Source organism: Streptomyces mirabilis (assembly GCF_018310535.1).
In the GTDB taxonomy this organism is placed as follows: Bacteria; Actinomycetota; Actinomycetes; order Streptomycetales; family Streptomycetaceae; genus Streptomyces.
In genome coordinates this window covers 1,144,110-1,605,482 of sequence record NZ_CP074102.1, presented here as the reverse complement: position 1 = coordinate 1,605,482, position 461,373 = coordinate 1,144,110, and the positions used below count along the sequence as shown (strand labels likewise).

Annotated in this window: 358 protein-coding genes and 29 pseudogenes (2 of these 387 running past the window's edge); 195 read left to right on the top strand and 192 right to left on the bottom strand. The window is 70.5% G+C overall.

Features of this window, described 5'->3' with window-relative positions; all coding sequences use genetic code 11:
- Positions 1 to 1,263, top strand: the 3' portion of a protein-coding gene (locus SMIR_RS07160) for a cytochrome P450 (protein WP_249938614.1). The gene continues 84 nt to the left of window position 1, outside the view; only the last 1,263 of its 1,347 coding nucleotides appear in the window; its start codon lies off the left edge, out of view; it ends in the stop codon at positions 1,261 to 1,263.
- Between the two features lie 10 nt (positions 1,264 to 1,273).
- Here SMIR_RS07160 and SMIR_RS07155 read toward each other — a convergent pair whose 3' ends face one another.
- The 3 genes from SMIR_RS07155 to SMIR_RS07145 all read right to left on the bottom strand — a co-directional run bounded on the left by SMIR_RS07155 (position 1,274) and on the right by SMIR_RS07145 (position 3,839).
- Entirely contained in the window at positions 1,274 to 2,536 is a 1,263-nt protein-coding gene (locus SMIR_RS07155; protein ID WP_212726774.1) for a cytochrome P450 family protein, read from the bottom strand.
- Between the two features lie 227 nt (positions 2,537 to 2,763).
- The gene (locus SMIR_RS07150) at positions 2,764 to 3,183 is read right to left on the bottom strand and encodes a DUF6114 domain-containing protein (protein WP_060896901.1); all 420 of its coding nucleotides are present in this window, start codon (positions 3,181 to 3,183) and stop codon (positions 2,764 to 2,766) included.
- Positions 3,183 to 3,839 carry a DUF6230 family protein gene (locus SMIR_RS07145; protein WP_168496716.1) on the bottom strand — a complete coding sequence of 219 codons (657 nt, stop codon included), beginning with the start codon at positions 3,837 to 3,839 and terminating at the stop codon, positions 3,183 to 3,185. The genes SMIR_RS07150 and SMIR_RS07145 overlap by 1 nt, the downstream gene beginning before the upstream one ends.
- Before the next feature lie 663 nt (positions 3,840 to 4,502).
- On the opposite strand from SMIR_RS07145, the gene SMIR_RS07140 reads away from it, so the two are divergent.
- On the top strand, positions 4,503 to 5,153 hold the full coding sequence (locus SMIR_RS07140) for a Tat pathway signal sequence domain protein (protein ID WP_168496718.1): 651 nt from the start codon (positions 4,503 to 4,505) through the stop codon (positions 5,151 to 5,153).
- An 18-nt stretch (positions 5,154 to 5,171) separates the two neighbouring features.
- Here SMIR_RS07140 and SMIR_RS07135 read toward each other — a convergent pair whose 3' ends face one another.
- Complete coding sequence (locus SMIR_RS07135; RefSeq protein WP_168496720.1) at positions 5,172 to 6,113, bottom strand: lytic polysaccharide monooxygenase auxiliary activity family 9 protein; 942 nt, start codon at positions 6,111 to 6,113, stop codon at positions 5,172 to 5,174.
- Positions 6,114 to 6,501: 388 nt separating this feature from the next.
- Here SMIR_RS07135 and SMIR_RS07130 point away from each other — a divergent pair, with 388 nt between their 5' ends.
- Together SMIR_RS07130 and SMIR_RS07125 are read left to right on the top strand one after the other, a co-directional pair.
- Positions 6,502 to 8,319, top strand: a complete 1,818-nt coding sequence (locus SMIR_RS07130) for a S8 family peptidase (RefSeq protein ID WP_212726773.1) — start codon at positions 6,502 to 6,504, stop codon at positions 8,317 to 8,319.
- Positions 8,320 to 8,396: 77 nt separating this feature from the next.
- Complete coding sequence (locus tag SMIR_RS07125; protein ID WP_212726772.1) at positions 8,397 to 9,563, top strand: damage-control phosphatase ARMT1 family protein; 1,167 nt, start codon at positions 8,397 to 8,399, stop codon at positions 9,561 to 9,563.
- Between the two features lie 3 nt (positions 9,564 to 9,566).
- Here SMIR_RS07125 and SMIR_RS07120 read toward each other — a convergent pair whose 3' ends face one another.
- Positions 9,567 to 10,832, bottom strand: coding sequence for a cytochrome P450 (locus SMIR_RS07120; protein ID WP_212726771.1), 1,266 nt, complete (start codon positions 10,830 to 10,832; stop codon positions 9,567 to 9,569).
- On the bottom strand, positions 10,829 to 11,731 hold the full coding sequence (locus SMIR_RS07115) for an alpha/beta fold hydrolase (protein WP_168496728.1): 903 nt from the start codon (positions 11,729 to 11,731) through the stop codon (positions 10,829 to 10,831). Before SMIR_RS07115 ends, SMIR_RS07120 begins: the two co-directional genes overlap by 4 nt.
- A gap of 158 nt (positions 11,732 to 11,889) precedes the next feature.
- Between SMIR_RS07115 and cyc2 the strand changes: the two genes are divergently transcribed.
- The gene (gene cyc2 / locus SMIR_RS07110) at positions 11,890 to 14,235 is read left to right on the top strand and encodes a germacradienol/geosmin synthase Cyc2 (RefSeq protein ID WP_249938393.1); all 2,346 of its coding nucleotides are present in this window, start codon (positions 11,890 to 11,892) and stop codon (positions 14,233 to 14,235) included.
- Here the strand turns inward: cyc2 and SMIR_RS07105 are convergent.
- Both SMIR_RS07105 and SMIR_RS07100 read right to left on the bottom strand, forming a co-directional pair.
- Complete coding sequence (locus SMIR_RS07105) at positions 14,195 to 15,847, bottom strand: hypothetical protein (protein ID WP_212726770.1); 1,653 nt, start codon at positions 15,845 to 15,847, stop codon at positions 14,195 to 14,197. The genes cyc2 and SMIR_RS07105 overlap by 41 nt on opposite strands.
- Before the next feature lie 38 nt (positions 15,848 to 15,885).
- Positions 15,886 to 16,650 (bottom strand): CTP synthase C-terminal region-related (seleno)protein, encoded by a 765-nt coding sequence (locus SMIR_RS07100; RefSeq protein WP_168496732.1) that lies wholly within the window; start codon positions 16,648 to 16,650, stop codon positions 15,886 to 15,888.
- A 117-nt stretch (positions 16,651 to 16,767) separates the two neighbouring features.
- Between SMIR_RS07100 and SMIR_RS07095 the strand changes: the two genes are divergently transcribed.
- Together SMIR_RS07095 and SMIR_RS07090 are read left to right on the top strand one after the other, a co-directional pair.
- On the top strand, positions 16,768 to 17,634 hold the full coding sequence (locus tag SMIR_RS07095) for a LysR family transcriptional regulator (RefSeq protein WP_212726769.1): 867 nt from the start codon (positions 16,768 to 16,770) through the stop codon (positions 17,632 to 17,634).
- A 92-nt stretch (positions 17,635 to 17,726) separates the two neighbouring features.
- Positions 17,727 to 18,365, top strand: coding sequence for a PDZ domain-containing protein (locus tag SMIR_RS07090; protein WP_168496736.1), 639 nt, complete (start codon positions 17,727 to 17,729; stop codon positions 18,363 to 18,365).
- Positions 18,366 to 18,379: 14 nt separating this feature from the next.
- Here SMIR_RS07090 and SMIR_RS07085 read toward each other — a convergent pair.
- Positions 18,380 to 19,165: pseudogene (locus tag SMIR_RS07085) on the bottom strand (metallophosphoesterase).
- A 199-nt stretch (positions 19,166 to 19,364) separates the two neighbouring features.
- Here SMIR_RS07085 and SMIR_RS07080 point away from each other — a divergent pair.
- Together SMIR_RS07080 and SMIR_RS07075 are read left to right on the top strand one after the other, a co-directional pair.
- Complete coding sequence (locus SMIR_RS07080) at positions 19,365 to 20,480, top strand: aminopeptidase P family protein (RefSeq protein ID WP_168496738.1); 1,116 nt, start codon at positions 19,365 to 19,367, stop codon at positions 20,478 to 20,480.
- A 67-nt stretch (positions 20,481 to 20,547) separates the two neighbouring features.
- Positions 20,548 to 21,477: an aminoglycoside phosphotransferase family protein gene (locus SMIR_RS07075; RefSeq protein WP_212726768.1), complete on the top strand. Its 930-nt coding sequence runs from the start codon at positions 20,548 to 20,550 to the stop codon at positions 21,475 to 21,477.
- 13 nt (positions 21,478 to 21,490) lie between these two features.
- Here the strand turns inward: SMIR_RS07075 and treZ are convergent, their stop codons facing one another.
- A complete protein-coding gene (gene treZ / locus SMIR_RS07070; protein ID WP_212726767.1) occupies positions 21,491 to 23,236 on the bottom strand; it encodes a malto-oligosyltrehalose trehalohydrolase in 1,746 nt (581 codons plus the stop codon).
- Positions 23,237 to 23,491: 255 nt separating this feature from the next.
- Between treZ and SMIR_RS07065 the strand changes: the two genes are divergently transcribed.
- From SMIR_RS07065 to SMIR_RS07055, 3 genes are all read left to right on the top strand, one after another.
- Positions 23,492 to 24,043 carry an FHA domain-containing protein gene (locus SMIR_RS07065; protein ID WP_067375856.1) on the top strand — a complete coding sequence of 184 codons (552 nt, stop codon included), beginning with the start codon at positions 23,492 to 23,494 and terminating at the stop codon, positions 24,041 to 24,043.
- A 150-nt stretch (positions 24,044 to 24,193) separates the two neighbouring features.
- Positions 24,194 to 25,561, top strand: a complete 1,368-nt coding sequence (locus SMIR_RS07060; protein WP_212726766.1) for a M14 family zinc carboxypeptidase — start codon at positions 24,194 to 24,196, stop codon at positions 25,559 to 25,561.
- On the top strand, positions 25,558 to 25,974 hold the full coding sequence (locus SMIR_RS07055; RefSeq protein WP_168496746.1) for an SSI family serine proteinase inhibitor: 417 nt from the start codon (positions 25,558 to 25,560) through the stop codon (positions 25,972 to 25,974). Before SMIR_RS07060 ends, SMIR_RS07055 begins: the two co-directional genes overlap by 4 nt.
- Positions 25,975 to 26,131: 157 nt before the next feature.
- Here the strand turns inward: SMIR_RS07055 and SMIR_RS07050 are convergent, their stop codons facing one another.
- The gene (locus SMIR_RS07050; protein ID WP_168496748.1) at positions 26,132 to 27,382 is read right to left on the bottom strand and encodes a M14 family zinc carboxypeptidase; all 1,251 of its coding nucleotides are present in this window, start codon (positions 27,380 to 27,382) and stop codon (positions 26,132 to 26,134) included.
- A 506-nt stretch (positions 27,383 to 27,888) separates the two neighbouring features.
- Between SMIR_RS07050 and SMIR_RS07045 the strand changes: the two genes are divergently transcribed.
- Positions 27,889 to 29,103 carry a cytochrome P450 gene (locus tag SMIR_RS07045; protein WP_249938392.1) on the top strand — a complete coding sequence of 405 codons (1,215 nt, stop codon included), beginning with the start codon at positions 27,889 to 27,891 and terminating at the stop codon, positions 29,101 to 29,103.
- On the opposite strand, the gene treY is transcribed toward SMIR_RS07045, so the two are convergent.
- Entirely contained in the window at positions 29,063 to 31,468 is a 2,406-nt protein-coding gene (treY, locus tag SMIR_RS07040; protein ID WP_212726765.1) for a malto-oligosyltrehalose synthase, read from the bottom strand. The genes SMIR_RS07045 and treY overlap by 41 nt on opposite strands.
- 60 nt (positions 31,469 to 31,528) lie before the next feature.
- The gene (gene glgX / locus SMIR_RS07035) at positions 31,529 to 33,637 is read right to left on the bottom strand and encodes a glycogen debranching protein GlgX (RefSeq protein ID WP_168496750.1); all 2,109 of its coding nucleotides are present in this window, start codon (positions 33,635 to 33,637) and stop codon (positions 31,529 to 31,531) included.
- A 178-nt stretch (positions 33,638 to 33,815) separates the two neighbouring features.
- Here glgX and SMIR_RS07030 point away from each other — a divergent pair, with 178 nt between their 5' ends.
- The 4 genes from SMIR_RS07030 (at position 33,816) to SMIR_RS07015 (ending at position 38,252) form a co-directional block, all read left to right on the top strand.
- Positions 33,816 to 34,631 carry a Tat pathway signal sequence domain protein gene (locus tag SMIR_RS07030; RefSeq protein ID WP_168496752.1) on the top strand — a complete coding sequence of 272 codons (816 nt, stop codon included), beginning with the start codon at positions 33,816 to 33,818 and terminating at the stop codon, positions 34,629 to 34,631.
- Positions 34,632 to 34,726: 95 nt separating this feature from the next.
- Positions 34,727 to 36,046, top strand: coding sequence for a copper amine oxidase (locus SMIR_RS07025; protein ID WP_168496754.1), 1,320 nt, complete (start codon positions 34,727 to 34,729; stop codon positions 36,044 to 36,046).
- A gap of 114 nt (positions 36,047 to 36,160) precedes the next feature.
- A complete protein-coding gene (locus SMIR_RS07020; protein ID WP_212726764.1) occupies positions 36,161 to 37,399 on the top strand; it encodes a DUF5919 domain-containing protein in 1,239 nt (412 codons plus the stop codon).
- A 130-nt stretch (positions 37,400 to 37,529) separates the two neighbouring features.
- On the top strand, positions 37,530 to 38,252 hold the full coding sequence (locus SMIR_RS07015) for a 3'-5' exonuclease (protein WP_168496758.1): 723 nt from the start codon (positions 37,530 to 37,532) through the stop codon (positions 38,250 to 38,252).
- A 90-nt stretch (positions 38,253 to 38,342) separates the two neighbouring features.
- Here the strand turns inward: SMIR_RS07015 and SMIR_RS07010 are convergent, their stop codons facing one another.
- Positions 38,343 to 39,206: a phosphotransferase gene (locus SMIR_RS07010; RefSeq protein ID WP_212726763.1), complete on the bottom strand. Its 864-nt coding sequence runs from the start codon at positions 39,204 to 39,206 to the stop codon at positions 38,343 to 38,345.
- Positions 39,207 to 39,421: 215 nt separating this feature from the next.
- On the opposite strand from SMIR_RS07010, the gene SMIR_RS07005 reads away from it, so the two are divergent.
- From SMIR_RS07005 to mgt, 4 genes are all read left to right on the top strand, one after another.
- A complete protein-coding gene (locus tag SMIR_RS07005) occupies positions 39,422 to 40,357 on the top strand; it encodes a carbohydrate ABC transporter permease (RefSeq protein WP_168496760.1) in 936 nt (311 codons plus the stop codon).
- Entirely contained in the window at positions 40,354 to 41,187 is an 834-nt protein-coding gene (locus SMIR_RS07000) for a carbohydrate ABC transporter permease (RefSeq protein WP_168496762.1), read from the top strand. The genes SMIR_RS07005 and SMIR_RS07000 overlap by 4 nt, the downstream gene beginning before the upstream one ends.
- 89 nt (positions 41,188 to 41,276) lie before the next feature.
- Complete coding sequence (locus SMIR_RS06995) at positions 41,277 to 42,536, top strand: ABC transporter substrate-binding protein (protein ID WP_248003723.1); 1,260 nt, start codon at positions 41,277 to 41,279, stop codon at positions 42,534 to 42,536.
- 137 nt (positions 42,537 to 42,673) lie between these two features.
- Positions 42,674 to 43,873 carry a macrolide-inactivating glycosyltransferase gene (mgt, locus tag SMIR_RS06990; RefSeq protein ID WP_168496764.1) on the top strand — a complete coding sequence of 400 codons (1,200 nt, stop codon included), beginning with the start codon at positions 42,674 to 42,676 and terminating at the stop codon, positions 43,871 to 43,873.
- A 146-nt stretch (positions 43,874 to 44,019) separates the two neighbouring features.
- Here mgt and SMIR_RS06985 read toward each other — a convergent pair whose 3' ends face one another.
- The gene (locus SMIR_RS06985) at positions 44,020 to 46,284 is read right to left on the bottom strand and encodes an MMPL family transporter (RefSeq protein WP_212726762.1); all 2,265 of its coding nucleotides are present in this window, start codon (positions 46,282 to 46,284) and stop codon (positions 44,020 to 44,022) included.
- A 276-nt stretch (positions 46,285 to 46,560) separates the two neighbouring features.
- Between SMIR_RS06985 and SMIR_RS06980 the strand changes: the two genes are divergently transcribed.
- Together SMIR_RS06980 and SMIR_RS06975 are read left to right on the top strand one after the other, a co-directional pair.
- Complete coding sequence (locus SMIR_RS06980; RefSeq protein ID WP_168496768.1) at positions 46,561 to 47,109, top strand: DUF1697 domain-containing protein; 549 nt, start codon at positions 46,561 to 46,563, stop codon at positions 47,107 to 47,109.
- Positions 47,102 to 47,479, top strand: a complete 378-nt coding sequence (locus SMIR_RS06975; protein ID WP_168496770.1) for a nuclear transport factor 2 family protein — start codon at positions 47,102 to 47,104, stop codon at positions 47,477 to 47,479. The genes SMIR_RS06980 and SMIR_RS06975 overlap by 8 nt, the downstream gene beginning before the upstream one ends.
- Here the strand turns inward: SMIR_RS06975 and SMIR_RS06970 are convergent.
- Positions 47,460 to 48,326 (bottom strand): transglutaminase-like domain-containing protein, encoded by an 867-nt coding sequence (locus tag SMIR_RS06970; RefSeq protein WP_212726761.1) that lies wholly within the window; start codon positions 48,324 to 48,326, stop codon positions 47,460 to 47,462. The genes SMIR_RS06975 and SMIR_RS06970 overlap by 20 nt on opposite strands.
- Positions 48,327 to 48,360: 34 nt before the next feature.
- On the bottom strand, positions 48,361 to 49,227 hold the full coding sequence (locus SMIR_RS06965) for an aldo/keto reductase (protein WP_212726760.1): 867 nt from the start codon (positions 49,225 to 49,227) through the stop codon (positions 48,361 to 48,363).
- 239 nt (positions 49,228 to 49,466) lie between these two features.
- Between SMIR_RS06965 and SMIR_RS06960 the strand changes: the two are divergent.
- The 5 genes and pseudogenes from SMIR_RS06960 to SMIR_RS06940 all read left to right on the top strand — a co-directional run bounded on the left by SMIR_RS06960 (position 49,467) and on the right by SMIR_RS06940 (position 55,049).
- Positions 49,467 to 50,728: pseudogene (locus SMIR_RS06960) on the top strand (RNA-guided endonuclease TnpB family protein).
- 44 nt (positions 50,729 to 50,772) lie between these two features.
- Positions 50,773 to 50,985: pseudogene (locus tag SMIR_RS06955) on the top strand (ketopantoate reductase C-terminal domain-containing protein); the annotation flags it as partial.
- Between the two features lie 10 nt (positions 50,986 to 50,995).
- Positions 50,996 to 51,607 carry a TIGR03086 family metal-binding protein gene (locus SMIR_RS06950; protein ID WP_168496776.1) on the top strand — a complete coding sequence of 204 codons (612 nt, stop codon included), beginning with the start codon at positions 50,996 to 50,998 and terminating at the stop codon, positions 51,605 to 51,607.
- A gap of 55 nt (positions 51,608 to 51,662) precedes the next feature.
- The gene (locus SMIR_RS06945; protein ID WP_168496778.1) at positions 51,663 to 52,292 is read left to right on the top strand and encodes a mycothiol-dependent nitroreductase Rv2466c family protein; all 630 of its coding nucleotides are present in this window, start codon (positions 51,663 to 51,665) and stop codon (positions 52,290 to 52,292) included.
- Between the two features lie 156 nt (positions 52,293 to 52,448).
- Positions 52,449 to 55,049 (top strand): fibronectin type III domain-containing protein, encoded by a 2,601-nt coding sequence (locus tag SMIR_RS06940; RefSeq protein ID WP_249938391.1) that lies wholly within the window; start codon positions 52,449 to 52,451, stop codon positions 55,047 to 55,049.
- A 4-nt stretch (positions 55,050 to 55,053) separates the two neighbouring features.
- On the opposite strand, the gene SMIR_RS06935 is transcribed toward SMIR_RS06940, so the two are convergent.
- From SMIR_RS06935 to SMIR_RS06865, 15 genes are all read right to left on the bottom strand, one after another.
- Positions 55,054 to 55,794: a sirohydrochlorin chelatase gene (locus tag SMIR_RS06935; RefSeq protein ID WP_212726759.1), complete on the bottom strand. Its 741-nt coding sequence runs from the start codon at positions 55,792 to 55,794 to the stop codon at positions 55,054 to 55,056.
- A gap of 8 nt (positions 55,795 to 55,802) precedes the next feature.
- Positions 55,803 to 56,723 carry an ABC transporter permease gene (locus SMIR_RS06930; protein WP_168496782.1) on the bottom strand — a complete coding sequence of 307 codons (921 nt, stop codon included), beginning with the start codon at positions 56,721 to 56,723 and terminating at the stop codon, positions 55,803 to 55,805.
- On the bottom strand, positions 56,710 to 57,498 hold the full coding sequence (locus SMIR_RS06925) for an ABC transporter ATP-binding protein (protein WP_168501354.1): 789 nt from the start codon (positions 57,496 to 57,498) through the stop codon (positions 56,710 to 56,712). The genes SMIR_RS06930 and SMIR_RS06925 overlap by 14 nt, the downstream gene beginning before the upstream one ends.
- Before the next feature lie 36 nt (positions 57,499 to 57,534).
- On the bottom strand, positions 57,535 to 58,650 hold the full coding sequence (locus SMIR_RS06920) for an aliphatic sulfonate ABC transporter substrate-binding protein (RefSeq protein ID WP_212726758.1): 1,116 nt from the start codon (positions 58,648 to 58,650) through the stop codon (positions 57,535 to 57,537).
- Between the two features lie 232 nt (positions 58,651 to 58,882).
- Positions 58,883 to 60,238 (bottom strand): sulfate adenylyltransferase subunit CysN, encoded by a 1,356-nt coding sequence (gene cysN, locus SMIR_RS06910; protein WP_212726757.1) that lies wholly within the window; start codon positions 60,236 to 60,238, stop codon positions 58,883 to 58,885.
- A gap of 2 nt (positions 60,239 to 60,240) precedes the next feature.
- Complete coding sequence (cysD, locus tag SMIR_RS06905) at positions 60,241 to 61,179, bottom strand: sulfate adenylyltransferase subunit CysD (RefSeq protein ID WP_168496788.1); 939 nt, start codon at positions 61,177 to 61,179, stop codon at positions 60,241 to 60,243.
- Positions 61,176 to 61,748, bottom strand: coding sequence for an adenylyl-sulfate kinase (cysC, locus tag SMIR_RS06900; protein WP_168496790.1), 573 nt, complete (start codon positions 61,746 to 61,748; stop codon positions 61,176 to 61,178). Before cysC ends, cysD begins: the two co-directional genes overlap by 4 nt.
- Positions 61,745 to 62,476, bottom strand: a complete 732-nt coding sequence (locus SMIR_RS06895; RefSeq protein WP_422664511.1) for a phosphoadenylyl-sulfate reductase — start codon at positions 62,474 to 62,476, stop codon at positions 61,745 to 61,747. Before SMIR_RS06895 ends, cysC begins: the two co-directional genes overlap by 4 nt.
- A gap of 2 nt (positions 62,477 to 62,478) precedes the next feature.
- Positions 62,479 to 62,658 (bottom strand): hypothetical protein, encoded by a 180-nt coding sequence (locus SMIR_RS06890; RefSeq protein WP_079090235.1) that lies wholly within the window; start codon positions 62,656 to 62,658, stop codon positions 62,479 to 62,481.
- 33 nt (positions 62,659 to 62,691) lie between these two features.
- Positions 62,692 to 64,386, bottom strand: coding sequence for a nitrite/sulfite reductase (locus tag SMIR_RS06885; protein ID WP_168496794.1), 1,695 nt, complete (start codon positions 64,384 to 64,386; stop codon positions 62,692 to 62,694).
- Between the two features lie 135 nt (positions 64,387 to 64,521).
- On the bottom strand, positions 64,522 to 64,605 hold the full coding sequence (locus SMIR_RS44570) for a putative leader peptide (protein ID WP_309486338.1): 84 nt from the start codon (positions 64,603 to 64,605) through the stop codon (positions 64,522 to 64,524).
- Positions 64,606 to 64,777: 172 nt separating this feature from the next.
- Positions 64,778 to 65,350 (bottom strand): GNAT family N-acetyltransferase, encoded by a 573-nt coding sequence (locus SMIR_RS06880; protein ID WP_168496796.1) that lies wholly within the window; start codon positions 65,348 to 65,350, stop codon positions 64,778 to 64,780.
- Between the two features lie 152 nt (positions 65,351 to 65,502).
- Positions 65,503 to 66,882: a hypothetical protein gene (locus SMIR_RS06875; RefSeq protein WP_168496799.1), complete on the bottom strand. Its 1,380-nt coding sequence runs from the start codon at positions 66,880 to 66,882 to the stop codon at positions 65,503 to 65,505.
- Positions 66,883 to 66,963: 81 nt separating this feature from the next.
- Entirely contained in the window at positions 66,964 to 68,370 is a 1,407-nt protein-coding gene (locus SMIR_RS06870; protein ID WP_212726756.1) for a GAF domain-containing protein, read from the bottom strand.
- Between the two features lie 372 nt (positions 68,371 to 68,742).
- On the bottom strand, positions 68,743 to 70,377 hold the full coding sequence (locus SMIR_RS06865; protein WP_168496803.1) for an acyl-CoA dehydrogenase family protein: 1,635 nt from the start codon (positions 70,375 to 70,377) through the stop codon (positions 68,743 to 68,745).
- 17 nt (positions 70,378 to 70,394) lie between these two features.
- Here SMIR_RS06865 and SMIR_RS06860 point away from each other — a divergent pair, with 17 nt between their 5' ends.
- Positions 70,395 to 71,555 carry a YihY/virulence factor BrkB family protein gene (locus SMIR_RS06860; protein WP_168496805.1) on the top strand — a complete coding sequence of 387 codons (1,161 nt, stop codon included), beginning with the start codon at positions 70,395 to 70,397 and terminating at the stop codon, positions 71,553 to 71,555.
- 122 nt (positions 71,556 to 71,677) lie between these two features.
- On the opposite strand, the gene SMIR_RS06855 is transcribed toward SMIR_RS06860, so the two are convergent.
- On the bottom strand, positions 71,678 to 72,529 hold the full coding sequence (locus SMIR_RS06855; RefSeq protein ID WP_211118839.1) for an NAD(P)H-binding protein: 852 nt from the start codon (positions 72,527 to 72,529) through the stop codon (positions 71,678 to 71,680).
- 103 nt (positions 72,530 to 72,632) lie between these two features.
- Between SMIR_RS06855 and SMIR_RS06850 the strand changes: the two genes are divergently transcribed.
- Both SMIR_RS06850 and SMIR_RS06845 read left to right on the top strand, forming a co-directional pair.
- Complete coding sequence (locus tag SMIR_RS06850; RefSeq protein WP_168496807.1) at positions 72,633 to 73,568, top strand: AraC family transcriptional regulator; 936 nt, start codon at positions 72,633 to 72,635, stop codon at positions 73,566 to 73,568.
- A gap of 10 nt (positions 73,569 to 73,578) precedes the next feature.
- On the top strand, positions 73,579 to 74,265 hold the full coding sequence (locus tag SMIR_RS06845) for a helix-turn-helix transcriptional regulator (protein WP_168496809.1): 687 nt from the start codon (positions 73,579 to 73,581) through the stop codon (positions 74,263 to 74,265).
- Here SMIR_RS06845 and SMIR_RS06840 read toward each other — a convergent pair.
- The gene (locus tag SMIR_RS06840; protein WP_168496811.1) at positions 74,248 to 74,652 is read right to left on the bottom strand and encodes a VOC family protein; all 405 of its coding nucleotides are present in this window, start codon (positions 74,650 to 74,652) and stop codon (positions 74,248 to 74,250) included. The two genes, SMIR_RS06845 and SMIR_RS06840, sit on opposite strands and share 18 nt — an antisense overlap.
- Before the next feature lie 159 nt (positions 74,653 to 74,811).
- Between SMIR_RS06840 and SMIR_RS06835 the strand changes: the two genes are divergently transcribed.
- Entirely contained in the window at positions 74,812 to 75,357 is a 546-nt protein-coding gene (locus SMIR_RS06835; RefSeq protein ID WP_248003180.1) for a ThuA domain-containing protein, read from the top strand.
- A 10-nt stretch (positions 75,358 to 75,367) separates the two neighbouring features.
- On the opposite strand, the gene SMIR_RS06830 is transcribed toward SMIR_RS06835, so the two are convergent.
- Both SMIR_RS06830 and SMIR_RS44275 read right to left on the bottom strand, forming a co-directional pair.
- Positions 75,368 to 77,032, bottom strand: a complete 1,665-nt coding sequence (locus tag SMIR_RS06830; RefSeq protein WP_283959584.1) for a sulfatase-like hydrolase/transferase — start codon at positions 77,030 to 77,032, stop codon at positions 75,368 to 75,370.
- Positions 76,927 to 77,607, bottom strand: coding sequence for a sulfatase-like hydrolase/transferase (locus SMIR_RS44275; protein ID WP_283959553.1), 681 nt, complete (start codon positions 77,605 to 77,607; stop codon positions 76,927 to 76,929). Before SMIR_RS44275 ends, SMIR_RS06830 begins: the two co-directional genes overlap by 106 nt.
- A 582-nt stretch (positions 77,608 to 78,189) precedes the next feature.
- Between SMIR_RS44275 and SMIR_RS06825 the strand changes: the two genes are divergently transcribed.
- Together SMIR_RS06825 and SMIR_RS06820 are read left to right on the top strand one after the other, a co-directional pair.
- Positions 78,190 to 78,681 carry an SRPBCC family protein gene (locus SMIR_RS06825; protein ID WP_212726755.1) on the top strand — a complete coding sequence of 164 codons (492 nt, stop codon included), beginning with the start codon at positions 78,190 to 78,192 and terminating at the stop codon, positions 78,679 to 78,681.
- A gap of 146 nt (positions 78,682 to 78,827) precedes the next feature.
- A complete protein-coding gene (locus SMIR_RS06820; protein WP_168496817.1) occupies positions 78,828 to 79,154 on the top strand; it encodes a hypothetical protein in 327 nt (108 codons plus the stop codon).
- Positions 79,155 to 79,238: 84 nt separating this feature from the next.
- On the opposite strand, the gene SMIR_RS06815 is transcribed toward SMIR_RS06820, so the two are convergent.
- The 10 genes and pseudogenes from SMIR_RS06815 to SMIR_RS44880 all read right to left on the bottom strand — a co-directional run.
- Positions 79,239 to 80,327 (bottom strand): LacI family DNA-binding transcriptional regulator, encoded by a 1,089-nt coding sequence (locus SMIR_RS06815; RefSeq protein WP_212726754.1) that lies wholly within the window; start codon positions 80,325 to 80,327, stop codon positions 79,239 to 79,241.
- A gap of 192 nt (positions 80,328 to 80,519) precedes the next feature.
- On the bottom strand, positions 80,520 to 82,130 hold the full coding sequence (locus SMIR_RS06810; RefSeq protein ID WP_168496821.1) for a glycoside hydrolase family 43 protein: 1,611 nt from the start codon (positions 82,128 to 82,130) through the stop codon (positions 80,520 to 80,522).
- Positions 82,127 to 83,053: a carbohydrate ABC transporter permease gene (locus SMIR_RS06805; protein WP_168496823.1), complete on the bottom strand. Its 927-nt coding sequence runs from the start codon at positions 83,051 to 83,053 to the stop codon at positions 82,127 to 82,129. Before SMIR_RS06805 ends, SMIR_RS06810 begins: the two co-directional genes overlap by 4 nt.
- Positions 83,053 to 83,937, bottom strand: a complete 885-nt coding sequence (locus tag SMIR_RS06800) for a carbohydrate ABC transporter permease (RefSeq protein WP_168496826.1) — start codon at positions 83,935 to 83,937, stop codon at positions 83,053 to 83,055. Before SMIR_RS06800 ends, SMIR_RS06805 begins: the two co-directional genes overlap by 1 nt.
- Before the next feature lie 11 nt (positions 83,938 to 83,948).
- Positions 83,949 to 85,280, bottom strand: a complete 1,332-nt coding sequence (locus SMIR_RS06795) for an ABC transporter substrate-binding protein (protein ID WP_168496828.1) — start codon at positions 85,278 to 85,280, stop codon at positions 83,949 to 83,951.
- A gap of 375 nt (positions 85,281 to 85,655) precedes the next feature.
- Positions 85,656 to 86,744: a LacI family DNA-binding transcriptional regulator gene (locus SMIR_RS06790; protein ID WP_168496830.1), complete on the bottom strand. Its 1,089-nt coding sequence runs from the start codon at positions 86,742 to 86,744 to the stop codon at positions 85,656 to 85,658.
- Positions 86,745 to 86,864: 120 nt separating this feature from the next.
- Positions 86,865 to 87,511: pseudogene (locus SMIR_RS43375) on the bottom strand (NAD(P)-dependent oxidoreductase).
- A 789-nt stretch (positions 87,512 to 88,300) separates the two neighbouring features.
- Positions 88,301 to 88,735, bottom strand: a pseudogene (locus SMIR_RS06780) (ROK family protein); the annotation flags it as partial.
- 73 nt (positions 88,736 to 88,808) lie between these two features.
- A pseudogene (locus SMIR_RS44885) lies at positions 88,809 to 88,880 on the bottom strand (hypothetical protein); the annotation flags it as partial.
- 104 nt (positions 88,881 to 88,984) lie between these two features.
- A pseudogene (locus tag SMIR_RS44880) lies at positions 88,985 to 89,176 on the bottom strand (MarR family transcriptional regulator); the annotation flags it as partial.
- Positions 89,177 to 89,352: 176 nt separating this feature from the next.
- On the opposite strand from SMIR_RS44880, the gene SMIR_RS06770 reads away from it, so the two are divergent.
- From SMIR_RS06770 to SMIR_RS06740, 8 genes and pseudogenes are all read left to right on the top strand, one after another.
- Positions 89,353 to 90,702: an extracellular solute-binding protein gene (locus SMIR_RS06770; RefSeq protein WP_168496837.1), complete on the top strand. Its 1,350-nt coding sequence runs from the start codon at positions 89,353 to 89,355 to the stop codon at positions 90,700 to 90,702.
- On the top strand, positions 90,699 to 91,697 hold the full coding sequence (locus SMIR_RS06765; RefSeq protein WP_168496839.1) for a carbohydrate ABC transporter permease: 999 nt from the start codon (positions 90,699 to 90,701) through the stop codon (positions 91,695 to 91,697). Before SMIR_RS06770 ends, SMIR_RS06765 begins: the two co-directional genes overlap by 4 nt.
- A complete protein-coding gene (locus SMIR_RS06760; RefSeq protein WP_168496841.1) occupies positions 91,694 to 92,557 on the top strand; it encodes a carbohydrate ABC transporter permease in 864 nt (287 codons plus the stop codon). The genes SMIR_RS06765 and SMIR_RS06760 overlap by 4 nt, the downstream gene beginning before the upstream one ends.
- A gap of 40 nt (positions 92,558 to 92,597) precedes the next feature.
- Positions 92,598 to 94,127 carry a glycosyl hydrolase family 28 protein gene (locus SMIR_RS06755; RefSeq protein ID WP_168496843.1) on the top strand — a complete coding sequence of 510 codons (1,530 nt, stop codon included), beginning with the start codon at positions 92,598 to 92,600 and terminating at the stop codon, positions 94,125 to 94,127.
- On the top strand, positions 94,124 to 97,456 hold the full coding sequence (locus SMIR_RS06750; protein WP_212726753.1) for an alginate lyase family protein: 3,333 nt from the start codon (positions 94,124 to 94,126) through the stop codon (positions 97,454 to 97,456). The genes SMIR_RS06755 and SMIR_RS06750 overlap by 4 nt, the downstream gene beginning before the upstream one ends.
- Positions 97,457 to 97,484: 28 nt before the next feature.
- Complete coding sequence (locus SMIR_RS06745; protein ID WP_168496847.1) at positions 97,485 to 98,732, top strand: alginate lyase family protein; 1,248 nt, start codon at positions 97,485 to 97,487, stop codon at positions 98,730 to 98,732.
- A 104-nt stretch (positions 98,733 to 98,836) separates the two neighbouring features.
- A pseudogene (locus SMIR_RS44875) lies at positions 98,837 to 99,068 on the top strand (carboxylesterase family protein); the annotation flags it as partial.
- 195 nt (positions 99,069 to 99,263) lie between these two features.
- Positions 99,264 to 100,343: pseudogene (locus tag SMIR_RS06740) on the top strand (carboxylesterase family protein); the annotation flags it as partial.
- A 15-nt stretch (positions 100,344 to 100,358) separates the two neighbouring features.
- Here SMIR_RS06740 and SMIR_RS06735 read toward each other — a convergent pair.
- Positions 100,359 to 101,432, bottom strand: coding sequence for a LacI family DNA-binding transcriptional regulator (locus SMIR_RS06735; protein WP_168496849.1), 1,074 nt, complete (start codon positions 101,430 to 101,432; stop codon positions 100,359 to 100,361).
- Between the two features lie 144 nt (positions 101,433 to 101,576).
- On the opposite strand from SMIR_RS06735, the gene SMIR_RS44270 reads away from it, so the two are divergent.
- Entirely contained in the window at positions 101,577 to 101,918 is a 342-nt protein-coding gene (locus SMIR_RS44270) for a family 43 glycosylhydrolase (RefSeq protein WP_282190398.1), read from the top strand.
- A gap of 67 nt (positions 101,919 to 101,985) precedes the next feature.
- Here SMIR_RS44270 and SMIR_RS06725 read toward each other — a convergent pair whose 3' ends face one another.
- The gene (locus tag SMIR_RS06725) at positions 101,986 to 103,305 is read right to left on the bottom strand and encodes an acyltransferase family protein (RefSeq protein ID WP_168496851.1); all 1,320 of its coding nucleotides are present in this window, start codon (positions 103,303 to 103,305) and stop codon (positions 101,986 to 101,988) included.
- Positions 103,306 to 103,838: 533 nt separating this feature from the next.
- On the opposite strand from SMIR_RS06725, the gene SMIR_RS06720 reads away from it, so the two are divergent.
- The 3 genes from SMIR_RS06720 (at position 103,839) to SMIR_RS06710 (ending at position 108,241) form a co-directional block, all read left to right on the top strand.
- On the top strand, positions 103,839 to 105,185 hold the full coding sequence (locus tag SMIR_RS06720) for a magnesium transporter MgtE N-terminal domain-containing protein (protein ID WP_168496853.1): 1,347 nt from the start codon (positions 103,839 to 103,841) through the stop codon (positions 105,183 to 105,185).
- Positions 105,182 to 106,513, top strand: a complete 1,332-nt coding sequence (locus SMIR_RS06715) for an NRAMP family divalent metal transporter (RefSeq protein WP_249938390.1) — start codon at positions 105,182 to 105,184, stop codon at positions 106,511 to 106,513. The genes SMIR_RS06720 and SMIR_RS06715 overlap by 4 nt, the downstream gene beginning before the upstream one ends.
- 90 nt (positions 106,514 to 106,603) lie before the next feature.
- Positions 106,604 to 108,241 (top strand): carboxylesterase/lipase family protein, encoded by a 1,638-nt coding sequence (locus tag SMIR_RS06710; protein ID WP_212726752.1) that lies wholly within the window; start codon positions 106,604 to 106,606, stop codon positions 108,239 to 108,241.
- Here SMIR_RS06710 and SMIR_RS06705 read toward each other — a convergent pair.
- From SMIR_RS06705 to mmuM, 3 genes are all read right to left on the bottom strand, one after another.
- On the bottom strand, positions 108,180 to 109,739 hold the full coding sequence (locus SMIR_RS06705; RefSeq protein ID WP_168496855.1) for an amidase: 1,560 nt from the start codon (positions 109,737 to 109,739) through the stop codon (positions 108,180 to 108,182). The two genes, SMIR_RS06710 and SMIR_RS06705, sit on opposite strands and share 62 nt — an antisense overlap.
- Positions 109,736 to 110,020 (bottom strand): hypothetical protein, encoded by a 285-nt coding sequence (locus tag SMIR_RS06700; protein ID WP_133257668.1) that lies wholly within the window; start codon positions 110,018 to 110,020, stop codon positions 109,736 to 109,738. The genes SMIR_RS06705 and SMIR_RS06700 overlap by 4 nt, the downstream gene beginning before the upstream one ends.
- Before the next feature lie 133 nt (positions 110,021 to 110,153).
- A complete protein-coding gene (gene mmuM / locus SMIR_RS06695) occupies positions 110,154 to 111,098 on the bottom strand; it encodes a homocysteine S-methyltransferase (RefSeq protein WP_212726751.1) in 945 nt (314 codons plus the stop codon).
- A gap of 539 nt (positions 111,099 to 111,637) precedes the next feature.
- Between mmuM and SMIR_RS06690 the strand changes: the two genes are divergently transcribed.
- Positions 111,638 to 112,180, top strand: coding sequence for a leucine-rich repeat domain-containing protein (locus tag SMIR_RS06690; protein WP_168496857.1), 543 nt, complete (start codon positions 111,638 to 111,640; stop codon positions 112,178 to 112,180).
- 1 nt (position 112,181) lies between these two features.
- On the opposite strand, the gene SMIR_RS06685 is transcribed toward SMIR_RS06690, so the two are convergent.
- A complete protein-coding gene (locus SMIR_RS06685; RefSeq protein ID WP_212726750.1) occupies positions 112,182 to 114,305 on the bottom strand; it encodes an autotransporter-associated beta strand repeat-containing protein in 2,124 nt (707 codons plus the stop codon).
- 186 nt (positions 114,306 to 114,491) lie between these two features.
- Between SMIR_RS06685 and SMIR_RS06680 the strand changes: the two genes are divergently transcribed.
- Entirely contained in the window at positions 114,492 to 115,901 is a 1,410-nt protein-coding gene (locus SMIR_RS06680) for an RICIN domain-containing protein (RefSeq protein WP_168496859.1), read from the top strand.
- Positions 115,902 to 115,903: 2 nt separating this feature from the next.
- On the opposite strand, the gene SMIR_RS06675 is transcribed toward SMIR_RS06680, so the two are convergent.
- Positions 115,904 to 117,580: a rhamnogalacturonan lyase B N-terminal domain-containing protein gene (locus SMIR_RS06675; RefSeq protein WP_168496860.1), complete on the bottom strand. Its 1,677-nt coding sequence runs from the start codon at positions 117,578 to 117,580 to the stop codon at positions 115,904 to 115,906.
- Between the two features lie 189 nt (positions 117,581 to 117,769).
- Here SMIR_RS06675 and SMIR_RS06670 point away from each other — a divergent pair, with 189 nt between their 5' ends.
- Together SMIR_RS06670 and SMIR_RS06665 are read left to right on the top strand one after the other, a co-directional pair.
- Entirely contained in the window at positions 117,770 to 118,816 is a 1,047-nt protein-coding gene (locus SMIR_RS06670) for a rhamnogalacturonan acetylesterase (protein ID WP_212726749.1), read from the top strand.
- 78 nt (positions 118,817 to 118,894) lie between these two features.
- A complete protein-coding gene (locus tag SMIR_RS06665; protein WP_212726748.1) occupies positions 118,895 to 120,607 on the top strand; it encodes a DUF2264 domain-containing protein in 1,713 nt (570 codons plus the stop codon).
- Here SMIR_RS06665 and SMIR_RS06660 read toward each other — a convergent pair.
- Positions 120,552 to 121,952, bottom strand: coding sequence for a hypothetical protein (locus tag SMIR_RS06660; protein ID WP_168496866.1), 1,401 nt, complete (start codon positions 121,950 to 121,952; stop codon positions 120,552 to 120,554). The genes SMIR_RS06665 and SMIR_RS06660 overlap by 56 nt on opposite strands.
- Before the next feature lie 107 nt (positions 121,953 to 122,059).
- Between SMIR_RS06660 and SMIR_RS06655 the strand changes: the two genes are divergently transcribed.
- Together SMIR_RS06655 and SMIR_RS06650 are read left to right on the top strand one after the other, a co-directional pair.
- The gene (locus tag SMIR_RS06655; RefSeq protein ID WP_168496868.1) at positions 122,060 to 122,518 is read left to right on the top strand and encodes a hypothetical protein; all 459 of its coding nucleotides are present in this window, start codon (positions 122,060 to 122,062) and stop codon (positions 122,516 to 122,518) included.
- 31 nt (positions 122,519 to 122,549) lie between these two features.
- Positions 122,550 to 123,320, top strand: a complete 771-nt coding sequence (locus tag SMIR_RS06650) for an isocitrate lyase/PEP mutase family protein (protein WP_212726747.1) — start codon at positions 122,550 to 122,552, stop codon at positions 123,318 to 123,320.
- A 9-nt stretch (positions 123,321 to 123,329) separates the two neighbouring features.
- On the opposite strand, the pseudogene SMIR_RS43365 reads toward SMIR_RS06650, so the two are convergent.
- From SMIR_RS43365 to SMIR_RS06640, 3 genes and pseudogenes are all read right to left on the bottom strand, one after another.
- Positions 123,330 to 123,539: pseudogene (locus SMIR_RS43365) on the bottom strand (IS5/IS1182 family transposase); the annotation flags it as partial.
- 149 nt (positions 123,540 to 123,688) lie between these two features.
- Positions 123,689 to 124,453, bottom strand: coding sequence for a hypothetical protein (locus tag SMIR_RS06645; protein ID WP_212726746.1), 765 nt, complete (start codon positions 124,451 to 124,453; stop codon positions 123,689 to 123,691).
- Positions 124,454 to 124,865: 412 nt separating this feature from the next.
- Positions 124,866 to 125,048, bottom strand: a complete 183-nt coding sequence (locus SMIR_RS06640; protein WP_168496874.1) for a hypothetical protein — start codon at positions 125,046 to 125,048, stop codon at positions 124,866 to 124,868.
- Here SMIR_RS06640 and SMIR_RS06635 point away from each other — a divergent pair.
- Positions 125,047 to 126,723, top strand: coding sequence for a trypsin-like serine peptidase (locus SMIR_RS06635; RefSeq protein WP_248003184.1), 1,677 nt, complete (start codon positions 125,047 to 125,049; stop codon positions 126,721 to 126,723). The genes SMIR_RS06640 and SMIR_RS06635 overlap by 2 nt on opposite strands.
- Before the next feature lie 742 nt (positions 126,724 to 127,465).
- Entirely contained in the window at positions 127,466 to 127,990 is a 525-nt protein-coding gene (locus SMIR_RS06630) for a CAP domain-containing protein (protein WP_212726745.1), read from the top strand.
- Between the two features lie 80 nt (positions 127,991 to 128,070).
- Here SMIR_RS06630 and SMIR_RS06625 read toward each other — a convergent pair whose 3' ends face one another.
- Together SMIR_RS06625 and SMIR_RS06620 are read right to left on the bottom strand one after the other, a co-directional pair.
- Positions 128,071 to 128,280, bottom strand: a complete 210-nt coding sequence (locus SMIR_RS06625) for a helix-turn-helix domain-containing protein (protein WP_211118842.1) — start codon at positions 128,278 to 128,280, stop codon at positions 128,071 to 128,073.
- Positions 128,268 to 128,384 (bottom strand): annotated as a pseudogene (locus SMIR_RS06620) (HD domain-containing protein); the annotation flags it as partial. The pseudogene SMIR_RS06620 and the gene SMIR_RS06625, both read right to left, overlap by 13 nt.
- A gap of 479 nt (positions 128,385 to 128,863) precedes the next feature.
- On the opposite strand from SMIR_RS06620, the gene SMIR_RS06615 reads away from it, so the two are divergent.
- The gene (locus SMIR_RS06615) at positions 128,864 to 129,373 is read left to right on the top strand and encodes a CAP domain-containing protein (protein ID WP_212726744.1); all 510 of its coding nucleotides are present in this window, start codon (positions 128,864 to 128,866) and stop codon (positions 129,371 to 129,373) included.
- A 21-nt stretch (positions 129,374 to 129,394) separates the two neighbouring features.
- On the opposite strand, the gene SMIR_RS06610 is transcribed toward SMIR_RS06615, so the two are convergent.
- Positions 129,395 to 130,183 carry an alpha/beta fold hydrolase gene (locus tag SMIR_RS06610; RefSeq protein ID WP_212726743.1) on the bottom strand — a complete coding sequence of 263 codons (789 nt, stop codon included), beginning with the start codon at positions 130,181 to 130,183 and terminating at the stop codon, positions 129,395 to 129,397.
- A complete protein-coding gene (locus SMIR_RS06605; RefSeq protein ID WP_168496880.1) occupies positions 130,176 to 130,769 on the bottom strand; it encodes a TetR/AcrR family transcriptional regulator in 594 nt (197 codons plus the stop codon). The genes SMIR_RS06610 and SMIR_RS06605 overlap by 8 nt, the downstream gene beginning before the upstream one ends.
- A gap of 138 nt (positions 130,770 to 130,907) precedes the next feature.
- Between SMIR_RS06605 and SMIR_RS06600 the strand changes: the two genes are divergently transcribed.
- From SMIR_RS06600 to SMIR_RS06590, 3 genes are all read left to right on the top strand, one after another.
- Entirely contained in the window at positions 130,908 to 132,002 is a 1,095-nt protein-coding gene (locus SMIR_RS06600) for an alanine racemase (protein ID WP_212726742.1), read from the top strand.
- A gap of 62 nt (positions 132,003 to 132,064) precedes the next feature.
- Positions 132,065 to 132,709, top strand: coding sequence for an ArsR/SmtB family transcription factor (locus SMIR_RS06595; RefSeq protein WP_168496882.1), 645 nt, complete (start codon positions 132,065 to 132,067; stop codon positions 132,707 to 132,709).
- On the top strand, positions 132,706 to 134,043 hold the full coding sequence (locus SMIR_RS06590; RefSeq protein WP_212726741.1) for an MFS transporter: 1,338 nt from the start codon (positions 132,706 to 132,708) through the stop codon (positions 134,041 to 134,043). The genes SMIR_RS06595 and SMIR_RS06590 overlap by 4 nt, the downstream gene beginning before the upstream one ends.
- On the opposite strand, the gene SMIR_RS06585 is transcribed toward SMIR_RS06590, so the two are convergent.
- The gene (locus SMIR_RS06585; protein WP_212726740.1) at positions 133,965 to 134,168 is read right to left on the bottom strand and encodes a DUF397 domain-containing protein; all 204 of its coding nucleotides are present in this window, start codon (positions 134,166 to 134,168) and stop codon (positions 133,965 to 133,967) included. The two genes, SMIR_RS06590 and SMIR_RS06585, sit on opposite strands and share 79 nt — an antisense overlap.
- Complete coding sequence (locus SMIR_RS06580) at positions 134,165 to 134,992, bottom strand: helix-turn-helix domain-containing protein (RefSeq protein ID WP_212726739.1); 828 nt, start codon at positions 134,990 to 134,992, stop codon at positions 134,165 to 134,167. Before SMIR_RS06580 ends, SMIR_RS06585 begins: the two co-directional genes overlap by 4 nt.
- Before the next feature lie 114 nt (positions 134,993 to 135,106).
- On the opposite strand from SMIR_RS06580, the gene SMIR_RS06575 reads away from it, so the two are divergent.
- The 3 genes from SMIR_RS06575 to SMIR_RS06565 all read left to right on the top strand — a co-directional run bounded on the left by SMIR_RS06575 (position 135,107) and on the right by SMIR_RS06565 (position 137,966).
- Positions 135,107 to 135,544 carry an ATP-binding protein gene (locus SMIR_RS06575; protein ID WP_212726738.1) on the top strand — a complete coding sequence of 146 codons (438 nt, stop codon included), beginning with the start codon at positions 135,107 to 135,109 and terminating at the stop codon, positions 135,542 to 135,544.
- A 134-nt stretch (positions 135,545 to 135,678) separates the two neighbouring features.
- Complete coding sequence (locus SMIR_RS06570; RefSeq protein ID WP_168496888.1) at positions 135,679 to 137,391, top strand: PHP domain-containing protein; 1,713 nt, start codon at positions 135,679 to 135,681, stop codon at positions 137,389 to 137,391.
- A complete protein-coding gene (locus tag SMIR_RS06565; RefSeq protein ID WP_168496890.1) occupies positions 137,388 to 137,966 on the top strand; it encodes a hypothetical protein in 579 nt (192 codons plus the stop codon). The genes SMIR_RS06570 and SMIR_RS06565 overlap by 4 nt, the downstream gene beginning before the upstream one ends.
- A 941-nt stretch (positions 137,967 to 138,907) precedes the next feature.
- On the opposite strand, the gene SMIR_RS06560 is transcribed toward SMIR_RS06565, so the two are convergent.
- From SMIR_RS06560 to SMIR_RS06535, 6 genes are all read right to left on the bottom strand, one after another.
- Positions 138,908 to 139,459 carry a MarR family winged helix-turn-helix transcriptional regulator gene (locus SMIR_RS06560; RefSeq protein WP_212726737.1) on the bottom strand — a complete coding sequence of 184 codons (552 nt, stop codon included), beginning with the start codon at positions 139,457 to 139,459 and terminating at the stop codon, positions 138,908 to 138,910.
- Positions 139,460 to 139,686: 227 nt separating this feature from the next.
- Positions 139,687 to 140,190 carry a MarR family winged helix-turn-helix transcriptional regulator gene (locus SMIR_RS06555; RefSeq protein WP_248003187.1) on the bottom strand — a complete coding sequence of 168 codons (504 nt, stop codon included), beginning with the start codon at positions 140,188 to 140,190 and terminating at the stop codon, positions 139,687 to 139,689.
- 97 nt (positions 140,191 to 140,287) lie between these two features.
- Complete coding sequence (locus SMIR_RS06550; protein WP_168496892.1) at positions 140,288 to 140,782, bottom strand: DoxX family protein; 495 nt, start codon at positions 140,780 to 140,782, stop codon at positions 140,288 to 140,290.
- A gap of 53 nt (positions 140,783 to 140,835) precedes the next feature.
- A complete protein-coding gene (locus SMIR_RS06545; protein WP_212726736.1) occupies positions 140,836 to 142,725 on the bottom strand; it encodes an amidohydrolase in 1,890 nt (629 codons plus the stop codon).
- Positions 142,726 to 142,824: 99 nt separating this feature from the next.
- Entirely contained in the window at positions 142,825 to 143,511 is a 687-nt protein-coding gene (locus SMIR_RS06540) for a YoaK family protein (RefSeq protein WP_422664408.1), read from the bottom strand.
- A 438-nt stretch (positions 143,512 to 143,949) separates the two neighbouring features.
- The gene (locus tag SMIR_RS06535) at positions 143,950 to 144,612 is read right to left on the bottom strand and encodes a hydrolase (protein WP_168496898.1); all 663 of its coding nucleotides are present in this window, start codon (positions 144,610 to 144,612) and stop codon (positions 143,950 to 143,952) included.
- 504 nt (positions 144,613 to 145,116) lie between these two features.
- Between SMIR_RS06535 and uppS the strand changes: the two are divergent.
- The 4 genes and pseudogenes from uppS to SMIR_RS06520 all read left to right on the top strand — a co-directional run bounded on the left by uppS (position 145,117) and on the right by SMIR_RS06520 (position 148,757).
- Positions 145,117 to 145,895 (top strand): annotated as a pseudogene (gene uppS, locus SMIR_RS06530) (polyprenyl diphosphate synthase).
- A 235-nt stretch (positions 145,896 to 146,130) separates the two neighbouring features.
- On the top strand, positions 146,131 to 147,075 hold the full coding sequence (locus SMIR_RS06525) for a hypothetical protein (protein ID WP_168496900.1): 945 nt from the start codon (positions 146,131 to 146,133) through the stop codon (positions 147,073 to 147,075).
- A gap of 189 nt (positions 147,076 to 147,264) precedes the next feature.
- Entirely contained in the window at positions 147,265 to 147,396 is a 132-nt protein-coding gene (locus SMIR_RS44265; RefSeq protein ID WP_283959551.1) for a hypothetical protein, read from the top strand.
- 53 nt (positions 147,397 to 147,449) lie between these two features.
- Entirely contained in the window at positions 147,450 to 148,757 is a 1,308-nt protein-coding gene (locus SMIR_RS06520; protein ID WP_168501363.1) for an MFS transporter, read from the top strand.
- Here the strand turns inward: SMIR_RS06520 and SMIR_RS06515 are convergent.
- The 10 genes from SMIR_RS06515 to SMIR_RS06470 form a co-directional block, all read right to left on the bottom strand.
- A complete protein-coding gene (locus SMIR_RS06515; protein ID WP_422664510.1) occupies positions 148,736 to 149,578 on the bottom strand; it encodes an ABC transporter permease in 843 nt (280 codons plus the stop codon). The genes SMIR_RS06520 and SMIR_RS06515 overlap by 22 nt on opposite strands.
- 20 nt (positions 149,579 to 149,598) lie before the next feature.
- A complete protein-coding gene (locus SMIR_RS06510; RefSeq protein ID WP_212728320.1) occupies positions 149,599 to 150,333 on the bottom strand; it encodes an ABC-2 family transporter protein in 735 nt (244 codons plus the stop codon).
- 71 nt (positions 150,334 to 150,404) lie between these two features.
- On the bottom strand, positions 150,405 to 151,400 hold the full coding sequence (locus tag SMIR_RS06505) for an ABC transporter ATP-binding protein (protein ID WP_168496902.1): 996 nt from the start codon (positions 151,398 to 151,400) through the stop codon (positions 150,405 to 150,407).
- Positions 151,397 to 152,566 (bottom strand): MFS transporter, encoded by a 1,170-nt coding sequence (locus SMIR_RS06500; protein ID WP_212726735.1) that lies wholly within the window; start codon positions 152,564 to 152,566, stop codon positions 151,397 to 151,399. Before SMIR_RS06500 ends, SMIR_RS06505 begins: the two co-directional genes overlap by 4 nt.
- A complete protein-coding gene (locus SMIR_RS06495) occupies positions 152,559 to 155,465 on the bottom strand; it encodes a glycoside hydrolase family 2 TIM barrel-domain containing protein (protein WP_168496906.1) in 2,907 nt (968 codons plus the stop codon). The genes SMIR_RS06500 and SMIR_RS06495 overlap by 8 nt, the downstream gene beginning before the upstream one ends.
- 42 nt (positions 155,466 to 155,507) lie before the next feature.
- Positions 155,508 to 156,389, bottom strand: coding sequence for a carbohydrate ABC transporter permease (locus SMIR_RS06490; protein ID WP_212726734.1), 882 nt, complete (start codon positions 156,387 to 156,389; stop codon positions 155,508 to 155,510).
- Positions 156,386 to 157,348: a carbohydrate ABC transporter permease gene (locus tag SMIR_RS06485; protein WP_168496908.1), complete on the bottom strand. Its 963-nt coding sequence runs from the start codon at positions 157,346 to 157,348 to the stop codon at positions 156,386 to 156,388. Before SMIR_RS06485 ends, SMIR_RS06490 begins: the two co-directional genes overlap by 4 nt.
- Positions 157,349 to 157,380: 32 nt before the next feature.
- Positions 157,381 to 158,643, bottom strand: a complete 1,263-nt coding sequence (locus SMIR_RS06480) for an ABC transporter substrate-binding protein (RefSeq protein ID WP_212726733.1) — start codon at positions 158,641 to 158,643, stop codon at positions 157,381 to 157,383.
- A gap of 190 nt (positions 158,644 to 158,833) precedes the next feature.
- Positions 158,834 to 160,081, bottom strand: a complete 1,248-nt coding sequence (locus SMIR_RS06475; RefSeq protein ID WP_212726732.1) for an ROK family transcriptional regulator — start codon at positions 160,079 to 160,081, stop codon at positions 158,834 to 158,836.
- Between the two features lie 271 nt (positions 160,082 to 160,352).
- The gene (locus SMIR_RS06470) at positions 160,353 to 161,603 is read right to left on the bottom strand and encodes an FAD-binding protein (protein WP_168496912.1); all 1,251 of its coding nucleotides are present in this window, start codon (positions 161,601 to 161,603) and stop codon (positions 160,353 to 160,355) included.
- Between the two features lie 217 nt (positions 161,604 to 161,820).
- Here SMIR_RS06470 and SMIR_RS06465 point away from each other — a divergent pair, with 217 nt between their 5' ends.
- The 13 genes from SMIR_RS06465 (at position 161,821) to SMIR_RS06405 (ending at position 185,700) form a co-directional block, all read left to right on the top strand.
- Entirely contained in the window at positions 161,821 to 162,828 is a 1,008-nt protein-coding gene (locus tag SMIR_RS06465; protein WP_212726731.1) for a hydroxyacid dehydrogenase, read from the top strand.
- A 673-nt stretch (positions 162,829 to 163,501) separates the two neighbouring features.
- Positions 163,502 to 164,848 carry a radical SAM protein gene (locus tag SMIR_RS06460; protein WP_168496916.1) on the top strand — a complete coding sequence of 449 codons (1,347 nt, stop codon included), beginning with the start codon at positions 163,502 to 163,504 and terminating at the stop codon, positions 164,846 to 164,848.
- 280 nt (positions 164,849 to 165,128) lie between these two features.
- The gene (locus SMIR_RS06455; protein WP_168496918.1) at positions 165,129 to 166,652 is read left to right on the top strand and encodes a cellulose-binding domain-containing protein; all 1,524 of its coding nucleotides are present in this window, start codon (positions 165,129 to 165,131) and stop codon (positions 166,650 to 166,652) included.
- A 412-nt stretch (positions 166,653 to 167,064) separates the two neighbouring features.
- Entirely contained in the window at positions 167,065 to 167,775 is a 711-nt protein-coding gene (locus SMIR_RS06450; RefSeq protein WP_212728319.1) for a Crp/Fnr family transcriptional regulator, read from the top strand.
- Between the two features lie 113 nt (positions 167,776 to 167,888).
- Positions 167,889 to 168,743, top strand: a complete 855-nt coding sequence (locus tag SMIR_RS06445) for a hypothetical protein (protein WP_168496919.1) — start codon at positions 167,889 to 167,891, stop codon at positions 168,741 to 168,743.
- Positions 168,744 to 168,748: 5 nt separating this feature from the next.
- Positions 168,749 to 171,271 carry an amino acid adenylation domain-containing protein gene (locus tag SMIR_RS06440; RefSeq protein WP_168496921.1) on the top strand — a complete coding sequence of 841 codons (2,523 nt, stop codon included), beginning with the start codon at positions 168,749 to 168,751 and terminating at the stop codon, positions 171,269 to 171,271.
- Entirely contained in the window at positions 171,264 to 172,361 is a 1,098-nt protein-coding gene (locus SMIR_RS06435; protein ID WP_248003188.1) for a hypothetical protein, read from the top strand. Before SMIR_RS06440 ends, SMIR_RS06435 begins: the two co-directional genes overlap by 8 nt.
- The gene (locus SMIR_RS06430; protein ID WP_168496923.1) at positions 172,358 to 172,906 is read left to right on the top strand and encodes a Pycsar system effector family protein; all 549 of its coding nucleotides are present in this window, start codon (positions 172,358 to 172,360) and stop codon (positions 172,904 to 172,906) included. Before SMIR_RS06435 ends, SMIR_RS06430 begins: the two co-directional genes overlap by 4 nt.
- Positions 172,907 to 173,004: 98 nt before the next feature.
- The gene (locus SMIR_RS06425; protein WP_249938389.1) at positions 173,005 to 175,278 is read left to right on the top strand and encodes a choice-of-anchor X domain-containing protein; all 2,274 of its coding nucleotides are present in this window, start codon (positions 173,005 to 173,007) and stop codon (positions 175,276 to 175,278) included.
- 130 nt (positions 175,279 to 175,408) lie between these two features.
- Positions 175,409 to 178,939: a tubulin-like doman-containing protein gene (locus SMIR_RS06420; protein WP_212726729.1), complete on the top strand. Its 3,531-nt coding sequence runs from the start codon at positions 175,409 to 175,411 to the stop codon at positions 178,937 to 178,939.
- Positions 178,936 to 181,530: a hypothetical protein gene (locus tag SMIR_RS06415; protein WP_212726728.1), complete on the top strand. Its 2,595-nt coding sequence runs from the start codon at positions 178,936 to 178,938 to the stop codon at positions 181,528 to 181,530. Before SMIR_RS06420 ends, SMIR_RS06415 begins: the two co-directional genes overlap by 4 nt.
- 58 nt (positions 181,531 to 181,588) lie before the next feature.
- Positions 181,589 to 183,712, top strand: coding sequence for a protein kinase family protein (locus SMIR_RS06410; RefSeq protein WP_248003190.1), 2,124 nt, complete (start codon positions 181,589 to 181,591; stop codon positions 183,710 to 183,712).
- Positions 183,709 to 185,700 (top strand): hypothetical protein, encoded by a 1,992-nt coding sequence (locus SMIR_RS06405; RefSeq protein ID WP_168496929.1) that lies wholly within the window; start codon positions 183,709 to 183,711, stop codon positions 185,698 to 185,700. The genes SMIR_RS06410 and SMIR_RS06405 overlap by 4 nt, the downstream gene beginning before the upstream one ends.
- Before the next feature lie 66 nt (positions 185,701 to 185,766).
- Here SMIR_RS06405 and SMIR_RS06400 read toward each other — a convergent pair whose 3' ends face one another.
- Complete coding sequence (locus SMIR_RS06400) at positions 185,767 to 185,949, bottom strand: hypothetical protein (RefSeq protein ID WP_168486622.1); 183 nt, start codon at positions 185,947 to 185,949, stop codon at positions 185,767 to 185,769.
- Between the two features lie 158 nt (positions 185,950 to 186,107).
- On the opposite strand from SMIR_RS06400, the gene SMIR_RS06395 reads away from it, so the two are divergent.
- From SMIR_RS06395 to SMIR_RS06370, 6 genes are all read left to right on the top strand, one after another.
- A complete protein-coding gene (locus SMIR_RS06395; protein ID WP_168496930.1) occupies positions 186,108 to 188,804 on the top strand; it encodes a SpoIIE family protein phosphatase in 2,697 nt (898 codons plus the stop codon).
- A gap of 347 nt (positions 188,805 to 189,151) precedes the next feature.
- Complete coding sequence (locus tag SMIR_RS06390) at positions 189,152 to 189,931, top strand: hypothetical protein (protein WP_249938388.1); 780 nt, start codon at positions 189,152 to 189,154, stop codon at positions 189,929 to 189,931.
- Between the two features lie 3 nt (positions 189,932 to 189,934).
- The gene (locus SMIR_RS06385) at positions 189,935 to 190,357 is read left to right on the top strand and encodes a hypothetical protein (RefSeq protein WP_168496932.1); all 423 of its coding nucleotides are present in this window, start codon (positions 189,935 to 189,937) and stop codon (positions 190,355 to 190,357) included.
- 27 nt (positions 190,358 to 190,384) lie between these two features.
- Positions 190,385 to 190,606, top strand: coding sequence for a hypothetical protein (locus SMIR_RS06380; protein ID WP_212726727.1), 222 nt, complete (start codon positions 190,385 to 190,387; stop codon positions 190,604 to 190,606).
- A gap of 319 nt (positions 190,607 to 190,925) precedes the next feature.
- A complete protein-coding gene (gene rsgA / locus SMIR_RS06375; protein WP_168496936.1) occupies positions 190,926 to 192,035 on the top strand; it encodes a ribosome small subunit-dependent GTPase A in 1,110 nt (369 codons plus the stop codon).
- 460 nt (positions 192,036 to 192,495) lie between these two features.
- A complete protein-coding gene (locus SMIR_RS06370) occupies positions 192,496 to 193,863 on the top strand; it encodes a bifunctional transcriptional activator/DNA repair enzyme AdaA (protein WP_212728318.1) in 1,368 nt (455 codons plus the stop codon).
- Positions 193,864 to 193,888: 25 nt separating this feature from the next.
- Here the strand turns inward: SMIR_RS06370 and SMIR_RS06365 are convergent, their stop codons facing one another.
- Together SMIR_RS06365 and SMIR_RS06360 are read right to left on the bottom strand one after the other, a co-directional pair.
- Complete coding sequence (locus tag SMIR_RS06365) at positions 193,889 to 194,629, bottom strand: Type 1 glutamine amidotransferase-like domain-containing protein (protein ID WP_168496938.1); 741 nt, start codon at positions 194,627 to 194,629, stop codon at positions 193,889 to 193,891.
- Between the two features lie 36 nt (positions 194,630 to 194,665).
- Complete coding sequence (locus SMIR_RS06360; RefSeq protein ID WP_101401642.1) at positions 194,666 to 195,034, bottom strand: PPOX class F420-dependent oxidoreductase; 369 nt, start codon at positions 195,032 to 195,034, stop codon at positions 194,666 to 194,668.
- A 196-nt stretch (positions 195,035 to 195,230) separates the two neighbouring features.
- Here SMIR_RS06360 and SMIR_RS06355 point away from each other — a divergent pair, with 196 nt between their 5' ends.
- Positions 195,231 to 196,484 (top strand): SGNH/GDSL hydrolase family protein, encoded by a 1,254-nt coding sequence (locus SMIR_RS06355; RefSeq protein WP_168496940.1) that lies wholly within the window; start codon positions 195,231 to 195,233, stop codon positions 196,482 to 196,484.
- Here SMIR_RS06355 and SMIR_RS06350 read toward each other — a convergent pair.
- From SMIR_RS06350 to SMIR_RS06340, 3 genes are all read right to left on the bottom strand, one after another.
- On the bottom strand, positions 196,481 to 198,793 hold the full coding sequence (locus SMIR_RS06350) for a glycosyl hydrolase family 95 catalytic domain-containing protein (RefSeq protein WP_168496942.1): 2,313 nt from the start codon (positions 198,791 to 198,793) through the stop codon (positions 196,481 to 196,483). The two genes, SMIR_RS06355 and SMIR_RS06350, sit on opposite strands and share 4 nt — an antisense overlap.
- Before the next feature lie 151 nt (positions 198,794 to 198,944).
- Positions 198,945 to 199,427, bottom strand: a complete 483-nt coding sequence (locus tag SMIR_RS06345; RefSeq protein ID WP_168496944.1) for a DUF456 domain-containing protein — start codon at positions 199,425 to 199,427, stop codon at positions 198,945 to 198,947.
- Positions 199,428 to 199,463: 36 nt separating this feature from the next.
- Positions 199,464 to 200,444 carry a TrmB family transcriptional regulator gene (locus SMIR_RS06340; RefSeq protein WP_168496946.1) on the bottom strand — a complete coding sequence of 327 codons (981 nt, stop codon included), beginning with the start codon at positions 200,442 to 200,444 and terminating at the stop codon, positions 199,464 to 199,466.
- Positions 200,445 to 200,903: 459 nt separating this feature from the next.
- On the opposite strand from SMIR_RS06340, the gene SMIR_RS06335 reads away from it, so the two are divergent.
- From SMIR_RS06335 to SMIR_RS06325, 3 genes are all read left to right on the top strand, one after another.
- Complete coding sequence (locus SMIR_RS06335; protein ID WP_212726726.1) at positions 200,904 to 202,715, top strand: PP2C family serine/threonine-protein phosphatase; 1,812 nt, start codon at positions 200,904 to 200,906, stop codon at positions 202,713 to 202,715.
- A gap of 82 nt (positions 202,716 to 202,797) precedes the next feature.
- Complete coding sequence (locus SMIR_RS06330) at positions 202,798 to 204,540, top strand: pyruvate dehydrogenase (protein WP_212726725.1); 1,743 nt, start codon at positions 202,798 to 202,800, stop codon at positions 204,538 to 204,540.
- Positions 204,541 to 205,039: 499 nt separating this feature from the next.
- The gene (locus SMIR_RS06325) at positions 205,040 to 205,492 is read left to right on the top strand and encodes an ATP-binding protein (RefSeq protein ID WP_389606710.1); all 453 of its coding nucleotides are present in this window, start codon (positions 205,040 to 205,042) and stop codon (positions 205,490 to 205,492) included.
- Between the two features lie 64 nt (positions 205,493 to 205,556).
- On the opposite strand, the gene SMIR_RS06320 is transcribed toward SMIR_RS06325, so the two are convergent.
- Both SMIR_RS06320 and SMIR_RS06315 read right to left on the bottom strand, forming a co-directional pair.
- Complete coding sequence (locus SMIR_RS06320; RefSeq protein WP_075031095.1) at positions 205,557 to 206,606, bottom strand: DUF2637 domain-containing protein; 1,050 nt, start codon at positions 206,604 to 206,606, stop codon at positions 205,557 to 205,559.
- A 317-nt stretch (positions 206,607 to 206,923) separates the two neighbouring features.
- Complete coding sequence (locus SMIR_RS06315) at positions 206,924 to 207,802, bottom strand: (2Fe-2S)-binding protein (RefSeq protein WP_168496952.1); 879 nt, start codon at positions 207,800 to 207,802, stop codon at positions 206,924 to 206,926.
- Positions 207,803 to 207,958: 156 nt separating this feature from the next.
- Here SMIR_RS06315 and SMIR_RS06310 point away from each other — a divergent pair, with 156 nt between their 5' ends.
- Together SMIR_RS06310 and SMIR_RS06305 are read left to right on the top strand one after the other, a co-directional pair.
- A complete protein-coding gene (locus SMIR_RS06310; RefSeq protein ID WP_168496954.1) occupies positions 207,959 to 208,801 on the top strand; it encodes a GntR family transcriptional regulator in 843 nt (280 codons plus the stop codon).
- Positions 208,802 to 208,939: 138 nt separating this feature from the next.
- Complete coding sequence (locus SMIR_RS06305; RefSeq protein ID WP_168496956.1) at positions 208,940 to 209,239, top strand: hypothetical protein; 300 nt, start codon at positions 208,940 to 208,942, stop codon at positions 209,237 to 209,239.
- Positions 209,240 to 209,333: 94 nt separating this feature from the next.
- Here SMIR_RS06305 and SMIR_RS06300 read toward each other — a convergent pair whose 3' ends face one another.
- On the bottom strand, positions 209,334 to 210,107 hold the full coding sequence (locus tag SMIR_RS06300) for a hypothetical protein (RefSeq protein WP_168496958.1): 774 nt from the start codon (positions 210,105 to 210,107) through the stop codon (positions 209,334 to 209,336).
- 149 nt (positions 210,108 to 210,256) lie between these two features.
- Complete coding sequence (locus SMIR_RS06295) at positions 210,257 to 211,930, bottom strand: PucR family transcriptional regulator (RefSeq protein WP_168496960.1); 1,674 nt, start codon at positions 211,928 to 211,930, stop codon at positions 210,257 to 210,259.
- Positions 211,931 to 212,272: 342 nt separating this feature from the next.
- On the opposite strand from SMIR_RS06295, the gene SMIR_RS06290 reads away from it, so the two are divergent.
- From SMIR_RS06290 to SMIR_RS06270, 5 genes are all read left to right on the top strand, one after another.
- Entirely contained in the window at positions 212,273 to 213,163 is an 891-nt protein-coding gene (locus tag SMIR_RS06290) for an FAD binding domain-containing protein (RefSeq protein ID WP_168496962.1), read from the top strand.
- Positions 213,163 to 213,747: a (2Fe-2S)-binding protein gene (locus SMIR_RS06285; protein ID WP_067375648.1), complete on the top strand. Its 585-nt coding sequence runs from the start codon at positions 213,163 to 213,165 to the stop codon at positions 213,745 to 213,747. Before SMIR_RS06290 ends, SMIR_RS06285 begins: the two co-directional genes overlap by 1 nt.
- 2 nt (positions 213,748 to 213,749) lie before the next feature.
- Positions 213,750 to 216,134: a xanthine dehydrogenase family protein molybdopterin-binding subunit gene (locus SMIR_RS06280; protein ID WP_168496964.1), complete on the top strand. Its 2,385-nt coding sequence runs from the start codon at positions 213,750 to 213,752 to the stop codon at positions 216,132 to 216,134.
- Positions 216,135 to 216,243: 109 nt separating this feature from the next.
- Positions 216,244 to 217,701 carry an NCS2 family permease gene (locus tag SMIR_RS06275; protein ID WP_168496966.1) on the top strand — a complete coding sequence of 486 codons (1,458 nt, stop codon included), beginning with the start codon at positions 216,244 to 216,246 and terminating at the stop codon, positions 217,699 to 217,701.
- Between the two features lie 55 nt (positions 217,702 to 217,756).
- Positions 217,757 to 218,908 (top strand): XdhC family protein, encoded by a 1,152-nt coding sequence (locus SMIR_RS06270; RefSeq protein ID WP_168496968.1) that lies wholly within the window; start codon positions 217,757 to 217,759, stop codon positions 218,906 to 218,908.
- A gap of 54 nt (positions 218,909 to 218,962) precedes the next feature.
- Here SMIR_RS06270 and SMIR_RS06265 read toward each other — a convergent pair whose 3' ends face one another.
- The 3 genes from SMIR_RS06265 to SMIR_RS06255 all read right to left on the bottom strand — a co-directional run bounded on the left by SMIR_RS06265 (position 218,963) and on the right by SMIR_RS06255 (position 223,751).
- On the bottom strand, positions 218,963 to 221,929 hold the full coding sequence (locus SMIR_RS06265) for a SpoIIE family protein phosphatase (protein ID WP_212726724.1): 2,967 nt from the start codon (positions 221,927 to 221,929) through the stop codon (positions 218,963 to 218,965).
- A gap of 65 nt (positions 221,930 to 221,994) precedes the next feature.
- The gene (locus SMIR_RS06260) at positions 221,995 to 222,438 is read right to left on the bottom strand and encodes an SRPBCC family protein (RefSeq protein WP_168496972.1); all 444 of its coding nucleotides are present in this window, start codon (positions 222,436 to 222,438) and stop codon (positions 221,995 to 221,997) included.
- A gap of 77 nt (positions 222,439 to 222,515) precedes the next feature.
- Entirely contained in the window at positions 222,516 to 223,751 is a 1,236-nt protein-coding gene (locus SMIR_RS06255) for an ankyrin and HEAT repeat domain-containing protein (protein ID WP_283959550.1), read from the bottom strand.
- A gap of 267 nt (positions 223,752 to 224,018) precedes the next feature.
- On the opposite strand from SMIR_RS06255, the gene SMIR_RS06250 reads away from it, so the two are divergent.
- Positions 224,019 to 225,233 (top strand): cytochrome P450 family protein, encoded by a 1,215-nt coding sequence (locus SMIR_RS06250; RefSeq protein ID WP_212726722.1) that lies wholly within the window; start codon positions 224,019 to 224,021, stop codon positions 225,231 to 225,233.
- Positions 225,234 to 225,243: 10 nt separating this feature from the next.
- Here SMIR_RS06250 and SMIR_RS06245 read toward each other — a convergent pair whose 3' ends face one another.
- Entirely contained in the window at positions 225,244 to 226,032 is a 789-nt protein-coding gene (locus SMIR_RS06245) for a polysaccharide deacetylase family protein (RefSeq protein WP_212726721.1), read from the bottom strand.
- 76 nt (positions 226,033 to 226,108) lie between these two features.
- Positions 226,109 to 227,446, bottom strand: a complete 1,338-nt coding sequence (locus tag SMIR_RS06240) for a Gfo/Idh/MocA family protein (RefSeq protein ID WP_212726720.1) — start codon at positions 227,444 to 227,446, stop codon at positions 226,109 to 226,111.
- Between the two features lie 125 nt (positions 227,447 to 227,571).
- On the opposite strand from SMIR_RS06240, the gene SMIR_RS06235 reads away from it, so the two are divergent.
- Genes SMIR_RS06235 through SMIR_RS06210 form a run of 6 tightly spaced genes read left to right on the top strand, consistent with a single transcriptional unit; the run spans position 227,572 to position 234,349 of the window.
- Entirely contained in the window at positions 227,572 to 228,858 is a 1,287-nt protein-coding gene (locus SMIR_RS06235) for an ABC transporter substrate-binding protein (RefSeq protein ID WP_212726719.1), read from the top strand.
- A complete protein-coding gene (locus SMIR_RS06230) occupies positions 228,855 to 229,793 on the top strand; it encodes a carbohydrate ABC transporter permease (RefSeq protein ID WP_168496982.1) in 939 nt (312 codons plus the stop codon). Before SMIR_RS06235 ends, SMIR_RS06230 begins: the two co-directional genes overlap by 4 nt.
- A complete protein-coding gene (locus SMIR_RS06225) occupies positions 229,790 to 230,689 on the top strand; it encodes a carbohydrate ABC transporter permease (RefSeq protein WP_168496984.1) in 900 nt (299 codons plus the stop codon). The genes SMIR_RS06230 and SMIR_RS06225 overlap by 4 nt, the downstream gene beginning before the upstream one ends.
- Positions 230,686 to 231,360 (top strand): hypothetical protein, encoded by a 675-nt coding sequence (locus SMIR_RS06220; protein WP_249938387.1) that lies wholly within the window; start codon positions 230,686 to 230,688, stop codon positions 231,358 to 231,360. The genes SMIR_RS06225 and SMIR_RS06220 overlap by 4 nt, the downstream gene beginning before the upstream one ends.
- Complete coding sequence (locus SMIR_RS44260; RefSeq protein WP_168496986.1) at positions 231,357 to 233,120, top strand: netrin-like domain-containing protein; 1,764 nt, start codon at positions 231,357 to 231,359, stop codon at positions 233,118 to 233,120. Before SMIR_RS06220 ends, SMIR_RS44260 begins: the two co-directional genes overlap by 4 nt.
- A 41-nt stretch (positions 233,121 to 233,161) precedes the next feature.
- Complete coding sequence (locus SMIR_RS06210; protein WP_212726718.1) at positions 233,162 to 234,349, top strand: MFS transporter; 1,188 nt, start codon at positions 233,162 to 233,164, stop codon at positions 234,347 to 234,349.
- Between the two features lie 3 nt (positions 234,350 to 234,352).
- Here the strand turns inward: SMIR_RS06210 and SMIR_RS06205 are convergent, their stop codons facing one another.
- From SMIR_RS06205 to SMIR_RS06160, 10 genes are all read right to left on the bottom strand, one after another.
- On the bottom strand, positions 234,353 to 236,179 hold the full coding sequence (locus SMIR_RS06205; RefSeq protein ID WP_249938386.1) for an ABC transporter ATP-binding protein: 1,827 nt from the start codon (positions 236,177 to 236,179) through the stop codon (positions 234,353 to 234,355).
- Complete coding sequence (locus SMIR_RS06200) at positions 236,176 to 237,372, bottom strand: glycosyltransferase (protein WP_212726717.1); 1,197 nt, start codon at positions 237,370 to 237,372, stop codon at positions 236,176 to 236,178. The genes SMIR_RS06205 and SMIR_RS06200 overlap by 4 nt, the downstream gene beginning before the upstream one ends.
- Complete coding sequence (locus SMIR_RS06195) at positions 237,373 to 238,179, bottom strand: alpha/beta fold hydrolase (RefSeq protein ID WP_212726716.1); 807 nt, start codon at positions 238,177 to 238,179, stop codon at positions 237,373 to 237,375. It abuts the gene before it with no gap.
- 1 nt (position 238,180) lies between these two features.
- Positions 238,181 to 238,528, bottom strand: a complete 348-nt coding sequence (locus SMIR_RS06190) for an acyl carrier protein (protein ID WP_168496994.1) — start codon at positions 238,526 to 238,528, stop codon at positions 238,181 to 238,183.
- Positions 238,518 to 243,038 (bottom strand): type I polyketide synthase, encoded by a 4,521-nt coding sequence (locus tag SMIR_RS06185; protein ID WP_212728317.1) that lies wholly within the window; start codon positions 243,036 to 243,038, stop codon positions 238,518 to 238,520. Before SMIR_RS06185 ends, SMIR_RS06190 begins: the two co-directional genes overlap by 11 nt.
- Before the next feature lie 44 nt (positions 243,039 to 243,082).
- Positions 243,083 to 249,910: a type I polyketide synthase gene (locus SMIR_RS06180; RefSeq protein ID WP_249938385.1), complete on the bottom strand. Its 6,828-nt coding sequence runs from the start codon at positions 249,908 to 249,910 to the stop codon at positions 243,083 to 243,085.
- A gap of 538 nt (positions 249,911 to 250,448) precedes the next feature.
- Complete coding sequence (locus SMIR_RS06175) at positions 250,449 to 250,925, bottom strand: AbfB domain-containing protein (protein ID WP_248003196.1); 477 nt, start codon at positions 250,923 to 250,925, stop codon at positions 250,449 to 250,451.
- Between the two features lie 11 nt (positions 250,926 to 250,936).
- The gene (locus SMIR_RS06170; protein WP_168497000.1) at positions 250,937 to 251,659 is read right to left on the bottom strand and encodes an FAD:protein FMN transferase; all 723 of its coding nucleotides are present in this window, start codon (positions 251,657 to 251,659) and stop codon (positions 250,937 to 250,939) included.
- A 4-nt stretch (positions 251,660 to 251,663) separates the two neighbouring features.
- Positions 251,664 to 252,107, bottom strand: a complete 444-nt coding sequence (locus SMIR_RS06165; RefSeq protein ID WP_168497002.1) for an FMN-binding protein — start codon at positions 252,105 to 252,107, stop codon at positions 251,664 to 251,666.
- Positions 252,108 to 252,117: 10 nt separating this feature from the next.
- Positions 252,118 to 253,536: a ferredoxin reductase family protein gene (locus tag SMIR_RS06160; protein ID WP_422664407.1), complete on the bottom strand. Its 1,419-nt coding sequence runs from the start codon at positions 253,534 to 253,536 to the stop codon at positions 252,118 to 252,120.
- A gap of 10 nt (positions 253,537 to 253,546) precedes the next feature.
- Between SMIR_RS06160 and SMIR_RS06155 the strand changes: the two genes are divergently transcribed.
- Together SMIR_RS06155 and SMIR_RS06150 are read left to right on the top strand one after the other, a co-directional pair.
- Positions 253,547 to 254,326: a response regulator transcription factor gene (locus tag SMIR_RS06155; RefSeq protein ID WP_249938383.1), complete on the top strand. Its 780-nt coding sequence runs from the start codon at positions 253,547 to 253,549 to the stop codon at positions 254,324 to 254,326.
- Positions 254,323 to 255,816 carry a sensor histidine kinase gene (locus SMIR_RS06150; RefSeq protein ID WP_168497006.1) on the top strand — a complete coding sequence of 498 codons (1,494 nt, stop codon included), beginning with the start codon at positions 254,323 to 254,325 and terminating at the stop codon, positions 255,814 to 255,816. Before SMIR_RS06155 ends, SMIR_RS06150 begins: the two co-directional genes overlap by 4 nt.
- Before the next feature lie 63 nt (positions 255,817 to 255,879).
- Here the strand turns inward: SMIR_RS06150 and SMIR_RS06145 are convergent, their stop codons facing one another.
- From SMIR_RS06145 to SMIR_RS06125, 5 genes are all read right to left on the bottom strand, one after another.
- Positions 255,880 to 256,602, bottom strand: coding sequence for an alpha/beta fold hydrolase (locus tag SMIR_RS06145; protein ID WP_168497008.1), 723 nt, complete (start codon positions 256,600 to 256,602; stop codon positions 255,880 to 255,882).
- Between the two features lie 33 nt (positions 256,603 to 256,635).
- The gene (locus SMIR_RS06140) at positions 256,636 to 257,607 is read right to left on the bottom strand and encodes an alpha/beta hydrolase (protein WP_168497010.1); all 972 of its coding nucleotides are present in this window, start codon (positions 257,605 to 257,607) and stop codon (positions 256,636 to 256,638) included.
- A gap of 156 nt (positions 257,608 to 257,763) precedes the next feature.
- On the bottom strand, positions 257,764 to 258,636 hold the full coding sequence (locus tag SMIR_RS06135) for a helix-turn-helix domain-containing protein (RefSeq protein ID WP_249938382.1): 873 nt from the start codon (positions 258,634 to 258,636) through the stop codon (positions 257,764 to 257,766).
- A 169-nt stretch (positions 258,637 to 258,805) separates the two neighbouring features.
- Positions 258,806 to 260,716, bottom strand: coding sequence for an AfsR/SARP family transcriptional regulator (locus tag SMIR_RS06130; RefSeq protein WP_212726712.1), 1,911 nt, complete (start codon positions 260,714 to 260,716; stop codon positions 258,806 to 258,808).
- 33 nt (positions 260,717 to 260,749) lie between these two features.
- On the bottom strand, positions 260,750 to 261,688 hold the full coding sequence (locus SMIR_RS06125; protein ID WP_249938381.1) for a helix-turn-helix domain-containing protein: 939 nt from the start codon (positions 261,686 to 261,688) through the stop codon (positions 260,750 to 260,752).
- 406 nt (positions 261,689 to 262,094) lie between these two features.
- On the opposite strand from SMIR_RS06125, the gene SMIR_RS06120 reads away from it, so the two are divergent.
- Positions 262,095 to 262,721: a DUF6461 domain-containing protein gene (locus tag SMIR_RS06120; RefSeq protein WP_168497014.1), complete on the top strand. Its 627-nt coding sequence runs from the start codon at positions 262,095 to 262,097 to the stop codon at positions 262,719 to 262,721.
- A 65-nt stretch (positions 262,722 to 262,786) separates the two neighbouring features.
- Here SMIR_RS06120 and SMIR_RS06115 read toward each other — a convergent pair whose 3' ends face one another.
- A complete protein-coding gene (locus SMIR_RS06115) occupies positions 262,787 to 263,155 on the bottom strand; it encodes a cupin domain-containing protein (RefSeq protein WP_101401670.1) in 369 nt (122 codons plus the stop codon).
- A 259-nt stretch (positions 263,156 to 263,414) separates the two neighbouring features.
- Between SMIR_RS06115 and SMIR_RS06110 the strand changes: the two genes are divergently transcribed.
- Positions 263,415 to 263,615 carry a hypothetical protein gene (locus SMIR_RS06110; RefSeq protein WP_168497016.1) on the top strand — a complete coding sequence of 67 codons (201 nt, stop codon included), beginning with the start codon at positions 263,415 to 263,417 and terminating at the stop codon, positions 263,613 to 263,615.
- Positions 263,616 to 263,689: 74 nt separating this feature from the next.
- Here the strand turns inward: SMIR_RS06110 and araD are convergent, their stop codons facing one another.
- The 6 genes and pseudogenes from araD to SMIR_RS06080 all read right to left on the bottom strand — a co-directional run.
- The gene (araD, locus tag SMIR_RS06105) at positions 263,690 to 264,418 is read right to left on the bottom strand and encodes an L-ribulose-5-phosphate 4-epimerase AraD (protein ID WP_168497018.1); all 729 of its coding nucleotides are present in this window, start codon (positions 264,416 to 264,418) and stop codon (positions 263,690 to 263,692) included.
- 31 nt (positions 264,419 to 264,449) lie between these two features.
- Positions 264,450 to 265,967, bottom strand: a complete 1,518-nt coding sequence (gene araA / locus SMIR_RS06100) for an L-arabinose isomerase (RefSeq protein ID WP_168497020.1) — start codon at positions 265,965 to 265,967, stop codon at positions 264,450 to 264,452.
- A gap of 45 nt (positions 265,968 to 266,012) precedes the next feature.
- Positions 266,013 to 267,737 (bottom strand): ribulokinase, encoded by a 1,725-nt coding sequence (gene araB / locus SMIR_RS06095; RefSeq protein ID WP_249938380.1) that lies wholly within the window; start codon positions 267,735 to 267,737, stop codon positions 266,013 to 266,015.
- An 89-nt stretch (positions 267,738 to 267,826) separates the two neighbouring features.
- Positions 267,827 to 270,391: a CBM35 domain-containing protein gene (locus SMIR_RS06090; RefSeq protein ID WP_249938379.1), complete on the bottom strand. Its 2,565-nt coding sequence runs from the start codon at positions 270,389 to 270,391 to the stop codon at positions 267,827 to 267,829.
- Between the two features lie 87 nt (positions 270,392 to 270,478).
- On the bottom strand, positions 270,479 to 271,333 hold the full coding sequence (locus tag SMIR_RS06085) for a carbohydrate ABC transporter permease (RefSeq protein ID WP_168497022.1): 855 nt from the start codon (positions 271,331 to 271,333) through the stop codon (positions 270,479 to 270,481).
- Positions 271,330 to 271,587, bottom strand: a pseudogene (locus SMIR_RS06080) (sugar ABC transporter permease); the annotation flags it as partial. The pseudogene SMIR_RS06080 and the gene SMIR_RS06085, both read right to left, overlap by 4 nt.
- A 165-nt stretch (positions 271,588 to 271,752) precedes the next feature.
- On the opposite strand from SMIR_RS06080, the gene SMIR_RS06075 reads away from it, so the two are divergent.
- Both SMIR_RS06075 and SMIR_RS06070 read left to right on the top strand, forming a co-directional pair.
- Positions 271,753 to 273,948, top strand: a complete 2,196-nt coding sequence (locus SMIR_RS06075) for a glycoside hydrolase family 36 protein (RefSeq protein WP_212726711.1) — start codon at positions 271,753 to 271,755, stop codon at positions 273,946 to 273,948.
- A gap of 189 nt (positions 273,949 to 274,137) precedes the next feature.
- Positions 274,138 to 274,239, top strand: coding sequence for an FHA domain-containing protein (locus SMIR_RS06070; protein ID WP_168497026.1), 102 nt, complete (start codon positions 274,138 to 274,140; stop codon positions 274,237 to 274,239).
- A gap of 163 nt (positions 274,240 to 274,402) precedes the next feature.
- On the opposite strand, the gene SMIR_RS06065 is transcribed toward SMIR_RS06070, so the two are convergent.
- Complete coding sequence (locus SMIR_RS06065; protein ID WP_212726710.1) at positions 274,403 to 275,056, bottom strand: nuclear transport factor 2 family protein; 654 nt, start codon at positions 275,054 to 275,056, stop codon at positions 274,403 to 274,405.
- Between the two features lie 237 nt (positions 275,057 to 275,293).
- Positions 275,294 to 275,464: pseudogene (locus tag SMIR_RS44870) on the bottom strand (IS1634 family transposase); the annotation flags it as partial.
- Positions 275,465 to 275,513: 49 nt separating this feature from the next.
- On the opposite strand from SMIR_RS44870, the gene SMIR_RS06060 reads away from it, so the two are divergent.
- Positions 275,514 to 276,152, top strand: coding sequence for a TetR/AcrR family transcriptional regulator (locus tag SMIR_RS06060; protein ID WP_168497030.1), 639 nt, complete (start codon positions 275,514 to 275,516; stop codon positions 276,150 to 276,152).
- Positions 276,153 to 276,735: 583 nt separating this feature from the next.
- Here the strand turns inward: SMIR_RS06060 and SMIR_RS06055 are convergent.
- Entirely contained in the window at positions 276,736 to 278,829 is a 2,094-nt protein-coding gene (locus SMIR_RS06055; RefSeq protein WP_212726709.1) for an SGNH/GDSL hydrolase family protein, read from the bottom strand.
- A gap of 436 nt (positions 278,830 to 279,265) precedes the next feature.
- On the opposite strand from SMIR_RS06055, the gene SMIR_RS43355 reads away from it, so the two are divergent.
- Complete coding sequence (locus SMIR_RS43355; protein ID WP_248003203.1) at positions 279,266 to 279,448, top strand: hypothetical protein; 183 nt, start codon at positions 279,266 to 279,268, stop codon at positions 279,446 to 279,448.
- Positions 279,445 to 279,582, top strand: coding sequence for a hypothetical protein (locus SMIR_RS43350; RefSeq protein ID WP_249938378.1), 138 nt, complete (start codon positions 279,445 to 279,447; stop codon positions 279,580 to 279,582). The genes SMIR_RS43355 and SMIR_RS43350 overlap by 4 nt, the downstream gene beginning before the upstream one ends.
- On the opposite strand, the pseudogene SMIR_RS06045 reads toward SMIR_RS43350, so the two are convergent.
- Positions 279,548 to 279,790: pseudogene (locus SMIR_RS06045) on the bottom strand (serine hydrolase); the annotation flags it as partial. The gene SMIR_RS43350 and the pseudogene SMIR_RS06045 overlap by 35 nt on opposite strands.
- 529 nt (positions 279,791 to 280,319) lie before the next feature.
- Between SMIR_RS06045 and SMIR_RS06040 the strand changes: the two are divergent.
- Positions 280,320 to 280,571, top strand: coding sequence for a hypothetical protein (locus SMIR_RS06040; RefSeq protein WP_248003205.1), 252 nt, complete (start codon positions 280,320 to 280,322; stop codon positions 280,569 to 280,571).
- Between the two features lie 17 nt (positions 280,572 to 280,588).
- Here SMIR_RS06040 and SMIR_RS06035 read toward each other — a convergent pair whose 3' ends face one another.
- The gene (locus SMIR_RS06035) at positions 280,589 to 281,797 is read right to left on the bottom strand and encodes a DDE-type integrase/transposase/recombinase (protein ID WP_212726708.1); all 1,209 of its coding nucleotides are present in this window, start codon (positions 281,795 to 281,797) and stop codon (positions 280,589 to 280,591) included.
- Between the two features lie 123 nt (positions 281,798 to 281,920).
- Here SMIR_RS06035 and SMIR_RS06030 point away from each other — a divergent pair, with 123 nt between their 5' ends.
- Both SMIR_RS06030 and SMIR_RS43345 read left to right on the top strand, forming a co-directional pair.
- Complete coding sequence (locus SMIR_RS06030; RefSeq protein WP_168497038.1) at positions 281,921 to 282,100, top strand: hypothetical protein; 180 nt, start codon at positions 281,921 to 281,923, stop codon at positions 282,098 to 282,100.
- Positions 282,063 to 282,287, top strand: a complete 225-nt coding sequence (locus SMIR_RS43345; RefSeq protein ID WP_168501374.1) for a helix-turn-helix domain-containing protein — start codon at positions 282,063 to 282,065, stop codon at positions 282,285 to 282,287. Before SMIR_RS06030 ends, SMIR_RS43345 begins: the two co-directional genes overlap by 38 nt.
- A gap of 272 nt (positions 282,288 to 282,559) precedes the next feature.
- On the opposite strand, the gene SMIR_RS43340 is transcribed toward SMIR_RS43345, so the two are convergent.
- Positions 282,560 to 282,745 carry an ethanolamine ammonia-lyase light chain EutC gene (locus tag SMIR_RS43340; protein ID WP_349636895.1) on the bottom strand — a complete coding sequence of 62 codons (186 nt, stop codon included), beginning with the start codon at positions 282,743 to 282,745 and terminating at the stop codon, positions 282,560 to 282,562.
- A gap of 198 nt (positions 282,746 to 282,943) precedes the next feature.
- On the opposite strand from SMIR_RS43340, the gene SMIR_RS06015 reads away from it, so the two are divergent.
- Entirely contained in the window at positions 282,944 to 283,681 is a 738-nt protein-coding gene (locus tag SMIR_RS06015) for an IclR family transcriptional regulator (RefSeq protein ID WP_168497042.1), read from the top strand.
- Positions 283,682 to 283,744: 63 nt separating this feature from the next.
- Here the strand turns inward: SMIR_RS06015 and SMIR_RS06010 are convergent, their stop codons facing one another.
- Entirely contained in the window at positions 283,745 to 284,950 is a 1,206-nt protein-coding gene (locus SMIR_RS06010; RefSeq protein WP_168497044.1) for a cytochrome P450, read from the bottom strand.
- 226 nt (positions 284,951 to 285,176) lie between these two features.
- On the opposite strand from SMIR_RS06010, the gene SMIR_RS06005 reads away from it, so the two are divergent.
- The 7 genes and pseudogenes from SMIR_RS06005 (at position 285,177) to SMIR_RS05975 (ending at position 292,277) form a co-directional block, all read left to right on the top strand.
- A complete protein-coding gene (locus tag SMIR_RS06005) occupies positions 285,177 to 286,133 on the top strand; it encodes a PDR/VanB family oxidoreductase (protein WP_168497046.1) in 957 nt (318 codons plus the stop codon).
- A gap of 248 nt (positions 286,134 to 286,381) precedes the next feature.
- Positions 286,382 to 287,857 (top strand): aromatic amino acid ammonia-lyase, encoded by a 1,476-nt coding sequence (locus tag SMIR_RS06000; RefSeq protein WP_212726707.1) that lies wholly within the window; start codon positions 286,382 to 286,384, stop codon positions 287,855 to 287,857.
- 279 nt (positions 287,858 to 288,136) lie between these two features.
- A complete protein-coding gene (locus SMIR_RS05995) occupies positions 288,137 to 289,402 on the top strand; it encodes an MFS transporter (protein ID WP_248003207.1) in 1,266 nt (421 codons plus the stop codon).
- Between the two features lie 246 nt (positions 289,403 to 289,648).
- Positions 289,649 to 289,795, top strand: a pseudogene (locus tag SMIR_RS43335) (IS256 family transposase); the annotation flags it as partial.
- The gene (locus SMIR_RS05985) at positions 289,729 to 290,496 is read left to right on the top strand and encodes an undecaprenyl-diphosphate phosphatase (protein ID WP_348774755.1); all 768 of its coding nucleotides are present in this window, start codon (positions 289,729 to 289,731) and stop codon (positions 290,494 to 290,496) included. The pseudogene SMIR_RS43335 and the gene SMIR_RS05985, both read left to right, overlap by 67 nt.
- A 39-nt stretch (positions 290,497 to 290,535) precedes the next feature.
- Positions 290,536 to 291,102, top strand: a complete 567-nt coding sequence (locus tag SMIR_RS05980) for a Chromate resistance protein ChrB (protein WP_168497050.1) — start codon at positions 290,536 to 290,538, stop codon at positions 291,100 to 291,102.
- Complete coding sequence (locus tag SMIR_RS05975) at positions 291,099 to 292,277, top strand: MFS transporter (RefSeq protein WP_422664406.1); 1,179 nt, start codon at positions 291,099 to 291,101, stop codon at positions 292,275 to 292,277. Before SMIR_RS05980 ends, SMIR_RS05975 begins: the two co-directional genes overlap by 4 nt.
- Before the next feature lie 7 nt (positions 292,278 to 292,284).
- On the opposite strand, the gene SMIR_RS05970 is transcribed toward SMIR_RS05975, so the two are convergent.
- Positions 292,285 to 293,667, bottom strand: a complete 1,383-nt coding sequence (locus SMIR_RS05970; protein ID WP_168497052.1) for a HAMP domain-containing sensor histidine kinase — start codon at positions 293,665 to 293,667, stop codon at positions 292,285 to 292,287.
- Positions 293,664 to 294,335: a response regulator transcription factor gene (locus tag SMIR_RS05965; RefSeq protein WP_168497054.1), complete on the bottom strand. Its 672-nt coding sequence runs from the start codon at positions 294,333 to 294,335 to the stop codon at positions 293,664 to 293,666. The genes SMIR_RS05970 and SMIR_RS05965 overlap by 4 nt, the downstream gene beginning before the upstream one ends.
- Positions 294,336 to 294,491: 156 nt before the next feature.
- On the opposite strand from SMIR_RS05965, the gene SMIR_RS05960 reads away from it, so the two are divergent.
- Genes SMIR_RS05960 through SMIR_RS05950 form a run of 3 tightly spaced genes read left to right on the top strand, consistent with a single transcriptional unit; the run spans position 294,492 to position 296,862 of the window.
- Positions 294,492 to 295,184 carry a DUF4956 domain-containing protein gene (locus SMIR_RS05960; RefSeq protein WP_168497056.1) on the top strand — a complete coding sequence of 231 codons (693 nt, stop codon included), beginning with the start codon at positions 294,492 to 294,494 and terminating at the stop codon, positions 295,182 to 295,184.
- On the top strand, positions 295,181 to 296,011 hold the full coding sequence (locus SMIR_RS05955; protein WP_168497058.1) for a polyphosphate polymerase domain-containing protein: 831 nt from the start codon (positions 295,181 to 295,183) through the stop codon (positions 296,009 to 296,011). Before SMIR_RS05960 ends, SMIR_RS05955 begins: the two co-directional genes overlap by 4 nt.
- Positions 296,008 to 296,862, top strand: a complete 855-nt coding sequence (locus SMIR_RS05950; RefSeq protein ID WP_168497060.1) for a phosphatase PAP2 family protein — start codon at positions 296,008 to 296,010, stop codon at positions 296,860 to 296,862. The genes SMIR_RS05955 and SMIR_RS05950 overlap by 4 nt, the downstream gene beginning before the upstream one ends.
- A 633-nt stretch (positions 296,863 to 297,495) precedes the next feature.
- On the opposite strand, the gene SMIR_RS05945 is transcribed toward SMIR_RS05950, so the two are convergent.
- Positions 297,496 to 298,848: a serine hydrolase domain-containing protein gene (locus tag SMIR_RS05945; RefSeq protein WP_212726705.1), complete on the bottom strand. Its 1,353-nt coding sequence runs from the start codon at positions 298,846 to 298,848 to the stop codon at positions 297,496 to 297,498.
- 159 nt (positions 298,849 to 299,007) lie between these two features.
- On the opposite strand from SMIR_RS05945, the gene SMIR_RS05940 reads away from it, so the two are divergent.
- Both SMIR_RS05940 and SMIR_RS05935 read left to right on the top strand, forming a co-directional pair.
- Positions 299,008 to 299,691: a TetR/AcrR family transcriptional regulator gene (locus SMIR_RS05940; protein WP_168497064.1), complete on the top strand. Its 684-nt coding sequence runs from the start codon at positions 299,008 to 299,010 to the stop codon at positions 299,689 to 299,691.
- A 62-nt stretch (positions 299,692 to 299,753) separates the two neighbouring features.
- A pseudogene (locus tag SMIR_RS05935) lies at positions 299,754 to 300,089 on the top strand (flavoprotein); the annotation flags it as partial.
- A gap of 458 nt (positions 300,090 to 300,547) precedes the next feature.
- Here the strand turns inward: SMIR_RS05935 and SMIR_RS05930 are convergent.
- Complete coding sequence (locus tag SMIR_RS05930) at positions 300,548 to 301,705, bottom strand: magnesium and cobalt transport protein CorA (protein WP_168497066.1); 1,158 nt, start codon at positions 301,703 to 301,705, stop codon at positions 300,548 to 300,550.
- 166 nt (positions 301,706 to 301,871) lie between these two features.
- Between SMIR_RS05930 and SMIR_RS05925 the strand changes: the two genes are divergently transcribed.
- Positions 301,872 to 303,080 (top strand): winged helix DNA-binding domain-containing protein, encoded by a 1,209-nt coding sequence (locus tag SMIR_RS05925; protein ID WP_168497069.1) that lies wholly within the window; start codon positions 301,872 to 301,874, stop codon positions 303,078 to 303,080.
- 18 nt (positions 303,081 to 303,098) lie between these two features.
- Here the strand turns inward: SMIR_RS05925 and SMIR_RS05920 are convergent, their stop codons facing one another.
- Complete coding sequence (locus SMIR_RS05920) at positions 303,099 to 303,746, bottom strand: LysE family translocator (RefSeq protein WP_054237120.1); 648 nt, start codon at positions 303,744 to 303,746, stop codon at positions 303,099 to 303,101.
- Between the two features lie 52 nt (positions 303,747 to 303,798).
- Here SMIR_RS05920 and SMIR_RS05915 point away from each other — a divergent pair, with 52 nt between their 5' ends.
- A complete protein-coding gene (locus SMIR_RS05915; RefSeq protein WP_168497073.1) occupies positions 303,799 to 304,665 on the top strand; it encodes a LysR family transcriptional regulator in 867 nt (288 codons plus the stop codon).
- Between the two features lie 104 nt (positions 304,666 to 304,769).
- A complete protein-coding gene (dmpI, locus tag SMIR_RS05910) occupies positions 304,770 to 304,952 on the top strand; it encodes a 4-oxalocrotonate tautomerase DmpI (protein WP_099919984.1) in 183 nt (60 codons plus the stop codon).
- 162 nt (positions 304,953 to 305,114) lie between these two features.
- On the opposite strand, the gene SMIR_RS05905 is transcribed toward dmpI, so the two are convergent.
- The 3 genes from SMIR_RS05905 to SMIR_RS05895 form a co-directional block, all read right to left on the bottom strand.
- On the bottom strand, positions 305,115 to 305,906 hold the full coding sequence (locus tag SMIR_RS05905) for a S1 family peptidase (RefSeq protein ID WP_168497075.1): 792 nt from the start codon (positions 305,904 to 305,906) through the stop codon (positions 305,115 to 305,117).
- A gap of 300 nt (positions 305,907 to 306,206) precedes the next feature.
- On the bottom strand, positions 306,207 to 309,029 hold the full coding sequence (locus tag SMIR_RS05900) for an AAA family ATPase (RefSeq protein WP_211118850.1): 2,823 nt from the start codon (positions 309,027 to 309,029) through the stop codon (positions 306,207 to 306,209).
- Positions 309,030 to 309,293: 264 nt separating this feature from the next.
- Positions 309,294 to 310,133 (bottom strand): helix-turn-helix transcriptional regulator, encoded by an 840-nt coding sequence (locus SMIR_RS05895; protein WP_168497076.1) that lies wholly within the window; start codon positions 310,131 to 310,133, stop codon positions 309,294 to 309,296.
- A 101-nt stretch (positions 310,134 to 310,234) separates the two neighbouring features.
- Between SMIR_RS05895 and SMIR_RS05890 the strand changes: the two genes are divergently transcribed.
- Positions 310,235 to 311,914: an AMP-binding protein gene (locus SMIR_RS05890; RefSeq protein WP_168497078.1), complete on the top strand. Its 1,680-nt coding sequence runs from the start codon at positions 310,235 to 310,237 to the stop codon at positions 311,912 to 311,914.
- Positions 311,911 to 313,518 (top strand): AMP-binding protein, encoded by a 1,608-nt coding sequence (locus SMIR_RS05885; RefSeq protein ID WP_212726704.1) that lies wholly within the window; start codon positions 311,911 to 311,913, stop codon positions 313,516 to 313,518. The genes SMIR_RS05890 and SMIR_RS05885 overlap by 4 nt, the downstream gene beginning before the upstream one ends.
- Before the next feature lie 41 nt (positions 313,519 to 313,559).
- Here the strand turns inward: SMIR_RS05885 and SMIR_RS05880 are convergent, their stop codons facing one another.
- Positions 313,560 to 314,456 carry a hypothetical protein gene (locus tag SMIR_RS05880; RefSeq protein ID WP_422664405.1) on the bottom strand — a complete coding sequence of 299 codons (897 nt, stop codon included), beginning with the start codon at positions 314,454 to 314,456 and terminating at the stop codon, positions 313,560 to 313,562.
- Between the two features lie 241 nt (positions 314,457 to 314,697).
- On the opposite strand from SMIR_RS05880, the gene gcl reads away from it, so the two are divergent.
- A complete protein-coding gene (gene gcl, locus SMIR_RS05875) occupies positions 314,698 to 316,482 on the top strand; it encodes a glyoxylate carboligase (RefSeq protein WP_212726703.1) in 1,785 nt (594 codons plus the stop codon).
- Positions 316,483 to 316,742: 260 nt separating this feature from the next.
- On the opposite strand, the gene SMIR_RS05870 is transcribed toward gcl, so the two are convergent.
- From SMIR_RS05870 to SMIR_RS05855, 4 genes are all read right to left on the bottom strand, one after another.
- Positions 316,743 to 316,979, bottom strand: coding sequence for a hypothetical protein (locus tag SMIR_RS05870; RefSeq protein WP_168497084.1), 237 nt, complete (start codon positions 316,977 to 316,979; stop codon positions 316,743 to 316,745).
- A 326-nt stretch (positions 316,980 to 317,305) separates the two neighbouring features.
- Positions 317,306 to 318,763: a catalase gene (locus tag SMIR_RS05865; protein WP_212726702.1), complete on the bottom strand. Its 1,458-nt coding sequence runs from the start codon at positions 318,761 to 318,763 to the stop codon at positions 317,306 to 317,308.
- A gap of 294 nt (positions 318,764 to 319,057) precedes the next feature.
- The gene (locus SMIR_RS05860; protein WP_168497088.1) at positions 319,058 to 319,984 is read right to left on the bottom strand and encodes a 2-hydroxy-3-oxopropionate reductase; all 927 of its coding nucleotides are present in this window, start codon (positions 319,982 to 319,984) and stop codon (positions 319,058 to 319,060) included.
- 44 nt (positions 319,985 to 320,028) lie between these two features.
- The gene (locus tag SMIR_RS05855; protein WP_212726701.1) at positions 320,029 to 320,886 is read right to left on the bottom strand and encodes a TIM barrel protein; all 858 of its coding nucleotides are present in this window, start codon (positions 320,884 to 320,886) and stop codon (positions 320,029 to 320,031) included.
- A gap of 170 nt (positions 320,887 to 321,056) precedes the next feature.
- On the opposite strand from SMIR_RS05855, the gene SMIR_RS05850 reads away from it, so the two are divergent.
- The 7 genes from SMIR_RS05850 to SMIR_RS05820 all read left to right on the top strand — a co-directional run bounded on the left by SMIR_RS05850 (position 321,057) and on the right by SMIR_RS05820 (position 326,855).
- Positions 321,057 to 321,308: a YkoF family thiamine-binding protein gene (locus tag SMIR_RS05850; protein WP_097286782.1), complete on the top strand. Its 252-nt coding sequence runs from the start codon at positions 321,057 to 321,059 to the stop codon at positions 321,306 to 321,308.
- Positions 321,305 to 321,673: a helix-turn-helix domain-containing protein gene (locus SMIR_RS05845; protein ID WP_168497092.1), complete on the top strand. Its 369-nt coding sequence runs from the start codon at positions 321,305 to 321,307 to the stop codon at positions 321,671 to 321,673. The genes SMIR_RS05850 and SMIR_RS05845 overlap by 4 nt, the downstream gene beginning before the upstream one ends.
- Before the next feature lie 133 nt (positions 321,674 to 321,806).
- Positions 321,807 to 322,322, top strand: a complete 516-nt coding sequence (uraD, locus tag SMIR_RS05840; RefSeq protein ID WP_168497094.1) for a 2-oxo-4-hydroxy-4-carboxy-5-ureidoimidazoline decarboxylase — start codon at positions 321,807 to 321,809, stop codon at positions 322,320 to 322,322.
- Positions 322,319 to 322,717: a hydroxyisourate hydrolase gene (gene uraH / locus SMIR_RS05835; protein WP_168497096.1), complete on the top strand. Its 399-nt coding sequence runs from the start codon at positions 322,319 to 322,321 to the stop codon at positions 322,715 to 322,717. Before uraD ends, uraH begins: the two co-directional genes overlap by 4 nt.
- Before the next feature lie 5 nt (positions 322,718 to 322,722).
- Positions 322,723 to 323,670, top strand: coding sequence for a factor-independent urate hydroxylase (gene pucL / locus SMIR_RS05830; protein WP_212726700.1), 948 nt, complete (start codon positions 322,723 to 322,725; stop codon positions 323,668 to 323,670).
- Between the two features lie 132 nt (positions 323,671 to 323,802).
- Entirely contained in the window at positions 323,803 to 325,191 is a 1,389-nt protein-coding gene (locus SMIR_RS05825; protein ID WP_212726699.1) for an 8-oxoguanine deaminase, read from the top strand.
- 266 nt (positions 325,192 to 325,457) lie between these two features.
- Positions 325,458 to 326,855, top strand: coding sequence for a nucleobase:cation symporter-2 family protein (locus tag SMIR_RS05820; protein WP_168497102.1), 1,398 nt, complete (start codon positions 325,458 to 325,460; stop codon positions 326,853 to 326,855).
- A gap of 64 nt (positions 326,856 to 326,919) precedes the next feature.
- Here SMIR_RS05820 and SMIR_RS05815 read toward each other — a convergent pair whose 3' ends face one another.
- Together SMIR_RS05815 and SMIR_RS05810 are read right to left on the bottom strand one after the other, a co-directional pair.
- On the bottom strand, positions 326,920 to 327,747 hold the full coding sequence (locus SMIR_RS05815; protein ID WP_248003209.1) for a chitosanase: 828 nt from the start codon (positions 327,745 to 327,747) through the stop codon (positions 326,920 to 326,922).
- A gap of 157 nt (positions 327,748 to 327,904) precedes the next feature.
- A complete protein-coding gene (locus SMIR_RS05810; RefSeq protein WP_282190331.1) occupies positions 327,905 to 329,404 on the bottom strand; it encodes an MFS transporter in 1,500 nt (499 codons plus the stop codon).
- A 112-nt stretch (positions 329,405 to 329,516) separates the two neighbouring features.
- Between SMIR_RS05810 and SMIR_RS05805 the strand changes: the two genes are divergently transcribed.
- Positions 329,517 to 329,918, top strand: coding sequence for a winged helix-turn-helix transcriptional regulator (locus SMIR_RS05805; RefSeq protein WP_168497107.1), 402 nt, complete (start codon positions 329,517 to 329,519; stop codon positions 329,916 to 329,918).
- 21 nt (positions 329,919 to 329,939) lie between these two features.
- Here SMIR_RS05805 and SMIR_RS05800 read toward each other — a convergent pair whose 3' ends face one another.
- The 4 genes from SMIR_RS05800 to SMIR_RS05785 form a co-directional block, all read right to left on the bottom strand.
- Complete coding sequence (locus SMIR_RS05800) at positions 329,940 to 330,362, bottom strand: acyl-CoA thioesterase (protein WP_212726698.1); 423 nt, start codon at positions 330,360 to 330,362, stop codon at positions 329,940 to 329,942.
- A gap of 80 nt (positions 330,363 to 330,442) precedes the next feature.
- Complete coding sequence (locus SMIR_RS05795) at positions 330,443 to 331,072, bottom strand: hypothetical protein (protein ID WP_168497111.1); 630 nt, start codon at positions 331,070 to 331,072, stop codon at positions 330,443 to 330,445.
- A gap of 72 nt (positions 331,073 to 331,144) precedes the next feature.
- On the bottom strand, positions 331,145 to 331,744 hold the full coding sequence (locus SMIR_RS05790; protein ID WP_168497113.1) for a histidine phosphatase family protein: 600 nt from the start codon (positions 331,742 to 331,744) through the stop codon (positions 331,145 to 331,147).
- A 90-nt stretch (positions 331,745 to 331,834) separates the two neighbouring features.
- On the bottom strand, positions 331,835 to 333,043 hold the full coding sequence (locus SMIR_RS05785; RefSeq protein ID WP_054237061.1) for a pyridoxal phosphate-dependent aminotransferase: 1,209 nt from the start codon (positions 333,041 to 333,043) through the stop codon (positions 331,835 to 331,837).
- A gap of 85 nt (positions 333,044 to 333,128) precedes the next feature.
- On the opposite strand from SMIR_RS05785, the gene SMIR_RS05780 reads away from it, so the two are divergent.
- A complete protein-coding gene (locus tag SMIR_RS05780) occupies positions 333,129 to 333,764 on the top strand; it encodes a winged helix-turn-helix transcriptional regulator (protein ID WP_248003210.1) in 636 nt (211 codons plus the stop codon).
- Positions 333,765 to 334,176: 412 nt separating this feature from the next.
- Here SMIR_RS05780 and SMIR_RS05775 read toward each other — a convergent pair whose 3' ends face one another.
- Genes SMIR_RS05775 through SMIR_RS05765 form a run of 3 tightly spaced genes read right to left on the bottom strand, consistent with a single transcriptional unit; the run spans position 334,177 to position 337,803 of the window.
- Positions 334,177 to 334,992, bottom strand: a complete 816-nt coding sequence (locus SMIR_RS05775; RefSeq protein ID WP_168497116.1) for a hypothetical protein — start codon at positions 334,990 to 334,992, stop codon at positions 334,177 to 334,179.
- Complete coding sequence (locus SMIR_RS05770; RefSeq protein ID WP_168497118.1) at positions 334,992 to 336,257, bottom strand: VWA domain-containing protein; 1,266 nt, start codon at positions 336,255 to 336,257, stop codon at positions 334,992 to 334,994. The genes SMIR_RS05775 and SMIR_RS05770 overlap by 1 nt, the downstream gene beginning before the upstream one ends.
- 49 nt (positions 336,258 to 336,306) lie before the next feature.
- Positions 336,307 to 337,803: an IucA/IucC family protein gene (locus tag SMIR_RS05765; RefSeq protein ID WP_249938377.1), complete on the bottom strand. Its 1,497-nt coding sequence runs from the start codon at positions 337,801 to 337,803 to the stop codon at positions 336,307 to 336,309.
- Between the two features lie 86 nt (positions 337,804 to 337,889).
- Here SMIR_RS05765 and SMIR_RS05760 point away from each other — a divergent pair, with 86 nt between their 5' ends.
- Both SMIR_RS05760 and SMIR_RS05755 read left to right on the top strand, forming a co-directional pair.
- The gene (locus tag SMIR_RS05760; protein WP_212728308.1) at positions 337,890 to 339,422 is read left to right on the top strand and encodes an IucA/IucC family protein; all 1,533 of its coding nucleotides are present in this window, start codon (positions 337,890 to 337,892) and stop codon (positions 339,420 to 339,422) included.
- A gap of 65 nt (positions 339,423 to 339,487) precedes the next feature.
- Positions 339,488 to 340,603: pseudogene (locus tag SMIR_RS05755) on the top strand (IS701 family transposase); the annotation flags it as partial.
- Between the two features lie 11 nt (positions 340,604 to 340,614).
- On the opposite strand, the gene SMIR_RS05750 reads toward SMIR_RS05755, so the two are convergent.
- Entirely contained in the window at positions 340,615 to 342,801 is a 2,187-nt protein-coding gene (locus SMIR_RS05750; protein ID WP_212726697.1) for a recombinase family protein, read from the bottom strand.
- Between the two features lie 311 nt (positions 342,802 to 343,112).
- On the opposite strand from SMIR_RS05750, the pseudogene SMIR_RS05745 reads away from it, so the two are divergent.
- The 4 genes and pseudogenes from SMIR_RS05745 to SMIR_RS45130 all read left to right on the top strand — a co-directional run.
- A pseudogene (locus SMIR_RS05745) lies at positions 343,113 to 343,283 on the top strand (IS701 family transposase); the annotation flags it as partial.
- 514 nt (positions 343,284 to 343,797) lie between these two features.
- Positions 343,798 to 345,546, top strand: a complete 1,749-nt coding sequence (locus SMIR_RS05740; protein ID WP_248003212.1) for a serine/threonine-protein kinase — start codon at positions 343,798 to 343,800, stop codon at positions 345,544 to 345,546.
- A gap of 333 nt (positions 345,547 to 345,879) precedes the next feature.
- On the top strand, positions 345,880 to 347,820 hold the full coding sequence (locus SMIR_RS05735) for an FHA domain-containing protein (RefSeq protein WP_168497120.1): 1,941 nt from the start codon (positions 345,880 to 345,882) through the stop codon (positions 347,818 to 347,820).
- A 190-nt stretch (positions 347,821 to 348,010) separates the two neighbouring features.
- Positions 348,011 to 348,121 (top strand): annotated as a pseudogene (locus SMIR_RS45130) (HipA family kinase); the annotation flags it as partial.
- 1,142 nt (positions 348,122 to 349,263) lie between these two features.
- Here SMIR_RS45130 and SMIR_RS05730 read toward each other — a convergent pair.
- The gene (locus SMIR_RS05730) at positions 349,264 to 351,723 is read right to left on the bottom strand and encodes a SpoIIE family protein phosphatase (protein ID WP_212728307.1); all 2,460 of its coding nucleotides are present in this window, start codon (positions 351,721 to 351,723) and stop codon (positions 349,264 to 349,266) included.
- 422 nt (positions 351,724 to 352,145) lie between these two features.
- Here SMIR_RS05730 and SMIR_RS05725 point away from each other — a divergent pair, with 422 nt between their 5' ends.
- Positions 352,146 to 352,781: a TetR/AcrR family transcriptional regulator gene (locus tag SMIR_RS05725; RefSeq protein WP_168497125.1), complete on the top strand. Its 636-nt coding sequence runs from the start codon at positions 352,146 to 352,148 to the stop codon at positions 352,779 to 352,781.
- A gap of 54 nt (positions 352,782 to 352,835) precedes the next feature.
- Positions 352,836 to 353,264: pseudogene (locus SMIR_RS05720) on the top strand (DUF308 domain-containing protein); the annotation flags it as partial.
- Positions 353,265 to 353,542: 278 nt separating this feature from the next.
- On the opposite strand, the gene SMIR_RS05715 reads toward SMIR_RS05720, so the two are convergent.
- The 6 genes from SMIR_RS05715 to SMIR_RS05690 all read right to left on the bottom strand — a co-directional run bounded on the left by SMIR_RS05715 (position 353,543) and on the right by SMIR_RS05690 (position 359,551).
- Positions 353,543 to 354,547 (bottom strand): diacylglycerol/lipid kinase family protein, encoded by a 1,005-nt coding sequence (locus SMIR_RS05715; RefSeq protein WP_349636894.1) that lies wholly within the window; start codon positions 354,545 to 354,547, stop codon positions 353,543 to 353,545.
- Between the two features lie 202 nt (positions 354,548 to 354,749).
- Positions 354,750 to 355,796, bottom strand: coding sequence for an NAD(P)-dependent alcohol dehydrogenase (locus SMIR_RS05710; RefSeq protein ID WP_212726696.1), 1,047 nt, complete (start codon positions 355,794 to 355,796; stop codon positions 354,750 to 354,752).
- Between the two features lie 23 nt (positions 355,797 to 355,819).
- Entirely contained in the window at positions 355,820 to 357,088 is a 1,269-nt protein-coding gene (locus SMIR_RS05705; protein WP_248003215.1) for a cytochrome P450, read from the bottom strand.
- 60 nt (positions 357,089 to 357,148) lie between these two features.
- Positions 357,149 to 358,552, bottom strand: a complete 1,404-nt coding sequence (locus tag SMIR_RS05700) for an NAD(P)/FAD-dependent oxidoreductase (RefSeq protein ID WP_168497131.1) — start codon at positions 358,550 to 358,552, stop codon at positions 357,149 to 357,151.
- Entirely contained in the window at positions 358,549 to 358,767 is a 219-nt protein-coding gene (locus SMIR_RS05695; protein ID WP_168497133.1) for a ferredoxin, read from the bottom strand. The genes SMIR_RS05700 and SMIR_RS05695 overlap by 4 nt, the downstream gene beginning before the upstream one ends.
- A gap of 454 nt (positions 358,768 to 359,221) precedes the next feature.
- Entirely contained in the window at positions 359,222 to 359,551 is a 330-nt protein-coding gene (locus SMIR_RS05690; protein ID WP_248003216.1) for a hypothetical protein, read from the bottom strand.
- 347 nt (positions 359,552 to 359,898) lie between these two features.
- Here SMIR_RS05690 and SMIR_RS05685 point away from each other — a divergent pair, with 347 nt between their 5' ends.
- A complete protein-coding gene (locus tag SMIR_RS05685; RefSeq protein ID WP_249938376.1) occupies positions 359,899 to 360,237 on the top strand; it encodes a hypothetical protein in 339 nt (112 codons plus the stop codon).
- Positions 360,238 to 360,585: 348 nt separating this feature from the next.
- Here the strand turns inward: SMIR_RS05685 and SMIR_RS05680 are convergent, their stop codons facing one another.
- The 6 genes and pseudogenes from SMIR_RS05680 to SMIR_RS05655 all read right to left on the bottom strand — a co-directional run bounded on the left by SMIR_RS05680 (position 360,586) and on the right by SMIR_RS05655 (position 368,449).
- A complete protein-coding gene (locus SMIR_RS05680; RefSeq protein ID WP_348774819.1) occupies positions 360,586 to 361,773 on the bottom strand; it encodes an FAD-dependent monooxygenase in 1,188 nt (395 codons plus the stop codon).
- A gap of 2 nt (positions 361,774 to 361,775) precedes the next feature.
- Positions 361,776 to 362,285: pseudogene (locus tag SMIR_RS05675) on the bottom strand (VOC family protein); the annotation flags it as partial.
- Positions 362,286 to 362,393: 108 nt separating this feature from the next.
- Positions 362,394 to 364,160 (bottom strand): FAD-dependent monooxygenase, encoded by a 1,767-nt coding sequence (locus tag SMIR_RS05670; RefSeq protein ID WP_168497135.1) that lies wholly within the window; start codon positions 364,158 to 364,160, stop codon positions 362,394 to 362,396.
- 885 nt (positions 364,161 to 365,045) lie between these two features.
- On the bottom strand, positions 365,046 to 365,396 hold the full coding sequence (locus SMIR_RS05665) for a DoxX family protein (RefSeq protein WP_212726695.1): 351 nt from the start codon (positions 365,394 to 365,396) through the stop codon (positions 365,046 to 365,048).
- A gap of 80 nt (positions 365,397 to 365,476) precedes the next feature.
- Positions 365,477 to 367,399 carry an acyl-CoA synthetase gene (locus SMIR_RS05660; protein WP_212726694.1) on the bottom strand — a complete coding sequence of 641 codons (1,923 nt, stop codon included), beginning with the start codon at positions 367,397 to 367,399 and terminating at the stop codon, positions 365,477 to 365,479.
- Positions 367,400 to 367,495: 96 nt separating this feature from the next.
- Positions 367,496 to 368,449 carry a fumarylacetoacetate hydrolase family protein gene (locus SMIR_RS05655; RefSeq protein WP_168497139.1) on the bottom strand — a complete coding sequence of 318 codons (954 nt, stop codon included), beginning with the start codon at positions 368,447 to 368,449 and terminating at the stop codon, positions 367,496 to 367,498.
- Positions 368,450 to 368,604: 155 nt separating this feature from the next.
- On the opposite strand from SMIR_RS05655, the gene SMIR_RS05650 reads away from it, so the two are divergent.
- On the top strand, positions 368,605 to 369,276 hold the full coding sequence (locus SMIR_RS05650) for a TetR/AcrR family transcriptional regulator (RefSeq protein ID WP_168497141.1): 672 nt from the start codon (positions 368,605 to 368,607) through the stop codon (positions 369,274 to 369,276).
- A gap of 225 nt (positions 369,277 to 369,501) precedes the next feature.
- On the opposite strand, the gene SMIR_RS05645 is transcribed toward SMIR_RS05650, so the two are convergent.
- The 4 genes from SMIR_RS05645 to SMIR_RS05630 all read right to left on the bottom strand — a co-directional run bounded on the left by SMIR_RS05645 (position 369,502) and on the right by SMIR_RS05630 (position 376,573).
- Positions 369,502 to 369,981, bottom strand: a complete 480-nt coding sequence (locus SMIR_RS05645; RefSeq protein WP_212726693.1) for a DUF6417 family protein — start codon at positions 369,979 to 369,981, stop codon at positions 369,502 to 369,504.
- A 227-nt stretch (positions 369,982 to 370,208) separates the two neighbouring features.
- On the bottom strand, positions 370,209 to 372,722 hold the full coding sequence (locus SMIR_RS05640) for a lysylphosphatidylglycerol synthase transmembrane domain-containing protein (RefSeq protein ID WP_168497143.1): 2,514 nt from the start codon (positions 372,720 to 372,722) through the stop codon (positions 370,209 to 370,211).
- A gap of 395 nt (positions 372,723 to 373,117) precedes the next feature.
- Entirely contained in the window at positions 373,118 to 373,588 is a 471-nt protein-coding gene (locus tag SMIR_RS05635) for a DUF1003 domain-containing protein (RefSeq protein WP_168497145.1), read from the bottom strand.
- A gap of 600 nt (positions 373,589 to 374,188) precedes the next feature.
- Complete coding sequence (locus SMIR_RS05630) at positions 374,189 to 376,573, bottom strand: SpoIIE family protein phosphatase (RefSeq protein ID WP_212726692.1); 2,385 nt, start codon at positions 376,571 to 376,573, stop codon at positions 374,189 to 374,191.
- Between the two features lie 574 nt (positions 376,574 to 377,147).
- Here SMIR_RS05630 and SMIR_RS05625 point away from each other — a divergent pair.
- Positions 377,148 to 377,900, top strand: coding sequence for a TetR/AcrR family transcriptional regulator (locus SMIR_RS05625; RefSeq protein WP_248003221.1), 753 nt, complete (start codon positions 377,148 to 377,150; stop codon positions 377,898 to 377,900).
- 341 nt (positions 377,901 to 378,241) lie between these two features.
- Here SMIR_RS05625 and SMIR_RS05620 read toward each other — a convergent pair.
- Both SMIR_RS05620 and SMIR_RS05615 read right to left on the bottom strand, forming a co-directional pair.
- Positions 378,242 to 380,054: pseudogene (locus tag SMIR_RS05620) on the bottom strand (glycoside hydrolase family 15 protein).
- 122 nt (positions 380,055 to 380,176) lie between these two features.
- Entirely contained in the window at positions 380,177 to 380,833 is a 657-nt protein-coding gene (locus SMIR_RS05615; RefSeq protein WP_168497150.1) for a TetR/AcrR family transcriptional regulator, read from the bottom strand.
- Between the two features lie 255 nt (positions 380,834 to 381,088).
- Between SMIR_RS05615 and SMIR_RS05610 the strand changes: the two genes are divergently transcribed.
- The 3 genes from SMIR_RS05610 to SMIR_RS05600 all read left to right on the top strand — a co-directional run bounded on the left by SMIR_RS05610 (position 381,089) and on the right by SMIR_RS05600 (position 385,930).
- The gene (locus SMIR_RS05610; protein WP_212726691.1) at positions 381,089 to 381,229 is read left to right on the top strand and encodes a hypothetical protein; all 141 of its coding nucleotides are present in this window, start codon (positions 381,089 to 381,091) and stop codon (positions 381,227 to 381,229) included.
- 300 nt (positions 381,230 to 381,529) lie between these two features.
- Complete coding sequence (locus SMIR_RS05605; protein ID WP_168497154.1) at positions 381,530 to 384,751, top strand: bifunctional cytochrome P450/NADPH--P450 reductase; 3,222 nt, start codon at positions 381,530 to 381,532, stop codon at positions 384,749 to 384,751.
- A gap of 132 nt (positions 384,752 to 384,883) precedes the next feature.
- Positions 384,884 to 385,930, top strand: coding sequence for a zinc-binding dehydrogenase (locus SMIR_RS05600; RefSeq protein WP_168497156.1), 1,047 nt, complete (start codon positions 384,884 to 384,886; stop codon positions 385,928 to 385,930).
- Between the two features lie 237 nt (positions 385,931 to 386,167).
- Here the strand turns inward: SMIR_RS05600 and SMIR_RS05595 are convergent, their stop codons facing one another.
- Positions 386,168 to 386,317 (bottom strand): hypothetical protein, encoded by a 150-nt coding sequence (locus SMIR_RS05595; RefSeq protein WP_168497158.1) that lies wholly within the window; start codon positions 386,315 to 386,317, stop codon positions 386,168 to 386,170.
- 270 nt (positions 386,318 to 386,587) lie between these two features.
- Between SMIR_RS05595 and SMIR_RS05590 the strand changes: the two genes are divergently transcribed.
- Positions 386,588 to 388,315 (top strand): acyclic terpene utilization AtuA family protein, encoded by a 1,728-nt coding sequence (locus SMIR_RS05590; protein ID WP_422664404.1) that lies wholly within the window; start codon positions 386,588 to 386,590, stop codon positions 388,313 to 388,315.
- A 137-nt stretch (positions 388,316 to 388,452) separates the two neighbouring features.
- On the opposite strand, the pseudogene SMIR_RS44865 reads toward SMIR_RS05590, so the two are convergent.
- Positions 388,453 to 388,632 (bottom strand): annotated as a pseudogene (locus SMIR_RS44865) (hypothetical protein); the annotation flags it as partial.
- A gap of 33 nt (positions 388,633 to 388,665) precedes the next feature.
- Between SMIR_RS44865 and SMIR_RS05580 the strand changes: the two are divergent.
- A complete protein-coding gene (locus tag SMIR_RS05580; protein WP_249938375.1) occupies positions 388,666 to 388,968 on the top strand; it encodes an MDR/zinc-dependent alcohol dehydrogenase-like family protein in 303 nt (100 codons plus the stop codon).
- A gap of 91 nt (positions 388,969 to 389,059) precedes the next feature.
- On the opposite strand, the gene SMIR_RS05575 is transcribed toward SMIR_RS05580, so the two are convergent.
- Positions 389,060 to 390,034 carry a helix-turn-helix domain-containing protein gene (locus SMIR_RS05575; protein ID WP_168497160.1) on the bottom strand — a complete coding sequence of 325 codons (975 nt, stop codon included), beginning with the start codon at positions 390,032 to 390,034 and terminating at the stop codon, positions 389,060 to 389,062.
- 218 nt (positions 390,035 to 390,252) lie between these two features.
- Here SMIR_RS05575 and SMIR_RS05570 point away from each other — a divergent pair, with 218 nt between their 5' ends.
- Positions 390,253 to 394,386, top strand: a complete 4,134-nt coding sequence (locus tag SMIR_RS05570) for a hypothetical protein (RefSeq protein ID WP_212726690.1) — start codon at positions 390,253 to 390,255, stop codon at positions 394,384 to 394,386.
- Between the two features lie 60 nt (positions 394,387 to 394,446).
- On the opposite strand, the pseudogene SMIR_RS05565 reads toward SMIR_RS05570, so the two are convergent.
- The 3 genes and pseudogenes from SMIR_RS05565 to SMIR_RS05555 form a co-directional block, all read right to left on the bottom strand.
- Positions 394,447 to 394,677, bottom strand: a pseudogene (locus SMIR_RS05565) (TetR/AcrR family transcriptional regulator); the annotation flags it as partial.
- 52 nt (positions 394,678 to 394,729) lie between these two features.
- The gene (gene nicT / locus SMIR_RS05560) at positions 394,730 to 395,866 is read right to left on the bottom strand and encodes a Nickel transporter NicT (RefSeq protein WP_422664403.1); all 1,137 of its coding nucleotides are present in this window, start codon (positions 395,864 to 395,866) and stop codon (positions 394,730 to 394,732) included.
- 390 nt (positions 395,867 to 396,256) lie between these two features.
- The gene (locus tag SMIR_RS05555) at positions 396,257 to 396,583 is read right to left on the bottom strand and encodes a hypothetical protein (protein ID WP_212726689.1); all 327 of its coding nucleotides are present in this window, start codon (positions 396,581 to 396,583) and stop codon (positions 396,257 to 396,259) included.
- Positions 396,584 to 397,274: 691 nt separating this feature from the next.
- Here SMIR_RS05555 and SMIR_RS05550 point away from each other — a divergent pair.
- The 4 genes and pseudogenes from SMIR_RS05550 to SMIR_RS05530 all read left to right on the top strand — a co-directional run bounded on the left by SMIR_RS05550 (position 397,275) and on the right by SMIR_RS05530 (position 401,092).
- Positions 397,275 to 397,904, top strand: a complete 630-nt coding sequence (locus tag SMIR_RS05550) for a hypothetical protein (protein ID WP_168497167.1) — start codon at positions 397,275 to 397,277, stop codon at positions 397,902 to 397,904.
- Positions 397,905 to 397,968: 64 nt separating this feature from the next.
- Positions 397,969 to 398,701: pseudogene (locus tag SMIR_RS44860) on the top strand (NAD(P)/FAD-dependent oxidoreductase); the annotation flags it as partial.
- Positions 398,702 to 398,770: 69 nt separating this feature from the next.
- Complete coding sequence (locus tag SMIR_RS05535) at positions 398,771 to 400,282, top strand: MFS transporter (protein WP_212726686.1); 1,512 nt, start codon at positions 398,771 to 398,773, stop codon at positions 400,280 to 400,282.
- 222 nt (positions 400,283 to 400,504) lie between these two features.
- Positions 400,505 to 401,092 carry a TetR-like C-terminal domain-containing protein gene (locus SMIR_RS05530; protein WP_168497175.1) on the top strand — a complete coding sequence of 196 codons (588 nt, stop codon included), beginning with the start codon at positions 400,505 to 400,507 and terminating at the stop codon, positions 401,090 to 401,092.
- A gap of 789 nt (positions 401,093 to 401,881) precedes the next feature.
- Here SMIR_RS05530 and SMIR_RS05525 read toward each other — a convergent pair.
- Complete coding sequence (locus SMIR_RS05525; RefSeq protein ID WP_168497177.1) at positions 401,882 to 402,679, bottom strand: hypothetical protein; 798 nt, start codon at positions 402,677 to 402,679, stop codon at positions 401,882 to 401,884.
- A gap of 551 nt (positions 402,680 to 403,230) precedes the next feature.
- Between SMIR_RS05525 and SMIR_RS05520 the strand changes: the two genes are divergently transcribed.
- The 8 genes from SMIR_RS05520 to SMIR_RS05485 all read left to right on the top strand — a co-directional run bounded on the left by SMIR_RS05520 (position 403,231) and on the right by SMIR_RS05485 (position 411,492).
- Entirely contained in the window at positions 403,231 to 403,860 is a 630-nt protein-coding gene (locus SMIR_RS05520; RefSeq protein WP_168497167.1) for a hypothetical protein, read from the top strand.
- Between the two features lie 116 nt (positions 403,861 to 403,976).
- Positions 403,977 to 405,305 carry a Dyp-type peroxidase gene (locus tag SMIR_RS05515; protein WP_168497179.1) on the top strand — a complete coding sequence of 443 codons (1,329 nt, stop codon included), beginning with the start codon at positions 403,977 to 403,979 and terminating at the stop codon, positions 405,303 to 405,305.
- A 36-nt stretch (positions 405,306 to 405,341) separates the two neighbouring features.
- The gene (locus tag SMIR_RS05510) at positions 405,342 to 406,514 is read left to right on the top strand and encodes a DUF4331 family protein (RefSeq protein ID WP_168497181.1); all 1,173 of its coding nucleotides are present in this window, start codon (positions 405,342 to 405,344) and stop codon (positions 406,512 to 406,514) included.
- Positions 406,511 to 407,584, top strand: coding sequence for a tetratricopeptide repeat protein (locus SMIR_RS05505; protein ID WP_168497191.1), 1,074 nt, complete (start codon positions 406,511 to 406,513; stop codon positions 407,582 to 407,584). The genes SMIR_RS05510 and SMIR_RS05505 overlap by 4 nt, the downstream gene beginning before the upstream one ends.
- 221 nt (positions 407,585 to 407,805) lie before the next feature.
- On the top strand, positions 407,806 to 408,852 hold the full coding sequence (locus tag SMIR_RS05500) for a zinc-binding dehydrogenase (protein ID WP_168497192.1): 1,047 nt from the start codon (positions 407,806 to 407,808) through the stop codon (positions 408,850 to 408,852).
- Between the two features lie 94 nt (positions 408,853 to 408,946).
- Entirely contained in the window at positions 408,947 to 409,627 is a 681-nt protein-coding gene (locus SMIR_RS05495) for a GTP cyclohydrolase II (protein ID WP_212726685.1), read from the top strand.
- Between the two features lie 634 nt (positions 409,628 to 410,261).
- Positions 410,262 to 410,687 (top strand): SsgA family sporulation/cell division regulator, encoded by a 426-nt coding sequence (locus tag SMIR_RS05490; RefSeq protein WP_168497196.1) that lies wholly within the window; start codon positions 410,262 to 410,264, stop codon positions 410,685 to 410,687.
- Positions 410,688 to 410,787: 100 nt separating this feature from the next.
- Positions 410,788 to 411,492, top strand: coding sequence for a hypothetical protein (locus SMIR_RS05485; protein WP_168497198.1), 705 nt, complete (start codon positions 410,788 to 410,790; stop codon positions 411,490 to 411,492).
- 221 nt (positions 411,493 to 411,713) lie between these two features.
- On the opposite strand, the pseudogene SMIR_RS43320 reads toward SMIR_RS05485, so the two are convergent.
- Both SMIR_RS43320 and SMIR_RS43315 read right to left on the bottom strand, forming a co-directional pair.
- Positions 411,714 to 412,133 (bottom strand): annotated as a pseudogene (locus SMIR_RS43320) (ISAs1 family transposase); the annotation flags it as partial.
- A gap of 18 nt (positions 412,134 to 412,151) precedes the next feature.
- A complete protein-coding gene (locus tag SMIR_RS43315) occupies positions 412,152 to 412,895 on the bottom strand; it encodes a transposase family protein (RefSeq protein WP_282190333.1) in 744 nt (247 codons plus the stop codon).
- Between the two features lie 100 nt (positions 412,896 to 412,995).
- Here SMIR_RS43315 and SMIR_RS05475 point away from each other — a divergent pair.
- From SMIR_RS05475 to SMIR_RS05460, 4 genes and pseudogenes are all read left to right on the top strand, one after another.
- A pseudogene (locus tag SMIR_RS05475) lies at positions 412,996 to 413,232 on the top strand (DNA-binding response regulator); the annotation flags it as partial.
- A gap of 211 nt (positions 413,233 to 413,443) precedes the next feature.
- Positions 413,444 to 414,022 carry a tyrosine-type recombinase/integrase gene (locus tag SMIR_RS05470; protein WP_248003226.1) on the top strand — a complete coding sequence of 193 codons (579 nt, stop codon included), beginning with the start codon at positions 413,444 to 413,446 and terminating at the stop codon, positions 414,020 to 414,022.
- Positions 414,023 to 414,101: 79 nt separating this feature from the next.
- Positions 414,102 to 415,016 carry a HipA family kinase gene (locus SMIR_RS05465; RefSeq protein WP_168497200.1) on the top strand — a complete coding sequence of 305 codons (915 nt, stop codon included), beginning with the start codon at positions 414,102 to 414,104 and terminating at the stop codon, positions 415,014 to 415,016.
- Positions 415,013 to 415,288 (top strand): Rdx family protein, encoded by a 276-nt coding sequence (locus tag SMIR_RS05460; protein ID WP_054237070.1) that lies wholly within the window; start codon positions 415,013 to 415,015, stop codon positions 415,286 to 415,288. The genes SMIR_RS05465 and SMIR_RS05460 overlap by 4 nt, the downstream gene beginning before the upstream one ends.
- Before the next feature lie 13 nt (positions 415,289 to 415,301).
- Here the strand turns inward: SMIR_RS05460 and aceB are convergent, their stop codons facing one another.
- A complete protein-coding gene (gene aceB, locus SMIR_RS05455) occupies positions 415,302 to 416,936 on the bottom strand; it encodes a malate synthase A (RefSeq protein ID WP_212726684.1) in 1,635 nt (544 codons plus the stop codon).
- A 187-nt stretch (positions 416,937 to 417,123) separates the two neighbouring features.
- A complete protein-coding gene (locus tag SMIR_RS05450; RefSeq protein WP_212726683.1) occupies positions 417,124 to 417,723 on the bottom strand; it encodes a nucleotidyltransferase family protein in 600 nt (199 codons plus the stop codon).
- A 210-nt stretch (positions 417,724 to 417,933) separates the two neighbouring features.
- On the opposite strand from SMIR_RS05450, the gene SMIR_RS05445 reads away from it, so the two are divergent.
- Positions 417,934 to 418,251 (top strand): DUF5955 family protein, encoded by a 318-nt coding sequence (locus SMIR_RS05445; RefSeq protein WP_168497204.1) that lies wholly within the window; start codon positions 417,934 to 417,936, stop codon positions 418,249 to 418,251.
- Positions 418,252 to 418,293: 42 nt separating this feature from the next.
- Here SMIR_RS05445 and yczR read toward each other — a convergent pair whose 3' ends face one another.
- The gene (yczR, locus tag SMIR_RS05440) at positions 418,294 to 419,769 is read right to left on the bottom strand and encodes a MocR-like transcription factor YczR (RefSeq protein WP_249938373.1); all 1,476 of its coding nucleotides are present in this window, start codon (positions 419,767 to 419,769) and stop codon (positions 418,294 to 418,296) included.
- Positions 419,770 to 419,875: 106 nt separating this feature from the next.
- On the opposite strand from yczR, the gene SMIR_RS05435 reads away from it, so the two are divergent.
- Positions 419,876 to 420,103 carry a hypothetical protein gene (locus SMIR_RS05435; RefSeq protein WP_212726682.1) on the top strand — a complete coding sequence of 76 codons (228 nt, stop codon included), beginning with the start codon at positions 419,876 to 419,878 and terminating at the stop codon, positions 420,101 to 420,103.
- A complete protein-coding gene (locus tag SMIR_RS05430) occupies positions 420,103 to 420,603 on the top strand; it encodes a universal stress protein (RefSeq protein ID WP_212726681.1) in 501 nt (166 codons plus the stop codon). Before SMIR_RS05435 ends, SMIR_RS05430 begins: the two co-directional genes overlap by 1 nt.
- Before the next feature lie 17 nt (positions 420,604 to 420,620).
- Here the strand turns inward: SMIR_RS05430 and SMIR_RS05425 are convergent, their stop codons facing one another.
- Positions 420,621 to 421,424, bottom strand: a complete 804-nt coding sequence (locus tag SMIR_RS05425; RefSeq protein WP_168497208.1) for an IclR family transcriptional regulator — start codon at positions 421,422 to 421,424, stop codon at positions 420,621 to 420,623.
- 298 nt (positions 421,425 to 421,722) lie between these two features.
- Between SMIR_RS05425 and allB the strand changes: the two genes are divergently transcribed.
- Both allB and alc read left to right on the top strand, forming a co-directional pair.
- Positions 421,723 to 423,045 (top strand): allantoinase AllB, encoded by a 1,323-nt coding sequence (gene allB, locus SMIR_RS05420; protein ID WP_212728304.1) that lies wholly within the window; start codon positions 421,723 to 421,725, stop codon positions 423,043 to 423,045.
- A gap of 56 nt (positions 423,046 to 423,101) precedes the next feature.
- The gene (gene alc / locus SMIR_RS05415) at positions 423,102 to 424,217 is read left to right on the top strand and encodes an allantoicase (RefSeq protein WP_168497210.1); all 1,116 of its coding nucleotides are present in this window, start codon (positions 423,102 to 423,104) and stop codon (positions 424,215 to 424,217) included.
- Between the two features lie 35 nt (positions 424,218 to 424,252).
- On the opposite strand, the gene SMIR_RS05410 is transcribed toward alc, so the two are convergent.
- Positions 424,253 to 425,260, bottom strand: coding sequence for a magnesium transporter CorA family protein (locus SMIR_RS05410; protein ID WP_211118852.1), 1,008 nt, complete (start codon positions 425,258 to 425,260; stop codon positions 424,253 to 424,255).
- Positions 425,261 to 425,458: 198 nt separating this feature from the next.
- Here SMIR_RS05410 and SMIR_RS05405 point away from each other — a divergent pair, with 198 nt between their 5' ends.
- Together SMIR_RS05405 and SMIR_RS05400 are read left to right on the top strand one after the other, a co-directional pair.
- Positions 425,459 to 425,851: a guanyl-specific ribonuclease gene (locus SMIR_RS05405; RefSeq protein ID WP_101401711.1), complete on the top strand. Its 393-nt coding sequence runs from the start codon at positions 425,459 to 425,461 to the stop codon at positions 425,849 to 425,851.
- 246 nt (positions 425,852 to 426,097) lie between these two features.
- Positions 426,098 to 427,327: a sensor histidine kinase gene (locus SMIR_RS05400; protein WP_211119082.1), complete on the top strand. Its 1,230-nt coding sequence runs from the start codon at positions 426,098 to 426,100 to the stop codon at positions 427,325 to 427,327.
- 100 nt (positions 427,328 to 427,427) lie between these two features.
- On the opposite strand, the gene SMIR_RS05395 is transcribed toward SMIR_RS05400, so the two are convergent.
- Positions 427,428 to 428,456: an aldo/keto reductase gene (locus tag SMIR_RS05395; protein WP_212726680.1), complete on the bottom strand. Its 1,029-nt coding sequence runs from the start codon at positions 428,454 to 428,456 to the stop codon at positions 427,428 to 427,430.
- A 114-nt stretch (positions 428,457 to 428,570) separates the two neighbouring features.
- On the opposite strand from SMIR_RS05395, the gene SMIR_RS05390 reads away from it, so the two are divergent.
- On the top strand, positions 428,571 to 429,245 hold the full coding sequence (locus SMIR_RS05390) for a response regulator transcription factor (protein WP_212726679.1): 675 nt from the start codon (positions 428,571 to 428,573) through the stop codon (positions 429,243 to 429,245).
- A gap of 40 nt (positions 429,246 to 429,285) precedes the next feature.
- The gene (locus tag SMIR_RS05385; protein ID WP_168497216.1) at positions 429,286 to 430,458 is read left to right on the top strand and encodes a cytochrome P450 family protein; all 1,173 of its coding nucleotides are present in this window, start codon (positions 429,286 to 429,288) and stop codon (positions 430,456 to 430,458) included.
- 77 nt (positions 430,459 to 430,535) lie between these two features.
- Here SMIR_RS05385 and SMIR_RS05380 read toward each other — a convergent pair whose 3' ends face one another.
- Positions 430,536 to 431,546 (bottom strand): Gfo/Idh/MocA family protein, encoded by a 1,011-nt coding sequence (locus SMIR_RS05380; RefSeq protein ID WP_168497218.1) that lies wholly within the window; start codon positions 431,544 to 431,546, stop codon positions 430,536 to 430,538.
- A 127-nt stretch (positions 431,547 to 431,673) separates the two neighbouring features.
- Between SMIR_RS05380 and SMIR_RS05375 the strand changes: the two genes are divergently transcribed.
- The 10 genes and pseudogenes from SMIR_RS05375 to SMIR_RS05330 form a co-directional block, all read left to right on the top strand.
- Positions 431,674 to 432,411: a GntR family transcriptional regulator gene (locus tag SMIR_RS05375; protein WP_060898451.1), complete on the top strand. Its 738-nt coding sequence runs from the start codon at positions 431,674 to 431,676 to the stop codon at positions 432,409 to 432,411.
- 149 nt (positions 432,412 to 432,560) lie between these two features.
- Complete coding sequence (locus tag SMIR_RS05370; protein WP_168497220.1) at positions 432,561 to 433,553, top strand: sugar ABC transporter substrate-binding protein; 993 nt, start codon at positions 432,561 to 432,563, stop codon at positions 433,551 to 433,553.
- Positions 433,554 to 433,693: 140 nt separating this feature from the next.
- Complete coding sequence (locus tag SMIR_RS05365; protein WP_168497222.1) at positions 433,694 to 434,698, top strand: sugar ABC transporter substrate-binding protein; 1,005 nt, start codon at positions 433,694 to 433,696, stop codon at positions 434,696 to 434,698.
- Complete coding sequence (locus SMIR_RS05360; protein WP_168497224.1) at positions 434,695 to 435,756, top strand: ABC transporter permease; 1,062 nt, start codon at positions 434,695 to 434,697, stop codon at positions 435,754 to 435,756. The genes SMIR_RS05365 and SMIR_RS05360 overlap by 4 nt, the downstream gene beginning before the upstream one ends.
- 17 nt (positions 435,757 to 435,773) lie before the next feature.
- Positions 435,774 to 436,598: an ATP-binding cassette domain-containing protein gene (locus tag SMIR_RS05355; RefSeq protein ID WP_099925296.1), complete on the top strand. Its 825-nt coding sequence runs from the start codon at positions 435,774 to 435,776 to the stop codon at positions 436,596 to 436,598.
- Positions 436,599 to 436,771: 173 nt separating this feature from the next.
- Positions 436,772 to 437,917 (top strand): ROK family glucokinase, encoded by a 1,146-nt coding sequence (locus tag SMIR_RS05350; RefSeq protein ID WP_075032911.1) that lies wholly within the window; start codon positions 436,772 to 436,774, stop codon positions 437,915 to 437,917.
- Positions 437,914 to 438,495, top strand: coding sequence for a sugar kinase (locus tag SMIR_RS05345; protein ID WP_168497226.1), 582 nt, complete (start codon positions 437,914 to 437,916; stop codon positions 438,493 to 438,495). Before SMIR_RS05350 ends, SMIR_RS05345 begins: the two co-directional genes overlap by 4 nt.
- A 106-nt stretch (positions 438,496 to 438,601) precedes the next feature.
- A complete protein-coding gene (locus SMIR_RS05340) occupies positions 438,602 to 441,460 on the top strand; it encodes an SCO1167/SCO6262 family helicase (protein ID WP_212728303.1) in 2,859 nt (952 codons plus the stop codon).
- A gap of 182 nt (positions 441,461 to 441,642) precedes the next feature.
- Complete coding sequence (locus SMIR_RS05335) at positions 441,643 to 443,559, top strand: SWIM zinc finger family protein (protein WP_527252130.1); 1,917 nt, start codon at positions 441,643 to 441,645, stop codon at positions 443,557 to 443,559.
- Between the two features lie 602 nt (positions 443,560 to 444,161).
- Positions 444,162 to 444,393: pseudogene (locus SMIR_RS05330) on the top strand (transposase); the annotation flags it as partial.
- A 136-nt stretch (positions 444,394 to 444,529) separates the two neighbouring features.
- Here SMIR_RS05330 and SMIR_RS05325 read toward each other — a convergent pair.
- The 11 genes from SMIR_RS05325 to SMIR_RS05275 form a co-directional block, all read right to left on the bottom strand.
- Positions 444,530 to 445,705 carry a TfuA-like protein gene (locus tag SMIR_RS05325; RefSeq protein ID WP_168497228.1) on the bottom strand — a complete coding sequence of 392 codons (1,176 nt, stop codon included), beginning with the start codon at positions 445,703 to 445,705 and terminating at the stop codon, positions 444,530 to 444,532.
- Positions 445,706 to 445,708: 3 nt separating this feature from the next.
- Positions 445,709 to 446,956 (bottom strand): YcaO-like family protein, encoded by a 1,248-nt coding sequence (locus SMIR_RS05320; protein ID WP_249938613.1) that lies wholly within the window; start codon positions 446,954 to 446,956, stop codon positions 445,709 to 445,711.
- A gap of 181 nt (positions 446,957 to 447,137) precedes the next feature.
- Complete coding sequence (locus SMIR_RS05315) at positions 447,138 to 448,331, bottom strand: cytochrome P450 (RefSeq protein ID WP_168497232.1); 1,194 nt, start codon at positions 448,329 to 448,331, stop codon at positions 447,138 to 447,140.
- A 60-nt stretch (positions 448,332 to 448,391) separates the two neighbouring features.
- On the bottom strand, positions 448,392 to 449,078 hold the full coding sequence (locus SMIR_RS05310; RefSeq protein WP_168497234.1) for a phytanoyl-CoA dioxygenase family protein: 687 nt from the start codon (positions 449,076 to 449,078) through the stop codon (positions 448,392 to 448,394).
- Entirely contained in the window at positions 449,075 to 449,758 is a 684-nt protein-coding gene (locus SMIR_RS05305) for a phytanoyl-CoA dioxygenase family protein (protein ID WP_168497236.1), read from the bottom strand. Before SMIR_RS05305 ends, SMIR_RS05310 begins: the two co-directional genes overlap by 4 nt.
- The gene (locus tag SMIR_RS05300) at positions 449,745 to 450,554 is read right to left on the bottom strand and encodes an aldo/keto reductase family protein (protein ID WP_168497238.1); all 810 of its coding nucleotides are present in this window, start codon (positions 450,552 to 450,554) and stop codon (positions 449,745 to 449,747) included. The genes SMIR_RS05305 and SMIR_RS05300 overlap by 14 nt, the downstream gene beginning before the upstream one ends.
- A 7-nt stretch (positions 450,555 to 450,561) precedes the next feature.
- Entirely contained in the window at positions 450,562 to 451,422 is an 861-nt protein-coding gene (locus SMIR_RS05295) for a radical SAM protein (RefSeq protein ID WP_168497240.1), read from the bottom strand.
- Positions 451,419 to 452,714: a radical SAM protein gene (locus SMIR_RS05290; protein WP_249938372.1), complete on the bottom strand. Its 1,296-nt coding sequence runs from the start codon at positions 452,712 to 452,714 to the stop codon at positions 451,419 to 451,421. Before SMIR_RS05290 ends, SMIR_RS05295 begins: the two co-directional genes overlap by 4 nt.
- Before the next feature lie 112 nt (positions 452,715 to 452,826).
- Entirely contained in the window at positions 452,827 to 453,177 is a 351-nt protein-coding gene (locus tag SMIR_RS05285; protein WP_075029623.1) for a hypothetical protein, read from the bottom strand.
- A gap of 247 nt (positions 453,178 to 453,424) precedes the next feature.
- On the bottom strand, positions 453,425 to 456,412 hold the full coding sequence (locus tag SMIR_RS05280; RefSeq protein WP_248003229.1) for an AfsR/SARP family transcriptional regulator: 2,988 nt from the start codon (positions 456,410 to 456,412) through the stop codon (positions 453,425 to 453,427).
- Between the two features lie 293 nt (positions 456,413 to 456,705).
- Positions 456,706 to 459,738, bottom strand: coding sequence for a glycine--tRNA ligase (locus SMIR_RS05275; protein ID WP_249938612.1), 3,033 nt, complete (start codon positions 459,736 to 459,738; stop codon positions 456,706 to 456,708).
- A gap of 983 nt (positions 459,739 to 460,721) precedes the next feature.
- Between SMIR_RS05275 and SMIR_RS05270 the strand changes: the two genes are divergently transcribed.
- On the top strand, positions 460,722 to 461,373 hold the 5' portion of the coding sequence (locus tag SMIR_RS05270) for a peptidase domain-containing ABC transporter (protein WP_168497245.1). It continues 1,544 nt past the right edge of the window; the window shows 652 of its 2,196 coding nt (coding positions 1-652); it begins with the start codon at positions 460,722 to 460,724; its stop codon lies beyond the right edge, outside the window.

Here is a 461,373-nt window from a genome sequence, read left to right as displayed (position 1 = left end):
GTCTACCGGCGGCTGCGTACGTCCGGACCGACCGCACCGGTCGAGCTCGCACCCGGCGTCAGAGCCACCCTCGTCACCTCCTACGACGCCGCCCTGCACGTCCTGCGCAGCCCGGAGACCTTCTCCAAGGACCCCCGCCGCTGGCGCGACCTCGCCGACGGGACCGTCCCGCCGGACAGCCCGGTCGTGCCGATGATGATGTACCGGCCCAACGCGCTGTTCACCGACGGCGAGCAGCACGAGAGGCTGCGCGGCGCGATCACCGACAGCCTCGCGCTCGTCGATCCGAACACCCTGCGCGGCTATGTGGAGCGCAGCGCCGACACCCTCATCGATCGCTTCGCGCCGCTCGGCACGGCGGATCTGCTCGGCGAGTACGCGCAGGTCCTGCCGCTGCTGGTCTTCAACCACCTCTTCGGCTGCCCGGCCGAGTACGGGGTCCGGCTGGTCGAGGGCATGTCCGGGATCTTCGACGGGGTGGACGCGGAGAAGGCCGACGAACTGCTGACCAGCACCCTGCTCGACCTGGTCGCGCTGAAGCGGGGCAACCCCGGTCAGGACATGACGTCCTGGCTGATGGCGCACCCCGCGGGCCTCACCGACGAGGAGATGATCCACACCCTCGTGGTACTGATGGGCGCCGGCACCGAGCCCCAGCAGAACCTGATCGCGAACAGCCTGCGGCTGCTGCTGTCCGACGACCGGTTCGCGGGCGATCTGTCCGGCGGCAGTCTCCCGGTGGAGGACGCCCTCGACGAGGTGCTGTGGACCGATCCGCCGATCGCCAACTACGCCGTGCACTATCCGCTGCACGACGTCCGGTACGAGGGAGCGGTGCTGCGCGAGGGCGATCCGCTGGTCGTCAGTCTCGCCGCGGCCAATGCGGATCCGGCGCTGACGGCCGATCAACGGGCGGGCAACCGAGCCCATTTGGCGTGGAGCGCGGGCCCGCACAACTGTCCGGCGCAGAGTCCGGCCCGGCTGATCGCGACGGCCGCGGTGGAGAAGCTCCTCGATCGTCTCCCCGATGTCGAACTGGGGTTGCCAGTAGGCGAGTTGACTTGGCGGCCCGGTCCGTTCCACCGCGCGCTGGCGGCGCTGCCCGTACGTTTCCCGCCCATCACGACGGTTCAACGGCCCGAAGGCGAGCGGCAGTCGTACGCGAGACCCCTCCCGGCTCTCGCGCCCGAGCCCCCCGCCCCGGAGCCCGACCGCCCGCGAAGCGGCTGGACCCGACTCCTGTCCTGGTGGCGCGGGGAGTGAGCGTCGGCAGCTAGCGGATCCGGGCGGGCAGGGAGCGGTGGCCGTGGGAGATGAAGGAGTCCACCGGCTTCAACTCCGATGCTGGTACGGCGAGTTGGAGGTCAGGGAAGCGGTCGAAGAGGGCGGGGAGGGCGATGCGGGCCTCCAGGCGGCCCAGTGGGGCGCCGAGGCAGCGGTGTACGCCGTGTCCGAAGGCGAGGTGCTCCTTGTCGGCCCGGGTGACATCGAAGAGGTCGGCGTCCTTGCCGTAGCGCTCGGGATCGCGTCCGGCGGCGGCATACGCGGCGAGGATCGCCTCGCCCCGGCTGATCACCGTGCCGTCCGGGCCGCCCAGTTCGGCGAGGTCGAGGTCCTCCACGGCGTAGCGCAGCGGGAGGCTCGCGACGGGCGCCTCGACCCGCAGGGTCTCCTCGATCAGGTCGTCCCAGGTGGCGCGTCCGGCGCGGAGGTGCCCGAGCTGCTCGGGGTGGGTGAGCAGGGCGTGCACGGCGTTGTCGATGAGGTTGACCGTGGTCTCGTGACCGGCGCTGACCATCAGGACCAGCGTGTCGAGCAGCTCCTGCTCGCTCAGCCGGCCGTCGCCCTCGTCGCGGGACGCGATGAGGCCGGAGGTCAGGTCGTCGCCGGGCGACTCCCGCTTCTCGGCGACCAGTTCACCCAGTACGGCATACAGCCTGGCGTAGTTGCCCGTCACCTCCTCGGGTTGCGCGGAGGTGTGGAAGATGCTGTCCACCAGGTCCCTGAGGTCCGCCCGCTTGTCCTCGGGCAGGCCGAAGAGTTCGCTGATCACCTGGATGGGGATCGGATAGCAGAACTCCTCGCGCAGATCGACGACTTCGCCGTGCTCGCCGGACTTGGCGATGCGGTCGAGGAGGTCGGAGGTGATCTGCTCGATCCGGGGTTGCAGCGCGGCCGTGCGGCGGGCCGTGAACGCCGTGGAGACGAGGGTCCGCAGTCGCCTGTGGTCGCCGCCGTACGCGGTGAACATGTTCTGCACCGCGACCCAGGTGAACAGCGGCCACTCGGGGGAGATCTCCCCGTTGATCCAGGCCGGCCAGTGCCGTCGCGGGTCCTTGGACACCCGTGGGTCCAGGAGCAGGCGTTTGAGCAGCTCGGGGCTGCTGACCGCCCAGGCCTCGACGTCACCGGGGAGGGCGACACGGGTCGCCGGTCCGCGCGCCCGGATGCGGGCGGCTTCCGCGTGGATGTCACGGCCCGTCGCGTCCACCACCAAGGGGCTCGGGTTTCCCGTCAAGGGACGTGGGGTTCCCATCGGGAGCCTCCCTGGGGCTCGGACGTCAGTACGGCGCGTCACGCTACGCGAGGGTGGCGTTCCCCGATGCGACCGTCCGGTATCCACTGCGTGCGAGGGCAAGTTCCCTGCGCGTACAAGCAAGTCGGAGGCTTGCCCGCCACCTGGAATCGTCCCGTCACAGCTCCCGCCCCGGCCGCCCATTGCCCTGAGCTCGGCCGGGGCGGGACCCCTTCCCTGCCCTCTCTCTACGCCTCGGTCGCCATCTGCTGCCGGCGGCGCCTGCGCAGCAGACGTCGCTTGCGCGGCTCCTGGTGGGGAAGCCAGCCGAAGGCCAGGCAGCTGCCGGTCGCTCCGAGAAGGAGGCCGATGAAGAAGCCGCCGAGGTTGGAGGTGAGCCAGGTGCCGAGGGAGAGGAGGATGCCGAGCAGGGAGTAGAAGAGGCGCTGCGTCGGGTTGAAGAGGATCAGCAGACCGCACAGGATCATGACCGTCGGCAGCAGATAGCCCGCCATGCCCTGCATCCCGATGTGCATGACGACCTTCAGGGACGCCTTCTCGGTGAGGAGGATCTCCGCCCCGCCCAGGGTGAGCAGCAGCCCGCCCCAGAAGGGGCGGTCCGCACGCCACCGCCGGAAGCCGGATCGCAGATCCCGGACGGCCGGCATCAGCAGCCCGAGTCGCTGAAGCTGAGCTTGAGACCGGGGAGCTTGAACACCGCCGCCGTGGTGGCGTAGTTCGTCTGCCGCAGGTTCCCGATGTGGACGGTGTCGGCCTGCTGGCTGAAGACGCCCTTGTTCCCCTGGACCCCGGCCTTGTCGAGCGTGCTCGCGTCGTTGCCGATCTCGATGTTGTTGAAGGACGCGTCGCCCGACAGCTCGGTCGAGTCGGTCGTCAGATTGGTCGCCTGTACCTTGTCCGCGCCGCTGCCCGCCCTGATGACCAGGTTCGTACCGCCCAGGTCGACGCTCTGGCACAGCTTGGTGAGCGTCGCGTTCTTGATCGCGGAGGTGACGACGAGGACCTGGCCGCCGGTGTCGCCGGCGTTCGGGCTGCCGTCGGCCATGTTGTCGAGGTTGCCGAACTGCTCGAAGCCGGTGCCGTTGAGTTCGGTGGCCGTGACCGTGAACGGCATGCCGGAGATGGCGAATTGCACCCCCAGAGCGCCCTGGGCGGTGAGGATCATCAGTCCCGCGGCGACCGCGGTGGCAGGCACCGCCATCACCGCGGCGCGGCGCAGGCGGACCCGCCCACGTCTGCCGGAACCGCTTTCGTTCTCGGGGGTCGAATCGGTGGACGCCGTGGCGTCCGAGGACGAGGCCATGTTCTGCTCCCTGGACATAGTCATGCAGGTGGGGCTTCAACGGGCACGTTGTCCTGGCGCGGACAGCGGCTGCCGCGCACGCCTCCTCACAACTCCCGGCGGTCGCAAGGGCTTTCTCGTTACGCAGCAGTAGCCGACGTGGAAGTTACCGGGGGTTACATTCTTGGGTCAAGAGACTTGTGGCAAAGGGATGTTGATTGTGTGCCAACTGTGGAGGCCCGGCCACGCTGACCTCGCACTCGGGCCCGCGACGACCTCGTGGCCGGGTCTGCGAAGGCCTCACCCTTGGGACCGCGTTGACCTTCAACTTCCTTACTGTGCCTTGACGTTGACCATTCATCAGGTCTAGAACTCTGCATTGTTTCCCTTGGATCCGTGGCGCCGGATCCGATGCGCGGCACGTACGCCACCTCCTGGACCCCCCGCTCCTCGCGGGGCGGCCGTGGCACGTCTGAACGTGCGGTGCGCTCCAACGCTGAAACCACCTCCCCCCGCGGCACCGGCACGGCACTTTCCCCCTGAGCCGTGTCCGGTCGCCCGGCTTCCGCTGCCGGTCCGTGACGTAAGGAGAAGGCGTCACGGACCGGCAGCGGTCCGCCGTGACGGCATGTCCGCGCCGGCCCCGTACCCACCCGCACGCCCGTCTGAGAAAGAGGCACCCCCATGCGCACTCGATCCCTGCTCGCCCTCCTCGGTACCGCCGCCGCGCTCTCGGTCTCCGCGATCGCCCCCGCCTCCGCGGACGACACCCCCGTGCTCACGGCCGGCGGAGCCGCCGTCGCCACCGGTGACGTCCTCACCGCCTCACTGGCGAGCGGCACCGCCGCCACGCTCTACTCCAGCGCGACCGGCACGAGCGGCGTCTCCTGTGCCGCGTCGGCCTTCACCGCCTCCGTCACCGACAACCCGACGGCCCCCGGCACGGCCACCGAGTCGCTCAGCGCCCACACCTTCGGCAGTTGCACCAGCAATGTCATCGGCGTGCTCGGCGTCACCAGCGTCACGGTCAACAACCTCCCGTACACCACCACGGTCGCCTCGGACGGCACGGTCACCGTGACCCCGGCCGCGGGCTCCACCATCCAGACCACGGTGGTGCTGCGCACCCTGCTGGGCAGCATCAACTGCGTCTACCAGGCGCCCAGCCTGAGCGGCACGGCGAGCAACACCGACAACAGCATCACCTTCACCAACCAGGCGTTCGCGAAGTCCTCGGGTTCGTCGCTCTGCTTCAGCAGCGGCTACTTCACCGCGAAGTACGCGCCCGTCTCCGACACCACCCAGTCGGGCAGCCCGGCGGTCACCGTCAACTGACCGAACCCGGACGACCGGTCACCGGCGGCGGCGCAGCGTGATCGCGACGCCCGCGGTGAGCAGGAACGCGGCCGCTCCCCCCGCCCCGGCGACGAGGGGGAGCGTGTTGCTGCCGCCGGACGAGCTGTCCGCGGCCGGCGAGAGATGGTCGGGTGCGGTCACCTCCGTCGTCGCCGTGGTGGTCTCCGGGGCGGGCGACGGCGACTGGTCGGTGGGGGTGGACGTGGTCGTGGTCGGCTCCTGGCTCTGCTGAGCCTTCCGGCCGGCCGTGGGTGTCGTACGCGCGGGGGACGAGGTCGTCGGCGCGGCGGCCCCGCCGCCCCCGCTGGGGAAGACCACGTCCGAGCACGAGTAGTACGTGTCGGTCGTGCTCGTGTTCTGCCAGATCGTGTAGAGCATCTGCCGGCCGGTCCGGTCTGCGGGCAGCGTGGCCTTGATCCGGTAGGCGCCGTTCACCAGCGCCGGATCGGTGGCCGTGGCGAACGGTTGCGTCGGCAGATCGGACCACTTGAGGGGCTTGGTCGGGTCGTACCCGGGCTTGGACAGATACAGCTTGAAGGTCCCTGTGTGCGGAATCGTCGAACTGTAGGAGAGCGTGAAGGTCGCGCCCGGCGTCATCCGCGTCGAGGGCCAGTCGGCGCGGGCCAGGTCCAGTCCCTTGTAGGCGGGCAGACCCCCGCTGCACAGCTGCCCGTCCGGGATCACCTGACGGTCCCTGCCGCCCACACCGGCGACCCGGAGGTTGTCCCAGGCGGTGAAGGGCGCGCCGTTCGCCGCGATCGCCGCCTTGCAGGCCGCAGTGCCTGCGTTGCTGCCGCCTTCCGGAGAACAGGCCACCACCCGGCTGACCGGATCCGTCGGCGCGCCGTGCGCCTGGGCCGGACCCACGGCCCACGTCAGGAGAAGCAGCGGGGCCGCCACGGCGACAGCGGCCGCGGTGGCGGTGCGGTGTGCGGTCATCCGGTGGGTCTCCTTGCGGGGTGGGAGCGACGGGTGCGGCCGTACGGCATCGCGCGCAGGCGTGGCCGCACCGTGAAGTACGGGGGCACGCGGCCGTGCGTTCAGATGCGCGAGCCAGGTGAAACCGGGCACTCCCGGCCAACTGGGAGCCCTTGAGGGGCGGTTACCAGCCAGATCGAGGGTTTCCCCCGTATCCGTATTACCTGGGCTTTGCCTATCGTTCGGGCACAGCCGCCCCACAGGCAACCCCTGACAGGTCGCTCGCGACGTACGGCCGGCCACCGCGCCGCTTCTGGATTGCACCCCCCGCCGCTTCGACGACGAAGCGATTCGACCGCTGCTCCGCCGCGCCTTTTGCCGCCCGGAGCCGGCCACGAAAGGCAAGCCCTTGCGTCCCGCCCCCTCACGAGAAGTCCGACGGAAGCTGATATCCGTCGCCGCGGTCTCCGCGGCTCTGCTGGCCGGAACGACCACCACGGTCGCCGCCGCCCAGCCGTCCACCGCGACCTCCACCGGCAAGGTGGCGGTCACCCCGGCGGCGCAGGCCACCGCACAGGCCGTCGCCGCTCCCGCCGAGCGCCTCATCGTCGGCTACAAGACCGGCGCAGCCGAGGCCACCTCCAACTCCGCCGCCTCCGCCGACGCCGAGACCAAGGGCAAGGAGGCGGGCGAGAACCTCGACTTCACCCGTCGCCTCGGCACCGGCGCGGCCCTCGTCGACCTCGGCGACAGCCTCGGCACGAAGGACGTCGCCGACGTCATCGCCCGGTACCGGTCCGACCCGCAGGTCGCGTACGCCGTACCGGACCGCCTGAACACGCCCCAGGCCGACCCGAACGACACCGAGTACAGCAAGCAGTGGGACCTGTACGAGGCCAAGGCGGGCATGAACGTCCCCGGTGCCTGGTCCACCTCCACCGGCAGCGGGGTGACGGTCGCCGTCATCGACACCGGTTACGTGGCGCACACCGACGTCGCCGCGAACATCGTCGCCGGATACGACTTCATCTCCGACACGGCGGTCTCCGTCGACGGCGACGGACGCGACAGCAACCCGGCCGACCCGGGCGACCACTACGCGGCGAACGAGTGCGGTTCCGGCATCCCGGCGAGCGACTCCTCCTGGCACGGCACGCACGTGGCGGGCACCATCGCCGCGGTCGCCAACAACAGCAAGGGCATCGCGGGCATCGCCTACGGCGCGAAGATCTCCCCGCTGCGCGTCCTCGGTAAGTGCGGCGGCTACGACTCCGACATCATCGACGCCATCACCTGGGCCTCGGGCGGCACCGTCTCCGGCGTCCCGGCCAACGCCAACGTCGCCAAGGTCATCAACATGAGCCTCGGCGGCAGCGGCGCCTGTACCTCGGCCACCCAGAGCGCCATCACCGCCGCCGTGAACCGTGGCACCACGGTCGTCGTCGCGGCGGGCAACGACAACGACAACGCCGCCAACTACTCCCCGGCGAGCTGCAACAACGTCATCACCGTCGCCGCGACCGGCCGCAGCGGCTCCCGGGCCTCCTACTCCAACTACGGCTCGATCGTCGACATCTCGGCCCCCGGCGGCGACATGAGCACCGCCACCGCCAACGGCATCTACTCCACGCTGAACTCCGGTACGAAGACCCCCTCCTCGGAGTCGTACGCGTACTACCAGGGCACGAGCATGGCCACCCCGCACATCGTGGGCCTGGTCGCGCTGATGAAGTCGGCGAACCCCTCGCTCACCCCGGCCCAGATCGAGACCGCCATCAAGAACAACGCGCGTGCCCTGCCCGGCACCTGCTCCGGCGGCTGCGGCGCGGGCCTCGCGGACGCGACGAAGACCGTGCAGGCCGTGAGCGCCGCGACCACGGGCACGACCTTCTCCAACACCACCGCCCTCTCGATCCCGGACAACGGGGCGGCCGTCGAGTCCTCGATCGCCGTCAGCGGCCGCACCGGCAACGCGCCCTCCGCCCTCCAGGTCGGCGTCGACATCACCCACACCTACCGGGGCGACCTGGTGATCGACCTGGTCGCCCCGGACGGCTCGACGTACCGCCTGAAGTCCTCCAGCACCTCGGATTCCGCGGACAACGTCAACACCACCTACACGGTCGACGCGTCCGGCGAGACCGCGAACGGCACATGGAAACTCCGCGTCCAGGACGTGGCCGCCTCGGACACCGGCAAGCTCAACAGCTGGAAACTGACCTTCTGAGCGCGGCCCACGGGGGGAGGGGCGGCCCACGCGCGGCGTGGGCCGCCCCTTTCGGCTCGGCCGGTACCGTGAGCCACATGTCTGAACCCGCCGACGCGCCCGTGATCCTCAGCAACGAGCCGGGCTCGTTCCCCTGGAGCGTGCTCGCCCAGCGGCATCCGGCCCTCGTCCGGAAGGTCCGGGACGCCTTCCCCTACGGCCCCGAGCAGCACCGCGCGCTCGACGCCCTGCTGAAGAACGCCACCGAGGGCGTCATCGAACCGCTCGGCGAGCGGGCGGCGGACCGCGGGCAGTGGGAGCGGTGGGGCGCCGAGGAGTACACCGGCCGCTCCTGGTTCGACGTGCCCTTCCTCTGGTCCGAGAGCTACTTCTACCGCCGACTCCTCGAAGCCGTCGGCTACTTCGCCCCCGGCCCCTGGAAGGGCATCGACCCCTTCCGCCCCTTCAAACTCGCGGAGCTGGACACCCCGGAGGCGGACGAGGAACTCGCCGCGCTCGACCCGCTCGCCGAGCGGCCGGTCGAGGAGCGGGAGGAGGCGCTGCTGCACGGTTCGCTGTGGGGCAACCGCGCGGACCTCGGCTTCCGCCTCGCCGCCGCGGACGGGGAATCGGACGTCGATGCCCAACTGGTCGCCAATGACGGCGAGTCGCTGCGGTCCCTGTTCGCGGGCGGCACCCTCTGCCTGGTCGCGGACAACTCCGGCCGGGAACTCATCCCCGATCTGCTCCTGATCGACCACCTGCTCCACCACCGCCGCGTCCGGCGGGTGCTCCTGCACGTGAAGCCGTACCCGTACTACGTCTCCGACGCCACGACCGCCGACGTGATCGACGCCCTGCGCCACCTCACCGGGGCGAAGGGGGCGGCGGGCGAGTCCGGCCACCGGCTGTGGGCGGCGATGACCGACGGTCGCCTCACCGTCCGGGCCCACCCCTTCTCCTGCGCCCCGCTGCCGTACGCCGACATGCCCGACGACCTGCGCCGTGAGTTCGCCGAGGCCGACGTGACCATCGTGAAGGGCGACCTGAACTACCGCCGCCTGGTCGGCGACCGGCGCTACCCCGCCACCACCCCCTTCGCGGAGCCCACCGCGTACTTCCCGGGCCCGGTCGCCGCCCTGCGCACCCTCAAGTCCGATGTGATCGTGGGCCTGGACGCCCGCACGGAGGACGCCCTCGACGCGGCCGAGGGCGGGCGCTGGCGCACGAGCGGCACACACGCCCTGATCCAGGTGCGGTCCTGAGGCTCAAGTGGCCTCCAGCGGCAGCGACTTGATGCCGTTGATGAAGTTCGAGACGAGGCGCCGGGGAGGTCCTGCTGCTCGCAGCACGGGCAGGGCCCGCAACGTCTCCTCATGGAGCACGCGCAGTTGCAGACGGGCGAAGTGCGCGCCGAGGCAGACGTGCGGGCCGTCGCCGAAGGAGACATGGGGGTTGGGGGAGCGCGACAGGTCGAGCCGCTCGGGATCGGTGAAGACGCGCTCGTCGCGGTTGGCCGAGGCGTGGAAGACGACCACCTTGTCGCCCGCGCGGATGCGCTGCCCGGCCAGCTCGGTGTCCAGGGCCGCCGTACGACGGAAGCTGAGCACCGGCGGATGCAGTCGCAGCAACTCGTCTACGGCCGGTCCGAGTTCGATGACCCCGGCGCGCAGGGCGGCGTACGCGACCGGTTGGTGAGCGAGTGTCAGGAGACCACCGGGAGCCGCGCTGCGCACGGTGTCGTTGCCCGCGACGGTGAGGAGGAAGAAGAACATCTCCAGCTCGGCTGGGGTGAGTTCGGGGTCGGCCGCGAGGGTGGTCATGACGTCGTCGCTCGGATGGCTCTTCTTGTAGAGGGCCAGTTGGTGCGCGTACGCGAACATGTCCCGCAGCATCGCAGGGGAGCGCGGATTGACCGGGCGGCCGCGCGCGTCGAGCACGGGCTCGCCCGCCTCGTCGGGGTCCTGGTAGCCGATGACGCGCTGTGTCCAGCGCAGCAGCAGGCCGCGGTCGCGCTCCGGAACGCCCAGCAGGTCGGCGAGGTTGAGCAGGGCGTACTCGTCGGTGACGGTGGCGACGAGATCGAAGACGCCGTCGCCCGCACGGGCCTCGGCCACCGCCTTTTCGAGCAGACCCCGGGCCCGGGTGCGGACGACGGACGCGAAGTGCTCGACCCGGCGAGGCGTGAAGGCGCGGCTGATCAGACGCCGCAACCTGCCGTGGTCCGGCGGATCCTGATTGAGCATCATGCGCCGGATGAAGGGCAGGTCGTCCGGGTCGGGATCGCGGATCTGGGTCGCCCCGAGACACGAGGAGTACGTCGCCGAGTCCTTCAGCACCCGGACCACGTCCGCGTGCCGGGCCACCGCCCAGAAGCCGGGCCCGGCCGGCCAGCCCAGCACCTCGGGCTCGTGCTGCCAGGCCACGGGGTGATGGTCGCGCAGGGTGCGGTAGGCGGCGTGCGGGACCCCGTCGGCGTACCGCCGGGGGTCGAAGACGTCGGGGACGGGCGGGGCACTCTCGCGTACGCTCACGCCGGCTCGCCCCCACCCTCGCCCGCGACCACGCCCGAGCCGCCGCTCGCGATCCCGCCCTCGTCGCCGCTCGCGACCTCGTCCCCTTCGTCTCCCGTGTCGTCCTCGTCCTCACCGCTGCCCCAGCCGGCGTCCTGCGAGCGCAGGAAGGCCTCCACGACGCGGATCAGGTCCAGCGGGCTCTCGTCCATCGCGTAATGGCCCGCCCAGGGCAGCTCGAACAGCTCCGCGTCCGGGTACCAGCACATCCAGGTCTCCCGCATCAGACCGGCGGACAGCGCGGGATCCAGCGCCCCGGTCACCGCCAGCGCGGGTACCGTCGCGCCCTCGACCTCCGTGTGGAAGTCCTCGCCGGCCCAGGAGTCCAGATAGGCGCGGAACGCCTTGGTGTCGCTGAGTTCCAGTGAGCGCGCCACCATCCGGTCGAGCCACGCGGCGGGCAGCCGGCCGCCGGTCGTGAAGTCGATGATGGCGCGCCGGTTCTCCGGCTTGTGCGCCGCGTCAGCGAACAGCTCCCACTGGTCCGCCGGCAGCGGCAGACCGGACGCGGGCACCGGCGAGACCCCGACGAGCCGGCGCAGCCGGTCCGGGGCGAGGGCCAGCAGGCGCTGGGCGACGGCGGCGCCCATCGAGTGGCCGACCACCGAGAACCGCTCCCAGCCGAGCCGGTCCGCGAGCTCGACCACATCGGCGGCGGCCTCGGCCGTGGTGTACGCGCCGACCGCGTCCTTCGCCTGCCCGTAGCCGCGCAGGTCGACCAGCGCGTACTGGAACGCGGCGCGGTCGAGATCCGGGACCACCGCCGCGTAGGCGGACCGGTCGGCGAACCAGCCGTGCACGGCGATCACCTTGTGGGCGCCGTCGCCGTGCACTTCATGGGGAAGTACGAAGGAGGTCATGCGACCACGGTGGCCCGGCGGGTGCGGGTCGGCAAGAGCGCGTGCCGACCCGCGCGCCGGGCCCGGGCCGTTGACCGGAAAGGGGGTAAATTCACGCGATGGTGTGATCATGTCCCACCCGGCGGATGCCCCCGGAGGGCCCTGGGTAGGGCCCGGCCATGACGCAGCCGTTCGAACTCCCGCACTTCTACATGCCGTATCCCGCGCGGCTGAACCCGCACCTCGACGAGGCGCGCGCCCACACGGTCGAATGGGCCCGCGGGATGGGCATGTTGGAGGGCTCCGGCATCTGGGAACAGTCCGACCTCGACGCGCACGACTACGGGCTGCTCTGCGCGTACACCCACCCCGACTGCGACGGCCCGGCACTCTCGCTCATCACCGACTGGTACGTGTGGGTCTTCTTCTTCGACGACCACTTCCTGGAGACCTTCAAACGCACCCAGGACCGCGACGGCGGCAAGGCCTACCTGGACCGGCTGCCCCTCTTCATGCCGCTGGACCTCTCGACCCCCGTACCGGAGCCGGAGAATCCGGTCGAGGCGGGGCTCGCCGACCTCTGGGCGCGCACGGTGCCCGCGATGTCGATGGACTGGCGGGGGCGGTTCGCGGTGTCCACGGAGCACCTGCTCAACGAGTCGATGTGGGAGCTCTCCAACATCAACGAGGGGCGGATCGCCAACCCCGTCGAGTACATCGAGATGCGCCGCAAGGTGGGCGGCGCCCCCTGGTCGGCGGGGCTCGTGGAGTACGCGACGGCCGAGGTGCCCGCCTCCGTCTCGGGGACGCGCCCGCTGCGGGTGCTGATGGAGACGTTCTCGGACGGGGTCCATCTGCGCAACGACCTGTTCTCCTACCAGCGCGAGGTCGAGGTCGAGGGCGAGCTCAGCAACGGCATCCTGGTCCTGGAGACCTTCTTCGACTGCACCACCCAGGAGGCCGCCGAGACCGTCAACGACATCCTCACCTCACGCCTGCACCAGTTCGAGCACACGGCCCTCACCGAAGTGCCCGCACTCGCCGCGGAGAAGGGACTCACCCCGGACCAGGTCGCCGCCGTCGCCGCGTACACCCAGGGGCTCCAGGACTGGCAGTCGGGCGGCCACGAGTGGCACCTGCGCTCCAGCCGCTACATGAACGAGGGGGCGGTGGAAGGCAGTCGACCGTTCGGCCTCGCCGAGCTCGGCACCTCGGCCGTCGACATCGGCGCACTGCTCTCCGCGGCCGGGGCGGAGCGGCTGCGCAGGTACACCCATGTCCCCTACCAGAAGGTCGGCCCGTCCCTGCTCCCCGACTTCTACATGCCCTTCGAGCTCGCCCTCAGCCCCCACCTGGACGGCGCCCGCGACCGCCTCACCGGCTGGATGTACGAGAAGGGCATGCTCCAGGAGGGCGTCTGGGACGAGGACAAGCTGGCGGCGTACGACCTTCCGCTGTGCGCCGCGGGCATCCACCCGGACGCGACCGAGGGAGCCCTCGACCTCGGCTCCCAGTGGCTGGCCTGGGGAACGTACGGCGACGACTACTATCCGCTGGTCTTCGGACACCGCCGCGACCTGGCGGCGGCGAGGACGACCACCGAACGCCTCTCGGCCTGCATGCCCATCGACGGCGAGCCGACCCCGGTCCCGGCCAACGGCATGGAGCACGGCCTCCTCGACCTGTGGGAGCGCACGACGGCGACGATGACGCCGGACGAGCGGCGCAAGCTGCGCGGCGACGTGGACAAGATGACGGAGAGCTGGGTGTGGGAGCTGTCGAACCAGCTCCAGCACCGCATCCCCGACCCGATCGACTACCTGGAGATGCGCCGCGCCACCTTCGGCTCCGACCTCACCCTCAACCTGTGCCGCCTGGGCCACGGCCCCAAGGTCCCGCCGGAGGTCTACCGGAGCGGTCCCGTCCGGTCGTTGGAGAACGCCGCCATCGACTACGCGATGCTCATCAACGACGTCTTCTCGTACCAGAAGGAGATCGAGTACGAGGGCGAGGTCCACAACGCCATCCTCGTCGTGCAGAACTTCTTCGGCTGCGACTACCCGACCGGCCTCGGCATCATCCACGACCTGATGACCCAGCGCATGCAGCAGTTCCAGCACGTCGCGACCTATGAACTGCCGCTCCTGTACGAGGACTTCAAGCTCTCCCAGGAGGTTCGCGGGATCATGGACGGTTATGTGGTGCAACTCGAGAACTGGCTCTCCGGAATCCTGAAATGGCACCAGGACTGCCACCGTTACGGCGCCGAGGACCTGGCCCGCCGCGCCCACGGCTTCCTGCCGGACCGGGCTCCCACGGTGCCGTTGCCCGGGACGGGGGTCGGGACCGTACCGGTACCGGAGCCGGTGCTCAGTCCGCACGACATGGCGGAGACGGAAGCCCCGCCGGACCTCACTCCCCGGATTGCAGCAGGCGCCACCCCGTCGTTCACCCTGCCGAAGGGAGTGGGAGCCGCCGCGGAGTTCAGCCTGCCGAAGGCCGAGGCGACGTCCGCTCCGCACTGACGTCGGCATCTGCGTCAGCACCGGTGTTGGCACCGGTGTTGGCACCGGTGTTGGCACCGGTGTCCGTATGGATGTCCGTTGCCCCGGCGAGGCTCCGCTCCACGTTCGCCCTGGCCGTCCCGGAGAGTCTCGCCAGAAGCTCCCCGGCGGCCACGGTGACGGCGCGGACCTCGTCGGTGAGCGCCATGTCGGAGGCCGTGGCCCGGGCGACCGCGTAGTGCTCCTCGACGATGTACGCGCCCAGGTTGGTGCGCCACCAGTGCTCCAGTGAGCCGTCGCTGTTGCTGTTGCCGTCACTGTCGCCGCCGTTGCCGTCCGGCTCGGCGAGGGTGTCCCGCAGCGAGGTCAAGGTGCGTATCGCCGCGCCGAACCGGCCCTCCTCCCGCTCCAGCCGGGCGAGCCTGAGGAGGGCCGAGACGCGGTCCCAGGCTTTGGTCTGCAACGGCACGTACAGCCGCTGGGCGCGCAGCGCCTGAAAGGTGTCGCCCAACTGCTGGAACTCGTGCACGAGTGAGCTCAGTTGGCATGCGTGGCGGCGCTCCATGGCCTTGCCGTCCCGCGCGTCGCAGTACGCCCGGAAGTCGATGTCGTCCAATCGCCGGATCAGCGCGGCGCGGGCGAGCTCGACCAGACCCTGTTCGCGGGCGAGTCCGGTCCAGGTGAACAGCGGCTCGTCGGCGGGGTCGGTGCCGAAGAGCGAGTCGTCCAGGTCGCTCGCCCACCTCCGCAGCTCGGCCGGATCAGCGCCCGGCTCGGGCATCCCGCCGAGCCCGCACCAGGTGTCGAAGTCCGTCTCACGGACCTCGTACAGCAGCGGCAGATCCTCCGCCAGACCGTGCAGGCCCACCAGGACGGCGGCGAGCCGCAGTTCGTCGGTCATCGACGCCTCGGCCTCATGTCGCAGCAGATGCCGCAGCAGCGGAAGATCGCCCGCGCGCCGGTCGAACTGGGCGGCGCGCAGCGCGAGCGCCCGGCGTGCCCGGTCCCCGACCACCTCGTCCCACCCCGAACCCTCGCGCAGCAGCGCCAGGTCGGCGCGTCCCCGCGCGAGGACCGAATCCCACAACGGGGGACGGGGGTGACGGTCCAGGAGGCCGTGTGCGCCGCCCTCCTCCGCGTTCAGAAGAAGGAAGTCGGGCTCGGTGCGCAACAGGGCCGCGTGCAGCAGACCGATGAGCTCGACGGGCGAGCGATCGGGCAGGCCGAGACCGGCCCGCAGTTCGGTCCGCTCGTCGTCGATACCGTGGTACTCCCGGATCCCCTCCTCCGTCTCGGCGACCGCGGCGCGGATCTTCTCCTCTCCGTCGGCCGGCGCGAGCCCCAGGTGGTCGTGCCAGCCGGGCAGCCCGACCAGCACCTCCAGCGCCTCGTCGACGCTGTTGCCGATGATTCCGGCGGAGCCCTCCGAGTCCGCGTACAGCACGGAACCGTCCTCGCACACGAAATACGTACCGCCCGTGTCGTCCCCCGCCACCGCCTCCAGCGGACCGCCCGAGGCGAGCCGGACGTCCTCGACGTGGTCGGCACGGGCCAGATCGAAGTTGAAGGGAAACGCGGCCAGTTCGGCCAGGTGAGACTGCTCCCGGAGCAGCCGTAGGGCGTGATCGCTCATACCGCCGAACGTAACAGCCGCCACTGACAACGGCTCCGTCACACCGGCTGACGCCGTCCGCCGACCTCGCCGACCTCGCCGGGTTCCCCGACGGCCGCGTGCGCCACGGCGGCTCGTGCCAGTGCCCGCACGATCGGGTGCGGGCGCGAGCCGTCCCCGTACTGCTCCGGCTGGAAGAGGGTGCCCAGGAAGAAGGGGTGGCCCGGGAGTTCGACGATCCGTACGTTTCCGTCCTCGTCGTGGCCGCTGAAGCGCAAGCCGTGGGCGCGCAGGGTGTCGAGGTGGCGGGTGGGGCCGTACGCGCAGAAATAGCGCTCGACCGTCCGCTCGGAGCCCATCACGGACTGGGCGAGCGAGCCCGGTTCGATGGTGACGGCGGCCTCGTGGCCCAGGAGGGAACAGGCGAGCGGTTCGATGAGGAGGTCATCGGCGTCGGGGTCCTGCTCGGCGTGCGCGACACGGGTGAGTCCGCAGACGTTGCGCGCGAACTCCAGGAGCGCGTGCTGGAATCCGCCGCATGTGCCCAGGAACGGGATGCCCTCCTCGCGCGCGGTGCGGATCGCGGTGAGGGTCCCCGCCTCGCTGCGGTAAGGGCTGCCGGGCAGCACCCACACCGCGTCGAACCCGCGTACCGCGGCCGGGTCCTCGGCGTCCTCGGACGGGACCCAGTAGGCGTCGAGGACGAGGCGGTCGCGGGTGGCCAGGGCGTCCAGGAGGAGGGGGACGCGGGTGTGGGCGAGGACGTTCGGGGAGCGGTCGCCCACGAGGGCGAGGCGAGCGGTCTGCGCCGCGTTGTTCGTCATGCCCTCATCCTCGGCGGGCACGCTCGTTCACGTCCAACGATGATTACTGCACTCTTGATAAGCAACGCTGATGAGGGGGCTGATGAGCTGCAGGATCCATACGGGATCCTGGGGCGCATGGATCCGCATCTCCTGCGCACATACGTCACCGTGGCCCGCCTCGCCTCCTTCTCGGAGGCCGCGCGGGAACTCGGCTACACCCAGTCCGCGGTGTCCCAGCACATCGCCGCGCTGGAGCAGGACCTCGGCGCGCCCCTGCTGACCCGGCGCCCCGTGGCGCCGACGGCGGCTGGCGAACGGCTCCTCGAACACGCCGGGCCGCTGCTGCTGCGCCTGGACGCGGCCCGCGCGGACGTCGTACGGATGGCGGGGGCGCCCGAGCACGGGCTGACGCTCGCGGCGACAGCGACGGCGCTCGGTCCGCGCGCGCTCGCGGCGCTGCCCGCCGCCGGGGTGACTCTGCGGGTGCTGGCCCGCGAGGAGATCCCCGCCGCCGTCGCGGAGGGCGGGGTGGACCTGGGTCTGGTGGACGGACTGACGGCGCCCAACGACCCCTTGCGGCACCCCGACGTGGCCCCGCTGAGCACGTACGGCGTCGGCGAGGAACCCGTCAGTGTGCTGCTGCCCGAGACCCATCCGCTCGCCCGGCGCGACGGGCTGCGCCTCGCCGATCTCGTCGACGCCCGCTGGCTGGACGCCCCCGGCGCGGGACTGCCCCTGGCTCACCTCCGCCGGGCGAACGGCAGCGGAGGCTTCCGCCCGGCCCTGCGTTACGAGGGCACCGACGTGCGCACCCTCACCGCCCTGGCCGCCGCCGGGCACGGCCTCACCCTGCTGCCGCGGGCCGTGGCCACCGGCGTCCCCGGGGCGGTGGCCGTCCCGCTCGTGGCGCCGCGCCTGGTGCACCGGACGGAACTGGTGCACAGCGGGTCGCCGCGCGGAGCCGCCGCGGCCATGGTGGACAGACTTCTCGAACGTGTCTGACAGTCTCACTCGTTCGTGAATCGTCGTGCGCCGGAGCGCAGGGTAGAGCAAGAGCCGGGGGCGGTCCGTAGAGCATCTGCCGGAGGCGATCCATGGAACAGGCAGCACTGCGTCCCAAGCCGATGCCCGGTCAGGAGCCGGGCGGTGACGGGCGTCCGACCGGCACCACCAAGCGTCCGCACGCCGCGCGGCGGCGTGGCAGGTGGCTGATGTCCCTGCTCCTCGGTCTCTTCGTCGGGACCGTGCTGGTCCTGTCGGGCGTCGGAATCGGGACCGTCGGCGCCACGGTGATCGGCATGAGCAGGCTGGCGGACTTCCAGAAGCGGGCGGGGGCGGCGCAGGGACCGTCCGGCCGGGCGTCCTGGCCCGGACAGGCCTCCGGTGCGCCGCGGACCGCTGGCACCAAGTCGGCGCCCAGCGGCCGGAGTCCGGTCGCTTCGACGGCACCGGAGCCCGCGCCCGGGACGGCCACGCTCGGCATCGAGGCAGTCGACGCCCCCGACGGCGGGGGCGCGCTCGTCGTCGGTGTGCACATTCCCGGCCCGGGCTACACCGCGGGCCTGGTCCGCGGTGACACCCTGATCGCCCTCGGCGGGGCACGGCTCGGCTCGGCCGCCGACCTCGCCCGGGCGGTCTCGGCCGCGGACCCCGGGACCACGGTCACGCTCGGCGTGCGCCACGCGAACGGCGACCACCAACAACTGTCCACGGTCCCGGGCATCGTGACCTGACGCCGACGAAACGGTCAGGCGGTCCTGAAGTGGCTGGTCAGCCGCCCGTCGTCGGCCAGTACATGAAACGCGAACCCAGGGGGCGCGTCCCGGTCGGCGGTCCGCTCGCCCTCCCAGGGCAGCCGCAGCGTCCAGGTCACCCCGGGACCGACGACGAGCGGCCGCCCGGCGAAGGCGGTCGCGGCGGGCGTGTGCGCATGCCCGGTGATCAGCCCGACGACCTCGGGCCTGCGCTCCAACAGCGCGGCCAGGGAATCCGGCCGGCGCAGCTGGTAGGCATCCGGGTGGGGGTACCTCCCACGCCCTTAAGGCAGTGGGGGAGGATGGTGCAACGCCACCGGCGGGTGGTGGAAGGCGAGCAACGCCGGAGCGGTGCCCTCCAGTTCGTCGAGCGTCGTCTCGATCCAGGCGTACGTCTCCTCGCCCAGCTCTCCCTCGTCGTGGCCCGGAACGCTGGAGTCGCACATCAGGAGGGCGGCGTCGTCGAAGACGTGGACGCTGTTGACCGGCCTCTCGGACGCGGGCTGCCCGAGCAGGGCCTTGCGGTAGGGCGCGCGGCTGTCGTGGTTGCCCGGGCAGGTGAGTACGGGGAAAGGGGGCTCCCCGTCGCGCAGCCCGAGCAGACGCGCCGCCTCCTCGTACTCCGCCTCCGTGCCGTGGTCCGCGATGTCGCCGGTCACCAGCAGGGCGTCCACCCGCCCCGGCAGCTCCCACAGCCGGTCCCGCACCCGCTCGGCCCGCTCCGTCGCCCGCCGGGTGCCGTCGAGATGCAGATCGCTGATGTGTGCCAGTACGAGCATGGCCTGGGGCCTCCCTTTGGCGTTGGAAGTTAATGGAACATGCGCATACAACCATTAGATCTAATGGATTGGCAATGCTCAACCGTTAGTTGAGCTCCCGGATCGACGCCATGGCCGCAACCGGCTCGCGTCCGCATCGGCAAACGGGCAGGATGCTGCCCGTAGCCCCTGGGGAAACTCCGGACAGACGGAGGCATGGATGACCGGCACGCCCGCGCCCTTCACCGCCGGTGACTACGAGGCCCGTATGCGGCGCGCGGCCGAGGCCGCCGCGGACGCGGGACTCGACGGCGTCCTGATCGCCCCCGGGCCCGATCTGGTGTGGCTGACCGGCTACCGGCCCGTGGAGACCGAACGCCTCACCCTGCTGGTGCTCAGGGCCGGGCAGGATCCCGTGCTGGTCGTGCCGACCCTGGAGGCCCCGGACGCGGCAGCGGCGGCCCCCATGCTGACCCTGCGCGACTGGACCGACGGCAAGGACCCGTACGAGGCGGCCGCGTCCCTGGTCGGGAGCGACGGCCGCTTCGGCGTCAGCGACAACGCCTGGGCCCTGCATCTGCTCGGCCTGCAGCGACGGCTGCCGGACACGCGGTACGCGGCGCTCACCGAAGCCCTGCCGATGCTGCGGGCGGTCAAGGACGCGGCGGAGGTGGCGCGGTTGGCGGAGGCCGGGGCGGCCGCGGACGCCGCGTACGAGGAGATCCGGAAGGTGCCCTTCGCGGGGCGCAGGGAGGCCGAAGTCGCCGCCGACCTCGCCGAGCTGCTGCGGCATTTCGGACACTCCCAGGTCGACTTCACCATCGTCGCCTCGGGCCCGAACGGCGCCAACCCGCACCACGAGGCGGGCGAGCGCGTCATCGAGCGCGGTGACATGGTCGTCCTCGACTTCGGCGGCCTCAAACACGGCTATGGCTCCGACACCTCCCGCACGGTCCACGTCGGCGAGCCGGACATCGAGGAGCGCCGGGTGCACGACGTCGTGCGCGCGGCCCAGGAGGCGGGCGTCGCGGCGGTCCGGCCGGGAGCCGCCTGCCAGGACGTCGACCGGGCGGCCCGCGCCGTCATCACCGAGGCGGGATACGGCGAGTACTTCATCCACCGCACCGGGCACGGCATCGGCGTCACCACCCACGAACCGCCGTACATGATCGAGGGCGAGGAACTGCCCCTCGTGCCCGGGATGTGCTTCTCCGTGGAGCCCGGCATCTATCTGCCCGGCCGCTTCGGGGTGCGCATCGAGGACATCGTGACGGTGACCGAGGAGGGCGGATGGCGCCTCAACACCACGTCCCGCGAGATGGCGATCGTCGACTGACCGGCCACCAGGAGTACTCCCCAGGGCCTCCCGGCAGCCCAAGGCCCCCGACGGCAACGGCGCGACCATGACCCAGGCACCGACACCGACCGCGGACACCGTCCGCCGACTGGCCCGTTCACTGCTCGCCGGCAGCGAGGCGGCGGGCGCGGGCCCCGACGTCCGGCCCGTCACCGAGGGCGCTGAGCACACCACCTGGTGGGTCGGCACCCGCCATGTGCTGCGGCTCGCCCCGGACCACGAGACCGCCGTGCGCCGACGCCGCGAGCTGCGACTGCGCGACCTGGTCCGCCCGCTGGTCGGGGTCGCGGTGCCGACCAGCGTCGCGCACGGCGACTGGGCGGGCGGGCTGGCCTACACCCTGGACACCCGGCTGCCCGGCCGCTCCGGCGAGGCACAGGATGTCTCCCCGGTCGGGGAGGCGGACCTCGCAGGACTGCTGACAGGGCTGCGCGAGGTGCCCGTACGGCAGGCCGAGGCGCTCGGGGTGCCACAGGCCGCGCCCCGTTCCCTGGAGGAGCTGCGCACGGCCGCGGAGCGGGCCGCCGAGCGGCTCGCCGCCGCCGACGAGTTCGACCCCGGACGCCTCGCCCAGCTCACTCGGCCCGCCGCCGGCCAACTGGCCGCGCAGACTGCGGCCGCCGTCCTCGTCCACCACGGCCTCAAGGGCGAACACCTGGTGGTGAGCGCCGACGGGCGGGTGCGCGGCGTCCTCGACTGGACCGACGCGGTCCTCGGGGACCCCGCCGAGGACATCGCCGGGCTCGCGATCGCCGTCGGCGCCCCCGCCGCCGTACGCGCCGCCACCCTCGCCGGCTACGGGGCCCGACCCTGTCTGCGCGGCCTGTGGCTGTCCCGCTGCGACACGGTGATCCGCCTCGCCGAGCGCCTGAGGAGCCGCGGCGAGGGCCCGCTCCCGCTGCTGCGGACCCAACTGGGCCGCGCCTGGGAGCCGATCCTCCTCGAACGGGTCACGGACCTGCCGGGCGACGGCTGAGCCCGCCCGGCGCTCACGCCTGCGTCAGCACCACACACGACTCGCCGGGCACGCTCAACAACCCGTCCGCGTCCGGCGCCTCGACCGGTTCCCACGCGGCCAGCACGCGCGCGTGGCGCAGCCCCAGCGGGATCGCGGCGGCCTCCTTGCCGAGGTTCACCGCCACCCGTACGTCCCCGCGCCGCAGGGCCAGCCAGCGGGCCTGGTCGTCGTAGGCGACCTTGACGGCGGCGAGATCGGGGTCCGCGAGGTCGGGCTGACGGTGGCGCAGGGCGATCAGGTCGCGGTACCAGGCCAGCACACGCGCGTGGAGTGCCTTCTCGGGCTCCGACCAGTCGAGGCAGGAGCGGTCGCGGGTCGCCGGGTCCTGCGGGTCGGGGATGTCCTCCTCGGCCCAGCCGTGCGCCGCGAACTCCCTCCGCCTGCCCCGCTGTACGGCTTGAGCGAGCTCGGGATCGGTGTGGTCGGTGAAGAACTGCCAAGGGGTGCCGGCCGCCCACTCCTCGCCCATGAACAGCATCGGGGTGAAGGGCCCGGTGAGCGTCAGCGCGGCCGCGCAGGCCAGCAGCCCGGGGGAGAGGGACGCCGACAGCCGGTCCCCCTGGGCGCGGTTGCCGATCTGGTCGTGGGTCTGGGAGTAGCCGAGCAACCGGTGCGCCGAGACGCGCGTACGCTCCAGGGGGCGGCCGTGGCGGCGGCCGCGGAAGCTCGAGTACGTACCGTCGTGGAAGAAGCCGGACGTCAGTGTCTTCGCGAGCGCCGCGAACGGGGACCGCGCGAAGTCCGCGTAGTAGGCCTGCCCCTCACCGGTCAGCGCGGTGTGCAGCGCGTGGTGGAAGTCGTCGTTCCACTGCGCGTGCAGCCCGAGACCGCCCTCCGCGCGCGCGGTGACGAGCCGCGGGTCGTTCAGATCCGACTCCGCGATCAGGAACAGCGGCCGGTCCAGATCGTCGGCGAGGGCGTCCACGGCCGTCGACAGCTCCTCCAGGAAGTGCACCGCGCGGGTGTCCCGCAACGCGTGCACCGCGTCCAGGCGCAGCCCGTCCAGCCGGAAGTCCCGCAGCCAGGCCAGGGCGCTGTCGACGAGATACGCGCGCACTTCGTCCGAACCCGGTGCGTCCAGGTTCACCGCGGAGCCCCAGGGCGTCTGATGGGTGTCCGTGAAGTACGGCCCGAACGCGGGGAGGTGGTTGCCGGACGGGCCGAGGTGGTTGTGCACGACGTCGAGGACCACACCCAGGCCGAGTTCGTGTGCCCGGTCGACAAAGCGCTTCAGCGCCTCCGGGTCGCCGTACGGCTCGTGCACGGCCCACAGGGAGACCCCCTCGTACCCCCAGCCGTGCCGCCCGGGGAACGGACACAGCGGCATCAACTCGACGTGGGTGACGCCCAGTTCCGCGAGGTGTTCGAGCCGCCCGGCCGCCGCGTCGAGCGTTCCCGCGGAGGTGTACGTCCCCACGTGCAGCTCGTAGAGGACCGCGCCCGGCAGCGGGCGCCCCGCCCACTCGGTGCGCCACGCGTACCGGGCCTGGTCGACCACCGCGCTCAGTCCGTCCGGGCCGTCCGGCTGCCGCCGCGAACGGGGATCGGGCAGCGCGGGGCCGTCGTCCACCGCGAACCCGTACCGCGTGCCGTCCTGCGCGTCCGCGTCGCCCGTCCACCATCCGGCGCGCTCCGGATCGCGCTCCAGCGCGCGCGTGGCGCCCGCGCAGTGGAGCGTCATCCGGTCGGCATCCGGTGCCCACACCTCGAACCGCACAGACGGTTCCCCCTTGTCCGCTCTCCGTTGCCCGTTGCCTGTCGTCGGCTCTCCGTGACAGAGCGCGACGTGAGTGGCACAACATGTCGTGACGTAGCACGTCCATGGTGCTTCACGCGAGATCAATTCGCTTTCGAATCCACCCTTTTGCCGCGTGTTTGCCACGTGATGGACGCGTGGAACCCACCTGTGGGCGGCGGCGGCCTTTTCCGGGTCTTCTGGACACCCCGCTCCTACTGACCGACAATCACCTCCGTGACGTCGTCTTTCGAGTTCCACACGTACCCCGCGCGGCTGTCCGACGCGGAGCGCGACCGGGCGCTGAAGGCGCTCAGTGACGGCGTCGCCCTCGGGCGCCTCTCGCACGACACGTTCGTCCGCCGGATGGAACTGGCGCTCGCCGCCCGCCGCTCCGACGAACTCGCCGTGCTCATCGCCGACCTGCCCACCGAGGGACGCTGGTCGAAGCTGGTGTTCGGCACCGTCGAAGCGGTCTCCGGCTTCACCGTACGGCTGCGCAGGGCCTGGCAGGCCGAGCGTCTCCCCAAGCTGCTGCTGCCCCACCCGGGCAACAACTACCCCCTGCGGATCGGCCGCGACCCCGCGAGCGGACTGCGGCTCAACCACGAGACGGTCTCCCGCGTCCACGCCGAACTGAGCCGCCAGGGCGGCCTGTGGGTGCTGCGCGACCTCGGCTCGACCAACGGGACGACCGTCAACGGACGGCGGGTGATCAGTGCCGCCGTCGTCAAGGAGGGCGACCAGATCAGCTTCGGACGCATGTCCTTCCGTCTTTCGTCCTCCTGAGCGACCGACCCGCGCCCGTGTGAGCCGTGGCCCCTGTTTCACTCAGTGATTTCCCCAAATTCCCTTACGTTCGACGGTGTTGACGTACCTCCACAGCCGTGACTGACTGTGCGTACACCATGCACATCAGGTGAATCGACGGCACCATATTTGTGGAGGTGTGCCCTGCCGCCACTCCTCCGCTACCCGACCGTGGACGAGCTGGGCGCCCGTGCGGCCGCGCTCGTCGCCCGCCGGCCGCGCGACGCCCGACTGCGCCGAGTGGGCACGTCACGGGCGGGCACCCCGCTGTGGCTGCTGTCCGTCGGGCACGGCGGCCGCCAGGCCCTCGTCGTCGCCGGACCCCACGCCAACGAACCCGTGGGCGGCGCCACGGCCCTGCGCCTGGCCGAGCGGGCGCTCGCCGACCCCCGGCTCTGCGAGGGCGCCGACGCCACCTGGAACCTGCTGCTCTGTCTCGACCCCGACGGCGCCCGCCGCAACGAGGCCTGGCTGTCCGGCCCGTACACCCTCGGCCACTACTTCCGGAACTTCTTCCGTCCCGGCTTCCTCGAACAGCCCGAGTGGCTGCCCGAGGGCGCGGCCGGTGCCACCCTCCCCGAGACCCGCGCCCTCCTCGACCTCCAGGACGAACTGCGGCCGGTCTTCCAGTGCTCCCTGCACGGCGTCGACGTCGGCGGCGCCTTCGTCGAACTGACCCGCGAGCTGCCCGGACTCGCCCAGCGCGTCGCCCACACCGCGGCCCGCCTCGGCATCCCGCGCGAACTCGGCCCCTACGACACCCTGTACTGGCCGCGGCTCGGCCCCGCCGTCTACCGCATCCCGCCGCCGCACCCCGGCGACCTGGCCGCCGCCATCACCGAGGCCGCCGTCGAGTCCACCTGGTTCCACCCGCACCGCTACGGCACCGTCACCGCCGTCGTCGAGGCCCCCATGTGGGGCGTGGCGGCCGTGGAGGACGCCACCCGGCCCGCCGACGCCGACGCCGTGCTGCGCTTCGTCAGCCACACGCTGCGCCACGACACACGGCTCCTGGAAGGCATCCTCGGGCGGATCCGCCCCGGCCTCGGCACCTCCCCGGACGCGGCCTGCCTCCTCGCACCCGTCGACGACTATTTACTCGTCGGGCCCGGCCTCGCCGACTCCTGGGACCCCGATGTGCACGACGCCGGGGCGCGTCCCCTGCCGCCGCTCGACACCGCCCGCCTGACCGCCCTGCGCCTCGCCGGACGCCGAGTCGCCCTGCGCACGGCCGGGCTGCTGCACCAGCTCGTGACCGGCTCCGGGCGCGACCCGAGCGGGGCGCTGCCGGAGCTCGACCGGCTGATCGATGCATGGTGCGCCGACTACCGCGAGGGCTGCGGGGCGCGCTGGATCCCGGTCGCCCGCCAGGTCGAGTACCAGGCACGCGTGGTGATCGCCGCGTTCGAACTCGCCGGGCGGTACGCGCCCGTGCGCTCGCATTCGGGTGAGGCGGGGTGGGGTTCGCAGGCCGCGCTGCCGATGCACCGGGAATGACGAGAAACATCCACGCGGTAGGCAACGCTCTCCTCGCGACCGTCGCCCTGCTCACCCTGGGCGCGATCCCGGCCCAGGCGGCGCCCCACGAGGCGCTCCCCGGCAACTGGCTCTACCTCACCCTCACCACCGGCGACGCCCACTCCAGCAGCACCCGCGGCACGCTCCTGCTCTGCGACCCGCCCCAGGGGCACGCCCACGCGGCCGAGGCCTGCGCCGAACTCGCCACCGCCGGGGGTGACATCTCCCGGATCCCGTCCAGGCCCGACACCATCTGCTCGATGATCTACGGCCCGGTCACCGCCTCCGCGCGCGGGGAGTGGGAGGGGCGGCAGGTGACGTACTCGCACACATTCTCGAACTCGTGTGTGATGAGGGCTGAGGCGGGGGCGGTGTTTGCGTTGTCGGACTGAGGTGATGTCAGATGACAGATGACGAAATCTGTCATCTGAAATCCGTCATCTGATATCTGTCGTCTGCTCTCTGATACCTGACACCTGACCTCTGCCATCCGTCAGACATCCTCTGCCGTCTGTCATCTGCTATCTGTCATCTGCCGTCTGTCAGACGTCAAGCCGCGCCGTCCCGCGCATGCCGCGCCGCCGCGACCACCGTGCGGGACTGGTGCTCGACCTGGTTCTCCAGCGGCACCCAGCGCGCGCGGAACCGTTCGGCGAAGGCGTCGCTCCAGGCGGCGACCAGGCGTTCGAGGCGTGGCGCCGCCCGGTCGTCGGCCTCCTGGAGGACCCGCAGCAGCATCGCGGCGGCCCGCAAAGGGAGTCGGCGCCCGAACGCGTCGACACTGCCGACGTAGGCCATCGTCGGGTCGGGGGGAGGCGTCCGCACCCAGTCGTGGGCCAGACCCGGCACCAACTCCAGCGCCCACTTCGCGGCGCGCAGGAGGGGCCCGTCGGGGCCGGGGAGCCTCGGCAGGACCTCCGTGAGTACGTCCTGCACCTGGAGCGCGTCGCGCAGCAGCCGGTGTGCCAGGCGTCGCATCGCCGCGTCCGGTGCGGGATGCGGCGCTGGGTCGTCCACGAGGTCGCTGGCCCACATCGGCACCTCGACGACCGCGGTCAGGCCGCCGTACCGGTGGGTGTGGTACCAGGTGCTGTGCCGGGCGTCGTCGGGCATGCTCGGGTACGCCGCGTCCGAGCCCGGCGCCGGCATCACATGCACCCCGGGTCCGGAAGCGGGCCAGCCGGCGGCGTCCGAGGCGCCCGTCTCCACGGGGATGTGCAGTTCCGCCGCGGATTTGGCGAAGGGTTCGGCGAGGCCCGGGATGTCCTTGGTCAGCTGCACCCAGCTGCCGCCGAGATCGGTGCCGTGCAGGGTCACCTGGAGGTAGGGCCGCAGCTCGTCGATGACCCGGGTGAGGGCGCGGGTCTCCGGGGGCAGCCGGTCGGGAGGCAGGACGGAGGGCGACCACTCGGGCTGTTCGGGGCCGGCCGGACGGAAGAACCCGAGGTGGTAGTCGAACAGGGTGCGCGGGGCCGGTGTCACATGGAGGCTCGCGCCGTCCGGGTCCGCACAGAGGAGGAAGTGCCAGGAGGTGTCGGCCCGCAACTCCCGCTCGTGCAGTACACGTTCGGCCAAGGACTGGAGCGTCGAACCGCCGGTCGGCTCGTTCGCGTGGGCGCCCGCCACGACGAGGACCGCGCGTTCGGCGTGACCGACGGACAGCAGATGGAGGGGTCTGCCCGCGCGCGAGACGCCGATCTGTCTGAGGGCGCACAGCCCGGGACGGTGGGCCGCCAACGTCCGAGCGGACGAGACGATTTCGGTCACACTGGGGTAGCGCAACTCCGGCAGGAGACTCACCCCCGACTTGTCCGCCCTGCGTCGCTTTCCGCAGTACTCCACGGTCTGGGGGAACTGTCAAGGAGAAGGCGGGGCGGCGCTCCGCGGCTCCAGGTGGCGTTGATCTCCGCCAGGACGGGCGGGCAGCGTCGGATGAGGCGTACGCGGCGCCGCTCGTCCCCGCCCGAGGGCCGGGGCCGACCTCAGGAGTCCCGGCGCGGCCCGCGCGTCGTCGCCCGCCCCGCACACCGTCCGTCCGATGCGAGCCCTGGAGCGTGCGCGGTCGTGAGCCGGTCCCGGGACGAAGCTCCGGCGCGCGGTGAAGCCGCCTGGGCCTGAGACGAGCCGGCGAGCCCCGGGATCACCCGTTCGGGCGTACGAGGACTGCGGTCCGGGGGCCTCGGTGGTCCGCTGGGAACAACCACGTGCCGCTCCCCGGCGCGCAGACCCGAGGTGGGAGGCCCGCGGTGTTGTGTTCTCATGGCCTTCCCGTCGAAGGCGCTTCGATCGGGCCCGTCGCTCCGGTCGTGCCCATTGCTCCGGTCGCGCCCGTCGCTCCGGTGGCGGCCACCGCTCAGGCCGCTCGGGTCGCTCAGGCCGCTCCGACCACGCCGCTCGCGACATCGACACGACCGCCCGTCGTACGACGGCTGCCCGACCCACCGAGCCTGCTCACCCCCGGCATCGAACGCGACCCGTACCCCCTGTACCGCACCCTGCGCAGGAAGTTCCCGCTCGTGTACGACCGGCCGTTCGGCGCGTGGCTGGTCAGCCGGTACGCCGATGTGCGCGCCGCCCTCGCCGACCCACGGCTCGTCGCCCCGCCGCCCGGACGCACCCTGGCCCACCTGGAGGGCGGCACGCACAGTGCGCACCGGGCGCTCGTCTCACCGGCGTTCCGCGGACACGCCCTGACCGCGCTGACCGCCGGGGTCGAGCGGACGGCGTACGTCCTCGCCCGCCGCCTCGCCGACCGCCAGGAGGCCGACCTCGTCGCCGAGTTCTGCCACTGGCTGCCCACCGCGGCGGCCGTCGCCGCGCTCGGGCTGCCGTACGAGGACACCGCGCGCGTGCACTCCTGGTGCCGCACGGGCCTCGACCACCTCGGCGGCCACCACCCCGAGCTCGACGCCTTCCTGCTCCCGTACATCGCCCGTCGGCGCGCCCACCCGGGCGGCGATCTGCTCTCCGCGCTGTGCACGGCGCGGGCGGACGGGCGCCCGCTGTCCGACGAGGCGGTGGCGGGGATCGCCGGAACGCTCCTCGGCGCGGGCGGCGAGGCGACCGCGCACGCGCTGGCGTCGTTCCTCGCCAACCTCCTCGACCACCCCGGCCAACTGGCGGTGGTCCGCGCCCGGCCCGAGCTGACGGCCGGGGCCTGGGCCGAGTCGCTGCGCCGCGATCCCCCGCTGCACATCGTGCTGCGCCGGGCCGTCGAGCCGGTCGGCGCGGTACCCGTGGGCGCCACTGTGGCGTGTCTGCTGGGCGCCGCGGGCCGTGACCCGGCCCGGTTCGCCGACCCGGACCGCTACGACGTCTTCCGGCCCGACCCCGGGCAGCTCGCGTACGGCTCCGGACGGCACTTCTGCCCCGGCGCGCTGCTCGCCCGGCTCACCGCGGAACACGGCCTGCACGCCCTGCTCGCCGCCCTCCCGGAGCTGCGCAGGTCCCCGGGCTTCCACCCCGTCGCGGACGGCCTGATCAGCCGCTCTCCCCGGAGCCTGCTGGTCCGCCTGCGCTGACCCGCTCCAGGAGGACCACCGGCAACCGCTCGAAAAGCTCCGCCACACGTGTGTGCCCCGTGAACTCCCGCTCCGGGGCGAGCACGTCCGCCCACCGCCCCTCCGGGAGCGCGAGCCGGGTGTCGCGCCAGCCGCCCGCCTCCGCCAGGCGCAGCGAAAGCCGGGTGACGGCGGAAATCACCTCCCCGGAGCGGACGAACGCCGTGCAGTGCGCGGCGCCCGGCCCCTCCGCCGGCAGCGGCACGTACGTCGCCGCGTCACCGAAGACCTCGGGGCGCCGCCCGCGCAGCCGCAGCGCCGCCGTGGTGAGCGCGGTCTTCGCCGACGTCTGCTCCAGGGGCGTGAACGGCTCGCGGTTGTCGGGGTCCACCAGCGCCAGGTACTCGCCCTCGGTGCCCTGGTAGACGTCGGGTACCCCGGGCATCGTCAGCTGGACCAGAGCGGCCCCCAGGACGTTCGCCCGGACGTGCGGGGCGAGCGAGGCCCGGAAGTCCGCCACGCGCCGCCCGGGCGGTCCGCAGGGGCCCGCCGCGACGAAGGACGCCACCGACTCCTCGTACGCGGGCTTCTGCTCGGTCCAGGAGGTGTGCAGCCCGGCCTCCCGGACGTGTTTGAGCAGTGCCCCCTGAACGCGTTCCGCGTCGGCCGGACCCAGCCCGAACACCGTCTGCCACGCGGCCCACGCGAGCTGGGGGTCGGGTACGCCCGTCGCCCCCTCGCGGGTCACCTCGGCCAGCACGTCCGCCCATCGCTCGGGGCACTGGGTGAGCACCGAGAGGGCGGCGCGGACGTCGGCGCTGCGTTTGGTGTCGTGCGTCGACAGGGCGGTGCCGGTGGCGGGCCAGTCGCGCTGCACACGCGCGCAGTAGGCGTGGAAGTCCTCCGGGGAGACGGCCGGAGCGCCCGGGTTCCCGCCCACCTCGTTGGCCGACAACAGGGGCACATAGCGGTAGAACGCGGTGTCCTCCACGGACTTCGCCCGCAGCGCCGACGAGGTCTGCGCGAACCGGGCCCGGAACTCCGCGTGCGCGGGCCCGTCACCGGCCCGCCCGAGCAGCAGGTCCCGTACGACGTCCACGGCGTGCGCCTCCTCTGGCACCGTGAAGACCGCCCGGGCCTCTTCGGCGGCCTCCTCCGTCACGACCAGGGAGGCGTCCGTGGACGGATACGGCCGGTACACCTCGACGCGCACCAGGAGCTCCCGCAGCGCGGTGCCCAGGGCCCAGGGGGCGTGATCGCGCGGTTCCGGGTCGGGAGAGGCGGCGCACAGCCCGCTCGCCACGCGCGTGAGGCGGTCGAACTCCGTCGCCAGCTCGTGCGTGATCACCTTGTAGGCCGCCCGGCGCACCGTCGCCTCCCAGCGGCCACCCCGGTCGGCCTGAGGGGCCGCGAACCGCCGGTACTGGCCGAGGAGTTCCCCCGCGCCCGCCGGGTCCGTGAAGAGGCCGTCGACGTGCCGCAGGGCGTCGTAGCCCGTGGTGCCCGCCACGGGCCAGGCGGCGGGCAGCGGCTCGCCGTCCGCGAGGATCTTCTCGACCACCGTCCAGCGCCCGCCGGTCGCCTCGTGGAGGCGGCGCAGATAGGCGTCCGGGTTCGCCAGGCCGTCCGGATGGTCGATGCGCAGTCCCTCGACCACGCCCTCGTCCAGCAGCTCCAGGAGCTTCGCGTGGGTCGCCGTGAACACCTCCGGGTCCTCGACCCGCACTCCGATGAGTTCCGAAATGCTGAAGAAGCGGCGGTAGTTGAGGTCGGTGCGGGCCAGCCGCCACCAGGCCGGGCGGTACCACTGCGCGTCGAGGAGCTCCGGCAGCGGCAGCCCCGCGGTGCCCTCGCGCAGCGGAAACACGTGGTCGTGGTAGCGCAGTACGTCGCCGTCCACCTTCAGGTGGCCGATTTCCGAGCCGAGCCGGCCCCCGAGCACCGGCAGCAGCAGCCGGCCGTCCCCGGCGTCCCAGTCGACGTCGAACCAGCGCGCGTACGGCGACTCGGGGCCCTCGCGCAGCACCTCCCACAGGGCGTGGTTGTGGCGCGGGGCCATCGCCATGTGGTTCGGCACGATGTCCACGACCAGGCCGAGCCCGTGCGCCCGTGCCGTGCGGGCGAGGGAGCGCAGCCCGTCCTCGCCGCCCAGTTCACCCCGTACACGCGCGTGGTCCACCACGTCGTAGCCGTGCGTCGAGCCGGGGACCGACTCCAGGACGGGGGACAGGTGCAGATGGGAGACGCCGAGCGAGGCCAGGTACGGCACGGCGGCCTCGGCGGCCCCGAAGGGGAACTCCGGCTGCAGTTGCAGCCGGTAGGTGGCGGTGGGTGCGGCGGGTACCACCGGGGCCGGGATCTCCCGTTCGGGACGCTCAGGTGTCATGGAAACCTACGTACCCGCCTCGCCCTCTTTCGTGTCATCGACGTACGCCCGAATGACCGGCTACGCGGGCCGTTGCAGCACGGTCAGACTCCGGTCGAGCAGGGTCAGCCGGTCACCGGCCTGGACCTTCGCACCCGTGCCCGCCGCCACCCCGTCCGGGAGGGCCGTGTCGACGACCACCTGCCACTGCCGCCCGTGGTTGACGGGAACCACGAACTCCAGGGGCTTGGGCGAGGCGTTGAACATCAACAGGAAGGAGTCGTCGGCGATGTGCTCACCGCGCGGGCCGGGTTCGGAGATCGCGTTGCCGTTGAGGAAGACCGACAGCGCCTGCGCCTGCGTGGACCCCCAGTCGCGCTGGGTCATCTCGGTGCCCGCCGGGGTGAACCAGGCGATGTCGGACAGTTCGTCGTGGGTGCCCTGGACGGGACGGCCGTGGAAGAACCGGCGCCGCCGGAAGACCGGGTGGTCGCGGCGCAGCCACACCATCGCGCGCGTGAAGTCCAGCAGCTCGCCGCCGTCCTCGGGCCACGGCACCCAGGCCAGCTCGCTGTCCTGGCAGTAGGCGTTGTTGTTGCCGTTCTGGGTGCGCGCGAACTCGTCGCCGTGGCTGAGCATCGGCACGCCCTGGGAGAGCATCAGCGTCGCGATGAAGTTGCGCCTCTGACGGGCCCGCAGCGCGAGTACGGCCTCGTCGTCGGTGTCGCCCTCGGCGCCGCAGTTCCAGGACCGGTTGTGGCTCTCGCCGTCGCGGTTGTCCTCGCCGTTGGCCTGGTTGTGCTTGTTGTTGTAGGAGACGAGGTCGTTCAGCGTGAACCCGTCGTGGCAGGTGACGAAGTTGATGGAGGCGAGCGGACGGCGACCGTCGTCCTGGTAGAGGTCGGAGGAGCCGGTCAGACGGGAGGCGAACTCCGCCAGCGTGCGCGGCTCGCCGCGCCACAGGTCCCTTACGGTGTCGCGGTACTTGCCGTTCCACTCGGTCCACAGCGGCGGGAAGTTGCCCACCTGGTAGCCGCCCTCGCCGACGTCCCAGGGCTCGGCGATCAGCTTCACCTGGGAGACCACCGGATCCTGCTGCACCAGGTCGAAGAACGACGACAGCCGGTCCACCTCGTGGAACTGGCGGGCCAGCGTGGCCGCGAGGTCGAAGCGGAAGCCGTCGACGTGCATCTCGGTGACCCAGTAGCGCAGCGAGTCCATGATCAGCTGGAGCACGTGCGGGGAGCGCATGAGGAGCGAGTTGCCGGTCCCCGTGGTGTCCATGTAGTAGCGGGGGTCGTCCGCGAGGCGGTAGTACGAGGCGTTGTCGAGGCCCCTGAAGGACAGCGTCGGGCCCAGATGGTTGCCCTCGGCGGTGTGGTTGTAGACCACGTCCAGGATGACCTCGATCCCGGCCTCGTGCAGTGCCCGGACCGCCGACTTGAACTCCAGGACCTGCTGGCCGCGGTCGCCCCAGGACGCGTAGGTGTTGTGCGGGGCGAAGAAGCCGATCGTGTTGTAGCCCCAGTAGTTGTCAAGGCCCATCTCCACCAGCCGGTGGTCGTTCACGAACTGGTGTACGGGCATCAGCTCCAGCGTCGTGACACCCAGCTCCGTCAGGTGTTCGATGATCGCCGGGTGGGCGAGCGCCGCGTAGGTGCCGCGCAGTTCCTCGGGCAGCGCCGGATGCTGCATCGTCAGGCCCTTCACATGGGCCTCGTAGATCACCGTGTGGTGGTACTCGGTGCGCGGGCGCCGGTCGTCGCCCCAGTCGAAGTACGGGTTGACCACGACCGAGGTCATGGTGTGCGGCGCCGAGTCCAGGTCGTTGCGCTTGTCGGGCGCCCCGAACGGATAGCTGTACACCTCCTCGCCCCACTTGACCGAGCCGCTGATCGCACGCGCGTACGGATCGAGCAGCAGTTTCGCGGAGTTGACGCGCTGTCCGCGCTCGGGTGCGTACCGCCCGTGCACCCGGAACCCGTACCGCTGCCCGGGCATGATCCCCGGCAGATACGCGTGCCGTACGAACGCGTCGCTCTCGCGCAGTTCCACCGCCGTCTCCGAGCCGTCGTCCTGCAGCAGACACAGCTCGATCCGGTCGGCGGCCTCCGAGAAGACCGCGAAATTGGTACCGGCGCCGTCGTACGTGGCACCGAGTGGATATGCCTCTCCAGGCCAGACCTGCATGGATATGACTCTTCCAGTAGTGCCGCGCCCCTGGGGGCAACTCGGAGTCGAGTCTCCCCGAAAGTGAGGGAACCTCATATGACTTATGTCCCTCTTACCCGCTGACCAGGCATACGTCGTATGCCGAACCAGTGGGGCTCAGATCACTCCTGGAGAAACAGAGGGAGTAGGGGGAAATGTGCGCAAGATAGTGCACCGCCATCTGGGAAAGGTGGTGGCGGGTGCGGCCATCGCGGTGGCCGGGACGGCCGTGATGGTCGGAGTCACCCTTCCGGGCTCGGCGGGGGCCGATGAGAGCTCGGGGGGCCTGCGTGGCGGCAACCAGGCCGCGCAGCAGGGGGGACAGGACCAGGGGCAGGCGGCCGTCGAGCCCGGTGTCGTCGAGGGGGCCCCGGCCGAGGGCGACAAGGGCACCGGCCGTGATCCGCTGACCGACGACGAGACCAAGCGGGTCGAACAGATCGCGCTGAACCGGCAGTTGTCGACCTCCGGCGAGAACGTCGAGGGGCAGCGCGGCCCGCAGCGCATCGGTGTCGACCTCGCCGACCCGGAGGAGAACGAACTCGACGACCCGAACGCGCCGCGCCGCGCGGACGTCACGTTCTACGACTACAAGGACGACTCGCTCGTCACCAAGACGGTCAACCTCGACAGCGGGAAGGTCGAGCGGACGGACACCCAGCACGGTGTCCAGCCGCCCATCAGTCGCGACGAGATGGTCGAAGCCGCGAAACTGCTGATCGCTGACCCGCTCGGCGCGGGCCTGCGAGCCGACTACAAGGACGCCACCGGCAAGGAACTCACCTCGCCCGACCAGCTGACGCTGAACAGCATGGTCTACCGGGCGACCTCGGGCGCCCAGCCCGCCCTTCTCGCGAAGTGCGGCGAGCACCGCTGCGTGAGACTGTTCCCGAAGGTCAAGAACGGGTCCTGGATCGATGCCCGTGAACTGGTGATCGACCTGAGCGCCCGCAAGGTCGGCAAGCTCGGCTGAGCCGCGACCGACGCGCTCCGGGCGGCTGAGCCGCCTCCGTTCACTTCCCAACGCACCTCCTTCTTCCGCACGCTTTCGCAAGGAGTCTCTTCGTCATGCGCGTGAACAGAATCAGCCGTGCCCGCAGCCGTACGGCGGTCGGCCTCTCGGTGGCCGCACTCGCCGTCGGCGCGACGACGGCCGCGGGTCCGGCCGTCGCCCAGCCCAAGGCCGCGCCCGCGGCGGCCCCCGGCTGCAGCACGGCGTACAAGATCGAGCAGAAGCTCTCCACCGGCACCACCTGGCGCATGTGCTGGCACTACGAGAGCGAGGCCGGGCTCGTCCTGGAGAACATCTCGTACCAGCCCAAGGGCGAGGCCCAGCCGATCAAGGTCCTCACCAGTGCCAAGCTCGGCCAGATCCACGTCCCCTACGACGACGGCAAGGCCGAGTACGACGACCTCACGGGCGCCGGCTTCGGCCAGGGCCTGATGAAGATGGCGCCCGGCGAGTGTCCCGGCGGCACCATCAAGACCGTGAAGATCCCCAACGCCTGGGACCCCCAGCACCCGAACGTCAACGGCCTGTGCACCACCACCCGTTCGCGCGGCCACGCCTACCGCATGGAGGCCGACACGGGCAACAAGGTCTACCAGACCCAGGGCAAGGACCTGCTGATCTACACCGTCAACAAGGTCGGCTGGTACGAGTACATCACCGAGTGGCGCTTCCAGGACGACGGCACCATCAACATGAACATCGGCGCCACCGGCAGCCTCTCGCCCGGCGACTACGACGCGGGCGACGGCCGTGGCTGGCCCATCGGCAAGGGCGCCAAGGCCTACGCCACCAGCCACAGCCACAACGTCTTCTGGCGGCTGGACTTCGGCCTCGACGGCTCCTCCAAGAACAAGGTCGAGCAGTACGACTCCGTGGTCAGCCCGCCCCGCAACGGCAACGAGGGCCCGACCAACAAGACCACCCGCACCAAGATCACCAAGGAACTCGCGGGCGACGCCAAGAACATGCGCTGGTGGCGTGTCGTCAGCGACACCGGCAAGAACAAGGACGACCACGCCCGCAGTTACGAGATCGTCCCGGGCGCCACCACCAAGTACCTCGGCCGCCCCTTCACCAAGCACGACGTGTACTTCACCGAGTACAAGCAGTGCGAGCAGTTCGCCACCAACAACCTGCTCAACTGCGGTGCCGGAGCGGGCAAGTCCGTCGACAAGTACGTCAACGGACAGACGCTCACCCACCCCATCGTGTGGGTCAACGTGGGCTTCCACCACATAGCGCGTGACGAGGACCAGCAGCCCATGCCGGTCCACTGGCAGGGGTTCTCCCTGGCCCCGCGTGATGTCACCGCTATGAATCCGCTCACTCCGCCGGAGCTCGCCAACCAGAACGGGCATGTGGAAAACGGTAGTTGAGAAACGACCTGTCCATCGGGCTGCACCGCCCGCCGCTCCCGGAGTACCCTTCCTTGATCGTTGAGTGGGGCTGACCCCACGGAAGAGCTCGGGGGAGCGGAAGGCGGTGCGCGGGTGGGCTCGGGAGGGCTGGAGTTGCCTCCTGGTGACGAGGGTCACGAGGGGAACTCCACAGATGTCCCACCCGGCGCGGTGTCCCTGGCGCGGCCGATGGAGATGGGATCCATTGGACCGGAACTGGACTGGGGCGTCGACGCCTGGCGTGAGGTGCGTACGCGCGCCCAGCGAGCCGGCCGTGCCTACATCTGGCTGAACCTGGTCGAACAGCGGCTGCGCGCGGTCGTGGCCGCTGTTCTGCGTCCCATCTATGAACCCGTCCACGGCGACGAATGGGTGGTCGCCGCCGCCGGACCCGCCGGGCAGGAGTGGGTGCAGCGCGCGGTCGCCGTACGCGAAGTCAGCCGCCGAAAGGGCTACTTGCTCGACCCTGCCGACGACAATGTGCTCAGCTTCCTCACCCTGCCGCAGCTGCGCGAGCTCATGGTGCAGCACTGGCCGTGCTTCGAGCCCTACTTCGACGAGCGCCGGGACGTCGAACTCGCGCTGGACGAACTGGAAGTCACCCGGAACGTGGTCTCCCGCAACCGGGCCCTGTCCGAGGCGGTCCTCGGGCAGGCCGAGCGCGCCGCGGCGAAGCTCCTGGAGATCCTCGGCGCCGGCAGCGACGTGCCCTCCGCGCGCCGGCTGCCCGTCGACGCCGTCGAGGACCTGGTCGGCGACCGGTACGCGGACGTGGTCGGCGTGCACTCCGACCGGGTGCGGCTGCTGCGCCAGTTCCCGGCCGAGGACCTCTTCGGCGGCGCCCGCCGCCTCGACGCCATCGGCATCGGTCTGAACCTGCTGGTGCAGAACTTCTCCGGGCGGCGGCTCGTACGCCTCGCCGAGTCGGGCTGCCGGGTGCGGCTGCTCTTCCTGAACCCGGCGTCCAGCGCCGTCAAGCGGCGCGAGCGCGAACTCGGCCTTAAGCGGGGCGAGTTGAGCCGGTCTGTGGAGATGAACATTCTGCACATGCGGCGGGTGCGGGCCCGGCTGCGCGACCCCGGCGCGTTCGAGATCCAGGTGTACGACGAGACGCCGCGCTTCACGGCGTACCTCGTCGACGGGGACGGCTCCGACGGCATCGCGATCGTGCAGTCGTATCTGCGCCGCGCCCGCGGTATGGAGGCACCGGTGCTGGTGCTGCGCGGCGGCGGCCAGGTGGTCAAACCGGACGAGATCGGCGAAGAGGGCCTTTTCCCCACATATCGCGAGGAGTTCGAGGTGGCTTGGGCGGATTCGCGGCCGGTGTCCTGAAGTGTCGCCCCGAACGGGGCCGTGACGTGGTGTCCGGCGTGGGAAGCGGAACGCGGTCCTCGGACTGTCAGTGGCTCGTGCGATCGTGGAGACCACTGGGGGAAAGCACCACGAAGAAGGGGGGCCGCCCATGGGCTGGCACCGGGAGCTGCTGATCGGCTTCGACCTGGAGACGACCGGGACCGATCCGCGCGAGGCGCGCATCGTCACGGGTGCCGTGATCGAGGTCAAGGACGGAGAGCCGATAGGGCGCCGTGAGTGGCTGGCCGATCCGGGCGTGGAGATTCCGGCGGACGCGGTGGCGGTGCACGGGATTTCGAACGAGCGGGCGGCCGCGGAGGGCAGCCCCGCCGACCAGGTCGCCGACGCGATCGCCGGCGTCCTCACCGGGTACTGGAAGAGCGGCATCCCGGTCGTGGCGTACAACGCTGCCTTCGACCTGACCCTGCTCTCCGCCGAACTGCGCAGGTACGGGCTGCCGTCGCTGCGCGAGCGGCTCGGCGGGACCGACCCCGCACCGGTCGTCGACCCGTACGCGATCGACCGCTCCGTCGACCGCTACCGCCGCGGCAAGCGCAACCTCGAAGCCGTCTGCACCGAATACGGCGTGTCGCTGGACTCCGCCCATGACGCCTCGGCCGACGCCCTCGCCGCGGCCCGGCTCGCCCGTGCGATAGCCGACCGCCACCCGAAGGTCGCGGCCCTCGGCCCAGCGGAGCTGCACCGCCGCCAGATCGAGTGGTACGCCGAGTGGGCGGCCGACTTCCAGAGCTTCCTGCGCCGCAAGGGAGAGACGGACGCGGTGGTCGACGGGACATGGCCGATGAGGGACCTGGCGGACCAGAAGGTCTGATCCGACCTGGCGGACCAGAAGGTCTGATCCGACCGGCGCCGGACCGGCCCGCGCTGCCAGGGGAGCCCGGAAAGGGGCAGCCGGCAAGGGTCAGAACGGGTACCAGCGCACGGTCTCGTCCCCGTCCCGCAGTGACGCCACCCGTCGCTCGAACTCGGCCAGGGCCTCAGGGTTGCTCGGCGCGTGCTGGGCGACCCAGGCGCAGCTGGCGGTCTCGCGGGCACCCCGGAGTACGGAGCAGCCCTCCCACGCGCGCACATCCCAGCCGTAGACCTCGGTGAAGGAGTCGTATGCCTCGGCGGGCAGTCCGTAGCGGTCGCGGGAGAGCGCCATGACCACCAGGTCGTGCTCGCGCAGATCGGCGGAGAAGGTCTCCAGGTCGACCAGGACCGGGCCGTCGGGACCCACGTGCACATTGCGGGGCAGCGCGTCGCCGTGGATCGGACCCGGTGCCAGGTGCGGGGTGAGCGCGGCCGCGGCGTCCGCGAAGCCGTCGCGCCGCGCCCGCAGGTACGCCGCGTCCACCGGGTCGATCGCCTCGCCCGCGAGCCGCAGCCAGCGTTCCACCCCGCCCAGCAGCTCGCGGGGCGGCAGGGGGAAGGAGGGGGAGGGAAGCGCGTGCACCACCCGTAGCAGTTCGGCCAAATCCCGTGGTTCGGCGGGGCGTACGGGATCGGGCAGCCGCTGCCACACCGTCACCGGGTGACCGTCCACCAGCAGAGCCTCTGCCTCGGCCGCCCGCACCGCGGGGACGCCCGCCTTGGCGAGCCAGGCCGCGATGTCCAGTTCCCGCCGGGCGCGGTCGAGGAGCTCGGCATCGCGTCCCACCTTGACCACCAGGTCACCGGCGGCCAACACCGCGTTCTCGCCCAGGGCGAGGAGCGTCGCGTCCCGCGCCTGCCCGGGCAGCACCTCCGCCGCGGCCAGTACGTCCCGCGCCCGTGCCTCGTCCATCCTTCGCCTCCGTGTCCTCGCGCACAGCCCGTGTACGCCCCTCGCGTACGACCTTCGGGTAAGGCGTCACGTTCCCGCCATCCGTCGGCCAGTGTCGCATTCGCACAGGTCGGACCGCGTGCGAGGTGTCTTGACGACCTCCATCTCCCTCAGGACCATGACGGGGGCCGCCGGGGCGGCCAGACCGCCACGAGTCGCGCGAAGGAGCCGATTCCATGACATTGGCGAGCGCGACCAGGCGGCCGGCGACGCGCACGCCCGATGCGGGCGGGAGTCGGCGCCCCGTCGACCACGGGGCCTGGTTCCTGGTGCTGCCCGCGCTGATCCCGATCCTGGTGCTCAGCGTCGGACCGCTGCTTTACGGGATCGGGCTGGCGTTCACCGACGCGCAGTCGGGCCGGACCGCGCCCACACGGTGGATCGGGGCGCTCAACTTCCAGGACCTGCTGCACGACACCCTGTTCTGGGACTCGTTCCGGATCGGACTGCTGTGGGCGGTCGGGGTGACCGTGCCGCAGTTCCTCCTCGCCCTGGGCCTCGCGCTTCTCCTCGACCAGGACCTCCGCTTCCGTCCGCTCGCGCGCGCCCTCGCGATCATTCCCTGGGCCATGCCCGAGGTCGTCGTCGGCATCATGTGGCGGCTCGTCTACAACCCCGACGCGGGCATCCTCGACGAGACCCTGCGCGACCTCGGCCTCGGCGACGGCCACGACTGGCTGAGCGGTCTCGGCACCGCCCTGCCCGCGGTGATCGTCGTCGGCGTCTGGGCGGGCATGCCGCAGACCACGGTCGCGCTGCTGGCAGGGCTGCAGAACACCCCGCGCGAGCTCCACGAGGCGGCCGCGATGGACGGCGCGGGTGCCTGGCGCCGCTTCCTGACCGTCACCTGGCCCGCCCTGAGACCGGTCGCCCTCGCCATCACCGCGCTGAACTTCATCTGGAACTTCAATTCCTTCGCCCTGGTCTATGTGCTGACCAACGGCGGACCCGGGGGCCGGACCCGGCTCCCCATGCTCTTCGCCTACGAAGAGGCCTTCCGCTACGGGCAGTTCGGCTACGCGGCGGCCATGGGGTGCGTGATGGTCGCGGTGATCTCGGTGCTGCTCGCGATCCGGCTGGCAGGCCGGCTGAAGGGAGACGAGGACGTGTGAAGACCCGCAAAGGGGCCCGCGCGGGCCAGTACCTCGCCCTGCTCGCCTATCTCGTCTTCCTGGCCTTCCCCTTCCTGTGGCTGATCTCCACCGCGTTCAAGCCGGCCCGCGAGCTGGCCAGTCTCCACCCCACCTGGATCCCCCGGAGCCCCACCCTCGCCAACTTCCGCCAGGCCTTCGACGAGCAGCCGCTGCTGCGCGCCGCGCTCAACTCCCTGCTCGCGGCCCTCGGCGCGGCCGTCGTCGCCGTACTGATCGCGACCCCCATGGCCTACGTCATGGCGCGCCACCGCACCCTGCTCGCGAAGGCCGCCACGGGATGGGTCGTGGTCAGCCAGGCGTTCCCGTTCGTGCTCGTGATCATCCCGCTGTTCCTGGTCCTGAAGAACCTGCGGCTGATCGACTCACTGACCGGGCTGATCATGGTGTACGTGGTGTGGGCGCTGCCGTTCGCGCTGTGGATGCTGGTGGGGTACGTACGGGCGGTGCCCGCCGAGCTGGAGGAGGCCGCGGCGGTCGACGGGGCGGGAAGGGTACGGACGCTCGTCTCCGTCACCGCTCCGCTGCTCGCACCCGGCATCGTGGCGACGGCGCTGTTCGCGTTCATCAGCGCGTGGAACGAGTTCTTCTTCGCGCTCGTGCTGCTCAAGACCCCGGAGAAACAGACCCTCCCGGTCGTCCTCACCCACTTCATCGGGGCGGAGGGGGTCGCGGACCTCGGCCCGCTCGCCGCGGCGGCGACCCTCGCGACCCTGCCGTCCCTGGTCGTCTTCGCGATCATCCAGAAACGGATCACGGGCGGCGTGCTCGCCGGGGCGGTGAAGAGCTGATGCGCGGGAAGCCGATGCGCGGGAAGCCGATGGACGGGAGGCTCGTGCGCGAGAAGCCGGCGCGCGCGCGAGGATGCGTCGCGCTGGTCATGGGGCTGCTGTTCCTGCTGGTCGCCGGCTGCTCCGGCGGCGGCAGCGGATCGCGGGACGGCCGGATCACCCTGCGCTTCCAGTCCCTGGCCTGGCAGCAGGAGTCCGTCGCCGCGAACAAGGCGCTGGTGAAGGAGTGGAACGCCACTCATCCGGGCGTCAAGGTCGAGTATGTCCAGGGCAGTTGGGACAGCGTCCATGACCAGCTGCTCACCTCCTTCGAGGGCGGTGAGGCGCCGGACATCATCCACGACGCCTCGGACGACCTCGCGGACTTCGCCTACGGCGGCTATCTCGCCGATCTGCGCACGCTGCTGCCAGCGCGGCTCAAGTCCGAGATCCCGCAGCACAGTTGGGATACCGCGACTTTCGGCGACGGGGTCTATGGAGTGCCCTTCCTCCAGGAGCCGCGGGTGCTGATCGCCAACGCCGGATGGCTGAAGGCGTCCGGCGTCCGCATTCCCACGCCCGAACGGCCCTGGACCTGGGACGAGTTCCGGGTGATCGCGAAGCGGCTGAGCGGCAAGGGCAGGTACGGCGTCGCCTGGCCGCTGAAGGAACCCGTCTCGGCGACGCTCAACCTTTCCCTCTCCAACGGCGGACAGCTGTTCCAACGGGGCGCCGACGGCAAGGTGACCGTCCGCTTCGACGCGGCCGACGCGGTGGTGCCGAGGACCGTGCACGACGAGGTGAACACGGACCGGAGCGCCGCCGGCGCCACGCTCGGCATGGGCGGCTCCGACACACTGCCCGGCTTCTTCGGCGGGAAGTACGCGATGGTGCCGCTCGGGTTCTCCTACCGCCAGCAGATCGCGCAGCAGGCGCCGAAGGGCTTCGACTGGCAGGTGCTGCCCGCCCCGGCCGGCGCGGACGGGCTCACCCAGGGCGTCAGCCCGCAGACCCTGTCCATCGCCGCCGACAGCCCGCACAAGAAGGAGGCCGCCGCGTTCATCGACTTCCTGCTCCGGCCGCAGAACATGGTCCGCCTCGCCCTCGGCGACTGGATGCTGCCCACCGGGACCGAGGCACTCAAGGACCCCGCCCTGCACACCGCCAAGGACGGCTGGGCGACCGGCGCCGCCCTCGCCGCCCACCTCCGCCCGGCCCCCGCCCAGTCCGTGCGCGGCTATCCCGAGTGGAAGGACAAGGTGGCGACCCCCGCGTTCCAGGAGTACTACAGCGGGGCGATCGGGCTCGCCGAGCTGAGAAGGCGGCTGGTGAAGGACGGGAACCTGGTGCTGGCCCGCTACCAGAGGTGACTGGGCGGGGCCAGGGGCGAGTGGTCAGGGCCGGTACCGAGGCGGCGGTGGCCGCCGTCGTGAACGGAACGGCGGTGGCCGCTGTCGCGAACGGAAATAGGTTGGACGAGACGTCTCGTCTCGCCTAGGGTCGTCGCATGACCATCCGCCCCGCCCACATCGCCATGTTCTCCATCGCCGCCCATGGGCACGTGAACCCGAGCATCGAGGTGATCCGCGAGCTCGTGGCGCGCGGTCACCGCGTGACGTACGCGATTCCGTCCGCCTTCGCCGTGAAGGTCGCCGAGACGGGGGCCGAGCCGAGGCTGTGGCACTCGACCCTGCCCACGGACGACGACCCGGAGGCATGGGGGACCGAGCTGATCGACAACATCGAACCGTTCCTGACCGACGCGCTGCAGGCCGAGCCGCAACTCGCGGCGGCCTACGAGGGTGACGAACCGGACCTTGTGCTGTACGACATCACCGCGTACCCGGCCCGGGCGCTCGCCCATCGCTGGGGCGTCCCGATCGTGCAGCTCTCCCCGAACCTCGTCGCCTGGGAGGGGTATGACGAAGAGGTCGGCAAGCCGCTGTTCGAGCCGCTCAAGCGGACCCCGCGCGGCAAGGCGTTCTACGACACCTTCGCGCGCTGGATCGCGGAGAACGGCATGGACCTGAGCGTCGAGGACTTCATGGGCCGCCCCGACCGGTGCCTCGTCCTCATCCCCAAGACCCTCCAACCGAACGCCGACCGCGTCGACGAGAAGCGGTACACCTTCGTCGGCGCCTGTCAGGGCGACCGTGCCGCGCAGGGGGACTGGCGGCGGCCCGCCGACGCCGAGAAGGTGCTCCTCGTGTCGCTCGGCTCCAGCTTCACCAAGCAGCCCGCCTTCTACCGCGCGTGCGTCGAGGCCTTCGGCGGGCTGCCGGGCTGGCACGTCGTGCTGCAGATCGGCCGCTTCGTCGACCCAGCGGAGCTGGGGGAGGTACCCGGCAACGTGGAGGTCCACCCGTGGGTGCCCCAGCTCGCGATCCTCCGGCAGGCCGACGCGTTCATCACGCACGCCGGTGCGGGCGGCAGCCAGGAAGGGCTCGCCACCGGCACCCCGATGGTCGCCGTACCGCAGGCCGTCGACCAGTTCGGCAACGCCGACATGCTCCAGGCGCTGGGCGTGGCCCGCCACCTGCCGATGACGGAGGCCACGGCCGAGAGCCTGCGGGAGGCCGTCCTCGCCCTGGTAGGGGATTCCGAGGTGGCGCGCCGCCTGGCGGTGATCCGCGAGGAGATGGCGGGAGAGGGCGGCACCCGACGGGCGGCCGACCTCATCGAGGCCGAGCTGCCGACGGGAGCGTAGGCACGATGGGCCCGTAGGCAAGAGGGGCCCGTAGGCAAGTCGGGCGCGTGAGCAGGACGGGCGCCTGGCCGAGCCGGGCGCGTGAGCAAAGGGCCTGTTGGTTCCCAGGGGAACCAACAGGCCCTGATGCCGGGGCAGTTACGGGGTCAGACCCCGGCCCGTTCGCCCTCTCGGGCCGGCGGGAGCACGGCCTCGGGCGACTCGTCGTGGGTGAGGTCCGGCAGCCGGTTCAGCCACTTCGGCAGATACCAGTTGCGCTCTCCGAGCAGCGCCATCACGGCCGGCAGCAGCACCCCGCGGATGATCGTCGCGTCGATGAGCACCGCGGCCGCCAGGCCCACACCCATCTGCTTCATGGACTGCATCGACAGCGTTCCGAAGATCGCGAAGACGGCGACCATGATGACGGCGGCGCTGGTGACTACACCGGCCGTCGTGACCACCCCGTGCCGGATCGCGTCCTTGGTGTCCCGACCCCGCAGCCGCGCCTCACGGATCCGCGAGACCACGAACACGTGGTAGTCCATCGAGAGCCCGAAGAGGATCACGAAGAGGAACAGCGGCAGCCAGGTGATGATGGCGCCCACGCCCTCCGCGCCGACCAGCGAGGCACCCCAGCCGTGCTGGAAGACGGCGACCAGGATGCCGTAGGCCGCCGCGACCGACAGGAGGTTGAGCACGATCGAGGTGATCGCGATCGTCAGCGAGCGGAACGAGAGCAGCATCAACAGGAAGGCGAAGACGACCACGAACGCGAAGACCGGGGCCACCGAGCCCAGCAACTGGTCGCTGAAGTCGTGCGATCCGGCGACCTGTCCGGTGATCGGCGCCTGGACGCCGTCGACCTTGCCGAGCGTGTCGGGCCGCACCTTGTCGCGCAGCAGCTGAAGGCTCTTCTCCGCCTTGTCCTGGTCGGAGCCGCCCACGAGGGGCACGTACACGAAGGCGACGTTCTGCGCCGCGTGCACCTTGATGTCGACCGGGCCGCGCGAGGCGCCCGAACTGATCGCCTGTGTACGGAAGTCGGCGAGCGCGGACTTCACGTCGGCGGCGTTGATGTCGTGCGCCTTGACGACCACCTCGGCCGGCTCGGAGCCGCCCGGGAAGGCGTCGTTGACCCGGTTGTACGTCCCCACGATCGGCAGCGAGTTGCCGAACTCCTTGTCCAGCGTCAGCTGTTGCGTCTTCATGCCGAGGGCGGGAGCGGCGATGGCCAGCAGCGCACCGGCCGCGACGACCAGCGAGACGGCGGGCTTGGCGAGCACGACCCGCAGCACCGCGCTCCAGAACCGGCTGCCCTCCTCGGCGGACCGGACGCGCTTGCCCCTGGCACGCCGCTTGTCCGGGTGCAGGAACGGCAGGCGGCCCTTCTCGACCCGCTCGCCGAGCAGTGAGAGCAGCGCGGGCAGCACGGTGACCGAGCCGACCATGGCGACGGCCACGACCATCAGCGAGGCCAGCCCCATCGCCTCGAACTCGGCGAGCCCGGTGAAGAGCATGCCGGCCATCGCCACGCACACCGTGACACCGGAGACGACGATGGCGCGGCCACTGGTGGCGGCGGCGATCCGCAGCGCGGCACCGGCGTCCCGGCCGGCCTCGCGCTCCTCGCGCTCACGGCGCAGATAGAACAGGCAGTAGTCGACGCCGACGGCCAGACCCACCAGGAGCATCACGGAGTTGGCGGTGTCGCTCATCGGCTGGAGGTGGCTGACGATGCCCATCAGGCCCATCGTCGCCATGATCGCGGTGAGCGCGAGCGCCACCGGGAGCAGCGCCGCCACCAGGGCGCCGAAGGCGATCAGCAGAATGCCGAGGGCCACCGGCACCGCGGAGTACTCGGCCTTCTTGAAGTCGTCGCCGAACGCGTCGGAGAAGGTCTTCTGCATGCTGGCGCCGCCGATCTCCTCGATCCGCAGCCCCGCGTGGTCCTTCTGGACGCCCTTGACGGCGTTCAGCACCGGCTCGACGCGGTCGCCCGCGGTGTCCGCGTCGCCCCGCATGTCGAACTGCACGAGCGCGCTGCGCCCGTCCCTGGAGATCGTCTTCGTGTCGTACGGGGAGGTCACGTCCGTGACCTTGCCGGTCCCCTCGACGGCCTTGACGACGGCGGTGACGGCGGCGCGGAAGTCGGCGTCCGTCGCCTTGACGCTCGCGTCCTTCCCCTGGATCAGGACGCTCTCACCGGCCGGGGCCTTGATCCCCGAGTCCTCGATGATCTTCGCGGCGGTGTGCGTCTCACCCTTGAGCTGATCGCTCTCCTTGACGTCGACGCGGCCCGCCGCCGAGCCGAGCCCCATCGCCAGGACGACGAACAGCACCCAGATTCCCACGGCGGCCCATCGGTGCCGGGCGCTCCAGCCGCCTGCCCGCGCGGCGATGCCCCGCACCCGTATGTCTCCGTTCCCCATGACGGGCCAGCCCCCTTGTGCACGGTGACAGCCCCCTGCCGTCACCTCTGCTTATGAAGGTAGGGGCTGGATAAGAACGTCTCCTCGTGCTGCCCGGTGAACCCCGGGACCCCCGGCTCCTCCCCGCGGACCCCGTCGCCTCCGCACTGGGGAGGACAGGGGCCCCTTACACCTATCCGGGCCTCTCGGGGATCCGGATCAGGGTGCGGCCGCCGATCGGGACCGGGGTGCGGGTGTTGATCCGCCTGGGCCCGAGGGCCGTTCTATGGTGTGCGGATGACGACGACGTACGCGGCACTGCTGCGCGGGATCAACGTGGGCGGCAACAAGAAGGTGCCGATGGCCGAACTCCGCACACTGATCGAGGAACTCGGCCACGACGACGTACAGACGTATCTCCAGAGCGGCAACGCCGTCTTCTCCACCGACCGAGGGGACGAGGACTCCCTGGCGGCCGAGTTGGCCGAGGTCATAGAGAAGCACTTCGGCTTCGGCGTCGGTGTACTGGTCCGCGACCACGCCTATCTGAGGGCCGTACGGGAGGCGTGCCCGTTTCCGGCCGCCGAACTGGAGGCCAAGCAGTTGCACGTCACCTACTTCTCAGGCCCCGTCGACCCCGAGCGCTTCGCCTCGGTCGACCCGGCGGTGTTCCTGCCGGAGGAGTTCCGCCTCGGCGACCGGGCGCTCTATCTCTACGCCCCCGACGGCCTGGGACGCTCCAAGCTCGCCGAGGCCCTGTCGAAGCCCCGGCTCCTCAAGGGCGTCACCGCCACCACCCGCAACTGGAACACGGTCGTCAAACTCGAGGAGCTGACCGGTGCCTGAGCACAACCCCGCCGTGGAGGCCGCCATCGAGTGTGAACTGAGCCTGCTCGACGCGGAGGTCCGCCGCTCTCCGGAGCGGCTCGGAGCGCTGCTCCACCCCGACTTCTACGAGTTCGGCAGCTCCGGGCGGCTGTGGGACCGTGCCGCCGTCCTCGCCGAACTGACCTCCGAGGCTCTGCCCGGGTCGCGGCCCGTCACCTTCTCACGGATGAGGGGCGTCCAGCTCGCCCCGGACCTGGTCCACCTCACCTTCGACACGGAGGAGGACAACGGCCGCCGGGTGCACCGGAGTTCGCTGTGGCGGCGGACGGAGGACGGCTGGCGCCTGTACTTCCACCAGGGCACACCGTTCAGGGCCGACCCAGAGTGACCTTTCGTACGCCGTCGTAGGTCGTGTACGAGACGATCTCGTCCGGGACCGTCAGCCTCGGGTCCCGGTACAGGCGCCGCAGCTCGTCCTCGCTGCCGGCCGCGGCGACGGAGTCGATCAGGGCGATCTCGTCCGCGTCGAGCGCGGCGTCGTCGAGGATCTCCGGGCCCCAGGCGTCCCAGGGCAGAAGTTCGACACCGTTGAGAGCGGCCAGGTCGCGCAGGACGTCGGCGCGGACGAACCACAGGCCGTGATACGACAGGCCATCGATCCCGTTGAGGTCGAACACACCGAACCTCCGGGGGTCGGCTCCTCCCTCACGGCACGCCCGCCAGGCGTCCCCGGCCACCAGGAACTGGTCGCGGGGCACATCCATCGGGTCGAAGTCGATGTCGTACTCGTGGTGGACCTGTGGGTCGGCCAGCCGCCAACTGCCGTCCGGCAGGCGGTACTCGGTGACCCAGTGGTCGGCGTAGTACGCGTCGAAGTACCGGGCGAAGCCACAACGCAGACGGGCGGCCGTCCCCGTGGCCCGCAGGAGGGAGCAGTGCAGCAGCGCGAAGTCCCGGCACGTGCCCACGAACCGCTCCGCGGGCGCCCGCCGTTCGGTGAGCGGCGCGTCCCCGCGCTCCGCCAGGATCCGCAAGAGCCGCGCCGCGTACCGCGACTCCGCGTCCTCGTGCAGCCGCTTCTCTGGGATGGCGTGGTCGAAGCGCCACCCCTCGCCCCGATGGATGATCAGATCTCTGACGACACGGGCGAGTTGCCCCGGATCACGGGGCAGTCCGTCGATGTCCAGGGCGTCGCCCGGATCGCTGTACGGCGTCTGCTTCAGGTACTGGTCCATGCCCGGGAGCCTCGTCCTTGCCCCAGGGGCAGGGTCAACCCAGCGCCGCCATGTCCTCGACGGTGAGCCGCACCGCGCCCGCGTCGAGGTTCTCCTCCAGATGGGCGAGGGATCCCGTGCCCGGGGTCGGGCAGAGCACCGGGGAGCGGTGCAGCAGCCAGGCCAGGGCGATCTGCCCCGGTGCCGCCCCGTGCGCGGCGGCGATCCGGGCGCACTCAGGGTCGGCGATGAGGGAGCCGTTGCCCAGCGGGAACCAGGGCAGGAAGGCGATGCCGCGCTCCTCGCACAGCTTCAGCAGCGGCTCCGAGTCGCGGTCGAGCAGGTTGAATCGATTCTGGACCGAAGCGATGTCGGTCAACTCCAGTGCCTCTGAGAGCTGTTCGGCGGTGACCGTGTCGAGCCCGATGTGGCGGATCTTGCCCTCTGCGCGCAACTCGTCGAGCGCTCCGAGCTGTTCGGCCATCGGCACGGCCGGGTCGAGCCGGTGCAGCTGGTACAGGCCGATCGTGTCGAGCCGCAGCCGCCGCAGGCTCGCCTCGCACATCGCCCGCAACCGCTCGGGCCGCCCGGCGACGTGCCAGGCACGGTCACTGGTGCGCACGACGCCGCCCTTGGTCGCGACCAACAGGCCCTCGGTGTACGGGTGCAGGGCCTCGGCGACCAGCTCCTCGGCGATCGCGGGACCGTAGTTGTCGGCGGTGTCGACGAGGGTGACCCCGCGCTCGACGGCCCGCCGCAGCACGGCCACCGCGTCCCGGGCGTCCCAGCGCGGCCCCCAGTAGCCGGGACCGGTCAACTGGGCGGTGCCGTAGCCGAGCCGCCGCACCGGCGGCTCCCCGCCGAGGGCAAAGTCCGGCGAGAAGCCTGCTGCGGAGTCGGTGGCAGATCTTCCCGGAACCATTTCATGGAGGGTACACGCGGCTGTGCGAGGCTCGTTTCAGGCGTTACCTGGCTTCATCCGCAGCGCACCGGTCTTGAGGCGGGTGGTGAAGCGGATCACGTGATTGCGGTGCGGAGCGCCGCGGAAATGTCCCGGCGGAGTTGGGGGAGCGCTCCGTCCAGGCTACCGAATCGTTGCGGCAGATCCGGATTCGACCGATCGGGTACTGAGTGTCGGTGGTGGGTGTTAGCGTCCGGATCATGCAGCTGCGGTATGCCTTCCGTCTCGACCCGGGTCCGCGCTGGCGCGGGCGTTCGGGTGTGCGCGGGTGGTGTACAACGACGCGGTCGCCGCCCGTGAGCGGGCCCGGCGGGAGGGCGCCGCGTACCCGGGTGCGGCTGAACTGTCGAAGGCGCTGATCACTCGGGCGAAGACCATGCCGGAGCGGGGTTGGCTGTCCGAGGTGTCGGCGGTGGTGTTGCAGCAGGCATTGCGGGATGTCGAGCGTGCTTACACCAACTTCTTCTCCTCCCTCAAAGGCGCGCGGCAGGGGGCGCGGGTGGGGGCGCCGCGTTTCAAGTCGAAGCGCGATGCCCGACAGACGATCCGGTTCACTGCCAATGCCCGCTGGAAGATCACCGAGGCGGGGCGGCTGCTCCTGCCGAAGATCGGCGAGGTGCGGGTGAAATGGTCCCGCACTCTGCCGTCCGTTCCTTCGAGCGTGACGGTGATCCGCGATGCGGCTGGGCGGTTCTTCGCCTCCTTTGTGGTGGAGACCGACCCGAATGCGGATCTGGCGCGGATGCCCGGGGCCGATGACCTGCCGAGTGTCGGGATCGACCTGGGACTGACCCATTTTGCGGTCTTGTCCGACGGGACGAAGATCGACAGCCCGCGATTTCTGCGGCGGGCGGAGAAGAAGTTGAAGAAGACCCAGAAAGAGCTGTCCCGCAAGCAGAAGGGCAGCAGGAACCGGGAGAAGGCCCGCCTCCGTGTCGCCCGCGCGCATGCGCAGGTGGTCGATGCCCGCCGGGAGTTCCACCACCAGCTCTCCACCCAGTTGATCCGCGAGAACCAAGCGGTCGCGGTGGAGGACCTGGCGGTCAAGGGGCTCGCGCGCAGCCGGCTCGGCAAGTCCGTCCATGACGCCGGATGGGCGTCTTTCCTGGCGATGCTGGAGTACAAGGCGCAGCGGTACGGGCGCGCGTTCGTGAAGGTCGGCCGGTTCGAGCCGACCAGCCAGGTGTGCTCGGTCTGCGGCATCAAGGACGGGCCCAAACCTCTGCACGTACGGGAGTGGACCTGCACGTACTGCGGTGCCCGGCACGACCGGGACCACAACGCCGCCAAGAACGTCAAACAGGCCGCCGGACTGGCGGTGACAGCCTGTCGAGCGCAGGTAAGACCAGAACTTAAGGTTCCGGCGCAGCGCGAAGAAGCAGGAAGCCACGGAATCCGGTCCGGTGCCGTGCCGCTATGTGGCACGGCACCGGACCGGAAGGCCGGAATCCTTGGGCTTTAGCCCGAGGAGCAGGTCAAATCATCATCTGAGCGGGAGCGGTCGGTGGCACCATCGAGGCCGACCACCTCAACGGCGAGATCGCCCTCCTCGCCCGACTGCACGGCGTACCGACCCCGCTGAACGAGCTGCTCCAGCGGCTCGCGAACACCTTCGTGCGCGAGCGCAGGGCGGCGGGGTCGCTGTCGGTCGCGGAGCTCGTAGGCCTGGCCGACGAGGCTGTCGCGTTTGTTCAAGAGGAGCGCGCGCCGCGTCCCTAGCGTGGAGGGCATGAGCAATCCGTACAAGAACGTGCACCCGTACATGGTGGAATGCGCCGCCGAGGCCGCCCGCGTGGCCGGCGGTGTCACGGCGGCGCAACTGGCGCAGCCCGGCCCCACGCACTGCCCGGACTGGGACCTGCGTGCCCTGGTGAACCACTGGGTCCTCTACACCTCGCACGGCCTGGAGCACCGTGCGCTGCGCAAGCAGCTCTCCGAGGAGCTGACCGGCCGTGACTTCACGGCGGATCCCGGCTGGGCGGGGGCGTACGCCGAGCAGCTCGACCGTGCCGTGGCCGCTTGGGACGACCCCGAGGTGTGGGAGGGCGAAGTCGAGCTCGGGACGGCGAAGATGCCCGCCGCCGACATCGCCTCGATGATCGTCAAGGAGATGGCGGTGCACGGCTGGGACGTCGCGACGGCCACCGGCCAGGAGTTCCGGATCTCGGACGGCGCGGCCCGGTTCGTCCTGGACGTCGTCGACACGCACGCCGAGCTCTACCGTCAGTACGACGGCTTCGCCGACCCGGTCCCGGTGTCCGACGACGCACCCGTCTTCGAGCGCGCCCTTGCCCACAGCGGCCGGAATCCGCACCTGGCCCACACCGCATTGGATCAGTGATTCAGAGCGGAATTGGATCGTGTCGCTGTGCCATTGACTGGCTAGCCTCGACGGTATGACGAACCCGAGGACGGACGACCCATCCACCCGCGTCGACTTCTACTTCGACCCGGCCTGCCCCTTCGCCTGGATCACCTCACGCTGGATGCTGGAGGTCGAGCGTGCCCGCCCGCTCGACCTCCGCTTCCGTGTGATGAGCCTCCACCTGCACAACCTGGGCAATGAACTCCCCGACTGGTACCGGGAGTTGGTCGACAAGTCCGTCGGTCCCGTACGGGTCGCGGTGGCCGCCGCAGAACAGCACGGCGAGAAGGTGCTGCGCGACCTCTACACCGCCTTCGGCACCCGCATCCACGACCGAGGGGTCGAGGACTTCGACGCCGTGGTCGCCGACTCCCTCGCCGAACTGGGGCTCCCGGCCGAGTTGGCCGCCGCGGCCCACGACTGCGCGTACGACGAGGCGGTACGCCGCAGTCACGAGGCGGGCCGGGAGCCCGGCTCGGACGGCTATGTGGGGACCCCCACCCTCCACGTCGACGGAACGGTGTGGTTCGGCCCCGTCCTGCGGGCCGTTCCGCGGGGCGAGCGCGCGGCGGAGCTCTTCGACAGCTTCCGTGTCCTCGCCGCCCACCCGGACTTCTTCGAGCTCAAGCGGACGAGGACGGGAGGACTGTCCTTCGACTGAACAGCGGTCTGCAATATGAACGCTGCTCGGATGAATGAGTGTCCACGGGAAGGGAGTTGGGCCGTTCTCTGTCGCATTCATTGACGATGGTGCGTCATAGATCCTACCTTTCTCGGCGTTGGGTACAGGCTGATCCCACGGGAGGGGAACATGCCCATGCGCCGAAGAGCCGCCTCAGTCACCCTGATCTCCACGGTCCTGGCCCTCGGAATTCCGGGCGCCGTGTCCTCCGCCCAGCCCGCGTCGTCCGACCTCTACGTCTCACCGAGCGGGAACGACCACGCCAACGGCACCGCCCGCCACCCCGTACGCACCCTGGAACGCGCCCGCGACCTCGTCCGCAAGCGCGTCACGGGGATGAAGGGCGACCTGACGGTCCACCTCGCGTCGGGTACGTACCGGCAGACCGCACCCCTCAGCCTCGACGCCCGGGACTCGGGCACCGGCGGCCACCAGGTGATCTGGCAGGGCACCGGGAACACCGTCATCAGCGGTGGCCGGCAGGTCCAGGGCTGGAGCCAGGTCGCCGGGAGGCCTGGCCTGTGGTCCGCGCCCGCCCCCCAAGGCCTCACCGACACCCGGCAGTTGTACGTCGACGGGGTGCGCGCCCAGCGGGCCCGCGGGGCCGTGCCGGTGACCCTCACCCAGACCGCCACCGGGTACACGGCGTCCTCCGACACCCTCGCGCACTGGAAGCACCCCTCCGACGCCGAGTTCGTCTACACCAGCGGCGAGTCCCTGTGGAACGTCGAGCGCAACGGCCTGGGCCAGTGGACCGAGCCGCGCTGCCGCATCGCCGCCGCCGAGGGCACCACGATCACGATGGTCCAGCCGTGCTGGGACAACTCCAACAAGCGGGTCGAGTTCCCGGACATCCCCGGCCGCACGGTCAGCATGGTCGGGCCCGGCCACCTCACCAACGGCGGCAGGGCGACCTACGTCGAGAACGCCTACGAACTCCTGGACCAGCCCGGCGAGTGGTATCTCGACCGCACCGCGCACCGGGTCTACTACCTGCCCCGCAAGGGCGAGAACCTCGCGCGTGCCGACGTCGAGGCGGCACAGGCCGAGAAGCTGATCGACGCACGGGGCACGGCCGCCGCGCCCGTCCACGACCTCGCCTTCCGTGGCCTGCAGTTCAGCTACGCCACCTGGCTCACCCCCTCGGGACCCGAGGGCTTCTCCGAGATCCAGGCGGGCTACACCATCACCGGCGAGAAGGGCTGGGCGACGCAGGGCCTGTGCCAGTACGTCGAGGGCGGCACCTGCCCCTTCGCGTCCTGGACCAAGATGCCGGGCAACGTCTCCTTCGCGTACGGGCAGCGCATCGCGTTCAGCGACGACGTCTTCGCCCATCTCGGTGCGTCCGGCCTCGACCTGGGCACCGGCTCGAAGGACTCCACGGTCAGCGGCAGCGTCTTCACCGACATCTCCGGCAACGGACTGGAGATCGGCGGAGTGGACGGACAGACTCCGGCCTCCGGAGTCCAGGTGACCGACAATCACCTCTACGGACTGCCCCGCGAGTACCACGGCGGCGTGGCGATCCTCAACGGCTGGACCCAGCGCACCACGATCGCCCACAACCAGATCGACCACGTCGGCTACAGCGCCGTCTCCCTCGGCTGGGGCGGCTGGCCCGACAAGATCGGCGACCCTGCGACCCCCAACCCCAGCCACGACAACGCGGTCCGCGACAACCTGATCTTCGACTACATGCAGATGCTCGACGACGGCGGCGGCATCTACACCCAGGGACTGACGGGCACCTCCCTGGCCGACGGTGAGAAGGTCACCGGCAACGTCATCCACGACCAGTGGGGCCTGGGCAAGAACGTCTACACCGACAACGGCTGCACCTACGAGACGGTCGAGGGCAACGTCCTCTACAACGCCTCGTACGCCAACGTCGCCTCCCGCCACACCGACTACCGCGACACCCTCGGCAACAACGACCCGACCCTCGTCAAGGACAACTGGTGGGAGGAGGGAACCTCCGACGGCGACAACAAGGGACTGGTGACGACCGGCAACAAGATCATGGCGGCCCCGTCCGACGTACCGCCGGAGATCCTCGGCAACGCGGGACTCGAACCCGCCTACCGAGGACTGCTGAACCGCCGCGTCGGCGCCGTCTCCGCCCCGGAGGCGCCCTCCCGCGTCGGTACGAGCACGGCGGGCGCCGACGCCCTGTACGTCACCTTCAACCCGAGCTTCGTGGACGGCGGTTCACCGGTGACGGGCTACACGGCACGGGCGTACGACGCGTCAGGACACCAGGTGGGCGAACAGGCCATCGGCGCGGCCGAGTTCAAGCGCACGGCGGTCGTACGGATCGGCGGACTGCCCGCGCCGGCCGGCCCGCTCACGGTCACCGTCAGCGCGAGCAACGCCCACGGCACCAGTGCCCCGTCGCTCGCCTCGCTCCCGCTGACCCCGACGGCCGTGACCGCGCTGCCGGGCGCACCGACCGGCCCCAAGCTGCGTACGGCGTCCACCGCGGCCACCGTCGCCTGGACCCCGCCGACGGCCACCGGCGACGCCAAGGTCGTCGGCTACCGGGTCACCGTCTCCGACGGCCGCGCCCCGATCGACGTCACGGGCCGGGACGTCCTGGTCGGCCAGCCCTCCGCGAAGGGCATGTTCCGGGTGATCGGAGGCCTCAGGCCGGGCACGGCGTACACCGTCACGATCGCGACGGTGACGGCGGCGGGCACCGGACCGGCGGCCACGGTGACGGCCACCACCAAGGCGTGAGAGTTCAGGCGCCGAGCGCCGCCAGCACCGGGACGCGTGCCTCGTCGTAACGCTCGAGCAGGACCCGTGCCACCTCCGGTGCCGGGCCCAGTACGTCGGCCAGTACGTCCGCCTCGGCGGCGCCTCGGGCGATGCGGTCCGGGAGGAAGCCGGGGGCGAGGACGTAGGGGGCGACGGCGACACGTTCGCAGCCGAGGGCGCGCAGTTCGCGCACCGCGTCCTCGGTGCGCGGAAGGGATGCGGAGGCGAACGCGGGCCGCACGGCGCACCAACCGGTGTGCCGCCACTCCCGCGCGATTTCTGCGATCACCGCGATCGCCTCCGGGTCGGTGGACCCCGCGGAGGCCAGCACGACCCCCGTCGAGGACTTGTCGGCGGGGGTCAGCCCCGCCTCGTACAGCCGGCGTTCGAGCGCCGCCGTCAGCAGGGGGGAGGGGCCGAGCACCTCCGCCTGCTGGATGTGCAGGCGCGCCGGGGCCTCCCGCAGGACCGCCGGGATGTCCGCCTTCGCATGGAAGGCACGGGTGAGCAGGAGGGGGAGGGCGATCACATCGCGTACGCCCTCCGCCGCCAGGGACTCCAGCACCCCCTGCACCGAGGGGATGTTGAAGTCGAGGAAGCCGGTCTCCACGCGCAGGCCCGGACGCCGGGCCCGCACACGCCGCACGAGGGCGTGCACCGTCGCGGCATGACGCGGATCGCGGCTGCCGTGGGCGATGACCAGGAGGACCGGCTGACTCGTCATGGCTTGGCTCAGCTCTTCACCAGAAGACCGCGGCTGCGCAGCACCCACCGCTCAAGCGGGCTGAAGATCAGCAGGTCGATGGCGATACCGACGAACAGGATGAGGAAGATGGCGAGGAAGACCATCGACATGGAACTGGCGGTGCGGCCGTTCTCCAGCAGCTGACCGAGGCCGATGCCCAGGTCGGGGGAGGAGGCGATGATCTCCGCCGCCATCAGGGAGCGCCAGGAGAACGCCCAGCCCTGCTTCAGGCCGGCGAGATAGCCGGGCAGCGCGGCCGGCATCACGATGTGCCAGGTCCCGCGCAGGCCCGTCGCGCCCATCGTGCGGCCGGCCCGCAGGAACAGCGGCGGCACCTGGTCCACGCCCGACACCAGGCCGTTGGCGATGGAGGGGACGGCGCCGAGCAGGATCACCGCGAACATCATCGAGTTGTTCAGGCCCAGCCAGATGACGGCCGGCGGCACCCAGGCCACGGAGGGCAGCGACTGGAGGCCGGAGAGGATCGGGCCGATCGCGGCGCGGACGAACTTCACGCGGGCCACCAGCAGACCCAGCGGGGTGCCGATCGCCAGGGCGAAGAGGAACCCGAGCAGACCGCGCGAGACACTCGTCCAGATGTAGCCGAGCAGCGTGCCCTGCAGCCAGGCGTTCTTGACCTCGCCCCAGACGTCGGACGGGGAGGGCAGCTTGCTCGGGTCGGTGACGACCTTGAACGAGATCAGCGCCTGCCACACCACCAGCACCAGCGCGATGGCGACGAGCGGCGGCAGTATCTTCTCGACGAAGGTCTGGCGGAACGTCGGCCTGCCCGTGTGGCCGGTCGTCTCCAGGGCGTCGAGGCCCGCTTCCAGGCCCGCCATGTCGCTGCCGGGGCTGTCCTTGACGGGCTGGTCGGCCGCGTCGGCCTTCGTCTCAGTGCTGGCCATGGCGGCGGATCTCCCCACGCAGTTGTTCGGTGATCTCGACGGACAGCTCCGCCACGGCCGCGTCCTCGATACGACGCGGCTGCGGGATGTCGACCCGCCACTCGTGGGCCACCCGGCCGGGGCGGGAGGACAGCAGGACGACCCGCTCGGCCAGCCGCACCGCCTCACGTACGTTGTGGGTGACGAAGAGGACGGACAGCTGGGTCTCGCGCCAGATCCGGGTCAGTTCGTCGTGCAGGACGTCGCGCGTGATGGCGTCCAGTGCCGCGAACGGCTCGTCCATCAGCAGGATCTGGCTGTCCTGGGCGAGCGCGCGGGCCATCGCGACGCGCTGGCGCATACCGCCGGACAGCTCGTGCACCCGCTTCCCGTACGCGCCCTTCAGCCGGACGAGTTCGAGCAGCTCCTCCGCCCGGTCGCGGCGCTCGGACTTCGCGACGCCGCGCAGCCGCAGGGCGAGTTCGATGTTCTTGCCCGCGGTCAGCCACGGGAAGAGGGCGTGCTCCTGGAACATCAGGGCCGGGCGCCCGTTGGTCGTGATGCTGCCCGCGGTCGGGGCGTCGAGGCCCGCGACCAGGTTGAGCAGCGTCGACTTCCCACACCCCGAGGCCCCCAGGAGGGTGACGAACTCGCCCGGCGCGACATCGAGGGTGATGTCGTCGAGGACGAGCTGCTGCCCTGCCGGTCCGGCGAAGGACTTCGAGACATGCTCGATCCGGGCGGCTTGCTCCACCACTTCGGCGCCGTCGGCGGCCTTGGCGAGGGTCGTGGCCATGGTCGTCACCTCCTGGGAACTCATCGGTGTGGGTCCTTACTTGACGCCGAGACCGGCGTCGGCGACCGTGCTCTCGCCCGCGGCCCCCAGGACCTTGTTCAGGAGCGTGAGGTCGTAGATCCCGTTCAGGTCCGGCTTCTCCAGCAGGCCCGCCTTGACCGCGTGCTCCGCCTCGGTGTTGAGCGTGGCGGCCAGCGGGTCATTGGTGATCTGGATGGACTTCCAGGCCGGGTCGAGCACGTTCGCCGGGAGCTCCTTGCCGGAGTCGACCTTCAGCTGGGCGTTGGCCGCGGCCTTCGCCTGGTCGGGGTTGGCGTTGATCCACTTGTTGGTGTCGACCGAGCCCTTCAGCACGGCCTCGACGACCTTCGGGTGCTCCTTGAGGAACTTCTGCGACACGATGATGTTCGTGATCACGAACTTCTTGTCGGGCCACAGCGAGGCCTCGTCGAGCAGGACCTTGCCGCCCTCGGCGACCAGCTTGGACGCGGTCGGCTCCGGCACCCAGGCGCCGTCGATGGAGCCGGACTTGTAGGCGTCCGGGGTGATCTTGTTGTCCGTGCGGACGACCGAGACGTCGCCCTTGCCGCTCTGCGCGTCGACCTTCCAGCCCTGGTCCGCGATCCAGTTGAGGAACGCCACGTCCTGGGTGTTGCCGAGCTGCGGGGTCGCGATCTTCTTGCCCTTGACGTCCTTCAGGGACTTGATCTTCTTCGGGTTGACCACGAGCTTCACGCCGCCGGACGCCGAACCGCCGATGATGCGCAGGCTCTTGCCCTGGGACTTGGTGAAGCCGTTGATCGCCGGCGAGGGGCCGATCCAGCCGATGTCGATCGAGCCCGAGTTCAGGGCCTCGATCTCGGAGGGGCCCGCGTTGAAGATGGAGTACTCCGCCTTCGTGCCGCCCAGCGCCTTCTGGAAGAGGCCTTCCTGGCGGCCGACCAGCGCGGTCGCGTGGGTGAGGTTGCCGAAGTAGCCGATCTTCACGGTGTCGAGGCCGTCGATCTTCGTGGATCCGGCGGCGACCTTCTCCTTGGAGGAGGAGTCGCTCTTCGACTCGGAGCCGTAGCTGCAGGCGGCGAGCGCGAGCAGGGGGAGTGCGACGGCGGCGGCTATGCCACGGCGTACAAGGTTCGAGCGGATGGCAGGCACGGGAGGGGTTCCTCTCGTTGGCCCGGCGGTCACGTTTTCAGGTCGTGGCCGGGAGGTCGGCAGGTCTTCGTCGTCGCATCCGGGACGTCGGGTGGGGGGACGGGGCGCGCAGGCAGTGCGCGTACGTCATTCCGCACATCGCGCCACTCCGCCCTGCCCGCTGCCGAGGGCGCCGCTGCCGACGCGGCCGCCCTCCTTGGCGAACGTGGAGTAGAAGTCGGTGGACGTCATGTCAGAAGTCCCACCCGTCGTCGTCGCTCTCGTCCTTGACCGGCTGCGGTGCGGCGAACGACTCGCCGACCATGCCCGCGGTCAGCGTGGTGCCGTCCGCCGGGTCGATGAGGATGAACGCGCCGGTGCGCCGGGAGTCGGCGTACGAGTCGAGCGGAAGCGGTTCGGCGGCACGGATCTTGACGCGGCCGATGTCGTTGGCGACCAGCTGACCCGGGTGCGGGTGCAGCGACAGGTCGTCCAGTGTCAGCCGGGACGGGATGTCCTTGACGATCGCCTTCACCGTGCGGGTGCCGTGCTTGAGCAGCACCCGGTGACCGACGGTGAGCGGCTGGTCGGCCACGTGGCAGACGGTCGCCTCGACGTCCTGCGTGGTCGGGGGAGCGTCCTTGCTCGGCACGATCAGGTCGCCGCGCGAGACGTCGATGTCGTCCTCCAGCAGGAGGGTCACCGACTGCGGGGTCCATGCCACGTCGACCGGCTTGCCCAGCAGATCGATCCCGGCGACCTTCGTGGTGCGCCCGGAGGGCAGCACGGTCACGCTCTCGCCGACCCGGAAGGTACCGGCGGCGATCTGACCGGCGTACCCGCGGTAGTCGGGGTGCTCGGCGGTCTGCGGGCGGATCACGTACTGCACGGGCAGACGGGCGTGGCAGTGCCCCAGGTCGTGGCTGACCGGGACCGTCTCCAGGTGTTCCAGGACCGTCGGGCCGCCGTACCAGTCCATGTTCGCGGAGGCGTCCACCACGTTGTCACCGGCGAGCGCCGAGATCGGGATCGCGGTGATCTCGGGAACGCCCAGTTCGGAGGCGTACGCCGTGAACTCCTCGGCGATCGCCGCGAAGACGGACTCCTTGTACTCGACGAGGTCCATCTTGTTGACGGCGAGGACCACGTGCGGGACGCGCAGCAGTGCGGCGACGGCCGCGTGCCGACGGGTCTGTTCGATGACGCCGTTGCGGGCGTCGACGAGGACGACGGCCAGGTCGGCGGTGGAGGCGCCGGTGACCATGTTCCGGGTGTACTGCACATGCCCGGGGGTGTCGGCCAGGATGAACCGGCGGCGCGCCGTGGCGAAGTAGCGGTAGGCGACGTCGATGGTGATGCCCTGTTCGCGCTCGGCGCGCAGGCCGTCGGTGAGGAGGGCGAGGTCGGGGGTGTCCTGGCCACGGCTCGCCGAGGCCCGTTCCACGGCCTCCAGCTGGTCCGTCAGGACCGACTTGGAGTCGTGCAGCAGACGTCCGACCAGCGTGGACTTGCCGTCGTCGACGGAACCGGCGGTCGCGAAGCGCAGGAGCGTGGTGGCCGACAACTGCTCGACCGACAGCGGCTCGGTGGGTTCGGTGGTGCTGGTCATGTCTAGAAGTACCCCTCGCGCTTGCGGTCTTCCATCGCGGCCTCGGACATCTTGTCGTCGGCGCGGGTGGCGCCCCGCTCGGTGAGGCGGGAGGCGGCGATTTCGGTGATCACGGCGTCCAGCGTGGTCGCGTCGGAGTCGACGGCGCCCGTGCAGGACATGTCGCCGACGGTCCGGTAGCGGACGAGCCGCTTCTCGACCGTCTCGCCGTCCTTCGGGCCGCCCCACTCGCCGGCGGTCAGCCACATGTTCGACCGCTGGAAGACCTCACGCTCGTGCGCGAAGTAGATCTGGGGCAGTTCGATGCCTTCGCGGGCGATGTACTGCCAGACGTCCAGTTCGGTCCAGTTGGACAGGGGGAAGACGCGGACGTGTTCGCCGGGTGCGTGGCGGCCGTTGTAGAGCTGCCACAGTTCGGGGCGCTGGCGTCGGGGGTCCCACTGGGAGAACTCGTCGCGCAGGGAGAAGACGCGTTCTTTCGCGCGGGCCTTCTCCTCGTCGCGGCGTCCGCCGCCGAAGACGGCGTCGAAGTGTTCGGACTGGATCTTCTCGGTGAGGGGCAGGGTCTGCAGGGGGTTGCGGGTGCCGTCGGGGCGTTCGCGCAGGACTCCGCGGTCGATGTAGTCCTGTACGGAGGCGATGTGGAGGCGCAGTCCGTGCTTCTCGACCGTGCGGTCGCGGTATTCGAGGACTTCGGGGAAGTTGTGTCCGGTGTCGACGTGCAGCAGGGTGAAGGGGATCGCGGCGGGGGCGAAGGCCTTCAGGGCGAGGTGCAGCATGACGATGGAGTCCTTGCCGCCGGAGAAGAGGATCACCGGCCGTTCGAACTCGCCCGCGACCTCACGGAAGATGTGGACGGCCTCGGACTCCAGGGCGTCCAAGTGCGAGAGCGCGTACGGGGTGCTGTCCGTCTCCTCGGAGACACTGGCGACGGTCGTCATGCGAGACCCCTTTCGGTGAGCAGCGCATGGAGCGCGGCCGCGGACTCCTGCACGGACTGGGTGTGCGACTCGATGCGCAGATCGGGCGACGCGGGCTCCTCGTACGGGTCGTCGACGCCGGTCAGCCCGGAGATCTCACCCGCGGCCTGCTTGGCGTAGAGGCCCTTCACATCGCGTACGGAGCAGACCTCGACCGGGGTCGCCACGTGCACCTCCAGGTAGGGGGTGCCGCCGCTCTGGTGACGCCCGCGGACCGCCTCACGGCTGTCGGCGTACGGCGCGATCACCGGGACAAGCGCCTTGACGCCGTTGCGGGCGAGCAGCTCGGCGAGGAAACCGATCCGCTGCACGTTCGTGTCGCGGTCCTCGCGCGAGAAGCCGAGGCCCGACGAGAGGAACTCGCGGATCTCGTCGCCGTCGAGCACCTCGACGCGGTGGCCCTCGTCGCGCAGCCGGCCGGCCAGCTCGTACGCGATGGTGGTCTTGCCGGCGCTCGGCAGACCCGTGAGCCAGATGGTGGCTCCGGTCGTCACTTGCTGCTCCTGAGAGATCTGGGTGGTCGTGGTCATCCGTGCAGCCCGCACTCGGTCTTGGATCGTCCCGCCCAGCGTCCGGCGCGGGCGTCCTCGCCCTCCAGAACACGGCGGGTGCAGGGCGCGCAGCCGACGGAGGCGTAGCCGTCCATCAGCAGCGGATTGGTGAGGACGCCGTGCTCGGCGACGTACGCGTCCACGTCGTCCTGTGTCCAGCGGGCGATCGGCGAGATCTTGACCTTCTGCCGCTTCTCGTCCCAGCCGACGACCGGGGTGTTCGCCCGGGTCGGGGACTCGTCGCGGCGTAGTCCGGTCGCCCAGGCGTCGTACCTGGTCAGGCCCTCTTCCAGGGGCTTGACCTTGCGCAGGGCGCAGCACAGGTCGGGGTCGCGGTCGTGCAGCTTGGGGCCGTACTCGGCGTCCTGCTCGGCGACGGTCTGGCGCGGGGTGAGGGTGATGACGTTGACGTCCATCACGGCCTCGACCGCGTCCCGGGTGCCGATGGTCTCGGGGAAGTGGTAGCCGGTGTCGAGGAAGACTACGTCGACTTGGCTGTCGCCGGGCTGGGCGCGGGAGGCGAGGTGGGCGACGACCGCGTCCTCCATGGAGGAGGTCACGCAGAACGTCTTGCCGAAGGTCTCGACGGCCCACTGGAGGATCTCCAGAGCCGAGGCGTCCTCGAGGTCGCGCCCCGCCTGCTCGGCGAGCCGCTTCAGATCCTCGGCCGTACGGTCTTCCCGGTCTTCCCGATCTTTCTGAATCATCGTCATATCTCGTCCCCTCCACCTTCGTTGCGCTGAACCCCACGGGCGAGCAGCCCGAGGAACTTCAACTGGAAGGCTCGGTTGCACGCCGCGCATTCCCACGCGCCGTGGCCCTGCTCGCTCGGACGGAGGTCTTCGTCACCGCAGTAGGGGCAGTAGAAGGGAGCGGCCCGCTCACTCATGACAGCGACTCCCCGCTTTTGTTGGCTCGGTTCTCACGACAGCGACTCCTCGGAAGCCCTGGTCGCCCACGTGGCGAAGCGCTCGCCGTCCTCGCGCTCCGCCTGGAAGCGCTTGAGGACCCGCTCGATGTAGTCGGGCAGTTCGTCCGAGGTGACCTTCAGGCCACGGACCTTGCGGCCGAAGCCGGCTTCCAGGCCGAGCGCGCCGCCCAGGTGCACCTGGAAGCCCTCGACCTGCTCGCCCTGGTCGTTGAGGACCAGCTGGCCCTTGAGACCGATGTCCGCGACCTGGATACGGGCGCAGGCGTTCGGGCAGCCGTTGATGTTGATGGTGATGGGCTCTTCGAACTCGGGGATGCGGCGCTCGAGTTCGTCGATCAGAGAAGCCCCGCGCGCCTTGGTCTCGACGATCGCGAGCTTGCAGTACTCGATGCCGGTGCAGGCCATCGTGCCGCGCCGGAAGGTGGAGGGCTTGACCGTCAGGTCGAGGGCTTCGAGTCCCTCCACCAGCGAGTCGACCTGGTCCTCCGTCACGTCGAGCACGATCATCTTCTGCTCGACGGTGGTGCGCAGCCGGCCGGAGCCGTGTGCCGCGGCCAGCTCGGCGATCTTCGTGAGGGTGGTGCCGTCCACGCGGCCGACGCGCGGCGCGAAGCCGACGTAGAAGCGGCCGTCCTGCTGGCGGTGCACACCGACGTGGTCGCGCCAGCGGGCGACCGGCTGGTCGGGGGCCGGGCCGTCGACCAGCTTCCGCTTGAGGTACTCGTCCTCCAGGATCTGGCGGAACTTCTCCACGCCCCAGTCGGCGACCAGGAACTTCAGACGGGCGCGGGTGCGCAGGCGCCGGTAGCCGTAGTCGCGGAAGATCGAGATCACGCCTTCGTAGACGTCCGGGACCTCGTCCAGCGGGACCCAGGCGCCGAGGCGCTGGCCGATCTTCGGGTTGGTGGAGAGACCGCCGCCGACCCAGAGGTCGAAGCCGGGGCCGTGCTCCGGGTGGTTCACGCCGACGAAGGCGACGTCGTTGATCTCGTGTGCTACGTCGAGCAGCGGCGAGCCGGAGATCGCGGACTTGAACTTGCGGGGCAGGTTCGAGAAGTCCTTGTTGCCGATGATCCGGCGGTGGATCTCGTCGATGGCCGGGGTGCCGTCGATGATCTCGTCCTCGGCGATGCCGGCGACGGGCGAGCCGAGGATGACGCGGGGCGTGTCACCGCAGGCCTCGGTGGTGGACAGCCCGACGGCTTCGAGCCGGTTCCAGATCTCGGGGACGTCCTCGATACGGATCCAGTGGTACTGCACGTTCTGGCGGTCGGTGAGGTCGGCGGTGCCGCGCGCGAACTCCTGCGAGATCTCGCCGATGACGCGCAGCTGGTCGGTGGTCAGCCGGCCGCCGTCGATGCGGACGCGCAGCATGAAGTACTTGTCGTCCAGCTCCTCCGGCTCCAGGATCGCGGTCTTGCCGCCGTCGATCCCGGGCTTGCGCTGGGTGTACAGCCCCCACCAGCGCATACGTCCACGAAGGTCGTTGGGGTCGATCGAGTCGAAGCCGCGCTTCGAGTAGATCGTCTCAATGCGTGTCCGCACATTGAGACCGTCGTCGTCCTTCTTGAACTGTTCGTTTCCGTTGAGCGGGGTGAAGTGACCCACGGCCCACTGACCCTCGCCGCGGTGACGACTCACCTTGCGGCGGGGCGCGGCGGCGGGATTCTGCGGGGTGGCGGCCATGGTTGATACGTCCTTCGGGACTGCGGGACAGGAAGGAGAGCGGCTCTCATCTGCGCATGCGGGCGCATACGGAAGTGCGCGCGCGTCATTGCGCAGAGGGAGGCAAAAGGGAGAATGTCGGCTGGGCCGGGGCTGTCAGCTCGCCGGACAGATGGCGCTGGACATGCGGCCGAGGTCGACGTGCCGCCGACTCACCAAGGCAATTCCAGTTCCAGACATGACGGAAGCGTGTCACGGGGATCTCGGACCAGTCCACCGTCATCCACCATGTGGACACCCTTGTCCTGAATGGCGAGACAAAGGTGTTGTCGGTCACACGGCTGGGCAGGAATGGACGATCCGACGGCCCGGTGCCCGCCCGATGGCGGGCCGAGGCTCGGTCCGTGGCAGGTCAGACCGCTCGTGCGCCCGGCCAGGGCCCGGGTGTGGCGACCTCCGGCTCCTCCTCCACCTTGGTGTCGAAGAGCTTGAAGCCGCGGCGCAGGTAGTTGTCCATCGCGTGCTCCCCGTCCTTGCTGCATGTATGCAGCCAGACGCGCTTCGTCTCGGGCCGTCCCGGCCAGCGCTCCGCGAGGTCCCAGGCGCGTGCCACCCCGTAGGAGAGCAGGTGCCCGCCGATCCGGCGGCCCCGGAAGGCCGGGATCAACCCGAAGTAACTGACTTCCACGACGCCGTCGTCCTGCGGGTCCAGCTCGACGTAGCCCGCGGGCGTTCCCCGGTCGTAGGCGACCCAGGTCTCCACGCCGGGGCGGTCCAGGAACCCCTGCCACTGGGCGTACGTCCAGCTCAGGCGGTCGGTCCAGCGGATGTCTCCGCCTACGGAGGCGTACAGGAAGCGGCTGAACTCGGGCGAGGGGACTTCGGAGCGCACGATCCGGACGTCGCCGTCGGGCGTGATCGCGGGGAGCAGGTCGTTCGACGCGGTCTGCTCCAGGGACCAGGTGGTCACAGTGACGTTGCTCATGGGGGCCAGGGAACCACGGGGTTGTGCCGCGCTCCAAAGCGGGCCAGGTGTTTTCGACGGGCTGGGAGATGCGCGCCGGCGCCCTTCAAGGGGCGTGGGGAACTGTGCGACCAGCCCCCACAGGCCCGCAGCCGAAGAACCCCCGGGAGCCTCTAGCCCAGGGACTTGTCCACCGCGGCCAAGGGGACCGCGTACAGCACGCGCTCCGGTGTCGCGTCGGGGTCCGCGCCGGTGAGGGTCCACAGTTCGCCGGTCTCCTGCCAGTAGGACAGGGAGGCGGTGTGCTGGCCCCAGCAGGCGTAGGACTGGTCCCCGGTGCACTGCACCGCCTCGGCGGTGTGCCCGCTCTGGCGCCACAGCATGCCGTGCCGGCCACCGCTGGCAGGGGTGTGGCCGACATACCAGTCGGCCCTGCGCGCCCCGGCCGGCGTGTACGAGAGGACGCCCGAGAGCCCGGTGGCCTTGGTCGTGTAGGCCTCGCGCGCGTCGACCCGCCCCAGGGAGTCGCTGCCGAGCAACCCCGCCCGGCCGGCGACGGTGCTGTACGAGTACCGCCAGATCCGGGTCCGCTCCGTGCCGTCGGCCGGTGCCGCCTCGGTGGCGACCAGGCTGTCCGGCGTCGAGGTGCGGTCCAGCGAGAGGGAACCGAAACAGGGGTTCGCCCGGGCCTCGCCCGAGCCGCACGTGCCGCCCGCCGGGCTGTACGAGCCGACGGCCGGCAGCACGTACTGGTAGCCGTGCGCGGAGTAGCCGCCGCGTACCTTGCCGATCGCCCCGCTGTTCACGCCCGCCTTCAGGAGGTGGTGCAGGTCGAAGACGAGCAGGGAGTCGTCCTGCCCCGCGCCGTTCTGCGCGGTGACGATCAGCTTGCCCTGGTACCAGACCATGCCGCCCATCCGGGAGCGGACCGCGCCGAAGTCCCTGCCGCCGTCGCGCGGCGCGACCAGCAGCACCCAGCGGTACCTGAGCGCCGCCGGGTCGCTCGCGTCGATGAAGGCGACCCGGGCCAGGCCCCGGTCCGTGGCGGAGGCGCCCGCGGCCCGGTCGTCGTGGTTCCAGCCCGCCAGGATGACCCGCTGGTCGCCCCACCGGCCGTCGTCGTCGGCGTCACCCGAGGTGGTGACGGAGGCGGGCGCCCACTGCGGGGTCTCCGCGTCGTCCGAGGCCCAGCAGTACGCGCGGGTGGCGACCGGTTCCAGCGGCAGCGCGGCCCGCTCGGTCCCGGAGCAGTCGGCCTCGTCGCGCATCGTGTGGTCGGCACTCGCCAGCACGCCGGAGACCTCGACGTTCCCGCCCATGTTCCGGCTGAGCGTGCTGAGGGTGTCCCCGGCGACCAGGTTCTCGTGCAGCCGGAGCCTGCTGGTCTCGGAGGCCGAGGTGAGCGGGGTCAGCGCGCCCGGACTGTTGCTGCCGGTGGCCTGGGAGGTGCTGATCAGCGTGGCGGCCGCGGTGAGCGCGAGGGCGGTTCCGGCCAGGGTGGCGCGCAGCGCCTGTCCCCTTCGCCTACGACGGTGCCTGCCGCGGTGCTTCATGCGTCCTCCCGAGGTAGGCCAACTGCCCCTCATGATCAGAACGTTGACGGAGAGACGGGTGGGGTGGCCTGTGGAGGGATGCTACGTCAGAGAGCCACGTGCCTGGTCAAGGACCCCGGAAGACGGTCCCGAAATACGCTCCTTGCCTCTCGCAGGGGGCATATTCGGCCGGTCGGGTGACGCGTCGGGCCCCGGTGCGGTACAAGGGGGCCCGGGTTTCCGCGCCCCGCGCACCGCCGGCGCCGTCGAGTGGGGGAGCAGGTCCCGGGGGTCCTCCGGGAGTACCAACTCGACCTCCGCGGCCTCGCAGAAACGATACGGCCGGTGTTCCAGAAAAGCCCCGAGATACCGCCGTACGCGCGACATCTCGGCCCGCACCGTCACCGTACGACCGGGGTCGTCGAACAGGTCGTCGGCGAGCCCGGAGGCGCTGCGCCCGGCGGGTCGGACGGCCAGCAGGTACAGCAACTCGGCATGGCGGGGGCTCAGTTCGTGGCACCAGGAGCCCGCTTCGGACGAGACGGTCACCGAGGGGCGGCGCGGGTGCGCCAGGTCCAGGACGATCCGCGCGGCCCGCCGAGGCCCCGGCTCGTCGGCGGCCCGCAGCAGCCAACCGCCGGGCAGCGGTTCCACCACGCACAGCCCGAGCGTCGGCAGCCAACTCCGCCCGGGGACGAGCGCTTTGGGCAGCGCGAGCCGTCCGGTGTACGGCATCCCGGTGACCGCGGCCGTCCAGCCGTCCTGGTCCACGGCGAGGGCGCGCCCGCCGAGCCGGGCGAGCACCGGCGCCGCCACCGCGCGCAGCCCCTCCAGCGAGGTCAGGTGCAGCTCGCGCAGCCGCGCCTCGGCGAGTTTGGCCACCGCGCCGACCAGGGCGAGCGTCGCCGGGTGCAGGGTGTCCAGCGGCCCGCTCACGTCCACGACGCCGATCAGACTGCCGTCGCGCGGGTCGGTGATCGGGGCGCCGGTGCAGGTCCACGAGTGGTGGGTGCGCACGAAGTGCTCGGCGGAGAAGACCTGCACGGGGCGCCGGGCGACCAGCGGGGTGCCCACACCGTTCGTACCGACGACGCCCTCGCGCCAGTCCGCCCCGAGTTCGAAGCCGAACCCGTCGGCCTTGCGCAGCACGGACGCGCTGCCCTCCCGCCACAGCACCCGGCCCTCCGCGTCCGCGACCACCATGATGTGGTGCGCGACGTCCGCGACCGTGAGCAGGCCCTCGCGCAGCACCGGCAGGACGTGCCGCAGCGGTGAGGTCTGGCGCCGCCGCTCGACCTCGTCGCGGACCAGCAGCCCGGCCCGGAAGTCGTGGTCGGGGTCGACTCCGCTGCGCAGCATGCGCTCCCAGGACTGCTCGATCACCGGGCGTGGCGCGAGGCGGGCGGGGTGTCCGGAGAGTGTGGCGTCGCGCACCTCGCGCAGGACACGGGCCGCCTGGGTGGCGTCCAGGGCGGCGAGCCGCGTCACGTCGATCGGTGAGTGCGCCACGGAATCCTCCCCATCCTCCCCGGACGGACGGGCCGACGGACCGACGGGTTCGGGGCACCTGTGGCCCACCACTGCCCGGCCCTTTTCGGCCACGGTCACCCGGGCCCGTACTGACTGCTGTTCTCATAGTGCCGCTCGGCGCCGACGGAGGGACACAGTCCGGCCACAGAGGCCGGAAAAGTTGCAACCCCCTGCAACCCTGGCGAACAGCCGTACGGGGTCGGAAACTTGAGCAACGCCGCCCGTGCGGCGTTCGCGCTCCTCACAACGGGGCCAGAGAGCGGGGGTGGTGCCGTGTCGGCGCAGCACCACCCCCGCGCCCGGTGCGGAGACCGGCTCAGGAACAGCTCAGGAAGCTGCTCAGCAAACTACTCAGGAAACCGGTCGGGCCCGTTCCACCACCGTGGCCAGATCGAGACTGTGCGGCAGGGTGCCGAAGGCCGAGCCCCAGTCGCCGCCCAGCCGTGAGGCGCAGAACGCGTCGGCGACCTCCGGGGGCGCGTACTGGACGAGCAGCGACCCCTGCAGCACCAGCGCGACTCGCTCCGCGAGCCTGCGCCCGCGCCCCTCGATACCGTCCAGGTCGGCGAGTTCGCCCAGCAGGTTCTTGATCGCGCCGTCGAGCCGGTGGTCGGCGCCTCGGGCCCGGCCCACCTCCTGCAGGAACGCGTTCAGCGCCTGCGGCTCCCGCTGGAGCGCGCGCAGCAGGTCGAGGGCCTGCACATTGCCCGCGCCCTCCCAGATGGAGTTGAGCGGCGACTCGCGCAGCAGCCTCGGCATGCCGGACTCCTCGACGTACCCGTTGCCGCCGAGGCACTCCAGCGCCTCCACCGCCACCGAGGTGCAGCGCTTGGTCACCCAGTACTTGGCGGCCGGCACCGCGAGCCGCAGGAACGCCCGCTCGTCCTCGCCGCCGTTGTCGTAAGCGGCCGCGAGACGCATCGCCAGTGTCGTCGCCGCCTCCGACTCCAGCGCCAGGTCCGCCAGCACGTTGCGCATCAGCGGCTTGTCGATCAACTTGCCGCCGAAGGCCTCCCGGTAGGTGCAGTGGTGCACGGCCTGCGCCACGGCCTGCCGCATGATCGCCGCGGCGCCGAGCACACAGTCCAGCCGGGTCACCGCGACCATCTCGATGATGGTGCGCACCCCGCGTCCCTCGTCCCCGACCCGGCGTGCCCAGGTCCCGTCGAACTCGACCTCGCTCGACGCGTTCGACTTGTTGCCGAGCTTGTCCTTGAGCCGCTGGATGCGGAACACGTTGCGGTTCCCGTCCTCCAGCACCCGAGGCACCAGAAAACAGGTGAGGCCGCCCGGGGCCTGCGCGAGCACCAGGAACCCGTCCGACATCGGCGCCGAACAGAACCATTTGTGCCCCGTCAGCTCATACGTGCCGTCCTCGGCGAGCGGCCGTGCCTCGGTCCTGTTCGCCCGTACGTCACTGCCGCCCTGCTTCTCCGTCATGCCCATCCCGAAGAGCACACCGGCCTTCTGGGAGGCGGGCCGCAGCCCCTGGTCGTAGACGGTGGACGTGAGCAGCGGCTCCCAGAGGGCGGCGAGCGCCGGGTCGGTGCGCAGGGCGGGCACCGCCGCGTGGGTCATCGACAGCGGGCAGCCGTGGCCCGCCTCGGCCTGCGACCACACGACGAAGCCGGCCGCGCGCCTGAGGTGACCGCCGGGACGGCTCCAGGCCGCCGTCAGCCCCGCCGAGACCCCCTTGCCGAGCAGTCGGTGCCAGGCGGGATGGAAATCGACCTCGTCGACGCGGTTGCCGTAGCGGTCGTGGGTGCGCAGCTTCGGTGGGTTCTCGTTGGCCAGCACCCCCCACTCCTGCACCTGCGCGGAGCCCGTCGTGCGCCCGAGCAGCGACAGCTCCTCGCGTGCCTCGTCGAGAAGCCCTGGATCAAGATGCCGGTCGACCGCCTCCACGAGGGCCCGGTCTGCGGCAAAGACGTCATATCCGACCAGGGGCGGAGCCTGGTTGGTCACGGTGTGGGTGCTGGCTGCCATACGGATACGGTAAGGACGTGCACCAGGCAAAAGAAACACCTGAACGGCCTCCCGTGGGCCGCTTTCACCGCGCTCGCGCGCTGTACAGGAACGTGTCGAAGCGCAGGACCGCCTGGCTGCTGCTCAAGGACACCGTCAACTCCTGCATGGAGTACCGGATCCTGGGGCTGGCGGCCGAGGCCGCCTTCTTCACACTCCTGTCCGTGCCGCCCCTGCTGCTGAGCCTCATCGGACTGCTCGGCTACGTCGACGACTGGACCGGCGCGCACTCGATCGCGAGCCTGGAGTCCAACATCCTGGAGGCCTCCCGCACGGTCCTGACCGACAAGGGCGTCCACCAGATCGCCGAACCGATCCTTCACGACGTGATGAAGGGCGGCCGGCCCGACATCATCTCCATCGGTTTCCTCTTCGCCCTGTGGTCGGGCTCACGCGCGGTGAACGTCTTCGTCGACACCATCACCGTGATGTACGGCCTCGACGGCACCCGCGGGATCGTGGCGACCCGCGTGATGTCGTTCCTGCTGTTCATCGTGGCGCTGCTGATCGGCTCGATCGCGCTGCCGCTGATGGTCGCGGGCCCGGACGCGGTGGTGCAGATCGTGCCGTGGTCGGCGACGCTCGTGCAGGTGTTGTACTGGCCTGTCGTCATCGTGCTCTCGGTCGTCTTCCTGACCACGCTGTACCACGTGTCAGTGCCCGTCCGCTCACCCTGGGTGGAGGACGTGCCCGGCGCACTGGTCGCCCTCGCCATGTGGGTCTTGGGCAGCTTCCTGCTCCGTATCTATCTGACCAGCACGGTCGAGGGCCCGACGATCTACGGCTCACTCGCCGCTCCCGTGGCCGTCCTCCTGTGGATCGGTGTGTCCGCGTTCGCCGTCCTCGTCGGCGCCGCGGTCAACGCAGCCATCGACCGGGTCTGGCCGGCCGCCGCCACGGCCGCGGCCCGCGCCGCGAACGAGCGTCTGCGTCAGGAGCAGGCCGCCGAGTACGTCGCCCGCGCCGCCGCCCACCGCGCTGCCGACCCCGACCCCGACGATCCGGACATGCCCTCCGAGTTCCCGGAACGCTGGTCCCGCTTCCTCCCCCCGGAGGACGTGACCTCCCGCCTCCGCACCCACGTGAAGAGCCCCCACCACCCCCGCAAGCACGACGACGACCACTGCGCGGACGAGTAGCAGCCGGTGGGGAGCGGGCGCCGGATGCGGGGGCGCAGCCCCCGCCCGAGGGGCGCGGGGAACTGCGCGCTCAACCCCCACCACCCGCACCCGAAGTACGCACCCCGGAGTTCCGCCCGAACCTACCCCTTCCAGACACCCGCCCCCGCCGCCTCCCGAGCGAACGCAGTGAAATCGCGCGGCTCCCGCCCCAGGACCTCCCGCACACCCCCCGAAAGGTAGGAGTTGCGCCCGTCGAGCAGGCTCTCGAAGAGCTCGACGAGGAACTCGACCTCCTCCGCCGGCACCCCGAACCCGGCGAGCCGATCGCCGTACTGGCGCGCCGTCACCGGGAGATATGTCAGCTCACCCCCCGTCGCCGCCGCGATCTCCCCCACCGCCTCCCGAAAACTCAGCAGCCGGGGCCCCGAGACGGCGAGCTCCTGCCCGGCATACCGGTCGCCCCCTGTGAGCACGGCCACCACGACGTCCGCGATGTCCCGGACATCGATGAACGGCTCCCGCACCTCACCGGCGGGAAACACCAGCTCCCCGCGGAGCAGCCCCTCCACCAACGGCCCCTCGCTGAAGTTCTGCGCGAACCACGCGGCCCGAACGACCGTCCAGTCGGCGCCCGACGCCCTCAGCGCCTCCTCGGCCGGCCGCGCCCGCTCCTCACCCCGGGAGGACAGCAGCACCAGCCGCCGCACCCCCAGCCCGACCGCCTCCCGTGCCAGACCCCCGACCACCTCGGCCGCGTAGGGCGAGCCGACGTCCGCGGGGTGGACGAGATACGCCGCGTCGGCACCCCGAAGGGCGTCCGCCCACGTCGACCGGTCCGTCCAGTCGAACCCCGCCGCGCGGGACGCGGCCCGCACACGCAGCCCCGCCGTCCGCGCGGCCTCGGCCACCCGCCGCCCGGTACGCCCCGTGGCGCCCGTGACCAGCACCGTCATGTCCCGTACGTGCTCTTCGCGTGCCCTGTTCTGCGTCATACCGCCAGTGAATCGCCGCCCGCGCAGGACTCCCATCGCCGAGGAACTCATTCCCATAAGCGGACGTCTACGTCCCTTCCCCCCAGACGTCTACGCTGACGCCATGGACGCACTCGCCGGCCTGCTGGAGGGCCCCCGGGCACGTGGCGCCTTCATGATCCGTGCGTGCTTCGACCCGCCCTGGTGCGTACGCGTCGAGGACCGCGCCCCTCTCACGATCATGCTCGTGGTGCGCGGCGAGGCCTGCGTCGTGCCGGACGCGGGGGAGCGCGTGTTCCTGCGGGCCGGTGACCTCGCGATCGCCCGCGGCCCGGACCCGTACACCTGCGCGGACGACCCGGGGACCCCGCCCCAGGCGGTGATCCTGCCGGGCGGCGAGTGCACCCACCCCGACGGGCGGTCCCTGAAGGGCCAGTGGGACCTGGACGTCCGCACCTGGGGCGACCGGCTCGACGGCTCCACGGTGCTGCTGATCGGGACGTACATGATGCGGGGCGAGATCAACGGCAGACTGCTCGACGCCCTGCCGCCGCTGCTCTCCCTCACCCAGGACGTGTGGGACTGTCCGCTCACCGCGATCCTCACCGAGGAGATCGTCCGCGACGAGCCGGGCCAGGAAGTGGTCCTGGACCGGCTCCTCGACCTCCTCATGATCGCCGCGCTGCGCGCCTGGTTCTCCCGCCCGGAGGCCGCCGCCCCCGCCTGGTACCGGGCGCTCGCGGACCCCGTCGTCGGCCGGGTGCTGCGGCTCGTCCAGGACGACCCGGCACACCCCTGGACCGTGGCGACGCTCGCCGCGAAGGCCGGGGTGTCCAGGGCCGCGCTGGCCCGCCGCTTCAGCGAACTCGTGGGCGAGCCCCCGATGGCGTACCTCACCGGCTGGCGCCTCGCCCTCGCCGCCGACCGGCTGCGCGAAACGGACGACACCCTTGAGGCGATCGCCCGTCACGTCGGCTACGGCAGCGCGTTCGCCCTGTCCAGCGCCTTCAAACGGGTGTACGGGGTCAGCCCGCAGGAGCACCGGACGCGGGCGGCGTAGCCTGACGTACGTGTACGTGGAGCGGGCTTCCCGGTTGGCGGGCGCCGTCGTGTGGTCCCGTGGAACGTCCGGTTCCACGGTGGGGGCCGTGCTTCCCGACGGCTGCATGGACCTGCTCTGGCACGAGGGGCGACTGCTCGTCGCCGGGCCCGACACCCAGGCGTACGTTCCCGGGGACGCGGCCGGGCACTGGGCGGGCGTCCGTTTCTACCCCGGCACGGGGCCGACGTTTCTCGGCGTAGCCGCCCACGAACTCCGCGACCTGCGCGTCGACCTGGCGGACCTGTGGCCCGCTTCGGAGGTCCGGCGCCGCACCGCGCGGGTCGCCGCGGCCGCCGACCCGGTCACCGCGCTGGAGCAGGTGGCGCTGGACCGGGCGGCTGCCACCGATCCTCCCGACCCGCTGCTGCGGGAGGTCGTGACGGCCCTGGACGCGGGCCGGTCGATCGCGGCGACGGCCGACGGACTCGGCCTGAGCGCACGTCAGTTGCACCGCCGCTCGCTGACCGCCTTCGGCTACGGCCCCAAGACCCTCGCCCGCGTCCTGCGCCTGCAGCGGGCGCTCGCCCTCGCGCGCACCGGGGTCCCCTTCGCGGAGACGGCGGCCCGCTCCGGCTTCGCCGACCAGGCCCATCTGGCCCGGGACGTAAGGGAGTTGGCGGGCATGCCGCTGGGGGAACTACTCGCGCGCGGGTAGCGGCGCGAACAGATCGACGCCATTGCCGTCCGGGTCGTGCACGACCGCGTATCGCATCCCCCAGAACGCGTCCCACGGTTTGAGCTCGCCGTGGTACCCGGCGCCGACCAGGTCCTCGTAGACGGAGTCGACCTCCGCCGGGCCCGCGCAGCCGAAGGCGAGCGACATCCGGCCGCCCCCGTCGGCCGGCGGTCGCCACCCCGCGTGGAACGAACGGATCGTCTCCTCGGTGTCGATCGCCAGCCGGGACCCACCGGGCAGTTCGGCCTCGACGTGCGGCTGGTCCTCGGCGCCCTCGGGGAAGACGAGGCCGAGGCGGCGGTAGAAGGCGAGCGTGGCGGCCATGTCGGAGGCGACCAGGCCGATCACGGCGAATCGTGGAGTCATGGGGACACCGTAGGCAGGGGGCGGGAAGCGGGTCTTGAACGAATCGGACAGAGTCCCTCCGGGGCGCATCGACCGGAACCGACCTCACCGGGCCGACCGTGCCCGTGATCCATCCGCCGCACAACCCGCAGCGGGCCGGAGTGCGGATGTGGCCGGCACATGACGGGACCGGTGGTCGTCATGGCGTTCGCGGCAGCGGCCTTCCTCGCGGTGGGCGTGTTCATCGCCGAGGCGGGGGCCGGGACCGGGGCGGACTCGTCGGCGTCGGTTGCCGTGCCGAGCCGGGCCGAACTCGACGCACGTGTACGCGCGTTGCAGGTCGCACCGGAACTCGTCGACTGGCCGTACTACGGCGAACTCCTCGGCGCGCGCTTCGACCGGCACCCTGAGTACCAGCCGGGCAAGGCCGTCGTCGAGGATCGCGGACATCCGGCGACCGGACACCTGCCACCCGTCTGGGAGTTCACCGACGAGTGGTACGACTTCCGGACCAGCCCGCGCGGTGCGGTCCGCGTCCTCGCCTCCGCCGACGAATCCTCCTACGAGGGCGGCGGCATGGGCCGGGACCATCCCCTCGTGTGGTGCCGGGAAAAGGGCGCGGGCCGGGTCTTCTACACCGCGCTCGGGCATGCCTCGGAGGCGTTCGAGGACCCGGACTTCCGTGCGCATCTGCTCGGCGGCATCAGCTGGGCCGCCAACCGCTGAGAGCGGAGGTCTACTGCCGGGCCATGTGCATACGCATCTCGCTGTCCGCGTCGGTGATGAGCTCTCCCGACAGGTCGATGGTCACGGTGTGGAGCGTGCCGGTGAACCGGAAAGGGGGCCGGTAGTCGCCCGTGACCGGCTGGCCGGGGTTGGCGCCGCAGGTCAGACCGCCGGGGTTGAACATGACGGGGGTGGTCACCGGGAAGTCGGCCTCGCCGACGAGGCGGCGGTCGACGTAGAGCTGGGCACGCCCCGGCGCGCCCTTGCCGGCGGCGATGTCGGGCTTGCCGGACGGCTCGAACTCGAAGCGCAGTTCATGACGGCCCGCGGGCACCGGGTCCGTGGAGGACACGGTGTAGAGGTTCCGGGAGACGTAGTTGTGGACGTACGTCAGCTTGCCGTCCTTGATGTAGAAGCTCCAGCCGCCGGCCATCGACCCTTGGCTCATCAGTACGCCTTCGGCGCCGTCGGCGGGGATCTCCGCGTCGGCGGTGATGCTGTGCGGACGGTTGAGCACCCGAGGAGCGACGGAGGACGGCAGGGTTTCGGTGCCGGGCCGGAAGGTGTAGCTGGTGCGCCCCTTGGTGATCTGCGGGCGTTCCACGGACATCCGCGCGAGGGTGCTCCCGTCGATCGGCAGCACACCGTATTTGCCGGCTTCCACGTACCACAGGGAAACCATCTCGATGGCCTTGGCACGGTGGTCCGCGGCGACGTCATGGGTCTCCGTGAAGTCCTCGTCGATGTGGTAGAGCTCCCACGAGTCGGCGTCCAGTTCGGAGAGTTTCTCGTTGCTGATGGGCGTGCCGAACGGCTGGCTGGCCTCGGTGAAGGAGGGGCCCGGCCAGGGGCACACGGCGCGCCAGCCGTCGTGGTCGATGGCGCGGTGTCCGAGCATCTCGAAGTACTGGGTGCGGTGGCGCGTCGGCGCGGCCGCGTCGTCGAAGGTGTGGGCGAAGCTGACGCCGTGCAGGGGTGACTGGGTGACGCCCTTGATGGTGTCGGGCGGCTCGAACCCGAGGATGTCGAGCACAGTGGGGACCATGTCCACGAGGTGTGCGTACTGGGTACGCACCTCTCCGCGGGCCTTGATGCCACGCGGCCAGTGGACGAGGAACGGGTCACTGACGCCGCCGCGGTAGGTCTCCCGCTTCCAGCGCCGGAACGGGGTGTCGCCTGCCCAGGTCCAGCCCCAGGGGTAGTGGTTGAACGTGGTCGGGCCACCGAGTTCGTCGATCGCCCGGAGGCTGTCCTCGATCGGTTCGGGCGCGTTGTTGAAGAACTGCGCCTCGTTGGTGGTCCCCGCGACCCCGCCCTCCGGGCTGGCCCCGTTGTCGGAGACCACCATGATCAGGGTGTTGTCGAGTTCGGCGGTGTCCCGGAGGAACTCCAGCAGCCGCCCTATCTGATGGTCGGTGTGGGAGAGGAATCCGGCGTAGACCTCCATCATGCGCGCGGCGAGGCGCCGGGCGTCAGGGGACAGGGAGTCCCAGTCCGGGACGTCCGGGTCGTGGCGTGAGAGCACGGCGTCGGGCGGTGCGACGCCCAGCCGCTTCTGGTTGGCGAACGTCACCTCACGGTAGGCGTCCCAGCCCTCGTCGAACTGCCCCCGGTAGCGATCCGCCCACTCCCGCGGGACGTGGTGCGGTGCGTGGGTGGGGTGGCGCCGGTGCAGAAGTGCAGGAAGAACGGTTTGTCGGGGGCGACCTGTTTGGCGTCGGAGATGAAGATCATCGCCTTGTCCGCCAGGTCCGCGCTGAGGTGGTAGCCCTGCTCCGGCGAGGCGGGGGGATCAACCTGGTGGTTGTCATACACCAGCTCCGGATACCACTGGTTGGTGTCGCCGCCGAGGAATCCGTAGAAGCGCTCGAATCCGCGACCGAGCGGCCAGCGGTCGTAAGGGCCGGCGGGAGACTCCTGCTCCGAGGGCATCAGATGCCACTTGCCGAGCATGTACGTGTTGTATCCGTGCTGCAGCAGCATCTCGGACAGGAACCCGTTCTCGAGCGGGATGTTGCCGTTGTAGCCCGGGTACCCGGTGGCCATCTCGGTGACCGCCGCCATGCCGTTGGCGTGGTGGTTGCGGCCGGTGATGATGCACGAACGCGACGGCGAGCACAGTGCCGTGGTGTGCATGTTGTTGTAGAGCAGTCCGCCGGCGGCCAGCCCGTCGAGGCTGGGCGTCTGCATCGGGCTGCCGTAGCAGCCGAGTTGCCCGTAGCCCGTGTCGTCGAGCACGATCGTCAGCACGTTGGGTGATCCCGGCACCGCTCTCGCCGGCTCGGGCCATGCAGGACTCGACGTATCCGCGGTCCGCCCGATCACTCCGGGGAACGCACTTCCTGGCTTGTACTCGTCTATCGGCATGGTGCCTGTCCTCCTTCCCGCCGAATCGCTGAGCGGTTCGGCAGGCGCACCCGTACCCGGCGGAGCGGCACGCTTGTACGGGACCGCGTCGACGACTTCCGGCACATGGGGTTGGCCGTATGCGGGCTGTTCCGCGACATGCATGTGCTCAAATAAAGTCGCGGATCACGGACCAGAATTCCGTCGTGTGAAATCGCGGGGGCATGCGTTTTCCGGTCATGTGCGACGGAATCGAGCGCGGTCCGGCTGCCCGCCCGCAGCGCATACCTCACGGTATTCATGCTAGATCGTCGGCGGGGCGGCTGCCACCGGTGCGGCCGGGAGTGAAACCGGTGTGTCCAACGAGCGGACCCAGCAGGCGTGTTCGCTGCGCACAGCGGACCCCGCTCGGTCATCGCGGCCCTCGTCCTGATCCCGGGATCTCCCGCATGCGCAGCCCGCACCGGAGAGGGCGCAATGGTGTTCATGGCTCGGCATTGGTATCCGCTCGCCGAGAGCGGAGACGCATTTCTGAATTCCGCGCCCTTCCGCTATGCGCACTCCGTGGAGACCACGGCCTCCGCCGAGCGTATCTGGGAGGCACTGACCGGCGAAGCACTGGTCCGCTGGGTGCCCGTGTTCACCGGTCTGCGCTGGGATTCGTCGCGTCCGTTCGGGGTCGGGACGGTACGTGAAGTCACGCTGCTGGGAGTGTTCACCGCCCGTGAGCGGTTTCTTCCGCTGGGACGAAGGACACAGCGCTGTATCTTCGGGGTCGTCGAGGCATCCCTTCCCGGCCTCCGGCGCGGGGCGGAGGACTGGATCGTCGAGCCCACGCCCGCCGGCTCGCGTCTCACCTGGACGATGGCCATCGAGGTGCGCCCGCTGATGACCCCGTTGGCGTGGGACGGTGGCCCGGTCATCGGACTCGTACAACGCCGCACCCTGCGCGTCATCCGCGTCCACGTCAGCGACTGACGCCGGACCCCCGGCCCCGCGATCACCGGAGCAGTGGTGTGTGACCCGCCTCGCTCTGTGACCGCGGACATGGAGACGGGTGAGGTCACCAACATACGATATGCGCGATATGCCACTCCGTGTGACGTAGGGTTCGGGAGGTCGAGATGGTGCCACTGGCTTCTTCGGACGACGCGCGCGTGCGCGCGGTGAGCGAGGCGCTGAGCCCGTACGCGTGGCGAAGGTTCACCCCGGAAATGCTCAGCCGTCGCGCGCTCGCCGCGATCGACGGACGCGGAGTGGCCGACGTGGTGCCAGTGGCCCGTCATGACGAGCGGATCGGAGCGCTCGTCGCGTTTCTCGCCGGATGCCGGTGGCGCTCACTGACGGCCGGCGCCTTGAGTCGCCGGCTCGTGACCGCCTTGGACACGTGGCGCCACGAAAGTCATTGGTTCGAGATCGAGTTGCGCTGGCTGCTGGACGGTGGCGACTGAGTCGCGACTCGCAGCCGCCCCGCTCGGCGGCGACGGCTGCCGCCCGTGCCGGAATCCGGTGCGTCCGCACGTCCGCGATGCGCCTCATGAGCGGGGGAGGTCAAGGGGTCGTTGAGTTCGCCCTCGGCCGACGGCCGGTACCGGCCCCGTACTCGCCCGTTCCACCAGACGCGTCGACAACTCCGTACGGGTGCCCTCGGGTTGCTCGCCCGCCATCATCCGCACGAGCAGGCGCAGTGCCGTCGCGGCCATCTCGGAGAGCGGCTGGCGCACGGTGGTGAGGGCCGGGGTGGCCCAGCGCGACTCGGGAAGGTCGTCGAAACCGACCACGCTGATGTCGTCCGGGACGTTCAACTTCCGCTCAGTCAGGGCCTGGTAGGCGCCGAGCGCCATCTTGTCGGAGCAGACGAAGACGGCGGTGGGCGGTTCGGGGAGGTCGAGGAGCTCCAGCATGCGGTGGTGGGCGCCGGTCTCGTCGAAGTTGCCATAGCGGATGTACGCGGGGCGATACCGCAGGCCGGCCGAGGCGAGGGCCGAGCGGTAGCCGGCGACCCGGGCGCTGCCGCACATCTTGCGGCGGTAGCCGCCGATGACGGCGATGCGCTCATGGCCCAGGGACAGCAGGTGCTCCGTCGCCAGCAGGCCGCCCTGCCAGTTCGCCGCGCCCACCGACACGACGCCCGGCGGCGGTTCGTGGACCGGATCGATCATCACGAACGGGATGCGGCGCTGGTCGAGCCAGGCGTACTGCGACGGCGTCAGCTCGGCCAGGTTGAACAACACCCCTGACGAACCGCGGGTGGTGAGCTTGTCCAGCCAGCCCGGTTCGGGGCGCCCGTCCCTCGTCCGGGTCAGCCCCGCCGAGACCACCACCTCCAGGCCCGCGTCGTGCGCCGCCCCCTCCACACCGTGCAGCACCGCACCCGACCAGGAGCTGTCCAGCGAGTGCACCACGAGGTCGACCAGGCCGGGTGCCTTCGACGTCTCGAAGCGGGGTCTGCGCACATAGCCGAGGCGGTCGAGGGCCTCGGTAACCCGGCGGCGGGTCTCCGGGGCCACGTCCTCCCGGCCGTTGACGACCTTCGACGCCGTGGGCACGGACACCCCGGCCTCGCGGGCGACGACCGCCAAGGTGGGTCCGGCCGTCGTGCTCCCGCTCCCGGTACGGGCCATCGAGAAACCGCCTCTCCGGCCCGCCCGAGGGCCATCCGAAAGTTTCGCGTCGCGCTGCTCGCGCAAAGGGAACCAAGCGACGCATGGTAAGCGCTTCCTACATTAAGCCCGCCTCCATGGGGGCGTGAAGAGTCCGGTATTCGCAGGATCACGCTGATCAAAACTTTCGAAACATCGAACGCCGGCTGGAGGTCACCCGAGCGTGCACATGAGCCGGAAGCCGCTGAAGTCGGCGGTGAAGGCGGCATCGACGAGGTCATGGGCGCGGATGCCGGCGAACGCGCCGGTGAAACGCAGCCGGGATCCGTAGTCGTCGGACAGGCGGCTGAAGTCGAGCGGCGGTCCGATCGGGGTGCGCACCCCGTCCCGAAGGAACCAGAACTGCGCGTCGGCGCCGTCGATGTGCACGCCCAGGGTGACCGGGGTTCCCGCGTCGACGTCGACCGGCGTGGCCACCTGCCGGGGACCCTCGAGATCCCGTTCCTGGAGGCTGAGCACGGTGCGGCCGATGCCCTGCCACTGCTGGCCGCGCTGTGGCTCGCCCGCGGGCTCGGCCCAGGTGAGGTCGAGCGTGAGACAGGACTCTGTGTTGTACCAGAGCACCAGGCCGGCGGCCTGGGTGAAGGTGCGGGGAGAGGCCTCGACGGTGACCTCGGCCTCCACCCGGTGCTCGGTGATGCGCTGGGCGAGCAGGCTCTGGGACCACAGTGACTCGGGGCCCTGACGGCCGCGCAGCCGGATCCAGCCGGGGCGGCCGGTGGTGTCGGCCCAGGAAGGATCCGCGTACTCGCGCAGCGTGCTCCACGGCCAGGACAAGGTGGGGACCTCGGTGGCGGGCGGCGACGGCCGGGTGCCGGGACGGGCGGGTACGTCGACCTCGACCGCGGGGTGCCAGCCCCCCTGGCGCAGGCGGGGCCAGCCGTCGGCGTTCCAGGTCACGGCCTGGATCGCGGTCTCACGGCCGAGAGTGCAACGCGGGCCGTCCGCGGTCCGCAGCGGACGGGCCGCCAGATGGCTCAGGAACCACTCGCCCTCCGGCGTCTCGACCAGCTCCGCGTGCCCGGCCTTCTGCAACGGCACTTCAGGATCGTCCCGCGTCGTCAGCAAGGGCAGGCTGTCGAGCTCGTACGGCCCGGTGAGGGCACGGCTGCGGGCCATCAGGACCCCGTGCTCGAATCCCGTGCCGCCCTCCGCGAGTACGAGGTAGTACCAGCCCTCCCGCCTCAGCAGCTTGGGGCCCTCGATGAGCCGGTCGTGCTGGAGCAGCAGATGCGTCTCGCCGACCGGGGTGAGCGTGTCGCGGTCGAACTCGGTCAGGACGATCCCGGCGAAGCGCTGCCCCCCGGGACGGTGGTCGCTCTGCATGTTGAGCAGCCACAGGCGTCCCTCGTGGTGGAAGAGGGCCGGGTCGAAGCCGTGGCTCGCGACCCGGCGCGGAGCTGTCCACTTCCCGTCCACTTCGGTGGCGGTGGTGACGTAGGTGTCCAGGTCGAAGTAGGCGGTGCCAACCGAGCGCACGATCGAGTAGACCATCCAGAACCGTTCGCCGTCCCAGCTCAGCGACGGCGCCCAGATGCCGCCCGAGTCGGGAACCCCGGCCAGGGAGTCCCCCGGGACCGCGCCCCGCACATGCCCCGCGTACTCCCAGTGCGCCAGGTCCCGGGACCGGTGGATGGGGAGGGTGGGGAACCACTCGAACGAGCTGGTGGCCACGTAGTACCACTCGCCGACCCTGACCAGCGAGGGGTCCGGGGCGAAGCCACGGATGACGGGGTTGCGCGCCACGGTCCGGGGCTCGGTCATTTGAGGGCTCCCAGGGTGACGCCGGACCGCCAGTAGCGGCGCATCGCGGTCATCATGATCGCCATCGGTACGATGGACAGCAGTGCGCCGGTCAGGACGAGGCTCGTCAGGTCGACGCCGGACTCCAGCCGCTTGCCGGTCCAGTTGTACAGGCCGATGTTGAGGGTCCAGTTGTCCTCGCCGCGCAGCACGGTCAGCGGGAGGAAGAACGCGTTCCAGGTGTTCACGAAGGCGAGCAGGAACACGGTGGCGCCGCCCGTCGTCATCATTCGCAGAACGATGCTGAAGAAGATCCGCAGCTCCCCGGCGCCGTCCAGGCGGGCCGCCTCGAGGAGTTCGAAGGGGATCGTGGCCTCGGTGTAGACCTTGGCCAGGTACACGCTGAACGGGTTGATCAGACAGGGGATGAGCATCGCCCACGGGGTGTCGACCAGCCCGATCTTCGAGAACAGCAGGTACAGCGGGAGGGTGAGCAGGGCGAGCGGGATCAGGAAGGAGCCCACGACGCAGGCGAACACCACATTGCGCCCGGGGAACTCGAACCGGGCCAGGCCGTATCCGGTGGCGAGGGCGATGAGGGTGCCGCCGAGGGAGCCGACTCCCGCGTACAGGAAGGAGTTGGCGGTCCAGCGCAGGAAGATGCCGTCCTCGTAGGTGAACAGCTGGTGCAGGTTGTCCCATAGGTGCATGCCGGAGAACCACAGGCCGTTGCTCTGGTACAGCCCGGTGCGGTCCTTGGTGGCAGCGACGATCAGCCACCACACCGGGAAGAGGCTGTAGGCGCTGGCCAGGATCAGACCGACCAGCAGGAAGCGCTGGCCGCCCCGCCCGCGGGAGGCGCCGTCGGGGCGGGTGAGCCGCCGGACGGGACGGGCGGGGGGCCGCTCGGTGCTGTCTTCGCTCCGAGGCTCCGTCAGCATCATCAGTCGACCTCCTTCGAAGTGAACCGGTAGAAGAGGAAGGAGGCGACGCCGAGGATGAGAGCGAGTAGCACCGACAGGGCCGCGGCGTAGTGGTAGTTGCCGGCGTTGAACGCCTGGTTGTAGATGATCATGATCGGGGTGAAGCTGTCGTCGACCGTCTGCGGCGTGACGTTCCTGAACAGCGCGGGCTCGTTGAAGATCTGCAGCATCTGGATGATGGACAGCAGGCCGGTCAGCACCAGGGCTCCGCGCACGTACGGGATCTTGATGCTCCGCGCTATGCGCACCTCGGAGGCGCCGTCCAGGCGCGCGGCCTCGAATAGGTCGCGGGGCACACCCTGGAGCGCCGAGTAGATGATGACCATGTTGTAGCCGATGCCGTGCCAGGTGAGCAGGTTGCCGATGGACGGCCAGACCATCGAGGGCGCGAAGAAGTTCCAGTGGAACCCGAAGAAATCGCCCAGCGATGTCAGCGGGCCCACAGCGGGGCTGTAGAGGTTGATCCACACGATGGCGGCGACCACCCCGGGGATCATGTACGGGACCAGCAGCAGGATCCGGAACCTGCCGGCCGCCCGTGCGGTGAGCGTGTCCAGCAGGAGGGCGAGCAGCAGGCTGACGGCGAGCATCACCGGGATTTGGACACAAGCGAACAGGAACACCCGCAGTACGGAGTTCATGAACGTCGAATCGGTAAGGCCGTGCTGGTAGTTGTCCAGTCCGACGAACTTCTCCGTCGCGCCGCCGAGGCCGAGTCCGGACTGCTGTTCCAGGAACAGGGACTGGTAGACGGCGTAGCCGATCGGGACGAGGTACAGGAAGACGAAGCCGAGCTGGAAGGGCACCGTGAAGGCGGCACCCTTCCAGCGCTGGGAGCGGATCATGCGGGGATGCCTCAGTTCTTGACGCTGATGCCGCGGGACTTGAGGTCGCCCACCGTCCACTCCTGCATGTGGGCCAGCAGGTCGGTGACCTTCTGGTCCTTGTTGATGACCTTGGCCCAGCCGCTCTGCATCTCCGTGAACATCGCGGTCCAGTCGGGGCCGAAGGTCCAGTCGCTGGTGACCGTGCCCAGGCTGTCCGTCACGACCTTCTTGCCCGGCGCGTAGCTGTCCCCGAGCAGCTTGTCGGAGATCGCCTCGCCGACGTACGAGTCGCTGTCGGCCAGCGCGGGCATGACGCCGTTGCCGGTGGTCGGGCTTGCCATCGTCTTGACCGCGCCGGTGTCGGTGGACATCCACAGAGCCGCCTCGGCCGCCTGCTGCTGGTTCTTGCACTGCTTGGTGACCAGGGTCAGTCCGCCGCTCTGGTTGGTTCCGGCCGGGGTCTTTGCCGCCTCACCCTTGAACGTCGGCCACGGCGCCAGCGCCCACTTTCCGTTGGACTTGGTGAAGTTCTGCACCATGCCGGCCATCTGCCAGGTCGAGATCTGCCGGGTAGCGGTGCCGCCGTTGTCGTAGTTGCGCTGCACGGCTGCGTAGTCGGCGAAGGAGAGCTTGGAGTTCAGGTCGTTGTCGATGATCTCCTGGATCGTCTGCGCGGCCTTGAGGGTGCCCGCGTCCTGGAAGTTCACCTTCCACGCGTTGCCGTCGATGCTGTACCAGTGCGCCCCGGCCTGCATCGCGAGCACCTCAAGCGTGCTCGGGTCCTCACCGGCGTAGTTGGTGACCTTGATGCCGTGCTTCTTCAGTACCTTGCCGGCGGTGATGAAGTCGTCCCAGGTCGCCGGCGCCTTCAGGCCGTACTTCTGGAAGACGTCGGTGCGGTAGATGGTGAAGGCGGGCGCGGAGCTGGTGGGAACGCCGAAGACCTTGCCCTGTACCTGGGCACCGGCCCAGGCGCCGGCGTTGAACTTGTCCTTGCTGGACCCGACGTACTTGGTGATGTCGGCGAGCGCACCCTGCGAAACCCATGTGGTCACGTACTCGGCGGTGTTCTGCACCAGGCAGGGTGCGTTACCGGCCTTGACGGCGTTGGTCAGCTGCTTCTGCATGGTCAGCTGGTCGGTGACCTTCGTGTACTTGAGCTTGATGTCCTTGTGGCTTGCATTGAAGGCCTTGACGACGGCTTCCTGGCCGTTGGCCCAGCCCCAGAAGGGGAGGGTGACCGGACCGGAGGAGGACGAGTCTCCGGAGCCGGATCCACCACACGCGGTGAGCAGGCCGGTCAGCGCGAGACCCGCGACTGCGGCGTGGACGACTCTTCTGCGGGGGCTGATGGAGTTCATCTGACCGTGATCCTTCGGGAGATTGGCGTTCTCAGAACGAGAGGACGGCGGCTCCGTGTTGGCCAGGAAACGGCGGCCGGAAAACCGTCGGCTCGCGGTTGTGGGGGTCGGCCAAGCAGAAGCGGTAGTAAGCGGTTGCTGTGGACGGTAGGCCGAGCGGTCAGCCCTAAGCAAGAGGTCTGCCGAAGATTGTTACGGCGGGTTGTCTGGGCGGTTATGTCGGCTGCCCTCGCACGCGCCGATGCGAGAGAGAAAGCATGCAGGTCAGAGGTGCTTCGCCGGGGATCGGGCGGTCCTCTGTCGGCGCTGTGAACGCCTTTGGCGAGCCGCGAAAGGCGCAGCGAAAACGCTTACGTAACGTTGCTGTGAAACACGCTAAGCCCGCTGAGCGGGTGGCTGGACGGAGCGCCGTACGACGACATGTGTACCCAGTACCAAGTGCTCGCCGTCGCCGCCCTTGCGGCGGCCGGCGCCGCCCTCTCGCCGGTCGGCCACCGCGCGCAGTGCGACGCGGCCCATCTCCTCGTACGGGACATGCACGGTCGTCAGCTGCGGAGTGAGCTGGGAGGCCAGGGGGATGTCGTCGTAGCCGACGATCGAGACGTCCTCGGGCACCCTCATCCCGGCCGCGCGCAGGGCCTGCATGGCACCCGCGGCGACCACGTCGGTCCCCGCGAGCACCGCCGTGAAGTCGAGTCCTCGCTGCAGGCCCTCCTCGACCGCGTCGTACCCGTGCTCGTAGTCGTACGGGCCGTGCAGCACCAGGCCCGGATCGAAGGGCGCGCCGTACGCCTCGAAGGCTCGCTGAGCGCCTCTCAACCGTCCCTGTGCCGTGGTGAGTTCAGCAGGGCCCGGCAGCACCAGGACGCGGCGATGGCCCGCGGACAGGAGGTGGCTGGCCATGGCGTAGGCGCCGCCCTCGTTGTCGTAGTCGACCGTCGTGGCCGGCACGTCGCCCTCCAACGGAGGCCTGCCTACCAGCACGAGATGCGAGCCCGCCGCGTCGAGGGAGCGGGCGAACCGGGCCATTCTCAGCTGGTACTCGTCGAAGTCGTACGCGCCGCCGAGCAGGATCACCGCGGCAACGCCCTGCTGGCGCATGAGGTTCACCAGCGCGAGTTCCCGCTCCGGGTCGTCCCCGGTAGTGCCGACCAGCGAGAGCCAGCCGCGCAGCGAGGCGGCACCCTCGACTCCCTTGGCCACGTGCGCGAACGCGGCACCGGTGATGTTGTTGATGAGGATGGCCACCGTGGGCGTGCCGCCGCCGGCGAGGGAGCGGGCGTGGGCGTTGGTGACGTAGTCCAGGTCCCGTACGACCTTCATCACGCGTCGGCGCAGTTCGTCCGAGACCGGATAGTTGCCGGACAGGACGCGCGACACGCTGGCGACGGAGACACCCGCCCTTTCCGCCACGTCCCGGATGGTGGCCCGGCCGGCGTCGCCCGATGCCTTGCGCTGACTCACCGTAGTGGCTCCTTCGCCGTAGCGACTCCTTGACCGGACGTGCCGGGGGGACGCCCCCTGCCGGTGCCGAAACCGTATCCCATCGTTACTTCGAGGTAAGGCGGGTCGTAGGTGCGGGACTCAGGCGACATGAGTCAGATCCGCGTGACGCACCTCGTGGGCCGGCGGCAGGCCCGCGGCCAGGCGTTCCAGCTCCTCGACGACGATGCCGCCGAGGCGTGCCAGCTCGTTGCCGAGCGAGCCGGCGATGTGTGGGGTGAGGAAGACGTTGGGCAGGCCGTACAGCGGGGATCCGATGGGCAGTGGCTCGGGTTCGGTGACGTCCAGCACCGCGCTCAGTCGGCCGGAGAGCAGCTGGTCCGTGAGCGCGTCCGGGTCGACCAGGGCTCCGCGGGAGGTGTTGATCAGGACGCCGCCGTCCCTGATGAGGGCGAGCCGGTCGCGGTCGAGCATGCGTGGGTCTCGGGGATGTCGGGGGCGTGCAGGCTGACGATGTCGCTGGTGTGCAACAGGTCCTCCAGCGACAGCGGTTCGGCCCCCAGTGCGGCCGCTTCGGTAGCGCCCACGTAGGGGTCGTACAGCGAGACGGCGAGGTCGAACGGCCGCAGCAGTTCCAGCAGCCGGCGGCCCACGCGTGAGGCGCCGATGATCCCCACCCGGCGGCCGAGATTGCCGGTGTCCGCGGTCTCGGTGGGGGAGGGGTAGGCATGGGTGCCCCGGAAGCGCTCGCGGTGCGCGAAGGTGTCCTTTCCACAGAGAAGGATCATGGCGAGCGTGTACTCCGCGACCGGCAGCGCGTTGCCGGTCACCGCGCTGGCGACGGTGACTCCGCTCTGCCACAGAGCCTCGCCGACCAGCGAGCGGACGGAGCCCGCGGCGTGCAGGACGGTGCGCAGCCGGGGCGCCGCGGCCAGGACCTCCGCGTCGAGGTGGGGGCAGCCCCACCCGGTGATCAGTACCTCGGCCCGGGACAACGCGTCCGCCGCCGACGGATCGGTGAAGTCCTGGACGACGAGCGCGGGGTCGAGGTCGGCCGTCTGCTGGAGCCGTGCCAGGAGTGGCGGAGGAAAGAGCAGAGGCAGGTGCACCGGATCCATGGCGAACACGGCCCTTGGTGGATGGGCGCTTGACATGACTCTCCTGAGACGCTGGGGAAACATTTTCAGAAAGCGCCTTCTACCGTAGATCCGGCAGGAAGGGCGGGTCAATCGTGCGGGACGGAGAGCTGAGTACGGATGCCGGTGAACCGACCGGCCGTATGCGCCCTTGTCGAGGCAGGGTGAGGCGGCATGACCGGGGATCGCGCGAACTTCGGGCGGTCCATGCCTGTGCCGCTAATGGGGCCCCTGATGCGATTCTGGAGCGAAAGCGGTTACTTGGTGTTCCCGGTCGTCAGCGGTTCAGCGGTTCAGCGGCTGAGCAGTTCGGCCGCATCGCCTGGTGCGGCGGTCCAGTGGTTCGGTTGCTCTGCGCGAAGTCCGTGACGACGGCCGTGCTCTCCGGATGCTCGCAGAGGTCCGCGGGGATGCGGCGCAGGGGCGCGGCTGCGGTGAGCGTCAGGCGGTCCTGCCCTTCCCGGCCATGCGGTTGAGGGCCGCGGCCAGGTCGGGTGTCTCGCTGAGGACGAGCGCGGCGCCGCGCAGCGCCCCGATGTGCACGCCGAGCCCCAACTCGGCCGGTACGAGGTCCACTTCACGGGCAAGGGGCAGGGCGTGGCAGCGGATCGCGTCGCGCATCGGGTCGAGCGGCACCTCGCCCGCGCGGGACTGCTCGCCGCCCACGACGATGCGCTCGGGAGGGAGCAGATTGCACAGGTTGGCGAGCGCCCGGCCGACCACGGTGCCCACGTCGGTGAACACCTTCTCGCCCGTGCGGTCCCCGTCCGCGGTGCGGGCCGGCATCTCCGCCGGGCCCGTGTCCTCGCCGAAGACCGTCAGCAGCGCCGCGAGCACGGCGGGGAGGCCGGCCTGCAGCACCAGGCAGCCCCGGTTGCCGCACCGGGCGCGGCCCGTCGATGTTCACCGACACGTGGCCCAGCTCGCCAGCGGCGCCGACCGCCCCGCGATATAGCGGCCCGTCGAGGATCGGCCCGGAGCCGATGCTGCTGGACAGGACGAAATGGAGCAGATTCGCCACGCCTCGGTCGGCGCCCCAGCGGGCCTCGGCCACGCCCCCACGGCAGCCCGCGGATTGGCGAACAACCGGTTTCCGGTGCGGGCGTCGAGAGAACCGTCAGGCTCCTCGTCCGCCGTGGTGATCAGGCCGCGTTCCACCAGCTTGCCCACGATCGTCGAAACCGTGGTCCGGGACACCCCTGCCTGACATGCCAACTCGGCTCCATGCAAGGGGCCTTGGGCGAGAAGCAGGGCGGTGATCTGCTCTTCGTTCGACCGCCGCAGGCTGCACAGCGACGCTACGGCCGTCCGGCTCATGTCGCTGAGGGTACCCATTGTTTTCGAAAACTCGTCAAGACTCTTGACGCGGTTTCCGGGCAGGAAGAAGCTCTGCCCCACCGCATAACAACCGGTTGCTAAGCCAATCGGCCCGCGATCGATAGGTCGATTCATGGCCGAAATGTCGAACCGATGGAGCAGGAGGTGGTGCGTTCATGCGCCCACGCACTGGTGCCCCGCTGAGCCGCCGCCGATTTCTCACGTTCTCGGCGGCCGGCGCCGCAACCGGTGCGGCAGCGCTGAGCGGCTGCGCCCTCCAGGTGTCCACCGGGGTCAGCGGCTCCGGTGAGACCGTCACGCTGATGGTCAAGCCCGACGACATCTCCCCGGAACTGGTCAAGAAGGCCCAGAAGGACATCGGCATCAAGATCGTTACGGTGAGGTACGACCTCACCAAGCTGATCGGGATGATGACCAACGGCAACCCGCCCGACCTGGTGCGCGGTCTCGGCGCCGTGGACGCGCCGTACTTCGCGGCGCGGGGCGTCATGGAGGAGCTGGACGCGTACTTCGCCAGGAGCAGCGTTCTCCATCTCGACGACCTGGACCCGGTCAACGACCTGTGGCGGTACGACGGCCGGACCCAGGGCGAGGGCCCGCGCTACGGCATGGCGAAGGACTTCTCCCAGGACTCCATGTACTGGTACAACACCGCGCTCTTCGACAAGGCGGGCATCGACTACCCGCCGGAGACCGAGCCGGTCACGTACGAAGAGTGGCTGGACAGCGCCAAGCGGCTCACTCGGCGCAAGGACGGCCAGACGACCGTCTTCGGCGGCAGCTACAACGGCGTGCTCACCCCCAATCTCCTGGCGAGCCTGACGGTGTCCGCCGGAGGAAGTCTCTTCACCGACGACTTCTCCCGAGTCGACTTCACCACACCGGAGGCCCGCAAGGCGCTGGGCTGGTACATCGACTACTGCCGGGCCAAGACCGGGCCGAGTCTCATCCAGCCGGACCCTAACGCCTGGGACGGGCCCACCTACCAGGCGAACCGGATGGCCATGTCGAACTCGGGCTACTGGCTCGGCGGCCTGATCAACACCGACAAGAAGCTGGCGTCGATCTCCCGCCTCGCCCCCGCCCCGGTCTTCGAGGGCGGCCGGCGGATCAGCCCCTGCCAGGCCGGCACCGGCCTCTGGATGCCGAGAAAGGCACGGAACAAGGACGCCGCCTGGCGGGTCTTCGAGTGGTTCTTCGGCGAGGCACCGGCCAAGGCACGCGCCTCCAGCGGTTGGGGCATTCCCACCCTGAAGTCCCTGCGGTCGCTGATGCCGGCCCAGGAGGAGTACCAGAAGCGGGTGCTGAGGGCGCAGAACGCCGAGCTGAGGCACTTCTCGGTGATCGCCTTCACGCCTTACGCCACAGCGGATTCGCTCTACGCCCTCTTCAACCAGATCGCCCCGGCCGCGATGCAGGGCCAGATGTCCGTCGACACCTTGGCGGGCCGCCTGGACTCGGTCATGAACGAGCAGCTGAAGCGCGGCAAGGAGCAAGTGGGATGACGGTCGACCAGATCTCCTCCATCGCGGACCGGCCCGGCCCGACGGCGAGCGCGAGCCGCACGCGGGCCGCGGGGCGGCCGCGGACCTCCATGGCCACGCGCAGGCACCGGGCGTTCTACCGGTTCACCGCGCCCTGGATCATCGGGTTCCTGCTGCTGACCGTCCTGCCCATGGCGTACGCGCTGTGGCTGAGCTTCACCACGTTCGACGGCATCTCGCCCAACTGGCGCTACGTCGGCCTCGGCAACTACCGCGAGCTGTTCTCCGACTCCCAGACCTGGGACGCGCTGGGCCGTACGGGCCTGTTCGCGGTGACCTCGGTGCCGCTGTCGATCACAGCCGGGCTCGGGCTCGCCGTCCTGGTCAACCGGCCGATCAAGGCACGCGGACTGTTCCGCACCTTGCTCTATCTGCCGGCCGTGGTGCCCCCGGTGGGCGTGGGCCTCACCTTCAAGGCGCTCTTCGACCAGAACTCCGGCGCCGCCAACGGTGTCCTGACCCTTTTCGGCATCGACGCCGTCGGCTGGCTCGCCGACCCCTACGCGCGGTACGTGCTCTTGATGAGCGTGCTGTGGGCCGCCGGAAACATCATGATCATCTCACTGGCCGGCCTCCAGGAGGTGCCCCGCGAACTCCATGAGGCGGCCCGCATCGACGGGGCGAGCGCCTGGCGAACCTTCCGCAGCGTCACCGTGCCGCTGCTCTCCCCGGTGCTGCTCTTCCAGACGGTGACCGGCGTGATCGCCTCGGTGCAGACCATCATGCCGCTGCTGCTGTCGCCGGACGGCACCACGGCGGGCGTCACCGCGCTGCCGCAGTCCAACTACCTGTACATGATGCACGTGTTCAGTCAGTATTTCGCGCTCGGCCGTTACGGCTACGCCTCCGCACTCCTGTGGGTGCTCTTCGTCCTGATCCTCATCGTGACCGGACTCATCTTCAAGTTCACGTCCGGTGTGGTGTTCTACAACGTCGACCCGGAGGCGAAGAAGTGACCGCGTCCAGCCTGTCCCCCAACTCCGCTCCCCGGGTGCGGGTACGCGTCAACCGCCTTGTCCTCTACACCGTTCTCGTCGCCGTCATCGGGTTGTTCCTCGGTCCCTTCGGCTGGTTGATCCTCACCGGACTGAAGACCCCGGCCGAACTGGCCGCCTCGCCCGTGCACTGGCTGCCCGACCACTTCCAGTGGAGCAACTTCGCGGACGCCTTCAACCTGATCGACTTCCTGGGCTATGCCCGCAACTCCCTGATCATCGCCCTCATCTACGCCACCTTGGTCACCCTGAGTTCGGCCTGGGTCGGTTTCGGATTCGCCCGCCTCGACGCGCCCGGCAAGAAGATGCTGTTCGGCATCCTGCTCGGCTCGATGATGCTGCCCCAGCTCATCACGCTCCTGCCGACCTACCTGATCTTCGCCAAGCTCGGCATGGTCGACACCTACTGGCCGTGGGTTCTGTGGGGTCTGTCCGCCGCGCCGTATCTCGTCTTCCTCTTCCGCCAGTTCTTCGCCGGTCTGCCCCGCGAACTGGAGGAGGCCGCGATTGTCGACGGCTGCGGCTACACAGCGGTCTTCTGGCGGATCTTCCTGCCGCAGTCCTGGCCCGCGCTGTCCGCGAGCTTCGTGATCGCCTTCACCTGGTCCTGGGGCGACTACATCGCCCCGCAGCTGCTGCTGTCCACCGACCGCTCCACGCTCGCCGTCGCCGTCATGTCCACCTACGTCACGTCGGCCGGAACGCCGGTCGCCAACCTCCAGGCCGCGGCCTCGGTGATGTACGTCGTCCCCATCCTGCTGGTCTTCCTCGTCGCCCAGCGCGGTTTCGTCGCCGGGATGTCGACCTCCGGCCTCAAGTGACCTTCCATTCCCCTTTGTTCACCATCGCAAGGAGCCATAGATGAACACGCCACTGTCCCGCCGCACCGCACTCCAGGCGGCGGGTGCCACCGTGCTCGCAGCCGGTCTGTCCGGCGGTCTGACCGCCACGGCGGTCCACGCGGACGACAACTCCGCGCCGAAGCTGGTCACCTACCCGCGCCCGTCCACCATGCCGACCAACACCAGCTTCAAGGTGCGGGTCCGTGTCGTCCCCGACGGCGAGTGGCAGACCCTGGACATCTGGCGGCCACGGCTGGAGGAGATCAACCCCACCACCGGGTCGGGCAAGGTCTGGGACACGTCGATGGTGTACTTCGACTTCCGCGGCTCCGTCGAACTTGAGATCACCTACCTCAAGGGCGGCACCACCAAGGCCCGCGTGAGACCCGATGCGCTCGGCATCACCCCCGAACTGCTCGGCGACACCGTCCGTTTCACCCTCGACGAGCCGCGGGACGTCGTCGTCCAGACCAACGACCAGGTCTTCGACTGCCTGCATGTGTTCACCAACCACATCGACCCCGACCCGCCCGCCGCCGACGACCCGGACGTCATCTACTTCGGCCCCGGCATGCACACCGTCACGGGCGGCGTCCTCACCGTCCCCAGCGGCAAGACCGTCTACCTGGAGGGCGGCGCCGTCCTGGCCGCCCAGGTCTACTTCAAGGACGTGGAGAAGGCCTCCCTCACCGGGCACGGCATGCTCTACGCGGGCACGGCGAACGGCGTCCTGTGCGAGGGCAGCAAGAACATCCGGGTCGAGGACGTCATCGTCATGAACCCGGGGGGCGGCTACATAGCCACCCTCGGCGAGAGCGAGAACGTCCACATCAAGAATCTGCGCGGGTTCAGCTCGCGGGGCAACGGCGACGGCATCGACGTCTTCTCCAGCAGCAGCGTCGTCATCGACGGCTGCTTCCTGCGCAACTCCGACGACTGCATCGCGATCTATGCCCACCGCTGGGACTACTACGGCGACACCCGCGACATCACCGTCCAGAACTGCATCCTGTGGGCGGACGTCGCGCACCCGATCAACGTCGGCACGCACGGCAACACCGACGCCCCCGAGGTGCTGGAGAACCTGGTCTTCAAGAACCTCGACATCCTCGACCACCGCGAGCCCCAGATGGGCTACCAGGGCTGCATCGCCCTCAACCCCGGCGACTCCAACCTCATCAAGAACGTGCTGATCGAGGACGTGCGCATCGAGGACTTCCGCTGGGGCCAGGTGATCCACATGCGGGTCATGTACAACACCAAGTACAACACCTCGGTCGGCCGTGGCATCGAGGACGTCTACGTCAAGAACCTCACCTACACGGGCACGCACGCCAACCCGTCGCTCTTCCTCGGCTACGACGCCGACCACGCCATCAAGGACGTCACCTTCGAGAACCTGGTGATCAACGGGACAGTTATCGCCGACTCGATGAAGAAGCCCAAGTGGTACGCGACCACCGACTCGGTGCAGTGGTACTACAACGAGCACGTCCTGAACCTCACGTTCCTCACCACCGCCGAGGCCGAGGCGGCCGCCGCGTCATGACGATCCCCGCCACGAGCCGCCGGGGCTTCCTCGGCGCCGCGGCCCTGCTGCTGGCGTCGGGCGCGAGCGGACTGCTCGTGCCCGGCACGGCACGGGCCGACGACAGCACCTCAGCCGGCCTCAGGGCCTTCACCCACCCCGGACTCCTGCACAGCGCCGACGACCTGACCCGTATGAAGGCCGCGATCGCCGCGAAGGAATCGCCCATCTACGACGGCTATTTGGCGCTCGCGGCCCACGCGCGCTCCTCGTCGTCGTACACCGTGCAGAACACGGGACAGATCACCTCCTGGGGCCGTGGCCCCTCGAACTTCATGAGCCAGGCGGTCGTCGACTCGGCCGCCGCCTACCAGAACGCACTCGTCTGGTCCGTCACCGGCGACCGCGCGCATGCCGACAAGGCCCGCGACATCCTGGGCGCCTGGTCGGGGTCATTGACCGCCATCACCGGAGCGGACGGCCCGCTCGGCGCCGGGCTCCAGGCCTTCAAGTTCGTCAACGCGGCCGAGCTGCTCCGCCACACCGGCTACGACGGCTGGACGGACGCCGACGTCGCGTGCTGCGAGGAGTCCTTCCTCACCGTCTGGTATCCGGCCCTCTCCGGCTACATGCTCTACGCCAACGGCAACTGGGATCTGACGTCCCTTCAATCCATTCTGGCCATCGGCGTGTTCTGCGACGAACGCCCGCTCTTCGAGGACACCCTCCGCTTCGCCGCGGCGGGCGCGGGCAACGGCAGCGTCCTGCACCGCATCGTCACCGACGCCGGACAGGGCCAGGAGAGCGGCCGCGACCAGGGCCACGAACAGCTCGCGGTCGGCCTGCTCGCCGACGCCGCCCAGGTCGCCTGGAACCAGGGCGTCGACCTGTGGGGCTACGACGCCCACCGCATCCTCGCCAACTTCGAGTACGCCGCCCGCTACAACCTCGGTGGTGACGTCCCCTTCGTCACCGACCTCGACCGTACCGGCAAGTACATCAAGAAGACCGTTTCGGCCACCGGGCGCGGCACCATGCCGCCGATCTACGAGATGGCGTACGCGCACTACGCGGGTGTCCGCGGCCTCGACGCCCCGTACACGAAGGACGCCGTCTTCCGCGGCACCGGCGGCGCCCGCGTCGTCGAGGGCAGCAACGACGACCTGCCAAGCTGGGGCACCTTCGCCTACGCCGGCGCGACGGCCCTCTCGCCGACCGTGCCGACGGCTCCGGCGGGCGTCACGGCGGTGGGCGACGACAAGACCGTCACCGTGACCTGGCTGCCGTCCGCGTGGGCCGCCTCCTACACGGTCCGGCGGGCCGACGCAGCCGAGGGCCCGTACGAGCAGATCGCGTCCGGCGTCGACATGCCGACGTACACCGACAGCGATGTACACGCCGGCCGTACGTACTTCTACACGATCTCCGCCTCCAACTCCCGGGGCAGCAGTGATAATTCGACCTGGGCGGCGGCCACCGCCGGGCTCCCCGAACCCTGGTCGACCCGGGACGTCGGCGAGGTGCGGATCCCCGGCGCCGCTGTCTTCGACGGCGAGCGGTTCGTGCTGGAGGCATCCGGCACCGCCGACACCTACCGCCTGGCACACCTTTTGCTGCACGGCGACGGCACGGTCACCGCACGGATCGTGTGGCCGCTCAGCTCGCAGTACTCCAAGATCGGTGTCACGGTCCGCGCCTCCCTCGACGCGGGCGCGGCACACGCCGCCATGCTGATCCAGGGGCTGCCGCTGCACACCTGGAGCGGCGTGTGGACCGTACGCCCAAAGGCGGGGGCGACGGTCTCCGCCACCGGCAGCACACCCGTGCCGCCGTCCCAGCAGCAGACGATCACCACTAACGCATCCTTCCCGATCTCCGAACTCGGCGAGCTGCCGGACTCGGCCACGCCGCTGGAAGCGCCGTACGTCGAGGGCGCGGGCGACGGCTACCGGCTGCGGGCGCCGTACTGGGTTCGGGTGACCCGGAGGGGCAACCGCTGTACCGGGGCCATCTCGCCGGACGGTATCCGGTGGACCGAAGTCGGCTCCACAGAAGTCGAGTTGGGGCGTACCGCGTACGCGGGCCTCGCCCTCACCTCCTGCCTTGGCATCGACGAGGACTACGCCGAGACCGGTACCGGCGCCTTCGACAACGTCAGCGTGATCTCCTCCGCCGGCGATGTCTGGTCGGTGCCGCGCCCCACGCGCACCGCCGCCAACCTGCGCGCTGCCACGGGCGCCGACGCCGTCGAGCTGGCCTGGAGTGACCCGGACCCCGCGGCCCAGTACACGGTGCTGCGCTCCACACGCGCCGGCGGACCCTACGAGACCCTCGCCACCGGCGTCGGCCCGGTCGGCTTCGGCACCCGACCCCGGTGCACCGACGCGACGGGGACGCCCGGAACGACCTACCACTACGCGGTCGCCAAGACCAATACCGGCGGTCGCGGTCCGCGTTCGGCGCGCGCGCACGCCGTGATGCCGACGCCGACCAAGCCTGAACTCACCTCCGCGATTGCCGCGTTCGCGAACCAGGGCGGCGCCTTCCGCCATCTGCTGCGGGCCTCGCACGAGCCCGTACGGTTTACCGCGGACGGCCTGCCCGACGGGCTCCGCGTCGACCGGCGCACCGGTCTCATCTCCGGAACCCCCACCCAGACAGGTGAGTTCACCGTCACCACGACCGCGGGCAACGCGTCCGGGACCGCTTCCGGCACCCTGACTCTCACGGTGGGCACGCCCCCACCCGACCCGTGGACGTACGGCGACCTCGGCGACGTCGTCCTCGACGACCGGGACTTCGGGACCCTCGGCGTGGTGGCGATCCGTACCCCCGGCAGCACGGCGTACGACGGGGGAGCCTTCACGGTCCGCGGCGCGGGGGTCGACCTGTCCGTCAACGGCCAGGGAATGACGGGCCAGTTCGTACGACAGCCCGTTACCGGCGACTGCGAGATCACCACCCGGCTTCTCTCGCGTACCGGCGCCAGTGCGGATCGGGTGGGGGTGCTCATGGCCAAGTCCCTGTCGCCGTTCGACCAGGCGGCCGGGTTGATCGTCACGGGCGGCACCATCGCGCAGCTCATGCTCCGCAAGACCGTGGCGGGTGCCTCCGCCTTCTCCGGCACCGCCGCGGTCACCCTCCCCAGCCTGCTGCGACTGAAGCGCGCCGGGACCGCCTTCAGCGCAGCCGTCTCCACCGACGACGGCGCCACCTGGACCCCCCTCGCCGCGGGAGAGATCCCCGGCTTCGGTGACGCCCCCTACTACGTGGGCCTCGTGGTCTGCTCGCGCAGCCCCCTGGCCCGCTGCACCACCGAGTTCGACGAGGTGAGCATCACCTCCCTCTAGATCCTCCATGGATTGGAGCTGCATCGCGATGAGCCGCACATCCCCCCACCAGCCACTCCAAAAGCCTGAGTTGAGCCGCCGCGGTCTCCTGAGGGCCACCGGCGGTCTCACCGCCGCACTCGCCGTCGGCACCGGTGCCGACGCCCTGACCGGTGGTACCGCGGACGCCGCACCGGCGACCTTCACCCACCCCGGAATGCTGCACGCCTACGGAGAGCTCAACCGCGCCAAGGTACGGGTCGCCGCGGGCGACGACCCGTGGCTCCCCGGCTGGAACCGCCTGACCGCCAACGGCCACTCGGCCGGCACCTGGACCCCCACCCCGCAGGCCACCATCATCCGCGGCGGCACCGGCGAGAACTACGGCATCCTCTACAACGACATCCACGCCGCCTACCAGAACGCCCTGCGCTGGAAGATCGCGGGGACCGCCGCCAACGGCGACACGGCCGTCAAGATCCTCAACGCCTGGTCGGCCAAGCTCACCACCGTCACCGGCAACGCCGACCGGTTCCTGGCCGCCGGGATCTACGGCTACCAGTTCGCGAACGCCGCCGAACTCATGCGTGGCTACGCCGGGTTCGACCTCGCGCGGTTCAAGACGATGATGCTCGACGTCTTCTACCCGCTCAACAACGACTTCCTGCTCAACCACAACACCGCCTGCATCACCAACTACTGGGCCAACTGGGATCTGTGCAACATGAACTCGATCCTGGCCATCGGCATCCTCTGCGACGACGCGGCCAAGTACGACCAGGCGGTGAACTACTTCAAGAACGGCGCGGGCAACGGATCCATCTCTCACGCCATCCCGTTCGTCTACGACAGCCAGGGCCTGGCCCAGTACCAGGAGAGCGGCCGGGACCAGGGCCACACCATGATGGGCATGGGTCAGCTCGGCGCCTTCTGCGAGATGGCCTGGTCCCAGGGCGACGACCTGTACGGCTACAGCAACGACCGGATCATGAAGTGTGCCCAGTACGTCGCCAAGTACAACCTCGGCCAGGACGTGCCCTACGCGACGTACACGTGGGGCACGGGCCAGAGCTGCGCCCAGCAGTCGCAGACCGTGATCTCGTCCGCGAGCCGCGGCGAGATCCGGCCGGTCTGGGACATCCTGTACTACCACTACGCGCGCCGCCGCGGGCTCTCCGTCCCGTATATCCAGGCCATGGCGGAGAGCGTCCGCCCCGAGGGCGGCGGCGGGGACTACGGCCCGAACAGCGGAGGCTTCGACCAGCTCGGCTTCGGCACGTTGATGTACGCCAAATAGGGACGTCCGGAAGTCCGCCCGTCAGGGACGTCCGCAGGAATGGCCGGAGGTGATGTGATGCTCTGATGTGAACCGTTCGCGAGGGGCGAGGAACTGGTGGTCGGATGGCGGTGGACGCGGTGCGGCAGACGGATCCGGTGGTCACCACCCGGTACGGAGCGGTGCGCGACCGGTACGAGGACGGGATCGCCGTTTTCCGCGGCATCCCTTACGCGGACCCGCCGTTCGGCCCCGTCGCTTCCGCTACCGGTGCCGTCCGAACCCCGGGACGGGGTGCGCGACGCGGGCGCCTTCGGAGCAACACGGCCCAAGCCGTCGTGCTCCGAGACGTTCGCGGGGCTCCTGGGGCCTGTCCGGTCGATCACGGCGGAGACGCGGGGTGTGGCAGGCACATCTGCGGCGTTGTCGTCGGTCAACGACGCTCCGCGTCGCCTCCCTCCTCCGCCTTGCAGCTGCACGCACCACACCCCGCTCACCGGCATCGACGAGGCGCCGCTGCTTCCCTCCACCGTGATCGACCGGACAGGCCCTAGCCGACCCCGTGGTGCCTGGCGACGACTGTCTGAACGTGAACATGTGGACACCGGCGCACGGCCCCGGCGCCCTGCTTCCCGTCATGGTGTGGATCCACGGCGGCGCTCTGACCAACTGGCCGCCCTGGAGTGGGTGCGCGCGTCGTTCGCGCGGTTCGGCGGCGACCCGGACCGGGTGATCGTATTCGCCGAGTTGGCCGGAGCCATCAGCATCGGGGCGCTGATGGCCAGTCCGCGCGCCCAGGGGCTGTTCCCCCAGGCCGTACTGCAGAGCGGGCCGCCCGAGGCGAGCGAGCGCGACAAGGTGCGGCGCATGGTGCGCAGGATGGCCACCCGGCTGAGGATCCCGGCGACGGCGCAGGCGTTCGCCGCCGTCGACCGCGCCCTGCTCCTGCGCAACCAGGCCGACGTGGGCAGACTCAGCACCCCGATCCTCGGCGTCCCCGCCTTCGGCATCGTTGTCGACGGCGACCTCGTCCCGCGTGACCCGCTTCAGGGGCCGAGGGCGCCGCGCCTGGCGTCGGTCTGCTCCTGGGCTGGACCAGCGAGGAGTACCGGCTGTGGCTGGTCCCATGTGGTCTCCTGGAACGCGTCGACCGGATCGGTCCGGTCGCCCTGGCCCGCTGCCACTGCAGTCGGCCGACTGGTCACCGACCACCTCCTGCGGGTGCCACCGCACCGGCTGGCCACTGCCCGCCCACCACAAACCCCTCCGTACGTCTACGAGTTCGCTTGGCCGTCAAATGTGCCGGACCTGGGCGCCTGCCACGCCCAGGAGCTCGGCTTCGTCTTCGACACCGCCGACGTGCCGGAGTCGGCGAAGCTCGCGGGGGAGGGCGCTCCGCAGGAACTCGCCGAAGCGATGCACGCCGCCTGGGTGCGGTTCGCGGCCGAGGGCGACCCGGGCTGGCAGGCCTCTGAGGCCTCGGGCCCGGTCTGGGTCTTCGGTACCGGCGAAGCGCACACCGTCCACGGGCCATGTGACCGTGAACTCACCCTGCAAGACGTGGAGTTGGCTGCGCGGCTCAGCTCTCCGGAATCCACACCCGCAGCGCGCCCCTCTGCCGGTTCGCCCACGTGCCGCAACCGGTTTCTATCGGCGGGCCCCACCCGCTGGCCCCGCCACAGAGTCGCGCACCACTACATGTGTCCCCAGGAGAAGGTGTTCGTTCGGGGCATCCGGCGTGCGGCCCAGGGCGGTGCGGACAGCCAGGCGGCCCAGTTCCTCGTAGGGGACGTGGACCGTCGTCAGCGGGGGGTGGAGGTCGCGGGCGAAGGGGATGTCGTCGTAGCCGACGAGGGAGACGTCGGCCGGGACGCGCAGACCCGCCTCGTGCAGGGCGGTCAGGGCGCCAGAGGCGACCATGTCGGTGGAGGCCATCACCGCCGTGAAGTCCAGGTCCTGCTCCAGCGCCCGGCGCATCAGGCGGTGGCCCGAGTCGCGGGTGAAGTCGCCGGTCGGACGCAGCGCCGGGTCGGGTTCGAGGCCGCGTGCCCGGTGAGCGGCGAGGTAACCGCGCTCGCGGCCCAGGGCCGTGGTGCTGTCCGGCTTGCCCCCGAGAAACAGGACCCGCCGGTGACCCTGGGCGAGGACGTGCGCGCACAGGGCGTAGGCTCCGCCCTCGTTGTCGTACTCGATGACCGTCACCGGCGTGCCAGGGTCCAGCGGTGGCCGCCCGCACAGGACGAGCCGTGACCCGGCCGACGCGAGGGAGTCGGCGATGCGGGCCATCCGCGCACGGTACTCCGCGGTGTCCGTGGCACCGCCGACCAGGATCACCGCGGCGGCCCGCTGGGCGCGCATCATCTCGATGAACTCCAGCTCGTGTTCGGCATCGCCGTCCGTGCTGCACACCAAGCACAGATGGCCGAGCCGGGTCGCCTCGCGCTCCACGCCGTGCGCCATGTGCGCGAACGACGGCCCGGTGATGTCCTCGAGGACGAACGCGAGCGTCGGTGTGCCGGCCCCGGCGATCGCCTTGGCGCGGGCGTCGGCCACATAGTCCAGCTCACGGACCGCCCGCATCACCCGGGTACGCGTCGCCGTGCTCACCGGGTAATCGCCGCCGAGCACCCGCGACACCGTCGACGCGGACACCCCCGCGCGGGCCGCTACGTCCCGGATCGTGCGCCGGCTCCCGGCGTCCGTGATGCTCTTCCTCGTCATGCCGGCTCCCTTCGTCCGCCCCGGGCGGCGACTTCTCCGTCGCCCGGGGCCTGCCCGCCCCTCGGGAAGTGCGGCAACACTGAAGGCAACCGGTTCCCGAGCGGGAGGCTAGCAGTGGGAACGGAGCGCGGCGAGCGGCGGGGAATGCGACCCCGTCGACGCCTACGTCGGTGTCCCCGCCTCCGGCTCCGCCGAAGTCCATCGTCGCCCGCAGGGCGGCGAGTACTTCGTCCCGCCCGGAGACCCCGGTCGAAGCGTCGAACACCTCCGGCGGGTGGGAGAGCTCGCTCGAGGGGGCCTCCGCGATCGGCTGGCGGGTACTTCGAATGGTTCCCGGGCGTGCCCGTGCACCGCTCGACGGATCTCGTCCACTGGGATCCGGCCGACCACATCCTGGATCGCACCGACCCCCTCGACCTGCGGGGCGTCCCGGACTCGGCGGACGTGTGGGCCCCCTCGCTCTCGTACCACGAGGGCCGGTTCTGACTTGGCTACATCATCGTGCGGACCGTTGGGCAGCCCTACAACAGATCAGGATGCGGCCGATGTGACGTCAGGCGGCTTCCCCCAGTGTCTCCTTGGGCTTCTCCGGGTTCTGACGGACTGTCGTCCGTCGAGGGGTCGTCAACAGTGTCGTGCCCAACAGCAGCCCCAGCGCGGGCAGTACGGGGAACCGGCCGTCGGGTGCGAAGCCCCGGGTGGCGAAGCGGGTCAGGGCGGTGACGCTCGCCGCGAGGCCGAGCCAGGTCAGCCACAGGCGGGGCGAGTCGGGATCCGGGCGAGTCCGTTCGTAGAGGAGGGCCGGCCCGCGCTCCAGGGGACGCAGCGCCCGCACGACACCGGTCAGGACGACGCCGAGCACGAGGAGCCACGGCAACCGGAGTCCCCACCAGGCCACGGACCCGAGCGTGGGTTCGGGCGCGAGGCCGGTCAGATAGAACGCGGCGGCGACGATCAGCACCGGCAGCATGTGCCACAAATACAGCGTCATGCTGGCACCGCCCACGGGGCGCACCGCCCGCCACACCCGCTCGCGGTCCAGCAGCCGTCGTACCGCGGGCGCGGCCAGCAGGCACAGACCGACCTGGGCCACCGCCCACGCCAGCATCGCCGCCGACGGCGGATCGGTGTTGCTGGGGGTCTGCCCGGTCACCAGGATCAGACTGACCGGGAACGGCCCGAGGGTGATCAGCGCGGTGAAGGCCAGTCCGCCGCCCGCCGCCAGCGCGGCCGGGAGCGGCCGGCGCTCCGTCAGCAGGCCGTCCCGCCAGCAGAAACCCAGTTGGTAGGCCACGCCCCAGACGAGCACGTAGTCGAGCAGTCCGACGTACGGCGTGTGCACCGTCACCACCAGGGTGTCGGCCACGAGGGCGACCGCGCCCATCGCCACCGGGACGAGGAGCCCCCAGCGCCGGTGCGCCGCGTGCAGCGGCGGGGTCAGTGCGCTGAGCAGCAGATACACCGGAAGGAACCAGAACTGCATCGCCATCGCCCAGCCCACCAGCTCAAGGGTGTTCGGGTCCACGCCGACCGTCGAGCAGATCCCTACGGCGGACAGCACAAGACAGCTGTACACGGCGGCCGGAAGCAGCAGCCGCAGCGCCCGCGCTCCGACCCACCCGGCGGCCGTACCGCCCGCCGCCCGGGCCCGTGTCCAACTGCCGCCCGCCGCATGGCCCCCGGCGAGGAAGAACAGCGGCATGATCTGAAACCCCAGCGTCAGCCACTGGGTCCAGGGCACGGTCGCCAGCAGCTCCGGCGCGCGGATCTCTCCGTCCGGCTCCCGGACCAGGGCGGTGATCAGCCAGTGGCCGAGCACCACCAGGCCGATCGCCCACGCACGCAGGAAGTCGACATAGCGGTCTCTGCTCATGGGCTGTCATGCTGCCGCAGTGCCGCCGCCCGCCGCCGTGGGAAGTCCGGGCCGCAACCAATTCGTGCCCGGTACGACATCCCCCGCAGGTAGGAGCCCGACAGGGATGCGGTCAAGGGCTGGTCATGAAGGCGGGGACCGGGGCGGCGGAGACGTAGTCTTGCCACGGTTTGACGGGACACCTCGTTCGATGAGGCGTCCGCACGTGCGTGGACCGGGAGGAGGCGTGATGGACAGTAGTCCGGGCCATAGTCGGCCCCTGCCCGCGTTGTCCGCGTTGTCCTCGTTCTTCTCGCCGTCCTTCCGCGGCCCGGGACAGCCCCTCCCCGCCCCGTCCGGCTGACGCGGTACCCCGCGGTCCGCGCCGTGTCCGCTGTCGGCCGTACCCGCCCGGCCCGTGCCCAGCGGGACGTCGTGGTGTGTGCGTGCGGTCCGACGCCGCCGGTCACCGGGGGAGTGCCGTCCCGTGCCGCCCTGCCGCCCCGCCATGCCGGGGCCAGGGGGTGTTCACCTTGGCCGCCAACACTCGGCTCATGTCCACCACGGCCCGCCTGCGCGACCGCAGAGTCCATCTGGAACGCCGCGCCACCGCCTCCAGGGCGGTCCGCGCCTCCCTCGTCTCGCTGGCCGGGCTGATCGGCGCCCCGGTCACCCACCAGGCCGGCGAGGAGGTCGGCCGCGTCGTGGACGTGGTCGCCCGGCTCTACGGACCCGAGCCGTACCCGCCGGTCACCGGCCTGATCATCCGTATCGGCCGACGGCGGGCGTTCCTGCCCGCGGACGCGCTGGAGAAGGTGCACGCCGGTCATGTGCGGCTGCGGTCCGCGCGCGTGGACCTGCGCGACTTCGCCCGCCGCCCCGGTGAGGTGCTGCTCGCCCGGGACGTACTGGACCACCAACTCGTCGACGTGGACGGCGTGCAGGTCACCCGGGCCGCCGACCTGTACCTCGCACCGCTCGTCGACAAGGTGGTGCTGGTCGGTGTGGACGTCTCCCTGCCGACCCTGCTGCGGCGGCTGGGCCCGCGCCGCTGGCAGGCCAGGCCGACCCCGGAACGGGTGCTGGACTGGCAGTCCGTGGCGCCGTTCGCCGAGCAGGCCACCGACGGCCCCGCCGAGGTACGGCTGCGCGCCTCCCGCTCCGCGTTGCACCGGCTGCGCCCGGCCGACCTCGCCGACATCCTCGAGGACCTCGGCCGCAGCGAGCGCCAGCAACTGCTGGGCTGGCTGGAGCCGGAGCAGGCCGCCGACGCCCTGGAGGAGATGGAACCGGCCGAGCTGGAGAACCTGCTGCGCGAGGCCCGCCCCGAGCACGCCGCCCGGCTGGTGGACGAGATGGAACCGGACGAGGCCGCCGACGCCCTGCGCGACCTCACCCCCGACGAACGCGAGACCCTGCTCACGCGCATGCCCACCGCCGAGGCGGCCGAGCTGCGGAGACTGCTGACCCACCGTGAGGGCACCGCGGGCGGCGCGATGACGACCGTGCTGATCACCACGACGAAGGACCGGACCATCGCCCAGGTACGGGCGGCTCTGGCCGCCGAGGCCGAGCACCGTACCGAGATCGACGCGGTCGCGGTGCTCGACGACGACGGCCGCCTGATCGGCGACATCTCCCTGTTCGACGTGGCGGTGGCCGACGACACCGCCACGGTGGCCGATCTGGTGGTCTGGCTGGCCCAGTTCGGGCCGCCCGCCGTCGTACGCCCCGACACCCGCCTGGCCGAGGCCGCCGACCAGCTCGTCGCCGCCCGCGCCTCCTCGCTCCTCGTCGTGGACGACGCCGAGCGCCCGCTCGGCCGGATCCTGGCCGACGACATCCTCGACGCCGTGCTGCCCGAGCGCGGCCGGCTGCACTTCCGGAGGTTCCTGCAGTGACCCGCGAACTCGATGCCGCCGCCCCCGTCGAGGCAGTCGTCCCCGTCGATGCCGCCGCCCCCGTCGAGGCGGTCACCAGGTCCCCCGTCGGCCGCAAGGGCCTGCGGCGCCTGGCCGTTGTCGCGACGGTCGCGGGGCCCGGTCTGGTCGCCGCGAACGCGGGCAACGACGCCGCCGGCATCGCCACGTACGCCTCCGCGGGCGCCCAGTTCGCCTACGGCACGCTGTTCTTCATGGTGTTGGTGACCGTCGCCCTGGTCATGGTCCAGGAGATGGCGGTACGGCTCGGCGCGTACACCGGCAAGGGCCTCGGCGCGCTGATCCGCGAACAGTTCAGCCTGCGCCTCACCGCGCTCGCCGTGTGCTGTCTGCTGCTGGCCAACACCGGTCTGGTCGTGAGCGAGTTCGCGGGCATCGGCGCCGCCTTCGAACTCCTCGGCGTCCCCAAGTGGGCCGTCATCCCCCCGGCCGCCATCCTGCTGTGGTCGCTCGTCCTGTTCGGCTCCTACCGCTGGGCCGAACGTATCTTCCTGATCATGTCGCTGGCCTTCTTCACCTACCCCGTCGCGATGATCCTCGGCCACCCGCACTGGGGCCAGGTCGGCTCCCACCTGGTGCTTCCCCACATGGCGGGCAGCAAGGCCTTCATCCTGCTCGCGGTCGCGCTGATCGGCACCACCGTCAGCCCCTACATGCAGTTCTACGCCGCCGCGGGTGTCGTGGACCGCGGCGCCAAGCCCGAGGACTACCCCCTGATCCGGGCCGACGCGATCCTCGGCGCGGTCTTCGCCTGCGTCATCAGCCTGACCATCATCATCGCCACCGCCTCGGCCATCGGCGGCACCGGACCGCTCACCTCCGCCGCCGAGGCCGCCAAGGCCCTCGAACCGGTCGCGGGACAGAGCGCCGAACTGCTCTTCGCCCTCGGCCTGATCGGCGCCTCGGCCCTCGCCGGAGCCGTGGTCCCGCTGTCCGCGAGCTACGCGGTCGGCGAGGCCGCGGGCGTGGAGCGCTCGGTCTCCCGCAGCTTCCGTGACGCCCCGCTGTTCCTGGGACTGTTCACCGCCCAGATCGCCCTCGGCGCCACCGTCGCCCTCACCCCCGTCAACGTCATCCAGCTGCTGATCGGCACCCAGGTCCTCCAGGGCCTGATCAGCCCCGTCGTCCTCGTCTACCTGCTGGTCCTCACCAACCGCCGCTCCCTGCTCGGCCCCGCGGCCAACAGCCCGCGCTACCGCGTCGCCGCCACCACCGTGGTCGTCGGTGTGGCCGCCATGTCCACCGTCCTCCTCGTCCAGACCGTCCTGGGCTGGTTCGGCCTCGCCTGATCACCCGTGGCCTGCCGGGGAATGGGCGGAGGCGGTGTGATGCTCTGCTGTGGAAGGAAACGACGCGCCGGGTGAGGAGCTGGTGGGCGGATGGCAGTGGACGCGGTGGACTCGGTTCCACAGACGCACGACCCGGTGGTCACCACTCCCTACGGAGCGGTGCGCGGCCGGTACGAGGACGGGATCGCCGTGTTCCGTGGCATCCCCTACGCGGCCCCGCCGTTCGGCGCCCGCCGCTTCCGGCCACCCGTCCCGCCCGAGCCCTGGGACGGTGTGCGCGACGCGGGGGAGTTCGGGCCGACGCCGCCCAAGCCGCCCTACTCCGAGGCGTTCGCACGACTCCTCGCCGACCCCGTGGTCCCCGGCGACGACTGCCTCAACCTGAACGTCTGGACACCGGAACCCGGCCCCGGCGCCCGGCTGCCCGTCATGGTGTGGATCCACGGCGGCGCCCTGACCCGCGGCTCGTCGGCCGTGCCCGTCTACGACGGCCACGCCTTCGCCCGGGACGGTGTCGTCCTCGTCTCGATCAACTACCGGCTGGGTGTGGAGGGTTACGGCCTCTTCCCGGACGCGCCGCCCAACGCCGGGCTGCGCGACCAGCTCGCCGCGCTGGAGTGGGTACGGGAGTCGATCGCGCGGTTCGGCGGCGACCCGGACCGGGTGACCGTGTTCGGTGAGTCGGCCGGGGCCATCAGCATCGGGGCGCTGCTGGCCAGTCCGCGCGCCCGGGGGCTGTTCCGGCGGGCCGTCCTGCAGAGCGGACCGCCGGAGGCGAGCGAGCGCGACAAGGTGCGGCGCATGGTGCGCAGGATGGCCACCCGGCTGAAGGTCCCGGCGACGGCGCGGGCGTTCGCCGCCGTGGACCGCGCGCTGCTGCTGCGCACCCAGGCCGACGTGGCCAGGCTCAGCAGCCCGGTCCTCGGCGGGCCGGCCTTCGGGATCGTCGTCGACGGCGACCTCGTCCCGCGCGACCCGATGGAGGCGCTTGTCGCAGGCGGCGCGGGCGGCGCGCCCGACGTCGAACTGCTGCTGGGGTGGACCAGCGAGGAGTACCGGCTGTGGCTGGCCCCGGGAGGTCTGCTGGAGCGTGTCGACCGGCTCGGTCCCGTCGCCCTGGCCGGCGCCATGGCCCGCTGCCGCTGCGGCCACGAGGTGCTCCGCGGCTATCGCGCGATCCACCCGGAGGCGGGCACCGCGGACCTCGTCGGGCAGATGGTCACCGACCATCTGCTGCGGGTGCCGCTGCACCGGCTCGCCGACGCCCGTCCACCGCGGACACCCGCCTACGTCTACGAGTTCACCTGGCCCTCCAACGTGCCCGGCCTCGGTGCCTGCCACGCCCTGGAACTCGGCTTCGTCTTCGACACCGTGAAGGTGCCCCAGGCGGCGCAGCTCGCGGGCCCGGGCGCCCCGCAGGAACTGGCCGACGCGATGCACGCTGCGTGGGTGCGGTTCGCGGTCGAGGGTGACCCGGGCTGGCATGCCTGGGACGCCTCGCACCCGGTCCGGATCTTCGGCGCGGGCGCACCGCACACCGTACTCGGACCACGCGACCGTGAACTGGCGCTGTGGGACGCCGAGTCGGGGAGGCCCGGTGCGCCGCTCAGCTCCCCGGAGTCCACCCCTTCGTCACGCCCGCGCCGACCCCGCCGGGTCATGGCCGTCAGGCCGAGCTCGTGGCCACCTCTTCCGCCGAGAGCCGGGGGCGCGCGATCACGGCCTTGAGACGCGCGGCGGCCGGGACCGGGTCGGCGGGCCGCCGCGTGTGCCAGTCGGTGACCGCCTGATACGCGGCGGCGACCTCCAGCAGCCGGTCCTCCTCGTAGGGCTGCCCGCCGAGGATCGCCCCCACCGGCACCCCGCCCGCGTCGAAGCCGATGGGGAACGCGATCTCGGGCAGCCCCAGGATGTCGAAGGGGACGGGGCCGGTCTGCAGGAGCACGTCGCAGCGGTTCATGACCCCGTCCAGGACCTCCCGCAGCAGATGGTTCTTGGCGCGCTGGGCAGTGATCCACTCGTCGCCCGAGAGCATCAGCCCCTGGAGCCAACTCAGCAGCGAGACACCGAACTTGGCCGGGTCCTCGCGCAGCCAGTGCCGGAACGGCTCGGTGCGCTCGGCGAGCCGGGCCGCGTTGAAGGTGCCGGTCAGGAGGGTCCAGTCGGCGGGGTAGGCGATGTCGACGAGGGTGACACCGGGCATGGCGTCCAGCTGGTTCAGGAGGGCGGTGCGCAGCTCCTTCTGCGCGGTCAGGAAGTCCGACGGCACCCCGATCCGGGTGGCCCGGCGCATCCGCGGGGCCCCGCCGCGCGAGAGAACGGGCGTGGCGGCCCGTACGAGATCGGGCACGGCCGGAAGTCCCAGCGTGCGCGGGTCCTTCGCGTCGGGACCGGCCATGACCTGGAGCATGAGCGCCGCGTCCATGGCGTCGCGGGCGAGCGGGCCCGAGTGGTCGCGGGTGAAGGACAGCGGGATGACGCCGTGGATGGACACCCGGCCCATGGTCGGCTTCAGACCGGTCAGGTTCTGTTGGTTGGAGGGCAGCACGATGGAGCCGCCGGTCTGGGTGCCGATCGAGGACGCCGCCATGCGCCCGGCGACCGAACAGGCCGGCCCGGTCGAGGAACCGCCCGGGTCGACGCCCGGGTCCCCGGGCGTCCACGCGTTGACCGTGGTCACCGTCCCGTTCGGCTTCGTCGCCCGGGTGGTGGCCAGCGGGCCCATCTGCCCCTTGCCGAGCACGATCCCGCCGGCCGCCTTCAGCCGGGCCACGGCCGTCGCGTCCTCGTCCGGCACGAAGTCCTCGAAGATGGAGGAGTTGCAGCGCGTCGGCACGCCTCGGGTGAAGTAGTTGTCCTTGATGCAGAGCGGTATCCCGCGCAGTACGCCCCGGGCGCCCTGCCCCCGGTCCGCCTTGCGCGCCGCCGAGAGCGCCGCGTCCGCGGTCACCTCCGCGTACGCCTGATACGTCCCGTCGTACCGCTCGATCCGGTCGAGGTAGGCCTCGGTGAGGGACGTCGAGGTCAGCTTCCCGCGCCGCATGAGCACGACGGCCTCGGTGAGTGTGGCCTCGGTGGGGTCGTCGAGGGCCGCCTCGCGTACGCGGATGTCGGGGACACGGGGTGTCGTGGAGGCCTGCGCCGCGGTGGCCGTCCGCAAGGCGACCCCGCTCGCCACGGCCGTCGAACTCGCCAGGAACACCCGGCGGTTGAGGGATCTGCTCATCGGGCGTCCGCCTTCCCCGTCCAGGCCTCCGTGATGGAGGGGTAGATGAGGGGCGGCGAGGCCTGCTGCGCGTACGCGGGGCCCTCGGCGGGCGGTGCCCAACCGGAGATCGCGCCGGGGGTGGAGGCCACGAACGACCGCAGGTTGGCCAGTACCTGGTCCCGTGTGGGCACCCCCGTCGCCGCGTCGAACACCTCGGGCAGCAGGGAGAGGTCGAACCCCGCGAGCGCCAGGCGGGTCCGTACGTAGGCGTCCAGTTGCTCGGTGGTGGGCTCGCTCAAGAGGGCCTCCATGATCGGCTGACGAGTACGGGGACTCCATCACCCGTCTGTGAAGCCCTCGTTGAGCGCGTGCTTCGCCGGAGTTACTGCACGGGCGTCAGCACCTGATCACCGCACAGGTGTCGGCACCCGCTCACCGCACCGGCGTCAGCGCCCGGGTGATCCCCGTGATCGCTCCCGGTCCCACCCGGCAGCACCCCCCGATCAGCCGCGCCCCGCCCCGCCGCCAGCCGGTCACCTGCTCGGCGGTGAAGGTCGAGAGCCCGTTCCAGGCCCGCGCCTCGGCGTCCCAGACCTCGCCGCTGTTCGGGTACACCACCACCGGCTTCCCGGTCACCCGCGCCGCCGTCTCCACCGCGCCGTCCACATCCTCGGGGGCGCAGCAGTTCACGCCGACCGCGATGATCTCGTCCGTGTCGGCGGCCAGGGCGAAGGCCTCCTCCAGGGGCTGCCCGGCCCGCGTACGGTCCCCGGCGACGGTGTACGACAGCCACGCCGGTACGGCCAGCCCGCGCACCGCCCGCAGCAGCGCCTCGGCCTCGTCGGCGTCGGGCACGGTCTCCAGGGCCAGTACGTCGGGCGCGGCGGCGGCCAGCACCTCCAGGCGGGGGCGGTGGAACCGCTCCAGTTCGGCGATGCTCAGCCCGTACCGGCCCCGGTACTCCGAACCGTCCGCGAGCATCGCCCCGTACGGGCCGACCGAAGCGGCCACCCACAGCGGCCGGGTCGTACCCTTCGCGTGCGCGCGGCGGGCCGCCTCCCGCGCCAGCTCCACGCTGAGGCCGAGGAGTTCGGCCGCCCGCCCGTGCGGGATGCCGCGCTTCGCGAAGCCCTCGAAGGTGGCCTGGTAGCTGGAGGTGATCGCCACGTCCGCGCCCGCCTCGAAGTACGCGAGGTGCGCCTCGGTGATCGCCTCGGGCCGCTCGGCAAGCAGACGGGCCGACCACAGCTCGTCGCTCAGGTCGTGCCCGGCCGACTCCAGCTGGTTGGACATGCCGCCGTCCAGGACGACCGTTCCGTCGGCGAGGGCGCCGGCGAGGGAGGGGGAGGAAGCGCTGCGGGAGGTGTCGCTGGTCATGTCACGACGCTAGTCGATGGGGACGGCCGCGCCCCGTTATGTCCGCCTGATGAGCAGAGCGACCACGATGCGGAGCACGAGAGCCGGGCCTGTCCGGCCGGACAGGCCCTAGCCTGGGGGCATGCGTGAAGTCGATCAACTCGACACCGAAGGCGGTGAGATCCTCCGCGCCGAAGTGCGGGAGATCCTCGGGGCCCCGGCGGACCGGGCCGTTTTCGAACCCCTCGTCCACAACCTCAAGAACGGCGTCACCGGTGGCGTGTGGCGGGTCACCGTCGATGATCGTTCCGTCGTCCTGAAGGTGCTCACCCGGGGCAAGGACACCGGCGGCGCCTGGGACGCGTCCGACGACCCGAGGCACTGGAACTTCTGGCGCCGCGAGGCCCATGCGTACGAGTCCGGGCTTGCCCGGAGCTGGCAGCCGTGGGGCATCACCGCCCCCCGGCTGCTCGCCTCCGTCGACCGCCCGGACGGCGACGTGACACTCTGGCTGGAGGACGTGCGGGGGGAGTCCGGCAGGACGTGGTCGGTCGCCCGCCATGCCGAGCACGCGCGGCGTCTGGGCGCCGCGCACGGAGCGGCACTCATGGACGGCGCCGACGGCACCCATGGCGTCGCCCCGGGCTGGGACCGGCCCTGGCTCTCCCGTCGCTTCCTCCGCGACTACATCTCCGCGCAGACCGTCGGCCAGGAGCTGCTGGACGACGACACGGCGTGGGCTGAGTCTGATCAGCTGCCCCCGGGCGCAGGACATACCCGCCGGGGGAATCGAGACGCTCTGTCTGTCCGGCCTGGACTGGAAGGACCTGTCCCGCCTGGCCGGCCACACGAGCCTCCGCGAACTCGACATCCGGGGCCTGTCCGAGCTGCGGGACCTCGGCGCGCTGACGGGACTGTCCGAACTCACGGAGATCAACCTGGGCCACTGCCGCGACCTGGAGGACTGCCGCCCTCTGCTCGACATGCCGTCCCTGAAGCACGTCACCATGCCCTACCGCATGTGGTACAGCGAGTACCACGGAGATCCCGACCCCGTCATGACGGAACTCGCGGAACGCGGGGTGACCGTCGTCCACCCATGACTCACCGGGAGGCCGCGTGCCGCCGTCCGCCGCGGCGCCGTGACCGCTCCCGCCGGACGATCGGCACGGCGAGCGTGGCCAGAAGCGGTGCGAGCAGCAGCGGCCACCACGAGTTCGCGTTCTCGCTGTCGCCGACGGCGGTGGAGTTCTTCACGGACGGGAGCCCGGACGTGGCAGGGGACGGCGCCGCCACGGTCCGATGGTTCGACACTGCCTTCAGAGTGACGTCGTTGCCGTCGCCCCCGCGATAACTGATCCGGTACGTCGCGTCGGCGAGCGCGAGCGTGGCGCCCTCGCGCAGGCCGGAGAAGGTGCCGGTCGTCCTCGCCCGGCCGGTGTGGTCGAGCACCCTGATCTCGCGGGCGGGGTCGGTCCCGGCGGCCGACAGATCGAGGTCCCCGGCCAGCCGGACCGCGCCCGTCACCCTCAGGGGCCGATCGCGCAGGACCAGCGTGCCCTTCGCGCCCTGGGTGTAGTCGCCGGTCACCGTGAGGGCGCCCGCGACCTCGCCGTCGTTGACGACCGCACCCCGTACCGTGCCCTTGCCGCTGAGGGACGTGGACACCCGAAGTCCCGTCGTCCGCACGTCCAGCCGCGCGTCGGCCGAGGTGAGCCGGATCGCCTTGCTGTGCGCGAGCGTGGCGCCGGAGGCGAGGGCGAGCGTGCCCTTGGTGACCGTTGTCGGGCCCGTGTACGACACCTCGCCGCCCGTCAGGGTCGTCGTCGCGGCGCCGGACTGGGTGAGCCCGCCGATGCCGCCGAGACGGGCCAGTGACAGGGGAGTTGCGGTGTTGCGGACGATCAGCGTGCCGTTGTCGACGATCCGTCTGCGCTCGGTGCCGGCCAGGAGAGAGCCGTCACCGCCCCGCGCGCCCGAGCCCAGCCGCAGCACGGCGCCCTTCTCGATGGTCGTCGACCCGTCGTAGTACTGCTGTGCCGCGAAGGTCACGTCGTTGCCGCGTGTCCCCTTGATCACGACGTCCCCGGCGCCGGGCGCGGCGAGTGTGTCGTGGTACCGGCCGCCGCCGATGGGCGCGCCCAGGGTGACGGGACCGTCGTAGGCGAAGGTCAGCCGGGACCGGACGCCGCTCGCCATGTGCAGGTTGATGTAGACGGTGTCCTTCGTCCCCGGCATGAAGATCTTGTGGGTGGTCCCGTCGCCCCACTGGACGTCCGCGCCCTCGATATTGGTGCCGCGCTTGTTCAACTGGTGAGGAACGGGGCGCCAGTTGAGGCCAGGGTCGCTCAACGACGGGTCGTTGTCGCCGCCCTGGTCGCTGTAGCCGTACTGGCCGGTGAGTACGACCTTGCTGCCTGGCCGCGAGTGGACGTTGACGTCGCTGCCGTACGCCCGCTGGTAGAAGTTCTGGCGCAGGGTGATCGTCTGGTACAGCGGGGTGTCGATGATCCAGGAGCCCTGGTTGAGGACGGCGCGGGCGTTCGGGAGCGCCACCGGGTACTCGGGGCGGCCCACCGCCATGCCGGTGCCGTTGTCGATCACTCCGGAGAAGGGGTGGGTGCCGGCCAGGTCGAGGGTGCCCCACATGTTGCGCGGCTGGGTGACCAGGCCCGAGCCGCTGATGGTGCCGATGTTGAAGGTGCGGGTGAGGGAGAGGCGCAGGGTGCCGTCGACACGCACGTTGAGCTGGTTCAGCTGGTAGCCGGGCGTGTTGTAGGGGAAGTGGCCGATCAGACCGGTGCCGCCGCCGGTGCCGTACTGGAGGGTGGTGCCCCGCTCGACGGTGATCGCGGGCGGGTCGGGGTTGCTCACGGTGGTGTACGGGTGGTTGCCGCCCTGGGTGGTCACCTTCTGCCGCTGCCGGGCCGCCGGGAGCGTGAAGTCGCTGTCCTTGTTGAGGATCAGCGTGCCGCCGCCGCGCACGGTGAGGGTGCCCTGGCCGCGGAACACCCCGTCGTACGTCATGGTGCCGGACGGCACGGTGACCACCGTGTCGCCGGTGAGCGTGACGTCCCGGTCCGCGAGGACGTCGGCGGTGGCGTCACGGCCGCCGGCTGGAGCGCCCCGGAGGCGAACGGCGCCAACAGAGGGAGGCGCGGTGACCAGGAAGGCGACGGTCGCGAGGGCGCCAACGGCGGCTGCTGTCTTGCGGGAATGGCTGCGCACGTCATCGGAGACGCGCGCGGACGGCGGCGATAACAGAAATCCCGCGTCCATCTTTGTCCCGCGCGACCCGTTGACCTTCCCGTAACACACCCTTACCTTTTCGACGTTCGTAATGACAGATGACGTACGAGATCTCGAACCCCCGCCTGTTTCCTGCCCTGTCCCCCCACCTTCGAGAGGCGTCAGATGAGACGTGTGTACGCAATCCTTGTCGCCCTGTGCTGTGCCCTCGCCGCGGCACTGGTGACCGCCGGACCGGCCCAGGCAGCCGCCCAGACCATCACCAACGGCACCCAGTTCACCGACACTTCGGGCAACGCCGTGCACGCGCACGGCGGTGGGGTCATCAAGGTCGGCAGCTACTACTACTGGTTCGGCGAGGACCGCAACGCCGACAACACCTTCCGGTACGTGGACGCCTACCGTTCCACGGACCTGAAGAACTGGGAGTTCCGTAACCACGTCCTGACCCAGTCCAGCGCCTCCGAGCTGGGCACCGCCTACATCGAGCGGCCCAAGGTCATGTACAACGCGTCCACCGGCAAGTTCGTCATGTGGATGCACAAGGAGAACGGCGTCGACTACAGCGAGGCGCGCGCCGCCGTCGCCGTCTCGGACACGGTCGACGGGAACTACGCCTACCAGGGCAGCTTCCAGCCGCTCGGCCAGTACATGTCCCGTGACATCACGACCTTCGTCGACACGGACGGCACCGGCTACATGGTGTCGGCGGCCCGCGAGAACTACGACCTCCAGATCTACAAGCTCACCGCCGACTACACGGGCATCGACAGCCTGGTCGCCAACCCGTGGGTGGGCGGCCACCGCGAGGCACCGGCGCTGTTCAAGCGCAACGGCGTCTACTTCATGCTGACCTCGGCAGCCACGGGCTGGAACGCTAACCAGCAGCAGTACGCCACCGCGACCAGCATCGCCGGTCCCTGGACCGCGATGGCCAACGTCGGCGACTCGACGACGTACAACTCGCAGACCGCGTACGTCCTTCCGGTGCAGGGGACTTCGGGCACCTCGTACCTCTACATGGGCGACCGCTGGGGCAACTCCTTCGGCGGCACCGTCAATGACTCGCGCTACGTCTGGCTGCCGTTGACCTTCCCGACCTCCACCTCGATGTCCATGTCCTGGTACCCGGAGGTCTCGGTCGACACCGCCGCCGGCACGGTCAACGGGACGAGCGCCACGTACAACACCCTCGTCGGCCGGTCCAGCGCCAAGTGCGCGGACGTTCCCAGCCAGTCGCTGTGGCAGGGTGTCGCGATCAGCCAGTACACCTGCAACAGCGGCACCAACCAGAAGTGGTGGTTCAAGGACCTGGGTACCGGCTACTACGAACTCATGGGCCGGGGCAGCTCCCTGTGCCTCCAGGAGAACTCCGCCACTGTCACCCAGGAGAACTGCACCGGCACCACCGCCCAGCAGTGGAGCCTGACCACGTCCGGCAGTTATGTGCTCGTCAAGGCCCGGGCGAGCGGCGAGTGCCTGGACGTGTCCGGCGCGTCCACCGCCAACTCCGCCGCGATCATCACGTACACCTGCAACGGAGGTACCAACCAGCAGTGGACGCGCGGAACATGACGTCAGGTCAGTAGGTCGACGGCGTCGACGGAGGTGCCGGCGCTGAGGAAGGACGTCGACCCCGAACCGCTCGCCACGTAGATCTTCAGCGTGTTGTACGCACTCGTGTCCGTCAGCCAGGCGGACGCGGGAACGCTGTAGCTGAACGTGTAGTTGTTGCCCCGGTACGAGCCCACGGTCAGCGACCGGGTGCTCGGCTGGGTGGGTGGCGAGGGGACGGCCGAGGTCCAGGTGTCGTTGACCACGATCTGCGGGCGGCCGTTCGCGTAGGCCGTGGTCACGCCGATGCGCAGGGTGTGCGCGGCGGTGGCCTGGGCGGCGGTCAGCTTGAAGTACACGATGATGCCGCTGTTGACGTCCTTCCACAGGTAGCAGGGGAACGCCGAGGTCTCGCTGCCGCTGCCGCTGCCGACGACGACGTTGCCGGTCCAGGACGCGGCCCGTACGTCCGACGGATGCGCGTACGTCATCAGGTCCGCGTTCTTGAACCCGCCCGGCGTGCCGTCCCAGTTGCCGATCCGCCAGATCGCGCTCGCGTTGGACGGGTCGTTGGAGGAGGGGATCGCGATGCTGTTCAGCGTCGTGGTCCCGCCCGCCGTGACCGTCACCGACGTGGTGTACACGGCGAGTTCGCCCTTGAAGACCGTGAGGGTGTACGACCCCGGCAGCGCGCCCGCGATCGAGAAGTAGCCGTCCGAGGCCCGCGCCGAACCCCAGTACTGTGCGGCCGAGTTGGCGAGCCCGACCGTGTACGCGTATGCCGTGTCGCGCCCCGAGATGCCCACGCCCGCGACCCGGCCCCGGCCGCTCGCGGCCGTGTACCCGGAGATGCCGAGCGAGTCCGCCCAGGAGGTGGTGAGATTCCCCGCGTACAGCGAGGAGGAGGGCGCGCCGCCGTCCGTGAAGGCGATGACGTACGGACCCTGGAGGCCGAAGCGCTCCGACTCGGTCTGGTTCTCGCCGTAGTACAGGATCTCGTACAGCCCGCCGCCGTCCGCGCTCTGGTGCCGCAGCAGGGAGCGGTAGAACGGGCCGCCGGAGGCCCTTTCGTGGTTGCTGCGCACGATCCACAGGCCGACGCTTCCGGTGGTCCAGCCGATGTAGGTGTAGTCGATGACGCGGAGCTTCGAGTAGTGCTTCGAGCGGGTCTGGCCGTCGGACTTCGCGAAGACGTCCGCGGACTCGATGGTGGTGGGCGCGTACGTGTAGGAGTCCGGCTCGTCGTTGAGGAACAGGCCTGCCTTGACGCGCACGATGTAACGGGTCGCGCTGACCGACGTGTCGGCCTTGTTGGTCCACAGATAGACGTTGTTCTCGCCGCTGCGGGCCGCGTAGTAGTGCTTGAGCGTGCCGTACGCGACGGAGACGAGGATCGTCGAACCGGACTGAGCGATGGTCACGGTGGAGGTGCCCAGGCCGGACTCGACGTGCGAGTTCTTGCCGCCGTAGCCCTGGTACTCGGTGCCGCGGTAGACGAGCGAGGTCAGGTCGCCGTTGGTCTTGCTGACCTTGAAGACGAGGTTCGCGCCGGTGTCGATGACGTAGTTCGAGCCGTCGTCCGTGTAGCCGAAGCTCGCGGCGGCGGCCGTCCGGGTGAGGGCCGTCGCGCTCACGGCCGCCGCGGTCGTGCCGAGGACGAAGGTGCGGCGTCCGAGGGATCTGTCGGTGGATCCGGACATGGGGGTGCCTCCTTCGGAGGTGGGGGTGTGCGGGTGTCCGGAAGACTGACAGTTGAATCGATTTCGCGAAAGGGCTTACGCCGCTTGGGAGTTGGCAATCATGTGAAAACGCGTCGAGTACTAGAAAGCGCTTGCGGAGAGCGATACGGTCCTGCCGCCAGGTCTTGTCGTCCTGTTGGAGGAGCCGCAATGAGACGTTTCATCGCCGCCGGAGTGGCCGCGCTGGCCGCTGCCACCGCGCTGTCGGCCACACCGGCGCAGGCGCACGGAGGGTCCCGCGCCCTCGGCCTGGAGAACTGCACCGCGACCGCCTGCCACTTCGACGTCGCGCCCGGCACGTACGACGTGCGCGTACGGCTCGGCGGGGAGGCCGCGGCGAGCACGAGCGTCAGCGGTGAGACGCGCCGCGCGCTGCTGCCCGAGACCGCCACGGCGGCCGGGAAGCCCGTGCCCCGCAGCTTCACGGTGAACGTCCGCACCCCCGAGGGCGAGCCGACCGGCCCCGACGGCACCCCCGGCCTGGACCTGGTGCTCGGCGGCTCCGCGCCCGCGCTCGCCGACATCAAGGTGACCCCGGCCGTCCCGCACACCCGTCAGATCTTCCTGGTCGGCGACTCCACGGTCTGCGACCAGCCCGGCGACCCCTACTCCGGCTGGGGCCAGCAGCTGCCCCAGTACCTCCGCAAGGGCGTCTCGGTCGCCAACTACGCGGATTCCGGGGAGAGTACGGTCACCTACCTCGAGAACCCCGCGCTCTTCCCGACCGTCCAGCCGGTCATCCGGCGCCACGACCTGGTCCTCATCCAGCTCGCCCACAACGACAAGACGACGGACGAGCCGACGTACCGCGCGAACCTGGAGACCCTGGTCGCCGGGGTCCGCGCGCGGGGCGGCGACCCGGTCCTGGTCACCCCCATCGTCCGCCGCTGGTTCAACGCGGACGGCACCCTGAACAACGACACCGCGCTGCTGGTCAACGGCCTCGGTGTGAACCACCCGGCCGTCATCCGCTCGGTCGCCGCCGCCGAGCACGTGCCCCTCATCGACCTGACGGCCAGGACCAAGGCCCTCGTCGAGTCGTTGGGCGTCGAGGGCTCCAAGGCCATCTACCTCTACAACGAGAAGCGGGACAACACGCACACCTCCGTGCACGGCGCCACGGTCTACGCCGGCCTCGTCCGCGACGAACTCCTCGCCCAGCATCTGGTGCCAGAGCGCCAGGTGAGGGTGGGATGAACTCCTGGGGCGTCCCGTCCGGAACCGGGGCGCCCCAGGTACCACCCGACCGAGCCGCCGAACCACGGAGCGCCACTGATGCCCGACGAGGACCGCACCCTCAGCCCGTACACCGGCTACACCCGCGCCCACTGGGAGGCGGCGGCCGACTCCCTGCTCGCCGCGGTCGCCCCGTACGCGACCGAGAACGGCTCCCTCTACCACCTCCCCGGTGAGCACACGAGCTGGTCGGGCCGGCTCTCCGACGGCCTGGAGGGCTACGCCCGCACCCTGCTCCTGGCCGCCTTCCGTCGCGACGAGAAGGCCCTGGAGCGGTACGCCGACGGACTCGCCGCCGGTACGGCCGGTATCTGGCCGCGCGTCGAGGACCGCAGCCAGCCCCTCGTCGAGGCCGCGTCGATCGCCCTCGCGCTGCGGCTCACCCGGCCGCTGCTGTGGGACCGCCTGGACGACGGTGTGCGGCAGCGGGCCGCGGCCTGGCTCGGCGACGCGCTCACGGCCGAACCCTGGGCCTGCAACTGGGAGTTGTTCCCGGTGACGGTCGGCGGCTTCCTGGCGGAGATCGGCCACGAGCCCGAGGCGTCGCGGGCCGCGATCGACCGGGGCCTGGAGCGGATCGAGGAGTGGTACGTCGGCGACGGCTGGTACACCGACGGCCCCGGCCGTGCCTTCGACTACTACAACGGCTGGGCGATGCACCTGTACCCGGTGCTGCACGCGTGGCTCGTGGACGACCCCCGGCTCCTCGACCTGTACGGCGGCCGGCTCTCCCGCCATCTCGCCGACTACGCCCGGCTGTTCGGCGGCGACGGCGCCCCGATGCGCCAGGGCCGCTCCCTCACCTACCGCTTCGCGACGACCGCCCCGCTGTGGCTCGGCGCCCTCACCGGCCGTACGCCGCTGTCGCCGGGCGAGACCCGACGCATCGCGTCCGGCGCGCTGCGCCACTTCCTCGACCGGGGCGCGGTCGACGACCGCGGCCTGCTCACCCTCGGCTGGCACGGCCCCGACGAGACGGTCCTCCAGGGCTATTCGGGCCCGGCCTCCCCGTACTGGGCGAGCAAGGCCTTCGTCGGCCTGCTCCTCCCACCGGACCACGAGGTGTGGACGGCGCGGGAGGATCCGGGCCCGACCGACCGCGCCGACGCCGTCACCCCCGTCGGACCGCCCAACTGGCTCCTCCAGACCACGACTTCGGACGGCCTGGTCCGACTCCACAACCACGGCAGCGAGGACGTCCGCTACGACCCCTACTACACGCGGCTCGCGTACTCGACCGCGACCGCGCCCTCGGCGTCGTACGACAACAGCGTGATCGTCGGTGACGATCCGAGCCGGACGGACATCGAACCACTGGGCGCGGGCGACGGCTGGGTGGCGTCGCGGCACACGGCGGGTGGGGGAGCGCGGGTGGTGAACCTGGTCGTCGCGCGGGGAGCGGTGGAGGTGCGGGCCCACCTGGTGGCGGGAGCGGACCCGGGAACGCCGGTACGCGTCACGGGATGGCCCGAGGACGACGGCGTGCACGCCGAACTCCTCCCCGTGCACAACCTGTTGGACTCCGCCGGTGTCACGGGACCCGGCGCCACCCTCTTCGTCGCCCTCGCGCGGCTCACCGGCGAGCCGGACCCCCTGCCCCTCACGGAATCGGTGTCCGTGGACGTGGAGGGGGAGGAGCAGGGGGAGTACGACGTCCGCGTGAGCTGGCCCTCGGGTCCCTCGACGTGCTTCCGGTTCAGGGCTTCAGACGGGCGACCTTCAGCGTCGTCGTGGTCGGTGAAGCCCCGGTGAGGGCGCTCGCGTAGGACGGGGTGACGGGGGCGTACGCCCACGTCAAGGTGCCGTCCTTCAGCGTCGCTATGTCACCGGAGATCCGGGCCTGGACGACCTTGTCCGCCGTCTTGAAGGCGCCGTTCCAGTCGATCAGGCGCAGATGGGTGCCGGTGAAGGTGCCCGTGCAGGTGCCGGCCGAGCACTTGGCGTTCTTCAGGGACTCCCAGGAGACGAGGAGCCGGTCCTTGCCGTACGCGGCGATGTGGACGTTGACGTTCTCGGTGCCGGCGGCGCTGGTGAGGTGGACCGGCTTGCCCGCCGGGGTGTTGCGGTTCTTGAGGAAGGCGACGGCCACCTGGTGGGTCGACGTCTTCGGCTTCACCGTCCAGCCGCGCCCGCTCGCGTCGGCCGGGTTCTTGGCGGCGGAGGCGGCGCCCCGGGAGGCGAAGGCGGTGGCGTACCGGCCCGTCGAGGACTTCACCAGGTCGCCGGTGCGGCCCGCGAACGTGCCGCCGCAGTAGCCCGCCCAGCACTGCTCGCGCTGCACGGCGGGAGCATTGTCCGGGGCGCCGATGCCCGTCGAGACGAACAGGCCCGAGCGCCAGTCGTCGAAGCACAGGGAGGTGAACGCGCCGGTCGTCTCGGCGTGCAGCGCGATGCCCTCGTTGTGGCTGCACCCCCAGCTCCAGCCGCCCGTCAGCTTCGCGCCCGTGGCGCTCACGTAGCTCAGCTTGTCGCCGAAGTGGCCGTCCGCGAAGCCGCCCGCGCCGTGCACGACGAAGTACGTGCCGTACTTGGTGCCGTTCCAGGTGAGCTGGCCGTCCAGCAGCGGGGCCGTGTCGTGCGAGGCGGTCCCCGTGAGCTTCGTACGGAAGGCCTGGGTGCCGTTCTTGTAGCGGATGAGGGCCGCCGCCGTCTCCTTCCACTTGTTGGTGTCGGAGACGCGGGTCAGCAGAGCGAAGCCGTCGTTGTGCGCGACCAGGCCGCCGACCTCCTTGGCGCCCTTGACGACCGTGTCGGCGCCGGAGCGCTTCCCGGCCGCCGTCAGCGGGGTGACGTGGACGCCGTCGGACGCGGGCCAGGCCACGCGGAGGGTGCCGTTCGGGGCGACGGCGGTCGCGGTGCGCGTCCACTCGCGGGTGTTGTTGTACCCCGCGGACAGGTACGGGAACTTGGCGGCCAGGTTCACCGTGGTGTTCGTGACGGCCGCCAGCCGCGGGGCGGCGGCCGGCGTGGTCGTCGTCGGCGTGGCGGTCGCGTACCAGGCACCGGCCAGGACACCGACGGCGCCGAGTCCGGCCGCCAGCGGCTTACGGGCCACGTGGCGGCGGCGGTGCGATGTGGTGGGTCTTGCGTTGGTCATGCCGGGTGGTCGCCGCCGCGCGGCGAAAGGTTGCCGCGTTTCTCGGCGCGCGGTGGACGGATACGGTTCGGCGGGCGCCGAAGGATCGCGCGTCTAGCGTTCGCGGTATGGACAACTCCTCACCCCGGAAACCGGCCGAAGGCGTCGTCGCCATGGTGGACCACGTCCTCGAACTGGCGGCGACCTGGACCGCCTGGGACGGCAGGCCCACCCATGTCGACGACCGTGTCTACACCCCGCACAAGGCGATCCGCCGTGTCGCCGACCATCTCCTCGACCACTTGGCCGAGCTGGAGGCCCGGCTCGTGGGCGAGGAGCCACTGCCCGACCGCTGGCATGCGTCGGCGAGTACGACGGAGGCGGACCTCGCGCCCTTCACCCTCGAGGACCTGGACGAGGCGCGCAGTCGCCTCACCCGCCTCGCCCGTATCTGGGCGAACCGGCTCGACACGCTGACCGAGGACCAGCTCGACGACTCCCCGGGAAAGGGGTGGAGCTTCCGTCAACTGGCCGAACATCTCAAGGGATCGACGTACTACGCCGATGCTGTCGGCAAGCTGACGTGATCGCCCGCCGCTCCCGCACCGGAAGGCCGACATGACTCCCTTCGCCGCGCTCCACCACGCCGACGCGCCCCTCCTCCTGCCCAACGCCTGGGACCACGCCTCGGCCGCGCTGCTCGCCGCTCAGGGCTTCGCGGCGATCGGTACGACGAGCCTCGGTGTCGCCGCGGCGGCCGGACTGCCGGACGGGGTCGCGGCGACCCGGGACCTGACCGTGCGGCTCGCGCGGCAGCTCGGGGGCGCCCCGTACCTGCTGTCCGTCGATGCCGAGGACGGATACAGCCAAGACCCGGCCGAAGTGGCCGAGTTGGCGCGCGAACTGGCCGCCGCCGGGGCGGTGGGCATCAATCTGGAGGACGGCCTCGGCCCCGCCGACCTGCACGCGGCGAAGATCGCCGCGGTCAAGGCGGCCGTACCGGACCTCTTCGTCAACGCCCGTACCGACACCCACTGGCTCGGCGACGGCGCGGACGAGCGGGAGACCGTCCGTCGTCTCGACGCCTACCAACAGGCGGGTGCCGACGGCGTGTTCGTCCCCGGCCTGACCGACCCGGCCCGCGTCACCGCCCTGCTCAAGACCCTCGACGTACCGCTGAACATCCTCTACTCACCCGCGGGCCCGCCCGTCTCCCACCTCGCCGACCTCGGCGTGCGCAGGATCAGCCTGGGCTCGTACCTCTACCGGCGGGCCCTGGGCGCGGCGCTGGACGCGATGGCGGACATCCGGTCCGGCCGCCCGCCGCGGGGCGCCGCGCCGACGTACGACGAGGTGCAGGCGTTCAGCACGCAGGACCGGACCTCCTGAGAGATCAACTCATTTGGCGAGTCTGCGGTAGCAGATGAGGGTGCAGGCGATGCTGGTGAAGGCCAGGAAGCAAATGGCCTTGCGTACGTAGCGGCGGTGGAGGCGGCGGCATCCGGCGAGCCAGGCCTTGGTGCGCTCGATGGTCCAGCAGTGGCGTCCCAGCCGCTCGGAGGACTCGATGCCTTTGTGGGCGATGCGGTGTCGGATACCGCGGCTGCGTCACCACACCAGCGCCGGCGAACCCTCCGTGCGTCCTCGCGTCGGACCACCCACCACAGCCCACCGCGGTGATCAGCAGCAGCGTTGGCGACTGCGTCGCCGTGCGCCCTGATACTCGATCGCATCTGGGCGCTCCAGGCGAGGCGCGCTCAGGCGGGGTGTGTGCGGCGGGATTTGGCCCGCAGAAGTAGTGCGGCGCCGGCTGCGGCGGCGAGGAGTACGCCGCCCGCGGCCCAGGCCACCGTGCTGGTGCGGGATGTCCCGGCTGAGTGCTTTGCGGCTTGCTGAGCAGCGCAGGCTTTTCCGGGTGCGGCGGAGGCGATACGCAGACGGGCCCATGGTTTGTCGGGGCCGGCCTGGTCGGCGTCATGCCGGTAAACGACATAGAGGCCGGGTGCGGAGTCGCATCTGAGGGTGGTGGTGGCGGTCAGGACGGCTCTGGCTCCGCGCAGGACGGAGCGGTCGGTGAATGCGCGGGAGGTGAGGGTGATGTCACCGTCCGATCCCTCGTCATAGTTGTCAGTGATCGTGATCCGGCTGCCGGCCCGGAAGGTCCGCACGTCCCATTCCGACTGGGGCCACGTGCTGTCGGGAGCCCAGCGTTCCTCCAGGCTGGGCGGGGGCAGTTTCTGGACCTTGTTCCGGCAGACGCGGCGTGCCGCCTCGTCGGTGGCTTCGACGCGTACGCGTGCCCAACGGAACGGATGCTCCTGCGGGCCCACGTCTCCGGCGCCGTGCAGCAGGACCGGGTAGGTGCCGGGCCGGGTATCGCAGGCGACGGTCACGGTGGTGGTCAGCAGCGGATCCATCATCCGCAGCTTCCCTGCCCTGATGAACGCGGATGAAGTGATGGTCTCGGCGTAACTGGCCTCGCCGGTCTTGGCATTGACCGTCAGTGTGTCGCCGGGATGCACCGACCGGACGCTTCCGAACGGGAGGGAAGACTCGAGCGGGGAGGCCGAGGCCGACCCGGCTGCCAGAAAGGGCAGCAGGAGAGGGAGTGCCGCCCACGCGGTCTTGCGGAGTCGGTCCATCGCCTCGCCCATCTCTTATTTGACGACTTGTCAGTTGTTACTCGATAGTGCAGTGTCATCGAACATATGTACGACAAAGGGAAGTTTGGGGCGCGCTCACCGTACGGCCCCCTACTAGACGGAAAGGCACCTTGTTGCGTTCCAGACACAGATGGATTCCAGCCCTGGCGCTAGGACTGGGCGTCGGCGTTCTCGGCGCCGGGACAGCATCGGCCGCGACGGGCCATCCGGCATCAGCGCCCTCCGCCCCACCGACGGCCTCCGCATCGCCGGCGGCTCCCAGCACCGGGCATCAGGTCCCGCCGAACTCGCCGGCACCCTCGGCGCCGTCGACGGTCGCGGGGGCCGGTGAGCCGACCGACTCCGCCACGCCCTCGGCGTCCTCGACGCAGTCCGCCGAGCCAACCTCCTCTCCCTCCCCCTCGGAGGGGCCGAGTCTGAGCGAGGAAGAGAAGTACTGGACGGCGGACCGCATGGACAACGCGGTCCCGATCGACTCCCCGCCGGCCCCCGCTTCGGCCGTATCGAAGCACGGCATCACGGCTGGCGCCGCCGTCGCGCACCAGCCGCCGCCATCGGGCACCCCCACCCCGGAGCACTTCCTCGGCCACCCGATGGTGGGCACGTTCTTCTTCGACGGCAAGCCGCTCGGCGGCCCGAAGACGTACTGCACCGGCAGCGTCGTACACACGGCCGCCAAGGACATCGTCCTGACCGCCGGACACTGCGGCCGTGGCCTGGAGAGGGCCACCCACCGCATCTTCGTTCCGCAGTACCGCATAGGCAGGTCCGCCGTCGAGCAGCCGTCCGGCGTCTACCCGGTGTCCCGCCTGTACATAGACCCGCGCTACGAGGCGAACACCAAGAAACCGACCTCCGACTTGGACCTGGCCTTCGCGCAGGTAGACCCCAACACGCGGGGCAAGGTGGAGGACGTCACGGGGGCTTTGACCTTCACCCCGACCAGCAGCTACAACCACAAGGTCACCGTCATCGGCTATCCCGACGACGTCGGTGTCAACCCCGACCACGTACCGGTCCGCTGCCCCGTCAGCACCTCCCAGCTGCCAGGCTTCCGACAGATGCGCATGACCTGCACCGGCTTCTACGGTGGCGTTTCCGGCGGCCCGTGGATCGAGGACTACAACAGCACCAACGGCACCGGCAAGGTCATCGGCAACACCGGCGGATACCACGGCGGTGGCAACGACGCCAACGACGACTGGGTGACCTACTCACCGATCTACGGCAAGGACGCCCAGGACCTGTTCGCCGACGCCGCCGCGCATCGGAAAGTGGATGACAACAAGCCGCCGTACCAGCCGTCCGGAGACCCCTGGCTGCCCGGCGCGGCGACCACCTGGCAGAACGCCAACCTGATGGCCTCGGGCGACTTCCGCCAGACCGGCCACAGCGACATGATCGTGGTCTGGTCCGACGGCGAGGTCACGCTCTACCCCGGCAACGGACACGGCGGCTACGATCCCGAGCGACAGCTGCTGCCCAAGAACTCCACGTGGAAGAACGCCAAGACCATCACGGCGGGCGACTTCACCGGGTCCAACCAGTTCGACCTGCTGGTCCGCTGGGTCGACGGCGAGGTGACACTGTACGGCGACGTCGGCTCCAAAGGACTGAACTGGGCCGGCACCCAGATGATCGAACCCAACGACCTCTGGAAGAACGCGACTCAGATCGCCGCGGGCCGCTTCGCCGCCTCGAAGTACGTCACCGACCTCGTCGTGCACTGGGTCGACGGTGAGCTGACCCTCTACACGAACGTCAGCGCCGGCACCTTCGGCCAGGAGCACCAGCTGAAGCCGAAGAACGACACCTGGCGGGACGCCACACTCCTGACGGCCGGTGAGTTCTCCGGCAACCAGAAATGGGACCTCATGGTGCGCTGGACCGACGGCGAGCTCGACAACTACGTCGGTACGACGACCTCGGGCCTCGGCGGCGAGCATCGCATCCTGGACCCCAACGGGCTCTGGAAGCGCGACGCGGCCCTGACGACCGGCGACTTCACCGGCAACGGCCGTACCGACGACCTCGTCATCCGCTGGTCCGACGGCGAGACCACCATGTACACCGATACCCTCGCCAACCAGCTGGGAACCGAACGCATGCTCGTCGCCCCGACCTCCTGAGCCCACCCACACCACGCGGTCGGCCGCGGGATGACCTCCGCGCCGACCAAGGCTTCGCTGGATCGCGCAGAGCTCTGAGCACGAGCCGACAGATCCGGACGGCACGGCGACGTCCTTGAGAACGTCGTCACAGTCCTCATGGCCGAGGCGAAAGACACGCCCGGCAACGACGCGTCTGACCGTGACACCGCCGCTGACCGGTCGTGGAACCCGCCGGTGACAGAAGCACGGCGAAGCCCCGGGCCCACCGGCCCGGGGCTTGGTGCTGGCGCCTCAAGGGGAAGAGCTCGTGCAGTTCGCTCAAGCTCCTGCCCTCTCCCCGTGCCACTGCCGCCACGACGACGTCCCCGAGGTCTGATGTCGATCCATGCCGGCTCGGCTGCCAGTCGCTCCAGAGCAGCGGCCAAGCTGCCCGCAGCGACGAAGTCGGGACAGAGATCAGGATCCACCTCAACAGCGTGACGTCTGGACCACGAAAGGCACCGAGTTCTTAAGCCTGCTGCACCTTCTTGACCTGCGCGGAGACCGTCGCCTCCGGCACGTCGGCCCGACTCGTGGGCCCGCGTGGCGGGGCTTAGTGTGGATGTTGTACGAGGAGGCGTTGTCATGCCCCTCACCCGAGTGGCGAAAGAGGCCGCGGGCTGGTGACGGCCAAGGGCGGGGAGGGTGCCGTCACGTTCCTCGCGTTGCGTCGCACGCGATGTCGGGGAGCTGCCGACCGCCCCTGACGAAAGGGAATCCCGTGCGAACCAAGAGCAATCGAATACGTCGTGTCTGCGTTGCCGCGTGTGCGGCCCCTCTGCTGGTGCTCACCGGAGCGGCCGGAGCCGGTGCCGTGGCGGCGACGACGCCGACAGGCGCCGCGCCACTCGCTCGTCCCGGCGTCTCGGAACAGAGTTCCGCGAGCGAGATCCTGTCCCTGGTCAACGATGAGCGCGGCAAGGCGGGTTGCCCGGCCCTGAAGGAGAACGCGAAACTCACCCAGGCCGCCCAGACCCATGCGAACGACATGGCCGCGCACCATCTGACCGGTCACACGGGGTCCGACGGATCCAACGAGGAGACCCGGCTCGAGCGCGTCGGCTACAACTGGCGAAGCTGGGGCGAGAACGTCTCCGGACCCGGCTACAACTCGTCGAAGGCCCATGTCGACGGCTGGCTCGGCAGCGCCGCGCACAAGCGCACCATGCTGAACTGCAGCTTCACGGAGACCGGCGTCGGCACGTCCGGCGATTACGCGGTTCAGCTCTTCGGGATTCCCATGTAGCAGGGGCCTATTCGGTCGCCGCCACGGGCGCGAGCGCCTCGGTCAGCCGGAAGGGGGCACGAGCCGGGAGGACAGACCCTTCAGGGCGTCCAGGCCCAGGGCGTGGCGGCGCGCCGACCGTCCATGACACCGGTCGCGGCGAGAACGAACGCCCCCGCGCGCACGGAGGTCACCCGCTCGGGGGTGACGACGCCGGCACCGGTGGGCGAGACGACTCGGACGTCGTAGTCCGCACCGTAGCGATTGGCGGTCATGAAGACCTCGACCGGGCCGGTGACTACTCCTTCCACGGTGACTCGAGGATCGTACGGACGAAGTCACCGCGCTGTAAGTCCGGGGCGAAGTGCTCCAGAACGTCGGCCTTCGCGTTGCCGAACGTCGTCTCCTGGGTTGGCACCGCGGTCTCCGCCTCGCCATGGCGATCACGACGTCCAATCCGCAGATACCGACACGCGCCTCTGATGCCAGTGCCGGCGGCGCCGGTTGTCGTCCGCGCCCGTTCCCCGATCGACGTACCACGGTGAACCGGCACGCACAGGGCGGTCGACGGGGAGGCCTTCGCTTGGGAGTCGCCACCGCTGTCGCCGTCCCGGCATCCGTCACACATACGTGATTGCGCGGCTTCTCAACGCCTGGGCGGAGACGGCGAGTTGGTCCCGCAGTGTCGCCGGGGGCCGCCCGAGTCGTGGGCCCGCGTGGTGGGGCTTAGTGTGGATGTTGTACGAGGAGGCGTTGTCATGCCCCTCACCCGAGCGGCGAAAGAGGCCGCGGGCTGGTGACGGCCAAGGGCGGGGAGGGTGCCGTCACGTTCCTCGCGTTGCGTCGCACGCGATGTCGGGGAGCTGCCGACCGCCCCTGACGAAAGGGAATCCCGTGCGAACCAAGAGCAATCGAATACGTCGTGTCTGCGTTGCCGCGTGTGCGGCCCCTCTGCTGGTGCTCACCGGAGCGGCCGCCGCAGGCGCCGCGGCGACGGTCACCGTCCCCGCCGCCGTGCCGCGCGCCCTGCAGACCTCGCCCGGCGAGATCCTGCAACTGGTCAACGCCGAACGCGCCAAGGCCGACTGCCCCGCCCTCCACGAGAACGCGCAGCTGACCCACGCCGCCAAGGTCTTCGCGGACGACGCCGACAAGAACAACATCACAACGCACACAGGCTCCGACGGCTCCTCGCCCCAACAGCGCATCAAGGACGCCGGCTACAACGCGGGGCCGTCAGCGGAGAACATGTCCTGGGGAGACTCCAGCGCCAAGCAGGTCGTCGACGGCTGGATGAGCAGCACAAAGGGACACAAGGACAACATCGTCAACTGCTCGTTCACGGACACCGGCGTTGCCGTCAGCGGAAAGTACTCAGTACAGCTCTTCGCGGCGCCTGGTTGATCCCTCCCTCCGCCGGGCGACTCACAGCGCCTCGGTGAGCCGGTTCGCGAAGGCGACCGGGTGCTGGAGGACGCCGAGGTGGCCGCCGGGGAACTCGACGAAGTCACCGCCGCTGAGCTCGGCGAGCAAGGCGGCGGTGCGGAAGGGGAGTTGGCCTCGGGAGTCGCTTCCGGCACCGAGCGTGAGCCGGGAGGACAGACCCTTCAGGGCGTCCAGGTCCAGGGCGTGGGAGGTGAAGGGGCGCAGGACGTGGCCGAGGAAGATGTCCATCGGCGTGTTCTGCGTGCTCTCACCCCCGTTGGCGACAGCGGATGAGGGGCGTGGACCGGGCTCCCAACTCCGGCCCTCCAGACCGGCGCCGAGCCGGGCCGTCGCCGCCTCCACCCCCTCCGTACGGTGGATCTCGTACACCTCCGTGATCATCGCGTGCTGCCGGACCGCGTCCGGCAGCACGCCGATGCTCGGCGGCTCGTGCGCGACCACGCGCCGCAGCCGTTCCGGGTAACGGGCCAGCAGGTCGAGGGCGACGATCCCGCCGGAACTGCTCCCGAAGACGTAGGCGGACTCGCCGTCCGGAAGGAGGGAGTCGAGAAGCTGGTGGGCGCGGTCGCTCCACACCTCGACCCGCTGGTCCCCGACCGGCCCGTCGAGCGGGGCGCGGGACAGGCCGAGCGGGTCGTACGTCACCACGGTGAACCGCTCGGAGAGACGCGCGACGGCGCCCTCCAGCCCCATGGGGTGACCGGCCCCGCCGGGAATGATCAGCAACAGCGGCCCGCTGCCGCTCACGTCGTAGTGCCCCTCACGCATGATCCTCTTCCTTCCGCTCGCTCCGTGGCCAGTGCTCCAGGGCCGTGTGCAGGCCGTCGAGGGCCCGCTCCCACGAGGTCTGCACGTCCCTGGCCGCGTGAAAGCCGCCGATCGCCTCCAAGGCGCAGAAGCCGTGGAAGGTGCTGCGCAACAGCCGTACGGCGTCGGTGAGGTCGGGCTCGGCCAGGCCGTACGCGTGGAGCATGCCGTAGGTGATCTCGGCGGTACGCCGGAACGCGTCGGACGCGGCGCCGACGGCGGGGTCGATCGGCGTGTGCGTGGCCGCGTAGCGGCCGGGGTGTGCGAGCGCGTACGTCCGGTAGGCACCCGCGAAGGCGACTAGGGCGTCCTTGCCGGCCCGCCCCGCGACCGCCGTGGCGATCCCGTCGATCATCTCGCCCGCGGCCAGCAGGGCGACCCGCGTCCGCAGATCCTGCAGGTTCTTGACGTGCGAGTACAGGCTCGCGTCCTTCACCCCGAACCGGCGCGCCAACGCGGACAGGGTGACGTTCTCGAACCCGACCTCGTCGGCGAGATCGGCCGCGGCCTCGACGACACGGTCGGCCGTGAGCCCGGCACGGACCATGGGGACCACCTCTGGAGCACTGGCTTGTCTGGTCTATCCGGCTTGTCTTGCTGATTACCTAGGAGCCCTAGGCGGAGGCCTAATATACACAGGCGTGTGGGGAGTGAGAGGCTGTAGCGGACTGGGGAGGACGTAGTGATGTTTGAGCAACTGCCCGGAGGGCTCGTCACTCCTGCGCTGGTGGTGGACGCCGACGTACTGGACCGGAACATCGCCCGCATGGCCGAGGCCGCCAGGACCGGCAGCTTCGCTCTTCGGCCGCACGCCAAGAGCCACAAGTGCGCGGAGATCGCGGGGCGGCAACTCCGGGCGGGCGCGCGCGGGCTTTCGGTGGCGACCCTGAGCGAGGCGGAGGCGTTCGCGGCGGCGGGCGTGGACGACCTGTTCATCGCGTATCCGCTCTGGCCGGACGAGAGCAGGGCGCGGCGCCTGCGCGGACTGGCCGACGTGGTCGCGCTGCGGGTCGGCGTCGACTCCGTGGAGGCGGCGCGGCGGCTGGGGGACGCGGTGCGCGGGAGCGACCGCGCGGTGGAGGTGCTGGTCGAGGTGGACTGCGGGACGGCGCGGACCGGGGTGCCGGCCGCGGACGCGGGGCGGGTGGCTCGCGCCGCGTCGGACGCCGGGCTGAGCGTGCTCGGCGCGTTCACCTTCCCCGGGCACGGATACGGCCATGACCCCGACGCCCGGGAGCGGGCGGCCCGCGACGAGGAACGGGCCCTGGCCGAGGCGGCGGAGGCCCTGCGTGAACTGGGCCTGGAACCAAGGGTGTTGAGCGGCGGCTCGACCCCGACGGCGGGCCGCTGGCGCCCCGGCCCGGTGGATGAACTCCGTCCCGGCGTCTACGTCTTCAACGACGCCCAGCAACTGGCCATGGGCTGCTGCGGTGTCGACGACCTGGCCCTTGCGGCCGCATCTACGGTCATCAGCGTCCCTGCCCCGGACCGCTTCGTCCTCGACGCGGGCAGCAAGGTCCTCGGCGCGGACCGCTCCGCGTGGGTGACCGGCCACGGCTACCTCCCGCGGTACCCCGAGGCCACGATCACCGCCCTCTGGGAGCACCATGCCGTGGTCCACCTCCCGGAGGGCGTCCCCGCCCCCCGCCTCGGCGCGGTACTCGCCGTCGTCCCCAACCACGTCTGCCAGCCGGTGAACCTCGCGGACGAGCTGGTGATCGCCCGCCAGGGGGTGGAAGTGGATCGGTGGCGGGTGGCGGCACGCGGCGCCAACATCTGATTCCCAAAGAAATTCTGCAAAAATACTTTTGGAAAGTGGGCGGGGCGCTCTAGGCTCCCGTCATGGTCAGCGACGAGCACAAACGCGTACTCGATCCCGAGCGGGACGCCGGGGCCCTGAAGGCCCTCACGCACCCTCTGCGTATCCGGCTGCTCGGGATGTTGCGGCAGGACGGCCCGGCCACCGCGAGTGAACTCGCGGTCAGGACCGGGGAGTCGTCCGCCTCCACCAGCTACCACCTGCGGGTTCTGGCGAAGTACGCGTTCGTCGCCGAGGCCGCGCACCGGGACGGGCGGGAGCGCCGCTGGCAGGCGGTGCACTCCGTGACCTCCTGGAGCAACAAGGCCATGGAGGCCTCGCCGGCCAGCCGCGACTTCCTGAGCCTCTCGCGCAGGCGTCAGATCGAGCACCTGGAGGCTTCGCTCGTACGGTACGAGGAGGACGTCGCCGAGGGGCGGTTGGGCCCGGAGTGGCCGGAGGTGGCCGGGATCACCGACCTGATGCCCCGTCTGACCCCCGAGTCGCTCGCCGAACTCTCGGAGGCGATCGACCGGAAGCTGGAGGAACTGGCCGCGCGCGACGCGGAGGATCCGCGGGCCGAGCGGGTCGTGTTCGTCGCCGCGGGGCTGCCGGTGGCGCCGCGCGAGCCGGGAACGGCGGAGCCGGTCGCAGAGGGGTCGGGAACAGAGGACGGGGCGGGTTCATGACCGGGTCGCTGGACTTATGTACCGCCCGCCGCCGCTACGTCATGGCCTGCGTTCTCTTCTGGCTGCCCGCAGGGATGTCCACCGCTCCCCTCATCCTGCTCTTCACCGAGCGGGGCATGACCATGGCCGCGATCGCGGGCTTCTTCGCCGCCCACTCCCTCACCGCCGCCGCGCTGGAACTGCCCACCGGAGGACTCTCCGACGTACTCGGCCGCCGCGCCGTCCTCGCCGCCGCAGGCCTGCTGAACCTGACCGCCCTGACCCTCCAGGCCCTGGGCACCACCGCCTGGGTCCTCACTCTCGGCATGGTCCTGATGGGCACGGCCCGCGCCCTGTCCAGCGGCCCCGCCGAGGCCTGGTACGTCGACACGGTCCACGCCCACGCCGGTCCCGACGCCGAACTCCGTACGGGACTCGCCCGCGGCGGCTTCGCGACCTCCGCCGCGCTCGCCACGGGCACGCTCATCGGCGGCGCCCTGCCCTGGCTCCTCGGACTCGGCCCCGACCTCGGGGCGCGTCTCTCCGAGGCGACCTCCGGACTCGTGCTGCCCCTCTCCGTCCCGCTGCTCCTCGGCGCGGCGGTGGAGGTCGTCTTCGTGCTGTACGTCCTGGCCGCCCTGCGCGAGCTGCCCCGCGCGAAGGCCACCCTCCGCGGCGTCCTTCAGGGCATCCCGGCCACCGTCGTGGGCGGACTGCGGCTGGGCGCACGGGACGTCCTCGTCCGGCGCGTGTTCCTCAGCGCCGGGGCCGTGGGCTGCGCCCTGGCCGCGCTCGAACTCCTCACCCCCGGCCGCGCTGCCGCCCTCACCGGCGCCTCGGAGTCCGGCGCCGTCCTCTACGCCGTCATCGCCTGCCTCGGTTTCGTCAGTTCCGGCGTCGGCAGCCACCTCGCTCCGCTCACGGCCCGGCTCTCGGGCAGTGGCGAGCGCGCGGTCATGGTGAGCCTCGGCGCCGGGGCGAGCGGGCTGCTTCTGCTCGGCGCCACGGCGGTGTCCACGGCACCGTTCGCCACGGTCCTCGCCGCCGGGGGTTACGCGCTCGTCTACCTCGGCATCGGCGCGGGGGCGCCCAGCGAGAACGAGCTCCTGCACCGCCGTGTCCCCAGCGCCGGGCGCGCCACCGCGTTGTCCGTCCAGTCCCTGGCCCTGCAACTCGTGGCGGCGCTCAGTGGTCTGGTCGTCGGGGTGCTTCCGTCGGGTCCGCTGCCGTGGCTACTTGGGGGCACGGCGCTGGCGGCGGGCGCCGCGCTGTGGATTCAGCGGGACCGGTCCACGCCCTCGCCTGCGGCGAACTCCACGAACTCGGTCCAGGTGGTGGGGGAGAGAGCGAGTTGAGGGCCGGGGGTGTGCTTGGAGTCGCGGATGTGGATGGTGGTGGGGCAGGTGGCGACTTCGACGCAGTCGCCAGAGCTGTCGCCGCTGTAGCTGCTCTTGAACCAGGTCAGTTCCGTGATGCTCATAGCGCTCCTCGCATCCGCTCCAGCAGGCTCCGGGAATCGTCCGGGGCGAGAGCCTGTGAACGCAGTTTCGCATAGCGCATGTGGAGCACACTGATCGTTTTCTGATTGGCGATGAGCTGGCCGCTTTCCTGTCCCTCGCAGTAGCCGAGCCACTCGTTCTCCGGAGTCTCCAGCAGTTGCATAGGGCCGTTGAGACCGGCGTGGACGTGGCGCGTCAGCGGCATTAACTGCACCTCCACGTTGCGCAGTTCTGTGACTGCCAAGACGTGCTCGATCAGTTCGCGCGTTGCTTCGGAACCGCCGGTTCCCCGCTGGACGACGTACTCCTCGACGATGAAGCCGAACGCCGTGTTGGGCCGCTCCGCGAGCAGTCGCTGGCGGTCCGCGCGAGCGGCGATCTGAGCCTCGATCTGAGTGTCCGTCAGGACGGGTACTCGTTCGTTGAAGAGAGTGCGTGCGTACCCTTCCGTCTGGAGCAGCCCCGGCACCAGCCGGTTCTCGAACGTATAGAGACTGATCGCCTGCTCCTCCAGTTCCGCCCACTCGCGGAACCAGGACGCCAACCCCGGCTGCCGAGTCGCGTACTTCGCCGCCGCCCTCAGTACACCGAACGCATCCAACACCTCCTCCGCCCGCTCCACATACGCCCGTGGCGGCAACCGCCTCCCCTGTTCGATCGACGCCACCGTGGACGGCTGGTACCCCACCAGGGGAGCGAACTCCTCCTGCGTCAGCCCCGCCCGCTTGCGGCAGGCCTTGTGGACCAGGCCGAACGTCTTCAGACCGTCCGACGGTTCGGGCTCGTTCGTGGTGCTGTTGGTCATGCCGGTTATGGTCACGGACGGTGACTCGTACTGTCCACACAGTGAACCCCTACAGAACCCGGCGTACGAGTGGCGTCGCTGGTCGACGCCCGTGATACCCGGGACCGTTGAGCCATGCAAGGAGACACCCGGGCCCAAGAACCAGTCACCGTACGTACGTTCACGCAACTCTTCAGCTGCACGCCGCGAGGCGCCCGGCTCGCGCGACGGCTGGTCGCGAACCGGATGGACGTGTGGGGGTTCGCGTACGACAGTGAGGCCAGCGAAGACGTGAGCCTGGTCGTGGCCGAGCTGGCCGCGAACGCCGTACGGCACGGGAGCGTGCGCGGGCGCAGCTTCCGGGTACGGCTGGTGCTGCGCGACGGCGTCGTCCGCGTGGAGGTGGCCGACGGGCGGACCGAGCGGCTGCCGGTGCTGCGGGAGCCGGACGGCGAAGGCGGGCGCGGACTGGTGCTCGTCGCGGCGCTGGCCGAGCGGTGGGGTGTGGAGCCCCGGATCGGGACGGCCCACAAGGTCGTGTGGGCGGAGCTACGGGTGAGCCTGGGTGGGTAGTTGAGGTGGAAGTGGTGAGTCGACTTACCCCCATCGCCCGCCGATCACGCGCCCGCCGTCCGGCGTTCACGTTCCGCACCGAATCTCCTCGTGGCGCGCTCTCGCACTCGCGGCGCACGACTCAGGAGGCAGGCATGGGGCACGGGCATCACCACCACGGTCACCAGCACGACCACAGCCACGGTCACGACCACGAGAGTGAGTCGCTTCCCGCCGCGTTCGACCCCTCCGTGCCCGACGAGGCCCTGACCCCCGAGCAACAGTCGCGCCGCTCGCTGCTGCGCCGCGCGGGGCTGCTCGGCGCGGGACTCGCCGCCGGTGGCGTCCTCGCGCAGGGGGCGGCGGCACCGGCGTACGCCTCCAGCGCCACGAGCGGTCGGAGGCGGAACGGCTTCCTCTGGCTGTCCGGTGACCACCACATCCACACCCAGTACAGCAGCGACGGCAAGTACCGCGTCGGCGACCAGGTCCGGCAGGGCGCCCGGCACGGTCTGGACTGGATGGTCATCACCGACCACGGCAGCGAGACGCACGCCAAGATCGGTGTCGACAAGGTCAACCCGGACATCAAGGAGGCCCGGGAGAAGTACGAGGACACACTTGTCTTCCAGGGCCTGGAGTGGAACATCCCGGGCGCCGAGCACGGCACCGTCTTCGTGCACCCCGGCAACAACGAGGTCAGCGTTCTGAAGGCGTTCGAGACGTCCTATGACGGTGCGGTGACGGGCTCCAGCGGGTCGTCACCCGCCAACGAGGCGCTCGCCGTCGCGGGCCTCAACTTCCTCGCGGAGCAGGTGCAGCGGCGCAAGGTCAAGGACGCGCTGATGCTCGCCAACCACCCGGCGCGGCGCGGTGTCGACTCGCCGCACGAGATCCGCGGCTGGCGCGACGCGACCGGCTCGGGCCGTCAGATCGCCGTCGGTTTCGAGGGCGCACCGGGCCATCAGGCGGCGGGCATCGCGACGCCGCTGGGCATGGGGCGGGCCCGGGGCATCTACGACAACAACCCGAGCGCCGACTCCTTCGCCGGCTACCCGCTGGAGAGCTACCGCACCTGGGGCGGCTTCGACTGGATGACCGCCACGGTCGGCGGACTGTGGGACAGCCTCCTCGCCGAGGGCAAGCCCTGGTGGATCACCGCCAACTCCGACTCCCACCAGGTGTACACGGACACCGCCGTCCGCGGCGGCCCGGACAGTGACTTCACCGCCAACGGCAAGCACACCGACCCGGTCTACGGCGGCAAGATCGACGTCACCCAGGGCGACTACTGGCCCGGCCAGTACAGCCGTACCCACGTCGGCGCCGACGGCTTCTCGTACGCCGCCGTCATGGACGGCATCCGCGCCGGGCGCGTGTGGGTCGACCACGGGCAGCTCATCAGCGGCCTCGACGCGCGGGTGGCGGGCGGCAGCCGCTGGGCGACCCTCGGCGGCGCGCTGCACGTCAAGAAGGGGCAGAAGGTCACGCTGACGGTCGACATCGCGCTCGCCGACGGACCCAACTGGGCCGGCTTCGTACCGAAGTTGGCCCGCGTGGACGTCATCCAGGGCGATGTCACGGGCGCCGTCGCCGACAAGGACACCTTCACCGCGCCGACCGCGAAGGTCGTCCAGTCGTACGAGGTGAACAAGTCCACGGGCGTGGTGCGTCTCTCGTACTCCCTCGGCGCGGTCGACCGCCCGGTGTACGTCCGGCTGCGCGGCACCGACGGCAACCGTTCCGCCACCGGTCTGATGGGCGCGGCGGTCGACCCGGCGGGACCGGCCGTGGACGTCGTCGGCGACGCGGACCCGTGGAAGGACCTGTGGTTCTACTCCAACCCGGTGTGGGTCCTGCCGTCGTGACCGAACGGTACGTCGTCGGGGTGGACACCGGTCTGTCCGGAACCCTGCGGGCGGCCGACCACCTCCTCTTCGACCTCGTTGCCGAACTCGGCCTGGACGAAGGGGTGGTGGGCTGCACGCACCATGTGCGGGAGGGACGGCCGCATACCGCGCTGTCCTTCGCCACCCCCTCGGAGCGGGTGGCCCGCGAGGCCTGGCGGTCGCTCACGGAACGGGGGTTCGGCGCCGCCTTCGGCGCCGGACGGCACGGTCCGGACGAGCTGGCCGCCGGTGCCGCACACGCCGCCGCGGAGCACCTCGCGCGCACCGGGGGCCGCGCCGTCCGGTACGCCGGGGCCGACGCCCTCACCGGAACGGTGACCGTCGCCCGGCTGCTGGCCGTCTCCGCGGTCGAGCGGATCGTCGTCCTCGGCGCACCCGACGGTCCCGACCCGGACCAGCGGATCGTCACCCGCGATCACGTACGACCGGAGTGGCGCGAAGGTCGACTGGTCCTGGCCGCGATGCCGGCCGCGGGCGGGACACTGGTCCCGTTCGAGGTCCCGGATCCGACACCGTGCTGCGCGGACCATTGACCCGACACGGGTGAGCGAGGGCAGTCGGCTGGAACTGTGGTGACGGTTCCAGCCGACGTCGCTCCCCCTGTCACCGCGCTTGGAAAGCGGGCATCTGGTGCGGTGCCTTACTGCGATGATCCGCGGGAAGGTGACCGACCTGATGTCGAGCGCCGACGGACTTGACGGGCCACAGGCCCCACAGGCGGGCAAAGATCGCGTGAAGAACCTGAGCGGTTCATTCCCGTCGTATGACTGGCCTGACAGGCTCTCTGCGCTGCGGGAACGAGCCGCAGTGATGTCGTGGGGGACTGGGGTGTCGGTGTACGTCTTCGACTGGATCTGTATAGCGATCGCATAGCTCCTGACCTTTGGGCCAGGAGCAGTAGCGATCTTGTGTGGCCGGCTGCGCTTCCCATGGCGCAGGCCCATCGCCTTGCGGCTGTCACGGCCGGGGGAGCAGCCATGAGTAAGCGTCGGTACGTAGCCAGAGGCGTGCCGGGCGGCTACCGGATCTGGGACAACCGAGGGCGCCGATGCTGAGGCGATCTCTGTGAGCTGTGTGCTCGGATCCCCCAGCCAGGGATGAAACACCGGTACAGCTCACTGCCGGGCAGGTCGGCGATCAGCGACAGGGCCTGCCGTGCCTGCTCGAACGCCTCCACCTCAGACCAGACGGCGAGCCTGGCCAGGCTGCCGCCGCCCGCATTGCCTCGACGGCCTCTGCGACGCCTCGCACCACCATGCCGGGCTCGCGGACGCCATCGGCCCATTCCCGGCCGTTGGCCACCCACGCCGTACGCAGTCCCGCCGCACGACCCCTTCCACATCCGTCGAGGGGTTGTCCCTCACCATCCACCCTCCGGCGCTCGGTCGGGGTTCGAGGAGGTTGCTTGGCCGGCACCGGCTTCCGGCCGCCGATGTGGCTGGCGTGATGACTCGGATGCCCCTGTGTGTCGTCGTCACTTCCCGAGATCGTCGTTGGCGTCGCGCAGTTCACGCATGGCATCGGCGAGCTCGCCGAACCCGTCGCGTCCGAGGGGGGTGAGTACCCGGGCGCGCAGGATCTGGGTAACCGCCTCGGAGATGGCCTGGGCCGTGTCCTCGCCCTGGTCGGTCAGTTCGAGGTAGATGAGGCGTCGGTCGTCCTCGCACATCAGACGCCGGGCCAGACCGGCCGCGCAGAGCCGGTCGGCAAGCTTGGTGAACCCGCCGCTGGACATGCGCGCCTCGTGTGCCAGGCGTGTCATCGGCATCCGGTGCTTGGGGGTGGTGAGCAAGCGCAGCAGGACACCGGCGGCGGCTTGGCCGACGTTGAAGCGCTCGGCCAGCTCGCTCACGAGACACTGCTGTGTGGCGTGGAAGCCCTGCCTCACCAGCATCCACCAGTCAAGCAGTTCACGATCAATGCCCTGGTCTACACCTCGGCCGTCGTCGTCGCCGTCGCCGCCGTCGCCGCCGTCGGCCGGCGACGGTGGTTCCGCGCTCTGCAGGCCCCTCGCTTCGGTCTCCATAGCAGTCTCAACTCCCTGGCGGCGCAGATGTTCCTGATCACTCAGTATTGAAGGTCCGGCCGTGCGAGGAGGGCGCGGGTCATCAGTCCGCTGGAAACGCCGAGGCCGACGGCCTCGGCTGTCCACCATGGGCCTCAGGGCGACCGGACTCCACGCCGGCATCGTGTCGTCCAGGCCCCCGTCATTTGTAAAGGGCCGTTACTGGGCTACGGCCAAGGGAATCAACGTCAGGCTGACGTGCCCGTGTATCCCGACCCTGTACCGCCGTCTTCATCCTGTTGGTCGACCGACCCGATGAGTGCCTCACTGATCTCGCGCAGCTGCTCCATCTGGGCAGGGGTGAGACGATCGAGGAAGCGAGAGCGCACACATGCAAGCTGCAGGGGAGCTGCCGCTTGCAAGGCATGTTTTCCCGCGCTGGTCAGCCTGGCGAGAACAATACGACGGCCGACAGGATCCGGTACACGCTCTACCCAGCCGCGCTCCCGCGCACGGTCCACCAGATGGGAGAGTCTGCTTGTCGATATCCCCATCCGCCGAGCCAACTTGGTCAGGCCCAGTTGCCCCTCAGGAGTTTCCGACAGCCAAGAAAGCATCTCGTAGTGGATCTGCCACATGCCGGTCTCGCGTCGGAATTCCTGCCCGACGTGCTCGGTGAGCCAGCGTGCCGCACTGCTGAAGGCGCGCACAGGCTGCTGCGCGTCAAGGCTGGCCGATTCGATTCTCTCCACAGGCACTCCTTAAGCGCGAAGCCGACGTGGCCGGGCTGTGTGATGCTCACCTCACAGCCTGGCCCGCGCCTCACCAAGTGACACGACGCCTTACTACTCAGTGGTGAAGGTCCGGCCGTGCGAGGATGACGCGGGTCATCAGCCCGCTGAAGACGCCGAGGCCGACGGCCGCGACTGTCCACCACGGGGCCCAGGGCAGCAGCCCGATGGTCTGGTCGACCGACCAGCGGCCGGGTCCGGTGAGCGTCAGCACGGCCGGCAGGATCAGCAGCACGAGCGGGTACTCGTAGCCGTTGTTCTGCACCCAGAGCCCGTTGCGCCACTTGACCGTGACCGCGACCGTCATCACTCCCGCTGCGATGGTGGCCGCCAAGGGGGCGAGCGCTCCTGCGCTGAGCAGCAGACCCGCGGCGATCTGCCCGAGGCCCGCGGCGGCCGCGGTGAGCCGGCCGCCGCGGAACCCGTCCGCTTCGAACTCTGCCGCTCCACCCTCGATCCCGTGGCCGCCGAGGCGATGGCTGACTTTCTGGATCCCATGCCCGACGAATAGGAGGCCGACGGCCAGTCGCAGGATGAGCAATCCGGTGTTCATCACACTCTCCTCATGCGTGGGTAGGTGGTGCGGTAGTGGTGAGTTTCCGTGCTTTACAGCACGAAGCAGGTGTCGAAGATCTCCGTCCGAGCCTCCGGGATGAAGCCGCGCTGGGTGCGCCACTGCCGGTGCTGCTCGGACTCGGCGACGGCCTGGCCGAGCAGTTCGGCCTGTCGCGCGCCCGAGATGCTGGGCTTGACGGTGGCCTGGTAGCCGCCGTAGTGGGCGACCGGGCTCCATGCCGGGCTGATCGCCGGAATCTCCTCGTCCAGGCCCTCGTACTCGGCGGTGGCGTAGACGATGCGGCCGCCGGTGACGGTGAGGAGGGACTCGATGTGCGGGATGTCCTGCTCGGGGACGGCGAAGAAGTCGTCGGAGAGGACGGCGAGGTCGCCGTAGAACCCGGGCTTGAGGATGCCCTTGACGTCCTGCTCTCCGGTGAGCTTGGCGCCGGCCTGGGTGTACATGGTCAGTGCGGTCTCGCGGCCGACGCGGTTCTCCGGCGGGTAGAGCGTCAGATCGCCGACGGTCCGGCCGGAGACCAGCCAGTGCAGCGCGACCCAGGGGTTGTAGGAGGACACCCGGGTGGCGTCCGTGCCTGCGCCGACGGTCAGGCCACGCTCCAGCATGGCGCGCACCGGCGGTGCGTCTGCGGCGGCTCCGGCGCCGTAGCGGCGTACGAACGCCTCGCCCTGGAAGGACATCCGGTTCTGGATCGACATGGCGCCGCCGAGCTTGGCGATGCGGTCCAGGCTGTCGCTCGAGACGGTCTCCGCGTGGTCGAACAGCCAGCGGTTCCCGGTGGGGAACAGGCCCTCGGCGGCGAGCTTCTCGAAGACCGCGAGGTCGCGGCGGATCGTCTCGTCGTAGGTGGCGTGCAGGCGGAAGCCCCAGCCGTTCTCCATCAGCAGCCGCACAGCCCTCTCGAAGCTTCCCTCGTAGTCCGCGGCCAGTTCGGGCCGGGGCTCGGTGAAATTCTCGAAGTCGGCCGCCGACCAGGTCAGGTTCTCTCCGGCGCCGTTGAGCCGGAGCCATTCGTCGCCGTCTCCGGGCCGGATCATGCCGATCCAGCGCTGCAGGTCGTCGATCTCCTGTCCCGGGGTCTGCGGGAAGAGGTGGTAGGCGATGCGCAGCGACAGCTGGCCGGCCCTGGCAAGGTCGATGACGGTGCCGTAGTTGTCGGGGAAGTTCTGGAATCCACCGGCCGCGTCGATGGCCGAGGTGAGGCCGAACCGGTTCAGCTCGCGGAAGAAGTGCCGGGTGGAGGTCTTCAGGTCCTCGCCCTGCAGGGTCGGTGCCGCGGCGAGGGTGGAGTACAGGATGAGCGCGCTGGGCGCGGCCAGGAGCATGCCGGTCGGCTCCCCGTCGCGGCCACGCACGAGCTGACCGCCCTTGGGGTCAGGGGTGCTCTTGGTGTAGCCGGCCGCCTTCAGCGCCGCGCGGTTCATCAGGGCGGACTGGTAGAGGTGCAGCACGAACACCGGTGTGTCCGGCGCGGCCGCGTTCAGCTCGGCGAGGGTCGGCAGGCGCTTCTCGGCGAACTGGTCCGCCGACCATCCTCCGACCACCCTGACCCACTGCCCCTTGGGGGTGCGGGCGGCCTGCTCGCGCAGCATCGCCAGAGCCTGGCGCAGTGTGGGCACACCGTCCCAGCGCAGTTCCAGGACGTAGTTCAAGCCGCCCCGGATCACGTGCACGTGGGAGTCGTTGAGGCCGGGGATGACCCGGCGGCCCAGCGCGTCGACCACGCGGGTCCGGGCGCTGATCAGGGGGGCGACATCCTTGTCGTCACCGACCACGGTGACCTTGCCGTCCTTGATGGCGACCGCGCCGGCCTGCGGGTGCACCGGGTCGCCGGTGTAGATCTTGGCGTTGCGGACCACGATGTCGGCGACGTGGTCGTCGTGGACAGGGGGGAGGCCAGCCACAGGCATAGTGGCCATGGAAATCATCTCCAGTGAGCAGGGGGTTCTGAGAAGCCGTGTGAGGGGTGAAGCGGCTGTTGGGGGCCGCAGTGGGGATGGGAGTGACCGCGGGCTGTGTCAGCTGGAGGATGAGCTGCGGGGCACGGCCAGGACGGCAGCAGCGGTACCGAACGTGCCGGCCAGCAAAGGCCAGCCAAGCCCCGTGTGTTGTACGAGCAGGGCTCCCCCGAATGCGCCTGTCAGCATCGCCAGCACGGAGACCAGTCGGCGGCCGGCACGCGGATTGGTACCGCCTGCCAGAGTCGAGTCGGACGCCAGTCCGGTCAGAGTGAGCGTCAGCACCGTCGTGGTCACATCCGGCACGGCGAGTTTGCGCACCGTCCCGTTGCGCAGGCCCATGGCCAGTGCGGTCAGGGCGATGAGCGCATAGACCGCATGGCTCGCGGCGAAGGCGACGGCTGTCGCGGTGGCCAGCAAGACCATTTCAAGCACCAGGGTCAAGCGCAGCCAGCGCGACGAAGTGCGGTGGCGCATCACGGTTTCCAGACGGCCGGCGGCCACCGCACCGACCAGGAAGGCGGCGAGCGACACCAGCGAGCCGAGCACCGAGAAGCCGGGTACGCCGGCGGCGGCGAAGCCGATGATGACCACATTGCCGGTCATGTTCGCGGTGAAGACATGTCCCAGGCCCAGGTAGCTGATCGCGTCGATGAGGCCGCTCACGGCCGTCGCTGTCATGAGGGCAGGCAGCAGCGGCTCACGGTCGCCCGGCGCACGCTGGGCCGGCGGATGGTTGATAGTCACTGTCGTTTCCTTGGGCCACGACCCGTGTTCGGTCTGGGTTGCTCTGACTGGAGACCTCGTCCGCCGTGCCGGCTGGACGCTCGCCGCAGGCACGGGCCGGCTCCTGGGCCGTGTCGAGGATCTCGGCCGGTGTCCTCGGCCACCTGGCCGACGGCCGCACGGACGAGGCGCCGCCCCAGCACCCACGACCGCCGGTCAGCGGCCGGCGACACGGCCACCGTGCTCGGTCCTGCACGCGGCGGCACCTCCCGGGGCCGCCCAACGGACCGTCACTCGCGTGCAGTTCGGCGCCTGCCTGCGGTGGGTGGCGTTTCCCCTGCGGCGCGAGATGACGTCCGCGCCGCCGAAACCGCCGAATGTCGTGCACATCGAGGTCCTGGGTCCCGGGCCGGGCCGGCCCGGGACGGGGCGCCCTCGGGCCGGCGGCCCGGACGGCGGTCAGCCCGCGGCGTGGGCGCCGATGACGGACTGGGCGTAGACGACGCCGAGACCGTAGGCGCCGCCGTGCTCCTTGACGATCTCCATGACAGCGCCGTAGGTCTCGCCGCGGGCCCAGTCGCGCTGCAGCTCGAGCAGCACCTGGATCCAGGTGACCGGCACCGCACCGGCGTTGATCATGCGCTGGAGGGCGTGCTCGTGAGCCTGCGGGGTGACACCGCCGGAGGCGTCGGCCACCACGTACACCTCGTAGCCCTGTCCGAGCGCGGACAGCGCCGGGAGAACCAGGCACACCTCGGTCCACAGGCCCGACAGGATGATCTTCCTGCGGCCGGTGGCCCTGACGGCCTCGACGAGCGCGCTGTCCTCCCACGCGTTCATGGTGGTGCGGTCGATGATCTCCTGGCCGGGGAAGACCTCGGCGAGCTGCGGCAGCAGCGGGCCGGAGAACGACTCGGCGGCAACCGTGGTCAGCACGGTGGGGACATTGAAGGCCTTGGCGGCCTTGGCCAGGCCCACGGTGGCGTTGATGATCGCGCCGCGGTCGCCACTTCCGGTCCCGAAGAACATCTGCGGCTGATGGTCGACGAACAGCATCACGGAGTTGTCGGGAGTCAGCAGGTCCGGGCTGGGAGCGGCCTTGACATTGGCGATGTTGAACATGACGGGTTCCTTTTCTTCTGTCACGGGAAGGGGCGCAGACCTGGCGTGTCTGGCCGCGGGTTGGCCGAAGAGGCGGCCGGCTCGTGCCAGCAGTCCCTGCGGTCGGTTCTTGGATGCCGGCATCACGGCCTCCTTGGGGTGTCACGCCGGGGTGGTGCTCCGTCCCCCGAGGGGGACGCTCGCGTCAATCAATCTTCCAGAGAAGACGCTTCCTAGCTAGAGGTTGAATGATGAACTATATGGGGCGTGTGTCACGTGGCGTGCATCACATGGAGCGGGGCTCGCTTGTGCGCGCCACTCCGAGCAGGCGCCGGTTCCGCGGCGGCGTAACGCGCATAGATCGGGCGAAAAGCGCTTTCTTTCCGGTCCGGTATCAAGACTGTGGCCACAGACGCGGAGCGCATCACGGAGAGCGGTTCGGCGCTTGCGGGAGGCAAGGACCGGGGCGCCGCGGGGGCGGGCCAACGCCCGCCCGACCCTCCTTCCACCCCGAAAGGCTCCGACGTGCGCGTCACCGATCCTCTCTATGCCCTGTACACCCGTCGGCTCCGCCGACGGGTGTACAGGGCATAGAGCTCCCCAGGCACATCGGGCTGATCATGGATGGCAATCGCCGCTGGGCTCGCCAGCGAGGAATCGGGAACCCGAGCCTTGGCCACAAGTACGGTGCCGAGCATGTAGAGAATGTGCTCTCGTGGTGCGAGGCCCTCCAGATCCGGCACGTCACCGTGTTCGTCTGCTCCGCCGAAAACCTCCAACGACGCGATGACGCCGAGGTCTCCCTCCTGATGCAGGTGATCGAGGAAGTCCTGACCACGAACCTTGCTAGGCCACGACCGCGCTGGCAGCTACATGTCGCCGGAGCGTTCGACACGCTTCCCGACACCACCGCTCGCGCCCTCAAAGAGGCCGTCGAGGCCACACGGGAGTGCACCACCGGAGCGCACGTAACCCTTGCGGTCGGCTACGGAGGGCGCCAGGAACTCGTAGACGCCGTACGCGATCTGCTGTACGAGCAGGCGGAGACCGGTAGGTCGATGCGGGGCCTCGCCGATGACCTGACCGCGGACGACATCGCCCGCCACCTGTACACCGCCGTCCAGCCCGACCCCGACCTGGTCATCCGCACCAGCGGAGAGCAGCGCATGTCCAATTTCCTGCTGTGGCAGAGCGCTTACTCGGAGCTTTACTTCTGTGAGGCGTATTGGCCGGCGTTCCGCGAAGTCGACTTCCTGCGTGCCGTACGTGCGTACGCCGCCCGGCAGCGTCGCTACGGCGCCTGAAAAGCGCCTCGCGGCTTCGTGATGCCGGTCTTCCTGGGCCGGCGGGCCACAGGCCTTGTCCCGGCCCAGAGAGCGAGGGCGATTATGGCGCGTCTCAGAAGTGGATCAGGGTAAAGCGGCCGGCCCTCAACTTGGGCGTTGTACTCCATCGAGAGGGGATGAACTTGTGCCACCAGCGCTTCCGGTAGGGCACCCCGCCCGCCCGGCCGCGGCCCGAACCTTACGACTGGCCGCGGTGAACGCCGCCGCTTTCACCGTCTTCGCCGTCCTGACCACACTCCACGCCGTGCGTGCGGGAAGCCCGTGGCAGGACGACCCGTACGACGCCGTCGTGTCGTTCACCAAGTTCTTCGTCCCGCTGCTGGCCGGGATCGGTGCGCTGCGCGTACCGCTGTGCCGCGCAGCCGACCCAATGCCCAGCGCGCGCATCGAGCAGTTGCTGCGCGCCGGGCTGGCCGCCACGCTGCTCATCGCCCTGACGATCGGCGCCGACTGGCTGGCTCTGGCGCTCCGCGCCGACCATCAGCTCTGGAACTCAACGACGCCGTGGCTGGCGGTCTCCCTGGTGCCGCTGACCGGCCTGGTGTGTGCGCATCTTGTGCTGCATCGACGCGTTGCCCGCCTTCTGCCGCCCCGCGACCGGACTCGACCAGCGGACGACTGGCTCGGTGATCTCCCTCCGCTCATGGAAACCCTCGCCGCCCGGCTGCCGAACGCCGCGGGCCGAGGTGTGCCCCTGACGCTCAACGTGGGCGTGCTGGGCTTCATGCGCCGGCACTTCACGGGGCTTGCGGCCGCGGCCTGTGCGGCAGGCACGGTGCTGGCCATCACGGGATTCGCGGTCAGCGAAGGGGGCTTCTCCGCCACGGTCTTCCTGCTGGACTGCCTGGTCTTCCTGAGCGGCACCTTCGGCTTCGTGATGGTCGCCAACACCGCACTGCAGTTGGTGGCTGTACCGTCCGTTGGCCGCCTGCGCCGCGCCGGTCGCACCGCTGTCACCACCGGCGCGCTCACCGTCCCTATGGCGCTCGGGCTGCGCGACGCCATCTGGTCGGCGTGCGGGCTCGGCCGCCATGTCACCACTCCCGGCCAGTTGGCTGCAGTCACCCTCGCCAGCGGGCTGCTGATGGGCAGCATCGCCTTCGGCATCGCACTCAACAACTGGATGAGTCCGCGGTGACGGTCACCGGCCCGCATCGCGCGCCGGCCGGCCGAGATAACGACCAGGGGTGGTAGCGGTGGAAGTGCTGGCGCCAAGGAGGCGGTTGACGACTGCGGCTGGGACTTCGGAAGTCAGGTCGCGGATCGCCGTGGTGCGGCTCGGCAAGGACCGGATGCCCAGCCGGTTGAGTCGAGCAGTGAGAGTGATGTGGCTGAGATGCCGGCCCTGGGTCGGCGCTTCGGCGACGACTTCTCGATGAGCGCGACATGGCTGTTCCTCACGAGGTGGGGGTGGTCGCGCACCCGCACGTCTAGGCTGGCCGACGACTGGATCGGGTGACGGGGGCCGACACGGTGACGTACAGCGCGCGGCGTGGGCGAGAGCCCAGGCCTCTGAAGCGGGACGCAGAAGCCACTGCCGACGAAGAACTGCCGCAACCGCCACGCCCGCTTCGGCGGGACCGGGACTTCGGTGTCTTCTGGGTCGCGCAGACCCTGTCGGTCCTCGGGGACTCCTTCGCCCTGATCGCCCTGCCGCTGCTCGTGCTGCACGCGACCGGATCCGTCGCACAGATGGGCCTGTTGACGGCCGTCGGCGGGGCGGCCTCGGTCGTGGCCGGGGTCTTCGCCGGGGTCGTCGTCGACCGGGTGGACCGCAGGAAACTGCTCGTGACCTGCGATCTGCTCCGCATGGCGCTGTACGCGGTCATTCCGCTGGTCTGGGTCTTCGGACCGCGGATCTGGCTGCTCTACGTGGTCCTGCCGCTGTGCGAGGCCGTCGGCATGCTGTTCTCCGTCGCCTACGTCACCGTCGTCCGCAACCTCGTCGGCGTCGAGCGGATCACGGAGGCCAACGGCAGGCTGAACGCGACCGCGGCGGCGGCCGGGGTGGCCGGTCCGGTGTGCGCGGGGCTGGTGGCGGCGTGGTTCGGCCCGGCCGCCGCCGTCGGCGTGGATGCCGCGAGCTTCGGCGTGTCGGCCGTCTGCGTCGGCTTCGTACGGTTCAAGGGCACCACACGCCCCGCACCGGGAGCCGCGGCCGGAGCGGGAGCGGTCCGGCGGCTGCGGACGGATCTGCTCGCCGGGGTGTCCTTCCTGGTCCGGCACCCGGTGCTGCGCGTGCTGACCGTCCTGCTGTCCTTCTTCAGCTTCCTGACCCTCGGCCTGAACGACCTGCTGATCTACCACCTCAAGCACGATCTCGGCCGCGACGACGCCGCGGTCGGCACCGTGTTCGCGGCCGGTGCGCTCGGCACGATCGCCGGGGCGCTCCTGGTGGCCCGGGTGCGCCGGCGCCTGGGCTTCGGCCCGACCTGGATCGGGTCGGTGGCGGTGTGCGGATGCGCGCTGGCGGGCGTGGGTTGGGCCCACAGCGTGCCGGCCGTCGCCGCCCTGACCGCGGTCTTCCTGGGCTTCGGGAGCGTGGCGGGCACGTGCTCCATGTCGCTGCGGCAGGAGGTGACTCCGGAGCATCTGCTCGGGCGGGTCACCTCGGCGTTCTGGACCCTGCACTACTCGGCGGCCCCGGCCGGCGCGGCCGTCCTCACCTGGGCCGCGGGGCGCCACGGCACGGCGGTGGTGGGCGTGGTCGCGGGCGTCTGCTGCTTGCTCGTCGCCGTACTGGCCCTGCTCACCCCGGTGCGCCGACCCCGTACGGACGGGGCCGGCGCCACCGGTCGTCAGCCGTTGACCCCGGAGTAGTGACCGAGGCTCCAGCGCCACAGCAGCCGCGCGCCCAGATAGGCGAGCAGCCCCACCAGCGGTGAGGCCGCCGCCAGCCAGTACGGCACCCCCGAGTCGCCGCCGTGGCCGGTCAGTACGGCGGCCGGGAAGTAGGCGACGAAGGCCAGCGGCAGCCCGAAGGTGAGGAAACCGCCGACCGCGCGCGGCAGCACATTGAGCGGATAGCTGCCGAACGTGCCGAGCAGTTCCTCCAGCCAGCGCCCCCAGTAGTCGGCGGCCGGGAAGCGCAGCGAGGCGCAGGCCACCGCCGTGAACAGGGCCGCCTCCAGGAGCATCCCGCCCAGGACACAGACGACGAGGTACGAGATCCGGGCCGCGTTCCAGTCCAGCTGGCTGCGGGTCAGCGCGCCCACCATCAGACCGGTCGCCACCGTCAGGTCGCCGATCGCGTTCGTGGGGAAGACGGAGAGCTGGAGTTGCCGGTGGACCGGCATCGGGCGGACCAGGTACGTGTCGATCACGCCCTCCTGGATGTGCCGGGCCAGTCCGTGCACCCGGCCCAGGAAGAGCACGAACAGACCGTGCGCAAGCATCCGTGTCGCCGCGATCAGCAGCACGTCCTGGCTCGCCCAGCCGCCCATCCCGGTGAACCGGGTGAGCAGCACCGTAGCGAAGACGATCACCGACACCTGCCAGATCGCGCCGATCGCGATCATCAGCAGGAACTCGGAGCGGTACTCCAGCTGTGCGCGGAAGTTGAGACGCGTGATCCGCCACACGATCCGCAGGGATTTCAGTGATGTGCTGAGCTTGTCCGTCCTGTTCAGCCTGTCCGTCATGTTCAGTCCGTCCGTCATGCTCAGCCTCCCTGCGAGATCACGCGCCGGGCGGCCCGGCGCCACAGCAGCCGGGTGAACAGGGCGAGAGCCACCACCCACGCGGCCTGCAGGGCGAGTTGGGGACCCGCCTGCGACAACGGGATCCGTCCCACGTAGAGCGACAGCGGCACGCTCAGCGTCGCCTGGAAGGGCAGGAAGCGGCTGAGCGTGATGAACCAGCCGGGGAAGAACCACAGCGGCGCGTACACCCCGGACAGCAGGTTCTGCGCGAAGACCAGGATCAGGATCGCGGCGCCGTTGCGGAGCGTCCAGAAGCACAGCTGGTCGATGACCAGCATCACGTAGTAAAGGACCCACTGGCCGAGCAGCACGCTCAGCCCGAACACCGCCGCCACGGCCGCCGACCCGGGCGGCCGCACGACCCCGGCGGCCAGACACGCCGCGTATCCGGTCGACGCCCAGACGAATCCGTAGAGTTGTTCGCCGAGCGCCCGCAGCGCGTAGTAGCGCTGCGGGGGCAGCGGGCGCAGATACCAGTACACGATGGTGCCGAAGTGCATGTGCTGCTGGACGGTGTCCCGGCCCGAGTACTGGTCCAACGCCCGGATCCGGGTGGCCAGTACCGCGAGCACGGCGTAGGTGACGGCCTGGTCGCGGGTGAGGCCCGCGGTGGTGCCGGTCGTCGCGTACAGGCCGCGCCACAGCGAGGCCACCAGCACCACCTGCACGACGAGGCGCAGCAGCGCGGCGGTCATCCGGGGCGGGGTGTGCAGCTCGCCGAGCGGGGTGACTCGGGCGGCCCGCCAGCCGCCGGGGACGGTCGCGCTCACGCGGCCTCCGCCTGGACGTACGCCGCCCGCATCACGTCCTCCAGGTCCGCCTCGTCGATCGCGAGGTCGGTCACCTCGTACCGCTCGACGACCTGCTTGAGCGCCTGGTGAACCGTCGGGGCGCCCGGCCCGTCCGGCCCGAACACCACCTGGGGGCCCTCGCGGCGCAGCAGTGCGATGCCCGGCGGCGGGGCGATCGCCGCCTGCGGATCGGCGAGCGTGGCCCGCACCTGCCAGGTCGAGCCGAACCTGCGCCTGATCTCGTCCAGCGTGCCGTCGAGGACGAGCCGCCCGTGGTTGACGAGGACGACCCGCTCGGCGAGCCGCTCGACCTCCGTCATGTCGTGCGTGGTGAGCAGCACGGTCCGGCCGCGCTCCTCCACCTGGTGCTTGAGGAAGCCGCGCACCTGTTCCTTGACGACCACGTCCATGCCGATGGTGGGCTCGTCGAGGAACACCACGGGCGGGTCGTGCAGCAGCGCGGCGGCGAGGTCGCAGCGCACCCGCTGGCCGAGGGAGAGATGGCGTACGCGGGTGTCCCAGAAGGAGGAGAGGTCGAGCAGTTCGTCGAACTCGCCAAGCCGGACGCGGTGTTCTCGCTCCGGCACCCCGTAGATGTCCCGCAGGATCGCGAAGGACTCGCGCACCGGCAGGTCCCACCACAGCTGGGTGCGCTGTCCGAAGACCGCCCCGATGTTGCGCGCGTTGCGCTCGCGCTCCCGGTACGGGACGACGCCCGCGACGCGCGCCTCGCCGGAGGTCGGGGTGAGGATGCCGGTGAGCATCTTGATGGTGGTGGACTTGCCGGCGCCGTTCGGGCCGAGCAGCGCGAGCAGTTCGCCGGGCGCCACCTCGAAGGTGACGTCGCAGACGGCCTCCTTCGCGACCCGCTCGGGCTTGACGAGGGACTTGAGCGCGCCCGCGAAGCCCGGGCGGCGCACGGTGGTGTGAAAGGTCCGGGAGAGCCCCCGGACCTGGATGCTGCCGCTCATACGGACGCCTTCCGGGTCAGTGCGATCAGCCACACGGTGGCCACGAGCGAGGCCGCGGACAAGGTGGTCAGCAGCCAGGGGACGGCGTGGATGCCCGACGCCTCGATGCCCACGCCGAGCAGCGGGGGAGCCGCCACCCCACCGATCATCGAGGCCGCGATCACCCAGGCCCCGGCCCGCTTCGCCCGGGGGAGGGCCCGGTTGAGCCACGGCAGGCCGGTCGGGAAGACGGGCGCGATGAACAGACCCACACCGGCGTACGCCGCCGGGGCCGCGCCCGGTATCAGCGCCAGCAGCAGGCAGGCGGTCATCCCGGCCGCGCAGACGGCGAGGATGCGCTCCGGTGCGTACCGCAGGGTGAGGGGGACGACGAGGAAGCGGCCCGCGGTCATCATCAGCCAGTAGAGGGAGGTGGCGGAGGCGGCGACCGTCGCGCTGTAGCCGACGGTCTCCAGGTGGGTGGGTTCCCAGCCGCCGACGCCCGCTTCGACGCCGACGTTCAGGATGTAGAGGAGCAGGAAGCCCACCAGGACGCGGGAGAGCAGGCCACCGGAAGCGGCGGGCCGCTCGGCCGGGGAGGCGGGCGGTGCCTCGCTGCGTACCCCTCCCGTGCACAGGATCAGCGCCCCGGCGAGCACCGCGCACACCCCGAAGGCGTACGGGTAGTCGCCGGGGCCCAGCCACGCGACCAGCGCCGGGCCGAGGACCGCGCCGATGCCGAAGTGCGCGTTGAGGACGTTCAGCATGGCCGTCGACCGGTCGCCGAAACCGACCGCGAACAGTTGGTTGAGGCCGTAGTCGATGCCGCCGAAGCCGAGGCCGCCGAGGAAGGCGGCGGCGAGCGCGAGCGGCCAGTTCGGAGCGAGCGCGAAGCCCGCGCCATCCGCCGCCATCAGCGCGTAACTGACCGACAGGAGCGCCCTGTTGGAGATCCGGGAGTGGATCGCGTTGAAGGCGAGGACACCCGCGACCCCGCCGGTGAAGTGCAGGCTCAGACCGAGGCCCGCCGCCGAGGGGGAGAGGCCGTACTGCGCGCGCAGGCCCGGGACCGCCGGGCCGTAGAGCGCTTGCAGCATGCCGATGAGGACGAATCCGATACACGACGCGACCGCGGCCGGTCGGCTGAAGAGCCGACCGGCCGCGGTCCTCGTGAGGGTGTCAGCCATGGATCTCCGAGAAGAGGAACGTGAATTCGGCGGGCGCGGGACGCAGTTGGTACTGCGGAAGCGCGCCCGGACCGCACGACTGCGAGCCGATGCCCTGCTGCCCGTGGTCGAGATTGACCCAGACGGTGTCACCGGCCTTCAGATCGGTCGGATGCTCGGCCGCGTCGAGCTGTTCCGACGTCCAGCGGCGTGCGGTGAACCAGAACTCCGGCTCGCCCTCGACCCGCAGCCCGCCGATCTCCACCCAGCGGACGTCGGCCCGGGCGCCGTTCTCCTGCGGACGGACGTACGGCGTCTGGAGTCCGTCGATGGTCGACTCCCAATGCCCCACCATTGAGGCCGACTTGGTGTCCGGATAGGCCTCGCCGGGACCGCCGCCGAACCACCTCGCCCCGTCCACCGAGCCCGCGAGCCCCAGCCTGATCCCGAGCCGGGGCAGCGGCAGCGTCCAGTCGCCTTCGGGCGCCACTGACACGGTCAGCCGCAGCCGTGTTCCGTCGGACGTCCACCGGTAGACCGTGCGCAGGGCCACCTCGCGGGCGGCGGGCGCCACCCGGGTCCGTACGGTCAGCGCGTCGTCGCCCAACTCCACCGATTCCAGCCGGTGCTGCATCCGGTGCAGGCCGAGCTCGCGCCACAGCGGGCCGTAGCGCAGATCCGGCTGCCAGGCCGCCCCGTTGTCGTTGTCGGTCGGCGCACGCCACACGTCCAGACGCAGCCCCCTGACATCGACCCCGCCGATCGACCGCAGCGCGCCCGTACGGGCGTCGAAGGCCGCCGGGCCCAGGGTGATCTGCCCCTTGCCGAGGACCGGTCCGTCGCTCTGCGCCACGGCGGTCAACGGCCGTGCCGAGAGCGGGAACTGCGCCCAGGCCACCAGGTGGTCCTTCGGCCCCCACACGGTGTCGGCCGCGAGCGTCGCCCGTACCGTCCACTGGGTCTCCCCGTCCCGTGGGTCGGCCGGCGGGTCCGGCAGCTTCACGTCCGCGGATTCACCCGGGGCGAGCTCCGGCACCGGCAGGACGCCCGCCTCGACGGTCTCCCCGTCGACCTGGAAGGACCACTCGAAGGCCAGCGCGGACAGATCGGCGAAGTCGTACGCGTTGGTGACCCGCACGGTCCCGTCCGCCCCTCCCCCAAGCTCTCGGCTCCGCTCGAGCAGGGGGGACCCCCATCCGACGATCCGGACGGGCTCGATCACCTTCTTGTACTCGACCAGGCCGGGGGACGGGGTCCGGTCCGGGAAGAGCAGTCCGTCGCAGACGAAGTTCCCGTCGTGCAGCTCCTCGCCGAAGTCGCCGCCGTACGCGAACCCGTACCGCTCGTCCTTGATGCCGTGGTCGATCCACTCCCAGATGAAGCCGCCCTGGATGCGGTCGTACGACTCGAACAGGTGCTGGTAGTCGGCGATCCCGCCGGGCCCGTTGCCCATGGCGTGCCCGTACTCGCAGAGGATGAAGGGGAGTCCGCGGCGCTTGTGAGTGCCGCCGTCCAACCCGCGGCCTATCCTCTCGACCTCGGCGTGGTCGGCGTACATCCGCGAGTAGACGTCCGTGTCACGGCAGTCGATGTCACCCTCGTAGTGGATGAGCCGTGAGCCGTCCCGGCCGCGGATCCACTCGGCCATCGCGGTCAGTCCCCGCCCGGTGCCGGCTTCGTTGCCGAGGGACCAGATGACGACGGAGGGGTGGTTCTTGTCGCGCTCGACCATGCGGGCCGCGCGGTCGAGCAGGGCCGGGGTCCAGCGCTCGTCGTCGACCGGGTTGTCGCGCCAGGCCTGCTCGGTGAAGCCGTGCGTCTCGAGGTCGCACTCGTCGACGACCCACAGGCCGTACTCGTCGCACAGGTCGAGGAAGGCGGGGTGCGGCGGATAGTGCGAGGTGCGCACCGCGTTGATGTTGTGCCGCTTCATCAGCAGCACGTCCTCGCGCATGGTCTCCAGGTCGAGGGCGCGGCCCCGCTCCGGGTGCCACTCGTGCCGGTTGACACCCTTGAAGAGGAGCGGCGTGCCGTTGACCTTGATCAGGCCGTCCTCCAGGGCGACCGTGCGGAAGCCGACGCGCAGCGGGACGCGCTCGCCCTCGGTCGCGAGCACACCGTCGTACAGCCGGGGTGTCTCGGCCGTCCACGGCCGTACCGGGACGGTGACCGACTCGCCGGTCGCGACATCGATGTCGAGGGCGGGCACGGTGACCCGGCCGTCGACGTCGGAGTCGACGCGCAGGGTCCCGAGGCCTTCGACGTGGTCGTACGAGGCGTGCACGAAGAAGTCGAGGACGCCGCCCGCCGGGCGGTGCAGGAGCGTGACGTCCCGGAAGATGCCCGGCAGCCACCACTGGTCCTGGTCTTCCAGGTACGAGCCTGCCGACCACTGGTGGACACGGACCGCCAGCGCATTGCCGCCCGGCTTCAGCAGATGGCCGACCGCGAACTCGTGCGGCAGCCGCGAGCCCTTGAACTCCCCGATGTCCGTGCCGTTCAGCCAGACCCGGGCACAGGACTCGACCCCGTCGAAGCGCAGCACCGCCCCGCCGTCCGAGGGCCAGTCGGACGGCAGGTCGAAGGTGTGCAGATGATCGCCGGTCGGGTTCCCGGTCGGCACGCGCGGCGGGTCGACCGGGAACGGGTAGAGGTGGTTGGTGTAGATCGGTGAGCCGTGCCCCTGGAGGACCCAGTGGCCGGGGACGGACACCTCGGCCCAGTCCCCGGCGTCGAACCCCTCCGCCGCGAACGAGTCGTCCTCGGCGTCGGCGGTGGGGGACAGACGGAAGCGCCAACTGCCGTTCAGTGACAAGGACCGCGCGTCCGAGGACGCGTAACGGGCGCGTGGCGGGAGCGCCCCGCTGCCCGGCGAGACGTCCTCGACGTAGTCAATGGCGGAAGTCGTGCGGAAAGACATCGGTCTCCTAGATCGTCCCTTGGTGCCCGTCGAGCTTGTCGATCAGCCCTTGATGCCGGTCTGCGCGACCCCCTGCACCAGCCAGCGCTGGAGGAAGAGGAACACGAACACCAGGGGCAGGATGGAAATGGCGGTGGCCATGAAGATCAGGTGGTAGTTGACGGTCTGGTTGGTCATGTACGAGGAGAGCGCGATCTGCACGGTCCAGGCGCTCGGGTCCTGACCGATGACCAGCGGCCACAGGAAGGCGTTCCAGCCGCTGATGAAGGTGATGGTCGCGATGGCGGCGAAGAAGTTCAGGGAGTTCGGTACGACGATGCGCCAGTACGCGCCCCAGTAGCCGAGCCCGTCCACGCGCGCCGCCTCCTCCAGCTCCTTGGGGAACCCCAGGAAGTACTGCCGGAAGAGGAAGCAGGCGAAACCACTGAAGAGCACCGGAATGACGAGACCCCGGTAACTGTCCACCCAGCCCAGCGAGGAGACCAGCACGAAGCTCGGGACGAAGGTGACGGCGGGCGGCACCATCAGGGTCCCCAGGACCAGGTAGAAGATCTTGTTGGCGTGCCTGTACGGGATACGGGCCAGGCCGTAGCCGGCGAGCGAGCAGACCAGCAGGGTGCCCACGGTGATCAGTACGGCGACGACCGCCGAGTTGAACAGCGAACGGCCGAAATCGACCGTCGTGTCGTGGAACAGCTCGGTGAAGTTGCTCCACTGGGGGTTCGTGGGGAAGAACTTCCAGTTCTCGCCGGTGATTTCGGGGTCCGTCGACAGCGCGTTGCGGGCGATCAGATAGAAGGGGACCAGGAAGAGCAGGGCGGCGACGCCGATGGAGACGTACAGGCCGGTGTTGCCGATGACGCTGCCGCGCTTGATACGGCGTGGCTTGTCGACCGGAGTGACGGGAGGCACGGTGGCGGTCACTTGTCGTCACTCCTTCCGAAGCCCAGGAACTTGCCCTGCGCCAGGGTCACGATGAGGATCAGCAGGGTGAGGATCACCGCGCCCGCGCTGCCCTCGCCGTAGTCCTGGCTCTCGCCCAGCGCGGTGTAGTACAGCTCGACGAGCGGCGGCCGGCCCCAGGTCGTCTTCGCCAATAGGTTGAAGAACTCGTCGAAGGCCTGGTAGGCGGCGATGACCAGCAGCAGGATCACCGCGGTCGAGGTGGCCCGCAGCTGCGGCAGGGTGATGTAGCGGAAGGTCTGCCAGCCGGGCTTGGCGCCGTCGATGGCGGCGGCCTCGTACAGCTCGGGCGGGATGTTCTGCAGCGCCGCGAGGAACAGGATCATGTAGAAACCGGCCTGCAGCCACAGCCGCAGCGTCACGATGACCAGCCAGTACCAGGGCGGATCGGGGTTGGCGAGCCAGGCGATGTTCTCGACGCCGAACCAGCCGAGGATCGTGTTCATCAGGCCGAAGCGGACCCCGCTGAACATCGACATCTTCCAGATCAGCGCGGCGGCGACGTAACTGCACGCGGTCGGCAGGAAGAAGACGGAGCGGAAGAACGCCTTCATGAAGCGCAGCCGGTTCACCAGCAGGGCGAGACCCAGCGACAGCGCCCAGGTGGCGGGCACGATGAAGACGGCGAACACGGTGAAGGTGACGAGCGAACCGGTGAATTTGCTGTCCTGCAGCATCTGCCAGTAGTTGTCGAAGCCGACGAACTTGCTCGGCGTCACCGTGAAGCGCGCCTCGAAGAAGCTCAGCCAGAGGCTCCAGCCGATCGGCACATAGACGAAGACCGTCAGGCCGATGAGGAAAGGGCTCGTGAAGAGCCAGAAGTTGAAGGTGCTGCTGCCTCGCAGCCCCCGCCGCGGCCTGGCCGGTGAGGCCTTGGCCGAGGCGGGGCGCGCGACACCGCGCGTGGTGGTGGTCGACATGTCGCTACCCGTCCGTCTGTCTCCGTCCCGGCCTATCCGAAGAGCTTCTTGAGCTCGCGGTTGACGGTGCTGTCGGCCTTGGAGAGCTCGGCCTCCGGATCACCGTTCTTGCGGACGCAGTTGGCGAAGACGTCCTCCAGCGCGGTGATCATGGCCTGGGTCCAGCCGATGTTGTCGAAGTGCCCGAAGTCGTTGAAGAGCTTGACGCCCTCAGCGGGCAGGCCCGTCTTGAGCTTGGTGGCGGACGCGGCGATCGAGGCGCGCGGCGGGATGTGGAAGCCGTACGACAGCGCGAAGTCCTCCTGGTACTTCTTCTGGTCGATCCACAGCCACTTCACGTACTCCTTGGCCAGGTCGACGTTCTTGCCCTTGGCGTTGACGAACATCGACCAGCCGCCGTTGACGACCGACTGCTTGCCGGAGTCGGTGACCTTCGGGAAGGGGAAGATCCCGAGGTCGTCGCCGAGCGCCTTCTGCATGACCGGCATGGCCCACATACCGCAGAACTGGATGGGGGTCAGACCCTGCACGATGGCGGAGGGGTCCCAGTAGTCGGTCGGGGCGTCGAGGAGAAGGTGGCCGCTGGTGAACAGCTGGCGCATCTTCTTGATGCCCTCCTTGACGCCCTCCGTGTGGTACGCGATCTGGTTCTTCGCGTCGAGGGTGTCGGCGCCGGACGACCAGATCAGCGGGTTGATGACGGCGTGCAGGTCATTGCCGATGAACAGGCCCTTGACCTTGCCGGTGGTGAGCTTCGCCGCGGCCTCGATCAGTTCGTCCAGCGTGGTCGGCGGCTGGATCTTCGCCTTCTCCAGCACGGACTTGCGGTAGAAGAAGAACTGCGGGTCGTCGATCATCCGGACGCCGTATATCTTCCCGTCCACCGTGTGCGAGGCGATGTCGGCCGGGTTGAAGTCGGACTTGACCGGATCGATGATGTCGCTCAGGTCCGCCACCTGACCGCTCTTGATGAGCTGGATCTGCGGGTGGAACTCGAACACGTCGGGGGCGTTGTCGGTGAGCAGCGCGGAGAAGAGCTTGCTCTCGTAGTCCGCGCTGGTGATCCACTGCGTGTTCACCGCGGCCTTGTCGTAGCCCTTCGCGTACCGCTTGAGAGCGTCCTCGACGCCGGCCTCCCCGTACGCGTGGAAGTACTGCTTGATGGACTTGCCCGAACTCCCGCCCCCGGACCGCCCGTTGTTGCTTCCACACGCGGCCAGCGGCCCCAGCGCGGCCAGCCCCGCGGCGGCCCGCAGGACGGATCGACGGTCCCAGTTGCTGCTCATTGCCGACATGGTGACGTCCTTGTCTCTTGTACGGCTGCGGCTCGAAATCGCTGTGCGGTGCGGGACGCTAACCTTCTGTTAAGGCTTCGGCAAGGGGTTGGACGAAGTCTGTTCGAAGCGTTGTCTGCGGTTCGGTGGGTCGAACAGAGGTGTGCGCAGGGCGAGTTGGCGGACCGTCGGCCCGTCGGCCCACGGCCCCCTAGAGGGCGGTGCGGCGCGCGATGCTCCTGCTGCCGGCGGGCTTGTGGCCCACCGAGTTCAGGGCGCCCTCCAGGGCGAAGGTCGCGGCGCCCAGGCAGACCGGGTCGGTGGGGATGGGGGAGAGGACGATCTCGGTGGCGGCCAGCGGCCGCCGCAGCGCGTGCCGGGCGACGGCCTCGCGCACCTCGCGCAGGAGCGGCTCGCCGAGCGTGGCGGCCACCCAGCTGCTGAGCACGACGACTTCGGGGTTGAGGAGGTTGATCAGGTCCGCGATGCTCGCGCCGAGATAGCGGGCGGTGTCCCGGACGACTTGGAGCGCCGCCGGGTCGCCGGCGGCGACCCCGCGGGACAGGGCGTCGATGGTGGCGGTCTGGTCGTCTGGATGCAGCAGCGGGCTGTCCGGGCTCGACTCCCGCAGGTTCCGCATGATTCCGGGCGCGCCGACGTACGTCTCCACACAGCCGTGGTTGCCGCAGTGGCACGGCCGCCCGTCAAGGACCAGCGTCGTATGGCCCCATTCGCCCGCGCTGTTGCTCACCCCGCGGTGCAGCCCGCCGCCGAGCGCGAGCCCGGCGCCGACCCCCGTGCCCAGGTTGACGACGACGGCGTCCCCGCGACCGCGGGCCGCGCCGAACCACAGCTCGGCGACCGCGCAGGCGCGCAGCGGGTTGTCGAGGTAGAGGGGGTAGGCGATGTGCTCGGCCAGCAGGTCGAGCAGCGGCACGTCGTGCCAGTCCCAGTTCGGCGCGTACTCGGAGATGCCGGTGTCGCGGTCCACCTGGCCCGGCACGCTGACCCCGACGCCCAGGACGCGCGCGCCCTCGATCCCGGCCTGCGTGACCACCGAGCCGACGGCCGCGGCGACATGCCCGACGACCTGCTCCGGGCGGCTCTCGCCGGGGCGCATGTCCTCGGCGGCGCGGGCGAGCACGTTCAGCGCGAGGTCGAACAGCTCCACGCGGACGTACGTCTCCGCGATGTCGACGCCGATCAACGCGCCTCCCGACGCGTTGACGGCCACGAGTCCCCGGGGGCGGCCCCCCGCGGAGTCCTCGAACCCGACCTCGGTCAGCATCCCGAGGTCGAGCAGTTCACCGACGAGCGTGGCGACCGTGGCCAGGCTCAGCCCGGTGGCCGCCGCCAACTCCTGTCGTGAGGTGGGGGACGCGGCGATGATCTGACGCAGCACCTCATAGCGGTTCGCGGTGCGGATGTCGCGCGACGTCCGCTTCGCCTGCTTGGCCACCTCGGTCCTCCGTACCGCACAGCGGGGCTAGGGCCTGTCCGGCGGATCATGCCGCAGACGTGGGGCTTGGCACGCACATCCGCGGCGTTGTCGTCGGTTGCCGACGCTTCGCGTCGACGCCCTCCTCCGCCTTGCAGCTGCACGCACCAAGCCCCACTCGCCAGCGTCGATGAGGCACCGCCCGTTTCCTGCGACCTGATCCGCCGGACAGGCCCTGGGCGGTCCCGGCGCGCCGCAAGGCTATGGCCTGGCGAGGAGGTTCGACAAGGGGTTAGGAAAGGGGCTGAACAAAGTCCCGCACGAAGCGATTGGTGAACTTGCCCGCCGGGTCCATGGTTTCGGCCAGGGCCCTGAAGTCGTCCAGCCGCGGGTAGCGCCCGCGCAGCACCTCCCCGGGCGTGGTGAACACCTTGCCCCAGTGCGGCCGGGGATCGAACGGCTCCAACGCCCCCTCGACCCGACGCACCACCGGCAGGACGGCCGCCGTGTCCTCGACCCAGGTGAAGTGCAGGGCCACGGTGTCCCGACCGTAGGCGGGGCTCAGCCACTGCCGGTCGGCGGCCACGGTGCGTACCTCGCAGATCTGGAGCAGCGGCGCGATGTGCTCGCGGATCGCGTCGAGGGCGTGCAGTGCCGCGAGCGCGTGCGGGCGCGGCAGCAGGTACTCCGACTGCAGTTCGGCCCCGCTGCTCGGGGTGAACTCCGCCCGGAAGTGCGGCAGTCGCTCGTGCCACGGTCCGGGCACTCCGAACTGCTGGGTGCAGTTCTCGGCGGGCATGCCCGGCACGGGGTGCATCGCCTCGGTGGCGGGCGCGGCCCAGGGGAAGTCGGGCAGCGGCTGGTCGGTGCGGCGCTTGAGCCACACCTGCCGAAAGCCCGGACTTGCCCAGTCGGTGAAGAGACTCACGCTGTACGCCGTCGCCGCCACCTTCTCGAAGTCGAGCCCCGCGAGGGGAAGTTCGGTGAAGACGTGCTGGCTCACCTCGAAGTCCGGTTCCAGGTCGAGGGTGAGGGCGGTGACGACACCGAGTGCGCCGAGGGAGGTCACGGCGCCGTCGAAGCGGGTGTCGTCGCGGCCGATCGTGACGGTCGAGCCGTCCGCCGTGACGATCTCGACCTCGCGCACGGCGGAGGCGAGGGAGCCGTTCGTGACGCCTGAGCCGTGGGTGCCGGTCGCCACCGAGCCCGCCACGGAGATGTGCGGGAGGGAGGCCATGTTGTGCAGGGCGAACCCGTGTTCGTGCACCTGGCGGGCGAGTTCGGCGTACCGGACGCCGCCCGCGACCCGTACCGTACGGGCGGTCGAGTCGACGTCCACGGTCGGGGGCAGCGCGGTGAGCGAGACCAGTACGCCGTCGTCGCCGGGCTCGGCGATCTTGTTGAACGAGTGCCCGCTGCCGAGGACGCGGAGGCGTGCGCTCTGCGCGACGAGCGCCGCGAGGGCGTCGTGCGTGTGCGGGCGGTGCAGTTCCTCGGCGGTGTACGTGATGTTGCCGGCCCAGTTGGTCAGGGTCTCTGTCATCCCTGTCGTCCCTCCCCGGGAAGTCGCCGTGCGCGGCCGTGCGGTGGCCACTGCTGGAAACTACCTCGGGAGTCCGTCGGTCCGGTGTTCCGGCCCTGGCCACGCTCAGCGTGGCGGTCCCACCCACGGCCTCTGTCGCGCGGCGACACCCAACGGTTACGGTAGAGAGCGCTTGCCGTCGCCGCGTCCGTAGTCACCGAGCCGGAGGGTTGACTCCTTGCCCGAGCGTCCCGTGGCGATGTTCGCCATGTCCGCCGAGAACGTGCCGCAGATCTTTCCGCCCGAGGTCATGGCCCGACTGCGCGAGGTCGTGGACATCGATCCCGTGCTGGTGGCCGAGGACTTCTCGGAACCGCGTGTCCGCGAGGCGCTCGGCGGGACGGAGATCCTGATCACCGGCTGGGGCTGCCCGCGGCTGGATGTGGCCACGCTGGACGCGGCGCCGAAACTGCGTGCCGTGCTGCACTCCGCGGGCTCGGTGAAGGGTTTCACCACACCGGCGGTCTGGGACCGCGGCCTCCTGGTGTCCTCGGCCGCCGATGCCAACGCGCTGCCCGTGGCCGAGTACACCCTCGCCATGATCCTTCTCGCCGGCAAGGACCTCTTCGGCCACCGCGACCGCCTGCGCGCGCGGCGGTCCCTGCCCGGCTGGGCCCTCGTTCCCGGCATCGGCAACTACGGCCGCCGCGTGGGTGTCATCGGTGCGTCCCGCATCGGCCGCCGCGTGATCGAACTGTTGCGCCCCTTCGATCTGAGGGTGAGTCTCACCGACCCGTACGTCGACGAGGCCGGGGCGGCCGAGCTGGGGGTTCCGCTCCTCCCGCTCGACGACCTGCTCGCCACCAGCGACGTCGTCACCGTCCACGCCCCTCAGACGCCCGCGACCCGGCACCTGCTCGGCCGCCGCGAGCTCGGTCTGATGCCGACCGGGTCGGTTCTCATCAACACCGCGCGGGGTTCACTCGTCGACCATGACACGCTGATCGAGGAGCTGCGGGCCGAGCGACTGAGCGCGATCCTCGACGTCACCGACCCCGAGCCGCTGCCGCCCGATTCCCCTCTCTACGACCTCTCCAACGCCTTCATCACCCCCCACCTCGCCGGCTCCCAGGGCAACGAACTCACCCGCCTGGGCCTCACGGTCCTCTCGGAGGCGGAGCGGGTCGCTGCGGGGGAGGGGGTGGAGTTCGGGGTGGATGTGGGGGTGCTGGAACGGGGGGCGTGACGTGGATGTGGGGGTGTTGGAACGGGGTGTGACGTGGATGTGGGGGTGTTGGAACGGGGTGTGACGCGGACGCCGGGTTTTTCTCGCCCCCGCCGCCCCTACCCGTCCCATCCCCCGGGGGCTGAGCCCCCGGCCCCCGCTCGCGGCTCTGCCCGTGGGACCTCGTCTGCGGCTGCGCCTCAACCCCCGCTCGGGGCTGCGCCCCAACCCCTGCCCGGGGCTGCGCCCGTGGGACCCCGTTCGGGGCTGCGCCCCCGGCCCCCAGTTGGGGCTGCGCCCCCAACCCCCGGCCGGGGCTGCACCCGTGGGACCCCGCCGGGGGCTGCGCTCCGGGCCTGTTCTCGGGGCTGCGCCCCCGACCTCAACCCGGGGCTCCGCCCCGAGTCCGCTCTCGGGCTCGTCCTCGGACGGGCTCTCGGAGCTCTGCCCCGGACCAGCCCCCTGGACCAGCCCCCTGGACCAGCCCCCTGGACCTGCGCTGAGGGCTGCGCCCTGGACTCGGCCCGGGGCTGCGCCCCGGACCCCGCGCTGCCGCCGGACGTGGCTCCTCCTTTGTGCATCGCGCGCCGCGAGGGGACCCGGCACGGGTGACGCGCAGGCAGGGGCATACCGTGAGGAGTCGAGCACGGAGACTTGAACGAGTCGAGAACGGGTCGGGAGCGAGGAGAACGGGATGGTCGGCAGCCGCACCGCGTTGGTCGAGGATCTGATGGAACGGTTCCCGCACGTACCGCGGGAGGCCGTCTTCAAGGAGGACCTGCTTCGCGGAGGTGTGGCCTTCGACGAGTCGGCGCTCTCCGACAACGAGGACGGTGACGTCAAGCCGAAGTCGTACTTCATCTTCTCCTTCGACCACGGCACCCTGCCCGAGCTCGGCGAGGCCGCGCTGCGCCGCCCGCCCGAGGAGATCATCCTCACGGGCGGGCCGTACGACCTGCGGCGGACGGTCGTCTCCGTGCGGGTCAACCCCGCCTCGCCCTACCGCGTCGCCGCCGACGAGGAGGGGATGCTCGGGCTCTACCTCGACGGGAAGCGCATCGCCGACGTCGGCGTGCCGCCGATGCCCGAGTACTACCGGCACACGCTCTCCAACGGGAAGTCCGTGATGGAGGTCGCTCCCACTATCCAGTGGGGTTATCTGATCTACCTCACCGTCTTCCGGGTCTGCCAGTACTTCGGTGCCAAGGAGGAGTGCCAGTACTGCGACATCAACCACAACTGGCGCCAGCACAAGGCGGCGGGGCGCCCGTACACCGGGGTGAAGGACGTCGAGGAGGTCCTCGAAGCCCTGGAGATCATCGACCGGTACGACACGGCGAAGGTCTCCACCGCGTACACCCTGACCGGCGGCGCGATCACCTCGAAGCTGCAGGGGCGCGACGAGGCCGACTTCTACGGGCACTACGCCAAGGCCATCGAGGAGCGCTTCCCGGGGCGCTGGATCGGCAAGGTCGTCGCGCAGGCGCTGCCGCGCGACGACGTACAGCGGTTCAAGGACTACGGGGTGCAGATCTACCACCCCAACTACGAGGTGTGGGACCGGCGGCTCTTCGAGCTGTACTGCCCGGGCAAGGAGCGTTACGTCGGCCGCGACGAGTGGCACAAGCGCATCCTCGACTCCGCGGAGGTCTTCGGCGCGCGCAACGTGATCCCCAACTTCGTGGCGGGCGTGGAGATGGCGGAGCCGTTCGGCTTCACGACCGTCGACGAGGCCATCGCCTCCACCACCGAGGGGCTGCGTTTCTTCATGTCGCACGGCATCACGCCCCGCTTCACCACCTGGTGCCCGGAGCCCACGACCCCGCTCGGCAAGGCCAACCCCCAGGGCGCGCCGCTGGAGTACCACATCCGGCTGCTGGAGGCCTACCGTTCGACCATGGAGGACTTCGGGCTGTCCTCCCCGCCCGGATACGGCCCGCCCGGACCCGGCCACGCGGTCTTCTCGGTGAGCTCCTTCATGGACAGCCTCCCGGCGCGGGAACCCGCGGTGGTGGAAGCGGACGGACCGAAGGTTCCGTAGAACCTCTTAAAAGTCGAGGGCGATCGAGACGTATCGGCCTCCCTTCCGTATCACCTTCCATACGGCGGGAGGGAGGCTGCGCGCGCTCTGACGAACGGCGCCGCAACCGCTTGCCACGCTAATTGAATACCTCGCTTGTCAGTTGTGTGGAAAGCGTGAAAGGCTCGGGCCCCGTCGTTGAGACGGCCTCAACTCCCTTGTACAGAGAGTGAGTTGACGATCACGTTGTTCAGACGTTTCTAGACGTTGCACCTGGAAGCAGTTGATGCAGGAGCCCCCCATGCCCGACCTGCCGACCCCCCAGAACGCCGCCGAGGCCGCGCTGCTCTCGGAGTGCTGGGACGCGGTCCTGTCCTACGCCGATCTGTGCACGTCCGGTTCGGCCGCGGCCACGCTGCTGGCGACCGAGGCGTTCACGCACGGCATCGACGAACTGCGCGCCGCCACCGCGGCATCGAAGACTACCGGTACCGGACGCAGGGCGCTCAGGCTGCCCCGCATTCCGCTGCTGCTGGCCTCGGTCCGCACCGTGGCCGGCGCCTGGGAGACGAACGGGTTCGGCCATCGGCTCGACCCCGACCTGCGCCTGTGGCTCCACTCCGACAAGGCCGCCCGCTACATCGGACCGCCGCTGCACCGCCCGCTCGCGCTGCGCGGCCTCAGGGACATGCAGGAGCCGGACGCCGTTCTGCTGTGGCTGGCCGAGGTCGAGTCGCTGCCGCTGTCCGCGGTGGCCCGGCGGCTCGGTCTCGATCCGGCGGCCGCGTCCTCCGAACTCGCCCAGGTGCGGGCGCTGTTCCGGGACCGCTGCCACCGCAACCACATCGACACGCCGATGGACGCCTACTGCCGCAGCTACGCGCGGCTCCTCGACGCGGTCACCCGCTCTCCCACCGCCGAGACACCCGAGGACCTCTCCCGGCACCTGGCGCGCTGCGTCGAGTGCGCGGAGGCCGCCGCCTGTCTGCGGCTGCACGGCGGCGGGCTGCCCGCGGCGCTCTCCAGCGGTGTGATCGGCTGGGGCGGCCTCGCGTATCTCGAACGACGGCGCCGGGCCGCCGAGGCCGGCATGATCGGCGGACGCACGGACGCGGCGGTGGACACGGGGCTGAACGAGGGCAAGCCGGTCCGGCCCCGGATCGGCCGGACCGGGATCCTGGTCACGGCGGTCCTCGTGTCCGCACTGGCCCTCACGGTCTCGCTGATGCCCTTCGGCGGCTCGAAGGGCGGCGGCGTGAGCGCCGCGCAGGGCGAGTCGACGGACGGGCAGTCCGTGGCGGACCCGGGCCCCTCCTTCCCCTCGGGGTCGGAATCGGGGTCAGTGTCGGAATCGGGGTCAGGGTCAGGGTCGAGGTCGGCCGGCTCGCCCTCGGTGGCGGACTCGACCTCGCGTCCGGCGGGCAACTCCGATCCGGAGGCCCAGGGCGAGTCCTCGTCGCCGGCCGGGAAGCAGGGCGGGACGAAGGGCTCCACGAAGAGCGCCTCGCCCGACTGCCGGGTGAAGTACGAGATCGTCAGCGAGTGGCCGGACGGCTTCCAGGCCACCGTCACCGTCACCTCCACCAAGGCCCTCGCCACCTGGAGCCTCGGCTGGTCCTTCAAGGACGGCCAGCGCGTGGGCCAGATGTGGGACGGCACCTTCACCCAGAACGACTCCCACGTCACGGCCACCGCCGCGGACTACAACAAGACCGTCGCCGCGAACGGCACCTTCACCTTCGGCTTCCTCGGTTCCTGGACCGGCTCCAACTCGCCCGCGCGCAACTTCACCCTCAACACGGCCAGTTGCCAGGCCGCCGGCTGAGCATCCGGCCGACCGGTGTGACGCGCGAAGAGCCGGTGTGACGCGCGAAGAAGCAGACACCGTCCCCTCACCCCGTCACCACCTCGCCAGCACCCCTCCGGCGGCGGAAACCTGATTTTTCGCCAAGTCCGCCGCCCTGGCCGGTCCCCTCATCGACGGGGCCGGCCGTTCGAGCGCCGGTCCTGACCTCAAGGTCGTCGGTGGGGCGGGAGTCGGGGCGGACGGTTCGGCCGCGGTCACCGGTGGTGGGGGCGTCACGGGGGACGGTCCCCCCGGGCGACCCACCTGGCACTTCGGCACTTACCGACCAGTACTGCCGATCTGGCGTAATTCACTCGCCTCAATGCTTCGCTCTGCCACCATCAACGCCTCTGAAAAGTCAGGCGGCATGATTGCGGCGGGGGGCGTGGCCATGGGACTGCTCGGCAATGAGCTGGCTTTCGCGCGCGCTCTGACCGCTCAGGAGCGCGAGAGCGTGATGGCGCTCGGCAGCCGGAAGCACTACGCGGCCGATGCCCATCTTCTGACGGAAGGTGACCGGTCCAGTCACGTCCTGATCATCATTCAGGGCTGGGTGACCGTTTCCGTGGTGACGGACCGGGGTGCCACCCGGCTGATACTCGGACTGCGGGGTCCCGGTGAACTGCTCGGCGAGATGGCCGCCCTGGACCCGCATCCCCGCAGCGCCACCGTGCGCGCGCTGGGTCCGACCGAGACCCAGGTCATATCCGGGGACGCGTTCCGCCGTTTCCTCGCCCTGCACCCCCGCGTCAGCGGTCTGGTGATACGCCAGCTCACCTTCCGGCTGCGCAGCGCCGACCAGGAGCGGTCCGCGCTCGCCTCGCTCACCGTGCTGCAGCGGCTGGCCAGCCGGCTCACCGAACTGTCGAGAGCCGAGCCCTCCGGCCCCTACAACCCGGCCGTACCGGGCGTCACGCACACGGGCACCGTCGTCCAGCTGGCCCAGGACGAACTGGCCGCCACCATCGGAGCCCCCCGGGAAGCCGTCGCCAAGGCACTGAAGCTGCTGCGCACCCAGCACGTCGTGCGCACCGGCAACCGGATGGTGGAGATCCTCGACCCTGAGCTGCTCGCCCTCCTCGCGGACGGTCATCAGGAGTAGACCCACGCCTTGTCGTAACCCACGCCTCGTCGTGTGTAAACGGCTACAGACGGCCTTCGTCCCGGGCCCGACGCTGAGAGGGACGGCAAGTGGAGAGAACAAGGGGGCACGGGGTGGACCACGACGCGATGGATCTCACCGAAGCACGCTACGAGTTGGTGATCAGCGTCGACGCCCGGCGTTCCGGGGAGTACGACGACGTCGACAAACAGCGCATGCGCGAGCGGATCTACCGGGTGCTGGAAGCGGCATTCACCCACGCCAAGGTGGCGCGGGACGCCGTACACATGGAGGACCGCGGCGACGGTGTGCTGCTGTCGGTGGCCGGCCGGATCGCGGTGACCCGGCTGCTCGGCCTGTGGATGGTCGAGGTGCACGAGAATCTGCGGGACGAGAACCGCGGCCTGCGCGTCCCCCTCGGGCTTCGGGTGGGCATGCACGTCGGGCCTGTCCGGCACGACGGCCGGGGCATCAGCGGGCGCGCGGTCGACCTCGCGTGCCGGCTGGCCGACTCGCCGCTTGCCCGGCGGCTGCTGGACGCCGAGCGGGCCGACCTCGTGCTGGTGACCTCCCAGTCGCTCTACGAGGACGTGGTCAGCAGCGGCGGCAAGTTCATCGAGCCCGCGCACTACTCCTCCGCCCGCCTGGAGCTCAAGGAGGGCGAGGTCACCGCCTGGTTCCACCTTCCCGGCCGACCCGCTCCCGAGATCCCCACCACCGCACCGGCAGCACCAGACGCCGACCGTGTCGATGACGTCGATGACGCCCGGGGTGCCGATGACGTCGATGACGCCCGGGGTAGCGATCACGTCGATGACGCCCATGGCGCCGACGGCGAGGACCGGGCCGACGGCCCCGGTGCCCGGTACACCGTCCACGGCGACATGTCGCAGCACAGCGACAACGTCTACCAGCAGCCCGTGCACATCGGGCGGATCACCGGCGACGCCGGCCGACGGAAGGGCTGATCGCGGTGACCGACGATCAGCAGGCGGGCGGCGCCGCCGAGCCCGCACCCCAGAAGGGGGCCGACGCCCGTTCGCCCGAGGCCGACGGGAAGGCCAGGAACGACCCGCCCCGTGCCGACGAGGGCAAGGCCGGCGGCGACGAGGGTGCCGCCGGGAACGACGCCCCGGAAGAGGGCGACGTCAAGAAGGACCAGGAGAAGAAGCAGGAGGAGGAACGCGAGCGCGCCGCGGGGCGGTTCAAGGAGCACACCCGCGACCCCCTCGCCGAGGAGCAGGGCGAGGACGGGACCACCGACCTCGCCGCCGCCTCACGGGCCCGCCGGGCCACCCGGATGCTGTTCGACACCGGCCGGGACCTGAACAGCTTCGACCGCTCGTTCTTCCAGAGCGCCCATATCGGCGACATCCACCTGCGGATGGATGCCCGCCACTCCGGTGCGGGGATGCGCAGCGGACCCGTGCCCGACGAGGAACTGCGCAGGCTCCGCCGCGTCCATGTGGAACCGCGGGGATACGTACAGCTGCGCAAGGCCCTCGGCACCCGTCGGCTGCTGGTGCTCGTCGCCGCCCCCGGCACCGGACGCACCAGCACCGCACTCTCGCTCCTCGACGAGGTCACCGGCCCCGCGGCGGACGCCACGGGCACCGAGCCCGGGGCCGGATCCCGGGTGCGCCGGGTCGACCCGGACGGTGGGGTGAGGAAGCTGGCGGGTTCCCTGGCCGGCGAGGGCGAGGAGGCGCGGCGCGGCACCGGGTACCTGCTGGAGCTCTCCCTCACCGGGCCCGTTGCGCTGCCGCCGGACGAGATGGACCTCGACGGGCTCGCCGCGGTCCTGGCCCGGTGCGATTCGTACGCGGTGGTCGTCGTCACGGTCGGGTCGGCGGCCAACCCGCTGCTGGCCGGGCGGTACGGCAAACTCTGCCCTCCCGCGCCCACCCAGGAGCTGCTCACCACCCGGTTACGGGAGCGGCTGGAGGAGCATGTCGCCGCCGCCCCGGACGCCGGTGTCCGGCTGGAGGACCTGCTCGCAGGGGCGGAGGAACTGGCGGTCCGCCGGGACGTCAAGGACGCGGTCGGGCTGGAGGATCTGCGCCCCGCCGAGGCCGAGTTGCTCGCCTCGCTGCTGGCCGGGAACCAGCTGGGGGAGGTCTCCCGGGACGAGTTGCTGGCCGGATGCCGCAGCCTCGCCGCCGACCAGGCCCAGGAGTGGTTCGCCGGAGTGGACCGGGCGCTGACGGCGCCGCCCGCCGAGCCGGAGGGCGGCGCGGGACGGCCGGGTACGGCGGCCCTGTTCCACCCGGTGGCGTTCCGTATCGCGCTCGCCGTACTGGGCGGCGCCTCGCACAGCGCCGTGGCCGCCGCCGCCCATCTGCTGACCTGGGAACTGTCCGTACAGTGCGATCCGGACCACACCCCGGCCCGCCCGCTGTTCTGCGACGACCCGGAAGCCGATCTCGCCCTCTCGCGCGCCGAACTGACCGACGGCCGGCTCGAGGTGGCCGGGACCGAGGTTCCGGCCCGGCTGATCTGGTACCGGGGCTCCGCCCTGCCTTCGGCGGTGCTGACGGAGATCTGGGACCGGCACTTCCCCGTCCGGGCACCGATCGTGCGCTGGCTGCGGCTGCTCGCGGACGATCCCCGCCCCCAGGTGTGGATGCGCGCCGCGGTGGCCGCCGGGGAGCTGTGCGCACGGGACTTCGACCACGGATACGCGGAACTGATCCGGCCGCTCGCCGAGGCGGCCACGCCCCGCCGCAGAATCTTCGCGGCCACCACCCTTGACCAGGCGGCCGGTCACGCGTCGCACCGCAAGGCGGTGCGCAAGCTGGTCGACGACTGGAGCAGGTACGGGACGAAGTCGCTGCGCTGGACCGCGGCGATGGCGCTGGGTTACGGGAACGCCGCGGACACGACGGAAGACGCCCTGGACGCCCTGGCCCGGATCGGGGTCCGCGACGACGGGGACCAGCTGGCGGTCGCCTCGTTCAACGCCGTGCGGCTGCTGGCGCTCCCGGACGGTGCCAAGGTGCTGCGGCGGATGGCCGACTGGACCCACCACAAGCGCGAGGCGTACCAGGACCTCGGTCTGGTCACCTCCGTGCGGCTCGCCCTGACCTCGGTGGACGAGGTGCTGTCCGACGAGCCCGACTCCCCGTTGGCCGACCGCGCCGACTGGCCGCTGCCGCTCGCCCTCGCCGTCACCCGCCCCGAACTCGTGCTCCCCATGGCCGACTTGATGTGGACCGCGCTGAACACGGCGCGCTCGAAGGACGTGGCCCTGGACGCGCTGGAGTCCCTGCTGCGTTCGGCGGTGCGCAGGGACGGTGCCGAAGGGACCCGGCCGGGGCTGGCGGCGCTGCTGCCCGCGCTGGCGACCGAGCAGAACGACCGACGGCGGCTGGACTGGCTGCTGCGCCGAATGATGAACGATCCGGAGAATCCGCTCCCCGACGCGCAGGCGCGCTCCCTGTGGTGGCTCGCCGTCCCGCCGAAGGAGAGGACGGGCGAGGAGGACAGCCATGGCTGAGGACCAGGACGCGAGGGCGAAGGCGAGGGAGCGGCTGAGGGCGCGGAAGGCGGCCGCGGGGCCCGCGGGTCCCTTCCTGCGGGAGTACGCGCCGACGGGCGGATTCCCGCAGGTGAGCGCCCAGAAGGCCTCGGTGATGTTCTACCGCAACGGCGGCTACAGCGTGGTCACCGTCTCCGGTGTCCGGCACGTCGACAAGAGGGCGCTGGCCCGGCCGTACACCGTCTGCGAGATCGCGCTCGGCACCTACGTGACGACGCTTCAGATGGAGCTGCCGGCCGCCGGCGGCACCACCTTCTTCAAGGCCGAGGTGGACATCCACTGGACGGTGACCGATCCCCATCTGGCCGCCACCGAGGTCGTCACCGACGTCGCCCAGCGGCTCACCGCCCCGGTGCTGGAGCGACTGCGCGAGGTGTCCTCGGCCTACCGGGTGACCCAGGCCGAACAGGCCGACCGCGCCATCACGCTGGAGTGTGCAGGCGGACGCTGGGCCGAGCTGGGCACCGAACTCGGTCTGCGGGTGCGGCTGTACGTCCGCCTGCGGGTGGACGACCGGACGATCGAGCACATGGACGGCATCCGGGACGCGCACGCCTCGGCCGAGGTGACCCGGGTGCATCAGGCCGCGTTCCGCAAGATGCTGCAGGGCGGCGAGCTGGAACAGCTCAGCTACATGCTGGCGGCCGAGCCCGAGGCGGCCAAGGACTTCCTGGAGAAGATCCGCCAGGAGGGGCGGCAGGACGAGAAGGAACGCGTCGACCGGCTCTTCGCCATGGTCGCCAGCGGCCAGATCCAGTCCAACGACATGGAGACACAGGCCCTGAACCTCCTCAACCAGGGCCGCCACCCCCTCCAGGGGCCCATCGGCTCGCTGCCCGCCCGCCGCGAGACCCCGCAGCTGGCTCCGGCCGCCGACGAGCCGTTCACCCCGGACTGGGTGGCGGACGAACCGCCCTCCCGGGCGGATCGGGGGCCCCGCGCGAGAGAACCCTACCCAGGCGACCCCCAGGACGCCGAACCCGAACCGCCGCGCCGCCGCGCACGCTCCCGGGACGACGGATGGTCCTGGGCGGAGGAGGACCGGTGACCGGCGACGGCCCGGCGCGCACCTCCTCCGACCCGGTCGGGCCCGTGCCGGACGGGGGTCCGCACGGGTCCGACCGGGGGGAGCGCATCGCCGAACGACTGCTGAGCACGGTCAGGGAGGACCTCGGCCGCGCCGACGCGAAGGCGGCCGTACTGCTCTCGGGAACGCTGGCGCTGCCCGCGTTCCTGATCGGGCGGCACGGCCCGCCCGACTGGCGCGGGCTCGCCGACGTGACGCTGATCCTCGCGAGCGTGCTCTGGGTGGTCGCGGTGACCGCGCTGGTCGGGGCGCTCATGCCGCGCACCCGCACGGTCCGTGGCCGGGACGGGGTGACGTACTTCGGCGACCTGCTGGCCCCCCGCGACCTCGCGGGGCTGTCCGCCGACGTCACCGACGCCGGACGCGATCCCGCCGGATGGCTGCTCGTCCAGGCCGTGGACGTCAGCTCGATCCTGTCCGCCAAGTACCGGGCCATCCGCTGGGGAGTGGGCTCGCTCGCCCCTTCGACGGCGCTGGCCCTGGCCTGGAGCCTGACCGCCCGCTGACACGCGGCACAGCACGTACCGACACCGAGACGAACCAAGAAAGCAGGGGGACGGCCGTGGGAAGAGTCAGGGGAAGAGGGCGGACAGGAAAGGGGCGGGTGCGCCGCGCCGCGGTCGGCGCGCTGGGCGGCATGGCGGTGCTCGTGTCCCTGCTGGCACCCGCCGGTCATGATCCGGTGCCGGCGGCGGATTCCGAACCCGCCTTCCCGGCGGTCAACTACTCCATCGCCGTGGACGAGTCCGCCAGCCTCGCGCCCGAGGACATGAAGGCCGAGAAGGCCGCCGCCGCACGCATCGCGCTCGGCGACGTCTCCTCGTCCTCCCATGCCACCGTCTTCGGGTTCGCCGCCGCCGAGTCCGGTGACCAGCGCGCGGTGGACCCGGTCTGCCCGCGCACCACGCTGGACGCGGCGGGCCGCGAGACGATCGGCACCTGTGTCGGCAAGCTGCGCAGCCGCACGAAGAACGAGGGCACCGGCACCGACTTCCCGAGCGCGATACGCCAGGGAGTCCACGACCTCACCACCGGCACCGATGCTTCGCAGCCCCGCGTGCTGTTCCTGCTCACCGACGGAAAGTTGGACGTCCAGGACAGCCCCAAGTACGGCGACCCCGCGCACCGCAAGGACGAGGGCGAACAGCAGCTGACGCAGGAGCTCGAGAACGCCGCCGCCCAGCACGTACAGATCTGGCCGCTCGGCTTCGGATCCGACCCGGACAAGGCGCAGCTCGACCGGATCGCCGCCGGCGGATACCAGAAGGGCTGCGTCGAACTGCCCTCCGCCCGCCCGAGCGCGGGCAAGGTCTCCGGGGCCAAGGACGTCGGCCCCATGCTGGAGAAGATCTTCGCCGCCGCCCACTGCCTGCGCCACGAACAGGGCCCCAGCAAGCGGCCGCCCGCCACCCTGGAGATCGGCATCTCCCCGCTGGCGACCGTGGGCAGCATCGTCGTCGACAAGGGCGACCCCCAGGTGAAGATCACCTACCTCGACCCCAACGGCCACCAGGTCCCCACCACGGGGACGTACCGCAAGTCGAGTTTCGAGCTGGCGGGCGGCAGCGGCACGGTCGAGGCGCTGAAGATCGTCGACCCGGTGCCCGGCACCTGGCGCGTGAAGGCCGAGGCCCCGGAAGGCCACCGTTCCCTGCCCGTCGCCGTCAGTGTGCTGTGGCAGGGCGAGTTGCGCGGCGCGATCACCATGGACCCGCCGTCCCCGCAGGCCGGCGACAAGGTCACGGTGACCATGCGCCTGCAGACCCGCGAGGGCTACGAGATCAAGGACGCGCGCGACTACGAGGGGCTGCGCGTCCGCAGCGAACTGACCGGCGACGGGTTCGACCCGCTGGCGCTGCGCCTCACCGACGACGGCCAGGGGCCCGACGCCAAGGCGAGCGACGGCTCCTTCACCGGTTCCGTCGAGATCCCCAAGAGCGCCGACGGGGCACTGAAGGTGAGCGGCACACTGACGGCCTCGGGGCTGAGCGCCGACACCCGCAGCGAGGGCGGCCAGATCGCGCCCGGCGCACTCCCCGTCACCACCGCGCTCGAACTGCCCACCGCGAACACCCACCCCGGCTCCACCGTCACCGGCACGCTGGCCGTCCACAACACCAGCGACACCGCACACACCCTGCGGCTGTCCGTCGCCGACCTCAAGTCCGGGCTGCTCACGGTCACCCCGGCCGAGATCCAGGTGAAGCCCGGTGAGTCCGGCACCCGGAAGGTCACGGTCGAAGTCGCCCCCCGCGACGTCTTCGGCGACCGCCTCGGCGACGGCGGACTACGACTCGGCGGCACCGTCACGGTCGTCGACACCACCGACCACGACCGGACGCTGGTGCGCACCCCGCTCTCGGTGCGGGTGACACCCGAGCCGGGCATCTGGGCGAAGTACTGGTGGGCGTTCGTGTCCACCGCCGCACTGATCGCGCTGGTCACCGCGGCGGTCCTCGCCTGGCTGCGCCAGCGCCGCACCCGCAGGGACCCGTTCGGCCTGGTGCTGCGGCTGGTCTCCGCGGAGGGCGACGTCCTCGGCGAGCACCTCGCCGGACACGGACACAAGCAGTGGTACGAGTTCGCCGTCGCCGAACCCCACCGCAGCCCGCGCATCGAGCGGCGCGCCCACGGCCCGTACGCCGTCCAGCGCAGCCCCGAGGGCGGAGCGGTCCTGCGCAAGCGCGGCGGCGGCCGGACCCCGCTGCCCGCCCGCGGCCAGGTCCAGCTGACCGACACGCTGAGCCTGGCCTTGGGCGAGGACACCCGCGCCTCGAAGGTCCGCCGACCGCGGCCCTCCGCGCGGACGACCGCGGGCTCCACCACCTCCGCGACCGGTACCGGCGAGAGCGGGAGCTCGTACGGGTCGTACCTGTGACGCCAGGGGGCGGGCCCGAGGTGCCACCGGGCCGCCCCCACGCACCGCAGCGCGGCCGTGCCGCGCGCACTCCACGGACGTACCGAGCACGAACCGGCCGCCGCGACGGCCGTAAGCGGGGAGGAAACCCATGAAGATCTTCCAGCCGATGCTCTTCGTCGGCCTGGGCGGCACCGGTGGTCTGGTCGGCGCCGAACTCGAACGCAAACTGCGCGCCGAGCTGTGCGGGCCGGACGGCGTCGCGCTCAGCCACCTCAGCGGACACGCCCCGTACCAGCTGCCCGACTGCCTCCAGTTCGTCTACGCGGACTACAGCGAGTCCGACCTCCAGCGGCTGCCCCAGTTCAACGTGGACCCCTCGCTGCGGGCCGCGTACGCCCGTACCTCCCGGGCCACCCACAACCTGCTGCCGAACTTCGACGCGTCACCCGAACTGACCAAGATGCTCCGGGCGAGCCTGCGCGACGAGGTCGCCGACTGGCTGCCGCCGCGCATCGACGAACCGAAGGTCACCCCACTGCACAACGGCGCGGGCCAACTGCCCACCGTCGGACGCGCCGCCCTCTTCGCCACGCTCCGGCACAGCCTCGCCCCAGTCCTCGAACCGCTGCTCCAGGCGATCGACGCGATCGCCAAGTCGGCCGGTGAACTGGCCGAGCTCGGCGGCGGCAAGGTCAACGGCTGCGACGTGTTCGTCGCCTTCTCGGTGGCCGGCGGCACCGGCGCCGGGATCTTCCTCGACTATCTGCACCTGATCAACCACGCCTTCCAGCTGCGCCGCTTCGACGGCGTGAAGATCTACCCGCTGGTCGTGATGCCGTCCTCGTTCTCCTCGGCGGGCGGCGGCGGACGGGAGGCGGAGCTCAACGCGGCCCGCGCGCTGGTCGACCTGTTCCGGCTGGTCGACGCGCAGAACGCGCCGAGCGAGGGAACGGAGATCGGCGACCTGGACCTCGACCTCGACTCCGGGCTCGGCATCCGCTACCCGGGCACGACACCGATCCGGCTGCGTACCGGCATCCTGCCCACGGCCTTCCTGTTCAGCCCGACCGCCGGCATCCGCCAGGACGACCTGCGCCGCTCCATCGTCTCCCTGGTGATGTCGCTGATCGGCACCGAACTGGGCGACAGCCGCCCCCGGGGCCGGGCGACGGCGACCGACGACGACTTCCAGACCTTCGCCGCGAGCTTCATCAACCGGGGCGTGCACCGCAGCGCCGTCTCCCCCACCGGGATCGGCCGGCAGGGCGTCTCCACCAGCCTGGTGGCCTCCATGACCGCCCCCATGGACCAACTGGCCGACCTGGTGGCGGGCCGGCTGCTGCGGGAGGCGGTCACCGACCTGGTGGAGCGGCCCCGTACCGCGCTGCGCGACAACGCGGTGCCGCTGATCCGGCAGCTGTTCGCCGACTCCCACCTCGAAGAGCTGTGGGAGCGCAAGCAGTTGGACCTCCCGGAGCCCGATCCGCTGCCACGCGGTGGCAAGGCCATCGAGCAGGCGCTCGGTGAACGCCTCACGGACATGCAGCGGCTGCTGTCCGACCTCCAGTCCTTCGCGGACCGGCAGGCCGCCTCGATGGCCGACCGTTTCGCCCCGCGCCCCGCCATCGACAAACTCCTCCAGAGCGTGGACCCCTTCCTCGCCGAACGCATCGTCAGAGGCGTCCCGGGCAGCGACGAACCGATCGCCCGGCTCGGCTTCCTCGGCATGCTCGACAGCCGCTCCCGCGCCCCCCAGCGCCCGCCGGGCGTGACCGACCAGCCGCCCAAGACCCCCAGGATCAAGGGCCGGCTGGCCGGTATGTCACCGGCCCGCTGGGGCGACGACGACGTGCAGGCGGCGCTCCAGGAGCAGGACCTCTGGTACCAGTGGCGAAGCCGGACCGTGTGGCACGAGGCCTGGCGGGAACAGCAGCAGCAGTGGCAGCCCCCGGCGGCCACCGCCGGGGCCGACCTCGGACGCCTGGTCAACGCCTTCCGCAAACACTCCGACCAGGAACGCAAGGTCTCCGCGCAGAAGGGCCTCGAACTGTACGAGGACCGCACCGGGATCTCGTATCTGCTGCCGCCGCAGCGCACCCTCAACCACTTCTACGAGGACGTCGTCACCCGGCTGATCCGCCGGGAGGGAATGCGCGAGAACGACGACGAGGCCGCGCTCCTGCTCAGGATGATCGACGGGGACACCTGGCGCGAGGTCCACACCCTCAGCCGCCGCAATCCGGACAACGCGGTCGCGGTCGTCAAGGCACAGTTGGAGGGCCGCATCACCCGGCTGTTCGCGGAGAGCGGCGAACACCTGGAGGAACGCCCGCTGCTGCCGGCCATGGGCACCCTGCTGGCCGCCGCGGCGGGCGACGCGGACGCCGCCGACCAGGTCAGCAAGGAGGCGCTCGACCTGTTCGGCCGCAAGCTGACCGGGCTGCTGCCGGTGGGCTTCACCCCGGAGGGCACCGGCCCGCTGCGGGTCCTCGTCACCCACCCGCGCGTGCAGGCCGTGGAGGAGGTGCAGGAGTACCTCGGCAAGGCGCTGCGGCTGCCGTCCGACGCCAAGAACTCGGTGGAGTACCGGGGAGTGGAGAGCGACTCCGTCACCGTGGTCCTCTTCCGCAGCGAGATGAGCCTCACCCAGGTGCCCGAAGCCCGCAAGGTGCTGCGCCAGTGGGCCAGGGCGAAGGACTCCGAGCAGGCCCAGGACGTACTGCGCTGGCGGCAGCGGCTCGGCTACCGGGACAGCTGGATGGTCAGCAGTGAGGAGGACCGCCGCGTCATCCTGCACCGGCTGCTGTGCTGCATGTGGAACGGCCAGGTCGACGTGGTGGACGGTGACCCGGCGTCGCCGGAGCGGCTGAGGCTGCGGCTGTTCCCCGAGAAGGGCGCCCATGTGCCCGGCGTCCGGCTGCGGTTGGGGGACTTCCCCGGCGGGGTGTCGAGCTGGGCGGAACTGCTGCGGTCGTACGAACGCTGGACCGTTCTCGACGACGAACGGACCGTGGAGGACTACTGCCGCGAACTGATGGGGACTCAGCCGCTGGGTCTGGCCAGGAGCGCGAGCGAACCGCATCCGCTCTTCGTCGAACTCGTCGAGAAGACCGCCCCGCGTCAGCTGGAGCTGCTGGCCGACCGCCGGCAGCGCGGCGGCGAGCGGGTCGAGGGATGGGTGCGCCCGCTGTGGGAGTTCTGGGCGAAGACCCTGCCGGCCGCGCTGGACACCGAGTTCGGGGACCAGCGTGCCGTCCAGCCGACCCTGCGCACGCTGCTGGAGCACGTACGCGGCGGAACTCCCGCGCCGCGCGTCCGCAAGGAGTTCCCCGAACCCCGGCGTGCCGTGCCCGATGACGACGACTGGGGCACCGCACCGCGCGCCTCCTTCGACAAGTACCCGAGCGGCACGGAGGAACGTCCGCACCGCGCGTCCGTGGACGACTACGACGACGGGTACGACGACAGGTACGACGCCGATCGCGCCGAACGCGGTGATCGGGGCGATCAGGGTGACCGCGCCGATCGCGGTGACCGGGGCGACCGTGTCAACGGGCGCTCCGGCGGCGCCGACCGGCCCTCGGTGCCCTGGGACGAGCCCGGTGACCCCGGCCCGTACGGCGACGAAGGCGAGCGCGAGCGCTCCCGCCGCAACCCCTGGGACGGTGACCCGGAGTGAAGACGTCCGAAGACCTCGGCACCGTCATCCAGCTGGACCTGCGCAGCGGCGCGGCGGAACTCGACACCGCCAAGGCCCTGCGGGCCAGTGTCGCCCGGCAGTTGGGCCGGGCCGGGCTGCCCGAACCCGACGACCCGCTGTTCCTGGTGGTCGACACCCCGGCCGGGCTGACCGACCACCAGCGGCAGTACGAACTGCTCACCGCCCATCGGGCCGTGGGCGAGGTCAGGATCCTGGTCCTGCTGGTGGGCAGCGCACCCGGTTCGTACGCGGGTGAGGACGAGGCCTTCCAGCCCGACCGGCGTCTGGTGCGGCCCGCGGTGCTGCGGGCCTCGGGCACCGCCCTGCTGTGGGCGGGCGATCTGCGCTCCGCGCGCACGGCGCTGGAACAGCCCGAGCCCGACGCCCCCGAGGCGCTCGCCGTCCTGGTGGACGTGCTGTCGGTCCCGGACGTCTATCTGAAGGTCCTCGACGGCCTCGGGTCGCTGCCCGACGCCGTCGCCGCGCCCGGCGTGCGGCTGCTGGAGCAGGACCTGCCGCTGGAGGTGCGCGACCGGGCCTGGCGCGATGCGCTCCTCAGGTTCGCGGGCGAGGACGGCGAACTCGCCCCCGACCTGCTGGTGACCGCCTCCTCCGGCGCCGATCTGCCCGAGCCGCTGCGGAGTCTGGTGGCGGGCCGGGGCGGCCGCGACCAACGGCACCGGGAGCCGGGCGGCGTGGCGGACAGCACGTACGCCGCCTGCGCGCAGGCCCTCGACTACGCCGAGGACGCGCTGGCCGGACTGCGGTCCCTGCCCGGTCTGTTGTGGGCCTCCCGCAGGCAGGCGTTCGAGGCGGACCTCGACCAGGCGCACCAGGCGCTCGACGAGTACCGGGACCTTGTCGGCACGGCCCTGCGCGGTGGCGGCTCCGGTACGGCGCCGTCCGCCGCCGAGACGGCGGCCCGGCTCGGGGCCCTCGGTCTGCGGGTGCCCTCGGCCGAGGGCATGGGGGAGCGGATCGGCGAGGGACTGCGGGAGTTCGCCGGAAAGCTGCTGGGACAGGGGCTCGCCCTGCGGTCCGTGGCCCAGCGCTTCACCGGGCTGGCCGGGCGGGTGGAGCCCGTACCGGGTTCGGCACTGGTGCGCAAACTCGCCGACCACTCCACCGAAGCGGTGTCCCGGCGGCCCGCCATGGGGAACGGCCCCGTGGCCACGGGACGCGGCGCCCTGCCCGCGGCGGCCGTGGCGGGGCTGCTCGGCGCGCTGTGGCGGGGGCCCCTGGCGGCGCTGGCGATCGCCGTCCCGCTGGTGTTCGTCGCGGTGGCGCTGCTCGGCGCGTCCAGGCTGCGGGGCGCGGGACGCCCCGGGCGCTGGGGCTGGGGACCCCGGGCCGCGGCACTCGGCGGCGCCGCGGCCGGTGTGGCGATCGCGTACGCGGTCGAGCCCCCGCTCTGGCTGAGCGCCGTCGGTCTCCTGGCGGGCCTGGGTGTCGCGGTGGAGACGGCACGCCGGCTGTGGCGCACCGCGATCGACTCCTGGGCGGCCTTCCACGCCACCACCGCGCTGCGCAAGGCCCTGGACGGGCTCGACGCGCTGCTGGCCGAGGCGGTCCGCGAGCACTGGGCCGTCGAGGAGCGCCTGCACTGCGCCGACGCCGCCCGGTCCGTCGCCGGCATGCTGCGGGCGACGGCCGCCGCCGCGGCCGCCGAGGCGGTGCCCGAGCCCGAGCGGCCCACGGTCACCGGCGCGTCCGCCTCCGAGCCGCTCGACGCGGACGACTGGCTGACCAGCGCCTCGGTCCTGGAGACGGACGCGTTCGCGGTGTCCGACGACGGGGACGGCGACTGGGCGAGCGCGTACGCCTGGCAGGACGGGGCTTCCCGGAGCGAGCCCGGCGAGCCCGGCGCGCGGGGTGAGTTCGCGCAGTCCGCCGGGCCCGCCGACCCGTGGGCGGACCGCACCGTGGGGGTTCCGCGCTGGCTGGACCGCGAGAACGGGGAGGGCGGGCCGGAGCTCGTCGCCGCCCTGGCCGGTGATCTGACGGACGCCGCCATGGTGGCGATGGAGCCCTACTGGGGTGCCGTCGAGCGCGGCCAGGCCGGCGCCCTCGCCGTCCGGCGCACCGAGGAACGGGTCCGCGACCTGCTCTCGACGGCCCGCCGCCACCTCCAGCACAACGGCGTACTGGCCCCGCCCCCGTTCGCCGCCGACCACCGCACCCGGGCCGGCTCGGCGAACCTGCTGGGCACCGACCCGCGCCGGGTGGCCGACCTGGTCGGCACGGAGGCGGACCGGCAGGCCGTGGTCCAACTCTCCTCACCCGAACAGGGAACGCTGCTCAGCCGGGACCCGGCGGCCGCGGTGTGGATCAGGTTCGCGCCGGAGGCCGTGCGCGACGAGGTCGAGAAGACCTGGCGGACCACCGGCTGCGTACCGCCGGAGCAGACGCTGTGGACCTCGTCGGGACGCTACGCCGGCCTGGTCCGGCTCACCCCGCTGCGGATGGGCGTGGTGGACACCGTCCGCTCACGCCAGAACTCCCCGGCCGACGGGCTCGACCCCTACGACCGCGAGGACGCGTACGACCACGAGGACGGCGACAGCTGGTGACCCGCACCCCGCATCCCGGCCCGGCGCACCCGTACGACCGAGAGGACGGCAACCGCTGGTGACCAGCACCTCGCACCCCCACCTGACGGAGCCGGACGGTCCGCGCTGGAAGACGCTCGCGTTCACCGTCCCCTCGGGCCGGCGCCGGGTCGCCCCCGCACGCTTCGGCCCCGAGTCCCGGCGCGATCCGCTGCTGCCCCAGCTGATCCGCAACGGACTGCTCGACGACGAGGGGCAGCAGTGCGTCCAGGTCCGCCTGAACGCCGCCGACGCGGCGAACCCGGCCGCGCGCGCCCTGCTCGACGCGGAGGCGGGCACCGCCCTGCACCTGCACCGCGCGCTCGACGACACGGACTACACGGCGCTCTTCCCGAGGATCGTCGGCTACGAACTGGACGCGGCCGAGCCGTTCCTGCTGTACGCCGCGCCGCGCGGCACCGCCATCGCACGTACCCATGTGATGTCCGCGACCGACCAACGGGTCCTCACCCGCGACCTGATGCTCGCTCTGTGCCTGCTCGACAGCCAGGAGCTGGTGCTGCGGGGCGTCTCTCCCGCCACCGTGCTCTGGGACGGCGCCTCGGTCCAGCTCTGGGGACTGGAGGGGGCGGCCCGTACCGGACGGCCGAGGAGCCGGTGGGGCAGGGCGCCCTACTGCTCGCCCGAACAGCGCCGGGGTGAGGGGCTCGTCGACTCCCGGGACGCGGTGTGGAGCGCCGCCCAGGTGCTCTACCAGCTGGTGACGGGCAGGCCCGGCCCCGGTGACCGGGCACCCACCGACCTCGGCGAACACCGGGTGCTCGCCGAGACGTTGCGGGGCGCCTTCGCCCCGCTCGCCGCCGACCGGCCGACCCCCGCCGAACTGCTCGACCTGCTGGCACCGGGGGCCGCCCGGCGCGTCACGCTCACCGTGCCCGCCGACGAGACCCGCGCGCACCGGGAGGCGTTCGAGCAGGCGCTGCGCCTCAAGCAGCAGGCACCCGTCACCCACCAGGAGTCCAGGGCACCGGCCGGGCGCAGCAGCGACGGCCAGGTGCTGTGCCCGTACTGCCTGGAGCACATCCAGCTCGACCTCGCCTCGCTCTTCGTCACCGACAGCAGGATGCAGTACAAGCCGCTGGACGTCTCGACGATCGGCAACGCCCTGCGCCGCCAGGACGTCATGCGCGGTGCCGTCCAGAAGTGCACCGCGGACCGCGACTTCCCCGAGCACTTCATCCCGGTGCCCTACCTCACCTACGGTCGCCCGCTGACCGTCGCGATGGTCGGCCAGTCGTCCACCGGCAAGAGCCATCTGCTGACCCAGATGATCGCGGAGATCACCGACGGCGGCCTGGAGCCGTTCGGCCTGAAGTGGCAGTCCGTCAACCCGGAGCAGCACGCCCGGTTCGTACGGGAACGGGTGCAGCCGCTGCGCAACGGCAAGGTCCTCGACCACACCGGCGCCCTCGGCCTGGACGGCTTCGCCCGCTTCGTGGAGTCCCTCCTCATCACCGACGCCCACGGGCAGGTACGGCCGGTCGCCTTCTTCGACCTCGGCGGTGAGGACCTCGTACGGACCGACGCCGCGCTGCGCTTCCTGCTCGGGATCGACGCCCTGATCTTCGTCGTCGACCCGGCGCTGGCCCTTCCGCTGCCGCATCTGGACCACGCCAGGGAACGCTGGGGTGTCGAGGTGAACCGGGACGGCGACCTCGCCTTCGGCACCGTCCTCGACCGGCTGCCGAAGAACGGACCGTATCTGGACGTGGCCGCCGCGATGGTGCTCGGCAAGGCGGACCTCCTGCGGTTCCAGCCGCCCGTCGACCGGTGGCTCGGCCAGGCACCGGCCACCTCCCTGGACCCCGAGCGGATGCGTGAGGAGAGCCGGGACGTGTACGGGCTGCTGCGACAGCACGCCGGGCCGGCCTGGCTGCGTCCCTTCGACGCGATCCGCCGGTGCACCCTGCATGTCGCGTCGGCCACCGGCGGCCAGGAGGACCAGGGCCGTTATCCGGCGGGGGCGGGGCCCCGGCGGGTGCTGGAGCCGCTGCTCGCGCTGCTGGCGCTGCACGGGATGGTCGAAGTGCCGGGCGGCGCCGAAGCGTTCGCCGTGGGAGAGGCGCCCGCGTTCGAGGCGGTGCCGTCGGGGAGGGCCGGACGAACCGGGGGAGCGGTGGGAACTGTGAGGGAGACGAAGTGAGTGACTTCGGGGATCGGAGGAGTCCGGCCGCCCACGGGGAACAGGCCGGCGCGCACGGGCCGGGCGATGGCGGCACCGGAGGCTCGGTGCACCAGGTCGTCTTCCGGTGGGACGGCAACCAGGGCCGCCAGGGCACCGGCATGAAGGCCGTCGCCCATTCCTGCTCGGCCGGGCGCGCCGAGGAACTGGGGAGGGAACTGGGACCGCTGCTGTGGGTGTCCGGTACGGCCGCCTCGCGGCAGAGCGTCGTACGCACCCTGTCCCGCGACGGCGACGTCATGCTCGTCCAGCGCTGGCCCACCACCGACCGTGGCGGCCGGCCCAGCACGATCAGCCATGTCCTGATCGGTGACCCCACAACCCTGAAGACCCGCCAGTGCCTCGGCCTCTCATACGGCGGCTGGGGCAGCCGGGAGTCCGCCGAGAAGGCCTCCGGACGCCAGCGCGTGATCGAGTGCGCGCAGCTCGACGCGGTGGCGCGCAAGCGGCTTCCGGCCATGCTGGAGCTGCTGCCGGCGGTCAAGCGCGCGCTGATCCTGGTCGCCGCGGAGTGGCTGCGCGATCCGGCGCAGCGGGTGTCGCTGCTCGCGGAGGAGAAGGGGCAGCCCGGCTGGCCGGACCAGGAGGCCGTGCCGGTGGCGTATCTGGGGCTGTTCCTGCTCTTCGGGCCCTGGCTGGGGCAGGAGTGGACGTTCGCCACCCACGACACGGTGGACACCCATCAGCTGCGTCTGACGTGCGTCCCGCGCTGGGAGCCGGACGCGGGCGGGGCCGGTCCGCTGGCCCGGGTCATGGGCCGTCGGGTCACCCCCCAGTTCGAGCACAAGGCGGCGGCCCGACTGGTGGACCACCTCCTCGACCACCTTCTCGCGCACCCCGAGGCCGCCCCCGGGGTGCCCCAGCTGGTCGAGGAGCTGGCCGGCGGCGCGGAGCTGGAGTGGACGCGGCGGCGCGTCCTGCTGAACGAGATCCTCAGCACCGACCGCCGGACCGCCACGCGTACCGACGCGCCCGCGCCGCGCTCTGTGGAACCGGGCCCGGTCGGGGAGGGGGACGAGGACCAGGAGCGGGCCGAGACGACGCCCGCGCGGCCCCCGAAGCCGTACGCGTACCCCGACCCGTACCTCGACCCGCACCCGTATCCGGACGCGTATGGGGACCCGCATTCGAACGCGTATACGGACCCGGCGCCCGCGGGTTCTCCCCCCGCGGTCCCTGTGCGACCCCTGCGGACGCCGGTCCAGACGCCGGTCCAGACTCCCGCCCACGAGGCGTACGGGCTCCACGGGGACCTCCGTGACCATCGGCGCGGGAACCACATGCAACGCGGTCTCCTGGCGGCGCGTCTGCGCACCCTGCCCGACGAGTTGCTCCTGGGCGAGCTGCGCTCCGCCGATCTGCCGGCGGAGTCCGTGGAACTCCTGCTCGACGAGCTGGGGAACGACCACCGCGTGCAGGAGCGCCGACCGGAGATGCGGCACGACCTGTGCGCGGAGGTGCTCCACAACGGCCTGTACTTCACGCCGTACGGACAGGGACCGGAACCCGTTTCCCGGACGGCCATGGTCACCCGGGCCGCCGACCTCTTCACCTGGGCCGTCGCCCCGCTGGCCCGGGACGAACGCTATCTGCGTGATCTGCGCGAGCTGCTCCACCGCATGACCCGGGACAGCCACCCCACCGGGGGCAACTGGCTCCGCCAGAGCATCATCGCTCCGGCGAACGGCCAGGCCCCCGACCTGCCGCCCGTCCTGTGGCAGCAGATCCTGCGGGACGTGCTCAGCCGGGGCGAGCGAGTCCCCTCCGCGCCTCAGGCGCCCTACGCCGTCCCAGCGCCCACGACGGCCCCGGAACCCTCCTCCACCCCGCCGAGACCCCCCACCCTCACGTCCCGGCTCTCCGACCTGGCGAACAACCCGGGCTGTGTGATGGGAGCCGGCCTCGGCGTGATCGCCGTACTCCTCACGATCGTCCTGATCGCCCTGTGAACACGGGTCGAAGGCGGGGCTGGCGGCGGCTGCATGAGCCGCTGCCGCCCTGGCTGCCTCACCTGGTCACTGACGTGTGTCTGCCGTGGGGCGTCTCCAAGTTACGGAAACGCCACCATGGAGCAGGTCGGCAAGGGCATCGGTGCAGTAGCTGACGATCTCCTGCTGCTCCGAAGAGCTGTCCGCGATGCGGCAGATCGCCCAACCGCTGCCATCCAGCGTCCAACTGAATTGGAGATCGTTCGTCATCCCGCCCCTCCCGGTGATCGTCTCCGGACACGGTACTGCGGAGAGATGCCGCCGGTTCCGCTCGTGGCGCCGCCCTGGGCCGGTTGGCGCGTCCCCGGGCGATCATGTGTCACGCGTGGGCCATGGCCGCTCGGGATCACCAGTGCTAGAAAGGTCACATGGCGAATCGTTTCGCCGGTTTTCGACGTTTTTCACTCAGGCCACTGGTCAGCAGGAGCCCGCGAAGCGTAGCCGGGCAGGTGTTCGTTCTTCAGGTGGCCCTGGTCGTGCTGCTCGTGGCCTGCGGTGTTTTCGCCCTTGCCCTGCAGTCGGAGCGGGACACCACCGCCGAGGCCAAGCGCCGCTCCGTAGCCACGGCGGAGACCTTCGCGCACTCTCCCGGGGTCGTGGCGGCACTGCGGACCCCCGACCCGAGCAAGATTCTCCAGCCGGCCACCGAGGCGGCCCGCAAGGCCGCCGGGGTCGACTTCATCGTGGTCATGGACACCAAGGGCATCCGCTACACCCACCCCATACCGAGTCTGATCGGAAAACGGTTCGTGGGCACCATCGGGCCGTCGTTGGCGGGCAAGGTCTACACGGAGAGCGTCCACGGCCCGCTCGGCCACGAGGTGCAGGCCACCGTTCCCATCAAGGACGGCGCCGACAAGGTGGTGGGCCTGGTGTCGGCCGGTCTGAAGGTCAAGAACGTCACCAGTCAGGTGGACCGGCAACTAACGATCATCCTGGGCGCCGGGGCCGGGGCACTCGTGGTGTCCACCGGGGTGACGGCACTGGTGGGCCGACGGCTGCGACGGCAGACCCACAGCCTGGCCCCGGACGAGATGACCCGCATGTACGACCACCACGACACGGTGCTGCACTCCGTGCGCGAGGGAGTGCTCATCGTTGCCGGCGACGGCCGGCTTCTGCTGGTGAACGACGAGGCCAGACGACTGCTGGAGCTGCCCCCCGACGCCGAGGGGCGGCTCGTGTCGCAGCTGTCGAACCTCGAACCCGAGATGGTGGAGCTGCTCGTCTCCGGGCGTGAGGCCACCGACGAGGTGCACTTCACCGGGGAGCGGCTGCTGGCGGTCAACCAGCGGCCCACGGGGCGTGACGGAGGCATCGAGGGAACGGTGGTGACCCTGCGCGACTCCACCGAGCTCCAGGCGGTCACCGGCAGGGCGGAGGTCGCACGGGAGCGGCTGAAGCTGCTGTACGACGCCGGACTCGGCGTCGGCACCACCCTGGACGTGCGGCGCACCGCCGACGAGCTGGCGCGGGTCGCCGTCCCCCGCTTCGCCGACTTCGTCACCGTCGACCTGGCCGACGCCGTGCTGCACGGCGAGGAGCCGGCCCCCACGGCGACGGACCTGCGACGCATCGCCGTGTGCGGCATCCGGAACGACCATCCGCTCTACGAAAGGGGCCGACTGATCGACTTCGCGCCCTCCACGCCCCAGGCGCGCGGCTACGGCAGCGGCCGTTCCGAACTGGTGACGGACCTGTCGACCGCCGTGGGCTGGCACGCGCAGGACCCGGAGCGCACCAAGGAGATCATCGACTACGGCATCCACTCCCTCATCGCCGCCCCGATCCAGGCCGGCGGTGTCGTGCTGGGCGTGGCCAACTTCTGGCGCGCCAAGCAGCACGAGCCCTTCGACGAGGAGGAGCTGTCGCTGGCGGAGGAACTGGTGGCCCGTGCCGCGGTCAGCATCGACAACGCCCGCCGCTACACCCGCGAGCACGCGCTGGCGGTCACCCTCCAGCGCAGCCTGCTGCCGCGGGCCCTGCCCGAGCAGAGCGCCCTCGACGTCGGCTACCGCTACCTGCCCGCCCAGTCGGGTGTGAGCGGGGACTGGTTCGATGTGATCCCCCTGCCGGGCAGCCGGGTGGCGCTGGCCGTCGGCGACGTGGTCGGCCACGGCCTGCACGCAGCCGCCACGATGGGGCGGCTGCGGACCGCGGTGCACAACTTCTCCACCCTCGACCTGCCCCCCGACGAGCTGCTGAGTCATCTGGACGACCTGGTCGGCCGCATCGACCAGGACGAGCAGGACACGGACGGTGTCGCGGGCATTGTGGGCGCCACCTGCCTGTACGCGATCTACGACCCCGTGACGCGCCGCTGCGTCATGGCACGTGCCGGGCACCTGGCGCCCGCGCTCGTCCACCCAGACGGAAGCGTCACCTTCGTGGACGTGCCGACCGGGCCTCCCCTCGGCCTGGGCGGCCTGCCGTTCCAGACCGCCGAACTGGACATCGCGGAGGGCGCCCAGCTCGTCCTGTACACCGACGGCCTCATCGAGGACCGCAGACGCGACCTGGACGTGGGCATGGAACTGCTGCGCGAAGCACTGGCGGGGCACCCCGACCGGTCTCCCGAGGAGAGCTGCCAGGCCGTGCTGGACGAGCTGCTGCCAGGGCGTCCCAAGGACGACGTCGCCCTGCTCATCGCCCGCACCCAGGGGCTGCCGGCCGACCGGATCGCCGACTGGGACGTGCCGCTCGACCCGGCCGCCGTCGCCGGGATGCGCGACACCGTGTCCCGGAAGCTCGACGAGTGGGGCCTGTCCGAGCTCGGCTTCAGCATGGAACTCATCCTGAGCGAGCTCATCACCAACGCCATCCGCTACGGCTCCGAGCCGATCCACGTACGGCTGATCCATGACCGTACGCTCATCTGCGAGGTGACCGACAGCAGCAGCACCTCGCCGCATCTGCGGTACGCGGCGACCATGGACGAGGGAGGCCGGGGCCTGTTCCTGGTGTCGCAGATGGCCGAGCGCTGGGGCACCCGGTACACCCCCCACGGCAAGGTCATCTGGGCCGAACAGGCACTGCCGCGGGTCACCGGGCAGCCCCGCCCGTGAACGCTGTCGGCAAGGATCGAGCTGGGCGCCCGGGGCGCGCTCGGGCGTGGGGAACCAGGTTCTCTTCCGTGCCGAGGTGATCCATGCCGGCGTCGACGTACATCCTCGTCTCGCCGTCGGACCAGCGCACCATGAGGTCCAACCGGTTCCAACCGGTTCCAACCGGTGAAGTCGCCCACGGTGATGATCTCCGCGTGAGTCCAGGTGGAGGTGGGCGCCGGCAACTGCCGCCCGAGGCTGCCCGGGGCCGCCCCCCGCGTGCTCAGGCAGCCGAGGTGAGCCCATCCGGACGATGACCCCGCAAACTTCTCGGCTTCCCCGAAAGACGCGTCAGTTTCCACCGCAGCTTGAAGTACCAGGGCATGGCCTGGTGGTGGCTCGCCGGCAGCTACGACTCCGGGTTCATCGACTACTGCAACGGCCGGGGCATGTCGGTGATGGACTTCTTCAAGGACCCCGTCTCCGGCCACGACCTCGACGCCACCCACCTGATGGCCACCGCCAACGGGTTCCTGGTCAACTCCGACCCCAGCGACAAGCAGTCCGCCACCGGCGGCGACATCGTCGGCTGGGGAGGCGACATCATGACCTTCTACGCCGACTGGCGGAACTCCGAGGAGCGGTACGCCTCCGGCCACGCCTTCTGCGACGCGAAGCTCGCCAAGCCCGACGTCGTCTCCAGCTTCGGCTTCACCGACATGGTCGAGGACGCCGACGGATACCTGCTGGGGAAAGCCGTCGCGGGCGGCCAGAACGTGGTCGACTGGGTCAGGGCCCAGTACAACGGCGGCGGCGCACTGCGCCGCTTCCGCAACCACTTGGACGGCCGCTGGCAGACCGCCGGCAACTGCAAGCAGTCCTGCTGGAACATTCTCACGGCCGTGGACGACGTCACCGTCGACCTCGCCCGCAAGAAGCTCATCATGGCCTCCGGAGCCATGCTTCCGTCCGTGATGATCAATCTTCCCGGCGGCGGCGACAAGCTCGACGCGTTCTGCCTGGGCTTCAGCGACCGCATGCTCGCACTCACCGGCCTGGAGAACACCATGGCCGCCACCTACAAGAGCAACCTGCAGAGGTACCTCAAGGCCGCCGGCCGGCGGGCAGCCGCTCGAGTCGGCCACTGAACCATGGGCGTCATCGCGAACTTCCTCTTCCTCGCCGTACCCGCGCTGCTCGTGCTGGGACTGTGGAGCAGGCCCCTGTTCACCGGCCGGTGGAAGACACCCGGCTGGTTCGTCGTGACAGCCGCGCTCTGCTTCGTCACCACCGTCGTCACGTGGATCATCGGCGGCCTCTGGGGTTCCTCCCTGGACGCGGAAGAGTCCTGCCACGCGGCCGGCGCCACCTACGACCGCTCCTACCGCTCCACGCACTGGCAAGAGCCTTCGCGATGGTTCCCCCTGCACGACAAGTGCAACGCCACCTACGACCTGGTCCCGCCCTGGGTCAACCCGGCCCTGGTGATCCTGCCCCTGCTGGCCGCCATCTGCCTGGGCCTGGCCGTACGACTGGCCGTCGTCAACCAACGCGTCAAGAAGGGCACAGCGTGAACGAGCTGACCAGGCGTCACTTCGTCGGTGCCACCGCCGGGTTGCGACTTCGAGACGCCCAAGGAGTCCCACTTCGAGATCGCGTACAAGCGCGGCCACTCCAAGGTGAAGGGCGCCGCCCGGAAGATCGAGGGCTGGAACACCGGCCCCGGCAACGAAGGCGCGGGCGCCACCGACGCCTTCGACCCCGGGAGACAGTCACGCGCGACGTCGTTCGCGCACCGTAGCGCCGCCACTCGCGCCGCCTAGGTCCTTCCGGGCGATCGGGATCGGACCCACGGCGCCGTCGAATCTCGGCAAGCCGCTGTCAGGTGCGCCGTAATTCGATGGCGCCGCGGGTCCGTGTGCCTTTAGGGTCGGCTCTGTTCGAGCGGTGGCCGATGGGTGCCGCGGGTGACTCGTGCACGTCTGGTGCATGTCCGGGAGGTGTGACCGATGGCTGTCTTCGAGATGGGCGCTGCCCGCATCCAGAAGTTCATCAAGTCCACCTCCGTGGCCGCCGGCTGATCCTCCTCTTCTCTCCGCGCCCGAGCGCGCGTGCCGGGGCCGCCCTTGTGAAGGGTCTCCCTTGACTTCCGCTTTTCTCGCTTTCCCCTCCTCACCGCTCGCCGCGCTCGTTCCCTACGGCTGGGACGACGCCTGGGCCGAGGAGTTCGCCCCGTACGACACCGAAGGGCTGCTGGCCGGGCGGGTGATCCGGGTCGACCGCGGTCAGTGCGACGTGGTCACCACCGACGGGGTGCTGCGCGCGGACACCGCGTTCGTGACGCCGAACGATCCGATGCGGGTCGTGTGCACCGGGGACTGGGTCGCCGTCGAACCCGCGGGCAACCCGCGCTACGTGCGTACGTATCTGCCGCGCCGTACCGCCTTCGTACGCTCCACCTCCTCCAAGCGCTCCGAGGGGCAGATCCTCGCGGCCAACGTCGACTACGCCGTCGTCGCCGTGTCCCTCGCCCTGGAACTCGACCTCGGCCGCGTCGAACGATTCCTCGCGCTGGCCTGGGAGTCCGGTGCGCAGCCCCTGGTCGTCCTCACCAAGGCCGACCTCGTGCCCGACGCGGCGACGCTCGGACACCTCGTCCAGGATGTCGAGACGGCGGCGCCCGGGGTCCCGGTGCTGCCGGTCAGCTCCAGCGCCGGGGAGGGTCTGGACGTGCTCGCGGCGGTGCTGTCGGGCGGCACGTCCGTCCTCCTCGGACAGTCCGGCGCGGGCAAGTCGACCCTCGCCAACGCACTGATCGGCGAGGACGTGATGGACGTACGGGCCGCGCGTGATGTGGACGGCAAGGGCCGCCACACCACGACGACCCGCAACCTTCTCGCCCTCCCCGGCGGGGGTGTCCTCATCGACACGCCCGGACTGCGCGGGGTCGGCCTCTGGGACGCCGAGACCGGAGTCGGGCAGGTCTTCTCCGAGATCGAGGAGTTGGCCGCCGACTGTCGCTTCCACGACTGCGCGCACGATGCGGAGCCCGGCTGCGCGGTTCTCGCCGCCGTCGACTCCGGCGTCCTTCCCGAACGCCGCCTCGACAGCTATCGCAAGCTGCTGCGCGAGAACCAGCGGATCGTCGCCAAGACGGATGCGCGGGTGCGGGCGGAGATTCGACGGGACTGGAAGCGGAAGGGGGCGGAGGGGAGGGCGGCGATGGACGCCAAACGGGGTCGTTGGCACTGAGCCTGCGCGGAACGGGGGTCCGGAGCTGCGCCCCAGGCCCCCGGGTGTGTTCTTCGGCTGCGGACGGGCGGGAGCTGGTCGCGCAGTTCCTCGCGCCCCTGAGGCGGGGGCTGCGCCCCGCATTCCCGCCCGACCGAACTTCTTTGGCCGACGGCGGGTGGGGGTTGGTCGCGCAGTTCCTCGCGTCCCTGAGGCGGGGGCTGCGCCCCGCGTCCCTGCCCGTCCGGATTCGTTTGGCTGATGGCGGGTGGGGGTTGGTCGCGGAGTTTCCCGCGTGCCTTGGGAGCGCTGGCGCGTATCTTTTAGCCCGTCCGGCGTTTGAGGACCGGGGGGCTGGGGGCGGAGCCCCTGGGATGGGACGGGTAGGGGCGGCGGGGGCGGGATCAGGGTTTTTGGGTTGAGCGTCGTGTCTGAAAGCCGCCAGTCGAAGGGCGGACGGTGGCGCAGACTGGTAGGTGTGATTGACGCGGAGACCAGGTACGAGGCGGTGCGGAGCAGGGACGCCCGGTTTGACGGGGAGTTCTTCTTCGCGGTGGAGACGACCGGGATCTACTGTCGGCCCAGCTGCCCGGCGGTGACGCCGAAGCGGCAGAACGTGCGGTACTACACGACGGCCGCCGCGGCGCAGAGCTCGGGCTTCCGAGCCTGCCGCAGGTGCCGCCCGGACGCCGTCCCCGGCTCCGCGGAGTGGAATGTACGGGCCGACGTCGTAGGGCGCGCCATGCGACTCATCGGGGATGGCGTGGTCGACCGGGAGGGCGTCGGAGGGCTCGCCGTCCGGCTCGGATACAGCGCCCGCCAGGTGCAGCGGCAGCTCACCGCGGAGGTCGGCGCGGGCCCCGTCGCCCTCGCCCGCGCCCAGCGCGCCCACACCGCCCGCGTCCTGCTCCAGACCACCGGCCTGCCGATCACGGAGATCGCGTTCGCGGCCGGTTTCGCCAGCGTCCGGCAGTTCAACGACACGATCCGCGCGGTATATGACTCGACGCCGAGCGAACTGCGCGCGGCCGCCGCACCACGGGGCGGGACCGGAGCCCGGCGCACCCTCACCCCCACCGCCGGGATCCCACTGCGCCTCGCCCACCGAGGCCCCTACCAGTCCGCCGCCGTCTTCGACCTGCTCGCCCACGAGGCGGTCCCTGGGGTGGAGGACATCGGCGGCACCCCCGGCCGCCGTACCTACCAACGCACCCTGCGCCTCCCGTACGGCACCGGAATCGTCGCGGTGGACGAACGCTCGCGCGGCTGGCTCGACGCCCGGCTCCACCTCACCGACCTGCGCGACCTCACCACCGCCGTCCAGCGCCTGCGCCGGCTGTTCGACCTCGACGCCGATCCGTACGCCGTCGACGAGCGGCTGGGCGCCGATCCCCGGCTGGCCCCGCTGGTCGCCGCGCGCCCCGGCCTGCGCTCGCCGGGTGCCGCCGATCCGGACGAGCTGGCCGTGCGCGCGCTGGTGGGGCGGGCGGAGACCGAGCGGCTGGTGCGGCGGTACGGGAAGGCGCTGGACGCCCCGAGCGGCACGCTCACCCATGTGTTCCCGGAGCCGGCCGTCCTCGCGGAGGCCGAGCCCGACGGCCCCCTCGGCGCGCTCACCACCGCCCTCGCCGACGGCACCCTGAGGCTGGACGCGGGCGCGGAGCGCGATGAGGCGCAGGAGGCGCTGCTGGCGTTGCCGGGGCTGGACGGCCGTACCGCCGCCGCAATCCGTACGCGCGCGCTCGGCGACCCCGACGTGGTGCCGCCGGGGGTGGACGTGCCGGACGCGTGGCGCCCGTGGCGCTCGTACGCCGTTCAACACCTCAGCGTGGCTGGGGAGTTGGAGTGAAGTCCCCGCGCTGCCGTCGGGAACGTCAGTGTCGCGGTGCCGGGAGCAGGCGCGGTTCCAGGCGCTCCTCGACCGCCCGGTCCCCCTCGCGCCGGACGACGTACGCCCCCTTGCCCGGCGTCTCGCTGACGGTCTCGACGAGTTCGGTACCGCGGTAGACCAGGCCCACGCCGTCGTCGGTGCAGTGGCTGAGCGGCAGCGTGCCCTCGGCGACGAGCCGGTGGACCAGGGGGCGGCGGCCGGGGTCGGTGTCGTAGTGGACGCCGTTTCCGTACGGGAGGAAGCCGAGACCGTTGGTGAGCGGGCGCAGTTCGGGGCCGAAGGAGTCGGTGGTGCCACCCTGGAACCAGCAGATCGATCCGGCGCTCACCCCGCTGAGGACGACCCCGGCCTGCCACGCGCGACGGAGCATCGCGTCCAGTCCGTGTACGCGCCACACGGCGAGCAGGTTCGCCACCGAACCGCCCATCACCCACACCACGTCCTGCTCCAGCACCGCCGCCTCGATGTCGTCGAGGTTGGGCATGGGGAAGAGGTGCAGCGGCGTCAGGTCGAAGCCCGCCACGCGCGCCGCCTCGCTCATCCGAGTGGTGAAGTGCTCGGCGTCGCCGATCGCGGTACCGACATACATGACCCGGGGCCGGCGCCCGTGCACGCCCGACAGTTCGACTGCGTGGTGGACGAGCGCGTCGAACGTCAGCCGGGTGCGGCCGCCGACGCGGTGACCCCCCGACGTGGCCAGGACGGTGGGTTCCGTGGCGGTCATGGTCGGTGACCCTACCAAGCGTCGTCGCGGCTCCGGTCAGTCCTCCAGGCCCCAGCTGTGGATGCGCCGGGGATGGATGCGGATCAGTTCCTCGCTGAAGTGCGGCCCCAAGTCGTGGGGGCCGGTGAGGAGTTCCGCCTCGCCCCGGATGTCGATGCCCCGCACCTTCCACGGCTGTCGGCTGACGATGTCGTCGACGACGAGCGCCACCTTCGGGTTCTTCCGCAGGTTGCGCCACTTCTTCGTGGTGCCCATCGCGTAACCGCCGATCAGGATCGTCCCGTCGTCCTGCGGGAAGAAGCCGACGGGGTTCGCCTGCGGCTGCCCGTGGGCGTCCACGGTGGCCAGTCGACCCAGTCGCTGTGTGGTGAGGTAGGCGCGTTCCGCCTCGCTGAATTCGGTCATGGCAGCAGCCAAACACGCCCGTGCGCGGACCGCATCGGGTCCTGGTCCTAGGTCTCCCGCTCCAAAGCGGTGCGGACGTGGCTCTGTTCGGGACGATCGAACGATAGGTCCTACGAATCAGTGGTGTGGGTGAGTGGGGACGGCCAACGGTGTGACCTTTCGTTGACCGGCCCGACGGTCAGGGAAGCGATCCCGTATGACCCGCGTGATCAAGGCTCGTCATCTCCTCACCGCCCTGGTGACCGTTCTGACGCTCGTCCCGCCGGCCGCGAGCGCCGATGCGGGGTCCACCCCCCTCACCGGCCATGACCGCGGCCTCGACAGCGACCAGGCGTATTGGACCGGCACCTGGGAGACCGCCCCTTCCGGAACCGCCCCCGCCCTGCCCGGCGCCTCGATCCGCAACGTCGTGCACACCAGCGTCGGCGGCAGCGCCGCCCGCATCCGCGTCTCCAACCGGCTCGGCACCGCACCCCTCCAACTCGACGCCGTCACGGTCGCGTTGCAGGAGTGGGGCAGGCCCACGAGCCCGAACGCCACCCCGGGGTCGCTGCGCGTCGCCACGTTCGCCGGCCGCCGATCCGTGACGATCCCCGTGGGGCAGGACATGGTCAGCGACCCCGTCGATCTCCCGATCCCCGCCGACGCCAACCTCCTGATCTCGGTCCACACCCCTGCCGACTCCGGCCCGGCGACCTACCACCGCTCCGCGTTCCAGACCAACTTCCTGGCCCGCGAAGGGGACCGGACCGCCGACGAGCCCGGCACCGCGTACACCGTCACCCTCGGCAACTGGTACTACGTGACCGGTGTCGACGTACTCGACGCTCCCGCCGCGGGCAGCGTGGTCGCGCTCGGGGACTCTCTCACCGACGGCACCGGCTCGACGTCCAGCGCCAACCGCCGCTGGCCCGACCTGCTCGCCGCCCGTCTGCGCATGCTCCCCGCGTACCGCCGGCTCGGTGTCCTCAACGCGGGGATCTCCGGAAACCGCCTCCTGCAGGAGAGCGGCGGCCCGAGCGCCCTGACCCGCCTCGACGCCGACGTCCTCTCCCGCGCCGGAGTGCACACGATGATCGTGCTGGAGGGCATCAACGACATCAAGGGCACGCCCGAGCAGACGGACCCCCTCGCCATCGAGGACGCCTACCGCCGGATCGTGGTGCGCGCCCACGCCCGCGGGATCCGGGTCGTCGGTGCCACGATCACCCCGTACGGCGGATATGGCGCCTATACGGAGTCCCGCGAGGCGCTCCGGCTGACGGTCAACGCCTTCATCCGCAACGCCGATCTCTTCGACGCGGTCGTGGACTTCGACGCCGCCGTCCGCGACCCGGCCGACCCGCATCGCATCCGCCCCGCCTACGACCCCGGCGACCACCTCCACTTCAACGACACCGGGATGCAGGCGCTGGCCGACGACATCGACCTGGACACGCTCCTTCCCTAGGCGGGCAGCCCCCACCGGGGAGCGTCCGCGTTCGGCCGTACCGGCGTGATGGTCAGGTCCGGGCGGTCGCCCTTCGCCGTGATCAGCGCCGACTCGTCGCGGCGCAGGGCGACTTGGATCGTCCCGTCGCCGACCGTCTCGTACCGCAGCGGCCGTCCCCGCCCGTCCCGTACGTCGATCGCGCCCTCGATGCCGTGCCGTACGACGCAGGGCGCGCCCGCCTCGCTGACCAGCCGGACCCAGCGGGTCGCGCCGCCCTTCCGTACCGCGCTGAGCAGAAAGGCGCCCTGGGTGCGGAAGTCATGGACCGTCAGGTCCGCCCAGGCGGCGGGCAGGGCGGGGAAGACCCGGACGACGCCGCCCCAGGACTGGCAGACCATGTCGTGCAGGGACTGGGCGGCCGACAGCGGCGTCTCGATGACCGGGCCCGACTCCTTGTACATGGTGTTCGGCTGGATGAAGCGGGTCATGAGCTGACCGAGGTACTCGAGAGCGTCCTCGCCCTTGCCGAGCAGCGCGGACATCGAGGCGGCGCCCGTGAAGGTGTAACCCTGAAGGGCACCCTCGAAGCCCACCCAGTGCGCCAACGACTTCTCGATCAGCGCCAGTTCGTCGGGCGTGCGGCCGGTCAGCTCGTACAGCGGGTACACCGCGAGCAGATGCGAGTAGTGCCGGTGCGACTTCGCGAAGGGGATGTCCACGCCGATCATGAAGCCGTTGGTGTCCGTCGGGTACGGCACCCGCTTGGCCAGCACCTCGCGCCAGCGCGGCGCCAACGCGTCATCGATGCCGAGGAGTTCGGCCGACTCCAGCAGGGTGCGGCAGCCCCAGGTCAGCAGCATCAGGTCGTAGTTGCAGTCGCGCGAGTTGCCGCCGTACTCGGGGGAGAAAGTGGCGGGCAGGTGCAACTTCCCGTCCGCGCCCGGCTCCAGGAAGTGCAGGTAGTAGTTGATCGCCTTGCGCAGCAGGGGGAAGAGGACGTCCCGCAGGATCGACTCGTCCATGGTGTGGCGGTAGCTGAGCCAGACGTTGTGCAGGGCCCAGGTGAGGTTGCCGACCTCGGGAGTGGGCGGGTCCTGGCCGGGGATGCCGACGCCGTAGCCGGTGAGGGTGCCCGCCGCGCCGTTGACGAGCTGCGGGTCCGTGGTGCGCGGGATGCCGAGCGAGTCGGCGCGGTACCGGTCCGCCACCTCCTTCGACAGATTGCCCCGGAACTCGCTCAACGCCCTGGTCACGGCGTCGAGTTCGAGGTGGTTCGAGCCGTGGATCAGCCAGTACTCCAGCTGGACGTTGAGGTTCCACCAGGTGTTGGGCCAGGGTGTGGACTCCAGCCAGGGCCCACTGGTCGCCATCACGGGCGCGTCCCGCCGGGCCGCCGACGCCGTCTTGTAGAGCTGGATCCAGTAGAAACGCTGGATGCGTGCGTCGGGGAGGGAGAGGAAGCTCTTGCGGTAGTAGGCGTGCCACCAGGCGCGATGGGTTCCCGCCAGCAGGTCGTACGGCAGCGCCGACGCCCCGCGCACGGTGGCGAGCGCCCGGCCCAGCGCCGTGGACCTGGGATACGAGTGCGCGACATGCACGTACAGGCATCGTGTTCCGCCCCGCGTCCGCTCCCGCCACGCGGTCACGTGCTGTCCACCCGACAGCAGGGGCTGTACGGCGGTGGAGACGCCGTCGTGTGTGGCGACCTCGGCGGGCGGATTGCCCTGGTAGCCGTCCGGGAGGGGCTTGAAGTCGGCGCGCGGGCTGATCGCGTCCGCCGGGTGGAAGACCCAGCGGAAGTCGCGCTCGCCCTCGCTGGGGGTCACCTCGACGGCGAGGACCGAGCGGGAGTTGTGCACCAGGGCGCGGAGCGTGAGCGTGCCCTTGTCCGTGGTGAGCGTGCCGGTCAGCTCGGCGTCGCGCAGCCCGAGCCGCCAGTCCAGCCCCGTGATCGCGCCCACCGGCTCCAGCGTGAACCAGCCGATGGGCAGGCGGGCGAGGCCGAAGAGGGAGCCGAACTCGGGGCGGTGGTCCTGCACCTGCGAGTGCTGGACGTTGAAGCGCACGGCCGAGAAGGAACCGGTCTCCGCGCCCGGTTCGGCGTAGATCCCGGAGCCGAGGAAGCCGTTGCCGAGGTAGGGGCCCTCGTACCAGGTCTTCGGCATCCGCTGCCAGACCAGATCGGCGTCTTCGAGGACGGTGCGCCAGGGGTCGGAGGTGTCCGCGCGACCGGCCGCCCGGGCCTGGGCGGGCATGCCTCCGGCGAGCAGGGTGCCGCCGAGGGCGGATCCGGTGGCGAGGACGGTACGTCTGGACGGGCTGGGCATGCGGGTGCCTCCAGGCGGCTCGAGCGACTGCGCTTCAGGCGTTTCATCGATTCATCGGAGCTATCCCGCGATGCAACGTAGAGAAGTGGCTGCAGCCCGTCAATATGAAGGGAGAGATCCGATGTGTTGGTTCCCGTTCCTGTGAGGTCGCTCAGCCCCAGACCACCGCGGCCAGCCAGGCGGCCGTGACCAGCAGGCAGGCGAACAGCTCCGTCAGGACGCGCCAGCCGCCCGACCGCATGACCGTCCCCACCGCGGCCTTCGCCGGGCCGTGCCCGCCCAGCCGCGGCCGCTCGTAGAGATAGACCCCGCCGAGGAAGCCCGCGACCGCGCCGACCACCGGCAGCAGAACGAAACCGAGCAGTGCCCCGACCCCGGCGTACACGCCCATGCGGGGAGTGGCGCCGGCCTCCCGGAGCCGTCGGGGCGGCAGCCCCCAGCGGATCGCCTGGGCCAACACCAGGACCACGGTCGCGCCCACCAGTACGCCCCAGGTGAGGGCCCGTGGGTCGGCCAGGGCCCACCACAGGACCGCGGCCCATACCAGCCACGACCCCGGCACACCGGGCACCAGTACTCCGCACAGGCCGAGCACGATCACCACGCCGACCAGCAGGAGTTCCCACGCTCCCATCTGCCCAGGGTGACTGAGCGGGCGCGAAGGCGCAGGTCAGTCTCGGGCCACCCAGCCCTTCTCGTAGGCGTGCCAGCCCAGCTGGAGCCGGGTCGTGACGCCCGCCAGCTCCATCAGCCGCTTCACCCGGCGCTGTACGGTCCTGAGGCCCAGGTCGAGCTGTTTGGCGACGCTCGCGTCGGTCAGCCCGGCCAGCAGCAGGGAGAGGATCTCCAGGTCGGTGACGTCGGGGCCGTCCGGCTCCTGCTCCATGACGCCCCGGCTGCCGAGCCGCAGCGGCAGCGCGTCCCGCCACACCGACTCGAACAGGCCCGACAGCAGCTCCAGCAGCCCGCTGGCGTGCACGACGAGGGCGGCGGGCTCCGCGGTGTGCGAGGTGAGCGGCACCATCGCGAGCGTCCGGTCGGCGATCACCAGCTTGGTCGGCACCTTGTCGACGACCCGTACCTGCTCGTCGCGGCTGAGCGCGGCGGACAGCTCGGTGAGGCCGGTGGGCTGGTCGAGGACGGCGCGTTCGAGCACCACGCGGTAGCCGACGCCCCGTCCCGCGGCCTGTTCCTCCGCGTCATTGTCCATCCCGGAGACCACCATCGGGTTCCCGGTGACCAGCGCGCACACCTCCGTGGCCGCGCCGAGCTGGAGCTGGAGGAACCGCTGGGTGACCGCCGCCGCTCCGATCACCACCTCCACCAGGTCGTGCACGGCGGGTTCGGCGGCCTGGGCGCGGTACTCCTCGGCGAGCAGGGCGGCCGCCAGTTCCGCCTTCTCCAGCTCGTGCCGCTGCTGGGTGAGCAGTGCGCCGAGGGCGACGCCGGGCGGCGCCGCGACCCAGCGTCCCGGGCGGCCCGAGGACTGGGCCGCGAGACCGTGCCGCTCCAGTCGGCGCAGGGCACGCTCGGTGTCGTGCTCGCCGAGCGTGAGCCGCCGCGCGAGGTCGGGCACGTCGGCGGCGCCCACGGACACCAGTGCCCGGTACGCCGACTCGTGCGTCTCGTCCAGACCTATCGCTCCCAGCATGCGGCGATGCCCTCCCCAAATCCCGTTCCGGCCGTGACCTGGCGGAAATCGGCCACGGCGCAAACCCGCCTCGGCACATCATCGCCGTGGCACCCGTAACTCTGCCAAGCTCACGGCACCGCGGCAGCAACAGCCGCCCGTAATGCCCGGCTTGGGCCGGACCGGCCTGCGCGGACGCGGGCGGAGTGATCTTGGGAGTGGCGCCTTGGGGAGCGCGACAGCGCGCGTCACAGGGGAACCTCAGGGAAGCAGGTCACACTCAGGGCACCGCCGGGCGGTTCTCCCGTGGGGGGTGGAATCGTCCGGCGGCTTCGACGCGACGTCCGACGTTTCTTCAACCCTCCGCACTCGTACGGCCGTTCGCTACGTCACCCGACGCGTCGTTCGACTATCAGTCCTATGGCCGGATTTTCTGGATGCCCCGTTTTCATCCGGCTCTCGCGGTGGACAATTAGGGGCATGAGCCAGCAGGGGGAGAGGCCTACCGGTCACGAGGACGACTGGTGGGGGCAGCTGTACGACGACTCCACCGGGGACACGGGGCCCACGCCCGCGGCCGATTCCCTCGACGACCGCTTCGCGTCGGCCGCGGGGACGGTGGAATCGGGGTCCGCGCCTCGGGCCGCGCCGCCCGAGCGGGACCGGTCTCCCGTCGTCCCGGAGCAACGGGGCGGCGGCGCCACCCCGCGCGGCGAGGAACCGGGCCGCCGCCTCGCCCCCGGCTGGGACCGCGAGCCCCGGTCCGACCCACCCGACAGCTTCCTCGACCCGGCCCGGCCCGCCGAGAACCTGCCCCCGTCGACGAGCGCGGACGCCGGCTCCTCGCGGAGTGGCGGGGACCTTGGCGTCTCGGGAGGCAGGGAGGACTCCGAGCCCGCTCGCGATGGCGGGGACCCGGGCCTTTCGTGGGGCGGCGGGTACTCGGGTCCCTCGGGGAGCGGGGAGGATCCCGGCCCCTCGTCGGCCGACGCGGAGCCCGGCCCTTGGTGGAGCAGCGAGGCCACAGGCTTCTCTCGGAGTGGTGTGGACCCTGGCTCCTCGGGGGGTGGCGAAGAGCCCCCGACTCCCTGGGAACCCCCGCCGGCCGAACCGCCGTCCCCCGCGGCCTTCCCGCCGGGACCGACGCCGCCCGGGTTCCACGCCGAGTCGCTCCGCGGCCGTACGTCCAAGGAATCGCCCGGCGCGGCGGTGCCACCGCGCCCCACCGCGCCGCCGGATCCCGCCCGGCCCGGCACAGCCGCCCCCGTGGACGCCCTCCCCGCCCCGCCGCCCCCCGAGCCGGTCCTCACCGTCCCCCACCAGCCACCCCCCGTCGACCACGTCGGCTCGGGCCCGCCCACCTACGACGCCGAGCCCACCGCCCTCCCGCGCGCCGACCCGGACGACCTCGACGACCTGGTCGCCGACACCGTCCTGGACGGGGCGCGCTACGGGGCGAGCACCCTGCGCGCGGCCTCCGTGCGCGGCGACTCCGCGCGCTTCAGGGGCGAGCCCCGCCGGGACTCCCTGCTCACCGCCCGCTTCGGAGCGGGCGAGCACGCGCTGGTGCTGGTGGCGATGGCGACCGGCGCCCGGGCGACCCCCGGCGCGCACCGGGCGGCTGCCGAGGCGTGCCGGTGGATCGGGCGCGCCGTGGGCCGCAGCCACGCGCGGTTGGCCGAGGACATAAGGGCGGCCCGTCGCGGCGACCTGAAGTCGGGCCTGCACCGGCTCACCGACCGCAGCCTCGGCAAGCTGCGCGCGAGCGCCGCCGAACAGGGCATCGAACCCGAGGAGTACACCGCCGGCCTGCGCTGCCTGCTGCTCACAGGGGACCCCGAGTGCCGTACACGCGTCTTCTTCGGAGTCGGCGCCGGCGGCCTGTTCCGGCTGCGGGACGGCGAGTGGCAGGACATCGAGCCGCGGGTCGCCGAGACCACCGGCGAGGCCGTGGTCGGCTTCGGATCGTTGCCGCACGAGACCCCCGAGGGCGACCGGCTCACCATGGACCTGGGCATCACCACGCCCCCGAGCCCGTACGAACCGGCCCCCGAACCGCCCCGCGAACCCTTCCGCTTCCGCGCCTCCGTCGCCCGACCGGGTGACACGCTGCTGCTGTGCACCGGCGGCCTCGCGGAGCCCCTGCGCGGCGAACCGCAGTTCTGCGAGCACCTGACGGCGCGGTGGTCGGCGGGCGAGCCGCCCGGCCTCGCCGCGTTTCTCGCCGACACCCAGGTACGGGTCAAGGGATACGCCGACGACCGGACCGCCGCGGCCGTTTGGGAGGCGTAACGGCGCACCGTGTGAATTCATGGACCCAAAGGATGACCAAGGGACTCGCGGGATCCATGGATCACAAAGGGGTGCGTGCAGCATGGCCAAGCAGAACGTCGCCGAGCAGTTCGTCGACATCCTCGTCCGTGCGGGCGTCAAGCGCCTGTACGGCGTCGTCGGCGACAGTCTCAATCCGGTGGTGGACGCGATCCGGCGCAACGCGGCGATCGACTGGATCCACGTCCGGCACGAGGAGACGGCTGCCTTCGCCGCGGGCGCCGAGGCCCAGATCACCGGCAAACTCGCCGCCTGCGCCGGCTCCTGCGGCCCCGGCAACCTCCACCTCATCAACGGTCTGTACGACGCCCACCGCTCCATGGCCCCGGTCCTCGCCCTCGCCTCGCACATCCCCTCCAGCGAGATCGGCCTCGGCTACTTCCAGGAGACCCACCCGGACCAGCTCTTCCGCGAGTGCAGTCACTACAACGAGATGATCTCCAACCCGAAGCAGATGCCGAGGCTGCTGCAGACCGCCATCCAGCACGCGGTGGGCCAGTCGGGCGTCAGCGTCGTCTCCCTCCCGGGCGACATCGCCTCCGAGCCCGCCCCGGACAAGGCCCTCGAGACCGCCCTCGTCACCTCCCGGCCCACCGTCCGCCCCGGCGACACCGAGATCGACAAGCTCGTCGCGATGATCGACGAGGCCGACAAGGTCACGCTCTTCTGCGGCAGCGGCACGGCGGGCGCGCACGCCGAGGTCATGGAGTTCGCGGAGAAGGTCAAGTCCCCGGTCGGACACGCGCTGCGGGGCAAGGAGTGGATCCAGTACGACAACCCGTACGACGTCGGTATGAGCGGTCTGCTCGGCTACGGCGCCGCCTACGAGGCCACTCAGGAGTGCGACCTGCTGATCCTGCTCGGCACCGACTTCCCGTACAACGCCTTCCTCCCGGACGACGTCAAGATCGCCCAGGTCGACGTCCGGCCCGAGCGCCTGGGCCGCCGCTCCAAGCTGGACCTGGCGGTGTGGGGCGATGTGAAGGAGACCCTGCGCTGTCTGACGCCCCGGGTGAAGCCCAAGGCGAACCGCCGCTTCCTCGACAAGATGCTGAAGAAGCACGCGGACGCGCTCGAGGGTGTCGTCAAGGCGTACACGCGCAAGGTCGAGAAGCACGTTCCGATCCACCCCGAGTACGTGGCCTCCGTTCTCGACGAACTCGCCGACGAGGACGCGGTGTTCACGGTCGACACCGGGATGTGCAATGTGTGGGCGGCCCGCTACATCTCGCCCAACGGTCGCCGCCGGGTCATCGGTTCGTTCTCGCACGGCTCGATGGCGAACGCACTGCCGATGGCGATCGGGGCCCAGTTCACCGACCGGGGCCGGCAGGTCGTCTCGATGTCCGGAGACGGCGGGTTCGCCATGCTGATGGGCGACTTCCTCACCCTCGTCCAGTACGACCTGCCGGTGAAGGTCGTTCTCTTCAACAACTCCGCCCTGAGCATGGTCGAGTTGGAGATGCTGGTCGCCGGGCTGCCGTCGTACGGGACCACGAACAAGAACCCCGACTTCGGGGCCGTCGCGCGTGCGTGCGGGGCGTACGGCGTGCGCGTCGAGAAGCCCAAGGACCTCACCGGCGCCTTGAAGGCCGCCTTCAAGCACAAGGGCCCGGCTCTCGTCGACATCGTCACCGACCCCAACGCCCTGTCCATCCCGCCGAAGATCAGCGCGGAGATGGTGACCGGGTTCGCCCTGTCGGCGTCGAAGATGGTCCTGGACGGGGGCGTCGGCCGAATGGTTCAGATGGCCCGCTCCAACCTGCGCAACGTGCCGCGTCCCTGACCGACTCCCCGTCGAGTACGGCCATAGCCGCAGCCGAGAGTCGGTAGACGGACCGAGCGCTCGCGGTCAACACGTCGCCAGGGAGGGGAGGCGCCGGGTGGCGCGGGCCCGCCGGGTGCGCCGTCGCCGTGCGCGGGGGCGCACCGGCTCACCTCCCCCTCGCGGACCCGGCCAGGGCGGATGCGTCGGCCGTACCGTGCGCCTCGAGCAGGCGTCGAGCAGGCGTCGGGCAGGGCAAGCGGGCCTTTTCACGGGACGGGTCACCGTCGCGCGAGCCGGCCCCGGAGGGTCCTGGCGTACGGCCTGTGGCGCCCCACAGGCCACCGTTTTGGCGCGACGCCGTGCTTCCGCTCGGGAATGGCTGGTGGTTGACCATTCGACATGACTGCCGCGTCGCCGATGGGGCATGGATTCCCGTGAACATGTTCGATCAGGAGGGGAACCCGACATCGGCATGCAGGCGGGGGTCATGAAGAGGCAGGTACGAGGGGGCGGTCCCGTGGCCATCGGGGCCTCCTCGGCACAGGCAGTGGAGGAAGAAGCGACCGACGGAGCGAGGGACCCGGCCGCCGCGCAGCTCAGGCGGCGGCTGGCCAGGGCCGATCTAAGGGCGGTGCCAGAGGCCCGCAAAGCACTGAGGGAACTCTTACGGCACTGGGGGAAGCCGGAGAAGTCCGAGATAGCCGAGTTGCTGACCAGCGAACTCGTCACCAATGCCCTCATCCACACCGACCACGACGCGGTCCTGACGGCCACCGTCGGACCCGGCGGACTCCGCGTGGAGGTACGGGACTTCGTGGGACGCAGGCCCAGGCTGCGGGTACCGATCGCCGACGACGGTACGCACGGCAGAGGCCTCGTCCTCGTCCAGTCCCTCGCGGACGCCTGGGGGGTACGCCCGCACGGCGTGGGCAAGTCGGTCTGGTTCGAACTGGACGGCGGCGCGGTGTAGTCACCGCGCCGCCGTAGTTCCTGTCCGGGGTCCGGCCGTTCAACGGCCGGACCACCCCGGTGTCTCAGCCGAACTGCTGCTCCAGGTCCTTGAGCTTGCGCTCCAGGGAGTCGAGTCGCGGCAGGGCCATCGTGTCGTCCTCCGCGGTGAGATCGACCGTGATCGGGTCACCACTCTTGCGGACGGGCTGTAGGGAGGGCCGTGAGCGTACGGGCAGCTCCGGCGCTATGGCAGGCTCCGCGGTGGCCTGCGCGGGAGCACGCTCCACGGTCGTCTCCAGCTGCTGCCGGCCACCACCACCGCCACCACGGCCGGGCAGGCCCCGGTGACCGCGGCTGAGCGCCTTGAGGTGCGCCCGCTCGACCCGCTCCTCGTTCCGTCGGCGCAGGCGGTTCTGCTCCTTCTGGCGCTTGTCCTCGCGGACCTCCTCCACCGCCTCGTCCAGGGTGCGGACGTTCTCCAGGAGCATCAGCGACCAGGCGCTGTACGTCTCACGGGGCGCGCGCAGCCAGCGGACGATACGGATCTGCGGCAGCGGACGCGGGACCAGGCCCTGCTCACGCAGCGCGGCACGGCGGGTCTGCTTCAGCGCCCGGTCGAACAGCACGGCGGCCGACAGGGACATGCCCGCGAAGAACTGGGGAGCGCCCGAGTGGTCCACACCCCGGGGAGCGTGCACCCAGTTGAACCAGGCGGCGGCACCGGCGAAGGTCCACACGAGTATCCGGGAGCCGAGCGCCGCGTCACCGTGGCTGGCCTCGCGCACTGCGAGGACGGAGCAGAACATGGCCGCGCCGTCCAGACCGAACGGGACGAGGTACTCCCAGCCGTCGGTGAGTCCGAGGTTCTGCTGGCCGAAGCCCACGAGGCCGTGGAAGGAGAGCGCCGCGGCGACCGCGGCACAGCAGAACAGCAGCACATAGGAGGCCGTGCCGTAGACGGCTTCCTTACGCCTGCGACGCTCCTCGCTGCGCTCCCACGAGTCGTCGTTGTTGCTGCTCGCGTTCTCCCCGGACCGCTTGCTGCGCGCGAGCACCGCCACCGCTGCCAGCAGTCCCAGGAGCAAAACGGCGCCCGGAAGCAGCCAGTTCAGCGATATGTCGGTCAATCTCATCTGGGGTCCCTTGCATTGGGATAGGGCGTAACGCCCGCCATATTGGCCCACGCCCGTCGACCCTCAGGGGGTTTCGGGGCAAGAGGCCGCCAAGAGAGTGCAAGGGGATGCGCAGGGCGACATTCTGCTCGAACTGCCGCGCGAGGGACGGGAGCTGAGTGCGAATAAGATTACCCGTACGGATGGTTCTACGGAAAGTTCCTGCGACAAGTGAGGAAGTTGTGAAGTGCCTGTCATCTGTCGGGCACCCGTCGGGAGTCTCAATCGGAGTTGATCTTAGGGCACCAGGGGGCCCGTCCGTGCGGCGGGGTCGGCGCTCAATCCGTCGCGGTGGCCGTCAACTTGGCGATGCGGTCCGTGTCGCAGGTGCGCGGGCAGTTGACGCAGGTGTCCTCGGGACGCAGGGTGTAGAAGAAGCAGCAGCTCGCCCGGTCGCGGGTGGGCAGGGACTCCCCGTTCGGGCCGCTCAGTTCACGGAACGCGGCAGAGCCGACGTACGGCCGGGTGGCCCCCGGCAGCAGCAGCTCCAGCTCGCGCAGTGCGCGCCGCTCCTCGCCGAGCAGCTCGGCGACGTACCAGAGACCCTCGACGACCTCGTCGGTCGCCATGCCCCACAGGGCCCGGCCGCGGCGCCGCATGCGCGGGCCGAGGCCGCCGAGGACCGGCTCCAGGTGTTCGGCCGCCGCCGTTCGCACCTCGGCCCGCAGCGCCTCCTCGTCCGGGACGACCCGGGCGCCGGGCAGCAGGGCCGCCGGGTCGCCCGGCAGACAGGCGAATTCCTCGACCCGGACCGCCATGCGGCCGAGCGTGCGCTGAAATGTGACGCGCTCCACAGGGAGACGGGGCACCCGGCGCAGCAGGAACCACGGGACGGTGATCAGCAGACAGGCCGGCCAGGCGTACCGGTGCAGCCCGAAGCTCGCCACCACGTCCGGGCGCGCCCGCTGTCCGTAGTCCCTGATGATCTGCGCCTCGTCCCAGGCGAGGAAGGTGTCGAGGTCCGCTCCGCCCGCTGCGAGCCCGGCGGCGCCGACCCAGCCGTCGCCCTCCGGGGCCGTTTCCTCCTGCCCCAGTTCCCGCACGCTCAGCTCCGGAAAGACCTCGGTCAGCCGGGTGTACGCGTCCGTGACGGCCGAGCGGGCGGGGTGGGCGTCGGCGAGGCCCGGGGCGCCTGTGGCCGGGGCGGGAGTGGACATGCGGGTACCCCGCTTCACGATCGTTGACAGGTTAGGCTTACCTTACCCCCGATATCGGATGTTTGAACTGGGGCCATGTGCGCCTATGGTGCTTGACGGACGGGTAACAACCGCCGCAATGACCCCCAAGTACCACCAAGCCCGGAGGAGGACCCCGTGGAGCAGGCCGGTTCGCTGGGCGCGCGCGGTTCCACCGGGTCTGCGGCCCCGGACATCCGTACGGCGTCCGTCCGGGTGCCCGCACAGGCGCGGGCGGCGGACGTCGGGCGGGAGCGGGGCGTCGCCTCGGACGAGTCCCGGTCCGCCTCCGGAGCCCGTGGCGAGCACACCCACAGCGAGCCGCCCATCCCGCACCCCCACGTGGAGAGCGCGCGCCCCGTGGTCCAGCGGGCCTCGGTCCGCGGGCAGATCCTCGACGCCCTGCGCGCCGCCCTCGTCGCGGGCGAGCTCGCCCCCGGCCAGGTGTACTCGGCGCCCGTGCTCGGCGAACGCTTCGGCGTCTCCGCCACGCCCGTACGCGAGGCGATGCAGCAGCTCGCCCTCGAAGGCGCCGTCGAGGTCGTACCGAACCGGGGCTTCCGGGTCGTCCGGCGCGGGACGCGCGAGCTGGCCGAACTCGCCGAGATACGCGCCCTCCTCGAAGTCCCGGTGGTGCTGCGCCTCGCCCGCACGGTGCCCGCCGCGCGCTGGGCCGAACTGCGCCCGCTCGCCGAGGCGGCGGCACGCGCCGCGTCCGCGGGGTGCCGTGCCACCTACGCCGAGTGCGACCGCGCCTTCCACCGCGCGCTCCTCGCCCTCGCCGGCAACGACCAGCTCGTACAGTTCGCCGACGACCTGCATCGCCGCGCCCAGTGGCCCCTCGCAGGCGGCCCCGTCCCGCGCGGGCGTGCGGACCTCATGGCCGACGCCGCCGAGCACATCGCCCTCCTGGACGCCCTGACCGCCCAGGACCTCCCGGTCGTCCAGTCCCTCGTGCGAGAGCACTTCGCCGACAGCTAGGCCTGTCCGGCACGCCCCCTTCCCCCGACGGACGTCACGGCTCCGTACGTGCCGGGCAACAGGACGCGCCGACGGGAACCCTGAGGGCCCCGCACGCGTGCCCCCAGGTACCAGCAGCACACCGGGGGAGAAGAGAAGATGCCCGACCCGTCCTGGCAGGCGATGCAACAAGCTCAGCAGGCCCAGCAGATCCACCAGAACCACGTACGCCACCACCGCGCGGCACACGACACGGCCCGGGCCCACGCCCGCCATACCGGCGCACCCCACACGCACCGTCCCGTGCCGCACACCGGCGCCCGGGGCGGCGGCCTGCGCGGCCTCCTGCTCCTGATCATCATCGTCGGGGTCGTGGTCTACGTCGCCCACGACCCCGAACTCCGCACCACGGTGGGGAACTTCGCCCGCAACCTTTTGGCACACGTCCAGAGCAACTGACCCGGTCAGGCGAACGCGGGGGACCGCAGCGCCCCTTCAGGGGCGCGGGGAACTGCGAGACCAGCCACGGCGAATCCGCAGTCTCCCCGCAACCTCAAGCCGTTGCGGCAGGCGGAGTGAGTTGCCGCGCCAGCCACGTCGGCACACCCCCGAGCAACCGGAACAACCGCCCCGCCTCCGCCCGCAGTCGGGACGCCTCCGGCTCGACCTCGGCATCCGCGAGCGAGGCCAATGCCGGGGCGGTGCCCACCAAGTACCCCAACTCCTCCCGAATCCGCAAGGATTCGGCGAACCCGTGCCGCGCTTCGGTCAACTCCCCCTCCCGCAGGGCGAGTCCGGCAAGGTGCCGCCAGGTGAAGGAGAGCAGAAGCGGGTCGCCCTGGGCGACGGCGCCCGCATGGGCACGCCGGTACGCGGCCCGCGCGGCCTGCGGCGACTGGGCGAGGTTCTCGGCGAGCAGCCCGCGCCGGAAGTCGAGCAGCGCCCGCCCCGGCGCCCCCGGGGCGATCAGCGCGGCGGCCCGTCCGAGCGCGGCCCGCGCCTCGTCCGCCCGGTCGCGTACCCCGAGCAGCGTGGCCGCGTAAGCGAGCTGACCGCGCTCACAGGCCGCCGCCCCGCGCTCGTCGTCGCTCTGGGCCACCGCCTCCGCCGTCCGCAGCGCGTCCTCCGCCTCGGCCCAGCCCTGCTCGGTGTACAGGCACCGCTCGACGAGGAGCGAGGCTCTCTGCAGTGCGGGACCCGCCGTCCCGGGCTGGAGCAGTGCGGCGGCGTCGACCCAGCAGGCGCGTGAGCGCAGCCGCCATACCGCGGTCTGGAGTGGATCGTCCCCTGCGTTCGTTCCGGAACCAGACATGGCGGTATGCGCCACGTTGCCCTCCCCGAGCACGCCATTGAGCTGTTGAGTGGTGGCATCTCAGCACGGATCGCGGTACCCGGCCAAGGGGGTAGGTGAAGGATTTCACAAAGTCGTGGGACTGGTGCGGCACTTGCTGACACGCGCCGCACGCACCCGTGACCTCAGCTCATGCGCAACGCCAGGAAGAAGTCGAGCTTGTCCTCGAGGCGGGAGAGGTCCCGGCCCGTCAACTGCTCGATGCGGCCCACCCGGTAGCGCAGTGTGTTGACGTGCAGGTGGAGCCGCGTGGCGCAGCGCGTCCAGGAGCCGTCGCAGTCGAGGAACGCCTCCAGGGTGGGGATGAGTTCGGCGCGGTGGCGGCGGTCGTAGTCCCGGAGGGGGTCGAGGAGCCGCGCGGTGAAGGCGCGGCGTACGTCGTCCGGCACGAAGGGCAGCAGGAGGACGTGCGAGGCCAGCTCCTGGTGTCCGGCCGCGCAGACCCGGCCGGGGCGGGCGGCGGCGACCCTGCGCGCGTGCCGGGCCTCCTCCAGGGCACCGCGCAGCCCCTCGGCCGAGTGCACGGCGGCGCTGACGCCGAGCGTGAGCCGCCCGTCGTCGTTCAGGCCGGCCGACAGCGGGTCGCGTACGGCCTCCAGGAGGGTGTCCGCGAGGACGCCCGACTCGGAGCCGTCGTGTTCCGAGGAGACCGCCGGAAGAGGTACGAGCGCGATCGCCTCCTCACCCGTATGGGCGACGGCGATCCGGTCGGAGTGCTCGGGGCCGCTGGTGAGCGGGTCGACGAGGATCTCTTCCAGGAGCGACTGGGCGACCGGGCCGCCCTCGACGTCGCCGCCGTCCCACTCGACGCGGGCCACGACCACCTGCCAGTGCGGCGCGGCGCCGAGCCCCGGCAGCAGCACCGGCGCGGCGACGCGCAGCCGGGCCGCGATCTCCGCGGGGGCGGCCCCCGTCTGCACCAGTTCGAGGACCTCCTGCGCGAGCCGGCGCCGTACCGTGCGCGCCGCGTCCCGCCGGTCCCGCTCGACCGCGATCAGCTGGGTGACGCCCTGGAGCAGGTCGAGCCGCTCCGCGGGCCAGTCCCCGGCGTCCGCCTCGACCGCGAGCAGCCAGTCGGAGAGCACCGTCTCGCGCACATCGCGGGAGGCGGCCGCGGAGCGCCCGGAGGAGCGGATCGGGAACAGGGAGTAGGTCGTCGTGCCCACGATCACCCGGTGCGGTCCGCGCCGCCCGGTGCGCGCCGCCGCGAGGTGCTCCGCGGCCAGCTTCGCGGACACGTCGGCGGGCAGCGCGGCCCCGGCGAGCTTCGAACCGGCGATGGGGCGTCCGGTGGGGGAGAGCACCCAGGCCCGCAGGTCGAGGTCGGTGCCGAGCAGGTCCAGGACCACGTCGGGGCCACCGCCCGTCGGGCCTGACGTCATCATGCGCCGGTGCCGGTCCACCACTGCCGCGAGGTCTCCGGCGCGCTCGCCCGAGACCTGTCGTACGACATGTTCGGTGATCGTCGCGAACGCCACCGACTCGTGCACGGCGAACAGCGGCAGCCGATGCCGGACGCAGGCCAGGATGAGGTCCTCCGGGACGTCGCCGAGCTCCGCCTCACCGGCGGCCAGGGCCGCGACCCCGGCGGCCGCCAGGATCCGTACGAAGGGCTCGGAGTCCGCGGCGCCGTGCCGCCAGGCGAGGCCGGTGAGGACCAGCTCGCCGCCGGAGAGGTAGCGGCTGGGGTCCTTGAGGTCCGTGGTCATCACACCGCGTACGGTGCGGTCCAGCTCGTCCTCGCCGCCGAGCAGCCGCAGGCCCAGCGCGTCGGTGTCCAGCAGTGCGCGCAGCCGCATTCTCGTCGCCGCCGTTCTTGTCTCGAAATCTACGATGGATCTGAAGGTGAGCAATGGGCGAGCGGGTCCGCGAGCCGTACTCCCTGGTCCCAGCGTGTGCTGGATGTTTCCTGTCGTTTCCATAGGAAAACGAGGAGGTTACTGATGACCTCCGTTCATACGAATCTACAAGATGACCGCCCTGGCCAGCCAACTCCTTCATGGTTTCGGTGACTGACCCCGGTGGAGGACAGCGCGGTGTACTGACCTCACTCCACGTGAACAACTCATGAACGAGCCCGGGCCGCCGCACACGATCTGGCTTGATCAGAACGACCCACGATACGAAGAAGAGAGCCACTCATGGACTTCCTTCGCCCCGCCAGCTGGGAGGAGGCGCTCGCCGCGAAGGCCGAGCACCCCACCGCTGTGCCGATTGCGGGTGGCACCGATGTGATGGTCGAGATCAACTTCGATCACCGCCGGCCCGAGTACCTCCTCGACCTGAACCGCGTCGGCGAGCTGAGCGAGTGGGAGGTCGGCGAGGAGAGCGTGCGCCTGGGCGCCTCCGTCCCGTACACCCGGATCATGGAGAACCTGCGCGGCGAGCTTCCCGGCCTGGCCCTGGCCTCCCACACCGTGGCCTCTCCCCAGATCCGCAACCGCGGCGGCGTCGGCGGCAACCTCGGCACCGCCTCCCCGGCCGGTGACGCCCACCCCGCCCTCCTCGCGGCCGGCGCCGAGGTCGAGGCCGAGTCCGTACGCGGATCGCGGCTGATCCCGATCGACGCGTTCTACACCGGCGTGAAGCGCAACGCGCTCGCGCCCGATGAGCTGATCCGCGCCGTCCACATCAAGAAGGCCGACGGCCCCCAGCAGTACTCCAAGGTCGGTACCCGCAATGCCATGGTGATCGCGGTCTGCGCCTTCGGCCTGGCCCTGCACCCCGAGACGCGTACGGTCCGCACCGGCATCGGCTCGGCCGCGCCCACTCCGGTCCGCGCCAAGGCCGCCGAGGAGTTCCTGAACGCGGCGCTCGACGAGGGCGGCTTCTGGGACAACGGCAAGATCATCACCCCGTCGGTCGCCAAGCAGTTCGCGGACCTCTGCTCCGCCGCCTGCAACCCGATCGACGACGTCCGGGGCACCGCGAGCTACCGCCGCCACGCGGTCGGCATCATGGCCCGCCGCACCCTGACCTGGACCTGGGAGTCGTACCGCGGCGCCGCCGCCCACACGGAGGGAGTCGCGTAATGCGTGTCAATTTCACGGTCAACGGCCGTCCGCAGGAAGCAGACGACGTGTGGGAGGGCGAGTCCCTGCTGTACGTGCTGCGCGAGCGCCTGGGCCTGCCCGGCTCCAAGAACGCCTGTGAGCAGGGCGAGTGCGGTTCCTGCACGGTCCGCCTGGACGGCGTGCCGGTGTGTTCGTGTCTGGTCGCGGCCGGCCAGGTCGAGGGCCGTGAGGTCGTCACCGTCGAGGGCCTCGCGGAGTTCGCCAAACAGCGTGCGGAGCACGGCGGTTGCGCCACCGGCTCCTGCGGCACCTCGCTGGACGAGGCCAGGCGCTGGGAGTCGAAGCCCCAGGACTCCCACACCGGCGAGGGCGGAGAACTCTCCCCGATCCAGCAGGCGTTCATCGACGCCGGCGCCGTCCAGTGCGGCTTCTGCACCCCGGGTCTGCTGGTCGCCGCCGACGAGATGCTGGAGCGCAACCCCACGCCGACCGACGCGGACATCCGCGAGGCGCTCTCCGGCAACCTGTGCCGGTGCACCGGCTACGAGAAGATCATGGACGCGGTCCGCCTCGCGGCCGCCCGGCAGTCCGAGGCGGTCTGACCATGGGAACCACGGGTACACCCACCAACCTCACGCAGGGCTCCAAGACCAGGGGCGGCATCGGCGAGTCGACGCTGCGCCCGGACGGCATCCTCAAGGTCACTGGCGAGTTCGCGTACTCGTCCGACATGTGGCACGAGGACATGCTCTGGGGCCAGATCCTGCGCTCCACGGTCGCCCACGCCGAGATCGTCTCCATCGACACCGGCGAGGCCCTCGCGACGCCCGGCGTCTACGCCGTCATGACGTACGACGACCTGCCGACCGAGGTGAAGAACTACGGCCTGGAGATCCAGGACACGCCGGTCCTCGCGCACGGCAAGGTCCGCCACCACGGTGAGCCGGTGGCGATCGTCGCCGCCGACCACCCGGAGACCGCGCGCCGCGCCGCCGCCAAGATCAAGGTGGAGTACCGCGAGCTGCCGGTCATCACGGACGAGGCGTCCGCGACCGCGCCGGACGCGATCCTGATCCACGAGGGCCGCGACGACCACCACATCGGCCATGTCCCGCACCCGAACATCGTGCACCGCCAGCCGATCGTCCGCGGCAACGTCGAAGAGGCCGCCAAGAAGGCCGACTTCGTCGTCAAGGGCGAGTACACCTTCGGCATGCAGGACCAGGCGTTCCTGGGCCCGGAGTCGGGTCTCGCGGTCCCCGCCGAGGACGGTGGGGTCGACCTCTACATCGCCACCCAGTGGCTGCACTCCGACCTGCGCCAGATCGCGCCCGTCCTGGGCCTGCCCGAGGACAAGGTCCGCATGACGCTCTCGGGCGTCGGCGGCGCGTTCGGCGGGCGCGAGGACCTGTCGATGCAGATCCACGCCTGCCTGCTCGCCCTGCGCACCGGCAAGCCCGTCAAGATCGTCTACAACCGATTCGAGTCCTTCTTCGGGCACGTCCACCGCCACCCCGCGAAGCTCTACTACGAGCACGGGGCGACCAAGGAAGGCAAGCTCACCCACCTGAAGGCCCGGATCGTCCTGGACGGCGGCGCCTACGCCTCCGCCTCCCCGGCGGTCGTGGGCAACGCCTCCTCGCTGGGCGCGGGCCCGTACGTCGTCGACGACGTCGACATCGAGGCCATCGCCCTCTACACCAACAACCCGCCCTGCGGCGCCATGCGCGGCTTCGGCGCGGTCCAGGCCTGCTTCGCCTACGAGGCCCAGATGGACAAGCTCGCCGACGAGGTGGGCATGGACCGGGTGGCCTTCCGCCAGCTCAACGCGATGGAGCAGGGGACCGTCATGCCGACCGGTCAGGTCGTCGACTCGCCGGCCCCGGTCGCCGAACTCCTGCGCCGGGTCAAGGCGATGCCGATGCCGCCGGAGCAGCAGTGGCTCGCGGCCGGCGAGGCGGCCGACGTACGGCAGCTGCCGGGCGGCCTCTCCAACACCACGCACGGCGAGGGCGTCGTCCGCGGTGTCGGCTACGCGGTCGGCATCAAGAACGTCGGCTTCTCCGAGGGCTTCGACGACTACTCGACGGCCAAGGTCCGCATGGAGGTCGTCGGCGGCGAGCCGGTCGCGACCGTGCACACCGCGATGGCGGAGGTCGGCCAGGGCGGCGTCACCGTCCACGCGCAGATCGCCCGCACCGAGCTGGGCGTCGCCCAGGTGACCATCCAGCCGGCCGACACCCAGGTGGGCAGCGCCGGTTCGACGTCCGCGTCGCGGCAGACGTACGTCACCGGCGGCGCCGTCAAGAACTCCTGCGAGCTCGTCCGCGAGAAGGTCCTGGAGCTGGGCCGCCGCAAGTTCGGTACCTACCACCCCGCTTGGGCGACCGCGGAACTGCTCCTCGAGGGCGGCAAGGTCGTCACCGACGGCGGCGAGGTCCTCTCCGACCTGGTGGACGTGCTCGGCGACGAGGCCGTCGAGATCGAGGCCGAATGGCGGCACCGCCCGACCGAGGCCTTCGACCTCCGTACCGGACAGGGCTTCGGCCATGTCCAGTACACGTTCGCCGCGCACCGCGCGGTCGTCGAGGTCGACACCGAACTCGGGCTGGTCAAGGTCATCGAGCTGGCCTGCGCCCAGGACGTCGGCAAGGCGCTCAACCCGCTGTCCGTCATCGGCCAGATCCAGGGTGGCACCACCCAGGGCCTGGGCATCGCGGTCATGGAGGAGATCATCGTCGACCCCAAGACCGCGAAGGTGCGCAACCCCTCCTTCACGGACTATCTGATCCCCACGATTCTCGACACGCCGACCATCCCGGTCGACGTGCTCGAACTCGCCGACGACCACGCCCCGTACGGGCTCCGTGGCATCGGCGAGGCCCCGACCCTGTCGTCCACCCCGGCCGTCCTCGCGGCGATCCGGAACGCGACGGGTCTGGAGCTCAACAGGACGCCGGTACGCCCCGAGCACCTGACCGGCAAGTAACCCTCTGTTCGTCTCGGGCCGTCCCCCGGGTCGTGCACCATCCCAAATCCCGCAGCAACCACCGTGGTTGCTGACGCGGGTGCCCCTGTGAACCTTGGGAGATGGCACCATGACCCAGCAGTCAGTGGAGCCCAGGACCGTCGCCGACGACGCGGGTGCGGGAACCCGCGTCCCGGCCGGGCGGTCCTGGCTCGACCGTTACTTCCACATATCCCAGCGGGGATCCACGATCGCGCGTGAGGTGCGCGGCGGCGTCACCACCTTCATGGCGATGGCGTACATCCTCCTGCTCAACCCCCTGATCCTGTCCGGCAAGGACGCGGCGGGGCACACACTCGGCCAGAACGCGCTGATCACCGCGACGGCGTTCGCGGCGGCCTTCAGTACGCTCCTGATGGGCTTCTTCGGCAAGGTGCCCCTGGCACTCGCCGCCGGACTCTCCGTCTCCGGAGTGCTCTCCTCGCAGGTCGCCCCGCAGATGACCTGGCCGCAGGCCATGGGCATGTGTGTGATCTACGGAGTGGTCATCATGCTCCTGGTCGTCACCGGCCTGCGCGAGATGATCATGAACGCGATCCCGCTGGCGCTGAAGCACGCCATCACCATGGGCATCGGCCTGTTCGTCGCGCTGATCGGCTTCTACAAGGCCGGATTCGTGCACCAGGGGAAGTCCACCCCGGTCACCCTCGGCCCGGCCGGTGAACTCGCCGGCTGGCCGGTCCTGCTCTTCGCCGCCACGCTGCTCGCCATCTTCATGCTCCAGGCGCGCGGCATCCCCGGCGCGATCCTGATCGGCATCGTCGGCGGCACCGTACTCGCCGTGATCCTCAACGCCCTCGGCGTCATCGCCCCCAAGCAGTGGGCGAGCGGCGCCCCCGAACTGCACGGCAGCGCCGTCTCGATGCCGGACTTCTCACTCTTCGGCAAGGTCGAGTTCGGTGGCTGGGGCGACGTCGGAGTGATGACGGTCGGCATGATCGTCTTCACGCTGGTCCTCGCCGGGTTCTTCGACGCGATGGCCACCATCATCGGCGTCGGCACGGAGGCCAAGCTCGCCGACGCGCAGGGCCGGATGCCGGGTCTGTCCAAGGCGCTGTTCATCGACGGCGCGGGCGGAGCGGTCGGCGGGGTCGCGGGCGCGTCGGGCCAGACGGTCTTCGTCGAATCGGCGACCGGGGTCGGCGAGGGCGCCCGTACGGGCCTCTCGTCCGTCGTCACGGGTCTGTTCTTCGCGGCCTGTCTCTTCTTCACCCCGCTGACGGCGATCGTCCCCGGCGAGGTCGCGGCGGCGGCACTGGTGGTCATCGGCGCCATGATGATGATGAACGCCCGCCACGTGGACTGGGCCGACCGCGCCACCGCGATCCCGGTCTTCCTGACCGTCGTCGTGATGCCGTTCACGTACTCCATCACCGCGGGCGTCGCGGCCGGAGTGCTGTCGTACGTCGCCATCAAGATCGCCCAGGGCAAGGCCCGGGAGATCGGGGCGTTCATGTGGGGCCTGACGGCGATCTTCCTCGTCTTCTTCGCCCTGAATCCGATCGAGAGCTGGATGGGCGTGCACTGACACGCTCCTTCCGGTCGACGACCCTCCACGCACCCCCTGTTAAGGAGACCGAGACATGCTGGACATCGCCGAAGAGCTGCACCGGTGGGTCGAGCAGGGACGCGACTTCGCCGTGGCCACCGTGGTGGCCGTCAGCGGCAGCGCGCCCCGCCGGCCCGGCGCCGCACTCGCCGTCGACTCCGACGGCACGGCGATCGGCTCGGTCTCCGGCGGGTGCGTGGAGGGCGCGGTCTACGAACTGTGCCGGCAGGCGCTCCAGGACGGCGAGAGCGTCCTGGAGCGCTTCGGATACAGCGACGAGGACGCCTTCGCCGTCGGTCTGACCTGCGGCGGCATCATCGACATCCTCGTCACGCCGGTCCGGGCGGGCGACCCCGCCCGGCCGGTGTTCGGCTCCGCGCTGGCCGCCGCCGCGAAAGGGGAGGCGGCGGCGGTCGCGCGGATCGTCGGCGGTCCCGCCGAACTGCGGGGCCGGGCGCTGCTCGTCCGCCCCGACGGCTCGTACGAGGGTGGCTTCGGCGCCCATCCCGAGCTGGACCGCACGGTGGTCGGCGAGGCGGGCGCCTTCCTGGACGCGGGCCGCACCGGCACCCTGGAGATCGGAGAGCAGGGCTCTCGTTGCGGAGCGCCGCTCACGGTTCTGGTCGAGTCGTCCGTGCCGCCCCCGCGCATGATCGTGTTCGGGGCGATCGACTTCGCGTCGGCGCTGGTCCGTATGGGCAAGTTCCTGGGGTACCGCGTCACGGTGTGCGACGCCCGCCCGGTCTTCGCGACCACCACCCGCTTCCCCGACGCCGACGAGATCGTCGTCGAGTGGCCCCACAAGTACCTGGAGCGCACGGAGACGGACGCGCGGACCGTCCTGTGCGTCCTCACCCACGACGCCAAGTTCGACGTACCGCTGCTGCGGCTCGCGCTGCGGCTTCCGGTCGCGTACGTCGGCGCGATGGGCTCCCGCCGCACACACCTGGACCGCAACGACCGTCTGCGCGAAGTAGGCGTCACCGAACTGGAGTTGGCGCGCCTCAGATCCCCCATCGGCCTCGACCTGGGCGCCCGCACCCCCGAGGAGACGGCCCTGTCCATCGCCTCGGAGATCGTGGCCAACCGGCGCGGGGGGAGCGGGGTGTCGCTCACCGGGGCACACACGCCGATCCACCACGACGCGACGTCGGTTCCGGCACGGCGGATCGGGTCGGTGGCCTGAGCCGGGTCGGGGGAGCGTCGGGGGAGCGCGGGGGGTGACGCGGCCGCCGGTCGGCTACTGGGGGGCCGGGCCCGGCAGTTCCTGGTCCCCGGAGGTGAGCGCGTCCAGGTCTCGGGCGAACTCCTCGGTGTCCAGGAGCGGAAGGTCCAGGACGTCGGTGGGCAGGCCTGTCGGGCCCTCCGGGCCGAGCAGTGGCTGCTCGGTCCAGATGCACTTTCCGGTCGCCGTGTAGCGGGTGCCCCAGCGCCGGGAGAGCGCGGTGACGAGTTGCAGTCCGCGTCCGCCTTCGTCGGTCTCCGACGCCCGGCGGATGCGCGGCACGGTCAGACTTCCGTCGAAGACCTCGCAGACAAGCTCGGGGCCGTGCAGGAGGCGCAGCCGCACGGGTCCCTTCGCGTGGCGCACGACGTTGCCGACCAGCTCGCTGGCGAGGAGTTCGGTCGTCGGCGTCAGGTCGTCCAGGCCCCAGGTGTGAAGCTGCTCGCGGATGTGGCGGCGGGCCTGCCCGGCCGCTCGCGGGTCCTCGGGGAGCAGCCAGGAAGCCATGTCGTCGTCGGTCAGCGCGTGGAGGCGGGCAATGAGGAGGGCCGCGTCGTCGGCGGTGGAGTGCTCGGCGGGGAGGAGTCCTGCGGTGACGGTGTCGCAGAGGCGCTCCAGATCGGCTGCCATGTCCCCGGGCCCCTCGTGCGCGGCCCGCAGCAGCCGGGCGAGTTCGGCCATGCCGTCGTCGATCTCGCGGGTGGCCGACTCGACCAGGCCGTCGGTGTAGAGGACGAGCAGGCTCCCGTCCGGCACTGTCATCTCGAAGGTCTCGAAGGGCGGCTCCGCCGCGCCGAGCGGCGGATCGGGGGCGAGTTCGGGGATGTACACACTGCCGTCGGGGTGGACCACGGCGGGCGGGGGGTGCCCGGCGCGGGCGACGGAGCAGATCTGGGTGGTGGAGTCGTAGAGCGCGTACAGGCAGGTGGCGTAGGACTCCTCGGCCATGCCGCCGACGATGTCGTTGAGGTGGCTCATGATCTCGTCGGGGGGAAGTTCGAGGTCGGCCAGGGTGTGCACCGCGGTGCGCAGCCGCCCCATGGTGGCCGCCTCGGGCAGACCGTGGCCCATCACGTCACCGACGACCAGGGCGACCCGACCGCCGGAGAGAGGAATGATGTCGTACCAGTCGCCGCCGACGTCCATGCCCTGTCCGGCGGGGAGATAGCGGGCGGCAGCGGTGCACGCGGGCAGTTCGGGCAGGCGGCTGGGGAGCAGGCTGCGCTGGAGTTCCTGGGAACGGGTGTGTTCGGCGTCGTAGAGCCGGGCCCGCTCCAGGGCCTGCGCGACCAGCGCGCTGGTCGTGGTCAGCAGGGTGCGCTCCTCGTCGCTGAGACGGCGCGGCCGGTCGAAGGAGACCACGCACACCCCGAACGTGTGCCCGGACACGGTCAGCGGCATGAACGCCCAGGCCTGCTTGCCCGCCTGGGGCGGCCGGGCGGCGAGTTCGGGGTAGCGGGCCGCGTACTCCGCGCGTGAGGAGAGGAACAGCGGCGTGCCGGAGCTGATCGGGTCCCAGACCGGGTCGCGGACCACCCGCGCACGGCCGTTGATCGTGTCGAGGAAGGCGGGCGGGTAGCCGACTGCCCCGACGTTGTACGCCCGGTCGCCCTCGATGGCCTGCACCACGAGGCCGGTGGCGCCGAACGGCGGCAGCACGCGCTGCGCGACGGCGTCCACCACGTCCCGGGAGGTCGTCGCCTTGGCGAGGGACGCGGTCAGCTCGGCGATCCGGGCGGCGCGCTCGGCGGCGGCCCGCTCGGCGGCGGCCCGCTCGTCCTCGTGCCGCCGAATCTCGGTGACGTCGGTGAAGTAGAGGGTGAGGCCGTCGGGTCCCGGGACCAGCCGCAGGTGGAGGCGGCGCCCGGTGTCCGGAGTGTCCATGTCGAAGCCGGCGGGCTGCTGCGCGGCGGCGGCCTCCCGGCAGCGCTTCTCCAGATCGGGGACCTGCCGGACGGAGGGAAGCTCCCACAGGACACGGCCGAACAGCTCCTCCTCGGAGGAGCCCAGCATGCGCTCGGCCGCCAGATTCAGGAAGGTGATCCGCCAGCGGTCGTCCACGGCGAGGAAGCCGTCACTCATGTGGCGAAGAGCCCGGCTGAGCGCGTCGCGGGCGGAGCGGGACTCGTTGCTCTCCCAGCCCACGCCGATCATCCGTACGGGTTCGCCCTGAGCGTTGTAGGTCGCCCGGGCGCGGGCCTGGGTCCATCCGTAGGTGCCGTCCAGGCGACGCACCCGGTACTCGGCCTCGAACACCGTACGGTTCCGGAGCGCTTTCTCGGCCGCCCCCAGGGTCGGCGCCAGGTCGTCGGGGTGGACGATCCTCATCCAGTTCTCGATCCTGCCGGTGAACTCGGCCGGCCTGGTGCCGTAGAGCTCAAGGGCGGCCTCGTCCCAGACCAGCTCGCCGGTCTCGACGTTCCAGTCCCACGAGCCGACTCGGACCTCCTGCAGAGCCTGCCGCAGCCGGTCACCGCTCAGTTCCTCCCGGGGCGGCCGAGCGGGCGGCGGTGCCTGCTGCATGCGCTCCTCGGTCCAGGCGATCACGGCCTGCAGGAAACCCCACTGCTCGACGGTCGGCTCCCCCTGCCCGCCCGTCACCACGGTGAGCGCGCCGATACCGCGGTCGCCGCTGAACACCGGCACGGCCGCCAGCCCGGTCCCGGGCCATGAGACCGCACCGGATCCGGCGGAGCCGGGCTGTTCGCCGGATCCCGGCGGAATCCACACGCCCCGGCCCTGGTACAGGGCCCGGGCCGGGGCCAGCGGGCCTTCCTGGTCGATGATCTCCCAGGGCCGGGTGAGGACCGCGGGAAGACCGCTCGCCGACACCAGACGCAGCGCGGACATGGGGCCCCGCAGATGGATCATTCCCCCCAGGGCACCCAGCTCCCCCATCGCGTGCTGGAGCGCCAGCCGGAAAATCTCACTCTCCGTGACACCGGGGTCCACCGCGCTGAGCAGAGCCAGCCGTGTATTCATGATGTAAAGCCTACAATTACCCCGTTTCCTGCATGGGTGCGCGACCCGCCCGCGGGCACGGAGCGTCAGGATTCCGGCCGCAGCAGCCCTTTCACCGCTCGCCCGAACATCCACCGTCCCGCCCAGCCCAGCGGCCGGTCGAAGAACCGCGGCAGCGACCGTACGGTCAGATCCTCCCGCCAGAGCACTCGCGACCCCCCGCCCGCCGCCGGGCGGACCTCGATCTCGGCCCACCCCGTGACGAACGTGCCGCGCTTGACCAGTCGGCACCTCCCCGTGCCCCCGTCCCGGGGCGGTCGCCAGGTGACGACCTCCATGGGGTCGTCGAAGGCCATCGGGCCCACCCCCGACCGGGCGACGAACACCGTGCCCGCGCCGGTCGGCGGCGGGGTGCGCACGGTGACCCGGGTCAGCGGGACGACGGCGGCATGCCGGGGCCAGTCGGTGAGGCGACGCCAGCTCTCTTCGACGGGAGAGGGGGACACGCGTTCCAGCTGGAAGAGGACCACGGACCGATCGTAGGCGGCCCGACCGGCCGCGCCACGGGATCCACTCGACGGCCCCGACCCACCCACGACCCCGCGGGTCAGCGCGGCGCGGCCGCGTCCGCTTTCCGGCGGTGCCGCCATACGTCGTAGAGCTGCCCGAAGTACGGACCGTCCTCGTCGGTGTCGGCGAGAGCGGCCAGGATCTCGTCCCCGCGCGGATCGTCGCGCAGGGCCAACTGCACGGCCGCGGTGACCCGTACGTCCTCCGTCTCGTCGGTGAGGCATGCCGCGAGCGCGTCCGAGACCTCGGAATCCGCGGGCGCGGAGACCAGTGCGGCGCAGGCCCCCCGGCGGACCTCGGCCGCCGCGTCCCGGGTACACGCGAGGACCGTGGCCAGGGCGTCACGGTGCCCGGCGTCGACTCCGTACCGCAGACCGAAGACCGCCCATCCCCGGACCCCGCTGTCGGCATGCCGGGCGAGGTCGTGCAGAGGTGGCTCGGCGCGGGGATCCATGGCGCCGGACAGTCCCGCGGTCAGGGGCCTCAGCACGCGCGCATCCGGTTCACGCGCGGCCCACGGCAGGAAGAGATCGACCAGTGGGGCGTCGAACGGTGCCTCGTCGCTGTAGTCGAACAGGTTGAACAGCCGGAGCACTTCCGCACCGAAGTACCGCTCCAGCGGGTCCTGCCGGTCCCGCAGGGCGGCGGACATGTCCCACGTGGCGCGATCGCGGCGCTCCTGGAGGACATTCGTCGTCACCCACCAGATCTCGTGGTCGACGTCCGGCTCGGCCAGCGCCCTCGACAGCAGCTCGGTGAACGAGGTCCTGATCCCGTACCGGGGCTCCAGCGCCGTCAGGATCGTGCTGTGCCCGGTACGGACCGTCAGACCTCCCAGCGTCAGCTCCTCGACGCTCACCCCGTGCTCGTCACGAACCGTCTCGCGCCGCACCGTTCCCGCCGAACCACTCCTGCGGCGCAACTCGGCCACGGCGCCCGTCTCGTGCCAGGACCGGGCCAGTGCCAGGGCGTCGCGTCCCTCACGGTCCTTGTGCCACAGTTGCGCCCCATGGTTGATGAGCGCGTTCACGATGTCGCAGGCGCCACGGTCGACCGCCCGCAGCAGCGGGGTCTGGCCGTCCACGACCCGGTCCAGCCGGGCGTCGCGCATGAGGACCTCGACAGTGGCCAGGTCGAAGCCGTCCACCGCCAGGCAGAGCGCGGGCGTGCCCCGGTCGTCGACGGTGTCGGGGTCGCCGCCGGCGTCCAGGAGCGCCGTCACCGCCTTCACGTCCCCACTCCGCACAGCCGCCGTCAGTGACTCCCCGCCCATACGCCCCCCTTCCCTCGTCAAAGCCCCGCCCCCACGGCGCGAGGCCGAGAGCACACGATGCTAACCGCGCCGCCCGCCCGACCGCCCGTCGATTTCGGCCCGGCCGCGGGCAACTCCCCCTCGCGCCGAGGCTGTTGACACACGGTCCGCCAGGCATCAGGCTATCCGGGGAGCGCTCCCCGTTTCCCCTGTGCCCCCCATGATCCACCGGTCGCCCGAGGTGCCGGGGGCCTCGACGGCCGACCGGTCCAAAGAGCAGGAGTCCACGTGCCGGACCAGCCCCACGTCATCGACCCCGCGGGCGCCGACCTCCACGGCGAGGCGGATCTGCTGCGCGACCGCGGCGCCGCGGCCCTCATCGAACTGCCGGGCGGGATACGGGCCTGGGCGCCCACCCAGTACGAGATCCTCAAACGGCTCCTGGCCGACGACCGGGTCTCCAAGGACCCCAACCAGCACTGGCCGGCTTGGATCAGCGGCGAGTACCGCGAGAGCTGGATCACCCTCTGGGTCGGCGTGACCAACATGTTCACCGCGTACGGCGCCGACCACCGCAGGCTGCGCAAACTCGTCTCGCCCGCGTTCACCAAACGCCGTACGGACGCGCTCAAACCCCGTATCGAGGAACTCGCCGCCACGCTGCTCGACCGGATGGCCGAGGCCCCCGACGGGCGGGTCGACCTCCGGTCCGCCTACGCGCACCCGCTCCCGATGCAGGTGATCTGCGAGCTGTTCGGCCTGCCCGAGGACCGGCGCGCCGACACCGCGCGCCTCATCGAGGCCAACATGGACACCACCATCACCCCCGAACAGGCCATGGCCACCTACCGGGAGATCCACGAACTGCTCGCCGGACTGGTCGCCGCCAAGCGCGAGCAGCCGGGCGACGACCTGACGACCGCCCTGATCGCGGCACGCGACGAGGAGGGTTCGCAGCTCTCCGAGAGCGAACTGATCGACACCCTCCTCCTCGTCATCGGCGCGGGTCACGAGACCACGGTCAATCTGATCGGCAACGCGGTCCACGCCCTGCTGACCCACCCCGAGCAGCGGCTGCGCGTACGCAGCGGCGAGATCCCCTGGAGCGAGGTGATCGAGGAGACCCTCCGCTGGGCCCCCTCCATCGCCAACCTCCCGCTGCGGTACGCCGTCGAGGACATCAAGCTCCCCGACGGCACGCTGATCGCGCGGGGCGACGCGATCCTGGCGACGTACGCGGCGGCCGGCCGCGACCCCCTGCGGCACGGCGAGAGCGCGGGCCGCTTCGACCTCGGCCGCGCCGACAAGGAGCACCTCGCCTTCGGCCACGGTGTCCACCACTGCATCGGCGCCCCGCTGGCCCGTCTGGAGGCGTCCCTCGCGCTCCCCGCGCTCTTCGCCCGCTTCCCGGACCTGGGCCTCGACGACACACGGGGTCCGGCCCGCCTCGCCGAGTCCTTCATCGGCCACGGCTACCGGGTGCTGCCGGTGCGGCTGAGCTGACACGCGGCCGTCAGGGGCGGTAGACGGTACCGGGCTTCGCCTTCCCCGGCGCCAGCAGCTGCGGCACGGTCACGAACACGTACCCCCGCTCCTTGAGCGCGTCGATGATCCCGGGCACCGCGGGCACGGTGCCCGGGTAGAGGTCGTGCAGCAGGATGATCCCGTCCCGGCTCGACTGCTTCAGCACGCGCTCCTGTATGACCTTGGGGTCGTACGTCTTGTAGTCCTTGGCCGTCACGCTCCACAGGACCTCCGAGAGCCCGAGCTCGCGGCAGATCTTGTGCACGGTGTCGTCGGTCCGCCCCTGTGGCGGGCGCATGAGCGTCGGCCGCTTTCCGGTGAGCTTCTCTATCGCGTCGTCGGGCTTCTCCAACTCCTCGCGTATCTCCGCAGGCTTGATCTCCGTCAGGATCTTGTGGTCCCAGGTGTGACTGGCGACCTCGTGTCCCTCGGCGGCCATCCGCTTGACGAGCTCCGGGTACTTCTCGATGTGCCGCTTGCCCAGCAGGAAGAAGGTCGCCGGGACCTGCTTCTCCCTGAGCACGTCGAGGAGCTTGGCCGAGTTCTCGCTCGGCCCGGCGTCGAAGGTCAGCGCGATGCACTTGGCCTGGCGGCAGTCCACGGTCCCGAACCTCGCCGGGGCGCCGGCGGCGGCCTGCGTGCGGGCGGCGGCCGGCGCGGTGGTGTGGAGGGTCGTGCACCCCGTCAGCGGCAGGGCAAGCGAGACGGCCGCCAGAAAGGCGGCCGTCGAACGCAACCCGGTCCCCGGTCTTTTCGTCTTCATGGTCAGCGAAGGCATGTCGAGACTATATACGTGGTGTATACACCGCGTGTATAGGGGTCTCTCTGGCGCGGGGATCCGGAAAAACCCCTGCTCAGACGTCCAGCAGCGCCCGCGCCCGCACCGGCAACCCGCTCTCGAACGACCGGTTCGCGGCCAGGCCCGTCACCAGCGACCGTGCCCCGTCCACCGCGTCCGCCGCCCGCCCGAGCGGATCGGCCCCGTCCGTCCGCTCCCCGAACAGATCGGCCAGCATGCGGACATCCCCGCCGCCGTGGCCTCCCTCGCCCGTCGGCACCTTCATCTCCTGCGGCGGCTCCCAGAAGCGGCGCAGCAGCAGCTCCGTGCGCCCGGCCTCGTCACCGACCGCCGCGCCGTGCATCACCGGGCCCGAGGCCTCGGTCCGTGCCGGGGGCCGTGACCACGTGGACTCCTCCACGAGGAGTTCGAGCCGTCCCTCGCTGCCGTTGAAGCAGACCCGGTAGCCCTCCCAGGGCGCGTAGGCGGTCAGGTGGTAGGTGAGGGTGGCGCCGGACGCGTACCGGACCAGGACCGCCATGTCGTCCTCGATGCTCACCCCGGGCCCGAACACGTTCTGGTCGCGGTGGTAGCCGTCCTCGTGCTCGGCGTCGAGGTACAGCGCGCGCAATGCCGGTGAGTCCGCCAGGTGTACGGCGAAGGGGTCGTACCGCGCCGCCGGGGAGCCGTGTGCCCGGGTGTACGGGCGGGCGAGTCCACGGCGCCCGCCCGCCGTGTCGCCGTAGAAGAAGAGGCCGCCCTGCGCGTAGACGGTCTCGGGGCGGGTGCCCAGCCACCAGTTGACCAGGTCGAAGTGGTGGGTCGACTTGTGGACCATCAGGCCGCCGGAGTTCGCCTTCTCGCGGTGCCAGCGGCGGAAGTAGTCGGCGCCGTGCCGCAGGTCGAGCAGCCACTCGAAGTGCACCGAGCCGACCTCGCCGATCCCGCCGGAGGCGAGGATCTCCCGTACGGCCGAATGCACCGGGTTGTAGCGGTAGTTGAAGGCGACGCGGACCTCGCGGCCGGTGCGCAGCCGGGCGTCCAGGATGCGGCGGGCGCGGTCGGCGTCGGTGGTCATCGGCTTCTCGGTCACCACGTCGCAGCCCGCCTCCAGGGCGCGCACGATGTACGCGTCGTGGGTGCGGTCCACGGTGCACACCACGACCAGGTCGACGCGCTCGCGGCGCAGCATCAGGTCGAAGTCCTCGGCCGCGTACGCCGGTACGGGCGCCCGGCCGGGGTGGGCCGCCGCGATCCACTCGTTGTGCACCGCCATGCGGTGGGTGTTCACGTCGCAGAAGCCGACGAGGTCGACACGGTCGGCGTGCGGACCGGTCAGCGCGTCGGTGTAGAGCTGCGCGCGGGCGCCGAGGCCCACCACGGCCGCGCGTCGGCGTGGGGAGGCGGGGGTCATACGGTCTCCGTCCGTGCTGGGGATCCGTGCTGCCGATCCGTGTACGGGTCTTGTAGTGACATCCGCACATTACCTAGGGTCGCTCCAGGTGCAAGCGCTTTCTGAATGGGAGGGGTGACTCACTGATGCCCGGGAACAGGACAATGAAGTCCCGTACCGCAGCTGTCGTTCTCGCGTTCTGCGCGACGTTGGCAGCGGGCTGCTCGGACTCGGGAGGATCGAGCGGCACGGGCGGGAAGGTCGTGCTCCGCTACACCTGGTGGGGCAACCCCGACCGGGCGGCCAGAACCGAACAGGCCGTCTCGCTCTTCGAGAAGAAGCACCCCGGGATCCAGGTCCAGACCTCGTTCGCGGGATACGACGCCTACAAGCAGAAGCTGGCCACCCAGGCGGCCGGCGGCGACGCCCCCGACGTGATGCAGCTCGACTACCGCATGATCGACCAGTACGCGTCCGGCGGTGTGCTCCTCGACCTCGGCAGGCGGGCGGCGCTGCGCACGGACGACATCGACGCGGGGCTGCTGGCCACCGGAGTCGTGGACGGAAAGCAGTACGCCGTCCCACAGGGCCGCGGCACCGAGACCGTGGTCTACGACGCGAAGCAGTGGAAGGCGGCCGGGGTCACCCCGCCCGCCAAGGGCTGGACCTGGGACGAGTGGGCCGACGCCATGCGCGCGCTCGCGAAGAAGTCCGGCAAGCCCGGCGCCACCGACCCGGGGCAGAGCGAGGACGCCTTCGAGGTGTGGCTGCGCGGCCAGGGCAAGGCCCTCTACACCAAGGACCGGGGGCTCGGCTTCACCGCCGACGACCTGGCCCGCTGGTGGACCTTCACCGACGGACTGCGGCGCGAGGGCGCGGTCTCGCCCGCCGAACAGACCACCCAGCTCGACGGCTCGGTCGAGAACACCCCGCTCGGCCGCGGCAAGGCCGTCTCCGACTTCAACTGGGACGCCCCCTCCAGCGGATATCTCGCGCTCGTCCCCGAAGGCCTGACCCTCGCGCCCATGCCCTCGGGCGCGGACGGAACCCCGGGCCAGTACTTCAAGCCGTCCATGTTCATGGGCGCCGCCGCCGACACCGGGCACCCCGACCAGGCCGCCCAGCTCATCGACTTCATGCTCAACGACCCGGAGGCCGCAGCCGTCCTCGGCGCCACCCGCGGCATCCCGGTCAACGAGTCGATCCGGAGGGACCTCACCCCGGACCTCAAGGACTTCGACAAGACCGTCGCGGACTTCCAGAGCTCACTGGAAGGCAGCCTCAATGCCCCACCACAGGCCCCGCCCTCCGGCGACAACGCGCTCCAGACCACCTTCCAGCGCGACTACGACCAGGTCTCCTTCGAGCGGATGTCGCCCCGTGAGGCGGCCAGGAACTACGTCACCGAGGCGAAGGCGGAGCTGCGGTCATGACCACCACCACCGACCTCCCCGCCGGCCGGGCGCGCACCCGAACCGCCACCTCCAAGCAGCCGAAACGCCAACGTGAGGGCGCCGCCTGGGTGTTCCTCTCACCCTGGGTCCTGGGCGCCGCCGTCCTCACCCTCCTCCCCATGGCCGTCTCGCTCTACCTCTCCTTCACCGACTACGACCTGTTCAGCGCCCCGCACTGGGTGGGCCTGCGCAACTACACACAGATGTTCACCGAGGACCCGCGCTACTGGCGCTCGGTCGGCACGACACTGACGTACGTCGTCATCGCCGTACCACTGCAACTGGGGCTCGCCCTCGTCGTCGCGCTCGCCCTGAAGAACATGAAGCGCGGCAAGGGCTTCTACCGCTCCGCCTTCTACGCGCCCTCCCTGCTCGGCGCCTCCATGTCCGTCGCCCTGGTGTGGCGGGCGATCTTCAACGACGGCGGCACGGTCGACCACCTCCTGGGCACTGGCGGCTGGGTCAACCGGCCCGGCTGGGCACTGCTCGCCGTCGCGCTGCTCACCGTGTGGCAGTTCGGCGCCCCGATGGTGATCTTCCTGGCCGGACTCCAGCAGATCCCGGGCGAGCTGTACGAGGCCGCGCAGGTCGACGGCGCCTCCCGATGGCGCCAGTTCCTCTCCATCACCGTGCCGATGCTCTCCCCGGTGATCTTCTTCAACCTGGTGCTCCAGACCATCCAGGCCTTCCAGGTCTTCACCCCCGCCTTCGCCGTCAGCGCCGGCAAGGGCGGCCCGGCCGACTCGACGCTCTTCTACACCCTCTACCTCTACGACCGCGGCTTCGTCGCCTCCCACATGGGCTACGCCTCCGCGATGGCCTGGGTGCTGCTCCTGGTCATCGGCGCCGTCACCGCCGTCCTGTTCCGCACCTCGCGCTCCTGGGTCTTCTACGCGTCCGAGGGGGACCGATGACCACGCAGACAAGTACACCGACGCGTACGACGGTGAGCGCGTCGACCGCCGACGCCCGCAAGCCGATCGCCTGGCGGCGGGTCGCCCTGCACGCCGGCTGCCTGGCCGCGCTGCTCGTCATGCTCTACCCGCTGGCCTGGCTGCTCGCGACCTCGCTCAAGCCCGCGAACGAGGTCATCGCCAGCCTGAACCTGCTGCCCAGCCACCTGGAGTGGTCCAACTACACCACCGCCCTCGACGGCGTGAACAACGTCTCCGTGTGGCGGCTGCTCGGCAACTCCCTGCTCATCGCGGGCGGCGCGGTCGTCGGCAACGTGCTGTCCTGCTCGCTGGCCGCCTACGCCTTCGCCCGGCTGCGGTTCCGCTTCCGCGGCCCGCTGTTCGCGTTCATGATCGCCACGATCATGCTGCCGCACCACGCCGTGCTGATCCCCCAGTACATCATCTTCAACAAGCTCGGCATGGTGAACACCTACTGGCCGCTGATCCTGCCGAAGTTCCTAGCCACCGAGGCGTTCTTCGTCTTCCTCATCGTGCAGTTCATGCGGGGGCTGCCGCGCGAACTGGAGGAGGCGGCGCGGATCGACGGCTGCGGGCCCTTCCGGAGCTTCTTCCTGGTCATCCTCCCGCTCACCCGCCCCGCCCTGATCACCACCGCGATCTTCACCTTCATCTGGACCTGGAACGACTTCTTCACCCAGCTCATCTACCTCTTCTCGCCCGAGAAGTTCACGCTGACGCTGGCCCTCAGGTCGTTCGTGGACGCCTCCAGCCAGTCGGCCTTCGGCCCGATGTTCGCGATGTCCGTGATCGCGCTGCTGCCGATCGTGCTGTTCTTCCTCGCCTTCCAGCGGTTCCTGGTGGAGGGCATGGCGAACTCGGGGATCAAGGGATGAGCGCCGACCGCACGGCCCGGGAGCCGGGCGAGATCTTCGGCCCGCGCATGACGCTGTTCGCGGACGTGCTGCTGGTGGGGCTCGTCACGGCGGTCGCCTGTCTGCCGCTGGTGACCGTCCCCGCCGCGCTGTCGACCTCGTGCGCGGTGCTGCGCGGCACCGGCGTGGGCGAACCCGCCACCGCGCGGCGGTACGCGGCCCTGCTGCGCGAGCGGTCGTGGGCGGCGGACCTGGCTGCCGGGCTGGTCTGGATCGTGGGTGTGCTGCTGCTCGTGGCGGACCTCGGGCTCGCGGGTGCGGGGCTCCCGGGCGCGCCGCTCTTCGCGGTCGTGGCCGCCGCGATCGGAGCGTACGCCGCCGTGGTCGCCCTGCGAGCCTGCGCGCGCCCCGAGTCCCGCACCGACTGGCGGGCCGCCGTGCGGGGCGCGGCGGGCGCCTGTGTCCGGGACGCGGGCGGCAGCGCGCTGGTGCTGCTCGCGCTGGTGGCGGCCGTACTGTGCGCGTGGATGCTGGTACCGCTGGCGTTCCTGGTGCCGGGCCCCCTGGCGATGGCGCTCACCGCGATCGACGTACGGGGCCACGCAAACGCAGAAGACCCCTCCGCGACAGACACCTCCCTCGACCACAGCGACGTGGAAGAACAGCGCGAACCCTCTCAGGAGCCCCAGTGACAGCCCGCAAGACCTTCCTCGCCGCCCTCGCCGACACCGGTGTCCCCCTCGACACCGCGTTCGTCGAGCTGCTCACCGCGACCGCCGAGACCAGTGCCAAGGCCGTCCTCGACGGGTACGCCGCCGATCTCGTCGAACTCCGAGACGGCGGCGAGGCCCGCGCGGCCACCCGTTCGCTGCGCACCCTCGTCTCGGTGTACGTGCACGAGGGCTCGGCGTACCACCATTCCGCCGCGCTCCTCGGCCCCGCCGCCGAACTCGCCGACGCACTCGCCGAGGAGCAGTACGACAACGGGCTGTGGGAGCACGGGGCCGACGGCAATCCGGCGGACACCGCCTTCTCGGTCGTCGACCTCAACCTGATCCACCACCTGCTCGACGAGGACGCCCACGAGCCGACCACCGGACTGCGGGCGACGATCGAGCGGATCCTGCGCCTGGCGGGCCCCTCCCTCGCCACCGGCGGCGTCCACACCGCCAACCACCGCTGGCTGGTCTGCGCGGCCCTCGCCCGCATCCACGCCCGCTGGCCCGACCCCGCCTACCCCGCGCGCATCGAGACCTGGCTCGCCGAGGGCATCGACCAGCTGCCCGGCGGCGAGTACAGCGAGCGCAGCCCCAACTACTCGGCCGCGGTGACCAATCCGGCGCTGCTCGTCCTGGCCCGCCACTACGGACGTACGGACCTCTACACGAACGTGCGCGACAACCTGGCCGCCAACCTGTACGTCATCGAGCCCAACGGCGAGGTGGAGACGGTCCATTCGCGCCGCCAGGACCAGACGAGGATCCGGCATCTGCCCGAGTTCTGGCTCCAGTACCGGGAGATGGCGCTGCGCGACGGAGACGGAAGGTTCGCGGCGGTGGCCGCGCTGCTCCAGGAGCGCGGCACCGACCAGACCTTCGGCGAGACCCCGATCGGCGAACGCCTCGCCCAGGTCCTGGACCGGCCGGAGCTGGCCGCCCCCCTGCCCGAAGCGACCTCCCTGCCCGACGACTTCGAGCACCACGACGACAGCTGCCGCCTCGTCCGGGTCCGCCGCGGCACGCACACGGCGAGCGTCTTCGGCGGAACCGACTTCCCGGAACTGCGCGCCATCTCGTCCGGCCTGTCCACCAACCCGACGTTCTTCAAGATGCGCAAGGGCGCGGCGATCCTCGACTCCCTCCGGCTGGCCCCGCGGTTCTTCGCGCTCGGCCACTTCCGGGCGGAGGGGCTGGAGCGCACGGACGACGGCTGGCGGCTGCACGCCGAGGTCCGCGGCGCCTTCCACCACCCGCTGCCCCCCGAGCACCGCCGCCCCGACGGCGCCTACCCCCTCACCGACGACAGCCGCTTCTGGTCCGCGATGGACTTCCCGCACCGCCCGAAGGAGTACCGCACACTGCGCACCGAAGTCCTGGTTCGTGAGGTCGGCGGCGGAGCGTGGGACATCTCCTTCGACCTCTCCGGCGAGGGCTGCGCGAGCCCGCTCGCCCTCGAACTCTGCTTCCGCCGCGGCGGCACCCTGACGGGGGACGGCCTCGAACCCGTCCCCGGCTCTCCTGACACCTTCCAACTCGTCTCCGGCGAGGCCACCTACACCGTCGGCACCGACCACATCACCTTCGGCCCCGGCAACGGCAAGGGCGGTCGCAGGCCGGCGGTGGTCGACGCGGGCGAACGCTACGCCTGGCTGAACGGCTCCCTGACTCCGAACGGGGTACGGGTACTGATCACGGGGCGCTCACCGCTGACGTACCGGTTGACGCTGAGGTGAAGTTCGAGAAGGACCGTGGCCCCGCGATCGGGGAGCGACGGATGCCGAGTGGACTGATCGCGCTGGCACTCGGCGGGTTCGGCATCGGTCTGACCGAGTTCCTGATCGCCGGACTGCTGCCGCAGGTGGCGTCGAGTTTCGCGGTGTCCGAGGCGGCCGCAGGCCAGCTGATCTCCGGGTACGCGCTGAGTGTCGCCGTCGGCGCGATCGCGCTGACCGCGGCGACGGCGCGGCTGCCCCGCAAGGGGATCCTGATCGGCCTGGTGGCGCTGTTCGTCATCGGCAACCTGCTGTCCGCTCTCGCGCCGAGCTATCCGGTGATGCTGCTCGGGCGGATCGTCGCGGCGTTGTGCCACGGGTCGTTCTTCGGTATCGGCTCGCTGGTCGCCCGCAGTCTGGTCGCGCCGGAGAAGAAGTCCCGCGCGGTGGCGGTCATGTTCGCCGGGCTGACGGTCGCGAACGTGCTGGGCGTGCCGTTCGGCGCGCTCGTCGGCGAGCGCTGGGGCTGGCGAGCGGCCTTCTGGGCGGTCACCGCAATCGGCCTGCTCGCGCTGGCCGGAATCGTCGCCCTCGTCCCGGCCGGTGCGGGAGAGACATGGCCTCCGACGGTGACGGGCCGCCCGGACCTGACACCGGCCGGCGGCCTGCGGGCCCAGTTCCGTGCGCTGCGGTCCTGGCAGGTCTGGCTGACCCTGACGGCCACCGCGCTCGGCTACGGCGGGATGTTCGGTGCGTTCACCTACATCGCCTACACGTTCACCGAGGTCGGCGGCTTCTCCTCCGGGGATGTCGCCTGGCTGCTGATGGTGTACGGCGTCGGCCTGGTCGTCGGGAACCTGGTCGGCGGGCGCGCGGCCGACCATGACCGTGACCGCGCCCTGGTCGTCGCTCTGCTCGGACTCGCCATCACCCTGGCCGTTTTCGGTCTGCTGGCCGGCAGCGGCATCGCGTCGGTGATACTGGTGTTTCTGATGGGGCTCTTCGGGTTCGCCAGTGTGCCGGGCCTGATCACTCGCGTCACCGACTTCGCCCATGGGGCGGCGCTCGCCGCCAGCGCCAATGTGTCCGCGTCCAACATCGGCAACGCGCTCGGCGCCTGGCTCGGGGGACTGGCCATCACCGCGGGCCTCGGCTACACGGCGCCGCTCTACGTCGGCGCCGGCATCGTCCTGATCTCCGTCGTCGTGATGGCCGTCGCCGCTCACCAAGCCGCGAGCGGACCTCGTTAGCGGTCACGACGGGGGCTCGGCGGCCAGGAGTTGGGTGGCGGCCAGTTCGCGGTAGAGGTCGTCGTCGTCGACCAGGGAGTGGTGGGTGCCCACGGCGCGGACGTCGCCGTGTTCCAGGACCACGATCTGGTCGGCGTCGGTGACCGTGGACAGACGGTGGGCGATCAGAAGGACCGTGCAGCGGCCCGCCGTGCGGGCGACGAGTTCGCCGAGGGCCTGTTCGTTGCGGGCGTCGAGCTGGGCCGTCGCCTCGTCGAGGAGAAGTACCTGGGGGCGGCGCAGCAGGGCGCGGGCGATGGCGAGGCGCTGGCGTTCGCCGCCGGACAGGGTGACGCCGCGTGGGCCCACGGGCGTGTCCAGGCCCTGGGGAAGGCGGGCGAGGAGGCCGTCGAGGCGGGTGACGGCCAGGGCCTCGGCCAGCTGCTCCCGGGTGGCCGAGGGCGCCGCGTACAGGAGGTTCTCGCGGAGGGTGCCCGCCATCACGGGGGAGTCCTGCTCGACGTACGCGATCCGGCGCCGGACCTCGGCGCGCGGCAGGGCCGCGATGTCCTGGTCGCCGATCCTGATGGTGCCCGCGGTCGGCTCGTAGAAGCGCTGGAGGAGGGAGAAGAGGGTGGTCTTGCCCGCGCCCGACAGACCGACCAGCGCGGTCCGGGTGCCGCCGGGGACGGTGAAGCTCACGCCGCGCAGGGCCGGGGCGCGGCCGGGGTAGGTGAACTCGACGCCGGTCAGTTCGACGGCCGGTGGTGCGGCGTGGGCGGGGGTGTACGCGGGCCCGGTCGCGTCGATGTCGTCCTCGACCGGCAGCGCGCCCGCCTCCTGGATCCTGCCCACCGCGCCCAGCCCCTGCTGGAGTTGGGCCGCGCCGCCGACCAGCTGTGACACCGGGCTCGCCAGGAAGAAGACGTACAGGAGGAAGGCGATCAGTTCGGAGACCGACATCGAGTGATGGGCGACGAAGGTGCCGCCCACGCCGAGCACCACCAGGAACGCGGTCTGGATGGCGGCACCGCCGACCATGGTGACGAGGGCGCTGTAGCGGGCGCCGACCAGTCCGGCGGCGTACGCCTCGTCGACCGCGTCCTCGGCGGTGCGCGTCTCGCGGCCCTCGGCGCCGTTGGCCTTGACCGTACGGGCCGCGCCGAGGGTGCGGTCGAGTACGGCGCCGACCGCTCCGACGGACGCCTGGGAGCGGGCCACGGCCGCCTTGATCCGAGGCAGGATGACGGTGATCACGACACCGACCATCGTCAGCACCAGCAGCGTGACACCGAGCAGACGCGCGTCGAGCGTCGCCATCATGAACAGCGCCCCGGCGAAGGTCAGGACGCCGTTGACCGTCATGATCAGGCCCTCGGTGGCGGCGCTCTTGAGCAGTGTGCTGTCGGAGGTGACGCGGGCGATCAGGTCGCCGGGGGCCCGCCGGTCCAGCTCGGCGACCCGCAGCCGGATCAGGCGGTGCACCAGACCGCGCCGCACCTCCCGCACCACCCGCTCCGAAGTCCGTTGCTGGAGCCAGGCGTTGAGACCGGTGAGCAGGGCGCCCGCGACCAGGAACGCGGCGAGCAGCGCGACCGGCGCGACCACGCTGCCGCCGCCGTCGAGCCGGTCCAGGATCGCCTGCGCGAACTTCGGCTGCACCAGTCCCGACACGCTGGCCAGCAGAGTGAGCACGAGGGAGAGCAGCAGCACGCGCCAGTGGGGTCGTGCGTAGCCGACGAGGGCGCCCAGGGAGCCGGTCGGGGAGACTTCCGGGCCGTGGCCGTGGGGAGGGTCGGGACGGTGGGCGTCGGGCGCCGGCCGGTGCTCGGTCGTGCCGTTGTCGTTCATGCGCCGCCTCGTGCCCGCGGCACGGCCGACTCGGCAGGCAGTGTTTCGAGGCGGGCGGCGGCGGAGGCGCTGCCGCCCGCGGCGCGGAAGGACTCCCCGACGGCCTCGGCCGCCTTCCGGTGGCCCCCGGCCGGGTCGAGGACCGTCTCGACCGCCGCACGGATCCTGGCCGCGTCGGCGCGACCGAACCGCAGCCGTACCCCGGCGCCCGCGTCCACGACCTGCCCGGCGACGATCGGCTGGTCGTCCCGGATCGGCGCCACGACGAGCGGGACACCGTGCCACAGCGCCTCGCACACGGTGTTGTGCCCGGCATGGCAGACGACCGCGTCGAGCCGTGGGAGAAGGGCGAGTTGGGGGACGTGGGGACGCAGGAGGACATTGTCGGGGACCGGGCCCTCGACGAGCCCGCCGGGGTCGACGAGCACCGCCCGCAGCTGGCCCGCCAGTCCGCCCAGCCCCTCCGCGGCCGCGTTCAGGAATCGGGCCCCGGCGTCGTTGTTGGCCGTGCCGAGGCTGACCAGGACGGTGGGCAGAGGCGAGGCGTCCAGCCAGTCCCAGGGGAAGTCGTCGCCGCTCGTGGGGCGGGCGGCGACGGACGGGCCCACCAGCCAGACCCGGTCGGGCAGTTCGGCCGGGCCGAGCAGCGCGCGGGTGGTGTACGCCAGGACGCCGTGCGGGGAGAAACGAGGGTCCGCCGAGCCGGCCCCGCCGCAGATCCGGTTCCGCAGCTGGGCCAGCAGTCCGTCCAGCCACGCCGCGACCTTCGGCATACCGGCCAGCGGGTCGACGAGTTCGGCGGAGGTGGTGGCCGAGGTCACCCAGACGCGCCCGAGGGACTCGGCGACCAGCGCACCCGCCACCGCCTGCTGGTCGCAGACGACGACATCGGGGTCGTACGCCTCGATCGCCGCCCGTACCCCGGGCGCCATCGCGTCCGCCAGCGGGACGAGGAAGCTCTCCCAGAGGAACCGGAACGCGGCCGGCCCCTTCAGATCGGCGGGCCGGGACAGTCCGTCCTCGGGGAGGGCGCAGGGGAAGACGACGGCGTCGGATCCGACGAGACCGCGGACGAGCTCCGGGTGGCCCGCCCACGCGATCTCGTGCCCGCGCCCGGCGAGTGCCGCCGCGGTGCCCACGGCCGGGTTGACGTGCCCGACCAGCGGCGGCACCACGAACAGGAACCGGCCCATCTAGCGGGCCTCCCGCAGTGCGTGCGCCCCCTGGCCGAGCAGCAGCCAGTCGCGCACGAGGGCGTACGTCTGTTGGGTGGCCTCCACCAGCACCGAGTGGCCGAGATCGGGCAGGACGACCGTACGGCAGTGGGGGAGCGAGGCCTCCAGCATCCCGGTCTGCGCCGACAGCTTGGACGCGCCGCCGAAGATGGCGAAGACCGGGCAGCGGATCGCGGACAGGTCCTCGTCGAGGAGAGTGCTGAGCGGGATCTCCTGGGCGAGCGCGGTCTCGTCGAGGACCCGGCCCGCCGCCCGGAACGGCCGGGCGTTGCGCTCGCCCGGGTTCTCCCGCAGCCACTCGGTGACCTCCTGGACCACCAGTCCGCCCTGCTCGCCGACCAGGCCCTCGTACATGTTCTTCGCCCAAGCCCGGGCCGGCGGTTCCGCCTCGATGGCGATCACGCTCGCGACCCGCTCGGGGCGGGCGGCGGCCATGGCGTACGCGACGGCGCCGCCGAAGGAGTTGCCGACGAGGTGCACCGGGCGGTCGATCGCCAGCGCGTCCAGCAGTCCGTCGAGGTCGTCGACGAAGTCCTCCATCCGGTAGCCGGTCGGCGGCCGGGAGGTCTTGCCGTGCCCGCGCAGGTCGTACATGACGACGTCCAGGCCCTCCTCGGCGAGCCGCGGCGCGAGGCTGAAGTAGTAGCTGGCCAGGCTGTCGATGAGCAGGCCGTGGATGAGGACCACGACGGGGCGTGGGGAGCCGCTCTCGTGGCCCAGCCGCTGGACGTGTACGTCGATCCCGTTCACCCGCATCGTCGCCATCTCAGCCCACCTCCGCGACGGCCAGTGAGTCCACGACGTAGCCGACGAGATCGCCGACGGTGAGCGCGATGATCTCCTCCAGCCCGCGGTCGGCTATGAACGCGGCGAAGTTGACCCGCTCGCCGTAGAACTCGCGCAGTTCGGCGGAGAGGGTGACGAGGTCGATGCTCTCCAGCTCCAGGTCGTCGTGGAAGGACGTGTCGAGGCTGATCTCGGAGTCGTCGAGCCCGTACTCCTCCAGCACGGTGCGCAGGATGGCCGAGATGTCGGCGAGCGCGGTCGCCGCGTCGGGCGCCGAGGTCCGTCCCCTGTCCGACTGGCCCGCGGGACGGTCGAGTTCAGTGGTCATCTTCGTTCTCCTGATCGTTGACTGTCGTCCAGGCCACGACGTACTCCTTGCCGGGCCCTGCGGACGGCCGGGGGGTGGTCAGCGCACAGTGCCGCACGCGGTACTCCTCGCCCGCGGTGCGGACGGTCAGGCGGTCGCCGTCGGCCGAGGTGATCTCGAACCGCTTCGGCTCACCGCCAAGTCCGGTGCCGCGCGCCTTCGCGACGGCCTCCTTGGCGGCCCAGAATCGGGTGAACCAGAGCCGTTCGGGGGCTCCTTGCGGCCGGTGGACGAGTGACGTGAGCAGCTCGCGCTCGGTGGCGGTGAGGGCCACCGCGAGGGTGCCCTCGGGGCGGTCGGTGACTTCCTCGATGTCGATGCCGCAGGGACCCTCCCTCCTGGCCATCGCCACGGCCGTCTCGCCGCGGTGGGCGATGGAGACGTGCAGCGCGGGCAGGATCCTGCCGTAGCCGCCGGTCACGAAGGGGCGGCCGGCCGGGTCGTTGCCGACCCTGACCTCGGCCGGGTAGACGGGGCCCGCCCCGGCGTCCCACATCACGTTCCGTACCGCGTCCTTGGCGGCGATCCGGCCGAGCAGCCACTGCCGCCGGCCGCGCGGGGCGTGCGCCGCGTACCGTTCGCGTTCCTCTCCCGCCAGGATGTTGCGCATGATCAGCTCGCGGGTGGCCAGATCGGGCCACTCCTCGTGGACCAGCGCCCAGCCGCCGGGCTGCATACGGGACAGCGTGTACCGCTCGGGCTCCCGGTCCACCTCGCGGATGCGCGGATTGCTGTCGAACCGGCGGTCCTGCCAGCCGCTGAACTCTGCCCACACCCGCCCCCGGTGGACCAGCTGCATGTCCGCTTCGAGTGTGGCGTCGGTGACTGAGGTGATCCGGATCAGGCACTCCAGGCGCTCGCCGGGCGCGGGGTGCGGGCCGTGGAAGCGGATCTCCTTCATCCCGACCGGGAACACCGTCGTCCGCACCGGCTGCCGGGCCATGATCCAGTAGCCGAGGAGCTGCCCCACGTTGTCCAGCAGGGCGCCCGGCGCGGGCGGGGTGACGAGCACCCCGCGTACGTGCCGGTCGCCGACCGCGGTCAGTTCGTCCAGGCCCTGGAAGCGCGGGCCGTGGAACATCCAGCGGCGCGAGTACAGCTCCGCCGCGGTCAGCTCGGGCTTCTCCTCCAGCGTCGCGGGAAAGGTCCAGGGCGCGGGAGGCGGCGTGAACCGGGTTTGCTCCGGGGCGAGTTCGACCACGGCCCGGGCGTAGGGGCCGAGGGAGGCGGTGACCCGGTCCGGGCCCTCGGGGGTGATCCGTACGGGGATGTCGACGGCCGGAGTGGCGGTGATCCATTGGTGCAGCCGTACGTCGTGGACGGCTACCGCGCGCCGGCCGGGCGCGGCCCGCTCGGCGAACTCCATGAGGTGGGCGATCACGGTGGTGCCCGGGACCACGGGCCAGCGGTCGGCGGGGTCGGCCTGGGCGGGCTGCCGGAAGAAGCAGTGGTCCAGGAGGTACGGCATGGTGTCGACGGAGACGTGGAGAGTGGCTTCGAGGGACTGGGGCCGGGGCTGGGGTTCGGGTGTGGCGGGCTCGGCCGTACGAAGGTCGGCTCCGTCTTTAGGGGGCCTGCCGCCCGTACGGGGGCCGGGCGGGGCCCCGTCGCGCGAGGCGCCGCGTCCACGTCGCCCCGCCGTCACCACGTCCGAGGCGAGCGCCGTCGCGTCCCGCAGCAGTGCCGACAACTCCGCGCCCAGCAGACCCTGTTCCTCCAGGGCGCCGGCGTCATGGGGCGCGGTGTGTCGCGGCCGGGCCAGTGCGGCGCTCAGCCGGTCGCGGGTCTCCGCGTCCAGGGAGACGTTCGCGCCGCCGAGGTCCAGCCGTACGGGGCGGCTCGGACGGCGTACCGTACGGGCCGGTGTGACGGTCGAGGTCGAGGCCCTGCCCAGCAGCGGGACGGGGTCCGGCGCGGCTCCGTCCGCCCACAACGCGCCCGCCACGCGATGGAGTTGGGGCAGGCCCGAGCGGTGCGGGGAGTGCGCGGGGACCACGAGGTGGTCGCGGCCGTGCAGGGTGTCGTCGATGAGCGAGCCGAGCTGTCCCGCGCCGAGCTGGACGAACGCGCGGAAGCCCGCCGCGTACATCGTCTCCACCAGGGGCCGGAAGCGGACCGGCTCCAGCAGATGGCGGATGAACAGCTCACGGATCGCGGCCGGTTCGTCCGGGTAGGGGGCGACGGTCGTCGCGGACCACAGGGGCAGCGCGGCCGGGTGCAGGGTGTAGGCCTCGGCGGCCGTTCTGATCGGGCCGAGGTAGGGCTCCAGCATCGGGGTGTGGAAGCCGGAGCGGAACGGCAGGATCTGCGAGATCACCGCCCGCGACCGGAACACCTCGACCAGTGCGGCGACGGCGGGCTCGGGGCCGCAGATCATCGACTGGTTGGGCGCGTTGTCGTGGGAGAGGACCACGTCCCCGCGACCGTCCAGCTCGGTCAGTACCACCTCGGCGGGGGCGCCGATCGCGGCGAAGGCCAGCCCGGGGACGCTCAGCGCGTCGGGGTCGAAACCGGCAAGGAAGGCGTCGACCTCCTCCGGAGGGTGGATTCCGGCTGCGGCCATCGCGGTCCACTCGCCAAGACTGTGACCGGCCAGCGCGTCGGGGACGACGCCGAGGCGGCGCAGCGCGGTGTCGAGGAGCCGGCCGAGCTCGAAGACGCCGGTGCCCTGCCTGCCAACGTCACCCACGGTGGCGTCGGTGACGGCGCGCGACCAGGGCAGCGCGAAGTGCCGCGCGATGTCCTCGGAGTTGGGCGCGAACTCGGCCTCCAGGCCGGGGAAGACGAACGCGAGCCTGCCGCCGCCGGGGCCCAGCAGGGGACGCGGCACGAACCACACGTCGTTCCGGCCGCGCCACCCCTTCCCCTTGGCGACCGCCTTGCGGGCCAGCGCCAGCCGCTTGGCCGTCGGCCCGACGACTGCTAGCCGCACCGGATCGGCGGCGGGGGCGCGTTCGTCGAGACCGGCGGCGATGATCGCGGAGTCGGAGCGGTCAAGGAGCGCGGCCATCGCCTCGGGCGTCGGCGCGGTCAGCCGCAGCACCGGCTCCGGCTCGTACACCTCGGCCGCCCGCCGCGAGACCGCGACCTCTTCGAGCACGACGTGCGCGTTGATGCCGCCGAACCCGAAGGCGTTGACGGCGGCCCGGCGCACCGGCTGCCGGTCGTCGGTCCGCCAGGGCCGGGCGGCGCCGATGGGGGTGAACCGGGTGCGGGCGAGCGCCGGATGCGGGTCGTCGCAGTGCAGGGTCGGCGGGAGCACCTGGTGATGGACGGCGAGCGCGGCCTTGATCAGCCCGGCGACGCCCGCCGCGGGCATGGTGTGGCCGATCATCGATTTCACCGAGCCGATGACGGCGTCCGGCGCGCCTTGGGAGGTGTCCGCCGACGGTGGTCCGAACACCTCCGCGAGCGTGGTGAGTTCGGTGCCGTCGCCCGCCGGGGTGGCGGTGCCGTGTGCCTCCAGGAGGCCGATCGAGCCGGGGGCGGACGGGTCGAGCCCCGCGGCGTCCCAGGCCTGGCGGACCGCGCGGACCTGGCCGCCGGAGTCGGGCGCCATCAGACTGGTCGTACGTCCGTCGGAGGCGACGCCGGTGCCGGTGATCGCGGCGTAGATCCGGTCGCCGTCCCGCTCGGCGTCGGCGAGCCGCTTGAGCACGACGATGCCGGTGCCCTCACCGATCAGTACGCCGTCCGCGCCCCGGTCGAACGGCCGGATGCGCTCGCTCGGGGAGAGCGCGCCGAGTTGGCTGAACACGCTCCAGAAGGTGATGTCGTGGCAGTGGTGCACCCCGCCCGCCAGCATCACGTCACAGCGCCCGCTGCCGAGTTCGCGCACGGCGTGGTCGACGGCGATCAGGGAGGAGGCGCAGGCGGCGTCCACGGTGTAGGCGGGCCCGCGCAGGTCGAGCCGGCCCGCCAGCCGGGACGCGGCGAGGTTGGGCACAAGGCCGATCGAGGACTCCGGTGCCTCGGGCCCGAGCCGGTCGGTGAACGCCGCGCGCACCGCCTCCAGTTGGTCGGCGCCGAGGTCCGGCAGCAGCTCGCCCAGGGTGCGCACGAGCTGGCTCGCGGTCCGCACCCGCTGGTCGAGCCGGACCAGGCCGGGGGTGAGATAGCCGCCCCGTCCGAGCACCACACCGACCCGGTGCCGGTCGGCGGGCAGCCGGTCCGGGCCGCCCGCGTCGGCGAGGGCCCCCGCGGCCACCCGCAGCGCGATCAGCTGGTCGGGCTCGGTGGCCGCGACCGCGGTCGGCATGATCCCGAACTCGGTGACGTCCACCTCGGCCAGCTCGTCCACGAAACCGCCGCGCCGGCAGTAGACCCGGTCGGCCCGGGGCTCGGCGCCGGGCGCGTAGTACTCCTCGGCGTCCCAGCGGCCCGGCGGCACCTCGGTGATGGCGTCGACACCGGAGACCAGGTTGTGCCAGTACGTGGCGAGGTCGGGGGCGCCCGGGAAGAGCACCGACATCCCGACGATGGCGATGGGTTCGGCGCGGGCGCCGGTCACGTCGGTCACCAGCCCGACGCCGTGTAGACGACGGCGGTGTCGCCCCCGGGTCCCCAGGCCAGCTCGCGCAGCAGGCTCATGGTGCCCTCGTCGGGATCGATGAGCTGGATGCCGCGGCCCGCGTAGTGCCGCATCAGCTCGGGGGTGACCATGCCGTGGTTGCCGTCGCCGGTCGGCGCCCATGGACCCCAGTGGACGGTCAGTCCGCGGCGGCCGGTACCGGAGTCCGCCCAGCGGGCGCCGAGGGTCTCCAGGGCGTCGTTGGCGGCGGCGTAGTCGGACTGGCCGCGGTTGCCGAGGGCCGCGGCGATGCTGCCGAACAGCACGGTGAACCGGGGGCCGTCCCCGTCCGGCAACTCACCCAGCGCGGCCAGCAGTTCACGTGCGCCGTCGACCTTCGTACGGAACACCCGGTCGTAGGACCGCGGGCTCTTCTCGGCGACCAGCTTGTCCTCGATCACGCCCGCCGCGTACACGACGCCGTCGATTCTCCCGTGCTCGGCGTGGATCTCCTTCACCGCCCGGCGCACGGCGTCGCCGTCCAGCGCGTCCACGGCGCGGTAGCGCACCTCGGAGCCGAGCGCGGCGAGTCTGCGCAGGGTGGCGCGCACCTCGCGTTCGGCCTGGATCCGGCCGATCGCCCGCTCGATCTCGGCGGGGACGCGCAGCCCGCGCGCGATGAGCGCGCTGCGCAGTTCACCGGCGGTGCCCGCGGCGGCGAGGGCTGGGTCCTCCGCGCCCTCGGGCAGGACGGTGCGGCCGAACAGTTCGATCCGGCAGCGGCTCGCGGCGGCCAGGGTCGCGGCGAACCGGGCGGTGATCCCCCGGGCGCCTCCCACCAGCAGGACGACCGAGTCGGCGTCCAGGCCGAGCGCGGCGGCCTCGGCGGCACCGTCCCCGGCCGGCCCCGCGCCCGTGCTGCCGAGCAGACCAAGCCCCTCCTCGGCCATACGCAGTCCGCGCCGCGTGCCGGGGGAGCGCAGGACGACCGGCTCGTGGTCGGGCGCGGTGAGCTCGGCGACCAGCTCCGCGGCGATGTCCTCGGACGCGGTGCCGGGCGGGTGTTCGACGACTCGGGCGACCGTGTCGGGGTACTCCCGGGCGAGCGAGCGGAAGAAGCCGCGCAGCCCGGGGGAGGCGCCCGCGGCGAGCACCCAGCGCGGGTTGCCCGCCAGCACCCGCTGGTAGGCCGGGAAGACGTCCGGCAGGACGGGCGGGGCGTCCGGCGCGATGAGGTGCACGATCCCGTCGAACTCTCCCTCGGCCGGAGGTTCTTCGGCGGTCACCGCATGGGCGCCGTGCACGGTCAGACGGGCGGTCAGTGCCTCGGCGACCGGCCCGGAACCGAGCAGCAGGAAACTGCGGCCGATCAGCAGGTCGCTGGTGGGCGCCGGGTCGGCGGGGGCCAGGTCGAACTCCCGCATCACGAGACGCTTCGGCGCCACGACGACGGGTTCGGGGACGGCCGGGACAGTTTCGAGAGTCTCCGGTTCGGCCGACTCACCTCGGACACCCACCACCAATGCGGCGATGCTCGCGGCGGTACGGGCCTTGGTCAGTTCCTCCACGTCGGTGTCGCCGGTCGCGGTGAGGCCGAGGCGGGTGGCCAGTTCGCCGGCTATCTCGGCTCTCTTGATGGAGTCGACGCTGAGGTCGGCTTCGAGGTCGAGGTCGGGTTCGATCATGTCGACCGGATAGCCGGTGCGCTCGCCGATCACCTCGAGCACGACCGACAGCACCGAGCCACCTGCCGGTACGGCCACTGCAACCGGCACGGCGGCGGGCAGCGCGGTCACCGTGACCGGAGCGTCGGTGTACGTGATCGGGGCGGGGGCCGCGGGACGTACCCCCGGATCCGCTCCCAGGTACCCCAGCATCACATCCCGCTGGGCCGCGATCATCTCCCGGCTCGTGCGCAGGAACTCGCTGATCAGGGCCTCGGATCCGGTGGCCGCCGCCACTGGTCCGACCGGGCTGCTGTGGGTCACGAGGGCCTCCGGGACGCGCTCGGCGGGGTGGAGTGCGGCGGCGGGGATCACGCCGTCCGCCGTACGGATCAGATGGCCGTCGACCGTCCACGCGGCGCGCCTGGGACGCGGGGCGCGGGCGTCGGCGGCGACCGCGTCCCGGCCCTGGAAGAGCCACGAGGTCCTGATGTCCGCACCGGCTACGGCCAGTTGGGCGAGCGCGGCGAGGAACCCGGCGAGACCGGCCCGTCGGCCGTCCTCCAGGGCGACCGTGCGGTGCGGCCGGTCGCCGAGGACCGCGCCCACCAGCCGGGTCAGCACCGAGCCGGGGCCGGCCTCGACGAAGACCCGGGCCCCGGCCTCGTACATCGCCTCGATCTGGTCGGCGAACCGGACCGGGGAGCCGATCTGCGCGGCGAGTTCGGCCCGGATCTCCTCGGGGCCCGGCGGGTAGCGGGTGGCCGTACGGTTCGACCAGACCGGGAAGTCGGTGGGAGCGAACGGGACTTCGGCGAGCACCTCGGCGAAGGTCTCGCCGGCCGCCGCGACCAACGGGCTGTGGAACGCGCAGGCGACCGGGATGCGCTTCGCGCCGAGCCCCTGGGCACGCAGTCGCTCGACGGCGATGAGGACGTCCTCGGTGGGACCCGAAATGACCGTCTGACGGGGCGAGTTGCGGTTCGCCGTCACCACCGAGTCGGTCAGGCCCGCGGTGGTGAGGGCCGCCGCGACCTCCGGTTCGCCCGCGGCGACGGCGGCCATGGTGCCGGGGTCGCCTTCGCCGGTGGCGCCCAGGATCGCGGCGGCGCGTGCGCGGCTGGTGCGCAGCAGGGCGTCGGAGGTGAGGGCGCCCGCCGCGGCCAGCGCGGCCAGTTCTCCGTAGCTGTGACCCGCGGCCATCGCCGGGCGCACTCCCGCCCTGGTCAGGAGCTGAAACGCGGCGAGCCCGGTCAGACCGAGCGCGGGCTGCGCGACGGTGGTGTCGGTGATGCGCTCCTGCTGCTCCTTGCGGCTCGTCTCGTCGAAGGCGGCCGGCGGGAAGAGGACGCGGGCCGTCGTCTCGTCGAGCCTCAGGTTGCGCTGGAGTTCGGGGAAGGCGACGAAGAGTTCGGCGAACATCCCGGGTCGCTGGCTGCCCTGCCCGGGGAAGAGCAGCGCCATGTCACCCGTCGCGTCGTCGTCGGCAGTGAACAGGCCTTCCTTCGGGGCGTGTTCACCGGCGACCGCGCGACGCAGCAGCGCCGTCAGGTCCTCGGTCGACCCGGCGACGAGGGCGATCCAGGTCCGGGCGCCCCGGCTGGTGGCGGCCTCGGCGCGCCGGGACGCGGCGAGCGCGAAGTCCCGCAGCCGCCACGGCTCGTACGGTCCGGGGTCCGCCTCCACGAGGGCGAGCAGTTCGGAGGCGGCCCGTACCGCCGCCGCCCGGTCCGCGCCCCGGAACGTGAAGAGCTCGGCGGGCCAGTGCTGGGCCGAGGTGACCGGCGGCGGCCCGTCCTCGTAGGCCCTCAGGACTACGTGGAAGTTGGTGCCGCCGAAGCCGAAGGCGCTGACCCCGGCCACCCGTTCGGCCGGGGCGGCGGACCAGGGACGGGCCTCGGTGTGGAAGGCGAACGGGCTGCTCTGCGCGTCCCAGGCCGGGTTCGGCTCGGTGAGGTGCAGGGTCGGCGGCTTCACGCCGGTGTGCAGGGCGAGCGAGGTCTTGATCAGTCCGGCGAGTCCGGCCGCGCACTTGGTGTGCCCGATCTGCGACTTGACCGAGCCGAGCGCGCACGCACCGGGCGGAGCCCCGGCCTCCTCGAACACCCGGGTGAGGGAGCCGAGTTCGGTGCGGTCACCGACGACGGTGCCGGTGCCGTGCGCCTCGACGAGCCCGACCTCGGCGGGCGAGATGCGCGCGTTGCGGTAGGCCCGGGTCAGCGCGTTGTACTGGCCCTCGGGCCGGGGCGCTGTCAGGCCGAGCGCCCGGCCGTCGCTGGCGCTGCCGACGCCCTTGATCACCGCGTACACCCGGTCGCCGTCCCGCTCGGCGTCGGCGAGCCGCTTGAGGACGACACAGCCGACGCCCTCGCCGAGCGCGATGCCGTCGGCCGCGCTGTCGAAGGGCGCGGAGCGTCCCGAGGGCGACAGGGCGTGCGCGGAGGCGAAGAGCAGGTAGTCGTTGATGCCGTTGTGCAGGTCGGCGCCGCCGCACAGCACCAGGTCGCTCGTCCCGCTCGCCAGTTCCTTGCACGCCACGTCGACGGCGGTGAGGGAGGAGGCGCAGGCGGCGTCCACGGTGTAGTTGGCGCCGCCGAGGTCGAGGCGGTTGGCGATCCGGCCCGCGATGACGTTGGCGAGGATGCCGGGGAAGGAGTCCTCGGTGAGCTTGGGCAGCCGCTCGTCCAGCGCGGGCGGCAGGCTCCCCAGGTAGGCGGGCAGGACGGAGCGCAGGGTCATCGCGTTGGACAGGTCGCTGCCCGCCTCCGCGCCGAACACGACCGACGCGCGGGCCCGGTCGAAGGACCGGCTGCCGTAGCCGGAGTCCTCCAGGGCGCGGCGCGCCGCCTCCAGGGCGAGCAGCTGCACCGGCTCGATGGCGGGCAGCGAGGCGGGCGGAATGCCGTACCGCAGCGGCTCGAAGGGGATCTCGGGGAGGAAGCCGCCCCAGCGGGACGGGGTCTTCTCCCCGGCGCCCCGAGGGTCGTGGTACAGCTCGGCGTCCCAGCGGGTCGCGGGCACCTCGGTGACGGCGTCCTCGCCCGCCAGCACGTTCGCCCAGAAGGTGGCGAGGTCGGGGGCGCCGGGGAACATGCAAGCCATGCCGACGATCGCGATGTCCAGCGGTTCGGGGGAGGGTTCGGCGGCGGGTTCACCGATGCCGAGGGCCTCCCGCCGCGCCGCCAGGAAGCGGGCCGCGCCGCTGGTGACCGAGGCGTGCAGCTCGGCGACGGTGGTGACGGCGGAGCGCAGCACGGCGACCTCGCCGGCCATGAACATGCCCTCCGCGAGCTGTCTGTCCTCGCCGACCGCGCTCAGCCCGCCGTCGACCCGCTCGATGCCCTTGCTGGCCAGTCGTAGCCGCCCCACGTTGAGCCGCTCCAGCTGCTCCCAGGCCTCGCGGCCGGGTGTCCCGCGGGCGGCCAGGTCCTCCTTGACCGCGGTGAACTCGTCGGTGAACGGGCTGCGGACACAGCGGGTGGCGTGTCCGGGAGCGGTCTCCAGGAGGTCGGTGCGCTCGGCGTCGATGACCTGCCGCTGGAACAGGGGCAGCACCGCGCCCGCGCTCACGGCCTCCTCGGTGAACAGGTACGCCGTGCCCATCAGCACGCCCACGGCCGCACCCCGCGCGCTCAGCGGCGCGGCGAGCGCGGTGACCATGGCGGCGGAGCGTTCGTCGTGCACCCCGCCCGCGAAGAACAGCCGGAGTTCGGTGGCGGTGCCGTTCTTCGCGCCCGCCAGGAACTCTTCGAGCACGCCGAGCTGCGCCTCCCACAGCGGGAAGCTGCCCCGCGGTCCGACATGGCCGCCGCACTCGGCGCCCTCGAAGACGAACTTGCGCGCGCCCGCTTCCAGGAACTGCTTCAGCAGCCCCGGCGACGGCACGTGCAGGAAGGTGGAGATGCCCACCTCCTCCAGCGCTGCGGCTTGCGCGGGACGCCCGCCCGCGATGATCGCGTGGGACGGGCGGATCTCCCGTACGACCTCCAGCTGGGCGGCCTTGATCTCCTCGGCGGCGAAGCCGAGGACGCCGACGCCCCAGGGCGCCTCGCCGAGAGCGTCCCTGGTCTGCTCCAGTACGGCGCGGGTCTGGTCGGCGCCGGACACCGCGAGCGCGATGAAGGGCAGCCCGCCGTGGCTGCTGACCTCGGCGGCGAACGCGGCCTGGTCGCTCACCCGGGTCATCGGCCCCTGGGCGACGGGCAGTTCGCTCCCGAAGGGGCGGTTGCCCGTGCCGTCGGGGCCGAGCGAGGGACCCGCGCCCTTCGACGGGTCGAGCGAGGGACCCGCGCCCTTCGACAGGTCGAGAGCGGGAGCCGCGCTCTTCGCCGAGTCGAGACCGGGCCCCACGCTCTTCAACGCGTCGAGTACGGCGTCCCGTACGCCCCGCACCGCCGCGTGGACGGTGCCCCAGCGCTCCTGGAAACGGGCGGCGAGGAAGCCGTCCTGTCCGACCTCGGGGGCGGGTGTGCCCTCCTGGGCACCCCGGCGCCGTACGACTCGGCGGCCGTCCTCCACGGTGGTCTCGGAGCCGTCGAGCCCGGCGAGCAGCGCGGAGGTCCCGGCGGGCAGTTCGGCCTCGGCCTCGGCGAGCAGGGCGAGCTGGGTGTCCAGGACGACACCGGCGCCGCCGCCCGCGACGACGGCCGCCGCGGTGTGCGGGCCCGCGCCGCCGCAGGCCCAGACCGGAAGGTCCCACTCGTCGTCGCTGAGAAGCTGTTGGAGCAGTACGAAGGTGCTCAGTTCGCCCACGGGACCGCCCGCCTCGTGGCCTCGGGCGATCAGCCCGTGCGCCCCGGCCGCGGCGGCGCGTAACGCCTGCGCGCGGCCGGTCACCTCGACGAGTACGCGGTGGCTGGGGAAGTCCGCGGGCGTGCAGGAGGCGTCGGCGGTCAGCAGGACGGTGTGGACACAGGCGGGGAGGTCCCGCGCGGGAAAGGCATCGTTGTCGCGGAGCCGTACGCCGAAACCGGCGGCGGACCATTCCTCGGACAGCGCGAGTTCCGCCGCCGCCCGACGCCCGCCCGCGGTGAGGTCGAGCACCCCGAGACCGCCCGCCCGTACGGCGGCCGCGGTGACCCGTGCCGAGGGGACGGCGAACGGGTTCAGGGCGATGACGATGTCCTCTACGGCAAACAGGCCGGAAGTATCGAAATTCGACACAGGCACGCGAACGCTCCAAATCGCACGAGGGTGAGGATTGGTGGGGGAGAGCGGAGAGCGCTTGCGCTTCACAACAAGCCGACAGCCGATGCGAAGCACGCTCATGCTTATTGCGCATCCACGTGAAAGTCAAACTCTCAAGGAGGCTGTCATTACCGGACGTAACACGGTCGACACAGCCACCGCTGAGCCAGATGCGATCTGGCAACAGAGGCCTTGTTCGGGGGAGTTGACGGGATCGAGGGCCGCTGGTCGGTTCGCTCCGCGACCCCGATTCGGCCTGCGGCAATGCCTGCTGACGTAGTGTCGAACACGGGGTCCACTTCGATCTTGCGGAAACGAACTGTTTCCCCCGCTGTAAATTGAAACTTTTATTAGTTCCCCTCTTCATAATCAAAATTCACGTTGGTCGAAAGGGTGGGATTTTGGCAGTTGAGGGTGAATGGCAACGATTCGTACTCGCCGGTAAGTTGGCTCATTTCAACAGCACAGCCCGGCCGCGGGAGCGGCCGGGCCGTGCCGGATCCAAAGGCGCCGGGGCGGGTCACTCGGCGTAGAACGTCGCGTCCGTCCTGGCGAGCGTCGTGTCGGCGGGCTGGGTGCAGAGCAGGTAGCCGTAGTGCCGGAGGTGCCGGCCGGCGCCGCCGTACGACTCGAACGAGACACCTGAGGCCGCGTCGGCGAGGCCCGCCCGCCGGTAGAAGCCGGCGTCGTTCCCGAAGGCCGCGGTGCCCTCGTCCTTCTCCACCCAGACGTCGTTGTTCTTCCGGTGGAGGTGGTAGCCCGGGTGGTTGGCCGATTCGAGGGAGACGGTCCCGCCCCGGCGAGCCCGCTCGCCACCCGGGAACTGCGAGTCGGCCAGGTTGGTGACCTCCGGCTCGATCTTGGCGAGGACCGCGGTCGGCAGGCGGCCGAGAAGGCGTCTCGTGATCCTGGTTTCTCCCGGGGGCGGATGCCGGAGGGTGGGCGTGAGCTGCCACTGCTGGCAGGCGTTGCCGAGTTCGAGTCCGGTCGCCCTCAAGGCGCTTGGGCTCAGTTCGTCACAGGAAGCCCCGCCGTACGCAGGACCCTGCGCTCGGCGTCGACCGCGAACACCTCGCACCCTTCGCGCGACGCGGCCCACTCGACGCCCTCCGCGCCCATCGCGAACGCCGCCGTCGCCGTCGCGTCCGCCTCGGTCAGTGACGGCGCCACGACGGTGATGCTGAGCAGCCCGGTGGCCGGGCGGCCGGTGCGCCCGTCGAGGATGTGGTTCCCGCGTTCGTAGCGCGCGGAGGTCGCCACCGCGCCGTCGGTGATCTCCAGCACCGTGCACAGCCGGTCGGCCCGCTCGGGATGGCGCACGCCCACCCGCCAGGGACCGCCCGCGGCCACCACATCACCACCGGCGTTCAGACAGAACCGGGAAGTCCCCCGGCCGCTGAGGAGGTTCGCGGCCCGCTGCACCGACCACCCCTTCACCATCGCGCAGGGATCCAGGCCGCGGCCCGGCAGCCGTACGTCGAACGCGCCGCCGGTCGCGACCCGGTACTCCTCGCACAGGCCGAGGACCTCGGTCAGGTCCGGGCTGAGCTCGTGGGGGGTGAGCTCACCCCGGTCGAGCCGGGACACCTCGCTGTCCGCGCGGAAGGGGCTGAAGCGGGCGTCGACCTCGCGCAGCCACGCGAACACGGGGTCCGCGGTCTCCTCGGACGCGTTCTCGTCGTCGATCCGCAGTGAGACCGGGAACCCCATGACCTGTTCGACGCGCCGCATCCCGCTATCCCTTCGCGTCGAGCGCGGCCTGCAGCGACGTGACGTATCCGTCGCTGGTGATCGTGGCGCCGGACACCGAGTCGATGTCGGCGCTCTGTGCCTGGAGCGTCTCCTGGATCAGCTTCGGCACGGCCGCCGTGGTCTGCGGGTGGTTCGGCTGCTGGAGCATCCGCACCGAACTGATCTTGTCGCCCTCGAAGGTCACCTCCACCTGCACGGCGCCCTTGGAGGTGTTCACGGTGGAGCCCTGGACGACGTGGGAGGCCGCGGCCGAGGACGACGCGGACGAGGACGAGGAGGGCGACGAAGACGACGAAGAAGATGAAGACGGGGTCGAGGCGGGCGCGGCGACCTCGGCGGTCGTCGTCGTACCGCTCGACGGCGCGTAGCGCCACAGCGGGACGAGGCCGGCGATGGACAGGGCCAGTACAGGCAGTGCTCGTTTCACCGTGTCTCTCTCATCCCGCCAGGCTGAAACGCTCGCAGTGGATCTGCGGCTTGGGCACGCCCAGGTCGCGCAGGGTGCGCAGCACCGCGCTCGTCATGGCGGGCGGCCCGCATACGAAGACGTCCCGTTCGGCGACGTCCGGCACGAGCCGCGCGAGCTCGCGCGGCGCCAGCTTGTCCGGCGTGGCCGGTCCGGTCACCACGTGCAGCTCGGCGTCCTTGGCGTACGCGAGCTCCCGCAGTTCGTCGAGGAGCACCGCGTCGCGGTCGGTGGCCACCCGGTAGATGAGCACGACATGGTCGTGCAGGTCCTCCAGCAGGGCCCGGATCGGGGTGATGCCCACGCCGCCCGCGACGAGCAGGGTCTCGGAGCGGGTGCGGTGCAGGGTGGTGAAGGCGCCGTAGGGGCCCTCGGCGAAGACCCGTGTGCCCACCTTCAGATGGCGCAGGGCCGCGGTGCCGTCGCCGGCCGTCTTCGCGGTGAGCCGCAGCCGGTTGCCGTCCGGGGCGGCCGACAGGGAGAACGGGTTCGCCTGCCACCAGCGGTCCTTGGTCAAAAACCGCCACAGGAAGAACTGCCCCGCCTGCGCGGGCAGCAGGTCGAGGTCGCGTCCGGTGACGTAGATCGAGACGACGTTGTCGGACTCGGGGACGACGGCCGAGACCCGCAGCTGGTGGCGCAGGTTCCGCCGCACCGGAAGGACCACCCGGCCCAGGAACACCGAACCGAGCGCGACACCCCACAGGCCCCACCAGTAGGCGGTGGCCGCGGACGAGGTGGTGAAGGTGGTGCCCACCGCGACCTGGTGCGTGAAGGCCAGCACCACCGCCACATACGTGTAGAGGTGGATGAAGTGCCATGTCTCGTAGGCCAGCCGGCGCCGTGCGAAGCGCGCCGACACCCCGCCGATCACGAGGATCAGGGCCAGCGCGACGATCGCCCGCAGCACGCCCTCGGTCGTCGTGGCCAGCTCCACCAGCTCGTCCCAGAAGGACGCCGACGCCGCCCCGGCGTAGCCGAGGGTGATGAACAGCGCGTGCGACAGCAGCGTCCACAGCAGGCCGAAGCCGACCCAGCGGTGCCAGGAGGTCAGCCGGTCCATGCCGATCCGGTGGTCGAGCCACGGCAGGCGGGCGACCAGCAGCAGCTGGAAGGCCATCAGGAGCGCCCCGTACAGGCCCGCCAGCCGGCCGAGCATGATCAGGGTGTCCGAACCGGGCCCGGCCCGGAGGAAGAACACGGTCACGACGGCCGCGTTCGCGGCCAGCAGGGCGTACAGCCCGGTGCGGGCCACCACCTTCGGGCGTATCGCCGTCGGGGGCGGCTGGACACGTTCGACAGTGGTCACGGAGAGCAGCTCCTCGTTCGGGTGTGGGGCCTTCGAGCCTGCCCGGTGGGAGCTGTCGATTTCCTGTCGGTCAACTTTCAAGTTTTTATCGATGTGGATCAGAGACATCGGCGGCTATGGCGTCGGTGGCCACGTCACGCACTATGAGCAGGTGGAAAAAGTGCGCCTCCTGGTCGTGGACGACGACCCTCCCATAGCCGATCTCGTCGCGACGGTCGCCCGCTACGAGGGCTGGGAGGCGATGACCGCGTACTCCGGAGAGGACGCGCTGCGCCGGGCCGCCGAGTTCCACCCCGACATCGTGGTGCTCGACCTGATGCTGCCCGGCCTCGACGGGTTCGCCGTCCTCGACCGGCTGCGGCAGTCCGGGACAATGGTGCCCGTCGTCTTCCTCACCGCTCGCGACGGCGTCGCGGACCGGGTCGCGGGCCTCACCCGCGGCGGCGACGACTACCTGGTCAAGCCGTTCGCCGTGGAAGAGCTCATGGCGCGGTTGCGGACCGTCCTGCGGCGCGCCGCGGGCCCCGGCTTCCAGCGCTCCGTGCTCCAGGTCGCCGACCTGACGATGGACGAGGACACCCGTGAGGTGCGCCGCGCCGACCGGCTGCTCACCCTCACCCCGACCGAGTACGAGGTCCTGCGCTACCTCATGCGCAAGTCACCGACCGTCCTCACCAAGGCCCAGATCCTCGACCACGTGTGGGAGTACGGCTTCGGGGGCCGCTCCAACGTCGTGGAACTGGTCGTCAGCCGGCTGCGCCGCAAGCTCGACGGCAACAAGCTCGACGGCAACGGCGAGTCCGACAGCGGCGAGTCGCTCATCCACACCGTGCGCGGCGTCGGATACGTGGTGCGACAGGTCGCCGAGTGAGCGGCTCCGGGACCCGCGGTGCGCTTCGCCGCCTGCGGGGCGCCTACCGCCGGACACGCCTGGGCACCCGGCTGGCCCTCGGCATCGGCGTGCTGTCCCTCGTCGTGTTCGCCGTCGTCGGCACGGCCCTGACGACGTACATGAAGGACTACCTGGAACGTCAGCTCGGCGAGCAGATGAAGCTCGTCCAGGTCACCCAGTCCAAGGACGCCCAGGCGCACGGCACTGTCCAACGGCGGCCGTACTACGGCTGGTTCACCGCCGTGTACGACGTCAAGGGCCATACGGCGGTCCTGCGCAAGCCCGCCGACGTCCCCGCCGACACCGCCGAACTCACCGCCGCCGCACAGGCGTTGCCGGACGGGGGCGACGCGCATCTGCTGCGCACCGCGCACATCGCGGGCGAGGGCACGTACAAGCTGCGCGCCTGCGAGGTCGACCCCGGGGTCGTCCTCGTCACCGCGGCGCCCATGCAGGACATGCAGGCCACCGTGCGGCAGCTGATCACGGTCCAGGTCGTCACCTTCGCGCTCGCCCTGCTCGGGCTCGTCGTGCTCGGCCGGACGGTACTGCGGCGCGGGCTGAAGCCCTTCAGCGACATGGCGCACACCGCCCGCGGCATCACCTCGCACAACCTCACCGGCTCGGCGCGGCTGGAGGCGCGGGCCGGGGGCGGGCGCGGCGGACCCGAGGTCGAGGAACTGCGCACCGCGTTCAACACCATGCTGGAGCACATCGACGACGCGCTCGCCGTCCGCACCGAGGCCGAGCAGCGGCTGCGCCGGTTCGTCGCGGACGCCTCGCACGAGCTGCGTACGCCCCTGATGTCGGTACGCGGCTACGCGGACCTCTTCCAGTACGCCGCCGCCAACGAGCCCGAGGAACGCGACAAGCACCTGGCCCGGCTGCGCGCCGAGGCCGCCAGGATGGGCGTACTCCTCGACGACCTGCTCCTCCTCGCCCGCCTGGACGCCGCCGAGGTGGAGACACCACTGCGGCTGGAGGACGCGGACCTGGCGGAACTGGCGCGGGAGGCCGCGGACGCCTTCCGCGCCGGGCGAGGGGAGCACGTGCTGTCCGTGACGGCCGGCCCCGACCCGGTGCGCCTGCGCCTGGATCCCCTGCGTATCCGGCAGGTCCTCGACAACCTGCTCACCAACGCCGCCATGCACACCCCGGCGGGGACGAAGGTGTGCCTGGAGGTGTCGGCCACGGGGACGGGGCGGCCCGGGCGCGTCGGCTCGTCCGGTACGGCGGTCGTGCGGGTCTCCGACTCCGGGCCCGGGATCCCGGCCGCCGACCAGGAAAGGGTCTTCGACCGGTTCTACCGCGTCGACAAGGCCCGCAGCCGCGACCGCGGCGGCAGCGGGCTGGGCCTCGCGGTCGCCCGCTCACTGGTCCGGGCACACGGCGGCACCATCGAAATGACCAGCCGCCCCGGCTCGACGGCGTTCACGATCCGTCTCCCCCTCCCGCCCTCGCTCCCGTGACCACGGGGGAGTACATCCACGCGGCCGCCGTCGGCTCGCTCAGCCGGTGCCTCAGCCAGTGCCTCAGCCGGTCGCGCGGACCGCGTCGCGGATCAGCTCGGCGACCAGCTTCGGCCGGGACACCGCGACGGCGTGCGAGGCGCCCTCGACCTCCAGGATCGTCGCTCCCGCACGCTTCGCGCCGAAGCGCTCGACCTCGGGGTTGATCGCCTGGTCCGCCGCGGCGACCAGGGCCCAGGAGGGCTTGGTCTTCCACGCGGCGGCGGTGGCCGTCTCCGTGAACGCCCCGGCGGCGAGCGGACGCTGGGCGACCGCCAGCACCTTGGTGACGTCGGCGGGGACGTCCGCGGCGAAGACGGACGGGAACGCCTCGGGAACGATGGTGACCTCGACGGCCGGGTCACCGCCCTCGACGGGATACGTGGCCTGCCTCAGGCTGCTGCCCAGCGGCGAGTCGGGGAAGCGTCCCTGCAACTCGCCGAGGCTCTCGCCCTCCTCCAGGACGTACGCCGCGACGAAGACCAGCCCGACCACGTTCTCCACGGTGCCCGCGACGGTGATGACCGCGCCGCCGTAGGAGTGACCGACCAGCACGACGGGGCCGTCGATCTGCGCGGCCACCGAGGCGATGTACGCGGCGTCGGAGGCCAGACCGCGCAGCGGGTTCGGCGGCGCGACGACGGGGATGCCGTGGTTCTGCAGTTCCGCGATGACGCCGGACCAGCTGGCCGCGTCGGCGAACGCGCCGTGCACGAGCAGGGCGGTGGGAGTGGTGTTCCCGGACATGACTGTCTCTCCTTGTCGGTCGTGTGGACCCGGTCAGCCCGCGTGCAGCGCGGTGTGCAGCGTGCGGGTGGCCAACGTCAGCGCGGCCTCGGCGGCATGGGTGCCGCGCAGGGCGTTGAGCATGACGAAGTCGTGGATGATGCCCTGGAAGCGCACTGCGGTGACCGCGACGCCCGCCTCGCGGAGCTTGTTCGCGTAGGCCTCGCCCTCGTCGCGCAGGACGTCGGCCTCGCCGGTGATGACCAGGGCCGGGGGCAGGCCGGTGAGCTGCTCGGTGGTGGCGCGCAGCGGGGAGGCGGTGATCTGGGCGCGCTCGGCCTCGTCGGTCGTGTACTGGTCCCAGAACCACTGCATGCCGTCGCGGCGCAGGAAGTAGCCGGTGGCGAACTGGTGGTAGGAGCCGGTGTCGAAGTTCGCGTCGGTGACCGGGTAGAACAGCACTTGCTGGAGCAGCGGGACATCGCCGCGCTCCTTGGCCATCAGGGTCAGGGCGATGGTCATGTTGCCGCCGACGGAGTCGCCGGCCACCGCGAGGCGGCTGCCGTCCAGGCCCTTGGACGCGCCCTGCTGCACGACCCACTGAGCGACTGTGTAGTTCTGCTCGATGGCGACCGGGTACCGGGCCTCGGGCGAGAGGTCGTACTCGGGAAAGACCACCGCGGCCTCGGCGCCGACGGCCAGTTCGCGGACCAGGCGGTCGTGGGTGTGGGCGTTGCCGAACACCCAGCCCGCGCCGTGGATGTAGAGGATCACCGGGAGGGTGCCGGTGACGCCTGCGGGCTTGACGATCCGGGCACGGACGCTGCCCGTCGGACCACCCGAGACGGTGATCCACTCCTCGTCGATGTCCGGCATCTCGATCTCGCCGGACTGCACCTCGTCGACGGCCTTGCGACCCTCCACCGGGGCGAGGTCGAACAGGTACGGCGGATTGGCGGTGGCTTCCGCGAAAGCGGCTGCCGCCGGTTCCAGTACAGGCTTGACCGGCTCTGCGGCGTCGGACATGGGAGTCTCCTGAAGCGTTGTTCCTGGGTACGCCGGGCAATGCTCCGGCCTTGCACCCACGCTAGAGGCGCGGTGCGGGTGTGAATGGTCCGTCAGCGCACCGCTGGTGAACTCACAGCGCCCAACGTGTCGAACCACCGCACATCTGCGACCGCCTCAGCGGCGGCCGGCGGGCGCGCCGCGGCCGACGCCGTCCCGCCATTCGCTGGGGGACATGCCGTACGCGGCCCGGAAGACCCGGCTGAAGTGGGTGGCGCTCATGAACCCCCAGCGGTTGGCCACCGCCGCGATGGTCCGACTGCCCCGGGCCCGGATCATCAGGTCCCGGCGGCACTCCGCGAGCCGGCGCCGCTGGATCCACCGGCCGACCGTGGTGCCCTCGTCCTGGAAGAGCCGGTGCAGATAGCGCGCGGAGATGTGATGGGCCCCGGCGATCGTCTCGGGGGAGAGGTCCTCGTCGGTCAGGTGCAGGTCGATGAACTCCAGGATCCGGGCCATCAGCGGCGTCCGGGCGTCGAGCGTGCCGGTGGCGTCCCGGCCCAGCCGCTCGGTGGCGAGGGTGGCCAGCACGTTCACGGCGTTCCAGGCGAGCAGCTCGCCGACCGGCGGCCGGGACGAGGAGGCCGTGTCGGCGAGTACGGACAGGAACGGTGACAGCAGGCTGCCCAGCCGGGACGCACGGGCAACCGGCGTCCCCGCGAGCCGGGGCACATCGGCCGCGTCGAGCCCGAGCGACTCGTACGGCACGAGGAACACCTTCATGCGGAAACGCTCGGGGAAGTCGAGCGTCGCCGGATCGTGCGCGTCGTAGAAGCAGATGTCTCCCGGCTCGAGGAAGACGTCCTCGGGCCGCCGCGGACTGTGCGCGCCGCTCCCGCCTCGTACGCCTGCCGCGCCTCGTATGCCTACGAAGAGGTACTCGCCGCTGTCCCGGGCGACCAACCGGTGTGCCAGCCGGGCCGGGTAGGGACGGCCCGCCCCGGGCAGCTCCGCGGGCGCCGCGCCCGGGACGACGATGTCGAGGCCCATGGGCAAGCGGCACCTGCCGGTCTCACCCGTCTCACCTCGGCCGGTCCCCATGGTGCTGAAACTGGACGTCATCCGCCGTTGCCTCCGAGCCCTGCCGAACTGTCGAGAGGAGTGACGACGCCTCGTGGGACGGTCGTCCACTCCGCTCGGAGAGTAGGTCGGGCGGAGTTCAAAAAGAGTGACGCGGAAGTGACAGGGACTCCGTCGCGGCGGCCTCGGCGGCTTCCGCGAGCTCGGCGGCGAACGCGCGCAGCAGGGTGTGCACGGTGTAGCGGCCCGGAGCGACTTCGCACACGAGATGGGCGTCGGCGAGACGGCCGAGGATCGGCCGGGCCTCACGGGGCGACAGACCGGCGAGGTGGGCGGCGGTGTCCGCCGCGATGCCGGGGCCGGGGTGCAGCGCCACGAGGCGGAAGAGCCGGACGTCGGCGGGCGGCAGCGACCGGTGGGACGCGGCGAACGCGGCGCGGGCGTCGGCCGCCCCGCCGACGCCCGCGAAGGCGTCGAGGCTCCCGTGCGCGGCGCGGAGTTCGGCGGCGAGGGCGGCCAGCGGGAAGTCGGGGCGGCTGACGGCGCGCGCGGCCACGATGGCCAGGGCCAGCGGCAGCCGGCCGCAGCGGTCGATGATCTCCTCGGTCGCCGCTGGCTCGGCGGCCGACCGCCGGTGGCCGACGCGCAGGGCCAGTGCGGCGCGGGCGTCGGCGGCGGACGGCAGGTCCAGACGCAGCGCCCGTGCCCCGCAGGCGATCAGACCGGGCAGCCGGTCACGGCTGGTGACCACGGCCAGACAGCCCGGGGCGGTGGGCAGCAGCGGACGTACGTGCTCGGTGTCGGCCGCGTCGTCGAGCACGACGAGGACCCGGCGGTCCGTCAGCAGCTCGCGGTAGAGGTCCGTGAGCGCGGCCATGTCGTCCGGGAGCTGCCGGGGCGGTGCTCCGAGCGCCGTCACCAACCCGCGCAGCGCCTCCACGGGTTCCGGCGCGGCCCTGGCGGCCGGGTCGCAGCCGCGCAGCTCGACGTAGAGCTGACCGTCCGGGAACCGGGCCGCGGCCTCATGGGCCCAGTGCACGACCGACGCGGTCTTCCCGACGCCCGCCATTCCGCTGACCAGGATCGTCCCGGGCGCCCCGGAGGACGCCGCCGCCCGGGCGAGGGCGGTCAGCTCCCCGAGCTCCTCGCTCCGACCGGCGAACACCGTCAGGCCGGGCGGCAACTGTGCGGGCCGGGCGAGGAGTTCCACCGGTTCGGACAGCGCGGTCCTGACCGGTCGGTGCGTCGGGGGCGCGGACGCGCGCAGCTCCTGACGGAGGACCCGGGTGCGGGCCTCGCTCAGCTCGTCGCCCGGGGCGACCCGCAACTCCGCGGCCAGCCGGCGCCGTACCTCCTCGTACGCCGTCAGCGCCTCGGCCTGCAGTCCGCAGGCCGCCAGCACCATCACGAGCCGGGCGTGCAGGGACTCGTCCAGGGGCTCCAGTCCGACGGCCCGGCGCAGGCTCGGCAGCACGAGGCCCGCCGTGCCGCACAGCAGGGCCGCGTCGGCAGCCATCCGTGTGGTGACCACGAGTTCGTGCTCCACGGCGCGGAACAGGGCGTGCTCGCGAGCCGACGCGGGGATCCCCATCGCCACCGGCCCGCGCCACTCGCCGAGGGCCCCGACGAACTGCCGTACCGCCACCTCGGGCCGACCGGTGGCGGCTGCCCGCTTGCCCCGCAGGGTGAGCTCGCGGAACCGCAGCAGATCGATCTCGTCCGGCTCCGCGTCCAGGAGGTAGGCACCGGTGCGGCGCGGCAGACGAAGGCCGGGCGCCCGGGGCAACAGCCCCGGTTCGAGCAGCCGCCGCAGCGCGCCGACGTACCGGCGCACCACGTTCGGGGCGCTGGCCGGCGGACGGCCCGCCCACAGGACGTCCACGATCTCGCTCACCTGCACAGGCCGACCCGCCCGCACCATGAGCAGCGCCAGGAGGGCGCGTTGCTGCGGGAATCCCAGATCGAGTTCCCGCTCCGCCCGTCGTACCCGCAAGGGGCCCAGCACCTCGAACCGCATCACCTCGTCGGACTCCCCTTCTCCCCCACCCATGACGCTACGGGACCACCCTCCGTGCGCCCTCGGTCAGGTGGCCGGAGGCGGTTCGTCCGATCGGCCGTGAACGGCGCTCCCCGACGCGGCCGACGCCTGCCATGCGCTGGGGGACATGCCGTAGGCGTCCCGGAAGGTGCGGCTGAAGTGCGAGGGGCTGCTGAACCCCCAGCGCTGCGCCACGGCGGCCACGCTCAGCCTGCGGTTCGCGCTCCGGCCCAGCTCGCGCCGGCACGCGTCCAGCCTGCGCCTCCGTATCCACTGACCCACCGTGGTGCCCTCCTGCTGGAAGAGCTTGTGCAGGTAGCGGACGGAGATGCGGTGGGCGAGCGCGATCGATTCCGGCGACAGATCCGGATCCGTCAGATGGTCTTCGATGAAGGCCCGGATCCGTGACACCGTCTCGGTACCGACGTCCGACGCGTCGGGGGTTTCCTCCCCGAGGAGTTGCACGACGAGCACGGCGACGAGGTCGACGGCGTTGCGAGCGAACCGGTGCCCCGTCCTCGACCTGCGGAAGTCCGTCTCGGCGGCGAGCGCCGAGAGGAAGTTGGACACCAGCGCGCCGACACCCTCGTCGCCCCGCACGCGCCGACCCATGACCTGGTGCAGGTCCGAGGACGACATCCCCAGGTGACTGCGCGGCACCCGGAAGACCGTCAGCCGACAAGGGCCGCCGAAACGCAGGTGGTCACGTCGGACCGGATCGTGGAACACCAGGTCGCCGGGGGCCAGGAACACCTGGGTGCCGCCCCGAGTCACCGAGACCGAGCCGTGGACGTGCAGGCCCAGGTGCAGGTACGCGTCGTCGGTCGAGTCCGGCGGCCGGAAGAGACGACGGACCGGTTCGTTGTCGCGCGAGGCGTCGCGTGGGGCGCGCGAGGCGTCGCGTGGGGCGGCGGAGCTCGGGTGCGGGCCGTACGTCTGCTGTGCCGCCGCCTTCGGCACGCGCGGCATCACCGAGTCGATCACGAGGACTCCCGAGGTGACATCTCGGGCCCGGGGCCCCGACCGAGGAAATTCTCGACGTCCATGCTCGCCATTGTGGATCGCCGGTGTCTCCGTGGTCCGGGAGTTTGGGTGTCGCCGGGGCGCGTGAGGGTCTCGGCCTCCGAATACGGCACCCCGAGCTCCCGTGAAGCATGGTCAGGGCAACGGGAACCAACGGGCGGCGAAGACTTCGAGCGTGGCGAGGAAGACCTCGAAGTCCGCCGCTGTGACCGAGCACTTGAACCGGCCGGTCGAGCGCGGCGGCGTCGGTGCCACGCTTCCAGGCCGACGACGCGATCACTTGGCGCCGCTCTGCGAGATCGCCGTGTCGGTGGCACGTCATAGGGTGCGCCCGACAACCAACGGCCGCTGAGCGAGGGGCGAAGGCATGCACGACGGGATTCGGTGGCTGGTCGATCTGGAGCACTGGATGTCCAGCGTGGTGTTCGCACGCGGGATTTCCGCGCAGGAACTGGCGGTACGTATGGGAGGCGACCGGGACGCAGCGACCGAGCCGATCACCGACGCCGAGGCCTGGGACCTCGGCGAGTGGTACCGCCCGGGCGAGGACGGCGATGGTGTGGTCCGGGTCGGAGAGCATGGAGGCTGGTCGTTCGCTCTGGAGTACGGGGACTCGACCGGCGGGGACCGGCTGGCGGTGATCTCCCGCGAAGGTGCCGAAGCCGTCCACTACGTGCCGATGCAAGGGCATCCGCCGGCCACTGTGTTCTACGCTCGGGACGGCGTGGAACTGTGTGGCTTCGGACTGGGCGAGGAAGTGTGGCGCTGGGGCCGGGAGCCTGACCTGCTGCTCCCGGACCTCGTTGCCGGGCACGTGCTGCGGCCCGACGGGACCACCCTCATCGCTCACGAACGCGAGCACTACACGGATACCTACCGGCGCACCCTCGGCGTGATCGAGCAGCGGTTCGGCCTCTCGCTCTCCCCGGCCTGTCTGAGGGAGGCCCGCCTGCCGGCGTATGCGGTTCGCGGGACCCCCGACACGCACATCTGAGGAGGCCGGCCGTTCGTCATCATGGCCTTCATCGCCCAACCCGGCGGACCTGTGCGGTCACAGCACTAGGGCTGTGCCACCGCATAGCCGGGTACGGATGGCCACCGAACCGTCAGTACTACCGACTCCTCCTCCGCGAACCAGGAGTGGTCGACTCCCCGGCCCCACACGACGTAGTCACCCTGCTGTTCCAGGAGAACACTGCGGCCGGGGAGTTCGACGCGGAAGCGACCGCTGATGAGCAGCAGGAGGGCCGTTCGCTCCTCGCCTCTCACCCACTGCCTTCGCTCGTCACCACGCGGATGGACGCCCCATTTGATCTCAACAGCCTCGCTGTGGCGCGGATCGTCGGCGTTCTTGAAGTGTCCGAGGAGCCACCCCCGGTCCAGTGCCGCGTCCTTGCCCGCGCTGCCCACGTACACGCTCTCGTTCATGATCCGGACGCTAGCAGTCGCTCCTGCCGGCACGACCAGGGCTTTCGCGACAGGCCTTGGCGCTGCATCAGGCAACGTCCGCCCTGTCGACGACCCGGCGCGGAGCGGCAACCGGCGGACCCATCGGGCGGCAATCCCGCGTCGCTCGCGTACCCCCCGCGTCCCAGCCGTCAGAATCACCGATCGGTGAGGGGGAATCCGGCACACCCCAGGAGGGCTCCTGCTCGGATTTCCCGGGCTCACCGTGCAGTACGAGGCCATGGCGTCACCATCGTCGAGACCTCTGGCCGAAGCCGTCGCGGAGGCCTGCCCGCGGCATCGAGCCGGGCAACCCGGCGCAGAGCCTCAGGAGGGCGAGGCGGCCGGGATGTACGGGCGTTGGCTGCGGGAGGGAGCGGAACGCGACATGGCCGAGCTCTCCGCCCGCTACGCCGAGCTCGGCGCCCACGGGTTCGGCTGACGCGCTCGCGGGGCAACGGCCCGCCTCATGGCGCCAGTTGGAGATCGGTGCTGCGCCGACCGGCCACGCACTGCTCACGCGGGTGCGGGAGCCGGGTTGCCGTAGTAGGCGTCGGGCCCGTGTTTGCGGGTGTAGTGGCGGGCCAGGAGGTGTGGGGGAGGTGGGGCTGTCGGGGACAGGGCCAGGGTGTGGATGGCCATGTCGGCGACGGCCTCGCAGATGACGGCGTGTTCCAGGGACTTGCGGGCGGTGGTGCCCCAGGTGAAGGGGCCGTGGTTGGCGACGAGGGCGGCCGGGACTTCGGCTGCCTTCTGGTCGTCGCCGGCCAGCACGTCGACGATGACGCGGCCGGTGTTGTACTCGTAGTCCTTCTTGCACTGGTCGGCGGTGAGGTCGGGGGTGCAGGGGACGGGGCCGTTGAAGGTGTCGGCATGCGTGGTGCCGAGGACCGGTATGTCACGGCGGGCCTGGGCGAAGGCCACCGCGTGGGTGGAGTGGGTGTGGGTGACGCCGCCGATGGAGGGGAAGGCCAGGTAGAGGCAGCGGTGGGTCTCGGTGTCGGTGGAGGGGCGCAGGTCGCCGTCGACGACCTCGCCGTCGGACAGCCGGACCGTCACCAGGTGGTCGAGGGCGAGGTCCTCGTAGGGGATGCCTGAGGGCTTGATGACGAAGACCCCCGCCTCGCGGTCGACGCCACTCACATTGCCCCAGGTCAGCGTGGCCAGGCCGACCTGGGGGATCGAGAGGTTGGCGTCCAGTACCTCTTGCCGCAGGCCGTCACGGACTCGTACTCGTGCGGTCATCGGTGGTCTCCTTGCGTGCGGATCATGGGGGTCACAGGGCTTGGGCGAGACGGTGGTAGGCGGCGTTCCAGCGGATTTCCTTGGTGAACTGCCCGGTGGTGGTGGTCTCGTCGATGGTGAGCAGCTCGACGCCGGTCATGGCGGCGTAGTCGGTCAGGGTCTCGGTGTCGACGGCGGTGCTGAGCACGGTGTGGTGCGGGGCGCCGGCGAGCAGCCAGCTCTCGGCGGACTCCGCGAGCGAGGGGAGCGGCTTCCACACGGCCCTGGCCACCGGCAGGCGGTGCAGGGGTTCGTTGGGGGTGATGACGTCGACGGTGTTGGCGGTCAGCCGGAAGCGGTCGCCGAGGTCGGAGAGGCCGACGACCACGGCGGGGCCGGGGGCCGCGTTGAAGACCAGCCGGACCGGATCCTCGCGGCCGCCGATGGAGAGGGGGTGGATCTCGCAGCGAGGGCGGCCGTCGGCCACAGAGGGGCAGACCTCCAGCATGTGGGCGCCGAGGATGCGCGGAGTGCCCGGGCCGAGGTGGTAGGTGTAGTCCTCCATGAAGGTGGTGCCGCCGGGCCGGCCGGCACCCATGACCTTCATCGTGCGCAGCAGCGCCGAGGTCTTCCAGTCGCCCTCGCCGCCGAAGCCGTAGCCGTCGGCCATCAGGCGCTGGACGGCGAGACCGGGCAGCTGGCGCAGGCCGCCGAGGTCCTCGAAGTTGGTGGTGAAGGCGGTGAAGCCGCCCTCGGCGAGGAAGGTCCGCAGGCCGATCTCCTGGCGGGCCGCGTACAGCAGCGAGTCGTGGCGGATGCCACCGGGGCGCAGCGCGGGGACCACGTCGTACGACTCGACGTATTCGGCGGCGAGTTCGGCGGCCTCTTTGTCCTCGACCTCGTCCACGACGGCCACCAGGTCGTTGACCGCGTAGGTGTTCACGGAGTAGCCGAAGCGCAGTTGGGCCTCGACTTTGTCGCCCTCGGTCACGGCTACGTCGCGCATGTTGTCGCCGAAGCGGGCAAGGCGCAGGGCGCGTGAGGCGTGGCGGCCGACGGCGGCCCGTGCCCAGGCCGCGATGCGTCGGACGACCCTCGGGTCGGTGGCGTGACCGGCGACGATCTTGCGGTCGATGCCGAGGCGCGACTCGATGTGGCCGAACTCGCGGTCGCCGTGGGCGGCCTGGTTGAGGTTCATGAAGTCCATGTCGATGCTCGGCCAGGGCAGCGACAGGTTGTACTGGGTGTGCAGGTGCAGCAGGGGCCGGTCCAGCGCGCTGAGTCCGGCGATCCACATCTTGGCCGGTGAGAAGGTGTGCATCCACACGATCACGCCCACGCAGGTGTCGGAGGCGCTCGCCTCCTGGCACAGCCGCCGGATCGACTCGGCGTCGGTGAGGACCGGCTTCCACACGATCTGGACCGGGATCTTCCCGGGGGCGCCGAGGATCTCGGAGATGCTCCTGGACTGTTTGGCCACCTGGTGCAGGATGTCGTCGCCGTACAGGCCCTGGCTTCCGGTGAGAAACCAGATCTCCTGGTTCGGGTAGGGCGTGGCGTTGGTCTCCATGAGGGTTCCTTTCAAAGGGAGTTGACCACCGGGCGGGGGTGCCGCTCAGGCGGACGCCTGGGCGCGGAGGCGGCGCAGGCGGTGCATGACCTCGTTCGCGCCACGGCCGAAGTAGTCGTGCAGGAGCCGGTATTCGGCGTACAGGCGGTCGTAGGCGGCGGCCCGCTCGGGATTGGGCCGGTAGACGGCCGGGCGGGCCTTGCCCATGGCGTGGGCGGCGGCCCGGATGTCCGGGTACGCCCCGGCCGCGACCGCCGCGTGCATCGCCGCGCCGAGCGCGGCGCCCTGCGCCGAGTCGATGACGCCGAGAGGGAGTCGGGTGACGTCGGCGTAGATCTGCATCAGCAGCGGGTTCTTCGTCAGGCCGCCCGCGATGATCAGCTCTCGGACCGGGACGCCGGACGTCTCGAACGCCTCGATGATGGTGCGGGTGCCGTAGGCGGTGGCCTCCAGCAGCGCCCGGTAGACGTCCTCGGGGCGGGTGGACAGCGTCAGACCCACCAGGACGCCGCTCAGGTCATGGTCGACGAGCACGGACCGGTTGCCGCTCTGCCAGTCCAGGGCGATCAGCCCGTGCTCGCCCACCTTCTGTTCGGCGGCGAGGGCGGTGAGGTGTTCGTGCGGGTCGCGGCCGAGTGCGGCGGCCTCCTCGGCGTACGACACGGGGAAGGCGGTGCGCACGAACCAGCCGAAGATGTCGCCGACGCCGCTCTGCCCGGCCTCGTAGCCCCACAGGCCCGGCAGGATGCCGCCGTCGACGACCCCGCACATGCCCGGCACTTCGGCCCACTGGTCGGAGCTCATCACATGGCAGGTGGAGGTGCCCATGATGGCGACCATCCGGCCCGGTTCCACCGCGGTGGCCGCGGGTGCCGTCACATGGGCGTCCACGTTCCCCACGCACACGGCGATGCCTTCGGGCAGGCCCGTCCACACGGCGGCCTCCGCCGTCAACCCGCCTGCCAGATCACCGAGTTGGCCGATCGGCTGGTCCAGCTTGTCGGTCACGAAGTCGGCGAAGCCGGGGTTGAGCGCGGCAAGGTGGTCGGGGGAGGGGTAACTGCCGTCCTGGAGCTGGCCCTTGTATCCGGCGGTGCAGGCGTTGCGGACGTAGGTGCCGGACAGGCGCCACACGATCCAGTCGGCGGCCTCGATCCAGCGGTCGGTCAGCTCGTAGAGTTCGGGGTCCTCCTCCAGCAACTGCAGGGCCTTGGCGAACTCCCACTCCGAGGAGATCTTCCCGCCGTACCGCCGCAGCCAGGGCTCCTTGCGTTCGTCGGCCAGTGCGGTGATGCGGTCGGCCTGGGCCTGCGCGGCGTGGTGGCGCCACAGTTTGGCGTAGGCGTGCGGTCGGCCGGCGAGGTCGGGCAGTTCGCACAGGGGCGTGCCGTCGGCGAGGACCGGCAGGACCGTGCACGCGGTGAAGTCCGTGCCGATACCGATGACCTGCTCCGGCCGCACACCGGATCGGGCCAGGGCCTCGGGTACGGCGATCCGCAGGACGTCGATGTAGTCCGCGGGCACCTGCAGTGCCCAGTCGGGCGGCAGCGGGGTCCCGTCGGGGAGCTTCCGGTCGAGGACGGCGTGGGTGTACGGGTGCTCGGCGACGGCCAGTTCGGCGCCGTCGGCGACACGGACCACCACGGCCCGCCCGGACAGCGTCCCGTAGTCGACTCCGATGACGTAGGTGTCGGGATGGGTGTCTTCGCTGTGCTCGGCGTTCACCACCGGGCCGCCCTTCTGTTCGGTGTTTCGTGCACTGTTCGACATGCTGGATGAGATGGAGAGAGGGAATCTGCGGAGTAGGGGTTCCGGTCGGGTCCCGGCGCAAGTGCCCGGGTCCCGACCGGAGTTGGCCATCAGCCGGTGACCGGCGCGACGGTGATGCGGTCGATGTTGGGTGCGTAGGCGCCGGCGTCGGCGAAGGTGATCGTGTTGGTGCCGGCGGTGAGAGTGACCGGCACGGGCAGGTCCCAGTAGGTGGACCAGCTGTAGTTGTTGCGGAACATGACGGTCTGCGCGGTGCCGCCGTTGATCGAGATCTGGGCCGCCCGGGAGACGACGTTGGTGTTGTAGTTCCCGGAGCCGGAGACCTGGTCGTTGGCGTAGCGGACGTTCATGACGTACCGCCCGGCACTGGCGGCGCTCACCTTGAGGGTGAGGGTGTTGGCCGAGCCGTTGCCGATGTAGCCGACGTAACTGCCGCCGGAGGCCCAGGTGTCCGAGGTGGCGACGGCGGTTCCCGCGAGGGTGCCGCTCTCGGCCTCGTAGGCGGTGACGCCCGTGGTGTCGGCGCTCGCGGCCACGCGCAGGTCGCGCAGTGTCAGCGTGGTGGAGCCCGAAGTGGCCGCGGTGATGCGGTTGTTGCCCGCAGACAGGTACAGCCGCGAGCTCTTGTCGGTGAGCGTGCCGCTCGTGGAGGCGAGGGTGACGGCGGTGGCGCCGTCCAGGGTGAGGGTGCCGGACCCGTTCGAGGAGTAGTCGGTGTGCACGGTGTAGTAGCCGTCGGTCGGCGCGTAGACGTCGAAGGCGGCGGAAGAGCCCGAGGGCAGGGCCAGGGCGCCGGCACCGGTCGTGCCGGAGGCCGTGTAGCTGTAGGTGGGCGAGCCGGTGATGTCCGCGTACGTGGCCGGATAGGAGGTGTCCGCGGTGGAGGCCGCGGTCAGGTCGATCTTGTCGAGGGTGACCTCGTTGGTCCCCTTGGCCAGGGTGATCGTGTGGGTGCCCGCGGTCAGGGACACCGAGGCGCCGGCCGTGGAACGGTAGGTCCAGTTCAGCGTCGGCGAGTAGGTGACCGTCTGCGACGAGCCGCCGTCGACGGTGAGGGTCTGGGTCGCCGGGCCGCCGGACTGGTTGCCGTAGAAGACGTTGAGGTTGTACGTGCCCGTGGTGGGGACGCTGACGCTGAAGGCGACCTTGCTGTCCGTCTGGTTCAGGCTGCCGACGTCCTTGGTGCCCGAGGTGGCGTAGCCGTACGCGTTGGAGACGGAGCCCTGGGTGTAGACGGTGCCGTCGGTGATGGTCGCGTTCTCGGCCTCGTACGACGCCGACCAGGGCACGCTCGCCGTGGTGGGCGTGCCGGTGCCCGCGGGGTTGACGACGATCCGGTAGGCCGACATGGGGTCGAGGTTGGTCAGCGGCACGGTGATGCTGCCGTCCGAGGCGACGGTGTACGTGCTGCGGGCCAGCACGGTCGGCGCGGGGCCCGCGCCCTCGTAACCGCTCCAGGCGGTGCGCTCCACGGAGACGTTGACGGTGCTGCCGAACGACGACGGTATGTGCTGCACGACGGTGTTCGCCGAGCCGGAGGTGCCGCCGCCGAGGAGGACCTGGGCCTGCTTACGGCCGGTGTCGAGGGACGCGATGCCCTGGAGCGTGTCGATCACGTTGGACTGCGGCGGGGTCACCTTGGCGGTCTGGCCGGTCAGGCCCGCGTACCAACGCAGCAGCCACCAGTCGCCGTTGGGGATGTCGGTCTGGCTGACGTTGCCGTCCAGGTTCCCCGCGATGTCCCAGTACGCCTGGTCGGCGTAGACCTTGTTCCGCTCGAACATGGACATCCACTGGACCATCTGACCCGGGACCGAGAGGTCGGGGCGGTCACCGTACTCGTTGATGTTGACCGGCCGCGCGCTGATGCCGGCGTTGCTCTCGATGGTCCGGTAGGCGGCGAGGTTCCCCTCGAAGTTGGACAGGGAACTGGGGTCCAGTTCGTGCCAGGTGGTGATGTCCGGCAGGACGTTGTTGGCCTTGGCCCAGGGGTAGAAGTCGCCCATCAGGCGGGCGTCGTAGTGGGTCTCGTTGGGGCCGGCGATGCGGGCGTTCGGGATGATCGAGTGGATCTTGTTGTAGACCGTCGTCCAGTCACTCTCGAAGCTCGCGAGCGCGCTGTTGTACGTGGCGGTGGTCGAACTGCCAAGCCCCGTGTACCAGTTCCCGTCCGGCTCGTTGAACGGCACCCACACGAACGTGCTCGCGTCGGAGCGGGCCGCGACCTCGCTGACCATCGTGTCGACCTTCGACAGGTAGTCGCTCAGCCCCAGGTTCTCGTACGGCCACGAGGCGTAGATGTCCTGCATGTAGATCAGGTTGTCGCCGCCGCCCCCGCGGGCGAAGGCGGGCTGGACGGCCAGTGCGTCGCCGTTGGGGTGCTGGGTACCGTCGGGCGCCTTCTGGGCGATGGACGTCATGTGCAGGGGCGTGACCAGGCTGTCGCCGGGCACGCCGTCGTCGCTGAGTCCGTACAGGGCGCCGTTGGCCCCGTGCATGACCGCGCCGGTGGTCGTGCCGAGATCGACGGTCAGCTGCGGGGTGGCCGCCTGCGCGGCGGGGACGGTCAGCGCCGTGCCCACGAGGGCGGCGGTCACTACGACCGCGCCCATGAGTCCGCTGACAGTACGGGGTCTGCGAGGTGTTCGAGGCATGGCTGTCCTCCTCCTCCCGCGGCGTCACGGGAGGCTGTCGGTGTGCTTCGGGGTGACCTGGGCGGGCGAACGCGCCGCGCCCCGGGGCTACTTGACGGCGCCGCTCGTGATGCCGGAGACGATGCGGCGCTGCGCGATGACGAAGACGAGGACCATGGGGAGGCTCATCATCACAACGTAGGCGAAGATCAGGTGCCAGTTGTTGAGGTAGAGCTGCGCGTTGGCGACCTGGTAGAGGTTGAGCGGCAGGGTGGCCTTGGCGCCGCCGCCGAGGACGAAGAAGGCGTAGAAGATGTCGCTCCAGGCGTAGAGCATCACCATGATCGTCGCCGTGGCGATGACCGGGCGCAGCAGCGGCAGGATGATGCGGAAGAAGACCCGCACCGGTCCGGCGCCGTCCATGCGGGCGGCCTCCTCCAACTCCTCGGGGAGGGCGCGGATGAACCCGGTCATGAAGAAGATCGAGGTGGACAGGTACATGCCGGCGTAGACGCCGATCATGCCGGGACGGGTGCCGGCCAGGCCCAGTTGGCGCAGTTCCATGACGATGGTGATGACTGCGGGCGGGAGCAGTAGCCCGCTGATGCTCAGCGCGTACAGGGTGTTGACCAGGCGCCCCTTGCGGCGGGCGAACACCCAGGCGGCGCCGGCCCCGAGAAGCAGGACGAGGACGACGGACGGGGCGACGACCAGGAGGCTGTTGACGAAGCCCTGGACGACCTTGCCCTCGTCGAAGCTCTGCTTGTAGTTCGCGGCGGCCTGGACGTGGTGGGGCAGGGAGAGGTTGGGCTTGATGGCCTCCGCCTGCGGCTTCACCGAGGTGACCGCCACCAGCCACAGCGGGATGCCGATGGTGACGCCGGCGACGATCAGGACGACGAGCGGCTGGACCCAGCGCAGCGGGCGCAGGCGTGCGGGGGTGAACGCGGTAACGGTGGTCACTGGTTGTTCTCCCTGCGGCGCAGGCCGACGATGACGGGCACGGCGAGGACGACGACGATCAGGAAGAGCACCAGGCTCATCGCCGACGCCTGCGCGTACAGGCCCTGGCCGAAGATGCGGAACATGTAGATGTTGAACACCTCGGTCTCACCGCCGGGACCGCCCCCGGTGGTGGCCTGGACGATGTCGAAGGTGTTCATGGAGCCGATCAGCGCGGTCGTCACATTGAACGTCACCGCAGGTGCGAGCAGCGGATTGTGAGCGGTCACAACGTGGGCGTCAAGAGACCGTAACTGGGGATTTACCTTTCGAATACGCCAGACGGCGCAGCACATCCCTCTCCCGCCGAGTGCGAATCACCAGTTCAGCACCCACGAAAGCCACCGCAGGACCGAACCATCCCGGAAGGGGAAAATGCGTTGACTGCTGTCGTCGGAACAGTCGAGAGGTCCCGTATCTGGTCGCACCCGGAGCTCGGGCTGCATGCCGTCCTGGACGCCACGGGGTCGGTGAGACTGGGGACACCCGGCCAGGACTGGGCCCGCCTGGTCCCCCTCGTCGAGGTCACCGCGACCGGCCACGGGCGCATGTGGTCGGGAGAACGATTCATAGAGACGGCCATCGGCGACCGTCTGACCTACCGCGACCATGAGACGGTGCGGGACGGACGGGACGGAGGCCGGGAGCGTACGACGATCCGGCTGGCGGACCCGGCGACCGGGCTGGCCGCCGAGGTCACCCTGGAGGCGGGCTCCGGCGCCGACTCCGGTGCGGGTTTCCTGCGCGCACGGGTACGTCTCGTCAATGAGGGCGCCGCTCCGCTCCGGCTGGAGAGCGTCACGACCCTGGCCCTCGGCGGCATCTCCGACGCCGACGGCGGCCTCGACGGACTGACCCTGCACTGGGCGGACAACGACTGGCTCGCCGAATGCCGCTGGCGGCAGGCCGCGTTCCGCGACGAGGTCGTCCCGCTGAGCCGAGCCGCTCACGGCCACGAGGGACGCGGCTGCTTCGAGCGCTACTCACAGGGCAGCTGGTCCACCGGCCGCCACCTCCCCGTCGCCGCCCTCACCGACCGGGACGGCCGCGCCTGGCTCTGGCAGATCGAGTCCAGCGCGGGCTGGCGCTTCGAGACCGGCGAACGCGAGGGCGCGGCCTACGTCGCCCTGTTCGGACCCGACGACGCCCACCACCAGTGGCACCACACCCTCGCCCCCGGCCAGGAGTTCCACACCGTCCCCGCCGTTTTCGTTCGCACGGAGACCAGCGGCCTGGACGCCGCCTTCGGGACCCTCACGGACTACCGCCGCGGTATCCGCCGCGACCACGCCGACCACCGCACCCTCCCGGTGATCTACAACGACTACATGAACACCCTCATGGGTGATCCCACCACCGAACGGCTCCTGCCCCTCATCGAGGCGGCGGCGACCGCGGGCGCCGAGGTCTTCGTGATCGACGCCGGCTGGTACGACGACGACGCTCAGGGCTGGTGGGACGCCGTCGGCGCGTGGGAGGCCGCCCCCAACCGCTTCCCGAGCGGCATACAGGAGGTTCTGGACGCCATCCGTCGGCACGGTATGACCCCGGGACTCTGGCTCGAACCCGAAGTCGTCGGCGTACGCAGCCCCTTGGCGCACTCCCTGCCGCCCGAGGCGTTCTTCCGACGCGGCGGCCTGCGCGTCACGGAACACGGCCGGCACCACCTGGACCTCCGTCACCCGGCCGCCCGCACGCATCTCGACGAGGTCGTGGACCGGTTGGTCGGCGAATGGGGTGTCGGATACCTGAAGCTGGACTACAACATCAACATCGGTCCGGGGACGGAGGGCGGCGTCGGTACGGCGAAGGGTGTCGAAAGCGCGGGCGCCGGGCTGCTCGGGCACCACCGCGCCCACCTCGACTGGATGGCCGCACTCCTCGACCGCCACCCCCACCTCGTCCTGGAGAACTGCGGATCGGGCGGCCTGCGCATGGACTACGCGCAACTCGCGGTGGCACAAATCCAGTCCACCAGCGACCAGCAGGACCCGCTGCGCTACCCGCCCATCGCCGCCGCGGCCGCCACCGCCGCGACACCCGAGCAGGCCGCCGTGTGGGCGTACCCCCAGCCGGACCAGAGCCTGGACGAGATCGCCTTCACCCTCACCGGCGCGCTCCTCGGCCGTATCCACCTCTCCGGCTTCCTCAACCTCATGAGCGACGAGCAGTTCGACCTCGTCCGCTCGGCGATCTCGGTCTACAAGGACCTCCGACCCGAGATCAACGGCGCGCACCCGTTCTGGCCACTGGGCCTTCCCGCCTGGGAGGACGAGTGGATCGCCCATGGACTGCGGGGGCAGGAGGCCACGTACCTCGTGATCTGGAGACGCGAGTCCGGCAGCGGCGGCGGGACCGTCCCGAGCGGTGCCGGCGAAGGGAACAGCCCCGCCGACACCGACCGCACACTCACCGTCCCCCACCTGCGGGGCGCGCACGTTCACACCACGGTGCTGCATCCCGCGACCGCCGGTGCCGCCACGGAGTGGGACGCAGGCGACGGGAAACTGACCGTGTCCCTGCCTCGTGCCAACACCGCCGTTCTCCTCCGGTTGAGCCCGGTTTCACATGTATGACGTCCTCGACGGGCAGCTCCCGATCGCTGGGCGCGAGGGTCCACCGACGAGTGGCTGTCTGCGGGGACGGAGGCCGGCCTTCGTCCGCCGCTATGTGCCAAGCGCCCCGCTACCACCCGATCGGGACTCCCGTTCGACACGCATGACTCAAGATCGAAAAGACGACAGTCCCTCACCCGACGGGGATACGTGCTGCACGACTGTGAGAGCGGCAAGGGCACGCTGGTCAACGGCGAGGAGGTGGAGCCGCAACTGCTGCAGCCAGGTGACGAGAGCACCATGGGTCAGTAGACGTCGCACGTCAGGCACTCGGACGGGCGCCGCGCCGTGCCAGGTGACCGCGCCTCACCTCCAGGGAAGCCGCACAGCCCGGTTGGCGTCGGCGCGTCGGCAGCCAAGCCCCGGCGGGTGATGCGCGGCCGGTGGCGCCGGGCATCACCCGCCAAAGAACGACTCAGTGCTTGTTGACCGCCGAGGCCCAGTCGAAGTTCACGCCCATCTGGGCGTACATGGTCGAGTACCCGACGAAGCAGTTGAACTTCTCGACCTTGCCGTTGTGCAGGTACCAGAAGTCGGCGGTCGGCACGTCGACCTTCGCGCCGGTCGGCTTGACGGTGCCCGCCGGCGACTGCAGCGGCCCCTCGAACGTGCCCTGGATCGACAGCTCGATGCTGACCACGTCGCCGTTCACGGTGATGCGCTTGAGGTCACGGTGAACATCGGGGAAGAGGTTGGCCATGTAGGGCAGAACGTCACCGAGCGCCTTGCCCCGATATGCCTGTCCGGCGACCATGTCGTTGAAGACGCCGTCCTTGGCGAAGCTGTTGACGAACGTGTTGACGTCCAGGCTGTTGCCCTCCGCCACGTGGTACGCGCGCAGGACGACTGCGAGATTGGCCCTCTCGTGCTTGGTCAGGTGGCGGTCCGTGAGCGGCAGCTTCGCCAGTTCGCCAGGAGTCAGGTCCGGGTGGACCGCCGTACTGCTGTGGACCGCCGCACTGCCGTGGGCGGGGCTTGCGGCCTGTGTCGGCGCAGCGGCGATGGAAAGACCACCCAGGATCGCTATCGCGGCCGTGGCGGTGATCGACTTCCGGCTGAGCAGCTTCATGTCGTGTTCCTCCAGGTTTGTTCTCAGGATCCGAGATCCGTCGCATCGGTCTCTCGCGCTCTTAGTAAATCAAACGCTCGCTTGAGCTTATGGACGGCAGCGTAAGACGTCAAGCCAATGTTTGAATTGTGTGGTCGCGCAGCCGTGGAGGCGTGTGTCCATGCGGCCGTCTCGCGGCCGGTCATGTCGGTTCTGTGGCGGTGATCCGGTGTGGCCTTCGGTGACCCGGCCGTCCGCTCTTCGAGGCTTCGAGGTCTTCAACCGCCGCTTCGGGGTGGGGTGTTCGATCAGTGCGCACTCGGCGCGCGCGTGGGCGGCCTCCGCCTTCTCGCGGACCTTGGCGCCGGTGCCGCGCTTGGCATCGCGCTCGCGCCGGGATCGGATTCGCTCGAGTTCGGCCCCGATCCGTGAAGCGACTGTTTGACAATGTACTCAAGCAGCTGCTTGAATATATGCCATGATACGGGCGGAAAAGACGGACCTGCGCCGAGAGGCCGGTCAGCGCACGCGGGACGGCCTGCAGACGGCCGCCCTGGAGTTGCTCGCGCAACGAGGCCAGGAGGGTGTGACACTCCGCGAGATCACGGATCGCGCCGGAGCCAACGTCGCCGCGGTGAGTTACCACTTCGGGTCGCTGAAGAAGCTGTGCGACACGGCGATCGAGCACGCGCTGGAACGGTACCTGGACGACAAGATCCTGGAACTCGATTCCCTCGCCTCCACCGCGACACTCCATGAGGTGGCGACAGCGTTCGCCCGGCCGATGGTGCGCGCGCTGGCGGCCGGTGGACAAGACCTGGCCGTGATGCGGACCGTGGCGCGGGTCGGCATCGAACCCCCCAAGGGGTGGGAGCGGCTGGACGGCAAGTTCGACCGGAGCCGCCGGGGGGTCGTCCGGCTGCTGACACCGAACCTTCCCGGAGTCGACGAGCAGGAACTGATCTTCCGTACGCGATGCGCGGCCGGCCTGCTGAACTGGCTCGCGCTGGCACCCATCGGCACCGAGCTGGCCGCCATGTCCGCCGAGCAGATCGAGCGGCAGCTGGTCCCCGTGGTGGCCGGGGCGTTCCGCGGGGACGCCGCCGTCGGCCGCTGACCCGGCCAAAGGCCACCGGAATCCAAACCACTGAAATTGGTGGAGTCAACGTCGAGGTGCGGAAGCCGGCTCTGGCCGCCGGCGTCATCCCGATGCGGAAGAAGGACGAGCGCTGGGGGTTTCCCGCAAGGACGGCTTCCACGTGCTCCGGCACACATACGCCTCGGTCACGGAGAGTCTCTCGCAGGTCAACGCCCGCGATCGCATGAGGCCGCCGGGATCTGGGCGCGACTGACTCTGCCTAGATTCTCCCCAGCGGCCTCAGGTGCTCCGTCGGCGTCCGCGATCGAGGCCGCGCCTACTCACGGCGACGCCTCTCGCGGCGACTGCTCAGAGCCAGCTCCTGGGGCCTGTGTGATGTCGTGATCAATCTTGCTGATCCCGATCCGCCTGGAAGGCGGAACCGATAGGAAGACGATCGTGACGCGCAGGCAACTCACCACGGTGCTGGGCGGCACGATCTTCCGTGAGGACGGCCACCTGGTGTTCACGGAGAACAGCGGACACTGGCGTCGGTCGCCACGAACGGGCCAGGCGCCGCCGCACCTGGTGGGAGCGGCGGGGCCTGGGTCCGGTAGTGGGGTCAGCTGGGCGGGTAGACGAGTGCGCCGGAGTCGACGTCGTTGATGTATCGGCCGGCGAGGTCGGCGTAGTACGCGTCGGAAGGGTTGCCGTCCGAGAGGTCGGCGGCCTTGACGGTCGAAGATGTGCCGGTGCCGTCGGTGGAGACCGCTGCGGCGAAGTCGACGAGCTGGCCGGGGTAATTGTCGAGCAGGTAGTTGTTGACCTGCTTGCGGGCGGCCTCCTGGGTCGCGGTGCCGGGGTGGGCGGCGGTGAACGGCGGGATGGTGGCGAGATAGACGGTGATGTTGGAGTTCTGGGTGATCGGCTGCTGGTTGATGTAGATCTGGCTGTCGTCGGTGGAGTACGAGCTCAGCTGGGTCTTGAGGGAGGCCAGTCCGTTCTCCACGTCGGTGGCGCAGGTGTCGGCGTTGCTGGTGCAGTTGAGCAGGTCGGCGGCGCCGGTGGAGACGAGGACGGTGCGAACGTTGCCTTGGACCAACACGTTGCGGTCCAGGGGGTTGAGCGCGTTGAGCAGATTGGTGCTGTTGGTGATCTGCGGCAGCAGGCTATTGCTGTTGGTGCCCGCGTTGAGCACGCCGTAGTCCACGGAGGTGTTCCCGTGGGGATCGTCGACCAGGGCGTTGGTGATCGCATCGCTCAAGTGATGCCGGCCGTCTTCGCTTGCGGTGTCCCCGTTGACGCTCTGGTCTCCGTAGAGGACCAGTGAGCCGGTGGGGTTTGAGGTGGAGGTGGTGACGTCGATGCCTGAGAGGTACGGCAGACCGGTGTAGGTGGTCTGCATGTAGTGGGCGGCGGCAGTGTCACCGGTGCGGTTGGCGGGGTCACTGACCCAGACGGGAGTCCGGGCCACAGAGTGGCCGGGCATGGCGGACACCGAGCCGTGCACCTGCAAGCTGACCAGTACGGTTGCTTGCTGTTGGACGGTCAGGGTGACTGGGTCGCTCGTGGCGTCGCCACCTGCGGGAATGGTGACGGAGGCGGAACCGTCGAAGGTCAGCGTTGTGGGTGCCGCGGCTGCTGTGGCGCCGCCTGCGGTGGTGTCCTGCAGGGCAACGGAGGCCGCGTCAAAGGTCACCGGGGTGGCACCCATCGCGTTGGACAGGTGGATGCGCGCCCCGTTTCCGCTGTCGGTGCCGATGCTGACGTGGGCCGGGATGCGTAGGGTCTGGTCGTTGACGGTGGCTGTGCTGTCGTTGGACAACTGCACCTTGTCGGTGTCCTGGACCGAGGCCCAGGTGCCGACCCAGTGCTGGGCGCTGGATCCGCTGCCGGTGACGGTCATCGGCCGTATGCCCAGCCCGAGGATGTGCGGGGTGGGCTGGCCCGCCTGGACGCCGTTGGTGAACAGGGGCAGGGAGACGCTGCTGATGACCGAGCCGGGGCAGGCCAGCGGGACGCTGATGGCGTAGATCTTCGGGCCGGAGCTCGGGCTGGTCTGGGTGTTGTCGCTGTGGTTCTCGTGGACCAGGGTGATCGAGGCCGCGGAGGACGGGCCGGAGAGCCAGTCCGGCACGGTGTCCAGACGATAGTCCTGGTCGGCGGGGTCGCCGTTGGAGTTCAGGCAGTTGTTCTTGGCGTAGGTGATGGTGCCGGTGACGCTCTTGGCTGCGGCCCCGGTGGCGAAGGCGAGGAAGACCACGGCGTCGCCGGTGTTGACCGCGCCGCTGCTGGGCACGGTGACGGTCTGGCCGGAGGCCAGCATGTTGTCGTAGGTGCCGGTGCCGAACCTCGGCAGCGTAATGGTGGCGCCGTCGACGGTCACGGTCTTGCCGCTCTGCCAGCCCGCTGTGCTCGTCAGGTCGGCGGCGTTGAAGCTGTTGCCGGAACCGTCGGCGTCGGCAGGGCTGGTCGTGGTGGTGAAGGTGCTGGTGGCGGTGTTGTTCAGGCAGCCGGTGGTGTCGTTGATCGCACAGGTCAGTTGGGCGGCGGACTGGGAACGAGTGCTGTGCGATGTCGCACGGGGTGGTTGAGCCGAGTCGCCAGACGCCGCGTGGGCCGGCGCCGTGGTCGTCAGTGACCCGGCAGCCAGGGCCGCGGCTACGACAATGACGGCGGCGATCGGCCTTGACGCGGGACGTCTGGAGGCAGGCATGGGTAAGCGAAAGACGGACATGGAGGTCGAGATCCTTCCCGGGGCTCAGGCGGTCCCCCGGTGGGTCCGCGCCGCTGTGCATTCTGGAGGTCGGTATGTGCGCGGTCCATCACTAATTGATCGCCAAGAGCCCGCCTATAGTCCGCTTTTAGCTCATGTGAGTCGAGATGCGTTCCAGAGCGGGTGATTCCTTTGTTTTTCCTGGGAAGATTATTTACGCTTTGTGTCGGCTTCGGGGCCGACCCCGCGCGCGGCCAGGTTGCGGGCCCGGCCGCTACGGATCCGCCCCGCCTCCCCGACCCCTGGCCGCGCACAAACAGCACCCGGAACGACCTGGACCCCCAGCGATCTCCAGACGCGCCAGCAGTCGGCAACGCCTCGCGGCGTTCGTTTCGTTGCGTGGCCGAGCGCATTCAAGGCGTTGCAGGCTGGTGGTGTGAATCAGGCAACTGGTCCGCAGGCGACGGACTTCGATACGGACTATCGTGCCGAGTTTGCATTGGGCGAGCACTCGGCCCGGCACCTGCGCCGCATTCTGCGGCTCTACCTCACCGGAGCGGGTCTCCTCGAGGTGGCCGACGCGGCCGAACTGGCGCTGACGGAGTCGTGGAGGCTGTGACCGATCGGTGGGGCGTGACGCCGCGCCCGGACGGAAGCGGGAAGACGGTGTGGTTCGAGTGCCTGGCCAAGGCGCCGGACGAGCTGGCCAAGGGCGTCGTCAGCCTCGCACCTCCGCCAGCACCGAATCCGTGAACGGGCGTCCACGCCTCGACCGTCCACGGCCTGAACGCCCGGTCCGTGAGGGCCGCGCCCGCCACCCCCGCCTCCGGACCGATCCACAGGAACGTCCCCGACTGCCCGAAGTGCCCGAACGTCCGCGGCGAGGACGAACTCCCCGTCCAGTGCGGAGACTTGGAGTCACGGATGTCGAAGCCGAGCCCCCAGTGTTGGGGTTCTGGTGTTAGGTGCCGCGCTTGTGATGTGGGCACTCAGGGCATGGCGCCAACGTCGACGGGAGTCTGACGAGGGCGGAACGTACGCACGGAACCTGTGACGAGCCGACACCGTCAAAGGCTCAGACAATGGTGGTGGAGGAGGAGCTTCGATTGGGGCCTGCGGCGCCAAGGAAGCATCGTCCTGAACCACCCCCACACCCCCACCAGGACTCGTAATTCGTCGGCCGTGGGTTCGAGTCCCGCCCACCGCACCAGAAGCATGCCCTGATCTGCGGAAAGTTCCTCGTGAGGTGTCGGAGCGTCACCTTCTCGCCAGCGGACGGAATCCGCTGCGCGCGGGCGGTGGCCAGCACGTCGGGGGCGGCTTTGCGCATATAGGGCAGGCGCATCCGGCGCATCAGTCTGTCCAGCTCCTCGGGCAGGGCCGTGGCCTGGGGAAACATCACGGTCGCATATTCCTTCGCTGGTCGGGGTGGGCGCCGATAGGCTCGGCGGGTGATCAATATGGCGGTGCGTGGTGACAGTGGAGACTTCGTGGCTCGCGCCAAGGCCGGTGTGGAGTGGACTGCTGACTTCGCGGACCTGGACCCGGCGGACTTCCCGATGCTCTGGGCTCTGACTCCGTATGGGGATGCGGTGTTCAACCAGCGGCAGATGCCGCTGCTGCTGGCGGAACTCGACCGGCTTCCCGCGGCCTGTGGTGGTGACTGGGTCGCGCAGGCCCGCGAGTTGTGCCAGGTCGTCGAGCGCGGGCTGCACCTGTATCTGTGGTTCATCGGTGACTGATCCCGATCGGCCGGTCTTCAACTGCCCTGGGGCCGCCGCCTGTCGGCCCAGGGCCTGCCAGCCGATCGTGCCGCTCTGGACGGAGTGCGTCTCGTCCGCGCGTACGAACTCGCCGGCGGGTCTGTTCGCCGCGAGATGCTCCAGGATGGAGAGCAGGTCGCCGTCGGCGAAGCGTCCGGCGGTCGCGGCCAGCCCCAGAGCCTGATCGACGCTGTCGGAGCCCATGACCGTGGCGAGCTCGACGGCACGGGCCATCTTGGCGCGGATACGGACCGCGCCGGCGGGTCCGGCCTCCTTGAGCCGGCGGCCTGCTCCCGAGCCGATGCCCACGAACGCGATCTCCGCTTCCGAGCGCGGCTGCAGTCTCGGTTGGTGGACGCCGCGGCCGTCGGGGTGGTCGGGGTAGTGCGCATCGATGATCTGCGGAACCCCTGGGACCGGCAGCTGGTGGCGCCAAATTTCCGACAGATCGCCGGAGTTGGTGCGAGCGGTGATGGACAGTCTTCCTCGCCGACCACCCGGCACCAGACCCGGGCGCCGGTACAGCCCGGCGGGGTCGAGTAGCGCACCGCGTTGAAGCTGATCGTGCGGTCCGAGCCGACCACCCGCTCCTCGCCCAGCGCAAGTGTCAGCGGGTCCAGCGGGAGGACGTGCAGCGTGGTGCGTTCGATGTCGAGACGGTCGGCGGGTATCTGTCCGGTCGCCAGGTGGCGGCGCGAGTTCACCGCATCACACCAGGTGAGGCAGGCGTCCGCGAGCTCGGCGACGGTGTCGTAGGCGGGCAGTAGGTTCGCATCCGTGGGCACCAGGTCGGCCTTCGCGATACGGACCGTGGCCTCCGCACCGCCTTTGGACTCGGGGTCGTAGGGGACGCAGCTGCAGCTGACCACTTGGCAACCGCAGTGCCGGCCTGCGGCGACCATCTGCGGATGCCGGACCGGGATCCCGGCGATGTGCTCGACGGTGACCGTCTTGGCGTTGTCGGTCAGTACGTAGGTCGGCGCCCCGCCGATCCGGCGCAATGCGGTGTCCAGGCAGGCGACCAGCGTGCCCGGGGTGCAGTCCCAGACCGGGATGACCACTCGGAAGCGCGACCACGACAGCCACGCGCAGAACAGCCAGGTCCGGCGCCCGTCGATGCGAGGCCCTTCTCCCCAGTCGAACTGCAGCCACCGACCCGGCTCGGGGATCCAGGGCCGGTAGGTCCGGCGCTTGCCCCTCCTCACACATAGAGGTATGCAGATAGGAGGGCGCAGGCCGCGCTCCTTTCCAGCCTGGCCCCGGCCGCCGGGACGGCGAGGAGGTCACCGGGGCGTACGTCGCCGCGTCGGTGAAGGACTGGCCGATGAGTGAGGATCCGGCCGGCCCCGGGCTCCCAGCCCGCGAGCCGCCAGGCGGGGGTCTGCTGCCGGGCCGCCCTGGTCGAGGGCGCCAACCGGCAGAAGACCCCCAACGAGCTGGCCCAGGCCCTCTTCCTGCACCCAGTGCGCCATCGCGCGGCACAGGAACGCCGCCGCCGTCGCCGGTGAACAGCTTGATCGGTTCCCAGGAGCCCTGCTCCGGACAGCGCGGCAACTGCACGTCCACCGCAACACGCTGCTGTACCGGCTGGCCAAGCTCGAAGAGCTGCGGGGGCGCCAGGTTCGTGAACCCAAACACGCGTTCGCCATGTACCTGGCCTGTCTCGCGGACCTGCTCGAATTTCCGGAGAACTGACCCAGGGCCCCGGCTGCACCCGCCCTGGCAGAAGCGCGGGCTCCTCGCGGCGCGGCGGGGCTTCCGCTCCGGTGGCGGGCCGCCAACCGGAACGGACAGGGGCGGCAGCGGCCAAGGCCGGGCGCCGCACAGGTACATCCGCCGGTACGCGCATGGCATGGCCCGGCGACACCGTGCTATCCGATGTCCGTCTCGACGTGGAGCCGCCCCCCGTCGCCCCGATCCGACTCATCTTCGAGATCCACGCCGGTGAGGCGCAGGCCGCGGGCCCGTTACATCAGGTCGGTGAGCTTGCGGGCGGCTTCTTTGCAGGACAGGCCCAGCGGCGGGCGGATGTTGGAGACGCGGTTGCGTTCGGCGTCCGTACGGCCGGGGCGCGGATCGAAGGTGAGGTACGTGCCGAGGGCGACCCGGCCCAGCTCGGCGAGGAACAACGGAGCCGGCCGCCGGCTGATCAACGAAGTCGCCGGGAAAACCTCACTGAGGTTTTCCCGTCGATAGACGCCATCGCGTCCATGGACGCGGCCGTTTACGCTGGCGCCCCCTGGCAGTAAAGTGCCCGCTGCCTCGAACCCAGGCCCGAGGGGGAGTCATTGGCCGGAATTGTCCGCCGTGGTGTCGACAGTGCCGCATCTACGGGTGCGGGAGTATCGTTCATGCGCGGCCTGAACGTGCTGATCAGCGTCGCCGAATCCGGGGAGGCTCGGGTCGAGGAGATCGCCGCCGACGCCGGGATCCCGGTGAGTACGGTGTACCGGTACCTCCGCACGCTGCGCGAACTGGACCTGGTGGAGGAGCGCGCGGGCACGTACGTCCTCGGCTGGCGTTTGCTGGAGCTGTCCGGCCAGCACCTGACTCACACTCGCCTGGTGGAGCTGGGTCACTCGCTGCTGCAGGGGCTGACGGACTCGACCGGCGAAACGGCCGTACTGGCGGTCCGGGTCAGGTCGCAGGCGATGTGCCTGCGGCAGACCCAGTCAGCGCATCCGACGCGTGTGGCTTTCCGCATCAACCAGCTGCTGCCGTTGTACGCGGGCGCGGGCCAGAGGCTGCTGCTGGCCCACGCACCGCGCGAGGTGATCGACAACGTCCTGGAGCAGCCGATGCGGACCGTCACCGCCCGTACCCCCGACCGCATCAGGCTCGCCATGGAGATGGAAAGCGTCCGCACGAACGGCTTCCTGGTCACGCGAGGTGAACTGAGCGAGGGCGCGGTGGCGGTGGCGGTTCCGGTGATGACCGCCGGGGAAGTGGTGTGCACCCTGACCGTGGCGGGACCTGAGAACAGGTGCGGCCCGGCTTGGCGTCGACATGCCCATAACCAACTGCGTTCGGCCGGCAGCCGGCTGACCGAGAAACTGGACCACTGGGCGGCGTCGCTCCCCATCCGGTGACCGGTCCCCCGCCCGGGCCGTGCCCCGACCCGTCCGCGCCTGCGAGGTGCCGACCGGTTCCTCTCAGGCCGCGGTGACCCGCACCGGCAGGTGTTTCCATCCGCGCAGCGAATTGTGCAGGAAGGGCACCGGCTCGCCGGCCGGCTCCACTGCCCTGACCCGGCGTGCCAACTCGGTGAAGAGAACCTCCATTTCCAGGCGGGAGATGGGCTGACCCACGCACTGGTGGATGCCCATGCCGAAGGCCAAGTGCCCAGAGGCGTCCCGGGCGAGGCGGTACTCGTCGGCGGCGTCGCCGAATCGGCGTGGATCGCGGTTGGCCGCGCCCATGAACAGTGCGATCTTCGTGTCTTCGGGGAGGTGGACGCCGTGGAAATCGACCTCGCGCGCAGTGGTGCGGAAGAACGACTGGAACGGGGACTCATGGCGCAGCGCCTCGTCGATGGCGAACCGCGCCAGTGAGGGGTTCTTGTGCAGGTTCGCCCACTCGGCGGGACTGGCGACCAGACACTTCATGGTGTTGCCTATGGCGAACACTGTGGTGTCCACGCCCGCAGACAACAGGGCACGCACCAGCCGGGTCGCCTCGTCAGAGGTGATCACTCCCTCGTCGGCGTACTCCCAGATCTTCGCGCCGAGCCCGCCCGGGGACAGGCGTTCCCGGGCGCAGTTGCTCATCACCCACTCGACCGTCCCCTCACCCTGGGCGAAGTACTCGTCGTGTCGGGCATCCTCCGGTCCGAAGGCCGAGAAGTTCATGGCGCCGTGCGGGAGCAGGTTCTCCGCGCGTCCCTCCCGGGGGATACCGACCGCGTTGCCGAAGACCTCGACGGGGAAGAGCTCAGCCATCTCGGTGACCGCGTCGAACTCCCCCCTGTCGAGGATCTCGTCGACCAGCCGCTCGGCGTACTCCTGGAACACGGTGCGCAGGGCACGGACGTTGCGCGGGGTGATCACCCCGGCCATCGCCGTGCGCAGGGGCGTGTGCATGGGTGGGTCCGAGTCAAGGATGCCTGCCGGGCGCCACGGGGGCTGATGGTGGTAGTTGCGCGGCCCGACTCCGGCGCCGGAGATGAACGTCTCGTGGTCGGCCAGGATCTCCCGGCACTGCTGGAAGCGCGTGAAGGCATGGACCTGATATTTCTCCAGCCACACCGCGGGGCCCGCGTCGCGCATACGCGCGTAGAGCGGATACGGGTCGGTGAGGTTGGCGTCGTCGTAGGGGTCGTCCGGGATGTTCGCGACGACGTCGTCGGCCGTGGCGGTCATCAAGCCTCCTTGGGTGCGATCTGTGCAGTTCAGGTGCGAAGGCGGCGCTCGCGGGGCGCGAGCTTTTGCCTCACGCCGGAAACCGTAGAACGGCAGGCGATCGCCGAGACATGGGCGTTATCACCTGGTGAGAACAGCTGTTGCCGTGCACCGGCCGGGCTCCGCACGATTCTGCGCAGCACGGAGCACCCGCCGGGGACCCGGCGGACTCGGATACGGAGGAGCCATGCCAGCGCAGAAGTTCGTGACCGTCACGGTTGAGGAGGTGAGGGCCGAGGCTGCGGGGGTCGTCTCCCTCGTCCTGGCCGCACGCGGGGGACGCGCCCTGACCGCGTGGACTCCCGGGGCGCATGTCGACGTCATCCTGTCCCGTGACCTGGTCCGGCAGTACTCGCTGACCTCGGCGCCGGACGGACCGACCTGGCGTATCGCGGTCCTCCGTGAACCGGAGAGCCGCGGCGGCTCGGCTCACCTCCACGACCGTGTCCGACCGGGCGACACGCTCCTGGTGGGCACACCCCGCAACACCTTCCCACTGGACCTCACCGCGGACCGCTACGTCTTCGTCGCCGGCGGCATCGGCATCACCCCGATCCTGCCGATGGCGGCGGCGGCAGAGGAGGCGGGCAAGGACTGGAAGCTGCTTTACCTGGGGCGCAGCGCGCGTTCCATGGCGTTCACCGCGGAACTCGCCCGGTACGGGGAGAAGGTGCGGCTGCACCGGGACGACGAGTCGGGCATCGCCGACCTCACCGACGAGCTGGACCGCCTGGGCTCCGAGGACGCGTGTCTGTACGCGTGTGGGCCGACCGGTCTGCTCGCGGCGGTGGAGAAATACGCCGCCGCGAGCCCGGGCGCCCGGCTGGCGCTCGAACGCTTCACCTCCGGCTCGGCGGAGGGGTACCCGCGCGAGGACGACCGGGCCTTCACAGTGGAGACCCGCGATGGCCGGGAGATCGAGGTCGGGGCTCAGCAGTCTGTCCTCGACGCCCTTTCCGCGGCGGGTATACGCACGCTCAGCTCATGCCGTGAGGGCGCGTGCGGGACATGCGAGACGGCGGTGCTGGCGGGGGTCCCGGACCACCGCGACCAGGTGCTCAGCGACGAGGAACGCGCGGCGGGGGACACCATGATGATCTGCGTCTCCCGATGCCGGGGGGACCGGCTGGTTCTCGACGTCTGACCTGGGGCGCACCCGATCCGCCCTTCGCCCGGGAACTGCTCGGGCCCGCCACATGCGTCACGAGGGACAGACCTGCCGGTGGCGGGCGAGAACAGCGCCGGCTGCAGTCCTCGACCGCATGGTCCGGACCATCGGGTGGGCGCACGGCACGATCTTGCTTCACTGGGAGCCGCACCAGGCGGGAGATGACCGTGGGTCGACTACTCCGCAGCCGTCTCCAACAAACGCACACAGACACAGGGATTGGCATGATGTCGAACTTCGATGACGAGATCACGCTGGACGGCAGCTGTCTGACGCTCGCCCAGGTCGAAGAGGTGGCTCGTGGTGGCGCGCCGGTCCGCATGGATGCAGAAGCTCGAGCGCGTGCCGTGGAGGCATGGGTGGCATCGCAAAAGATCGCCGCCAACCGTCCGGTATACGGGCGCACGACTGGTGTAGGAGCCAATAAGACTGTCGATATCGAGATCGATGGCAGCGCGGACCAGGACTATCGACTACTGCGAAGCGTCGCAAGCGGATTCGGCCCCTGGGTAAAAGACGATGTATTGCGGGCGATGTTGGCCATTCGCGCCAACCAGATGCTGGCCGGCGGCTCGGGCGTCCATGTGGACGTTGTTGATGCCTTCGTGCAGAGTCTCGCCCTGCGAACGTTGCCGAGGGTGCACGCCTTTGGGTCGATCGGAACCGGCGACCTCACCGCGATGTGCGAAACCGCTTTGTGCCTGATTGGAGAGAGTCCTTGGCAGGACGGCATAATCAGCAGTCGCCTTGTCCTGCACCCCGGTGACGGACTGGCAATCATGGAGAGCAATGCCCTCACCCTGGCCTCGGCGGCCTTGGCCTGCCGCGACCTGGAGAGGCTGCTCCATGCGACGCTCACGGTGGCAACCATGTCACTCATCGCCGTTCGCGGGTCAACAGAACCGTTCGATGCGCACGTTCACGCTGCACGCCCCCACCCCGGGCAACAGCATGCGGCGGCGGTGGTCCGCCAACTCCTTGACGGCCAGGTGGTCGGTAGAGCAAGGATTCAGGATCCATACGGCTTCCGGGCGCTGCCGCAGGTCATGGGGCCTGCCTTCGATGCCCTGGGCGCAGCACAGTCGGTACTCGCTGTCGAGATCAATGCTGCTGCCGAGAATCCTCTGGTCAGTGCCAGTGCGAACGATGTTTTCCATAATGGGAACTTCCATGCGGCACCCGTGGCGTTGGCGCTGGATCAGTTGCGTATTGCGCTCGTGCAGGCTGCTCAGCTTGCACAGATTCGCCTGTGCGCTCTGTCTGAGCCGGAGATCACCGGGCTGACCCCGTTCCTTGCGACAGGGCCGGCAGGCAGCAGCGGAATAATGATGCTCGAATACGACGCCGCAGCCGCGGTCGGCGAATTGCGTGCTGCCGCGTTTCCAGCGGCCCTTGGGCACGTGGTGATCTCTCGAGGCGCCGAAGACCACGCGTCTTTCGCCGACCAGGCAGCACGCCGCACAACGGAATCCGTGGAGTGGTACCGACGCCTCATAGCGTGTGAACTCGTCGGCGCGGTCCGGGCGCTGCGGCTTGGCGGGAACTTCCCCGAGCCGGGCACCCCGCTCGGTCGATACTTTGCAGCCGCGGACGCCGCTCTCGACCGCAACACACACGACCGGCCGCTGAGCGAGGACATCGAAGCCGCCGGTCGACTTCTTCCCGATTTGTGGGGGCAAGGGCTGCGAGTTCGGTCATAAGAGCGGGCGGAGGGTCCGACAATCCCTCCGCCCGCCGTGCGAACCCTGCCCCCAACAGCTTCGACATCGCCTTCGACATCGCCTTCGACATCGCTTTCGACGGCCGCTTCACCGCGGCCAGAACCTGACCACAACAACACCGAGTTGCACGGCGGGCTTTACAGATCCAGCTGCCGGGAGGCATGCATGACGACAGACGCGAAGTCAACAGAAGGCCGGATCGCAACGGCTCCATCGGGCACCGCCCCAGCGGAACCGCTCACCGGCTTCCATTTTCGGGTGACGGCCACCACCTTCGGGGCGAATTTCTGCGACGGCTACGCCCTCGGCATCATCGGCGCGGTCCTCCCCGTGCTCGACACGACCATGCACCTGTCCGGTGTTTGGCAGGGACTGCTGGGCGCCTCCGCGCTGATCGGGCTGTTCTTCGGCAGCATCCTGCTCGGAAGGGTGGCGGACGCGATCGGGCGGCAAAAGGTCTACCTCTACAACTTCGCTCTGATCGCGATCGCCTCAGCCGCCCAGTTCTGGGCGCATACCCCGCTCGCCCTCTTCGCGCTCCGGCTCGTGATCGGCTTCGGCCTGGGCGCCGACTACGCCGTCGGCCCGACCCTGCTCTCCGAGTTCGCCCCTCGCCGGCTGCGCGGCCTCCTGCTGGGAGCGCTCACCGTGCTGTGGACCGTCGGCTACGTACTGGCCAACATCCTGGGCACCTACATCCCGATCACCGACAGCGCCGCACACTGGCTGCTGGCCAGTGGGGCGCTGCCCGCCCTGCTCGTGCTGCTGCTGCGGATCGGAATCCCGGAGTCCCCGAGTTGGCTGGCCACCCGCGGCCGCGCCGCCGAGGCCGCGGAGATCCGCCGCACATACCTCGGGCAATCCGCGGCCACCGCCGAGGAGGCCGCGGCCGCGACCTCCGAGCAGCCGTCCGCCGTCCGTTACCGCGATCTGTTCGCCCCCGGCCAAGCGGCCAAGACCTGGTTCGGCGTCATCTTCTACAGCGCCCAGGTGCTGCCCTACTTCGCCATCTACACCTTCATGTCGCAGATCCTGAGCACCATGCACATCTCCGACGCCAACACTCAGAACCTGATGCTCAACCTGGCCCTGCTGCTGGGTGGCGTGATCGGGCTGTGGCCAGTCCAGCGGATGGGCCGACGGCCGTTCACGATCGGCACCTTCGCGATTCTCGCCACCTGTCTGGCGGCGATGGCCGTACTCAACGGCGTCTCGGGCTGGGTGCTGATGGTCCCGTTCCTCGTCTACACCTTTGTGATGGCCGGGGCGTCCAACATCACCCAGGTCTACCCGCCCGAGCTGTTCCCCACCGCGCTGCGCGGCTCCGGGGTCGGCTTTCTCAACGGCACCAGCCGGGTCGCCTCCGCTGTGGGCACCTTCGTCCTGCCGGTCAGCCTGAGCCGGCTCGGGATAGGCTGGTCAATGGGCTGGATGGCGCTGGTGCTCCTGCTCGGCACGGTGGTCAGCCTGGGCTGGGCACCGGAGACCCGGGACACCCTCACCGCCGAGGACTGGCAACACTGAGCGTTCTCAGCGGTGCCGCTCCAGGGTGAGGACGACTTTGAGCCGCCCCGAACGAGACGCCGTCGCTGCCTGGAGGCCGCACGCCGCGGGGTTGCGTCCCATGAAGTGGTGTAGCCGGGCAGGGCCCGGAACGCGCGGGTGTCTGCTCGGGGCGTGCATCCGCCGGCGTTGCATGCCCCCTGAACAAGGGCAGGCCATCGCGCAAGTCTCCCTGGTGAACGGGCAGTTCAACCGGAGGAGCGCACGATGGCCTTGTCCCAGTCTGAGCTGATGCGGCTGCTTGAGTCACTACGTCGGGTCGATGGAGTTGAAGCAATCAGGGTGGTGTGCGAGGGCATCCTGCAGGAGCTGATCGAGGCCGAGGCCACCGATGTGATCGGTGCCGCGCCGCGCGAGTACTCCGAGACGCGCACGACCTGGCGCAATGGACACCGGGACAGGCTGCTGACCAGTTCAAGGACATCGTCCGGATCGTCTCCGCCTGGGGGCGTGGACTGCGCAACCGTGAGGAACGCCAGAACCACGACTACAAGTTCGCCCGGTGGGTCATCTGCGCCACCATCCCGATCGTCGCCGCGGGCCTGGCCGCCAAGCCGCTCATCGAGGGATCCCTCGCCTCCCTGTGGGTGGTCGCCGGATCGCTGATCGCCGGCAGCGGCCTCATGTGGGCGGCCGACCAGATGGGCCGCCACAAGCGAGGCGAGGACGACACCGCCCTCAAGGACGCGATGTTGGTGGGCAGTTCACAGATCCTCGCCTTGCTCTTCCCCGGCTTCTCGCGCTCCGGCGCCACCATGTCCACCGCCCTCATCCTCGACCTCGATCGGGTGGCCGCCACTCGGCTCTCCTTCTTCCTCGGCATTCCGGCTCTGACCGGCGCGGGCCTGTACGAACTCAAGGACGCCGTCGGTGCCGGGGCCGGCGCCGTGCCGCTCGCGGTGGGCACGGCCGAGTCCTTCGTGGTCGCTTACGCCTCCATCGCCTGGCTGCTGAAGTTCGTCGCCAAGCACTCCTTCAACGCCTTCGTCATCTACCGGATCATCATCGGCACGCTGCTCCTCGCGCTGCTCGCCACTGGAGTACTCACCGCCTGACCAAACCGGGCGGATGTAACGAGTGATACATTCCTTCGCGTGACTATCGACTCAACCGCTGTGCGCTGGGTGGTGCTGCTGGTGCGGCTGCCCAGCGGTCCCTCCCGCCACCGCGTCGCGGTCTGGCGGGAGCTGCGCCGGATCGGCGCGCTCTCCCTGGGCCAGGGCACCTGGACCGTCCCCGATGTGCCGGTGTTCGCCGACGGCCTGGCGCGCGCGGTCGAGCTGGCCGACCGGGCCGGCGGGGAGGTCGTGACCCTCGACGCCTCTGGCCGCACGCCCGCCGATTCCGCACACCTCCGGTCGCTGTTCGCTGCTGCACGCCAGGAGGACTGGGCGGAGTTCCTCGCCGACTGCGGCAAGTTCGAAGAGGAGCTGGCCAAGGAGATACGGATCGCCAAGTTCACGCTTGCCGAGTTGGAGGAAGAGGAACAGTCCTTGGAGCGGCTGCGGCGCTGGCATCGCGATCTGACCGCCCGGGACGTGTTCGGCACGGCGGACGCGGCCGAGGCCACCGAGCGCCTCAAGCAGTGCACGGCCGCCTGTGAGGACTACGCGGAGCGGGTCTTCCGTGCCCTGCACGAGGCACCGGGGCAGAGCGGATGACCCAGGCTCCGGAGGTGCGGACCGCGCCCGCCCGGCAGATGTGGCCGCTGTACGCCGCCGGATTCACCACCGCCTTCGGCGCCCACGGCATCGCCGCCAACCTCGGGGGCTTCTCCGACGACGCGGTCACCTCGCTGATGGTGCTGGGTGGCTTGCTCGCCCTGTACGACGGGGCCGAGGTGCTGCTCAAGCCTGTCTTCGGCACCCTCGCCGACCGCGTCGGCGCGCGCCCGGTGCTGTTGGGAGGGCTCGTCGCGTTCGCCGCCGCCTCCGCCGTGTACGCGGTGGCGGACAGCCCCGGCTGGCTGTGGGCGGCGCGCCTGGGCCAGGGCGCCGCCGCCTCCGCCTTCTCGCCCTCGGCGTCCGCGCTGGTCGCCCGCCTCAACCCGGCGGCCAAGCACGGCCGGGCCTTCGGCAGTTACGGCTTCTACAAGTCCATCGGCTACACCCTCGGCCCGCTGCTCGGCGGGGTGCTGGTGTGGGCCGGGGGTCTGCGGCTGATGTTCACGGTGCTGGTGGTGCTCGGCGCGGCGGTCGCGGTGTGGGCCGCGCTCGCCGTCCCCGTCGTACCTCCGCTGCCCAAGACCCGGCAGACGGTCCTCGACCTGGCCCGGAGGCTGACCCATCCCGCCTTCCTCCGCCCGACGGCGGCACTGGCCGCCGCGACCGCCGCTCTGTCGGTCGGCGTGGGCTTCCTGCCCGTCTCCGGCCGGGCGGCCGGACTGGGCACGGTCACCACCGGCGCCGCGGTGTCGGTGCTCGCCGCCTGCGCCGCGATCGTCCAGCCTCGCGCCGGACGGGCCCTGGACGGCGGACGCCTCACCGCGCGCGGCGGCATCACCGCGGGGCTGCTGATCACCGCCGCCGGTCTTATCTGCGCGATGCTGCCGGGCCTGCTCGGCGTGCTGTCCGGCGCGGCCCTGATCGGCGTCGGAACCGGCCTGATCACCCCCCTCGGCTTCGCCGCCCTGGCCGCCTCCACTCCCACCGAACGGCTCGGCCGGACCATGGGCGCCGCCGAACTCGGCCGCGAACTCGGCGACGCGGGTGGCCCGCTCCTGGTCGCCGCCGTCGCCACGCTCACCACCCTCACCCTCGGTTACGCGACCCTCGCCGTCCTGCTCGCGACCGGCCCGGCACTCGGCCTCGCACGCCGCGCCTCTCGATCCCGCTGACCGGCTCTCAGCAGGGGATGTCGAGCGTGACCATGGCCCCGTGAGGGGTGTTCTCGGCGTGGGCTGTGCCGTTGTGTGACGCGGCGACCGCGGCCACGAGGGCCAGGCCCAGTCCCGAACCGGGCGTGGTGCGGCTGGCCTCGGCCCGGCTGAAGCGGTCGAAGGCGTAAGGGAGGAAGTCCGGTGGGAAGCCGGGGCCCTGATCGGTGACGGACAGGCGCAGGCGGCCGTCGTGGGTCTCGGCCTGCAGTCGGATCGCCCCGCTGCCGTGGCGCAGGGCGTTGTCCAGGAGGGTGCCGATGGCCGGTTCGAGCCAGCGCGGGTCGACGTGGACGGTGGCGCGGTCGTGTTCGACGGTGAGCATGCGTCCGTCGCGTTCGGCGGCCGTGCGGTACGGGGCGCAGGCATCGTCGAGGAGGCGGCCGAGGCCGGTCTCAGCGCGCTGGATGCCTTCGCCGCTGCCGAGCTGTTCGAGGTCGAGGAGGGCGTTGGCCAGGGTGATCAGGCGGCGCACCTCGGTGTCGACGGAGCGCAGCGTGTCGGTGAGTTCCTCGGCGGTGCGCGGCCGGTGCAGCGCGACGTCGAGTTCGGCGCGCATCAGGGTGAGCGGGGTGCGCAGTTCGTGACTGGCGTCCGCTATGAACTGGTGCTCGCGGGCGGCGGAGGCTGCCAGCCGGTCGAGCATGCGGTTGAGGGTGTGGCCGAGCCGGGTGATCTCGTCATCGCGGTCGCTGGGTACTTCGAGGCGCAGGTCCTGGGCGCCGTCCGCGCTGTTGGCGAGGGTGGCGGCGCCGCTGCGGTAACGCTCGACGGGGCGCAGGGCGGCGCGGGCGGTGCGGTAGCCGACGTACGAGGCGGCCAGCAACGTCAGCCCGGAGGCGAGGGCCAGTTGGGCGAGGAGCTCGCGCAGTGCCTCGTCGCGGTGGCCACGTTGGACGGCGGCGACCACGATGCGGGTCTGTCCGTCGGAGGTGACGCGCTCGGCTCGCAGCCGCAGGGTGCCGTCGGTGATGGGCAGCAGAGCCCCGATGTCGCGCCGGACGGTGGCGCCGCGTACGACGGCTTCGCGTTCGGCGGGCGTGAGGAGCAGCTGATCACGGACGGTGTCGCTGGAGCGCAGCACCCGGCCGTCAGCGGCAAGGACCTGGTGGAGACTCCCGTCGGGACCGGTCGGCAGGCCCGCACCGGTGCCGACGGCCCGGTCCAGACTCTGCTGGTACGTGGCCAGGTCCTCGTCGAGCTGTCCGTCCAGGGCGGCTTCGACCCGCCAGTAGACCAGGCCCGCGGCCCCGGCCAGGACGAGGGACATGGCGAGGGCGACGGCCAGCATCAGGCGGGCGGCGACGGGCAGGCGCTGGAATCGTGCGGGCAGACGCCCGGACCGTGTCACGGAGCGGTCTCCAGGCGGTAGCCCCGGCCGCGCAGCGTCGTGATGGTGGTGCGGTCGAAGGCCCGGTCGACCTTGGCGCGCAGCTTGGAGACGTGGACGTCTATGGCGTTGCTGCGCAGGTCTGTCTCGCCGTCCCAGACCTCGTTAAGGAGCTGCAGCCGCGAGACCACCCGGCCCGCGTTCTCCATCAGCACGTGCAGCACGGCGAACTCCCGCCGAGACAGGTCGAGTTCGCAGTCGCCCCGCCAGGCCCGCTGCTGCTCGGGGTCGAGGACGAGGTCGCCGATCCGGAGGCGGCCAGCGGGGTCGGCGCGGCGGCGTGAGATCGCGCGCAGCCGGGCGAGCAGCTCCTCCATCGCGAAGGGCTTGACGACGTAGTCGTCGGCGCCGGCGTCGAGCCCGGCGACCCGCTCGCTCACGGCGCCGCGCGCGGTGAGCAGGATCACGGGGACGTCGACGCCCTCACCGCGCAGGGTGCGGCACACCTCGACGCCGTCCATGCGGGGGAGCATGACATCGAGGACGACGGCGTCGAGGCGGGGATCGCGGGCGGCGGCGAGACCGGAGGGCCCGTCGTAGCGGCCTTCGGCCGTATGGCCGGACTCGCTGAGGTAGCGGACGACCAGATCGGTCAGGCGGGTCTCGTCGTCGACGACCAGGTAGTGCATGACGGTCAGGCTAACCGGGCGCGAGACCGCCCTGACGCCGGGCATCGAGAAGCCTTCATGGTCTGTTCATGCGTCATCCCTAGCGTCCTTCGCGTCGCGGTGCTTCGCGGACCGGGGCAGGTCCGCCGCTTGGCGCGCCGCCGGGAAGGAACTGCCATGCACGCGCTGGACACGGTGATATCGGTGCTCGCCGCCAAGGGGATCATGAACCAGATCGCCCCCATGGACCTGGTCACGCGAGGCGGGCTCGACGTCATAGCCCTGCTGATCCTGGTCGGCTGGCTCTACCGACGCCGCCGCAGCGCACCGGAGATGCCGCTCGTCCTGACCGCGCTGAACATCGGCCTGTTCGCCGCGATGGGCGTGATCAGCGCGGGCAAGTTCCCGACCGGGGTCGGCTTCGGCCTGTTCGGCATCCTCTCCCTGGTCCGGCTGCGCAGCGCGGCGTTCACCCTGCGGGACGTCGCCTACACCTTCGCCGCGCTGGTCATCGCGCTGTGCACCGGGCTGCCGCAGCGCGCGGGCTGGCTCGTCATCGTGCTGAACGCCCTCGTGCTCGTGGCGGTCCTGGTGGTCGACGACCCGCGCACGTACAACCCGACCCGGGTGGTGAAGCTCACCCTCGACCGGACCTACCCCGACCAGGCCGACATCCTGTGGGACGTCGCGGCCCGGTTCGGCCAGGTGCCCCTGTCCGTGGACGTCGACGAGGTCGACTACGTACGCGAGACGACCCGGGTCTCGGCCCGCTACCCGGCCGAGCCGGGCGAGCCCGCGCCGGCCACGGAGATCTCCGCCGTCACGGAGGTCGACATCCCCGCGGCACGGGACGCCGGGAGGACGCTGTGATATCCGCCGCCTCCTTCGCCACCGCACTCGGTCTCTCCCAGTTGCCCGGCGCGACGCTCGCCGAGGTCGACGCGGCCGCCGCCCTCCAGCACCGCACCGACCGCAAGTACCTCGTCCCCCTCGACCGCACCCGCCGGTTCGTCGAGCAACTCGCCGACAGCCACCAGGTCCTGGACCTCGACGGACGCCGTACGACCAGCTACCACAGCACCTACTTCGACACCCCGCAGCTCGGCGCCTGGCGCGCCCACGTCCAGCGGCGCCGCCGCCGCTGGAAGGTGCGCACCCGGCTGTACGCGGAGGACGGACTGTGTCGGGTCGAGGTCAAGACCAAGGACGGCCGCGGCGCCACGGTCAAGCACGCGCTGACGGTCCCGGCAGCGGTGTACGGCCAACTGGACGCGCAGGCGGTCGAGTTCGTGGACAAGGTACTCGCGGGCGCCGCGATCCCCGTCTCCACCGCGGAACTGACTCCCGCCGCGGAGATCCGCTACGTACGTGCCGCCCTCGCCGACCTGCAGCACGGCACTCGCGTCACGCTCGACGGTGCCCTCACCTGCCACCAGGGCGACGGCGACCGCACGGTCTCGCTCGACCCCGGCCATGTCCTCGTGGAGACCAAGGGAGGCGCCGGCCCCGCCCCCGCCGACCGGCTGCTCCTGCGCCTCGGCGCCCGGCCAGTGTCCCTCAGTAAGTACATCGTCGGGCAGGCGCTGCTGACCCCCGGCCTCCCCGACAACGACGTACGCCGCCTTGCCCGCACCCACTTCCTGACCGGCCCGCACACGGCGCCGGCCAAGCTCCTCGAAAGGGACCACGCCGCATGAGCGCTCTGCGCACCATCAAGTGGCCGTACGCCGTCATCGCGATCCTCGCCGTCGCGGCCGCCTCCTTCGGCCTGCTGCGGCCGCAGCTGACCACGGCCTCGGCCTCCGCCAAGAAGAAGCCCGGAGCGACGGAGCGCATCAAGGAGAACCCGCCGCCCACGCTCTTCACCGACGCGGCGATCACCCCGCTCGGCATCCAGGTCACCGCCCAGCACAAGAAGGCCGATGACCTCTTCGCCCGGTGGAAGGCGCAGCACGGGACTGCACGCGACGACAAGGCGTTCGCCGCCTGGGCCGCCCGGCAGATCCCCGCACCGCCGTCCGCCAAGGCCCGCACCGCCGAACTGCACCAGGTCCAACAGCTCGCCAAGACCCGTACCGCCCCCGGGAAGAAGGCCGCCACCTGGCTGGAGCTCTACGGCAAGAAGGACATCTGGAAGCTCTACCAGCACGACCAGCGCGAACTGATCCCCGCCGCCCAGGGCACGGCGGAGAAGGCCCAGCTCAAGTCCGCCCTGAAGGTGGCCAAGACCATCAGCGACCAGCTCGCCGCCCGTGACAAGCAGCCCGCCCCGTTCGTCCTCGACCCGACCCTGCGCCCGGACAAGCACATCAAGGCAGGCGCCAAGGGCCCCTACTCCTACCCCTCCCGGCACGCCGCCCGGGCCGCTGCCGCTGTCACCGTGCTCAGCTCCCTCGCGCCGCATCGCGCCGCGGACTACCAGTGGATGCAGGACGAAGTCGTCTACTCCCGCGTCTACATGGCCGGCCACGTACCGAGCGACATCCTCGCGGGCACCCTGCTCGGCGACCTCATCGGCGACTACGAGATCGCGGTCAGCGGGAGCTGACTCCACCTGCCCCCTTCGGCGGGACAGGGCAAGCGGAGGGCACGCCACCGCGCCCGTATTCCCCTCGCACCCACCCGGCCCGCATCGCCGGGTGGGTCACCAGAGGGTGGTGGCCCCGCCCGTGACCAGCCCGAGTGCGGCGCAGATGCCGAGAGCGCGCAGGACGCTCCAGCGGAGTTGAAAGATCATGAACAGGGCGGCGGCAGTGATGGCGAGGGCCGTGGGTCGAATCGTGTCCAGTAGTGGGAGCTGGAGGTGCAGCGGGCCCCAGGAGGTGTTGTCGACCGTTGCGAAGAGGGTGTGCAGTGCGAAGTAGAGGGCGAGGTTGGCGATGACCCCGACGACTGCGGCGGTCCCGCGACGGCAGGTCCGACCGCCTCGCCGACCTAGCCGCGGTCACCGGCAGTACGCACTACCTGTGCGGCACGGGAGGTCTGCGCTACGTCGAGCGCGGGCCCTTCGACACGCATGGCATCTCGGTCGTTCCGTTCCGTACCCCTGTGGACAGCCGCATCTCCTCCCAGTGCCGTTCCTGCGCCGCGGTGATCAGTCGATAGAGCCGAGGCCCTGCGGGGTGGCGACCACGCCGACGTACCGGCCTCGCCTGCGGTTCTCTCCGGGGGTTCCCAGGTGTCACTCGGCGGGTGTCGGAGCCCGGTTGAAGAGCCGTCCGGCCAGGTCCGCCCCGATGATGGCGCCGTCGGCGTCGCGGGTGAGGAAACCGCGCTGGCCGATCAAGCCGCCGCCGGTGACGATGTACTCGTCGCCGCTTCCGGGGAGCAGGCCGAGCCCGGCCGGCGGCAGGTCCGGTGGCAGTTCCCTCTCGGACGCCGTGCGGATCTCCGGCTTGATCCGGCATTCGACCGTCATCGTGTCACCGTCGGTGTCGATGATCAGCGTCATGAATTCGTTCTCGTAGTGCCCGATGATCTCCCGAGCGCGTTGCGGGTCATACGGGAGCGGCTCGGGGTCGCGCTCGACCACGCCGAGGTAGTGCTCGAGCGCCCAGCGGAGCACGGCCTGATTGAACTCCAGCCCGCTGTCGGGCCCGGCGTTGGACACCGCCACGACGGCGAAGTCCCGCTCCGGAACCAGCAGCAGGTTGGCGAACTGGCCATTGGACGATCCGCCGTGCCCGACGGTGCGCACACCGTCCACGTCGCGCAGGAACCAGCCGAGGCCGACGGCGTCACCGAGCGTGGAGCCGTGCAGCTCCACCGTCGGCTCCTGCATCCGCCGCGCCAGGTCACCGCCGCCGAGGTGGAACCGGGCCCAGCGCAGCTGGTCGGAGACCGAGGACACCAGGCCGCCGCCCGGGTTGTTGCCGCGCGTGCCCTTCCATGTCCGGACGACCTTGAGCGCCCCTTCGCTGAGGTTGTGGCCCACGGCGAACCGGCGGGTGATGGCCTGTCCGGCGGTGAAGACGCTGTTGGCCAGGCCGACCTGCTCCAGGACGAGTGAGGCGACAGCGGCCTCGTAGGTCTCGCCGGTGACGTTCTCGATGACCCGGCCGAGCAGGTTGTAGCCGAGCTGGCTGTAGGAGGCACGCCCGCCGACCGGACCGATCAGCGCCACCTCGGCCATCTTGGTCACCTCGCCGGCCAGCGCGTCGTCTCCGTCTCCGCTGTCGAAGACCATCCGGGTGTCCAGCCCGGCGGTGTGGTTGAGCAGGTTCAGGATGGTGATCCGCGCTGCCGCGTCCTCGTCGGGGAGCCGGAGTTCGGGGACGTAGCGGCGGACCGGCGCGTCCAACTCGACCCGCCCTGCTTCGACCAGGCGCATGATCGCGGTCGCCGTGTAGGTCTTGGTGACCGAGCCAAGCACGAACAGCGTGTCCCGGTCGACGGGCAGCGGGTTGTCGATGCTCGTCACGCCGTGACAGGCGGTCAGCTCCCGTCCGTCCACCCAGACCCCCACCGCTGCACCCGGGATGTCGAACTCCTTGGCCTTCGCCTCGACGAACTCCGCCAGCGCATCGCGTGACATCTCGATTCCCTCTCGGTCAGTGTTGTTCGCGCACGACCCCGAGGTGTCAACCGGGCACCGCAGCGACTTGCACTACGTTCAAGTGAACGCTAACGACAACTTGAACACAGTGCAAGAGGTTTCTTGAACGCCGTGCAAGTCGACGGCTATCGTGAATCCATGCCCCGCAACACGCTGACCCGCGAACAGATCCTCACCGCCGCCATCGCCCTGCTGGACACCGAAGGGCTGGAGGGCCTGAACATGCGGGCACTGGGTCAGCGGCTGGGCTCGGCGGCCACCGCGGTCTACTGGCACGTGGGCAGCAAGGACAACCTCATCGCCCTCGTCAGCGACCAGCTGTGGCACGAAATCACGCTGCCCGACCCGGACCTGGTCGACTGGCGCACGGCAGCCACCACCATGGCCACCGACCTGCATGCGATGCTCACCCGCCACCCGTGGCTGCTGCAGGCCTTCGGCTCCTTCCTCATGTTCGGCCCCGGCAAGGCCCGCCACGACGACCACCTCCTCGCCATCTACGAGGCCGCGGGATTCGCCGGCGCCGCAGCCGACCAGGCCGCGGCCGCCGTCTTCACCTTCGTCCTCGGCAACGCCCTCGGCCCAGCCGCAGCAGCGTCACTCACCCGCAAACTGCGACGTGAAGGCAGCAGCGACGCCCAACAGGTCATCAGCAACGCCAAGGCCGAAGCCCGCGAGATTGCCGCACACTTCCCTCGGCTGCGCGCCCGCCTGGACACCCGCAGCGCCGACTACGGCGCGGCGCCCGACAACACATTCCAGTTCGGCCTCCAGGCCATCCTCGACGGGCTGGAAGCGCTACAACGCGGGCCTACTCGGTGACCATCACAAGATCATTCGGGAAGGTACGCCCTCCGCGTCCCGCCCGGGGCTGATCCACAAGTCCTGAGCATTGCTCGCCTGCGGACGCGATCGCTGTCGCGCCGACCACGTTCAACACGCTCAACAAGTTGGCTGCCGGGATCTCCGACACCTTGGCGCTGGGCGTCCTGTGTGAGGTGTACGGCATGGGCATCCCCACCGCCGTCCTGCCGTGCTTGAATGCCGCCCAGGCCGCCGCCCACCCCGTGTACCGGCAGAGCGTGGAACGGCTACGTGGGATGGGCACCGTGATCGGCAGCTATGAGCCCCACAAGCCCAAGGCTGGGGGCGGCCCGAACCGCTTCCGTTGGGAGGAGGCGCTGGAGCTGCTCGCCCCTGTGCTCGCTGCCCGGGAGTGATTACCGCCGACGCGTTGGCGCCTGACTCGGCTGCGGAACCGTCGGCGCGCGGCGGCGACCGTCCCGTCGTCGGCGGAGGCTATCCCACTTCATGCCGGAGGCCGGCGGCAAGGGGCGCGGGGCCATCGATGCCTTGCTCGGCCACCCCGCCGCCGTTGCCACGGCCGCGTAGACGGCCACTCTCCACAACCCACGAAACGGATGGGCGCAGCAACCTGCTGTGCCCATCCGTTTTGGTGTTTCACTCCGGAAGCCCGTTACTCTCCGTGCTGGCCAGCGCTCCCAGAGGGCGCCTCAACGGCTAGGTTCCCGCAGGCCAACGCCCGCGATCGCAGCAAACCGCCCGCATTGGACCGCGGCTGGTTCTCCCCAGATTCTCCCCAGCGGCCTCAGACGCTCCGTCGGAGCCTGCGATCCGGGCTGCAATCCCTCGCGGCAGCGCCTCACGGGGCGATTACTCAGAGCCAGTCCTTCCGTTTGAAGATGATGTACAAACTGGTACAAACAACCGCCATCAGGATGATCGCGAAGGGATACCCGAGCACCCAGTGCAACTCCGGCATGCGGTCGAAGTTCATGCCGTAGATCGTCCCGACCAGCGTCGGAGCGAACAAAATGGCCGCCCAAGAAGAAATCTTCTTGATCTCCTCGTTCTGTTCGAAGCCCGCCTCCGCCAGCGCGCGCATCTCGGCGTTCTGCTGCTGGGTGACGAGGGTGGCGTTGACGGTGAGGATGTCGGTGAGGGCCTGGCGGAAGCCGTCGACGCGTTCGCTGGTGTGGGTGACGTGGTCGGCGACGTCGCGGAGGTAGCGCTGGAGTTCCTCTTCGGTGCCGTACTTGGCGAAACCCGCCATCAGGCCGTGCAGCATGCCGACCAGGGGGCGTGTGGCGCGCTGGAACTCGACCATTTCGCGGGAGAGTTCGTAGATGCGGCGGGACACCTCGGGGTCGCCGCGGAAGACCTCGGTCTCGATCTCGTCGATGTCGTTCTGGACGCCTGAGACGACGGGGACGTAGCCGTCGACCACGGAGTCGAGGATCGCGTAGAGGACGGCCTCGGGCCCGAGTTTCAGCAGCTCCGGGGAGTCCTCCATGCGGCGGCGCACCGCCGACAGGTCCGGCGCCGCGCCGTGCCGGACGGTGATCACGAAGTCGGGGCCCACGAAGACGTGCAGCTCGCCGAAGTAGACCTCCTCGGCCGCGTCGAGATAGCGGGCCGCGCTCAGGACGACGAAGAGCGTCTCGCCGTAGCGCTCCAGCTTCGGACGCTGGTGTGCCTCCATCGCGTCCTCGACGGCGAGCGGATGCAGGTCGAACTCGGCCGCCAGGGAGAGGAGTTCGGCCTCCGTGGGGCGGGCCAGGCCGATCCATGCCATGCCGGACGGCTGTTCGCGCAGCTCTCGGAAGGTGTCGGCGAGGGAGGCGGGGGTCGAGACCCGTACGCCGTCGCGGTACAGGGCCGCCTGTACGACGCTGTCGGTGGCGGGTTCCGGCTCCGGCGGGTCGGCGCGCGGCGCCGGGGGTGTCGCGCCGGTCGCGGCCGGTGGGTTCAGGGCGCGTCGCCAGACGGGCTTTCTGCCGTTCTTGGCGGACGGACGGGGGCGTCGCTCGGACATTGCGGCTGCCTCCCATGTCGCAAGTACGTCGCTGTGATCACGGAGAAGGATATACGGGTCAAATGTCGCGGGCGGTGGTGGGCGTACTGTCCGGGCGGGCGCTCCGGTGGAAGGCCCCACGGATTGCGGACAGGAGGTGTCCGCAATCCCCGTTAGCGTGCACAGCATGACGACGAAGACGAGCGGCGTGGACGGGAACCAGAACGGGAACCGGAACGCGAACGGGAACGGTGGCGGGAAGTCGGTCGGTGGCGGGAACAGGGCGCGCGGCGTCGGCGGCCACCCCGCACCCGTGCTCGACCCCCGCGCCCTCAACCGCGCGACCCTCGCCCGCCAGCTCCTCCTGCGCCGGTCCGCCGGTCGTAGCGCCGCGGACGCCGTCCGGCACCTCGTGGGTCTTCAGGCGCAGAACGTGAAGCCGCCGTACTACGCCCTCGCCGCCCGGCTGGAAGGGTTCCGGCCCGAGGAGCTGTCGACGGCCATGGAGGACCGTGCCGTCGTCCGCATCGTGACCCTGCGCTCCACCATCCACACCCACACCGCCGACGACGCCCTCACCCTGCGACCGCTCGTGCAGGGGGCCCGCGACCGGGAGCTGAACAACTTCCGCAAGGGACTCGCGGGTGTCGACCTGGACCGGCTCGCCGTGATCGCTCGGGAGCTGGTGGAGGCCGAGCCGCGCACGATGAAACAGCTACGTGAGGAACTGCTCGTCCACTGGCCGGACGCCGACCCGTTCGCGCTCTCGGTCGCCGCCCGCTGCCGGCTGCCGCTCGTCCAGGTCACCCCGCGCGGACTGTGGGGCCGCAGCGGCCAGGTCGCGCTGACCACCGCAGAACACTGGCTGGGCCGTCCCACCGAGCCGTCCCCGGGCCCCGACGCGGCCGTCCTGCGCTACCTCGCCGCGTTCGGGCCCGCCTCCGTCAAGGACATGCAGACCTGGGCGGGGCTGACCAGGCTGCGCGAGGCCTTCGAACGCCTCCGCCCGCGACTGCTCACCTTCCATGACGAGAACGGCGTCGAACTCTTCGACCTCCCCGACGCACCCCGCCCCGACTCCGACACCCCGGCCCCGCCCCGTTTCCTGCCCGAGTTCGACAACCTGCTCCTCTCGCACGCCGACCGCTCCCGGGTGGTGCCCGCCGGTCTCAAAGGGCGTACCTGGGCCGGCAACCAGGCGTACTGCACGCTGCTCGTCGACGGATTCCTGGGGGGCCTGTGGCGACAGGAGGGGGATGTGCTCACCATCGAACCCTTCGGCCGGCTCACGAAGGTCCAGCGGGAGGAGGTGGTAGCGGAGGCCGAGGGGTTGCTCCGGACGCTGTCCGGCGCGTCGGCGTCGTACGACATCCGCTTCGGGACCGTGGCCGCGTAGGGCACGTAACCGGAGGACTCAGTCCGCGCGACCCGTCACCGCCACCGTCACGCCGAGCCCGATCAGAGTGCAGCCGCCCGCGCCCCCGATCAGCGACAGCCGACGGTCCGAGCCGGCGAACCAGGAGCGGGCCGCGGACGCCGTCAGCCCCCACAGGGTGTCGGTGACCAGCCCGATGGAGATCGGGATCAGACCGAGCACCAGCATCTGTACGGGTACCCGCCCCGCCGAGTGGTCCACGAACTGGGGCAGCACGGCCGCGAAGAAGACCAGACCCTTGGGGTTGGTGAGGCCGACGAGGGCGCCGTCCAGGACGGTCCGCAGATCGCCGCGCGCCGCGGCCGCGGGCTCCTGCCGCAACGCCGAGGCCTTCATCTCCTTGCGGTGCCGGAACGCCCGCACCCCCAGCAGGACCAGATACGCGGCACCCGCCAGCTTCACCACCAGGAAGACGGTCAGCGAGCGCTCGACCAGTGAGCCGATCCCGAAGGCGACCGCGGCCACCAGCAGATACGAGCCGACGACATTGCCCAGCGCCGTCATCACCGCCGTGCGCCGGCCGTGCGCGAGCGCGCGTCCGATCACGAACAGCACACTCGGCCCGGGAATCACGATCACCAACAGCGACATCGCCGCGAAGGCCAGGAACCGGTCCGTGGACACCATGCCCATCACCCCCAACGGCCGCCATTCAAACAGGGGCCCTACAGTCCCGGACATGGAACTGCGGCAACTCGTCTACTTCGTCACGGTCGCCGAGGAACTGCACTTCGGGCGGGCGGCGGAGCACCTGCACATCGTGCAGTCGGCCGTCAGCCAGCAGATACGGCGGCTGGAGCGGGAGCTGGGTGCCGAGCTGTTCGACCGTTCACCGCGGCACGTACGGCTGACGGGGGCGGGGGAGCGGCTGCTGCCCGAGGCGCGGGCGGTGCTCGCCGCCGTGGACCGGGCCCGCGCGGCGGTCGCCGCGGCCGAGGTACTGCGCCTCGGCACCAGTACCGGACTCGGCGCTCACCTGGACCGGGTGCTCGCGGGCTTCGCCGAGCGGAAGCCAGCGGTCCAGGTCGAGCTGGTCTCGCTTCCCGCGCAGGAGCGGCTCGCGCGGGTCCTGGACGGTCGCCTCGACGCCGCGTTCGTACGGGGCGCGGAACCCCTGCCGGGCGTACGTGTGCTGCCGCTGTGGCCCGATCCGCTGGTGGCCGCGCTGCCCGCCGGGCACTCCTTGGCCGCCCGCGACGCGATCGACCTCGCCGAACTGGCCTCACTCCCGCTGAGCATCACCGCGCGCCGGACCAACCCCACCCTGGTCGACCTGGTCGTCGGGGCCTGTCACGACGCCGGCTTCGAACCACTGCCAGGACCGGTGAGCGGCTCCCTGCAGGACACCCTCGCCAGCATCGGTACCCGGCCGCTGTGGACGGTCGTCTACGCCTCGCACGCCCGCGTCCTGCACAGCCCACGGGTCGCCTTCGTACCCTTCCGGGCGCCGGGACTCGCGCTCACCACGGGACTCGCCGTGCACGGCACGACGCCGACGCCTCACCTGGACGCCCTGCTCGCGGCCTGCGGCGATCACGAGAACTGATCGCTGCGGTCGCGGTCCGCTTCTTGGTCGACGAGCCCCGGCGCGATGAACTGAACCCGTAGCCGGAAGGCGGCCGGAGCCGCCCCAGAAGAAGGAGTTCAGCCATGCCCATCGTCACCATTCAGCAGGGTCCGCGCGACGTCGAGCTCAAGCGGGACCTCGTCAAGCGCGTCACCGACGCCTTCGTCGACGCGTACAAGATCCCCGCCGAGAGCGTGCACGTCTGGATCCACGAGGTGCCGGCGGACAGTTGGGGCAGCGCGGGGAAGCTGACCGCCGACAAGTAGAGGGGAGGAGCGGGGGAGAAAGCGGGGAGGAATGGATAGGGGGCGTTGCGGGCCGCTCGTGGAGGCTCGCAACGCCCCCTGGCTTTCACCTGATGGGTGCTCAGGAGTCTGGGGAGCCCGTCGGCCGCCAGCGACTGACGAACAGTCACCGGCGACTGGTGGCTACGAGTTGATCTGCGTCTTCACCAGGTTCGAGAAGGTCGTCAGGCGGGTGTAGACGCCCGGGTAGCCGGCCTCGGCGCAGCCGTTGCCCCAGGAGGTGACGCCCGCCAGGACGCCGCCGATGAGCAGCGGGCCGCCGCTGTCTCCCTGGCAGGTGTCGGTACCGCCGTTGGTGTAACCGGCGCAGACCATGTCGCTGGCCACGTAGTCGGAGCCGTAGGAGCCGGCGCAGCTGGAGTTGGACACGATCGGGACGGTCGCGGTGCGCAGCTGGTTGGAGGAGCTGCCGCTCTCCGAGGTGGTGCCCCAGCCGATGATGCGGGCGGTGGCGCCGGTGGCGTACACGCCGGTGTCCGTGGAGGCGACGTACGACGCCGGGGTGTACGACATCGACGTCGACAGGGTCAGTACGGCCACGTCGTCGCCGTTGGTGGCATCGGTGTAGTCGGGGTTGATCCAGATCTTGCTGACCTTGCTGACCGTGCCGTTCGTGCCGTTGAGGTACGTTCTGCCGCCGACGACGCGGACGCTGCTCGTGGTCTCGCCGACCATGCAGTGGGCGGCGGTGACGACCTTGTTGGCGGCGACCAGGGTGCCGCCGCAGAACTGGTTCTGCGAGGCGTCCGTGATCTGCATCATGAACGGGTACGCGGTGGTGGTCGTCGTCGTGCCGCCGACGATCGGCTGGGGGGCGGCGACGGCGCCGGGTGCGCACAGGAGAGCGGTCGCGGCGGCGGCAGCGGTCGCCGTACAGAGAGCGGCCGTCTTCTTGGCGCGGTTGAGCCCGAACATGGATCTCCTCAGAAGTTGCCGGTGGGGGGACGCGCGGGTGTGGGGGGTGAGGCACGGCGCCTGTGGGCTGACGCCGTGTGCCCGAGCGAGCGGCACGACGCTCACGCTAGAAGGCGGAACGTTCCGCATCCAAGAGGGGAACCCCCTAGGCGAGTTGCGGGAGGGAAAACCCTTGCTTGAGAGACACGGGGTTTAGCCACCGGACTTCGGCCGCGGGCCGTTGGGGGTTGCTCGCGCAGTTCCCCGCGCCTCTTCAGGGGCGCGGGGAACTGCGCGGTCTTTTTTGGGGGCGAGGAAATTTCACCCGCTCCGGCGCCCCGCAGCCAGCCGAACGATGTCCACCCGCGACCGGATCCCCAGCTTCCGGTACACCCGCGTCAGCGTCGCCTCGACGGTCTTCACGCTGATGAACAGCCGCGCGGCTATCTCCCGATTGGTGGCGCCCTCCATGACCAGCGCCGCGACCTGACGCTCCGTCGCGGCGAGGCTGTCGAGCGCGGCGGGAGCGAGCGGCGTCGTGGCCGAGACCACCGCCGGCCCGGCCGCACTCGCGGACTCCACCTGCCGCAGCCACGGCAGTGCCCGGCAGCGACGGAACAGCCGCGCCGCCTCGTCGTACGAGGTCGGCCCCGGCCGGTGGGTGCGCAGCCCGGCGAGGGCGTACGCCGCCCGGGCCTCCTCCAGGCCGTAGCCCAGCTTGCCCAGCCTGTCCTGAGCGGCCGTCAACTGACGTACAGCGGGCCCCTGTTCACCGCGCGAGGCCCGCACCAACGCCTCCGCCCGGTCGAGCACGGCGAGCACGCTTTCCCGTCCGAGCCGCAGCGCCCGCGCCCGCGTGGCGTCGATGACGTCCTGTGCCTCGACCGGCTCACCGATTCGCACCAGCGCCTCGGCGAGGTCGCCGTGCCAGCGCCCCCGGGCCGGGTCCGTGACCCCGAGCCGCTCCTCCAGCTCCCGTACCCGCCGCAGGGACTGCACCACCGCGAGCGAGTCCCCGGCCACCAGCTGGGCGTGCCCGAGGGCGCCCAGGGCGCGCGAGAGGTACACCAGGTCGCCGTCCTCCTCGGCGCGGTCCACGGCCTCCCGGGCCAGCGCCAGCGCCCGGTCGACGTCGCCGCCCGCGGCCTCGGCGAGCGAGGTGAACATGGCGGTGGCCGCCTCGCCGATCCCCGTGTCGCGGGCCAGCCGCAGGCTCTCCCGGGCCAGATCGAGCGCCCGCCCGCAGTGCCCGGAGCGCAGCTCGGTCTCGGCGAGCCCGCGCAGGAAGTGCAGCTCGCTCTCGACCATCCCGCGCCGCCGCACCTCGCGCAGCAGGGCGGTGATCGTGGTGCGGGCCTCGGCGAGCTGGTCGCCCATGATCAGCCAGCGGAAGCGGGCGGCGCCGGCGCCGTTGTGGTCGCACGCCACCCGGGGGTCCTGCGGTTCGCGCATCGCCCGCTGGATGGTGGCGGGTGCGCCCGGGTGGCCCATCAGGGTCTCCATCTGGGCCTGGAAGCCGAGCGCGAGGAGTTCGGTGGGCCGGTCCCCGGCGCGGGCGGCGAGCTGGGCGGCGATCGCGGCCTCCTCGCGGCCCTTGGCCATCTCGCCCTCCACCAGCAGGGCCCGCCAGGCGAGTTGGTAGCGCACGAGCGCGAGCAGCCGGGGGTCCTCGCCCGCGTCGGCGAGGGCCTGCGGGAAGACCGCGTCGACCTCGGCCATGGCCTGCCCCGCCGCGTCGATGACGACCATCCAGGCGCGGACGCGCTCCGCCGGCGCGGTGACCCGGCGGAGCGCGTCGCGGGCGATGTCCCGCGCGAGGTCCGACTCCCCGGCGGTCAGTGCGTCCTCGGCGGCCTGCAACCGCCGCTCGTCCGGGCCGGGAACGGTCTCCGGGGGAGTGTGCCGAGCCGCGAGCAGTCCCAGGCCGGCCGCGACCGAGGGCGCACCTCGGTCCCTGGCCACGGCCGCCGCCTCCCCGAGCCGGGCGGCGACCTGAGGATCGGTACCGGTGGTGGCCAGGGCGAGGTGCCGGGCCCGTTCGATGGGGTCGGAGGCGGCCGTGGAGAGCGCGGTATGGGCGGCGCGGCGTTCCTGGGCGCTCGCCTCCGCGTACAGGGCGGCCGAGATCATCGGATGCGCGAACCGGATGCCCGGTGTCTCGCGCTCGGTCGCCAACAGTCCGAGCGAGGCGGCGTGCGCGGTCTCGTCCTCGGCGTTCTCGCGCCCGGCGGCGTGCAGCAGAGCCAGCGTGGGGCGGGCGCCCGCGCTCGCGACGAGGAGGGTGTGGCGGGCCTCGGTGGAGAGCATCTCCAGACGGCTGAGGACGAGCGCGCGCAACGAGGTCGGCACGGGCAGCGGTTCGCCGGGGCTCGGCCGGGCAGGGTTCTCGGCGAGCGCGCGGCCGAGTTCCAGCGCGAAGAGCGGGTTACCGCCGCTGGTGCGGTGGATGTCGCGGACGGTCGTGCGGGGCAGCCCGGTGTAGCCGCGGTGGCCGAGGAGTTCGGCGACCTGCGCCCGGGAGAGCGGGTTGAGCCGCACGGCGAGGGTGTCCGGCGGGGACGCGCGTAGATGGCGGTCGTGCTGTTGGTCCCGTGGCTCGGTGTCGGTGCGCACCGCGGACAGCATCCGTACGGGCATCTCGCCGAGCCTGCGGGCGGCGAAGCCGAGCAGTTCGGCGCTGGCCGGATCCAGCCACTGGAGGTCGTCGGCGACGATCAGGACCGGACCCTGGGCGGCCAGCGCGCGGAACACGGAGAGGACCGCGAGGCGCAGGGCGAGGCCGTCCCGTTGCAGGGTCGATTCTCCGCGGCCGGTGAGGGCCGATTCGAGGGCGGTGCGCTGCGGGGCGGGCAGCCGGTCGGAGACCTCGTCCACCACCAGGCCGAGGAGGTCGGCCAGGGCGAGGAAGGGCAGATGGGATTCGGACTCGGTCGCCGAGCAGCGCAACACGGTGTGTGCCGATTCGGCGCATTCCGCGGCCAGCGCACGCAGGACGGTGGACTTTCCTATTCCCGCGGGGCCGTGCACCAGCACGCTGCCTCCGTCGGAGAGCTGCTCGCGCGCCCCCGCGAAGAGCTCCTCCCGGCCGATGACCAGGTCGGCGCGGGGTCTCGCAGGCTCCTTGAAGTCCCCTCGCACGGTCACCGCTCCCCTCGCATGTCGTGTCCGAGCCAATATTAGGCAACGACGCTTTGAATTTCGGAGTCTCGGGTGGTGAGGGAAATAACAGGAGTGTTGGCATAACGTATTTCAGGGCGCCACCGTCTGAATGAAAAGCGCCAGTTGGGGGCCGTGGAGCGGCCGGTGATGGGGGGTGCGAAGCGGTTATAAGGGGCGGATGGGTGGGAAACCGTCGCGGAGCGGCGGAGAAGAGGCCGCGGAGCGGCCAAGGCCGAGGCGGTCGGAGAGCTACGGCAGCAATCCGGCTCGCCGTGCGGCGACCACCGCCTCCAGCCGGGTGCGCGCACCGAGCTTCCGCATGGCCGAGCGCAGATACCCCTTGACCGTCTCCGGCCGCACCCCCAACCGCTCGGCGGCACCTCCGTTGGTGGCTCCCGCCGCGACGCAGGCGAGGACGTCCACCTCGCGCGGAGCGAGGTCGACGCGAGGCGTCCGGGCGTCGGACGCCGCCGCACCGGCCAGCCGCCTGCACGCGTCGAGCAGTTCGGCCCGCAGCGCCGGGTCGACGATGCGCGGCGCCAGTGCCCGCAGCGCCCCGTGCGCCTCGCGGACCTCCTCCCACGCGGGGCTCCCGACCGCCGGTTCGGGCTCCCGGGCGACGGTCAGCAGCCCCTGCGCCTCGTCCCGTACGACCAGCGCCTGCTCCACGTCCCGGGCCGCCGCCACCGCCGCGCCGAGCGTGCGGTCGCCCAGGGGCTGGGCCGTGCGCAGGGCGCCGTACAACACCCCGCGCACCCGGCGGCGTACGACGACGGGTACGGCGATCACGGAACACAGGCCCTCCGTGGCGACCGCCACGTCGTACTCGTGGCTGATCTGACGGGAGGCGGAGTAGTCCGTCACCGCGCAGGGCCGGGCCAGTGCGACCGCCTTGCCGCCCAGGCCGTTGCCCGAGGACACGGCGAGGGCGCTGAGCGCGGGCGTCGCCGTACCGCTGAGTTCGCTGATACGTACCTGGGCGCGACCGGGTTCGACGAGGCCGCCGAAGGCGACCGGCAGTCCCGTGGCGCGCCGCAGTCGTACCAGCGCACCACGCATCTCCACCGCCTCGGCCGTGTCTGCTGCCACGTGTTCGCCCCTTCTTCGCGGCGTACCCCCGTTCGGGGGTGGTGAGACCTCCATCACGGAATACACGATGGTAAGCGGCTGTGCGGCAACGAGGAGGACACATGACGGTGACGAACGGTGCGACGGACCAGTTCCGCGCCGCGCGGGACTTCCTGCTGGAGCACCGCGCGGACTACGCCACGGCGTACGAGGGTTTCGACTGGCCCCGCCCGGAGTCCTTCAACTGGGCGCTCGACTGGTTCGACGTCATCGCACGGGGCAACGACCGCACCGCCCTGCACATCGTCGAGGAGGACGGCGAGCGCGCCGAGTTCTCCTTCGCCGCCCTCTCCGAGCGTTCGAACCGGGTGGCCAACTGGCTGCGCGCGCGGGGTGTACGCGCCGAGGACCGCGTCCTGGTCATGCTCGGCAACCAGGTGGAGCTGTGGGAGACGGCCCTCGCCGCGATGAAGCTGCGCGCCGTCGTCATCCCCGCGACGACCCTGCTGGGCCCCGCCGACCTGCGCGACCGGGTCGAGCGCGGCCGCGTCCGGCACGTGATCGCGCGCGCCGAAGAAGCGGAGAAGTTCGACGAAGTGCCCGGCCGCCAGACCCGGATCACGGTGGGTGGAGCGCGGCCCGGCTGGCAGTCCTACGAGGAGGCGTACGCCGCCGACCCGGGCTTCGAGCCCGAGGGGGTCACCCACTCGGACGATCCGCTGATGCTCTACTTCACCTCCGGCACCACCGCCCGCCCCAAGCTCGTCGAGCACACCCACGCCTCCTACCCGATCGGTCATCTGTCGACGATGTACTGGATCGGGCTCAAGCCAGGCGACGTGCATCTGAACATCTCCTCGCCCGGCTGGGCCAAGCACGCCTGGTCCAACCTCTTCGCGCCCTGGAACGCGGAGGCGACCGTCTTCATCCACAACTACACGCGCTTCGACGCGGGCCGGCTGATGGCGGAGATGGACCGGGCGGGCGTCACCACCTTCTGCGCCCCGCCCACGGTGTGGCGGATGCTCATCCAGGCCGACCTGACGCAACTGCGCACCCCGCCGCGTGAGGCCGTCGCCGCCGGTGAGCCGCTGAACCCGGAGGTCATCGAGCAGGTACGGCGCGCCTGGGGCGTCACCATCCGGGACGGCTTCGGGCAGACCGAGACGGCCGTCCAGGTCTCCAACAGCCCCGGGCAGCAGCTCAAGACGGGCTCGATGGGACGGCCGAGTCCCGGCTTCCGCGTCGAACTCCTCGACCCGGTCTCGGGTGCGCCCGGGGCTGCGGAGGGGGAGATCGCGCTCGACCTGTCAGCGCGGCCGGTGGGCGTGATGACCGGCTACCACGGCGCCGCCGACCGTACGGCGGAGGCGATGGCGGGCGGCTACTACCGCACCGGTGACATCGGCGCCCGGGACGAGGACGGATACATCACCTACGTCGGCCGTGCCGACGACGTGTTCAAGGCCTCCGACTACAAGATCTCGCCCTTCGAGCTGGAGAGCGCCCTGCTGGAGCACGAGGCGGTGGCGGAGGCGGCCGTCGTCCCGGCCCCCGACGAGCTGCGGCTCGCCGTCCCGAAGGCGTACATCGTCCTCGCCGCGGGCCACGAACCCGGCCCCGACCTGGCGAAGGTGCTCTTCGAACACTCGCGGACGGTGCTCGCGCCGTACAAGCGCATCCGCCGTCTGGAGTTCGGCGCACTCCCCAAGACCATCTCCGGCAAGATCCGCCGGATCGAGCTGCGCGAGGCCACGGCCGCGGGCTCGGACGCCGAGTACCGCGAGGAGGACTTCCGGTGAGCACACTCTCCTACGCGCACGGGACGAGCGCGACGACCCTGCTCGGCGACACCATCGGGGCCAACCTGGACCGGGCGGTCACGGCCTGGCCGGACCGGGAGGCGCTCGTTGACGTGCCGTCCGGGCGGCGCTGGACATACGCCCAGTTCTCCGCGGACGTCGACGAGTTGGCGTACGCGCTGCTGGCCACCGGCATCGCCCGGGGCGACCGGGTGGGCATCTGGGCGGTCAACTGCCCGGAGTGGGTGCTCGTCCAGTACGCCACCGCCCGCATCGGCGCGGTCATGGTGAACATCAACCCGGCCTACCGCACCCACGAGGTCGAGTACGTTCTCCAGCAGGCCGGCATCTCGCTGCTCTTCGCCTCCCTCAGCCACAAGACCAGCGACTACCGGGCGATGGTCGAGCAAGTGCGCGACAGATGCCCGCAGTTGCGGGAGACCGTCTACATCGGTGACCCGAGTTGGGACGCCCTGATCGGGCGCGGGACCCCGGATCTCTACGAGGAATTCTGGATCCGCAAGAGCGAGTTGTCCTGCGACGACCCCATCAACATCCAGTACACCTCGGGTACGACGGGCTTCCCCAAGGGGGCGACCCTCTCCCACCACAACATCCTCAACAACGGTTACTTCGTGGGCGAGTCGATCGCCTACAGCGAGCAGGACCGGATCTGCATCCCCGTGCCCTTCTACCACTGCTTCGGCATGGTGATGGGCAACCTCGCGGCGACCTCGCACGGCGCCTGCATGGTCATCCCCGCGCCCTCCTTCGATCCGGCGGCGACGCTCCGCGCGGTCCAGGACGAGCACTGCACCTCGCTGTACGGCGTACCGACCATGTTCATCGCGGAGTTGAACCTCCCCGGCTTCGCGACGTACGACCTGTCCTCGCTGCGCACCGGCATCATGGCGGGCTCGCCGTGCCCGGTCGAGGTGATGAAGCGGGTGGTCGCCGAGATGCACATGGCGGAGGTCTCCATCTGCTACGGCATGACCGAGACCTCGCCCGTGTCCCTGCAGACCCGCAGGGACGACGACCTGGAGCACCGCACCGGCACCGTCGGCCGGGTGCTCCCGCACCTGGAGGTGAAGGTCGTGGACCCGGCGGAGGGGGTGACGCAGCCGCGCGGCACCGCAGGAGAGCTGTGCACCCGCGGTTACAGCGTGATGCTCGGCTACTGGAACGAGCCCGAGAAGACGTCCGAAGCCGTTGACGCGGGGCGCTGGATGCACACGGGCGACCTCGCAGTGATGCGTGAGGACGGGTACGTCGAGATCGTCGGCCGCATCAAGGACATGATCATCCGCGGTGGCGAGAACATCTACCCGCGCGAGATCGAGGAGTTCCTCTACGCCCATCCGAAGATCGCCGATGTCCAGGTGGTCGGGGTGCCCCACGAGCGCTACGGCGAGGAGGTGCTCGCCTGCGTCATCCCGCTCGACCCGGCCGACCCCTTGACGCTGGAGGAACTGCGCGTCTTCTGCGAGGACCGGTTGGCCCACTACAAGATCCCCAGCCGCCTGGAGGTCCTGGAGTCCTTCCCGATGACGGTGTCGGGGAAGGTCCGCAAGATCGAACTGCGGCAGACGTACGCCGACTAGGACGCTTCCCCCTGCCGGGGGTTCAGGCCCTCGTGCCGGGTTCAGGCGCCGGTGGCGAGGAGTTCGTCGGCGTGGGTGTTCACCGGCTGGGGGGTGCCCGTGAGGTCGAGGACGAAGAGGGGGATCCCGAGGGCGTCGGCGCGACGGTGGGCGTTGTCCGCGTACCCGGCCAGGGAGAAGTAGACGCATCCCGTGGACTCCGACATGGCCGTCAACCACAGGCACTCCACGTCGCGCAGTGTGGCCGGGCGGACGGTGGGGTCCACCTGCGCCAGGATGCCGCGGGCGGCGAGTCCGATGCCCGAGGGCGGGCGCTGATCCGCCTTGCGGATGTCGCGGTAGCCGAGCCACCGCAGATACAGCGCGGCCGCCGTCACGGCGTCCCGGGCGGTACGGATGGTCACCGGCTGGAACACCGGGCGCGGTGTCGGGGTGGTGCGGGGCAGCGGGACGTGGTCGGGGATGGGAGGGCTTCCCGGCGCGGCGGGGGCGGGTGACGCCCCTGCGGTACTGAGGGGCGGCGGCCCGGCGGTACCGGGGGGCGGCGGCTCGGGAGTGTGCGGTGCCGCCTCCGGTTCCGTCTCCAGGTCCGCGGGGGCGCCGGTGCCCGGCACGACCTCCGCGCGCAGGGGGCGCCGTACCCCTCGTACCGGAATCCGCAGCATGGTTCCGCAGGGGCAGTCCAGTTCCGGGTGGGGCCACTGGTCCGCGCGCCCGCAGGTGTCGCAGGGGACCGTGACCCAGTCCTCGTCCCACGTGCGGTGGGTGACCGGCGCGGGATCGGCGAGGCGGTCGAGCGGGGGCGTGACGGGGGCGCCGCACACGCACGGGTACGACGGCGCGGCGAAGAGATGCTCGCGACGGCAGGCCGGACACCGCACCGGCACGCTCTCGGCCATGGCCCACTCCAGGACGTCACGTCGGGACAGCGTGTCCATCGTCCTCCAGGCGGGGGGCCCGCGGCAGCGAAACGCGTCGACAACCCCAGCCCTTTCCCCCCGCGGATCCAGCCGCGTGCGCGCCCTTGACGCTCTTCGGTACGCCACCTACATTACTTCCAGATAGTAGAAGTTAATTTCCGTAATGTGGAATTTCCGTATTGCGGAATCACCAGGAATCGCCAGCTCTCCGCGGGGCGCGACGGGAGCGCGAATCCGACAGCCGAAGCAGGAGTACTCCATGGCTCGTATGACCGCTGCCCGCGCGGCAGTCGAGATCCTCAAGCGCGAGGGCGTCAGCGACGCGTTCGGCGTCCCGGGCGCGGCGATCAACCCCTTCTACGCGGCCCTCAAGGCCTCCGGGGGGATCAGCCACACCCTTGCCCGCCATGTCGAGGGCGCCTCGCACATGGCGGAGGGCTACACCCGCACCCACCCGGGCAACATCGGCGTCTGCATCGGCACGTCGGGACCCGCGGGCACCGACATGATCACCGGCCTCTACTCCGCCATCGGCGACTCGATCCCGATCCTGTGCATCACGGGCCAGGCGCCGACCGCCGTGATCCACAAAGAGGACTTCCAGGCCGTCGACATCGCCTCGATCGCGAAGCCGGTGACCAAGATGGCGGTCACCGTGCTGGAGGCGGCCCAGGTCCCCGGCGTCTTCCAGCAGGCCTTCCACCTCATGCGCTCCGGCCGTCCGGGCCCGGTCCTCATCGACCTGCCCGTCGACGTCCAGCTCACCGAGATCGAGTTCGACCCGGAGACGTACGAGCCGCTCCAGGCGTACAAGCCCGCCGCCACCCGTGCCCAGATCGAGAAGGCGATCGGGCTGCTGAACGAGTCCGAGCGGCCGCTGATCGTCGCAGGCGGCGGTGTCATCAACGCCGATGCCTGTGAACTCCTCGTGGAATTCGCCGAGTTGACAGGCATCCCGGTCGTCCCGACCCTGATGGGCTGGGGCGTCCTGCCCGACGACCACGAGCTGAACGCCGGCATGGTGGGCCTGCAGACCTCGCACCGCTACGGCAACGCGACCTTCCTGGAGTCCGACTTCGTCCTCGGCGTCGGCAACCGCTGGGCCAACCGTCACACCGGCAAGCTGGACGTCTACACGGCGGGCCGCACCTTCGTCCACGTCGACATCGAGCCCACCCAGATCGGCAAGATCTTCGCCCCGGACTACGGCATCGCCTCCGACGCGAAGGCCGCGCTCGAACTGTTCGTCCAGGTGGCGAAGGAACTCAGGGCCGAGGGCCGGCTGCCGGACCGCTCCGCGTGGGCCGCCTCCGCCCAGGAGCGCAGGGCGACCCTCCAGCGCCGTACGCACTTCGACGACATCCCGATCAAGCCGCAGCGCGTCTACGAGGAGATGAACAAGGCCTTCGGCCCGGAGACCCGGTACGTCTCCACCATCGGCCTCTCGCAGATCGCCGGCGCCCAGATGCTGCACGTCTACCAGCCCCGGCACTGGATCAACTGCGGCCAGGCGGGACCGCTCGGCTGGACGATCCCGGCCGCGCTCGGCGTCGCCAAGGCCGACCCGGAGGCCTCCGTCGTCGCCCTCTCCGGCGACTACGACTTCCAGTTCATGATCGAGGAACTGGCCGTCGGCGCCCAGCACCGGATCCCGTACGTCCATGTCCTGGTCAACAACTCCTACCTGGGCCTGATCCGCCAGGCGCAGCGGGCCTTCGACATCGACTTCCAGGTCAAGCTGGAGTTCGAGAACATCAACTCGCCCGAACTCGGCGTCTATGGCGTCGACCACGTCAAGGTCGTCGAGGGCCTCGGCTGCAAGGCGATCCGCGTCACCGATCCGGCCGAGCTGGGTGCCGCCTTCGAGCAGGCCAAGAAGCTCGCCGCCGAGTACCGGGTGCCGGTCGTCGTCGAGGCGATCCTGGAGCGCGTCACCAACATCTCGATGTCCACGACGAACGACATCGGAAACGTCGTGGAGTTCGAGGAGATCGCGACCGAGCCGGGCCACGCGCCCACATCCATCAGGACACTGAAGGTCTGACGTACGCGTCCCTCACGTATCAGGGGCGGTTCACCGTTCGGGTGAGCCGCCCCTTGTGTTTTTCCCCCGTGTTCCCCCGTACCTTCGTACCCCCGTAACCCCCGTCACGAGGCCCGCCGCCCCCGTGCCGGCGGGCCCCGTGTGCCGAGAATGTGCCCATCACCGGGGTGAGTTGAAGCCCCTGGGGTCGTGTTCAGAGCTTGATTTGAGGGTTGCGTAGTCGGCGTACGTCCACTGGCGTACGTGTCCGAGCCGTGTTCTCAGTCGTCCGGGAGCTCGAGTTCCTCGAATCCCGGCCAGTGGTCGGGGCCGCCGCCCTGCCAGTCGATGATGTCGCTCTTGTCGACCTCGATCTCGTCCAGGTCGACCTCGGCCCGCCGCAGGATCTCGACGACGTCGTCGAGGTGGTAGGCGACACCGAGCGTCTCGTCCCCCGTGGTGACCCGTCGCGAGCCGTCCAGTGCCGGGGCGTGCACGACGATGCTGGGATAGTCCATGCTTTCAGGCTGCTGTGCTCCGGCCGACTCCGCACCCCGGGAGCACCCCCGGAGCACGCCGAGGCGCCGGGTACGGAGTCCGTACCCGGCGCCTCGCTCGGTGTGTGACGGGGACCGCGGTGGTCGCGACGGAACCGGAGCCTGCCTTCCCTCAGGTCGAGAAGAGGGTCCCGGGACCTTCACCACCGCACTGGCTCGCATCCGCCGCGGTCCTCGTCGTGCCCGCGTGCCACCGGCGACCACCCCTCATCCGGGTCGCTCGGGTCCTCGCGGGCCGCGCGTCAGCGGGCCGACCTCCCGTCTGGCCCGGTGACGCGGTCGGGGGGTCAGTCCTCGCGCAGGGCGTGGACCGCTTCCGCCACGCGCCGGCCGTACTCCGGGTCGGCGGCGTGGAAGTGGGCGAGGTTCTTCTCGACGACGTCGTCGCGGGAGACCTGTGCGAGGCCGCCGGCGATGTTCGCGATCAGCCGGGACCGCTCCTCGGCCGACATCAGGCGGTAGAGCTCGCCCGCCTGGAAGAAGTCGTCGTCCTTGGTGTGGAGGGGAGCCTCGTGGGCGCCGGTCCAGCCGGCGACGGCCAGCGGGGCCGACAGCGGGCGGCCGGTCTCGGCCGGGCCGCCGTAGGAGTTCGGCTCGTAGTTCTTGGCGGCGCGGCCCTGCGCGTTGGACGCCATGAAGCCGTCGCGGCCGTAGTTGTCCGCGGTCGTGGCCTTCGGCGCGTTCACCGCGAGCTGGGTGTGGTTGACGCCGAGGCGGTAGCGGTGGGCGTCCGCGTAGGCGAACAGCCGGCCCTGGAGCATCTTGTCGGGGGAGGGGCCGATGCCCGGAACGAAGTTGTTCGGGGAGAACGCGGCCTGCTCGACCTCGGCGAAGACGTTGTCGGGGTTGCGGTCCAGGACCAGCCGGCCCACGCGCTGGAGCGGGAAGTCCTTGTGCGGCCACACCTTGGTGAGGTCGAAGGGGTTGAAGCGGTAGTCCGCCGCCTCGGCCGCGGGCATGATCTGGACGTAGAGGGTCCAGGACGGGCGCACGCTCCGCTCGATCGCCTGGAGCAGGTCCGTCTGGTGGGAGTTCGGGTCCTTGCCCGCGATCTCCTGCGCCTGCTCGGTGGAGAGGCTGCGGACGCCCTGGTTCGTCTTGAAGTGGTACTTGACGAAGAAGGCCTCGCCCTCGGCGTTCGTCCACTGGTAGGTGTGCGAGCCGTAGCCGTTCATGTGCCGGTACGAGGCGGGGATGCCGCGGTCGCCCATCAGCCAGGTCACCTGGTGCGTGGCCTCGGGGGCGTGCGCCCAGAAGTCCCAGACGTTGTCCGGCTCCTGCTTGCCCGTGAACGGGTCGCGCTTCTGGGAGTGGATGAAGTCGGGGAACTTGAGCGGGTCCTTGATGAAGAAGACGGGGGTGTTGTTCCCGACGAGGTCGTAATTCCCCTCCTCCGTGTAGAACTTGACCGCGAAGCCGCGCGGGTCGCGGACGGCGTCCGCGCCGCCCAGGTTGTCGGCGACGGTGGAGAAGCGCAGGAAGACCTCGGTGCGCTTGCCGACCGTGTTCAGGAAGTCGGCGTGGGTGAATCCGGTGACGTCGTCCGTGACCTCGAAGTGGCCGTACGCGCCGGAGCCGCGGGCGTGCACCACGCGCTCCGGGATGCGCTCGCGGTTGAACCGGGCGAGCTTCTCCAGGAGGTGCTGGTCCTGGAGGAGGAGCGGGCCGCCTGCGCCGGCGGTGGCTGAGTTCTGGTTGTCGGCGACGGGAGCGCCGGACTCGGTCGTAAGCACGCGCTTCGACATCGTGAACCTTCCATGCGAGGGGCAGCGGAAACCGACTTCCGCTTTGTGGAGCCTAGGTTTGGGGCGTTCCGAACGTCAACAGTTTGTTGAAATGGGTTGGGTTCCGGGTGGCGCCACCGCTTGGGCGCGACAGGACAGGTGTCAGCGACGACACCACCCGGAAGTCTCAGTACCGCCCCGGAGTTCACGGGGCTGCGCCCGGCATGTCAGGCCGCGTCCGGCGCGTCTGATCGCGCTCGACGCATCCCGTCGTGCCCGAGGCGCAAGGGCCGGGCCCGGCGTGACCGGGCCGTGTCAGAGTTTTGCGCCCGAGAGGCGCTCCACGGATCGCAGGAGGGCCGAGTGGTCGAGGCCGCCGTCGCCCTGGGCGCGCAGGGAGGCGACGAGCTGGGCGACCACGGAGCCCACCGGCAGCGCGGCGCCGACCGTGCGGGCGGCGTCCGTGACGATGCCCATGTCCTTGTGGTGCAGGTCGATGCGGAAGCCCGGCTTGAAGTCGCGGTTCAGGAAGTTGTCCTTCTTCCGCGTCAGTACGGTGGAGCCGGCGAGCCCGCCGCCCAGGACGTCGAGCGCGGCCTTCAGGTCCACGCCGGACTTCTCCAGGAAGACCACGGCCTCGGCGCACGCCTGGATGTTCACGGCGACGATCAGCTGGTTCGCGGCCTTCACGGTCTGGCCGGAGCCGTGCGGACCGCAGAGCACGATGGTCTTGCCGAGCGCCTCGAAGATCGGCTCGGCCTCGTCGAAGTCGGCCTGCTCGCCGCCGACCATGATCGACAGCACGGCCTCGATCGCCCCGGCCTCGCCACCGGACACGGGAGCGTCCAGAACCCGGATCCCCTTCGCGGCGGCGGCGTTCGCGAGGTCCACGGAGGTCTGCGGGGTGATCGACGACATGTCGATCAGCAGCGCGCCGGACCTCGCGTTCTCCAGGATGCCGTCGGGGCCGTACGCGATGGCCTCGACCTGCGGGGAGGCGGGCACCATCGTGATCACCACGTCGGCGTCCCGCACGGCCTCGGCGATCGAACCGGCGGCCGTACCGCCCGCGGCGGCGAGGCGCTCCAGCTTGTCCTGCTCCAGTGTGAACCCGGTGACGTCGTACCCGGCCTTGACCAGGTTCTCCGACATGGGGGAGCCCATGATGCCGAGACCGATCCAGGCGACCGCCGGGCGGGTCGGACGGTTCGGGCGGGAGGAATCTGCAAGGGTGCTGCTCATGAGGGTGCCTCTCTGACTGCTGTGATACGTCGATGAGTTGCCGCTCAGCGGGCGGCTCGGGCCTCGGTCGGCAGCCAGTCGAAGGCCGCCGCGCTCGGACGGTCGCCCGGCTTGTACTCCAGGCCGACCCAGCCCTCGTAACCCGCCTTCCGCAGCCGGCCGAGCAGGTCCTCCAGGGGTAGGGTCCCGGTGCCCGGGGCGCCGCGGCCGGGGTTGTCGGCGATCTGCACGTGGCCGGTCTTCGCGGCGTACCGCTCGATCACCGACGGCAGGTCCTCGCCGTTCATGGACAGGTGGTACAGGTCCATGAGGAACCTGGCGTTGCCGAGGCCGGTCGCCTCGTTGACCCTGTCGACGACGGCGACTCCCGCCGGGGCGCTCACGAGGGGATAGAGCGGTGACTCGGGCTGGTTGAGGGTCTCGATCAGGAGGATCGCGCCGATCCGGTCGGCGGCCCGTGCCGCGAGGACCAGGTTCTCCAGCGCGAGCGCGTCCTGCTCGGCCGGCTCCACGCCCTCGACGCGGTTGCCGTAGAGCGCGTTGAGGGCCTTGCAGCCCAGCGACCGCGCGAAGTCGGCCGCCACGTCGATGTTGGCGCGGAACCTCTCCGACTCCGCGCCGGGGATCGACAGCGCGCCCCGGTCGGGACCGGGCAGCTGTCCGGCGTAGAAGTTCAGCCCCGTGAGCTGGACGCCCGCGTCCTCGATCGCCTTCTTCAGGGCGTCGAGTTCGGACCGCTCGGGGGTGGGGGAGTCGACCCAGGGCCACCACAGCTCGACCGCGGTGAAGCCCGCCGCGGCGGCGGCCGCGGGGCGCTCCAGGAGCGGGAGTTCGGTGAAGAGGATCGACAGGTTGACGTTGAAGCGTTGCTCGGTGGCTGTGCCCCATTCGGAACCCGGCATGTGGCTCGGCGCTCCCTTCCGTGTCGAGACGTTCGGCGGCGAGAGTCGAGACGTCATTGAATTCCGTATTACGGAAGTTAGTTTCTGCTTAATGGAAGACTGCCGTCGGGCGTCGAGGCTTGTCAAGAGGGGGCTGCCGGAAAATCGACACCGCGCAGTAGGTTGAGCGCGTGCGATTGAGAGTGGAGTTCACGACCGAGCCCTTCGACCTCGACGAGGCGCCCCCGCACGCGCTGGTCGCCCGCGAGGTCATCGAGGCGGCCGAGCTGGACGCCGTGGACGTCGGCCCGTTCGGCAACACCGCCGAGGGGGAAGCGGACGCGGTGCTCACCGCGGTCGACGCGCTGCTGCGCCGGGCTCTGGCGGCCGGCGCCACCAGGGTCTCGCTGCAGGTGAACGCGGTCGGGGAGGGTGATAAGTGACCGGCATCGGAAACGACCCCTTCGTCGCGGCGGTCAAACCGCTGGTCGATGCCATGGGGGGCGAGATGGTGGCGCCCGACGAGGCCGGCCCCGACGATGTCGTGCTCTCCTGGGAGGGTGCGGACGTGGTCGCCGTGCGGCTGCCGCAGCTGGCCGACTCGCTCGATCACATCCTGGCCGCCCTGGAGCGCAAGCAGGGCAAGCCGCTGGCCGACCTCGACCGCAAGTCCAAGCAGGAGGTCGTACGGGTGCTCGAGGCCCGCGGAGCCTTCTCGGTGCGGCACGGCGTGGAGACGGTGGCGAGCGCGCTGGGTGTCAGCCGCTTCACCGTCTACAACTACCTGAACCGCGAGAAGGAGGCCTGAGCGCCGGGCGTCGGTGGTTGCCTCGCGCCGGGCGTCGGTTGTTACCTCGATTTTTCAACAAAGTGTTGACGTGGTGTTTCCGAGGGCGTTAGCTAGCCGCAGCCCGTCCAGCACAAGGCCACGGAGGCTTCCCGTGACTTCGAGTACGACACCCGGCGGCCTCGCCCGGTTCAATGCCCTGGAGGAGCACGCGGCCCACGCCGCCCTCCAGGAGGCGTGCGCCTCGACGGCCTGGGTGCGCACCCTGCTCGCCCGCCGCCCGTACATCACCCCCGACGACCTCTTCGCCGCGAGCGACGCCGCCATGGCCGAGCTGACCGCCGAGGACCTGGCGGAGGCGATGGCGGGGCACCCGCCGATCGGGCGACCGAAGCCCGGGGACCCCACTTCCTCCCGGGAGCAGCGCGGCATGGCCGGCGCCTCCGCGGAGCTCAAGGAGGAGATGCTCGAACTGAACCTGGCGTACCAGGAGAGGTTCGGCCATGTCTTCCTGATCTGCGCCACCGGCCGGACCGGCGAGCAGATGCGCGACGCGGTCAAGGAACGGATCGGCAACTCGCCCGAGCGGGAGCGCGAGATCGTCCGCTCCGAACTGGGCAAGATCAACCGCATCCGGCTGGCCCGTCTCGTGGAGGAGGAGAACGCATGAGCACCGACACCACCGCATCCGTGTCCACCCACATCCTGGACACCAGCGTCGGACGCCCCGCCGAGGGTGTCGCCGTCCGGCTCGCGGCCCGCGGCGGCCGTACGGCTGACTGGCGGGAGCTCGGCGGCTCGGCGACCGACGCGGACGGGCGGTGCAAGGACCTCCCGGCGCTGCCGGAGGGGACGACCCACGTACGGCTCGACTTCGAGGTCGAGGCGTACTTCGAGAAGAAGCAAGCCGATGCGCAGCAGGACGCCCCCGCGAATCGGGACAGCGGTGCGAGCGGAGTGTTCTTCCCCGAGGTGGCGATCACCTTCGCCGTCAGGCCGGGCGAGCACTACCACGTACCGCTGCTGCTCAACCCGTTCGGCTACTCCGTTTACCGAGGGAGCTAGCAGAAATGACTGACAATTCCCACCGCGGCCGCCCTGTGATCCTGGGACAGAACCAGTACGGCAAGGCCGAGAACCGCGTCGTGAAGATCACCCGCGACGGCGCGACGCACCACATCAAGGACCTGAACGTGTCCGTGGCGCTGAGCGGCGACATGGAAGAGGTCCACTACTCGGGCTCCAACGCCAACGTCCTGCCGACGGACACCACCAAGAACACGGTGTACGCCTTCGCCAAGGAGTACGGCATCGAGTCCGCCGAACAGTTCGGCATCCACCTGGCCCGGCACTTCGTGACCTCGCAGGAGCCGATCAAGACGGCGCGCATCCGCATCGAGGAATACGTCTGGGAGCGCATCGAGACCTCCGACGCCAACTCCAGGTTCATCGGCGCCGACGATGTCAAGCACTCCTTCGTACGCAAGGGTCAGGAGACCCGGGTCACCCAGATCACCTATGACGGCTCGTCGTGGGAGGTCATCTCGGGGCTGAAGGACCTCGTGGTGATGAACTCGACGAACTCCGAGTTCTGGGGCTACGTCAAGGACAAGTACACGACGCTCCCCGAGGCGTACGACCGCATCCTGGCCACCCAGGTCTCCGGCCGCTGGCGCTTCAACTGGACCGGCGACGAGCAGAAGATGCCCAACTGGGAGAAGTCCTACGACCAGGTCAGGAAGCACATGCTCCAGGCCTTCGCGGAGACCTACTCCCTGTCGCTGCAGCAGACCCTGTACCAGATGGGCTCGCGGATCATCGACAACCGCAGCGAGATCGACGAGGTCCGCTTCTCGCTCCCCAACAAGCACCACTTCCTCGTCGACCTGGAGCCGTTCGGGCTCGAGAACGACAACGAGGTGTACTTCGCGGCCGACCGGCCCTACGGACTGATCGAGGCCACCATCTTGCGCGACGGCTGCGAGCCGCACATCCCGGTGGACCTCACCAACCTCTGAGCCCACTTCTGCACCAACCTCCGAGGCCTTGGCGAAGGCCCCTCCTTCGGCACCCGTGGCGTCGACAGCCGCGGCACTCAAACCTCCTAGGGTCCTGCCGTGCCCACCCCTCGAAACGAAGAAGGACGCACCATGGCAGCATCGGCAGAAGCCCGGCGCATCGTCATCGAGAACTGTGCGATCGCGACGGTGGACGCGGGCGACACCGAGTACGCATCGGGTCATGTCGTCGTCGCGGACAACCGCATCGAGTCGCTCGGCGCGGGCAGGGCCCCGGAGGGCCTGGAGAACGTCGTACGCCGCATCGACGCCACCGGCCACCTCGTGACCCCCGGCCTGGTCAACACCCACCACCACTTCTACCAGTGGATCACCCGCGGCCTGGCCACCGACCACAACCTCTTCAACTGGCTCGTCGCGCTCTACCCGACCTGGGCGCGCATCGACGAGCGGATGGTCTCCGCCGCGGCGCAGGGCTCCCTCGCCATGATGGCCCGCGGCGGCGTCACCACCGCCATGGACCACCACTACGTCTTCCCGCAGGGCTCCGGCGACCTGTCCGGCGCCATCATCCGGGCCGCCCGCGAGATGGGCGTCCGCTTCACCCTCGCCCGCGGCTCCATGGACCGCAGCGAGAAGGACGGCGGGCTGCCCCCGGACTTCGCCGTCGAGACCCTCGAAGGCGCCCTCGCCGCCACCGAGGCGACGGTCGACGAGCACCACGACCCCTCCTTCGGCGCCATGACCCAGGTGGCCGTCGCGCCCTGCTCGCCCTTCTCGGTCTCCACCGAACTCATGCGTCAGGGCGCCGAGCTGGCCCGCCGCAAGGGCGTACGACTGCACACGCACGGCTCGGAGACCGTGGAGGAGGAGCAGTTCTGCAAGGAACTGTTCGGCATGGGCCCGACCGAGTACTTCGAGTCCACCGGCTGGCTCGGCGAGGACGTGTGGATGGCGCACTGCGTCCACATGAACGACTCCGACATCGCCGCCTTCGCCCGTACGAAGACCGGTGTCGCCCACTGTCCCTCGTCCAACGCCCGTCTCGCGGCCGGCATCGCCCGCGTCCCCGACATGCTCGCGGCCGGCGTCCCGGTCGGCCTCGGCGTCGACGGCACCGCCTCCAACGAGTCCGGCGAACTCCATACCGAACTGCGCAACGCCCTCCTCATCAACCGCCTCGGCGCCCATCGGGAAGCCGCGCTGAACGCCCGTCAGGCGCTGCGGCTGGGCACCTACGGCGGCGCCCAGGTCCTGGGCAGGGCGGCGGAGATCGGCTCCCTGGAGCCGGGCAAGCTCGCCGACCTCGTGCTGTGGAAGCTGGACACCCTCGCGCACGCCTCGATCGCCGACCCGGTGACCGCGCTGGTCTTCGGCGCGGCGGCCCCGGTCACGCTCTCGCTCGTGGGCGGCGAGCCGGTGGTGGAGAACGGCCGGCTGCTGCACGTCGACGAGGACGCCGTCGCCCGCGCCACGCGGGAGGAGGCGCAGCGCCTCGCGAGGATCGCCGCGGAGGCCTGACCGCCGTACGCAATCTCCTTGGGCCGTAAGGCACTTGGACCCGTCCGGCACCTGATCTCCGGCTGAGGGGGACGGCCCTCGGCCGGTGCCCGTGGACCCGAGCTGGGTCCATGGTGGCCGTCTCCGGGGCGTGCATGGACATGCGCGCCCCGGAACGGTCTCCCTCGCCCTTTTGGGGCGTTCCGTCCCCCCGGTCCCGCACGACCGCGCACCACCTCCCGAAACCCACGTCAGAGCCGACGTGTCACCCGCCCGGAGGAGCCGCCGTGACCGCCCACCCCGTCGACGAGAAACTGCCCGCACTCAAGATGGCCACCACGGGTCTGCAACACGTGGCCGCCATGTACGCCGGAGTCGTCGCCCCACCCCTGATCGTCGGCGCCGCCGTCGGTCTGTCCCCCACCGAGCTGACCTTCCTCACCGGCGCCTGCCTGTTCACCGCGGGCCTCGCCACCTTCCTCCAGACCCTCGGCTTCTGGAAGATCGGAGCGCGGCTGCCGTTCGTCAACGGTGTCACCTTCGCGGGCGTCGCCCCCATGACCGCCGTCGTCGCCTCCACCAAGGACAAGTCGGACGCCCTGCCGGTCATCTTCGGCGCGGTGATGGTCGCGGGCGTCCTGGGATTCGTGGCGGCCCCCTTCTTCAGCAAGGCCGTCCGCTTCTTCCCGCCCGTCGTCACCGGCACCGTCATCACCCTCATAGGTGTCTCGCTGCTGCCGGTCGCCTTCGGCTGGGCGCAGGGACCCGATCCCGCGGCGCACGACTACGGTTCGCCGACCTACCTGGGCCTCGCGGCGGCCACGCTCGTGCTCGTGCTGCTGCTGCGCCGCTTCACCCGCGGTTTCGTCAAGCAGATCGCCGTGCTGCTCGGCCTGGTCATCGGCACGCTCGTGGCGATCCCGTTCGGTGTCACGGACTTCGGTCCGGTGACCGAAGCGGACGTGGTCGGCTTCCCGACGCCGTTCCACTTCGGCGCCCCGCAGTTCCAGCTCGCCGCGATCCTCTCGCTGTGTGTGGTCATGGTGGTCTCGATGACCGAATCGACCGCGGACATGCTGGCGTTGGGCGAGATCGTCGAGCGTCCCGCCGACGAGCGGACCATCGCGGCGGGCCTGCGCGCCGACACCCTCGGCTCGGCCCTCAGCCCGCTCTTCAACGGCTTCATGTGCAGCGCCTTCGCGCAGAACATCGGGCTGGTCGCGATGACGCGGATCCGCAGCCGGTACGTCGTCGCCACCGGCGGCGGTTTCCTGGTGCTGATGGGCCTGTGCCCGATGGCCGCGTCGCTGATCGCCGTCGTACCGCGCCCGGTCCTCGGCGGGGCAGGCGTCGTCCTGTTCGGCTCGGTCGCGGCCAGCGGCATCCAGACCCTGGTCAGGGCCGGCCTGGAGAAGGACAACAACGTCCTGATCGTCGCCGTGTCGCTGGCCGTCGGGATCATCCCGATCACCGCGCCGGACTTCTACCACGCGTTTCCCCAGACCGCGCGGATCGTCCTGGACTCGGGGATCTCCACGGGGTGCTTGGCGGCCGTCGTGCTCAACCTCGTCTTCAACCACCTGGGCCGAAACCGGGACGACGACGAGGTCACGGCCCCGATGGAGCCGGGTGAGGAGATCGTGGACCGGCGCACCGGTCCCGGCCCCGCGGCGGTGGGCGCGTAGCGGTCCGGGCCAGGATCCGCGCCCCGGGGGCCGGGTGATCCGCCCCCGGGGCCGGGTCTCGGTCTCAGCCGATGTGGTAGCTGTCCCCGTACACCTTCCAGTTCAGTGGCGGATCGAGATTCAGGTTCCGCTTCTGCAGGAACACCCGCTGTTCGGTGTCGACCCGGGTCGTGTCGGAGTGGGCCTCCTCCTGCTTCATCGCCCAGACGCGCGCGTCGAGGAAGGCGTTCAGATACGTCACCTCGTCGCCGCCCTGGGCCGGCGGCTTGGCCTTGGCCAGGGCACGCCTGCGGATGTTGCTGAAGCTGGTGCTGTCACTGCCGTCGCCGTGCATCACGATGGCGTCGTAGTAGGTGAACTGGCCGAGGACACCGATGCCGTCGGTCTTGCCCTGGGCGACGGCGGGGTTGAAGTAGACCCGGTCCCGCTCGTCGTTCTGGGCCTGCTGGAACGCGGTGTCCTGGGCGGCCTTGCGCCAGTCGGCGGGGAAGCCGGGGTCCAGGCCCTGGTGCGAGTCGCTGCCGTTCACGTTGCGCAGGGCGGGCAGGTACTTGGCGAGGACGTTGCCCGGCTTGCGCTGGGTGTACAGCTCGACCAGGTCCAGCATGTCGCCGGTGCCCGAACAGAAGCCGATGATGCCGGCCGTGTAGCCGCGCCCGTCACCGATGTCCTCGATGTACTTGTACTGCGCCTTCCAGTCCAGCGAGGAGTTCTCCGCGCTGGAGACCAGCTTCATCGCGATCTCCTTCTTCGCCGGGTCGTCCAGACCGCCTGAGGCGGCGGCCTGGGACCGGGTCGCGAGGAGGGGGCCTGCCACCAGCGAGGCTCCGATCAGCGTGAGCAGTGTGCGCCGCGAGGTGTGGAGCTGGGGACGTATGTGGGGGGTGTGCACGGTACCTCCGATGAGGGGAGTGTTGCGTCCACTTACTGTTAGGAAAGTTTCCTACCAGAGATTCCGGACGGAGTACACCCGCGCAACGAGACCGAGTTGACGCTCCCTCCACGGCTGCCGGGTGCCTCTGGGGCAGGGTCTGAGCCGGCAGTCCTGGTCAGGACCGGTTGCGAGGGGAGAGGCGCGTCATCAAGGGCGTGGGCCGGGCGGTGGAGATGTGCGGGACGTGTCCCCGTCCCGGTCGCAGGATCGCCGCCGCCAGGACCAGGGCCGTCAGCGCGATCCCCGTGGCCACCGTGAACGCGAGCCGGTATCCGTCCGCCATGGCCGCCACGGCCCCCTCACCCCCGCCGGTCAGACGCTCCGTACGGCTCGCCGCCAACGTGGTCAGCGCGGCCAGCCCCAGCGAACCACCCACCACCTGCGTGGTGTTGAAGAGCCCGGAGGCCAGTCCCGCGTCCTCCTCCCGGGCGCCCGTCATGGCGAGCCCCGTCACCGCGGGCATCGCGGCCGCGAAACCGGCGGCGAGCAGCAGCATCGCCGGCAGCACGTCGGCGACGTACGAGCCGTCGGCCGGGGCCCGGCTCAGCAGGGCCATGCCCCCGGTGATGAGGACGAGCCCGGCGAGCAGCACCCGGTACGGTCCGAACCGGGCGATCGTCCGCGCGGACAGGGTCAGCATCAGCACCCCGATCGCGATCGGTGCCGGGAGAAACGCGGTGCCGGTGGCCAACTCGCTGTATCCGAGTACGCGTTGGAGGTAGAGCGCACCGATGTACTGGAAGCCGAACATCCCCGCGACCATCAGGATCTGCACCCCGTTGGCGCCGCTCAGGGCGCGGGAGCGGAAGAGCCGCAGCCGCAGCAGCGGACGGGCGGCCCGCGCCTGACGCAGGACGAAGCCGACGTAGAGACCGAGCGTGACCACGGCCAGGGTGAGCGTGGTCCCCGGATTCCGGTCGCCGGCGCCGACGATCGTGTACACCGTCAGCATCAGCGCGCCCGTGACCAGCGCGGCCCCGGGATAGTCGGCGCCCTTGCCGAGCCCGACTCCCTGGTCCGGGGCGAGGATCCGGATCGCGGCGAGCCACGCGACCACTCCGATCGGCAGGTTGATCAGAAAGATCCAGTGCCAGCCGACCGTCTGGGTCAGCGCCCCGCCGAGGAACGTGCCGAGTGCCCCGCCCGCCGCGCCGACCGCACTGAACACCGCGATGGCGCGGGCCTGTTCGCGCGGTTCGGGGAAGAGCGCGACCAGCATGCCGAGGACGACGGCCGAGGTCATCGCCCCGCCGACACCCTGCAGAGCGCGGGCCGCGACCAGCAGGCCCCGGCCGGTGGCGACCCCGCACAGCACGGACGCCGCCGTGAACAGCACGAGCCCGGCGGCGAACATCCGCCTGCGCCCCACGAGGTCACCGAGCCGGCCCACGAGCAGCAACAGCCCGCCGAACGGGATCAGATACGCGTTCACCACCCAGGCGAGCCCCGGCCCCGAGAACCCCAGATCACTCTGGATCGCGGGCATCGCGACGGTGACGATGTTCCCGTCCAGGATCGTCATCAGGGTGCCCGCGCACAGGACGACGAGCGAGGCCCAGCGGGAGTAGGTTCGGGGTACCGGCGGCTCGGACGGTGACTCGGTCCGGAACGGCATGACGACGACCTCCATATGTGCGACCGCGTATACGACGCGTTTCCATAGGTGCACGACTTGTAACGGGGTACATCGTGAGTGACCATGGAGATCGGTATAAGGAGGCACCTCAATGTCCCAAGGGAACACCGGTGTTACCCCGCAGGTCGTGCACGCGCAGGCGTGCCCGGTCCGCGAGGTTCTTGACAGGGTCGCCGGGAAATGGAGCGTTCAGATCATCGTGGCCGCCGCGCACGGCCCGATCCGCTTCACCCAACTGGAGCGCAGCATCGAGGGCATCAGCCGCCGCATGCTGACCCTCACGCTGCGCAATCTGGAGCGCGACGGACTCCTCACCCGTACCGTCCACCCGACGGTCCCGCCCAAGGTCGAGTACGAACTCACGCCGGTGGCCGCCGAGTTGCACGCCACTCTGCTGTCCCTGACGGACTGGGCGGAGCGGCACCGGGTCACGATCGCCGAGTCGCGCGCCGCCTACGACGCTCAGCACAGCCCGGAGCTGCTGGACGCGTAGACCGCGCGCCGCGGGGTGGTCTCAGAGGCCGAAGACGCCCGGATCGGCGGCCAGCGCGCGGAAGTACACGCGGGGGTCCGCGACGAGCCTGCGCTCCTTGAGGTCCAGCAGCCCACCCACCGCGGTGAACTCGGCAGCCACCGTGCCGTCCGCCTTCCGTATCGTCTGCCCGATCCGGTAGGTCTTGCCCTCGCCCCAGGTGAACGCGCAGGTCACCTCGGTCCGGTCCCCCGCACGCAACTCCCGCAGATAGCGGATCGTCGTCTCCAGGGTCACCGGTCCCACACCCTTGGAGATCAGATCGGTCTGGCCTATCCCGGCCGCATCGAGTAAGCACCAGCGGGCGTGTTCGGCGTACTGCAGATACACGCTCTGGTTCAGATGACCCTGGACGTCGGTCTCGTACCCGCGGACGGTCACGGGCACGGAAAACGGCTCAGCCACGGCATTCCCTTCTTCGACCGTGCGTACGACGGCCGGAACGGACGCCACTCTACTGAGGGGTGGAAGGGGATCGAGGGACCTCATGCCCGCCGGGGTGAGGCAAGCACATACCGCGCTCCCGTACGCGCCTCCGTGTGCTCGCCGACCTGCCAGCCGGCCTTCTCCAGCGTCGCCGCGCAGGCCCGCAGCGCCTCGATGTCCGGCTCGCGCACGGCGACGGCCTCCGGCTGCGGAGTCGCCCGCACCCGATAGCCGGGGCCTTCCGCCGCCGCGGGGTCGTGCCCGGCGGCCTCCAGGGCGAGCGCGGCGGCCTGCACCAGATGCGTACGCTCCCACCCGCACGGACGGTCCACCGCCCCGTCCCGATTGGTCATCCGCCGCAGCTCCAGCAGCCCCTGCCAAGCACTGTGCACCTCACGTGTGCGGGAGGAACCGCCAACGGCGTTGTCCTCGCCGCCGATCCGCGCGGTGAACACGCCCGAGTCGGAGGTGGCGGCGGGAGGCTCAGGGGCCGCCGCCGGCTCGGGCGTCTCGCGTATCCGGTGCCCGGCGGGCGTCAGAAAGTGGGCGTGCGGCGGCCGCGGATGCCGGAAGGCGAGCCCCCGCTTCACCAGCGCGGCGAGCTGCGCGTCCGTCCCCTTCAGCCGCCCGGTCACCGGGTCCGCCGCATCGATGACACGCCGCTGCGCGACGGTCGGCGGTCGTGTCATGACGGCACCCCTTTCCGCAGCCGAAGGACGACGCCCCCGATGGGCCGACCCCATTCCCGGCCCACTCGAAGACTACGACGGGGGTCTGACATTCCAGCCGGCGACGACATGCCGCCGATGCTCGGTGCTGAGCCGGCTCATCGTCCCGGTGGCGAGCTGGAACAACGCGCCGTCCGAAGCCCGCAGCCCCAGCCGTCGCGCGGTCAGCACCCGCAGAAAGTGCCCGTGGGAGATGAGGACGACACTGCCCTCCGCCTCGGCGAGCGCCGCGTCGACCTTGGCGAGCATCCGTTCCGCCCGCGCCCCGACCTGCTCCGGGCTTTCCCCGGGATGCTCCGGCGGCCCCGGCGCGACGCCGTCGTCGAACAGGAACCAGTCGGGTCGGGTCCGGTGGATCTCCACGGTCGTGACCCCTTCGTACCCGCCGTAGTCCCACTCGCACAGGTCCGCGTCCACCCGCGCCCCCTCGACCCCGGCCAGCCGCGCCGTCTCCCGCGCCCGTTGCATCGGGCTCACGAACGCCGCCGCGATGTGGTGCGAGGCGACCAGCGGGGCCAGCCGCTTGGCCTGCTCGCGGCCGTTCTCCGTCAGCGGGATGTCGGTCGACCCGGTGTGTCGCCCGGACAAGGACCACTCGGTCTCGCCGTGCCGCACGAGCAGCAGGTCACCCATGGCCGACACCCTTCTCCGGTCCTGTCACTCCTTCCGTACGGTGTCATCGCCCCCGGCGGTCCGCAGGTCGGAGTGCGCCATACGGCGGCCCTACTGTCGATACCCGCCCAGGAACCGTCCGATCCGGCTGATCGCCGCGTCCAGGTCGTCGGCGTGCGGGAGGGTGAGGATGCGGAAGTGGTCGGGGCGGGGCCAGTTGAAGCCGGTGCCCTGGACGACCTGGATCTTCTCGCGGAGGAGGAGGTCCAGGACGAACTTCTCGTCGTCGTGGATCTTGTGTACCTCGGGGTCGATGCGCGGGAAGGCGTACAGCGCGCCCTTGGGCTTGACGCAGGAGACGCCCGGGATCTCGTTGAGCTTCTCCCAGACCCGGTTGCGCTGTTCGTGGAGGCGGCCGCCGGGCGCGGTCAGTTCGTGGATGGACTGGCGGCCTCCGAGCGCGGCCTGGATGGCGTACTGGGCGGGCGCGTTGGGGCACAGCCGCATGGAGGCCAGCATGGTCAGGCCTTCCAGGTAGTTGCGGGCGTGCTGCTTGGGGCCCGTCACCACCAGCCAGCCCGAGCGGAAGCCCGCCACCCGGTATGTCTTGGACAGGCCGCAGAAGGTGAGGACCACCAGGTCAGGGGCGAGCGCCGCGGCCGAGTGGTGGACGGCGTCGTCGTAGAGGATCTGGTCGTAGATCTCGTCCGCGAAGACCATCAGGCCGTGCCGGCGGGCGAGGTCGAGGATGCCCTCGATGATCTCCTGGGGGTAGACCGCGCCGGTCGGGTTGTTGGGGTTGATGATGACGACCGCGCGGGTGCGGTCGGTGATCTTCGACTCCATGTCGGCCAGGTCCGGGTACCAGTCCGACTGTTCGTCGCAGAGGTAGTGGACCGCCTTGCCGCCCGCGAGGGTCGTGACGGCCGTCCAGAGGGGGAAGTCCGGGGCGGGGATGAGGACTTCGTCGCCGTCCTCCACCAGCGCCTGGACCGCCATGGAGACCAGTTCGGAGACACCGTTGCCGAGGAAGACGTCGTCCACGCCGACATCGAGGCCCCGTTCCTGGTAGCGCTGGGCGACCGCGCGGCGGGCGGAGAGGATGCCGCGCGAGTCGGTGTAGCCGTGCGCCTGCGGCAGCATCCGGATCATGTCCTGGAGGATCTCCTCCGGCGCCTCGAAACCGAAGAGCGCGGGGTTGCCGGTGTTGAGGCGCAGCACGCTGTGGCCTGCCGCCTCCAGTGCGTCGGCCTGCTCGATCACCGGGCCGCGGATCTCGTAACAGACCTCGCTGAGCTTGCTCGACTGCCGGAACTCCATGCGCTGTGCCCTCCGGTTCGTGGTGTTGCTTGGTTTTACCAAGTGAGTGCTTGGAAAGTCCAACAACATGTCTAGACTGCGTCGCATGTCACCTCGCCGAAGCTACGACCAGTACTGTTCCGCGGCCCGCGCGCTCGACGCCGTCGGTGACCGCTGGACCCTCCTGATCGTCCGCGAGCTGCTCGGCGGGCCGCGCCGCTACACCGATCTGCACGCGGATCTGCCGGGCGTGAGCACGGACGTCCTCGCCTCCCGACTCAAGGACATGGAGCGCGACGGACTGACGACCCGGCGCCGGCTGCCGCCGCCGGGCGCCGCGTACGTCTACGAACTCACCGGCCGGGGGCGGGAGTTGCTGCCCGTGCTGCAGGCGCTCGGCGAGTGGGGCGCGCCCTCGCTGGGCGAGCGCGGAGCCACGGACGCCGTACGGGCGCACTGGTTCGCGCTGCCGCTGCTGCGGGGCCTGGCGTGGGAGGGTGCTACAGGGCTGGTCGAAGTCCGCCTGGAGGAGGGTGAGTTCCATGTGTGGCTGGGCGCCGAGGAGGGGCCCGTGTACGGGGACGGGCCCGCCCCGGAGGAGCCGGACGTCCGGCTCGGCCTCGACACCGGAACCTGCACGGATGTGAGCCGCGGGACCTCGACCGTGCTGGACGCGGTGCGTGACGGACGTATCGAGGTCACGGGGGAGAGCACCCTGGCCAAGGTGCTCCGCGGGGACTGACGCCGGTGCCCCCGCGGGTCCCGCAGCCGTGGCACGCCGCGCATCGTCGGCCACATGTACTCCAACCGTTCCTTTGGACCGAGCAGGTGTGAGCCCGATCAGCCGCACGCCCCGAACGGTGTTGGGCGCACTGGTCCCCGGCGTACTCATCCCCGGGGCGGCGACACACATCCTGTGCGTGGTCCGTTCCCGGGAGGCCAGCTCCCTAGGCGACCTGGCCATGTGAGTACGGCCAGAGGCGACGGGGAGGCCCTGAACCATCACTCCGATGGAGCAGGGGCCAGTTGCCAACCCCAGCTGGTTCGAGTGCCGTTACGACGGCGGCAACCCGGGCGGGGGACGAGGCCCGCCGTGCCGAGGGGGCACGGCGGGCCTTCGCCGTCACGGAGCCGTCACGGACGCCTACGTGTGACTAGGCGCCCGGCGGCACCCGGGAAGGCCGCCCGGACCCCCGGGTCAGCGCGTACCCGCCGATGCCCGCGAGCGCCGCGAGGATGCCGCCGATCGCGGTCCACACCCAGCGGTCGGACCACCAGCCGGAGGCCCAGCCGTCGTCGGGCTCGATGGACGACAGCGCGGCCGTCGACGAACCGGAGCCGGAGTCGGACTTCTCGGCGCTCGTCGCGATGCCCGGCACCAGCGGCTTCGCCAGCGAACCGTCCACCGCCGCCGACCCGCCGATGTCCTTGGAGTCGACCTTGACCTCGGCCCCGATCGGCAGACCCAGGTCGGAGGCCTGGAGCCCGGTGACGGTCAGCCGGACGTAGTACGTGCCCGGCAGCGGGTCGTTGGCCCAGGTCTCCGACCAGGAACGGACCGTGCGCAGGGTGCAGGCCAGTTCCACGGTGGCCGCGTCCTGTGCCGCCGTCCGTGTCTGTGCCCCGTACTGGCAGGCCTGGCGGCGTCGCAGCCCGTCGTATACGTCGAGCTGCCAGGTCTGGCCGGCGTGCCGCGTGGAGGCCTCCGGGAGCTTCACCGTCGCCTTCACGGTGGGCCGCTGCCCGGCGTCCGCGGGGAACGACCAGTACAGGTAGTCGCCCGTGGACCCGCTGGCGGTGGCCTGCTGGCCCTGCTTGATCTCGGTCGCCGTACGGAACGACGTGCCGGCCTGGGTCGGCGCGGCGCTGTCGCCCGAGGGGCTCGCGGAGGGCGAGGAGTCGGCCGCGGCGGGCGCCGCGGCGATCCCGAGCAGCAGCAGGGCGGTGCTCAACACTCTTCTGACACGCATCAGTTGGTCCTCCAGACCGCGATCCGCAGGCGCGAGACCCAGCCCCACAGCACACCCGCAAGGAAGCCGGTGAGCACGAGGGCCCCGAGCAGCCACCAGCCGCGGCCGAGGCCGAAGGAGGCCACGTCGCTCGCCTGGTCCGGTCCGTCCACGACGTCCACCGTCAGCTCCACCGGCATGCCCGGCGCGGTCTTCACGCCGCTCGCCGCCGAGAAGGAGTTGGACACCTGAAGGCACACGGTCTCTGCGGGGGCGTTCTCGTCGTCGCTCTCGGCCTTGGGATAGCGCAGACCGGTGGAGATGGCGTCGGTACGGCCGTTGCCCGCCGCCTCGCCGCGCACGATCTCACGTCCGTGCACGGTGACCGCGCGCAGCAACACCCCGTAGTCCGGGTTGACCTCGCGGTCGGCCGCGACGCTCACCGAGGCGCGCAGCTCCTGGCCCGGCTTGACGTCCACGCGGTAGTAGCGGTGCTGCCCGAACTCCTCGCGGTCCGTGTACAGCCCGGACTTCAGCGTCGGGGCACTCGTGCAGGCGGCGGCGCCCTCCACGGCGACCGGCGTCACCACCGGGTCGGCGGCACGCTTCACCAACTGACCCACGCGGTCGGTGAGTTCTTCCTTGTGCTGGACCGAGGTGTACGTGCCGCCGGTCGCGTCCGCGATGCAGCTGAGCTGGTCGCGGGTCTTGGCGTCGGGCACGAGCCCGAGGGTGTCGATGGTGAGCCCGATGCCCTTGGCGGCGATCTCGCGGGCCACCTCGCATGGGTCGAGCGGCTGGCAGGTGTCCTCGCCGTCGCTGATCAGCACGATCCGCCGGGTGCCGTTGCCGCCGTCGAGGTCGTCGGCCGCCTTGAGCAGCGCGGGACCGATCGGCGTCCAGCCGGTGGGCGTGAGGGTCGCGACGGCGGTCTTCGCCTCCGTGCGGTCCAGTGTGCCCACCGGGTACAGCTGGGCGGTGTCCTTGCAGCCCGTCTTGCGGTCGTTGCCGCGGTAGTTGGCGCCGAGGGTCCGTATGCCGAGCTGGACCTCCTCGGGTGTCGCGTCGAGCACCTCGTTGAACGCCTGCTTCGCCGCGGACATGCGCGACCCGCCGTCGATGTCGCGCGCCCGCATCGAACCGCTGACGTCCAGCACGAGTTCGACCTTGGGAGCGGCCTGCTCCGCCGTTTCGTCGGCGACCGCTCCGGTCGGGAAGGCGATCCCGGCCGTCAGGGCGGCGAGCAGGGCGCAGACTCCTGCCGCCAGCCGTTGTCTTGTGATCATCGCCGGATCCTATTGATCAAAGGTGCCGGGCTTCAAAACGATCTACGAACTATTGGGTGGCGAACGGGTTGGGAAGCTGCGCCCAACTGTCCCCGGGCGTCTTGGGAGACAGCCGCATCAAGGTCAACGCCTTGGTCGGCAACGGCTCTTCGAGCAGTGCAGCCAGGTCCGGGGTGCGCGGCAGATCCCGTACGACCGTCTCCAGGGCCTCCCGCAGCACCGCCGAGGATCCCGCGGTCGCCCCCAGTGTGCCGCCGATCAGCGAGCCGAACATCTTGCGGCGCAGGGTGGTCACGTCGTCCGTGACGATCCGTCCGGACAGCGCCGGCACGGGGATGCCGTGCCGGGCCAGCCGGGCCGGGCTCACGCGGATGTCGGCCAGATCGCGGTAGACGAGCCGGACCGGGGCGCCGGTGGCGGACAGTACGACCAGGAGGTTCTGGCCGTGTGCCTCCAGGGCCACCCCCTGGTCGAGCAGCCGCAGACAGACGGTGAGCGCGAGGCGGGTGAGGTCGGCCAGCCAGGCGGCCGACCGGGGCAGCTCGGTGGTCGCGAGGGCGGCCACCGGCAGGACGCGTTCGCCCAGGTGCGCGTACACGTCCGGGGACTCGCGCAGCACCGCCGCCAGGTCGGGGGAGTGGGCCGTGACGGCGCCCAGGGTGCGGGTGACGTGCAGCAGGCCGTCCGTGCGGGCCGCCATGTCCTCCGCGAACGCCGACACCGTCGCCGACGTCTCGATCGAGTAGACCGAGATGTCCCGCACGGAGGAGGTCAGCCGGGCGCTCAGCGCGGTCTTGATGTGCGGCCCGTCGGGGAGGGCGAGGGTGCGCAGCGACATCAACGGGTGTGCGGGGACGACCTCCTGGGGCGCGGCACGCAGGACATGCGCCGTCTGCCAGGGGTGGACCGGGATCAGGATACGGTCCTCGTCCCGCAGCCACTTGGGCCACTCGCCCCGGACCAGACAGTCGTCGACGGCCACCAGGCCCAGTTCCACCACCGGCCGGTGCTCCGGCCCGTACGCGAGCTGCTCGGCCGCGGAGAAGCCGGGACGCGAACGGCAGTTGGGGTGGTACGGGTGTCCGTCGACCACCCGCTGCTCCCACTCCCAGCCGGTCGTAGGCTCCCGGCCGGCGGCGGCCTGGTCGGCGCGGGAGAGGGCCAACGAGGCGACGCTGTGGTCGAGTTCGGCCGCGAAGGCGGCGGCGTGGGGGACGGCGAGGGTCGTCATGAGCCGCGCCGGACGGTCGTACGCCGTGTCGTCCAGCCGGACCTCGGTGACGTATGTGGTGGTCGCGTACGGATCCGGGCGCGGGCCGTACAGCCTCCGGCCGTCGGTGAGGTGGAGCGTGAGCCCGTCGGCCCCCGGCTCGCGGTGCGCGATCCACGGCATGGGCTCATACGCCAGCGCACGCCACAGACGGCTCAGCACGGCCGCCCGGGCGCCGGGGAGCCCGGCCGCGTACGGCGCCGAGAGGGCGGGGCGTACGGCGCTCAGCTCGTCGGCGAGCGCTGCCTCGGCGTCGGGCGTGGGAGGACGGTGCACGGTCGGGCTCCTTGGGTACGGGGACTGTGCGTCGCGGTCGCCCGCGCCGACAGACATACTGATCACCAGTGCACCGTATGGAACGAATGGATCGCGTGGATTCCATGCCCCCCAGGGACGACATAGAAGAGGCCGCCGACGCGTACGCCGCCGCGCCGCTGCTCAATTGTCTGCTGCGGGAGGTGGGGGTGCCCGCAGCGGACCCCGGCCGGGTCGCCGGGGGCTCCGGTGTGTTCCGGCTCCGCTCCAGTGGGCGGCTGCTGCGGGTGCGGGTGACGCGCAGGCCCGTGGCGCCCGAGGTGTACGCCGACGGGGCATGGCACCGGCTCACCCACGCCGAACTGGTCAAACTCACCACCGAGGAACTGCGCGGATCCACCGGTCTGTCCAACCACGAGCTGCCCGCCGAGATGATCGACAGCCGGGACGCGGTGGCCGCGCTGCTCGCCGCCCGCCTGCACGCGACGCCGCCCGCGGACCCGTACATCCGCTCCGAGCAGTCCCTGATCACCGGGCACCCGTACCACCCCGCGCCCAAGGCCCGAGGCGGTGGCCCCGTCACCGGCTGGCTGCCCTACGCGCCCGAGGCGTACGCCCGCTTCCCGCTGGAGCTGCTCGGCGTGCGGGAGGACGCGGTCGTCGAGGAGGGCGACACCTCGGCGCTCGACGACTTCGGGCCGGCTCCGGAGGGTTACCGGCTGCTTCCGGCCCACCCCTGGCAGCTCGACATGGTCGGCGCTCGCCCGGAGATCCGGGAGGCCTTCGCGGACGGCCGGCTGATCCGCCTGGGCCGCACCGCGCGCCCGCTGTGGCCGACGGCAGCCATCCGCACGCTCTACGCCCCCGAGGACGACGTCTTCGTCAAGTTCAGCCTCGACGTGCGCATCACCAACGACATCCGCCGGTTGTGGCGCCACGACCTGCTGAAACTGCGCCGCACCGACGAGGCGACAGCCGCCGCGTTCGCGACCACCGGTGCGGGCGCCGCCTGGCTGAGCGACCGCGGCTACCGCACCGCCGACTTCGCCTTCGAAGAACTCGCGGTCCTCGTCCGCGACGGGCTGCGCGAGCACGTCGTCCCCGGCGCGACCCCGCTCCTCGCCGCCGCCCTCGTCGAGCGCTTCGAGGGCGGTCCCCTCGACGGTCTCACCGACCCGTCCGCCTGGTGGACGGCGTATCTGCGCCAGGTCGTACCGCCGGCCCTTGCGGCCTTCGCGCTGCACGGCGTCGTCATCGAGGCGCACCTCCAGAACACGGTGGTGGCCGTGGACGCCGACGGCATCCCCGTGCAGGCGCTGTTCCGGGACGCGGAGGGCGTGAAGCTGCTCACGGACGTGGACCGGGCCGCCGGATGGGAGCGGCTGGTCTACTGCCTGATCGTCAACAACGTGTCGGAACTCGCCGCCCTGCTCGCGGAGGACCACCCGGGCTGGGACCCGTGGCCCGCCGTACGGACCGAGTTGGCCCGGCACGGCCTGCCCGGGATCGCGCACGAGATCGCCGAGCTGCTCGCCGCCCCCACGCTCCCCGGCAAGACGAATCTGCTGCTCCGCTGGACGGGCGCGGACGGCGCGGACGCCCGCTACCTCCCGCTGCCGAATCCGCTGGCGCGCGCCTAGTAGGGCTTGGTCAGGTCGGTTGTGGTGGTGCGTGTCCTGTCGGCCCGGTGTGGCGTTGAGAGTGTGTGACTCCGGACGAGATTGCTGTGGTGCGTGGTGAGTTGGAGGCGTTCGCGGCGGAGGTGTTCGAGCCGTTCGCGCGCAAGGATCAGCGCCGGTGGGGGCAGGTTTATCTGCGGGGGCTGCTGACCGACGGGCAGCGTAAGTCGGTCGAGCCGATGGCCGCCCGGCTCGGGGAGGACGGCAATCGTCAGGCACTGGCCAACTTCATCACCACCAGCCCCTGGGACCCGGCACATATCCGGGCCCAGCTCGCCTGGCGGATGGAGAAGGTGATCGGGCCGGAAGCCCTGGTCTTCGACGACACCGGGTTCCTCAAGGACGGGACTGCCTCGGCATGCGTGTCGCGGCAGTACACCGGCACCGCGGGCAAGGTCACCAACTGCCAGGTCGGCGTCTCGGTCCACCTCGCGTCCGAGACCGCCTCGGCGGCGGTCAACTGGCGGCTGTTCCTGCCCCGGACCTGGGATCCCGCCTCACCGAAGGCCGATGCGGACAAGATCGCCCGCCGCACCGCCTGCGGCATCCCGGACGATGTCGGGCATGTGGAGAAGTGGCAGCTGGCCCTGGACATGCTCGACGAGACCCGCTCGTGGGGGATCGAGGTGCCGCTGGCCGTCGCGGACGCCGGATACGGCGACGCTGCCGCGTTCCGCCACGGACTGCAGGCCCGCGGCCTGAATTACGTGGTGGGGATCTCCACCACGCTGTCGGCTCAGCCCGCCGACGCGGTGCCGGTGGCCGAGCCGTACTCCGGGACCGGACGCCCGCCGGTGGCCAAGTATCCCGACAAGCCACGGTCGGTGAAGGAGTTGGTCATCGCGGCGGGGCGGAAGGCAGCTCGGCCGGTGCAGTGGCGTGAAGGCTCCCGGCCTGGCACCGGCCGCTCCGGCCGCAAGCGGATGTACTCCCGCTTCGTGGCCTTGCGCATCCGGCCTGCCGGACGCGAGGTTCGGCAGGCCACCAACGGCCCGGAGCTGCCAGAGTGCTGGCTGTTGGCCGAATGGCCTGCCGGTGAGAGCGAGCCGGTGCAGTTCTGGCTGTCCGACCTGCCCTCCGGCATGCCTCTGACCACGCTGGTCCGGCTCGCCAAGCTCCGCTGGCGCATCGAGATGTGTCAACCACAGTGCACTCATAAATGGGAACTGGCTGTTTGATCTTCGTCTTGGGCCGGGATTCGTGGGTCGGTGTCGGTCCAGCGGAGTCGGGTGTACCAGCCGGGCGGGCGGGTGCGTCGCTCGCGGAGTTCGGCGAGTTCGGTGGGTCCAGCGTGGAGGATCCACCGGTAGGGGCGCCGGGACTCCTTGCGGGCGTTCACCCAGCCGCGGTAGATCCACGAGTAGAGGGTGACTGCGGGCATGTCGAGTTCGGCGGCGAGGTCTTCCAGCCACCACTCATCGTGGCCGGGTGCTTCGCCGGGTGGCGGGGCCGGCCGGGTGCGGGCGGGTGGCAGGCAGCCGAGTTCGCGCAGGATCTCCTTGACCGCGCTGGCGCTGATCCGGTCTCCGCGTCCGCGGGCCGGGCGGAAGCCCTCCGCGTGCAGGCGCCGGGCGATCGCCTCGGCGCGGTGGTCCTGCCCGGCCAGCTCGAGGACACGCTCCTTGATCTGCGGGAAGTAGCTGAGTTGTTGCAGGAGGGCGACGGGGCGGGCGGTCTCGCCCGTGGTTGTCCTCCCGCCGGCCCAGGTGATGGTGACGGTGACCCGTTCGCTCGTGCCCAGCACGGTGACGGTGACCTGCTCCACGAGCGCGCGGATGATCTCTTTGCGGTCGGTGGCGGTGGTCGTCGGCGCACTCCACAGGCCCTCGATGTCGTCGGCCAGCGCGGTGATGGCCTGCTGCTCGGCGGCGGTGAGGGTGCATGGACGGGTCAGTGTGAAGCGGTCGTATTCCTCCTGCAGGGTCTGCTGGGCGGCAAGGGCCTGCTCCCAGTCCTTTTCCAACTGCCGTACGACCAGGCGGTTCTCGGGCTCGGCGAGGCGGTAACAGCGTCGGGCCCGGTCGGCGCTGATCGCGGCGTGTTCCAGCCGCTGGGACCAGATTTTCTCCAGCTCGGCCCGCTCGGCCAGGACCTGCTCAGCCGCGTGTAAGGAGACCTCCAGCGCGGCCGGGGCCAGCGCGGCCAGGACATGGGCGGTGACGAAGGCATCCACGCAGGCCCCGTTCAGTGCCTGGCAGCGCTCCCCGGATCCGTAGTCGGTCATCTGCCGGGCGCACACGTAGTCGGGGCGGGTGCTGCCCGCGTGCTGGTGGTAGCGCACGGTCATGCGCTTGCCGCAGCGGCCGCACTTGACCAGCCCGGCCAGCAGCGCGGGGCCGCCGCGGACCGTGCCGGGGGTCTCGGCCCGGGCGGCGTTGGCCGCGAGCCGGGCCAGGTTGGCCCGGTACTGCTCGATGGTGAGGTAGGCGGGCAGTGCGTCGGGGATGAACACCAGCCACTCGTCCTCACCGCGCACCACCCTGCCGGTGGAGGGGCGTCCCGGTTGCTGTCGGCGGTGCTCGACCCTGCGGCGTCCGTAGGCGTAGATCCCGGCATAGACCGGACTGTGCAGCATGCACTGGAGCGTCATCCGGTTCGGCCGCCGCCACTCCAGCTCGCCCTTGTCGGGGCCCCTGCGCAACCGGACGGGCAGTTCGATCCCGTGCTCGACCAGCCAGCGCAGCACCGCGTGCAGGGTGCCGAGCTCGGCGAACTTGCTGAACACCAGCCGCACCACGGTCTGTGCCTGCTCATCCGGGTCGAGGACCGCCTCGCCGGACGGCCGGCGCACATAGCCGATCGGCAGCGGCACGGCCAGTTCTCCGCGGCGGGCCTTGTTCACCCGCCCGGCCTGCATGCGCTGCTTGATCAGATGGAGTTCGGCCTCGGCCATCGTCCCCTTCAGCCCCAGCAGCAACCGGTCATTGTGCTCCGCCGGGTCATAGACCCCGTCGGTGTCCGCCAGCAGCGCACCGGACAGGGCGCACAACTCGATGAGCTGGTACCAGTCCTTCCCCGATCGTGCCAGGCGGGACATCTCGATGCCCAGTACCAGGCCGACATGGTCCAGCCCGATCTCGGTGACCAGGCGCTGGAACCCCGAGCGTCCGACCGTACTCGCCCCGGAACGGCCCAGGTCCTCATCGATCACCACCACCCGCGAGGCGGGCCAGCCCAGCGAGGCCGCCCTGTCCACCAGCGCGTACTGCAACCGGGTCGACTCCTGGTGATCCGCCACCTGTTGCATGCTCGACTGCCGCACATACACGACCGCGAGCCTGGTCAGCTGCCGGTCGCTCACCTTGCTCCCAGACCGCTCCCACGGCATCAGCGCCGTCATGACCGGTCCGCCTCACCGCTCACCGACGGTGCAGCTGCCGCCTCCGGCAGAGCCCGGCCCGCCAACACCGCCAGCCATCGCACCGCCAGCAGCCGGTTCACCTCCGGCAGCCCCGCCCACACCTCCTCGCCCAGGCCCTGACGGGCCAGGCTCTGGGGCAGCCGCCCCCTGCGTCGTCCACGACGACTCGCTCTCCTCTTCACCCTGCCGAGCCCGCAGCCGCTCGACCACCGCGACCAGCCGCAACAGCCCCTCACGCCCGATTACCGGCACATCACCTACCTGATACCCATTCATAGGTGCAGTGTGCTTGGCAGATTGAGCACGACTACCGGGAGATGAAGCAGGCCCTGGGCCTGGCCCATTTCGAGGGCCGGACCTGGGGCGGCTGGCACCACCACGTCACCCTTGTCTCTGTCGCACATGCCTTCTGCACTCTGCAACGACTGGCCCGGGCCCCAAAAGACACGGCGTCGGCCTGAGCCTCTACCAGGTCGTCCGCGAGCTACAGACACTGCTCGCGGTCTGGACCGGCGCCTGCCCGACCTGCCACCGCGACATACCAGCACCAATACAGACCTGACCAAGCCCTACTAGTGCCGGGTTCCTCCTCGGCTGGGTACATGTCCTGATGGCGGGGGCAGTGACCAGCTCAACTCCCGTGCCGGCCAACGGATCTGGGGCAGACCCCACCCCACCACCAACGGGGTCGCCGCCGTCGGCACGCCGACAAGGCGAGACGAACATCGGGGGGACGGCAGATGAACGTGATGATGGAGCGATCCGACCCGGGCGGCGCCGCGCACACGTCGGCACCCGCGTCCGGTAAACGACGGTACGATCACCGTCGGATTAGCCCGTTGGGTCGCCGCGGGTTCCTCCACCGTGGGGGCACTCCGTCCGTGCCCTGCTTTCCGGGCAGGCCAGGTGCATGGTCCAAGTGCGATGTCCGCGCTCTGACGAGCAGCTTGCGTATGGAAAGGGAGAATCGCTCCGATGGCCAATGAGGACGCCGTGTCCGAAGAGTCGGGCAGCGAGCGTGTGATTGCCGGCCGCTACAGTCTGCTCTCGCCCCTCGGCGCGGGCGGCATGGGCACCGTGTGGCGCGCCTACGACAAGGTGTTGCAGCGCGAGGTTGCCATCAAGGAGGTCCGGGCGCCTGCCGGACTGGCGGCGCCCGACATCGAGCGGATGTACACGCGGCTGGAGCGTGAGGCGTGGGCCGCGGCCCGGGTGGCGCACCGGAACGTGGTGACCGTCTACGACGTGGCCATGGAGGAGGGCCGCCCGTGGATCGTCATGGAGTTGGTCCGCGGTCAGTCGCTGGCCGACCTGCTCAAGGCCGAGGGCCGGCTCTCCCCGCAGCGTGCCGCGTCCATCGGCCTCGAGGTGCTCGCCGCGCTCAACGCCGCCCATGAGACCGGTGTGCTGCACCGCGACGTGAAACCGGCCAACGTGCTGATGGCCAAGGACGGCCGGGTGGTGCTCACCGATTTCGGCATCGCCATGATCGAGGGCGATTCCGCGCTCACCATGACCGGTGAAGTCGTCGGATCGCCCGAATTCCTGGCTCCGGAGCGGGCGCTGGGCCGGCGGTCCGGGCCCGCGTCGGACCTGTGGTCGCTCGGCGTGCTGCTGTACGCGGCCGTCGAGGCACGCTCCCCCTTCCGCCAGAACACCCCGCTCAGCACCCTGCGGGCCATCGTGGACGCGGAGTTGCCGCAAGTCCGCCGGGCCGGCGCCCTCACTCCGGTCATCGAGGGGCTGCTGCGCAAGGATCCGGACGAACGTCTCACTGCCGAGCAGGCGGAACAGGACCTGCGGCTCATCTGCCAGGGCGGCGTCCCCGACGCGGGAATCGTGCAGCCGCCTTCTGACTCCCCGACCGTTTCGGCGCAGCCCACGACACGCACGTCTCCCGCGGATCCTGGGGAACAGCCCACGGTCACACATTCCCTGGCGCAGCCCACGGTCGCTGATCCCTTGGCGCAGCCCACGGTCGCTGATTCCCTGGCGCAGGCGACGGTCGCGGATCCTTCGGCGCAGCCCACGGCCACGCATTCCCTGGCGCAGGCGGCGGACGCGGATCCTGGGGCGCAGCCCGCGGTCGCGGATCCCGCGGTGCCGGTTCCGCGCGCCGCGGGAACACCCCCCTCCTCCCTCCCCCCGGTTGACGCGCGGCGCAGTCGGCGCAGCATCGCGCTCGTCGCCGCGGGCGTGTCCCTGTGCGTGCTGGCGCTGGCCGGGGTGGGCTATGCGCTCATGAACGACGGAAACGGAAGCGGAGATCGGCAGAGCGCCGGCAAGGCCACCGCAGGGGCGGGTTCGGCCTCGAAAAACGCCGAGAACGCCACGGCCTCGAGCACACAGGGCGACGACCAAGGCGCCTCCGCCACCCTGGGGGTGCGGGTGACGGTGACGGGTTCGCACACGACGTACTCGGGACAGTGCCCGCCGCCGAGCGAGCAGGCGCCCACCTTTACGGCGACGTTCTCGGTGGACCGGCTGCCGGCCCAGTTCTCCTACCGGTGGGTGTCCAAGGACGGCTCGGTGACCGATCCGCACTGGAGGACGCTGGTGTTCTCGGATGACGGAGGACTCAGCAAGCAGGACACGGTGAGCCTGAGCACGTGGGCGGAAGCCGGAAAGCTCGAGAGCGAAATCGGCGTGGAGCTCAAGGCACCCTTGCACGGCAAGTCCAACATGGTGCCTCTGTCGCTGACTTGCGAGGCCGGTTCGGGCTGAGGCACGCCTTCCGGGCACCGACCGACGGCTCGGACCGCGTTGCCGAGGGTCGCAACGGGCCGCCGCGGAAAGGATTCCGCCACTCTTCGCCGCATATCGAGTGCGTGGATCGGGGCGGCCCTCGGTCCCGGCCGTCCCGTGCCTGGAGTTCTCCTGCAGCGCGGCGAGGTGTCCGGATCACGGCCCCGCACCGAGGCGCGGAACGAATTTGTCGCAAGAATCGAACTAAACCAGGTCACGTTCACGTTTGAGTGAAGGCTCCGGTCTCGTGTCGGGTCAGCCGCGTCACGCGGCCTCTCTTTCGCAGTTGGATGTCGTTCATAAGGAGTATGAGTGCCATCGGTCATCTTGGGGCAAACGGGCCCCTTCACTGGTCAAAGCGTGGTCCTGAGCGCTGCTCCACTGACCTTCGGTCGCAAGAGTGACAACGACGTCGTGATCGTCAGCGTCAACGCCTCCCGTCTGCACGCCGAAATCATCGAGGAGGATGCCGGCTTCGTGGTCTACGACCGCAACAGCCGCAACGGCACCTTCGTCAACGACCAGCGCATCACACGGCACGTACTGCGCTCCGGCGACCGCATCCGAATCGGTGAGGAGACCTTCCTCTTCGAGTCGCAGGACGCCATGGAGACGGTGATGGATCTCTCCCACCTGGACGCACCCCGGGTGAGCGCCTCCGCGGACCCCGGCATCCTCAGGGTCACCATCACCGGCGGTGGCCCGGTGGGCCTCGCCTTCGCGCTGACGCTGGAGAACATGCTGCGCGGGCGGGTCTCGATCACGGTCTACGAAGGGCGGTGGATCAAGAACGGCTCCACCGTCGTCTGGAAGGACGAGACCCAGGGGAACGTCCGTCGCCAGCAGGTCGTGACCATCCAGAGTCGGCAGTACCTCGCTCTGCCTGAGGAGATACGGTCGGCGCTGTTCGAGGACGCGGACGACTATTCGGAGATGTGGCCCGTCGGACCGGACTCCGTGGACGGTCTGCCTCCCCGCAACATCCGGATCGCCTACGTCGAGGACCGCCTGCTGGAACTGGCGAACAAGAACGCCGCGATCCGGCTGGTGACGGAGCGGTTCGACTCGTCGGAGCATCAGAGTCGGCTCTCGCAGGAACACGTCCTGGCGATCTGTGAAGGCGGACGATCCCGCACGAGGGAGCACTACGCCGACCGCTTCGGCGCGGCCGACGCCTCGATCTACTCCCTCGACGGCGACCATCTGCAGGACGTGGTGCTGGGACTCCGGGTGAAGTCCCCGCTGTCAGACCAGATGAGCGTCCTGCTGACCGTGTCTCAGAACAGGTTTCTTCTCAACTCGCTGCGCGGCGAAGGCTTCTTGAACATGCGGCTCACCCGCGAGGAGGCCCGAAACGTGATCGGCATCGACCCGGTCCGTCAGGTCTTCGAGGAGTGCATCGCCGCTCGCCCCTGCGTCATGAGCCGCGAAGAGGACCACGAGTTCCGCTGTCCCACGCACGGAACCCTCTTCCTGCCCGCCCTGCTGCGCAGTTCGCCCTTGTGGAAGCGGATCCGGGAAGGACTGAAGCTGTTCGGCGTGCCCGAGAACGACCTCACCGCGATCACGTCGTTCCGACTGGACATGGTGCAGCGCCCGCGGTTCACGGCGCAGCTGAGCCGCCCGACCTCGACGGGCCCCGGCATGTACGGCTTCCTGCTGGGCGACGCGGCCAACGCCATCCACTTCTGGCCGGGTCGCGGTCTCAACAGCGGTCTCGCCTCGGCCACTTCGCTCGCCCGCTCCCTCAGTCGCACCTGGCAGGGCAAGCCGCTGCGCGACGCCGACTTCATCCGGCACGAGGCGGCCATGTCCATGCTTCAGTACCGGCACAAGAGCCGGGCCTGGAACGCCATGGTCACCACCGACGAACAGGGCGTCACCCGCGCCATCAAGGACATCATCGCCCGCAGCATGGAACCGGAGCCCGGCGACGGCTCCGAGCCCGAACACGCGTCCCTCGACGCGCTGCTGGAGCGCATGAGCGCGATACGCGAGCGCCTCGCATCCCGTCTCCCCGGTATGCCCACTGACGAGGAACTGCGCGACCACCTCCTGACGCTGGACCCGGCCACGCTCCGCACGCTCCAGGAAAGCGGTGCGTGGGACACCCTGATCGTCGGCGGGGAGGAAGCCGACATCGACCTCTTCTACCAATCGGACTCCCCCGTCTACGTCCCTCGCCCCACCGATCCCCGCATCGGCCCACCGGCCCTCGTGCCGCAGGATTCCGTGCCCTCCAACCCGGTCTGAGGCCGGGCGGGACATTCCGCGGTGAGGAGAACACGGCTCCTCTTCCTCCCGAGGAAGAGGAGCCGTGTTCTTCGAAGTCGTACAGGGCATGATCATGATGGAGGCGAGCTGTCCACGTCGATTACCTTGGTTGCGCATGTCCGAGGTTGGTCATGGATTGTAAGGTTAGAAAGATGTACGGCCTGAGAAAATGCTGAATAAGGTCACCGCAACCCGCTATATCGCACCCCTGCGGTCCGGAGGGTCTGTGCCCGGAGTCGCCGAGGCCGACGACCTCGGGACATATGTCGTGAAGTTGTCCACCGGATGGCTCTGACGTGCAACGATGCTGCCATCACCGCCTATGGCCTGCAGCGATGAGTCTTTCAGCGTCTTTCAGGGTCGTGTGACTTTACCTAGCCGACTCTCCCCACGTGCTCCCCGGCACGGTCCGTACTCCCCAGATTCTCCCCAAGGGCGATCCGTGCTGAGGGCGGAAGCTGGTCCGTCTAAGTGGCTACTTCGGGCACGTTGAGTGACTACAGGCAGGGCAGAAGTCTGCCAGCAGATTCTTCGTCTGCTGGTGGTACACCATCTGCATGGCCCTGAGCAGCATAAATGCGCTGTGTGGCGGGATATGGGCAGACGTTGGTCCGGGTATGGTCCGGATCTTGGGAGGGGGGCCCGACCAGCGGTCTCAGTTGCTTTGCTGTTCCGAGGGCAGGGCTGTGAGAGGTGCGGGGTTGCGGCTGGTCCGGTGGTGGCGAACGTGGTTGGAATTGATGTACTGCCACTGACGGTGATCGCGCCAGGAGTTGACCACGGAGGCCATCGTTGCATGCAAGGATCCGCACGGTCGATTCCTCATAGGCGTCTCCAGCCCGAGCACGTCGAGTTCGGGACTATCCCGGGGGGTGTGGGGAGCAGCCGAGAAGCTGGGCAAGCTTCTGCACCGGCATGGGAACATCCCCGCGGGTGCGGGGAGCAGAGCTCTGTTGCCCAGGGCCCGCACGTTGTTCTTCATGTAGGCCGGCCGCGCTGTCGCTCGGCAACGCGAGACCATCCCTGAGCGGGCGGGGAGCAGGCAGCCCCGTCGGGGACGATCGTACCGATCTGGGAACCATTCCCGCGCGTGCGAGGAGCAGAGGTTCGGCATCGGACCCAGGTCGACATGGCTGGGACCATCCCCGCGCGTGCGGGGTGTCGTGCACAGCGATCGTGATCCGGTTCTGTGCGGACAGTGCACGCAGGAGCGCTGCGCCCTGCTCGTGGTCGGCGACGTGGCGTGTAGGGGCCGCCAGGACGAGGACCTCCGTGGAGCCCTCCGCCCTGATCCTTGGGAGGCGCCTGCCGAGCAGGCGTTCTTGACATTGTCCATATCCATCTCTGCTTTCCTTTACGAGAGCCTGCGGCTGGAGAGATCGGCATGCTGTGGCGGCCGTCGGCCGCCCGGTCGGCAGCGCGTCACATCGCAACGGCTTTGGAGGGCAGGTCTTGTTCGGCCCAGACGACCTTGCCGTCCGTTGCGGAGCGTGAGCCCCACCTGCGGGACAACTGAGCGACGAGGAAGAGACCGCGGCCGTTCTCGTCGATGGTGTGGGGATGACGGGGGCGTGGGTGGCTGGTGTTGCTGTCGGAGACTTCGCACGTCAAGACCTGGTGCTGGATGAGCCGTAGGCGTATCGGCCCGCCGCCGTAGCGGATGGCGTTGGTGACCAGTTCACTGACGATCAGCTGCTCGGTGGGCACCAGATGCTCAAGCCCCCATTCGCCGAGCTGACGGGCGGCTGCCTGCCGGGCGATGCGGACAGCGGCCGGATCGTTCGGCAGGTCCCAGGAGGCGACCTGGGCCGGTTCGAGTCCGTGAGTCCGCGCAAGGAGCAAGGTGACATCGTCGGCCGGGGACTGAGTGGGCAAGGTCTCGATCACGTGAGAGCACAGGTCTTCCAGGGACGAACCCGACTCTGCCAGGGCGGCGCCCAGGCGATCCAGGCCCACGTCGATGTCGTCGTCGCGGGACTCGACCAGGCCGTCGGTGTAGAGCGCGAGCAGAGTTCCCTCGGGCACTTCCAGTTCCACGGACTCGAAGGGGACCAGACCGAGGCCGAGGCCGAGCGGGGCCCCGGCGGGCATGTCGGGGAAAGTGATGTGGCCCTGCGGGTCGATGATCGCGGGCGGGGGATGCCCGGCCCGCGCCATCGTGCACCGCCGGGTGACCGGGTCGTAGACGGCATACAGACAGGTGGCGCCCACCGCCGCGGGGGCCTGGTCCGGAGCGTCGGCATCTTCCTCGCTCAGCCGCCTGACCGTGTCATCGAGGTGCGTCAGCAGTTCATGGGGAGGCAATTCCATGTCCGCGAGCGTGCGGACGGCGGTGCGCAATCGGCCCATCGTCGCCGCGGCGTTGATGCCGTGTCCGACCACATCTCCGACGACGAGGGCCACCCGGGCGCCAGACAGCTTGATCACGTCGAACCAGTCGCCTCCCACGCCATGGTCCATGTCGGCCGGCACATAGCGCGAGGCCACATCAAGGGCGGCGCCGCCTCCCACATGGTGGGGGAGCAGGTCGCGTTGGAGCGTCAGGGCCGCGGTGCGTTGGCGGGCGTACTGGAGAGCGTTGTCCAGGCTGAGCGCGGCCCGGGTGACGAGCTCTTCGGCGAGGAGGAGGTCGTCCTCCTGGAACGGCGTCGGCTCCTCGGAGCGACCGAACACCGCCAGTCCCAGTACACAGCGCCGCGCACGGATCGGTACGACCATCAAAGAGTGGATCCCGCTGTCACGGATCTTCTGCGCCCGCGTCGGATCATGGTCGACCCATGGGCCGGCATAGGTGTCCAGCACCGGTTCCAGCTGAGACCTGCCCGTGCGCAGGGCGGCGCCGAATGACGAGGTCGCGGGGACGTGGATCACCTCTTCGCGCACCGCCGGCAACTCCAGGACACCCAGATCGATGGAGGCCACGCCGGCACGGCGCAACACAGGGCGGCGGCTCGTCGTGCCGATCCGTGCGGAGGGCTCAAGTCCGAACGGAACCGACTCCATCAGGTCGACGACGGCGATGTCGGCCAGCAGGGGCACGGCAAGGTCGGCCAGTTCCTGACCGGTCTGCATGAAATCGAGGGTGCTGCCGATGCGCGTGCTGGCTTCGCTGAGGATGGCCAGGCGCTCCCGGGCCCGCCGGTTGCCGGTGACGTCCACGCTCATGGAGCACACGCCCAGTGCCTTGCCGTCCGCGTCCTGGAGGCAGAAGAACGAGGCCGAGAACACGTGCGCCCTGCCCCGGTCCGCCGGCGGCCACGCCCGGTACTCGTGGACCTTGGTGGGGCCGCTCTCCAGCACCTGCCGCATCACTGACTCGAGCGCTTCCGCCTCGAAGCCAGGGAACAGATCTTTCAGGCGGCGTCCGAACCATCGGTCACGAGGTACGCCAACGTGGCGCTCCATGACGTCGCTCACCCAGGTACAGCGCAGCTGCGGGTCATAGACGGCGATGCCGATCGGTGCGCGGGCCAGGAGCGACTCCCGCACAGCTCCGTTGGGCGCCCCCGAGGACAGGGTGCCGATGTCGGTCACGGACACCAGCCACCGGGTGCCGGCGTCCTGCCCCCACAGCAGCGAGATCCGCAGCGTCATCTTGATGGCGTGGCCGTCGCGGTGGCGGACCATCACGGTGCCGGACCAGCCATCCTGGGCACGGCACTGCTCGGCGAACGCCGAAGCGCTCGGGGCGTCCTCAGCGGGCGGCAGCACGTGTGCGGCGGACCGGCCCACCACTTCCCCGGCCGAGTATCCGACAAGCTGCTCGGCGGCGTGCGTCCACCCCACCACGGTCCCCTCCGTATCGAGCATCGCTATTGCCGCATCGGGGATTTCTCGGGGGCCCACCGGCTCGGCGAGCGGCGTGCGGTCGGTCTTCGTCATCCGGTTCTTCCCATCGGTGCGGAGGTGTGAGACAGCGTCGGCATGTGCGGCGTCGGGCCGATCTGCAGCCGTGTCGGAACGGTGATGGTGGCCGGGGTCTGAGGAGCGCCCTGGCGTGACCGGCCGCGACGGGCGTGCGATGGAGCGCGCTGCCTCGCCGATGGTTGAGTGGTTCACCGGCGCGACGTTTGCCGACCTTGGACCACTTTGTCCACTTCTGATGAGATAGTCAGTTACGAACGCTTCATCGTCAAGTCCCTCAAATTTGATCAAATCGCCAGATGTGGTCGTGCACTGTCGCATCGCGCATCGCGCATCGCGCATCGCGCAACGCGGAGTCGGGATTGGTGGGCCAGGGTGGATACCCGAGGTGGGCAGTGCAATGATGAATCCATCAGAACTGCTGCTCTTATTCATGGAGCATGCCGATGCCAGCCCCACGTAGGAACCGATTCGAACGCCGTCGTGCCGAGACCCGCCACGCACTCGTCCGCGCTGCACGGAAGATCCTGGCCGAGTCCGGTGGAGTCAGCGCCAGCATCCATGCCATCGCGGAGCGCGCGGACGTGGGCCTCGGCTCCTTCTACAACCACTTCACGGGCAAGCCGGACCTGTTCGACGCAGCCGTGGCCGATGCACTCGAGGAGTACGCCCAAGCCATCGACGAACGCCTGCGCGGCGTCGATGATCCCGCCGAGCGCCTCGCTGGGGGCGTGCGGCTCAGCGCGCGCATGGCCGAGTCATACCCGGAGATCATGCAGATCCTGTGCCACAGCCAGCTCGGTCGGATATGCGCCGGCGACGGACTGGCTCCGCGGGCGAAGCGCGACGTGGAGCAGGGCATGGCCGCAGGCCGGTTCACCGTGGTCGACCCGGTGATCGCCCTGACCGTGCTGAACGGCAGCCTGCTGGCGCTCCTGGAGCTGTGGTCCAACCAGCCCGAGGCCGACAGCGACCAGGCCGCAGGCACGATGGCCGAGATGATTCTGCACATGCTCGGCCTCTCCCCGGATGAGGCCCGTGACCTCGCCCGGCGGCCCCTTCCCGCCGCAGCGTGAAGAGGGGAATGGCTCCTTGATCATCAGATCCGCCGTTGATTATCAGACACTCGCCTCACAGGCGCGCTCTCCATCCTGCTGGGGTTGATCTGCTTCCGGGGCGCCCTGGAGTCGATCCTGCTGCTCGCCCTGTGGATCGGCTTCAGCCGGCTGCTGCGCGGCACCATGGAGACGGCCGCGGCGGCCTCCGCCCAGGACATGCCGGCCCCAGGCTGGCATGTGGCTGTCGGGATCATCAGCGCTCTGGCGGGCATTGTGCTGATCGTCTCGCCGTTCGCCTCGATCGCTGTCGGCGTACAAGTGAGCCAGAGGAGTACGCCGACAATCGCGGCACTCACCCTGGTGGTGGGCATCATGGCCATAGTCCTGGGCCTGACCGAGGTGGTCCGGGCCATCATGATGGGCGCCGAAATGGGCCGTCTTGTTCCGGCCCCCGCCGCCCAGCGGCGCCTCCTGTTCCACCGTCCGCACCCCCAGCACTGATCTCCGGAGCCGGAACGGTCGGCCACCGGCGAACAGCGAAAGGCCGCACGGCCGCGGCAACGCTCGCTCCGGCGTCCGCCGCCCGCTCGGCAACACTCCCAGATCACCGTCGTCCGCCACCATCGCGGCTGATCCCGCATCCGCCCGTCCTGTCCGGGGCGTGCTGCGCTGCGCGGAGCGTCGCCAGCCAGGGCCGCGCGCTGTGTGCACACGTGGTGACCGCTGTGGTGCGCACATGGTGACGGGGGAAGTCCGCGCGTCTGCCCGGTCGGCTTCGGTCAGCCGGTATGACGGTCGTGAACAGTTCGCTCGACAGCCGAGACCACCCGCCGGATGGTGCCCCAGCCCGGCGGCCGCTCGGCGGGCGCGGCGCCCGGCCGGTGGCGGGGAACCCGTACCCGTAGCGTTCGGGGACTGATCCGGCACCGCACGGGAGTCGCCAGGGTGACGGCTTCACCGTCCAGCCCGACGGGGACGAACGGGACGTCGGCATCGACGACAACCTCTTCAGAGGTGGCCAGATTGGTCAGGCCTTGCGTCAGGCCGTGCGTCTGCCCACCTCGCAGCCGGGCGGCCGTCTCGGCGGGCGTCTCCGCCCTGGCGGCCAGTACCCCCAGGAACCCGGAGTCCAGCTGCGCACGCCTGGCAAGCCCGGCCGGGTCATCGACCCGGTAGGGGTTGTTGCTCACCAGCACGGCATCAGGCCGGTCCACAGTGAGCAGCCCGGCGCGTACCACCAGCTCCGGGCCCTCGTGGCGGGCCAGGAATTCCGGGAGGATCCGCACCACGGTGCCGATCTTGTCCTCCCGATAGGCCGGGTCCTGCACCAGGGCGGCATAGGCACCGAACGACACGTTGTTGACGAACACCCGCTCGCCTGCGAACCCGAGATCCACGCACAGTTCGACGCCGTCCGTCAGGGCCTCCAGCGCGGCCGAAGGGTCTTCACGGTCCAGGCCGAGGTCCATCGCGAAGTGGTTGCGGGTACCGGCCGGAATGACCACGAAAGGAAGACCGCTCTTCGCAGCCACCCCGGCGACACGTGCCTGCGTGCCGTCTCCGCCGGCCACCCCCAGTAGATCCGCACCGTCATCCACCGCGCGTCGGGCGACGGTCGCGAGGTCCTGGGGCCGGGAAGGATCGAGCAGGAGAACCTGAGCCCCCAACGCACGGGCCTTTTCCGCGATCCGGAACCGGCTCGCCTTCCCTCCTCCCGAACGGGGATTCACGATCAGATACGGCCGCCGCGCAGCTGTCACCGGTCGGAACGCGTTCTCGGTCACGGCAAGCACCGACAGGCCGCTTTCATCAGCCCGGCGCCCGTCACGGTCACAGGCGCCGACACAGCTGCCGTTACCACGCCCGCTGCTGACTGCGCCGTCCGCCACCGGCCCGGTCCAGCGATCGCACCGGCCACCGCCTCCATGACGTTTCCTCCAACAGTTACGGCCTACGGCACCAGCCCGGTCGCCTTGATGACGGTACTCACGGGTGGGGGGTGATGACGGCGCGTCCTTGGATCTTGCCGTCGTGCAGGAGCTGGTATGCCTCGTAGGCGCGTTCCAAGGGGAAGTGCTCGACCAGCATCTTGATCTTTTGCTGCTGGGCGAGGGTGATCACTTCCATCAGTTCGGGAAGGGAGCCCCAGTAGGGCGAGGCGACCGAGCACTCGTGCGGCGGGCTCGAGAAATTGACGGGCAGGGCTCCGCCGCCGAGACCGACGATGGTCACGTGGCCAAGCACCCTGGCCACCTGAGCAGCCATCCGCAGAGTCGGGTCTATGCCGACCATGTCCAGCACGAGCTGAGCGCCCTGCTGCCCCGTCATGTCCTTGATGCGCGTGACCGCCTCCTCGCCCGAGAACAGCACCTCGTCCGCGCCCATGCGCTTGGCGGTCTCCAGCTTGCCGGCATCGGTGTCCACGGCGACGACCGTGGTCGCCGCGCTGAGCGCTCGCACCGTCTGGATGGCCATCTGGCCCAGACCGCCGACCCCGATCACCACCGCGGTCGAGCCCGGCCCCAGCAGGTGCACCGATCGCTTGACGGCGTGATAGCTGGTCAGCCCCGCGTCGCTGAGCGGGGCGGCCTGGCACGGGTCGAGGGTGCCCAGCGGAATCAGGAATCGCGCCGCCGGGACCAGCAGGTACTCAGCCATTCCGCCGTCGTGACCGCCTCCCAGGCCGCCGCCCTGACCACTGACCTTCTGGCAGTAGTTCTCCCGGCCCTCCCGGCAGTTGGCACACACTCCACAGCCCCAGGGGCCGTAGACCATCACAGGGTCTCCCGCCGCGAACCCGGTGACACCCGGTCCCAGCTTCTCCACCCATCCCGCATTCTCATGGCCGAGCGTGAAGGGTAGTTCCGTGGCGAACCCGGGTGGTGGTCCGGGTGCCTCCATGATGTGCAGATCCGAGTGGCACGCACCGGCACCCCCGACCTTCATCAGGACCTGCCCCGGCCCGGGCTCGGGCACCGGCACCTCGCGCAGCTCTGGCGGTTGCTGCCATCCGACTAGCTGAAAAGCCCGCATAGCGATCCTTCACGCATGCCGAGTCAGTCGCGGATCCCGTCGATGTCGACCAGGAGGTGGCGCGGGCCGCGGAAGATCTGGTTGTGGCGGTACGGCGGTGGGTCCTCTACGAGCCGGGGGTTTTCCACCCGGCGGACGAACTCGCCGACCGCGACCTGGACTTCGAGCCGCGCGAGCGGAGCGCCGAAGCAGAAGTGGATGCCCTGGCTGAACCCGAGGTGCTGGTTGTCCCGGCGTTCGAGGTCAAGCTCGTCGGGGTTGGCGAACCGCTTCGGGTCGCGGTTCGCCGAGCCGTATGCCAGGAAGATAGGCGCGCCCTTCGGGATGGTGGTGCCTGCGATGTCGATGTCTTCCACGGCGGAGCGGGTGTGCCAGAACTGCACCGACGACTCGAAGCGCAGCAACTCCTCGACCCCGGGCACGATCAGCTCGGGCCGACGGCGCAGCTTCTCGAGCGCGTCTGGGTGCCGCAGCAGGGTGAGCACGCTGTGGGCGATGAGATTGACCGTGGTTTCATGCCCGGCGAAGATTAAGAGCAAAGCATTGCTCACGAGCACGCCCTTGGACATCCCTCCCTCCGGGCCGTCCTCGTTCACCATCGCCGAGAGCATGCCCGGGCCGGGCTGCTGGGCGTACCGGTCGAGCAGCTCAGCTGCGAACTGCCCGAACTCCTTCACGGCCCGGCGACCCCCGGCCAGTCGGCTCTGCATCTCCTCGGAGGCAGCCTCGGGGCCGAAATCCAAAGCGTCCAGGGCCGTCTCGATCCAGCTGTGGAAGCGTGGCTCGTCCTCCAGCGGCACGCCCAGGACCTTGCAGATCACGGTCACCGGCAGGGGGTAGGCGAACTCGTCGACGGCATCGAACCGGGTCTTGCCCCGCATGTTGTCCAGAAGGCCGTCCACGATGCGGCGGATCTCGGGTTCCAGGTCGGAGATCAGGTGAGGGGAATGGGGCGGGCCGACGAAACGCGGCGTCATCATCCGGCGATCTCGATCGTGCTCGGGTGGATCCTGGGTGATGATGTTCGGCTCCAAAGAGATGACCGCCTCCGTGATCGGCTCGGCCTCCGCCGAGCCCTCGGCCGGGGCCGCAACCGGGACGGGGAGCTTCCTGACATCCGAACTGACCCGGGGGTCGTGCAGCAGCGCGACGATCTCTTGGTAGGTACTGACGACATAGGTGCCGTCCGGCTGCCGCGCCACCGGTGTCCCGCGGAGTTCCTCGTAGAACGGGTACGGATTGGCGCGGTTGGCGTAGCGGAGGGCCTGCTGCCAGGGGGTTTCCTCGACCACGAGGCTCCCCTCCTTCTTCCTGTCGATGCTGTCCGCTTGCACGCCCATCCGGCGGGCGCGTCAACGAGGGCGAGACCGGAACTCGGCCCTCCGCTCGCTCGGGTCGTGGCCGGTCAGGACGACGTCGGGGATCGCCGTCGGGACGCCGGGTTGCGGGAACTCGGCCGGGATCGGCTTCATGTCGGGGGGCTGGTCCCAGCCCGGCGGCGGAGGCGGGAACGGACCCGATTGCTCGATCAGCTTCCCGTAGTACTCCAGCCACTTGCCGTGATCGAAGGTGACGGCGGCGACGATGCGGCCGCGGCGACCGTAGGCGGCGGCGAAGTGGCGCTCCTTGACGGACCCCTGCGTGAAGACGATCTCGTCGCCGAAAGGCGGCACGCCGACGGACTTGATGTTGACGCCGAACTGACCGGACCAGAAGCCGGGCAGCAACAGATGCGGGCGGTAGTGGGGCTCGAGGTTCACCATGTTGTGGGCCGCGACCTCGGCGCCGAGAACGGCATTGTCCCAGTGCTCCATCGCGAGGAACTGGTACTCGTACAGCACGTGGGGCGCGCGCGCCACGTCCCCTGCCACGTAGATGCTGTCGGTGATCACGCCGTTGACGTCGAAGGCGCGACCGCCGGCGTCGCAACCGACGCCCCAGAAACCGGACGCCAGCCCGGCGCCCTCCAGCCATTCCACGTTGCGGATCGACCCCAGCGAGGCCACCACCACGTCGGCGTCGATGGTGGTTCCGTCCGAGAGATGCGCACGCCGCACGTGTCCGCCGGAGTCGCCCTCCAGTGACGACACGCCCAGCCCGCAGCGCAGGTCCACGCCGTGGCCGCGCTGCATCTCCGCGGCGATCTCACCGATCACCCCGCCGAGCGCGCCGACCAGCGGCGCCGAGCCCCGCTCGACGACGGTCACCGGGAGATCGAGTTCCCGGCAGACGGACGCCACCTCCGAGCCGATGAACCCGGCCCCGATGACCATGACCCGCGACGGCGGCGCGGCCAGCGCCTTTTGCAGCTGTGCGGCATCATCACACGAGCGCAGCGTGTGGACCCCGTCCAGGGCCGCCTCGTCCGGGTTCGGCCACTGTCGCGCCCGGGTGCCCGTGGCGATCAGCAACCGGTCGTACGGGATCTGCTCGCCGTCGGCCAGGCGCACCTGCCTGGCGGCCCGGTCCAGCCCGGTGGCGGCCACCCCGAGCCGCCACTCCGCATTCACTTCTCGCAGGCGGGGCAGCTTGGTGTGGTCAGCCGGCACCCAGCCTTTGAGCACCTGCTTGGACAGCGGAGGACGGTCGTAGGGCTCGTACGGCTCGTCCCCGATGATGGTCAGAGACCCGGTGAAGCCCTCCTCACGCAGGGCTTCGGCGGCCCGCAGTCCGGCCAGGGACGCACCGACGATGACGATCCGGCCGTTGGCTCTGAACTCCCGCACCAGCTCTGCGACCGTTGCCCGCACGGTCATGACGTCGCGCTCCCCTCCGCGCCGTCCAAGCGGTCGATCACGATCGCCTGCACCGGACACGCCGCAGCGGCACGCTCAACCTGCAGGCGCCGCTCGTCATCGGGGTTCGGCTCGTAGGTGAGCGCCTCCTGGCCAGTCAATCTGAAGACCTCGTGCGCCAGATACACGCATTGTGCGTATCCCTGGCACCGATTCAGGTCCACGGCGATGCGCATGGGCAGACTCCTTCCGATCTGCCGCCCAGCCCACCCGTCGCCCCCGCCGACGCCGCCGGCCGAGCACCCGTATGTTCGATCTTCTTCGCCATGGCGGTACCTTCGCGGTGACGCTTACTGCCGGTGATCCTCACGGTCCCGAGATTTCGGTACACATCCGATGGTGTCGGCATCAAGGTTTACCCCGGCCGTTCCGCCCTGAAAAAATGCTCGCCCCGTCTTCCGACGACCGCATATCCGCTGTTTCGGAAGACATCTCTCAGGGCAGCTGTCGTTCTTGAGCGATCGTGGAGACAGTACGGCCCCGGCCGACCGAGCCGACTGAAAGCCATACGGATCGTCGGCTTCGGCCACTCGACGACCGTGGGCCCGCAGCCTGCGGGTCGCGCACCGCCTGCGGGGCCGGGCGGCTCTGGGAGGTCACGCAGTGCATGCCGGTGCGCACGAATCCTGGCTATCTGCTGGCCAGGGCTTCGGCCTCCGCACGGGCCAGCAACGCTTCCAATGAAGCGGATTCCGCCTCCAGGATCGCCGAGGCGGCGTAGTCGATCGCGAACGACGCATAGTCCTCAGCATCCTCCGCGTTGTGCTCGGCGCGCTTCACGTCATGCTCGGCCTTGCGCTCCTGGAAACGGATCTTGGCCGTCGCTACATGCTCCTGCCATTTGTTCCTTGCCTCTTCCAGTGACGCAGCGGCAGCGGCCTTCTGTTCGGCTGCCTCACGGCGGAGTTCCTCTGCCTGCTGTTCCGCCTCCTGCTGAGCCTGTTCGACCGCAGCCGACAACTGCTGCCTGTTCGACCGCAGCCGACAACTGCTCCCGGTTCTTGGTGATGGCACTTTGCACTTGCTCTTGTGCGTGCTTCGCCCGATCCGTCAATTGGGTGATGTGGTCCGTCGCCTCCGTCATGGCTCTACCTTTCCGATTGCTCGCAAAAGGTTCCATATCAACTCCAACACATACGTCAGGAGGCCGCCATACGGGTGGCGACACAGACCGTTCCCAGGCTGGTCGGGTTCCTGGAAGACCTCACCACCGCCCGCAGCGACCACCGCCGCAATCCACGCTTCCGCCAAGGCGAAACGCGGCCACCGGCGGACGGGGCCTGGACTTCGCCTTCGACTGCGCAGGCGTGCCCATCGTCCGCGAGCAGGCCGCCTCCGTGCTCGGCCTGAACGGCTCCCTGATCCTGGTGGGCATCACGCCCCAGCCGCTCACCATCAGCGAGGGCCTGACCTTCAACCACCTGAGCAAGCAGGTGCGTGGGCACTACGGCGGCTTCCCGGCGTCCGTCAGCGAGCTGGTGTGGCTGACCGCAGCCGGCCGCCTCGGCCTGGCCCCCTCCCTGGCCACATCCCGCTCGCCGACGCCGCCGACGCCGTCAACCGGCCGGAGAACAAGATCGGCGACCCCGATTCGTCCCCTGACACCTGAACACAAAGTTCAGCGAAGCCACCTCGGGCAGGGATGAGTGGGCGCCGGTGTCCCCAGAACACCGGCGCCCACGGCGTGCGGCGAAACCCGGGCGTCAGAACCGTGCGCCGGGCCGAAGGCGCCGCAACCTGCATGGTTGGGTCAGCACATCTCCATCGTCACGCCGCCTGGCCCGGTTTCGCCTGGGGCCATCTGGCCCTGTTTCACCTGGGGCAGACGGAGGTTGCGGCGGTGGTGACCTCCGGCGCGGACAGAGCATTCCCTGCCCAGGCCCGATGAACAGCCGGCACCAGTTGGTGAACGCCTTCTGCTCGTTGCCGATCTGGCCGGCGAGTGGGGCGACCGGACGTCCAGCACAGACCGGGAGCTCCTGCGCGATGCGGACTCAGCCGCCGTCACGCGATTCCGTGGCCACGATCGCGGCGTCTCGGGCCGCACGGCCGCCGCTGCACAGCATGGGCGCCCAGGCCGCCGCGGTGGCCGCCAGGTCGTCTCCGCACGTGCTGCCGGGGCGTGGCCGGGCCGCGGTGCCGAGCACGACACGGTCGGGGCGGAGCAGGACGGCACCCGCGCTGCCCATCCAACGCACCAGGGCACCGGTGCCCGGATCTGCGCGGTGCGCGGCGCCGCCCGTGCCGGGCTGTTGTCGCCGGGGGCCGTGCAGGTGGATGACGCGGGCGTCCAGCGCTCGCACCAGCGCGTACAGGGCAGGACCGAGCGGCGCGGTGGCCAGGAGCGTGAAGTCCTCACCGAGCAGGTCGTCCAGCGGGCGGGGAATGCCGTCTGAGTCGGGGACCAGGGGCTGGGGGCACAGCGTCCCGGGGCGCGGGTGGCCGAGGCGACGGGAGCTGACCAGGGGGCCCGGTCTCAACGGCGGGCTGACGGCGGACAGGACGAGATGGGAGGCACCCGGCAGCCGGGAGAGGCCGGGCAGGACGGCCTTGCGGGCCAGTGCGGTGCCCGTTCCGCCTCCGGTCATGACAGCGCCGACGGCCACGGCCGTGCGGATCAACTGCTGTGCGTGGCGGTGGCGTTCGGCCTGGTAGCTGTCGAGCAGGGCCTCGCTCGCGCGGCCGGTGAGGACGCGGGCGAGCTTCCAGGCGAGGTTGTGGGCGTCGCGGATGCCCGCGCCCATCCCTTGCCCGATGAAGGGCGGGGTGAGGTGGGCGGCGTCACCGAGCAGGAAGACGCGGTCCTTGCGCCAGCGGTCGGCGACCTGGGCGCGGAAGGTGTAGGAGGCGGTGCGCAGGACGTGCAGTTCGTCCTCGGGGATGCCCGGCGTCCAGGGTGCGATCAGCGCGAGCAGACGATCCCGGTCGGTGAGCTGCTCCGGCTGCTCGCCGGTGCGCAGGCGGAACTCCCAGCGGTAGCGGTCCTCGCCGACACGCATGTAGGTGGCCGCCCGTTGCGGATCGCAGATCTGGTGGACGCCGTCCCAGGCGGGCAGCGGCAGGCGGCAGCGGATGTCGACGACCAGCCACTGCTGGGCGGTGGCAAGATCCTGCATCCGGGAGCCGATGGAGGCGCGGACCAGGCTGTTGGCGCCGTCGCACCCCAGGACGGCGTCGGCCAGGAGCGTACGGGAGACGCCGGTGGCCTCGCGAGGGGTTGTTGCAGCGGCTGTGCGGGCTCCTCGGTGACGCCGAGTACGACCCGGACCGGGGTGCCGGAGGGGTCGAGCAGGTCCACGGCACGGCCTCCGCCGTACTCGGTGAGCGGCCGGACCTTGTGGCCGGTGGCACGGGCCAGCCGGTCGAGGTCGGCGGCGTCGGCAGCCTGGAAGGCGGGGCCGATGAACCGGGAGGCGGGCCCGCGGCGGATCACCAGGCAGTGGGGACCGGCCATGGCGCCGCGCAGATACAGGGCGTCATCTGTACGGGCGGCGGTGGTGAACCCGAAGTCGTGGGCGAAGGTCTCGGCGCGGTCCAGGTCGGGCTTGGTGAACTCCAGCCAGGCCAGGTCGACCACCTTGATGACGGGCTGGGCCGCGCGGCCGGGGTGCTCCCCGCGCAGGGCACCCTGTTCGCTGTGCAGGCCCTGGTGGGCGTCGGCGGCGGGGACGGGGATGGATGTCGGGTCGTTCATGGGGATTCCCTTCCTGTGGCTCCACGACCTGTGGGGGTGCGGGTGGGACCCGGCCCGCCGGTTGCGGCGGCGATCGGCGGGCCGGGTGGCACGGCGGGTGAGCGGTTCCTACCGTGCGAGCAGGGTGTCGAGTGCGGTGGTGAGTTCGGCGGCCGGGTCGGTGGCCGTGCCGTGGGCGCGCCAGCCGACAAAGCGGTCCGGGCGTACCACGACGGCGCCTTGCGGGGTGTGCCCGCGGGCGGCGGCCCAGGTGGAACGCAGGTCCCGGTAGTCGCCGTCGAGGTGGCCGATACGGATGGCGTCCAGCGGCAGCCCGCCCTGGGCGGCGATCTTCTCGGCGGCTTCGCACCAGGCCTGGCCGTCCTCTCCGGCGATCAGCAGGAAGCGGCCGGGGCGGACCAGGCGGGCCAGGGCCACGCGGTGGCCGTCGAGGTCTTCCAGCCAGGCGTGGGGCAGCGGGTGTCCGGGGCGGGCGGCGGGCTTGTAGATCCGGATGGGGTCGGGGTTCTCAGGTGCGGGAGTGCCGTCGGGGACGACGGCGGCGGAGTCGTAGGTGTAGCCGAACTCGACGGCCAGTTCGTTGAACTCCGCGGACTGGGCGGCCACGGTGGTCAGGAAGGTGCGGCGGAAGCCGGTGTCGGCGGGGTCCTCGCTCCACAGACGGCGGGCTTGGCGCCAGTTCTCCTCCTCGCCGGCATGCGGGCCGCCGCCGAAGAGGGTGTTGATGGCGATGTGGTTCATGGCGTTTTCCAGCGAGCGCTGGACGTTGGTGGCGTCCGCCGGGCGCCGCTCGGGCTCGTAGGTGTCCAGCAGGGCGTCGCCGGCATGGCCGTTCAGGACGGCGGCGAGCTTCCAGGTGAGGTTCTGGACGTCGTGCATGGCGGAGGTCAGGCCGAGGCCGCCGGTGGGCGGGTGGCGGTGGGCGGCATCGCCGGCGATCAGGACGCGGCCGGCGCGGTAGCGGTCGGCGACCACACCCTCCAGGGACCAGCGGGAGATCATGTGGACCGTCAGCTGTTCCTCGGTCAGCCCCAGCGCCGTGCGCAGGTCGGACAGTACGGCCTCGTCGTCCAGCGCGCGGCCGTCCTCGGACCCGTAGTTGAGGTGGAAGACCCACTCCTCGGACTCCGGTCCCCAGTGGTCGGGGCCCATGGGCACGAGTACGCCCGGGATGCCGAGGTCGGGCAGCCACAGCCAGCGGATCAGCACGTCGGGGTCGGTCGCCACCTGGGACAGGTCGGCGGAGATGTGGAAGGAGACGACGCGGGCGAGGTCGCGCACGCCCTCCTGGACGATGCCCACGGCGGGTCCGACGGTGCGGCCGCCGTCGCAGCCCAGCAGGTAGCGGGCCCGGACCTGGTAGGTCTCGCCGGTGTCGTGGTCGGTGATGGTGGCGGTGACGCCCTCGTCGTCCTGGCTGAGTTCGGTCAGTTCGTGGTGGAAGCGGACCCGGCCGGGCGCGAGTTCTTCGGCGCGGGCGCGCAGAACCGGCTCCAGGCGGATCTGGGGCAGGTTGGCCTGTCGCTCGGGGCTGGCCGCGAGCCACTCCGGAGAGTTCCCGCCGGCTCCCCAGGCCTCCATCATGGCGACGCGGCGCCCGTACTCCTCGTGGTCGCCGGCCAGGCCGACGTACCAGGCGGTGTGGGACATCTGCTCGGCCGGGGTGGAGGCGGCGTAGATGGTGTCGGCCGTGTCGACGTCGCGCATGACTTCCATGGCGCGCTGGTTGAGGACATGGGCCTTGGGCAGGACGGAGGTGCTCGGCCAGGCGGTGACCAGCAGGGACTCGACGCCGATGCGGCTGAGCAGCATGGAGGCGGTGAGTCCCGCACCGCCGCCGCCGACGATGAGGACAGGGACGTCGATGTCGTTCATGGGTACTCCGTGGGTGTCGCGGCTCGGGGCCAGGGGCAGGGGGACGGCTCAGGAGAGGCGGGGGAACAGCGCATGGGCGTTGTTCCGGTCGATGGCGTGGTGGCTGCCGGTGTCGAGGCCGGGACAGCGGTCGTAGTCGCCGGTGAATAAAACGACGGCGAATCTCGGGTGCGAAGGGCCAGTCGGTTCCGAAGACCATCCGGTCGGGGCGGGCGAAGGCCAGCAGGCTGGGCGATGCTGAGGGTCTGCCAGACAGGGCGGTGTCGAACCAGAAGCTGCGCAGGTCCTCGAGGATCTCCTCGTAGCCGCGGCCGGTCTCGGTGACCAGGGCCGCGGTGATCCGGTGAGCGACATAAGGGAGGAGATCGCCCGCGTGGGACAGGATGATCTTCGGTTGGGGTAGCGGCGCGCGACGCCGTGCAGGAGCAGGTTGGCCGCCGCGCGGGGTGGTGTCGAGAAGGAAATCCGCGGCGAACAGCGGCAGCCCTGGCACGGACGGTGCGGGAAGTGACGAAGTACCCGAACCGGTCGGGGCGGTCCTCGACGAGGTCCGCGCCGCACTCGTTGACCTGCCGGCCATGGCAGCCGCCTCGACTCCGGCACCCAGCCAGGTGCCGGGGGTGGTCAGGGACAGCACTGCGGTTTCGACGGCGTAGGTGTCCATCAGGGCGATGGCGTGCTCGGGGCTCCGCTGTGGCAGTTCGCGGCGGCCGGGAGCGTGGCTGCCCTTCGACTTCAGCGAGCACGTGTAGGCCGGGGGGCAGCACATGCTGGTGGACATCGATGCGTCTCATGGTGGTGTTCCTCCCGGTGCCCAGCCGGTCCTGGCGGCCGGGCGGTCACGGCCGCGCGTGCTGACGGCGCGGCCACGGGGGTGTGGGCCCGCTAGCCGCCGGCCAACAGGACGAGATGGGCTGCGGCGAGAGCGCCCACGACGGCGGCCGGCAGGCAGCGGGCGGCCGGGTCGCCGCTGCGCAGGTGTATGACGACGGCTCCGGCCATGAGCAGGATCAGGCCCGCTGCGGCGGCGGCACCCAGCGCGGTGATCCGCAGGTCGGCCAGCAGCCCGGCTGCCGCCGCCACCTCCAAGGCGCCCAGCAGGCGGTAGTGGGTGGTGGTCATGCCGACATGCGCTGCGGCCTGGCGCATCGCGGGCACTGCCGCGAGCTTGGCGGCTCCCAGCAGGAGGAAGATCGCTGCGAGGAGGACGGCCAGGACGATGGTGGGGGTACTCATTGAGGTGCTCTCCGTGCGGGCGGAAGGGAATGGCAGGGAATGGCTCGGGGCCGTCCGAAAGCGGGTCGCTGCGGCCCGGGTCAGATGACGGGCTGGGGGGCGTACTGCCAGTCGAGGACGTACTGGTCGAGGGCTGCGGTGACCTTGCGCCGTTCCGCCTCGTCGGCAGGGGCGGGCACCGTGACGCGGACTCCTCCGTCGTGCGGGCGGCACAGGATCCGTTCCGGGTCGCAGTGCGCGCCCTGGGCGGCGAGTTCGGCCAGGACCGCGCGGCGGGTGGCGTCCAGGCGAAGGCCGAGCTTGTAGGGCTTGCCGACGGCGGTGAGCGGGATGGCGTCGATCACGATCACCTCCCGCGGGGCGGCGGCGCGCTCCGGGGCCTTTTCGGTGGCCCAGGTGAGCAGTTCGGCCGGGTCCACGCGGGCGCCGGGGGTGAGGGTGACGTAGGCGACGGGCACCTCGCCGGCGTGCGGGTCGGGGCGGCCCACCGCCGCGGCGGCGGTGACCTCGGGGTGGGCCAGGAGGGCGTCCTCGATCGTGGCGGGGTCGATGTTGTGGCCCCCGCGGATGATCAGGTCCTTGGCGCGGCCGGCGAGATGGATGAAGCCGTCGGCGTCGATGCGGGCCAGGTCGCCCGTGTCCAGCCAGCCGTCGCGGATCTTCTCGGCGATCTCCAGGCGCGGCCCGTGGGCGGTGTGCTCGGCGACGTAGCCGGCGAAGACCACGGGGCCGCTGATGGCGAGGACCCCGGTGACGCCTGGCGGCAGGTCGTGCCACTCGCCGGTGCCCGGGTCGATCCGCACGGTCTTGACCTGCTGGTAGGGCAGGCGCCGGCCGACGGTGCCGGGCCGGGTGTGACCGGGCTGGCCGAGGGCGGAGGCGCAGGTCGCCTCGGTCAGCCCGTAGCCCTCGCACAGCGGGATGCCGGTGTGCTCCTCGAAGGACGCCCGTACGGCGGCCGGCAGCGGGGAGGCGCCGACGGCGGCGAACCGCATGCTGGAGATGTCCGTGTCGACGGGGACGCGGGCGAGGACGGAGTACACAGTGGGCACGCCGGACATGGCGGCGATGCGGTAGTGCTCCACCAGCTTCCAGAACACTCCGTACAGCTCGGGATCGCGGTAGCCCAGCGGCCCGGCCCACACCACCTGCTGACCCCGCAGCAACGGGCCGAGCAGGGTGACGATCAGGGCGTTGACGTGGAACAACGGCAGCGCCGCGAACATCACCGAGTCCTCGTCGAGAGGGATGCTGGCGGCCACCGACCAGGCGTCGACAACCTCATTGGTGTGCGTGTGCGCGGCCAGCTTGGGAGTCCCGGTAGTGCCGCCGGTGTGGAAGTAGGCGGCCAGGTCGTCGGCGGCCGGAGGCTCGATGTCCACCAGCTTGTCGGCGGGATGGGAGGCGGCCAGCTCCGCGAGGTAGCCCACGCGTGTGTCCTCGACGGGTTCCAGAGCGGGAGCGGGGCCGTCGACCGTGGTGGGGGCCAGGGCCAGCAGCGCGTCCAGGCGCAGCGAGGCGGCGACCTGCCGGGCCGTGGCCCACACCTGCGCGTCCAGTTGCGGACCTGCGGCCACGAGCACGCGCACGCCGCCGCGCCGCAACAGCTGCTCGACGTGCTCGGACGCCAGGCTTGGATTCACCGGGGCGGCGATGCCCGCGGCTTGCGCGGCCAGCAGGGCGGCGGGGAGTTCCGCGGTGTTCGGCGCGAGCAGGCCCACGGCGGCGCGGCGGGTGACGCCGAGCGAGCGCAGCAGGTTGGCGGTGCGATGCACCTGGTCGTGCAGTTGCGCGAAGGTCACGGAGGCGGGGCGCAGGAAGCGCGCGGCATCCGGGAGCACCGCCATGGCCGGACGGTCGGGCCACAGGCGGGCGGCGCGGAGCAGGGCATCGTAGGTGGTGGCGGGCAGACCGCGTTCATGCAGCGGGACGGCCTCGATGGCGGTCAGGTCCGCGGGGCTGTCGCAGGAGGGCCACAGCAGGTCGGTGGGTGTGGATGTCACCGGTGCGCCTTTGCAGGGTGAGGAATGGGGTCAAGTGGCCGGCCCGGTACGGGGATGCCGGGCCGGTCGGTCCCGGGCGGGGGGTCCCGGGAGTCTTCAGCGGGCGCGCACCACCGTGCGCTGCTCGCCGAGGTCGAGTACGCCGTCGTCGGTCGCAATGCGGGCCGTGACGACGTCGCCGTCCTTGAGGTAGTCGGGGTTCGCCTGCTGGCGGGCGAAGAACTTCTGCCAGCGCTTGTGCGGGGGCAGCAGGGCGGCGAGCGTGGCCAGGAGCTTCCCCGGTGACTTCAGCGCGGTGCCGCCAGGTGTTCCGGTGAGCAGGACGTCACCGGGCTGCAGGGTCTGGAAGCGGGCCAGCAGGGTGAGCGCCTTCGCGGGCCGGACGATCATGTCCGTGGTGGTGCGGTCCTGCCGGGTGGCCCCGTTGACCTTCAGCGTGAGCCGCAGGTCCGGCAGGCGGGCCAGGTCGTCGGCGTCGACCAGGAGCAGCCGGGGGCCCAGCGGGGTGAAGGTCGGATACGACTTGGACTCGTAGAACTGCGTCTTGGGCAGCTGCACGTCGCGGGCGCTGACGTCGTCGGCGACGACCAGCGCGGCGACATACTCCGCGAGGGTGGAGTCGGTGACCTCGGTGCCGACCGGCAGGTTTGCGCCCATCACCAGCCCGAGCTCCACCTCGTAGTCCAGGAAGCGCACGTGCTGTGGACGCACGATGTCCTCGTAGGGCCCGCTGACGGACCCGGAGGCCTTGCGGAAGAAGGCGGGCGGGACGGTGTCCGGGTCGAATCCGGAGTCCACCGCGTGGGAACGGTAGTTGACCATCTGCGCCACCACCCGGCAGGGGGTGGTGACGGGCGACAGCAGCTCGGCTTCTCCAGCGGAAAGCCCCGCGTCGGGGTCGGCCGCAGCGCGGCCGGCCGCCTCCTGCACGGCCAAGCGGTCGGCGAGCAGGCCGCCGGTGGTGTCCGCATCGGTGTCCACGCGGTGCAGCCGTCCTCTGCCGCTCTCCACCCACCAGCCGTCTGTGGTGCGGACGACCTGGATACTCATCGGCTCTCCTGAGTCCTGGACAGGCGTCGACCGGACTGCTCCCGCGAGCAGTCTCCGGTCACTAGTGATGGAAGAATCAGTCCAGATGGCATCCTCGTCAATGGCTATCGGTGCTGATGTAATAATCAGTACTGATCTACTGGTTAGGTGGAGTGATGAGTATCGACCGACGGGGCGGGGCCGACAGCCGGACGCCCAACCACGCGCCAAATCGCCTGGATCGGCGCAAGGCGCGCACGCGAGCCGCGCTAGTCGCCGCCGCGCAGCGGTTTCTCGCCGAGCAGGGGCGGGCCGACGTGAGCATCCAGGAGATCACCGAGGCGGCGGACGTCGGCTTCGGTTCCTTCTACAACCACTTCACCAGCAAGGACGAGCTGTTCGAAGCCGCCGTCGCCCTCACTCTGGAGCAACACGGCACACTTCTGGACTCCGTCGTGGGAGGCCTGAAGGACCCGGCGGAGATCTTCGCCGCCAGCGTCCGTCTGACCGGCCGCCTGCAGCGCACCCACCCGCAAATCGCCAGAATCCTCGTGCGCACCGGCATGCCCTACCTGACCTCCGACAGCGGCCTGGCCCCGCAAGCGATGCGGGACCTGCAGGCGGCCGCCGACAACGGACGGCTGGACATCGACGACGCACGCACCGCGGTCGCCATGGCCGGCGGCGCCCTGCTCGGCGTGCTCCACCTCTTGGAGACCAGCCCCGACCTCGATGCCGAGCGCGTCACCGACCAACTGGCCTTCCGTCTCCTGTGCATGTTCGGCATGACGCGCGCCGAAGCACAGGAGATCGCCACCCGGCCCCTGCCCTCGCTGCCCGCGACCTGACATGAGCGAAAGGCAGATGTCAGTAGGCGCGGCCTATACGCCGGCGCTAAAGCCCTGAAGCTGCCCACCAACCACAACGCGCGCCGATGGGGCAGCACACGAGAAGACATGCTGGCCGCACACGCCGGGGTTTCGAGGAACCAACCACCACCGCCGTGCTGTTCGGCAAAGCCGACCTCGCCGGCTGACTCGCGCCCGACCGGTGGGTGTGGGCCCGAGCGCGGCTCACACCGACGGCAGCAGCGAGTGCGTACTGCTGTAATCGTCCTTGTCGGGGCTCTCGAGGATCTCCCCGACGGGGAAGCCGAGCAGCATGTCGATCTGCCACTGCACGTCGGGCGCTTCCGGCACCCGGAGCTGGTGGGTGAGGCCGACAATCACCCGCGGGGCCGTCATCTGCGAGGGAATCAGTTCCACCAGATGCCGGTCCGCGCCCGCCTCACCGGGCGAGGGCTCGGCCCGGGGGCGGGACTGGCCGTAGGGAAGGGTGTCGTGGCCGTACGGCGTCAGGCGGGCCGCCCACCGTACGGGCCGCCCTTCCAGAGCTGACAGCTCCGCGCGGTCCTCCAGGCAGGCAAGCTCCGACAGACCCTGGTTCTCCAGGGCGTTCACCTGCTGCTGGTGCGGTGGGAGGAGCTCAGTGTCCAGCGTCCAGCCGTGCCCGGCCGCCTGCCCGCGCTCGCGCAGCGCCTCCAGCACCGACACGGCCAACCCGCTCGGCTGACGCCGCCGACGAACGACGGAGGGCGCCAGGCCTCATGCTGCGGGTGCCTGGTCCGCCGGACGGACCCTCTGGAACCGTTGACGTCGAGAGCTGCTTGGAGTGTGGGCTATGCCCGGCGACGGTGGCCCACTCACCGGTTACCGCATCGTCCGAGGCTGTCCGCCCTCGAGATCCGCGAGCAGGCCGGAATGACCGAACGGCAGCGGCGTCAGACGTAGCCCTTGCGCTGCACGAAGCCCAGGGCCAGGGCGCCCAGCGGCACGTTCAGCCAGAACGTGAGCAGCCGGTAGACGAGGACCGCCGAGGTGGCTGCGCCGGCCGCCAAGCCGAGCGCGGTCAGACCTGCGATGAGGCCGGCTTCGAGGGCACCCAGTCCGCCGGGGACGGGAGCCGCGTTGGCTACGAGGCGTGCCGCCATGTAGACGGCGCCAACCTGGGCGAAGGGGAGATCGCCGCCGAACGCGTGCACGCTCAGCGCGAGTCCGACGACCTGGATGAGGGGCAGACCGAGCGCGCCGGCGACGAGGAGGGCCAGCTTGGCGGGGTCGGACGCGATCCCGGTCACGGTCGACGTCGCCGCGTGCAGGAACGGCCACACCTTCTCGCGCAGGAAGCGCCGGCCGGGTGGGGTGACACCGAGCAGACACCCGGCCGCGAGGGTCAGCGCGACGGCCGGCAGCACATACCGGCCTGCGGGCAAGTGCAGGTGCACTCCGGCGTGGTGCCGTCCGGTCCAGGCGAAGAACCCGGCGGCGACCACGGCGTTGGACACGGCGCCGGCCAGGCTCTGCAGCCCGACGGAGGCCGTGGCGGCCCCGGTCTCGATCCCCGTCTTCTGCAGATAGCGCAGGTTGAGCGCCATGCCGCCGACGTTGCTCGGGGTGATCCGGTTCAGGAACGAGCTGGCGAACTGCACCTCGTACGTGGGGCCGAACGGCAGCCTGGCCGGAATGGTGCCCATTTGCAGGGAGGTTGAGAACGCCTGGGAGACGAAGGTGACGGGCAGTACGGCGAGCACCCACCACCAGTTGGCGTCGCGCAACGCGGTGAGCACCGCCGGGGCGTTCGCGAACTGCGGAAGCGCCAGGTGGAGGACAAGGAACGCGCCGACCAGGCCGAAGACGCTCTTCCAGGTGAAGCGCGCGAGGTGCGCGAGTGGAGCCGGCTCGGCACCGGTCGCCCCCACGACCTCGGCGGAGAGGTCGCGCAGCAGGCTCGGCCGGCCGCCGGGGCGCACCGTGCGCCGCTTGGCGCCCGTCCCCGCCGCCCGCGCGCGGGCCTGGTCGTACCGTGCGACCTCGCGCCGTGCGGGGCCGAGCAGCGCGAGCGGCTGCAGATAGGGCAGGGCTGTCGCCAGCAGCCGCGGGCCGAGGCCGGCCAGCGCACACTGGGTGGCGCGGTGCGCCCCGACGTGTGTCGAGGTGGTGGCCAGCAACTCGGCGATGTCGCTGCCGAGCGCGTCGGGCCTGGCGCCCAGCTGGGCGCGTGCGAACGCGGTGAGCCGGGACGCATCGTCCGGCTCGACGAGGATGTGCTCCGGGCGCAATGCCCGGTGCGCCAGTCGGTGCTCCTGGAGGCGGGCCACGGACGTCCACACCCCGGTGAGCACCTGGTCGGTCATCTCCTCGCCCGGGAACGCGGACAGCGGACGGGCAGCGCGCTCGACCGTCACCAGAAGTGCGCCGCCCCCGGGCACCGGGTACGCGATCACCGGCTCAGCCACCCGGGCGCCTGTACGGCCTGCGAACACGAGCATGAGGAGTTCGTGCTCGACCGCGGCGAGCGGGGAGAGCGCGGCCGTGTCGGCGGGGTGGCGCAGCATCGTGAGCCGGGCGAGCCGGTGGAAGAGATCGCGGTTGCGGTCCTCGGGGCCGAGCACCTGTACCGCGAGCCGCGCACCGGTGGTGGTCTCGGCGGCGTAGCGGACCCCTTCCCCGGGGCGCCGATCGGGTGACGGCGTCTCACGCAGCGCGGCGAGCGGGATCCCGCACGCGACGACTGCGTCGGCGACCACCTGCGGGGCCGGCCGCTCCGCCGGGCCTCCGGCCAGCAGCAGCACGGCCGATCCGGCCACGCCTCCCACGGCGAGCGCGGCGGCCGCCTCCAGTGGCACGACGGCGGCGGCCGCGACGCTCAGCCCGGCGCACACGACGGTCAGCGTCCACCACGTCCGCCGCAGACGCGTGTCCAGCCAAGGGCCCGCCGCGACGACCGCCGCCGCGCAGGCGGCCAGGTACACCGCCGATGGCCAGCCGGCGTGCACCAGCCCGCCCCGCCCCACCAGCACCTGGGGCCACAGGTCCGGTCTGCCGCGCATCAGGGCCAGGTGGGTGACCGACCACGCGACCAGCGCGCCAAGCGCCGCCGCGGGCACCACCCGCAGGATCGCGTCGCCCCGCCGCCGGGCGACCAGTACCCCGAGGGCCAGTACCGGCGCGACCACGGCGACCACTTGCACCGTCCCGACGAGACCGTCCCGCAGGCCGGGCGCTAGCGCGGTCGCCGCGTCGAGCAGCCCCTGCTGCATCCTCCGGGTGGACGCGCGCGTCGCGACGGCGGGCAGCACCGTCACCACCAGAAGTGCGCTGGACACCAGCAGTCGCGACAGATCGGCGGCCCGGCGCACGTCGCGCGGCGGCGGAGCATCGATCAACGGCGCCGCCGCGGCCTGCGCACCCCCAGCGGCGACGGAGGGCAGGTTGATGCCAGGGCGCTCACTCACAGCCGGCTGCCCCAGCGGATCCGGCCTTGGTCATGTCGGCTCCTCATCGGCGGGCCGAGGCCCGGGGCTCGCCGTGGCTCTCCGGAAAGCACACGAGCCCTCGCCGGTTGTGAAGGCCGGCGTCTGCGCTCGTCCTCGGACATACCTACCGAGAAGCCGTACGACTCGGGCCCGCTCCTCCTGGGCCCGTCGCGCGGCGCCATGTTCCGCGGGGGGCAGAACAACACGGAGCTGTCCATGCCATGGCAGGCGCGTGCTGCTGCCGGTCCCGGTAGACGATGAGCGGACTGTCGGTGGATCATGACGCTTGCTCCCGGAGACGGAGCGGTCTGGCACAGGACATCGTCGCCGTCGGGCGTCCACCCCGGCTTCAGCCGACCGACTGATGCGGGCACTCATTCGGAGGACTGCGCGGCGCCGTTCATCCGGGCGCGGTTTTCCGCGATCAGTTGCTGCACCTGTCGCTCGACCTCATCGGGGTCGACACCCAGGGCATGTCCCATCTGGGCCGACCACACCTCCGAACGGAGATTGGTCTCGAAGTCCAGGTCGGCTCGGACGTTCTCACGGGCTGCCTGACGGTTCTGGCTGACCATCACGAAGGTGGACAGGAAGATCGCCTCCAGGCTGACGATCATGGTGAGCAGTCCGAAGGGATAGGGGTCCCAGACCGCCCAGTGACCGATCAACCCCAGGTTGCACAGGATCCAGACCGCGAACCAGGCCGCGTGCAGGTAGACGAACTGCATGGTTCCGGCGAAGGCGGTGATCGCGTCGGCGATCCGGTCCTGAGATCCGCGCATCCGGGCGAAGACAGCCAGCTCGTGGCGCGGCCGGATGTCTGGCAAGTGCGCCGCAGATCCCATGACCACTCCCTGACCGCTACCCACCGGACGACACTGTCAGCGTATGTGCCGGAGGAGGGTCCCGCTCTTCCGTCATTCGACCGCGTCCTCCGGCTGAACTGCCGGGCATCTCCACAGCCCGTCATATGCCCGCACGAGGTGTTCCATCACGCGGGCAGCCTGTCGGGCGCCTACACCTGCCAGGTCGTCGCCCCGCGCAAGGGAGCGGCGCGGGCCGACAGTTCCGCGCGGTCCTCCCGTCAGCCAGCTCCACCAGGCCCGGACTCTCAAGGGCGCTGACGCTCTGTTGCCGCGGCAAGAGGAATTCGCTGTCCAGCACCCAACCGTGCACGGCCTCATCCTTGCGTTCACGCAAGCCTCCAGGACCCACAGCGCCTGGGTGCTTTGGGTGCTCGGGGAAGTATTGTCCGGCCTGTCTCCCTGCTCCAAGAGCGCTCGTAGCGCATGAGAATCAAGAGCGGCGCCCTGATCGGTTCCGCTGCGACAAGTCGTCACGGTATGCCTGGCAGGGGGGCCGGTTGGGTCCGCACGTGAGGCAAAGTGACGCTACTGCGCCGGCATCGGAGCCGGGTTGTCGGACAAACGACCCAATCCCAGAAACTATCCCGACCTACCTGACGGCAGCGGGAGAGGTTGTTCGGTCCAGACGGTCTTGCCGTCGGAGGTGTAGCGGACGCCCCAGGCCTGCGCGAGCTGCGCGCAGATGAACAGGCCCCGTCCGCCTTCGTCGACCGTCCGGGCATGGCGCAGGCGTGGTGCGAGGGCACCGGTGTCTTGGACCTCGCAGGTAAGGACGCGGTGCTTGATGATGCGCAGTCGCACGGGCGGAGAGCCATAGCGGACGGCATTGGTCACCAGTTCGCTGACGATCACTTCGGTGGCATACGCGGTCTCGTCGTCCAGTCCCCATGTGGCCAGCTGCTCTCGGGCACGAGCGCGCGCCGTGCCGGCGGCCGAGGGATGGTGGTCCAGATGCCAGGCGGCGACCTCGTCAGCGGGAATGGCGCGGGTCCGGGCCAGGAGGAGGATGGTATCGGTGGGACGGCTATCCCCGCGCAACCGGTACAGGGCGTCATCGCATATCTCCTGCACGGGGCGCTCAGGGCGGTCCCCCAGCACCTCCCGGAGGGAGTCCACATTGCCCGGGTGGCCCGATGGGCAGGAGGGCAGGAGGGAGACGGTGTAGAGGGCGAGGACGCTGCCCTCGGCGACGCCAACCGTGGTGGCGGCAAAAGGCGGTCCTTCGGTACTGCCCAGCGGAGGTCCACTGGGGTGATCGAAGATCTCGGTGGTGCCGTCCGGGTGGGTGATCACCGGTGGGGGATGGTCGGCCCGGGCGATGGTGCAGGTGCGGGCAATGGGGTCGTAGACCGCATACGCACAGCTTGCGGTGAGCGGCTGATGGCGCAAGGGATCACCGGTGGGAAGCGCAGCCCGTTCACTGGCCAGGCGCGTTGCGGTGTCGTTGAGGCGTGCGAGGAGTTCGTCGGGGTCCACGTCCAGTGCGGCCAGGGTGTGGATGGCGGTCCGCAGCTGGCCCATCGTGGTCGCGGTGTGGATGCCCTGTCCGGCAACCTCGCCGACCACCAGCGCGGTACGGGCGTTCGGCAGAGCGAAGATGTCCACCCAGCCGCCCGCTCCCTGGCTGCCGGGCACGAGCAAGGAGGCGGTTTCGAGGGTAGGGTCCGAGGGCCGCCATGGCGGCAGCAGATGGCGCTGGATGGTTGTGGCGATCGTATGCTCGCGGGTGTAATGCCGGGCGTCATTGATGCACAGGGCCGTGTAGTCAGCCACTTCCTTGGCGAGGGCGACATCCGTTTCATCGAAGACTCCAGCGTGCTCCGTTCGATACAGGCTGATCAGTCCGATCACGGTGCCGTACAGCGTCAGAGGCATCACGAGAAGTGCGCGGACCCCGGAGGCGCGGATCGCGCGGGCACGCAGGGGGTCGGCCGCCAGCCAGGGCGTGTCAGGACCTAGGGGGACAACGCGAGGCTTGAGGTCGGCCAGAGTTTGTGCGTAGGGGGTCGGGAACGGCAGGGCGCGCACGTCATCCACCGGATGCGCCTGCACCTGCTGCTCGACATCCCCGTGCCGAAAGGCCACGCGGCGCAACGGGACACCTTGATCGAGTGGAGCGAGCGGGGGTTCCTCACCCCGCACCACGGCATCCACCACTTCCACCACGGCGGCGTCTGCGAAGCCCGGTACGAGGGCTTCGACCAAGTCGCGGCAGGTGGCCAACACGTCGAGGGTCTGTCCCACCCGCTCCCGCACCAAGCCCCAGACACGCAGACTGGCAAGCGCCCGCTCACGGTCGCCGGCAGCAACCAGCACTGCCGCCACCCCCAGAATCGCACCGTGCCGGTCCTCCAGGCGGAATGCCGAGACGTCCATGATGCGCGGTCGGCCCGAAACACCCCTGGGAGACACGTACACCACGCGCTCGGGGGAGGGCGCCCCGCTGTCCAGCACCGCGCGGAGCATCGCCTCCACCTCGCCGGGGGGCGAGAACTCGTAGGCGTCGGTGAGTCGGCGCCCAAGGATCCGTTCCAGGGTCCCGCCGCACATCGTCTGTGCGGCGACGCTCGCCGCCGCTATTTGCAACCCCGTGTCCAGAACGTACAGGCCAACCGGTACCCGGGTGAACAAGGCCTCAAGCACCACGGTGCCTCCATCAGGCGCCGGTGCTCCGTAAGCTGGCGCTTGGAAGAGGCCCCAGACCAAAGAGCCGTCCTGACGTGGCAGGGGCCGCACCCGCAAGTCTTTGGCGACAACGTGGCCGCTCGCGTCGTACAGCGCCACTTCATCTCGGCCCGGTTCCGCTTGCTGGTCAGCCACAGCTGCTGTGCGGGCCAGCCAAGGCGTGATGGACCGCCCGAGCACCTCATCCGCTCCACGCCCCAGCAATGCCTCTGCCTGGCGGCTCCACTGCACCACGATGCCCGAGCCGTCCACGACCATCAGCGGATCATCGCCTGCCACGGCAATCGCCTCCCTCCCCTCCCAGCCTGCCCTCACTCTTCCTGCGCCGCGCCTCGGCCAAAGCCGCAACCGGCAACTCGACCCCCGCAGGCCGACCGAAGGTGGTTCCTCCAGATCCCGCGGACCTGCGCCCGCCCCAGCGGAGGTGCCCGGCCCGCAGTGAACGCCCTACCGGGCAGCGGGACTGTGCCGGATGGTGTGGACCGAGGGCAGTAACGGCGGTCCGGGGATGAGCCGGTGTCCTTGCTCTCTCCGGTGATCTGGTCTTTGGGGGAGCTGACGGAATGCGCTGGTCAGGCACTAACTTTTAGGGCGGGCTGTCGCCCGGAGAGCGCGCACGTGGATCCGCCGACGGTGTACACCATCAGGTCGGCCACGGATCGGTCGCCCGGCCCAGCGGCAGCAAGCCGCGTATCTGCAGCGGCCGCATGGAGAGGGCCTTCCCGGATGTGATGGGTTCCGCAGGAGTGACCGCCACCACGGGCGGCGAGTCCCCCGCGCTGGCCCACGGCTTGATAACGTACACCGTATGGAAAGAGTGAAGCGTACCTCTAGAGGTACTCGGAAGAGGGATGTGCCTCTGACCGAGGCAGGGATCTGCACCTCCGCCCTGCGACTCATCGACGCGGACGGGGTCGAGGCGCTCACGATGCGCAAACTCGCCGCCGCGCTGGACGCGAACCCCATGTCGCTGTACCACCACGTGCCGAACAAGGACGCATTGCTGCGTGGCGTGGCGAGAATGGTCGGCGCCCGGTTCCGCACCGTGACACTGGAGGACGCTCCCTGGCAGGAGCGCATGCGCCTACTTGCCACGGACTTCCGGACGCTGGCACACCGCCATCCCAACCTCATGGCCTACTCGTTCAGCCAGCCGGACTTCATCCAGCCCGAAGATCCCTTCTGGGTCGCGCTCACCGTCGTACTGGACGCCGCAGGGGTGCCGCAGTCGGAGATCCCGCAGCTCGCCGCGCTCGTGTGCGCCGTCGTCATCGGCGTGATGATCGCCGAGCTCAACGGCGCGCTCCACCGGTGGTCGAACCTCCAGCCCACCACACCCGCCTCCGGCGAGGACGGGCCGATGAACGAGGGCTTTGGCGAGGACCGGATGTTCCGCCTGGTGCTGGACACGATCATCAGCGGCCTGGAAAACCGGCTCACAGCCGATCACGCCGGTGGGCTCGACGGCCAGCACCCGCAGAACTCCCTGCGCGCCTCCGGACGCATCCCCCGTCAACTCCGCCCACCGGCCGCACGCTGCGAAGGAGAGCCCCCGGGGAGTCCCGTCTCGGACATGGCGGCCGGTTTCGACCCGAAAGAGCAGTGAGGGCCAAAAGCCCAGACATGCTGTTTTTGTTCAGCCCGGGGATGTGCTTGGCCCAGATGGTCTCGTAGGCGGCGAGCGCCTCGGGGGTGCGCAGTGTGTAGACACGAAGCTGGTACTGGGACATGAAGACTCGTTCCCCTTCCGGTTCTCTGAGTGGGTGTCATCGGTGACACGGGACAGGACGGGGGGCAGGGCATGGCCACGGGCCAATTCACCGTGGCTGACCGGGTCATTGCCCTGACGGTGGCCAACGGCAGCCTGCCGGCGCTCCTGGAACTGTGGTTCAACCGGCCGCGGGAGGTTCGCACAGCGACTCATCGAGGAACGCCGCCGGTCGGTCGTCAGCCCAGGGCACGGTCAAGGTTGAAGGCCGCACTGATGAGGGCGAGGTGGGTGAATGCCTGGGGGAAGTTGCCCAGTTGCTCACCTGTGTGGCTGATCTCCTCGGAGTACAGGCCGACATGGTTGGCGTAGGTGAGCATCTTCTCGAAGGCCAGGCGGGCTTCGTCCAGTCGTCCGGCGCGGGTGAGGGCCTCGACGTACCAGAAGGAGCAGATGGAGAACGTGCCTTCGTCGCCTTCCAGGCCGTCGGGGGCTGGCCTCCGGGTCATAGCGCCAGACCAGGGAGTCGGAGACGAGTTCGTTGCCGAGGGCATCGAGAGTGGACAGCCAGACGGGATCGGTGGGAGAGACGAACTTGGTCAGCGGCATCATCAGCACCGCCGCGTCCAGTACGTCGCCCTCCTCGTGCTCGACGAAGGCCTGCCGGGTGGGCGACCAGCCCTTGTCCATGATCTGCCAGTAGATCCGGTCCCGGACCGGACCCCAGCGGCCGAGTTCGGCGGGCAGGCTACGGCGCAGGGCCATGCGGATGGCGCGTTCGATGGCCACCCAGCACATCAGCCGGGAGTGGAGGAACTTCTTCCGCCCGCCGCGGGTCTCCCACTCGCCCTCGTCCGGCTGGTCCCAGTGGTCGCAGACCCGGTCCACCAGGGCGCACACCGCGCGCCAGTGGCCACTGGACAGGGGCCGGCACCACTTGTCGTACAGGTACACGGAGTCGATCAGAGCGCCGTAGATATTGAGTTGCTGGGTGGCCGCGCCGTTGCCGACCCGCACGGGCGCCGAGCCCCGGTAGCCCTCCGGGTGGGGCAGCTCGTGTTCGGGGAGCTCGGCCCGTCCGTCGATGCCGTACATGATCTGCAGCGGCCCGGATGCTCCGTCGTCGCGCCGCTGGGTGAGGAAGCCAATGAACACCTCGGCCTCCTCGGCGAAGCCGAGTCTGAGCAGCGCATAGACGGCGAACGCGGAGTCGCGTATCCACGTGTAGCGGCAGTCCCAGTTGCGGCCGCCGCCGAGCTGCTCGGGCAGGATCGTGGTCAGGGCCGCCACGATCGCACCGGTGGGTGCGTAGGTGAGCAGCTTCAGGGTGAGGGCGGAGCGGTGCACCATCTCCCGCCAGCGGCCGCGGTAGCGGGACTGCTGCAGCCAGCGCCGCCAGAAGGCGACCGTGGCGGTGAACTCCCGCTCGGCCTCGGCGTGCGGGCAGCCTCGCGGCGGAGTCTCGTCGGTGACCCGCTCGAGCGCGAACACCGCCGTGTCGCCCTTGGACAGTGTGAACTCGGTCCGTACGTCCTTCCCGTCGGACTCCAGCGCCACCGTCGCGGTCAGCGTCAGCGACAGCGCCTCGGAAGCGAACAGAGCGGCGCCCTCCAGCATCCGCAGGGTGTGCGGTGGGGCGCCGTAGCCGAAGCGGGGAGCCACCCGGGCTCGGAACGGGATCGTCCCGCGGACGCACACCACCCGCCGGATCAGCCGGTGGCGGTCGGACTCGCCGGCGTGTGTCACGGGCATGAAGTCCTGGATCTCCCCGAGCCCGTCCTCGGTGAAGAACCGGGTGATCAGTACGTTGGTGTCGGGGAAGTAGAACTGCTTGGTGTCGGCAGGCACGGCCGCGGACAGTTCGAACGCCCCGCCCAGGTCCGCGTCCAGGATGGCAGCGAACACGCTCGGGGAGTCGAAGGACGGTCAGCAGTACCAGTCGATGGTCCCGTCGGTACCCACCAGGGCCGCCGTGCGCAGATCCCCGATCAGGCCGTGCTCGGCGATCGGCAGGTACCGGGCTGACGTGTGCTGTGTCGGCGCTCCGGACATCGCAGCGGCCTCTCTATGCTCCTGCCTCCACTATGGCCCTTCGCCGTCGCGGCGGCACCAGGCCGGCCCGGCGGGGACGCCGCCGGACCGCGCACCGCCCCACCGGAGCCGTCTCGCTTCCGTCACACCCTCTCGCGGGCTCGTGCGACATGGTTCTCCACTCCGGCGACCGCGGCGTCCAGTGTGGAGTTGAACATGGTGTCGATCACGTCCTTGGAGGGCGGGGGCGCTTCTTCCTCGTCGGGGCCCGACGGTGCCGGTGGCAGAGTGGCCCACCGTTGCAGTGCCCCGTTCAGTTCGCTGAGCAGCAGACCTGTGAACACACCGACCAGGGTCGCGGCGGCGCGCGGAATCTCCTCCTCGGGCAGTTTCGCGGCGGCCAGGATGTCGATCAGTGCCTGCCAGAAGGGGTCCTCCGGCTGCACGTAGTCGGGGCGCGTGAAGGAATACCCCATCAGTTTCGGGTGACGGTGCGACAGATCGCGGAAGTCCCGGGCCAGTTCACGCAGTCGGTCCTGCCAGGGGATGTCTCCCCACTCCTCCGCGCTGAACTGCGAACCGACTCGGTGGGCCACGCCGCGCAGCACGGCGTCCTCGTTCGGCACGTGGTGGTACAGCGACATATGGTTCGCATCGAGCGTGGTCGCGAGTTTGCGCATGCTGAGCGCCTCGACCCCGTCGGCATCGATGAGCTGCAACGCCATGGCGTAGATGCCGTCCGTGGTGAGCGGTACGTCCCTCTTCCTCGTTCCCCGAGGGGGCTTACGTTCAGTAGCCATACGGCGTATGGTAGTAGCGTCGGCGGCGCCGAGGGTAGTGGCGCCATTTTCAGCCCTCCGTTTATCCGGCTTCGCGGAAGTGGGGCTGGTTGCGGTGCTGCGCACGCTGGTGGGCGGAGCCGACTGGCGGCGGGGGGTGGACAGTCCCGGACTGGTGGCCTTGGTGGGCGACGAGGTCACCAAGGCGCGCCTCGAACAGGAAAAGGCGCGACTGGAAGCCCCACGCTGGTGGGCGGAGCCGACTGGCGGCGGGGGGTGGACAGTCCCGGACTGGTGGCCTTGGTGGGCGACGAGGTCACCAAGGCGCGCCTCGAACAGGAAAAGGCGCGACTGGAAGCCGTGCTCGAGGAGTGCGGCAAGGCGCTCGAACAGCGGCTTCGGCGCACTGCCACCTAACGCATGCAGGCATAGAACCAGGCGAGACGTGTCGGCCGCCCTCCTTCCCTGGCGTGCTCTCCTGCGGCAGCAGATCGCAGGGGAAGCGCCTGATCTTGATCTGATCCCGCTGTGTGGTCGACGTCGTCCCTGATGAGTCAAACATCCTGTTTCTCGACCCCAGGCCTGCCGATTGAGTTTCCATACATCGTATGGTATCACTGAAGACATACAGCGTATGGAAATCGAGTGCTGCCATACCGGCGCCCCGCCACACCGAATGCCGCCCCTTGCCCGCCTTTCCCCTTAAAGGAGCCAGCCATGACCACACACCCCGAGACCGACCTGCGGCCCATCCGGTCTCCGCGGGGGGTCCCGCTCTTCGGCCACACGCCGCAGATCCCCAGCACCAACCCGGTGGAGTACTTCGGCAGGCTGACCAAGCAGTTCCCCGAGGGGCTCTACGGCATGGAGATCGCCGGCATCGAGCAGGTCTTCGTCTGGGACCCGGACCTGGTGGCCGAGGTCTGCGACGAGACGCGGTTCTTCAAGCAGATCGACAAGACGCCGCTGGCCCATGTCCGGGACTACGCGGGAGCCGGCCTGTTCACGGCCCACCAGCACGAAGAGGAGTGGGGCATGGCGCACCGAGTCCTCCTCCCGGCCTTCAGCCAGCGGGCGATGAAGGGCTACTTCGGGCAGATGCTGGAGATCGCCCAGAACCTGGTGGGCAAGTGGGAGCGTAAGGAGGGCCGGCCGGTCAACATCACCGACGACTACACCCGGCTGACCCTGGACACCATCGCCCTGTCAGGTTTCGGTTACCGGTTCGACTCCTTCGCCAAGGAGGATCTGCACCCCTTCCTCAACGCGCTGCTGCAGGCGCTGGTTGAGTCGCTGCGGCGCTCGCAGGAGCTGCCGATGATGACCAAGATGCGCAAGGCCGACGACAAGAAGTACCGCGAGAACATCCGGCTGATGCGGGACCTGGTCGAGAATGTGATCAAGGAGCGCCGTGACGGGAAGGGCACCGGTGAGGACGACCTGCTGGGCCTGATGCTGGAGGCCACGGACCCGGAGACCGGCAAGGGGCTGGACGACGACAACGTCCGTGACCAGGTGGTGACGTTCCTGATCGCCGGTCACGAGACCACCAGTGGTCTGCTGTCGTTCGCCACGTACTCGCTGATGCGCAACCCGCACATCCTGGCCCAGGCCTACGCCGAGGTGGACCGGCTGCTGCCGGGTGACACGGTCCCGGACTACGACACGGTCATGCAGATGGACGTGATCCCGCGGATCCTGGAGGAGACCCTGCGCCTGTGGGCTCCCATCCCGCTGATCGGCAAGTCCCCGCTGGAGGACACCGTCATCGGCGGCTGCTACGGGCTGAAGAAGGGAACAAGGGTCAACATCCTCGAGGGCCCGCTGCACACCCACCCCAAGGCATGGGAGCGGCCGGAGGAGTTCGACATCAACCGGTGGCTGCCGGAGAACCGGGTCAACCACCACCCGCACGCCTACAAGCCGTTCGGCAACGGCGTGCGTGCCTGCATCGGCCGGCAGTTCGCGCTCACCGAGGCACGTCTGGCCCTCGCGCTGGTGCTGCAGAAGTTCAAGTTCGCCGACACCGACGACTACAAGATGGACGTCAAGGAGGCGCTGACGCGCAAGCCCGGCGGCTTCGAACTGAACGTGCGGGCCCGTCAGCAGCACGAGCGGACCGTGTTCGGCGCCGTGGACCTGCAGACCGACGACACGCAGGCGCAGGCCGCGGTCAGCGGTGTCGGGGTGAACCTGACCGTCGCCTACGGCTCCAGCCTTGGCTCGTGCGAGGACCTGGCGCGCACCATCGCCGACCGCGGTGAGCGCTCCGGATTCGGCACCACCTTGGTCGGCCTGGACGAGCTGGGTGACAACCTGCCCACCGAGGGCCTGCTCGTCGTCGTGGCCTCCAGCTACAACGGCAAGGCCCCCGACAACGCCCAGCGTTTCGACGAACTGCTCACCGCCGGGCTGCCCGAGGGCTCGCTGTCCAACGTGCGGTTCGCGCTGCTGGGCGCCGGCAACACCCAGTGGGTGGCCACCTACCAGGGCTTCCCCAAGCGGATCGAGGCAGGCCTGCTGGCTGCCGGTGCCACCCGCGTCATCGAGCGCGGCATCGCCGACGCCGCCGGTGACTTCGACGGCATGGCCACCCGCTGGATGGACACCCTGTGGACCACCCTGGCAGAGGAGTACGCCGCCGACACCTCCGAAACCACCGGGCCGCGCTTCGAGGTGCAGCTCCTGACCGAGGCGGAGGTGCGTCCCGCGATCGTCTCCGAGCAGGCCTACCCCCTCACCGTGGTCGCCAACGAGGAGCTGGTCAGCGACGCGACCGGGCTGTGGGACTTCAGCATCGAGCCGCCTCGCCCGGCCGCGAAGTCCATCACCATCGAACTCCCCGACGGTGTCACCTATGACACCGGCAATCACCTGGCCGTCTTCGCCAAGAACGAGCCCGCGCTCGTCAACCGTGCCCTCGCGCGGCTCGGCGTCGACCGCGACCAGGTCCTGCGGCTGGACCAGCCCGCCGGCGGCCGCACGCACCTCCCGGTGGGCACTCCCGTCACCGCGGGCCTGCTGTTCACCGAGTTCGTTGAGCTGCAGGACGTGGCCACGCGATCTCAGATACAGACGCTGGCCGGGCACACCGAATGCCCGTGGACCCGGCCGCAGCTGGAGGCCTACACGGCCGACACCGCCGAGGCCGAGGAGCGCTACCAGACCGAGGTCCTGGGCAAGCGCGTCTCCGTGCTCAACCTGCTGGAGCGCTTCCCCGCGGTCGAGCTGCCGCTGGCGGTCTTCCTGGAGATGATGGGCCCGATCCGCCCGCGGTTCTACTCCATCTCCTCCGCTCCGCTGGCCAACCCCCGGCACGTGCGCCTGACCGTCGGTCTGCTGGAAGGCCCGGCCCTGTCCGGTGACGGCCGGTACCGCGGCACCTGCTCCTCCTACATCGCAGGCCTCGAGCCCGGAGACGTCTTCTACGGCTACGTGCGTGTGCCGTCCCCGACCTTCGCCCCGCCGGTCGACCCGGCCACGCCGCTGATCCTCATCGGTCCCGGCACCGGCATCGCGCCGCTGCGCGGCTTCCTCGAGGAGCGGGCCTGGCAGCACGCGAACGGCACGCAGGTCGGCCTGTCGCAGGTCTTCGTCGGCTGCCGTCACCCCGAGCACGACTACTTCTACCGGGACGAGATGGAGATGTGGGCGCTGTCCGGCATCGCCCAGGTCCACACCGCCTTCTCCGCGGTGACTGGACACCCGGCCCGGTTCGTCCAGGACGCCATCGCAGGCGCCGCCGACACCGTGTGGCGGGCCATCCAGGACGGCGCGTACATCTACGTCTGCGGTGACGGACGCCGCATGGCACCCGCCGTGCGCGAGGCGCTCGCCGCCGTCTACCGCAAGCACACCGGCAGCGACGACGAGGCCGCCCAGCAGTGGCTTGCCCAGCTCGAAGCCGACGAGCGCTACCAGCAGGACGTCTTCGCCTGATCCTCAGACGCCGGGAGGGTGCGGCGGTCCTGACACCCCGCACCCCTCCCGGCCACCACTCACTCACGAGGCATCGCACGGCACCCGTCGGCCCGAATCGCCGGGAGTGCCGCTCACAGAAAGCAGAGCACCATGGACACCATGCTCGCCGGACGCTTCCACCTGGACAGCAAGAAGTTCGTCGTGGAGGAGGTCCCCGTCCCCGTGCCCGGCCCGGGCGAGGTCCTCATCGAGGTGAAGGCCGCAGGCGTCTGCCTTTCGGACGTCCACCTGATCGACGGCTCCCTCGTCCCGCTGTTCGCCACCTCCGACACGGTCACCGTCGGCCACGAGGTCTCCGGTGTGATCCACACCCTCGGCCCCGACCTCAAGCGCGGCCTGACCGTCGGCACCCGCGTCACCCTGGAGGCCGGCAAGACCTGCGGCCAGTGCGCCGGCTGCGTGCGCCGCCGTCCCTGCACCCAGATGCTCACCGCCGGCATCGACTACGACGGCGGCTGGGCCCAGTACACCGTCGCCCGCGAGGACACCCTCATCCTCATCCCCGACAGCCTCCCCTTCGACCAGGCCGCGATCATCCCCGATGCGGTCTCGACCCCCTACGCCGCCGTCGTCGCCACCGCCGGAGTACGCCCCGCCCAGTCCGTCGGCGTGTGGGGTGTGGGCGGAGTCGGCGCACACAACGTACGCCTCGCCCGCCTGGTCGGCGCCGCACCGATCATCGCCGTCGACCCGCTGCCCAGCGCCCGGGAACGCGCCCTGGCCTTCGGCGCGGACATCGCACTCGACCCGACCGCCGACGACTTCGCCGACCAGGTACGCGCCGCCACCGCCGGACGGGGCCTCGACTTCGCCTTCGACTGCGCCGGTGTGCCGGCGGTCCGCGAGCAGGCCGCCGCCGCACTCGGCCTGGGCGGAGTCCTCATCCTGGTCGGCATCAGCCCCAGGCCCCTCACCATCACCGAGGGCCTGACCTTCAACTACCTGGGCAAGCAGGTGCGCGGTCACTACGGCGGCAGCCCCGAGTCCGTCACCGAGCTGGTCCGCCTTGCCGAGGTAGGCCGTCTTGACCTGGCACCCTCCATCACGGACCACATCCCGCTCGCCGAGGCCGCCGACGCGGTCAACCGGCTGGAGAAAAAGATCGGTGACCCGATCCGCCTCATCCTCGTCCCCTGACAACTGAACAGAAAGTTCATCAAGACCACCTCGGGCAGGGGTGAGTGGGCGCCGGTGCTTGAGGGAGCACCGGCGCCCACGGTCTTGTGTGGACGGTCAGTTCACAAGGGTCTTGGTGAGCGCGGAGCCGACAGGGCTGTTGGCCGCGCGGATGAGGATGCAGCGGGCGGCGGCGATTGCCGCGACGGCTGGACATCACCGGAGGGCGACAGCCGGGTCGCCCGCCGACGCGGGGGATCAGGCGTGGTTGAGCCCGTACCGGAGGCCGAGAACGGCGACTGCTTTCTTGAGCTCCTCGCCGACGTCGTCGAGACGATCCGCTTCTGCGGGGTCGACGGCCGCAGTGATCGCCGCTATCGGACTGTCCCACATCGAGGGCGACGGCATGACCCTTGAGCTCGCCGAGGAACACCCCTCCGGCGAGGTGGGGTTCGAAGGGACGGTACGGGTCAGCAGGGCCGAGGGAGAGAACGCCGGCGGTCTTCACTCCTCTACGCCGGAAGATTTGGCATGACGTCAGCATCAGAACGGGGTCGGCGCCCCCTCCGCGTCGGGAACTGCTCCGGCTTCTACGGCGACCGCGCCTCGGCCATGGCCGACATGGCCTGAGCGGGCGGCATCGACGTCCTCACCGGTGACTACCTTGCCGAGGTCACGATGCTGATCCTCGGGAAGGCGCGCGCCAAGGACAGCACGAAGGGCTTTGCGACCACCTTCCTGCAGCACCTCGACGCGGCGCTCGAGCACCTCGTCGCCAACAGGATCAGGCTCGTCGTCAACGCCGGGGGGCTCAACCCCGCCGGGCCGGCCGGCGCGACGCGCGAACTGATCGCACGCCACGGTCACGACCTGCGGGTATCCCACATCGAAGGCGACGACGTATTCGGCAGCCTCGACGGTCTGCGACAGGCGGGCCATTGCCTGCCGCACCTGACCAGTGGTCAGCCGCTGTCGGACTGGACGCACCAGTCGCTGACGGCCAACGCCTACCTCGGTGGCTTCGGCATCGCGCGCGCCCTCCACGACGGCGCCGATATCGTCGTCACGGGCCGCGTCACCGACGCCTCCCTGGTCGTCGGTCCCGCCGCCCGGTGGTGGGGTTGGACGCCTACCGACCACGACGCCCTCGCCGGCGCGGTCGCCGCCGGACACGTCATCGAGTGCGGGCCTCAGGCGACCGGCGGCAACTTCTCCGGGTTCCGTGCTGTCCCCGACCTCGTGGAGCCGGGGTTCCCGATCGCCGAGATCGCCGCCGACGGCTCCTCGGTGATCACCAAGAATCCGGGCACCGGCGGCGTGGTCACCCAGGACACAGTCACCGCCCAACTGCTCTACGAGATCGGTGAACCCGCGTATCTCAACCCCGACGTGACCGCCCACCTGGACACCGCCACGCTGACAGACCTCGGCGAGGACCGCGTCCGGATCAGCCGCGTGCGAGGCACGGCGCCGTCCAGGACGACCAAGGTCGCAATCACAGGGGTGGGAGGCTGGACGAACAGCGCGATCCTCGCGCTCACCGGCACGGACCTCGACGCGAAGGCCGCCCTCGTGGAGCGATTCATCCACCGCTACGCCGAGGCCGTCGACGGGCTCGACGCGGTCGCCGTCGAGCGCATCGGGCGGGCCCAGCCCGATCCCGACACCCAGAACACGGGAACCGAGCTGCTCAGGATCACCGTGCAGGGGACGCAGCAGGCCGCCGGGCGCGCCTTCTCGTCGCGCGTGGTTGAGCTGGCCCTGTCCAGCTACCCCGGGCTGTACTCCCTCGGCCCTCCGCGACCGGGGTCCGCGTTCGGTGTCTACTGGCCCGCACTGCTCGACCAGCGGATGCTCCAGCGCACGGTTCACCACGACGACGGCACGACCGAGATCATCGCCCCCGGCAACCCGGACGGCGCCGGTGACGAGGTAATACGGCAGGCCGAACCCGCGCTCGCGCCATCGGTGCCTGCGCCGCGGACAGACGAACTCGTCGTCGCCCCACTCGGTGAGATCGTGCACGCCCGCTCCGGTGACAAGGGCGGCGACGCGAATCTCGGCGTCTGGGTACGAGATGGTGCGGCATGGGACTGGCTCAGGTCCACCCTCACCGTCGACGAACTGCGACGCCTTCTTCCCGAAACACGCGGACTGGAGATCTCGCGCCACGAACTCCCCAACCTGGGCGCGGTCAACTTCCTCGTCCGAGGACTGCTCGGGACCGGCGCCACCTCGACACTGCGGCTGGACTCGCAGGCCAAAGCACTCGGCGAATGGCTGCGCTCACGCAGCATCAAGTGCCGCGATCTCTGGTGCGATCCTGACGGCGCCATGACCCACGACGGGCCTCACAGTTGGACGGGCAGGTGGCGCAGCCCGCGTAGCACGGCGTTTTGCCGGTAGGGGCGGGTCCTCAACCAGGTGTGCCGTGCCGAGGTGAGGGATCAGCGCGCCGAGCGCGGCGTAGGCTTCCAGCACGAGCCGGGATCGGGGGCTCGCACGGCGACTGCTCCAGGGACGCCGCCGGACCCGCCCGTCAGCACAGTGCGGTCGAGATTGAAGGCGGCGCTGATGAGGGCGAGGTGGATGAACGCCTGGGAGAAATTGTTCAATTGCTCACCGGTATGGCTGATCTCCTCGGCGTACAGGCCGAAATGGGTGGCGTAGGTGAGTATCTTCTCGAAGGCAAGACAGGCTTCGTCCAAGCGTCCGGCGCGGCTTCGCCTTCAACTGCGCCTGCGTGCCGACGGTCTGTGAGCAGGCCGCCCGCCGTGCTCGGCCTGAACCGAGTCCTCATCCTGATCGGTATCAGCCCCAGGCCGATCACCCTCAGCGAGGGTCTGACCTTCAACTACCGGGGCAAGCAGGTGCGCGGCCACTACGGCGGCAGCCTCGAGTCCGTCACCGAGCCGGTCCGGCTGGCCGAGGTAGGCCGTGTCGACCTGGCACCCTCCATCACCGACCACATCCCGCTCGCCGAGGCCGCCGACGCGGTCAACCGGCTGGAGAAAAGATCGGTGACCCGATCCGCCTCGTCCTCGTCCCCTGACAACTGAACAGAAAGTTCATCAAGACCACCTCGGGCAGGGGCGAGTGCGCGCCTGTGCCCACGGTCTGTCGCTCGCGGCCCCCTGAACCACAGGGGGTTCAGAGCCACCCGCGGCGGGCCGCCTGCGCGCCCGCCTGGAATCGGCTCGTCGCCCCGAGGCGGGTGGTCAGGTCGGTGATCCGGCGGCGCAGGGTGCGTTCGCTGAGGCCGAGTTGGCGGGCTATGGTCTCGTCCTTCAGCCCGGCATGGAGCAGGTGGAGCAGAGCACGGTCGGCCTCGCTGAGGTCGGGCTGCTCTTCCGTCTCCTGGGCCTCGCTGCCGAACACGGGGGTGGCCTGCTGCCAGCTGGCCTCGAAGAGCTCGACGAGGGCGTCGCACAGCGGTGACCCGTGGACCAGGGCGGCGGTACTGCGCAGGCCGTCGGCGCCGGCGGTGAGCGGAACGAGGGCATCGCGGCGGTCGAAGACCAGCAGCTTCAGCGGCACATGGGGCAGCACCCGGGCCTGTTCCCCGAGGAGCACGAGATGCTGGAGCAGTTCCGCGCGCTCCGGGACGGCCAGCACCTGGCTCGAGTAGATCGCCCGTGCCCGTACGCCACGGGCCAGCAGGTCCTCCTCGAACTGCAACGCACTCGCGTCGGCCGTGAGATAGGGCGGGGTGTCGAAGCACAGGACCTCGTGCTCGGCGCCCGCCATCAGCTCGGTCAACCAGGCGGTGATCGCGGTCGGCCCCTCGACGATCTCCACCAGTCGGCTCGGATCAGAGCTCAGCTTGCGCTCGTTGAACTCGGCCCCGTAGGCGTCCAGCGTGGCCGCCGCGCGTTCCAGCTCCAGACGGCGCGCGCGGATCAGGGCGGCCAGGCCGATGCGCGGGTCCACCGGGGCGTAGCGGGTGGGCCGTCCCGCCGAGGGTACCGCGAGGCCCGCGGCGACCAGTTCGTCCAGCATGCGGCGGGCCTGTGCCGTGCCGCAGGACTGGTGCCTGGCCAGTTCGGTCGCCGTCAGTGGCGGCGAAGCCAGCAGATGGCGATAGGCGCGCTCGGTCGGATCGTCGAGACCCAGGGACTCCAGCACAGGTACGCCTCTCCTTCGCACTGACCGGCCCAGGCAGCGTGTGGCCGCTACCGGCTGCTGACCGGTATCGGCCAGCCGTTCCTCACCCGGTTGGACGGGCGCGCTGGAACAGTACCGGCATCTCCCCAAAGGCGGTTCACCAGCGCATCCTGCGACGCGATCGCCCTGTTCCCACCCGAGAGGCACACAGTCCATTGAGAATCCGAATACGCGCCGGCATGGTCACCACCGTGCTCGGGCTTACCGCGGCCCTGCTGGTCACGCCGCCCGCTCGGGCGGACGCCCCGCCGGACGCGAGGGGCATTCGGCTAACCGCCGCCGCGATCGAGAAGCTCAGCAAGCGGTACCAGACACGGATAGACGGCACGCCCGGACAGGTGGCCGCCCAGCAGGGCCCCGCCGCTGCCGCCCCGGCCCCGCGGGGCACGGCGCCGAGCCTGAAGGCAGGCTCGGAGAACCGGACGGACGCCACGCCCACCGCTCCGGGCCTCAAGCGGACGGGCCAGTGGGAGACCGCGCGGGGCTTCGGCGAGGGTGTGGCGCTCGGCGGGACCAAGGACTGGGTGGGCGTCTTCAGTGGCGGCACCGTCGCCCGTTACGACGCCCAGGGCAAGCAAGTGTGGGGCCGCGGAGCCACCTCCTTGTACAAGGACTGGCAGGTGACCCCTGACAACTGGTTCCAGCCGTACGGCTATCTGCCGAACCTCTATGTGGGCTACAACCCGTACCAGATGTCGGCCAGCGGCAAACACCCGTACGTGACGAGCGACTTCAACGGCGACGGTGTCGACGACGTCGCCGTGGCCTACGTGGTGGGCGACTGGCCGGGCCGGCCGTTCTCGTCGCCCGGTTCACAGCTCCACTACGGCACCTTCGTCACCGTCCTGGACGGCCGTACCGGTAAGGCGGTGTGGCACAAGCTGGTTCCCGGCTCCGTCGGCACCATGCTGGTCCAGGACGGCAAGTTGATCGTCGCCGACTCCACCGGCCCGGACTGGGGCGCTAATCCGGTCGCCGAACAGGGCGACAGCCGCAGCAACCTGACCGCCTACAGCTTCCGCGCCGCTCACGGCAAGCTCGCCGGGACCGCGGACTGGACCTACTCGACGCACGCGCCCTGGGCCCGCTGGGGCGATCTGACGTCGCTGGGCGCCGGCCGGATCGCCGCGTCCTGGTCCGACACCCCCATGGGCCTGGGCAACCCGCGCCCGGCCGCCGGCAACGTGCTGGTGCTCAATGCCTCCGATGGCACGGTCGCGTCGCACGCCAAGACGCCCGGCTACCCGCGCATGCTGTTCAAGGACCCTGGTGCGGACCGCGTCCTGGTGATCGAGCAGAACGACCCGTTCGACAAGGTGCGCTGGGACCTGACCGCGATCGACGCGCACAGCGGCGACCGTAGGGTGCTCGCCTCTCGTGAGGGCACCGTGCCGGAGGCGTTTCAGGTCCTGCCGAACGCCCACGGCGGTCAGCCCCGGTTCGCGGTAGCCGAGCTCGGTGTCGACGCCGACCTGTCGGACGGTCAGAACACCATCTCCGGCTGGGACGGTCAGGGCCACACCCTCTGGTCCTACGCCACCGCCTCCACGGTCGGCGGGCCCAACGCCCCGACCATGGAGTTGTCGTCCGACGCGAAGGGCAGCGAGGTGTTCGCCTCGCTCTCGGACCCGACGAAAGACACCGCCGCCACCCCCGCGGGTCCCGAGCACACCCAGCTCCTCGGACTCAATGCCGCGAGCGGTCACCTCGACTGGCGGCAGGAGGGTGCCGTCTCCGGCGACACGCTCACCCGCTACCAAGGCGGACTCCTCACCGTCGGCTATGACGACACCGCCTACACGGTCAACCCCCGCAGCGGCAAGGCGCAGACCCTGCCCCTGGCCGGCGACCTCTACACGGCCGTCGCCACGGACGTGAACGGCGACGGGACCAAGGACCTGATCACCGGTGGTCAGAGCCGCGGCGTCTTCGCCCTCGACGGCAAAACCCTGAAGAAGGCGACGCCGACCGTCCTGTGGAGGGCCACGGTCGACAGCTCGGTGCACGCCCTGTGTCTCCTGCCGAACCCCGGCAAGGACACGGCCGGTGACTCCGTGGTGGCCGCGACCGATCAGGGCTTCGCCGTTGTGAGCACGCACACTGGTGACGTGCGGGCGCACGTTCACACCGGCGGCTACGTCGCCTCACTCACGGTCGTGGGCAACGGCCACAACGGCTCCGAGATCGTCGTCCCGGGCAGCAGCCTGACCGCGTACACCGCGCAGGGCAAGACGCTCTGGACGTACCGGCCGAAGGGCACGGAGGGCAAGAGCCTGTTCTTCTCCAGCGTCACCACGGACGACGCCGGACACCTGTTCTTCGAGTACGGCGGCACGCACAAGGGGGGCTTGCCCAGGGAGGTCACCGATCCGGCGCCGACGGCGGTCAGCCTGGACGCCGCCACCGGCACCCCGGTCTGGACCGAGACCCCGACCGGTTCGGGCGCCGTCGCGATCGTGCCGACCAACCCGGCCCTGGCCGATCCGAACATCCCGGGCGCGGACGGGCATGGTGTCGCCTTCGCGTACACCGGCGATTTCACGACCTACCACCACCTGGTCCAGATCCTCGATTCCCGCACGGGCGCGGTGCTCAAGACCTACGACAGCCCCGGGATGTCACAGGGCTTCGTCGCGTCCAAGAAGACCGGCCTGGTCGAGATGCGCGAGTTCAACGACATGGTCTACCCGGCGGACGGCAGCGAGCCCTACGACGTGCCCACCTTCTTCGGCTTCCACTCCGGGGTGTTCGCCAAGTCCGTCGGCGGAACCGAGGCGTTCGTCGGCGCCTACCAGGCTCTGTGGTCCTACGACACACCCTTCGCGGACAACGACGGGTTCCTCCGCGAGAGCGCCGTGGACTCCGCCCTGGGTGCGAGCCAGGTCCAGACAGCCGAGCTGGGCGACGGGCCGGGTGACGACATGATCGGTCTCGCGCTCGACTGGCGCGCCCTGCGAATCTCTGCCTCGGCGATCGGCGACAGCGTCAACGACATCGACTACTTCCCGCACGGCCTGACCACGTACCAGCTCTCCGAGGACGAGCCCACCCGGATCCCGACCCCTCCGGGCGGCGGCACATCGGTCGCGGCCCCGTCGGCCGCTGCCCGGGCCGATCAGCCCGACGACAACGGCCCCCGCAGCGCGAGCCCGCTGAAGGAACTCGACATGCCGATCGGCACCGCTTCGGTCCCGATCGAGATCCAGAGCAAAGCCGCGGCGGCCAAGAAGCTGAGCGTGGGCCGGGACAACACCAGTGAGGTCACCCGCGGCTACACCCCGCAGCAGATCCAGGCACGCCTGGGCCTCAAGGGCGACGGCACCGGCCAGACGATCGCGATCGTCGACGCCTACCACTATCCGACGGCGAAGCAGGACCTGAACCACTTCTCCGCGCACTTCGACCTGCCGCAGACCTGCGATACGGCGAGCGCGGGAGCGGACTGCTTCGACTTCCAGCAGGTCTACGCGGACGGCACCCAGCCCGACGTCGACACCGGCTGGAACGAGGAAGCGGCGCTGGACATCGAGTGGGCGCACTCGGTGGCCCCGCACGCCAAGATCGTCCTGGTCGAAGGCACAGACCCGACCATGGCCGCGCTCTACCGGGCCGATGACGTCGCCGCGGCACTGCACCCGGCCGCGGTCAGCAACAGCTGGGGCTCCGGCGAGTTCTCCGAGGAGGCCTTCTACGACGGCCACTGCAAGCTGGCCGACTCGGTCTGCGTCCAGTCGACCGGGGACTCCGGCTACCCCAGCGGCTACTCGGCCACCAACCCCTACGCCCTGGCCATCGGAGGCACCAACCTCCGATTGGACGCCGACGGCAACACCACGGACGAGACGGCGTGGAAATCCACCGGCGGCGGCCTGAGCTACTTCGAGCCGCGCCCGGCCTACCAGGACGGCGTGCAGTCCTCGCCGCTCCGGGCCACGCCGGACGTCAGCTTCGTCGCCGATCCCACCACCGGTGTACCGGTCTACATGACCATGACCGTCGGTGACGCCACCAGGTCCGTGTGGTTCGAGGTGGGCGGCACCAGCCTGTCCGCCCCGATCTGGGGCGCGATCATCGCCTCGGCCGACCAGCTCCGGGCCGCCGCCGGCAAGCCGCACCTGGCTTCCGACGGCCCTGAGGGTGACACCGCGCACACCGATGTGTACGCGCTGGACAGCACCTCCCTGCGCGACATCACCTCCGGCTCCAACGGCCCCTGCGGTGCCGAGTGCACGGCCGGGCCGGGTTACGACACGGTCACCGGTCTCGGCTCGCCCATCGCGGGCGTCGACGCAGCCCTGGCGGCGCTGAGGTAAGCGCCCAGCGCAAGCACGCAGGGGCCTGGCATCCCTTCTGGACGCCGGGCCCCTGAGCTGTCAGTCGAGGCCGGGCAGCGGGCGCTGGGTGACCTCACGGGCGTCGTCCGGAGGGACGCCGAGCATGCGCAGGACCATCTCTGCCAGGTTGGAGGCGGCCTCGTCGCCGTCGAGGTCGGGGCGGGCCAGCCGCAGCGCCACGAGGGACATCAGGGTGCTGCCCAAGGCGGACAGGGCGGTGGTCGCGTTGCGGCAGGTGAAGCGGCCCGAGGCGAGACCAGGGCGCCGATCGGCACCGTGACCACACGTGCGCCCTCCAGCCGAACTCACGCGTCACCCGCTGTCAGTCGGCCTGCTGCTCGACGGGCTGCAGCCCGGCGGTCCACTTCTCCTCGATACGGCCGAGCTTCCACACGGCCAGGGCAGCAGCCCACGTGGCGAAGAACAGGCCGACGATGACGAAGCCGACGGTGTTCAGGTTCAGGCCGCTGATCCAGTCCCAGAACGCGCCGTGCAGGCGCGCCTTGTCGGCGAGCAGGCCCAACAGCTCGGCGGTGCCGATGACCAGCGCGACGGCGACGGACAGGCCGGTGATGGTGAGGTTGTAGTAGACCTTCCGTACCGGATTGGAAAAGGCCCAGCCGTAGGCGAAGTTCATGAAAGAACCGTCGATGGTGTCCAGCAGGCTCATGCCGGCCGCGAAAAGGACCGGCAGGCAGAGGATGGCGTACCAGGGCAGGCCGGAGGCGGCTCCGGAGCCGGCCAGCACCAGCAGAGCGACCTCGGTGGCGGTGTCGAAGCCGAGGCCGAACAGCAGGCCGAGTGGATACATCTGCCACGGCTTGGTGATCGACTTCATCACGCGTCCCAGCAGGCGGTTGACGAGGCCGCGGTTGTTGAGCTGTTGCTCCAGCGCGGCCTCGTCGAAGTGGCCGGACCGCATCTGCCGGAACACCTTCCAGATGCCCGTAAGGATAACGATGTTGATGATGGCGATGAGGTAGAGGAACGTCCCGGAGACGGTCGTGCCGATCAGCTCGGTGACGTGGTGCAGCTCGGAGTTGTCCTCGCGGACCGGTGCGGCAAGGGATTTGACGCCCAGGGAGAGCAGGAGGGTCAGCACGAACACGACACTGGAGTGCCCCAGGGAGAACCAGAAGCCGACCGACAGGGGACGTCGGTCCTCGTCCATGAGCTTGCGGGTGGTGTTGTCGATCGCGGCGATGTGGTCGGCGTCGAACGCGTGCCGCATGCCCAGGATGTAGGCGCTCACCCCGATGCCGATCCCGAAGCCCTTGGTACCCAGGCTGTAGTGCTCCGGGGCCACGATCGCCACCAGCGTGAACCACCCGATGACGTGGAGCGCGATGATAAAGGTGGCCATGCCGGCTGCGCGGCCCCACTCGGCACGGCTCATCGAGCCGGATATGCGTCGCCATCGGGAGCGGAGGCCGCCGGTGGCCGTCGGCGCGGCTGTCATGTGCGGTCTTCCCTCACTTCTTAAAGAACGTGATCAAGGTGCGCGGCTCTCGCCGGGCAGCAGCCGTTCTCACCTCGTCGCCGACCGCGGCTCTCGTCTCGGTGTTGCCGCTGACTCCGACGAGCAGGCCCGGGGGCCCGCGCCCAGAGGGGTCTTCCGGCCGGACGAAATCGGCGCGGACGTTTCATACGCTGTACGGTATCACCCAATCCGTACGCCGTATGGAATGTCGACAGGTGCAGGCAGGAGGGTGCCGTTGAGCCCCTCCTGCCTGCTGCCTGGGCGCGGTCGGGAGTCGTCGACCCCGAGATCGGCGTCCGCATCCCTACCGTCAGCGGACATCACGGCGACGTGCACGGTCTGAGCCCACCCGTGCCAACGTCGCCCGTCTCACTGGTTGTCGCGATCTTGGTCGTGGTTGCACCGGTTGTAGTCGTGGTTGTTCCGGTCCCAGTCACGGTCGTACCGGTTCGAGTTGCGGTCGGAACGGTCCCGGTCGTAGCGGTAGTTCCTGTCGCGCTTCCAGCTGTTGGCCTCGTCATCCCAGTGGTGGGAGTGACCGTGGCGGTCGTACCGGTCCGAGTCGGCGAAGTGGTCGCTGTGCTGTCGGGCGCCGTATCCGTCCCGGCGGTAGTCCTCCTCGGAGTTGTGCCAGTAGGCAACGCTGCGGTCCCCGCGGTAGTCGTCGGCCTTGATGCTGACGGCCGGGCGCTCCACGGGCGCAGACTCAGGAACCGCGGCCGAGGCGGTGCTCCCGGCGCAAAGAATGGCTCCACCCGCGACCGCGGTGGAGGCGGCAGCGAGAGAAATGCGCCTCGTGAGCTTCCTCATGGTTATCTCCTTCGCGTTGGCGTCATCCGCAGTCCCGGCGATCACTTATGCAGGTGATGCGGTGCGCCCCATCAATGTCGAAGCCGCATCGGCGAGTTCACCCCTCGTGAGGGCACAGCCGACGGCCATCAGCCGAAACGGAAGCCGCTGGTTCGGTGGCACTCCGCTAAGTTCCATACGGCGTATGGAAGTGCAGTGATATCAGGGAATGTCTACAAATGTCGAACGGCGGGCGGTCCGCTGGATCTGGTCGCGGCCCGTGCCGGCCTGTCGAACAGTCAAGGCGTGGCTTGCGGCGGACTGATGACCTTGCAGCCGTCGGGACTCTCTGCTGATGCCGCCATCGACGGGTGTGCCGACGTCGACTCTCGAACGCCGGGGCCGCCTGCGCCCGCGTGGCCGCATGCGAACTGAAGGCGGTGGCGTGACACAGGTCTCTCTGAGACAAGTTGACTCATAGACTCTCTGTGAGTCAATCTGTCTCACATCGGGGTTGCGAAAAGGCAGATCCCGCGACTATCCGCAGATACCGCTCATGCCACTGCATTTGCGCACAAGGTCTCTCATGGAGGAAATCATGACCGCTTCGATCACGAAGAAGGCGGGCAAGGGCCGCACCGAAGGTGTCGTCTCCGAGCTGGCCACCTACTTCCACGTCAAGCCGGGACATGAGCAGGAGGTGGCGGCGGCCTGCCAGCGGATGTGCGAGGCCCTGCGGCAGGGCGACATCGCCGCCACCATCAAGACCGGTCTGCGTGACTCCCGCCACGTGGTCTTCGACAACGGCACGCGCCTGCTGTGGGCCACCACCTTCGAGACCGAGTGGGACCCCTACATCGACGACGCGTTCCTGACCGTCGGCTTCGAGCACTTCGTGGACTGGATGCAGCACACCACCGAGTGGGACACCAAGATCGCCCCGTGGATCGAGAAGTCCGGCGGCCTCGAGGCACTCACCGGCGACAAGACCCGCGAGGGCTTCGAGGAGCACATCCTCGCGAACATGGCCGGCATGAAGCAGATCCTGCAGGACGGGCAGCAGCAGGCCGCCGCCTACTTCAACCCGGTCGGCTCCCTGACGATGCCGGAGATCGCCAAGGCCCACCAGATCAACGCCGCCTTCCAGGACGTCCTGGACAACCCCGCCGCCGAGGAAGCCCTCCAGCACCCGGCCCTCAAGCCACTGCTCGCCCAGGCCGCCAGCTGACCCCCACCCCCGGAGGGGGCCCACCCCCACCCCCTCCGGGACCTTGACCGCTAGGCGCAGTGGCTCCCGCACGTTCCCCATGCCCGGCCTGGCCGAGCACGGCATCTGTGCGAAGTCGCTCGAGGAGGCCGTCAGCGTGCGCGGTCACGTCATGGCTCAGCTGACGATCGAGGTGCACCTCGAGACCTCCATGGAGTACTGCGTCGAGCAGCACGCGGTCCTGGCGAACGGTGTCGAGATAGCCGCCTCCATGATCGTGTGGACGGCCAGTGTCTGCCTCAACCCCACCTTGGCCCAGTTCGGCCTGCCGCTCGGCTCGCGTGGCCACGTCGACACCCTGCCCACGCTCCAGGTCAGGGGCCTCGACCGCGCGTGGGCCGCGGGCGACAACTCCCAGGTTCCCTAACCTGGCCGCCGAAGAGGGCGCGTGGTGCCCTCCCGACGCGCATCACGCCGTACGCCAGGCCACGGTGCTCGCCGACAACGTGATCGCGGCTCCGCGCGGCCGTCCGCTGAAGGAGTATCAGCACAAGAACCTGGGCGCGGTGGTTGGCATCGGCCTCCGCAAGGGCGTCGCGATCCTCTTCAACAGGATCAAACTCAAGGATCGCCCGGCGTGGTGGTTCCACCGCCTCTACCGCGGCAGCCGTGTGCCGACACTGAACCGCACGATACGCATGTTTGTGGACTGGATCCTGGCCTCGGTCCTGAAGCGGGAATCCGTCGGCCTCATCGAACTGGAGCACCCGCGCGGCCCGTTCACCGAAGCGGCGACGCCGTCCCACAGCCGTGCCTGATCTCGCCGCCCGTTTTTGTCCCTTTCTCTTTCCGCCGTACCCCCGTCCGCCGCCTGGAGGGCTGTCCCCATGTCACAGAACACCGTCGCCGCTGCTCGCGGCGCTGAGACCGCACCGGAGAATGTGCCTGTCGACCCGTCACACCAGCGCCGCTGGTGGATTCTGATGGTCATTTCCCTCGCCCAACTGATGGGAGTCCTCGACGGCACCATCGTGAACATCGCTCTGCCGTCCGCCCAGCGCGACCTGAGCTTCTCGGACGCCGACCGACAGTGGGTGGTCACCGCCTACGCGCTGGCCTTCGGCAGCCTGCTGCTGCTCGGCGGCCGGGTCGCAGACCTGGTCGGACGGAAGGTGACCTTCCTGGTGGGTCTGACCGGCTTCGCGGCCGCTTCCATGCTGGGAGGCGCGGCGAACGGTTTCGGCATGCTCGTCATCGCGCGCGCGATCCAGGGCGGGTTCGCCGCCCTGCTGGCCCCGTCCGCGCTGTCGCTCCTGATGACCACCTTCACCGATCCGCGCGAGCGGGCGAAAGCCTTCACCGTCGCAGGCTCGGTCGCCGGTGCGGGCGGAGCCATCGGCCTGATCCTCGGCGGGGTGCTGACCGAGTACCTGGACTGGCGCTGGACCATGTACGTCAACGTGGTCTTCGCAGTGGTGACGTTCGTCGGTGGCGCAGCCCTGCTGCACCGCACCCCGCGCGACAGGTCCTCGAAGCTCGACATTCCCGGCACCCTGCTGGTCTCCGCCGGCCTGTTCTGCCTGGTTTACGGTTTCTCGAACGCCGAGACCCACGGCTGGGGTTCGGCGATGACCTGGGGCATGCTGGCGGCCGGTGCCGTACTGGTGGCCCTCTTCGTCTGGCGGCAGAGCAGGACGGCGTATCCGTTGCTGCCTCTGCGGGTCCTCCTCGACCGTAACCGCGGCGCCTCCTTCGCCGCCCTCTTCGTCAGCGGCGCGGGCATGTTCGGCGTGTTCCTGTTCCTGACCTACTACCTGCAGCAGGGCCTCGGTTACAGCGCCCTGAAGACCGGCTTCGCCTTTTTGCCCATGATCGTGGCATCGTCGTCTGCCTCCGCCGTGGCCAACAACGTCGTGGTGCCCCGTATAGGCCCCAAGCCGGTGGTACCGCTGGGCATGGCCATTGCGGCCGCCGGCCTGGTCTGGATGACCACGCTGGACCTGAACAGCGGATACGTGACGTCGGTACTGCCGCAGCTGATGCTCGTCGGCGTCGGGCTGGGCACGGTCATCGCGCCCGCGATGAGCCTGGCCACCTCCGGCGTGGCCGCGGCCGATGCAGGGGCTGCGTCCGCCGCCGTCAACACCGTCCAGCAGGTAGGCGGGTCCATCGGCGTCGCCCTGCTCAGCACGATGGCCTCGGACGCCGTCACCGGCTACCTCTCCGGCCGCAACCCCAAGGACCCCGGCGTCCTGGCCCAGGCCGGCCTCGAGGGCTACTCCACCGCCTACTGGTGGTCGGCGGCCATCTTCGTCATCGGCCTGGGCGTGACCGCCCTGCTCTACCGCCGCGGCGTGCCGCGGCAGGACGGGAACGCCGCGCCCGTCATTCACATGTGATCAACGAACGGGTCTGTCTGAGAAGGGGCGCAGGTCGTGCAGTCACCCGCTGCGACAGCTGCCGTGCACGAGGAATCAAAGGGGGCAGTGTCCGGGTACTTTTGACGGGGCGGCCTCGGGAGAGTCGCGCAGATTCTCTGAGCTGCCCCGTTCCCTCCATCTGAGACAGAATGTCCCATAGTAAGCTGTAAGTCGGATTGTCTCACGGAAGGGAATGGAGAGGTGGAAGACAGAACCGATCCGCGTCTGTTGCGCAGCCGCGACGCCATGGTCTCGGCGGCCACCGCGTTGCTCACGGAGGGCGGGCTGGAGGCCGTGACGCATCAGTCGGTTGCCGCCCGTGCCGCCGTAGGCAGAGCCACCGTCTATCGGCACTGGCCCGGCCTTCTCGACCTCCGCTTGGCCGCGCTGGAAGCCGGCATGCCGCCTTTGCCTCCGATGCCTGAGGAGCTTCGGGCCGCTTCGGGCAACGATCCGCGAGCGGAGCTCGTTCACCGTCTGGGCGTGCTTGCCGAGCGGTGGGACGACGAGCAGGCCGGTGCCGTCCTGGCTGCGATCCTTGGCAGCTCACGGCATGACGAAGGCATACGCCGCCTCCGGGAGTCGCTGCTGAACCAGATCGCCGATGCCCTGCGCCCCGCTGTCACCGCGGCCGTGGAGCGCGGCCAGCTCCGGTCCGACGTCACCCCCGAGACCTTTGCCATGGCTACCGCGGGCCCCCTGTTCTTCGAGCGCTTTCTCGCCGGGAACCGCCTCGGACGTGACACCGTGGACTCCGTCGTGGATGCCGCTATGCGGGGCTGGTCCTAGCTTGACGCTGTCGGGGATCTTGCAGTCGTCGAGGTCGGCCGCTGACGGCCCGCCAGGACGTCAGTCGAGGGATCCCGTGCTGGTCCAGGAAGTCCTGGACGGCGGTCGGTGACCGGGGCGGGGTTGCGTTGCCGGTCGGCGCCGGACCGCTGAGGCGCTCGATGTTCACGGCGAGGGGCGTGAAGACCTGTTGTAGGTGGGCCTTTGACTGACCCTGTTAGCGGCAGCGGCGCATACCGTGTCCGTCAGCGAGCTCGTTGACGGCGCCCCTCGGCCCCGGAGTGAATCGCATACCGGGGCTGCCCATCGGGCGTCTGCTGTTCGGCACGGAAGCGGACTTGCGGGTCGCGGAGTTCTCGTGGGGGAAAGCCCGCGTTCCGGGCGCTGTCGCGTGAGGTGGTGCACTGGGCACGGACCGAACACGGCTGGCACTGGCCCTTGGTGACCGCGCCACGATCAGTGCGGCCGCGGTGGGCGAGGAGGTTGGGTAGGGGCCGTGCCGGCCTCTGCTGACCTGGCCTTGGGGACAGTTCACCTGTCGGCGGTCGAAGTCGATGTGGAAGCCGTCCTGGCCGAAGCCTTCGTTCCCGGGGTGCTGGCGGGCGGGGTTGCCCGGAAGCGGTCGGTGACCGTGCCCTTGTGTTTCTGACCGGCCTGTTCCAGGTACACCAGGGAGGTGTAGCCGCCGTCGACTAGGGCTTGTCCGGCCGAGTACCGCTCTTTGTCGCAGCCCCGTGGCGCGCCCGCCACGTCGTCATCTGGCTTCGCAGCCCGTAGCCGATCGGTTCGTCAGTGGAAGACCAGGGGGCCGATCTCACGCTGTGCGAGGTCGATCAGGAGGCTCAGCCCCTGGCCTTGCACGAGAGCCTCAGGATCTCCCTGGGCGTCAGGGTTGTAATCGGGATGGCTGACGGTCTCGCCAAGAGCTTCCGCGATCGCCTCCTCATTGTCAGCGGCCAGAGCACAGGCCAACGCCAAGGTGGCCGCCCGAGGGGTTTCCGGCCACACAGTGGCCAGGCCTGCGATCCGCGTGATGACATCAGTCCCGGCGCAGGCGGCCGCAAGCACGGCAAGCGCGAACTGCATCACTTCAGGCTCCTCGTCCCATTGCGCAAACAGGCGGGGAGCCTCCCCTCGAACGGCTTGCCGGACAGCTCGCTCGCTGTCGGTCTGCTGCCGCAGCACAGCCTCAGCACTGACGAACCCCTGCGGATCCAGCGCCTCTTCACGCAGCGCGGCCGTCGCCGCTTCGGCCAGCGTCACCGTCAGTGCGGCACGTACAGCGGCAGCGGCTCGACTGTCGATGACCACATCCGCGAGAAGCACCGCCGCACCTGCAGTCGCAGTGTCCAGTGCGTGGGCATGAAGCAACTGGTCGAAGAGCACGCCGAGCAATTCTGAGTCGTCGGCGAAAGCGTCCACCTCCTCATCCACCCACTGCACCATCGAGCCTGGCACAGGCAGATTTGCGGCAAGCCGCCGCGAAACGGCAACACGCAACCGGTCCAGAAGCGGGGCTGCCGTCTCGCCAGGCTCACCACCAGCCAAAACCGGCAGCAAGCTGGAGGGCGGGGTGACGTCATCCATATTCGCGGAGCTTACGTGGCAGCGCATTCGCTCCCTTGACCGGCTGCCTCCACCATGATCGAACGGACAAGCTCCAGCTAGCGTGCGACGGCGATGATTGCGGCGACGGCCTGGGCTACACCGGCCGCGTCTGCTCGGGCCCATTCCGCCTGTTCAAACAGACCCTGAGCTGGACCTCGCCGAAGATCCGCCCCACCGAGGCAGGCGACCGATGGACCTGCCTGATCCTCGCCGCCTATACCCAGCTCCGTCTCGCCCCATGAAGAGCTGCGGGTTCCTGTCACCTCCGAGTTCCCGGCTTCGGCAGCAGTCGGCCGAACCTGTCGGCACCAACCGATCGGCTCGCAGTCCGGGCGGGTGCCACCGACCCGATCACTGCGCACCTGGACTGAATCGGTGTGACACAGGTCTCTCTGAGACAAGTTGACTCATAGACTCTCTGTGAGTCAATCTGTCTCACATCGGGGTTGCGAAAAGGCAGATCCCGCGACTATCCGCAGATACCGCTCATGCCACTGCATTTGCGCACAAGGTCTCTCATGGAGGAAATCATGACCGCTTCGATCACGAAGAAGGCGGGCAAGGGCCGCACCGAAGGTGTCGTCTCCGAGCTGGCCACCTACTTCCACGTCAAGCCGGGACATGAGCAGGAGGTGGCGGCGGCCTGCCAGCGGATGTGCGAGGCCCTGCGGCAGGGCGACATCGCCGCCACCATCAAGACCGGTCTGCGTGACTCCCGCCACGTGGTCTTCGACAACGGCACGCGCCTGCTGTGGGCCACCACCTTCGAGACCGAGTGGGACCCCTACATCGACGACGCGTTCCTGACCGTCGGCTTCGAGCACTTCGTGGACTGGATGCAGCACACCACCGAGTGGGACACCAAGATCGCCCCGTGGATCGAGAAGTCCGGCGGCCTCGAGGCACTCACCGGCGACAAGACCCGCGAGGGCTTCGAGGAGCACATCCTCGCGAACATGGCCGGCATGAAGCAGATCCTGCAGGACGGGCAGCAGCAGGCCGCCGCCTACTTCAACCCGGTCGGCTCCCTGACGATGCCGGAGATCGCCAAGGCCCACCAGATCAACGCCGCCTTCCAGGACGTCCTGGACAACCCCGCCGCCGAGGAAGCCCTCCAGCACCCGGCCCTCAAGCCACTGCTCGCCCAGGCCGCCAGCTGACCCACACCCCCGGAGGGGGCCCACCCCCACCCCCTCCGGGAAGGGGCACCACCCCCGCCCCCCTCCCACGACCCGCGTGACGACTCCGTCCGCGCAAGACAGTTCTGGAAGGCATCATGAGCATCGAGAAGGGCAACGCCCTGGAGCTCGACGACATCCAGGCCGCCGCTCTGGAGCCACGGCCGACGCCCTACGCGGGCGCCTACCTCGCCCTGCGCATCGACGACCGGCGGCAGGGGCGCGAGCTGCTGCGGCGGCTCACCCCGGCCCTCGACTCGGTCGCCGCGTTCGACCCCGAGCGTCAGGTCTCGCTCGCGGTGGCACTCAGCTTCCAGGGCCTGAAGGCCTTGGGGGTGCCCGAGGAGTCGCTGGCCGCCTTCCCGGAGGAGTTCCGCGAGGGCATGGCCGCGAGGGCGGAGTACATCGGGGACGTCGGGGAAAACGCGCCGGAGAACTGGGAGAGCCCGCTCGGTTCGAAGGACGTGCACCTCATACTGGCCGGCCTCGCCCCGGACACCGTTCGCCTGGAGACGGTCCTCCTCCTGGTCCGCGACGCCTTGCGCGATCTGCCCGACGTCGTTGCCATCTGGCAGCAGGACGTGCACGTCGGACCGGACGAGAAGGAACCGTTCGGTTTCCGGGACGGCATCGGTCAGCCGGCGATCGAGGGCACGGGCATCCCCGGCACCAATCCGTACGAAGAGCCGCTCAGGGCAGGCGAGTTCATCACCGGATACAAGAACGAGACCCATGGCATCACACCCGTTCCGCAGCCTGAGGTGCTCGGGCGCAACGGAACGTACGTGGCCTTCCGTAAGCTGCACACACGAGTGGCCGAGTTCCGTAAGTACCTCCACGAGCGCGCCACCGACACCGCCGACGAGGAGCTGCTGGCGGCCAAGCTCGTCGGCCGCTGGCCCAGCGGCGCCCCGCTGGCGCTGACGCCGGACAAGGACGATCCGGAACTCGGTGCCGATCCCAAGCGCAACAACGAGTTCATGTACGGCGACGACCCGGAGGGCCTCAAGTGCCCCGTGGGCGCCCACGCCCGGCGCATGAACCCGCGGGATGCGGTCGTCACCGGTGAGGTGCGCCTGCACCGCATGATCCGGCGCGGTACGACCTATGGTCCGCCGCTGCCCAAGGGAGTGCTGGAGGACGACGGCGCCGACCGCGGCATCATCTTCGCCTTTGTCGGAGCAAACCTGGACCGGCAGTTCGAGTTCGTCCAGCGGCAGTGGGTCAACGACGGCAAGTTCATCGGGGCGCCCGCGGAAAAGGACCCGCTGATCGGCACGAACGACGACGGCGGGTTCACCGTCCCGCGCAAACCGATCCGCCGCCGCTTCAAGGGGCTACCGCCGTTCGTCGTCAACCGGGGTGGCGAGTACTGCTTCATGCCCGGACTGTCGGCGCTGCGCTGGATTGCCGATCTCAACACCTGACATCTCTCACAAGCAACACGACAAGGAGCGTTCCTCATGGCTGACCACTTCTCCGGACCGCGTGCCATCGCGGACCCCGCGTCCGACATCTGCGACGTGTACGCCTTCCCGAGCCCGGAGCGGCCGGGAAACCTGGTGCTCGTCCTCAACGTGCTCCCGGCCTCGGCCCCTACAGCCCTGTTCTCCGACGCGATCACCCACCGTTTCCGCGTCCGGCCGATCACGTCCGTGAGCGAGGGCGCCGCTGCGGCGTTCAATGTCGAAGAGGACGAGTACGTCTTCGACTTCACCTTCGACGCCCCCCAGAAGGTCGGCGGCACGGACACCCTGGTGCAGGCGGGCACGTGCCAGGCGCCCGGCGGCCGGAAGGTCTCCTTCCAGGTCGGCAACGAGGTGCCCACCGAGGCCGAGGGACTGAAGATCTTCGCCGGGTCGCGGCTCGACCCGTTCTTCATCGACTTCGTGGGCGTGATAGCCACCGAGGCGACGGGGAAGCTGTCCTTCAGGTCTGATGCCAGCAACGTTCTGGAGGGCCTGAACGCGCTGAGCATCGTGCTCGAAATCGACGCCGCGGTGCTCGGCCCGGCCGCCGGCTCGCTGGTGGCGGTCGTCGGCGAGACCCTGACTTCCGGTGGTGGACGCCCGGTCCGGCTGGAGCGCATGGGCCGGCCGGAGATCAAGAACGTGATCATGTCGCCCAAGAAGTTCGACACCGTCAACAGCGATCTGGAGATCCGCGACCTCTTCAACGAGGAGGACGCCTTCAGCCTGCGGCCCGACTATGCGAGCACCTACCGCGCACGGCTCAACGCCAACCTGGCCTTCTACGACGGCCTGGACGGCAAGACCGACTGGCCACTGGACGAGCAGGGTGCTCACCCGCTGACCGAACTGCTGCTGGCGGACTTCCTCGTCGTCGACCTGTCCAAGCCCTTCTCCGAGGACGGCTGTTTCGAGATCGAGACCGCCCTGCTCGCCGGCCGCCCGCACACGACCTGCGGTGGCCGGTCGCTCAACGACGACATCGTGGACACCCTCTACACGCTGGTGGTCGGCGGCATCGACGGCGAGCGCATCAGTGACGGCGTCGACGAGCCCACTCAGCTGGCCACCGACACATTCCCCTACCTGAACGCTCCCAACACGACCCCGCCGGACCTGGGTGCCCGCCTGGCCGCGCAGATGCCTCCCCGCGAGGAAGCGGCATGACCGGGGCGTCTCCCCAGGAGAGGGAGCCGGTCACGACGAACGGCACCATCGCCGTAACGAATCTGCACGGGCAGATCGATGGCCTGGCCGTACGGCTCAGCCGTGCGGGTACCGGGGAGACGCCATGGGCTCCGTTGGCGGTGGCGCAAGGGGCGGCCCTGATCGACCTCCTCAACCTCCGAGGCCACATCCTGGGCCGCGTCGCCGACTACGAGCAGGCCGCGGAACTCGCCGAACAGCTTGTGCACGTCGCACCGGAGGACGGCACGGCCCTGCTCGCCCGCGCCAGGACGCGGGCGACCCTGCACCGCTTCGCCGAGGCAGTTGCCGACCTCGGCGCGGCGGGCCGGAGCGGTGCGGACGAGGCCACACTGGACGCGGAACGAGCCGTCGTCCTGCAGGCCCTCGGCTGCTACACGGATGCCACAGCCCTGATCCACAAAGCGGCGGAGCGGCAGAGCGACTTCACGACGCTCGGCTCGCTCGCCGTACTCCAGGCCGAGCGCGGGGAGGTCACCGAGGCGGAGCAGCTGTTCAGTGAGGCGCGGCGCCACTATCAGGGGACCTCACCGTTTCCACTCGCTCAGCTGGACTTCCGGCGCGGTGTGATGTGGCACCGTGAGGGCGATCTCGATGCGGCCCGCTCGTGCTACGAGGCCGCCCGGCGCCGCGTGCCCGACTACGCGCCGGCACTGGGCCACTTGGCCGAGGTCGAGCTGCTGCGCGGAGAGCCTCACGGTGCCGTCGCCCTCCTGCGACCCCTCACCCGGGCCAGCGACGACCCCGAGTACGCCGGCCACCTCGCGGCCGCGTTGCACGCGTGCGACAGGGTTCAGGAGGCGAACCAGTGGCGCGAGCGCGCGGCGGCGCGTTACGAGGAACTTGTGCTGCGTCACCCGGAGGCTTACGCCGACCACGCGGCCGACTTCTGGCTCACCGCGGGGGCCGATGCCGAGCGGGGGCTCCAACTGGCGCTGCAGAACCTCGCATTCCGCCAGACGTCCCGAGCCCATGCCCTGTTCCAGCGCGCTGTCCTCGCGCAGAACCGGGTTGCACAAGCTGCCCCGTAGCCGCCGAGCGGCGATGCCGGCGATATGGAGCACCGACGGGGGCGGCCGGACGGACAGGCACGCTGTTCGGCCGACCCTGCACCAGCCCGCCAGGGGCAAACGTGGCCCCGCATATCGGCTGATGCCCCCATCGCTTGGCCCCTCTCGGCGCACCCCTCTGTGGTCCCACGGACCGCTGCAGCACTCCAAATCAGCAACCACTACCGAGAAGGCCCAAAACGATGGACACCATGCTGGCAGGACGCGTCCACCTGGACACGAAGAAGTTCGTCATGGAGGAGATCCCGGTCCCCGTACCCGGGCCGGGCGAAGTACTGATCGAGGTGAAGGCGGCGGGCGTGTGCCTCTCCGACCTCCACCTCATCGACGGAAGCATCACGCCGCTGCACCTGAACTCCAACGTGCTCACCCTCGGGCACGAGCTCTCCGGCGTCATCCATTCCCTGGGACCCGGCCTCAAGCGCAACCTGGCCGTCGGCACACGGGTCGCCCTGCAGGCGGGACAGCCCTGCGGCGAGTGCGCCCGCTGTGTCAGCGGCGGCACGTGCGTATCGTTCCGCGGCCGCGGCGTCGACTACGACGGTGGCTGGTCCCAGTACACGATCGCCCGTGAGGACACCGTCGTCCCCATCCCCGACACACTTCCCTTCGACCAGGCGGCGATCATCCCCGACGCCGTTTCCACCTCGTACGCGGCCCTGGTCGACACCGTGCAGGTGCGTTCCGCCCAGGCCGTGGGTATCTGGGGAGTCGGCGGGGTGGGCGCCCATGCTGTCCGGCTGGCCCGCATGATGGGTGCCACGCCGATCATCGCCGTCGACCCGCTGCCCAATGCGCGTGAGCGAGCCCTCGCGTTCGGCGCCGATATCGCGCTCGACCCGTCCGACCCCGGTTTCGAAGAATCCGTGCTGCGGGCCACCGACGGCCTGGGCCTGGACTACGCCTTCGACTTCGCAGGCGTTCCCCGGGTCCGGGAGCAGGCGTCGCCTCTCCTCGGTAACCACGGTGCGCTCGTCCTGGTAGGTATCACGACCGAGCCGCTGAAGATCTCGGAGAAGATGACCTTCAACCTGAAGAACAAGAAGGTGTTCGGACACTACGGATCCTCGTTCGATCACGTCTACGAGCTGATCCGGTTGGCCGGCGGCGGCCGTCTCGACCTGGCCCCGTCCATCACCGACCACATCTCCCTGGCCGACGCCCCCGAGGCGATCCACCGCCTGGAGAACAAGATCGGCGATCCGATCCGCCTCATCCTCGTTCCCTGACGAGTCGACCGAGCGCGATGGGCCGCCCCGGCGACGGAGTCGGCCCATCGCGCGACCAACACCCCCAACCGCCGCCCCGGAGAAGCAGACCGACATGCGCGACTCACGCAACGCCACCGCATCCAGCGACAGCAGCAGCAATCCGACGGGCCTGTCGGCAGCCACGGTGCGCACCCGCGTGACGGTCCCGCTCCACTTCGGCGACGACTGTACGGTGACCGCCGACCTCGCCACCTTCCACCACCTCGCCGACGGGCAGGAACACGTGGCCGTCATCCTCGGCGAACCCGCCACTGGCCGGCCCCCGCTGGTGCGCCTGCACTCCGAGTGCCTGACCGGCGACGTCTTCGGATCGGCCCGCTGCGACTGCGGCCCCCAACTGTGCGAGGCGGTCGAACGCATCGCCGACCGCGGAGGCGTCCTGCTCTACCTCCGCCAGGAGGGACGCGGCATCGGCCTCTACAACAAGCTCGACGCCTACGCCCTCCAGGACCAGGGCCTCGACACCTACGAGGCCAACGCGGCCCTCGGCCTCCCCGAGGACGCCCGCGACTACACCGCCGCCGCTCAGATGCTCGCCGCCCTCGGCATCTTTGAGCTGGACCTGCTGTCCAACAACCCGGACAAGGCGGCCCAGCTGCGCACCTTGGGCCTGACGGTGGCCCACCATGTTCCCACGGGCGTCTTCACCACCGCCCACAACGTCCGTTACCTCCGTACCAAGGTGATCCGCACCCAGCACACACTGCCGCCGACGGAACTGACAGCGGGCTGACGGCCGATGGCCATCGGGTCATGGCCCCACCGTGTCGTCACCGCGATGCGGCGCGTGACCAGGCAGACGGGCCGCGTCACCGAGGAGGAAGACGCGTCCCCGGCGACAGCGGTCGATGCGAATCCGGAAGCCGTACTCGGCAAGTCGTGGGCTCTCGCGGTCTCTCAGTTGGAGCTCCCAGCGGCAGCGACAGCTTCAGCCACAGGTTGAGCAGATGGGTGAAGGTCGCCCAGGAGCAATGTTCGCAAGGGACAAGTTCTCGACCTGCCGTTGACCACGTGATGGGCCGGGGTATTTCCTAACGGCCGTCCTCGGGCAACGCGCGGGTCTCGTTCGAGCGATCCAGTTCGCCATGCGGAGTGTCGCCCGGCACGAGGCCCGGGTTCCGGCGCAACGTCGCCGTCATTACGAGTGACGGGTGAGTCTCTCCCCTGCTGATAACACCCTTCGACTTTCCGTACGGCGTATGTTATCGCCGAGGAGGAGTTCCGTACGGCGTATGGAACCTCGGAGTGTCAACGCATCGGCACCTCTCTCGCGTCCGGTGGCGCAATACGGAGCCGACCGTCGGGCAGGAGCGCCCCGCGCTGATGCAACCTGCGAGTGACCTCGCGAAGCGCATGGAGTGAGAGCAATGAAGTCGTTGAAAACCGTGATTCGGGGGCTACCTGGGCAGCTCGTCGTCTCGCATGAGATGTCCTTGTCCATGAGCATGAGACTGCAGTACGAGCCCAGCGATCCCTATGCTGTCCGCGCCGCATTCGCCGTTGTCGGCAGCGACGAAACGGTGGAATGGATCATTGGGAGAGATCTTCTGGCCGATGGCCTGGAGGGCCCCGCCGGACAGGGGGATATATGCGTATGGCCCGCCGAGGAACGCGAGGTCAGCGACTTGTACATCCTTCTCAGTCCGCCCGATGGCACGGCCTTGCTCAAAGCCCCGGCGCGGGAAATCAAGACTTTCCTGCAGGAAACGGAGGCAGTGGTGCCCAGGAGGGCCGAGCCCGGGCGCATCGACTTGGACGCTTTGCTGGCGCACCTCATCGTCGCCGAAGGATGAAGGAAACCAGCTGCTCTGTACCGAGAGGCTGGGCCGTCCCAGGGGCCCGCGGCGCCGAGTTCTGTTCGCGTGCGCACCCTGGGGCTGGCACACTGAATTTGTGCTTCCGCTGATGGCCGCTGCAGTTCAGGATGCGTTTCCATCGATTCCTGGTGCTGGCGTTGTGTCGGTTTGCGCGTTGATCTTTACCGTCGCGTCCTTCTGGTGGATCAACGCCAGGCAAGGGCACCTGAAGTCCTGGGAGCCTCATTCCTTTGCCGCGATCGTCCACTGCTCCATGGCTCGCCTGCGGCTTCCGCTCGTCCTTCACAACACCGGTGCCAAGCCGATAGTGGTGCAGGATCTCAGGTTGACCTTCCCCGATGAGCCTGCCTCCCATCTGCCACTCCTGTGGATGTCTTCACCGTCCCGTCTCCAACCCGGGCCGGAGGACGAGCCGAAGTTGCCAGCCGGATTCGCCGTGGCCGGCAGAGAAGCGAAGCAGCTCCTCATCGAGTTCGAGGCACCGTTTTCCGGATTCCTTCCGGAGCCCCGCGATTACAAGGTCCAGCTTCAGGTGAGGGTCGGCCACCGCAAAGGGTGGCGCTCCCTTCTGACGTTCACCTTGAGGGCCGCCAACATCATTGATCCCGACCGGTACACCGTCTACAGCAACGCACCTCTTGAACTGACGAAAGAGGACAGGCAGAAGGCGGACGCCGCGCTCCTGGAGCTGCTCGACGAGCAAGAGGGCCTCTCTGCTCCGGGCGAGAGGAAGCGGCGGGACTCATTGAATGACGAGGGCGACACGGGCACGAATCTCTAGAGCGGGAAGACGGTCCCGGGCTTCGCCATGGCGAATGTGTCGACGCCCCGCCAGCTGCCCGTCGGAGCCGGTCGGACTGTGGCCGGGAAGGAGACGCTGCCGCGGCCCGTGGCTAGACCGTGGCCTGGCCGTCACCGGAACGTTCGGCGACCGCGGCGTGGCTGACCGTCCCAGGTCCGCGCCCAGGGCTTCGGCGTAGTCGCGTGACGTCCGTTTCGTGATCATGTGAGTTCGAGGAGGGCGAGAGGTCGGCTGGCATCGCGGGCGTTGGGCCGGAGGCCGGAGGCGATGCTGCTCTTCCCGGCGAGGCGAAGGGCGCCGATGGCGAGGTTGCGCCAGGTCGCCATGGCGCGGGGTGCGGAGCCGGTTCGCAGCTGAGAGGCGTCCTCGGCGAACGTCACGTCTCGGACGTGGTGCAGGGCTTCGATCTTCCAGTGGCTGCGGATCAGCCGAGCGAGCTCGACGGGTGTGGCCTGTTCCGCAGTGAGGCTGGTGACCGCGTAGACGGTCTTGATGCTGACCTTGCCGGTCTTGCGGTCCATTCGGCGGCGTCTGAGCTGGATGGCCTGGCGGGCGGCGGGAAAGAGCAGGTTGTTCGCCGTGCACACCTTGATGCGGCGGATCTCACCGCGGCCGTGGCCGGTGTCGTGGGTGCGGCCCTACAGCGGGATCTGCTTCCAGGGAAGGGATTTGAGCTGCTTATGGAGCTTCTTCTGGTTCCCTTTCGCGATCACGATGTACTGCGCGCCTCGGCCGAGCAGGTAGCTGGCGTGCTCGCGCCGGGTGTGCATGGCGTCGCTGGTCACGACCACGCCCGCCAGATCGGCGAGGGTCTCCAGCAGAGGGGGAAGCAGGTGATCTCGTCGGTCTTCTCGCCAACGTCGAGTTGGGCCAGGACCAGGCCGGAGAGGTGGTCGCAGGCGGCGAGCAGATGAATCGTGCGCCCCGTGGGCCCTGGCCGCTCCGTGCAGGGTCTTGCCGTCGACCGCCACTGCGTGCAGCCGGCCGTCGGCCCCAGCGCGCCGGTCGGCCAGCCAGCGGCCCACTGCCCGGTCCAACGCGTCGCCGTCGATGCGACCCAGCAACCGACGCACCATCGCCTCCGCCGGCAGGCACCGCTTCGGGGACAGTGGATCGGGCCGTACGCCGAGACGCTCCAGGACGGACGGCGGGGCGTCGGTGATCCACTCACCCACCGCCAGCAGGGAGGTCGCTCCGGCCAGAACCGCGCACGCGGTCAGCGCAAGCATGACGACCAGAGCGTGCCGTACGCCGCGCGGATCGCGAGGGTCGGGCACCTCGGCCAGACGCTCCAGCAGGCCCGGGATCTCCCCGGGTACGGCCCCGGGACGCTCGCGGAGTTGGTCAGAAGGTGATTTCGCACCATGGCGGGATGCCGCCACCCCCTCCCGCGGCGTGGCGCGATGCGAAGGTTTTCGATCTTGCCGAAGTCGACCTCGCTTAGCCACAAATCGGACGCCGTCCGACTACGCCGAAGCCTTGCCCGAGGACCTGCTGTCGAGCATCCGCACCGTCGCGGCCGGCGACTCCCTTCTCTCGCCCACCGCCACCCGGGCCCTCATCACCCGCTTCCTGGCCGCCCCGGACACCGACGGCTTCCTCGCTCTCCCCGAAGCCGTCAGAGCCCTGACCGACCTCGAACGCGAGGTCACGGCCCTGGCCGCGTACTGCAAGTCCAACACGGAGATCGCCGAACAACTCGTCCTGAGCCCGCTGACCCGGCCGTCCCGGAGCATGGCCCACAGGATGGAGACCCGCTGACGAGCGACAGCGATCACGGCCTTCTTGTGGCGGCCCCTGTCGTGCGTGTAGCCCTTGTACTTGCGCAGGTACATCTCGTTCTCCCACGTCCCCACGGTCAAGCACGCAACCTGGCTCGACAGGAAGAACGCCCGCTGGAGGGGGCGAGGACGTCGACTACGCGAGAGGAGTGATTCATGTCCGCCGCCAAGTCCAGGCGATCAAGGGGAGGCTGTACTTCGCCCTGCCGAAGGGGAAGAAGACCCGTGTCGTCGACATGCCCTCCTCGGTGGCCGAGGAGTTGAAGCGCCATGTCGAGGCGTTTCCGCGGGTGAAGGTAGAGCTCCCGTGGGGAAGGCCGGAGGCGGAGGGGCAGCGAAAGAAGTTCGCTCTGCTGCTCACTACACGATTCGGCAACGCCATTGCGGTGAACACGTGGAACACCTACACCTGGAAGCCCGCGTCGGCCAAGGCAGGAATCATCCCGCCGCGCGCAGAGGGGGCGAAGAACTGGCAGTGGGAGGCGGCGCCGAAGGGCGGCTTCCACGTGCTGCGGCATACCTACGCCTCCATCATGCCGGAGGCGGGAGAGTCCGTAGTGACCGTGGCGCGGTGGCTCGGGCACTCCTCGCCGGCGATCACCCTCGGTTACTATGCTCACTTCATGCCGGAGGCCGGAAGCAAGGGCCGGACGGCCATTGACGGACTGCTGGGGAGGCAGGGGGATCTGCATGCCAGTGGAAACTCCCCAGATTCTCCCCAGGGCTGATGATGGATACTTCTCGCTGTTGCGCACGCCTGAGGTTGGGCGTGGATTGTAAGGCTAAAGAGACGAATGGCCTGAGAAAATGCTGAGAGAGGTCACTGCAACCCGCTACATCGCACCCTTGCGGGCCGGTGGTTCCGTGCCCGGAGTCGTCGAGGCCGACGACCTCGGGACATATGTCGTGAAGTTCACGGCCTCCGCGCAGGGCCGCAAGGCGCTGGTCGCCGAGGTGATCGTCGGTGAGCTGGCGCGCGCCCTCGGGCTGCGCTTCCCCGAGCTGGTCCTCGTCCACTTCGACCCGGCCGTCGCCGAGCACGAGCCGCACCAGGAGGTCCAGGACCTGCTGCGCGCCAGCGCCGGCCTCAACCTCGGCATGGACTATCTGCCGGGCGCGAAGGACTTCACCCCGGAGATCGCCAAGACGTTCCCCGTCGACCCGCTGGAGGCGGGCAAGGTCATCTGGCTGGACGCCCTCACGGTCAACGTGGACCGTACGATGCACAGCTCGAACCTGATGGTCTGGCCGACGTTCGGCATCGCGCCCCCGCGGCTGTGGTTGATCGACCACGGCGCCGCCCTCGTCTTCCACCACCGCTGGGACGCCTCGGCCCCGGAGAAGGCGTACGACTTCCGCAGCCACGCCCTCGGCGGCTACGCCCCGGACACCCGCGCCGCCGACGCGGAACTGGCGCCCAAGGTGACGGAGGAGCTGCTGCGCGAGGTCACCGCCGAGGTGCCGGACGCCTGGCTCGCGGAAGAACCCGGTTTCGCGACCCCGGACGAGGCACGCGAGGCCTACGTCCGCTATCTCCTCGCCCGCGTGAAGGCCTCCGCGGACTGGCTCCCCACGGACTTCCCGAGCCGCGAACAGCTCGCCGCAGAGGACGCGGACCGCGCGGCGAAAACCCAGCAGGGCCGCCCGAACTGGCTCAAGCGGGTCCCCGACCTGCACGGCAAACCGGCGGCTGAACAGGATTGGTCGGTGCACCTCGGATGACAGACGTCCAGCGCGTCCAGATCGAATACTGCACCCAGTGCCGCTGGCTGCCCCGCGCTGCCTGGCTGGCCCAGGAGCTGCTCACCACCTTCGAGACGGAACTCACCGAGCTGTCCCTGAAGCCCGGCACCGGCGGCGTGTTCGTCGTCCGCGTGAACGACGAGGTGGTCTGGGACCGGCGCGAGCAGGGTTTCCCGGAACCGACGGCCGTGAAGAAGCTCGTACGCGACCGAGTGGCCCCGGGAAGGTCCCTGGGCCACTCGGACAAGTGAGCCGCCTCGGAGGTCAGCCCCTGAGCTGCTCGTAGGCCGGCAGCGTCAGGAAGTCGGCGTAGTTCTCGTCGAGCGCGACCTCCAGGAGCAGGTCGTGGGCCTGCCGCCAGTGACCGGCGGCGAAGGCCTCCTCGCCGATCTCGGCGCGGATGTTCGCCAGCTCCCGGGCGGCGACCTCGCGGGCCAGCTCCGGGGTGGCCTTCACGATGTTGCCCGCGTGCTCGAACTCGACGCCCGCGTTGATCCACTGCCAGATCTGCGAGCGGGAGATCTCGGCGGTGGCCGCGTCCTCCATGAGGTTGAAGATGGCGACCGCGCCGAGCCCGCGCAGCCAGGCCTCGATGTAACGGATGCCGACCTGGACGGCGTTGACCAGACCGTCGTACGTCGGCCTGGCGTCGAGGGAGTCGACGGCGATCAGGTCCCCGGCGGCGACCGACACGTCCTCGCGCAGCCGGTCCTTCTGGTTCGGCCTCTCGCCGAGGACGGCGTCGAAGGAGGCCATCGCGATCGGGACCAGGTCGGGATGGGCCACCCAGGAGCCGTCGAAACCGTCGCCCGCCTCGCGGTCCTTGTCGGCCTTGACCTTCTCGAAGGCGACCTTGTTGACCTCCTCGTCGCGCCGGGAGGGGATGAACGCCGCCATGCCGCCGATCGCGTGCGCGCCGCGCTTGTGGCAGGTGCGGACGAGGAGTTCGGTGTAGGCGCGCATGAACGGGGCCGTCATCGTCACCGCGTTGCGGTCCGGCAGCACGAACTTCTGTCCGCCGTCACGGAAGTTCTTGACGATGGAGAAGAGGTAGTCCCAGCGGCCCGCGTTCAACCCGGAGGCGTGGTCGCGGAGTTCGTAGAGGATCTCCTCCATCTCGTACGCCGCCGTGATCGTCTCGATCAGGACGGTCGCGCGGACGGTGCCCTGCGGGATGCCGACGTAGTCCTGCGCGAAGACGAAGACGTCGTTCCAGAGGCGGGCCTCGAGGTGCGACTCCGTCTTCGGGAGGTAGAAGTAGGGGCCCTTGCCGAGGTCGAGCAGGCGCTGCGCGTTGTGGAAGAAGTAGATGCCGAAGTCGACGAGCGCGCCCGGGACGGGTGTGCCGTCCGCGTCCACGAGGTGACGCTCGTTCAGGTGCCAGCCGCGCGGCCGCATGACGACCGTCGCGAGCTCGTCGTTCGCCTTCAGGGCGTACGACTTCCCGGACTTCGGGTCCGTGAAGTCGATGCTGCGGGTGTACGCGTCGATCAGGTTGAGCTGACCGGTGACCACGTTCTCCCAGGTGGGCGCCGAGGCGTCCTCGAAGTCCGCGAGCCACACCTTCGCGCCCGAGTTGAGGGCGTTGATGGTCATCTTGCGGTCGGTGGGGCCGGTGATCTCGACACGGCGGTCGTTCAGGGCGGCCGGGGCGGGGGCCACCTTCCAGGAGTCGTCCGCGCGGACGGCGGCGGTCTCGGGGAGGAAGTCGAGCGTGGAGGTGCGGGCGATCTCGGCGCGACGCTCCGCACGGCGGGCGAGGAGCTCGTCACGCCGGGGCGTGAACAGCCGGTGCAGCTCGGCCACGAAGGCGAGGGCCGCGTCCGTGAGGACCTCTTCCTGCCGGGGCAGGGGCTCGGCGTCGACGATGGCCAGCGGGGACGGCGCTGGTGCGGACATGAGCTGTCACTTCCTTCAGCGAGCGTGGCACCGGGTGTCAGGCGACCCGGGTAGGGAGATCAGCGCCTGGAGAGCAGCCCGGCGCTTCTGAACAGTGGATAATAGTTTCCTCATGGTGGAAGTTCAATGGTTTGTTGATGTCGAGATTCTCCAGGTCGAGGCAACGTGGCGCTCAGTGCCACGCCGTTCACTCAAGGTGTCCTAGATCGTCCTCCGTGTCGATGTCGTACGGCTCCGCCACGTCACCGCACTCGACGAGCGTGATCGCCGCCTCGTGCTCCTTCAGATAGGCGCGTGCCCCCCGGTCACCGGTGGCACTCGCCGCGACACCGGCCCAGTGGGCGGCGCCGAAGAGGACGGGATGGCCGCGCACTCCGTCGTACGCCGCGGAAACCAGCGAGGTGTCGTTCTGGTAGGCGGCGAGCACCCGCGCGACCGCTCGCGGCCCGATGCCGGGCTGGTCGACCAGCGAGACCAGTGCCGCCCGCGCGCCCGTGCCGGCGAGCGAGCCGAGCCCGGCCCGTAGTGACGAACCCATGCCGTGCTCCCACTCCGGGTTGTCCACGAGCACACACCCGTCGAGCCGCGCCCGCTCCCGTACGGCGTCGGCCCGCGCCCCCAGCACCACGTGGACGCGCGTGCACCCGGCCGCGCGCAGCACCCCCACCGCGTACTCCACGAGGGGGCGCCCCCGGTGTTCGAGCAGCGCCTTGGGCCGCCCGCCGAGCCGTCGCCCCCCGCCCGCCGCGAGGAGCAGCCCGGTCACCTCGTCTTCTCTGTGTGTCATACGCCGTCTTCCCTGTGCGTCATACCTCCTGCATACCTGACCCGGCGCCGGGGGCACGGTCTCGCGGGGCTGAATTTCGGTCCGCGCGGTGGCGCCGCCGCATCGGGTGGCGTTTACTGGCCCGCGTCCCCCGACGCCCGACCATCGCCATGGGGTGCGGGACAGGCAGGCGAAGGGCGTGCGCACAAGGACGTGCGAGGGGGCGAGCTGTTGTTGCGGAGCTTGGGACAGAGGCCAGTGACCGGCAGCGACGAGGATCCGAGGGTGGCGGAACTGCGGACCGCCGTCTCCCGGCTGCGCCGTGAACTCGCCACGCACCCGGCCGAGTTCCCCGACCGGGGCATCGCCGAGGACGAGCTCGCGGCGCTCGCCGCGATGGCCCTCAGCGGTATGCCCGAGATACCCCGGCTGCGCCGCTCCTTACTGCTGATCGCGGGCGCGATCGGCTCGGTCAGCGCGCTGGCGACCGGCCTCGCGGGCGTACGCAGCGCGGTGGAGCTGTTCGGGGAACCGCCCCGGCGCCCTTGAGGGGGCCGGGGTCCTTGTCCGGGTGCCGTTTCGGAGTACCGCTCACGCCACCCAGTGCGGGCGGCCCGCCTCCGCCCCGGCCGCGGTGAGCCCGCTGTCCAGGGCGGTCGTGAGCCGGCGTACGGCCTCGTCGAGCACGTCGGACGGCAGGGTGTAGGGGAAGCGCAGCCGGTGCTCATGGGTGCCCGGGTCGGCGCCGAAGCGGGAACCGCCCTCGATGCGCAGGCCCTGGGCCAGGGCCGCGCGGGCCAGCGACGAGGCGATCGGGCGGCCCAGGTCGATCCACAAGGTCAGTCCGCCGGGCGGCAACTGCCAGCGCCAGTCCGGGAGATGGCGGGCCAGTGAGTCGGCGAGCGCGTCCCGCTGGGCGCGCAGCCGAGGCAGCCGCTCGCGCAGCACCTCGTCCGTGCGCGCCAGCAGTCCGAGCGCGACCAGCTGGTCCAGAACCGAACCGCCCATGTCCGCGGGCACCCGTGCGGTCGCCAGCTCCGTGATCAGCCGGGATCCCGCCCGCACCCAGCCGAGGCGCAGCCCGCCCCAGTGCGTCTTGCTCAACGACCCCACCGTCACGACCTGTTCGCCCGTCCCGCGCGGCGCGAGCGAGGCGAACGGCGCGGCTCCGGGCACATCCAGCGCGATGTCCGTCATCGTCTCGTCGATCACCAGCCAGGTGCCGGTCGCGCGCGCCGACTCCAGTACGGCCAGGCGCTGTTCGAGCGGCATCAGATGCCCGGTCGGATTGTGGAAGTCGGGGATCAGATACGCGAGCCGGGGCGCCGCCTGCCGCAGCGCGCAGTCGATCAGCCCCGGGTCCCAGCCCTCCGCCGAGACGGGCACGGGAGTGGTGCGCAGTCCGGCGCGGCGCATCGCGTCGAGCGCGTTCGGATACGAGGGGTTCTCGACCAGGATCCGGTCACCGGGCCGCCCGAGCAGCCCGAGCGTCAGCGACAGGGCCTGCTGCGCGCCGTTCGTGATGAGGATCTGGTCCGGCAGCGTAGGCAGCCCGCGCCGGGTGAACCGCTCGGCGACGGCGGCCCTCAACTCCGGTATGCCGTAGGGGTGATAGCCGGGTGTCGAGGCGCGCCGGGCCAGCAGGACGCCCGCCTCCGCGAAGGCCTCCGCGAGCTCCGCCTCGGGCGCGCCGGGCGCCGCGATGGCCAGGTCGATCACCCCGTCGTCGGCCGGGAAGGAAGCCACATTGGCCGGTCGGTGGCCGTCGGGCAGCTCCGTCCACGTCCCCGCGCCCCGCCGGCTCCGCGCGAACCCGTCCTCCCGCAGCAGGTCGTACGCCGCCGTCACCGTGGCCCGGCTGACCGTGAGCGCGGAGGCCAGCTCGCGCTCGGCGGGCAGCCGGAGGTGCAGCGCGATCCGGCCGTCCAGGAGCAGCCTGCGTACACCGTCGGCCAGCGCGCGATACCCGAGGCGGCCGTCGGCGTGGGGCACGGCGGACAGCAGCGCGGCGAGCTGCCGGCTTCCCATCGTCCTGTCCATTCCGTGGACCACCGGTCCGTTCACCATGCCAACTCCCTTGCATTGGCCCTGTAGGGCAGGCCAATCAGCGTACAGACTTCCGGGACCAGGGGAAATCGTCCCACCGCATTGGCCTGGGAAGGGGAGCGGAGTGATGTCGATCGACGCCGGACACGTCTGCGAGAAGGGGAGCGTCAGCGTCAAGGGAAGCGACCACTGCCTCACCGATCGTGGGGAGCGGGAGATGCAGCGGCGCCAGGAGGAGCGGATGCCGGCGGTGCCGGTGCGGGAGTGGGTGCACGGGCTGGTCGCGGGGCGCCGCTTCACGGCCCGTGCCGGTGGGGGGCTCGGGCTGCCGCGGCTGCGCCGGGGTGAGTCCTGATGGCGGCCGCCGGACGGGTGGTCGTCGGCGTCAGCGGCTCGCTCGCCAGTCTCGTCGCGCTGCGGGTCGCCGCCCGTGCCGCCCGCGACAGCGGCCGCGCGCTCGTGGCCGTGCTCGCCTGGGAGCCGCCCGAGGGCGAGGTCCTCTACGTCCGCAACCCCGACAGTGCCTGGGCCGCCCGCTGCGCCCGCGATGCCGCCGCCCGGCTCGACCGGGCCTTCGAGGAGGCCTTCGGCGGTACGCCGCCCGAGGTCACCGTCGTCCGCAGGGTGGTCCGTGCCCGTCCCGACCGGGCCCTGTGCCGGCTGGCCGCGCACCCGGACGACCTCCTGGTCCTCGGCGCCCGCGCGGGAGCTCGTCGGGCCGCGGTCCGCCGCCGGGTGTCGGCGCACGCCCGCTGCCCGGTCCTGACGGTGCCCGCGCCGGCCTTCGCACGGCGCGAACGCCGAGCACTGCGCCGGGCCATGGCGCGGGACTTCGCCGACCTCGCCGCCGGGTGACCCCCGGGGCGCGCCGGTCAGGCCCCCGGGCCCGAGCTCGCCAGCGCCTCCGACAGCTCCACCGCGACCTGCTGGAGCACGGGCACGATCTTCTCCGTGGCCGCGTCCGTGACCCGGCCCGCGGGACCGGAGATCGAGATGGCGGCGGCCGTGGGGGAGTCGGGGACCGAGACGGCCAGGCAGCGCACGCCGATCTCCTGCTCGTTGTCGTCGACCGCGTAACCGAGCCGGCGCACCTCCTCCAGCGCGGTGAGGAAGCCGTCCGGTGTGGTGATCGTCTTCTCCGTCGCGGCAGGCATGCCGGTACGGGCGAGCAGCGCGCGCACCTCGTCCGCCGGGGTGTGCGCGAGCAGGGCCTTGCCCACGCCCGTGGAGTGCGGCAGCACCCGGCGTCCCACCTCGGTGAACATGCGCATCGAGTGCTTGGAGGGCACCTGGGCCACGTACACGATCTCGTCCCCGTCGAGCAGCGCCATGTTCGCGGTCTCGCCGGTCTCCTCGACCAGACGGGCGAGGTAGGGGCGTGCCCAGGTGCCGAGCAGCCGGGAGGCGGACTCGCCCAGGCGGATCAGACGGGGGCCGAGCGCGTAGCGGCGGTTCGGCTGCTGGCGTACGTAACCACAGGCCACGAGCGTGCGCATGAGGCGGTGGATGGTGGGCAGCGGCAGCCCGCTGCTCACGGAGAGCTCGCTCAGGCCGACCTCCCCGCCGGCGTCGGCCATGCGCTCGAGCAGATCGAAGGCGCGCTCGAGGGACTGGACACCACCGCTCGGGGCGGATGACTTGGCGTCGTCGGTGGTGCTGGCGCTGGACGCAGGCACGGCGCGGTCCTTTCAAGGCTGACAGGCAGTGATGCAGCCTACCCGGCGGTTGGTTGACTCCTTGGTGGTACGTAGCTACGTTCTGCCTTGTGGAATTCTAATTCCATTCTGTGGAAACATCCAGAGGGGTGCATTCGGGGGCAGGGTGGAGGGGTGAGCCCTTGACGGTGCGAGGGCTTGAGTGAAGACTCCTTCAACAGAACGTTGAATTCCGTTACGCGGAAGTTAACTGCGGCAGCGGGAGTCGACAGCGGCAGAGAGAGGGGTCCGGGTGTCCGACGTCGGATGGGTCGAACTGATGCTGCGCTCGACGCGCGTCATCACTCCCGAAGGGACGCGCGCCGCCACGGTCGCGGTCGCCGCGGGCAGGATCACGGCCGTGCTCGCGTACGACGCCGAGGTGCCGTCCGGCGCCCGCCTGGAGGACTTCGGCGACGACGTCCTCCTGCCGGGCCTGGTCGACACCCACGTGCACGTCAACGACCCCGGCCGCACGGAGTGGGAGGGCTTCTGGACCGCGACGCGCGCCGCCGCGGCCGGCGGTATCACCACCCTGGTCGACATGCCGCTCAACTCCCTCCCGCCGACGACCACGGTCGACCACCTCCGTACGAAGCAGGACGTCGCCCGCCCCAAGGCGCACATCGACGTCGGCTTCTGGGGCGGTGCCCTCCCCGACAACGTCAAGCACCTGCGCCCGCTGCACGACGCAGGAGTCTTCGGCTTCAAGGCCTTCCTGTCGCCGTCCGGGGTGGACGAGTTCCCCGAGCTGGACCAGGAGCAACTGGCCCGGTCGCTGGCCGAGATCGCCGCGTTCGACGGCCTGCTCATCGTGCACGCCGAGGACCCGCACCACCTCGCCGCCGCCCCTCAGAAGGGCGGCCGGAAGTACGCCGACTTCCTGGCCTCGCGCCCGCGCGACGCCGAGGACACCGCCATCGGCAACCTCATCGCGCAGGCCGAACGCCTCCACGCGCGTGTGCACGTGCTGCACCTGTCGTCCTCCGACGCGCTGCCCCTGATCGCCGAAGCCAAGCGTGCGGGCGTGCGGATCACGGTGGAGACCTGTCCCCACTACCTGACCCTGACGGCCGAGGAAGTCCCCGACGGGGCGAGCGAGTTCAAGTGCTGCCCGCCCATCCGCGAGGCCGCCAACCAGGACCTGCTGTGGCAGGCGCTGGCCGACGGCACGATCGACTGCGTCGTCACCGATCACTCGCCGTCCACGGCCGACCTGAAGACGGACGACTTCGCGACCGCCTGGGGCGGCATCTCCGGGCTCCAGCTGAGTCTGTCGGCGGTCTGGACGGAGGCCCGCAAGCGCGGGCACAGCCTGGAGGACGTGGTCCGCTGGATGTCCACGCGCACCGCCCGACTGGTCGGCCTGGACTCCCGCAAGGGCGCCATCGCGGTGGGCCTTGACGCCGACTTCGCCGTCCTCGCCCCCGACGAGACCTTCACCGTGGATCCCGCCGCACTGCAGCACCGCAACCGGGTCACGGCGTACGCCGGCCGAACGCTCAGCGGGGTCGTGAAGTCCACCTGGCTGCGAGGCGAGCGCATCGTGGCCGACGGCGAGTTCGGCGCTCCAGGCGGCGAACTTCTGACGCGCACCCCGTAGTCCTCGAACGCACCCGCACCCGCAGCGGCCGACCTCGAAAGGCAGACCTGATCAACGTGACGGCGATTCCTCACTTCACCGGCGACGCGAACCCCTACGGAGGCGGCGACCCGTACGCGGACCACCGCACCGCCGACTTCCCCTTCACCCAGTACGCCAACCTCGCCGACCGGCAGCTCGGCGCCGGGGTCATCGCCGCCAACGACGAGTTCTTCGCCCAGCGCGAGAACCTCCTGCTGCCCGGGCGGGCCGAGTTCGACCCCGAGCACTTCGGGCACAAGGGCAAGATCATGGACGGCTGGGAGACACGACGGCGCCGCGGCGCCTCGGCCGAGCACCCGTGGCCGACGGCCGAGGACCACGACTGGGCGCTCGTCCGGCTCGGCGCACCCGGTGTCGTACGCGGGGTGGTGGTCGACACGGCCCACTTCCGCGGGAACTACCCCCAGGCGGTGTCGGTCGAGGGCGCCGCGGTCGCCGGCTCCCCGTCACCGGAGGAACTCCTCGCGGACGACGTGAAGTGGACGACGCTCGTACCGCGCACGGCGGTCGGCGGCCACGCCGCCAACGGCTTCGCCGTCTCCGTCGAGCAGCGCTTCACCCACCTTCGCGTCAACCAGCACCCCGACGGCGGCATCGCCCGGCTGCGTGTGTACGGCGAGGTCGTGGCCGACCCGGAGTGGCTCTCCGCGCTCGGCACCTTCGACGTCCTCGCCCTGGAGAACGGCGGCAGGGTCGAGGACGCGTCCAACCTCTTCTACTCGCCCGCCACGAACACCATCCAGCCGGGGCGCTCCCGCAAGATGGACGACGGCTGGGAGACCCGCCGCCGCCGCGACCAGGGCAACGACTGGATCCGCTACCAGCTGGTCGCCCAGTCCGAGATCCGCGCCCTGGAGATCGACACGGCGTACCTGAAGGGCAACAGCGCCGGCTGGGCGTCGGTGTCGGTGAAGGACGACGGCGACGGCGACTGGACGGAGATCCTCCCCCGTACCCGCCTCCAGCCCGACACCAACCACCGCTTCGTCCTCGCCGCGCCGGTGATCGGGACCCACGCGCGCGTGGACATCTTTCCCGACGGAGGCATCTCCCGCCTGCGTCTGTTCGGCTCCCTCACGGAGGAGGGCGCCACGGTCCTGACGGCCAGGTACCAGGAGCTCGGCGGCTGAGGCCGCGCTGCCGCGCGGGGCCCGGCGGGCCGCGATCAGGGCTGGTCGTCGGCGGCGTCGCGGGCACGGCTGTCGCGCAACTGCCGCCAGTGCGTGCGGTACAGCACGTAGTACAGGGCGACGATCACGGCACCCACCTGCAGACCCACGCCGAACTCCAGGAAGGAGTCCTCGCTCATCAACCGGTTGGTGAGGTAGGCGAAGTTCATACCGAAGAAGCCGGTCAGGAACGACAGGGGCAAGAAGATCATCGAGACGATGGTGAGTCTGTTGATCACGACGTTCTGCTGATCGGCGACGAGTGACGCGTAGCTGGTCGCGGCCCGCCGGGCCGCGTCCCGCAGCGCCTCGATCTCCGCGAGGACCAGCTGCACGGTGTGCTCGTGCAGCCGGTTCATCGCCTGCCGCTCCTCCGAGAGGTGGTGATCCGTCATCCTGCGGCGCACCAGGATCTCCTGGGCGACCGCGGCGTACGGCAGGAACGCGCGATGCAGATGGGCCGCGCGCCGTCGCAGCCGGGCCAGCCGGTGGACGTGCTCCGGCTGCCGCCGCTCGAACATCGCCTCCTCCAGGTCCTCGACCTCCAGATGGGCCTGCGTGACGGCCCGGCGAAAGGTCTCCAGGACCCCTTGCAGAAACAGGAACAGCGTCGTCACCACGTCGGGGGGCAGATCCTGTCGCAACCGGTCGATGAAGGCCCCGATCAGTTCGACGGGCCCGTGATGCACCGTGATGAAGCGGCGCTCGTCGGCAAGGACATGGACATGGGAGACCTCGTTTCCGCAGACCACCGGAACGACGCCGATGGCAGTGCCGCCGTGGTACTCGGCCCGGACGTGCTCGTCCGCTCTGCCGAGCCACTCCCCGGCCGCGTCGTCCAGTCCGAGCCGACGCGAGAGCGGCTCGTCGTCGAGTGGGGGTTCGTCTCCCAGGTCGATGTCCACGATCACGAAGCCGGAGGTCGCCGCGAGGCGCTCCCGGGCCTGTGCCAGACCGGTGCGAACGACGACGCCCTCCGGCATCGACACCACCGAAACGATCATCGCCCCTCACCGTGGATGGCGTCGTGTGCACACTGCACCGTCCCTCGGCACACTACCGCCGAAGGTCCCGCGAGCAGCTGACCGCGCCCGGCGTCGTGTCGGGCTTCGTTAACTCCCGGAAAATTCATCGGACTTGGCGGGAGAAATCCTCTGCCTTGACATTGACATGCCAGGGTCTACGCGCGTCATCCTAGAGTCATGAGATTCCCCCCACGAATCACTCGTATCGGCGCCCTGGTCGCCTTCATGTCCGCGCTGCTCATCGGCGGCACCACCGTGGTCCCCGCCAACGCGGCGGCCACCGCCGTGGGCAGCATCTGCTACAGCAACCTGCCGTCGCAGGCGTACGACACGCTGGACCTGATCGCGTCGGGCGGTCCCTTCCCGTACTCGCAGGACGGGGTCGTCTTCCAGAACCGGGAGGGTGTCCTGCCCTCTCAGTCCACCGGGTACTACCACGAGTACACCGTCATCACGCCGGGATCCTCGACGCGCGGCGCCAAGCGCATCGTGACCGGTAAGAAGACGCAGGAGGACTACTACACCTCGGACCACTACGTCACGTTCAAGCTGATCAACTTCGGCTGCTGAGCCGAGGGCTGCGCGTACGTCTGGTTTGACCGCTTCATCTGCTTCATCTGCTTTGACTGTTTTGATCGCCTTGCGGAAGCTCCTCGCCCCGCGGTTCCCCCCACGTTCATGGGCCGCGGGGCGAGGTACGTCCGGACGAAAGTATGAGGCGCCGCTACTTTGGTCGACGATCGCCGCCGCGGGGGAGGTGCCCGCGGGGTGGGCCTCATAGATTTGTCGACCGTGAGTGGTGACAATCCGGTGCCGATGGCACCCGTTCTGCCCGGGCGGCGCTGGCTGCTGCCGTCGGCCGTGGTCGCGGAGCTCGGCCCCGAGCGGACGGGGCAGGGCGGACGGCCACGGCGTACCGCGCGTGACTGGGTGGTCGACTTCGGCTGCTTTCTGCTGGCCGTCGTCATCGGGGTGATGGCCGCGCACACGCTGACCCGCGACCCGGACACCCCGCACGCCCTCGCCGTCGTCGACCAGTGGATCGGCGGACTCGCTTGTCTCGCGGTGTGGTCGCGTCGCCGGTGGCCGCTGGGGCTGGCCGTGGCGATGATCCCCGTCGGACTGCTCTCCAACACCGCGGGCGGCGCAGGCCTGGTCGCCCTCTTCACGCTCGCCGTGCACCGGCCCCTCAAGTACGTGGGCTGGGTCGCCGGTCTCCAGCTCGCCCTGCTTCCGGTCTACTTCTGGCTGCGCCCCGATCCCGATCTGCCCTACGCCGCCGCCATCGCCGTCTCCGCGCTGCTGACGCTGGCGGTCGTCGGCTGGGGCATGTTCGTACGGTCCAAGCGGCAGCTCATGCTGAGTCTGCGGGACCGGGCGCGGCGGGCCGAGACGGAGGCGGCGCTACGGGCCGAGCAGGCGCAGCGGCTGGCGCGCGAGGCGATCGCGCGCGAGATGCACGATGTGCTCGCGCACCGGCTGACGCTGTTGAGCGTGCACGCGGGGGCGTTGGAGTTCAGGCCGGACGCGCCTCGCGAGGAGGTCGCGCGGGCCGCCGGGGTGATCCGGGAGAGCGCGCACGAGGCCCTGCAGGATCTGCGGGAGATCATCGGGGTGCTGCGGGCGGGTGACTCCGACGACGCGGGGCGGCCGCAGCCGACGCTCGGCGCGTTGGACGCGCTGGTCTCCGAGTCGCGTGAGGCGGGGATGAAGGTGGCCCTCGATCTGCGGGTCACCGATGCCGCGGCTGTGCCCGCGTCCGTCGGGCGGACCGTGTATCGCATCGCCCAGGAAGGGCTGACGAACGCTCGTAAACATGCTCCGGGAGCCGAGGTCACGGTTGATGTCTCGGGTGCCCCGGGTGACGGTCTGAGTGTGTCCGTGCGAAACCCGGCCCCTCCGGGGGAGGTGCCGCATGTGCCGGGTTCCGGGCAGGGGCTGATCGGACTGACGGAGCGGGCTACTCTGGCCGGGGGACGTCTGGAGCACGGGTCCGACGGAGGTGGGGGCTTCTTGGTGCGGGCGTGGCTGCCGTGGGGTGGGTGAGCGTGGGCTGCGGCTGCGGGTGAGGGTGCGTGGGTGAGCGTGCGGTGCGGCTGCGGCTGCGGGTGCGTGGTGGGTCGGGGTCGTGGCGGCTGCGGGTGTGTCAGGGCTTGCGGGGGATTACTCGGTGGCCCGCGGTGCCGTACACCCAGCTTGATGTCTCGTCGATGAAGTCTGTCGGGAAGCCTGTACGGAAGGCTGTGGCCTCCTCCAGGCCGGTCAGTATGTGGTCGGGGAGGGTGAGTTCGCTTGCGCCCAGGTTGTCGGTGAGCTGGGTGACGTGGCGTGCGCCGATGATGGGGTGGACGGTGGGGGAGTGGGCCATGGTCCAGGCGATGGCCACCTGCGCGGGGGAGGCGCCGAGTTCGTCGGCCGCCGACTGGACCGCTTCGGCCACCGTCCGTTCGAGTTCCCCGATCGCCTCGGGGGAGAGGCGGGTCGCCGTGCCGGGGGCCACGCCGCCCGGACGTGTGTACTTGCCCGACAGAACACCGTTCTGCAGCGGGCTCCACGCGGCCACCGACATGCCGAAGGTCTCCGCCATGGGGAGAAGCTCGCGCTCCGCGTCGCGGCTGAGCAGGCTGTAGGGCACCTGGAGTGCGGCGAAGGGGGACCAACCCCGCCACTCGGCAAGGGTGTTGGCCCGTGAGACCACCCAGGCGGGCGCGTCCGAGATACCCACGTACAGGACCTTGCCGGACCTTACGGCGTCGTCCAGGGCGCGCATGGTCTCCTCGACCGGTGTGTTCCGGTCCCAGATGTGCACCCAGTAGACGTCGATGTAGTCCGTGTCGAGGCGCCGCAGGCTCGTCTCCAGGGAGAGGGCGAGGTTCTTGCGGTGGTTCCCGGCGGCGTTCGGGTCGGTGCCGTCACGGGAGACGGTGTACTTGGTGGAGAGGACGAAACGGTCGCGGCGGCCCTTGAGTAACTCCCCCACGATCTCCTCGCTGGCGCCGCCCCGGTAGTTGACGGCCGTGTCCACCACGTTGCCGCCCGCCTCCGCGTACGCGTCGAGGATCCGCGCGCACTCCTCTTTCGGCGCTCCCACCCCGCCCTGCTCCCCGAACGTCATGGCGCCGAGGAACAGTTCCGAGACGCGCAGGCCGGTCCTGCCCAAGAGCCGATAGCGCACTGAACTCCTCACTCCCGGGTGAGACCCCGTCGACACTGTCCTGTCCGCCGACGGTAGTCGTTCGTCTCGGTCGAAGCGTGGGTAATGCTCCGGCGGGCACCTACGGTAGGCACCATGAATGCGATCCGGCTGCTTCTCGTCGACGACGATCCGCTGGTCAGGGCCGGCCTGTCCTTCATGATGGGCGGCGCCGACGACATCGAGATCGTCGGCGAGGCCGCGGACGGCAGCGAGGTGGAGGCGCTCGTCGACCGCACCCGCCCGGACGTCGTCCTGATGGACATCCGGATGCCGGTGGTCGACGGGCTCACGGCCACCGAACGGCTGCGAGGGCGCGAGGACGCGCCGCAGATCGTGGTCCTCACCACGTTTCACGCCGACGACCAGGTGCTGCGGGCGCTGCGCGCGGGTGCCGCCGGGTTCGTTCTCAAGGACACGCCGCCGATGGAGATCCTCGACGCGGTACGCCGGGTCGCGGCCGGTGATCCCGTGCTCTCGCCCGCCGTCACCCGTCAGTTGATGGAGCACGCGGCCGGTGGGGCGCCGGGTGGGCGGCGCACCGGCGCCCTGGACCGGATCGGCGCGCTCAACGACCGTGAACGCGAGGTCGCGGTGGCCGTCGGCCGGGGCTCCTCCAACGCCGAGATCGCCGCCGAGTTGTACATGAGCGTCGCCACCGTCAAGACCCATGTCTCACGGATCCTCGCCAAGCTCGGCCTCAACAACCGTGTGCAGATCGCCCTGTTGACGTACGACGCGGGACTTCTGGAGGGAGACGACGGGCACTGAGCGCCGGGCCCGCGCGTTGGAAGGGCAAGGGAGGGGGACCATGATCGATCTGGGGGAGTACGGCGCGGGGTTCACGAGGGACCCGTATCCGGTGTACGCGGCGCTGCGCGAGCGCGGCCCCGTCCACTGGGTGCGGACGCCGCAGCCGGGTGCGTACGAGGGCTGGCTCGTCGTCGGGTACGAGGAGGCGCGGGCCGCCCTCGCCGACCCGAGGCTCTCCAAGGACACGAGGAGAGGGGGATGGAGCTCGCTCGAAGAGGAGCTGATGGGCCGGTATGTGCTGATCGCCGACCCGCCGGAGCACACCCGGTTGCGCTCCCTCGTCACGGGCGCGTTCACCATGCGGCGGGTGGAGGCGATGCGCCCGCGCGTTCAGCAGATCACCGACGAACTGCTGGACGAGATGCTGCCGAAGGGATGCGCCGACCTCGTCGACTCGTTCGCCTATCCGCTGCCGATCACCGTCATCTGCGAGCTCCTCGGCGTTCCGGACATCGACCGGGTGATGTTCCGCGCGATGTCGAACGAGATCGTGACGCCGACCGACGGAGATTCCGAGCTGGCCGCCGTCCGGCAGCTGGCCGCCTATCTCGATGAGCTGATCGAGGACAAGCGGTGCACGGCACCTGGCGACGACCTGCTCAGCGACCTCATCCGCACCCGGGCCGAGGACGGCGACCGGCTCTCCCGGGACGAGTTGCGCGGGATGGCGTTCATCCTGCTGGTCGCGGGCCACGAGACCACGGTCAATTTGATCACGAACGGTGTGCATGCTCTGCTCACCCACCCCGACCAACTCACCGCGCTGCGGGCCGACATGACGCTCCTCGACGGCGCGGTGGAGGAGGTGCTGCGCTTCGAGGGACCGGTCGAGACGGCGACGTACCGCTATGCGGCGCAGCCGTTGGAGATCGGCGGCAGGGCCATCGCGGCCGGTGACTCGGTGATGATCGGGCTCGATGCCGCCAACCGTGACGCGGCGCGCTGCCCGGATCCGGACCGCTTCGACATCCACCGCGCCCCGCGGGGCCATCTCTCCTTCGGGCACGGCATCCACTACTGCCTGGGTGCGCCGCTGGCCCGTCTCGAAGCCCGGGTCGCGCTGCGCTCCCTGCTGGAGAGATGCCCGGATCTCGCGCTGGACGGGCCCCCTGGTGACTGGCTCTCCGGCATGCTGATGCGCGGTCTGCGCAGCCTGCCGGTGCGCTGGTGAGCGGTGGTGCGTGGGGGGGTGAGTCGGGGGGTGACGATGGTGCGGCTTCGGGTGGGGAGGGGCGCCGACGTGCTCGCTCAGTCCCGTCTGCCGGGGATCTCCGCCAGGTACACCGGGCGTCTCTCCAGCCGCGACAGCTCGCAGGCCTCGGCGATGCGCAGTGCGTGCAGAGCCTCCTGCCCGTCGCAGGGGTTGGCGCGTTCGCCGCGCACGACGCCGACGAAGGCGGCGAGCTCGGCCTCGTAGGCGGGGCCGAAGCGCTCCAGGAAACCGGTCCACGGCTTGTCGGCGGCCGGCGGTCCGGCAGGTTCGGTGGAGGCGATCGGCGTACGGTCGTCCAGGCCGACGCCGATCTGGTCCAGCTCGCCGGCCAGCTCCATGCGCACGTCGTAGCCCGCGCCGTTCAGCCGGGTCGCCGTCGTCGTGGCGAGTGTGCCGTCGTCCAGGGTGAGGACGGCGGCGGCCGTGTCGATGTCATGCGCCTCACGGAACATCGAGGGCCCGGCGTCGGAGCCCATCGCGTACACCTCGACGACCTCGTGGCCGGTGATCCAGCGCAGCATGTCGAAGTCGTGGACGAGGCAGTCGCGGTACATGCCGCCGGAGATCGGGAGGTACGCGGCCGGGGGCGGCGACTGGTCGGAGGTCATCGCGCGGATGGTGTGCAGCCGTCCGAGCCGCCCCGAGCGCACCGCCTCACGCGCGGTCGTGTAGCCCGTGTCGAAGCGGCGCTGGAAACCCAGCTGAAGGACCGTGCCGGCCGCGTCGACCTCGGCGAGCGCGGACAGCGTGCCCGGCAGATCGACCGCGATGGGCTTCTCGCAGAACACCGGGAGTCCCAGGCGCGCTGCCCGACCGATCAGTTCGCCGTGCGCCGAGGTGGCCGCCGTGATGACCACGGCGTCCACGCCCCAGGTGAAGATCTCGTCCACACTGGGGGCCGCCGTCGCGCCCAGCCGGTCCGCGACCGCATGTGCCCTCACCGAGTCCGCGTCCGTGACGATGAGGGAGCCGACCTCGCGGTGGCGGTTGAGAACGGTCGCGTGAAATGTGCCGATACGACCCGTTCCGATAAGTCCGATGCGCATGGGAACAAACTGAGGCCCACCAGGCACGCTGTCAATGCTTTGTCCGGACAATCGAACTACACAACTTCCCGTCAACATCTCCCAGAGCTACGCTCGGCCCGTGCCGAAACCAGATGAGGATCCGACCGTGTCGCTCCAGCTCAGCGTCGACCGCAGCAGTCCGGTCCCGCTGTACTTCCAGTTGTCCCAACAGTTGGAGGCCGCGATCGAGCACGGGACCCTGACCCCGGGGAGCCTTCTCGGTAACGAGATCGAGCTCGCGGGGCGGCTCGGGCTGTCCCGGCCCACGGTCCGCCAGGCCATCCAGTCCCTCGTCGACAAGGGTCTGCTGGTGCGCCGCCGCGGCGTCGGCACCCAGGTCGTGCACAGCCAGGTCAAGAGGCCCCTGGAGCTCAGCAGCCTGTACGACGACCTGGAGGCGGCCGGGCAGCGCCCCGCGACCCGGGTGCTCGTCAACACCGTCGTACCGGCGTCCGCCGAGGTCGCGGCCGCTCTGGGCGTGGCCGAGGGCAGTGACGTCCACCGGGTGGAGCGGCTGCGGCTCGCCCACGGGGAGCCGATGGCGTACCTCTGCAACTACCTGCCCCCGGAGCTGCTGGAGCTGGACAGTGAGCAGATGGAGGCCACCGGTCTGTACCGGCTGATGCGGGCCGCGGGCATCACACTGCACAGCGCCCGTCAGTCCGTCGGTGCCCGCGCGGCCACCGCGGAGGAGGGGGAGCGGCTCGGTGAGCCCGAGGGGGCGCCGCTGCTGACCATGCAGCGCACCACCTTCGACGACACCGGACGCGCGGTGGAGTTCGGCAGCCACATGTACCGTGCCTCGCGCTACTCCTTCGAATTCCAGCTCCTCGTACGGCCGTGAAGCGGTCGTGAAGGGGTTGTGAATCGGCTTCGGTGAGGCCGAATTTGAATCGTAAGAATGTTCTAAAAAGTGCATTGACTGGTGTGCGGACGCAAAGCTAGAACTCCCCTCAGCCGCAAAGGAGCGGCGGAGAAGAGGGTGTTCCGACCATGCGTACAGCCCGAACGGCAGCGGCGGTGATCGCCGTGATCGCGCTCGCGGCCGGCTGCAGTAACTCCGGTGGCAAGGACTCCGAGAACAAGGCGAGCGGCAGCGGGAGTGGTGGCAAGGCCGCGAGTACGCCCCGTCTGAAGATCGCGATGGTGACGCACTCCGGCGAGGGCGACACCTTCTGGGACATCGTGCAGAGCGGCGCCAAGCAGGCGGCGAGCAAGGACAACGTCGACTTCCTGTACTCGAACGACAAGGAAGCGGGCGGGCAGGCCCAGCTCGTCCAGGCCGCCATCGACAAGAAGGTCGACGGGATCGTCGTCACCCTGGCCAAGCCCGATGCCATGAAGGACGTCCTCGCCAAGGCCGAGCAGGCGGGCATCCCGGTCGTCACGATCAACTCCGGTGCCGAGTTCTCCAAGCAGTTCGGGGCGCTCGCGCACTTCGGCCAGGACGAGTCGGTCGCCGGTGAGGCCGTCGGAGAGGAGCTCAACAAGCGGGGCCTGAAGAAGGCCGTCTGCGTCATCCACGAGCAGGGCAACGTCTCGTTGGAGCAGCGCTGCGCGGGCGTGAAGAAATCCTTCAAGGGCACGGTCGAGAACCTCAACGTCGACGGCACCAACGCCCCTGCCACCCAGTCCTCCATCGAGGCGAAGCTCCAGGCGACCAAGGGCATCGACGCCGTGGTCACCCTGGGCGCCCCGATCGCCGCCGTCGCGGTGAAGGCCAAGGCCGACGCGGGCAGCAAGGCGGAGATCGACACCTTCGACCTGAACGCCGAGGTGGTCAAGCGCCTCCAGGCCAAGGAGGTCGGCTTCGCGGTCGACCAGCAGCCCTACCTCCAGGGGTACGAGGCCATCGACATGCTGTGGCTCTACAAGACCAACGGCGACATCCTCGGCGGCGGCAAGACGGTCCTGACCGGCCCGGCCATCATCACCGAGAAGGACGCCCCGACCCTCGAGAAGTACACCGCGCGCGGGACCCGCTGATGGGGTGCACGATCCCAGTGTTCGATACTTGGGCGTTTGGGGCCGGCGAGATGTCGGCCCCCGGGGCCTGCGGAACGGCCCGCCGGGCCGTTCCGCAGGCCCCGGCGCACCAAGGAACACAGCAAGAAGGGCACGGCCTCGTGGCACGGACTCGGACCTGGGTAAGCATCGCGCTCGCAGGGGCGCTGGGGGTGTCCCTCGCGGGATGCAGCAGCACCGGCGGGAAGCGGGCCGAGGATGCCCGTAAGGCGGCGTCGGCCCAGGGCAGGGCCGCGGTGAACACGCCCAAGTGGACTTTCGCGATGATCACCCATTCGGGCGATGGCGACACGTTCTGGGACATCGTGCAGAACGGCGCCAAGCAGGCCGCCGTCAAGGACAACATCAACTTCCTGTACTCGCACAACGCCGAGGCGCAGCAGCAGGCGCAGCTCGTCGACGCCGCCGTGGACAAGCAGGTCGACGGCATCATCGTCACGCTGGCCAAGCCGGACGCGATGAAGGCCGCCGTCGCGCGCGCCGAGAAGGCCGGCATTCCCGTGATCACGGTGAACTCCGGATCCGAGCAGTCCAAGGCGTTCGGCGCGCTCGCCCACATCGGGCAGGACGAGACGATCGCCGGTGAGGCGGTCGGCGAGGAGCTGAACAAGCGGGGCCGCAAGAAGGCGCTGTGCATCCTGCACGAGCAGGGCAACGTCGGCCACGAGCAGCGCTGCGCGGGCGTGAAGAAGACCTTCCACGGCACCGTGCAGAACCTCTACGTCCAGGGCACCAGCATGCCCGACGTGCAGTCCTCCATCGGCGCCAAACTGCAGGCCGACAAGTCCATCGACACGGTCGTCACGCTCGGCGCCCCCTACGCGGACACCGCGGTGAAGGCGAAGGCCGACGCGGGCAGCGAGGCCGAGATCGACACCTTCGACCTGAACGCGAAGGTGGCCTCGGAGCTCAAGGACGGCACGCTCGGCTTCGCGGTCGACCAGCAGCCCTACCTCCAGGGGTACGAGGCCGTGGACCTGCTGTGGCTCTACAAGTACAACGCCGATGTCCTCGGCGGCGGCAAGCCGGTCCTCACCGGCCCGCAGATCATCACCAAGGATCAGGCCGCCGCGCTCGAGGAGTACACCAAGCGGGGGACCCGATGAGCGCCACTGCGCCTGCACCCGCGCCGTCGCCCGACACCAAGGTCGACGAGCGCCTCCTGAAGACCTCGCCCCTGCGCAGACTCATGGGCCGGCCCGAGCTCGGCTCCGTGGTCGGCGCGATCGCGGTCTTCCTCTTCTTCGCGATCTTCGCGGACAGCTTCGTACGGGCCGCGAGCCTCAGCACGGTGCTGTACGCCTCCTCGACGATCGGCATCATGGCCGTACCGGTCGCGCTGCTGATGATCGGCGGCGAGTTCGACCTCTCCGCGGGCGTCATGGTGACCAGCTCCGCGCTGATCTCCTCGATGTTCAGCTACCAGATGACCGCGAACGTCTGGGTCGGCGTCCTCGTCTCGCTGGTCGTCACGCTGGCGATCGGCGTCTTCAACGGCGTCATGCTGACCCGTACGGACCCGCCGAGCTTCATCATCACGCTCGGCACCTTCCTGATGCTGACCGGTATGAACCTCGGCTTCACCAAGCTGATCAGCGGCACGGTGTCCACGAAGTCGATCTCCGACATGCAGGGCTTCTCCTCGGCCAGGGACGTCTTCGCCTCGACGCTCACCGTCGGCGGCGTCGACTTCAAGATCACCATCCTGTGGTGGCTGGCCCTGGTCGTCGTCGCCACCTGGATCCTGCTGCGCACCCGCTTCGGCAACTGGATCTACGCCGTCGGCGGCGGCGAGGACGCGGCCCGCGCGGTCGGCGTCCCGGTCAACAAGACGAAGATCGGCCTCTACATGGGTGTCGCCTTCGGCGCCTGGATCTCCGGACAGCACCTGCTGTTCTCGTTCGACGTCGTGCAGTCCGGCGAGGGCGTGGGCAACGAGCTGATCTACATCATCGCGGCCGTCATCGGCGGCTGTCTGATCACCGGCGGCTACGGCTCCGCGGTCGGCGCGGCGGTCGGCGCGCTGATCTTCGGCATGGTGAGCAAGGGCATCGTGTTCGCCGAGTGGAACCCGGACTGGTTCAAGTTCTTCCTGGGAGTGATGCTGCTCCTGGCGACCCTGCTCAACCACTGGGTCCGCAAGCGCGCGGAGGCGACGGCATGACGACGGACGGCGACGGCATGACGACGGACGCGGGAAAGACGACCGGCGCGGCCGCCACGGAACGCACGGCGCTCGTCGAACTCGACGACGTCAGCAAGTACTACGGCAACATCCGCGCCCTCGAAGGCGTCTCGCTGGTGGTGCACGCGGGGGAGATCTCGTGTGTGCTCGGCGACAACGGCGCGGGCAAGTCCACACTGATCAAGATCATCGCCGGCCTGCACCAGCACGACGCCGGCACCCTGAGCATCGAGGGCGAGGAGACCCGGCTCACCTCCCCGCGCGAGGCGCTGGACCGGGGCATCGCCACCGTCTACCAGGACCTCGCCGTGGTCCCGCTGATGCCGGTGTGGCGGAACTTCTTCCTCGGCTCCGAGCTGTCGAGGGGCACGGGCCCCTTCAAGCGCATGGATGTCGACCGCATGCGGCGGACCACCCACGCGGAGCTGCTGCGCATGGGCATCGACCTGCGTGACGTCGACCAGCCCATCGGCACCCTCTCCGGCGGTGAGCGCCAGTGCGTGGCGATCGCCCGCGCCGTCCACTTCGGCGCCAAGGTCCTCGTCCTCGACGAGCCCACCGCCGCGCTCGGCGTGAAGCAGTCCGGCGTGGTCCTCAAGTACGTGGCCGCCGCGCGGGACGCCGGTCTCGGCGTGGTCCTCATCACCCACAACCCGCACCATGCGTACCTGGTGGGCGACCGTTTCGTCCTCCTGAAGCGCGGCGCCATGTTCGGCAGTCACACCCGCGACGAGATCACCCTCGACGAGCTGACCCGCCAGATGGCGGGCGGCAGCGAGCTGGACGACCTGCGTCACGAGCTGGAGCGGAGCGCCCCCTAAGAGGCGCGGGGCTGTGACATTTGCGGCTCCGCCGCGTGGGCGCGACCAGCCACACACGGCCCGCGGTTCACATACGTCCCAAGGCTCTTCGGGGCGCTCCGACGGAGCGTTCCGGAGAGCTCAGGGGGACTCCGCCATGCGCCCCCATGGCACGGTGAGGCAGAATCGGCCCGATGAGCACCTACCGCGACCTCGCACACCGCGGCTCCGCGCGGGCCACTGTCCTGCGGACCGTGGGGACGCGTGAACGCCGTTCCCACCTGACGGCGCCCCGCGTCCCCACCGTCGGTATCGACATCGGCGGCACGAAGGTGATGGCGGGCGTCGTCGACGCCGACGGCAACATCCTGGAGAAGCTCCGCGCCGAGACGCCGGACAAGTCCAAGAGCCCCAAGGTCGTCGAGGACACCATCGTGGAGCTGGTCCTGGACCTCTCCGACCGGCACGACGTGCACGCCGTCGGCATCGGCGCGGCCGGCTGGGTCGACGCCGAGCGCAACCGCGTCCTGTTCGCCCCCCACCTCTCCTGGCGCAACGAGCCGCTGCGCGACCGCCTCGCCGGACGGCTCGCCGTCCCGGTTCTGGTCGACAACGACGCCAACGCCGCCGCCTGGGCGGAGTGGCGGTTCGGCGCGGGGCGTGGCGAGGACAACCTCGTCATGATCACGCTCGGCACCGGCATCGGCGGCGCGCTGCTGGAGGACGGCCAGGTCAAGCGCGGCAAGTTCGGCGTCGCGGGCGAGTTCGGTCACATGCAGGTGGTCCCCGGCGGCCACCGCTGTCCGTGCGGCAACCGCGGCTGCTGGGAGCAGTACAGCTCCGGCAACGCGCTGGTCCGTGAGGCCCGTGAACTCGCCGCCGCGGACTCTCCGGTCGCGTACGGGATCATCGAGCACGTCAAGGGCAACATCGGCGACATCACCGGCCCGATGATCACCGAGCTCGCCCGCGAGGGCGACGCCATGTGCATCGAGCTGCTCCAGGACATCGGCCAGTGGCTCGGCGTCGGCATCGCCAACCTGGCGGCGGCCCTGGACCCCTCCTGCTTCGTCATCGGCGGCGGCGTCAGCGCGGCCGACGACCTCCTCATCGGACCCGCGCGCGACGCCTTCCGCCGCCACCTGACCGGCCGCGGCTACCGCCCCGAGGCCCGTATCGCCCGCGCCCAGCTCGGCCCCGAAGCGGGCATGGTCGGCGCCGCCGACCTCGCCCGCCTCGTCGCCCGCCGCTTCCGCCGCGCCAAGCGCCGCCGTGTGGAGCGCTACGAGCGGTACGAGCGCTACTCCGAGTCCCGCCGTACGACCCAGGGGACGCTGTGACGGCCTCGCTGCCGCGCCAGGCCTCACCTCCGGACGAGCCCCAGCGCCCGCCGGAGGACCCGCGCCGCAAGTTCCGCCGCCGTGCCCTGACGCTGCTGATCATCGTGCTGCTCATCGGCGTCCCGGCCGGCTACCTGGTCATCTCCGCCAACCAGAGCCGCGACAGCGGCAAGCAGAAGGAGGAGAAGTACTCGGCGACCGGCCTCACCGTGGGCTGGCCCTCGCGCGTCCAGCTCCGCCTCTACCAGGTGCCGATCCCGCTGAACGCCGTCGCCGTCGCCTCCTACGAGACGAACAACTGGAAGACCAGTCGCTTCTACGTGCAGTTCGCCACCAACGGCCCGGGCCTGGAGCAGTTCCTCGCGGAGATCGGCACCAGCCGGGACAAACTGCGCAAGAACGACATCGCCATCAGTGCCCGCGACCAGAAGGTCGTCGGCTGGAAGTTCACGGGCCCCGGCTCGTGGTGGGGCCTCGTCCACGAACAGAAGGACCCGGCGCCCACCCAGGACATCGTCGTGAACTGGCCCCAGCCCGGGCGCGCCATGGTCTACGTCGTCTCCCGCACGATCCCCTGAGTCGCCCCGGCCCCGCGCCGGCACCACCGTCGGGACCGATTGTCAGAGCCCGCCCGTAGAGTCGAAGACAACTGATTCGGCCGAGGGGCGGGAGGTGACCGGACGTATGGGCGACGAGGCCGTGTGGACCGATACGGCTGTGCCGGTGCGGCTTGCCGCCGTCTTCCTGCCCGCACCCGTGCCCCGCCAGGGGCGCGTCGCCTTCTGGGACCCGGAGGGCGGGCCGCTGCCGTCCGACGGCGGCGCCGGGAGCGTGCCGCCCGCCGAGAGCACGACGTCCGCCGAGCCGATCGAGCTGACGGTGGTACGACCGCACGGCTCCGGAGCCCGCCGCGGCACCGTCCCCGCGCTGACCCTGCCGATCGCCGAGGCCCTCCCGCTGCTTGCCGGGGCCCGCCACGACCGCGCCGCGCATCCGGCCACGACCTGCTGGGGCGCGGCCGCGCTGCACGCGCTGCGGCTCGTCGCGCGGGGCCGGCTGCTGCCCGGGCTCACCCCCGAGGGCCACGACGCCTGGCGCGCGGGCCCACTGGGCCCGGACGACATCGCCCACCTGCGGGCCGTGGCCGCCGCCCTCCCGTACGAAGGGCATGCCGTCACGCTCCCCGGCAAGGGCCCCCTCCGGCTGCCCGACCCGGAAGCGCTGATGCGCTCCTTCCTGGACGCGGTCGCCGACACCCTGCCGCGCACCCCCGCCGCTCCCCACACCTCAGGGAAACCCTTCGCGGCCGGCGAGCCGCAGCGGCTGCCCGGAGCCCACGACTGGGCCGCCGAGGTCGCCGCGGGCATGGACGCGGGCGTACGGATCTCGCTCCGCCTGGACCTGTCGGCGTACCAGCTCTTCGACGACGGCGAGGACGCGCACCGCGCGGGCGCCGCCGTCGTCCAGGTGCACAGCCTCGCCGACCCCACCCTCGTCGTCGACGCCGCGGCCCTGTGGGCGGGCGACGCCGACACGGCCTTCGGCCCCCGCGCGCGTGTGGACGCGGCGCTCGCCGTGCGCCGCGCGGCCCGCGTCTGGCCGCCCCTGGACCGTCTGTCCGAACAGGACGTGCCCGACGTCCTCGCACTCTCCGAGGAGGAGCTCTCCGACCTGCTGGGCATCGTCGCGACCCGCCTCGGCGCGGCCGGAGTCGCCGTCCACTGGCCCCGCGACCTCGCCCACGACCTCAGCGCCGCCGCGGTGGTGCGCCCCGCGCCCGGCTCGGCCACCGACGGCACCGGGTTCTTCGAGAGCGAGGAACTGCTCCAGTTCCGCTGGCAGTTGGCCCTCGGCGGTGACCCGCTCACCGAGGCCGAGATGGACGCCCTCGCCGAGGCCCACCGTCCGGTCGTCCGGCTGCGCGATCAGTGGGTCCTCGTCGACCCCGCGCTCGTCCGCAAGGCCCGCAAGCGGGAGCTGGGCCTGCTCGACCCGGTCGACGCCCTGTCCGTGGCGCTCACCGGCACCGCGGAGGTCGACGGCGAGACGGTCGAGGCGGTGCCTGTCGGCGCCCTCGCCACGCTGCGCGACCGCCTGACGGCCGGCATCACCCCCGTGGAACCGCCCCCGGGTCTCCAGGCCCGGCTGCGGGACTACCAACTGCGGGGCCTCGCCTGGCTCGACCTCATGACCTCGCTCGGCCTCGGCGGCTGCCTCGCCGACGACATGGGCCTCGGCAAGACCATCACCGTCATCGCCCTGCACCTGCGCCGGGACCGCGGCGAACCCACCCTGGTCGTCTGCCCGGCATCGCTCATGGGTAACTGGCAGCGGGAGATCACCCGCTTCGCGCCCGGCGTCCCCGTCCGCCGCTTCCACGGCCCCGACCGCACCCTGGAGGACCTCGACGGCGGTTTCGTCCTCACCACCTACGGCACGATGCGCTCGGCCGCGCCCCGGCTCGCCCAGCAGACGTGGGGCATGGTCGTCGCGGACGAGGCCCAGCACGTCAAGAACCCCTACTCGGCGACGGCGAAGGCCCTACGGACGATCCCGTCCCCCGCGCGCGTGGCCCTCACCGGCACCCCCGTGGAGAACAACCTCTCCGAGCTGTGGGCCCTGCTGGACTGGACGACCCCCGGCCTGCTCGGCCCCCTCAAGTCCTTCCGCGCCCGACACGCCCGCGCCGTGGAGAACGGCGAGGACGAGGAGGCGATCGCCCGCCTCGCCCGGCTGATCCGTCCCTTCCTGCTCCGCCGCAAGAAGTCCGACCCCGGGATCGTCCCCGAGCTCCCGCCCAAGACGGAGACGGACCACCCGGTCCCCCTGACCCGCGAGCAGGCCTCCCTCTACGAGGCCGTGGTCCGCGAGTCGATGCTCGCCATCGAGACGACCGAGGGCATCGCCCGCCGCGGCCTGGTCCTGAAGCTCCTCACCTCCCTCAAGCAGATCTGCAACCACCCGGCGCTGTTCCTGAAGGAGGACGCCCGGGCGTCCGCCCACGGACCCTCCGCCCGCTCCGGCAAGCTCGCCCTGCTCGACGAGCTGCTGGACACACTGCTCGCCGAGGACGGCTCGGCGCTGGTCTTCACCCAGTACGTGGGCATGGCCCGACTGATCACCGCCCACCTGGCCGCGCGCGCCGTCCCGGTGGAGCTCCTGCACGGCGGCACCCCGGTCGCCGAACGCGAGCACATGGTGGACCGCTTCCAGAGCGGGGCCACCCCGATCCTGGTGTTGTCCCTCAAGGCCGCGGGCACCGGCCTGAACCTCACCCGGGCGGGCCACGTCGTCCACTTCGACCGCTGGTGGAACCCGGCCGTCGAGGAACAGGCCACCGACCGCGCCTACCGCATCGGCCAGACCCAGCCCGTCCAGGTCCACCGCCTCATCACCGAGGGCACGGTCGAGGACCGCATCGCCGAGATGCTCGAAGCGAAGCGGGCGCTCGCCGACGCCATCCTGGGCTCCGGAGAGGCGTCCCTGACCGAACTGACCGACCGCGAGCTGTCGGACCTGGTGTCACTGCGGAGGTCGTCGTGAGCGGATCCGAGGAGGAGACGCGACCGGTGGCCGGGGGCGTGGACGTGCCGGACGCCGAGCCGTCACGTCCGGCGGCCGTGCCGCGCCCCGCCGACGTGGCGCGTCGCGCGCTGCGAGCCGCGCGGGAGCGCGACACCCGGGTTGCGACGGCAGGGGAGGAGCCGGGTTCGCGGTCCGACGGGATGACCTCCCCGTCGGCCCGACCGGGTGACGTGGCCAGGCAGGCCCTGCGCCGGGCCGCCACGAGGGGGAGCGATCCGCACCCGGGCCCCAGTCCGGGTGCGGACACCGTCCCGGATCCGGAGACCGACTCGGGCGCCGAACCCGGCCCGATACGGCCTCCGGCCCGAGCGGAGACGGCGGACGCCCCGTCCGCCGACGTGCCCGCAACCGGCACGCGTCCGGGTGACATCGCCCGCGAGGCCCTGCGCGCCGCGCGCACGGAGGCCAGACAGGCGCGGACGGCGGCGGAAATCAAGGGAGTCGAGAGCGCGCACCGGTCCGCCGACCGCGCGTCGGCCGGTTCGCGAGCCCGGCGCGACCGACGGGACCACGACCGGGGAGGCCGGGTCCGGGACGTACGAGAGGTGCTCGCGGAGGCCTTCGAGCTGCCCGGCTCCGAAGCGCCGCGCGAGGCAACCGCCACCGGACGTCCGGCGCACATCGACGCCAAGACCGACACCGAGCCCGACGCCAAGACCGACACCGAGCCCGACGCCGAGCCCGACGCCGAGAAGCGGCACCGCAGGTCGGCGCACCCGGCGCACCAGACGCAGCCCCGGCTCGGCGAGCCGAGCATGCTCCCGTCGGCCGCCGCCCTGCCACGCTCCATGGCATCCCCGCGCCGTGACGGCGAGCTGCGCCGCACGTTCGAAGCGCTCCCCGCCCGCACCTCGCACCCGGACGCGCACACCTTCGCGGAGACCTGGTGGGGCAACGCCTGGGTGAGCGCCCTCGAAGAAGGGGCCCTGGACGCGGCGCGGCTGGCGCGCGGACGGGCTTACGCCGACCAGGGGCACGTCGACGCCATCACCGTCACACCGGGACTCGTGCTCGCTTATGTCCACGGGAGCCGCCCGCGGCCGTACCGCGTCCAGGTCCGGCTGCGGACGCTGGACGACGGCGACTGGGACCGTTTCCTCGACGCGGCCGCCGAGCGCCCCGGGCACATCGCGGCGCTCCTCGACAAGGAGATGCCCAAGTCGCTCGCGGACTGCGGAGTCGACCTGCTCCCCGGCCCCGGCGACCTCGCACCCCAGTGCAGCTGCCCCGACCACGGCCACCCCTGCAAACACGCCGCCGCCCTCTGCTACCAGACGGCACGTCTGCTCGACGAGGACCCCTTCGTACTGCTTCTGCTGCGCGGCAGGGGCGAGCGCGAGCTGCTGGACGCGCTGTCCCGCCGCAACGCCACCCGCGCGGCCCGTGCCGCCCAGGAACACCAGTCGGCGCCGCTGCCCGGTGTACGGGCCCGTGACGCCCTCGCACGCCGGGTGCTGCCGCCCCTCCCGGCGCCGCTGCCCGCACCCGCGCACCCCGAGCAGCCGCCGACCTACCCGGGCGCGCCGGGCGGCCCCGACCCGTTCGCGCTGGACCAGCTCGCCACGGACGCGGCCGCCCGCGCGCACGCGCTGCTCACCACAGGCCGTGACCCGGTCGCGGAGCTGACGCTCTGGCAGGACGCGGTACGGCTGGCCGCCGCCCGCCCAGGTTCCGGCCTCACCGCCGCGACCCGCGCCCTCTACTCCTCGCTGGCCTCCGCCGCCGGCCGCACCCCGGCCGACCTGGCACGCGCGGTCGCCGCCTGGCGGCAGGGCGGGCTCGAAGGGCTGACCGTCCTCGAAGAACCCTGGGACCCGCCCGCGGGACGCTTCGACCGCGCCCGCCCGCTCCTCCTCGCCGCCGACCTCCCCGCCTTCCGCCCCTGGCGCAACCACCTCACCCACCCCCGCGGCCACGCCCAGCTCCGCCTGGGCCACGACGGCCTCTGGTACGCCTACGAATCGGAACCGGGCCATGAGGACTGGTGGCCCCGGGGCACCCCCGACCTCGACCCGGTCGGCGCCCTGACCGGCCTCGGCGCACCGGGCGAGCTCTGACCCGCCCGCAAGCGCCGACCGAGTCACGCGGCACCCCGGTCAGTCACCACAGGCCGGCTGACCACGTTCGTGAACATGTGACGGACCGGTGTGGGCGCAGTGGACACCCGGGGCCCATGTCCGCGCCCACAGCCGCGGAAGTTAGCGTGGTGCGGTGAGTGAGATGAAGACCCCTGCCCTCCAGTACCGCTTCGACGGCCCGGAAGCCGCCCCGGTCCTCATCCTCGGACCCTCGCTCGGCACCACCTGGCACAGGTTGTAAAGACCGTCCAGGGGCGTATACGTCAGTCCGGTGCGGGCATGAAACCACAGGTCAGGGCCTCCTGGTCCCGGAAGGCATGCCCAGTTGGTGATGGCTGTGTGACAGGCGGGTGATACGGCGAGGCCCCGCCGAGGACCATCCTGGTGGGGCCGGTGCGGCTTCGTCGTGAGATCGGCTGCGCTGTCGGGCACGATGCGGTCGGCGCCTCATGCGGTCCGTGTCCCTGTGACGCTCTCGGGGTGCGCCTGCTTTGCGATTGCACTCGCCTACGTGTCCAAGACCGTGTCCTACATGGTCAGTTGATTGTTGGACTGGGCATGGGGAGGGGCGTTGGGGATGGATCGTTCCGGACGGTCTGTGGGAGTTGGCGAGGCCGCCTGCTCGTCAGCGGTTGCGCCTGGCGGACCTTGCCACCGTGCTTCGGAGCATCGAAGTCGACCGTGCACCGCCGCTTCGCCATCCGGTCCCGCGCCGGGGTCTGGGGCCGGCTGCACCAGAAAGTTCTCCAGCTCCTGGACGAGGAGGACCTGGTAGACCTGTCCCGTGCGGTCCTCGACCCATCTCACGTCCGCTGGTGGCTCAGAGGCACCTCCGACCTGGATCCGGTGGGCGCGCTGACCGGACTCGGGGCGGCGGGCGACCTCCAGAGGTCCGCGCTTTCCTGTCGCCGGCCTCCGTCGGTGTCGCCGCCCGGCGGTTTCGGGGGTGTCAGGACCTGGCGAGAGTCAAGTCGTGACAGGCTTCCTCGATCCAGTCGAGGGGGACCCCGCTGGGCAGAGCGTCGTCACGCAAGTCGGTTGTCAGCGCGTCCCAGTTGTCATAGCCGTGGGCCTTCGCTATCGAGTCCCTGACCTTGGTCTCATGCGGGGGTGTCACCTCCGTGCGGCTCGTCTTGTGATCCTTCAGCCGGTGAACCGCATGCCACAGCATCACTTCCGTCTCGAACTGCCTGAAATGATGAATCTTGTCCATCAGGTTTGCGGACAGTGACGGAATGTCCAGGAAGAGGCCCGCGAGAGCCGGCTCGACCGAGGAATTCCGGGACAGCTTCGACTCGCTCCCGGTGGTCAGTCCTGCGAAATCGAGCTGTCCGGCCAGCAGGAACCGGATGTATTTCTGATACCGGCCGGTTCCGAATATGAACGGAGGGAGTGACAGATCGAGTTCTTCACGGCTGTGGCCGAGAAGCGGGTCGTGCGAGGAGTATCGCGGCCCTTGGCTGAATCGGCGGTCGGTTCCATCGGCAGGTGCCCCGTCGGGCAGGAGCGAAAGAAAGCGAACAGCCCTCAGTGCGTCCACCCTCTTGATGTCGACGGAGGCTGCGACTTCACCTATCACGCCACTCGGGTCTTCGATCCCGGCCTTCTTGAACAGAAGCCGCCAGACCCGGTCGGGATAGTACGATTCGGCGGCGACCCGGTGAAGCTCCACACCCTGGGACCGGGTGATCAGCTTGAGACCGTACAGCTTTCTGATCGCCGCGCGGATATTGACCAGGGCGACGCTCACCGCCGAGTGGTCGTCGTCGGGATCCGTCGCGACCACCACGGGGTCGTCCGAATCGAAGAGGCCGGACCGGTACATCCTGTAGACGGCTCCGACACCGTGGACGCCGACGGGCCAGCATTCCGCGGCCCGTATGGCCCCCATACTGGACGCCCCGACGATCTGAGCGCCGTCGCGAGCCACCTCGACGACCTCTCGGGGTGACACCGGGAGCACCTGCGAAAACGATCCGTCGATGATGAGGATCCGGGAGCTTCCGCTTTCTCTGGCCCGGTAGACGTCGCCGCGTTTCGCGGGGGGAAGGACGTACGCCTGCGGCAGAAGGGCCCGTGCCTCGCCCGGCGGCAGGGACGGCCCGGTGAATATGGTGGTTCTCATGGCTCAGATCACCGATTCCAGCAGGCGGAGGGTAGGGGTGCGCGAACTCTCACCGTAGGGAGACGCGAGGCCCGGAACCAGGACACGAACCACCGGCACGCCGAGATCCTCGCGGGTAAGTTCTGTCACCAGGCACTTTTCGTGTCCTGCGTCCCGCAGTCGGCCGACGACCGTGTGTATGTTCTGCAGGATGCTGCCGCTGCCGTCCTTGGCCTGCGGGAACGCCAGGGAGCCGGGGTTCCGGTAAAGAGAGTCGAGCCGCTTCAGCTCGGCCGGCCTGCGCCGCGCGCGCCCGGTCTCGAACACCTCTCGCGCACCCGTGGCGAAGCTGGCGTGACCTTGGCACGCCTCGGTGAGAGCGCGAAGCAGCGCCCGTTCGGGCTGGAGGTCGGCCCCGTACCCGGGGAAGTAGGTCACCTTGCCCTCCTGCCCGAAGTAGCCGTCGTCGAAAAGGACGACCCGGATGACCGGAATGTCGATCACGTTGGTCAGATCCTGTATCCGGACAACCAGACCCTGACCGGTCAGCGCGTCGATGAGCTCCTTCGCGGTTCCGGCTGGAACCGACTCCGGAGATATGACCCTCAAAGGTCGACGAGGAGAGAAAACCGGGTCGTGGTGAGCGGAGTAGAACGCTTCCTCCGACACCGCGTCGCGCTCGACAAGCTCACCGACCGCGTGGAGGACCGCCTCTGAATACGTATTTCCGGAGGCGAGCCCGTTGGTCTCGATCCGAGCTGTCATGCCTTCCGTGGAGGGATTGAGGACGAGGTCGGTCGGCACCAGATGATGGCCCCCCTGCGCCAGGTCGTACGCTCCCGTCCAGGAGAAAACGGCGTCGGGCCGGTACGTCGTGTCCTGCGGCAGGCTGAAGTCCTCCGGGTCGACCGCAGCGGCGGGAGCGAGTTCCTCGTAGGAACCCCTGACGATCCGGCGGGCCGGAATCTCCTCGGCCGAGACGCGCTCGATCGCCTCCATGACGGCGCTGAGCTTCGCCCCGATCGGCGTCGCCCCCTTTCCCGCGCTCACCATCAGGTCTTTGGCCAGAGGGGTCACGGCCGACCACACGGGGGAGCTGATGTAATCCAGGGGGGTGGTGTCGTACACGCGCGTGACGGGGACGCGGGGCAGCAGTGGTTTCAGGAAGTCCCACGTCTCCTCGAAACTTCTGGCGTGTCCGGCCTCCGAACTTTCCGCATCAGGCTGAAAGCTGTCCGGGCGCAGGGCTGTCAGGCTGTTCGGTTCGACCATCATCGTGATGCCTTATCTGGAAGCGGGGATCGACGGGAATGCGGACCGCCGCGTCGCTGCGGTTCAGGAGCTGGCGGAGCGGGCCGACGAGGGGCGACGGTCGCCGGTCCACACGGCCCTGCCGGCGCTCGTCACGGCACAGAGGACCGCGACGGCCCGGTCCGCGCCCCTGGGGCCTGCCTCAGGCGTCCCGCGTGACCACGAGGTCGTCGGCGAAACGCGCCCCGAAGTCCCCCTTCCACACCGCGGTCAGCCGAGGCAGCTCCTCCAACAGGCCGGTCGACGCGAGTTGCAGCATCATCTCCCTCATGACCTGCCGCGTGAGTCCGGCGGCCAGACACGCGTGCCGGCCCCGCCCGAAGGCGACATGGCGAGCCCCGGTCCTGTCCGCACGGAAGGTGCCCGGGTCGGCGAACCGCCTCGGGTCGCGGTTGGCCGCCACGAGTACGAGGACCACGCGCGACTCGGCCCGTACGGTGTGACCGTGCAGGGTCAGATCGGACAGCGCGCGCCTGGTGGCCAAGTGGAAGGGCGTGACCAGCCGCAGCGCCTCGTCCACGGCCCCGTCGACGTCTTCCTTCAGGTCGACGGCGGCGCTCTCCGGGCCGGTCAACGCCTCCAACAGGCGTGCGACAGCCGCCGCGGTGGGTTCCAGCGCGCCACTCACCAGCTGGGCGTATATCGCGGTCGCGTCCAGAAGATCCAACGTCCCGTCGGACAGAGCGCGGCTCAGCGCCGAGGCGAGGACCCCCCGGGGAGCCGCGCAGCGCTGCGCGACGAGCCCGGTCAGCTCGTCCAGGGCCTCTTCCGCGAGCCGCCCGATGCCGGGGTTGTACGTCTCGATCGGCCCTACGGCCAGGATCCGGGTGGCGCAGTCCGCGAGCTGTGCCAGGCCGTCCGGCTCCTCGTCCAGGAGATCGCTCAGGCCGGCTGCCAGAGCCGGCCTGACGACATCGGCGAACAGCCTGTCAGGCGTCACCGTGGGACTCGTCGCCGCGACGGAATCCGTCATCGCGGCGACCATCTGCCGAACGGCGGCGGGCGTGAACAGCGGCAGGAGCAGACGCCGCATACCGGTGTGCCGCGGCGGATCGGAGAACACGGGCCAGCGGTCGATGAACTCCGTCACCCGCCAGTAGGTGTTCTCCTGCTCTTCCGTCAGCGAGGGCGGGCAGTACGTTTCCACCTGGGCGCCGAGCCGGGGATCAGGCAGAAGGTCGTACACGTCGTCGTATCGCGTCACGTACCACGTGTTCGTGCTCTCGTCCCAGTGCACACCGTGCGACTCACGCAGTTCGTCGAACCACTTGACCGGTTCCGCTTCCCGGTCCGTCGGGATCTGCGGCACCGTGGTCTCCGCCGTTACGTTGTCCATCACAAACCAACCCGTTCAATTCACGCGCTTCATAAGCCTGACGGAGTACCGGGGGAGGGGCTACAGGAGCGATCGGTCGGCGAGCAGATAGCTCGTCAGCTCCTGACGCGCTTCGGCCGACTCCGGCACGGCCGCATACGTCGTGGTGATCTGCCGCCGCTTGTCGGCACCGCCGAACGACGCATGGTAGGAGTGCGGATCGAAGGCGACGAGGTCACCGGGGGAGGAGTCGACGGTGAAGGCCGGCACCTCCTCGGGCCGCATCCCGAGGCGACGCATCGGGTTCTCCATCTCCGCGGCGAACGAGTCCCAGCTCCCGCCTCTGCGGTGGGTGCCGGGAATGAACCGCAGCGCTCCGGTGTCGCCGTCGAGCGGCTCCAGATACTGGACGATCTTGAGGAGCCGCAGAGCGCGGTGGTTCCCGTCCCGGTGCCAGTAGGTGGCACCGTCGTAGCGGACTCCGTCGCCGCCGACGTAGACGACATCCGTGCCCAGCAGCCGACGTGCCACCTGAGGACACCGGTCGTCGGCCAGGAGCACCTTCTGGAGCACCTCGCTGCGCTCGGCGATCCGGGCGACGCCCGCACGCCCCTGCCGGCCGACCTGCGGGAAGTTCTCGAAGACGTCTTCGAAGGCGTCGGCGACGGCCGGCACGACGTCGATCTGCACACCGCGCAGGTGGAGGAACCCGAACGTCCTGAAGCGGGTGACCTCGGCGTCGGTCACCGACAAAGAGGTGAGTCTCATCCGATTGACACCGATCCGGAGACGTAGCGGTTGAGGAAGTAGCGACGCGTGTCGCGCTGCTCGGTCTCGGTCACCGGGTCACCGACACAGTTGAACGCCAGCTGCCGTCGTATGTCGCCGTGCCATGCCGAGTGCAGGACGTTCGTGTCGAAGACGATGACGTCGCCGGGCTCGGACTCGACGACCACCGCCGGAACGTCGCCACCGGTGAGGCCGAGGTCCTCCCCGTGCCTGATGACGTGCTGGGTCGGTTCCCCGAGCCAGCCGTTGTCGGCTCGATGTGAACCGGGAAGGAAACGCAGGGCACCCGTGTCGTGCGCGGTGGCGTCCAGGTACAGAACGAAACGCAGGAACGGCGTGGTGTAGAAACCGTCCGAGTGCCAGTACGAGTCGCCGACGAGCGCGTTGGCATCGCTGGTGATGACCTGGTGGTTGCGTTCGAAGAACGCCCCACAGATCGCGCCCACCCACGCCGATCCGGAGATCAGCCCCAGCTCGGGCATCTCGTTGAGGGCGTCGAACCTGGTGACTCTCTCGTTCGGCGTACCGTCCGCCGGCAGATCGATCAGCCGGCCGAAAGCACGCTGCAGTTCCTCCACGGTGTCCGCGGCGGCCCCCCGGAGGCGGGCGAATCCGAACATCCGCAGCTGCTGCGCGACCTCCGCCTCATCGAGTGACATGGGACCGCCCGGGTGCGGAGTGCCGAGCAGCGGACGTGAGCCAGGCCGGCCCCGCCTCGTAGTCATCCAGCTGCTCCTTGGTCCGAGGGCCGATGACCACGGCTTCGGGGCGGTAGATCTCGTGGATCTCGGAGATCCTGGCGGCGATCGCCTCCGCCCTGCGCTCGGGCGGTACCGCCCGCAGCCGAGAGCCGCCCGAGAAGAGACTGCGGACCACGAGACGGTAGTCGGCGAGGAGGCGCGTCACGTTCGTGTCCTGCGGATCCAGCTGGTCCGCCTCGCACATGACCACGCTGCCGGCGGGCAGCCTGCCGGCGATCTGCGGCAGACTCACGTCCGGCAGCAGCACACTGACGCCCACCAGATCCGCCTGCCCCGTCCGTGAGCAGTGCCTGGCGAACCCGGCGAAGTCGATGTCCGACACCCGCCTCGGCTCCGGATTGTGCACGAAGGCGACCTCGACGTGGTCCCGCCCGAGCCGCTTCAGGCTTCCCTGCAGCGACTTGGCCATTCCTTCGAGGCTGTAGTCCAGGGTGGGCAGGGGAGTGGTGGTGTCGATCCCGACCTTGGTCCAGACCGACGCGTCGCCGGGAAGGTGCGCGCCGAGGTCCTCCTCCGCTCTCCCGCGGGCATACACGGGCGAGGTGTCGAACGTGGTGAAGCCCTGGGCGATCGCACCCTCGACGAACTCCCGGCCCTCGTCCGCGTCGCGACCCAGCACCATCAGGCCGTTGAAGGACCCCGAGCAGCGCATGGTGCCGATCACCACGGACGGCTGATCTTGCATCGTGTTCATGGACAACTCACCCTTCGTGGGATTCCGAACGGCAGATCGCCATGCAGGCCAGACCGGTGGTCGGTGGTTCGCAGAACGACTGCTCGAGCGCCTCGCCGATCTCCTGCCGCGTCGCGAAGACCGACACCTGCTGAGAGCTGTCGTAGGGGCAGCGGCGCAGGAAGCCGTCCGCGGACAGGTACAGCCGCGCGGACTGGCAGGACCGGACGACCGGGCCGCGCAGCCACTCGTGGTAGTCCGACACCACTGTCCTCAGCTGCTCCGACATGCCGAAGAAGGTGTCGATCAACGCCAGGTCGCGCTTGAGGTGGGGATTCTCGAAACGGAACGTCGGCGACGGCAGCAGCGGGCTGACCTCCACCGGGACATCGGCCGTCTCGACCACCGAGACGATGGCCTTCAGGTCGTCTTCGTCCAGCTCGTATGCGGTGACATGCAGGCTCGCCCGACGGTGTCCCAGCGCCTCGAAGACCTTCGGCGTCGAGGAGATCGTGCGGCCGGTGCGGCCGATTTCGTCCGCTCTACGGCTGTCGGCGGAGACGGTTACGTGACTGAGCATGCCGGCGACACCGGCGAGGGCATCGAGTCGCGGGCCGGTCCTGGCGGCGGTGACCACCGAGGTGCGGAAGCCGAACTGAAGTGCGACGCGCACGAGTTGACGGAACTCCGGGTGGTCGGTCGGCTCGCCGCCGGACAAGCACAGCTCGTCAACGCCGAGTTCGTGGAGCCGCGACAGTGCCCGGGCGTAGGTGTTGAGGCTCAGGACGTCGCGTCCGACATCGGCCCGGAAGCAGAACCGGCAGTTCACTTCGCAGTTGTCGGCGGTCGAGACGAGTACTCCGCGGAGTGCTCCGAGGCTGTCGGTCACTGCAACCCCGTGTGGTCGGTCAGGGCGAGTTCGAGACCCACCTGGAAGAAGTCGCACATCTGCGGATCGGGCTCGGGGTTGTTCCGGAGCGAGACGTCGTTGCGGGACGGACCACCGCAGACGGCGGCGGCGGGGCACTCTCCGCACTGCTTCGCCGGCAGGAGGTTCTTGGCGGCTCCCGCCAGCAGCTCAGGCTGCTCCCGAAGCTGACTGATCGGGAAGACGAACGAGTCGTCGCGCCAGTTCAGGTCGAGGATGGAGATGCGCCCGCGGGACAGCAGAGCCGCGTTCAGGCCGCCGTCCTGCTGGATGTGCTCGTACATCTTCGGCAGGCGGGTGTCCAGGGCCTGATAGATGCGGTCGAGCGAGGAGAACAGCATGGCACCGCGGGACAGCGCCAGAAGCCGCGAACGGAACACCGCGCGGCACAGCGCCTCGCCGTCGACGTGCCAGCGGCCGGAGATCGGAATGGGGGTGTTGACGTAGATGAAGTTGATGCCGAGGGACAGCACGTACTCGACGGTGTCCGGCAGGTTGCTCACATTGACCGGCGTGGGGGTGAGGTTGCAGCCCACGTGCACCCCGGCATCGAGCAGCCGCTGGATGTTCCGGTGGATCCGCTGGTCCGCAGGCTTGCCCGACAGCAGGAACCGCTCGACCTTGTTGTCGTCCGGAGCCCCGTCGAAGGAGACGCCCACGCCGTACTTGAACTTCTTGAAGTGCTCGATCATGGGGTCCTTGATCAGGACACCGTTGGTGACGACGGTGAACTGCACACGCCCCACGCCGTGCTTCTCGGCGAGTTCGAGAGCGTACTCGTCTCCGTACTGCATGAGGTCGAACCGGGTGGTCGGCTCACCGCCGAACCACTGAATGGTGACCTCCTCCTGGCCGGCGTTCTGCTCGAAGAGGTACTCGAGCCCTTCGCGGAGGTCGGGGATGGTGATGTCGTCGGCGCCCGTGTTGGTGTCCACGAAGCAGTACGTGCAGGTCATGTTGCAGCGGTCGGTCACCACGATGCGGTATCCGCTGATCCGCGGCGGCTTTCCGGTCATCCCCAGCCCGTTGAGCCGGTCGAAGATGAGATCACGCTGAGGTGCGGCCGGCGGCTCGGAAGTGAAGCCCAGCTGTTTCATCTCCGCCAGGATCTGGGGCTCGTCGTCGCGGATCCGCTTCATCTCATCGGCGGTGAGACTCGCGCTCCCCAGGGAGACGGGATCAAAAACAATACCCTCCGCCCCCTGAGCGACAAGCAAATACTTGTTCCAGAGTCGATCGGCATCGTTCGTCACGGTGAACTCCTAAAGAAACGGAACCAGCCATGCGTCGGAACGAACCGCACAGCGAGAAGCCCGCTGCGGTGCCACCGTCGCTTGCCGATGACACCGCAGCAGGATGGATCGATCAGTCTTCTTGCGCGATGTTCGCGTCCTTCAGGACACCCTGAACGATCTCGGTGTAGTGCTTCTTGAGGTGCTCGGTGTTCTCGGACGTCGCACCGTCGGCGAGGACGATGATGCCGGGCAGCGACGGGTTGGGCGCCATGAGAACGATGCCGGGCGGGTCAAGGCTGATCGCCATGACGGCGTCCTCGACCGGCACCCACTCGATCCGCTCCTTGACGGCGTCCATCACGCTGACCTGCTTGGCCTTGAAGTCTTCGCGCTCGCCGAACCACACGCCCGACTTACCGCGCGACCCCACGGCGTCGGCGTAGATGAGGTGGTTGTCCTTCTGTTCGCGAGGTTTGGGCATTCAAACGCCTCCTAGGAAAGGGCCGCATTCGGTCCGCGCTGCCCCGGAGCTGAATTACTGATTGCTCCACGGCTTTTTGTGCGCATATTGCGACCGCTGGCGCTCACTCTCGCACGCCGGGGAATATACGTGGTCCATCCCTGGTATATTCGACGTGCGCCTCGCCTTTTCGGTATTCCCGCTCCATCGCGAGGGGGATTTCAGTGACGTGACGCGATGTGCCGATATGGGCCGGCGACGAGTACCGTCACGGTTCGTCCGTCGGTGCGGAGCCGCCCGGCAGATGATCGAGGATCCGGCTGACATCGTTGGCATCGGGCAGGCCGAGACCGGTGAAGAGTTCGTGCGCCTTGCCGAGCTGGACACGGGCGGTGTCGATGCCGCCGCGATCGGCCTCGGCCCGGCCCAGGACCATCAACGCGTAGGCGTGGTCCCGTACGGCTCCGATCTGTTCGCACCGGGCCACGGCCTCGGTGGCGTACCGCACCGCCTCGTCGTACCGCCCTGTCCTGCGGAGGGTTTCGGCGAGCCGGTACAGGGCGTGGGCCTCACGCCCCCGGATGCCGGCGGACCGGCAGACCGCGAGGCACTCGGTGTAGCGGGCGATGGCGTCGTCGAACCGCTCGTGTTCGTGCAGCGCCAGAGCCAGCACGTACAACGCGTAGGCGATCCCCGGAAGGTCGTCCATGGACCGCAGGGTCACCAGCGTCGTCTCGCAGGCCGGGATCGCCTCGGCGGCCCGGCCGCTGCGCACGCGGGCGAGCGCCGCGTTGATGGTGGTCGCCGCCTCGCCGGACCTGTGGCCGAGGACACGGGCGAGTGCGATCGCCTCGTCGAAGCACTCCACCGCCTCGTCGTATCGATGCAGGAACATGACCGCCACACCGAGGTTGTTGAGCGCCTGCCGGAGGATGACCGTGTCCTTCGTGTTCCTCGACGCCGTGACGGCCAGGCGCGCGTGCTCCTCGGTGTCGGACGGGCGGGCGGCCTGCAGGGCGATGCTGCAGCACAGCAACTGTGCCCGGCCCAGAACCCGTTGGTCGCCCCTTAGCTCGGCCTCCCGCGCGAGCTCCAGTGCGGCGGACCGCAGCCCCTCGAACCGGACGTCGGCGCAGAAGGGGCTGACCGCGATGAGCAGGTCGACGGCGGTCCGCAACTGGCCGTCGTAGGGCTCCGTCCGCCGTCCGACGGTGTGCAGCGCGGCCGCCGTCACCAGTCCGATCTCGCCGGTGATCCAGGAACGCGCCGTGTGGACGTCGCCGAAGTACAGCCCCTCGGACCGCAGCGGGCCGAGGGAGTTCGCCACCGGGTCTCCGGGCACGGCCTGCGCGAAGGCGTTGCACGCGGTGGCCAGCAGGTAGTCGAGCAGTCTGCCGAAGGCCTGCCGGGTGTCGTCCTGGTGTTCCGGCTCCGCGCACTGGGCGAAGGCGCGGAGCAGGTCGTGGTAGCGGTAGCGGCCCGGTTCGGGGGACTCCAGCATGGCGGCGTCCACCAGGGCTTCCAGCAGCTCCTCCGCCGTCTCCTCGTCCGTCGCGAGTGCGGCCGCGGCCACCGGCAGACCGAAGTCCAGGGACCCCGGGACGGCGAGCAGCCGGAAGGCGCGGGCCTGCTCGGGCGGCAGTTGCCGGTAGCCGAGTTCGAAGACCGCGTGGATCGACACGTCACCCACGCGCAGTTCCTCGATGCGTCGCTGCTCGTTGGCGAGCCGGGCGGTCAGTGTCGCGATGGCCCACCGCGGCCGGGACGCCAGCCTGGTGGCCACGATCCGGATGGCCAGCGGCAGGAATCCGCACAGCCGGAGCAGTTCGAGCGCCTGTTCCCGTTCCGCGTCGAGCCGTTCGTGCCCGATGACCGCGCCGAGCAGCGAGAGGGCCTCCTCGGGCCTGAAGGTGTCTATGCTGAGCTGTTTGGTGACCGGCAGACCGAAGAGACGGGACCTGCCGGTGATGATGACTCCGCAGCCGACCGATCCGGGCATCAGGTCCAGGACCTGCGACGCGTCACGTGCGTTGTCCAGGACGATCAGCACCCTGTGGCCGTCCAGCATCGAACGGAAGAGTTTGCAACGGTCTTCGAGGGTCTCTGGTACGGCCTCGGCGGCGACGCCCAGCGACAGCAGGAACCCCGTCAGGACGCCGGCGGGCTCGGCGGGGTTGTCGTCCGCTCCACGCAGATCGGCGTAGAGCTGCCCGTCCGGGTAGGCGTGCCGTACGCCGTGGGCCGTGAACAGGGCCAGTGAGGTCTTCCCGCTGCCGCCCATCCCGGCTATCGCCACGACGGTCGGTGCTCGCCGTCCGGGCGTCGTCAGCAGGGTGTGCATGTCGCTGACGGCGTCGGTGCGGCCGGCGAAGTCGGGAAGCAGCGGCGGAAGCTGTGCCGGAACGGGCAGCGGTTCCCGGTCCCGGGCGGCCGCGGGGAGGGGCTCGGCCGGCTTCGGTTCGTCGGGCACCGCGGGTTCCTCGACGGCCGCTATGGAGAGGGCCGGATCGTTCTCCAGGACCTGCCGGTAGACGGCGGTCAGCTCAGGCCCGGGATCGATGCCCTGCTCCTCCAGCAGCAGCTTCCTGACACCGCTGAACACCGCGAGCGCGTCGGCCTGTCTGCCCGCCCCGTAGAGCGCGCGCATCAACAGGCCGTACGGACGCTCGCGCAGGGGGTGTACGGCCGTGAGGTCCGCCAGGTCGGGAATGACCTGGCGATGGCGGCCGAGGGCCAGGTCGACGTCGAAACGTTCCTCCAGCAGAGCGATGCGTAATTCCTCGAGCCGGTCACGCTGCCGCATGGCGAAGGGGCCGGGCACTCCGGCCAGAGTCTCTCCCTGCCACAGGTCGAGTGCGCGGACCAGCCTGTCGCTCGCCTCCTCCAGCCGGCCCGAGGCACGTGCCTGCGCCGCCTCACGAGTGAGCGTTTCGGCCTGCCCCACGTCGAGCGAGGACGGGGGGACGACCAGGCGGTAGCCGTCGCCGACCGACACGAGCACGCTCGGCGTGGAGCGGTCCGGTTCCAGGAGTCTGCGCAACTGCCAGGCGTAGGTGCGGATCGTGGTGGTGGCCTTGCTGGGGGGCGTGGGACCCCACAACGCGTCCACCAGCTGTGTCTTCGACGCGGTGTGCCCCGGTCGCAGGAGCAGGACCGCCAGCATGGCCCGGAGCTGGGGTGGACCGAGGTGCAGTTCCGCGTTGCCCCGGTATGCACGAACCGCCCCGAGAACGGCGAAGAGCAGTTCTTCCGTCACCTCGCCAAGGCCCTCCTTGCCCGACCACTCCGAACGCCGTCGTCACCACCATGGTCACGAACTCACCGTGGGGATCGGCTCACGCTTGGATCGATCACCTGTGCGCTGAAGTGGCCAGCCGACCGCGGTCGGCTGGCAACCAGCTTATCAATCGCGTCGGTTCATCCTCGAAAATGTGTATACAACGTGAGGCCGCCGGAATTGCGGGGCAGGGGAGACCGGCTCCGGGGAACACATGAGCGGGTGCCCCTACGGGCACCCGCTCATGAACCGTCAGTGGTCGGCCGGACCTCTCAGACCAGTGACTCCCAGTCGACGATGCCCTCCGCGAGGTCGCGCACTCCGGCGAGCAGGCCCAGCCTGTTGGCCCGGACTGCGGGGTCCTCGGACATCACCAGGATGTTGTCGAAGAAGATGTTCACCGCGTCGACCAGCTCGCCCGTCTCCGCGTTGAAGCGGACGAGCGAGGTCTCCCCGTCGAGGACCTGCCGGCACTTGACCAGGGCGGCGTGCAGAGCCTGCTCGGCGGGCTCATGGAGCTGCTCCGGGTCGTACACCGCCTCCAGCCCGGCCGGCACGATGCGCCGTACCCGCTGGAACGCCGCGAGAACGGTGGCGAACCGGTCGTCACCCTGCAGGCCTTCCAGCTCCTCCAGGGTCCGCGTGGCCAGGCGCGGCGAGTCGCCGCGCACCAGCACCGCGCGGACGTCGGTGGTGGAGTGCCCCAGCTCGATCAGCTGCTGCTCGAAGCGGCGCAGCACGAACTGGGCCGCGTCCTCCAGATGCTTCTGCTCGACCGTGACGGCCTGGTGCTCCGCCGCGACGGCCAGCGCCTGGCCGAGCCTGATCGCGGCCAGGTCGCTCCTGCTGAGGAGGATGTTGACCACGCCCAGCGCGGAGCGGCGCAGCCCGAACGCGTCCGAGCTGCCCGTGGGTTCGGCCCCGATCGCGAAGAGTCCGACCAGCAGATCGAGCCGGTCCGCCAGGGCCAGCAGGGCCCCCGGCAGGGTTTCGGGCAACGCGTCGCCGGCGAAACGCGGCAGTTCGTTCTCGTAGAGGGCCTGCGCCACCGCCTGGCTCTCGCCCGCGCGCACGGCGTATTCGCGCGCCATGATGCCCGCGAGGCTGGACAGTTCGGTGACCATCTGGGAGCCGAGGTCGAACTTGGTCAGGGCCGCGGCCCGTTCCAGGACGTCGTGGTCCGTGCCGGACAGGCCGATGACCTTCGCCAGTCGACGGGCGATGGCCGAGATGCGGTCGGCGCGGTCCGCCATGGAGCCGAGACGCTCCTCGAACGTGAGGAGGTGCGTCTTCTCTCTCATCTCGCTCAGCGGGGTCTCCAGATCCGCCTTCCAGAAGAAGGAGGCGTCCTCGTACCGGGCGCGCAGCACCGCCTCGTTGCCGTGGCGGACGACGTCGTGGTCGCACGTTCCGTTGGCCACCGCGACGAAGTGGGGCAGCATGCTGCCGTCGGCGTCCACCACGGGAAGGTAGCGCTGGTGCTTGCGCATGACGGTGACGAGGATGTCCGCGGGCAGCGTGAGGTACTTCGGGTCGAAGTTCCCGAGGATCGGGGTGGGGGACTCGACCAGGTTGGTGATCTCGTCGATCAGCGCGCCGTACTGCTCCGTCTGGATGTGTCCGCCCACGGCCTCGGCGAGTCGCGCCGCGCCGTCCACCACGAGGCGCCGCCGCTCCGCGGCGTCCGCGAGGATTCCGTGCTCCTTCAGAAAGGGCAGGTACCCGTCGGCCGTCGGCACCTCCGCCGTGGGAGGCACCGCGTCACGGTGAACCTGCGTCGTACGTCCCGACGTCAGGCTGGACACCGTGAAAGGGACGACCCGCTCTCCCAGCAGAGCCATGATCCAGCGGATCGGACGGGTGAAGGAGAGCCGCGGAGCGTTCCACCGCATGTTCTTCTCGGAGCGAAGTCCGGTCACGACCTCCGAGAGGAGAGCGGAGAGGACGTCCTCGGCCGAGCGCCCGACGACCTGCCGGGTGAGCGCGACATGCTCGTTGGCCCCGACGGTGACGCGACCGAGGTCCGCCGGTTCGGCGCTGTTGCTCCTGGCGAAGCCGATGGCCGCCTTGGTGGGGTTTCCCTCCGCGTCGAACGCCGCCGAGACCCGGGGCCCGCGCACGGTCTGTTCGTAGTCGGCCTCGCGGGGTTCCACGCCGAGGACGGTGGCCACCACGCGTCGGGGGCTGGCGTCGACCCTGATCTCACCGTGTCCCAGCCGGGTTGCGCCCAGTTTCTCCGTCAACGCGGTGCGCACCGCCTGCGAGGTCCGGGTGACCTCGGCCGGCGGCATCTCCTCCACGCCGATCTCGACCACGAGGGTGGCCGGCCCCGGTTCGGCCGGCGGGGTCACCGTGCCCTGCTCGGCCCCGACGGGTTCCGCGGCCGCCGCCCGGCCCGGAGCCTCGCTCACCGCGGTGTCGGCCGGGGCGGAGCCGCTGCTCGACACGCGGCCCAGGGGGAAACCGAGTTCCTCGCGCCGCGCGACCCACAACTCGGCGACCTCGTGGGCCAACCCGCGCATCCGGGCGAAGGAACGTGCCCGCTCCGTGGTGGAGATGGCGCCCCGCGCGTCGAGCACGTTGAACGCGTGCGAGCACTTGAGGACGAAGGAGTACGCGGGAACGGGAAGACGCGCGTCGAGCATGCGGCGCGCCTCGCCCGCGTAGGCCTCGAAAAGGCTCCGCTGGGTCTCCAGGTCGGCCTCGTCGAGGTAGTAGCGGCTCATCTCGTACTCGGCCTGGCCGAACGCCTCGCCGTAGGTGACACCCGGCGCGTACTTGAGGTCCTTGAAGTGATTGACGCCCTGAAGCGCCATCAGGATGCGTTCCATGCCGTAGGTGATCTCGACGGACACCGGGTCGAGGGTGATGCCGCCTGCCTGCTGAAAGTATGTGAACTGGGTGATCTCCAGACCATCGAGCCATACTTCCCAGCCGAGCCCCCAGGCGCCCAGCGCTGGGGACGCCCAGTTGTCCTCGACGAAGCGAATGTCATGTGCGGCCGTGTCGATGCCCAGTGCCTGCAGACTGCCCAGGAAAAGCTCCTGCGCGTTTCCGGGCTCGGGCTTGAGGATGACCTGGTACTGCGTGTGGGTCTGCAGCCGATTCGGGTTCTCGCCGTAACGTGAGTCGTCGGGCCGGACGCTCGGTTCCACGTATGCGACACGCCACGGCTCCGGTCCCTGGACCCGCAGGAACGTAGCGGGGTTGAGCGTGCCCGCACCCACCTCGGTGTTCATGGGCTGAACGACCAGACACCCGTGTTCGGTCCAGTACTTGTTCAGCACCAGCAGTGCTTCTTGCATCGTCAACACCGAGATCATTCCTCCACGCATACGGCACATGCTCAGAGCATCTCCCGGCTGAGGCTCAGGAGACCATGGCCTGCGGGAGTCTACCAATCAGGGCGTTTCCGCTCGGCATCGCCGGGGAGCCAACGGGCGCCACGTCCGGGCCAATTGAGACCGGCCGAGCGGGCCGGCCGGCGTTCCCCCGAGTGGCCGAGACCTGTCGGCGGCCGCGCCAGGGCCCCGTCACCTCCGGCCGCGTCCCGCGGCCGGAGGTGCGCGTGCCCGGCGCCCGAACGGGGCGGAGAACTCGAAGATCTAGGGAATCCACTAGTCTTTCCGGGCCGCCGTTCTGCCAGTCGATTTTCATGCGACCATGAGTGTGGACGTTTATGCGGAACCTTTCCCTTCCTGCCCAGTCTATTCAGTTCATAGTGTCGGCGGACGGGAAATCGAGGCTTGACTGATCGAATGTTGCTCTCTACGGTTCAGCCGTTCGGTCATCCGGACGTGAAGTGAACGCATTACATCCCCTGTGCTTCCTCTCGTCAGGTGGTTCGGTGCCTGTAGTGGATTTCGTCCGGGCATCGCTTTTCGGTGATTTCTTGGTGTGGCTCGACACAGTTCTCTGGTTACAGAATCCGATCCACGGATGCGAAGAAGCCCCTGCGAAAGAGAGAAGTCATGGAAAACTTCGACGACATCGACATTTCCGACCTGTCGGAAGAGGAGCTGGACGACATCGTCGGCGGCCAGTTCGGGATTTCCCTCACCTGCGTCATCTGACGATCTGAAGTCCGCGGTCCGTCCGCCGAGGGGGCCTGCGCTTCTTCGGCGGACGGGCCGACGGCTCACGTCCGGACGTCCTGTCGCGGGCAGACAGGCCAGTGACTCACAACGGGAAGGGACTCATGCCTGGCGATTCGCGTTTCAACGCCGAGGCGCTCGAACACCATCGCAGGAGCGATGGCCTTGGACCGGTCTTCGGTCACGCTCCTGCCGTGACCCGGCCCAAGGGAGCAGCCGAGCGGATCACGGCGGTCCGCGAGCGGTTCAGACGACGCACACGCGGAGCGCGGCTGCAGGTCTGCTTCCAAACCCAGGTCAGCGACTGCGGTCCCGCCGCTCTCGTGACCGTGCTGCGCCACCACGGCGTGGACGTGTCCCTCGACGAGATCCGCGCGCGTGCGGGTTCCGGACGCAATGGCGCATCGGCCCGCACCCTCCTGGAGATCGCCCGCGAATACGGCGTCAAGGGCCGCGGCGTACGCGCCGGCACGGAAGCCCTGGCGCGGCTGTCCCCCGGTTCGATCCTGTTCTGGAACTTCAACCACTTCGTCGTCCTGGAGGGAGCCGGCAAAGACCATGTGGATGTCGTCGACCCTGTCCATGGACGCCGCAGGCTCACCATGGCAACGGTCGCCGAATCCTTCACGGGCGTGGCCCTGGAGTTCGAGCAGCCGCTCGAAGCCGGCTCCGGCCGGCGCCGACGCGGCAGTGAACTCCCCGGCCCCTGGCACCGCTTGGGGCAGTTTCTGCCGCACGGCCGGGAACTGGCGCTGATCCTCGCCTCCTCCGCCGGACTCATGGCCTTCGAACTCGCCCTGCCGCTCACCGCCGGATTCCTGGTCGAACGCGTCCTCGGCAACCGGT

Coding starts and splice junctions, on each gene's coding strand:
- SMIR_RS07155 (WP_212726774.1), bottom strand. CDS start 2,536: ATGGGAACCCCACGTCCCTTGACGGGAAACCCGAGCCCCTTGGTGGTG.
- SMIR_RS07150 (WP_060896901.1), bottom strand. CDS start 3,183: ATGCCGGCCGTCCGGGATCTGCGATCCGGCTTCCGGCGGTGGCGTGCG.
- SMIR_RS07145 (WP_168496716.1), bottom strand. CDS start 3,839: ATGGCCTCGTCCTCGGACGCCACGGCGTCCACCGATTCGACCCCCGAG.
- SMIR_RS07140 (WP_168496718.1), top strand. CDS start 4,503: ATGCGCACTCGATCCCTGCTCGCCCTCCTCGGTACCGCCGCCGCGCTC.
- SMIR_RS07135 (WP_168496720.1), bottom strand. CDS start 6,113: ATGACCGCACACCGCACCGCCACCGCGGCCGCTGTCGCCGTGGCGGCC.
- SMIR_RS07125 (WP_212726772.1), top strand. CDS start 8,397: ATGTCTGAACCCGCCGACGCGCCCGTGATCCTCAGCAACGAGCCGGGC.
- SMIR_RS07115 (WP_168496728.1), bottom strand. CDS start 11,731: ATGACCTCCTTCGTACTTCCCCATGAAGTGCACGGCGACGGCGCCCAC.
- cyc2 (WP_249938393.1), top strand. CDS start 11,890: ATGACGCAGCCGTTCGAACTCCCGCACTTCTACATGCCGTATCCCGCG.
- SMIR_RS07105 (WP_212726770.1), bottom strand. CDS start 15,847: ATGAGCGATCACGCCCTACGGCTGCTCCGGGAGCAGTCTCACCTGGCC.
- SMIR_RS07100 (WP_168496732.1), bottom strand. CDS start 16,650: ATGACGAACAACGCGGCGCAGACCGCTCGCCTCGCCCTCGTGGGCGAC.
- SMIR_RS07095 (WP_212726769.1), top strand. CDS start 16,768: ATGGATCCGCATCTCCTGCGCACATACGTCACCGTGGCCCGCCTCGCC.
- SMIR_RS07090 (WP_168496736.1), top strand. CDS start 17,727: ATGGAACAGGCAGCACTGCGTCCCAAGCCGATGCCCGGTCAGGAGCCG.
- SMIR_RS07080 (WP_168496738.1), top strand. CDS start 19,365: ATGACCGGCACGCCCGCGCCCTTCACCGCCGGTGACTACGAGGCCCGT.
- SMIR_RS07075 (WP_212726768.1), top strand. CDS start 20,548: ATGACCCAGGCACCGACACCGACCGCGGACACCGTCCGCCGACTGGCC.
- SMIR_RS07055 (WP_168496746.1), top strand. CDS start 25,558: ATGACGAGAAACATCCACGCGGTAGGCAACGCTCTCCTCGCGACCGTC.
- treY (WP_212726765.1), bottom strand. CDS start 31,468: ATGACACCTGAGCGTCCCGAACGGGAGATCCCGGCCCCGGTGGTACCC.
- glgX (WP_168496750.1), bottom strand. CDS start 33,637: ATGCAGGTCTGGCCTGGAGAGGCATATCCACTCGGTGCCACGTACGAC.
- SMIR_RS07025 (WP_168496754.1), top strand. CDS start 34,727: ATGCGCGTGAACAGAATCAGCCGTGCCCGCAGCCGTACGGCGGTCGGC.
- SMIR_RS07015 (WP_168496758.1), top strand. CDS start 37,530: ATGGGCTGGCACCGGGAGCTGCTGATCGGCTTCGACCTGGAGACGACC.
- SMIR_RS07010 (WP_212726763.1), bottom strand. CDS start 39,206: ATGGACGAGGCACGGGCGCGGGACGTACTGGCCGCGGCGGAGGTGCTG.
- SMIR_RS07005 (WP_168496760.1), top strand. CDS start 39,422: ATGACATTGGCGAGCGCGACCAGGCGGCCGGCGACGCGCACGCCCGAT.
- SMIR_RS06995 (WP_248003723.1), top strand. CDS start 41,277: ATGGGGCTGCTGTTCCTGCTGGTCGCCGGCTGCTCCGGCGGCGGCAGC.
- mgt (WP_168496764.1), top strand. CDS start 42,674: ATGACCATCCGCCCCGCCCACATCGCCATGTTCTCCATCGCCGCCCAT.
- SMIR_RS06985 (WP_212726762.1), bottom strand. CDS start 46,284: ATGGGGAACGGAGACATACGGGTGCGGGGCATCGCCGCGCGGGCAGGC.
- SMIR_RS06980 (WP_168496768.1), top strand. CDS start 46,561: ATGACGACGACGTACGCGGCACTGCTGCGCGGGATCAACGTGGGCGGC.
- SMIR_RS06970 (WP_212726761.1), bottom strand. CDS start 48,326: ATGGACCAGTACCTGAAGCAGACGCCGTACAGCGATCCGGGCGACGCC.
- SMIR_RS06965 (WP_212726760.1), bottom strand. CDS start 49,227: ATGGTTCCGGGAAGATCTGCCACCGACTCCGCAGCAGGCTTCTCGCCG.
- SMIR_RS06950 (WP_168496776.1), top strand. CDS start 50,996: ATGAGCAATCCGTACAAGAACGTGCACCCGTACATGGTGGAATGCGCC.
- SMIR_RS06945 (WP_168496778.1), top strand. CDS start 51,663: ATGACGAACCCGAGGACGGACGACCCATCCACCCGCGTCGACTTCTAC.
- SMIR_RS06940 (WP_249938391.1), top strand. CDS start 52,449: ATGCGCCGAAGAGCCGCCTCAGTCACCCTGATCTCCACGGTCCTGGCC.
- SMIR_RS06935 (WP_212726759.1), bottom strand. CDS start 55,794: ATGACGAGTCAGCCGGTCCTCCTGGTCATCGCCCACGGCAGCCGCGAT.
- SMIR_RS06930 (WP_168496782.1), bottom strand. CDS start 56,723: ATGGCCAGCACTGAGACGAAGGCCGACGCGGCCGACCAGCCCGTCAAG.
- SMIR_RS06925 (WP_168501354.1), bottom strand. CDS start 57,498: ATGGCCACGACCCTCGCCAAGGCCGCCGACGGCGCCGAAGTGGTGGAG.
- cysN (WP_212726757.1), bottom strand. CDS start 60,238: ATGACCAGCACCACCGAACCCACCGAGCCGCTGTCGGTCGAGCAGTTG.
- cysD (WP_168496788.1), bottom strand. CDS start 61,179: ATGACGACCGTCGCCAGTGTCTCCGAGGAGACGGACAGCACCCCGTAC.
- cysC (WP_168496790.1), bottom strand. CDS start 61,748: ATGACCACGACCACCCAGATCTCTCAGGAGCAGCAAGTGACGACCGGA.
- SMIR_RS06895 (WP_422664511.1), bottom strand. CDS start 62,476: ATGATTCAGAAAGATCGGGAAGACCGGGAAGACCGTACGGCCGAGGAT.
- SMIR_RS06890 (WP_079090235.1), bottom strand. CDS start 62,658: ATGAGTGAGCGGGCCGCTCCCTTCTACTGCCCCTACTGCGGTGACGAA.
- SMIR_RS06885 (WP_168496794.1), bottom strand. CDS start 64,386: ATGGCCGCCACCCCGCAGAATCCCGCCGCCGCGCCCCGCCGCAAGGTG.
- SMIR_RS44570 (WP_309486338.1), bottom strand. CDS start 64,605: ATGTCTGGAACTGGAATTGCCTTGGTGAGTCGGCGGCACGTCGACCTC.
- SMIR_RS06880 (WP_168496796.1), bottom strand. CDS start 65,350: ATGAGCAACGTCACTGTGACCACCTGGTCCCTGGAGCAGACCGCGTCG.
- SMIR_RS06875 (WP_168496799.1), bottom strand. CDS start 66,882: ATGAAGCACCGCGGCAGGCACCGTCGTAGGCGAAGGGGACAGGCGCTG.
- SMIR_RS06865 (WP_168496803.1), bottom strand. CDS start 70,377: ATGGCAGCCAGCACCCACACCGTGACCAACCAGGCTCCGCCCCTGGTC.
- SMIR_RS06855 (WP_211118839.1), bottom strand. CDS start 72,529: ATGACGCAGAACAGGGCACGCGAAGAGCACGTACGGGACATGACGGTG.
- SMIR_RS06850 (WP_168496807.1), top strand. CDS start 72,633: ATGGACGCACTCGCCGGCCTGCTGGAGGGCCCCCGGGCACGTGGCGCC.
- SMIR_RS06840 (WP_168496811.1), bottom strand. CDS start 74,652: ATGACTCCACGATTCGCCGTGATCGGCCTGGTCGCCTCCGACATGGCC.
- SMIR_RS06835 (WP_248003180.1), top strand. CDS start 74,812: ATGACGGGACCGGTGGTCGTCATGGCGTTCGCGGCAGCGGCCTTCCTC.
- SMIR_RS06825 (WP_212726755.1), top strand. CDS start 78,190: ATGGCTCGGCATTGGTATCCGCTCGCCGAGAGCGGAGACGCATTTCTG.
- SMIR_RS06820 (WP_168496817.1), top strand. CDS start 78,828: ATGGTGCCACTGGCTTCTTCGGACGACGCGCGCGTGCGCGCGGTGAGC.
- SMIR_RS06815 (WP_212726754.1), bottom strand. CDS start 80,327: ATGGCCCGTACCGGGAGCGGGAGCACGACGGCCGGACCCACCTTGGCG.
- SMIR_RS06810 (WP_168496821.1), bottom strand. CDS start 82,130: ATGACCGAGCCCCGGACCGTGGCGCGCAACCCCGTCATCCGTGGCTTC.
- SMIR_RS06805 (WP_168496823.1), bottom strand. CDS start 83,053: ATGATGCTGACGGAGCCTCGGAGCGAAGACAGCACCGAGCGGCCCCCC.
- SMIR_RS06800 (WP_168496826.1), bottom strand. CDS start 83,937: ATGATCCGCTCCCAGCGCTGGAAGGGTGCCGCCTTCACGGTGCCCTTC.
- SMIR_RS06795 (WP_168496828.1), bottom strand. CDS start 85,280: ATGAACTCCATCAGCCCCCGCAGAAGAGTCGTCCACGCCGCAGTCGCG.
- SMIR_RS06770 (WP_168496837.1), top strand. CDS start 89,353: ATGCGCCCACGCACTGGTGCCCCGCTGAGCCGCCGCCGATTTCTCACG.
- SMIR_RS06765 (WP_168496839.1), top strand. CDS start 90,699: ATGACGGTCGACCAGATCTCCTCCATCGCGGACCGGCCCGGCCCGACG.
- SMIR_RS06755 (WP_168496843.1), top strand. CDS start 92,598: ATGAACACGCCACTGTCCCGCCGCACCGCACTCCAGGCGGCGGGTGCC.
- SMIR_RS06750 (WP_212726753.1), top strand. CDS start 94,124: ATGACGATCCCCGCCACGAGCCGCCGGGGCTTCCTCGGCGCCGCGGCC.
- SMIR_RS06745 (WP_168496847.1), top strand. CDS start 97,485: ATGAGCCGCACATCCCCCCACCAGCCACTCCAAAAGCCTGAGTTGAGC.
- SMIR_RS06735 (WP_168496849.1), bottom strand. CDS start 101,432: ATGACGAGGAAGAGCATCACGGACGCCGGGAGCCGGCGCACGATCCGG.
- SMIR_RS44270 (WP_282190398.1), top strand. CDS start 101,577: ATGCGACCCCGTCGACGCCTACGTCGGTGTCCCCGCCTCCGGCTCCGC.
- SMIR_RS06725 (WP_168496851.1), bottom strand. CDS start 103,305: ATGAGCAGAGACCGCTATGTCGACTTCCTGCGTGCGTGGGCGATCGGC.
- SMIR_RS06720 (WP_168496853.1), top strand. CDS start 103,839: ATGTCCACCACGGCCCGCCTGCGCGACCGCAGAGTCCATCTGGAACGC.
- SMIR_RS06710 (WP_212726752.1), top strand. CDS start 106,604: ATGGCAGTGGACGCGGTGGACTCGGTTCCACAGACGCACGACCCGGTG.
- SMIR_RS06705 (WP_168496855.1), bottom strand. CDS start 109,739: ATGAGCAGATCCCTCAACCGCCGGGTGTTCCTGGCGAGTTCGACGGCC.
- mmuM (WP_212726751.1), bottom strand. CDS start 111,098: ATGACCAGCGACACCTCCCGCAGCGCTTCCTCCCCCTCCCTCGCCGGC.
- SMIR_RS06690 (WP_168496857.1), top strand. CDS start 111,638: ATGCCGAGCACGCGCGGCGTCTGGGCGCCGCGCACGGAGCGGCACTCA.
- SMIR_RS06680 (WP_168496859.1), top strand. CDS start 114,492: ATGAGACGTGTGTACGCAATCCTTGTCGCCCTGTGCTGTGCCCTCGCC.
- SMIR_RS06675 (WP_168496860.1), bottom strand. CDS start 117,580: ATGTCCGGATCCACCGACAGATCCCTCGGACGCCGCACCTTCGTCCTC.
- SMIR_RS06670 (WP_212726749.1), top strand. CDS start 117,770: ATGAGACGTTTCATCGCCGCCGGAGTGGCCGCGCTGGCCGCTGCCACC.
- SMIR_RS06665 (WP_212726748.1), top strand. CDS start 118,895: ATGCCCGACGAGGACCGCACCCTCAGCCCGTACACCGGCTACACCCGC.
- SMIR_RS06660 (WP_168496866.1), bottom strand. CDS start 121,952: ATGACCAACGCAAGACCCACCACATCGCACCGCCGCCGCCACGTGGCC.
- SMIR_RS06655 (WP_168496868.1), top strand. CDS start 122,060: ATGGACAACTCCTCACCCCGGAAACCGGCCGAAGGCGTCGTCGCCATG.
- SMIR_RS06650 (WP_212726747.1), top strand. CDS start 122,550: ATGACTCCCTTCGCCGCGCTCCACCACGCCGACGCGCCCCTCCTCCTG.
- SMIR_RS06635 (WP_248003184.1), top strand. CDS start 125,047: ATGGACAACGCGGTCCCGATCGACTCCCCGCCGGCCCCCGCTTCGGCC.
- SMIR_RS06640 (WP_168496874.1), bottom strand. CDS start 125,048: ATGCGGTCCGCCGTCCAGTACTTCTCTTCCTCGCTCAGACTCGGCCCC.
- SMIR_RS06610 (WP_212726743.1), bottom strand. CDS start 130,183: ATGCGTGAGGGGCACTACGACGTGAGCGGCAGCGGGCCGCTGTTGCTG.
- SMIR_RS06605 (WP_168496880.1), bottom strand. CDS start 130,769: ATGGTCCGTGCCGGGCTCACGGCCGACCGTGTCGTCGAGGCCGCGGCC.
- SMIR_RS06600 (WP_212726742.1), top strand. CDS start 130,908: ATGTTTGAGCAACTGCCCGGAGGGCTCGTCACTCCTGCGCTGGTGGTG.
- SMIR_RS06595 (WP_168496882.1), top strand. CDS start 132,065: ATGGTCAGCGACGAGCACAAACGCGTACTCGATCCCGAGCGGGACGCC.
- SMIR_RS06590 (WP_212726741.1), top strand. CDS start 132,706: ATGACCGGGTCGCTGGACTTATGTACCGCCCGCCGCCGCTACGTCATG.
- SMIR_RS06585 (WP_212726740.1), bottom strand. CDS start 134,168: ATGAGCATCACGGAACTGACCTGGTTCAAGAGCAGCTACAGCGGCGAC.
- SMIR_RS06580 (WP_212726739.1), bottom strand. CDS start 134,992: ATGACCAACAGCACCACGAACGAGCCCGAACCGTCGGACGGTCTGAAG.
- SMIR_RS06575 (WP_212726738.1), top strand. CDS start 135,107: ATGCAAGGAGACACCCGGGCCCAAGAACCAGTCACCGTACGTACGTTC.
- SMIR_RS06570 (WP_168496888.1), top strand. CDS start 135,679: ATGGGGCACGGGCATCACCACCACGGTCACCAGCACGACCACAGCCAC.
- SMIR_RS06560 (WP_212726737.1), bottom strand. CDS start 139,459: ATGGAGACCGAAGCGAGGGGCCTGCAGAGCGCGGAACCACCGTCGCCG.
- SMIR_RS06550 (WP_168496892.1), bottom strand. CDS start 140,782: ATGAACACCGGATTGCTCATCCTGCGACTGGCCGTCGGCCTCCTATTC.
- SMIR_RS06545 (WP_212726736.1), bottom strand. CDS start 142,725: ATGGCCACTATGCCTGTGGCTGGCCTCCCCCCTGTCCACGACGACCAC.
- SMIR_RS06535 (WP_168496898.1), bottom strand. CDS start 144,612: ATGTTCAACATCGCCAATGTCAAGGCCGCTCCCAGCCCGGACCTGCTG.
- SMIR_RS06515 (WP_422664510.1), bottom strand. CDS start 149,578: ATGACGGACAGGCTGAACAGGACGGACAAGCTCAGCACATCACTGAAA.
- SMIR_RS06510 (WP_212728320.1), bottom strand. CDS start 150,333: ATGACCGCCGCGCTGCTGCGCCTCGTCGTGCAGGTGGTGCTGGTGGCC.
- SMIR_RS06505 (WP_168496902.1), bottom strand. CDS start 151,400: ATGAGCGGCAGCATCCAGGTCCGGGGGCTCTCCCGGACCTTTCACACC.
- SMIR_RS06500 (WP_212726735.1), bottom strand. CDS start 152,566: ATGGCTGACACCCTCACGAGGACCGCGGCCGGTCGGCTCTTCAGCCGA.
- SMIR_RS06495 (WP_168496906.1), bottom strand. CDS start 155,465: ATGTCTTTCCGCACGACTTCCGCCATTGACTACGTCGAGGACGTCTCG.
- SMIR_RS06485 (WP_168496908.1), bottom strand. CDS start 157,348: ATGTCGACCACCACCACGCGCGGTGTCGCGCGCCCCGCCTCGGCCAAG.
- SMIR_RS06480 (WP_212726733.1), bottom strand. CDS start 158,643: ATGTCGGCAATGAGCAGCAACTGGGACCGTCGATCCGTCCTGCGGGCC.
- SMIR_RS06470 (WP_168496912.1), bottom strand. CDS start 161,603: ATGACAGAGACCCTGACCAACTGGGCCGGCAACATCACGTACACCGCC.
- SMIR_RS06460 (WP_168496916.1), top strand. CDS start 163,502: ATGGTCGGCAGCCGCACCGCGTTGGTCGAGGATCTGATGGAACGGTTC.
- SMIR_RS06455 (WP_168496918.1), top strand. CDS start 165,129: ATGCCCGACCTGCCGACCCCCCAGAACGCCGCCGAGGCCGCGCTGCTC.
- SMIR_RS06450 (WP_212728319.1), top strand. CDS start 167,065: ATGGGACTGCTCGGCAATGAGCTGGCTTTCGCGCGCGCTCTGACCGCT.
- SMIR_RS06435 (WP_248003188.1), top strand. CDS start 171,264: ATGGCTGAGGACCAGGACGCGAGGGCGAAGGCGAGGGAGCGGCTGAGG.
- SMIR_RS06420 (WP_212726729.1), top strand. CDS start 175,409: ATGAAGATCTTCCAGCCGATGCTCTTCGTCGGCCTGGGCGGCACCGGT.
- SMIR_RS06400 (WP_168486622.1), bottom strand. CDS start 185,949: ATGACGAACGATCTCCAATTCAGTTGGACGCTGGATGGCAGCGGTTGG.
- SMIR_RS06395 (WP_168496930.1), top strand. CDS start 186,108: ATGGCGAATCGTTTCGCCGGTTTTCGACGTTTTTCACTCAGGCCACTG.
- SMIR_RS06385 (WP_168496932.1), top strand. CDS start 189,935: ATGGGCGTCATCGCGAACTTCCTCTTCCTCGCCGTACCCGCGCTGCTC.
- SMIR_RS06365 (WP_168496938.1), bottom strand. CDS start 194,629: ATGACCGCCACGGAACCCACCGTCCTGGCCACGTCGGGGGGTCACCGC.
- SMIR_RS06360 (WP_101401642.1), bottom strand. CDS start 195,034: ATGACCGAATTCAGCGAGGCGGAACGCGCCTACCTCACCACACAGCGA.
- SMIR_RS06355 (WP_168496940.1), top strand. CDS start 195,231: ATGACCCGCGTGATCAAGGCTCGTCATCTCCTCACCGCCCTGGTGACC.
- SMIR_RS06350 (WP_168496942.1), bottom strand. CDS start 198,793: ATGCCCAGCCCGTCCAGACGTACCGTCCTCGCCACCGGATCCGCCCTC.
- SMIR_RS06345 (WP_168496944.1), bottom strand. CDS start 199,427: ATGGGAGCGTGGGAACTCCTGCTGGTCGGCGTGGTGATCGTGCTCGGC.
- SMIR_RS06340 (WP_168496946.1), bottom strand. CDS start 200,444: ATGCTGGGAGCGATAGGTCTGGACGAGACGCACGAGTCGGCGTACCGG.
- SMIR_RS06335 (WP_212726726.1), top strand. CDS start 200,904: ATGAGCCAGCAGGGGGAGAGGCCTACCGGTCACGAGGACGACTGGTGG.
- SMIR_RS06330 (WP_212726725.1), top strand. CDS start 202,798: ATGGCCAAGCAGAACGTCGCCGAGCAGTTCGTCGACATCCTCGTCCGT.
- SMIR_RS06320 (WP_075031095.1), bottom strand. CDS start 206,606: ATGAGATTGACCGACATATCGCTGAACTGGCTGCTTCCGGGCGCCGTT.
- SMIR_RS06315 (WP_168496952.1), bottom strand. CDS start 207,802: ATGTCCACTCCCGCCCCGGCCACAGGCGCCCCGGGCCTCGCCGACGCC.
- SMIR_RS06305 (WP_168496956.1), top strand. CDS start 208,940: ATGCCCGACCCGTCCTGGCAGGCGATGCAACAAGCTCAGCAGGCCCAG.
- SMIR_RS06295 (WP_168496960.1), bottom strand. CDS start 211,930: ATGCGGCTGCGCGCACTGCTGGACACCGACGCGCTGGGCCTGCGGCTG.
- SMIR_RS06290 (WP_168496962.1), top strand. CDS start 212,273: ATGGACTTCCTTCGCCCCGCCAGCTGGGAGGAGGCGCTCGCCGCGAAG.
- SMIR_RS06285 (WP_067375648.1), top strand. CDS start 213,163: ATGCGTGTCAATTTCACGGTCAACGGCCGTCCGCAGGAAGCAGACGAC.
- SMIR_RS06280 (WP_168496964.1), top strand. CDS start 213,750: ATGGGAACCACGGGTACACCCACCAACCTCACGCAGGGCTCCAAGACC.
- SMIR_RS06275 (WP_168496966.1), top strand. CDS start 216,244: ATGACCCAGCAGTCAGTGGAGCCCAGGACCGTCGCCGACGACGCGGGT.
- SMIR_RS06270 (WP_168496968.1), top strand. CDS start 217,757: ATGCTGGACATCGCCGAAGAGCTGCACCGGTGGGTCGAGCAGGGACGC.
- SMIR_RS06265 (WP_212726724.1), bottom strand. CDS start 221,929: ATGAATACACGGCTGGCTCTGCTCAGCGCGGTGGACCCCGGTGTCACG.
- SMIR_RS06255 (WP_283959550.1), bottom strand. CDS start 223,751: ATGGGCGGGGAGTCACTGACGGCGGCTGTGCGGAGTGGGGACGTGAAG.
- SMIR_RS06245 (WP_212726721.1), bottom strand. CDS start 226,032: ATGCCTTCGCTGACCATGAAGACGAAAAGACCGGGGACCGGGTTGCGT.
- SMIR_RS06240 (WP_212726720.1), bottom strand. CDS start 227,446: ATGACCCCCGCCTCCCCACGCCGACGCGCGGCCGTGGTGGGCCTCGGC.
- SMIR_RS06235 (WP_212726719.1), top strand. CDS start 227,572: ATGCCCGGGAACAGGACAATGAAGTCCCGTACCGCAGCTGTCGTTCTC.
- SMIR_RS06230 (WP_168496982.1), top strand. CDS start 228,855: ATGACCACCACCACCGACCTCCCCGCCGGCCGGGCGCGCACCCGAACC.
- SMIR_RS06225 (WP_168496984.1), top strand. CDS start 229,790: ATGACCACGCAGACAAGTACACCGACGCGTACGACGGTGAGCGCGTCG.
- SMIR_RS06220 (WP_249938387.1), top strand. CDS start 230,686: ATGAGCGCCGACCGCACGGCCCGGGAGCCGGGCGAGATCTTCGGCCCG.
- SMIR_RS06210 (WP_212726718.1), top strand. CDS start 233,162: ATGCCGAGTGGACTGATCGCGCTGGCACTCGGCGGGTTCGGCATCGGT.
- SMIR_RS06205 (WP_249938386.1), bottom strand. CDS start 236,179: ATGAACGACAACGGCACGACCGAGCACCGGCCGGCGCCCGACGCCCAC.
- SMIR_RS06200 (WP_212726717.1), bottom strand. CDS start 237,372: ATGGGCCGGTTCCTGTTCGTGGTGCCGCCGCTGGTCGGGCACGTCAAC.
- SMIR_RS06195 (WP_212726716.1), bottom strand. CDS start 238,179: ATGGCGACGATGCGGGTGAACGGGATCGACGTACACGTCCAGCGGCTG.
- SMIR_RS06190 (WP_168496994.1), bottom strand. CDS start 238,528: ATGACCACTGAACTCGACCGTCCCGCGGGCCAGTCGGACAGGGGACGG.
- SMIR_RS06185 (WP_212728317.1), bottom strand. CDS start 243,038: ATGTCGGTGCTCTTCCCGGGCGCCCCCGACCTCGCCACGTACTGGCAC.
- SMIR_RS06170 (WP_168497000.1), bottom strand. CDS start 251,659: ATGCGGCGCGTCGAACAGGTCATGGGGTTCCCGGTCTCACTGCGGATC.
- SMIR_RS06155 (WP_249938383.1), top strand. CDS start 253,547: ATGTGGATCAGAGACATCGGCGGCTATGGCGTCGGTGGCCACGTCACG.
- SMIR_RS06145 (WP_168497008.1), bottom strand. CDS start 256,602: ATGTCCGGGAACACCACTCCCACCGCCCTGCTCGTGCACGGCGCGTTC.
- SMIR_RS06140 (WP_168497010.1), bottom strand. CDS start 257,607: ATGTCCGACGCCGCAGAGCCGGTCAAGCCTGTACTGGAACCGGCGGCA.
- SMIR_RS06135 (WP_249938382.1), bottom strand. CDS start 258,636: ATGGGCCTCGACATCGTCGTCCCGGGCGCGGCGCCCGCGGAGCTGCCC.
- SMIR_RS06130 (WP_212726712.1), bottom strand. CDS start 260,716: ATGGGTGGGGGAGAAGGGGAGTCCGACGAGGTGATGCGGTTCGAGGTG.
- SMIR_RS06120 (WP_168497014.1), top strand. CDS start 262,095: ATGCACGACGGGATTCGGTGGCTGGTCGATCTGGAGCACTGGATGTCC.
- SMIR_RS06115 (WP_101401670.1), bottom strand. CDS start 263,155: ATGAACGAGAGCGTGTACGTGGGCAGCGCGGGCAAGGACGCGGCACTG.
- SMIR_RS06110 (WP_168497016.1), top strand. CDS start 263,415: ATGGCGTCACCATCGTCGAGACCTCTGGCCGAAGCCGTCGCGGAGGCC.
- araD (WP_168497018.1), bottom strand. CDS start 264,418: ATGACCGCACGAGTACGAGTCCGTGACGGCCTGCGGCAAGAGGTACTG.
- araA (WP_168497020.1), bottom strand. CDS start 265,967: ATGGAGACCAACGCCACGCCCTACCCGAACCAGGAGATCTGGTTTCTC.
- araB (WP_249938380.1), bottom strand. CDS start 267,737: ATGTCGAACAGTGCACGAAACACCGAACAGAAGGGCGGCCCGGTGGTG.
- SMIR_RS06090 (WP_249938379.1), bottom strand. CDS start 270,391: ATGCCTCGAACACCTCGCAGACCCCGTACTGTCAGCGGACTCATGGGC.
- SMIR_RS06065 (WP_212726710.1), bottom strand. CDS start 275,056: ATGAAGCTGCTCAGCCGGAAGTCGATCACCGCCACGGCCGCGATAGCG.
- SMIR_RS06060 (WP_168497030.1), top strand. CDS start 275,514: ATGATACGGGCGGAAAAGACGGACCTGCGCCGAGAGGCCGGTCAGCGC.
- SMIR_RS06055 (WP_212726709.1), bottom strand. CDS start 278,829: ATGCCTGCCTCCAGACGTCCCGCGTCAAGGCCGATCGCCGCCGTCATT.
- SMIR_RS06015 (WP_168497042.1), top strand. CDS start 282,944: ATGCGCGGCCTGAACGTGCTGATCAGCGTCGCCGAATCCGGGGAGGCT.
- SMIR_RS06010 (WP_168497044.1), bottom strand. CDS start 284,950: ATGACCGCCACGGCCGACGACGTCGTCGCGAACATCCCGGACGACCCC.
- SMIR_RS06005 (WP_168497046.1), top strand. CDS start 285,177: ATGCCAGCGCAGAAGTTCGTGACCGTCACGGTTGAGGAGGTGAGGGCC.
- SMIR_RS06000 (WP_212726707.1), top strand. CDS start 286,382: ATGATGTCGAACTTCGATGACGAGATCACGCTGGACGGCAGCTGTCTG.
- SMIR_RS05975 (WP_422664406.1), top strand. CDS start 291,099: ATGACCCAGGCTCCGGAGGTGCGGACCGCGCCCGCCCGGCAGATGTGG.
- SMIR_RS05965 (WP_168497054.1), bottom strand. CDS start 294,335: ATGCACTACCTGGTCGTCGACGACGAGACCCGCCTGACCGATCTGGTC.
- SMIR_RS05960 (WP_168497056.1), top strand. CDS start 294,492: ATGCACGCGCTGGACACGGTGATATCGGTGCTCGCCGCCAAGGGGATC.
- SMIR_RS05950 (WP_168497060.1), top strand. CDS start 296,008: ATGAGCGCTCTGCGCACCATCAAGTGGCCGTACGCCGTCATCGCGATC.
- SMIR_RS05945 (WP_212726705.1), bottom strand. CDS start 298,848: ATGTCACGCGATGCGCTGGCGGAGTTCGTCGAGGCGAAGGCCAAGGAG.
- SMIR_RS05940 (WP_168497064.1), top strand. CDS start 299,008: ATGCCCCGCAACACGCTGACCCGCGAACAGATCCTCACCGCCGCCATC.
- SMIR_RS05930 (WP_168497066.1), bottom strand. CDS start 301,705: ATGTCCGAGCGACGCCCCCGTCCGTCCGCCAAGAACGGCAGAAAGCCC.
- SMIR_RS05925 (WP_168497069.1), top strand. CDS start 301,872: ATGACGACGAAGACGAGCGGCGTGGACGGGAACCAGAACGGGAACCGG.
- SMIR_RS05920 (WP_054237120.1), bottom strand. CDS start 303,746: ATGGTGTCCACGGACCGGTTCCTGGCCTTCGCGGCGATGTCGCTGTTG.
- SMIR_RS05915 (WP_168497073.1), top strand. CDS start 303,799: ATGGAACTGCGGCAACTCGTCTACTTCGTCACGGTCGCCGAGGAACTG.
- dmpI (WP_099919984.1), top strand. CDS start 304,770: ATGCCCATCGTCACCATTCAGCAGGGTCCGCGCGACGTCGAGCTCAAG.
- SMIR_RS05905 (WP_168497075.1), bottom strand. CDS start 305,906: ATGTTCGGGCTCAACCGCGCCAAGAAGACGGCCGCTCTCTGTACGGCG.
- SMIR_RS05890 (WP_168497078.1), top strand. CDS start 310,235: ATGACGGTGACGAACGGTGCGACGGACCAGTTCCGCGCCGCGCGGGAC.
- SMIR_RS05880 (WP_422664405.1), bottom strand. CDS start 314,456: ATGGACACGCTGTCCCGACGTGACGTCCTGGAGTGGGCCATGGCCGAG.
- gcl (WP_212726703.1), top strand. CDS start 314,698: ATGGCTCGTATGACCGCTGCCCGCGCGGCAGTCGAGATCCTCAAGCGC.
- SMIR_RS05870 (WP_168497084.1), bottom strand. CDS start 316,979: ATGGACTATCCCAGCATCGTCGTGCACGCCCCGGCACTGGACGGCTCG.
- SMIR_RS05865 (WP_212726702.1), bottom strand. CDS start 318,763: ATGTCGAAGCGCGTGCTTACGACCGAGTCCGGCGCTCCCGTCGCCGAC.
- SMIR_RS05860 (WP_168497088.1), bottom strand. CDS start 319,984: ATGAGCAGCACCCTTGCAGATTCCTCCCGCCCGAACCGTCCGACCCGC.
- SMIR_RS05855 (WP_212726701.1), bottom strand. CDS start 320,886: ATGCCGGGTTCCGAATGGGGCACAGCCACCGAGCAACGCTTCAACGTC.
- uraH (WP_168497096.1), top strand. CDS start 322,319: ATGAGCACCGACACCACCGCATCCGTGTCCACCCACATCCTGGACACC.
- pucL (WP_212726700.1), top strand. CDS start 322,723: ATGACTGACAATTCCCACCGCGGCCGCCCTGTGATCCTGGGACAGAAC.
- SMIR_RS05825 (WP_212726699.1), top strand. CDS start 323,803: ATGGCAGCATCGGCAGAAGCCCGGCGCATCGTCATCGAGAACTGTGCG.
- SMIR_RS05810 (WP_282190331.1), bottom strand. CDS start 329,404: ATGCCGTTCCGGACCGAGTCACCGTCCGAGCCGCCGGTACCCCGAACC.
- SMIR_RS05805 (WP_168497107.1), top strand. CDS start 329,517: ATGTCCCAAGGGAACACCGGTGTTACCCCGCAGGTCGTGCACGCGCAG.
- SMIR_RS05795 (WP_168497111.1), bottom strand. CDS start 331,072: ATGACACGACCGCCGACCGTCGCGCAGCGGCGTGTCATCGATGCGGCG.
- SMIR_RS05790 (WP_168497113.1), bottom strand. CDS start 331,744: ATGGGTGACCTGCTGCTCGTGCGGCACGGCGAGACCGAGTGGTCCTTG.
- SMIR_RS05785 (WP_054237061.1), bottom strand. CDS start 333,043: ATGGAGTTCCGGCAGTCGAGCAAGCTCAGCGAGGTCTGTTACGAGATC.
- SMIR_RS05780 (WP_248003210.1), top strand. CDS start 333,129: ATGTCACCTCGCCGAAGCTACGACCAGTACTGTTCCGCGGCCCGCGCG.
- SMIR_RS05775 (WP_168497116.1), bottom strand. CDS start 334,992: ATGCGTGTCAGAAGAGTGTTGAGCACCGCCCTGCTGCTGCTCGGGATC.
- SMIR_RS05770 (WP_168497118.1), bottom strand. CDS start 336,257: ATGATCACAAGACAACGGCTGGCGGCAGGAGTCTGCGCCCTGCTCGCC.
- SMIR_RS05760 (WP_212728308.1), top strand. CDS start 337,890: ATGGATCGCGTGGATTCCATGCCCCCCAGGGACGACATAGAAGAGGCC.
- SMIR_RS05750 (WP_212726697.1), bottom strand. CDS start 342,801: ATGACGGCGCTGATGCCGTGGGAGCGGTCTGGGAGCAAGGTGAGCGAC.
- SMIR_RS05740 (WP_248003212.1), top strand. CDS start 343,798: ATGGCCAATGAGGACGCCGTGTCCGAAGAGTCGGGCAGCGAGCGTGTG.
- SMIR_RS05730 (WP_212728307.1), bottom strand. CDS start 351,723: ATGACGAAGACCGACCGCACGCCGCTCGCCGAGCCGGTGGGCCCCCGA.
- SMIR_RS05725 (WP_168497125.1), top strand. CDS start 352,146: ATGCCGATGCCAGCCCCACGTAGGAACCGATTCGAACGCCGTCGTGCC.
- SMIR_RS05710 (WP_212726696.1), bottom strand. CDS start 355,796: ATGCGGGCTTTTCAGCTAGTCGGATGGCAGCAACCGCCAGAGCTGCGC.
- SMIR_RS05700 (WP_168497131.1), bottom strand. CDS start 358,552: ATGACCGTGCGGGCAACGGTCGCAGAGCTGGTGCGGGAGTTCAGAGCC.
- SMIR_RS05695 (WP_168497133.1), bottom strand. CDS start 358,767: ATGCGCATCGCCGTGGACCTGAATCGGTGCCAGGGATACGCACAATGC.
- SMIR_RS05670 (WP_168497135.1), bottom strand. CDS start 364,160: ATGAACGACATCGACGTCCCTGTCCTCATCGTCGGCGGCGGCGGTGCG.
- SMIR_RS05665 (WP_212726695.1), bottom strand. CDS start 365,396: ATGAGTACCCCCACCATCGTCCTGGCCGTCCTCCTCGCAGCGATCTTC.
- SMIR_RS05655 (WP_168497139.1), bottom strand. CDS start 368,449: ATGAGTATCCAGGTCGTCCGCACCACAGACGGCTGGTGGGTGGAGAGC.
- SMIR_RS05650 (WP_168497141.1), top strand. CDS start 368,605: ATGAGTATCGACCGACGGGGCGGGGCCGACAGCCGGACGCCCAACCAC.
- SMIR_RS05635 (WP_168497145.1), bottom strand. CDS start 373,588: ATGGGATCTGCGGCGCACTTGCCAGACATCCGGCCGCGCCACGAGCTG.
- SMIR_RS05615 (WP_168497150.1), bottom strand. CDS start 380,833: ATGGCTACTGAACGTAAGCCCCCTCGGGGAACGAGGAAGAGGGACGTA.
- SMIR_RS05605 (WP_168497154.1), top strand. CDS start 381,530: ATGACCACACACCCCGAGACCGACCTGCGGCCCATCCGGTCTCCGCGG.
- SMIR_RS05600 (WP_168497156.1), top strand. CDS start 384,884: ATGGACACCATGCTCGCCGGACGCTTCCACCTGGACAGCAAGAAGTTC.
- SMIR_RS05595 (WP_168497158.1), bottom strand. CDS start 386,317: ATGCCGTCGCCCTCGATGTGGGACAGTCCGATAGCGGCGATCACTGCG.
- SMIR_RS05590 (WP_422664404.1), top strand. CDS start 386,588: ATGCTGATCCTCGGGAAGGCGCGCGCCAAGGACAGCACGAAGGGCTTT.
- SMIR_RS05570 (WP_212726690.1), top strand. CDS start 390,253: ATGGTCACCACCGTGCTCGGGCTTACCGCGGCCCTGCTGGTCACGCCG.
- nicT (WP_422664403.1), bottom strand. CDS start 395,866: ATGACAGCCGCGCCGACGGCCACCGGCGGCCTCCGCTCCCGATGGCGA.
- SMIR_RS05550 (WP_168497167.1), top strand. CDS start 397,275: ATGACCGCTTCGATCACGAAGAAGGCGGGCAAGGGCCGCACCGAAGGT.
- SMIR_RS05535 (WP_212726686.1), top strand. CDS start 398,771: ATGTCACAGAACACCGTCGCCGCTGCTCGCGGCGCTGAGACCGCACCG.
- SMIR_RS05525 (WP_168497177.1), bottom strand. CDS start 402,679: ATGGATGACGTCACCCCGCCCTCCAGCTTGCTGCCGGTTTTGGCTGGT.
- SMIR_RS05520 (WP_168497167.1), top strand. CDS start 403,231: ATGACCGCTTCGATCACGAAGAAGGCGGGCAAGGGCCGCACCGAAGGT.
- SMIR_RS05515 (WP_168497179.1), top strand. CDS start 403,977: ATGAGCATCGAGAAGGGCAACGCCCTGGAGCTCGACGACATCCAGGCC.
- SMIR_RS05510 (WP_168497181.1), top strand. CDS start 405,342: ATGGCTGACCACTTCTCCGGACCGCGTGCCATCGCGGACCCCGCGTCC.
- SMIR_RS05505 (WP_168497191.1), top strand. CDS start 406,511: ATGACCGGGGCGTCTCCCCAGGAGAGGGAGCCGGTCACGACGAACGGC.
- SMIR_RS05500 (WP_168497192.1), top strand. CDS start 407,806: ATGGACACCATGCTGGCAGGACGCGTCCACCTGGACACGAAGAAGTTC.
- SMIR_RS05495 (WP_212726685.1), top strand. CDS start 408,947: ATGCGCGACTCACGCAACGCCACCGCATCCAGCGACAGCAGCAGCAAT.
- SMIR_RS05490 (WP_168497196.1), top strand. CDS start 410,262: ATGAAGTCGTTGAAAACCGTGATTCGGGGGCTACCTGGGCAGCTCGTC.
- SMIR_RS05465 (WP_168497200.1), top strand. CDS start 414,102: ATGCTGAGAGAGGTCACTGCAACCCGCTACATCGCACCCTTGCGGGCC.
- SMIR_RS05460 (WP_054237070.1), top strand. CDS start 415,013: ATGACAGACGTCCAGCGCGTCCAGATCGAATACTGCACCCAGTGCCGC.
- aceB (WP_212726684.1), bottom strand. CDS start 416,936: ATGTCCGCACCAGCGCCGTCCCCGCTGGCCATCGTCGACGCCGAGCCC.
- SMIR_RS05450 (WP_212726683.1), bottom strand. CDS start 417,723: ATGACACACAGAGAAGACGAGGTGACCGGGCTGCTCCTCGCGGCGGGC.
- yczR (WP_249938373.1), bottom strand. CDS start 419,769: ATGGTGAACGGACCGGTGGTCCACGGAATGGACAGGACGATGGGAAGC.
- SMIR_RS05435 (WP_212726682.1), top strand. CDS start 419,876: ATGTCGATCGACGCCGGACACGTCTGCGAGAAGGGGAGCGTCAGCGTC.
- SMIR_RS05430 (WP_212726681.1), top strand. CDS start 420,103: ATGGCGGCCGCCGGACGGGTGGTCGTCGGCGTCAGCGGCTCGCTCGCC.
- allB (WP_212728304.1), top strand. CDS start 421,723: ATGCTGCGCTCGACGCGCGTCATCACTCCCGAAGGGACGCGCGCCGCC.
- SMIR_RS05410 (WP_211118852.1), bottom strand. CDS start 425,260: ATGATCGTTTCGGTGGTGTCGATGCCGGAGGGCGTCGTCGTTCGCACC.
- SMIR_RS05405 (WP_101401711.1), top strand. CDS start 425,459: ATGAGATTCCCCCCACGAATCACTCGTATCGGCGCCCTGGTCGCCTTC.
- SMIR_RS05400 (WP_211119082.1), top strand. CDS start 426,098: ATGGCACCCGTTCTGCCCGGGCGGCGCTGGCTGCTGCCGTCGGCCGTG.
- SMIR_RS05390 (WP_212726679.1), top strand. CDS start 428,571: ATGAATGCGATCCGGCTGCTTCTCGTCGACGACGATCCGCTGGTCAGG.
- SMIR_RS05385 (WP_168497216.1), top strand. CDS start 429,286: ATGATCGATCTGGGGGAGTACGGCGCGGGGTTCACGAGGGACCCGTAT.
- SMIR_RS05380 (WP_168497218.1), bottom strand. CDS start 431,546: ATGCGCATCGGACTTATCGGAACGGGTCGTATCGGCACATTTCACGCG.
- SMIR_RS05370 (WP_168497220.1), top strand. CDS start 432,561: ATGCGTACAGCCCGAACGGCAGCGGCGGTGATCGCCGTGATCGCGCTC.
- SMIR_RS05360 (WP_168497224.1), top strand. CDS start 434,695: ATGAGCGCCACTGCGCCTGCACCCGCGCCGTCGCCCGACACCAAGGTC.
- SMIR_RS05355 (WP_099925296.1), top strand. CDS start 435,774: ATGACGACGGACGCGGGAAAGACGACCGGCGCGGCCGCCACGGAACGC.
- SMIR_RS05350 (WP_075032911.1), top strand. CDS start 436,772: ATGAGCACCTACCGCGACCTCGCACACCGCGGCTCCGCGCGGGCCACT.
- SMIR_RS05340 (WP_212728303.1), top strand. CDS start 438,602: ATGGGCGACGAGGCCGTGTGGACCGATACGGCTGTGCCGGTGCGGCTT.
- SMIR_RS05335 (WP_527252130.1), top strand. CDS start 441,643: ATGACCTCCCCGTCGGCCCGACCGGGTGACGTGGCCAGGCAGGCCCTG.
- SMIR_RS05325 (WP_168497228.1), bottom strand. CDS start 445,705: ATGAGAACCACCATATTCACCGGGCCGTCCCTGCCGCCGGGCGAGGCA.
- SMIR_RS05320 (WP_249938613.1), bottom strand. CDS start 446,956: ATGGTCGAACCGAACAGCCTGACAGCCCTGCGCCCGGACAGCTTTCAG.
- SMIR_RS05315 (WP_168497232.1), bottom strand. CDS start 448,331: ATGGACAACGTAACGGCGGAGACCACGGTGCCGCAGATCCCGACGGAC.
- SMIR_RS05310 (WP_168497234.1), bottom strand. CDS start 449,078: ATGAGACTCACCTCTTTGTCGGTGACCGACGCCGAGGTCACCCGCTTC.
- SMIR_RS05305 (WP_168497236.1), bottom strand. CDS start 449,758: ATGTCACTCGATGAGGCGGAGGTCGCGCAGCAGCTGCGGATGTTCGGA.
- SMIR_RS05300 (WP_168497238.1), bottom strand. CDS start 450,554: ATGAACACGATGCAAGATCAGCCGTCCGTGGTGATCGGCACCATGCGC.
- SMIR_RS05285 (WP_075029623.1), bottom strand. CDS start 453,177: ATGCCCAAACCTCGCGAACAGAAGGACAACCACCTCATCTACGCCGAC.
- SMIR_RS05275 (WP_249938612.1), bottom strand. CDS start 459,738: ATGCAAGAAGCACTGCTGGTGCTGAACAAGTACTGGACCGAACACGGG.